Genomic DNA, 461,373 nt, shown 5'->3' with positions numbered 1-461,373 from the left:
AGGTGGAGGGATCGAAGAACCCTTGATTGATGTGCTTGGCCGGTAATTTCTGGGTGCTGGGGAATTTTCCGACAGCACATGTGGGGAATTTTGAAACAGCATTTACAGGGCGCTTCGGACGCGGATGATTGGAGCGGTAGGCCCACGCCAGACCAGATGCTTCCTGAAGATGAAGATACATCGGATGGACCGTCTCCCGACGAACCGATGGGTGCAGAGCAGAAGCAGACGCGCGAGTTTGATGCCGCCCAACGCCCTCAAGCAGGCGCTGGCTCCCTATTGCCTTGGTGGTCCTTACGACCGTCTGCTCGACGCGGACGCTGAGCGCCTGGGCGATGCCGACGTCGTGGTGTTCGAGACCGAAGGTCTGATCGGCTCGGGGGCTGCTTCTCCCGTGCTGTCCTACCTCTTCCATCGCATCGAGGGACGATTGGACGGGCGTCCGACGCTGCTGGTCATCGACGAGGGCTGGCTCGTTCTGGATGACGGCGATTTCGCAGGGCAACTCCGGGAGTGGCTGAAAACCCTGCGCAAGAAGAACGCGTCGGTGGTGTTTGCCACCCAGAGCCTGGCCGACACAGTCGATGAGCTAGACGCGTTCGTGATGACGGCGCTGGAGGAGCTCAGTCTGCTCGAGCCGACTATAGACGGACCACAGGCTGAGACCAAGCTGGCCGCACTCTGGAAAAAAACATTCACTGTTGCTGCGGCCGTCCAAGAGGCATGGCTCGAGCAGGCTGTTATTCGGCGCGGACGCGCGATTGTCGAGGACATCTATCCTGACGCTGACGAGCGCCGTCGTCTTTACCAATATGGCTTCTCGCCTTTTGTCGGGCGGCGGTTTGAGGCAGTCGCGCCGGCAATCGCCGATCAGTTGGCGGCTGCGATCGATTATGGTGCTGAGACCGCGGTCCAGCGTCTGGCACGGTTTGAAGCGCTTGGAGAATTATTGAAGGAAGATCGCGGTTTTGGGTTCCGGGTGCGTGAGACGGTGGGCGACCGCGAAATTCTCGAAGCGTGGACCGATGTTCTGAGCTGGTGGATGCGTGCTCCGAGTGGAGAAGTTCCTGAAGCCAGCAATCTTCGCGCGCGTCAGAGGTTCGTCGCTGATAATCTGGAGTTTCGTCTGGGTGTCGCCATTGGCGCTGTCGTCGCTCAGAAATGGACCGCCGGTGCGGGTGACCCGCTCGCCGTTCCGTCACTTGTCGAATGGAAGGCGACGACGGGTCTACCTTGGTTTGGCTTCTGGGCGCGCGAACTGTTGCGCTGGGGTACGCTTGATCCTTTTGTTGCATTCGCGCTGGCACAAGGGCGGGCCAAGACCCGAGAAGATGCCGAAGCGCTCCGGTCGGTCTTTGATAGATGGCTTGGTGAGAAGCTTGATGCCCCAACGTCTGAAGATCTTATTGACCCCCAGCAGTTCTTGGCATGGGAGCGCAGCCTCCCCGCCCGCAAGCGCGAGCGTGTCGAAGCATTGCCGGAGGAGGCCGAACTGACCGGGACGTCTGGGGCCATGAAGCGCTATAATGTTTTGCCAATAGCTGGTAAGGACGAAGTCATCTGGCTCGACGCTTCCGGCTACGAGCTTGCTCGGTCGTCGGACGAATTGGGGCTGCAAAACCGGTCCCTTACCAATGACTATGTCCTCAATGCCGAGGGACAGGCGACTGTGAGCCGCGTATTTGTACGCTCGCGGCGAGCGTGATTCTTATGAAGCTGCTTCGGTTAGCTACTCGATCTCTGAATGAGTCCGACCATTTTACCTCAACTGGTTCTCTAACAGTTCGCGTAGCAATGTCAGCTTTTGAGCTCCAGTCTTAACCACTTGGGTGTCCGAGTAGATGGCGGCTTCTGCCATAGCGAAACAGGATTGCCGACAGCCCCTAAATGTCTGGTCGAGATCTTTCTATGAAATTTCAATCACTTGCAGGTATGGGAGATTTCACCGGACCTTGAAATCATTGAGTTTTATTCGTTGCAAACTTGGTGGACGGGGTACGTCCTGTTTATAAGGTTTTGAAATTGTTCAAAATGATCTCGACCGGACACTAAGTATCTGCACTGGGAGTGTCGGCCTGATGATTTGGGGCGTGTATTTATTGTTAGATGGCGAGGAGGTTCTCTGATAGATTAGGCGCATGCCCACCTAAAGGAGCGGATTTATGAAGCAGCCTGGATTAGATGGTCGTCATCGTGACACAACTCCCCCCAAGACAGGCCAAATACATGAGAAGCGTGGCGACACGTTAAACAAGAATTTGCCCAAGCCTATCCCCGAGTTCTCACCTAATGCGCGTCTCGATACGATGCGAAAGGAAACAGGCAAGGTGAGTGTCGCAGATGTGACTAGGGCGGCCAAGAAAAGGGGAAAGTAAGAAATAAAAATTTAGGTCGCGTCTATTTAACATCCACATATGCCGCGCAGTGGCCGTAATCCGCTTTGCTAAATCACTTTCGAAGACTGCTCCCCCACAATACGAAGCGTTGTGGCGACCGCATCTTTCTTTGGTTGACCATCCATAGCACGTCGCGCGTTGATGTCCGCTATGCGGGAAGTGATCTGGGCCGTTGCATTTCCGAGATGAAGGCGACTTCTACGTGTCTGCTTTTGCATCGGAGCGGAGAGGCAGATTATGGAGATATGCGGCCGCCTGATTACTAACCAAAACAAAAAAAACGATACGGCAATCTCATAAAAGAGCCAGCTGAAATTCTTGTATAATTCATAATATAGACATAAGTAAAACTTTTTAATAAAGGATAAGATGATGGAAAATGATAACAAAGGAGATAATTTTGACCCCATTCGAGTTTATGCAAAAAAATTAAGAAACTCTGATTTACGTTTTAATTCTGAACACTTGAAACCAGCCTCAGATTACTATGTTGGGTGGATCGATTTGATGGGTTCAGGGCATGTAATGAGCACGTCGGTTCAAAAAAGTGCAAATTTTTTAGCTCGCTTACATATCGCCGTTGAAAGAGCTCGAGCTGGCTGTAATTTCTCCGGACGATTACTTCCCATTAATGACGGAATTTTTATCATATCAGAAAGTAAGTGCCAAATAATATCAATGCTGGGTCGTGTAATGATCCTTCTATCTGCCAACTTTATAGCAATTCCACGACCACATGATCGTTTTCTGTTGCGAGGAGGTATCGCTTATGGTCCAATATATTTTGGAGAAAACTTAGTTCCTGGTTTGCAACCAAAAAAGTTTAAAGCTAGTGCTAAATTTTTAGATAGCGTTATGTTTGGACCTGCTCTAATACAAGCATATCGGTCTGAAACTAACGCCCCCCCTTACGGCATTGCCATTCATGAATCAGCTCGTGCATTTCATCCAGCGGAAGAACAACCATTTCGTATGACACACTGGATGTGGTGGGCACCGAATGAACCGAGTGATTATCCTAAAAATCTACCCCCAATGACAACATTCAAAAATTGTCTTTGGGCTGAACTTAAAGACCATTTTGACTGGCTTATAGCGACAAGTATTTACCATGGCCTTGAAAAATCCAAAATAAATCAATGGGCAATAGCATGTAAAGAGTATTTTCAATTGGGATGAAAGTAATGTACGAATTCAGTAGGATCATTACCGAATAAAAGATTCTTATATCTTCGCAGTGTGTCGGGTTGGGGTAACCTGTGAAGCGACGAGGTTGTAGAGTGATGAGATGGTAATCCCCCATAAAAAGATTGGCTTTGAGTGAGAATTTTCTCAGCGTGAGGATGAGGAGATTCTGATGAAGAGTGATCGCTTTACTGATGCCCAGATTATGGGTCTGATCCGCCAGGCTGAGGGCGGCGTCCCGGTTCCTGACCTGTACCGGGAGCATGGGATCAGCAACGCGACGTTTTACCGATGGCGCGCGAAATATGGCGGCATGGATGCTTCGATGATCAGTCAGATGAAGGCTTTGGAAGAAGAGAACCGTCGGCTGAAGCGGATGTATGCGGATCTGAGCATGCAGACGGATATCCTGAAGGAAGCCCTGGAAAAAAATGAAGCGGCCAGCCCAGCGCCGGGAACTGGCCACACAGGCTGTGGCGCATCACGGGGTCAGCATTGCGCTGGCCTGCCGGATTTTTGGGATATCCGAGACCTGCTTTCGCTATTGTCCGCGACTGGCGGCGGAGAACGACAGGATTGCCGATCTTCTGGTGGGGCTGACTCAGGCTCACAGGAGATGGGGATTTGGCCTGTGTTCCCTGTATCTGCGTAACGTGCAGGGACAGGTCTGGAATCATAAGCAGGTTTATCGGATTTATCGGGAACTGGAACTCAACCTGCGGATTAAACCCCGCAAGCGTCTGATACGTGAAAAGCCTGAAAAGCTATCGGTCCCAGCACTTCCCAACAAAGTCTGGTCCATGGACTTCATGGCGGACAGGCTTTTGGATGGACGTGCTTTTCGGCTCCTGAACATCCTGGATGACTTCAACCGTGAAGGACTGGCGATTGAGGTTGATTTTTCCTTGCCGGCCTGTCGGGTTGTCCGCTGTCTGGAGCAGGTTATGGAGTGGCGTGGCAGGCCAGAGGCTATCCGAATGGACAATGGCCCGGAATATGTCAGTCATACGTTGGTTGCATGGGCCGAAAAGAAGGGGATTACCCTGATCTATACGCAACCAGGTAATCCGCAGCAGAACGCCTATATCGAACGCTACAACAGGACTGTCCGGCAGGAATGGCTGGAGCAGCATCTGTTTGAAAGCATTCAGGACGTACAGGAGGTCGCAACACAATGGCTCTGGACATATAACAATGACAGACCCAACATGGGAAACGGTGGGTTCACGCCCGCCCAGAAACTAAAAGTAGCTGCTTAAATTCTCAGTCAGAACCCCACTAAAAATGGGGGGATTACCGCAAATATGACATTAGAGAGAAAAATGGATTTTCTTGGAGACATTTGTGATATTATGGGTAAAAAACTGACTGCAGCAGGGTATGGTAATTTCATAATTCCAGCGATTTCTTGGCGTACATGCCCTGATCGTACAATATGTATTTTCTGGAATGTCCATTTCAGATCAATTCAAAAAAAACCCCGCCGTGTATTGAAATCTCCCTATACTGTTCCGAATGAATACATTCATGCAGAAAAAGCTATTCTCGAAAAAGTCGAGCGAGGAGACAGTTTAAGGCCACACATGAGTCTAAATATGGAAAACCCATTTTTTAACGATGATATGCTTAGCGACTTCAATATTCACCATTTTCACTTATCGTTGTCGCCACACAACAAAAATGATAAATACCTTGGTAGAACAAAAGATTTATTATTTGCATTTATTTCTAATGACTCATTCTACGTAATAGGAATTTACGACCATAAATCTTGGAGTAAGAAGGATATCTTGGAAAAAATGAATACATATTTTCCCAAGATATTAAAACCGTTTAAATCGACTGTATTTAAAGAGCTGAGCTATGATGTTGACGACGATGGGCGCTCACGTGCTCGCCGTAATCACTGTAATATTGCCACTACACTATCTGATGGCTCAATTGTCGGTCCATTAGGCGGCGGAGTGACGATATCAGGCCACAACTCAGATGTGGTGGACAGAATATTGCATACTCGGCGGGTTGCGCAAAATCTAACAAGAAAATTTCTCGGATCAGGACGCAATATAGAACAAGAAAATGGAATTCTTCAAGTGAAATTATTAAGCGGAAACTTGATATCTATTCAAGGATATAATGTGCCGGATTTATATTAAATTTAAATAAAGATCTATAATTAATACTCTTTCAGATTTGTTCGGTATGGATAAGTAGAGAATACGTGTGCCACGCTTGAGCGTATGTCTGCTTTGCAAAAAATTAATTGCTTACCTGAATGTCTTAAATGAGGCGTATCCCGCCTGTCTGCTTCATATTCCTTGAGCGGTCAGGCAGCACAGCGGAGTATGTCGCCGGTCAGCTTTCGGATCTTGCAAAGATAAGGTTGAATGACCGGGATAAGGTAGGCAACTACCTATCCTCTTCGAGATCTTTGAGCAGACAGGCAGTTTAGACAGAAAGCCAACTATCAACAGTAAGATCAGAAACGAAACCATTCCTACAGGCTTCTGCAACTATAGCTATCCCCAGTGAATACAATTCAGAATGTCAGTTTAATCAATTTGACTTCCCAGCATAGAGACCGACGCGGACGATCTTCAGCGGCATGGCGTCCTACGAAGGCTCTATTATCACCACTCCCAAACGACGGGTTCCCAGACGTAACCAGCATGTTCTTCTCGGATGTGGCCTATACCAGGGAATGGAAAATGAGGAACGTGGACGAGAGGAGCCTCAACACTTGTAATTTTTTCAAGAAGTCTCATACGGGTGACGATCGCTTCCACCGGATCATTGTCAACACCTAGCTCCCAATCCGGCCGAGCAAGTGTAACTACAAAATGATGTAGCGCGTCTGCAGTATATATGAGTCTTTTACGATTTGACGTAATAATAAACGCCATCATGCCTGGGGTATGACCAAATGCACGAATGGCACGAATCCCGGGCATGATTTCCTGTTCACTATCAAAGAACGAGACGCGATCCTCAATAGCCTTCAGATGACGTTGTGCACCGAGGATCGCGGCGCGTGCCATCTCATCACCAAAGGGGCTCGAAATTTTGATATTTGGGTCGGTCCAGAAATCCCACTCTTCTTTGCTGTGAGGTGGACCCGTCCGCTCGGACAGTTTTGTGGGCTTGATAAGCTATACCCGGAGACGGATGAATCACAACAGGCTGGTATTGTTCAAAAACTTTCGGATCAGGCTCTTACACTCAGAGGACAAAGCTCCAGGATATTTTCCGAGGTCGCCAGACACCATTTCCATGTAATGATGTTCCATACCAGAAGACGGCCAGTCTCCGGGTCATATCTGGTATTGCGTGCCAACCATTCCCTCTGATTTGGCCCCGACAGCATTCTCACTGCGTCATCGCGCATGATGATATTCCTCATTAGTTTCTACGTTACGTTTTGAACGGATCGGAGAAACCAGTTGGGGCGGCCCTGTTGGCCATGGCGTGGTGCGGACGCGCGCGATTACCCGCCCCTCTTTCGAGGAGCGGGACACGTGCAACTGTCTGATAAGCCAGCATTTCATGGCGATCAGACGTCGATGATGAGAGATTTATGATGGAAGTGGTTGCGGGGGCATGATAATAACGGCACGTATATTCATAAAACAGGAACAGCCGGAACAGACTGGCAGATCGCGCCTGCATTTGAATATAACTGGAATGCAAATTGGGGGGTAATCGTCGGCTCTGCGTTCTATTTTGCAGGTCACAACAAAAGTATACAGGTTTCCCCGCAGTTTGCAGTCAACGCTATGTTCTGATTTCTGGTTTGTTGAGAGACAATGTAATAAGCGTTTGTTCAGTTTTCACGAATTTCGAAAGTTCAGCACAGTAAGTCCCCGAACCTGAGCAAAAGCCTGATCACTGGTCACTAACGCGAGATGCTCTGTCAGGGCATGTGCGGCGATCATCATGTCCAAAGACCCAAGAATTTGACCATGCCGCTCTTGCTCAGCGCGTAATTTGCCGTAGCGCTCCGCTACGCCATGATCCCAGGGCAGTATGGTCAGCCGATCCATGACAGTGCGTGTCAGACGCAGTAATCGAGTTGCCGATGGGCGTTTGGCTAGTCCATACGCAACTTCTCCGGCGGTTACGGCCGAGACACAACACCGGCCTGGATCAAGCGCCTCCACGTGTGAGAGCACTCTTTCGTCCGCGCGTATGATATCACTTATTGTATTGGTATCGAACATATAAGAAATCACGTTAGGCACACAGCAAATGGATCCCTGTCCTGTTGATCCTGGTTGCGACCTTCAGGGAAAAGCTCAGTCCCTTTGGCCTGCCGGATGGCAGAAAGTGCCTTACCCCACCCCAGGGGACGCGGCGAGAGAATGACATCACCGGTACGTGGATCTCTGCGGATTGTGACCTCTGATGTGTCAAATCGGTAAGCTGCAGGAAGACGCACGGCCTGGCTGCGACCGGTCATAAAAATTTTGGCTGTATCAGACATGTCCACCTCCTTGGAGTAGGTATCATTGATATCTATCATTTAGATCCAAACGACGCAACATCAAACCCACGCGTGGCCGTATGGACTTACTTTATTTCATACCTAACTTCAAACTCTGTCTTTTATCGAAAACAGGCCCCCTTCCCCATACCTACGTGCGATAATTCCACTTATCGCAAGTAGGTTGGAGACCATAAAAAAAGGCCCCGTGTGTCGAAAACCAGAAGATGATGATAAATCTGCCAATCAAGCAGAAGTCCCGACAACCACGCGGACAGATCCAGGCATTCCGCTTACGCCTAGTTCCGGTCATTCGATGACTAATCGTGCGGTTGCCAAAGCAGGCATATACCATTTCTTCGTATCACTTGAGCCGCAGGTGGCATTTAACTTGATGAGTAGCACACCTCTGCCCCGGACAGGATTTTATCCGGGACAGAAAGCAGCGTTCGCCTAATCTTCAGGCAACGCGGATCAGCTTACGGTTGATAAACTCCTCAATGCCGAGGAAGGACAGTTCGCGGCCAAAGCCAGAGTTCTTGATCCCGCCAAACGGCAGTTCAGGGGCCGCAGCCGTGGCCGTGTTGATGAACATCATGCCGGTCTCGACCGCTTCGGCCACCCGTTCCGCCCGGCCAAGGTCACGCGAGAACACGGCCCCGCCGAGGCCATAAGGAGAATCATTGGCCAGTTCGATGGCTTCGTGTTCCGATGCGATCTTATGCACGACGGCAACGGGACCGAAAATCTCCTGATAGAAGACCGGATTGTCCTTTGACACGTTGGTCAGGATAGTCGGCTCCATAAAGAAACCCTTGCGCTCCATCCGCTTGCCCCCGGCCACCAACGTTGCGCCTGCCTTGACCGCTTCGTCAGTCTGCGCCAGTGCGGTGTCGAGTGCCTTCCTGCTGCTCATCGGGCCATGGGTGGTACCCTCAGCCAGCGGATCGCCAATGCGGAACTGCGTGATCGCGGTTTTCAGACCCGCGAGGAAGGCGTCGTAGACCTTCTCATGCACGATCATCCGTTTGGCCGCCGTGCAGACCTGCCCGTTATTGGCAAACCGGCCCCATGTCGCCCACTTCACGGCAAGTTCAAGATCCGCGTCATCCAGCACGATGAACGCGTCGCTACCGCCAAGTTCCATCGTGTCCTTCTTCAGCGCCGCACCCGCTTCGGCCGCGACCGTCTGGCCCGCGCGTTCGCTGCCCGTCAGGGCGACGCCACGGATGCGGAAATCCTTGATCAGTTCGGCGGACTGATCGTTGTCGAGGAAGATGTTGGTATAGACACTAGCAGGCGCGCCCGCCTCGTGGAACAGCTTTTCAAAGGCCAGCGCACATTGCGGCACGTTGGGCGCGTGCTTGGCGATGACCACATTGCCTGCCATCAGGTTCGGCCCCGCCACGCGGGCAAGCTGGTAATAGGGGAAGTTCCAAGGCTCGATGCAGTAGATTACGCCAAGCGGCTGGTTGATGATCTTTGCATGGCCTTCCTTGACCTTCAGGGGCGTGGGAGCGAGAAATTTCTCCGCGCCCTCGGCATAGTAGGAGAGGATGTCGGCCGTGATGTCGATTTCTTCCAGCGCGTCAGGCAGCGCCTTACCCATTTCGGTCGCGATCAGGCGTGCATGTGTCATGCGGTCACGGCGAAGCAGGTTGGCAGCCTTTGACATGATGACCTTGCGGGCTGCGATGTCGCGCTTCTTCCAGTCGGTCTTCCACACATGGTCCGCGCGATCGATAATCGCCTTCATCTGCGCGGCAGTATGCAGTTCAAACGTGCGTTCCACGGTTTCCGTTGTCGGGTTGAGGGTCTGGTAAAAACTCATTGGTCCGTTTCCCTGTTTATTGATTATGGAAAAGGTAGTCGGTGTAGCCATGCGCGCTGCCGCCGTACATCGTCGCCGGGTCCAGCGGATTGAGCGGCCAGTTATGTTCCAGCCGCGCGGGCAGGTCCGGATTGGCGATGAATTTCCGGCCAAAGCCGATCATGTCCGCCCATCCATGGCCCAGCACATGCTGTGCCTTGTGCAGGTCGTAACGGCCCGCGCACAGGATGCGGCCGCCGAAGATGTCGCGCACGCTGGCGCGGAAGGCATCCGGCATTTCCGGCGCATTGTCCCAGTCGGCTTCGGCCAGCGAGACGTAGGCGATGCCCGCCTCCGCCAGTACGCGCACGGCTGCCGTGTAGGTTTCCGCTGGATTGTCCTCCAGCAGGCCGAGATAGACGCGCTCTTCCGTCGTCGTGCCGAACAGCGGGGAAAACCGCACGCCCATCCTGTCGGGCGTGACGACGGCGGAGACGGCCTCGACCACCTCGCGCAGGAAGCGCAGGCGATTGGACAGGCTGCCGCCATAGGCATCGATGCGGAAATTGGCCCGTTCGGAGATAAACTGGTTGATCAGGTAGCCATTGGCTGCGTGGATCTCTACCCCATCGAAGCCTGCGGACAGCGCGTTGCGCGCCGCCTGTGCATACATCTCCACCAGTTCCTGGATTTCGGGAATGGTCAGCGCGCGTGGCACATCAGGGGGTACCAGCTTTCCTGTACCCGGCCCCGTGGGGATGAACACGTTTACGCCTGTTGCCGCGACCGCGGACGGAGCGATCGGTGCCTCATGACCGGGCTGCAATGCCCGGTGGGACACGCGGCCCACATGCCACAATTGTGCAAAGATGGGCCGCCGCTTTGCGTGTACCGCATCGGTGACCAGCTTCCAGCCCGCGACCTGCTCGGGTGAATAGATGCCTGGCGTCCAGGCATAGCCCTGCCCGCGGGGTTCGATCTGCGTACCTTCGGTAATCAGGAAACCCGCCTGCGTGCGCTGCGCGTAATACCCGGCCATGAGCGCGTTGGCGACGTCCCCCGGTTGAGTGCTGCGGCAACGTGTCAATGGCGGCAGGAAGATCCGGTTTTCAAGAGGCAGATCTCCCAGCCGCACAGGCCTGAATAAAGAAGATGAAGACATGACCAACCTTGTTTACAAATACAGGCCATTCGTCCGGCCTGCCTGTAAACATTGACCCGCCCCATCTTATGCGCAAGAACGCACATAAACCGCCACTAGTGTCAGGAATGATACCATGCCTCGCATCCGTCATACCACGCTGGCCTGCAGCCCCGGCTGCACGGTGGAAGCCACGCTGGAACTGTTTGGCGGGAAGTGGAAGGCGTTGATTCTGTATCACCTGTTCGAGGACGGAGTGCTGCGGTTCGGCGAACTGCGCCGCCGTCTTCCCAACGTCACGCAGCGGATGCTGACCAATCAGTTGCGCGAACTCGAGGCAGACGGACTGGTGTCACGCACCGTTTTTCCCGAGGTGCCACCGCATGTGGACTACGCCCTGACCGAGCTGGGAAAGACGCTGAAGCCAGTTATTCAGGCGCTCAAGAAGTGGGGGGATCGGTATGCGCATTCTGTCCAGCGGAACACAGCTGCTGATTGAGATTGACGGCGAAGCGTTATGGACAATTCCTGCAGCAATCTGCCTGTCGGCTTCAAGAATTAAGCAGACTGGCGGCAGTCGCCCTCTTCTCGGCCGTGTTCAGACTTGCTCAAAGTTTCGATAAGCAGACCTTCTATATCGGCGACGCAAGCCAGGCCGCCAGTTGCCGGACCATGGATCTGGCGACACGGCCGGCGCCCAGCAGCGTGGCGGATGCGGGCCCACACCAGGAGCCATAACCCAGCAGCCAGAGACGTGGCTCCCTGACGGCCTGCTGCCCGTTAACACGGATCAAGTCGTCCGGCTCGATCACGTCGAGTGATGCAAATACACCGAGCGCGGGTCGGAAGCCGGTACACCAGATGATCCTATCGATGGCTTCTTCCCGCCCGTCGGGCCAGACGACGCCCGTCGCCGTCACACGTACAAACGGGCGCACCGCGTGGAGCACGCCTCGCTCCCTGGCGGCGCGCACAGGTGGGACCATGACGATATCGCCAAAGCCGCTGGTGGGCATGGCCGACGGGCCGCCGAGAACGCGAGCGGTCGCCCGCTCGAACAGGACCCGTCCGTCCACGTCATCGGGCAGAAAGATGGGATCATGCAGCGTGACCCATGTTGCCTGAGCGACAAGCGACAGCTCCGCCATAATCTGTGCCCCGGAGTTGCCCCCACCCACCACCAGTACACGTCGGCCGGCAAAGGGCGCGGCATTCCGGTAATGGCTGGAATGGAGTTGCGTCCCGCCGAAGAGGTCACGCCCCGCGACATCGGGAACAAAGGGGGCTGACCACGTACCGGTCGCCCCGATAACCGCACGGCCAAGAAAATCACCCGCGCTGGTTCTGACAGTCAGAAGTTTTCCGTTCGCGCGCTCCACACACTCGACCATGACCGGACGGCGGATCGGCGGCGCATAGCGCGCCTCGTAGCGGTGCAGATAGTCCAACACCTCGTCACGGGTCGGATAGCCGCCATCCGGCGTGTCTGGCATCGGCCAGCCGGGCAGCGAACTGTAGGACGCGGGTGAAAACAGATGCAGGGAGTCCCAGCCATGCACCCATGCACCACCCGCCTGCGTCCCGTTATCAAGAATGACGTAACGCAGTCCGGTCCGTCGTAGAAAATACGACGCGGCGAGGGCCGCCTGACCGCCTCCCACGATCACAACATCGAACTGTTCCGCCATAGCCCGGCTCACAGACTTTCCGGGAGACGGAATTCCGCCTTGCGTTCGCTGTAGCGATCAACGAGGTAGTCGGCCCGGTCGCGCAGCAGCCATGTGAACTTCATCAGCTCCTCCATGACATCTACCATCCGGTCATAGAGGGGGGATGGCTTCATCCGGTCATCGTCACCGAACTGGGTATAGGCCATCGGCACGCTGGACTGATTGGGGACGGTGAACATCCGCATCCACCGGCCCAGCACCCGTAGGGCATTGACGGAATTGAAGCTCTGCGATCCGCCCGAAACCTGCATGACCGCCAGCGTGCGGCTCTGCGTCGGGCGGATCGAGCCTTCCGTCAGGGGCAACCAGTCGATCTGGTTCTTGAACACGGCAGTGATGTTGCCGTGCCGTTCGGGGCTGCACCAGACCTGGCCTTCAGACCAGATCGAGAGTTCCCGCAGTTCCCGCACCTTCGAATGACTTGCGGGCACGGAATCCGCTACCGGCAGGCCGGTCGGGTCGAACACCCGTGTCTCGGCCCCCAGCACCTTCAGGATGCGTTCTGCCTCAAGCACCAGCAACCGGCTGAAGGATCGGGGGCGTAAAGAGCCATAGAGCAGAAGGATACGCGGCGGATGGTCCACACGCGGTTGCGGTTCCAGCCGCGCGAGATCGACCTGTTCAAGATATTCGGGGTGAAGGGCCGGCAAGTCAGGTTCAGTCATTGTGATATCGGACCATTCATGCATTACGGCTGGCTGATTAGAGGCAGCCACAGGGCCAGCGCCAGGAGTGTGACCAGCAGGACGGGAGGTGTGATCACCAGACCCACCTTCATATATTGCCCCCACGTGACCCGATGGTTCCTGGACGCCAGCACATGCAGCCAGAGCAGTGTCGCGAGACTGCCGATCGGCGTGAATTTCGGCCCGAGGTCGCAGCCGATGATGTTGGCATAGACCATCAGGTCGCGTGTCAGCGGCGTGATGTCGTGCGCCTGCTGGATCGCCAGTGCCCCGACCAGCACACTCGGCATATTGTTCATGATGGACGACAGAACAGCCGCCAGAAAGCCGGCGCCGATGGTGGCGATGAACGGCCCCTGATGGCCAAGCCAGACCAGTGCGGCCGCAAGGTAGTCGGTCAGCCCGGCATTGCGCAGGCCATACACCACCAGATACATGCCCAGCGAGAAGATCACGATCTGCCATGGTGCGCCCATCAGCACCTTGCGAACAGGGATCACCCGGCCATATCCGGCGACGAGCAACAGGGTTCCGGCGGCCAGACAGGCTACAACACAGACCGGGATATGAAACGGCGCTGTCAGGAAATAGGCCGCCAGAACGAGGACCAGCAGCGGAAATGCCGCCCGAAATACATGGTGGTCACGAATTGCCGCAGCGGGTGCTGGCAGTTCGGCGACGGGATAGGTCGCAGGCACCTGCCGCCGGTACCACAGCCAAAGCACAGCCAGCGTCGCGCCCAGCGCCACCAGATCGACAGGGACCATGATCGCGGCATAGCGATCAAACGCAATGCCAAAGAAATTGGCGCTGACGATGTTCACCAGGTTGGAAATGACAAGCGGCAGGCTGGTGGTATCCGCGACGAACCCAGTGGCGATAATAAAGGCCAGCGCCGCGCCATGGCTCAGGCGCAGTTGCGTCAGGATAGCGATGACAATGGGCGTCAGCAGCAGCGCCGCGCCGTCATTGGCGAAAACCGCTGCAATGGCCGCTCCCAGCACCACGATCAGCGGGAATAGCGTCCGGCCTCGCCCTTTGCCCCAGCGTACGACGTGCAGGGCGGCCCAATGGAAGAACCCTGCCTCATCCAGCAACAGCGAGATGACGATCAGCGCGATAAAGGTGAAGGTCGCGTCCCAGACGATGTGCCAGACGACAGGAATGTCATGCCAGTGGATCACGCCAGCCGCCAAGGCCACGGCGGCACCTGCCATTGCGCTCCAGCCGATGCCCAGCCCCCGAGGCTGCCAGATGACAAAAACCAGCGTGACAACGAAAAGCAGAAGAGCCAGCATCAGGAGATCCGCTTTCCGGATTCATCGACGATCTTCTCGCCGTCCTCTTTGACGAAAGCGCCCCGCTGCGGGTTGGGCAGGATTTCCAGAGCCGCCTCGGACGGACGGCAGAGCGCAACACCGAGGGGGGTGATGACGATCGGCCGGTTCATCAGGATCGGGTGTGCGATCATGGCGTCGATCAGCGTATCGTCCGTCAGGGTCGGATTATCGAGGCCGAGCTCGTGAAAGGGCGTGCCCTTTTCCCGCAGGACCGAGCGCACCGGAAGCCCCATACGGGCGATCAGATCGACCAGTTCGGCCCGGCTCGGCGGCGTTTTCAGATATTCGATGATCCGGGGCTCCTCGCCGCTGTTGCGGATCAGTGCCAGCACGTTGCGCGACGTGCCGCAGGCCGGGTTGTGGTAGATCGTGATGGTCATGGGCAGGACTCCCGGGATGGGCAGCAGGAGGACAGGTTCGCGACCAGGGGCGCGCAGAGTTCGGGGCTGCCCGCACAGCAGTCTCTTACGAGGAAGAGCATCAGGTCGCGCAAGCGCGGAAGGCGCGCACGATAGACGATCAGCCGGCTGTGGCGCTGCGAGGTCAGCAGGCCGGCACGGGTCAGGGTGGCAAGATGGGCCGAGATCGTGTTCTGCAGGACATCGAGATGCCGCGCGACGTCTCCGGCGGGTAGTCCGTCCGGTTCGTGGCGCACCAGCAGGCGGAAGATCTCCATTCGCGTGGACTGCGACAGAGCGCTCAGGGCAGCGAGGGCAGATTCTGTATCCATAAATCGACGATCACGGATATAATGGATGAAGTCAACACTACCCAGGACATGCCTCGTTCAAAACCTGGAATACGGTGTCACACGCCGAACAGGCGGCCGATTCCGCCCGTGACGATCATCGCAACAATACCCCAGAACGTCACACGCAGTGCTGGCCGCAGAGGCGCCGCGCCGCCGGCAAGCGCGCCGACGACGCCCAAAACGGCGAGAACCACGACCGAGGTCAGGGACACGCCCCAGGATACCCACGCGACAGGGGTCAGAACAGCTGCCAGTACGGGCAGTAAGGCTCCGGACGAAAAGGCGGTTGCCGAGGCGAATGCCGCCTGTATGGGTCTTGCCGCTGTGGCCTCGGACAGACCCAGTTCATCCCTGGCATGAGCACCGAGCGCATTATGTTTCATAAGGGCGACGGCGACCTCGTGTGAGAGGTCTCCATCCAGTCCTCTGGTAATTCCCCCATAAAAAGAGTGACTTTTGAATGAGAATTTTCTCAGCGTAAGAATTGAGGAGATTCTGATGAAGAGTGATCGCTTTACTGACGCCCAGATCATGGGTGTGATCCGCCAGGCTGAGGGCGGTGTCCCGGTTCCTGACCTGTGCCGGGAGCATGGGATCAGCAACGCCACGTTTTACCGGTGGCGCGCGAAATATGGCGGCATGGATGCTTCGATGATCAGTCAGATGAAGGCTTTGGAAGAGGAGAACCGTCGGCTGAAGCGCATGTATGCGGATTTGAGCATGCAGACGGATATCCTGAAGGAAACCCTTGGAAAAAAATGAAGCGGCCAGCCCAGCGCCGGGAACTGGCCGCACAAGCTGTGGCGCATCATGGGGTCAGCATTGCGCTGGCCTGTCGGATTTTTGGGATATCCGAGACCTGCTTTCGCTATCGTCCGCGACTGGCAGCGGAGAACGACAGGATTGCCGCTCTTCTGGTGGGACTGACCCAGGCTCACAGGAGATGGGGATTTGGTCTGTGTTTCCTGTATCTGCGCAATGTGCAGGGACAGCTCTGGAATCATAAGCGGGTTTATCGGATCTATCGGGAACAGGAACTCAACCTGCGGATTAAACCCCGCAAGCGTCTGGTTCGCGAAAAGCCAGAAAAACTGTCGGTTCCGGCCCTTCCCAACAGGGTCTGGTCCATGGATTTTATGGCGGACAGGCTGATGGATGGACGTGCTTTTCGGCTCCTGAACATTCTGGATGACTTCAATCGTGAAGGACTGGCGATCGAGGTTGATTTTTCCCTGCCGGCCTGTCGGGTTGTCCGCTGTCTGGAACAGGTTATGGAGTGGCGTGGCAGGCCAGAAGCCATCCGAATGGATAATGGCCCTGAATATGTCAGTCATACGTTGGTTTCATGGGCCGAAAAACAGGGGATTACCCTGATCTATACGCAACCGGGTAATCCGCAGCAGAACGCCTATATTGAACGCTACAACAGAACTGTCCGGCAGGAATGGCTGGAGCAGTATTTGTTTGAAAGCATTCAGGACGTGCAGGAGGTCGCAACACAATGGCTCTGGACATATAACCATGACAGACCCAACATGGGGAACAACGGGCTAACCCCCGCCCAGAAACTAAAAACAGATGCCTGAATTCTCATTCAATGCCCCACTAAAAATGGGGGGATTACCCCTCGGCGGGGCCTGCCTGGGTCAGAACTTTTCGTTCATAGGGGGTTAAAAGGTCCGCCAGAGTGCGGGCGTCCAGCACAGTCATGAACGCCCCCAGCGCCTCCCCCAGCACGCCGCGCAAGTGGCAGGCATTGGCCAGAAGGCATTCGCCTGCCGAACCTGAACGCCCCTCCCCTGCGGCAGAACCGGCACTGGTGGCCCCTCCCGCCGCCATACCCCGCGGCGAGAACGTCCCGCGTGCCGCGCTGCCTGCAAGCGCCGCCAAGGAGGCCCGTTTGCCTCCCCCACCCGCGGCCGCCACGGCAGATCTGGAACCCGGCCCCATGCCGGGAGAAAGAGGCGACATGCAGCCCACAAGGGCCATGTCTTCCTCCGTATGGCGCACCACATCCCCCACATTGATCTGATCGGCAGGGCGGGCCAGCATCAGGCCACCACCCCGACCCCGCAGCGTATCCACAAAGCCGCCCCGGCCGAGGTGATGGATCACCTTCACCAGATGGTTTTCTGAAATGCCATAGGCCTCCGCCACCTCCCGTATGGAGACACGGCGGTCTGCATGCACGCCCAGATAGAGCAGCGTGCGCAGGGCGTAATCTGTGTAAAGGGTCAGACGCATGCGTAAAGATACATCACCTTGACATCTTTTTTCCAGCGCTCAATAAGATGTATGTAATTTAGATCTTTAAAGGCACAGACTCCTATGGCTCCCCAGCTTGACGACACCACCCGCGCCATCATCACCGCCTGCGTGCCCGCCCTTGAGGCCCACGGGCTGGACATCACGCGGGAGATGTATGCCCGCCTGCTGGCAGACCCTGCCATCAGTGCGCTGTTCAATCGGTCACACCAGAAAAATGGAGAACAGCCCACGGCGCTGGCGCTGGCCGTGCTGATGTATGCCCGCAACATCAATGATCTGGGCAAGCTGGGCGGCATGGTGGAACGCATTGCGGAAAAACATGTGGGCCTGAACATTCTGCCCGAACACTACCCGCATGTGGGCACTGCCCTGCTGGGGGCCATCAAGCATGTGCTGGGCGATGCCGCCACGCCGGAGATCATGGATGCGTGGGCCAAGGGCTATCAGTTTCTGGCCGATGTGCTGATCAACCGGGAAGCCCAGCTTTACACCGCCAACGCGGACGCCCCCGGCGGCTGGACCGGCTGGCGCGCCTTTACCATCCGCAACCGCGTGGCGGAGAGCGAAACCGTGATGTCCTTTGATCTGGAACCAACGGATGGCAAACCCGTGCTGCCGCACAAACCGGGCCAGTATCTCAGCTTCAACATCACCGTGCCGGAACAGGGCTCCCAGCGGCGGAACTACAGCATTTCCTCCGCACCCAGCCAGAAAGGCTACCGTATCAGCGTGCGCCGTCAGCCTGAGGGGCTTGTCTCCAACTGGCTGTATGACAGCGCGGTTGTAGGCACGGAGCTTCTGGTATCCGCCCCTGCCGGATCCTTCATTCTGCCCACGCCTGTTGCCGCCCCCATTGTGCTGCTGAGCGCTGGTGTAGGGCTGACGCCTTTCCAGTCCATGGTGGATACACTGACCGCAGACATTGGCGCGCAAACAGGTGCTGCTTCCGGCCTGCACTATATCCACGGCACGCACTCCGCCCAGACCGAAGCCTTCGGCCCCCATATCCGCGCCCTTGCGGCCAAAGGGGCTATCAAAGCCGATGTGTTCTACAGTCACGGCCCGCTCCCGGCTGAGCAGACTGCTGGCACAACCGCGCATCAGGGCCGCGTGACCGTGGAGTGGGTGCGCGCCAATACTGCGCCAAACGCCGTGTATTACATCTGCGGGCCAGAAGGCTTCATGCAGGACATGATCTCCGGCCTGAAAGCGGCGGGCGTTCCGGAAAACCGTCTGCGGCATGAAGTATTCGGCCCGGCCACCACCGTGGAAGATACGCTCTGCGCCGCCTGACCTGACCGCCAGAGGCAGCCCCTGCCCCGCATTTCAGCGCGACATGGGCTTGCCTTGCCGGAACGGGAAGATGCGGGGCCGCATCATTGAGGGAGGGCGTGTGTCAGTCGGGCTGGAGCGGGGCACCGCAGATGCCGGTTCGGCCGAGCCACTCCCTCCGTCTCAAACAGACTGTCACCTGCTCAGCCCGAGCCAGCTTCGCGTGGGCTGCCCTCTCCTTTGTCACATGTCTTATTGTCTTCACGCCGCAGGGGCACACCCCACTGTTCAGGTTTTGCAACAAGGAAGATATGCCATGCCACACGCCCGTTCCTCACACAGCGCTGGCGGGCCGGTGCGCATTCGCCGGGTGTACGAAGACCCCCTGCCCGACGATGGCGCACGCGTTCTGGTGGATCGGCTCTGGCCGCGCGGGGTCAGCAAGGAACGCGCGCACCTGACGCTGTGGCTGAAGGACATTGCCCCCAGCACCACCCTGCGCCAGTGGTTCGGCCATGATCCCGCCCGGTGGGACGACTTTCAGCGCCGTTACAGGGCAGAACTTGCCCAGAACCCGGACTGCGTGCGCCAGATTTTGGACCTTGCCCAAAAGGGACCAGTCACCTTGCTCTACGGTGCCCGCGACACCGAACATAATGAGGCCGTTGTGCTGGCGTCCTATCTATCCTCCCTGCAAGAGAATTAGGAAGCGACCATCCGCCACAGTAAAATGGCAGGCATTTCAAGGCTTCATAAACAGCGTTGAAAGCCTGCCACGAGCCCAAAAGCCTTCGCTCCCTCAGCAAAAACACACATGCGCACTCAATTTTGCGCGGACGTTATTCAACCGCCCCGGAACTCAGTGAGACAAGAAAGACAGGTTGTTGATGTATTTCTGGAGGAAGAAGCCAAAAATAATAGCGATCCCCCACAGGGCATACACAATCATCGCCTGCGCGGTTGGCAAGCCTTCCAGCTTCTCCGTTTTCATGGCCACGCGAACAATTTTATGAATAACCCGGCGGCGTGGTGCCCCTTTGATCCACTGCGCTTCCGTTGTGAGGAAAATCTCACTCAGCCCCCCTGCATAGACATACCCGTCAAAGAACAGGTGGAGGGATCGAAGAACCCTTGATTGATGTGCTTGGCCGGTAATTTCTGGGTCTCCTGTGCAAAATGCTCCTGCACGATCCGCCCGGTGGTGGCATGTGCCCGCGCGTTGGCGATATCCGCGCGCCAGACGTCGAACTGGGCGTTGAGGTCATCGAGATCATGGAAGCTGCGGCCAAGGAAGAAGTCCTGACGGATGTAGCGGAAGGGTCGCTCGACCTTGCCCTTGGTCTTGGCGCGATAGGGCTGGCAGGCTCTGGGGGCGCTGCCATAATGGGCCAGAAGCGCCACCAGCGAGGCATTGTAGGTCACCACGCCCGCATCATCCTCACCGATGACAGCGGTCTTCATGCGATCGTAGAGAATTTCCGTGCAGCAGCCCGCCATCGCCTCGAAGGCGGCGATGTGGCAACGCATCACTGTTTCCAGACCCTGGTTCGGGCAGAAACGTCCCCACAGCCAGCGACTGTGCCCCAGCACCATGCTGAACAACCAGACCTTGCGCACGATGCCTGGCTCGCCGGTGAAGACTGTCTGGAATTCCGCAAAATCGACCTGCGCCTGAACGCCGGCTCCGGTCTCGAAGCGCCGCTCATAAGGCCTGGGCAGCGGGGGGCGGATTTGCCGGAGATATTCCGTCAGCGATGAATAGGCACCGTCATATCCCATGTCGCGAATTTCACGATGCAGCCTGCGCGATGAAAGTCCGGGATAACTTGCCATCCGCTCCAACAGATAGGTTCGATAAGGTTCTGCTGCGCTGGCCACCGGTTTACGCGGTGCATAGGCTGGAGTCTCCAGCCCATTGGCCAGATACTTCTTCACTGTCTTGCGATCGAGCCCTGTCTGGCGCGCGATGGCGCTGATGCTGAGCCCCTGTCTTTTGAGTTCCTGGATCAAAACGACCTCCCTGAGTCCTATCACCTGCTCGCCCTTCCTTTGGCATCAGCAGGGATAAATGTGCCGCGTGATCGTCATGGGGGCATGCCCCCATGACGATCACGCACAGTCCTCAAACTGGGGAATTTTCAACCAGCACATTTGGGGAGATTACAACCAGCACTCACATCGTGATGGCGCGCCGCTGGTAGCGACCAGAATACGCTCATTGTTTCCCTGGCTTCGCCATCTGATCGGTGACGGCGGGTATGCCGGCGAGAAGTTGCGTGGTGCGCTGGCTGAACTCGGCCGATGGACGATCGAGATCGTCAAGCGTAGCGATCGGGCCGAAGGCTTCGTCGTCCTGCCCAAACGCTGGATCGTGGAGCGCAGCTTTGCATGGCTCGGACGCTGCCGTCGCCTCACGAAGGATGTCGAGGCAACAATCTCTTCATCCCACGCGTGGTTGATGATTGCCCATATCCGCAGAGTTCTGCGAAAAATCAATCAAACCGCTTTCTGATTCAGGCTCTAAGGGTCAAGGGAGAATGATATGAAACACCGTACCGATGTTTTATTGAAAACATTTGCCGCGGTTCTTTTTGTTTCCAGTTCCAATGTTGCGCTTTCCGCCACGGTTGCGTCAAAGGTGAAGCCCGATGGAAAAGTCACCTCTGTCAGCCGGCATGGTGTTGCAACATCATCCGCTTCCAGGGCAATGGCCGCGCTGAAACCGGAAACACTGGGTGTTGTCGGACACCGCCAGCGTGCCGTAGGCGTCAAGGAAGTGGTTTCCTCCCAAATGATCAGGGAGGAAGTGCCCGGAACCAATGCACTGAAAGTGTTGGGGAAAATGCCTGGTATCCTGTTCCAGTCAGCAGATGGGCAGGGGCTGGATATCTGGTCGCAGTCGCTTTACATGCATGGCTTCCTGCTCAATCAGGTTGGGGTCACGCTTGATGGCATTCCGCTGGGGGACCAGCAGTACCATGCCCTGAACGGCCTGAATGTCATGAACGCGCTGGCATCCGAGAATATCGGCCACATGGATGTCTCTATGAGTGCGGGCGCTGAATCCGTTGCCTCCACTTCCAATCTCGGCGGTTCGATCGAATATTTCTCAGCCGATCCAAAGCACAAGATGGGGGGGCAGGTGAACCAGACATTCGGTTCCAATTCCACCATGCACAGCTTCTTCCGCTTTGACACGGGCGACATGAACAAAACCGGCACCCGGATGTTCGTATCCTATATGCGTAATAACGCGGAGAAATGGAAAGGTGGTGGCAACCAGTTCATGCAGCAGGTCAATGCCAAGCTGGTACAGCCGATTGGTCAGGAAAGCCAGATTTCCGCACTGTTCGACTGGGGCGATCTGGACCAGTACTCGTATCAGGACCTGTCGTTTGACATGCTGCATAATGGTGGCGCGGGGATCGACAATTTTATCGGCACGCCCAATGCCTATGCCAATGCCTATCATCTCGCGCTGGCGGCGAACAAGCTGCCAGGGGGCTCCCTGCCCGCGGGGTACAGCAAGATGTCGGACCCGTATGATGCGTCCTATTATGATGGCGGCACGGTTGAACGCGACTATCTGGGCGGCCTGAATCTTGATTTCGCGCTGACGCATCGCCTGCACTGGAAAACCGTTCTGTATGCGCAGGGCCAGTACGGCCGTGGCACATGGGCCAGCCCCTATCCATGGTACAGCAGCGGGCTGATGCCCAATGGCTCGCCGATATTCGACCAGATCACCAATGTCCATGCCCAGCGTGGCGGCTTTACCTCTGCCCTGCATTACGAAATCGCGCATAACGATATCAGCGCGGGCGTATGGTATGAACATTACCATGTGGATGAAATGCGCAATGCCTATTACGAGCCGGTGCTGGGCGAAGGCTCACCGATCAATTCCATGGGCAAGCTGCCATCCCCGATGGCCAATCTGTGGGGTGATACCTTCAGTTCAAACAGCTTTACGGCCTTTGTGCAGGACACCTATCATGTCCGGCCCAACCTGAATGTGCATTTCGGTTTCAAGTCACTGCTTCAGACGGTTGATGGACGTGAAACCGCCAATCTCTCCGCCTATACCGGAACCGATGCCATTGCCAGTGGCAGTGTGACCACGGCCAAGGCATTCCTGCCGCATATCAGCGCGGACTGGCATTTCCTGAAGCATCATGAACTGTTCTTTGATGTGGCGGAGAACGTGAAATCCTATCCCATCGCAGGTTACAAGATGGGGGCCTCGCCCTTTGCCATGACCCAGTCCGCCTATGATTCCATGCAGTCGCAGGGGGGGCTGAAGCCGGAAACCAACTGGAACTATGCTGTCGGTTACCGATACATGGCCAGGATGCTCATGGCATCGCTGTATGCCTACCATACCAATCTCCACAACCGGCTGCAGCAGGTGACAAGCGGGCCCATCACCAACCCGTATTCCGCCGTCATGAACGTTGGCGGTGTTACGATGAATGGTGTTGATGCCGGTGTGACCATCATGCCGGTCAAGGGGCTGTCCATTTTCAATTCCATTAGCTGGAACCATGCAACCTATGATCAGGATGTGACATCCGGCGGCGTGCGCTACGGCACGCAGGGGCAGCAGATCGTCAATTATCCCCGCTTCATGTACAAGGCCAGCCTGACCTATTCCTGGCATGGCGCGAGTGCCCATATCGATACGCAGTATATCGGTGAGCGTAACTTCAGCTATATTGGTGATACCCATGTGCCGGGGTACTGGGTCACGTCGCTGGGCGCACGTTACAACTTCTCTGATCTGGCGCGCAGGAGTGACCGCTACCGGTATCTCAAGCACCTGACGCTCAGCTTCAACGTGTATAACCTGACCAATACGCAGTATATCTCCACCATGGGTGAAAACGGCAACCCGATGAGTGGTGATGACCAGTCCTTCCTTATTGGCGCGCCACGGCAGTATTTCGGATCGGTTGCCATCGAATTCTAGAAAATGGAGGAAGGCACGCCATTGCGTAGTGCCTTCCCACCTCTGGAATGGCGGAACCGGGCCGTTATGGCGGTGCCTTGCGGGCTGATCCGTTCCCGGCCTGGGGATGGCTGGACAACAGGGTGCCATTCATCTACTTGAGTATTGATAAATAAAATATTTCTGGGTGCCGCCTTTCTTGGAAGGGCGGCGTTTCTTTCATCTTCCTGAAACAGGTTCTGCCTTTATGATTTATGGACCGGCATGCGCCTGTTGCGGTCAGGCCAGCAGGCGGGGCGTGGTACTGCCGTAACGGATGGTGGCGGAATCGGGGTACCATTCGCCGGTGTTTTCATTGCGTCCCTGTAGTACGAACCGGGGGACCGGCCCTGCCTGTTCGTGCACCGCGCGGCGGGACAGCGCGCCGATCGGGCCGGGCAGGCAGCGGTTGATGATGACGGCCAGCGCCGTATCGGCAAAATCGTGCAGCATCTCCACATCCCCGTCGCTATCGCCAAAGACCATGAGGGGACCGTACCCCTTCCGCCCCGCCAGTGCCTGACGGATGGCTGTCACCTTTCCCTGCCGGTAGGTCAGTGGCCAGTGGGGTACATCCTGCGCACCGGGATAGGGTGCATCATTGTCAGGGCGCATGCGCACACCCAGAACATTTTCCGCTGGCAGGCCGTAGCCATATTGGGGGTCGGTTGCAAAAACACGCACGATATCCACAAAGGAAGCCGAACAGACATAGACATCAATGCCCTGCGCGCGCAGGCAGGCATGCAGCGTTGCGATCTCGGGCGTCAGGCGCAGGCATTGCATGAAAGTATGGTTGATGCAGCCCGCCCGCCCCGGCCGTTGTGGCGGGGTCTGCCATGTAACCGATGTGATGGCCTGTCCCAGATGCCAGGCGTTGGAAGCCTGGACAAGCCTGCGCAGGCTGTCGGGTGTATGGCCGTTCAGCATCCATATGATCCAGCGATAGGCATGCCCCACGCCGGCACTCGCCATCATGGCATCATAGGCAAAATACAGCTTGGCCCGGAAACACGACAGGACAGGGTCAGTGGCCGTACGTGCCATGAAGCCGCCATCCCGCAGGGGCTGAAGCCCATAGGCCCGGACCAGCGTGGTGTAATCGCCCGTCAGGTCTGCCATAAGTGCGTGACGGTCCACCTGCTGGCCCGTAATGGTGCGGCATGTCGCGGCAAGCAGGCCATGCCCCAGACCGCGCCGCAGGAAAGTGGCAAACTGCGCTGGCGTGACCATGAAGCACAGGTTGTCAATCATGAAACGGAGCAGCGTTTCGGCGCAATCGCCAAAAATACAGGTATTGTCCCAGTCAAACACGGCATAGGGCCTGACCGCCCTGTCGGGCCCGGTCCGGCCATGGGCGCGGATCACGGCTTCGACCGCGTTTCGTGTCGTAGTGGCCCATTTCAGCGGGGGCAGCAGCGATACGGGTGCCGCGCTGCCTGCCGCACGCGCCTTATCTGCCCATTGGGGAACGGCCATGGATGACAGTCCCGCCAGGGCGGCGAACTGGCGACGGGTAAAGGATTTCGTCACGCTTCATGCCCCTTCGACATGTGTGAGGGCGGGATGCCGCCCAGACGCGGATCGCTGCGGCTGGGCCGTCCCGTTTCCAGATGACCGGCCAGCCTGATGGCAGGATGCGGGTGGGTGCCGCATGTCAGGCACAGGTCATACCAGTGATCCGACGGGGCGAGGTTCCACTCATGGGTCATGCCGCCCAGCGGGGGCAGGTCCAGGCGCACCGGCGCGTATCCGGCATATCCCATCATGTCCATTCCGACACGCAACCGCGTCCTGTGCCGGTTGCGTAGCGCCAGGCGCAGGGTGCCGGTATCGTAGGATTCCGTTACCTCCAGCGCGAGGGTGCCGCGTGGTATGGTCCATACCCGGACAAAGCCATTGGGACCATGAAGGCGCAGGGTACGGGTGGCGCCGCCCGGGGGAAGCGGGAAATGCAGCATGCTGCGCCGGTCCACGGTAAAGTGCCGTGGCCCCCGGATATCCAGCCCATACAGGCGGAATACCACCCCGACATTGCCCGGATTGTCCAGCACAAGGGTCGGCACGCCGCCCTGGTCACGTAGCTGCGCGGTATGACGGTAGGGCAGGGGGCGGGCGGGGCGCTGGCCGCTTTCCTGTATGGGTAAGGCCTGCTGGCGTGGCACCTGCGGGGGGACAAGGTGACAGCCTGCATCCGTCTGCGCCGGATAAGGCGTGGTATCGGGCAGGTCCGCCTGCCATTGCCGGTCCGTGGCCGCGAAATCGAAAAGCGAGGTCAGGTCGCCACACACACTGCGCCGCCATGGGGTGATGTTGGGTTCCATGACCCCGAAACGCTGTTCCAGGAAACGGATGACCGAGGTATGGTCGAACATCTGCGAATTGACCCATCCCCCCTTTGTCCATGGCGAGATCACGATCATCGGCACGCGGGGACCCAGGCCGACCGGCTCACCCTGATAGACCTCGCCGGTAACGGCTACGTTGCCGCCACCCTGTGCTGCGTCCAGTGCTGGTACGGGGGCGGGGACGTGATCGAAAAAACCGTCATTTTCATCATAGTTGAGAATGAAAACGGTTCTGGACCAGACATCGGGATGCCGGGAGAGGACATCCATCAGGCGGGAGATCAGGTATTCGCCATATCCCGGCGGCGCATCGGGGTGTTCACTCAGATGCTGGGGCGGTACGATCCATGACACCTGCGGCAGGGTGCGATGTTTGATGTCATGCTCCAGCGCCGCGACCAGAAACTGCCCCTGCGATGCATGGGCATTGCCGGCATCGGAACCCGGCACGATCGCGCGGGCCGCGCGGTAGCGGGCCGAATGGGGGGACAGGTTGCGGAACTGCGCGAAGGAGGCGAGGGGATTATCGGTAAAGTTGTCGTATTCCTGATAGATCTTCCAGCTTACGCCGTGTTCCAGCAGCCGGTCGCCATAGGTTTTCCAGTCAAATGCCCTGAAATCCCTGCGGTCCAGCGCCATGTCGGCCGAGCCATTGCCATCATCGACATTGGTTACGACCTGCACACCATCGCGCCCGCAGGCAAGGCCACTCGTGCCCGTGAACAGGAACAGGCGGTTGGGGTTTGTCGGCCCGAAAATGGAGGCATGATAGTTGTCACAGATGGTGAAGGCATCGGCCAGCGCATAATAATAGGGAATGTCCTGACGGTCGAAATACCCCATGGTCATGGGTGTCTTGGCATCAATCCATGCATCCCAGCTGTTCCATAATGCCTGAGATCCCTTCCAGCTATGGTCAAGGCTGGGCAGGCATCCGGCGCTGGTGGTGGCGGTATTGAAGCGGAACGGCAGCACCGTCCGCCCCTTGCGGTCGCGCTGGAACAGGGGGGAGCGGCCATCGGGCAGGAATTCGGGCTGGGGATCGGAATAGCCGCGCACGCCCTTCAGGCAGCCGAAATAATGATCAAAGGCACGGTTTTCCTGCATCAGGATAATGACATGTTCAATATCCCCTATCCCGCCGCCCCGTCGGTCCGGTGGCACGGCCAGGGCACGCCGCACGTTTTCGGGCAGTGCCCCCGCCATGGCGGTCGCGGCCGACATCCGCAGGAAATGACGCCGGCCTGGACGGATGAAACGGGGCATGGGCCTTGTTCTCCTCATCTTCCCGCGCGGGCGGGGCATCAGGGGCAGGAATATCCCGCCAGCGTAACGGGCGCGGGTATTAAGGGCTTGACAGAAGACTACATAGTTTTGGCATCATGACGTTAAGGCTTGTTCTGGTCCGTCAAAGCATGAAAATTGGCGGTCGCTTCAAGATGTAGGACAGGGACGATGCTGCCTGGCGATATACCCGGCCCATCAGACAGCACGATCAGGCCACCCCATGTGCTCGCCGCCGCCGCCACGGGCGTGTACCAGTTCATCCGTGAGCAGGGATGCGACCCCGATCGCGTGGCCCTGTCCGCCGGGCTGCGGCTTGACCAGGGCCTGCCCCAGACGGCGCTGCTCGACCTTGCCGGATACTGCCTGCTGTTTGAGGAGACCACCCGCCAGAGCGGATATGCGGGGGTGGGCCTGTCCTACGGGCGGCATTTCACCCCGGACATGCTGGGGCTGATCGGTTTCATTGCCATGGCCTCGCCCACGCTGGGCAGCGCCATAGAAAATGTGGCGGAACTGTTCCCGTATCACCAGAGCGGCACCATGACCCGCCTTGTCTATCAGGACGATGGCTGCGCGCGGCTGGAATACCGTATCCTGACCGGCGGCATCATAGGGCGTGAGCAGGATGCGGAACTGACCATGGGCATGTTCTGCAACATCTTCCGTCATGTCCTGGGGGAAAGCTGGGCGCCACGGGCCATATGGCTTGAACACCGCCGCATTGCCACCCCGGCCGAATATGACAGTGCGTTTGGCGCGCCGGTGCATTTTGGCATGGATGTCAACGCCGTTGTATTTGACAGGGCGGGAACGGAATGTGGCATGCCGCAGGGCAATGTCCGGCTGCTTGACGTGCTGCGGTGCAGCCTGACGGCGCTGTCGCCCGCGGTCACGGCCCGGCCGGTGGAACCGGCGACCGACCCGCTGCTGTCGCGCATCCGTACCGAAATCCGGTATTCGATGGGGCAGGGCGTGCCCGCGCTGTCACAGGTGGCGGAAACGTTGCGCATACCGCGCTGGACCCTACAGCGCCGTCTGGATGGCATGGGCATCACGTTCTCGGTGCTGGTGGAACGGACCCGGCAGGAACTGGCGCGTGAATATCTTGCCCGCCCCATGATGCCGATAGGCGAGATTGCATTGCTGCTGGGATATTCGGAAATCAGCGCCTTCAGCCGGGCCTTCCGTAAATGGACCGGGGTGTCCCCCCGCCTGTACCGTGCATCACGCCAGTCAGGCGGGAACATCTGACATGTGCCGTGCGGAGGCAGGTCAAGTCTTTGTGCCTGTCGGTCAAGATATTTGAAAACAAAAGCTTATAATTCAGACATCGATAAATTACCTCCCATCGGGAAGGCTGTTGTACTGTGTCATATCATGCTTTTCTGGGGGGAGAGAAATTCCGCTTTTCCTCCCTGAAACAGGTGCTTGCCTATGCCTCGCCCTATCGCACCGGTGATGAACTGGCCGGGGTTGCCGCCCCTGATCCCCTGCAACGGATCGGCGCGCGTGAGGCACTGGCGAACATTCCGCTCAGGACCTTCCTTGATGAAGTCCCGGTCCCGTACGAGACGGATGAAGTCACACGGCTGATTATTGACAGTCACGATACCACGGCCTTTGCGCCTGTTGCCCATATGACGGTGGGCGACCTGCGCGACTGGCTGCTCCATCATGAAACCGACGGGGCAACGCTTGCGGCCCTCGCGCCGGGCCTGACGCCGGAAATGGTGGCCGCGGTCAGCAAGCTCATGCGCAATCAGGACCTGGTCAGTGTCGCGCGCAAGATCACGGTCCGCACGGCCTTTCGCAATACGCAGGGGCTGCCGGGGCGCATGGGGTCGCGCCTGCAGCCCAATCACCCGGTGGACAGCCTGCCGGGCATTGCCGCATCCATGCTGGACGGGCTGCTGCTGGGGGTGGGGGATGCCGTGGTGGGCATCAACCCGGCATCGGACAACATGGCCAATGCCCGTGACATCCTGCATATGCTGGAAGGGGTGCGGGTGCAGTACGACATTCCCATGCAGACCTGCCTGCTGACGCATGTGACCAATACACTCCAGCTTATGGAACGTAACGCCCCGGTGGATCTGGTGTTCCAGTCCATATCCGGCACGCAGGAGGCGAATGCGGGCTTTGGCATTTCTCTGTCGGTCCTGTCCGAAGCCCATATGGCCAGCCAGTCACTGGGGCGGGGCACGGTTGGTACCAACACCATGTATTTTGAAACGGGGCAGGGGTCGGCCCTGTCGGCCAATGCCCATCATGGCATGGACCAGCAGACGGCGGAGGTGCGGGCCTATGCCGTGGCGCGGGCGTTCTCGCCGCTGCTGGTCAATACGGTGGTCGGCTTTATCGGCCCGGAATACCTGTATGATGGCAAGCAGATCATCCGCGCGGGACTGGAAGACCATTTCTGTGGCAAGCTGATGGGCCTGCCGATGGGGTGTGATGTCTGTTACACCAATCATGCCGAGGCCGACCAGGATGACATGGACAGCCTGATGATGCTGCTGTGCACCGCAGGCATCAATTTCCTGATTGCCGTGCCCGGCAGTGATGACATCATGCTGAATTACCAGAGCCTGTCCTATCATGACATCCAGACCCTGCGTTCGCTGTTCGGCGTGCGGGCGGCGCCCGAATTCGAAACATGGCTGGCCGCCCATGACCTGATCGATGCCCGGGGGCGGATGCGCGTCAATTCCCCCGATATCCTTGCCAGAATGATACCTTGCGATGACTGATGATCCTCCCGTCTCATGGCAGAGCCTGCGGGCGCGGACCTCGGCCCGGATCGGGCTGGCCCGTGCGGGCAACACGATTTCCGGCGCGGCCGTGCGTGAGTTCCAGTTTGCCCATGTCCGCGCGCGTCATGCGGTATCGGCCACGCTGGATGCCCGCCGCCTGAACCTGCCGCAGCCCTGTATCGAGGTTGAAAGCCAGGCAGCGGACCGCGCGGAATACGTGCGCAGGCCCGATCTCGGGCGGCAGTTGTCCGCCGCAGGCCGGGAGCGCCTGCCGCATGGGCAGTATGATGTCGTGTTTGTCATTGCCGATGGACTGTCGGCCATGGCGGCGGAGCGGCAGGGGGCGGCGGTGCTGGCGGTGGTGCGCCCCCTGCTTGCGGACTGGCGCATCGCCCCGCTGGTTGTGGCGCACAGGGCCCGGGTGGCCTTGGGTGATGAAATCGCAACCTGCCTGGGCGCGCGCTGCGTGGTGATGATGATCGGGGAGCGTCCGGGCCTGCGATGTGCTGAAAGCATGAGCCTGTACATGACATGGAACCCGCATGTGGGCATGCGTGATTCGGGACGGAACTGCATTTCCAACATCCATGGCCATGGCGGCCTGTCCGCCATGGCCGCCGCGAACAGCCTGGCGTGGTTGCTGAAGACGGCCCGCATGAGAGGCTACAGCGGTGTCAACCTGAAGGACGAAACCTGCATTATCGAACACGGCGCGGGTCAGGATCAGAAGGCGGTCGCCACTGACGGGCGGGAAGAATGAAAGCGCATCCGGGTGCGCGTGGCTGATGCGCAGGGCGGCCGGCTGGTAAACCCGCACTGACTCCGGCCCACGGCATGCCGCATCCGCCTGCCCGAAACGGGTATGGGACAGGGGATTTTAGCCGGATGTGCCCCCTGAATGCGCTATAGGGCGGTCCATTGCCCGCAGCTCTGCCGGGCAGGGCCAGTACAATTGTGTTCTTCCGGCATCACTTCCCGATTATATCCATAAAGATACATATATATGTATGGATATATATGGACAATCCTGCATGCGTCCGGGCAGAAGGAACCACTCTTTAATGTTTGATGCTTACATTCCGGGCCTATCTGAACCATGCATGACCGTTCCCATACCTTTCTGGTGACCACTACGTTTGGTGCTCTCCTGCTGACCACGTCGGCGCTGGCGGCAACGCCCGCATCCGTACGGCAGCAGGGCGCAACAAACGGCCAGACCACCGTGAAAAAGCCCGTCACGGCAAAACCGGCCAGCAGTCCGTCCACCACCGGCGCATCAGGTACCGCAGCCCCCATCGCCGGGATACTCGATGGCTCCAATGGTGAGACAATAACCGTCCACGGCCATCATGCGGCCGATGGCACGGGCGCGAAATACATGAACAAGAACATCTATCTCGGCCCGCTGGGCAACCGGGATACGCTGGATACGCCCTATTCCGTCATGGGGGTCACGCATGATGTCGTGGTCAACCAGCAGTTGCGCAACATCAATGACATGGCGGAATACCTGCCTTCGGTACAGCTGGAAATCCGTGGTGATCCCAACACGTCACGCCCGCAGTCCCGCGGGTTTGAGGCCGACGTGGTTTCCAACTCCCGTCTGGACGGGCTGAACGTGGTCTCCACCACCCCGTATCCGGCGGAATGGGTCGACAACCTGCAGGTCCTCAACGGTCTGGCCGGGGCCATGTACGGGCCGGAAAACCCGGCCGGCGTGTTTGAATATACTCTCAAGCGCCCGACCAACCGCCGCACCGAACGGCTTTCGGTCGGTGTGGATTCCATTGGCACCCCCACGGTCAATGGCGATATTTCCGGCCGGATCGGCCGCAATGGCTGGTTTGGCTACCGCCTGAACATGCTGCATGCCAATGGTTCGGCCTATGCGCCGGGCAGCTGGATCCGGCGTGAGATGGTCAGCGCCGATTTTGATATCCATATTGATTCCAAAACGGTCATCGAGCTTGATGCCAGCCACTATACCTATGACGAGCGCGGCATGGCGCCCGGTTTTGGTATTTCCGCCGGTACCGCCACCAACCCGACCGGTATTGGCGGGAAGCTGCCCGAAGCGCCGGATCTGGGCAAGAGCCTGGCGCCCGACTGGAGCGGGTACAACATGGAAACCAATACCTTCCTGGCCAAGATCAAGCACCAGATCAACAGGGACTGGAGCTTCACGCTCGGCGGGCTGTACCAGGATGCCATGCGCCAGTCCTTCGGCATAAGCGATACGCTGAGCGCGACCCAGGGGTTTGAGGGCATCTATACCTCCAAAGCCACGGCAACGACGACGGCGGATGATTTCCGTGTTGGCAGTAACATGGCCTATTTCAACGGCCGTGTCCGTACCGGTCCGCTCCGGCATGATCTGGTTATCGGCACCAATGGTTACATGATGGGGAACTATAACCCGACAACCGCCCTGACATCGGCGCAGAGCCTTGGCACATACAGCATGTATGGCGCCGCGCCGACCAACGGCACGCAGCCCTATTACAGCGGGCGTTACAAATCCAGTTCCATCATGAGCCAGTCCTTCATCATTGGCGACACGATGCGCATCAACAAGCACTGGTCGGTCATGGGTACGCTGGCATGGAGCTGGATCGACCAGAAGGGGGCGCTCAATGCCACAAGTCCGCTCAAGCGGACCTTCCAGGCCAATGCGACGTTCAGCCCGACAGCCAGCATCATGTACAAGCCAACCCAGAACCAGACCCTCTATTTCACCTATGGGCGCTCGGCTGAAGCGGGTCCGGTTACCCCCAACAGCAAATACTATACCAATACCAACATTGCCCTGCCTGTCGCGCATTCGGAAGAATACGAAGTCGGCTACAAGCTGCGGTTCCAGAAAATGCAGTTCAACGTGGCCGGGTTCCGCATGACCTCGCCCTATGCCATGTATATCCCCGCGGCGAATGGCTCGTGCTCGGGCGGGACGACCTGCCAGACCTATGAATATGGCGGGACGCAGCGCAACTATGGTGTGGAAGCCCAGATTTCGGGTGAGGTGCTGCCCAACCTTTCCGTTCTTGCGGGCATGACCTGGCTGGATGCGGAACTGGTCAACAGCAAGACCGCTGCCTACAACAACAAGGAAATTGTCGGTGCGGCCCCGCTGCAGGCCAATCTTCTGCTGGATTACCGCCTGCCGGCGTCACTGGGTGCCTTTGCGTCGGGCTGGGCCTTCAATGCCAGTGTCCATTACATGGGCAACCGTGCGGCCAACATCACCAACACGCTGCATACCGGGTCGTACACAACACTGGATCTGGGCACGCGGTATGCCTTCCATGTTTCCCGCTTCCCGTGGGTCGCGCGTTTCGGGGTAAGCAATGCCACGAACGAGCGCTACTGGGCCTCGGTCTACACGGGTGCGCCCAGCGGCACGTCGGGTGCGGCCTCCACCCTGTATGCGGGACTGCCGCGTGTGTATCACTTCACCCTGTCACTTGAATTCTAAAAGGCTGTTTCCAGAGCAGTCCTTTTATGAAAAGGTATGAAAGTTTTCGGGTGTCGCCTTTTTCCGGAAAGGCGACGTTCCCGGAAGCGTCCTGAAAAAAGCTTCTCCAGGAACTGCCCTGTGATCACAGGGTATCCTGCCCGCAGCTTCCATGCCCCGCGCCGGTGTCATGCCCGCCGGGGCGCTGCCGCTGCTTCGGCCAGTTCCCTTACGCTCGGTCAGGAACATGGGCGTGCCTGCTACCGGCCTTTGCGGATGCTCCGGTAGAAATTGCCGGATCTCAGCGCGCTTTCAATCCCTTCCAGCGTGGTGCCGGCCGTTTCAGGCACATATCGCCAAACGAAGGCGAAGGCGGCGACGTTTACGAGGCCAAACAGCCAGAACGTGCCCGTCGTGCCCAGTGCCTGCACCAGTGACAGCGTGACGAGCGAGACAAGCGTATCGGACAGCCACACCGTTGCACTGGCCATGCCCATGGCCTTGCTGCGTACGAACAGCGGAAAGACTTCGGCCGCGATCAGCCAGACCGCCACGGACAGGGAACCGAAGTTGAAGAAGATATAGCCCAGAAGGGACAGCACCATAAGGACCAGCCGCATGCCCGACAGCGGTGCCGGACTGAGAAAGACCGCCCCCAGCACGAACAGCGACAGGGCTGCGACCGGCAGCATGTACAGCATCATGCGCCGCCGGCCGATCCGGTCGATCAGGGCAATGCCCATCGCCGTTGTGATGGTTGATGTGACACCGACCGAAACCGATGTCAGCAATGCCGCCGAATGTCCAAGCCCGGCCTGTGACAGGATGATGGGCGCGTAATAGACAATGACATTGGGACCGGACAGCTGGGAGAAGGCTGCAATCCCCAGTGCGGCAACCAGGGCAGGGCGGATCCAGCGCTGCTTCAGGCTGAAGCCGCCGGCGCCGGTGGTCGCGTCCGCATCCACGGTCAGGACATCATCCAGTTCCTGACGGACAAGGTCCTTGTGCCCCCGCAGTCTGTACAGGATCGAGACGGCATGCCGTTCACGTTCATGATGCAGCAGCCAGCGCGGGCTTTCCGGCAGGAAAAGCATGCCAAGGGCCAGCAGGATGGCGGGCACGGCCCCCAGCATGAACATGGACCGCCAGGATTCCGCACTGCCGGACAGTTCATACCCCACAAAGAAAGCCAGAAGCAGCCCCAGTGAAAAGACAAGCTGGAACAGCGAGACCAGCCCCCCACGCCGGGACGCCGGGGCCAGTTCAGCCACATAGACCGGCACGATCTGGGTGGTTGCGCCAATCGCCGCCCCCAGCCACAGGCGCGCGGCGATAAGGGTGCCGACATCCGGCGCAAGCCCGCACCCCAGTGATGCCGCAATGAATATGCCCGCCGCCACCATGATGGCCGGCCTGCGCCCCCAGCGGTCCGATACGGGACCACTGAGCAGGGCACCGAAGATCGCCCCGATGTTCAGCGCCGCCGCCACCCATTCCTGCCCCGCGGTTGATAGGGAAAACGTCTGTGTCACGAAGATCAGGGCGGAGGCGATGATCCCGGTATCATACCCGAACAGCAGCCCCCCCACGGCGGCCACGGCAGCGGCAATGGATACATACCGGCGGGCCGACAGGGTCTGGTCCCCCCGGTGCACCAGGGCCGCAAGGGCGGACAGGGCACGTTCATGCGTATGGTCACGGGTCGTGGCCGGGATGTCCGGGATGGATGGCATGCCGGGATTTCCTTTTCCCTGTGGTGGGGCTGCGGGTCAGTCCGTGTCGGATGCGCCGAATATGTCGCGCAGGGTCTGTTGCATCACGCCTGCATCAAGCGTTTTTCCAAGCCATAATTCCACGCCGATCACACCCTGATTGACCAGCATGCCCAGGCCATCAAGCGGCGTGCAGCCACGCGCGCGGGCTTCACGCAGGAAACGGGTCCGGGGGGGATTGGGGATGACATCCGCCACGATCTGCCCGTGCGCCAGCGTATCCAGATCAACCTCCGGCATGGCCTGCCCGTCACCCAGACCCACCGATGTGGCGTTGATGACGATATCCGTCCCTTCGGGAATGCGGGCCTTGCCCACCCATGGGCAGCCCGTGGCGGCACTTCCGGTATTGTCCCGCACCAGGGCGGCAATGGTCTCGGCTTTTTCCGGGTCACGGTTGGCAACCGTTATGTGCGCGGTACCCGCCAGGCCCAGTTCCACCGCAATGGCCCGCGCGGCGCCACCGGCCCCCAGCAGGAAAACCTTTTTGCCTGCCGGGTCGGTCACATCGCGCAGCGAAGCCAGGAATCCCTTGCCATCCGTATTGTTGCCGATCAGCCTGCCATCCCGGATGGTGACACAGTTCACCGCGCCAATGATCCGCGCGGCCTGCGCCAGTTCGTCCAGATGGTCGATGACCGCGACCTTGTGGGGCAGGGAGCAGTTGAAGCCCACCCATTCCATGGCCACGGCGCCCTTTACGGCGGCGGCCAGATGCGCGGCGCTGACATCGCAGTTGATGTAGCGCGCATCGATCCCGGCATGGTGGTAGGCGGCCTCGATCATGGCGACGGTCGGGTTGTCCGCGCAGGGTGTGGAAAATGAACCGGTAAGGATGCTGCGGAAATTCTGGTTGCTCATACGGCGGTCCTGACAGATGAAAGATTGCATAGCTATGCAAAACAACACGCTTTTCACATCAGGGTGCAAGCCCTAATCGTTCAGGGCGCGCAGCCCGTGCTGCCGCGTTCGATCAACTGGGCGTCAACGACGTATGTGCGCGAAAGCGGCGTGTCCTGTGTTGCCAGGGCTTCGTCCAGCAGTTCCATGGTGCGGGCAACCATATGTTCGGTGTGCTGGCTGAAGGATGTCAGGTCATAGCTGCGCCATGCCGCCTGCGGAATATTGTCATAGCCAAGGATGATCACGTCACGGGGGCAGTGCAGGCCCATGCATTCGCGCAGCGCGTCAATCGCGCCACAGGCCATCATGTCATTGCTGGCAAAGATTCCATCCGGCCGGACGCCGCGTTTTTTCAGGCGGGCAATGGCGTCGTATCCGCTGTCATAGGTATCATCACCCTGCAGCACGCTCAGCGCGGCAGGGGGGCTGCCCGCGTCGTGCAATCCCTGCCGGAAGCCTTCGCCCCGTGCGCGCGAGGCCGCGTTGCGGACGGGGCCGGCCAGCCAGACCGGATATCGTATCCCGTTGTGGGCCAGCAGGCGGGCTGCTGTCAGGCCGGCCCCGTGGTTGTTGGAATTCACGGTTGAAATCCATGGTCCCACCCGTGATGAATTGAAGCAGACGACCGGAATCCCCAGTTGCGACAGTGCCCGGACAACGGTGTCCGATCCGATTGCAAGCGATGTGACAACCGCGTCGATCCGGTAGCTGACCAGCTGGTCCAGCGCGCTATCAAGGGTTACGGCGTCTTCCACATGCATGAGCATGACCTGAAGCCCGTTTTCACGCAGCGCCGTTGCGAGCTGCTCCAGCGCGGTGGCGTAAAACGGATTCTGCAGCCCGCCGATCACCACGCCCACCATGTATGACCGGCCTGAAAGCATGATGGCCGGGATACGGTTGGGGCGGTAGCCAAGACTGGCCGCGGCGGCCAGCACCTTCTGCCGTGTCCGGGCCGAAATGCTGGCCGTGGGGGAAAAGGCCCGCGATACCGCCGACTGGGATACCCCTGCCATCCGTGCGACATCAGTGGAGGTAACGGCGCGAATGATGGTCTGCTCCTGCCTGTCATGGTTCCGGGCAAGTCTACCGTCTTGCGCATCATGGCACCATGGTTTCAGGCAGGGGGCATGGCGCGTGGCATGCGCGGGGCAAACATGAACACGATTTAATTTTATTTTGAGGTCAGGGTCTGTATAAGGAAGACTGGTCCTTGAATGGACTTGTCTTTCTTCGGAAAGCTGTATGCCCGATGGTGAAGCGCTATCAAAGGTTGTGTAGGGGCCTTAATCCCTATTCATTCACTTTGCGGAGTCGCCCATGGCGGATGCAAGCCATACCCCCGATATTACCAGCACCCTCCCCCTGAAAGCGGATATGGTTCCGTTTTTCGATGTGGATGACTTCTGTTTCAGGGAGCGTCCCGCGGCAGGAACCGGCCAGGCCCCCGACAGCACGAATCCTCCCGCCCCGGCTGCGGAAAAGGCGCCGCTGCCCACGCCGCTGGATGATTTCTGGTACAATCCTGATGCCCGCACGGCAGCGGAGGAAGCGGGCGGGGGCAGTTCCACCTTTCAGCCCCTGCCTGTCTGCGCCCCGCTGGAAAGCGATGCCGGATTCCATGAAAACGAACGGCTGCTGCTGCGCTACGCCTTTCTGCTCGATCCCCTGCCGATCCAGCCCGTCACCAACAGCGCGGAGTTCATCTTCGATACACTGAGCGCGGAGTTCCCCAATTTCGTGGAGGCGCTGGACTACATATGCTCGTTCGTCAGCATGGCCCGGCTTGGGCAGGGGCCGGTCTATTTCCCGCCGCTGCTGCTTGATGGCCCCCCCGGTATCGGCAAGACGCGCTTTGCCATGCGGGTTGCCAGCCTGTGCAATGCGGGTTTTGACATGCTCTCCTGTGGGGGAATGAGCGGCGGCATGGCCCTTCAGGGTTCGGAACAGGGCTATTCCGAATCACGACCGGGCTTCTATGCCGAAACATTCAGGAAGACCAAGGTCGTCAACAACGTGATCCTTCTCGACGAAGTGGAGAAGATGATGACCGACCACCGTGGCGGCGACCCGTATGCGGCACTCCTGCCATTGCTGGAACAGCAGACCGCCCGTGTGCACAAGGACAACTGCCTGCAGGAAACCATCAACCTGGGCTATCTGTCCTATATCCTGACCGCCAACAGCGTTGACACCATGCCCGAACCGATGATGACGCGCGTGCGGATGGTGACAATACAGCCACCTGGCGTGAACGATCTGGAGCGGATCGTGCCCCATGTCATCAATGATGTGAAGGCATGCTACAATCTGGGGAATTACGATTTTGTACCTGACATGGACGAGATCAGGCAGGCTTACATGGCAAATCCCAACATCCGTAACCTGAGGGCAATCATCGAATACCAGATCCGTGCCACGCTGTGGAAACCCAGAAGCGGCCGGATCGCCTTTACCCGTCCCGTGCAGAAGGCAACCATAGGCTTTGCCCGTTAGGGCGGCCAGACCCGGCGGCTCGGCGTGCCCGCTGTGGCCGCGTGGGGGCGGGCCGGTGTTCAGTGCCGGCCTGGATGGCCGGTGTTGATGGCCTGAGCCGCCATGTAGCCTGCGGTTACACTGGCCATGCAGAGTGTGACCGACAGGCCGATATTAAGCAGCGCACGCGCGGGCGTGCCGTTCCTGAGCAGGTCGAGTGTCTGCAGGCTGAAGGACGAGAACGTGGTATAGCCGCCACACAGCCCGACCATGAAGACAAGCCGCCCGGTTTCCGATACGGGCAGCCGCCCGCTGGCTGCCGTAAGGGTACCGAAGAAGGCGATTGCGAAGGAGCCGGTGACATTGATCATGATGGTGCCCCACGGCAGGGCCTGGCTCCAGCGCGCGGTGGCCAGTCCCAGCCAGTAACGCAGGAGCGTGCCCCCGGCACCGGCAAGACCGATAAGGAGCGTGGGCAGCACATTCGCGGACATGGAAAGCATCTCTCTTTATCTTGATGGGGGATGGCGGCTTCAGTGATGGGTCAGCAGCGGCAGGGGGGCGTGGGTCAGGATATCCAGCGTCGGCCCCCCGAACAGCCATTCAAGGAAATGCGGCCGCCCATACGCGCCCATGACCAGCAGGTCCCCCTGTGCGGCCAGTGCCCGGATCCGGGCACCCACATCCGTATCGGTACTGATGAATCGCTCCACCGCCACCGTTACGCCCTTGTGGCGCAGGGTGGCCACCAGTGCCGGGTCGGGCTGGGTGTCCAGCCGGGACTCGCCAATGATGACCGTTACCTTGCGGGCCTGTTCCAGCAGGGGCCATGCGCTTGCAACCGCGCGCTCCAGGCCGGGCGATGCATGCCATGCCACGACAGGGTTCAGCCCGATGGTGGCATAGGCCCGCAGGGGCGCCATGACAACGGCGGCCCGCGCATCGTACAGCGCCCCGGCAAGGGACGGGCTGATGGCGGCCGCATCGCCCGCATGCGGACGGCCCATCACGACAAGGTTGCTTCCGCTGGCTTCATGGGCGACAGTCGCGCGGATGTCACCAGCCTGTTCAACCCAGTGCGTGTCGGTCGTGTGGCCGGTTGCGGCGGCCCAGTCCGTGCAGATCCGGTGCAACTGCGTTGCCCGGTCGGCAATGGTGCGGGCAAAGTGCAGGCGCGCTTCATTGCCAGGCATTCCTTCATCGGGACTCTGGTAATCCGGGTCGGTGGCGGGCTGGGGCTGGAGCACGCGGATATCGTGGCATCCCAATCGGCAGGCCAGTCCACCTGCGGTTTCCAGTGCCGGGAGCGCGGTTTCCACGCAATCAAGAATGACGAGAATACGCATGTCACTGCGCCTGCCGGCAGGGCAGGGGGCAATGTGCGCAGGGCGGAACACGGCCTGTCCTGTTATCGGGTGCTGGCGGGATGATGGAAACTGCAGGATATGGGGTCACGGACACACTCCTCCCTCACGCATGATATGGCGGGGTAGGAATCATCAGCCCGGCGGGCGGTTCGATTTCATCACTGAAATCAGGCAGAGTCCATTGCCGCCCGTATTATGGGGATACTGTGCGGGTGAAGTCAATCCCTGCGTCATCCCGGCAGGGAAGCCGTATGCCTAAGAGACTGTTTGAAAACAAGTCATTGATAAAAAATAATAAAAGTTTTTGGATGCTGCCTTTTTTCAAAAAGGCGGCGTTCTTCGAAGCTTTTTGAAAAAAGCTTCACCAAAAACTTCTTTATGATTGCTGAATGTCTTCCGGCCTAACTTTTCAAACAGTCTCTAAAAAACGGCAGAAGTTCCAGGGTATCGTCTTTATTGCATGAAGGTGGTGTTTCCTGAAGCCTTCTGAAAAAACATTCGCCAAAATTTCCTTATTATTTCAGTATTGAAAGATAATATGTGGAATAACGAACATTTTTATTTTTATAAATAAGTATTTACAATAATTGATGAAATGGATTTCACCTGTATTGAGTGCAATCTCCCTGCCATGCTATTCCCTATTCCACAAAACCAAGGAGATGCCTGCCATGCCCAGGACAGTCGTGGTGCAGCCACCTGGTGGCTTCGGGAATGTTGCCCTCTCGCAGCAGGCCGCCCGCCCGCCCGGACAGGGTGAAATCAGGGTAAGGCTGCATGCCTCATCGCTCAATTACCATGACTATGCGGTTGTCAGTGGCATGTGGGGGCCTGCAGTCCCGCGCATTCCCATGGCCGATGGCGCGGGAGAGGTGCTGGAAGCCGGTGCCGGTGTAACGGAATTCGTGCCGGGGGATCGGGTTGTCAGCACGTTTTTCCCCACATGGCTTTCCGGCAGGCCGGAGGTGATCGGGTTTGCCACGGTCCCGGGCGATGGCGTGGACGGCTATGCCCGTGAAGAGGTCACGGCCGCCGCCACATCGTTTACCCATGCGCCGCGTGGCTGGACGGATGTCGAGGCTGCCACGCTGACAACCGCCGCCCTGACCGCCTGGCGCGCGCTGTTTGTCGATGACCGGGTCAGGCCGGGCGATACGGTTCTGGTGCAGGGGACCGGGGGTGTTTCGATCTTTGCGCTACAGTTCGCGAAAATGGCCGGCGCCAGGGTTATCGCAACATCATCCAGCGATGCGAAACTGGAGCGCCTGCGTGAACTGGGGGCGGACCATGTGATCAATTACCGGCAGGACACGCAATGGGGCCAGACGGCATGGGACCTGACGGGCGGGAAGGGGGTTGACCATATCATCGAGGTCGGCGGCGCCGCGACGCTGGAACAGTCGATGGCCGCGATCCGGGTTGCGGGGCATATTTCCGTCATCGGTATCCTCAGCGGTGTTGCGGGCCAGCTTGCCATCGTGCCCATGCTGCTCAAGCAGTTCCGCCTGCAGGGCGTGCTGGTGGGCAGCCGGGCGGACCAGCAGGCCATGGTGCGTGCGTTTGACAGCAGCACCATCCGCCCCGTCATTGATCGTGTTTTCCCGCTAGAGGAGATTGTGGCGGCCTTCCGGTATCAGGAAGGCAACCGGCATTTTGGCAAGACCTGCCTGGCGTTCTGACGTGGCGCGGCCCCGCACCGCCCTGGCGGCGGCGAGACCTGTGGGGCGGTTTTCCCGTGTTCCCGTATCCAAAATTAACCGTTTTTTTTGTTTTCTGTATGAAAACACATGCCATCACATGGAATGGTATGGACATAACAATGACCACAACCACGGGCACCACGGCATCTGGCCTGACCTATACCGAAACCGGAACGACGCTTGGTGTGGGGATAACAACCACATCCTATGACGTCACGATAACGGATGCGAGTGGTGCGACCGTTGCGCACCTGACGGATATCAGTACCGGCCTGGACGTGCTGGGCCTGAAAGTACTGCCGACAGGGGATGTGGTGACGGGGTCGGATTCCGTTACCACGCTGGTCGGCGTTCTGGGTGGTACCTATGTTTCCATGCCGGGCAGCACGGGTGGCATCACTGTTGTGGCAAATGCCATCAGCGCCAATACATACTATATTGGCGGTGATACCGACATCAACATCCTGGTCAACGCGCTTTCTGGCAATACCATCAATATCTATGGCGGCACGGCAACCTTCTCGGGTGATCTGGTGGCCGGGCTGCTGGCCGGTTCGACCATCAACATAGGGTACGGCGGGACCTATGATGGCGGTGATAACCTTATCAGTATTCTCACCGGTTCCACCGTCAATTTCCAGACCGGGGGCGGCACGCTTGTACTCAATGCCGATAATTCGGTCCTCAACCTGATCGCCTCCAACGGGGTGGGCGGGGTGACGTTCAGCGGTTATGATCCGTCACAGGATACCATCCAGCTCCAGAACACCACGGCCCCCATCGCCGGCTACACGATCAGTGGCGACAGCACGAAAACCATCACACTTTACGGCAGCGACGGTACGGAAGTCGCGGCCTACCAGGTTTCACTGGCTACCGGCATAAGCCTGGCCAACGGCACCTACAGCACGACGGGTGATACGACGGCCAATCCGCTCCAGATCACCTATGTGGATGGCAATACGGATATTGGTGTCTGTTTCCTGTCCGGCACCATGATCCAGACCCCGGGCGGGGATGTACCGGTGCAGGATGTCACGATCGGTGATGACGTTGTGGCTTATGTCGGGGGGCAGGCACAGACCCGCAGGGTCATCTGGACGGGTACGGCCCGTACCGTGGTACGCCATGGCCTGCCGGATGACGAGGCCGGCTACCCCGTCCGTATCCTGAAGGATGCCATTGCCGATGGCGTGCCCTGCAGGGACATGCTGGTCACGCCGGAACATTCGCTGTTCCTTGGTGGCGGGTTCGTGCCGGTCCGCATGCTGGTGAATGGCCGCTCGATTTTCTATGATCATGCCATTACCGCCTATGATTACCACCATATCGAGACGGAGCGGCATTCGATCATCATGGCCGATGGCGTGCTGACCGAAAGTTATCTCGATACGGGGAACCGGCACATCTTCCACCACAGGGGGCCTGTCGTCAGCATTGGCAGGGGGCCGGTCCGTTCATGGGCGGTGGATGCGGCGGCTCCGCTCATCGTGGCGCCGGATGTGGTGGAACCCCTGTACCGCCAGCTGGAAGCAAGGGCACGGGAAACCTTTCATGACATCCGTGTCGCATCGCCCGTGCTCCATCACGATGCGGGCCTGCATCTGGTTGCGGATGACGGCGCGGTCATCCGGCAGATGCGCGAGAACAGGGGGTTTGCCATTTTCATGATCCCGCCCGGCGTGCAGGCCGTGCGCATCATGTCGCGTACCAGTCGCCCCTGTGATGCGATCGGGCCTTATCTGGATGATCGCCGCCAGCTTGGGGTGCTGATCGGGCAGATCAGGCTGTTCGAGGGCAGTGTCGCCTATTCCCTTTCGTCCCATCTGGATGATGCGGCGCCCGACGGGTGGTGCAATGGCTGGCACGCACCGCGCGATGGACGCTGCCGCTGGACTAATGGCCGGGCCGAACTGGTGCTGGGGCCGCGCCATCCCACGCTTATGGGGCTGCTCTGTCTCGAAATCGTCGCGGGTGGTCCCTATGTCGATACAGGTCATGCCCCGTCCGAAGACAGGCCACGCCTGACGGCCTGACCATGCTGGCCCCCCGCCCCGCCTGGCGCGGGGGGCAGACCCCACGGGCATGACGGATGCCCCTGCCCTGATAGGCGGGCAGACATGGAACGGCGCACTCTTCACGCATGGTATGGCCATGCCATTTCCGATTACGGCCAGCCGCGGCCCCTGCGCCATCATCAGGGGCCCGGCGGGGGGGAGGAAGGCCGTGATCAGGGGTCAGGCCGCCGGCCCGTAATACGCCCTGTACCACGCCACAAAGGCGTCAACCCCGTCCTGCACCGATGTTGCCGGGCAGAAACCGGTCAGGTCCCGCAGGGCGGTACAGTCGGCCCAGGTGCGGATGACATCGCCGGGCTGCATGGGCATGTAATTGCGGATGCAGGGCCTGCCCAGTGCCTTTTCAATGGCTTCGATGAACGCCATGAGACTGACCGGCTGGCTGTTGCCGATATTGATCACCCTGTAGGGGGCAACGGGGCTGGCACCGGGGTCGGGTTCTCCCGGCCCGCGTGGTGGCTTTTCACATAGCAGGCAGATCGCTTCCACCAGGTCATCAATATAGGTGAAGTCGCGCTCCATCCTGCCGTTGTTGTAAACATCGATCGGTTTGCCCGCCAGGGTATTGGCGGTAAACCTGAACAGCGCCATGTCCGGTCGCCCCCACGGGCCATAGACCGTAAAGAAGCGGAAGGCGGTGACCGGAACCTGCCAGATATGGGAATAGGAATGCGCCAGTTCCTCGGTCGCCTTCTTGGTGGCGGCGTAAAGGCTGAGCGGATGGTCGCAGCGCTGGGATTCCACAAAGGGCACATCCGTGTTCGCGCCGTAGACGGAGGAGGTCGAGGCCAGCATGAAGTGCCGGGGCCTGTGCTGCCTGACCTGTTCCATCACATTGTAGGTGCCCACGATATTGGCGCTGATATAGCCGCCGGGGCTTTCGATACTGTGCCGCACACCCGCCTGCGCGGCCAGATGGATGACCAGTTCCGGCCGGCACTGCGCGAAGGTCCGCTCCATGGCCTGCATGTCTTCGAGCATGAATTCGTGGCAGGTGAACTGCCCGAATGCCCGCAGCATGGCATGGCGCGCCTGTTTCAGCGTTACGTCATAATAGGGGGTCATGCCATCCACACCCGTAACCGCATGGCCCTCCCGCAGCAGTCGCCGGGCGACGTGAAAACCGATGAACCCGGCCGTGCCGGTAACAAGGATGCGCATCCTAAACTCCAGAAAGATGTGGCGGCCGGGAAGGGGCGCGCCAGTTTCGTTCAGCCTTGCGCCATGATATGCAGCGCCCCCGGTGGCCCAGCGGCGGCAGGAAGACGGTTACGGGACAATGATCGGGATATGGCGGGATATCCGGGTGGTGCCAGGGCCGGACAGGCGGCATAACCGGAGAGGAAAGAGGCGTGCCATGCCGGTCGCGTTGTGTTTCCCTGATGAAATGGCATATGCGGGCTATATGGCACAGGCCGGGGGCGGATGGCCAGTCTGGCCACAGTGTTGTCATGTCCGTCCATGGCGGCCCGGGTGGGGTGGTTGCATGGTGGCGGACAGGCATGGGACAGTGTCCGTGCCGCCGCCGGCATGGCTTTGCCGTGGAACGGGTCATTCAGCGATGCTGAACCCGTGATGCATGCCGTCCGCCCGGCGCAGAAGGAGTGGCCCGTGGGAAAGACGCCGAAGCTGATCCAGTCCATAGAGCGCTCCGTCGCCATTCTGGAAATCATCGCGCAGGAAGGCGGCAGCGCGCGCCTGCAGCAGATCGCCGCCATTTCCGGCATTGGCAAGACCACGGTCCACAATATCCTCCAGACGCTGGACCATCTGGGCTACGTGCAGCGCCGGGCGGGGGATGTGCGCTATCATCTGGGGGGGCGTATCCTCAACCTGTCGCGTATCGCGGGTGATGATGACGGGCTGCGGACCCGCATGCGCCCCGCGCTTGAAGCCATTGCCCATGAAAGCGGGGCAACCGTGTATCTGGGCGTGCCCAGCGGGGATGAAGCGGTCTATCTGGATATTGTGGGGCCACAGGACCCGGTGGTACGGGCCTCCCGCCTGCGGCGGCGCGAAACGCTGGAGGGGGCGGCGGTGGGGCTTGTGTTCCTGGCCTTCATGCCCGGCCTGGGCAGAAGGGTGTGCGCCACGCGCGCCCGGGCGCTTGACGCCACGGTGCTTGACGAGATCGAGGCGGTCAGGGTGAAGGGATATGCCCTTGACCTTGAAGCCTACCGCCCCGGCGAGCACGGGGTGGCAGTGCCATGGCGGGAGAACGGTGAAGTCCGTGCGGGCATCGCCCTTACGGGGCCTGCGGCGCACCTGCCCCGCTACCGGCTGGTCCGGCTGGCGTGGATGATGATGCGGCATGTGGAACAGGCAACCATTCAACAATGTTGAATAAATGGGGATTCCGCTCATTGGCGTGTTACGCCCGGTCCCATGCGTGGCTAGTTTGCATTTTTTGACACTGAAGACCCGGAACCACGTCATGAAACTTTCCCAGGCAACCACAATGCTTGACGCCGCCCATGATGAAGCCCGCAGGCGGGGGGTACGCGTCTGTATTTCCATTCTCGATGCGCAGGCATGGCCCATGGCGTTCATCCGCATGGATGGCGCCCCCCTGGGGGTGATCGACGTGGCAAACAGGAAAGCCCGCACCGCCGTGCTGTTCCAGATGGATAGCGCCGATTTTGCCAGAATAGGTCACCCCGCAGGCGAGGCCTATATGCTGGAACACACCAATGGCGGCCTGACCAGCTTTGGTGGTGGCGTTGTGCTGCGGGCGGCCGATGGCGGCATGCTGGGCGGGATTGGCGTATCCGGGGCCAGCACGCAGGATGATATCGATATTGCCCGTATTGCCGCGGCAACGCTCGTGGCCTGAACCATTCTTACCTTCTGCCGGACTTTATCAAGATGACACAGACCATGTCCCCCCCCGGGGGCGCCCTGCCGGTTGCGGCGCCCCATGGCACGAAAGCCGCCTTTTTCATCCTGACGTTCGGCACGTTCGTGGTCGGAACGGGTGAGTTCGGCATCATGGGCATGCTGCCCGAATTCGCGGTATCGCTTGGCCTGTCACCCTCCGATGCCGGGCATGCCATTACCGCCTATGCGCTGGGTGTTGTGGTGGGCGCGCCGCTCATCACCATTCTGGGTGCCAGGCTGTCGCGGCGGGAACTGCTGCTGATCCTGTTCCTGATGTTCGGGCTGTCCAATATCCTCAGCGTGGTCATGCCCACGCCGGGACTGGTGGAAATCGCCCGCTTCATCACCGGCCTGCCGCATGGCGCGCTGATGGGGATATCGGCGCTGGTGGGTGCCTCCATGGTGGAGCGGGCGCGACGGGGCTGGGCCGTGGGGCGTATCCTGTCGGGCATTGCCATTTCCACTCTGCTGGGGGCGCCGTTTTCCACCTTCGCCGCCGACCATTTTGGCTGGCGGGTCGCCTACCTGATCATCGCGGCCCTGGGTTTCGTGACCTTTGCGGGCATATGGCGCTACATTCCCGCCGATACGCCCAACCGGGCCAATTCTCCCCTGCGTGAGGTCCGGGCGCTGGCCAATACCCAGCTTCTGCTGACATTGCTGACAGCGGCCATCGGCTTTGGTGGCATGTTCGCCATCTATACCTATCTGACCAGCGTGCTGCAGAATGTCACGCATGTGCCGGAATGGCGGATCATGATCTACATGGTCGTGTGCGGGGCGGGCATGCTGATCGGGGCGAATGCGGGGGCATGGCTGACTGACCGCAATCTGGACCTGGCCGCCCTGGTCGCGCTGGCGGGCAGCGCGGCCGTCATGCTGGTCTTTCCCATGGTCCTGCATAATGAAGCGGGCCTGATGCTTGATGTATTGCTGGTGCCGGCCTTCGTGAACGCACTTGGCCCGGCATTGCAGACACGGCTCATGGATTTCGCAGGGGATGCCCAGACACTGGCGGCCTCGCTCAACCATTCCGCCTTCAACGTTGCCAATGCCCTTGGGGCGTCGATGGGCAGTTTTCTGCTGGCCAACCGGTTTGGCTATGGTTCGCTGGGGGTGGGCGGGGCCATGCTGTCGGCCGGTGGGCTTGCGGTCTATCTGGTGGCGCTGGGCGTGCTCAGGAGCCGTGGCATGACGGAAGTGCGCGGTCCGATCGACTGATCCGTTTCACGGCATGCCGGCCGGGCGGGACTGCCCGGTCCGGTGCGCTACAGCGGGCCGGTCCCGTCATGAAACCGGCGGAAGATCCATCCATGGCGCGGCACCTTATGGGGCCGCCTGCATGCGTTGACAGAGGGCTGGCTGATTTGTAAAACGATACCGTACCGTTTTATCAATGGCGCGGCATGCCAGATGCACGCCCCATGCCGACAGGACAGGATCGTATGAACAGGGGCAGCATGACCGGTTGGGGGCACCGCGATGGCGCGGGCAGGGCGCGTCGTATGGTCCGGGGGATGACGGTAGCGGCGGCGCATGGCCGCCTGCGCCTTTCGTGCCGCCTTCTGGCGGGGACGGGGTCCGTGCTGCTGGCTGTCACCACACTTTCGCATACGGCCCGCGCACAGGCCGGATGTGGGGCGCAGGATGTCCGTATCGAACTGTCGGCCCGGCAGGTCGGGCTGATGGTGGGGTACATGTGGGGCCGGGGCGTGCTGCATGACGGGGCGCATGTCTATCCTTTCAGCGTGCGCGGCGGGGGCATGCTGTCGCTGGGCGGGGCCAGGGTGTCGGGTCAGGGCTGCGTGCGTAACCTGGCGCGCATCAGGGACTTCAATGGCACGTACTGGACGGTGGGGGGCACGGCCACACTGGGGCACGGCGCGACCGGCATCGACATGGAGAACGCGCGGGGGGTTGATATCCGGTTTTCAGGCCGGAGCCATGGCGCCCAGCTGTCGGGGCAGGTGTCGCGGCTGTATTTCCACCTGGCGGCCAACGCGGTGCAGCCGTGACATCCATGGCCGCCGTATGGCGTATGATGGTGGTTTTCCAGGCAATGGAATGGCTGGATCCGGAAGCGCTGGAGACGTAATGGCCCTATCCGTTCACAAATCCGGCGGCCGCCCTTCCGTGGAGGGGACGGAAGCACTGGATCGCACCGTTCTGGACAGTGCAACCCGGGCCTTTCTTGCCGACGGCTACGCCGCCACGTCCATGGAGCGGATCGCGCGCATGGTGGGCTGCAGCAAGGCGACCATCTACCGTCGCCACCATTCGAAGGAGGACCTGTTCAGGGCGGTCGTGCGCGAACGGTGCAGGCATCTGTTCGATGCCATGCAGGAGGCATCGCTCTCCCCCGCCGATCCGCTTCTGGCGCTGCGGCAGCTCATGTGGCGTTTCCTGGAATTTTCCCTCATTCCCGAAACGGTGGAAACATACCGGGTCATGATTGCCGACGGGCGGCGCATTCCCGCCCTGCTGGACAGTCTGGCGGATGAGATTGGCAGGACTTTCCACGATCATATCACAAACCTTCTGGCCCGGGCGCTGCACGCGGGCGACACCCCTGCGGAGGCCAGATGGCTGGACCAGCTTGCCCATGGCCTGACCGGCCTGATTTCGGGATGGGCGTTCCGCCTGGCGCTGGTGGGCCGGCAGCCGTTTGAAACGGCGGCGGACAAAAAGCAGTTTTTCGATACCACATGGTCTGCCTTTGCGATGATGCTCCAGGCCAGCCGGAAGAACAGGGACGCGGGGCCGTGACACCATCCGATCAGACAGCGCTCATGGCGATTGGTGAAGCCATGGATGTCAGGCCCGGCACCAAGCTGTTCCGGCAGGGTGATGCCGCAACGCATATCTATATGGTGGAAAGCGGGGTCGTGCGGATATCCCATGACCTGCTGGACGGCAAGCGGCAGGTCCTGGCGTTCCGCTGGGGAGGGGACGTGTTCGGCATGGCGGCCGGCGGGCGCTACCTGAACAATGCCGATGCGCTGGACAAGGGGCGTATCCAGCGTTTCCAGGCAGAGAGGCTGCAGGAACTGCTCCTGTCCCGGCCACACATGCAGAACAGGTTCCTGCTGCAGGCGACAGCCGAAATCAGCCTGCAGCAGCACCGCATCATTCTCATGGCGAAATATGACGTGGTGACGAAGGTGGTGGCCTTTTTGCTGGAATGCTGCGGCAATGGCCAGTGCTTCGACCCCGCCACGCAGATCCTGAAACTGCCCATGAGCCGCCCCGACATAGCGGATTACATGGGTGTTGCGACCGAAAGCGTCAGTCGTGCCCTGGGTGTGCTGGAACGCAGGAAGATCATCCATCGCCACGACATGCATCATCTGGCCATCGACCTGCCCCGGCTGCGCGACTGCGCGCGGCTGTGACGGTCGCCATGCGGGCCTCCCGGCCCTGAATGGCGGGGATGGGGCCGCGCCCTATGCCTGCGTGATGTGTGTCTGGCGCCGTGCGGCATCCCGTCGGCGCAGCACCCACATGGCCCCACCGGACAGCGAGAAGAAAATAACGCCCGTCCCGCACAGCAGCACGGCGGTTTTCCATATGATGGCCACGGGATGCGGGGCCACCAGCCTGGCTTCATGCATCATGTGCAGCCACTGGAAGCTGCGCTCGCCCCCGCGCTGCTGGCCGGGGTCGCGGGTCAGGTCCAGGCTGTCGGCCTGGGCATCATAATGCAGGGAAGCGGGGCGGTTGGCGCCATAGGCGGGCAGCACGACTTCAAGCGATTGCTGGGCCGGCCCCTGTCCCAGCTGCACCGAAAGCAGCCGGGCCTCCGGCATGCGGGTTTTCAGGGCCTCAAGGGCCGCGTCCACGCCGGCCTCCCCCGGTATGCCGGGGGTTGCATGCACATGGGGCGTGGCGGGGCGGCCGGCACCGAACAGCGGGCGCATGAAGGGAAATGCCAGGATGGAACCGCTGACCGCCATGAACAGCAGCATGCCCGACAGCCAGAAACCGAGGCTGACATGCATTTCACGCCACAGCCGGCGACCGCGGGCGCGGGGGGATACCATGATGGTCCGGCGCCACTTGCCCGACTGCCACAGGGCGGCGGGCGGCCACCACAGCACCAGCCCCGTCAGCGCCATGGCCGTGACCAGCACCCCCATGATGCCGGTTGCGTTCTGGCCATAGGGCAGCAGGAGCAGGTCGGCATGCAGGTTATGCAGGAAGCGGATGCCGGCGGGAATGATGTAGGTGCCCATGACGGCCGGATGCACCGGATTGACAAAGACCTCGAACGTGGGATGCCGTTCGCCCGGTGGCCCATAGGTCACGATGGCGCTCCGCCCCGTGGCGGGCGGGTCGAAACGTAGCGGGATCATGCCCTGTGGCGCGCTGGCGCGGGACGCGGCGATCATGGCCTCGGCCCCGGCATGGGGGCCGGCCTCGCCCGTGGCAGGTGGGCCGGGCAGCAGCAGCGGGATAAGGATGAGCAATGCCCCGGTCAGGCCCTGCAGCATGAGGGGGAGCATGAGGACAAGCCCTATCCAGCGATGGACTTTACGGAGCATGCGGCATCTTTCCTGCAGACCGGCGACGGATGCGCATGATATCAGGCCCAGCGCGGCGTACCAACGGGCCGGGCCGTGCCGTGCAGGTAAGAAAACGTATCAGCTCGCCCCGGGGGCCGTATTCATGCGGTTTCGAACAGGTGCCGTGCCATCTCCCCCATGACCAGGCGGCCCGCGAACGAGGACGGGCGCGTGCGGTTGGTCACCAGCGCCAGTGTCAGCGGTGACAGGCGCCTGTCGGCAATGGGGGTAAAGCACAGCGTGCCCACCCGGACCTCCTCCATCACATCCAGGCTGCTCAGGATGCCAACCCCCACCCCTTCGGTGACAAGGGACTTGATCATCTGGACGTTATCCGCCGATGCCGCGACCTTGACCGGCATGTCCCCGGCCGCCAGAAGCCCGTCCAGTTCATGGCGCAGGGCCAGCGGGGGTTCGGGCATGACCAGCGCGTATTCCGCGCACTGGCTGATCCGTGCGGTGCGCAATGCGGCAATGGGGTGAGCGGGCAGGGTGACAAACCCCAGGGAAACACTGGAACTGCTCACCACCATCAGGTCCCGCATAAGGGGCGGGTCAAGCATCAGGCCATGATCGACCTCGCCCTGGGTTACGGCGGCCGCGACATCCTGGTTATCAAGAATATTGGCGCGGAGGGTAATGCCCGGGTGGTTCTGGCGCAGCGTGTGGACCAGACGGGGCACCGGCCCGCTGGCAAGGGCCGCGATCAGGCCGATTGTCACATGCCCCCGCCGCAGACCCCGCAGGTCGGCAATCTGCTGCTGCACGCGCTGCATGCCGCGCTGCCAGTCCTGCCCTTCCGCCAGCAGGCACTCCCCCGCGGGCGTCAGGCGCAGGCCGGTGGGCAGGCGTTCGAACAGGGGAACACCCAGCGCCGCCTCGCCCTGCAATATCTGCCGGTCTATGGCGGACGCGGCGATACGCAGTTCCTCCGATGCCCGGCGGATGGAGCCGAAGCGGGCCACCACCATGAAATAACGCATGAAACGGGAAAAAACCGGCACGGCACAACCGCTCTCTTTTTGCGAACAATCAAGACGATATTATGATATATACGCGCATACGGACATCGGAAAAGATCAGTCATCCGCTGCTTTTCCAGGATGGCCCCCATGTCTCCCTCCATGCACGCTCCCGACACGCTTCCCCGCAACTGCACGTTCGAACCCGATGACTGGGCCATTCTGGCGCGTTTCTGGTACCCCGTGGCGCTGGAGCGTGATGTTGGCGACAGGCCCGTTGCGGCCATGCTGCTTGATGAACCCCTGGTGGTGTATCGCGCCGGGGAAGACATTGTCATAGCCCACGACCTGTGCCCGCATCGTGGCGTGCCGCTCAGCCTGGGCTCGGGCGATGGCGGCAGCATCGCCTGCGCCTATCATGGTTTCCGTTTCGGGGCGGCGGGACGCTGCGTGCGTATTCCCGCCCATCCCGATCATGCCATTCCGTCCAAGATGCACCTGCGGACCTATCCCGCCATCAGGCGCTACGGCCTGATCTGGACCTGCCTGCGCCCCGATGGCCAGTGGCCGGACGATGCCACTGCGATCATGGCCAATGCCGATATTCCGCTCATGCCGCACTGGCAGGATGCGGGTTTCCAGCAGATTGTCTGCCCCTCCATCGACATCCATGGTTTTGCGGGGCGGCAGATGGAGGGGTTTCTCGATGTTGCCCATTTTGCCTTCGTGCATACCGCAACCTTCGCCGACCCTGACAATCCCGTCGTACCCGGCTACAGGCCCGTTCGGACGGACAGGGGGTTTGAGGTCGAATACCGCAGCACCGTCGGTAACTACCCGATTGGCCGGGTGGACCATGGGCGCCCCGGTTTTGAATGGCTGCGCCATTTCCGCACCCATCTGCCCTTTACCGCGACCCTGACCGTCCATTTCCCTGATGACGGGCGACTGGTGATCATGAATGCGGCATCCCCCGTTTCCGCGCGGGAGACGCGGCTGTTTGCGCCCATCTGCCGCAATTTCGATACCGATCTGCCCGTACAGGACGTGTATGACTTCAACCGGCGGGTGTTTGAGGAAGACAAGGCCATTGTTGAAGCCCAGAAGCCCGAATGCCTGCCCCTTGACCCCCGGCTGGAAGCCCATGTGCCGGCTGACCGCAGTTCCATCGCCTACCGCCGGGGGCTGCGTGAGCTGGGGCTGAGCCGCTTCTTCATTTCCTGACCCCCCATTCCCGGCGGCGCAGGCATGATGCGGATGTGGACACGCTGCGCCATGGCACGCTGCTGCAGGTTGGCAAGGAGTCCGCTCCGGTGCCGCTGCGCGGGCCTGTCGCAACGCTGTCCGTCATCGACGACCGGCAGGGGCGTGCGAACGGCCAGACCGCTCTGGTAAGACATGGCCCCGGATCAGCCAGCGCCGTGCCAGCCGCCCCCTGCCACCGTTGCTGTGCGTGGCCATGCCGGTCGTGTTGCCCCGGACCGAACAGGATGCCCCTGATGGTGCTGACACGCAGGGCGCAGGCGCGGTTCATCAGCACGCAGCAATGCGACCCGCCCGATGCCGACATGCAGCAATACCTGACACATGGTGTTTACGGATTAGTCCCGACCGGAGCAGCCTGTATTGCGCATGTGTACGCAGAAGACAGGTCATGAAATAAAAAATTCATATCAGCAGACTGCCGTTCATGGACGGAGCATACGCGATTGCGCAGCGGGCATGTGCACCCTGACTCGGGTTCCCAACGCGATGCGCCGGGCAGGACACACCGGGTGGAATTCATAAGCGACAAAAAATATCCTGTTTCAATAATATGTAACATATTGATATGTAATAACTTACACTGTGTTCCTTATGGCACCAGATGCACACCTCACGATTACGTTACATGTTTCGCGCTTGCCGTACCAGTCCGGTCTATATATCGATGAATACAGATGGTTCCCCGATATCGCACCGGGGCGTGTCCCGACACTGTTCGGTCTGGAGGGAAGGAATGTCTGCCGGATCTGCACGGTCATGACCTGCAATTCCGTAACGGACAGTCGTTTTCACCATGCCATACTGTATTGTGGATTACATCCATGCCTTCGTTTTGTTTTTAACTTCAGGATTCATGAAAAAATCCGGAATGAACAATAATGTTCTCTCTGTATTTTATGGTTTCTGAGGAATTGTACTGAAGGAATATTCTCATGTCAGTAGACAGTCTGACGGCTGCACCGCCGTTCAAGTCCCGCTATGGCAACTATATCGGTGGCAAATGGGTGGCCCCGGTCGAGGGACATTACCTGACCAACACATCCCCCGTGGATGGCCGTGTGCTGTGTGAAGTGCCTGCTTCCACCGCGGCTGACGTGGAACTGGCACTCGATGCCGCGCACAAGGCCAAGGCCGCATGGGGCCACATGGCACCGGCCGACCGCGCGCTGATCCTGCTCAAGGCCGCCGACATCATGGAGAAGAACCTTGATCTTCTCGCCCGTGCCGAGACATGGGACAACGGCAAGCCCATCCGCGAGACCCTGACCGCCGACATCCCGCTTGCCATCGACCATTTCCGTTATTTCGCCGGCTGCATCCGTGCGCAGGAAGGCACGCTGAGCGAGATCGACGCCACCACCATCGCCTACCACTTCCATGAACCGCTGGGTGTCGTGGCCCAGATCATTCCGTGGAACTTCCCGCTGCTGATGGGTTCGTGGAAGCTGGCGCCCGCCCTGGTTGCCGGTAACTGCGTGGTCATGAAGCCCGCCGAAAGCACGCCCGCTTCCATGCTGGTGCTGATGGAACTGATCGGTGACCTGTTCCCGCCCGGCACGCTGAACATCGTCAACGGCCTGGGCCGCGACGTGGGCGCCGCCCTGTCCAACAGCGACCGCATTGCCAAGATCGCCTTCACCGGTTCCACCCCCACCGGCAAGATGATCGCGCATGCAGCCGCCGAGCACCTGATCCCGGCAACGCTGGAACTGGGCGGCAAGTCGCCGAACATCTTCTTTGCCGATATCATGGACAAGGACGACGATTACCTGGACAAGGCGATCGAAGGCTTCACCATGTTCGCGCTCAACCAGGGCCAGATCTGCTCCTGCCCCAGCCGTGCGCTGGTCCATGAGTCGATCTATGAGAAGTTCATGGAACGCGCGCTGCCCCGCATCAAGGCGATCCGCCAGGGCAACCCGCTGGACCCGAACACCATGATGGGTGCCCAGAACTCCCACGGCCATCAGGAAAAGATCCTGTCCTACATCGATATCGGCAAGGGCGAAGGCGCCCAGCTGCTGACCGGTGGCGGCCGTCCCGACCTTGGTGGCGACCTGAACAACGGGTGCTACGTGCAGCCGACCGTGTTCAAGGGCAACAACAAGATGCGCATCTTTCAGGAAGAGATCTTTGGCCCGGTCCTGGCCGTGACCACCTTCAAGACGGAAGAAGAAGCGCTGGCCATCGCCAACGACACGCCCTTCGGCCTTGGCTCGGGTGTGTGGAGCCGCGATGCCAACACCTGCTACCGCATGGGGCGCGGGCTCGAGGCGGGCCGCGTGTGGATCAACTGCTACCATGTTTATCCGGCGCATGCGGCATTTGGTGGCTACAAGAAGTCCGGCATCGGGCGCGAGACCCACAAGATGGTGCTCGAATGCTACCAGCAGACCAAGAACATGCTGGTCAGCTACAGCGAGAAGAAGCGCGGCTTCTTCTGATGCCAGGGCGGTGAGAGCCGCCACACCCTGAGCGACAGGCAGGACGGCCGGGCCGGGTTTACCGGTTCGGCCGTCCGGCGTCGTACCCATGCCGACAGGGTAGGAGTAGACGGATTTTTTTGATTTATCATGCATGCAGCAGGTTTTCCCCCGGGGCCGGGGTGCTGTGCGGCAGGGTTGGAGGAATGTAGGATGGCACAAAAGTTTCGGGTCGTGATCGTGGGCGGAGGCGTGGCCGGACTGGCGCTGGCTACCCGGCTGGGTGATTCCATCGGCAAGTCGGGCCGTGCGCAGGTGACACTGGTCGACAAGAGTTTCGCCCATGTGTGGAAACCCATGCTGCACTGCTTTGCCGCAGGCACGGCCGCCAACGAAAATGACCGCATAAGCTTCCTGTCACAGGCCAGCCGCCATCATTTCGAGTTCTGGCCCGGTGAGATCGCGGGCATGGACCGCACCGCCAAGACCATCACGCTTGCCCCGGTTGTCGAGCCGACGGGAGAGGTCATACTGGACGAACGCAAGCTGGAATATGATGCGCTGATCCTGTCCATCGGCAGCCGCGCGAATGATTTCGGCACCCCCGGCGTGGCCGAGCACTGCCTGTTCATTGACAACCTTGTCGAGGCCAACGGCTTTAACGAGCGTTTCCGCATGGAACTGCTCAAGGCATTTGGCAATAATGAGGAACTGGACATCGCCATCGTGGGCGGCGGCGCCACCGGCACCCAGCTTGCGGCCGAACTGCACAAGGCGCTTGACCTGGCCTCCCTCTACAGCTTTGGCAAGAAGCCGCCCAAGCTGAAGATCACCCTGCTTGAAGCCGGTCCCCGCATCCTGCCTGCCTTCCCTGAAGCGGTTTCCGCCGCCGCGCAGAAGGAGCTTGAGGCGATTGGCGTGACCGTCCAGACATCGGCCATGGTCAGCGGCGCGGATGAAAAGGGCTTCATGCTCAAGGACGGGACCCGTATTCCCGCCACGCTGCGCGTCTGGGCGGCAGGGGTCAAGGCACCCGATGTCACGCGCAAATTCGGTGACCTGAAACTCTCCCGTTCCGGCCAGCTTGAAGTGCGTCCCACGCTGCAGCTGGTGGAAGACGACAACATCTTTGCCGTCGGTGACTGCGCCTTCATCGCCGAAAAGCCGGTCGCCCCCACGGCGCAGGCCGCCCGCCAGCAGGCCCATCATCTGGCCCGCCATATTCCCGCATGGATCAATGGCCGGGCGCTGCCGCCGTTTGCCTTCCATAACAAGGGCGCGGTGGTGGCACTGGGTGACTATAACGGCTGGGGTACCTTCCCCGGCGGGCGTGTGTTCGGTGGCGGCTGGCTGCGTGGCATCAGCGCACGCATGGTTCACCTCATGCTCTACCGCCAGCACCAGTTCGAGCTTTACGGCACGTTCCGTGGCCTGATGTCGTGTCTGGTGGACTGGCTGGATGTTTTCGTGCGGCCCTCCGTCCGGCTGGACTGAGTCCTCGTGCCACCTCTGGTCCGGCATCTTCCGTTCCGGGCGGCCAGGGGCTGGCATTGCACGACAGGTTTCATGCCGCCGCGTGCCCTGCAGGGCACGCGGCGTTTTCCCTTTGTGTCCATGATGAAGGATGGAAAACGCGGATGCGTCCGGCGCGGGGCACCGGCTTGCCTGTGCCGGGAGCGCAGGGTTATAACACCCTTCACGATGACAGTAGCGAGGATGCAATGAAGGTCAGCGCACGTAACCAGCTTTCGGGCCGGATCACCAAAATCGTAAAGGGTGCGACAACATCCCATGTCAGCATCGATATCGGCGGCAAGGTCATTACGGCCTCCATCACCAATGAGGCGGTCGATGACCTTGGCCTCAGGGTTGGTGAAGCCGCTACCGCCATCATCAAGGCTTCCGACGTGATGGTGGGCGTCTGAGCCTGCGCGGCCCGGTCGCGGCCTGTCCGCATCCCGTGGGGGACAGGCGTTCCGGCCCGTCCGCCGCCTGTTCCCCATGCCGGTCTTTCTGCTGGTGACAGGGCTTTTGCCCCATGCGGGATGCCTGCTGTCGCTGGCATCCGTCCCTATCGTATTCCGCCATATCGCATCTTGCGGTACAGGGTCGCGCGGCTGATTCCCAGGTTGCGGGCCGTGGCCGTGGCATTGCCGTGGCAGCGGGCCAGACCCGCGCGGATCACGTTGGCTTCCGCCTGCCGGAAGCTGAGGTCCGGCTCCTCCACCACGACGCCATCATGCGGGGACGGGGGGCCGCCCGTGTCTTCCGTCCAGCCGATCAGCATGCGTGCGGCACGGGTGGCACCCGCCATGTCCCCCCTTGCATCCAGTGCGATCAGGGGGGTCGAGCACCCCTGTGCCACGCCCAGGCTCAGAATCCTGTGGTCGGGGTAACAGGCCCGGAAAAGCAGTTCCTCGATCCGTCGCCCCGCCTGCAGCAGCACGTCCAGCAGCAGCGCGGCAACAGGGCGCGTGGCAGTGCCCGCAAGGGCCGCAAGGTTGAGGGCGCCGGCCATGCGTCCCCGCGCATCAAAGAGCGGCACGGCAAAGCTGGTCAGCCGCGCAAGGCAGAACCGCCAGTGTTCACCCGGCCCCAGAACAATGGGGCGGCCGGCTTCCACTGACGTGCCGATGCCATTCGTGCCCGCCACCCGCTCGTTCCAGATCGCCCCCCTGCGCAGATATAGGCGCCGGCTTGCGGAGAGCTGGGTTTCATCAACGCAGCGCGCCAGGATCATGGCATCGGCATCCGCCAGCAGCACCATGAGGTCCAGCCCCCGCAGCAGGGTGAACAGGTGGCGCATCTCGGGCAGGGCGATCCGGACCAGCGCGGCGGAACGTCCGCTGACATGCCGGAATTCGGCGCCGGACAGGACGGTGGCCGTCCATGCCTGCGCGGGATCAAGATGATAGAACCCCGCACAGCGCTGCCAGGACCGCTCGATCTCGCCGGGAGGTGTCTTTTCCGCCACCGGCGCGGGACGGATCGCGGCAGGCTGGGTACAGTTCCTTTTCATTCCCATCACTCACCATAGGCGCATTGGCTTGCGACATGACTGTTGCGCCGCGCCAGCGGGCGGCAGGCTGCTCATACAGCATATGGTCCCTGCTACTGTATGGTCTTTATTCTAATGGATTTGTAATCAGCCACGGGGCCACCGTATCCCCGCCAATCCATCCATCAGCCTGCAAAAAAGGGGTGCCGGCCGGAACCGGACACCCCTGGCGTGCCTGCGCGGCGGTTACTGTGCGCTGGCGGCGCCTTTTTCACCATCAAGCGTATAGGCGATGATGTAGTCACCACTGCGGGTGCCAAGGCCCCCATGGCCGCCTGCCGCGATCAGGACATACTGCTTGCCCCCGATCTCGTAGGACATGGGCGTTGCCTGGCCGCCCGCGGGCAGGCGGTCGGTCCAGATGACCTTGCCGGTGGCAAGATCGAACGCCCGCAGGTAGTCGTCCGCCGTGGCGCCCATGAACACAAGCCCGCCCCTGGTTACAATGCTGCCGCCAATATTGTACATGCCCGTGGGCAGCGGCAGGTTGTTATGCGTGCGGAACGGGCCCGTGTCGCGGGTCGTGCCCACGGGGTGCTGCCACACGATTTTCTTTGTAACCAGGTCGATGGCCGTGATCGTGCCCCATACGGGTCCCTTGCACGGGATCTGCAGCGGGTTCAGCCACGGATTGGTCAGCGCGATATAGGGCGTGCCATAGTCAGGCGAGACGGATAGCGCATCTCCCTTGGCGGCCGGTTCCTCGCCCTGGCCATTCCACCTGGGCAGCACGCCCTTGCCTTCCAGGCCCTGACGCTTTTCCAGCTTGATGCGGAAGGGCAGGTAGCTTGCATTGGCCAGCATGATCTTGCGCTGCGGGTCAATGGTAATGCCCTGCCAGTCCACCACGCCATAGAATGCGGGGTAGACGATTGTGGTCCTGCCGACATGTGGCGGGGTGAACTGCCCTTCGTAAGCCGACTGACGGTACTGGATGCGGCAGATCATCTGGTCCAGCAGTGTCGCGCCCCACATGTCGCTTTCCTTCAGGTTGGGCGGCGTCAGGCTGGGCATGGCGGCGGGGTAGGGCTGCGTGGGCGATACGCGGTCATCCGGCGCGGCACCTGCGGTGGGCACGGGCCGTTCCTCAACCGGATAGCCGGGTACCGGCGCGCCGGTCCGGCGGTCCAGTACGAAGAATTCGCCACGCTTCGTGCTCTGCACCAGCGCGGGAATGCTTTCGCCGTTCGGGCCGGGCAGTTCGACCATGGACGGACCCGAGGGAATATCCATGTCCCACAGGTCATGATGCACGGTCTGGTATGTCCAGCGCCGCTCACCCGTCACGATATCCAGCGCGATGGTGGCCGATGATGTCGCATCATCGAACGGACGGCGCGAACCACCCCAGTTGTCGGGCGGTGCGTTGCCGGTGGGAATGTAGACCATGCCCAGCGCCGGGTCCGCCGTATAGACGCCCCATGCATTGGGTGTGTCGCGGGTCAGGACATCGGTGGGGCCGGGTTTCCACGTTTCGGGGGAATGACCGGCATCCCATGCCCAGGCGATCTCGCCGGTCGTGGCGTCAAACGCGCGGATGGCGCCAGAGGGTTCGAAATTGGCCTGGTTGTCAAAAATCCACCCGCCCGTGATCAGGCGGTTCTTGGCCACCAGCGGGGGCGAGGTGATGAAGTGGAAGCCATGCGGTACATGCCCCAGATATGCGCGCATGGAGATGAAGCCGTGGTCGCCGAAGTCATCACAGGGCTTGCCGGTTTCCGCATCCAGCGCCACGATCCGCACATCGGCCACGGGGGAATAGATGCGGGTGCGGCAGCTTGTCTGGATCTCGTCGGGAATACGGTAATAGCTGACGCCACGGCATGCCAGATAGACGTTCTTGGCCAGATCCGCCGTATCGGGATGCGGGTCGAACTTCCACTTGACCTTGCCGGTCGTGGCATCAAGCGCCATGACCCAGCTATGGGGGGTGCACATGTACAGCGTGTCACCCACCTTGAGCGGCGTGACTTCCAGGTTGAACTCATGCCCCTGGTCGGGGCCTGCAACCGTGCCTTCGCCGTCCTGCTCCACATCACCCGTGCGCGTGACCCACGCCCGCTTGAGATGACTGACATTGCCCCGCGTGATCTGGGCCAGCGGGGAATAACGGTCGCCCCCCATCGTGCGCCCGTAGGCCTGCCAGTCGGCATCGGCCACGCCATCGGCTGCCGGGTCGGCCTGCCCCTGTGCCGCCATGCGGTCATCAGGCACCGTGCCGTCGATGGAATAGGACGTAAAGCAGCTTATGACCAGCACCACGACAGCCAGGCCGATCGCGCCCAGCATATCGCGCTTGTCCGCCAGCCAGTTCCCGCCGGAGCGCCAGACCCATGGCAATAGCATCCATGCGCCAAAACCGATGGGGGCGAGCAGGCGTACCTCCAGCCCCCAGATGTTGAACCCGGTCTCGGTCAGTGCCCATATCGTGGCCACCACCAGAAAGGCCGCATAGACCCGCATGGCCAGCTGCGGGGCCTTGACCCCCGTCACCGCCACGGCAAGCAGAAGGCAGCCCGCCAGCACATAGAACCATGACCCGCCCAGGACCATAAGCTGGGCACCGCCAAAGAAAAGGAAAAGTCCCACCAACGCCAGCAGGGCTGAGGTTATGATGGAAAACAGCTTTTGTTTACCCTCTCGCATTCCTGCGTTCTTTCTGAAGTTTTCAATAGGCCGCGGGAACATGATCGACTCAATGCCCGTATGCGGCCAGCGTGTCTGCACTGCATGGTGCAGGCAGGCGGCGCCAGATGGATTGCGGGGAATTTCACGGGCATGTGATTCAAACGGCAGGTCCTGTCTCATGGATGAGACAGTTCTCCCGGTCCCTGCGGTCACGATGATGGCCCGGTTGACCCGGCACGGCAGTCATGCCCACAGAAGCGGATCTGAACCTGAAGGAGGACAAGGATACATGGCTGCCCCCACCCGGCGCCTCGCGCCCGATGACCTGCTGCCGACCATTGCGTCCATGCTGGCCACGGAAACCGACCTGATTGCCAATATGGCGAATGTCGCGGCCCTGATCTACGAGGCCCTGCCGGATCTGAACTGGGCCGGCTTCTACCTGTGGAAGGACGGCCAGCTGGTGCTTGGCCCCTTTCAGGGGCGGGTGGCCTGCACGCGCATCGCATCCGGCAGGGGGGTGTGCGGCACCGCCGCGCGCGACCGGGTGACGCAGGTCGTGCCCGACGTGCATGATTTTCCCGGCCATATCGCCTGTGACGCGGCATCCGCTTCGGAAATCGTCGTGCCCGTCCTGGCAGGGGACCGGCTGCTGGGCGTGCTGGATGTCGACAGCCCGCGCAGGGACCGCTTCACCCATGCCGATCAGGCCATGCTGGAAGCGGTCGTGGCACTGCTGGTACGCAGCCTGCCCCACAAATGACTATACCCGTGCATATATTGTAAAATAGGGTTGGCGCGAAGAGAGAAGGGAACATCATGAGCGCATGTACGAAAAGGGGCGCGCTGGCAGCCCTGCTGGTTCTGGCCATGGGGGGGATCGCCACCCCTGTAATGGCGGCGGAACCGGGGCCGCATGATGCCCCGGCCACATGCGCGGGGACGGTACTGCCCGATGATCTGTCCGGCTGGGCCACGCCTGAAGCCGTGGCGGCGGCACGGGACGGGGCGGGGCTGGGCAGCGTGATCCTTTTGCCCGGCCGTGCGGTGCTGGCCCGCCTGCACCCGGCAGGCGAGATGAAATACGCGCGCGCCCCCGCGCAGCCGGGCGATCAGGGCAGTACCGGCGGCATGATGGTTTTTCAGGCCCCCGAGGCTGGGACATACCGGATCATGCTGGGCGCGAAGGCATGGCTGGAAGTGGTGCGGGGTGGAGAGACGACCGAATCCGTTCACCACCAGCATGGACCGGCATGCAGCGGGATTGGCAAGATGGTGGATTTCCAGCTGCCCGCCGGCCGCTCCGTCATTGAACTGAGTGCCGCTGGCAGCCCCGAAATCGAGATCATGGTGGTGGCGGTGCCATAAGCACGGGCCAGTTCCCTTGGGCCGGGCAGGCCATCGGGCAGCCGGTGGCGGCCGCCTGATGGTCCGGTTCCGCGGGCCGTGGCCTGACGGGACAGGGGCATGGCCCCGTGTCAGGCCACGGCCCGGACAGGGTCAGGCCAGCCCTTCTTCCCTGAGTGCCTTCTGCGCGGCAGGCCGCGCAAAGACCCGTTCATGCAGGGCGCGGGCCTTCGGATAGGCAGAGAGATCCACGTTCACATGTGGCGCCCAGCTCAGGATGACCGCAATCAGCGCATCCGCCTGCGTGAATCCCGTGGGCAGCATGTATCCGTCCGTGCCCGCCGCCAGCTCGGCTTCAAGCTGGCCCATCCGGCGCGCGACCACGGCCAGTATGCGTGTGCGCGTCACATCCGGCAGGTCGGGTGCGAAAAGTGGCCCGAAGGCCGCGTGTACGTCCTCGCAGAAGCCCAGCGCTTCCAGCAGGCGTGCCTGTTCCAGTGAACCGGCCGCCGGGTGCAGGGCGGCAATATCGGACTGCGCGCCGATATAGGGCAGTACCGCCACGTTCTGGGTCAGTACCACGCCGGGGGCGATTTCCAGCGCCGGGACCGCGCCGCGCGGGTTTATCCTGAGATAATCCTGACCATCCGCCGTTTTCTTGGTTTTCAGGTCCACCCGTTCCAGGCTGTAGGGCAGGCCGGTTTCGTTCAGGATGATGTGGGACGCGAGAGAACAGGCACCCGGCGTATAATAGAGCTTCATGGTGTATTCCTTCCATTGGCATGGCTGTCCGCCCTGCCGCCCCGGGCTTGTCCCCCGGGCGGGCAGGGATGAAAGGTGGCACAGGGATCGGGTGGTGAGAAGCCGCCCGGTCCGGGCGGCAGCCTTTCCCCCATCGGGGTGGCGGGAGTGTCAGAACGGGACTGTCAGAACCAGCCACGGATGCCAAAGCTGAACCGCACGGAACCCGTCTCCCCCTGCTGGTCATGCACGATACGCCGCGCCTGGGTCAGGTAGCCGGAATAGGTTACGGCCACGTAGGGGGCGAATTTGCGCCATATCTCGTAGCGCAGCCGCAGCCCCGTATCGACATCGGACAGGCCCGCGCCAACCTGCCGCGCGGGGTCGGACTTTGTATAGAGATTGAATTCCGCCTGCGGCTGCAGGATCAGGCGGTTGGTCAGCAGGAAATCGTATGACCCCTCGACCCGGGCGGCAAACCGCCCCCGGTCACTGGCATAGGCGGTGGCCTGAAATTCGAACTGGTAGAGGGCAAGCCCCTGCACCCCCAGCGCGCCCCATGTGCGGGTCGGGCCATCGTCAATATCCGCGCGCACGCCGCCCTGCAGGTTGAAATAGGGTGAGATTGCACGGCTGTACAGCAGTTCATGATCGCCATCGCCCAGCCGCCCCCGCTCCAGCGTGCCTTCCGACTTGAGCCAGACCCGGTTGTAGTCGGTCCCGTACCACGCTTCCCCATCCCAGCGGAAATCGGAACCACCGGGCGCGTAGCGTCCTTCCAGTTCATCCATGATGCCATGGAAATAACGGGCATGGTCCATGACCGGCTTCATGTTGCCCAGATAGACCACCGGCGTTGCTGTGGGGGCATCGGCGGCATGGTAGACGGGTGCGGCAGGATGGGGACCCGGATGGGGCGTGCCCTTGCGGGCAGTCATATCCATGGCAGGTTTTCTGGCGTTGGCGTTGGCGTTGGCGTTGGCGTTGGCCGGGCTGGTGGACTGCGCCAGTGCGGCCGTGCCCATGCCGGATACCAGCATGGCGACCACGTAGATCAGGCCCCTCATTCCACGATTACCGTGCGGAACATGCCCAGTTCCATATGCAGCATGAGATGGCAGTGATACGCCCACATGCCCGGCGCATCGGCGGTGACCAGATAGCTCAGCCGTGATCCGGGCTGCGAGATGATGGTATGCTTGTAGGGGCGGTAATCCCCCTGTCCGTTTTCCAGTTCGCTCCATAATCCGTGCAGGTGGATCGGGTGCTCCATCATCGTGTCATTGATCAGGGTAAAGCGCACCCGTTCGTTATGCTTCAGGCGGATCGGCCCGGATTCCGAAAACTTCCGGCCGTTGAAGCCCCATATGTAGCGCTCCATGTTGCCCGTCAGGTGCAGGATGATTTCCCGCGAGGGCGGGCGGGGGTCCGTGCCGGGACGGGTGGCGCGCAACTGCCGGTAGTTCAGCACGCGGCGGCCAGTGTCTTCCAGCCCGTCACCGGGGCTGCCCAGGCGGTCGACGGGCATGCGGGCGATATTCTGGTTTTCCACATTCAGGGGCGGCGGCCCCGGATCATCGATTTCCAGCGGCGGCGTGTCCGCTGGCATGGCATGGTCTTTGTCCATGTCCGGCATGCTGTCGTCCATTTGCATGTCGGACATATCCATGTCCGCCATGGCATGGCCCGGTTCCGTGCGCGGCATGTCCATATGCCGCATGACGTGACCCGGTTTCGTGTCCGGCATGTCCATGCCCTGCATGGTGTGGCCGGGTTTCGTGTCCGGCATGTCCATATGCTGCATGGTGCGGTCGGGTTTCATGTCCGGCATGGGCATGTCCTTCATGCTTTCGCCCGGTTTCATGTCGCCCATGCCCATATCGACCATGGTGCGCACCGGGCGCGGGTCCATGGGCGGGATCGGGGCGCTCATGCCCGGCCGGGGGGCCAGCGTACCACGGGCGTAGCCGGTCCGGTCCTCGCTTTGCGCGAAGATGGTGTAGGCCGCGTTGCCGCGTGGCTGGACAATCACATCATAGGTTTCCGCCACCCCGATGCGGAATTCATCCACCGGCACGGGTTCGACGTCATTGCCATCCGCCTGCACCACCAGCATTTCCAGCCCCGGTATGCGGATGTCGAAAAAGGTCATGGACGATGCATTGATGAAGCGCAGCCGCACCCGCTCACCGGGGTGGAACAGCCCGCTCCAGTTCATGTCGGGCGCATGGCCATTCAGCAGGTAGGTGTAGATGATGCCGGTCACGTCCGAAATATCGGTCGCCGCCATGCGCATGCGCGACCAGGCCAGCCGGTCCTTCAGGGCGGGCAGCAGGCCGCCCGCCGCCCGGGCCTCCCGTGGCAGGGAGGCGGCCGTGCGCTGGCGGAAGACGTAATAGTCATCCTGCATCTTGAGGTTGCTGATCATGTCCATGGGCGACACATCCGTCCATTCGGACAGAAGGATCACGTAGTCACGCGCACAGGCATACGGGTCGGGGCGCAGGGGGTCGATCACGACCGCGCCGTACAGCCCCTGTGCCTCCTGCATGCCGGAATGGCTGTGGTACCAGTAGGTACCGCTCTGGCTTAAGGGAAAGCGGTAGGTGAAGCTCCGGCCCGGCGGGATTCCGGTAAAGCTCAGGCCGGGCACGCCATCCATGGTGTAGGGCAGGCGGATGCCATGCCAGTGGATGGAGGTATCCTCGTCACGCAGCGTGTTGGTAACGGTCAGGACCACCGTATCGCCCTCCCGCCAGCGCAGGATCGGGCCGGGCACGGCGCCGTCCACGCATGGTGCGTGGAGCACCTTGTGGTCGATTTCGATGCGGGTGCGGCCCACATTCAGGTTCCATGCGGCACGGGGGGTATCGGGAACCGTGCCTGTGGGGCTGGCATGGGCGGATGGGAGACGGGGCAGGGCGGCCGCAAGGCCACCCGCGCCCAGTCCCGTCACGAAGCGGCGCCGTGTCAGGCGCGCGCGCGTGCGCTGGCGGTCGTGCATGGGAAAATCCGGAAAACAGGGCTGTCAGAACCCGCAATGGCTATGGGCCAGCGGGGGCATGGAGCACGCCTTGTGGCGTCTATGCGATCCGGGTTTTGGGTGGGCGCAGCGGGGGCAGCCAGTCGCGGCCCGCGTGATGGGCCTGTGCCGGGGTCATGAAGGCCCCCGTAACCCTGACAGGGTGGCTGATCAGGCAGGCCGTGGGGGGGGAGGGTATATCGGTGCCCGCATGGACATGGCAACACTGCCCGCCCGCAGGCGTTCCATGGTGGGCATGGGCCATGTGGGCGGCATGGGCTGCGGGTGTCATGCACTGGGGCTGGTCTGTGTGTGTGCAGGCGATCAGGGCGGGATGCGCCTGTGCGGGCAGGGGCACGGAACCGACCAGCAGCCCGGCCTGCACCAGCAGCCAGGTCAGCAGACCAATCCAGATCCGGCCATGTGTCCTGACCATTCAGGGCTCCCGTGCACAGAGGGGCTACGTGCAGACACGGCTTTATAATACCCTTGGGGGGCATGGGGGAAGCATTTTTTCCACCGTGATCAGCGGATCAGCTTGCGCACGATGCCCAGCAGTTCATCCATCACCTCGTCACCGCCATCTTCCAGCACGGCCTTGCGCACGCAGCCCCTGGCATGGCTGGACAGGATCTGGATGGCCACCCCGTCCAGCGCGGCCTTTATGGCCGAGACCTGGGTCAGGATATCAACGCAGTAACGGTCATCCTCGATCATGTTCAGCACGCCGCCCATCTGGCCTTCAATGCGGCGCATGCGGTTGATCAGGGCCCGCTTGTGGGGCTGTTCGACCTTTTTCGTGTCCGGCTGCGGGGCGCACCGCGCGCAGTCCGCGGCTTTTCCTGCCGTCTGTCCGTTTTTTGCCATGCACCCTTTTCCTGGCTCGTGTCGCGGCACGATAGCAGCGTATCCCGCCCGATACCACGCATGCCCCTGCGTGCAGCGGGGTTTCAGGTACCGGGGCGGGGGGTGGGCTTCCAGCGGTTGAGCAGCAGCGAGTTGCTGACGACCGAGACCGAACTCATGGCCATGGCCCCGCCCGCCACGATCGGGTTGAGCAGGCCGAAAGCCGCCAGCGGCAGGCCCAGTATGTTGTAGATGAAGGCGAAGAACAGGTTCTGGCGGATCTTGGCGATGGTGGCGCGTGAAAGCGAGATGGCATCCAGCACGCTCACCAGTTCACTGCGCATCAGGATGATATCGGCCGTGTCCAGCGCAATGGCGGCGCCCGCGCCAATGGCAAACCCCACATCCGCCGCCGCCAGGGCGGGGGCATCGTTTATGCCATCGCCCACCATGCCCACGACCGCGTTTTCGGCCCGGTATTTCTGCACCACTTCCGCCTTGTCGGCGGGCAGCACGCCCGCGCGGTAGTCATCCACGCCCACCTGGCGGGCCACCACTTCCGCCGTGTGCTGGTTGTCGCCCGTCAGCATGATGACCCTGATCCCGGCGGCCTTCAGCGCGCGGACGGTTGTCACCGCATCCGGGCGCAACTGGTCGGACAGGGCGATATAGCCCATAAGCCGCCCGCCCGCGGCCACCCCGATCGTGGTCTTGCCTTCCCGCTCCAGCCGCCCGGTCACGGTGGTATCCGGCGTGATGTGGCTGTCCGCGAGGAAACGGGGGGCGCCAAGGCACGCCGCCACCCCGTCCACGCGCGCGGTAACCCCCCTGCCGGGTATGGCCGCAAAATCCGTGACCGCCTGCGCCCGGGTACCGTTCGCCACCGCATGTGCCACGATGGCGCGGGCCAGCGGGTGTTCGGAATTCTGTTCCAGCGCAAGGGCCATGGCCAGCAGGGCATGTTCCGTCACGCCGGGTGCGGGTATGACATCACTGACACCGGGCCTGCCCTGTGTCAGCGTGCCGGTCTTGTCCACGATCAGCGTGGTCAGCTTCCGGGCCTGTTCCAGTGCATCGGCATTGCGGAACAGGATGCCCGCGCGCGCGCCCAGCCCGGTGCCCACCATGATGGCCGTGGGCGTTGCCAGCCCCAGCGAGCACGGGCAGGCGATGACCAGTACCGACACGGCCGATACAAGGCTCCACCCCGCGCTGCCCGTAACCAGCCAGCCCGCCACGAAGGTCACCAGGGCAATGGCCAGCACTGCCGGCACGAAGATGCCGGCAATCCTGTCAACCAGCCGCTGCACCGGGGCCTTGGACCCCTGGGCCTGTTCCACCATCCGTACGATATGGGCCAGTGCGGTGTCATGCCCCACGCCGGTGGCGGTGGCGCACAGGGTGCCGGTTGTGTTGGTCGTGCCGCCATAGACCATGCTGCCGGGCTGCTTGACCACGGGCAGGCTCTCGCCCGTCAGCATGGCTTCGCTGACTTCCGATGTCCCCTGCGTGACGCGGCCGTCAACCGGAATGCTCTCGCCGGGGCGCACGCTGAACACGTCACCCACCCGCACATCTGCTACGGGCCGGTCCACCACGCTGTCCCCCGCCTGTACATGGGCAATCTGGGGCTGGAGCCGCAGCAGGCTCTCCAGCCCGGCGCCGGTCTGGTTGCGCGCCCGGTTTTCCATAAGCCTGCCCAGGGAGATCAGGGTGATGATCGCCACACTGGCCTCGAAATAGACCGGCTGGCGCAGGCCCAGCGCCACCACGACGGCGCTGAAGCCATAGGCGATGCTGGTGCCGAGCACGACCAGCACATCCATGTCCGCCCCCCCGCCACGCACCGCCTTCCAGGCACGCTGGTACATATGGCGCGCGCAGTAGAACTGCACCGGCGTTGCCAGCACCCATTGCAGCCAGCCGGGCATCATGTGCATCGAGCCTGACAGCATCAGCACCATCTGCACCCAGAAGGGCAGCGACAGGATCAGGGTCAGGCCAAACGCCCGGCATGCCGCGCGCCATTCGCGCGCGCGTTCCGCACGCGGATCGGCCTGTGGCGTATCCCCGACAGGTTTCGCGCCATAGCCTGCCTTTTCGATGCGGGCGATCAGGGTGGCGGTATCGGTCACGCCGGGCACGAACACGACATGCGCCCGCCCGGTGGCCAGGTTCACGCTGGCCTGTGTCAGGGGCAGGCGGTTGAGGACCTTTTCAATACGGGCCGCGCAGGCGGCGCACGACATGCCGGTTATGGACAGGTCGATACTGTCTTCACCCACGCTGAACCCGGCCTTGCGGATGGCGTCAACCACCCCCTGCGGTGTGGCGGCAGGCGTGTCCAGTGTGACCTGCACGCGGCCGGTGGCGAAATTGACGCTGGCATGCACCCCATCCTGACGGTTGAGGACTTTTTCAATACGCGCGGCGCAGGCGGCGCATGACATGCTGCCAACTGGGAAAGCAAGGGTCTGGGGCATGGGTCCGCTCCGTATGCGTGCCCTGATGAGGTTATACCCCCCTATGGTATTATCAAGGGTGGCGACGCTTTATTTTACCACCTTCGCCTTTTACCACCTTTGCCGGTGCCGTCGGCCATCAGGCATGCAGCCCCGGTGCTTCCTGCCCGGTGCGCGCCACATAGTCCGTATAGCCGCCATCGTACTGGTGGATGCCGCCGGGCGTCAGTTCCAGCACCCGGTTGGACAGGGCGGAAAGGAAATGCCGGTCATGCGAGACGAACAGCATGGTGCCCTCGTACTGCGCAAGGGCGGTGATCAGCATTTCCTTGGTGGCAATGTCCAGATGGTTGGTCGGCTCATCCAGTACCAGAAAATTGGGCGGGTCAAACAGCATGAGCGCCATGACCAGCCGTGCCTTCTCACCGCCTGAAAGCACGCGGCAGCTTTTTTCCACCTCATCGCCCGAAAAGCCGAAACTCCCCGCCAGCGCGCGCAGCGAACCCTGGCTGGCCAGCGGGAAGGCATCATCCAGCGTCTCGAACACCGTGCGGTTGCCATCCAGCAGGTCCATGGCGTGCTGAGCGAAATAGCCCATCTTCACGCTGCCCCCCAGCGTGACCGTGCCCGCATCCGGTTCGGTCGTGCCGGTGACCAGCTTGAGCAGGGTGGATTTGCCCGCGCCGTTCACCCCCAGGATGCAGCACCGCTCACGCCGGCGCACCAGCAGGTCCAGCCCCTGATAGATCACGCGGCTGCCATAGCGCTTGTCCACCCCACGCAGCCTGACCACGTCCTCGCCCGAGCGCGGCGCGGGCGGGAACTCGAAGCTGACCGCCTGCCGCCGCTTGGGTGGCTCCACACGGTCGATCTTTTCCAGCTTCTTGACCCGGCTCTGCACCTGTGCCGCGTGCGAGGCGCGGGCCTTGAAGCGTTCGATGAAGTTGATTTCCTTGGCCAGTGCCGCCTGCTGGCGTTCGAACTGGGCCTGCTGCTGCTTTTCGTTCTGGGCGCGCTGCTGTTCGTAAAACTCGTAATCGCCCGAGAAACTGGTCAGGCTGCCGCCATCGATCTCGATCACCTTGTTGATGACCCGGTTCATGAACGCCCGGTCATGCGATGTCATGAGCAGGGCGCCATCATAACCCGCCAGGAACTGCTCGAGCCAGATCAGGCTTTCCAGGTCCAGATGGTTGCTGGGTTCGTCCAGCAGCATCACATCGGGACGCATGAGCAGGATGCGGCCCAGCGCCACGCGCATCTTCCACCCGCCCGACAGGCGGCTGACATCGCCATCCATCATTTCCTGGCTGAAGCCAAGGCCGTGCAGGACCTCGCGCGCCTTGCTATCAAGCGCGTAGCCCCCCAGTTCCTCGAAGCGGGCCTGCACCTCGCCAAAGCGTTCAAGGATTTCTTCCAGCCGGTCGGCCTGATCGGGGTCGGCCAGCGCGTTTTCCAGCGTGGCCAGTTCGGCCGCCACTTCCGAGACCGCGCCCGCGCCTTCCATTACCTCGGCCACGGCACTGCGGCCCGCCATTTCGCCCACGTCCTGACTGAAGAACCCGATGCTGGTGCCGCGATCGATCAGGATCTGGCCCTCATCGGGTTCCTCCTTCCCCGTGATCATACGGAACAGGGTAGTCTTGCCCGCGCCATTGGGGCCGACCAGCCCGATCTTCTCCCCCTTCTGCAGGGCGGCCGAGGCTTCGATAAAGACCAGGCGCTGGCCGTTATGCTTGCTGATGGTGTCGAGACGAATCATGGAACCTCGGGGGCTGGGGCTGTCGGCGCACTTAATACAAACCACAGTGCCGCGTAAACCATGCCCGCCCGCCGTGGGGGCGCCGTTCAGCGCGTGGCGGCGGGGACATTCCCCGCCGTGGCATAGGCATAGGACCCGCCCCGGACCAGGGCACGCTGGCAGGCGGGACGGGCATGGATACGGCGCAGGAAGGGACCGATATGGGGGCGACCGGCCAGTGCCCCCGCGCGGGCGGCGGCCACTTCCAGCGGGAAACTCATCTGGATGTCGGCGGCCGTGAATTCGGGTCCTGCAAACCATTCGCTGGCGGCAAGGCTCTGTTCCCAGTAATCCATGTGCAGCCTGACCTGCGGATTGATGGCCTTTGTCAGCGCGCCCCCTGCAATCAGGGCGGCAAAGGGCCGCAGGGGCCACGGCACGCGGCCGGGCAGCAGGCCAAGGACCAGCTTGAGCAGGAGTGGCGGCATGGCCGAGCCTTCGGCATAATGCAGCCAGTAGATGAAGCGCGTATGCGCGGGCGTGCCGTGTGCGGGTTCCAGTCGGCCATGGCCGTATCTGGCCAGCACGTATTCAATGATCGCCCCGCTTTCGGCCAGCGTCACGTCACCATCGGTATCGGTCAGGACGGGGGCCTTGCCCAGCGGGTGGATGCGGCGCAGGGACTGTGGCGCCTGCATGGTTTTCGGGTCGCGGCTGTAGAAATGGATGTCGTAGGGCAGTTCCAGTTCTTCCAGCAGCCACAGGACCCGTTGTGAACGGGAATTGTCCAGATGATGTACGGTCAGCATTGCGGTGGCCCTTCCCTGCGGGTGTGACCCGGGTCCTGCCGGAAAGCCGGGAGGGCCTTCCATGATGCGACCCGGATAACAGGAAGAAGGCGCGGCCCGCCGCAGGGTTGCAGCCTGCTGGTGGCGCATGCGGGGCGCTCACGCCCGCCACCGGATTGAGACGTGGGCCGCTCCCGCGGATCATGGAGCAGGGCCCGGCAAGGCGGTTTGCGGAAAGCATCCGCAGGCGCCACCCGTCCCGAAGGCAGGGGCACCTGGATACTTCCGTTTCCAGACGGCCTTTCAGCCCATCAGCGCCGTATCATCCGCCGGGCCAAAGAACGCGTAGCGGATATGGCCGTCCGGCACGCTCGCCGCGCGCAGGGCTGTCACCATGTCGCGCATGAAGCCGTCGGGACCGCAAACATAATAGGTCGCGGCTGGGTCCACCTGCCCGCTCAGCCATTCCGGCGTGATGCGCCCGGCATGGGTGGTCACGTTCGGGACCGGGGGCACGCCCTGCGGGGCCTGGCGGGTATAGAATATATCCGCATCCAGCCTGCCCTTTGCCGCAAGGTCACGGACGGGGATGCCAAAGGCTTCCGTTTCCGTGCTGCGGGTGGCGTGAATGTAGCGGATGGGTGTCTTTCCCGTCGCCACCACCCCCAGCATGGACATGAAGGGCGTCAGCCCCACCCCGGCGCTGAGGAAGACAACAGGCGCGGTATCCGGATGGCCCAGCGTGAAGTCTCCCGCCGGGGCGGAGACCTGCAGGACCGTTCCCTCGCGCACGCTGTCATGCAGCCAGTTGGATACCACGCCACCGTCAATGCGGCGCACGCTGATCCGGTAGGCATCGGCACCCGGCGCGGAGGAGATGCTGTAGTTGCGCCGCGCCGGACCATGCCCCGGCACATCAAGGCGGAAACCAAGGGACTGCCCCGCCGCGTGGCGCATGACGGGCCGGCCATCGGTCGGCACCAGTTCAAAGGAGGTCACGGTCCCGCTCTCCACCGTGCGGCGGCGCACGCTGAAGGGCCGCCAGCCCGTCCAGCCACCCGGTGCGGCGGCATGGGCCACGTAGATCTGTTCTTCTCGCCCGATCAGGATATCCGCCAGGAACCAGTAGGCCCTGCCCCAGGCATCCATGATGTCGGGCGTGGCGGCATCGCCCAGCACCTGGGCAATGGCCCCCAGCAGGGCATCGGCCACATAAGGATAATGTTCGGGCAGGATGTTCAGCCCGACATGCTTTTCCGCAATGCGTTCGACCGCGCCAGCCATGACGCCAGGGTTATCGATGTTGCGGGCATAGGCCAGGACCGCCAGGGCCAGTGCCCGGGGCTGTTCGCCGTTCTGCTGGTGGGACAGGTTGAACAGGTCACGGATGGCGGGATTGGCCAGCAGGCGACGGTACATTTCCGTCGTGATTGCCAGGCCATGGGCTTCCAACGCGGGCACGCAGGCGCGGATGATGCCGCGGGTCCGGTCATCAAGGGGTAAGGCCACGATATGCTCCATAAAGATAGATAATCAAGATACCTTTATGGCGTCTCAAAAAGATGTCAACGGCGAATATCTTTAAGGATGGGCAGAACCCCGCATAATTCCCATGTAAGGATTGCATTAATGTAAAGGGTGCCCCGGCGTCGCTTCCGCATATATTTGACAGTAATAATCAGTCGCATAATATGCGCCGCACGATAGGAGTGTCCCGTATGCGTTACGTGAGTGTTGTGTCTTCCCTCTGGCTTGCCGCATGCGCGTTCGTGCCGCATGCCCAGGCCCAGGACCCGGTGCATCTGGAAGTGCGGGACCATCATTTCACGCCGGACCATTTCAGCGTGCCCGCCGGGCAGCGCTTCCTGATCGTGCTGGACAACCATGATGACACGACGGACGAATTCGAGAGCTATGACCTGAAGTTCGAGAAGATCGTGGTGTCCGGCGGCACCATCACGGTGCATGCCGGTCCGCTGCATCCCGGCACCTACAAGTTTTTTGATGATTACCATCCCGATCAGGCAACGGGCACCGTAACCGTAACACAGGAGCCCTGATCATGCTTGGCAGTCTGTTGATCGTTTTCCGTGAGGTCATGGAAGCAGGGCTTATTGTCGGGATCGTGCTGGCCGCGACGCAGGGTATTGCGGGGCGGGGCCGCTGGGTGGCGGGCGGCATTGCCGCCGGCGTGGTGGGGGCGGCCGTTGTCGCGGTCTTTGCCGGAAGCCTGTCGGCCGCCCTTTCGGGTAACGGGCAGGATGTGTTTTCCGCCACCATCCTGTGCATCGCGGTGGTCATGCTGGGGTGGCACACGATCTGGATGACCCGTCACGGCCGTGAGATGGCGGGCGACATGAAGGCGCTGGGGGCCGAGGTTGTCTCTGGCGAGCGTTCGCTGACCGCCATGGCGGTGGTCGTGGCCGTGGCCGTGCTGCGGGAAGGGGTGGAGGTGGTGCTGTTCCTGTATGGCATTGCCGTCTCCACCCATTCCGGCCCGCTGGCCATGCTGGGTGGCGGCGCGCTGGGCATTGCGGCGGGTGCCGCCCTGTCGTGGCTGCTGTATCGCGGGCTGATCGTGATTCCGCTGCACCGGCTGTTCGCGGTGACCGGGCTGCTGATCGCCTTCCTGGCCGCGGGCATGGCCAGCCAGGCGGCGGCCCTGCTGGCGGGTGACGACCTGCTGCCCGCCTTCGGTTACGAAATATGGGATACGTCGTGGCTGCTGTCCGATGGCAGCATGCTGGGCCGTGCGGCCAAGGCGCTGTTTGGCTATTCCGACCGGCCCATGGGCATCCAGCTCATGGCATGGGGGGGGACACTGGTGGTCATGACCGTTGCCACCCGGCTTGCCCGCCGGCAGCCCGCCCGCCCGTAATGGCGACGGCCACGGCATGATATGGACGGGCATGCCGGGGCTGTTGTCTCCATCACGGGTTCGGTATGCATGACCACGCCGTGGCTGGCTTCATACGTGATGGAGCCGGACAGGCGTTTCCATCCGTCCGGTTGGAACAGGGCATGGCTGTTCACGCCCTGCTGACCGGACGGGCCGGGCAGCAGGGTGGTTACGGAATGATCATGTCCGGAGGTGCCGGATGGACTGGTTTACGGTTCCGGGTTCATGAATTATTTATGTAAATAACTGTATTCAGCAAAAATGATATATCTGGCCGGTCTGGTTGATCCGGGGCGCTGGAGAAATAATTCATTACCGCAATTTCATTAATTTATTTTAATTTTTTATGATTCCATGATCCTGATTCCCTAAATTTATGGTATTTACATAGTATATTATTGATATATACGAATATATACTTTCTATTAAATCAAAAAAATTCCTGATATATTATGTTAATAAGGATTTTATATATGGAATATACTACATAATCCCGATTATGTCTAATAAATGTAAGGCTGTCATACATTGATATAGGGATATAAAAGGTTGCAGGACCGCATTCGCTAACGGTATCGATGGATGCACTATTGCATCCCGCACGGCCATGCCTGTATCCCGGCATTCCTGCTGGACCAACGCGCATGAGAGGCGACGCCAGATGGCTGCAGACCGGCCCTGTTTTCCTACCAGTATCCATCTTTCCACCCCCAATGCAGCCCGGATGAACCGCGCACTGCGCATGTCGCGCCGTGACATGCTGCTTGGCGCCATGGGGGCCGCGGCCCTGACCATGGGGGCGGGCAGGGGAACCGCCGCCACCACCCCGGCAGACGATGATGCGGGGGTCGCGCAGTTCATGGCCCTTTCGCAGCGCCTGACCGATCGTGATGCGCTTGACCCCCGCATCGGCCACGCGCTTTACGCGGGCATCGTGCGGGCCACGCCCCAGCGGCACGACCAGATCCAGAAACTGCATGACCTGATGGGCGGCAGTACGTTTGGCAGCGCGCGTGAACTGGCCAGGGCCGCCGAAAAGGCCGACCCGGCGTTCAAGGACCTCATCCACGAGATCATGACCGGCTGGTACCGTGGCGTTGCCGACCAGAAGGTGGTGGTCTACCGCTCCGCGCTGATGTTCGACATCACCAAGGATGCCATCTACCCCAAGACATACGCGGCAGGTGGTCCGTTCTACTGGACCCGGACGCCCCCGGAAGTGGCGCTGCCCAAGGGTGAGCCAGCCCTTTCGCCTTCGAAATTTGTCGTAGAACCCACCTGATATTCCGGAGCATTTCCATGCCTTCCGACCAAGACCTTTCAGCCGACGTCGTGATCGTCGGCTCCGGCGTTGCGGGCAGTTCCATTGCCAATGAACTGGCGCGCGCGGGTATTTCCGTCATTGTGCTGGAAGCTGGCCCCCGCGTCGACCGCCAGCATTTTGTCGAGAATTTCCGCAACCTCGAGAACAAGCCCTCCTATCAGGGGCCGTTCCCGGCAGTGCCCTGGGCGCGTCATCCGCCCGATCAGGTCACCCCCAACGATTACCTGCACACCACCGGCCCCGATGCGGAGGCCTACCAGCAGGTCTATCTGCGCATGATGGGGGGCACGACATGGCACTGGGCGGGCTGCGCGTGGCGGTACCTGCCATCCGATTTCGAGCTGAAGACCCGCTATGGCCAGGGGCGTGACTGGGCGCTGAAATATGATGACCTGGAGCCGTTCTATTACCAGGCCGAGGTGATGATGGGCGTCTGCGGCCCGGACCCCGCCAGGGAGGATCTCGGCTCCCCGCGCAGGCAGCCCTATCCGATGGAGGCCCTGCCCATTTCCTATGCCGCGCAGCAGTTCCGCAAGCTGATCAGCGAAAAGACGCCATACCGCGTCGTGCATGAACCGCAGGCCCGCAATACCCGCCCCTATGACAATCGCCCGACATGCGAGGGGCATAACAACTGCATGCCGATCTGCCCGATCGGGGCGATGTATAACGGCAGCTACTCCGTCTATCATGCCGAGGCGGCGGGGGCGAAGTTCGTACCCAACGCCGTGGTGTACAGGATCGAGCGTGACAGCGCCAACAAGCGCGTGACGGCGGTGCATTACTATGATCCCGACAAGGGGTCGCACCGCGTGACCGGCAAGTATTTCGTCATTGCCGCCCATTGCATCGAGACCGCCAAGCTGATGCTTGTTTCCGCTGACGAGCAGAGCCCCGCGGGCATTGCCAACAGTTCGGGCCATGTGGGCCGGAACATGATGGACCATACCGGCGTGCAGGTAAGCTTCATCAGTGGCGACAAGGCGCTGTGGCCCGGACGTGGCCCGCTTGAGACCAACGTGATCGACAATTTCCGCGATGGTGACTGGCGTAACGAGCGTGGCGCGTACCTCGTGCACATGGTCGATGACAACCAGGTTGACCTGGCCACGCAGCTTGCCATTTCCAAGGGATATGTCGGGCGCGAGCTTGAAGAGCAGATCCGCTATCTCGCCTCCCATACCGTGCGGCTGTTCAGCCATAACGAAGGTCTGGCGGACCCGGAGAACCGGCTGACACTCAGCGCCACGCACAAGGACATGCTGGGTATTCCGCACCCCGAGGTCTATTACAAGCTGCCGGAATACACGGTTAAGAGCTGCGAGCACACGCGCGGGCTGTTCCGTGACCTCATCGGGCTCATGCACGGAACCGACGAACAGTGGACGCCGGGCTACTTCCCGCAGGATCATCCCGCCGGCAGCACCATCATGGGCACCGACCCCAAGGATTCCGTGGTGGATGGTTTCTGCCGTACGCATGACCATGAAAACCTGTTCATTGCGAGTTCTTCCGTCTTTTCATCGGTTGGAACCGGCAACATCACACTGACGGTCGCGGCCCTTGCCCTGCGCGTGGCCGACACGCTTAAAAAAGAACTCGCTCATGCCTGATGTGACACGCAAGATCCTGTGGTCGGTCCTGGCCGCAGGCACGGCACTTACCTGCCTGTCCCCGCTATCCGCACGGGCGGATGAGCAGCCTTCGGCCGACCTGCTGGCCCGGGGTGAATACATTGCCACGGCAGGGGACTGCGTGGCCTGCCATACCGCGCCGGGCGGCAGGCCGTTTGCCGGTGGCCTGCGCATCAGCACGCCCATGGGTGATGTCATTACCACCAACATCACGCCCGACCCCGAGCATGGTATTGGCAGATACACGGAAGAGGATTTCGAGAAGAGCCTGCGCCACGGCATCCGCCGTGATGGCAGCCGTCTCTATCCCGCCATGCCCTATGTATCCTATTCCGGCATGACGGACGGGGATGTGCAGGCGCTGTATGCCTGGTTCATGCATGACGTGAAGCCGGTGGCGGAATCGCCCCCGGTGACCGAACTGAACTTTCCCGCCAGCCTGCGCATAACCATGGCGGCGTGGAACCTTGTGGCCGGGGCCGTACCGCCCGAGACGGGCGATTCCGCCACGTTCGACAAGCTGCGCCGGGGCAAGTACCTCGCCAACGCACTGGCGCATTGCAGCACCTGCCACACGCCGCGCAACATGATGCTGAGCGAGAAGGAAGACAGCTACCTTGCCGGTGCGCCGCTGCTGGGCTGGTATGCGCCCAACATCACGTCCAGCAAGACGGCAGGCATCGGGAACTGGAGCGAGGACAATCTTGTCCAGTATCTCCAGACCGGTCATGTCGATGGGCTGAGCCAGGCGGCAGGCCCGATGGGGGAGGCGGTGGAGCACAGCACCAGCCACCTGACCGATGCGGACCTGCATGCGCTGGCCGCCTATATCCTTCAGGTTCCGGCCAAGGATGACGCGGTCGAGCACAGCCCGCGCGAACAGGTGGGCAAGGCGGTGGATACTCCCGATATCCGCACCGGCGTGCTCACCCGCATCGACAGCCTGGACGAGATGGATGGCGCGCATATCTATGATGGCAACTGCGCCGCCTGTCATGGCAGCGACGGGGCAGGTACCAGTGACCATTATGCGCCGTCGCTGTTCCACAACTCGGTCGTGGGGTCGGCCCGTCCCGACAACCTGATCATGGCCATCCTCAGCGGTGTGGACCGCACCACGGGCACGCTGCATGTTCACATGCCCGGGTTTGACGGGAACTCTGACGTGCAGCGCCTGAGCGATGCGGAAATTGCCAGTCTGGTCAATTACGTGACGGCCACCTTCGGCAGCGGCGACCACGGGGTAACCGCCGAGCAGGTGGGCAAGATGCGCGCCCAGTTGCCCAAGACACCCTGAAGCCACCCTGCCGGTGCCCGTAACGGGCACCGGCGGAGCCGGGCCGGACGTGCTGCGTAAACCGTGCCAGCGTGCCGGATGAAGGATATGCATGGGGGCGGAGCGTTGTCCTGTCCCGCTTCGGCATGGATGATCCGGGCCTGGCGGGCTGGACAGGCAGGGTGGTCCTTTCATCATGATGCGTTTCATCACCGATTTTGCAGATCAGGGTGTTATCCTGCCGGTGATGGCGACGGGTTTCCTTGTCATGGCCCTGCGCGGCTGGTGGCGGGGGGCGGTGGTATGGACGGGCATGGCCTGCCTTGTGCTGGCTGGCATGCTGCTTCTCAAGATTGCGGGCCTGTACTATGCGTGGCTTGCCCATGTGCCCATCATCAGCCCCAGCGGCCATGTTGCATCGGCATGCGTGGTGTATGGCGGCCTGCTGCTTGTGCTGGGGCAAAAATGGTTTGCCCGTTTTCCCGCGCTCATGCCGGTGCCCGTGCTGGGGCTGGCGCTGGTCATTGGCCTGACACGCCTGTCCCTGCACGCCCATACGCTGTTTGAAGTCGTGACGGGAGGGATCGTGGGCTGTACGGGCGGAATCCTGACCGGACGTCAATGTGGGGCGGTGCCACGCCTGTTATGGGTGTATCTGCTGCCCTGCGTGGGATGTATCGCCTGGCTGTTCCACGGACACCATCTGGCGATCGAGGGTACGATACGGAGCCTTTTTGGCCCCGAAGCCCTTTTGCATGACTGATTTACCCGGAGACTGTCTGAAAACAGTACATTGACAGGTAGTAAAAGCTTTTTGGTGTCGTCTTTTTTAAACCGCCTGACCAAAGCCTCTCCTGTAATGGCAGGATGTTTCCTGGGCGGTTTTTTCAAACAGTCTCCAAGGGAACGGGGCGTGTGTCCCGGTGCGGCAGGCGCATGCCGGCCTGTGCCGTGCTGATATGATGCACCAATGCATCCAGCAAGGCCCGGCAGGACATAAGGGGCTGGTCGTGTCGGGCTGGCGGCCTGATTTCCGGCCATCTGGTCCGGCAATCAGAAAAGGGCCATCAACCGGAACACGTCCGGCCAATGGCCCGTCTTTGTTTACCTGACGTGGTCAGGTGATCCGGTCAGTTAGAACGGCGCGTCGATATCAACCACGTCGATCAGCTTGTGATTGACGAATTCCTTGATGCCCAGACCGATCAGTTCACGGCCATAGCCCGAACGGGCCACGCCGCCAAACGGCAGGTCGGCCTTAACCATGGTCGGGTGGTTGACATACACCATGCCGGTGTAGATCTGCTCCGCAACCTTGACGCCGCGCTTCGTATCCCTGGTGAACACCGCGCCACCCAGGCCATAGGGGGAATCATTGGCGATGCGGATGGCATCGGCATCATCCTTGGCGCGGTAAAGCTGGGTTACGGGACCAAAGAATTCCCACAGGCGGGCAGCATTGTCCTTGTGCAGGTTGGTCATGAGCATGGGGCGGAAGAAGGCGCCCTTTTCCGGCACGGGGCCACCGATGACTTCAACATGGGCGCCATGCTTCTTCGCTTCCTCGACCTGGGCCAGCAGGTCGTCCGCCGCCTTCTGAGAGGAAAGGGGTGCAAGCTGGGTTGCCGGGTCCATCGGGTCGCCTGCCTTCAGCGCGGCAACGCCCTTCTTGTACATCTCGACGAATTTGTCGTAGATGGCGTCCGCCACGATGATGCGCTTGGCCGAGACGCACACCTGGCCCGCGTTCCAGTGGCGACCGAACACGGCCCATTTCACGGTCTTTTCCAGATCCGCGTCATCCAGCACGATGAAGGCGTCCGAACCACCAAGCTCCATCGTGGATTTCTTGAGCGCCTTGGCCGCGATGCCCGCGATGATGGTGCCCGCCCCTTCGGAGCCGGTCAGGGCAACACCGCACACGCGCGGGTCGCTCAGGATCACTTCGGTATGATGGCGCGCGGCATACAGGTTGCGGAAAGCACCCTTGGGCAGGCCCGCTTCCTGCATCAGCGTATCGAACGCCGCCGCGCACTGCGGCACGTTGGAAGCATGCTTGAGCAGCACCGTATTCCCGGCGGAAAGCTGCGGCGCGATGATGCGGGCAACCTGATAGTAGGGGAAGTTCCACGGTTCAACCGCGAAGACGATACCCTGCGGCTGGTGGATCAGGGTGGCGTCCCCTTCCGCCGCATTGGCCACCGGCAGCTTTTCAGGGGCCAGCAGTTCCTCGGCCTTGGCGGCATAGTATTCAAAGATTTCAGCCGAAAGGATGGTCTCCGCCTTGGCTTCGGCGTAGATCTTGCCCATTTCCAGCGTGATCAGCCTGGCATATTTGTCGATATCGCGGCGCAGGATCTGGGCTGCGGCCGTCATCACCTTCGCACGCTCGGCAAAGGAAGTCTGGCGCCATGCCTTGAAGGCATCATAGGCCTCGGTCAGGGCAGTCTGGATTTCCTGGTCCGTGGCATCGGGAAAAGTCTTCAGCTTTTCACCAGTGTAGGGGTTGGTCGTCGCGTAAGCCATAAGCGGTATATTCCTCAGAGTTTCGTCAACTATATATTCCACGGGCGCGCGTGCAAGAATCGTTTCAGCTCCCGCCTGCCTGCCCCTGTGCCGCACAGGCGGCCAGTCCAGGGAAGGCCAGGCGCATGGTCCCTTGCCAGAGCTGCATCTTTTGCCATCGCAGTGCTGCCCGCCATGGTGGAACCATGAAAGGGAATTTAGCCTGCGGGCCTATCTGGGCACGGATTTTTTTCTGACACAATGGTCAGGAATTCGTGGTTGCGTTCACATCCTGGTGGGGGCCTGCAGGCGCTGGCGTTCCCTGTCGGTTATGACATCGGCCAGGGTATAGCGGTCCAGCACCGCGATAAACGACCCCAACGCTTCCCCCAGTACGCCGCGCAGGCGGCAGGCATCGGCCAGGATGCAGGGTTTCATGTCGGGTCTTTCGGGGTCTGCCGGCTGCATGCAGTTGACCAGCGCCATGTCCTCTTCCGTGTAGCGCACCACATCCCCGATCAGGATGGAGGCGGCGGGTCGACCCAGCCGCAGGCCGCCATTGCGGCCGCGGATGGTCTCGATAAAGCCACCCTGGCCCAGCCGGTGGATGATCTTGACCAGATGGTTTTCCGAAATGCCATACGCCTGCGCAACCTCGCGGATGGAGGTGAGGCGGTCGGTATGGATGCCCAGATAGAGCAGCGTTCGCAGGGCATAATCGGTATGAAGGGTCAGGCGCATGAAAAAAAGATATATGACGCCCGCATCTTGTTTCCAGTGGGCGTGAACAATATTCCCGCCCGGCATCGGGGCGAAGGGTACGGACGGCCGGATCTGAAAAATTATTATCGCACATAAGTGTTATGGGAGCGGGGGCTTGTAAAGGGAGGACCGGATCGGTGGCGTGATGGGCGGGAAAGGCAAACAGGAATGAGTATTAATTGTATTGCGATTTGTTCTCATTCGTGATTATGCTGGGCATACATCATGGATGGGATGGATGGATGTTTGTCTGCTCCTGCAATATGTTGACGGATACGGATGTGGAAGCAGCCGTTAAAAACGGCGCTGTAAGACCCAGGGAAGTCTATGAATCCAAGGGGTGCCGTGCCCAGTGCGGCAACTGCGTGCCCGGTGTCGTGTGCCTGCTGCGGCAGATGCTCCGGCAGGGCCGCATGGCCGTGCCGGAAGCCATGCATGCAGGGACCGGGATGAATGCGGTGGTCTGACGCGCGACCCTGTCCTGCCGGCTTCATGCGGGGGGAGCCTGAAACGGCAACAGGCCCCGGCGGGGCCTGGACAATACGGCGTTCGTGCGTGCGAAACATGTTCGGGGCAGCAGTCTGGCGTGGCCGGAAGCTGCCCTGCTTTCATGTCGCCCGTGATACCTGATGGCAGGAGGAAGCCGGCGCCATGCGCTGGCATGGAATGGGAAGACACGCGTCCGGCGAAGCGTTTTCCCGCAGGTCCGGGGCGTTATCCCGAAAATGCCCGCCTTTGTCAGCGGACTGGTTTTAAACTCGCCATGCGGCGGTAACGCCCGGACGGGACCCGCCCGCACGCAGCCGGGGCCGCATGCGGGTCGGGCCGTCCGTCCTTGCTATCGCCGCACGCCAGAGCCGACCCGCAGGGTAGACGGCGATGCGCCAAGTACCAGCCGGATGACCGATCCCAGCGCCAGGGTCACTACGATATTGACCGCCAGCCCCAGCAGCCCGGTGGAAACCGAGGCCGAAAACCCCGCGAAGGCAATGGGATGCACGGGTTTGAGTCCATCCATCCAGCACAGTCCCAGCCCGGTGAAGGAGCCGATGACCCAGCCCGCGATCAGTGCGGGCGCGGGCAGGCGCAGCGGGAGCAGGCCCATGATCAGCGCGGGAAAGGTCTGCAGGATGATGACGCCACCCAGCAACTGCAGGTCGATTGCGAATTTGGCATTCAGGAACACCACGCAGACCAGCGCGCCAATCTTGACCCCGAATCCGGCAAGCCTTGAGCCGGTCACCGATTCGCCATGACGGGGCAGGATGTTGTGCATGATCAGGTTGGCCGCGCCGATGGCCATGACCGATGCGGGCACCAGCGCGCCGACCGCGATGGCCGCAAAGCAGAACCCGGCAAACCACGAGGGGAAAATGGCCAGGAAAAGCTGTGGTACCACCTGCGATGACGACGTGGTGACAATACCGGCCGCATGCGCCATCAGCCCCAGCAGGGCGATCAGCCCCAGCACGATGGTGTAGACCGGCAGGAATACAGCATTCTGCCGGATCGTATCGGCGGATTTGGCGGCAAGGATGCCTGTCAGGGTATGCGGGTACAGGAATGCGGCAAAGGCGGATGACAGGGCCAGCGTGGCATAGGGTACCGTCTGCCCCTGTGGCACGATCCGCCCGTCCGGCACGGGGGGCAGGTGCTGGGCCGCCGCATGGAACATGGCACCGTACCCACCCAGATGGATCGGCACGATGATCACCGCCGCCAGCACGGCGATATAGATCATCACATCCTTTATGAAGGCCGTCAGCGCCGGGGCATGCAGCCCGCCCAGCCAGGTGTAGGCGGCAAGGGAGACGAAGGCGATCAGCAGCGGCAGCATGCCGGTGAAGCCCAGGGCCTCGATCACGGTGCGGATGCCGATCAGCTGCAGCGCGATATAGGGCAGCACGGCAATCAGTCCGCTCAGCGCCACGGCCAGCTCCAGCGTCCGGCTGCCAAAGCGCGCACGCACGATGTCGGCCGCCGTGGCATGGCCGCCATCACGCGCGATGGTCCACAGCCGGGGCATGACCGCGAAAATGAACGGATAGACGATAATGGTATAGGGCAGGGCAAAGAAGCCGAAGCCCCCCGTTGAATAGACAAGGGCGGGTACGGCAATGACGGTATAGGCGGTATAGAAATCGCCCCCCACCAGGAACCATGTGACCCAGGCGCCGAATTCGCGGCCACCCAGCCCCCATTCCTCGTCCGCGGTGTGCCGGGTAGCGGTCTTGCGCCGGTTCAGGAACGGACGCCACAGCCGGACGGTGCTGCCCAGCACGATGGTGGCGACAAAGCACAGTACGAATACGCCAATGGCGGCGTTATCGGGAAGGGTAGATGCGTTCATGACTGACGGTCCGACTTCCAGGCCATCCATATGAGGACTGAGGTGACGGGCACCCAGGCCAACTGGTACCAGTAGAAAAATGGAAAGCCGAGCAGGGTGGGGTCATGCCGGTTATACAGTGGCACCCACAGAAGCCCTGCAAAGGGCAGCAGGAGGAACAGCGCTTTTTTCATGATGACCGTGACTTCTTGTTTTTTTGTGGCCGGAAAGGATTTTTTATTAAAGAATGACGGGGTGTCAACATAATTAAATGACAAAGGAAGTATTTTTTGGGAATGTTTTTGTAATTACAATTTCATTATTGTGCGGCGCGCAACAAATTTGCTGCGATGCACAAGAAAACATTAGATAAATGCGAGTTCTACCGGATGGATATTTAATTCATATTTTAAATAACTAAAATATAAAAATAGAATATAATATGGTTTCCCATGCCGCCAGAAGTGAGAGTATGGCTGCATATTAAACAATAACACATTGTTATATAATATTTTTTAAATGATATTTTTCGTTACGGAGCACTATCTGTCCGGATGGCGTGGCGCAGGGTGGCCCCTCCTTCGCCATCAAAATAGTGATTGCCCGCAGGGGGTCCGGGCGGTTATTTTTCTGTCCCGGACCTGCCAACAACAAACAATACTAATAGCGCGGTCGCCTGTTTTCTGCCCTGTTCCCGGACCAGGCGCGATTTCTGACAGACGCACGCGCGTAGGAACGAACAGACATGACCAAATGGGTTTACAGCTTCGGAGATGGCCTGAATGAAGGGCGCGCGGATATGCGCAACCTTCTTGGGGGCAAGGGCGCCAATCTGGCGGAAATGGCGGCGAACGGCCTGCCGGTGCCGCCGGGCTTTACCATTACGACGGAAGTCTGTTCGGCTTTCTATGAAAACGGCCGGAAATATCCCGATGAACTGAAGGCGCAGGTCGATGCCGCCCTTCAGCGTGTCGAGCAGTCCATGGGCCTGCGCTTTGGTGACCCCGAAGCCCCGCTGCTGGTCTCGGTGCGTTCGGGTGCGCGGGTGTCCATGCCGGGCATGATGGATACCGTGCTCAACCTGGGCCTGAATGACCAGACGGTGGAAGGGCTTGCCCGTTCCTCGGGCGATGCGCGCTTCGCGTGGGACAGCTACCGCCGGTTCATCCAGATGTACGGCTCGGTCGTGATGGGCGTGCCCCATCACCATTTCGAGGACGTGCTGGAGCAGTTCAAGCGCGCCAACAATGTGGAGGACGACACCGCCATCACCGCCGGGCAGTGGCGCGCGATCGTGGTGGACTACACCCACATCATCACAACCCATACCGGCACCGATTTCCCCACCAATCCGCAGGACCAGCTGTGGGGCGCCATCGGCGCCGTGTTCGGTTCGTGGATGAACCCGCGCGCCAACACCTATCGCAAGCTGCACGAGATCCCGGCTTCGTGGGGGACGGCGGTCAACGTGCAGTCCATGGTGTTCGGCAACATGGGCGATGACTGCGCGACCGGCGTGTGCTTCACCCGCGATCCCTCGACGGGCGAGAACATCTTCTACGGTGAATACCTGATCAACGCGCAGGGCGAGGACGTGGTGGCGGGCATCCGCACGCCGCAGCCCATGGCCTGCGCCCGCGCCGAGGCCGGCCAGCACCCGATGGAAACCACCCTGCCGCAGGCTTACGCCGAACTGCTGCGCGTGCGCTCCATACTGGAAACCCATTACAAGGACATGCAGGACATCGAATTCACGGTCCAGCGCAACGTCCTGTACATTCTCCAGACCCGCAACGGCAAGCGCACGGCCGCCGCCGCGCTGAAGATCGCCATCGACATGGCGCGTGAAGGGCTGATCACGCAGGAAGAGGCCATCCAGCGCGTGCCTGCGGCCTCCCTTGACCAGCTTCTGCACCCCACACTGGACCCCAGGGCCGAGCGTGTGCAGCTGACCCGTGGTCTTCCGGCCTCGCCCGGTGCGGCCGCCGGTGCCGTCGTGTTCACGGCGGAGGAATGCGAGGCCCGCGCGGCGAAAGGGGAGGATGTGATCCTTGTGCGGATCGAGACCTCGCCCGAGGACGTGCATGGCATGCACGCCGCCCGGGGCGTGCTGACCACCCGTGGCGGCATGACGTCGCACGCCGCCGTGGTGGCGCGTGGCATGGGCCGCGTATGCGTGGCCGGTGCCGGCGGCATCCATGTCGATTACGCGGCAGGCAGCCTGAGTGTCGGCTCCCATACCGTGAAGGAAGGCGAGTGGATCACGCTCGATGGCGGGACGGGCGCGGTCTATCTGGGGCGCGTGCCGACCATCGAACCCGTGCTGTCGGATGATTTCAACACGCTCATGGGATGGGCGGACGGCGTGCGCCGCCTGGGCGTGCGGGCCAATGCCGAAACGCCGGATGACGCGCGCACCGCGCGCCGCTTCGGCGCGGAGGGGATTGGCCTGGCGCGGACCGAGCACATGTTCTTCGGCCCTGACCGCATCGGCTTTGTCCGCCAGATGATCATTGCCGATGAGGAGAGCGTGCGCCAGAAGGCCATCGCCGCCCTGCTGCCGTTCCAGCGCGAGGATTTTGCCAGCCTGTTCCGCATCATGGCCGGGCTGCCGGTCACGGTGCGCCTGCTGGACCCGCCGCTGCACGAGTTCCTGCCGCATGAGGCGGCCGAGATGGCCGAGGTGGCACAGGCGCTGGGCAGGAGCGTGGAGGACGTGCGCGCGCGTTGCGCCGCTCTGGCGGAAACCAACCCGATGCTGGGCCACCGTGGCTGCCGCCTTGGCCTGACCAGTCCGGAAATCTATGCCATGCAGGTCCGTGCGCTGATCCAGGCGGCGGTACTGGTGGAAAAGGAACTGGGCAGGCCCATCCACCCCGAGATCATGATCCCGCTGGTGGCGACAAAGGCCGAACTGGCCACCACCCGCCGTGCGGCCGAGGACGAGATCGCGCGTGTGCTGAAGGAGGAGGGAACGAATCTCAGCTACTCCATCGGCACCATGATCGAACTGCCCCGTGCCGCCATCCAGGCGGACCAGATCGCGGAATATGCCGATTTCTTCTCGTTCGGCACCAACGACCTGACCCAGACCACCTTCGGCCTGTCGCGTGATGATGCGGGGTCCTTCCTGCCCTATTACGTTGACCAGGGGCTGCTGCCGCGTGATCCGTTCGTGTCGATCGACCGCGATGGCGTGGGGGCGCTTGTCCGCCTTGGGGTGGAACGGGGCCGGCAGACCAGCGCGGACCTGAAGCTGGGCATCTGTGGCGAACATGGTGGCGACCCGGATTCCATCGCATTCTTTGATGAAGTCGGGCTGGACTATGTCTCGTGCTCGCCCTTCCGCGTGCCGGTGGCACGTCTTGCCGCGGCACAGGCCGCGCTGGCCACGCGCCAGAAGGCCGCCAGCCCGGCCTGACCGCATGGCCCCGGCCATAACATAACGCCGTAGGAATGGTGCCCCGCCCACGGGTGGGGCACCATGTCAGGCAGTATCATGAACAATCAGCCCATTATCCTGCACCTTGTCTCCGAAGCGACGGGGCAGGCGCTGGAAGCTGTCATGCGCGCGTGCAGCGCGCAGTTTCAGGGTGCCGAATTCTCGCCCCGCAACTGGAACCTTGTCCGCACCCGCGTGCAGGTGGGGCGGGTACTGGCCGGGATAAGGGATGAACCGGGGCCGGTCCTGTCATCCCTGACCTCGCCCGATCTCCAGACCATGCTGCGCGTGGGGTGCGCGCGTCTTGGTGTGCAGGTCAAGAACATCCTGGATGGCACCATCCATTTTCTTGAACAGCAGACCGGCACCGTGGCCGAGCGCCACCCCGGCGGCCAGTATGTGATGGATGACAGCTACCGCCGCCGTATCGACGCGATGCAGTACGTCATTGCGCATGATGACGGGCAGAAGGCCACCGATCTTTCCCGGGCCGATGTCATCCTGGTTGGCGTGTCGCGCACGTCCAAGACCCCCACCTGCTTCTATCTTGCCAACCGCGGCATCAAGGCCGCCAATATTCCGCTCGTGCCCCACGCGCCCCTGCCGCCGGGACTGGTGGAGTTTCCCGGCCTGGTGGTGGGGCTTACGATCGACCCCTATACCCTGCTTGAAATACGGCGCTCACGGGTGGGCATGATGCTGCCGGGGCGTTCCATGGCCACGCCCGGCATGTCGGAAACATCGGTCAAACCCTATATCGATCCCCAGAACGTGCAGGAGGAACTGCAATGGGCCCGCCGGCTATGCGTGCGCTACAAATGGCCCGTCATCAACGTCACCCATCGCTCGGTGGAGGAGACGGCCGCCGCCATCATCGACATGCTGGAGCATGACGGTGTGGGGGGACGACCCGCTGGCTGCTGATCGGGCAGGGATCAAGTCATGCAGCGGGTTGAATGCAGATATGTTTGATATGTACCATAAACGTCTAAAAATTTCCAGTAACTCAAATTTATTCAAATAATAAAAAAGTAAAAAAAGTAATAATAAAATAAATAATCATAAAATTTTTCGATATATGCAATATGCATATTCTATACGTTCATGCGGGAATGGGTGATGATTATTTCGCGTGGTGGACATGCGGGACGAAAATCGTACGATATGGCGCAGAGTTACTTGTTCAGGATATTTCCTGCATCTGAGTCCATAGAGCCGAAGCATGTCCAAGACAAATCCCAGACTTCTGATCATCCAGCCCTCCCATTACCGCTCCAGGACCGACCGGACCCTGTTCAAGACCAGGCGACGACAGATGGTGCCGCTGGCCCTGCCCTATCTGGCCGCCCTGACCCCGCCGGAATGGACCGTGACCCTGCTGGATGAACAGCTGGAGGATATCGACTTCAATGTGCCGGTCGATGTGGTGGCGCTGACCGCATGGACACTGCATTCCACGCGCGCTTACGATATTGCCGCAGCCTTCCGCCGCAGGGGTGTAAAGGTGATCATGGGCGGACCCCATGTCTTCTTCTACGCTGATGAGGCCGCGGAACATTGCGATGCCGTAGGCGTGGGGGAGGCCGAGCCCATATGGCGGACCATGCTGGAAGACGCGGCGGCGGACCGGCTGGAAAAAATCTATCGCGCGGCCCCGCTCAAGGAACTCGACGACCTGCCGCCACCCCGTTATGACCTGCTGGACCTGAAGAAATTCGGGCCTTTCCGCACGTTTGCGGTGCAGTCCTCGCGTGGGTGCCCGTTCGTGTGTGATTTCTGTTCGGAGCGTTTCTATCTTGGCGGCCGGTATCGCTGGCGCCCGGTGGACCAGATGGTGGGCGAACTGGAAAGGATAAAGAACCGGGGCAGTCATTTCTTCTTTGGGGAAAGTAATTTCGGCGGCAAGAAAAGCCGTGCGATGGAACTGATGGAAGGGCTGGTGCCGCTGAAGATCCGCTGGTCCACCCTGTGGTCGTCCAACCTGTGCCTTGATACCGGTTTCCTTGATCTTGCCCGGCAAAGCGGGGTGATGCACGTCAATATCGGTATTGAAAGTATCGATGAGGAAATGCTGCAGGGCATGAAGAAAGGGTGGAACAAGGCCAGCCGTTACGGCGAGATGTTCGATAACCTGCGCAGGCGTGACATCAGCTATTCGCTCAATTTCATCTTCGGGTATGATGAGGAACATCCCGATGTGTATGAGGCGACCCTTTCTTTTCTGGAAGCGCACAAGGTTCCCGCTGCCTATTTCAATATCCTGACCCCCACCAGGGGCACCGCCCTGTTCGAGCGGATGAAGAAGGCGAACCGGATCATCGACCCCGATGAGATCGACCGCTGGCCGGGACAGGTCTGCCATATCTGGCCCAAAAACTGCACGCCCCAGCAGATGGAGCAGCGCATTCAGGGCATGTACCGCAAATTCTACAGCATGCGCTCCATGCTGCACCGGCTGCCCTTTCCCCGCACCCGTTCGGACATGTCATCATGGATACTGAACATGACGGAACGGCGCATGGCCTTTTCATCCACGGGAAACAATGATTTTGATATCTACTGACAGCTGCCCGTCCAATCCCGGCCGGGCAGCAGCAGGCAGGGGAATGGCATATGCGCGGATCAATCGGGAGTATGGTGCTGGAGCGGCTCCGGCACAGCGGTGTCTCGCGCATTTATGGCGTGCCGGGTGACTATAACCTGGAATTCCTTGAACTGATCGAACGCACGCCCGGCATTGAATTCATCGGGACCTGCAATGAACTCAATGCCGCCTATGCGGCCGATGGCGATGCCCGGCTGACCGGCATCGGGGCGGTACTGGTGACGTATGGGGTGGGGGACCTGTCGGCGCTTTCGGCCGTGGCGGGTGCGTGTGCCGAAGGGGTGCCGCTGGTCGTGATTTCCGGCATGCCGCCCTGGCATGCCATCCAGTCGCGTGCCCTGGTGCATCATACGCTGGCTGACGGAAATTATGATAACGTCATGGCCTGCTACCGGCAGTTTGCCGCGGCCACGGCACGGCTGCATCCGGCCAGCGCCGTGACCGAGACCGATCGCGTGCTGCACGCCGCACGGACCTTCAGCCGCCCGGTCTATATCCAGTTTCCTTCCGACATCTGTTACGTTGACGTGGAGGTGGGCACGCCCCCGGCCATGGAACCCCAGTTCGACCCCGTACTGGTGGAGCGTGCGGCGGATCTGGTCGTGCGGCGGATCCGGCAGGCGCGCCAGCCCGTGGTGCTGGTTGATGCGCTGGTGCGGCAATACGGGCTGGTGGAGCGGGTGCAGCAGCTTTGTGCCCAGTACGGCCTTCCTTATGCGGCACTCTCCACCGCGCGCACCATCATGGCGGAAACGGGGCCTGGATGGCTGGGGGCCTATGGTGGCCGTGCTTCTGACCCGCATGTGGCCGATTATGTGCATGGGGCTGATTGTGTGATCGGGCTGGGCGTGCGGTTCGTGGATTCCACATCCGGCTATTTCTCGCAGGAAATCGGCGCGGGCGCGCTGGTGGATATCCAGGCGTTCAGCCTGACATGTGACGGGCTGGATTTTCAGGGCATAACCGCAGCCGCCCTGCTGGATGCGGTGTGGCGCAAACTGGCTTCGCTGCCACATACGCGCGCCGAACCGCCGCCGGCAGTGCAGGCGGCCGTCCCATCCGCCGCGCAGGCATGGGAACAGGCGGCATTCTGGTCCAGGGCGGAAGCGTTCCTGCGGCCGGGTGACGTGGTGGTGGCGGATAATGGTTCGTCCATGGTGGCCATGCTGCATGCGCGCCTGCCCGCCGGGTGCAGCCTGCTGGTGCAGCCGGTCTGGGCCGCCATTGGCTATTCCCTGCCCGCAAGCCTTGGCGCGTGCCTTGCCACCCCCCACCGCCGGCATGTGCTCTTTATTGGTGACGGATCATTCCAGATGACCGCGCAGGAACTTTCCACCCTGCTGCGCCACAGATGCAACATCACGATTTTCCTGATCAATAACGGTGGCTATACCATCGAGCGGATGATCCTGGGTCCGCAGGCGTCGTATAACGACATTGCCAACTGGGATTATGCCAGCCTGCCTGCGGCGTTCGGTTCCGGTGCGGCCCCCCTGTCGCTGCGGGCGGGCAGTATTGCGGAACTGGATGCGGCACTGGTACAGGCGGCCGCGCATCAGGGCGTGGCGTTTGTCGAGGTGGGTTTCACCCCCATGGATGCGCCCCCCGCGATGGCGGCAATGGGGCAGGCGGTGCGCCGCTACGATTATGGAATCGAAACCCCCGACCTGACCTGAAAGACGGCGCATAAAATGGCGGCAGGTCTTTTTTCATCCCCGATGGCGAAAGACCTGTTTTTAAGCTGGACGAATGCCGTCATGCAGGTTATTGAAAATACGACTGTTTTTTATGGTGTCGCAAAATATGCGGCGAACGGGTCCCGAAAGCGGGACAGAACCAGAGCATAAAAGCAGCAAGCGACATCACAAAAACGTGATCGTGTGTGGTTAAAATTTGTGCATTTGCATAAATTCCAGCCACCTTATTTTGCTCCCTTTCCTGACCTGAACCGGTTCTGCCGCTTTTGATGGCATTCCTTCCTGTCCTTTATGGAGCAGGAGCCTGATGGTCAGGTGTTCATGAGTATTTGTTGGTCACAAATATCATAATAAATATGTAATGACCCGGGTATGGTCAGGAAATACCATACGATTTTCATTGCCTGTATTTCGGTTCTGGTGTTCTTTCCCGTTCATCAACTCGACACCAGAGGAAAAAACAAATGTTCATCGCAAACATCAGCACCATGATTGCCCACTCCGTCAACGCCATGTCTTCCCTGACCATGGTTGCTTTCCTGCCCATGATCGCCGCCCTGATGGTTGCCACCATCGTGTCCGATCGCGCTGCCTGATTGCCGGGGTTTCTGTCCTGACACCCCTGCAGCCGGAATTCCCGCAATAAAGCGGGAATGGCCGGCGGGCAGACAGTTCTGGATACGGATGATGACAGGCGCTTCGGCGTCTTTTTTTATGCCTGCGGCCTGGCTTGCGCGGATATCCGGCGTACTGGCCGCCGCTTGCGGGGAATGGTCTGTCACCCCGTGATGGGTGATGACGGGTATAGCCATAGGCTGAAGATATGGACTTCATGTTCCATGCGGGCTTGTAGCCTGTCTGGCATGGGTGTATCGGCCATGAAACGGCGTGCGTAACTGCGCTTTTCCTCCCTTGTCCCGAGCCTGTGCATGACAGATACACCAACCAGTCCCGGCGTGGGGGCGGATGCTTCCGTTCGTGACGCCGTCAGTCCCGGCCTGATCTTCTTCATTCTGGCGCTGGGTGGTTTCGCCATCGGCACGGCCGAATTCGCGGCCATGAGCCTTGTGCCCATGATTTCGGCGGACATGCATGTCACCGTGCCGCAGGCCGGTCATGCGATCGAGGCCTATGCGGCAGGCGTATGTGTGGGCGCGCCCCTTATCGCCATGCTTGGCGCGAAGATGAGCCGCAAGCACCTGCTGATCGGCATGATGGTCCTGTATGTGCTGGGCAACGGGCTAACCGCGCTGGCGCCGGGTTATGGGTGGCTGCTGCTGTGCCGCTTCGTAAGCGGCCTGCCGCACGGGGCCTATTTCGGTACGGCGGGTATTGTCGCGTCCTCGCTTGTGCCGATCAACCGGCGCACGCAGGCGGTGGCGCGCGTGGTGCTGGGGCTGACCATCGCCACGATCGGTGGCGTGCCCATGGCCAACGGACTGGGCATGCTGATGGGCTGGCGCTGGGCCTTCGTGCTGATCGCGGGTCTGGCCCTGTGCACGATGCTGCTGATCATGCGCTTCGTGCCCCTGGACCCGCCGCGTCCACATGCCAGCGCCATGACGGAAGTGCGCGCCCTGCGCAACCGGCAGGTCTGGCTGACGCTGGGCATCGGTGTTGTGGGTTTTGGCGGCATTTTCTGTGTCTATACCTATCTGGCATCCATCCTGCAGGTGGTGACGCACGCACCGGCCTACATGACCCCTGTCATGCTGGCGGTGTTTGGCGTGGGCATGACGGTTGGCACCATGGCCTGCGCCTGGGCGGCGGACAGGAAGATGATGCCGACCATCGGCGGCACGCTTCTGGTCAATGCGGCGGCACTGGCGGGTTTTCCCGGTTCGGTGCATTCCGTGTGGGGCATGATGCCCATCGTGTTCATGATCGGGTGCGGGGGCGGGCTGGGCACCGTGATCCAGTCCCGCCTGCTCAGCGTGGCGGTGGATGCGCAGGCCCTTGCCGCCGCGATGAACCAGAGCGCGTTCAACATGGCCAATGCAATCGGCCCGGCGCTGGGCGGGCTTGCAATCAGTGCCGGGCTGGGCTGGCCCTCGGTGGGCTGGGTGGGGGCCTGCCTGGCCATGGGCGGGTTCGTGATCTGGCTGGTCACGCTGAGCGATATCCGCGCTGCCGCCCGCAGGCAGGCGGGCGGCTAGACCCAGGGGCAGGGTGGTTGCCGGCCTGTTCCGTCTTTCCTATCGTGCGGCATGACCACATTGCCCACTGGCGGGTACTGCCTGCCCCCCCTGCTGCATGACCTGCTGCCCTCCCGTCCCGTAAGCGGGCCGGTGGGGGCGGTGCTGCTGCGTGTGCAGCATGTGCTCGATACCTGTATCGCGCCCACGGCGGTGCAGCGCGACCGCACTGGCGGCTACCCCCATCAGGCCATTGCCGCCCTGAAGCCCACCGGCATCCTTGCGCTGGCCGTGCCGGTGGAATGGGGCGGAATGGGCATGGGGCAGGACCTTTCGCTTGAACTCATGCTGCGCCTTGCCGTGGCAGACCCGGCGGTGGCCCAGATCTACAAGGTGCATGATGACCTGCTGCGGGAAATCTTTGCCTATGCGCCGGCGGGCCTGAAGGCGGAACTTGGCGCCCGCATCGTCAGTGACCATATCATACTGGGCATGGCGGTGGCGGAAAACGGGCGCACGGCCGACAGTTTCCTGCAGACACTGGCGCAGCCCGGCCCCGAGGGCACGCATTTCATATCGGGCCGCAAGATCTATGCCACGGGTGCATCGGGTGCGGATCTGGTGGCTGTCTCCTCATTCGATCCGGTAGCGGCACAGAAGGCGGGTTCGGTCCGCGCGGGCGTGCGCATGGACCTTGTGCCGCGTAATACGCCGGGCCTTGCCTTTCACCATGACTGGAACCGCATGGGCCAGCGTGCCACGGATTCCGGCACCGTGACACTGGACCGCGTGCGGGTGGCGGACAGGTGGAACGCGCTGTTGCCCGATGCCGACCTGCCCCGGCATGTGGCCCTGCGTTTTCAGGCCGGTTTCAGTGCAATCCTGACCGGTATCGGTATTGGCGCGGTGCGGGCCGTATGCGCATTCGTGCCCCGGCAGGCCCGGCCGTGGGGGGCGGCAGGGGTGGAAAGCGCGGATCAGGACCCCTATGTGCGCCGCCTGCTGGGTGAGATCGGGGCCGACCTGTTTGGCGCCTATTGCGCCGTGATGGCGGCGGGCCGGATGCTGGACCAGTATGAACAGGGGCAGGTGTCGCGTAATGCGGTGGCGATGGCGGCCAGTGCTGCGCGTTCGGTCGCCACGCGCGCGGGCCTGCGCGCGGCCAGCGATGCACCGGCGGCGGCGGGTGCGCGGGGCACGGATGCCGCCAACGCATTCGACCGCTACTGGCGCGATGCCCGCACCATATCCCTGCATGACCCCGTGGACTGGAAGAATGCCGAAATCGGCCGCCACCTGCTGACCGGCTGGGTGCCCGAACCGGGGCTTTACCAGTAAGCGTCCGTAACGCCCGCCACCGGGCGCCTTGCCGTTTGACACGGAACGGTGCGCGCGGGATTGATGGCCCGCACCGATCCGATCATGGGGAATCCCGGAATGCAGCGACCTGTCATAGCCATCATTTCCACTGGCGGCACCATCGCCCGGCAGGCGGCCGACCCGCGTGATACGGTGGATTATGCGGAAATTGGCACGAGCCTTGGTGGCGGCGACCTGCTGGCGGCCCTGCCGGCGGCGGTGCGGGCGCGCTTTGACGTGCGTGGCATTCCATTTTCAAGCTGCGACAGCGTGGAGATGACCCTGCCGCGCTGGTTTGAACTGGCCGGTGTTATCAGCCATGCCCTTGCCACGCAGCCCGACCTGAACGGAATTGTGGTCACGCACGGGACCTCGTCGCTGGAGGAGGCGGCCTGCTTCCTTGACCTGGTGCTGGACGTGGCCTGCCCCGTCGTGGTGGTGGGGGCCCAGCGTCCGGCCAGCGCCATCAGTGCGGATGGCCCGGCCAACCTGTTCGCGGCCCTGCTGGTGGCATCCGCCCCGCAGGCGGCAGGGCGGGGCGTGCTGGTGGTGGCGAATAACGAGATCCATGCGGCGCAGGAAGTCACCAAGGCTTCGACCTACCAGCTGGAGACCTTCCGTTCCCCCGATTTCGGGCCGGTTGGCATGGTCGAGGCCAATCGGGTCCTTTTTGGCCGCATGTCCGCCTACCGCCGGCACATTGGCTGGCCCGCCGGTTACGGCGCGGGCGGCGCAATCCCGCGCGTGGATATCTGCTACAGCCACGCCGGTGCCGATGGCGTGGGCATGCGTGCCTTTGTGGCGGCGGGGGCGCGTGGCCTGATTTCCGCGGGGATGCTGCCGGGCATGTGCACACCTGCCGAGAATGCGGCGCTGGATGAAGCCGTGGCCCGTGGCGTGGTGGTGGTGCAGGCCACCAGCGGCTATTGCGGCGGCGTGGTGCGGCGGCAGGACTTATGCCAGCGCGGCATTCTGGCAGCCGGGCATATGCGGCCAAGGCAGGCCCGCATCCTGCTTACACTGGCGCTCATGACCGGCATGGACCCGGCTGGCATGCAGGCGCTGTTTGACATGCCGTAAATCATGAAGAGGTTTTTGGTGAAGCTTTTTTCAAAAAGCTTCGAAGAACGCTGTCTTTTTGAAAAAAGGCAGCATCCAAGAACGTTTATCCTTGAATGGTCCTGCAGCGGGCACGGTTTTTAGAAAACACTGTTGAACGCCACCTGTGGTGAGATGACCTGCCCGGTATTGTGCCCGGCAAAGATGGCCGTCACCCCCGCAATCACGCCAAAACGGGGTGACCAGTTATATTCAACGGCCGGGGCAACCAGCCAGTCACCCGAAGCCTGGCCCGTCAGGGTCTGGTAGCGGCCCTGTGCGTCATGCCCGCGTACCACCACGCCATTGGCCCAGTCGCGTGCCAGATCCATGGCGATGACCCATTTCTGGTTCATGCCATATTCCAGTGAAAAACCGCTTTCCCCATACATGCCCGGATGGGCCAGCCCCCGGAACCCGGCGGTGGTGCCGTAGCTGGAGGTATCGGCAATATGGGCCTGCGTCAGCGCACGGCGGAATGTGCCCCACATGCGCAGCCGCAGTTCATGGTGGCCGGGCAGGGTATAGGTGGACTGTTCCGTCAGGGCCAGGCGGAAGGTATAGGTGCCCGTGCCCACGCCATCCTCATCGCGCCCGAGCCTTGTATAGTCGCCCGAGGGGAAGGCCACCCCCACGAACAGGCTCAGGGCCGGAATAAAGCGCCGTGGGTCCGCATCAAGGTAGCGCCACATCACATCCACCGGCAGGTCACCCATTTTCAGGCCGCTGGTCGTGCCACCATGCCCCCGGCGCCAGCCGTAGCTTATGTCCGGTGTCATCTGCAGGCTGACGGAATTGGTGAGGGAATATTTATAGAGCGTGAAGCTGGAAACCGCATGCGCCCGGTCATGGACCGGCATGCTGCCCCCCGTACTGCCCAGATACCCCACCGGCTGGCTGTAGGCGACATACGGCTCCCATGCAAAGACGCCCGCTTTCGTTAGCGCACCGGAAGGTGAGACGAGTGAGCCGGTATACCACTGGCTGTAGGTCTCCCGCTGTCCCTGCGAACCGGCGGCGGTGCCGTTGCCCGTGTTTTCCGCCCGTGCCGGGGCGACAGAGAGCACAAGGACCGATAGCGCAACGAATAATATTGATTCCGTTACCGGAATGTATGATGCTGCATGGTAGGGGTAGCCCGTCCCTGCCTGCAATGTGGCTGCATTGCACCGGGGGCGGCGGCCGGCGCATCGCACTGCGCGGGCACGTATCGTGGGAGACATGGTTGCGGCCATTTCCTGCTTTGGGCATCCCTTCACGCATGGCAGTGCGTGCCGGGTCCTGTTTATGGCTGATGGTACGGGAGGCTGGGTGTCGTGGGGCCATGCGCTGTGGCAGCAGGCACGGTGTCAGGGCATTTCCTGTTGTACTCCTTGCTTTGGCGGGACCGGCTGGACCGGCGGGGGAATGGCAGTTCCCCCGCCGTGTTTCATGCGCCCGGCGGGGGTATGTCCTGCGCCTGCGTGGCGTACGCCTCGCGGGCGGGGGCCAGGTATTTCCAGCCCGCCACCAGCAGCAGCCCGACCACCGGAATGCTGGCCAGCGTGCAGGTACCGTTTGGATAATCGCACGCCATCAGCACCACCACGCAGCCCAGAAAGGCCAGGGTGAGCCATGACGTGAAGGGCGCGCCCGGCATTTCAAAACCGGCGGGCGCGATCCGTCCGCTGCGTACCGCCTGCCGCAGCCTGATCTGGCTGAGCAGGATGAAGGCCCATGTGCTGATGATGCCAAGTGCTGCCATGTTCAGCACGATCTCGAACACCTGGGACGGTACGACATAGTTCAGCACCACCCCCACCAGATAGACCGCAACCGTAAGCAGGATGCCGTTGGCAGGCACGGAATGCGCGTTCATGCGCGCGAGCATGCCGGGTGCGGCCCCCCCAAGCGCCATGGCGCGCAGTACGCGCCCGGTGGAATACAGCCCGGAATTGAGGCTGGACAGGGCCGCGGTCAGCACCACGATGTTCATGATGGTATCGACACCGGGTATGCCCAGTGCCTCAAAAAAGGTCACGAACGGGCTGGTGCCCGCGTGATAGGCCGTCCAGGGCAGCAGATTGACCAGCAGCACGACCGAGAACACATAGAACAGCCCGATGCGCCAGATGACGCTGTTGATGCTGCGTGGCAGCACCGTGCGCACATCGGCGCATTCCCCCGCCGCCGTGCCGATCAGTTCAATGCCGGAATAGGCGAACACCACGCCCTGTACCAGCAGCAGGCACGGGATCAGCCCGTGGGGAAAGAGGCCGCCATTATCGGCAATCAGGTGCAGCCCCGTCTGGTGGCCGCCCACCGGCATGCGCACGCCCAGGATCACGCTGCCAATGACCAGGAACAGGCACAGTGCGACGATCTTGATTAGGGAGAACCAGAACTCGATTTCCCCGAACCACTTCACGCCCACCATGTTCAGCGTCGTGACAATGCCCAGCGCCATAAGGGCGAAGGCCCATTGCGGCACGGCGGCGAACGTGCCCCAGAAATGCATGTACAGCGCCACCGCCGTAATATCGACAATGCCCGTCATGGCCCAGTTCAGGAATGACAGCCATCCCGCGACAAAGGCCGCCTTTTCCCCCAGGAATTCCCGCGCATAGGAAACAAAGCTGCCACAGGTCGGGCGGTACATCACCAGTTCACCCAGGGCGCGCATGATCAGGAACGAGAACAGCCCGCAGACCAGATACACCAGCGCCAGCGACGGACCCGCCGCCTGCAGCCGCGACCCGGCCCCCAGGAACAGCCCGGTCCCGATCGCGCCGCCAACGGCGATCATCTGGATCTGGCGTGCGCCAAGGCCCTTGTGATAGCCGTCATTTTCCTCTGGCAGGATGGGCGTGCCGTCTTCCTGCGCGGGGTCGGGTCTGGTCATGCTGGGGTCTCCGCCATGATCGGCACGGGGGGGAGGGGCGGAATGCATCGGATAACGGGCGGTCGGGGATGTGGCATCCGTTCAGCCTGCAACAGTGGGGGTGGTGACGGCCGCATGCTGGCGTAATAAGGGTAACCCCATGGCCCGGCCGGCATGGGCGGTCAGGGCGAGGGCGACGGTCGTGTATAAAAAAGATGCAGTTTCGGTTTCCGTTCCGCCCTGGCCTGTCCCGCGCCGCCAGTCCGCCGTATCAGACGGGTCCTGGCCGGGAACATGCAAAAGGGTGGAAAGAAATATCATGTGGCATCAGACAGTTGTTCTGCGGCGAACATTGTCAGACGGAATAACCGCTGACAAGCATGGATGCCTTGATAAATGCGTTATGACTAAAAAACAGACATTTTTTTCAAAACATCAGCAATTAATGCATGATTATTAAGCGATTGGGTCGATGGAACATGCTTGAAATGGAATCTGCGGGGCGGTGGCGGTCAGGCCGGTCGGGCATGATGCTGGCGGGCGTGCTGGCTGCCCTGCTGTTCATTACGCCGGCCCGCGCCGATAACGAGCGCTTCGATGGCAGCGAACTGGCGCATGACGCGCCCCAGTATTTCGTGCTGCGCCCGGAGGGGTTGGCCGGTGCGGGTGATACGGGGGAACTGCGCCTGTCGGAAAATGCGATAGACCTGACCAATGGCGAACAGCTGGAAGTGACACTGGTGCCCGCCCGCGCCGGCCATCTGGTCTATCAGGTGGAATATGGCCAGAACCCGCGCCTGCCCGCGGGGGGGCAGCTGTGCCCCCTGCCGCTCAATCCGCTGTACCTGGATTTTGAAAGCCAGCCGGACAGACCGGAACTGTATGACATGAGCCTGTACTGCGGTTCCCGCCCGGTGCCGTTCGGCGCCATCTCCCCTGATCGGCGGGCCGGCCTGTTCCATTACCGCCGCGCGGCCGATGCCCTGTGGGCCCATAGCAAGGCTGAAAGTGGCTACCTGCATGGCGCCATGGTGCAGTACTGCGCCACCCATCACGACGCGGCGGGAAGTGACGCCTGCACCCGCAGGGAGGAAGCGGCCTATGCCACCATCATGGCCCGCAGGCTGCCCGCCCCGGTACTGCGGCAGTGCGCGTCCTATGTGACGGGCCTGGGCGCGCATGCGGGGTATGTCAGTTTTACCGGCCTGCTCAACTGCACGCGGGTGCGGGACAGCCGTGCCCTGTTTGATTACTGCAGCGCGCGCATAACCGGCCAGAAACGGGTGGACGACACGCATTTCCTTGATGACAGCCCGGCCCAGGCACAGGGGGCGGCACTCTGCTTCAATGCCCTCGCGGCGCGACAGGCGCGCGAATAGGGCCGCCAGTGGTGCAGGGGGCCGGATCGGGTGTGTCAGGCGACGTCGGGTACTTCAATGCCTGATACGAATTTGAATATGTCTTCATGGTGCAGCAGGAAGATGCGGTGCTTCTTGCCCAGCAGCAGCGCCTCCTGCGTATAGGGCGCGTTGGAGACGATGGCGCCGATATTGGCCTTGCTGTCCGTCTTTTCCTTAATACCCTGCAGGATCACGTCATCATGCACCGGCCGGCGGTCCATCCAGCAGTGGACCAGCATTTTCAGGTTGTTCCTGTGCCCCTGTATGACCGTGCCAAGGCCGGTGGCCACGGGGGGGTGGGTCTCCCATCCGGCCTTTTCGATCCATTGTGAACAGAAGGCGGCATATTCTTCCTGGTTCATGTCCTGATGATAGAAACCGGGGGTGATGGAACCGTCCTGGGGGCGGCCGGGGGTACCGGCCGCCATGGTGGTGATGTGCGCCAGTACCGCCCTGCGTATGCCCGGCCATGACGCGCCGCGGCCGGAACGGGCAAGGGCGGGGATGAGGGTGGCATGCGTGAAGCGTTCCACATGCGTCTCCCACGGGGTATGGGACGGGCCGTTCCCCGCCTGTGCCTGCCGGTACCAGCGGGCCAGCATGGGGCGGTGGCGCTCGGCCAGTTCCATGCACTGGCGGATGGCCCCGCGCCGGCGCGTCATGCGCCAGCCCGCGCGCAGGATAAGGATCATTACCCATGCCGCCCCGCCCGCCAGCATCAGCGTCAGGATCAGGGAACCCAGCTTCTGGAAGCCACGGGTCATGAAGAAGATGTCCGTGGGCAGCGGCGTTTCCGCATGCTGCACGATAACCGGGGCGACCGGGTGCGCCAGCGGTGCGTCCGGTGCCGTGGGTTCGGGCGTGGGATGCGGGGGTGTGAGGGGTGCGGGCGCGTGCCGTTCGGCCGGTGTCGCGGCCGGTCCGGCCAGCGGGGGGGCAAGGGGGGTGATATCCCCTGTCATGAAATAGAGCGGCGGCAGCCCCGGCATGGGGGGCACGCGGCGCATGAGCGGCAGCCCGTTGCGGTTGGCGATCTTTTCCCACCGGACATCGGGCGTGACCAGATGGCAGTCCCCCTGGCGGAACAGGGTCCTGCGCCAGGCGGGTGACTGCTGGGCGGTAATGGTGTGGTCGGACAGGCTGCGCAGGATCACGTCATCGCCACAGGCCAGCGTGGGATGGGTCACGCCGAAAAGGCCCGCGGCACTGGCGCCGGCAGGCAGGCACAGGAGCAGGCAGGCACTGGCCCATATCCGCATGATGCTCTTTATCCTTCCGGTCTGGAGAACAGGCTGGTGCAGACCCGGGGTATTCGGCAAATAAGGATGTACAAAGATACTGATGCCGATATGCAGAACAAGAGTCCTTTTGTAAACAGGCTTTATTTGGTCCGGTACGTTCGGTTTTTGTCCTGTGGCGGCAGGAAGGTCAGAAAGTGGCATGTTCCTATCGGGTAGCTGCCCCCTTGTCCGTCTTATGGCGGCGGGCATGAACATCGCGGATGCTGGCCGGGACATGTTGGAAGGCAGGAGCGGATGACTGACCGTTTTGCAATTGTGCTGGCCCGCCATCCCGCGGTTATGGGGGTGGAAGGCCTGTGTTACGGCCAGCGTGACGTGGCCCTGGCCGATGGGTGGGAGCGTATGGCCGATGGCCTGCGTACCGTCATGCAGGGGGTGGGATGCCGGATTCTGTTTTCCTCTCCCGCCCGGCGCTGCCGGATGGTGGCGGAACGGGTGGCGCAATTCATGAATCTGGAACTGCGGGTGGATTCACGTCTGCGTGAAATCAGCTTCGGGGAGTGGGAAGGCCGCCCCTGGAATCGCATTTCCCGCACGGCACTGGATGCGTGGGCCGCCGATGTAAGTGGATTCACCCCCCCCGGCGGGGAAAGCGGGGGCGCGCTGCGGGCCCGCGTGCGCCATTTCTGGAAGGACATGCAGGAAGGCGCCCAGCCCTGCGGGGTGATTACCCATGGGGGGCCGCTGCGTCTCATGCAGGGCATGGTTCACGGCGGGCCGGGTAGCCTGCTCGCGCCATCCCCGCCGCTGGGGTCGGTGCGGGTTGTCGAACAGGGGAATCCCCTGTTCACGACAGGGCGGTCAGAACCGCGCATTCCGTCACGACTGCCGTTGCACCAAGAACGTCGCCGGTCTGTCCGCCAAGCTGCCACCGTGCAAGGCGGCACATGACGCCGGTGGCCGCGACGGCCACGACCATCGCCACGACCGCCCGCGCGCCGGGCAGCAGCAGGGCCGTAAGGGCACCGGTCAGGCACAGGCACGCCGCCAGCGCCGGGCGGGGCAGGGTGCGCAGGGTGCTGGCCAGCCCGTCGCCGCGGGCGGGGGGCAGGCGCCACAGCAGCACGACCATGCCGGCACGGGCCAGCGCGCCCGCCACGGGCAGGGCCACAAGCGCCATCATGCCCGGCATGGCGGCCAGCGCCCCGACACGGACCAGCATGGCCACCGCCAGCGCCATCACGCCATAGCTGCCCACACGGCTGTCACGCATGATTTCCAGCTTGCGCGCGCGCCCACGCCCGCCGCCACAGCCATCGGCCATGTCCGCCAGCCCGTCCTCATGCAGGCCGCCACACAGCAGGAGCTGCATGCCAATGCTCCATGCCGCGGCGGGCAGGGTGGCAAGGCCGCACTGCAGCAGGCCGGCATAGGCAAGGCCCGTAGCCCCCCCCAGCAGCGCGCCCACCAGCGGCCAGCACCATATGCTGCGCGCCATGGAACAGGGCAGTCCGTCGCCTGCCAGCCACCCGGTGGGCAGGCGGCTGAGCAGGCCGATGCCGCACACCAGGTCGGCACGCAGGCGGGCGGGCATGCTCATTCCCGTCCGCTGACCTGTGCCTGTGCAAAGGTGGCCATGCCGCACAGGCAGGCGGTGGCGGCGCGCACCAGCGGGATGGCCAGTCCCGCGCCCGAGCCTTCGCCCAGCCGCAGCCCAAGGTCCAGCAGCGGCGACAGGCCAAGGGCGGTGGCAAGACGGGCATGCCCGCTTTCGGCCGAGCAGTGGGCCAGCCGGGTATGCTCAAGGCCGCCGGGCTGAAGCACCCCCAGCGGGGCCACGGCGGCCGTGCAGATGAAGCCATCAAGCAGCACGGGAATATTGTGGTGGCGCGCGGCAATGGCGGCGCCCAGCATGGCGGCCAGTTCGTGGCCACCCAGATGGCGCATCACCTCCAGCGGGTCATGCAGGTGCGGCGCGTGGGCGGCCAGCGCGCGATCGACTACCTGCGCCTTGTGGCGCACGCCCGCATCATCCAGCCCGGTGCCGCGCCCGGCCCATGTCGCGCCCCCGCCGCCAAACAGGCCGGCGCATACGGCGGCGGCGGCGGTTGTGTTGCCAATTCCCATTTCCCCAAGGCACAGCAGGTCCGTGCCGGGCCGCACCGCCGCCATGCCGGTGGCAATGGCGTGCAGGAAGGCAGGCATTTCCATGGCAGGGGCCTGTGTGAAATCCGCCGTCGGGCGCAGTTCCGCCACCGCAACCACGCGCAGCCGGGCGCTGGCCACGCGCGCGATCTGGTTGATGGCCGCCCCCCCGTTGCGGAAGTTCTCGACCATCTGGCGCGTGACATCGGCGGGCCATGGGGTGACGCCCTGCGCGGTCACGCCATGGTTGCCCGCAAAGACAAGGATCTCGACCCGCTCGGCACGCGGCCACGCGGTGCGCTGCCACCGGCCGGTCCAGCGTGCCAGTTCCTCCAGCCGGCCAAGGCTGCCCGGCGGCTTGGTCAGGCTGGAATCATGCCGGGCGATGGCGTGGTCCGCCGCCATGTCGGCATCGGGAAGGGTCATGCACAGCGCGCGCAGCGCGGCCATGTCCTGTGGGGGGGAAAGACGGGATGGCATGCACAGCGTTGTGTGGTCTTATGGGCCGTGATGCAAGATGGCGGAGAATAAAATGAAGGCGCACCCCCATCAGGGCGGCTTTGGTGGCAGGCAGGGCTGCATTTTTGTGCTGGGTGGCGCCCGTTCGGGCAAAAGCCGCGTGGCGGAGGGACTGTTTGCCCGATGGCCCGCGCCATGGACCTATCTTGCCACCTGCCAGCCGCATGACGGGGAAATGGAAACCCGCATCGCCACCCACCGCGCGCGCAGGGGGGAAGGATGGCGCACGGTGGAGGCGCCGCTGGACCTGCCGCGCGCGCTGGACGGGGCGGCTGCCAGCCCCGTGTTGGTGGACTGCCTGACCCTGTGGCTGACCAATCTCATGCTGGCGGAGCGTGATGTGGCGCAGGCAACGCAGGAACTGCTGGCCGCCCTGGGGCGCCGGACGGGGCCGACGGTGCTGGTCTCGAACGAGGTGGGGCAGGGGATCGTGCCCGACAATGCGCTGGCCCGGCGCTTCCGTGATGAGGCGGGTCTGCTGCATCAGGCTATTGCGCGGGAGGCCGCGCGTGTTGTCTTTGTGGTGGCAGGCCTGTCAATGGAGATGAAATGACCCTTACCCCCGAAGAAATCCGCCACCGTGAAAAGATGGCCAGGCGCAAGGAAGTGCAGGACAGGGAAGTCAGCAGCAAATCCATCGAGAAGGGATTGCTGGCCGTGCATACCGGCGCGGGCAAGGGCAAGTCCACCGCCGCCTTCGGCATGGCCCTGCGCACGCTGGCGCATGGGGGGCGGATCGTGGTGATCCAGTTCATCAAGGGGGCATGGAATACAGGCGAGCGCAAGGCGCTGGAACGCTTTGGCGACCAGGTGGAATGGCATGCGCTGGGCGAAGGCTTTACCTGGAACACCCAGGACCGCGCGCGCGACATCGCCAACTGCCGGGCGGCATGGGAGCAGGCGCGCGCGGCATTGCGGCGCGCGGATGTCAGCATGGTGATCCTTGATGAACTCAACATCGCGCTGCGTTATGACTACCTGCCTATCGAGGAGGTGCTGGCCGATATTGCCGCCCGCCCCGCCATGCAGCATGTGGTCGTGACCGGGCGCAACGCCCGCCCCGCCATGATCGAGGCCGCCGATCTGGTGACCGAGATGACGCAGGTGGCCCATCACTTCAGGAAGGGGGTCAAGGCGCAGGCCGGGATCGAGTTCTGATGCCGCCGCGTGCGCTGATGCTGCAGGGCACCGGATCGTCGGTTGGCAAGTCGGTGCTGGTGGCCGGGCTGGCCCGCGCGCTGGTCCGGCGCGGGTTGCGGGTGCGGCCGTTCAAGCCGCAGAACATGTCCAACAACGCGGCCGTGACGCAGGATGGCGGAGAGATCGGGCGTGCGCAGGCGCTTCAGGCCCGTGCCTGCGGCGTGCCGCCGGTGGTGGACATGAACCCGGTCCTGCTCAAGCCGCAGGGCATGACCGGCTCACAGCTTGTGGTGCGTGGCAGGGTACGCGGGCAGGTGCGCGCGCGCGATTTCCAGTCCTTCAAGCGCGGCCTGATGCCCGAGGTGCTGGAGAGTTTTCATAGCCTCGCGGCACAGGCGGACATCGTGCTGGTGGAGGGGGCGGGTTCCGCGTCCGAGATCAACCTGCGCGAAGATGACATCGCCAACATGGGCTTCGCACAGGCGGCCGGCATCGATGTGGTGCTGGTGGGCGATATCGATCGCGGCGGGGTCATTGCCAGCCTTGTGGGCACGCAGGCCGTGGTGGCACCGCAGGATGCGCGGCGCATAAAGGGTTTTATCGTCAATCGCATGCGCGGCGACCCGTCACTGTTCGCTGCGGGCATGGGGGCGGTTGCGGCCCGCACGGGCTGGCGGCCCATCGGTCTTGTACCGTTCCTTGATCGCGTGCGCGACCTGCCGGCGGAAGATGCCGCCGACCTTGCGCCCGGTGGCCCGGTGGCGGGCGGTGGCATACGCATTGCCGTGCCCTGCCTGCCCATGATCGCCAATTTCGATGATCTCGACCCCCTTGCGGCGGAGGATGGCGTCTCGCTTCGCATGGTGGCACGCGGGCAGGTGCTGCCGCCCTGCGACCTGATCATCCTGCCCGGTGCCAAGGCCACGATTGCCGACCTTGCAGTGCTGCGGGCCGAAGGGTGGGATGTCGACATCCTGGCCCATGTGCGCCGGGGGGGGCATGTGCTGGGCATATGCGGTGGCTACCAGATGCTGGGGCAGGGCATTGCCGATCCCGACGGGATCGAGGGGCCACCCGCCACGGTGCCGGGGCTGGGCCTGCTGGATGTGACCACAGTGCTGGAAGGCGGCAAGCGGCTGGAGGACGTCACGGGCCTTCTCCTGCCCGAACGGGTCCGCCTGCGGGGGTACGAGATGCACATGGGGCGAACCGATGGTCCCGATCATGCCAGCCGTCCCCTGATTGACCTGGACGGTCGGCCCGATGGCGCGGTCAGCCCGTCGGGGCGGGTCTGGGGCACCTATGTGCATGGCCTGCTGGCCGATGGTACCGCGCGGGCGGCGCTGCTGGCGCGTCTGGGCGGTGTATCGCATGGCCATGACCATGACGTGCGGATTGATATGGCCCTTGATGCGCTGGCCGACCATCTGGAAGCGCATCTTGATATCGACGCCCTGCTGGCGCTGGCCCGGCCCGTAAACCCCGCTTCAGCGTCCGCGCAGGCGCCGTGCGAGCAGGCCGAGGGCTGAAAGGCCCGTCAGGGTCTGGATCAGGCAGGCACGGCGGTACAGGGCCAGCGCGCGTGACAGGTCATCCGGGCGCAGGGTGGGCGTGCCGTCGCCCACCCACGGTTCGGCAACCTGCACGCCGTTATAGGCGCGCGGGCCGGACAGGCGTATGCCCAGCGCGCCGGCCATCGCGGCCTCCGGCCAGCCCGCGTTGGGGGAGCGGTGGGCGCGGGCATCGCGCCATACGATGCGCAGTGCGGCCCGGGTCCGCATGCCCGGCAGGGTCAGGCTTGCCAGGATGATCCACAGGGCCGACAGGCGGGAAGCAGGCAGGTTGACCAGATCATCCAGCCGGGCCGCGGCATAGCCAAAGGCTTCATGCCGTGGCGTACGGTGGCCGATCATGCTGTCCGCCGTGTTGACGGATTTGTAGAAGACCGCGCCCGGCAGGCCGCCCGCCGCCATCCAGAGCAGGGGGGCCACGATTCCGTCGGAAAAGTTTTCGGCCAGTGTCTCGGTCGCGGCACGCAGTACGCCCGCTTCGTCAAGCTGTTCGGGGTCCCGTCCCACAATGTGGGATACGGCCCTGCGGGCAGCAGGCAGGCTTTCCCGTGCCGCCTGTTCCACCGCGCGCACATGGTCATGCAGGGAACGCTGGGCCACAAGCGTACTGGCCAGTACGGCGGTCACCGGCAGTGCCAGCCAATGCGGCAGGAACCGTCGGATCAGGCGGGTGGCCACCATGGCGATGGCGGTGGGGATGGCCGCGATCAGCCCCGTCGCCATAAATCCGGCCAGTCTGCGCTGGCGCTGCGTGCGGCATGAAGTGTTGAATCGCCGGTCAAGACGGCCGATCAGCCCGCCAATCCATATGACCGGATGCCCGATCCGGCGCACCAGCGCCTGCGGATAGCCCAGCGCCGCATCAGTGACGGAAGCCAGACAACTGGTGCCAAGGGTCTGCAACAGGAAAAGGGATGCGCGCATGAAGGGTGGATATTGCCCGTCCCGAAACGGGTCAAGCCAGTGTCGGGTAGCCGGAGGATATGTAGGAAGGGGCGGCAGGGTCTCGCGCCCGCATGGCCTTGACAGGAAACAGGGGGGCTGCCCGAATATGGAAATGGCGCTGGATTGCCGTTTCCCGCCTGTTCCGCGCGCCTGTGGGGGTGCCGGCAGGCTGCATTATTTTATTTCATATCCGTATTTGAGGTCAGGCGACATGGATGACAATGTAAAACCCGTGCCCCGCACCCCCCGTTCCGGCAGGACGGCAGGGCGCGCGAAGTCAGCCACGGGCGCGGGCACCACCGGGCCGTCGGGCCGGAGCCGGGCCGGACAGGGCAGCGGCAAGCCGGGGCAGGCCCGCACCGATGGCCGGACGGCACGCGCCAGGGCAGCGCCCCGCCGTTCGGCGGTGGCGGCATGGCGGGCGGCGCGGGCCGCGCGCAGGCAGGCCCGGCTGGACCGTCTGGCCGCCCGGACAGCGGAACACGACCAGTAAAAGGCCATATGGCGGCGGGACATCATCATGAAATGACATCGCAGTAAAAAGGAATGGGGATGCCCGGCTGGCGTCTTTTCCCGACAGGGCGGCATCCGGCGATGGGTTACGACAGACGCCCCATTAGACTGTCTTACCCGGCGATGGACATTCCCGGGCGGGCGGCAGGCCCGTTTTCAGGACTGGCTTTTCAGGCTTTAATTTGTGAGGGAATGCGGCAGCGCCGTTTTTTGCCGATCATATTTTCTTGCATTAATGAAAATGACGGGAAAAGGCTCTAGGCATTCCGGTGGGCCTCACGGATATTGTGAGGTGCCACGGACCATGCGGATATTGTGTAGCGGGAAGAGATTTTTTGGGTACTGGCGGTTTACGGTTCATGTCGTCGCGGCGGCGGTTCATGCAGGGACTGGCCGGAGCCGCGGCCTGCGGCACGGTCCTGGCTTCATCCGGGCGGGCCGGGCCGGTTGCGGCGTCCCCCTACAGGCCGCAGTTTTTCGATGCGGCCGAATGGGCATTCCTTGTTGCGGCCTGTGATCGGCTGATCCCCGCCGATGCCAGTGGCCCCGGTGCCGTGGCGCTGGATGTGCCCCGCTTCATCGACCGCCAGATGGATACCCCCTATGCCCATGGCGCGCAGTGGTACATGAACGGCCCCTTCATGGCCGGACCGGATAATCTGGGCTACCAGCTGCCCTATGCCCCGCGTGAACTGTACCGCCATGGCATCGCGGGCATGAATGCCCATGCCGCCACCCGGCACGGCAGGCCCTTTGCCGCCCTGTCCGCCGCATTGCAGGATGACCTGCTGCGCGCGGCGGAAAGGGGCAGTCTGGTATTCGGGGATGTTCCATCCGCCACCTTTTTCGAGCAGTTGCTGGCCAACGTGATGGAAGGCGCCTTCAGCGACCCCATCCACGGCGGCAATACCGGGATGGGCGGATGGGCCATGCTGGGTTTTCCCGGCGCGCGGGCCGATTTCATGGACTGGGTGGACCAGTACGGCGTGCATTACCCGCTGGGCAGCGTCTCCATTTCGGGGGAGCGGGCATGAGCACGGACGCACGCAGGCTGGACCCGGTCGATGTGGTGATTGTGGGTGGCGGCTGGGCGGGCTGCATCATGGCCAAGGAAATGACCGAGGCCGGGCGTTCGGTCGTGGTGCTGGAGCGGGGGTCGGACCGCAGCACGGCATCCGATGGCGCCTATCCCGCCTCGATTGACGAGCTGGAGGGCAATTTCCGCTACAAGCTGTTCCAGGATCTCTCGAAACATACCGTCACCATCCGCAACAACAGCCGGCAGGTGGCGCTGCCCTACCGCCGCATGGCCGCCTTCCTGCCCGGTGAGGGGGTGGGGGGCGCGGGGCTGCACTGGTCGGGCGTGCATTTCCGCATTCCGCCGGATGACCTGCGGCTGCGCACGCGCGTGATCGAGAAATATGGCGCCAAATTCATTCCTGAAGGTATGAACCTGCAGGATTACGGCGTGACGTATGAGGAACTGGAACCCTTCTTTGACAGGGCGGAGAAGGTATTCGGCACGTCTGGCGAGGCGTACAAGGTCAATGGCCAGGTAGTGGGGAAGGGGAATGTGTTCTCCCCCTCGCGCTCCGATCATTTCCCGCTGCCCGCGCTGAAGGATGTCTATACCGCCCACCTGTTCCGCAAGGCGGCGACGGAGGCAGGCTTCCACCCCTATTCCCTGCCTGCCGCCAATGCATCGCGCCAGTATGTCAATCCGTATGGCGCGCAGATGGGGCCGTGCAATTTCTGCGGTTATTGCAGCGGTTATGCCTGTTACATGTATTCTAAGGCATCGCCCAATGTGAACATCCTGCCGGTACTGCGCCGCCATCCGCTGTTTGAACTGCGGGCGGGCTGCAATGTGCTGAAGGTGGAACTGGATTCCGATGGCAGGCGTGCCACCGGCGTGACCTATGCCGATGCCGAAGGCAACACCGTGACCCAGCCTGCCGAACTGGTCATCCTGAGCGCCTTCCAGTTCCATAACGTGCGGCTCATGCTGCTCTCGGGCATTGGCAAGCCCTATGACCCGGCCAGGAATGAAGGCGTGGTGGGGCGTAATTTCGTCTACCAGAACGTAACCACCAGCACCGTCTGGCTCGACCCGAAGGTCGAGACCAACCAGTATGTCGGCACCGGCGGTGGTGGTGTGGCGTTTGATGATTTCAACAGCGAGAATTTCGACCACGGGCCGCTGGGTTTTGTGGGCGGTTCGCCCGTGTGGGTCAACCAGGCGGGGGTCAAGGCCATTGCGGCGGCGTATTCCGGCGGGCCGCCGGGCACGCCGCGCTGGGGCAGCGCGTGGAAGGCGGGCATGATCGATACCTACCGCCATTCCCTGCGCATTGACGCGCACGGGACCAACATGGCCTACCGTGACGTGTATCTGGACCTGGACCCGACATGGAAGGACGCGCACGGCCAGCCCCTGCTGCGCATGACCTTTGACTGGAAAGACAATGATATCCGCATGAACCGCTACGTGGTCGATAAAATCGGTAACGTTGCGAAGGCCATGGGCGCGCGCCGGGTGCATCTGACCAGCCGGGAGTTCGGCAAGCCCTTTGATACGCGGCAGTACCAGACCACCCATCTGGGTGGCGGCGCGGTAATGGGCACGGACCCCGGCACCAGCGCGCTCAACCGCTACCTGCAGTCATGGGATGTGCATAATGTCTTTGTAATCGGGGCGAATGCCTTCCCGCAGGGGACGGGCTACAACCCGACCGGCATGGTCGCGGCCCTGGCATACTGGGCGGCGCACCATATCCGCACCACCTATCTTGCCCGGCCCGGACCGCTGGCGGGGTGAGGGGCATGAAGCGGAACATCGCGCGCTGCCTGCTGGCGGTGGCGGGGCTTGTGGCCCCGATCCTGCCCGCCAGTGGCGCGCGGGCGCAGGATGATGTGGTGGCGCGGGGCGAATATGTGGCCATCGCATCCGATTGCGGTGCCTGCCATACCGTGCCCGGCGGCGCGCCCTTCGCGGGCGGGCTTGCGTTCCACCTGCCCACGGGCACGCTGTACGCGCCCAACATCACGCCCGACCCGAAGGCGGGCATCGGGCAGTATTCCGAGGCCGAATTCGCCCGTGCCCTGCAAAAGGGCATCCGCCGTGACGGGAGCAGCCTGTACCCGGCCATGCCCTATCCCTCCTATGCGCGCATGACGGATGAGGACATGCATGCGCTGTATGTCTACTTCATGCGCGGCGTCAAACCCGTGGCCACCCCGATCGTGCAGGATGGCATGACCTGGCCGCTGTCCATGCGCTGGCCGCTGACCATCTGGCGCTGGCTGTTCGCGCCCGACCCGCAGGCGGTGCGGCAGGCCATGGCCGCGCGCCAGTTCCCTGATCCGCTGGTGGCCCGTGGCAGCTATCTGGTCGAGGGGCCGGGCCATTGCGGGGCCTGCCATACGCCACGCGCCATCACCATGCAGGAAAAGGCCCTGACGGCACAGGACGGCCCGCTTTACCTGTCCGGTGGCGATGCGGTTGATGGCTGGCGTCCCGTCAGCCTGCGTGGCGAGGACCGCACGGGGCTGGGCCGGTGGAGCGAGCAGGACATCACGCGCTTCCTTGCCACCGGGCGCATGCCGCTGGGGGCGGCGTTTGGCGGCATGACCGATGCCATTGGCCATGGCACCCAGCACATGAGTGATGAGGACCGTCTGGCCATTGCCCGCTATCTCAAGACCCTTTCCCCCACCGCCCATACCGTGGCGGGCGGCTGGACCTATGACCCCGCCGCCAGTCAGGCGCTGCACGCAGGCGATGTCTCGGCCCGGGGCGCGCGGCTGTATGTGGACAGCTGTGCCGCCTGCCACCGCACCGACGGGCACGGCTATCCCACCACCTTCCCGCCGCTGGCGGGCAACCCGGTGGTGATGGACCCGGTCCCCGACTCCCTTATCCGCATCGTGCTGGAGGGCAATACCCTGCGCGCCACCCGGCAGGCACCGTCCGCCTTTGTCATGCCCGGATTCGCCGCCCGCATGGATGACGGGGCGGTGGCCGATACGGTGACCTTCATCCGGGCGGCATGGGGCAATGGCGCGCCCGGGGTTACCGCCGCCGATGTGGGCCGGGTCCGCCGCACCCTCTCGCCCGCGCATCCACCGGCTTCCCTTCCCATGAACTGATTGTGAACAGCCCTGTGGCCCGCCTCCGGTTGTCCCGCACGCCGGGGCCTGCATGAATGGGGCGGCAGCATGGGGGAAATGATGAAGAAGTCCAGGCACAGACGGACCCGCCTGTGTGTCATCATGCCCCTGCTGGTGGGCATGGGGGGCATGGCGCATGCGGCTCCGCCCGCATCGGAGGCGACCAATCGCGATCACGGCATCGCCTCATCCGGCCCGTTCGAGGTCGTGGCCCGGTTCGAGGGGCCGGGGCCATCGGGCATCGCCGTCACCCATGGGCGGGTGTTCGTGGGGTTTCCGCGCCATGCGGTCAACCACAGGGGGGCAACGCTGGCGGAACTGAAGGATGGCAGGCTGTATCCCTATCCCGATGCGGCGCACAGCATGCCCTCCGACCGTCCGGCCGCGGAGCGGCTCATGTCCATCCACGGCATGACAACCGATACGCAGGGCCGCCTGTGGGCCATTGATGACGGCAAGCTGGCGGGCCAGCCACTGGCGCCGGGGGCGGCCAAGGTCATCGGTATCGACCCGGCGACCAACCGCATCTTCGCCAGCATCATCCTGCATGCGCCCGCCCTGCTGCCCGACAGCCACATGAACGACCTGCGCGTGGACCTGACCCATGGGGCGCAGGGTACGGTCTATGTCACGGATTCCTCGTTCGGCATGTCGCCCGCCCTTGTGGTGGTGGATATCGCGACCGGCCGCCAGCGCCGCGTGCTGGCCGACCATCCCTCCATCAAGGCCGAGCGCGGCTTCATGGCGGTGGTGGAGGGGCGGCCGCTGGTATTCGATCCGCCACGGCACCCGCCCGCCTTTGTCTGGGGCGGGGTGGATGGCATCACGCTTTCACCCGACGGGGAGACGCTGTACTACAGCCAGCTGACCGGCAGGCGGCTGTACGGCATTCCCACCCGCCTGCTGTCCGATTTTTCGAAGGATGATGCCCGGCTTGCCGCCGGTATCCGTGACCTGGGGGAAAAGGGGGTGGCCGACGGGCTGGCCAGTGATGCGCAGGGGCGCATCTACACCACCAATTTCGAGCATGACGCCATCTTCCGCCGCAATGCCGATGGCTCGTTCGAGACCATGGTGCATGACCCGCGCGTGCTTTCACCCGATGGCATATTTGTCGATGGCAACATGGTGTACTGCACGCTCGGGCAATGGAACCGCCTGGGCGGCCTGAACGGGGGGCATGACCTGCGGGTGCCGCCCTATTACCTGATCCGCTTCCCCACCGATCCGGCCCCCGCCGTGGATGCCACCAGACCGGCCCCCGGCTAGTTGCCCCTTTCCCCCGGTGCGGAATTGCGGCAACATTTTTCCCATGAATATTATGTCACGCCTGATTCTGCCGCTGATGCGGCGCTTGGACCCCGAGACCGCGCACCGCATCGGCCTTGATGCGCTCATGCTTGGTCTGGGCGGGGTGTCGGACCCCGGCAATGATGATCCGGCCCTGTCGGTGCGGGCCATGGGGCTGCGTTTTCCCAACCCCATCGGCATCGCGGCGGGGTTTGACAAGAATGCGCAGGCTGTCCGTCCGCTGGCGCGCTCGGGCTTCGGCTTTGTGGAAGCCGGGACCGTCACCCCCCGTCCACAGCCCGGCAACCCGCGGCCCCGCCTGTTCCGCCTGACGGAAGACCGCGCCATCATCAACCGCATGGGCTTCAACAACCAGGGCATCGACCGCTTTGCCGTACGCATGGCGCGGCTGCACCGTGTGTCCTCCCCACGGCGTGCGTCCATGGGGGGGCGGGTGCCGGTAGGGGCCAATCTGGGCATCAACAAGACCGGCGCCGACCCCGAGCGCGATTACCCGATGCTGGTCGGGCGCGTGAAGCATTATGCCGATTACATCGTCATCAATCTCTCATCGCCCAATACGCCGGGCCTGCGCGACCTGCTGGAGGCCACGCGGCTGAAGGGTATCCTGGATGCGATCAATGCCGCCCACCCCGAGCGGCCGCCGCTTCTGGTCAAGCTCTCGCCCGATATCGCGCATGATGACGTGCCCGCCGTGGTCGAGGCCGCCATTGCCGGGGGCGTGCAGGGGCTGATCGTGTCCAACACCACCCTCTCGCGCCCTGCCGGCCTGCTCAGCCCCCATGCGGACGAGACGGGGGGCCTGTCCGGCCGACCGCTGCGCGCGCTGGCGCAGGACATGCTGGCGCGTGTGGCGAAGGTGGCGGATGGCCGCGTGGCGCTGGTGGCCTGTGGCGGGATCGAGACCGGGGCCGATATCGTGGACCGCGTGCGGGCGGGTGCGGATCTGGTGCAGGTCTATACCGCCTATGTGTATGAAGGTCCGGCCATCCTCAGGCGCCTCAAGGCCGAGACCCGTCGTGCCCTGCGCGCGCATGGGTTCGAGACACTGGCCGACGCCAGGGGTACGGCACGCGCATGAAGTGGCATGATGGGCTGGCCGGGCTGAGCGGCGATTACGACGGCTATATCCTTGACCTGTGGGGGGTCGTGCATAATGGCGTGGCCCCCTATCCGGGCGTACTGGAATGCCTGCAACGCCTGCGCGAAGCCGGCAAGCGCGTGGTGCTGCTGTCCAACGCGCCGCGGCGTACGGCAACGGTGGAACCGGGCCTGCGCCGCATGGGTGTCAGCGCGGAACTGTATGACGGCATCATGACCAGCGGCGAATGCACGCATCGCATGCTGGCGGCCCGAACCGACCCGTGGTTTGCACGGCTGGGTCGCCGGATGGTCCATCTTGGCCCGGACAAGGATGTGGATGTCTATGCCGGGCTGGACCTGGATGTCGTATCCGATCCCGCACAGGCGGATTTCGTGCTCAATACCGGCCCGGATGCCGAACTGGGCGAGGAGGAGATCGGCCCCTACCTGCCCATGCTGGAGCAGTGTGCGTCCCGCCGCCTGCCCATGATCTGCGCCAATCCTGACCAGCAGGTCATCCGTGGCACCCAGCGGCTGATCTGTGCCGGGGCCATGGCAAGCTGGTATGAATCCCGGGACTGCACGGTGCGCTGGATTGGCAAGCCCTATCCGGAGGTTTACGGACTGGCCCTGTCCCTGCTGGATGTGCCGCCGGCACGGGTGCTGGCGCTGGGTGACGCGCTGGCCACCGACATGCGTGGCGCGGCAACCGCCGGTATTGCCGGGTGCTGGGTCCTGGGGGGTATCCATCAGGAAATGCTGGGTGGAAGCTGGGCTGAGGGACGTAACCCTGATTATGCCCTTGCATGCGCGGAAGTCACGGCCGCCGGACTGGACCCGGTTGCCTGCGTACCCTCGCTGCGCTGGTAGGGCTCTGATAAAGTACAGGAGTTTCCGGGTATTGCCTTTTTTCCAGTAAAGGCTTCATTCCCTGAAGCGTCTTGAAAACCGCTTTGCCCGAAACGTCCCTGTCACGTGCCAGCCCCTTATACGGGCGTTTCAGACTGCCCGCATGGGCGTATCCCGTTAGGCATGACCGGCTTCTCCGCTGAACCATGCGGGGTCAATGCGTACGCTGGCCAGGGCCTGCCGCCATTTGGTGTTGTGGTCGGGGCCGAATACGATGGATTCGGTGGCCGGGGCCGTAATCCATGCATTGTGGTGCAGCATTTCCTCCTCAAGCTGGCCAGCCTCCCAGCTTGCGTGGCCCATGGCCAGCAGGGCATTGGCGGGGCCGTTGCCATCGGCAATGTCGCGTAGCACGTCCAGGCTTGCGGTCAGCGTGGTGGCGCGGTCCACCGGCAGGCTGCCATCGCCGCTCCAGTCCGATGTATGCAGCACGAAGCCGCGCCCGTTATCCATCGGGCCGCCCGCGCACAGGTTTATGCGCCGGCGGGGCGGCACGGGGGCAATGCCAAGCTGTTCAAGCACGTCGTCCAGCACGGGCTGCGACAGACGGCGATTGATGACCAGACCCATCGCCCCGTCCTCGGGGGTATGGGCGCACAGATAGATGACACTGCGCGCAAAGGCGGGGTCGGTCAGGGCGGGTGTGGCCACCAGCAGGTGACCGGTCAGGCTGCAGCCTGGAGTTGTCGTGAATGAAGCCATGCCCCACCATAGAACCGGAACCGGCCCCATTTGCAACCATTTCAGGCACGATACCCGGAAAGCCCGTGCCCCATGACGGATGCACGCCAATATGCAAGGCTGTCCCGATACGCAAAGCAGGAGAAGCATGATGAAGCAGATCGTACTGGTAACCGGTGCCACCGCCGGGTTTGGCAAGGCGATTGCCGAACGCCTGGTCCATGATGGCTACCGGGTGATCGCAACCGGACGCAGGCAGGAACGGCTTGACGATCTGGCGGCCCGGCTTGGCCCCGACCTGCTGCCCTTCCGGCTGGACATGGATGATGCCGCTGGCATTGCAGCCCTGCCCGCAAGCCTGCCCGAAGGCTGGCGTGATGTGGATGTCCTGATCAACAACGCGGGTCTGGCGCTGGGCATGGAAAAGGCACAGGCGGCCGACATTGCCAACTGGCAGACCATGATCTCCACCAATGTGACCGGCATGGTGGAACTGACCCGCGTGCTGCTGCCGGGCATGGTGGCGCGTGACCGGGGCCATGTCATTACGCTGGGCAGTACGGCGGCGATCTACCCCTATACGGGTGGCAATGTGTACGGGGCGACCAAGGCCTTTGTCCGCCAGTTCACCCGCAACCTGCGCTGTGACCTGCTGGGGTGCAACGTGCGTGTCACCAACCTTGAACCCGGCCTGTGCGGGGGGAGTGAGTTCAGCAATGTGCGCCTGCGTGACGATGCAAAGGCCGCCGCCGTATATGAAGGCACAAAGCCCCTGCTGCCCGCCGATATTGCCGAGACGGTGGCCTGGGTGCTTTCGCTGCCCCGTCATGTCAACATCAACGAGATCGAACTCATGCCCACCTGCCAGGCCGCCGGTGGCCTGGCAGTCGCACGCGGCATGAAGGACTGAGCATGTCCGGAAAAAACGGTTCGAATAAGCTGGCCCGCCGTTTCAGCGTTCATAACGGCCATGATTTCTCCCTTGCGGCCTGCCCGACCCGGGCGGCCGAAGCCTGCGGGCTGGACAAGAAAACCGGCAAGCGGCTGCTCAAGGAGCGTATCCGCGACCTGTCGCGCCTGCAGGCGCTGCTTTATGCTAATGGCACATGGTCGGTGCTGGTCGTGTTGCAGGCGCTTGACGCGGGCGGCAAGGATGGCGTGATCAAGCATGTCATGTCCGGCATCAACCCGCAGGGGGTCAGTGTTACGTCATTCAAGCAGCCCGGCCCGGTGGAACTGTCGCACGGCTATCTGTGGCGCGAGCATCTGGCGGCGCCGGCAGCCGGGCGGATCGGCATCTTCAACCGCAGTCATTACGAGGAAGTGCTGGTCACCCGCGTGCATCCCGAACTGCTGGAGCATGAATGCCTGCCGCCCACCCTGCGCCACAAGCCGACCTTCTGGGAAGACCGTTACCACGACATCAACCATTTCGAACGCTATCTGGCCCGGCAGGGCACGGTGGTGCTCAAGTTCTTCCTGCACCTGTCCAGGGAAGAACAGCGCAAACGGTTCCTGCGCCGGATCGAGCATCGCACCAAGAACTGGAAGTTCTCCCCCGCCGATATCCATGAACGCCAGTACTGGGATGATTACCAGCACGCCTATGAAGAGGCGATCCGCCGCACCGCGCATCCTGACGCACCATGGTTTATCGTGCCGGCCGACCAGAAATGGTTCGAACGGCTGGTGGTGATCGAGGCGATCATTGACGCGCTGGAAAAGCTGCACCTGAAAATGCCGGCATCCGATCCCGCCATGGAGCAGGAAATGGAAAAGGCCCGCAGGCAGCTTGAAGCCGAGGCCCCGAAGGCAGGCAGCCGCGCCGTTCATTGACGGACCTGTCCACACGCCGCAAAAGATTGTGATCTTGTGTTAAGGGAAAACAATGATGGCAGCGACACGGTGGCCGCTACGCGGCGTGATGGGACTTGCGGCAATTCTGGCGGTGCAGGGCGCGTTCGCCCCCGCCGCCCAGGCCCGCCACCACCGGCACAGGCATGAAACGCGGGAGGAAAGCACTCAGAACAGCGGGGAAGGGCAGGAAAAGGCCCGGCCCATAGCCAGTCCCGTGCCCGAATCCTGCGACAATACCAAATTCCTGGCCGACCTGCGGGCAGAGGAAAGCGCGCAGGCCCCGCACCCCGACCGGGTGGAACATGTCTGTGGCCGGGTGATCACGGTTTCAGCCGCCAAGCGCACCCGCAGCGGACTGCATGGTTACTTCTATGTTGACGTGGGGGAAGGGGTGTCCATCCGCATCGTGTCCGATCTGGACCGCATGACCGCGCCATCCTGGCCATGGGTGGCCAAGGGCGACCAGACCGATGTGCTGGGCCGCTATTACTACGACAACCCGCAGAGCCAGGGCATTGACTGGACCCACCATGGCACCGGTAAAAGCTGGCCGGTCGAAGGTTATGTGGTGGTTAACGGCACCCGTTATCAGTAAAAAGCAGGGTAAAAGTTTCTGGGTGCCACCTTTTTTCAAAAAGGTGGCGTTCTCTGAAGCCTTTTTGAAAACAGCTTCACCAAAAACTCTCCCTGATTTACAGGCTTTCAGCCACGCGGGGCCAGCAGGATGATGGCCGCCCCCGCAAGGCAGATGGCGGCCCCGCCCAGATCCCACCGGTCGGGCGGCAGCCCTTCCACCAGCCATGACCAGATCAGGCTGGCCGCGATATAGACCCCGCCATAAATGGCATAGGCCCGGCCCGCGTTATCGGCCGGGCTGAAGGTCAGCAGCCACGCGAACAGCACCAGCGAAAGGCACCCCGGCAGCAGCACAAGCGCCGGTCGGCCAAGGCGCATCCATGCCCAGAAGCAGAAACAGCCAGCGATTTCGGCAAAGGCGGCGGGAATATAGATCAGTGCGGTCAGCATGGGGTCTTTCGGACGGTAGACATAAAAACAGGGACCATTTCTGATCCCTGTCCCTATTACGGTAAAGAATGAAAAAGGAGCGGGTTAGTCCGCGGCTTCCTCTTCACGGGTGCTGTCGCCCTCATCCCCTTCGGCGGAGGCGTTTTCCGCCTGGGAAATGTATTCAAAGTCCAGCTTGCCATCCTTGAGCGAGATCTTGGCCACCCCTCCCTTGGTCAGCTTGCCGAACAGCAGTTCTTCGGCCAGCGGCTTCTTGATGTTTTCCTGAATGACACGGCCCAGCGGGCGCGCGCCATACAGGCGGTCATATCCCCGTTCCGCCAGCCATTCACGCGCGGCGGACGAGATCTCGATCATCACGTTGCGATCCGCCAACTGGGCTTCAAGCTGGAAGATGAACTTCTCCACCACCCGGTCCACCACATGCGGCGACAGGTTGGCAAAGGGAATGATCGCGTCCAGCCGGTTGCGGAATTCCGGCGTGAACAGGCGCTTGATCGCATCCTCGTCCTCGCCTTCGCGGGACGTGCGGCCAAAGCCGATCGCCTCCTTGCTCAGATCGGCGGCACCCGCGTTGGTGGTCATGATCAGGACCACGTTGCGGAAATCGACCGTCTTGCCGTTATGGTCGGTCAGCCTTCCGTGGTCCATCACCTGCAGCAGCACGTTGTACAGGTCCTGATGCGCCTTCTCGATTTCATCCAGCAGCAGGACCGCATGCGGGTGCTGGTCGATGGCATCGGTCAGCAGGCCGCCCTGGTCAAAGCCGACATAGCCCGGCGGCGCGCCGATCAGCCGCGAGATCGAATGCCGCTCCATGTATTCCGACATGTCGAAGCGGATCAGCTCGATCCCCAGCGTGCTGGCAAGCTGCTTGGCCACTTCCGTCTTGCCCACACCCGTCGGGCCGGAGAACAGGTAGTTGCCAATCGGCTTTTCCGGGTCACGAAGCCCTGCGCGTGACAGCTTGATCGCGGCCGTAAGGGCCTCGATCGCCTTGTCCTGTCCATAGACCATGCCCTTGAGGTCACGCTCGAGCGAACGCAGCGTTTCCTTGTCATCGGACGACACGCTCTTGGGCGGAATGCGCGCGATCTTGGCGACGATATCCTCCACATCCTTCAGCGTGACCGTCTTGCGGCGGCGGTTTTCGGGCACCAGCATGCGCGAGGCCCCTACCTCGTCAATCACGTCGATGGCCTTGTCGGGCAGCTTGCGGTCATGGATGTACTTGGCGGACAGTTCCACCGCGCCACGGATCGCGTCATCGGTGTAGCGCACCTTGTGGTGCTTTTCGTAATTGACCTTCAGCCCGCGCAGGATCTTGACCGCGTCATCGACCGACGGCTCCGCCACGTCGATTTTCTGGAACCGGCGCACAAGTGCCCGGTCCTTCTCGAAGTGCTGGCGGTATTCCTTGTACGTGGTCGAACCCATGCAGCGCAGCGTGCCGGCGGCCAGGGCGGGCTTGAGCAGGTTGGAGGCATCCATCGCCCCGCCAGATGTCGCACCCGCGCCGATTACCGTATGGATTTCATCAATGAACAGGATGGAGCCGGGGTTGTTGTCCAGTTCGGTCACAACCGCCTTCAGCCGTTCCTCGAAATCACCACGGTAGCGGGTGCCCGCCAGCAGCGCGCCCATGTCCAGCGAATAGATCGTGGAATTGAGCAGGACTTCCGGCACGTCCCCCTCGACAATGCGCTTGGCCAGACCCTCGGCAATCGCGGTCTTGCCAACGCCTGGGTCGCCCACATAAAGCGGGTTGTTCTTGGTGCGGCGGCACAGGATCTGGATCGTGCGCTCGATTTCGGAGTCGCGGCCGATCAGCGGGTCAACCTTTCCGGCCTGCGCCTTTTCATTAAGGTTGGTGCAGTAGGTGGACAGCGCGTCCTGGTTCTTCTGCCCGGCCTTGCCGCGTTCCTCGCTCTCGCCCCCTTCGGGCGGGCTGCCCGCCACCGGGCGGCGTGTCGAGCGGTCCGGCGCCTTGGCAATGCCGTGGGAGATGAAGTTCACCGCGTCCAGCCGCGTCATGTCCTGCAGCTGCAGGAAATACACCGCATGGCTCTCGCGCTCGGCAAACAGGGCCACGAGCACGTTGGCCCCCGTCACCTCGTCCCGCCCGGTGGACTGGACATGGATGGCGGCGCGCTGGATCACGCGCTGGAAGGCGGCCGTGGGCTTGGGGTCAACCGTGCGGTCGGCAGCCAGACCGGCAAGGTCCTTGTCCAGGAAGTCGGTCAGGTCGGTGCGCAGCTTGTTCAGGTCGACCCCGCAGGCGCGGAATACCGTCACGGCATCCGGGTCATCGATCAGGGCGAGCAGGAGGTGTTCAAGCGTTGCGTATTCGTGCCGGCGGTCCCCCGCCAGTGTCAGCGCACGGTGAAGCGTCTGTTCAAGATTACGTGACAACATGCCGAGACGCTCCTTTTCCAGATGGGACCAGCATGGCCCCGGAGATCATAACCGGTAAGTCAGGACAATCCTTGCCCCGTTGCGGGTGAAATGCCAGCACAAAATGCCATGGCATGCGATCGGATCGCGGCGGGGGCTGTGTGATGTGCTTGCCCGTTGGGTCAGTCCTTCTCGATGGTGCATTGCAGCGGGTGCTGGTTCTGGCGGGCCAGATCCATCACCTGTGTTACCTTGGTTTCCGCGACCTCATACGTAAAGACTCCGCACACCCCCACCCCGCGCTTGTGGACGTGGAGCATGATGTCCGTCGCTTCCTCGCGGTTTTTCTGGAAAAACCGTTCCAGCACATGCACCACGAATTCCATGGGCGTGTAGTCGTCATTAAGCATCAGCACCTTGTACATCGCCGGCTTGCGGGTCTGCGGGCGGGTGTGGATGACCACGTCGATCATGCCATCATCATTGCCGGGCGGGCTGTCCTGTCCCCCCCCGTTGCGGCGTGGCGGCGTGTTGCCGCCATGGCCGAGCGGGCGCGCGGCGGCCCCTGCGGGCCGTGACGCGGGAAGGGACGGGAAGGGACGGGCATGAGCAGACATGACAGGTACCATATTGGAACTCCACCATCTGTTGAAAGGGGTACGGGGGCATGGACACAAGGATTTTTTTGCGTCCGGTACCGTGCTGTCCATCCTTCCGCCATGACCGGGGGTGGAAATACGCTCTGGACGAACAGAAAACCTTTCTTTTAGAATGGTTGCAGACCCGCAACCCGTAAATGGATGGAGGGGCGTGCGCGAACACCGCATGTCCGCAAGCCATATGACTGTCATTGCATCCGCAGGTTTCCCGATCATATGAGCCGCCTTCCCCTCCGCACCTTCTCCCGCCTCAGGGTCACGGCCACCGTGGGCCTGTGCATCGGCCTTGGCGGCATGCATGCCGCGCGCGCCCAGTATGCGGGACAGGTCAGTTCCATCGTGGTGGATGCCCGCACGGGTGCCGTACTGTCCCAGCAGGACCCGGACCTGCGGCGCTATCCCGCCAGCCTTACCAAACTCATGACGCTCTACCTGACTTTCAAGGCCGTGCGCACGGGGCAGGTCACGCTGGAACAGCAGATGCCGGTATCCGTGCATGCCGCCTCGATGGAGCCATCGAAGCTGGGCCTGCGGCCCGGCAGTTCCCTTACGGTCGAACAGGCAGTCCTGGCCCTTGTCACCAAGTCCGCCAATGATGCGGCCTGCGCGCTGGGTGAATTCCTGGGTGGCGGGGACGAGACCCGCTTTGCCGCGATGATGACGCGCGAGGCCGGCAGGCTGGGCATGTACGACACCGTGTTCCGCAACGCATCCGGCCTGCCGAATCCGGAGCAGATGACATCGGCGCGCGACCTGGCCGTCCTGGCACGGCACCTGATCGTCGATTACGGCGAATATTACCATTATTTCGCGGTGCCCGGATTCTATTTCCACGGCCATGCCGTGCCCAATCACGACCCCATGCTGGGGGCCTATCCCGGTGCCGATGGCCTCAAGACCGGTTATACGGATGAGGCGGGACATAATCTTGTCACCTCCGCCGTGCGCGACAACGTGCGCCTGATCGGGGTGGTGATGGGGGCGAAATCCAACAGCCGCCGCAACACCACCATGGCCGAACTGCTGGATGCCAGTTTCCAGACCGAAGGCGTGGCCCCCGCCGGCCTGCACCCGCTGGTGCTGGCGCGCGCCCAGGCGGCGCATGCGGCATGGGGCCGGCGGGGCGGTACGGGGGGCGTGGCCCTGGCTGCTGCCCGGCGCCCGGTGGAAGTGGCCGAGGCCCCGGCCATTCCGGCATCCTACATCCGTATCCGGCGCGGGCATGGCACGGTCGTGCACATCCACCCGGCCCCGGTCCGGGCGCATGTGCATCTGGTCAGCATGGGACATGTCGCGCACACCACCCATGTGCATGCCAAAGCCCGAAGCTGACAGCGCGCGACTGGCGCGGTATAGGAACAGCATCATCCATCCGGCGCGCCCGGCCTGAAGGCGGGCGTGCTCCTGTTGTCCTTTCATGACTGCGGGCGGGTGGTCATGTGTCGAGCACAGGAAAGGATCACGCCATGGAAGGCGATATGCGGGGCGGTGGAATCCAGCTCCATTCCCCCGAGGATTTTGCCGGCATGCGCGCGGCAGGCCAGCTTGCCGCCCGTACGCTGGACATGATCACCCCGCATGTGCGTGAAGGGGTGAGCACGGGCGAACTGGACCGGCTGATCCATGATTTCATGATCGCCAACGGCTCGGTCCCGGCCACGCTGGGCTACCGGGGCTACCCGGCATCAAGCTGCATCTCGATCAACCATGTCGTCTGCCATGGCATCCCCGGTGAGCGCACGCTGAAGGATGGCGACATCCTCAACATCGACGTGACCGTCATCCTTGACGGCTGGTACGGTGATACCAGCCGCATGTACACGGTCGGCAGGATTCCCATAAAGGCCCAGAAGCTGATCGAGGCGACCTACGAGTCGCTCATGCTGTCCATCGACGCGGTGCGTCCCGGCGCCACGCTGGGTGATATCGGCCATATCATCCAGACCTATGCCGAAGCACGCCGCTTTTCGGTGGTGGAGGATTTCTGCGGCCATGGAATCGGCCGTACCTTCCACGCGCCGCCCAACGTGCTGCACTATGGCCGTCCGGGTGAGGGGCTGGTCCTGCGGCCCGGCATGTTCTTCACCATCGAGCCGATGCTCAATGCGGGGCGCCCGGATGTGAAGATCCTTGATGACGGCTGGACCGCCGTGACCCGTGACCGCTCCCTGTCCGCCCAGTTCGAGCACATGCTGGGCGTGACCGAGGACGGGTGCGAGGTCTTCACCCTTTCGCCCGCGGGCTATACCTGCCCGCCCTATCCGGCGGCATGAGCCCGCGCGCGTCTGTTGCAATGCTAAAGACAATCAGGAGCGGGGCCTTCATGCCTTTTCCCGGCAGCCTGCGGTATGGCGCGGTCCTTCTTGCCTGTATCGCCACCGGTGCGCCGCTGGCCGCCAGTGCCGCGGTGTCCGATCCGCTGGCGTTCGAGACAACGCATACGGGGCAGGCCGTGGGCCTGGCCCCCATGCCGGGCCGCAATGGCATGGTGGTGGCGGCACAGGATATCGCGTCGCATGTGGGGGCGGATATCCTTGCGCGCGGCGGCAACGCGGTGGATGCGGCCGTGGCCGTGGGCTATGCGCTGGCCGTGGTGTACCCTGCCGCCGGCAATATTGGTGGCGGCGGCTTCATGACCCTGCGCACGCCCGACGGGCATGTCACGTTCCTTGATTTCCGTGAACACGCCCCGGCCGCCGCAACGCCTGACATGTACCGCGACGGGTCGGGCCACGTCATTGCCGGGGCGTCCACCACCGGATGGCGGGCCGTGGCCGTTCCCGGCACCGTGGCGGGGATGGAGGCGGTGCATGACCGCTGGGGCAAACTGTCCCGCGCGGATGTCATGGCGCCCGCGATTGCGCTGGCCCGCGATGGTTTTGTCCTCAAGCCCAGCGATGTTGACCTGCTGCATACCGCCACCGCCGCCTTTGCCAAAGACCCGTATGCCAGCAAGATTTTCCTGCATGCCGACGGCACGCCCCTTGCGGCGGGCGAGAGGCTGGTGCAGCCCGACCTGGCGCGCACGCTGGAGCGGATTGCCCGTGATGGGGCGCGCGCCTTCTACGAAGGCCCGGTTGCCAGGGAAATCGTGAAAAGCAGCAGGAAGGGGGGCGGCATCCTGTCACGCCAGGATTTTGCCAGCTACCACACGCGCATGATGGCGCCGCTGTCATGTGAGTACCGGGGCTACCATATCGATACCGCGCCGCCCCCCAGCGGCGGCGGTGTGGCGTTGTGCGAGATGCTGAACATCCTGTCGGGCTACGACATGCATGCCCTTGGCCTGCATACGGCCGCCAGCATCCAGCGTGAGGTCGAGGCCATGCGCCACGCCTATGCCGACCGGCAGGACCTGGGTGACCCGGCCTTCGTCACCAATCCCGTGGCCCACCTGACCGACCCGGCCTATGCGCTGCAGATCCGCCAGTCCCTGCCGCTCAACCATGCCGTCTCCTCCGCCAGCCTTCATCCCGGCGCGCCGGAAAGCGAGAAGGAGGAGACCACCCATTACTCCATAGCCGACCGTGACGGGATGGCCGTGGCCGTGACCTACACGCTCAATGGCTGGTTTGGCGCGGGGGTTGTGGCAGGGCGCACCGGCATTGTCATGAATGACGAGATGGATGACTTCTCCAGCCAGCCGGGTGTGCCCAACATGTTCGGCATCATCGGCAGTCAGGCCAATGCCATCGCGCCGGGCAAGACGCCACTTTCCTCCATGGCGCCGACCATTGTCTCGCGCGCGGGCCAGCCGGTCATGGTGCTGGGCAGCCCCGGTGGCTCGCGCATTCCCACCATCGTGCTGTCGGTACTGACGGGCATGGTGGATTACGGGCTGGACGTGCAGCAGGCGGTTGACCTGCCACGCATCCATGAACAGTGGCAGCCCGATGTGGTGCAGGTGGAAAGGGGCGCGCTGTCCCCCGCCGTTGTCAAGACCCTGACCCGTGAGGGCTACAAAATCGAGGAACACGCCCCCTGGGGTGTGGCCGAAAGCATCCTTGCCGGTGGGCCGCGCATCGGCCGGGTCGGGCAGGCACGCTATTATGGCGGGGCCGACATGCGCCACCAGTCCGGCGCCGCCGTGGGGGAATAAGGGCGGGGCTGCTATTTTTTTTCAACGCCCCTTGTGCATGGGGCGGGTGTATGTGTTAGAACGCGGCCGGGAGATCGGTTGTAGACGGATACCTTGCTAACCTGGTCAGGTCCGGAAGGAAGCAGCCGTAGTGAGTTTCGTCCGGGTTATGGCCGGTCTTCCACCCGAAAGTTCCTGTGCCGCCATTGCGCTGTATGCCCGATGGCCACTTCTCCAGCCCGGATGCATCAATGACCGTTCCATCGGATCAGGATCGTTCCGAGGAGGCCGGGCTGCCTGCGCCGCCCGCAGATGGCCCCGGCCTGTTTGGTGACGCACCGCAGCCATCCGCTGTACCGGCCGTCCCGGATGCGGCTGCCGCCGCTCCCTACCGCGTGCTGGCCCGCAAATACCGCCCCACCACATTCGATGACCTGATCGGACAGGAAACCACCGTCCGTATCCTGCGCAACGCCTTTGCACAGGGGCGCGTGGCGCATGCCTTCATGCTGACGGGCGTGCGCGGCGTGGGCAAGACCACCACGGCCCGCATCATCGCCCGCGCGCTCAACTGCACCGGGCCGGATGGCAGGGGCGGCCCCACGGCCGACCCGTGTGGCGTGTGCCCCAACTGTGTGGCGATCCTGGCGGACCGGCACCCCGACGTGCTGGAAATCGACGCCGCGTCCCGCACGGGCGTGGACGACGTGCGTGAAATCATCGAGGCGACCCGCTTCCGGCCCCTGCAGGGGCGTATGAAGGTCTTCATCATCGATGAGGTCCACATGCTTTCGCGCAACGCGTTCAACGCGCTGCTCAAGACGCTGGAGGAACCGCCGCCACAGGTCACCTTCATCTTTGCCACCACCGAACTGCGCAAGGTGCTGGTGACCGTGCTGTCACGCTGCCAGACCTTTGCCCTGCGCCGCGTGCCGCAGGTCGAGCTTGCCGCGCATTTCGACCGCGTGGCACAGGCCGAGCATGTGCGGTTCAGCGCCGATGCGCTGGCCCTGATCGCGCGCGCGGCCGATGGCTCGGTGCGCGATGGCCTGTCGCTGCTGGATCAGGCCATTGCCCAGGGTACGCTGGATGGGGAAGGCGGGGCCGATGCCGCGCCCATCGGGGTGGATCTGGTGGCGGGCATGCTGGGGCTGGCGGACCGGGGGCTGGTGTTCGACCTGCTGGACGCCGTGCTGGAAGGCCGGGCCGACCGGGCGCTGGAAATAACGGGTGATGTGTACATGCGTGGCGGCGACCTTGGCGTCATGCTGGGCGATGTGCTGGAACTTGTGCATACCGTCTCGCGCATCAAGGCCATTCCGGCCCTGCGCGACAATCCCGAAATGCCGGAAGCCGAGCGCCAGCGGGGTGCCGCGCTGGCCGAGCGGGTGCCGGTGCCGGTTCTGGGGCGCACATGGCAGATGCTGCTCAAGGGCGTGGAAGAAGTCGAGCACGCGCCCGACCGCAGGCAGGCGGTGGACATGGTGCTGATCCGCCTGTGCTACGTGGCCGACCTGCCCCCGCCGGGGGACGTGGTGCGCAGGATGCTGGGGCAGGATGGGCCGGCCACGCCGATACAGGCAGGTCCCGCTCCGGCCATGGCGGGTGGTCAGGGCACATCGTCCGCCCCTGCGGGCCAGCAGGCCGTTGCCGCCCCGGCGCCCGCGCAGGGGCCGCAGGGCGGGGGTGAAATCCGCATGGTGGCCAATGGCGGCATGCGGGTGGAGGGCACGCCCCGCCCCACGCCGCAGCCGGGCCGGGTGGAAGAGACGGCACCCGTCCCGCCACCGGTAACCCCGCCGCGCACATGGCGTGAGGCCGTGGCCTTCGTATCGGGCCGTGACGCCATGCTGCATGGCCATCTGCGGCATGCGACCCATCTTGTCTCCTTCGCGCCGCCGCTGATCGAGATCCGGGTGGAGCGCAACAGCCTGCCCGGGCTGGCCCGGCGGCTGGAAACCCTGCTGCGCGAGGGAACGGGGGACGGGACATGGCAGGTCCGCCTGTCCGATGCACCGGGTGAGGCCACGCTGGCCGAACAGGGGGCGGAAATCATCCAGCTGCACCGTGCGGCAGCCGAGGCCCATCCGCTGGTACAGGCAGCGATGCAGGTCTTTCCCACGGCCAGGCTGGGGGAAGTGACCGATCACGCGCTTGATGATTACGGCCTGCCGCCCGAGGACATGGCAGACCTGAATTTGGTCCCGGATCTCGAATTCGCGCCCCTTGATGCCGATGTGGCAGGAGAGGACGATCTGGACACAGACGATTTTGTTTGAGGAGATACACGGAACATGAAAAATCTTGCCGGTCTTATGAAGCAGGCCACCCAGATGCAGGCGCGCATGGAAGAAATGCAGGCCAAGCTGGAAACCATGACCATCGAAGGCAGTGCTGGTGCCGGCATGGTGACCCTGACCATGAATGGCAAGGGGGACATGAAGTCGATCACCATCGACCCCAAGCTGGCTGACCCGGCTGAAATGGAAATGCTGCAGGACCTTATCCTGGCCGCCTGCGCCGATGCCCGCAAGAAGCTCGATGCCAGTGCCAGCGAGGAAATGAAGAAGGTGACCGGCGGCCTGAGCCTGCCCGGCGGCATGAAGTTCCCGTTCTGAGCACCTGCCGGAAGGAACCGCGATGAGCGGCCGGGGCGAGATTGACCGGCTGGTGACCCTGCTGGGCCGCCTGCCGGGGCTGGGGCCGCGTTCGGCCCGGCGCGCGGCCCTGGCGCTGCTGCGCCAGCCCCATGCCCGCATGCTGCCCCTGGCGCAGGCCATGGAACAGGCGGCACGCGCCGTGCGCACCTGTTCGCGCTGCGGCAATCTGGATACAACCGACCCGTGTGGCATCTGCACCGACCCGGCGCGCGATGACGGGCTGGTCTGCGTGGTGGAAAATGTGGGCGACCTGTGGGCGCTGGAACGCGCGGGCGTGCATCGTGGCGTGTATCAGGTGCTGGGCGGCACGCTGTCCGCCCTGTCGGGCGTGGGACCGGATGACCTGAATGTCCAGCCGCTTCTGGACCGTATCGCCGCAGGTGGCGTGCGCGAGGTGATCCTTGCGCTGGGAACGACGGTGGAAGGGGCCACCACCATGCACTGGCTGCATGAACGTCTGGCCCGCTTTGACGTGCAGGTCAGCCGGGTGGGGCAGGGCGTGCCCGTGGGCGGCGCGCTGGACGTGCTGGATGATGGCACGCTTGCCGCCGCCATCATGGCGCGACGGCCCGCATGAACACCCCCATGGCGTGGCCGGTGCCGCAGGATGTGCCGCGTGTGGCGCTGGTAACCGGCGGTGCCGCGCGCCTTGGCCGCGCCATTGCGCTGGAACTGGCGCGCGCGGGGTTTGACGTGGCCCTGCACTGCAACCGCTCCGTACAGGCGGCAGGGGAGACCATGGCCGAAATCCGCGCGCTGGGTCGCGGGAGCTGCGTGCTCCAGGCCGATCTGGCCTGCGAGGCCTCCATCCGCCCCCTGCTGGCCGATGCAACCCGCGCGCTGGGGCCGGTGGGTGTGCTGGTAAACAATGCCAGCCTGTTCCGGCGCGATGAATGGGACAGCGCCACGCGCGAGGGGTGGGATGCCCATATGGAACCCAATACCCGCGCGCCATTCGTGCTGATGCAGGAATTCGCCCGCCTGCTGCCCGCCCATGCCGCGGGCATGGTGCTGAACATGCTTGACGAGCGGGTCTGGTCGCTCACCCCGCATTTTGTCAGCTATACCGTCTCGAAGGCAGCGTTGTGGACGCTGACCCAGACCATGGCGCTGGCGCTGGCGCCACGTAACATCCGGGTCAACGCCATTGGCCCCGGCCCGGTCCTGCCCACGCCGGCCCAGAGTGCGGAGCAGTTTGCCCGCCAGTGCGCGTCCGTGCCGCTGGGCCGCGCCGCCACCCCTGATGAAATTGCCCGTGCGGCGCTGTCGCTGCTGTGCCTGCCCTCCGTTACGGGGCAGATGCTGGCCCTTGACGGGGGCCAGCACATGCAGTGGTCACCCGCGCCCGCACGGGGTTGAACGCCACATCCGACCGGAACCGCCATGTCCCTGCTGCCACCATGGAACGACCCTGAACCGCTGCGCTGCCTGTTCGTGCGCAACATGGTGCTTGATGCCCATATCGGCGTATTCGCGCATGAGCAGGGGGTGACCCAGCGCATACGGGTCAATGTGGCCTTTGGCGTGGTGGATGGCACGACGCTGGACGTGGGGCCGGACGACCTGGGGCGTACGGTATCCTATGAACGGGTGGTGCTGCTGGTGCGCGAACTGGTGGCGCGGGGGCATGTCGCCCTGGTGGAGACGCTGGCCGAACGAATCGCGGCCGGCGTGCTGGCTGACAGGCGCGTGCGCGTGACACGGGTCAGCGTGGAAAAGCTTGACATCTTCGATGATGCCGAATCGGTCGGGGTCGAGATCGAACGCCGCAACCCCGCCGCATGAGGCATGCAGGCCCGGTGCCTGTGCGCCGGGCCTGCGGGTGATCAGTTGTCGTGGTCGTCCTTGTCGGTCTTTACGTCGATGTCGGCACTGCTGATGTCATCATCGTCATCATCATCCAGCCCCGCGTCATCGGGCAGGCCCGCATCGGCATCTTCATCCGCATCCGTGTCCAGGTCGACGTCCACGTCGTTGTCCAGCGCGTCATCACCGGTCTTGGGCTTGGATTCGGGGGGCACGTCCACCGGGCGGCGCACGCGGGGCAGTTCCACGGGCTGTTCAGCACCGCATTTTGGGCAGATCGCCGGATTCTTGTTCAGATCGTAGAAACGGGCGCTGCAGGAGACACAGACACGTTTGGTGCCGAGGTTGGACTGAGCCATCTTGAACCTGTCGATCCTGTTTTTGAATGATGAATGGAGCCACGGTATCCGGAAGTGGCAAAAGGCGCAGCCCCATGCCAGTTTGTGCGCCGCCTGTCAAACACGGCTGCATGCACCGGCAGGGGGATCATGCCGATCTGTGATTGACTTTGCCACCCGGAATACGGAATTGGATGCGTTATGAAAACCGATCATGCCCCTTCTTCCGTCCGCGCGCTGACGGTTACGGCCCCGCGTGCGCCCCTGTCCGGTTCGGTCCATGTGCCGGGTGACAAGTCGATCAGCCACCGTTCGCTGATGTTTTCCGCCCTTGCGCGCGGCACGACGCACATCACCGGCCTGCTGGAAGGCGAGGACGTGCTGCGTACCGCCGATGCCATGCGCGCGCTGGGCGCCAGCATAACCCGCAACGGGCCGGGCACATGGACGGTGCAGGGCTGCGGACTGGATGGTCTGGGTGAACCCGCCGATGTGCTGGACATGGGCAATTCGGGCACGGCGGCGCGCCTGCTGTCGGGCATTCTGGCCAGCCACGGCTTTACATCGGTCATGACGGGGGATGCCAGCCTGCGCGGCCGCCCGATGAAGCGCGTCATGGACCCGCTGGCCGCCACGGGGGCCACCTTCCTTGCGCGCAGGGGCGGTCGCCTGCCGCTGGCCATTGCGGGCAACGCCAATCCGCCGCCGCTGTCCTACCGGCTGCCGGTGGCCTCGGCGCAGGTCAAGTCCGCCGTACTGCTGGCCGGGCTGAACGCGGTGGGCGAGACCCGGGTGGAAGAACCCGTGGCCACCCGCGACCATACCGAAAACATGCTCCGTCACTTTGGCGCGAGCGTGCGGGTGGAGCCGATGGGGGCCGGCGGGCGCGTGATCACGCTGCAGGGGCGGCCGGATCTGGTGGCGTGTGACATCGTGGTGCCGGGGGACCCGTCCTCGGCGGCGTTCGTGCTGGTGGCGGCCCTGCTGGTGCCCGGCTCCAGGGTCAGCGTGCCGGGCGTGGGGCTGAACCCGCTGCGCACCGGCCTGTTCACATCCCTGCGTGAGATGGGGGCGGACCTCGTGATCAGCAACGAGCGCGTGGAGGGGGGTGAGCCGGTGGGCGACATCACCGCCACGGCCGGCAGCCTGCATGGCGTGGACGTGCCCGCCACCCGCGCGCCGTCCATGATTGATGAATATCCTATCCTTGCGGTTGCGGCGGCACATGCTAACGGCCAGTCGCGCTTTCGCGGGCTGGAGGAACTGCGCGTGAAGGAAAGCGACCGCCTGGCCGCCACCGTCGCCCTGCTGGAAGCCAACGGCATCCGTGTCGAGGTGGTGGGTGATGACATGATCGTGCATGGCACCGGCGGCGTTATTCCCGGTGGCGGGCTGGTCCATACCCATATGGACCACCGGCTGGCCATGAGCGCCATCATCATGGGGCTTGCGGCGGCCCGGCCGGTCTCGGTGGACGATACGGCCTTCATCGACACCAGCTTCCCCGGCTTTGTCACCCTGATGAACAGCATCGGCGCGGGACTTGGGGCATGACGCGGCGGCTGGTCATCGCGGTTGACGGGCCTGCCGCCGCGGGCAAGGGCACGCTGGCGCGCAGGCTGGCACAGGCGCTGGACCTGCCCTATCTGGATACCGGGCTGCTGTACCGCGCCACGGGCCGGCGCATGATCGATGCGGGGCTGGACCCCGCCACGGCAGCGGCGGAGGAATTTGCCGCCTCGGTCGGGCTGGAAGATTTGAGCCGCACCGACCTGCGCGTGCCGGAAGTGGACCGGGCGGCAAGCCTGGTGGCCAGCCAGGCGGCCGTACGCCGCACGCTGGTGGATGTGCAGCGCCGCTTTGCGGGTGCGCATGGCGCCGTGCTGGATGGGCGCGACATTGGCACGGTCATCTTTCCCGACGCCACGGTCAAGCTGTTCATTACCGCATCCCCCTACACCCGCGCCGTGCGGCGGTGGGAGCAGATGGCGCCCAACCCCGACGTGCCGGACCGCGCGGAGCAGATCGCCCGCGTGGAGCGCGAAATCGCCGCCAGGGACGCGGCGGATTCCAGCCGCGCCGTCGCCCCCCTGCGGGCGGCCGAGGACGCCGTGCATATCGGCACCGACCATCTGAGTGCGGATGAAGTCCTGGCCGAAGCGCTGCGCATCGTTGCACGCATGACGCGCTGAAGCGCTTTTGTGCGGGAACCATGCGCCGTGACCATGGTTTTTATTGACATACGCCATCCATAGGGTGTCTGTGCTCAACGGTACATGCCCCATGCGCACGCGCGCGGGGCGTGGCGTCACATTATTGGCCGTCAGGCGTGCCGCGACCGTGTCGGGGCGTTTTCGCCGGGCAAGCCGTTCCCATGGCCGCGTGCATGCGGGCAGGCGGGGGCGCAGGATTGTCCACATTCGCCCGCGTGGTGACATGTGGTTACAGGATTTACGAGTAGCTCATGGCTTCAGCCACAACACAGCCCGTCGCCGACCATAAGGGTGGCGAGGACTTTGCCGCCCTTCTTGAGGAAACCCTCGGTCGGGATTCCGCCTTTGACGGTTCCGTTGTCACGGGTCGCGTCGTCCGCCTGACGGATGAATTCGCGATCGTCGATGTCGGCCTGAAAAGCGAAGGGCGCGTCGCCCTTAAGGAATTCGGCCCGCCGGGTGTTACCCCCGATGTCAAGCCGGGTGATGTTATCGAACTGTTCGTCGAGCGGTACGAAGATCGTGACGGGTCCATCGTCCTGTCGCGTGAGAAGGCCCGCCGCGAGGAAGCCTGGTCGAACCTGGAAAAGGCGTTCGAAAGCAACCAGCGCGTCAACGGCACTATCTATGGCCGCGTCAAGGGTGGCTTCACGGTCGACCTCGGCGGTGCGATGGCCTTCCTGCCCGGCTCACAGGTCGATATCCGCCCCGTGCGCGATGTCACCCCGCTGATGGGCGTGCCCCAGCCCTTCCAGATCCTGAAGATGGACCGCGCGCGCGGCAACATCGTCGTCTCGCGTCGCGCCGTGCTGGAAGAAACCCGTGCGGAACAGCGCAGCGAGCTGATCCAGGGCCTGAAGGAAGGCATGATCCTTGACGGCGTGGTCAAGAACATCACCGATTACGGTGCGTTCGTGGACCTGGGCGGCGTCGATGGCCTGCTGCATGTGACCGATATCGCATGGAAGCGCATCAACCATCCGTCCGAAGCGCTGCAGATCGGCCAGCCGGTCCGCGTGCAGGTCATCCGCTTCAACCCCGACACGCAGCGCATCTCGCTGGGCATGAAGCAGCTTGAGGCCGACCCGTGGGAGAACGTGGCGATCAAGTACCCGCCGGGTGCCCGCTACACCGGTCGCGTCACGAATATCACCGATTACGGTGCATTCGTGGAGCTGGAGCCGGGCGTCGAGGGTCTGGTGCACGTGTCCGAAATGTCCTGGACGAAGAAGAACGTCCATCCGGGCAAGATCGTCGCCACTTCGCAGGAAGTCGATGTGATGGTCCTGGATGTGGACAGCGCGAAGCGCCGCATCTCGCTGGGCCTGAAGCAGGTGCAGCGCAACCCGTGGGAGCAGTTCGCCGAGGAACACAAGGTTGGTTCCGTGGTGGAAGGCGAGATCCGCAACATCACCGAGTTCGGCCTGTTCATCGGTCTGTCCGCCGACATCGATGGCATGGTTCACATGTCCGACCTGTCGTGGGACGAGCCGGGCGAAGTCGCCATGAGCCATTACGAAAAGGGCCAGGTCGTGAAGGCCAAGGTTCTGGACGTGGATGTGGAGAAGGAGCGCATCTCGCTCGGTATCAAGCAGCTGCATGAAGATCCGGCCGCCGATACCCTGAGCAAGGTGCAGAAGGGCGCTGTCGTGACCTGCATCGTGACCGCCGTTCAGTCGAACGGCATCGAGGTGAAGGTTGACGATGTGCTGACCGGCTTCATCCGCCGTGCGGAACTGGCACGCGACAAGGCCGACCAGCGTCCGGAGCGTTTCGCCGTTGGTGAGCGCGTCGATGCGAAGGTTGTCTCGGTTGACCGTGCGGCCCGCAAGCTGGCCCTGACCATCCGTGGCCGTGAGGTCGAGGAAGACAAGCAGGCGATCTCCGACTACGGTTCGTCCGACAGCGGTGCGTCGCTGGGTGATATCCTGGGTGCCGCGATCCGTCGCCGTAACGCCGAGGGCTGATCCCGCGTCATGGCCCGGTCCGCCTGTGCGGACCGGACCCTGCGTGAAAGGGGGCGGAGCAGGAATGCACCGCCCTTTTTTATTGGATTGCGCAAGGTCTGGCACCGCCCCATGGACCATGCCGTGCCGGAACAACAGATCCTGTATGTCGGATGGACGTGATGGGCTGCTCTTTTGCACGGGGCAGGGAAGCAGCGTGCGGTGCTTGTGAACCGTCCAGCAGATCAAGAAAATTTTTTGGTGAAGCTGTTTTCAAAAAGCTGCAAGGAATACCGCCTTTCTGAAAAAAGGCGGCACCCAAAAACTTTTATTATTTAAAAGATATCCTGCTACGGCGCAGTGGCGGGCCCCTTGATGATGGTGGCCAGATCGGCCGGGCGGACCCATTTGCGGAAGGCATCGCGGATGGCGATGGCATCCATCGTATAATAGGCCTGTGCCGCGATATCGTTCTGGTTGAGGGGCAGGCCAAGATTGCTGAAATGCAGGTAACTCTCGGCAATCGTGTCAAGGCTGGCCGATTGCAGGCTCAGGCTGCGCAGCAGGCCGGCGCGTGCCATTGTCAGTTCATCCTCGCTGACAGGTTCGGTCTGCATGGTGATCAGGTCATGCACGGCGGCGTTTCGCGCGGCGGCGACCTTGTCCGGGTCCGCCCCGAAGGAAATGCTGTAGGCGCTGCGATGGCGCTTCCATGTCAGGTGGCTGCGCACGGTATAGACATAGCCGGTGCGCACCCGCAGGTCGCGGTACAGGCGCGAGGAGAAGCCCGACCCGAGGATTTCATTGCCCAGGTTGAGGGCGAAATGCTCCGGGTCATCAACCGTTATGCCCAGGCTTTCAGGCAGCGACACGGTCGCCTGCATGCTGGAGGGATCTGGCACATGTGTAACGCGTGCGCGGCTGTCCGGCCGGGGCGGCAGGTCGACCAGCGGCGTGGGGCCAATGGCCTGCCACGGGCCAAAGGCGCGGGCAATCGCCCGGTAGGCGGCATCGGGGGTTATGTCGCCCGTGATGACGATGGTGGTCAGGTCCGGGCGGTAGGCGGCCCCCCAGAAGGCACGGCAGTCCGCCAGTGTCAGCTTCATGACCTGTGCCGGGCTGGCCTGCCGCAGCGAGGGATCGCCCGGCGGGGACACGGCCGCCTGCAGCGCGCGGCCAAACAGGTAGTCGGGCGAATGCAGCAGGCCGGACAGGGAGGCGGCGGTATTGGCGCGCACCACCCTGAACGCCGCTTCGGGCAGGGAAGGGTGCAGTTCGTTTTCCGCCAGCAGGGCCAGGCCCCGTTCAAAATCCGGGGTCAGGACGTTCAGGCTGAATTCGGCCCCGGCGCTTTCGGTGGCGGCAATGTCGTCCAGTGCCTTCTGCAATCCGATCCGGTCATGGGTGGTGCTGCCGTAATGGAACAGCTCGTCGGTAATGTCGGCAATGCCTTCCTTGCCGGGTGGTTCCTCCATGTCCTCGTTCTGGCGGATGATGCCATACAGGTTGATGGTATGGCTGACGGCGGCGGGGCGCACGATCAGCTTCAGGCCGTTGGGCAGGGTGAAGGTCGTGGGCCGTACGGCGGGCACCGGGGGGCGGATGCTACGCAGGCTGGCATTGGCCCAGTCGGGCAGGCTGACAGGATGGTCGGGTATGCTGGCAAAGGATTCGGAACCGCCGAATCCCTTGCCGGCCGCCGTATGGCCGCCATCGCGCGGGGTCAGGATGGCGGTAACGGACTGCTGCGGGTCCAGCACCTGCCGGGCCAGGCGGTTGACATCTTCCGGTGTGACGGAAGCGAAGGCGGCCGCCTCGTCATCGGGTGATTGCAGGCCCATGATGGCCAGGGCTTCGGACCAGCTTTCCGCAAGGCCCGCAATGCTGTTGGCGGCAAAGCCAAGCTGGGCCAGTTCCTTGCGCTTGGCGGCATCGACCAGATCGGCGGGTACGCCGTTTTCACGCAGGCCACGCAGGATGTCCTGCATCCGTGCCTGAAGGGGGCCGGGCGCGCTGCCTTTGGGGAAGGCGGCAATGGCAATGCCGATGCCGGCATCCGCCTTGGTAATGAAGTCAAAGCTGGCCAGCAGCGCATGGCCCTGTGGCACCAGTTCATACAGGGCACCACGCTGGCTGGACAGCACATCGGACAGGATGCGTGCCGTGGCGAAGTCATGGCTGTTCTGTCCCGGCATGCGGCTGGCTATGGCCATCAGCCCCATCGGGTAGTCGGTCGGGAAATGCAGGGTCTGCGCATGGAGCGGGCCGGGGCGGATTTCGGGGCGCGGGGGCAGCCTGCGGGCGGGAATGGCGGCAAAGGCCGACCTGACAAGGGCCAGCGTGCGGGCGGGGTCCACATCGCCGGTAATGACCAGTATGGCGTTGTTGGGGGCATACCAGTCCCGGTAGAACCGGCGCAGCAGGGTGGTATCCGTCCTGTCAAACGACGGGCGCGTGCCCAGCGCATCATGTTCGTAGGGCGTTCCGGCAAACAGGATGGACTGCAGCCGCGACAGGTAGACATAGCCGGGGCTGGACATATCGCGTGAGACTTCCTGCTCGATCGCTCCGCGTTCATGCGCCCAGTCATCCGCCGCCAGTGTCAGGCCGTCCATCCGCAGGGCTTCGATGTGCAGCAGCACATCCAGGTTTTCGGCCGGGGCGGTGTAGAAGAACTGCGTCACGTTTTCCGTCGTGTCGGCATTGTAGCTGCCGCCCAGTCGCGCGCCGATGGCGGCAAGCTGGTCACGGTCCAGCCCGCTGCTGCCCCGGAACATCATGTGTTCCAGCGCGTGTGCCGTGCCGGGAAAGCCCGCCGGCGCCGCGGCCGAACCGGCAAGGTAGTTGATTTCGGTGCTGACCACCGGCGCCAGCCGGTCCGGCACGATCACCACCCGCAGCCCGTTGGGTAACGTGGCGCGCAGCGGCATGTCGGGCTGGATCTGTACCGTCGCGGGCGTTGCGGCCCGGGCGGGGACTGCCTGGCCGGATTGCAGGCAGCCTGCACATAACAGGAAGGAGAGGGGGAATGTCTTGCGGAACAGGCGTGCTATCATGGCGGCAAGATTACGCTGCTTTATGTGTGTCGGCCAGTTCGGCCGCCCGTAATGGTGCCAGAAAGGATGGAAACATGTCTGTTGCCCAACCGGATACCGCGCGCATGACGGAGCGTGTCCGCCATGTCATGGAGACCGCCGTGCAGACAGGCCGGCTGGTCGGGGCAGTGGTGCTGGTGGCGGTGGACGGCCAGCCCGTGGTGACCGAGGCCGTGGGGCTGGCGGACCGGGAACGGGGCCTGCCCATGCGGGCTGATACCGTCTTCCGCCTGGCTTCGCTGACCAAGCCGGTGGTGACCGCCGCAGCCCTTGCCCTGGCCGAGCAGGGGCTGCTGGACCTGCATGCCCCGGTTACCCGTTACCTGCCGGATTTCAGCCCGGCCCTGCCCGATGGTGGCGCGGCGGTCATCACGCCGCATCAGCTGCTGACCCATACCAGCGGGCTGACCTATGGCTTTTCCTTCCCCCGGGATGACAATCCCTATACCCGCGCCGGTGTATCGGACGGCATTGCGGAGCCCGGCGTTTCACTGGCCGACAATCTGGCCCGCCTGGCCACGACCCGGCTGGTGTTCGCACCGGGCCGGGGATGGAGCTATTCGCTGGGGCTGGATGTGATGGGGGGTGTGATTGAAAAAATAACCGGCCAGCCCCTGCCGGATGTGGTCCGGCAGCATGTGGGTGCCCCGCTGGGCTGGCGGCAGACCGGATTCGCGCCGCCCGCGCGTGACAATCTGGCCGCGTGTTATGCCGATGCCCGGCCCATGCCGCTGCTCATGGGGGAGACCTACGTGCTGCCCCGCCAGCTGCCCGGTGGCGGGGTCGGGGAAATCCGCTTCGCACCCGACCGGGTCTTCAATCCGGCCTCCTATCCCTCTGGTGGTGCGGGCATGGTGGGCACGGCAGGGGAATTCCTCGCCTTTCTTGAAGCGCTCCGGCAGGGGGGTGAGGGGCTGCTGGCTCCTGCCTCCGCTGCCCTGTTCGGTCGCAATGCGATTGGCGATGTGGACATGGGGCCGCTTGCACGCGGGCGGCGCTTTGGCTACGGGGGGGCGGTCATAACCGATCCCGTTGCCGCGCGCACGCCACTCAGCCCCGGCAGTTTTACATGGGGGGGTGTGTACGGGCACCAGTGGGTGGTGGACCGGGCACGCGGGATAAGCATTGTCATGCTCAGCAATACCGCGCTGGCCGGGATGGCAGGCAGCTACCCCGATGCGGTTGTCGCCGCCGTGTATGGTGGATAACACTACGGACCACGAGGGGTGTGAGGAGACCGGGAACAGTCATGTCATTTGGTGAACGCGTCAACCAGTTCGATTCCTGGCTGCTGGACCGGATTTTCCAGCCTTTTGCCGATGCCCTGCCCGATCGCCTGACGGCGATGGAAATGGGCATGAGTTTTCAGGTCGGCTCGATCGTGCTCTCGGCGGCGTCCATATCCGCCCTGCTGGTGCTGGAAGGGATGACACTGGACAATGTGATCACCAACCTGCTGGGCTGGTTTTTCGAGGTCATATTCTATATCGGCATCCACCGCCTGCGCAGGCTGGTCAGGCCGGGGTACCAGAATCCGCTGCGCCTCATGCTGGCGGGCATGCGGCCCATTTCCATCCCGTTTGCAGGATATGCGGTCTATCAGGCCGTCACGGCGGAGCGGGCCTATGAACTGGCGCTGTGGTTCAATTCCCTCTCGCAGCTTGTATTCGTGGCCGGGATCTATCTCATCTCGTGCAACATTCCGCCGCCGGGGCACCGGGCGCGCCAGACCAGCTTTGGCCGTGGGCCGCTTCCCAACGAGATTGGCTGAAGCGGCCTGAAAAGCCTGCCCGGATAACATCCAGCCATCACAAGAAAGTCCTTGGTGAAGCTTTTTTCAAAAAGCTTCGAAAAACACCGCCTTTTTGAAAAAAGGCGGCACCCGAGGACTTTTATCATCTTTCATCGGCGTTTTTGTGAAAATGCCGGATCAGAAATCCACGCACCGTCCCTTGACCGTCCAGTCCCCGTAGCGCGTCGGTTCCGGCCCCTTGGGGCCGCCACGCTCATCAGGTTCGGCGGGCTGTTTCAGCAATGCGGCTTCCTTGGCCGCTTCATCCTGCGCTGTATCAGCCGCAGGGGCGGGGGCGGGGGTCTTGTCCTTGCTCATGAAGCCAGTTTCCGCCCAAGGACAGGAAACTGGCAAGCCCCAAAACCCGTGCGGGCGCATGGGTAGCGCGTTGTTGATGGGCCGTTACTGGTGCTCGGACTGGGCAATGCGCTGCTGCACCGTCATGCGCCACGGGGCATCTGGCGGGGCTGCGTCCAGCGCACGGCGGTACAGATCGGCGGTTTCAGGCGAGATATGGCCGCCATCGGCCATCATCTGCGCTTCCGCCGCGCGGGCGGCCACTTCCGGCTCGAACTTTTGGGCAATTGCCTCACGCCATGCCTGGGCTGCGGCAGCGTAATGGTCGCGCCCCGCTTCCGCCTGGCCCAGCAGCACATACCCCTGGAACAGGCTGGGATCACCCGGTGGAATCAGTTTGAGCTGGTCACGCAGCCGGTCGATGATCGCGTCATTGCGGTGGTCTTCCTGCTTGAGGGCCGCAAGGCGCGGGGCCAGCGGCTGGGCTGGAAGCTGCGGGTGCCCCACGGTCAGGTACAGCGCCACGGCCGCGACCGGCAGGCCAAACAGCGCCGCCATTATGGCCATGGTGGAGGAGGAGCGGCCCGCCCTTTCGGCGGGCAGCAGGTCAACACCCAGCAGGCGGCGCTGGATTTCCAGCCGTGCGCTGTCATGCTCGGATGGCGCGATCATGCCCTCGGTCAGGTCACGCTCCAGTTCGGCAAGCTGGGCCTGATGCAGGACAAGGGCGGTTTCGCGTTCATCGCGCAGCAGCGTGGTGCGGCGGAACGACAGCAGCGCGGGCAGCAGCGCAATCACGCCAAGTAGGCAGATACCAATCCAGATCATGTCACTCTCGGCGTGTTTCGGTCAGGTCTGACAGGCGGCGGCGCTCTTCATCACTCAGCGGTGCCGGGGTGGGGGCGCGTGGCCTGCGGAAGGTCCACCACGCAACGCCAATGCCAATGCACAGGGCCAGCAGCGGCATGATCCACAGCAGCAGCGTGCCTATGGTCAGCGGTGGTCTGAGGCGGATGAAATTGCCGTAGCGGCTGACCATCCACGCCATGATCTGCTGGTTGCTTTCCCCCTTGGCCACATGTTCGCGCACCACATGGCGCAGGTCACGGGCCAGGTCGGCGCTGCTGTCCTCGATCGATTCGTTCTGGCAGACAAGGCAGCGCAACTGGGCGCCAATGGCCTCGGCACGCTGTTCCTGTGCCGGATCGGGCAGCATTTCGGACGGGTCATCCACCGCCATGGCCATAAACGGGGCGAACAGCAGGCAGGCCAGCAGGGCCAGCACGCCGCCACGGCGCGGGAACGGGTTCTTCATCATGACTTCAGGCTGTCCGCCAGCGGCATGATCGTGCGGGTGATCATGGTTTCGGTAATGGGGGAGGCGGTATGCCAGCGGATCACGCCGCCGGGGCCGATCAGGAAGGTTTCCGGCACGCCGGACACGCCCCAGTCAATGGCCGCCAGCCCGTCCCGGTCGGCGGCGATGCGGGCATAGGGGTTGCCTGCGCGCTGCACGAAACCTAGCGCGTGTTCAGGCCTGTCCTTGTACGCAATGCCCCATATGGGCAGTTTTTCCTTCAGCGCGTTGAGCACCGGCATTTCGGCCACGCAGGGTATGCACCAGGATGCAAAATAGTTCACCAGCACCGGCGCCTTGAGCGCGCGCAGGTCCTGCGCGGAAAAACCGCTGCCCGGTGCCTGGTCGGGCAGGGCGAAGTCGGGCACGGGGCGGTTCAGCGCCGGGGCATGGATGTCATGCGGGTCGAACGAGCCTTTTGTCATGCCCGACAGCATGCGCCAGAAGCCCACGCCCACACCGCCCGCCACAACCAGCGGGGCGGCCATGAGCAGGCGGCGGCGGGTGGGAGAGGGAGGCTGCCCGCTCATTGTACCACCACCACATCAACCGTTTTCGCCCGGCGCGGCGCGCCCACGCGCACCCGCCGGTCGGACAGTGAAAGCGCGCCGCCAAACGCCATGATCAGCCCGCCCAGCCACATCCACGGCGCCAGCGGGTTGTAATGCAGGCGCAGCACATAGGTCGGGTTGGCGTCATCGCCATGCCTGTCACCCAGCACGCCGTAAATATCCGCCAGCAGGTTGGTATGGATCGCCACTTCCGTCGTGGTCTGGTGCTGGCTGGCAAAGGTGCGCTTGGAGGGGTGCAGCGTGGTGATCAGGCGGCCATTGTGGCGGACCTCGATGGTGGCGACCAGCGCACTGTAGTTGGGGCCTTCCGCCGGATGCACGTCCGTGAGCGTCCAGCTGTCACCGGCCAGCATCTCGCTCTGGCCCACATGCACCTCCACAATCCGGTGCGCGGCCTGTGACATGCCGGCAATGCCCAGCACCACAATGCCCACGCCCGCATGCGCAAGGGCCGCGCCAAACACCGCGCGCGGCAGGCTGCGCGCGCGCTGCCAGCTATAGGCCAGCGGCTGGCGGAACAGGCGCAGGCGTTCGGCAATATCGGCCAGGCTGGAGCAGATCACCCATACCGCCGTGGCCGTGGCCAGCACCGGCAGGATGTCCCGCATCCGGACCGTGGCGAGTACAAGTGCCACCAGCGCCACACAGGCCGCCCACCACAGACGCCGCAGCACCGGCCACATCTGCGCGCGCTTCCACGGCACCATGGGGCCGAACCCCATGAATACCATAAGCGGTATGGCCAGCGGGATGGTGGTTGCATCAAAGAAAGGCTTGCCGACCGAAATCGTCTTGCCGAACAGAAGCGACATGAAGGGGGGGTACATCGTGCCCGTCAGCACCACCGCGCAGATGGAGCACAGCAGGATGTTGTTGAGCACCAGCAGCCCTTCACGCGAGACGGGGGCAAACAGCCCGCCCGTGGTCAGTTGCGGCGCGCGGATGGCGAACAGCAGCAGCGAGCCACCAATGACAAGTGCCAGCAGCCCGAGGATGAACACGCCACGCGCCGGGTCATTGGCAAAGGCATGCACGGAATTGAGAATGCCCGAACGCACAAGGAACGTGCCCGAAAGCGAGAACGAGAACGTACCGATGGCCAGCAGCACGGTCCAGATCTTCAGCGCCTCGCGCTTTTCCACCACGATTGCCGAATGCACCAGCGCCGTGCCCGTCAGCCACGGGATCAGGGATGCGTTCTCCACCGGGTCCCAGAACCAGTAGCCACCCCAGCCCAGTACATAATACGACCACCACGACCCCATGGCGATGCCACAGGTCAGGAAGCACCATGCCGCCACCGCCCACGGGCGCACCCAGCGGCCCCATGCGGCATCGACCCTTCCTTCGATCAGGGCGGCGATGGCAAAGGCGAAGGGAACGGCAAAACCGACATAGCCGGTGTAGAGAATGGGCGGATGGAAGGCGAGGCCGGGGTCCTGCAGCAGCGGGTTCATGCCCTGGCCATCCAGCGGGGCAGGCCACACGCGGGCAAACGGGTTGGAGGTGGTGAGGCAGAACAGTTCGAACCCCGCCGCAACCCCGCCCAGTACCGCAATCACGCGCGCCTGCAGCGCGGAAGGCAGGTTACGCCCGAACAGGGCCACCGCGCCACCACATATGGACAGGATCATCGCCCAGAGCAGCACCGAGCCCTCATGGTTGCCCCATACGCCGGTGATCTTGTACAGCAGCGGCTTGCTGACAGCACTGTTGGCCGCCACGTTCTGCACCGAAAAATCGTTGGTGATGGCGGCATGGATCAGGCAGGCGAATGACGTGATCAGGGCCAGCATCTGCCCCACCGCCAGCGCGGGCGCCAGTGCCATCAGGCGCGCATCACGCCGGTTCGCGCCAATCAGGGGCAGGATCGCCTGTCCGGCGGCCATGCAGCATGCCAGCGCCAGGGCAAAATTTCCAAGTTCCGGGTTCATCGCGGATGTCAGTTTCCGTCAGGTGTCTGGGTGGCCGGTTTCTTCGGGGTGTCGGCCGCCGTCATGGTGTTCCAGCTTGCCGCATCCGGCGCCTTGCCAAAGCGCGGGTCCCACTTGCCGCTGCGGCGCAGTTCCTCGGCCACTTCCTTGGGCATGTAGGTCTCGTCATGCTTGGCCAGCACCTCACTGGCGCGGAAGGTACCATCGGGGTTGACGGTACCGACCGCCACCACGCTCTGCCCCTCGCGGAACAGGTCGGGCAGGATGCCTTCGTAGCGCACGGTCACGGCGGCCTGGCCGTCGGTCACGTCAAACAGGTTGACCGGCGTGTCCTTCACCTTTTCACGGTGCACGCTGCCCGCCACCACCATGCCGCCCAGGCGGATGGTGCGGTCGGCCGGTGGCGGCTTGGCGTGGACCTGCGAGGGCGCCATGAAGAACACGATATTGGAGGAAAAGGCATTAAGGGTGAGGGCGGCGGCGGAACCAAGTCCGATCATGCACGCCACGACCAGCCACAGGCGTCGGCTCTTGCGTGTCATGACGGCTGGCGGGTCCGGGGCTGTTCAATCGCGGCCAGGCGCTTGCGTGCCTGGCGCAGGCGGAAGGTTGCGTTGATGGACAGGATGGCGGCCACGCCAAGTGTCAGGCCATAGGCCGCGGCAATATAAGGCAGGTGGGTCATGCGGGGGCACTATCGGTGGTGGGGGTGGGCTGGGCGGCGGACTGGCGGCCACGGCTGGCGGCCAGAATGGTGCGGATACGGCTTTCCATGACCGAGGCACGCAGGCGCGCCAGCACGATGGCGCCAAACCCGAGCGTGAAGCCCAGCGTGGTCAGCCCCAGCGGCCACAGCATGGAGGTGGACATGGTCGGCGCCCCCGTAACCGTGATGCTGTCAGGCTGGTGCAGCGTGTTCCACCACTGTACGCTGAACTTGATGATGGGCAGGTCGATCGCACCGGCCAGCCCCAGTATGGCGGCGGCGCGGTAGCCGCGCTGCGGCTCGTCAAACGCACGGATCAGCGCGATATGGCCCAGATACAGGAAGAACAGCACCAGCACCGATGTCAGCCGCGCATCCCATACCCACCATGTGCCCCACATGGGTTTGCCCCACAGCGATCCGGTGGCCAGGCATACGGCGGTGATGGCAGCGCCCACCGGCCCGATTTCCACCGCCGCCAGATCGGCCAGCGGGTGGCGCCACACCAGTGACAGCAGCGAGCAGACAGCCAGACCCATATAGCCCGACGATGCCAGCCATGCGGTGGGCACATGCACGTACATGATGCGCACGCTGTCGCCCTGCTGCCAGTCGGCGGGGGAGAAGAACAGCCCCCACACGATTCCGGCCACCGACAGGACAAGCGCGGGCCATGTCAGCCATGGCTGCAGCTTCGCCCCCATGCGCAGGAAACGGCCCGGGTTGGCATAACGATGAAAAAGGTTACCGGTGCGTGCGGTAAGGCTCTGCGTTGCGTTCAAGGTTGATCCATCCGTGCCGGGGGCACCTGTCCCTGCAATGAAAGGGGTCAATGAAAATTTCCGCCATCACCCATGCGTGGCTGGGGGCTGACGATTTCCTGCTCTACACTATCGCGTTAAAAAAGACACGGCCAGTCCTGTCCCGTCATGGTACGGTCCCGCCACAAGAGGAGAAAACATGCTGTTTGCGATCATTTGTACCGACAAGCCCGCCAGCCTTGAAACCCGCAAGGCAACGCGTGAGCGGCACCTGGCCTATCTGGAGCGGTGGAAGCAGCACGTGGTGCATGGCGGCCCGCTGCTGGACGCGGAAAACCGCCCCTGCGGCAGCCTGCTGGTGGTGGACGTGGCCGACCGCGCCGCGGCGGAAGGCTTTGCCGTGGAGGACCCGTACGCCAAGGTTGATCTGTTCGAGAGCGTGGTGATCCGTCCGTTCCGTTCAGTTTTTCGTGATAGCCTGCGGGTGGAGTAGGAAACCGGTCATGGCGTACTGGCTGATCAAGTCCGAGCCGGATGCCTTTTCATGGGCCGAGCAGGTGGAAAACGGCGTGGAGCCATGGACCGGCGTGCGCAACCATCAGGCAAAGAAGAATCTGGCGGCCATGCGGGTGGGAGACCGGGCCTTCTTCTACCACTCCAACGTGGGGCGTGAGATCGTGGGGGTGGTCGAGGTGGTGCGCGCAGCCTATCCCGACCCTACGGCGCAGGCCGGGCAGTGGGTCTGTGTGGACGTGCGCGCCATAGGCCCCATGCCGCAGCCGGTTACGCTGGCTGCGATCAAGGCCGATCCGGCGCTGGCGGATCTGGCGCTGGTGCGGCAGTCCCGCCTGTCGGTGGTGCCGGTGTCGGATGCGCACTGGGCGCATCTGTGCCGCATGGGCGGCTGGAACAGCTAGGGCAGGCCAGCGTTTCATGCCTGCCGCCATGGTGATGCGCATTGCCAGAAGGCGGCCATGGTGCTGAAACGGTTGGCACTGCCGCATGGGCGTAGCGGCCGGCCCCTGACTGCGCGCGTTGCGGGCACGTGGCGGGACCGGCCCGTATTCTTACGGAAGATCAGGCGAAAGGCATTGTAATGAGTGCAGGGTCCGCGAACGAACTGGCACCGCTGACGCTGGACAGCGCGTGTATTGATGAACTCCAGCAGGCGCTGGAACGCGTCGAGGCCGGGCGCGGCGTGCTGGTACGCCTGGCGGACCTGATGGGTGGCGCCGTGGGGCAGGCGGCCATGCTGGGCATGCGCACGCTGGGGCTGGCCCCCGCGCTGCAGGCCCGCCTGCAATCCGCGACCGAAACCGCCATCAGGCGCGCATTCGACATCGCGGTGCTGGGCATGGACCGCCCGCGGGATATTTCGGTCACGGCGGGGACCCCCACATGGCGGGAGCCCGCACTCAGGGCGGCCGTGACCGTATCGGGGGCCGTAGGCGGGTTTACCGGACTGCCTGGCCTGATTGCGGATGTCGGCTTCACCACGCTTGCCATCATGCGCGAGATCGCGCGCATCGCGCGTGAGCAGGGGGAGGACCTGTCACAGGAGGAAGCGCGCGCCGCATGCCTGGAGGTTTTCGCCCTGCGTGCCTTCCCCTTTGGCGGCCCTAAGGGGCAGGGACAGGGGGAAGATAACGAACTGGGCTATTTTTCCGCCCGTGCCATGCTGCGTGGCCGCCCGGTCGTGATGCTGGTGAGTGAGGTCGCGACCCATTACGGGCTGGGCCTGTCGCGCAAATTCGCCCTGCAGATGATGCCGGTGGCGGGCGCGCTGTGTGGGGCGTCGCTCAACGCGGCATTCCTGTCGCATTATCGCGCGGTGGCGCAGGCGCATTTCACCATCCGCAGGCTGGAGCGGGAATACGGGCCGGAAGTACGCCGTACCGCCGCCGACCTGAAGGCCCATGCCGCCAGTCAGGCCAGCGAGAGTTAAGGGACTGTCTGGAAGCAGATGGTTGATAAGAAAAAGTAAAAGTTTTTGGTTGCCGCCTTTTTGAAAAAGGCTTCACCAAAAACTTTTGCTGATCCATTTCCCGTTCCGGTGGCAGGGGTCAGCCCTGCCGCTGCCCGGACGCGGCATCGGCCTTCAGCGTGAGGCGGACCTCGATCAGCCCCGCCACCAGCGCGAAGACGCAGTAGAACGCCAGCAATGTCTCCCATATTCCATGGAAACGGGGTGCTACCGTTTCCAGCAGGAGGGCGATCAGCGCAAAAATCACGAATATGCCCGGTAGTCCCATGGTTTTCTCCCTGTTGTCCGGATTCAGGCCCTGACGGGGGTGGGCGGGTGCCTGCCGCCAAGCACGGCTTCCACATTATCCACGGCCAGCATGCCCATGTCGGTCCGGGTCTCGGTCGTGGCGCTGCCTACATGCGGGGTCAGGAAGACATTGGGCAGTTCCAGGAATCGCGGGTCCGGGTTCGGTTCGTTGCGGTACACGTCCAGACCCGCCGCGGCAAGCTGGCCGCTGCGCAGCGCGTCGATCAGCGCATCCTCATCCACCAGCGCGCCACGGGCGGCATTGATGAAGATGGCGCCGCGCGGCAGGCGGGCCAGCAGGCCGGCGTTGATCATGCCGTCCGTCTCGGGTGATGCGGGCAGGTGCAGGCTCAGGATATCGCAATGCGGCAGCATGTCGGCCAGCGTGCCGAAATAGGTCGCACCCGCTTCCTGCGCGGCTGGCAGGCGGCGGCGGTTGGAATACAGTATTTCCATATCGAAGCCACGCGCGCGACGGGCCACCGCGCGACCGATGCGGCCCATGCCGACAATACCCAGCCGCTTGCCGCTCATGCGCGTGCCCAGCAGTTCGTCCATGGCCAGTGACCGCCCCCAGCCCCCGCGCATGAGCGTGGTATATTCCCCCGCCCGCCGGGCGGCCGCCAGCATGAGCAGGATGGCCATGTCCGCATTGCAGTCCGTCAGCACATCGGGGGTGTTGGTGACAATAATGCCGCGTGCGTGCAGGGCGGGAATATCCAGGTGGTCGGTGCCCACGCTTACGGTCGCCACCACCTTCACGCAGTCGGGTAGCTGTTTTACATCATCACCCTGTAGCGGCAGGCCGGTTGATGTCATGATGGCATCAGGCTGGAAGGCGCGCGCGGCATCCAGCAGTTCGCGCGTTGTCAGCCTGTGTTCGGGCGTGCCGGATATGGTAAAGCTGTGCGTGATGCGCTGCATGACCGCCGGGGTCTGGCGCTGGGTCAGCAGCAGGCGGGGACGGATATCGGACATATGGGGTATTTTCTCCTGATGAACGCGGGCATGCCGTGGTCCGTTATGGCCACAGGAGCATGCGAGAGGGTTATCCCAAGAACATGACGGGTCAAGACACGGTTCCCATCACGCCGGAGCTTATGCTGCGCGCTTACCGCATCGGCCTGTTCCCCATGGCGCCCGATGCCCGTTCGGACACGCTGGAATGGTTCTGCCCCGAAATGCGCGGCATCCTGCCGCTTGACGGTTTTCATGTCCCGCGCAGGCTCATGCGTACCGTGCTGTCGTCGCGTTTTGTCGTGGCGACCGATCAGGATTTCCCCGCCATCATGGATGGCTGCGCCGAACCCGCGCCGGGGCGTGAGAGCACATGGATCAATCCGCGCATCCGCAGCCTGTTCTGCCAGCTGCATGCCATGGGCCATGCCCATAGCGTGGAGGTGCGCCACGAAGGCCGGCTGGTGGGCGGGCTGTATGGCGTGGCCATCGGGCGCGCCTTTTTTGGGGAGAGCATGTTCAGCCGCCAGCGCGATGCGTCCAAGGTGGCGCTGGTCCATCTGGTGGCCCGGCTGCGGCTGGGTGGGTTCACCCTGCTTGATACCCAGTTCGGCACCGGTCATCTGGCCGGGTTCGGCGGGATCGAAATCCCGGCACGCGCCTATCTGCACGCGCTGGAACAGGCGGTGGAGCAGGCGGCCACATGGGTGGGCAACGGGCAGGACACGGTGGTGGAGGCCGCGATCCGCGCCCTGCGCGGAACATGACGCACCCATGCGGTTGACAGGGCGGTCCATGCGGGCTTCCGTCTGGGCAGATGAAGGGAAAGACGTGATGAAGCATGCAACGCCCCGCCCGCGATACAGGCGGGCATGGACGGGCGCAGGATTACTGGGGGTGGCGACGTTTGCGGCGGCCGTGACGGCAGGGGGCGGCCCGCGGCCCGCCCGCGCGCAGGATGCCCCGGGCGTTCATCCCCCGCTTACCCCCACACGGGATGTGCAGGTGGATTACAACGTCCAGCCCGATGGCGTGCCCGAACCCAAGGCCGTGCGTACATGGTTCGCCTATAATGGCGGGCTGATGCGAATCGACAGCCCGCAGGGCATGGGCGAGACGATCCTCAACCGCATGAGCCGCCAGGTCACCATCATCATCAACCCGCAGAAGGTCTACAGCCAGCTTGATGCGCGTTACGGCATCCGCAACCCCTTCCTGCTGGACCTGTCCATGTCCTTTGTCCGCAAGGGGGCATCGAGTGTGGCGGGTGTTGCCTGCACGCAGTGGGATGTCACGACAGACCAGGGCAACGCCACCGCCTGCGTGACGGAGGATGGCGTGGTGCTGCAGGAAATAGGCGTGGATGGTGACGGGCTGAAGGGTAAGCTGGAAGCGACGAAAGTCGTGTACGGCCCCATACCGGACAGCATGTTCCAGCCGCCGGAAGGCTACCGCAAGGTTGAGCCGCCCCCGCCGCCCGGCACCCCCGCCGGCAGGGACGCGAAGGGCGGATGAGGCCCCGCCGCCCGTTTTTCCAAGGCCCGTTTGAAGGATTGCATGAAGTGACACGACTGGCCCATGGCCTCCGCCGGACCGTAATGATGGGTGCCCTGCTGCTGGCGGGGCCGGGCTATGCCCATGCCGCCGATGGCGCGGCCCCCGATACCCAGACCCCGTATGTCACGCCGCAGAATGATGTGGATGTCAGCTACGCCATCTATCCCCCGCATGACACGAGTGCGGTCATGACGCAGCGCATGCGCTGGTCAGCCGGTACCATGATGCAGCGTGTCGATCCGGGCAATGCGGCAACCTACATGATCACCGACTACCATGCGGGCACGCTGACGGTGGTGAACGCCGACCAGAAGGTCAAGACCGTCATCCCCGCGCCCGGCGCGGCCAATGTGGCGATGGGCCAGCGCGCGCAGGGCAACTGGCTGCGCACCGGCGTGTCAAACGTCGTGGGCACGCCGTGCACCCTGTGGCAGACGCAGGATACCGACCAGCGCCCCAGCGAGATCTGTTACACCGATGACGGCGTGATGATGGAGGTCAGGCGCGATGGCAAGGTCATGGTAGAAGCGACATCCATCACCCGCGATCCCCAGCCCGCCAGCGTGTTTGCCGTGCCAGCGGGGCTGAAGGAACTGCACGCCGCCCATCCGTAACGGCCCGGTCCGCTTTGTGGCACGAAAAGGGCGCAACCTGCCCGTAAATCGCCACTGCGTTCCTGTTTAAGGGAGTCCGGCGGGGCGGCTTCTCCCGCCTGAGCGATACAGGAGCGCAGACAGGGTTATGAAAAACATACGAAGCATCGCAGCGGGTCTTGTGGTTCTCGCCGGGGTGGCCGGGGCCGTGCCACAGGCCCATGCCCATGGGCGCGGTGGCCCGGGTGATGCGTTTGTGGGTGGTCTGGTGGGCGGCATCGTGGGCGGGGTTGTCGGCGGTGCCATGATGGATGCCTACGGGCCGCCACCCCCGCCGCCGCCGGTCTATTACCGTCCCGCGCCGCCGGTGGTCTATTACGGGCCGCCTCCGCCCCCGCCGCCGGTCATGGCCTACGGCCCCTATGGGGGCGGCCCGGTGCGTCCGTATTACTGATTACGCCTGATGACCCGTTCCCGCCTGTAGCAGCAGGGTCGCAATGGCCTTGCGCACGGCGGTGACGTGGTTCGTCACCTTGACCTTGCGCCAGGCCTGGAGCAGGTGCCCGGTGGCATCGACCAGGAAGGTCGCGCGCTCGATCCCCATGTATTTGCGGCCGTACATCGATTTTTCCACCCATACGCCATAGGCTTCGGTCACATGGCCATCGCCGTCGGAGGCGAGGGGGAAGGTCAGGCCATGATCGGCCGCGAATTTTTCCAGCGCGGGCATCCCGTCACGCGATACCCCGATTACGCTGATGCCCTCCTTCTGCAGGTCGGCCAGTGCGGCCTCGAATTCGCACGCTTCCTTCGTGCAGCCCGATGTACTGGCCTTGGGATAGAAATACAGCACGAAGGGCTGCCCGCGCAGGCTGCCCAGGCTGACCCTGCGGCCACCGCTCGCGGCCATGTCGAAATCGGGAACCGCGCTGCCGGGTTCGGGAAAGGGGGGAGAAACCTTGCTCATGACCTGCCTTGCTGATCTGGCTGCCTGCGTCGCGCGTTGCCACAACGCGCGCAGGGGGCCGGGGTTTGTTGTGGCGCGTGATCATGCAACGCTTCCGTGCATGAGGGAACCGGGCCTGTCGCGCTATGGTTCGGGCGTATCGGCAATGGGCGGGACCAGGCGGTCGAATATGGCCGTGACAGCGGCAGCCATCCGGTCCATGCGCCGCAGCAGGGCGGCGGCGTCGGGCACATTGAACTCCCCGGTCAGGATTTCAAGGCTGGCGGCGGGTATGGTCTCTGGTATGTCCCGGCCGCAGATGATGCGGATCAGCCCCTGCAACGTCCGCCAGAACAGGTCGGCGCGGCGCAGCATGCCGGCATCATGCGCATCCATCTCGCCCGCGCGCGCCATGCGCAGCAGCGCCAGGCGCGTGGACGGACTGCGCGTGGCGGGCACGGCCGCCAGCAGCTGCAGCCCCTGTGCCACGAATTCCACATCCATCAGCCCGCCCCGGCGGCGCTTGATGTCCCACGGGCCGGAGGCGGGGCGTTCGCGCGCCAGGCGTTCGCGCATGTGGCGCACATCATGCAGGACCCGGGCGCGCGCCGGCGCGGTGGCATGGGGCCCCTCATCCAGCGCATGGGCGATTGCCGCGCGCAGTGCCCCCGCAAGCCGGGGCGGGCCTGCCACCACGCGGGCGCGGGTCAGGGCCATGCGTTCCCATGTCCAGGCCGATTCCGCATGGTAGCGGCGGAAGGCGGAAAGCGAGACCGCGACCGGTCCCTTGGAACCCGAGGGCCGCAGCCGCATGTCCACCTCGTACAGCGGTCCTTCCCGCCCCGGCGCGGTCAGTGCCGCGACAAAGGCATGGGCCAGGCGCACGTAATAGGTTCCGGCGGAAAGCGGGCGCGGCGGGATGCCATCGGCCGGGACCGATGCCGGGACCACGCTTTCCCCCGCATCGTCGGGGTGGTCGAACACCAGCATGAGGTCAAGGTCCGAGCACGGCATCATTTCATGCGATCCCGCCTTGCCCAGCGCCACGACCGCCATGGCCCCGCCGGGCACGCTGCCATGGCGGCGCCTGTGTTCGCGCGTGACCACCGCCAGCAGCCCGCGCATGACCGTGTCCGCCATGGCGGTGCGCGCACGGGCGGCGCGGTCCTCGCCCATGCGGTGTTCAAGACGGGCGACGGACAGGCGGAACTCTTCCCCGCAGACCAGCCCGCGCAGCACCGGCAGCACCTGCTCGGCCGTGCCGGCACCGGCCACATGCCGCCGCACCAGCGCGGTTGCGGTGCCCAGCGCGCCGGGGCCGTCCTCCATGTCCAGCAGCCCGTCCAGCGCGGAAGGGGTCTGCGCCAGATGGTCGGCCAGGAAGGGCGCGCAGTCGAGTACGGTCATGATGCGGTGGATCAGGACTGGGTTGCGTTCCAGCAGCGACAGGAACTGCACCCCCGCCCACTGCCGTTCCAGCAGGGCGTCAAAGCGGCGCAGTACCGCCAGCGGCTGCTGGCGGCTGCCGATCTCGGCCATGAGGGTGGGCAGGAGCCGGCGCAGCAGCTTGCGCGCGCGGTCCGAGCGCAGGGCGCGCAGGCGGTTGCCCTCCCAGCGGTTGAGGATGACGAGCGCATCATTGATGTCGCCTGCGGCGAAGCCGTGTCCGCGCAGGCGGTCGGCGGCATCGGCGTCCTCGGGGGCGATGGTCTGGTCCTCGGTGCCGCCTTCGGCGAACTGCTGGTCGAATATCCGCCGCGAGCGCTGCATGACCGCCAGCATGCCGCTGGCCAGTTCCCCCGGCACCGCTGCCAGCATGAAGGTGGCGAAGCGGGCGAATCCGTCCACAGTGTCGGGCAGGCTGTGGGTCTGGTGGTCCATGCGCATCTGCAGGCGGTGTTCGGCCTGCCGCAGCATGCGGTAATTGCGGGCCAGTATTGCGGACTGGGCACGTTCCAGCAGTCCCGCCCGCCGCAGCCGCCGCAATGCGCCCAGCGTGGTGGGGTCGCGCAGTTCGGGCCGCCTGCCGCCCCAGACAAGCTGCAGCGCCTGGGCCACGAACTCCACTTCGCGTATGCCGCCCTGGCCCAGCTTGACGTTCTGGCCCAGAAGCCATGCCGTGGCCGCGGCCGGATCACGGATGCGTTCGGGCGGCAGGCTGTCCAGATCGGCATGACCTGCGTTACGATGGCGGTCGATGCGGGCCTTCATGTCATGCAGGTCGTCGATTACCGCGAAATCCAGATGGCGGCGCCAGACGAACGGATGAATGCTTTTGAGGAAACGGCGCCCCGCCGTAATGTCACCCGCCACGGGGCGGGCCTTGGTCATGGCGGCGCGTTCCCATGTCCGGCCCATGCTTTCGTAGTACTGGATGGCGGCGGGAAAGGATACGGCGGCCGGTGTGGCGGATGGGTCCGGCCGCAGCCGCAGGTCCATGCGGAAAACGTAACCATTTGCATCTCGCGCTTCCATAAGGGTGACAAGATCGCTAGTCATGCGCACAAAGGTATGTCGCAGCCCCTCGTTACCGGGGTGGCGGTCCGGGTCGTACAGCACGATCAGGTCTATGTCCGAGGAGTAGTTCAGTTCCCGCGCGCCCAGCTTCCCCATCGCCAGAACCACGAAGCCGCTGCCCCGGCACGGGTTTTCGGGGTTGCGCAGCCGCAGCCGTCCCGTCTCGTGCGCATGCAGCAGCAGATGCCTGACCGCGGCCCCCAGCGCGTTTTCCGCCAGCTCGCTCAGGGCAAGCGTTACCTGTTCCAGCGTCCACGCGCCGCCTATGTCGGCCAGTGCGATGGCCAGGGCCGCCTGCCGCTTGGCTATGCGCAGATCTGCCATGATCCGGGCGCGGGGCATGGCGGGCGGCAGGGCTTCCAGCCCGTCCAGGATGCGGCGCGTGCAGGACTCCGCCCCCTCCGTCAGCAGGGCAAGGAACGCTGTGATGTCACGCTGCGCCAGGTCTGCCAGATAGGGGGCGTTGCCCCCCAGCGCATCGATCAGCGGGGCCGCGCCGGGCAGGGTGGTGACATCGGGCAGCCCCGCGCGGGCACAGGCCGCCGCCAGATGTTCATGCAGTATGGCCGCCCCCCGTCCATCTGCCGGAAGGGGCCAGGTGCATCCCTGCCACGACGGGTGCAGCACGGGGGAAGGCGGTATGGGCTGATCCATGGAAAGGGGTCCGGTAAAAGACTGGAAAGCCACGCAGACCTGCGCGATGGCGTAGCGTGGACGGCATGACGGAAGCCGGTCAACCCTCTACCCCGCCCCACCCCGCCCCCAGCCGCGTGCGCCGCGCGGTACTGGCGGGGGGCAGGGTGGTGATCTGGCTGGTGCTGCTGTGCATCACGCTGCCCGCCGTGCTGCTGCTGGTGCTGACGGTACGGCTTTCCGCAGGCCCGCTGGACATCACGCCCGCCGTCAGGCTGCTCATGCCCATTCCCGTGGCGCACGGGCTGAAACATGAGGATATTATCGGCGGCCTGTCGGCGGGGCATGTACGCATGGGCTGGAACGCGCTGCATGAAGGGCTGCGCGCACCGCTGGTGATATGGGTGGAGGACGTTGCCATCCGCCGCCGCAATGGCGAGATGGCGGACACGCTGCGACGCGGGCGCATCACCATTGACAGTCCGGCGCTGGCGCACGGGCGGGTGCGCATCCTGGAACTGTCGGCCTCGCACGGGCGGCTGCGTTTCGCGCGCAACCGGGAGGGCAAGTTCGGCCTCGATCTGGGGCCGGATACGCCCTACCCCTCGCTCAGGCCGCAGGAACCGCCGCCGGTGGATCTGGACGGGCTGCGCCAGGCGATCGTGTCCGACACGCATGTCACCTTTACCGACCGCAGGAGCGGGCGCACCTGGCGGCTGGGCGAGGCCGATGCCCGGCTGAAGATCGTAACCGATTCCGGCCAGAAGGGCATTACGGGTGATGTCCGGCTGGGGCTGGAGGGCAATGGCGAACGGCTGGTGCTGCATGGCACGGGCGAACATAGCGGCCCGCGACAGGTGGACTGGACCGTGGGGCTGGACCCGATCAGCCCCGCGGCCTTTGCGCCGGGACAGAAGGAAGTCGCCCCCCTGGACCTGCCGGTGGGGGGCAGCCTGCATGTATCTTTCCGTGATGGCGGGCGGGACATGCCCTTTCTCATGCCGCGTGATTTCAGCGTGCATCTGGAAGCAGGCAATGGCCAGGTCACCACGCGCAAGGCGGGGCAGTACCTGGTGGGGCAGGGCAGTGCCGACCTGGTGGGTGCGCTGGGCGCGGGACCGGCCACGGCGCCGCTGGATGGCCCGCTGCATGTAACGCTGAACAATTTCATGCTGCACCTGCGCGTGCCCGGCCACGCGGCGGATGACGATACGGGGCCGACGCTGGAGGCGAAGGCGGAACTCAAATCCACATCCGTATTCAACCCCAAGGCGGCGCAGGTGAACGTGGCGGCGCGTGCGCAGGCGCTGGATTTCGCATCGCTGGGGGATTTCTGGCCGCCGCGCGCCATGAAGGGCGCGCGGCGCTGGGTCACGCAGAACATCCCGCAGGGCCGCGTGCGCCAGTTCCAGATCAACATGGGGCTGGACAGCCATACGGGCTGGGGCGGGCTTGACCTGGTCTCGCTGGGCGGCACCATCGATGCCGATGACATGGAACTGCACTGGCTGCGCCCCATTGCACCCCTGCATGACATGGATGCCCATCTTACTTTCGATGGTCCGGACCAGATCATGATCCGCTTCGGCCATGCCTACCAGCTTGTAGATCTGGCGGACCGGCATGTGGATGCCACCGGTACCGGGCGGATCGAGGTCGGTCCCGGCTCCATGCTCATTACCGGCCTGAATCAAAAGGTGCAGGTGGGCGACATCAACACCACCCTGCTGGGCAATGCGCGCGATGTGCTGGCCCTTCTGGCCGAGCCACGGCTCAATGTGCTTTCGCGCCATCCCATGTCGTTTACCCACCCTGCCGGGCGGGCCAATGTGTCGCTGCACATTGCCCTGCCGCTTGATGCGCATGTGCGGCTGGACCAGATCGACCTGCGCAGCCATACCGACCTGGGTGGGGTGCATCTGGGCAATGTGGTGGTGGGCAGGCCGCTTGATAACGGCAATCTTGGCATCGACGCCACGACCAATGGCCTGCTGCTGCAGGGCACGGGCGTGCTGGCGGGCATTCCCTCCAGCGTGATCTACACCATGGATTTCCGCAGCGGGCCAATGGTCCATGCGGTGGAAAGCGCCAGCCTGCAGGGTCATGTAACCCCCGAAGGGGTGCGGCGCGCGGGCTTCGAGATGGGGGAACATTTCTCCGGCAATGCCCTGCTGAATGTGGATTACGACCGGTATGTGGGGGGCAGGGCGCAGGTTGATATCGACCTGGACCTGGACCGCGCGGCGCTGGCCATTCCCATCTGGTCCAAGAAGGTGGGGCAGGAGGCCAATGCCTCTGTCGAACTGCAACTGGACCACGGGCAGATCGCGGCGATCGAGAACATCCGTGCCGTGGGCCCGGACCTGCTGATCGATGGCCATGCCGAAACCGCGTCGGGCATGGCGCGCAGGCTGATCCTGCGCGGGTTCCGCGTCGGGCGGTCGGTGGGCAACGCCTCCGTCATGCTGCCCCAGCACGAAAGGGACCCCATCGGGGTCAATGTCGCGGCACAGGTGCTGGACCTCTCGCCGCTGGTCTCGTTCCAGACCGCGCCCGATCCCGCGGCCGCGGCCCGAGCGGCCGGCCATCAGGGCGGCAGCGGCTATCACATACCCGAAATGGCCACCGGCCGCGTCAGCAGCCCGCCCGGACGGCGGTGGGACCTGAATGTTGATGCCCAGACCCTGTATTACGGCCCGACCGACACGCTGACCAACGTGCACAGCCATCTGGAAACCAACGGCACGCGGCTGACGCGCGGCGTGCTGACGGTTGAAGGCCCGGTTGCCGCGACCGCCCACCTGACGCCGCAGGCCAGCAGCCGCGTGCTGGACGTGCATGTGGCAAGCCTGGGCGACCTGCTGCGGGATATGAAGGTGACCGACGAGATGCAGGGCGGCGTGACCGACATCAACGGCAGTTTTGATGACAGCACGCCGTCGGCCCCCTTTACGGGCAAGGTCACCATGGGGCCGTTCAAGCTGCGTAACGTGCCCGCCGTGGTCAGGCTGGCCAACAATGCCTCGATCTATGGCTGGCTGCGCGCGCCGCATGCGCCGGGCATGCAGATCGAGCAGCTTGCCGCCCCCGTCACGATGGATGAGGGCACGATCCACATTGCCGACGGGCTGGTCAGCAATGCCTCGCTGGGGGCAACCGTTTCAGGCGACGTGAACCTGGAGAAGAAGACGCTCAACCTGGATGGCACCATCATCCCCGCCTTTGCGGTCAATGCGGCACCGGGGCATCTGCCGGGCCTGCTGGGCTGGCTGTTCAGTCCCGAAAAGAATGGCGGCGTGGTATCGGCCACCTATCAGGTGACCGGGCCGATGGGCAACCCGGCGGTGCATGTGAACCCCTATGCCATGCTGCTGCCCGGCTTCCTGCGCAATGTCATGCACATCCATTAAAAGGCGTTTTTGCTGAAGCCGTGTGTGGAAAGCTTCGTGGCATGCCGCCTTTTTGAAAAAAGCGATATCCTGAAACTTTTTTATCAATGATCTGTCTGAATGGACAGATTACTTCGTAGCCGGTGCCGGGGGGCGGCCTTCCGTCGTGATACGGTCATGGCCGGGCAGGACGAACAGCACGGTCAGCAGCGAACAGGCGATGCACCCGGTCACGTACCAGTAGAACAGCCCCTCATGCCCGATCTGCTTGAACCACAGGGCCACATATTCCGCCGTGCCACCAAAGACCGATACGGTCAGCGCATAGGGCAGCGCCACCCCCAGCGCGCGCACGCGGGTGGGGAACAGTTCGGCCTTCACCACCGCATTGATGGATGTATAGCCCGAAATGCCCAGCAGTGCCGCCGTGACCAGCCCGAAGGCCGCGAGCGGGGAGTGTACGGTCGATAGTGCCTGCATGAGCGGCACCGTGCACAGGCACCCGATCACGCCAAAGGACAGCAGCAGCCGCCTGCGGCCCACCCGGTCGGACAGCGCGCCAAAGGCGGGCTGCACCAGTGCGAACACGGCCAGTGAGGCGGTGGAGACCAGTGTGGACTGCTCCTTACTCAGTCCCGCCGTGTTGACCAGGTATTTCTGCATGTAGATCGTGAACGTGTAGAACGCGACGGTGCCGCCCAGCGTCAGCCCGCACACCCCCAGTACCTCACGCGGGTGGTGCAGCAGCACGCGCAGGCCGCCATGGGCGTTTTTGTCGCGCGTGGCGGCACTGAACTGCTCGCTTTCCGCCATGCCACGGCGGAACCACAGGATGGACAGCGCCAGCAGCGCGCCAATGCCGAACGGCACCCGCCACCCCCATGCCCCGAGCTGGGCGGGGGAAAGCAGCACGAACTGCAGCACCAGCAGCACCACAAGGGCCAGCAGCTGCCCCATGACCAGTGTCACATACTGGAAGCTGGCATAGAACCCGCGCCGGGCCGGAGGGGCGATTTCGGACAGGTAGGTGGCACTCGCCCCGTATTCTCCCCCCAGGCTCAGCCCCTGCAGAAGGCGGGCGAACAGCAGCACGCTGGGGGCGGCAAGGCCGATGCGCCCATAGGTCGGGCAGACCGCGATGGCCAGCGAACCCGTGCACATGGCGATGATGGACAGGCTCAGCGCCGCCCGCCGCCCGTAACGGTCCGCCATGAGCCCCATGAGCCAGCCGCCCACCGGCCGCATGAGGAAGCCGATGGCAAACACCGCCGCACTGCGCAGCAGTTCCGTCGTTGCATTGCCGGGCGGGAAGAACGAACGGGCAAAATACATGGAAAATGCCGCGTAGACATACCAGTCGTAATATTCGATCAGATTTCCAGATGAGCCGGCAATAATGCTTCGTATTCTCTGCGCGGTCGTAAGGGCCCCGGTCCGGGGCTGGAAAACTGGCATGATGGCGGAAACCTATGGACGCGGATGGAGGACAGGGCGGAAAAAAAGGGCCGATCCTAATGGATCGTGGGGGGTGTGGCGGGCGTGCCGTCGTCGGGAATGACGGGGGTAAGGGCCTGCTCGTCATCCAGCCGGCCCGAAAGGGCCGCGGCAAGGCGGTCGGTATCCAGCGCGCCTTCCCACCGGGCCAGCACGATGGTGGCCACCGCGTTGCCGATGATGTTGGTCAGCGACCGGCATTCGGACATGAAGCGGTCAATGCCCAGGATCAGCCCCATCCCCGCCACCGGCACGTCGGGCACCACGGCCAGGGTCGCGGCAAGGGTGACGAACCCGGCCCCGGTCACGCCCGCAGCTCCCTTGGAACTGATCATGGCGACCAGGAGCAGGCTGACCTGCTGGCCCAGTCCCAGATGCACATCGGTCGCCTGCGCAATGAACAGGGCGGACAGCGCCATGTAGATGTTGGTGCCATCCAGGTTGAAGGAATAGCCCATGGGCACCACCAGCCCCACCACCGACGGCGCGCAGCCTGCGTTCTCCAGCCGGGTCATGAGGCTGGGCAGCGCTGATTCGGACGAACTGGTACCCAGCACGATCAGCAGTTCCTCACGCAGATAGGCCAGCAGCGGCAGGATGCGGAAACCGTTCCACCGCGCGACCGCGCCCAGTATGACCAGCACGAACACGGCGGCGGTGGCGTAGAATGTAAGCACCAGGAAGGCAAGGTTGAGCACCGCGCCCACGCCAAAGCGCCCGATGGTGAACGCCATGGCCCCCAGCGCCCCGATGGGGGCGGCATACATGACCAGCCTGACCACGCCGAACACCAGCTGGGTCAGCTGTCTGAGCAGCGCAAGGATGGCATGCCCCTTCGCCCCCATGTGCGACAGGCTGATGCTGAACAGGATGGCAACCAGCAACACCTGCAGGATGTCACCCGATACAAAGGCGCTGACCACCGTGTCGGGTATGATGTTGAGCAGGAAGTCACTGAAGGAATGCGCCTGCGCCCGTGCCGTGTAGGCGGCCACCGCATGGGCATCCAGCGTGGCGGGGCTGGCGTGGATATGCGCGCCGGGGCGCACGATGTTGGCCACCACCATGCCCACTACCAGCGCCAGTGACGAAAAGGTCAGGAAATACACCATGGCCCGGCCCGCAAGCCGGCCCGCCTGCCCCAGATTGCCAAGCCCTGCGACACCCGTCACCACGGTCAGGAAGATGACCGGCGGGATCACCATCTTGACCAGGCGGATGAACGCATCCCCCAGTGGTTTGAGGGAGACCGCCACATGGGGGCAGAAATGCCCCAGCGCCATCCCCGCCACCACCGCGATGACGACCTGCCCGTACAGGCTGCGGAAGATGGATCTGCCGGGCGCGGGCCGGGCCTGCGGTTGCTCGGGCATGATGGCGGACGTCCTCAACAACGGTTCATGTTCATGCGCCACGAACGGGCGCGGTAGGGGCATGCCGGGGCAGGCTGGCGGGCGGGTTGCCACGGGCGGATGAAAATCAGGCACGATGCCGGACGTTTCGGTTGGGCCATAACACGGTTGCCAGATATTCCAAAAAAACATGATGGGTTTACATCGGCGTCATTACAGGGCACGGACATGTTTTGTTCTTGCTTTGGGGAAAGAGTCCGCCATGTCCGATATGCCCGTGTCCCCCGCCATATGGATCGGCATGCTGTGTGCCGCCGTGTCCTGCCTGCTGGGGCTTGTGGTGCTGCGCCGCCTCTCCCTTATGGCGGGACAGGGGACGGATGCGGACCTGCTGGGCCGCCTGTGCGTGATGGTGGAGCGCGAGACCGCCGCCCGCGTGGCGGAAAACGAGGTCCAGCGCGCCCGCATGGCGGAAATCGAGCGCGCGCTGGCCACCCGTCTGGACCAGCGGCATCAGGAAATGACGGAAACCTTCAACCGCATCGCGCGCATGATGGGCCGCGACCTGTCCGAAATGCGCGTTGCCCAGTCCGAATCCCTGCGCGAGATGGCGGAAGAGGGCCGGCGGCAGAGCGATGCGCTGCGCGCCGCCGTGAATGAGCGCCTGCACCAGGCGGTGGAAAAGCAGATGCAGACCTCCTTCCAGCGCGTGCTGGAGCAGATCGGCGCCATGCAGAAGGCGATGGGAGAGGTCTCGGCCATGACCGCGCAGGTGGGCGATCTCAAGCGCCTGTTCGCCAACGTCAAGACCCGGGGCGGCTGGGGGGAGGCACAGCTGCGCAGCATACTGGACGACGTGCTGCCCGAAGGGGCGTACGAAACCAACCGCCGCCTGCGCGATGACAGCCGCGAGGTGGTGGAATTTGCCGTGCGCATGCCCGTGCGCGCCACGGTCCCGCCGGTGCTGGCCATTGATTCCAAATTCCCGACCGAGGCGTATGAGCGCCTGCTCCAGGCAGTGGAGGACTGCAACCCCGATGCCGAACGCGCCGCCCGCCGCGCGCTGGAAACCACCCTGCGTATCGAGGCGCGCAAGATCGCGACCAAATATATCGTCCCGCCCGTTACGGTGGAGTTCGCGGTGCTGTACCTGCCCACCGACGGGCTGTATGCCGAGGTGGCGCGGATTCCCGGCCTGCTGGATGAAATCGGGCGCACCTATCGCGTTATCGTGATGGGGCCGGGACTGATGCCCGCCATGCTGCGCACCATTCACCTGGGCTATGTTACCCTGGCGCTGGAGAAGCGTACCGATGACATCGCCCGCCTGCTTGGCGCAACCCGGCAGGAAATGCTGCGTATGGATGGCGTGCTGGAAAAACTGGCGCGCAATGCCTCTGCCATTTCCTCCTCCATTGACGAGGCGCGCAGGCGCACGGGCCTGGTGACCCGCAGGCTGCGTGAGCTTGATGTGGACAGCGAACCCGCATCCCCCCCGTCCGGGGGGGCGGCACAGGGGGAGATGGCGCCCGCATGGATGGAGGGCGGCTCCGACGGCACGCATGGCTGAACACTAATTTAATTGGCCGCATTCCGGCCCGCGCTGCATAAACGGAAGGATCATGACCGTCCCGCCCGAACCCAACCGCACCGAACCGGCATTCCCGTCCCCCGCGCGGGAGGACGCGCCGCGCATCCTTCTGGTGGAGGATGACAGCAAGATCGCGCAGGAAGTGATCGAGGAACTGGAAAGCCGCCACTATCATGTCCAGCATGAGGTATCGGGCGCGGCCGGGCTGGCCATGGGCCTGAACGCGCATTTCGATGTGATGATCGTGGATCGCATGCTGCCCGAACTGGATGGGCTGAGCCTGATCGAGACCCTGCGTGAGCGCCGGGTCCATGTGCCGGTGCTGGTGCTGTCGGCCCTGTCGGCGGTGGATGACCGGGTCAGCGGGCTGAAGGCGGGGGGCGATGACTACCTGACCAAGCCGTTCGCCATGGAGGAACTGGCCGCGCGCCTGGAAGCGCTTCTGCGCCGCCCCGACAATTCGCGGCATACCATGCTGCGCGCCGGCCCGCTGGAGATGGACCTGATCGAGCGCACCGTGATGCGCGAGGGGGTGCCGATCGAGCTGCTCCCGCGTGAGTTCCGGCTGCTGGAATACCTCATGCGCCGCCCCAACCAGGTGCTGACCCGCAACATGCTGCTCGAAGATGTGTGGAACTACCGCTTCATCCCCCAGACCAACCTGGTCGATGTGCATATCGGCAAGCTGCGCCGCAAGATTGATGAAAGCGGCAGGCCGCCCCTGATCCAGAGCATCCGGGGGGCCGGGTTCATGCTGCGTGTTTCGTAACGAGCTGTTTCGCACCGCCACGTTCCGCCTGACACTGGCGGTGGTGGCGGCCATGATCGGTTCGGCGGCGCTGCAGTTCTTTTTCGGTTACAGCCAGGCCAGCGTGTTCGAGGCCAAGCGCTCGGACATGCTGCTCCTGCGCGAGGCCAGCATCCTCCAGCGCGAATCCCCCGCAGTACTGGAACAGCAGGTGCGTGACCGCGCGACCGATGACCTGCGCGTGATCATGAACGTCACCACCCTGTTCGATGCCGGGCAGCACTATATTGTGGGCGACCTGCATACATGGCCCACGGGCCTGGTAGCGGATGGCCGCGTGCATGTGATCGGCCCGGAGGCCACGGGCGGCGGGTCATCGACCGTGCTGCGCATGGTGGCGCTGCGGGTATCGGGGGATCGTTATCTGGTACTGGGGCGCAGCCGGCACATGCGGACCGAACTGCGGCTCATGATGCGGCATTCCATGCTGGTCTCCATCGTGCCGACCGTGCTGTTCGCGCTGATTACCGGCATCATCCTCAGCCATCGCGCCCTGTCCCGCGTCAAGGAAATGCATGAGGCGATCGACCGCATCATGGAAGGCGACCTGCATGAGCGCCTGCCCGCGGGGCGGCAGAATGACGACCTCCAGCGGCTTGCCGCCAGCGTCAACCGCATGCTTGACCGCCTTGAGCAGCTGCTGGACGAGATACGCGACGTGGGCAACGACATCGCCCATGACCTGCGCACCCCGCTCACCCGCGTGCGGGCCCGCCTGGACCGCGCGCTCAGCGCCGGGCATTCGGCCGGGGCGCTGCGCAATGTCATTTCCCGCACGATCGATGACCTGGACCAGTCCTTCGCCATCATTACCGCACTCCTGCGCATAGGCGAGATCGAGAACGGGCGCAGGCGCGCAGGCTTCGGCATGGTGGACCTGGGCGCGCTCATGGCCGATATCGTGGATCTGTACGAACCCATAGCCGAGACCAAGGGCATTACGCTTTCCTGCGTGGCGGCGGACGCGGCAATACAGGTGCAGGGTGACCGTGACCTGCTGATCGAGGTGCTGGCCAACCTGGTGGACAATGCCATCAAGTTCACCCCCGCGGGCGGCCGCGTGGCCATTCGCGCGCGCATGGACGAACATTGCGCGGTCATGCAGATCAGTGACACGGGAATCGGTATTCCGGAGGCGGAACGCAAGGCCGTGACCGGGCGTTTCTACCGTTCGGACAAGAGCCGCCACATTCCCGGCAGCGGGCTGGGGCTGAGCCTTGTCTCCGCCATCGTGGCGCTGCATCACGCGCGGCTCGACATCACGCCCACCCGGTTGCATGACAGCCTGCCGGGGGTCACGATGAGCATCGTCTTCCCCCCGCCGGGCGTGGTGCAGCCCGTAAACTAAATAGAAATTTCATTTGCCACCCGCCGTCCCCCGATTAACACCTGAAGGACAGACGGGGAGACGAGATATGCAAGAAGACAACCTGTCCCGGCCCGGACCCGCGCGTGGCGCGGGGCATGGTACGGGCGGCCAGCCGGCAGGGCGGGGGGGAACCGCCCGCGCATGAATGGTATCGTCGTTACCGCGCTCAAGCGGCCCTACACCTTCGTTGTCCTGTCCATCCTTATTGTCGTGTTCGGTGTCCGGGGGCTGCTGCGCACGCCAACTGACGTCTTTCCCAGCATCAACATCCCCGTCGTCGCGATCTGCTGGACCTATACCGGCCTTATGCCCGAGGACATGTCCGGCCGCGTGGTCTACTATTACGAACGCGCGCTGACCGCCACGGTCAACAATATCGAACATATCGAAAGCCAGTCCTATTACGGGCGTGGCATCGTCAAGGTGTTCTTCCAGCCCGGCACCGATACCGCCGTGGCGCAGACGCAGATCACCGCCGTCTCCCAGACCGTCATCAAGCAGATGCCCGCGGGCATGACCCCGCCGCTGGTGCTGACCTACAATGCCTCCTCCGTGCCGGTGCTGACATTGCAGGTCTCCTCCGATTCCATGACGGCGTCGCAGATCTATGACATGTCCTCCAACCTGATCCGCCCCGGTCTGGTGTCGGTCGCGGGGGCTGCCATCCCCAATCCTTATGGCGGACAACCGGGCAACATTATGGTCGATCTGGACCAGAGCAAGCTGCTTGCCCATGGTCTGTCGGCCACCGATATCGGGAATGCGCTGGGCAAGCAGAACATCGTGCTGCCCGCGGGGGACCAGCAGATCGGCGCGTTCGACTGGATGGTCCAGACCAATGCCTCCCCCGAGGAGATAGATAGCTTCAACAACATGCCCATCAAGCAGGAAGGCAATTCCGTCGTCTATCTGCGTGACGTGGCATGGGTGCATGCCGGTGGGCCGCCACAGACCAACATGGTGCTGGTCAAGGGCCACCAGGCCGTGCTGATCGTGATCATGAAAAGCGGCGATGCCTCTACCCTTGCGGTGGTCAGCGGGATCAAGGCGCTGCTGCCCTCGATTGTCCGTACCCTGCCGCCGGGGGTGGACATTACCGTGCTGGGGGATGCCTCCACCTTCGTCAAGGAAGCGGTGCGCGACGTGGTGCAGGAAATGGGCACCGCAGCCCTGCTGACCAGTCTGGTGGTGCTGCTGTTCCTGGGGTCCTGGCGCTCGACCGTCATCATCGCCACCTCCATCCCGCTGGCCATGCTCTGCTCGGTCATCGGGCTGGGGGCGGCGGGCCAGACCATCAACATCATGACACTGGGCGGGCTGGCGCTTGCCGTGGGCATCCTGGTGGATGACGCCACCGTCATGATCGAGAACATCGATGCCCATCTGGAAATGGAAAAGGATCTGGAGACGGCCATCATCGACGCCGCCAACCAGATCGTCATTCCCACCTTCGTCTCCACCCTGTGCATCTGTATCGTGTGGATGCCGCTGTTCCAGCTGACCGGGGTTGCGGGCTGGCTGTTCATGCCGATGGCGGAAGCCATCATCTTCGCCATGATCGCCTCCTTCATCCTGTCGCGCACGCTGGTGCCGACCATGGCCAAATACATGCTGGCGGCACAGGTGGAAGCCCACGCCCGGGCCAGGGCGGAGGGCGGCCATCACGAACCGGGCAACATCTTCAGCCGCTTCCAGCTGGGATTCGAACGCAGGTTCCAGTCCTTCCGCACCCGCTATCAGGGGCTGCTGGCCCATCTGATCAGCATCCGCGCGCGCTTCGTGCCGATATTCGGGCTGGGGGCGTTCGCGTCGCTTTCGCTGCTGCTCTTTGCCGGGCAGGACTTCTTCCCCGAGATCAATTCCAATGCGCTCGCCATCCACATGCGCGCGCCCATGGGCACCAAGATCGCGGAAGCGGGCAAGATCGCCATGCTGGTCAATGCCGAGATCGAACGCCTGCTGCCGGGGCAGGTGGAAGGGATCGTCAACAATTGCGGCCTGCCGTTCAGCCCGCTCAACCAGGCCTTCATTCCCACGCCCACCGTGGGCGCGCAGGACTGTGACCTGACCGTGACGCTGAAGGACGAGGAGGCGCCGGTTGCCAAATTCCGCACCATCCTGCGCAAGGGGCTGGCGGAGAAATTCCCCGGCACGGACATCACCTTCATGCCGGCCGACCTGACGGCCAAGATCCTGAACTTCGGCCTGCCCGCGCCGCTTGACGTGCAGGTGTCGGGGCGCAACCTGTACGCCAATTTCGATTTTGCCGAGAAACTGGCCGAAAGGCTGCGCCATGTGACCGGCCTTGCCGATGTCACGGTGCAGGAACCGCTCAATACCCCCACGCTGCGCGTCAACGCCCGGCGTACCTATGCGCTGGGCACCGGCCTGACCGAGTCGGACGTGGCCAACAACGCGCTGGCCGTGCTGTCGGGCAGCGGGCAGGTGGCGCCCACCTACTGGCTGGACCCCAAGACCGGGGTTTCCCATCTGGTCGATATCCAGACGCCGCTGCAGTTCCTGCAGACCATGAACGACCTTGAGACCATTCCCATCGACAAGGGGGATGGCAACCCGTCCGACAAGGCGCCGCAGATTCTGGGTGGCCTGTCCCAGATCGTGCAGACCGGCACGCCGGGTGAGGTCTCGCACTACAACATCATGCCGGTGTTCAACATCTATGCCTCGAACGAGGGGCTGGACCTGGGCGCGGTCTCGCGCGAGGTGACGCGCGTGGTGGATGAAGCGCGCAAGGAACTGCCGGCGGGTTCCAGCCTGTCGGTCATGGGGCAGGCCTCGACCATGAATGGTGCCTATGTGCAGCTGATTGGCGGGCTCGCGATGTCCATCCTGCTGGTGTACCTGATCATCGTGGTCAACTTCCAGTCATGGATGGACCCGTTCATCATCATCACCGCCCTGCCCGGGGCGCTGGCCGGCATCGCGTGGAGCCTGTTCCTGACGCACACGGCGCTTTCGGTTCCGGCGCTGACGGGGGCGATCATGTGCATGGGCACGGCCACGGCCAATTCCATCCTGGTCGTCTCCTTCGCGCGGGAAAGGATGGATGTGCATGGCGATGCGCTCCGTGCCGCGATCGAGGCGGGTTACGAGCGTATCCGCCCCGTGCTGATGACGGCTTCGGCCATGATCATCGGCATGCTGCCCATGTCGCTGAGCAATTCACAGAACGCGCCGCTGGGCCGGGCCGTGATGGGGGGACTGCTGGTGGCCACCTGCGCCACGCTGCTGTTCGTACCCTGCGTCTTTGCCCTGATCCATTCCAGAAAATCCAAGAAGGCCGCCGCCACCGGCGCAGGAGAGCACGCATGACCGCCACAGGGGAAAACCAGACGCCACGCATGTCCGGGCGTGGGCGGCTGTACGTCACCGTGGGGGGGATCGTGCTGGCCGTGATCGTGGCCGGGGGCATTATCGAGCGCCGCGTGCATGTTGCCCACCTGCGCGCCGTGGCACAGGATGCGGCCATACCGCGCGTGCAGGTCATCCTGCCCCAGCAGGGACCGAAAACCCGCACGCTCGACCTGCCGGGCAATATCTCGGCCTGGTACCAGGCCCCCATCTATGCGCAGGTCTCGGGCTATGTGCAGATGTGGTACAAGGATATTGGCGCCAAGGTGAAGGCGGGCGAGATCCTGGCCACCATCGACACGCCGGGGCTGGATGCGCAGTACGCGGCCTCCAAGGCCAATTTTGACGTGGCGATGGCCCGTTACCGCCTGGCGGAGATCACGGCCAAGCGCTGGCGGGCGCTACAGGGCACGCAGGCGGTCTCGCAGCAGGAAGTGGACGTGCAGGTTGCCAATGCCGAAGCCCAGCAGGCCGAGGTGGAGGCCGCCCGGCACGAGGCTTCCCGTTACGCGGCGCTGATCGGCTTCAAGCAGCTTGTCGCCCCGTTTGATGGCGTGGTCACCTCGCGCCTGGCCGATGTGGGGGATTACGTGAATGCGGGGGGCGGGGATGTGTCCTCCCGCGGGACGGCGACGGAACTGTTCTCGGTGGCGGATGTGCACCGCATGCGCGTGTTCGTGTCCGTGCCGCAGGATTATGCCGATATCATAAGCCCCAAGCTGGAAGGCGACGTGTCCGTGCCCCAGTATCCGGGCCGGGTGTTCAAGGCCAAGTTCCTAGCGACCGCCAGGGCGTTCAATGCGGGTACCCGTACTGTCACGACGGAACTGGTGGTGGATAACGACAAGCGGGAACTGTGGCCCGATTCCTATGCCAATGTACACTTTGTCGCACCCGGTGACCCCGATATCCTGATAGTGCATGAAGGCGCGCTGGTATTCCGCGCGCAGGGCATGCAGGTGGCGGTTGTGGATGCGGATGACCGCATCCGGCTGCGCAACGTAACGGTAGGGACCAATCTGGGGACGAATGTGCAGATTCTGGCGGGTATCGGACCAAAGGACCGGATCGTGAACAACCCTTCGGCGGGGTTGCTGGAAGGCCAGAAGGTCTATCTGGTCGGTGCGACACAGGGGTATAACGACGCGGCGGCCACGGCATCACGTGGGGCGGTTGACAGGGGTGACGACGTGCGCGCCATGCCGGCGGGCGACGGCAGTGCGGGCGATGCGGGGGTGCGTCAATGAATGCAGTGCCGCGCGGGTGTACGCGCCCGGCCCTGTCACGCCGCATGCTCTCGCTGGCCGGTTGCGCGGCCATTGCCGGGATGCTGGGCGGGTGCGTGGATCTGGCGCCCAGATACAGGCATGCCCATTATCTCCTGCCCGATAACTGGAAGGGCGATGGCGTGGTGCAGTACGGCACCCCGCAGGATGGCGCATCGCGCGGGGACTGGTGGAAGGTGTTCAGGGACCCCACCCTTGATGAACTGGAGGAACGCGCCAGCCACCTGAACCCCAACCTGCAGGCGGATGCGGAAGCCTTTACCCAGGCGCGTGACATCGTGGCCGAGGCACAGGCCAACCTCTACCCCCAGATCACGGGTGGGGCCGGCGCATCGGAAAATCAGGCATCGACCCACAGGCTGTGGCGTGGCGCGGGGTCGCAGGGGCCGATCTACATGTCATCCGAGCAGTACAGCGCCACCGCGCGCTGGGAGCCGGATTTCTGGTCGGCCATCCGTAACCGCAGGCGCATGCAGCAGCGCCTGGCACAGGCGGCGGCGGCCGATTTTGCCGTGGCAAGGCTGAGCATCCAGTCCGAACTGGCCAATGACTACATGCAGCTGCGCGGCATGGACGCGCAGCACGCGGTCTATCGCGACTCGATCCGTTACTACCAGACCGCCGTGCAGATCACCCACATGCGCCAGGCGGGCGCCATTGCCGCGGGCATCGATGTATCCCGCGCGCAGACGCAGCTGTCCTCCACCCAGGCGGCGGATACCGACCTGCAGGCCCATCGCTCGGTGATGGAGCATGCCATTGCCATCCTGGTCAACGTGTCGCCATCGCTCTTCCATATCGCGCCCCGTGCGCAGATCAGCTTCCCCAAGGTGCCCATGCCCGTGGGCATCCCCGCCACCCTGCTGGAACGCAGGCCCGACATTGCCAGTGCCGAGCGGCACATGGCGGCGGCCAACCGGGCGATCGGCGTCTCGCGCGCGGCGTTCTACCCGCATGTAACCTTCAGCGCCACGGCCGGTTTCATGGATAACGGCTTCACGCTCGATAAATTCGCCAACGGCATGTACAATTACGCCGCCCAGGCCGTGCTGCCGCTGTTCCAGGGCGGGCTGCGCCGGGCGGAAGTCCAGCGCAACTGGTCCCAGTACCGGCAGGCGGAGGACCAGTACCGCGCCACCGTGCTCGATGCCTTCAAGGACGTGGAGGACGGGCTGAGCCTGACGCATGACCTGGATGTGGAGGCAGGCCAGCAGGCCGAGGCGGTGCAGGCCTCCATGCGCACCCAGAACATGACTATGCAGCTTTATACGGGTGGCCTGACCAACTATCTTGATGTTGTGGTGGCGCAGGTGGCCGCACTGCAGGCGCGTATTGCCGAAGTGCAGGTCGAAACCCGCTACATGCAGGCGCAGGTGGAGCTTATCCGCGCGCTGGGTGGCGGATGGACCACGGCGGAACTGCCCGACAACAAGGCGCTCAGGCCCTTTGGCATCGCGCAGTACACCCACATGCGCATGCCGAAATCGGTCAATGGCGTGAACGTGGATAACGGACCCGAATCCTTTGACCTGTCCGGCAGGGGATTTCATGACAGGGACTTGACAGCACCCGCCAAATAGCGGTAGGTGCGCGCCTCTTATCGGAACGCGGGAGGTCGCCCCCGGCCCCAGCCGGGCACAGGGGGTGGCCACCAGAACCGCGGTCCGGGTGAAACAGTCAGGAGCCCCGGATATGGCCAAAAAAATCGTTGGCTACATCAAGCTGCAAATCCCCGCCGGCAAGGCGAATCCGTCCCCGCCGGTTGGTCCGGCACTGGGTCAGCGCGGCCTGAACATCATGCAGTTCTGCAAGGAGTTCAACGCAAAGACGCAGGGTCTCGAACCCGGTATGCCGATTCCCGTCGTCATTACCGCCTATGCCGACCGTACGTTCAGCTTCATTACCAAGACCCCGCCCAACACCTACTTCCTGATGAAGGCGGCCAAGATCTCCAAGGGCAGCTCCACCGTGGGCAAGTCCGCGACCGTGGGCAAGGTCACGATGTCGCAGCTGCGCGAGATCGCGGAGACGAAGCAGAAAGACATGAACGCCAACGATATCGAAGGTGCCGTGCGCATGCTGGCGGGTTCCGCCCGCTCCATGGGCCTTGATGTGGTGGAGGGCTGATTACGATGGCAAAGAACAAGCGTCTGACCGCAGCCCGCGCCGCAGTCGATTCCGCGAAGCAGTACGGCCTTGACGAGGCGATCGCCCTGGTCAAGGGCAACGCCAAGGCGAAGTTCGACGAGACCGTCGAGATTTCCATGAACCTTGGCATCGACCCGCGTCACGCCGACCAGATGGTCCGTGGCCTGCTGTCCCTGCCCAACGGCACGGGCAAGACCCTGCGCGTTGGCGTGTTTGCCCGTGGCCCCAAGGCCGAGGAAGCAAAGGCCGCCGGTGCCGATGTGGTTGGTGCCGAAGACCTGGCCGAGAAGGTGCAGGCGGGCGAGATCGAGTTTGACCGCTGCATCGCGACCCCGGACATGATGGCCCTGGTCGGCCGTCTGGGCAAGATCCTCGGCCCGCGCGGGCTGATGCCCAACCCCAAGCTGGGCACCGTGACCATGGACGTGAAGGGCGCGGTCTCCGCCGCCAAGTCCGGCCAGGTCGAATACCGTGCCGAGAAGGCCGGTATCGTGCATGCCGGCGTGGGCAAGGCCTCGTTCGACGAAGGCAAGCTGGCCGAGAACATCCGCGCGTTCGTGGATGCGGTGCAGAAGGCCCGCCCCACGGGTGCGAAGGGCACGTATGTCAAGAAGATCGCCCTGTCCTCCACCATGGGGCCGGGTATTACGGTTGATGTCTCCGCCTTCACCGCGGCCTGACGTTAACTGGAGAATGACCTCTTCCCGATAGGGAAGGGGGACAGGAGATGGCGGCATGCCGCCATTTTCCGAACCTGTCCATGACCGGATGTGGCGCAAGCCTTGAATGCCCGCAGGGCAGCAGCCGGAAGACGGGGATTGCCGGATCGGGGCGAAAGCCCACACTGGTTGTTCCGTTTGAAAGGACAGGCGAACCGGGACAGGGCCGGCTTGCCGGAATGTCCCTAGGGTAAACCCTACCTGCCGGTTTTTTGCTGGCAGGTGATGATGGAGACGGGATTTGGACCGTACGGAGAAGCGGGAGTTTGTTGCCTCCCTCGCAGCCGTGTTCGCGAAGACGTCCATGGTCATTGTCACCCGTAATGACGGGCTGAGCGTGGCTGATGTGACGGACCTTCGGCGTCGCGTGCGTGCGGCTGGAGCGACACACAAGGTCGCGAAGAACCGGCTGGCCTCTCTCGCCCTGGCAGGGACCCAGTTCGAAGGCATCAAGCCGCTGCTGAAGGGGCCGACCGCGTTGTCGTGGGCGGATGAACCCGTGGCCGTGGCGAAGGTGCTGGTCGAGTTCGCCAAAACCAATGAAAAGCTTGTTCTGCTCGGTGGATCGCTTGGTGCCCAGACGCTTGACGTCAACAGCATCAAGGCTCTGGCCGAGCTGCCGTCCCTGGACGTTCTGCGTGCGCAGCTGGTGGGGCTTATCTCCACGCCGGCAACGCGCATCGCGGGCGTTCTCCAGGCGCCGGCCGGACAGCTTGCACGGGTTTTTGGTGCCTATGCCAAGACGGGCGAAGCCGCCTGAGACCCATGCCCGGCCCGCCGGGCTATCAACAAAACGGCATTTTCCTGAAAAAACGGGATTGTGCTGTGCCAACCAGTGTATAGATTAGGAAGACCGAATTATGGCCGATCTGAACAAGATTGTTGAAGACCTGTCCGCCCTGACCGTTCTGGAAGCCGCCGAGCTGTCCAAGCTGCTGGAAGAGAAGTGGGGCGTTTCCGCCGCCGCTCCGGTTGCCGTTGCTGCCGCTGCTCCGGGTGCCGCTGCGGCTCCGGCTGAAGAAAAGACCGAGTTCGACGTCGTGCTGGCAAAGGCCGGCGACAAGAAGATCAACGTGATCAAGGAAATCCGTGCGATCACCGGTCTGGGCCTGAAGGAAGCCAAGGATCTGGTCGAGGGTGCGCCCAAGACCATCAAGGAAGGCGCCAGCAAGGATGAAGCCGAGAAGATCAAGAAGACCCTTGAAGACAACGGTGCTTCTGTCGAAATCAAATAAGTTGGCCTTTCGGGATGTGCCAGTGATGGTATGCCCGGGCTGAGTTATTCAGGTGAGGGTGGAAACCATCTGGTTTCCGCCCCCTTGGCCGTTACAGGCGCCCTGGCCGCAAGGCTTCGGGCGCCTTTGGTGGTAGATAGGGTTGGCCCGGACGGCAGTCGGGGCCGGCCCGCCAAGGATTTTCAAGGGCCGCGCAGTCCGTGTGACATTCGTGTCGCAACCGTGCGGGCCTGTGTGGATGGGGGCTGGATAGGCGATGAACGCGATTACGAAATCGTTCACGGGACGCAAACGCATCCGCAAGAGCTTCGGGCATATACCCGAGGTCGCTCCGATGCCCAATCTGATCGACGTGCAGCGGGCTAGCTACGAGACGTTCCTTCAGATGAATGTGGCGCCCGACAGCCGGACGCCGACGGGCCTGCAGGAAGTTTTCCGTTCCGTCTTTCCGATCAATGACTTCGCCGGGCGCGGGCGTCTGGAATTCGTCAGCTACGAGCTGGAAGAGCCGAAATACGACGTCGAGGAATGCATCCAGCGCGGGCTGACCTTCGCCGCCCCGCTGAAGGTGATCCTGCGCCTGATCGTATGGGATGTGGATGAGGATACCGGGTCACGCTCGATCCGCGATATCAAGGAGCAGCCGGTCTATATGGGCGACATGCCGCTCATGACCGATAACGGCACCTTCATCATCAACGGGACCGAGCGTGTCATCGTCAGCCAGATGCACCGCAGCCCCGGCGTGTTCTTCGACCATGACAAGGGCAAGACCCATTCCTCGGGCAAGTTCCTGTTCGCCGCGCGTGTCATTCCCTATCGCGGGTCCTGGCTCGACTTCGAATTCGACAGCAAGGACCTGATCTACGTCCGCATCGACCGCAAGCGCAAGCTGCCGGTTACCACGCTGCTGTACGCGCTGGAAGGTGCCGCGTCCGAAGCTGCCCGCGCCGCCAAGGCCGCCGAGGGCGGGGATGTGGAATCCATGGAGATCCGGGGCATGGACCCCGATGAGATCCTTGGCTACTTCTATGGCAAGGTCGAGTTCACCAAGACCGAGAAGGGCTGGGCCCGTCGTTTCGACGCGGAAGCCTTCCGTGGCCAGAAGCTGCTCGAGCCGCTGATCGATGCCCAGACGGGTGAGGAAGTCGCCCCCGCCGACGCGAAGCTGACCGCCCGCATGGTGCGCAAGATCGCCGAGACCACCAAGGAAGTGCTGGTTGGCCCCGCCGGTCTGATCGGCCGCTTCATTGCCCAGGACATGGTCAACGAGCATACGGGCGAGATCTATGCCGAAGCCGGTGAGGAACTGACCGAGCAGAAGCTTGAGGAACTGGAAGGCGAGGGCCTGACCACGCTGACCACCCTTGCCATCGATGCGGCAAACGGCCCGTGGATCCGCAACACGCTGGCGGTGGACAAGAACGCCGCGCGTGAGGAAGCGCTGACCGACATCTACCGTGTCATGCGCCCCGGTGAGCCGCCGACGCCCGAGACGGCGGAAGCGATGTTCTCCGGCCTGTTCTTCGATCCCGACCGTTATGACCTGTCCGCCGTGGGCCGCGTGAAGATGAACATGCGCCTGGGCGTGGACGTGCCGGATACCGTGCGCGTGCTGCGCAAGGAAGACATCCTGCGCACCGTCAAGATCATGTGCGAACTGAAGGACGGTCGCGGCGCGATTGACGATATCGACAACCTTGGCAACCGTCGTGTCCGCTCCGTTGGCGAACTGATGGAAAACCAGTATCGCGTTGGCCTGCTGCGCATGGAGCGCGCCATTCGCGAGCGCATGGGTTCGGTCGATATCGACACGGTCATGCCGCATGACCTGATCAACGCCAAGCCGGCGGCGGCTGCCGTGCGGGAGTTCTTCGGTTCCTCCCAGCTCAGCCAGTTCATGGACCAGACCAACCCGCTGTCCGAAGTCACGCACAAGCGCCGTCTTTCGGCACTTGGCCCGGGGGGGCTGACGCGTGAGCGCGCGGGCTTCGAGGTCCGTGACGTGCATCCGACCCATTACGGCCGCATCTGCCCGATCGAGACGCCGGAAGGCCCGAACATCGGTCTGATCAACTCGCTGGCCACCTATGCCAAGGTCAACAAATACGGCTTTATCGAAACGCCGTACCGTATGGTGCACGATGGCGTGCTGCAGGATGGCTGGAAATATCTTTCCGCCATGGAAGAGGAAAAGCTGGTCGTCGCCCAGGCGGACGCGAAACAGGATGCCCAGGGTCACCTGACGGACGATCTGGTTTCGGTGCGTCGTGGCGGTGACTTCCGCCAGGTGCCCCCGACCGATGTCACGGCCTGTGACGTCTCGCCCAAGCAGCTTGTTTCCGTTGCGGCAGCGCTCATCCCGTTCCTGGAAAACGATGACGCCAACCGCGCGCTGATGGGGTCGAACATGCAGCGCCAGGCCGTGCCGCTGGTGCGTTCCGACGCGCCGCTGGTCGGCACCGGCATGGAAGCGGCCGTGGCGCATGACTCGGGTGCCGCCATCGTTGCCCGCCGTGATGGCGTGGTGGACCAGATCGACGGTGCGCGCATCGTGGTTCGTGCAACGGATGCCGGTGGTGCGACGCAGGGTGTCGATATCTACCGCCTGCGCAAGTACATGCGCTCCAACCAGTCCACCTGCATCAACCAGCGCCCGCTTGTGCGCGTGGGGGATGAAGTGCGCGCGGGTGAGATCATTGCCGATGGCCCGTCCACCGAACTGGGTGAACTGGCGCTGGGCCGGAACGTGCTGGTCGCGTTCATGCCGTGGAATGGCTACAACTTCGAAGACTCGATCCTGATTTCCGAGCGCATCGCGCGTGATGACGTGTTCACCTCGATCCATATCGAGGAGTTCGAGGTCATGGCCCGTGACACCAAGCTGGGCCAGGAAGAAATCACCCGTGACATCCCCAATGTCGGTGAGGAAGCGCTGCGCAACCTTGACGAAGCGGGTATCGTCTATGTGGGCGCCGAGGTGAATCCTGGCGACATCCTGATCGGCAAGGTCACGCCAAAGGGCGAAAGCCCGATGACGCCGGAAGAAAAGCTGCTGCGCGCCATCTTTGGCGAAAAGGCATCCGATGTCCGTGACACCTCGCTCAAGCTGCCGCCGGGCACGACGGGCACCATCGTGGACGTGCGCGTGTTCTCCCGCCGTGGCGTGGACAAGGACGAGCGCGCGATGGCCATCGAGCGCGCCGAGATCGAACGCCTGGCAAAGGACCGTGATGACGAACGCGCCATTCAGGAGCGTTCCTTCTACAACCGTCTGCGCGAACACCTGATCGGGCAGACGGCGGGTGCGGGCTTCAAGGGCATCCGTTCGGGCACCGAGATCACGGACGAGGTCCTGTCCGAGCACCCGCGTGGCGCATGGCGCAACATCACCGTGGCCTCTGACGAGGTCATGGCGGAACTGGAAACGCTGCGTCGTGAATTCGATGCCGCCGTCTCCAAGATCCAGGCACGTTTCGACAACAAGGTCGAGAAACTGCAGCGTGGTGATGAACTGCCGCCTGGCGTGATGAAGATGGTCAAGGTCTTCGTCGCGGTGAAGCGCAAGCTGCAGCCGGGTGACAAGATGGCCGGCCGCCATGGCAACAAGGGTGTCGTCTCCCGCGTGGTGCCTGTCGAGGACATGCCCTTCCTTGAGGATGGCACGTCGGTTGACATCGTGCTGAACCCGCTGGGCGTGCCGTCGCGCATGAACGTGGGGCAGATCCTTGAGACGCATCTGGGCTGGGCCTGCGCCAATATCGGCCGTCAGGTCGCGCAGCTGGCCGATGAGTACCAGCGCCATGGCGAGAAGCGGCAGGAACTGCTGGATGAACTGAAGTCGGTCTATGGCGACAAGGTTTATGAGGAGCAGATCGGTGATATGACCGACGCGCAGCTGCTGGAGCTGTGTGGCAACCTGCGCAAGGGCGTGCCGATCGCGACCCCGGTGTTCGATGGCGCGTCCATCCCCGATATCGAGGCGATGCTGACCAAGGCGGGTGTGGACAAGTCCGGCCAGTCGCAGCTGATCGACGGGCGCACGGGCGAGCCGTTCGAGCGCAAGACCACGGTGGGCTACATCTACATGCTCAAGCTGCACCATCTTGTTGATGACAAGATCCATGCACGCTCCATCGGCCCCTATTCGCTCGTGACCCAGCAGCCGCTGGGCGGCAAGGCGCAGTTCGGTGGCCAGCGCTTTGGTGAGATGGAAGTGTGGGCGCTGGAAGCCTATGGCGCGGCCTACACGCTGCAGGAAATGCTGACGGTCAAGTCGGACGACGTATCGGGCCGTACCAAGGTATACGAGGCCATCGTGCGTGAGCAGGATGACTTCGAAGCCGGCATTCCGGAAAGCTTCAACGTGCTGATCAAGGAACTGAAGTCCCTTGGCCTGAATGTTGACCTGGAACAGAGCGGTTCCTGATCCGGGCCTTATGGTACACGGCGGTCCACATATTTTTCTTTCAGGAGTGGAGGCAGGTGCGGCGCCTGCTTCCGCTTCATTCCCTCAGGGGGTTTGCGGCGCATGAATGAACTCATGAAGATCCTTGGCCAGGGCGGCCAGGCCATGACCTTCGACCAGATCAAGATCCAGCTGGCTTCGGCCGAGCAGATCCGCTCATGGTCGTATGGCGAGATCAAGAAGCCCGAGACCATCAACTACCGGACCTTCAAGCCGGAGCGTGATGGCCTGTTCTGTGCACGGATATTCGGTCCGATCAAGGATTACGAATGCCTGTGCGGCAAGTACAAGCGGATGAAATTCCGTGGCATCATCTGCGAAAAATGCGGTGTGGAAGTCACGCTGGCGAAGGTCCGCCGCGAGCGCATGGGCCATATCGAGCTTGCCAGTCCCGTAGCCCATATCTGGTTCCTCAAGTCGCTGCCCAGCCGTATCGGCCTGATGGTCGACATGACGCTGAAGGATCTGGAAAAGATCCTGTATTTCGAGAGCTATGTGGTTCTGGAGCCCGGCACGTCGCCGCTCAAGCAGTACAGCCTGCTGACCGAAGACCAGTATCTTGATGTCATGGACGAGCATGGCGACGAGGGGATCGAGGTCGGGATCGGTGCCGAAGCGATCAAGAAGATCCTTGAACGCATCGACTGCCGTCAGGAAAAGGAAGAACTGCGTCAGGAGCTGAAGGAAACCACATCCGAAGCCAAGCGCAAGAAGCTGGTCAAGCGGCTGAAGCTGGTCGAGGCCTTTGCCGACAGTGATTCCCGTCCGGAATGGATGATCCTGGAACTGGTGCCGGTCATCCCGCCCGAGCTGCGCCCGCTGGTGCCGCTTGATGGCGGCCGCTTCGCCACGTCCGACCTGAACGACCTGTACCGCCGTGTCATCAACCGTAACAACCGCCTCAAGCGGCTGATCGAACTGCGCGCGCCGGACATCATTGTCCGTAACGAAAAGCGCATGCTGCAGGAATCGGTTGATGCGCTGTTCGATAATGGCCGCCGTGGCCGCGCCATCACGGGGGCGAACAAGCGCCCGCTGAAGTCGCTGTCGGACATGCTGAAGGGCAAGCAGGGCCGCTTCCGCCAGAACCTGCTGGGCAAGCGCGTCGACTATTCCGGCCGTTCGGTCATCGTGGTCGGCCCGGAACTGAAGCTGCACCAGTGCGGCCTGCCCAAGAAGATGGCGCTGGAACTGTTCAAGCCGTTCATCTATTCCAAGCTGGAAAAATACGGTCACGCCACCACCATCAAGGCGGCCAAGCGCATGGTGGAAAAGGAACGTCCCGAAGTGTGGGATATCCTTGAAGAGGTGATCCGTGAGCATCCCGTCATGCTCAACCGTGCGCCGACGCTGCACCGTCTGGGCATCCAGGCGTTCGAGCCGGTACTGATCGAAGGCAAGGCCATCCAGCTGCACCCGCTGGTCTGCACCGCGTTCAACGCGGACTTCGATGGGGACCAGATGGCCGTGCATGTGCCGCTGAGCCTTGAGGCCCAGCTGGAAGCGCGCGTGCTGATGATGTCGACCAACAACATCCTCAGCCCCGCCAACGGCAAGCCCATCATCGTGCCGTCACAGGATATCGTGCTGGGGCTGTACTATCTCAGCCTCGAGACGCCGGAATTCCGCGCGACACCGGACCAGAACAGCTACGATGACAAGGGTCATCTGACGGTTGCGGGCGCGCCGTCCTTCTCCAGCGTGGGGGAAGTGGAATACGCGCTCAGCACCGGCGCGGTGAAGCTGCATGACAAGATCCGCGCCCGGATCGAGACGCTTGACGCTGACGGCAAGCCGGCGCGTACGACGGTGGTCACGACGCCGGGCCGCATGCTGGTTGCCCAGATCCTGCCCCGTCATGCGGCGCTGCCGTTCTCGCTGATCAACCGGCAACTGACCAAGAAGATCGTCTCCGACGTGATCGACGCGGTCTACCGTCACTGCGGCCAGAAGGAATGCGTGATCTTCTGTGACCGCCTGATGGGCCTTGGTTTCCGCCATGCGGCGAAGTCGGGCATTTCCTTCGGCAAGGACGACATGATCGTCCCGGCCGAGAAGAAGGAACTGGTTGACCGCACCGCCGCGGAAGTGAAGGAGTTCGAGCAGCAGTACCAGGACGGCCTGATCACGGCTGGCGAGCGCTACAACAAGGTGGTCGATGCCTGGTCGCGCTGCACGGACGAAGTGCAGGCGGCGATGATGAAGGAGATTTCCAAGCAGGAAATCGGCAAGCCCACCAACTCGGTGTGGATGATGAGCCACTCCGGTGCCCGTGGGTCGCCAGCGCAGATGAAGCAGCTGGCCGGCATGCGTGGCCTGATGGCCAAGCCGTCGGGTGAGATCATCGAACAGCCGATCATCGCCAACTTCAAGGAAGGCCTGTCGGTTCTCGATTACTTCACCTCCAGCCATGGTGCGCGTAAGGGTCTGGCCGACACCGCGCTCAAGACCGCGAACTCGGGTTATCTTACCCGGCGTCTGGTCGACGTGGCGCAGGACAGCATCATTGTCGAGGAAGACTGCGGTACCGAACGCGGCCTGACCGTGCGCGCGGTCATGGACGGGGGCGAGGTTATCGCATCGCTGTCCGAGCGTATGCTCGGGCGCACGCTGGCGGCTGATGTGCTTGATCCCGCCACGGGCAAGGTGCTCTTCCCGCGCAATACGCTGATCGAGGAAGCCCAGGCCGAGCAGATCGAGAAGGCGGGGGTCGAAAGCCTGCTGATCCGCTCCGTCCTGACCTGCGACAGCCGCGTTGGCGTATGCGGTCACTGCTATGGCCGTGACCTGGCCCGTGGCACGCCCGTCAATATCGGTGAGGCCGTGGGCGTGATCGCCGCCCAGTCCATTGGTGAGCCGGGCACGCAGCTGACCATGCGTACCTTCCATATCGGCGGTGCGGCGCAGCGTGGCGCCGAGCAGTCGATGGTCGAGGCATCGCGTGACGGCAAGGTGACGATCCGCAACAAGAACGTGGTGCATAACAGCCAGAACGTGCCCATCGTCATGTCGCGTAACTGCGAGATCCTGCTGACGGATGACCGTGGAACCGAGCGCGCCCGCTACCGTGTGCCCTATGGTGCCCGCCTGCTGGTGGAGGATGGTGCTGCGGTCACCCGTGGGCAGAAGATGGCCGAGTGGGATCCGTACACCCTGCCGATCATCACCGAGCAGCCCGGCAAGGTGGAATATCTTGACCTGATCGACTCCATCACCCTGGTGGAGCGGATGGATGAGGTGACCGGCCTGACCTCCAAGGTGGTGGTTGACTACAAGCAGGCTTCCAAGGGGATCGACCTGCGGCCGCGCCTGCAGCTCAAGGACGCCAATGGCGATGTGGTGAAGCTGGCCAACGGCAACGATGCCCGCTACTTCCTCTCGCCTGACTCGCTGCTGTCGGTTGAGAACGGTGCGCAGGTGAATGCGGGTGACGTGCTGGCCCGTATCCCGCGTGAAGGCTCCAAGACGCGTGACATTACCGGTGGTCTGCCGCGCGTGGCCGAACTGTTCGAGGCCCGTCGCCCGAAGGATCACGCCATCATCTCGGAAACCGAGGGGCGTGTGGAATTCGGCAAGGATTACAAGTCCAAGCGGCGTGTCATCGTCAAGAACGACGAGACCGGCGAGGAGACGGATTACCTGATCCCCAAGGGCAAGCATGTGTCCGTGCAGGAAGGCGACTTCGTGCAGGTGGGCGATCCGCTGGTCGATGGTCCGCGCGTGCCGCATGACATCCTGAAGGTTCTGGGTGTCGAGGCGCTGTCGGATTATCTGGTCAACGAAATCCAGGACGTCTACCGCCTGCAGGGCGTGAAGATCAATGACAAGCACATCGAAGTCATTGTGCGCCAGATGCTGCAGAAGGTGGAAATCCTTGAGCCGGGCGATACGACCTACCTGATCGGTGAGACGGTGGACCGTATCGAATACGAGGAAGAAAACACCAAGCGCCTGAACATGGGCGAGCGTCCGGCTGCTGCCATGCCTGTGCTGCAGGGCATCACCAAGGCCTCGCTGCAGACGCAGTCCTTCATCTCCGCCGCATCCTTCCAGGAGACGACACGTGTCCTGACCGAGGCTGCCACGGCAGGGAAGAAGGATACGCTCAACGGCCTGAAGGAGAACGTGATTGTCGGCCGCCTGATCCCGGCGGGGACGGGCAGCGTCATGAACAAGCTCCGTGCCGTTGCGGCAGGTGAGGACAAGCAGCGCCTGGCCCAGGCCCGCGCTGCGGTGGCCACAACCAAGGCCGCTGAATAAAATACGGAAGAAATGCCGGGTATCGCATGTGCGGTATCCGGCATGATTCGGTGCTGCACTATTGTCACCATCCGATTCAGGCGGTATCAGCGGCCTGACGGAGCGGTGCTCCGATTCCGATGGCGGTTCTGCCCCGTCGGTTGGCGAGCGAATCCTGCGCAAGGCTTGACTTCTGGTCATTCTGGACGTAGGTTCCGCGCCTCTCGGCTAGCCCTGTCTGAAAGACGTTGTTGGCCGTCGAATGCAGCATGCAGGCATGCGGTACCGCAGTCCGGGAATCGGGCTGCCCAGGCCGGATGTAAATATGATGCCCGAACGGATGGTTGTCATCCGTTGGGGTTTTGTTGTGAACGACAGTCGGCAGTCCGATATGAGGCTGGCCGGCCGAATTTTGTAAGGATCGGGAAAGGCGTATGCCGACCATCAACCAGTTGATCGCGAAAGGTCGCGAGCCCGCAGCCAAACGCAACAAGGTCCCTGCACTGCAGGGTTGTCCGCAGAAGCGTGGCGTTTGTACCCGTGTTTATACAACCACACCGAAGAAGCCGAACTCGGCTCTGCGTAAGGTGGCAAAAGTTCGCCTGACCAACGGGTATGAGGTTGTGAGCTATATTCCGGGTGAGGGGCATAACCTCCAGGAACATAGCGTTGTCCTGATCCGTGGTGGTCGCGTTAAGGATCTTCCTGGCGTGCGTTATCACATCCTGCGCGGCGTTCTGGACACCCAGGGTATCGCCAAGCGTCGTCAGCGTCGCTCGCTCTATGGCGCGAAGCGTCCTAAGTAAAAGGAATAACGAGGCATGAGTCGCCGTCATCGCGCAGTAAAGCGCGAGATTCTTCCCGATCCGAAATTTGGTGATGTCGTCATTACGCGTTTCATGAACGCCCTGATGTACGACGGCAAGAAGTCCACAGCCGAAGGGATCGTCTATGGCGCCCTTGAGGTGCTGCGTCGCCGTGGTGGTGCAGCTGCGGACCCCGTGGTCATGTTCCACAGTGCGCTGGATAACGTGAAGCCGGCTGTCGAGGTGCGTTCCCGCCGTGTTGGTGGTGCGACCTACCAGGTTCCGGTCGAAGTCCGGGCCGAGCGCCGTCAGGCGCTGGCCATCCGCTGGCTGATCGACGCGTCGCGCAAGCGGGGCGAGAACACCATGCAGGACCGCCTGTCGAACGAACTTCTTGATGCCGTCAACAATCGTGGCGCCGCGGTCAAGAAGCGCGAGGACACGCACCGCATGGCAGAAGCCAACAAGGCATTCAGTCATTACCGCTGGTAAAGGCGGTCAGGCCGGTTTATCTACCGGCCCGGCTTCCGAAACGGAACTTTCCAACCCGACTCTTGGCACGAGGCCGAGTTAACGGAGAAAACGATGGCAAAGGCTAAATTTGAGCGGAATAAGCCGCACTGCAACATCGGCACGATTGGTCACGTCGATCACGGCAAGACCTCGCTGACCGCTGCTATCACCAAGACGCTGGCGAAGTCCGGCGGTGCCGAATTCAAGGCATACGACATGATCGACGCCGCGCCGGAAGAGCGCGCCCGTGGCATCACCATCTCGACCGCCCATGTCGAGTATGAGACCGCCAAGCGTCACTACGCACACGTCGACTGCCCCGGCCACGCCGACTACGTGAAGAACATGATCACCGGTGCCGCGCAGATGGACGGCGCGATCCTGGTGGTGTCCGCTGCTGACGGCCCGATGCCCCAGACCCGCGAGCACATCCTGCTTGCCCGTCAGGTTGGCGTGCCGGCACTGGTCGTGTTCCTGAACAAGGTTGATCAGGTTGACGATCCGGAACTGCTGGAACTCGTCGAGATGGAAGTGCGCGAGCTGCTCTCCGCTTACCAGTTCCCCGGCGACGATATCCCCATCATCAAGGGTTCCGCCCTGGTGACGCTGGAAGATGGTGACCCGGAAGTCGGTGAAAACCGCGTCCTGGACCTGATGAACGCCGTTGACGAATACATCCCGCAGCCGGAGCGTCCGATCGACCGTCCGTTCCTGATGCCGATCGAAGACGTGTTCTCCATCTCGGGCCGTGGCACCGTGGTGACGGGCCGTGTCGAGCGTGGCGCCGTGAACGTTGGCGACGAAATCGAGATCGTTGGCCTGCGTCCGACGCAGAAGACGACCGTGACCGGCGTGGAAATGTTCCGCAAGCTGCTTGATCGCGGTGAAGCGGGCGACAACATCGGCGCGCTGCTGCGTGGCACGAAGCGTGAAGACGTCGAGCGTGGCCAGGTGCTGGCAAAGCCGGGTTCCATCACCCCGCACACCAAGTTCAAGGCGGAAGCCTACATCCTGACGAAGGAAGAGGGTGGCCGTCACACGCCGTTCTTCACCAACTATCGTCCGCAGTTCTATTTCCGCACGACCGACGTCACCGGCGTCGTTCACCTGCCCGAAGGCACGGAAATGGTCATGCCTGGCGATAACGTCGCCATGGATGTGGAGCTGATTGCTCCGATCGCCATGGACGAAGGCCTGCGCTTCGCTATCCGCGAAGGTGGCCGCACCGTTGGTGCAGGTGTTGTTGCTTCCATCACCGCGTGATTGGACAGTAACTGAACTGTGGCATCCCGGTCGGAGCAATCCGGCCGGGTTTCCATTGCGGATCGGGTTCCCCCGAATCAGGTAAAGTTGGACTGAAACAGAAAGATGGACAACCAGAACATCCGCATTCGCCTGAAGGCGTACGATCATCGGGTGCTAGACAACAGCACGAAGGAGATCGTCAATACGGCGAAGCGTACGGGTGCGCGGGTTCGGGGTCCTATCCCGCTGCCGACGCATATTGAACGGTTTACCGTAAACCGCTCCCCCCACGTGGATAAGAAAAGCCGCGAGCAGTTCGAAATTCGGACCCATCGCCGGCTGCTCGACATTGTCGAGCCGACCCCGCAGACCGTGGACGCTCTCATGAAACTCGACCTCGCCGCTGGCGTGGATGTCGAGATTAAACTCTAAGGTCCAGACGATGCGCACCGGATTGATCGCAAAGAAGCTGGGTATGACCCGGCTGTTCAAGGAAGACGGCACACATGTGCCGGTGACTGTCCTGCAGGTGGATGATCTGCAGGTGGTTGATGTCCGTACAACCGAACGGGATGGCTATACGGCCGTTCAGCTCGGCGCGGGCAAGGCCAAGGTCAAAAATGTGTCGAAGCCGAACCGCGGCCATTTCGCCAAGGCCAAGGTCGAGCCCAAGAAGAAGCTGGCTGAATTCCGCGTTGCGGATGATGCCGTCCTGGAAGTCGGGGCTTCTCTGTCCGCCGCCCATTTCGTGGCGGGGCAGAAGGTGGACGTTACCGGCACCAGCAAGGGTAAGGGTTTTGCCGGCGCGATGAAGCGCTGGAACTTTGCCGGTCTCGAAGCCACCCACGGTGTCTCGATCAGTCACCGTTCGCACGGTTCCACGGGTAACCGCCAGGATCCGGGCAAGGTTTTCAAGAACAAGAAGATGGCTGGCCATCTCGGTTCCGAGCGTGTGACCACGCTGAACCTGGAGATTGCGGCTGTCGACGCCGAAAAGAACCTCATCATGATCCGCGGCTCCGTGCCGGGCGGAAAGAATGAGACGGTTCTGGTTCGTGATGCGATCAAGAAGGCCCGTCATGCCGAGGCGCCGTATCCGGCGGCCCTGGTTGAGGCTGCTGGCTGAGGATAGAGGGCAATGGATTACGAGATCAAAACCCTCGATAACGGAAGCGCAGGTACCGCCAGCCTTCCCGACGAGATTTTCGCCGCAACGCCGCGTCCGGACATTCTGGCGCGTGTGGTGCACTGGCAGCTTGCAAAGCGCCGCGCTGGTACGCACAAGGTCAAGGGCATGGGAGAAATCTCCGGCACGACCAAGAAGCCGTACCGCCAGAAAGGCACCGGCAGCGCCCGTCAGGGTTCGCTGCGTTCGCCGCAGTACCGCACGGGTGGTGTGGTCCATGGTCCGGTCGTGCGCGACCATGGCTATGACCTGCCCAAGAAGGTGCGTCGCCTGGGCCTGATTTTCGCGCTGTCGCAGAAGGCGGCCGAGGGCAAGCTGGTGGTGCTGGATGCGGCGACCGCCTCGGGCAAGTCCGCGGAACTGGCCAAGAAGCTGAAGGTCCTGGGCTGGACATCCGCACTGATCGTGGATGCCGCCGTGGAGGAAAACTTCGGCCGTGCCGCGCGCAACCTGCCGAAAATCGACATTCTCCCGACCATCGGTGCGAATGTCTATGACATCCTGAACCACGATGTGCTGGCCATCACCCGCGCAGGCGTTGAGGGTCTGAAGGAGCGTCTGGCATGACCAATATCCTGGCAATCCGCAAGAAGGCGGAACGCATGTCCCGGGAAGCGATGTATGACATCATCCGCTCCCCCCTGATCACGGAAAAGGCGACGGCCCTGTCCGAGAAGAATCAGGTCGGTTTCAAGGTCGCGATCAGCGCCACGAAGCCGGAGATCAAGGTAGCGGTCGAGACGCTGTTTGGTGTGAAGGTTCTGGGTGTGAACACGCTCATCCAGAAGGGTAAGGCCAAGCGCTTCAAGGGACGTCCCGGCCAGCGTTCGGATGTGAAGAAGGCGTTTGTCCAGCTTGCTGAAGGTCAGTCCATCGACCTGACCGCGAAGCTGGTCTGACGCGGGGTGACAAGAAATGGCATTGAAGCACTTTAATCCAGTTACCCCCAGCCTGCGCGGAACGGTTCTGATCGACCGCAAGGAGCTGTGGAAAGGCAAGCCCGTCAAGGGCCTGACCGAGGGGAAGAACAAGAGCGGCGGCCGTAACAACCACGGTCGCACCACCTCGCGTTTTATCGGTGGCGGACACAAGCAGTCCTACCGTTATGTCGATTTCAAGCGTCGCAAGTTCGATGTGGTCGGCACGGTGGAACGCCTGGAATATGACCCGAACCGCACGGCATTCATCGCCCTTGTCAAGTACGAGGATGGCGAACTGGCCTACATCATCGCGCCGCAGCGTCTGAAGGCGGGTGACCAGGTTGTTGCTGGCGCGCGCGCCGACATCAAGCCGGGCAACGCGATGCCGCTGGCCGCGATTCCGGTGGGCACGATCATCCACAACATCGAGCTGAAGGCCGGTGGCGGTGGCAAGATCGCCCGTTCGGCCGGCACCTATGCCCAGCTGGTCGGCAAGGATGTGGGCTATGCCCAGATCAAGCTGCAGTCCGGTGAACTGCGTGTTGTCCGCGCGGAATGCATGGCGACCATCGGCGCCGTGTCCAACCCGGACAACATGAACCAGCACCTGGGCAAGGCCGGCCGCAACCGCTGGCTGGGCCGCCGCCCGCACAACCGTGGTGTTGTCATGAACCCGGTTGACCATCCGCATGGTGGTGGTGAAGGACGCACTTCGGGTGGGCGTCATCCGGTTACGCCATGGGGCAAGCCGACTAAGGGTTACAAGACCAGGGTCAACAAGCGTACGGACAGTCTGATCATCCGTCGCCGGAAGACCGGCAAGTAAGGGGCATTTAAGATGGCACGTTCCGTCTGGAAGGGCCCGTTCGTGGACGGGTATCTGCTGAACAAAGCCGATGCATCGCGCGCGTCGGGCCGTAACGAAGTGATCAAGATCTGGTCGCGTCGATCCACCATCCTGCCGCAGTTCGTCGGACTGACGTTCGGCGTCTATAACGGGCACAAGTTCCTGCCCGTGCAGGTTTCCGAGAACATGGTGGGGCACAAGTTCGGTGAGTTTTCACCGACCCGTACCTTCACGGGTCATTCTTCGGACAAGAAAGCGAAGCGGGGCTGAACATGAGCAAGCCTAAGCATCCGCGCACGCTCGCGGAAACCGAGGCGCAGGCGCTGACGCGGAACATCCGCATCAGCCCGCGCAAGCTGAACCTTGTTGCGGGCCTGATCCGCAACAAGCCGGCCGCACAGGCGATCGCCACCCTCACATTCTCCAAGCGTCGCATCGCCCAGCAGGTCAAGAAGACCCTGGAGAGTGCGATCGCCAATGCCGAGAACAACCATCAGCTGGACGTTGACCAGCTGGTCGTTGCCCGTGCAGAGGTGGGCAAGTCGATCGTGATGCGTCGTTTCCACGCGCGTGGTCGTGGCCGTTCGGCCCGCATCGAGAAGTTCTTCAGCCACCTGACCATCGTCGTGGCCGAAAAGAAGCCCGAAGCTGAAACCGAAAAGAAGGCGGCCTGATCCATGGGACATAAAGTTAATCCGATCGGGCTGCGGCTCGGTATTAACCGGACATGGGACAGCCGCTGGTACGCCGATGCCGATTATGCGCGCCTGCTGCATGATGACCTGAAGCTGCGCGCCTACCTGCGCCGCAAGCTGTCTGGTGCGGGTGTATCCCGCGTGGTGATCGAACGCCCGGCCAAGAAGCCGCGCGTGACCATCTACGCGGCCCGTCCGGGTGTCGTGATCGGCAAGAAGGGTCAGGACATCGATGTGCTGCGCAAGGACTTGGCCCGTATGGCCAAGACCGATGTGGCGCTGAACATCGTCGAGATCCGCAAGCCGGAAATCGATGCGACCCTGGTGGCCGAAAACATTGCCCAGCAGCTTGAGCGTCGCGTGGCCTTCCGTCGTGCCATGAAGCGTGCCGTGCAGTCGGCCATGCGCCTGGGTGCGCAGGGTATCCGGATCAACTGCTCGGGTCGTCTGGGCGGTGCGGAAATCGCGCGTATCGAATGGTACCGTGAAGGCCGCGTGCCGCTGCATACGCTGCGTGCGGACATCGACTATGGTGTGGCGACCGCCAAGACGACCTATGGCACCTGTGGTGTGAAGGTCTGGATCTTCAAGGGCGAGATTCTTGCCCATGATCCGCTGGCGCAGGACCGTCGCGCCGCCGAACAGGCCCCGCAGCGCTAAGCTGCGCGGTCAAATGGACCCAGATGCGCCAGGCGGCGCGTGAGGATTTAGAAAATGCTTTCTCCCAAGCGGACAAAGTACCGCAAGGCCCACAAGGGCCGCATTCATGGGCTGGCCAAGGGTGGCACAACCCTGAATTTCGGGGCTTTCGGCCTGAAGGCTCTCCAGCCTGAACGGATCACGGCCCGCCAGATCGAAGCCGCCCGTCGTGCCATTACCCGTGCCATGAAACGTGCCGGTCGCGTGTGGATTCGGATTTTCCCTGATCTTCCGGTCTCGACAAAGCCCGCAGAAGTGCGTATGGGGTCCGGCAAGGGGTCGCCCGAATATTGGGTGGCTCGTGTGAAGCCGGGTCGTATCCTGTTCGAGATCGAAGGCGTGCCGCCTGAAGTCGCGCGTGAAGCGCTGGCTCTGGGTGCGGCCAAGCTGCCGATCAAGACCAAGTTCGTGACCCGTATCGGAGAGGCGTGAGATGGCAAAGGCAACAAAGCCGGCCGATCTGCGTGCCAAGACTGTTGAGGAACTGGATGCGCTTCTCGTTGATCTGAAGCGCGAGCAGTTCAATCTTCGGTTCCAGCATGCGACCGGCCAGACCGAGGGTCAGTCCCGCATGCGTGAGGTCCGTCGTGACATCGCGCGTGTGAAGACGATTGCAACCCAGGTTGTGAAGAAGAGTTCAGCTGGCCACGCGCCGGCAGTAAAGTCCTGAAGGGAGACGGGCGATGCCAAGGCGCGTCCTGACCGGGCGGGTAACAAGCGACAAGATGGACAAGACCGTAACGGTTCTTGTCGATCGTCGCATTATCCATCCGCTGTATAAGAAGTTCATTCGTCGCTCCAAGAAGTATGCGGCGCATGACGGCTTGAATGAATGCAAGGTGGGCGACACGGTGCGCATTGAGGAATGCAAGCCGATTTCCCGTCGCAAGACCTGGACCGTCGTGGTCCGGAATGGCCAGCCGCTCGCGGCCGCCGCCGGTGCCACGTCCGGTACGCAGGCGTAAAGAAGGGCATAGACCATGATCCATCCCGAGACCAACCTTGACGTCGCCGACAATTCCGGCGCCCGTCAGGTGCAGTGCATCAAGGTACTGGGCGGTTCCAAGCGGAAGACTGCCTCGGTCGGCGACGTGATTGTCGTGTCCGTCAAGGAAGCCATTCCCCGCGGTAAGGTCAAGAAGGGCGATGTTCACCAGGCGGTGATCGTCCGTACGTCCTACCCGGTGCGTCGCGCCGACGGCAGCGCCATCCGGTTTGACCGCAATGCGGCCGTGCTGATCAACAAGCAGCAGGAACCGATCGGCACCCGTATCTTTGGCCCGGTCGTGCGTGAGCTGCGTGCGCGCAAGTTCATGAAGATCATCTCGCTGGCACCGGAGGTGCTGTAATGGCTGCTCGTATCAAGAAGGGTGACCAGGTCCTGGTCATCACCGGTGGTTCCAAGGGAACCCGTGGCGAGGTCGTGACAGTCCTGCCGGCGGCAAACAAGGCTGTGGTGCGTGGCGTGGCGATTGCCAAGCGCCATACCCGTCCCTCCCGCATGGGTGAGCAGGGTGGCATCATCCAGAAGGAAATGCCCGTTCACCTGTCCAACCTGAAGCTGATCGATCCCAAGAGCGGTGACCCGACGAAGGTCGGCTTCCGCGTTCTGGAAGATGGTCGCAAGGTTCGTGTCGCCAAGGCGACCGGCGAAGTTATCGAAGGCTGAGGAGGCGGGTATGTCTGAAGTGAAAGAAGCCCGTCCGATGCCGCGCATGCAGCAGCGTTACCAGACGGAGCTGCGTGCGAAGATGCGCGAGCAGTTTGGCTACAAGAACGAGATGCAGGTTCCGCGTCTCGAGAAGATCGTGCTGAACATGGGCGTGGGCGAAGCGGCTGGCGACCAGAAGAAGCTGGATGCGGCGCTTAAGGAAATGACCCTTATCGCAGGTCAGAAGCCCGTCAAGACGGTTGCCAAGAAGGCGATCGCGGGCTTCAAGATCCGTGAGGGTCTGCCCATTGGCTGCAAGGTGACGCTGCGTCGCGCGCAGATGTTCGAGTTCCTTGACCGCCTGGTGACGATCGCCCTGCCGCGCGTGCGCGATTTCCGTGGGCTGCCGGCGAACAAGGGTTTCGATGGTCGTGGCAACTTCGCGATGGGCCTGAAGGAACAGATCGTCTTCCCGGAAATCGAGTACGACAAGGTCGACGAGATCCGCGGCATGGACATCATCTTCGTGACCACCGCGAAGACGGATGCGGAAGCAAAGGCTCTGCTCAAGGCGTTCGATCTGCCCTTCTCTGCATAAAATGTAGAGAAAGGGCTTCCGTCTGAAGTCCAGAAGACCTAATACACACGTTGTTTGGAAAACCGTTGGGACTGGCCCAACAGGTTCCGGAGGGTAAAACAAGGCATGGCCAAAATTTCCGCCGTTAACCGGAATGTCAAGCGCGAGCGCATGGCAACCCGGGACCGGGCTAAGCGGACTGCATTGAAGAACATCATCATGGACCGGTCTCTGCCGGTTGAGGATCGCTTCGATGCATCGCTCAAGCTTGCTGAACTTCCTCGCAATGGTTCGCGCGTGCGCGTGCGTCTGCGCTGCAAGCTGACGGGGCGTCCCCGCGCCAATTACAGAAAGTTCGAACTCTGCCGTATCGCCCTGCGCGACCTGGCCTCCAATGGCCAGATCCCGGGTATGGTCAAATCGAGCTGGTAAGGGCAGGGAACGATGTCACTTTCTGATCCTTTGGGTGATCTGCTCACCCGGATCCGCAACGCGCAGCGTGCACGGCATGCTGCCTGCGTGGCGCCGGCTTCCAAGCTGCGCGCCAGTGTTCTCGAGGCCCTGCGCCGCGAGGGATATATCCGTGGTTTCTCCCGTGAGGAACTGCGCAAAGGTGTGGCCCAGCTGCGCATCGAGCTGAAATATCTCGATGGTGAGCCGGTCATCAAGGAAATCCACCGTGTGTCCAAGCCGGGCCGCCGCGTCTATTCCAAGATCAAGGAACTGCCGCGTGTCTATGCCGGGCTGGGTGTGTCGATCCTGTCGACCCCTCGCGGTGTTCTGTCCGATGCGGAGGCCCGCGCTGCCAATGTTGGCGGTGAAGTCCTCTGCCGTGTGTTCTGAGGAGGGATAAATGTCGCGAGTGGGCAAATATCCCGTCGAGGTTCCGTCGGGCGTTCAGGTTTCCATTGCTGATGGCGTGCTGACGGCAAAGGGCAAGCTGGGTGAACTCAAGCTGCCACTGTCCAGCCATGTCGCGGTCGATGTTGCGGACGGCAAGGTCGCGGTCAAGCCGGTCGATACGACGCAGGCCCAGGCCCGCATGATGTGGGGAACCACGCGTTCCCTGATCGCGGGTATGGTCAAGGGCGTGTCCGAAGGGTTTTCCAAGACGCTGGAAATCTCCGGAACGGGTTACCGCGCTGCGGTGCAGGGCAAGAACCTGGTCATGAACCTCGGTTATTCGCATGACATCGTCTATGCGATCCCCGAGGGAATCAAGATCACGACCCCGCGGCCGACAGCCGTGACCGTCGAAGGTATCGACAAGCAGCGGGTTGGTCAGGTGGCTCTGGATATCCGCAGCTTCCGCAAGCCCGAGCCCTATAAGGGCAAGGGTGTCCGTTATGAAACGGAAACCATCCGTCGCAAGGAAGGCAAGAAGAAATAATGAGCACGCAGAAGGATCTGCGGGAACGGCGGCGTCAGCGTCTCCGTTTCCAGCTTCGCCGCAAGAGCGGTGGCCGTCCGCGTCTGTCGGTGTTCCGTTCAGGCAAGAACATCTACGCGCAGGTTATCGACGATGCGGCCGGCCGTACGCTGGCCGCTGCGTCCTCCCTGGAAAAGGACCTGCGTTCCGCCCTCAAGGGTGGCACGGACGTCACGGCGGCGGGTGCGGTTGGCAAGCTTCTGGCGGAACGCGCGGTGGCTGCAGGTGTGTCGAAGGTCGTTTTCGACCGCGGCGCGTATCTCTATCATGGGCGTATCAAGGCCCTGGCGGAGGCTGCCCGTGAGGGCGGTCTCTCGTTCTGACGAAAGGGTCACGCATAATGGCACGTGAACCGAGAGAAGGCGGCCGGGGTGGTCGCGATCGCGACCGCGAAGGCGATGATCTGGTCGACAAGCTGGTCACGATCAATCGTGTTGCCAAGGTTGTAAAGGGCGGTCGCCGCTTTGCATTCGCGGCACTGGTTGTGGTTGGTGACCAGAAGGGGCGCGTAGGGTTCGGCGCGGGCAAGGCCCGTGAAGTTCCCGAGGCGATCCGCAAGGCGACCGACCGCGCCAAGCGCACCATGATCCGCGTTCCGATGAAGGAAGGCCGTACGCTGCATCACGATGTGGCCGGTCACTTCGGGGCGGGCAAGGTGGTCCTGCGCTCTGCTGATGCAGGCACGGGCATCATTGCCGGTGGTCCGATGCGCGCCGTGTTCGAAAGCCTGGGCATCAATGACGTGGTGGCCAAGTCGCTTGGAACCCGGAACCCGCACAACATGGTCAAGGCGACGTTCGCCGCGCTGGAGCGTTGCGCCAGCCCGCGTTCGGTGGCCAACCGTCGTGGCAAGAAGGTTTCGGATATCCTGGGGCGCCGCGAGGCTGCGGTAGCGACGGAGGCTGCGGCCGATGTCTGATACCAAGGCAACCATTCGCGTTACCCAGCTACATTCCGGTAACGGGCAGAAGCCGGGCCAGCAGGCGACGCTGGTCGGTCTTGGCCTGAACAAGATCGGTCGGACCCGCGAACTGGAGGATACCCCTTCCGTTCGTGGCATGATCCGCAAGGTGTCCCACCTGATCAAGGTGGAGGATTGAGATGAACCTGAACGAACTTCGTGACAACGAGGGCGCGCGTTATCGCAAGAAACGCCTTGGTCGCGGTATCGGCTCCGGCAAGGGCAAGACATCCGGCAAAGGTGTCAAGGGCCAGAAGGCACGTTCCGGCGTGTCGTTGAACGGGTTTGAGGGTGGCCAGCTGCCCATCTACCGTCGTCTGCCCAAGCGCGGCTTCAAGAACATCTTCCGCAAGGACTATGCGGTGGTGAACCTGGGCACGCTGGACAAGGCCATCGCGGCAGGCAAGGTTGATGCCAAGGCTGTCGTGACGGAAGAAGTGCTGACCAAGGCTGGCCTGATCGGTTCTGGCCGTTTTGCCGGTATCCGCCTGCTGGGTGACGGTGAACTGAACCACGCGGTGACCATTGAGGTGGCGGGGGCTTCGGCCTGCGCCATTGCGGCGGTCGAGAAGGCCGGTGGCAAGGTGCAGGTCAAGGCGCAGAAGCAGCAGGCTCCTGCCGCGGAATGACCGGTTCGGGTTACAGGCACGTTCTGTACCCGAAGCATGATAAAAGCGATGCTGCTTGCACTCGGCGGGCGCATCGCTTTATTACTTTCTGCGGTTTTTTTTATCATGACAGCGTCCCGCCTCCAGCGGTGGCGCTGTTCTTGTGAAAGGATGGGCGCATGGCCTCCGCGGCCGAACAGTTGGCTGCCAATTTGAATTTCAGTTCCTTTGCCAACGCGACGGAACTGAAGAAGCGTATCTGGTTCACCCTGGGTGCGCTGATCGTTTACCGGATTGGCACCTATATCCCCGTTCCAGGCGTCGACGCGACGGTGATGGGGCAGCTTCTGGCCCGGCATCAGGGCGGTATCCTGGGTATGTTCGACATGTTCACGGGCGGGGCGCTGGGGCGCATGACCGTGTTCGCACTCAATATCATGCCCTATATCAGCGCCTCGATCATTGTACAGCTGATGTCAGCAGCGATTCCCTCCCTTGAGGCCCTGAAGAAGGAAGGCGAGGGCGGACGGCGCAAGCTGAACGAATATACCCGCTATCTTACGGTCGTGATCGCCCTGTTTCAGGCCTACGGCATCGCCATCGGGCTGGAGAACATGCATACCGAGGCGGGCTCGGCGGTGGTATCGCCGGGGATGTTCTTCATCGTGTCCTGCGTCCTGACCCTTGTGGGGGGGACCATGTTCCTGATGTGGCTGGGGGAACAGATCACGTCACGGGGGGTTGGCAACGGGATCTCGCTGATCATCTTTGCCGGTATCGTGGCGAACCTGCCCAATGCCCTGGCAAGCCTGTTCCAGCTTGGCTACACCGGCGCGCTGTCCCCGTTCTTCGTGCTGGTTTTCCTGGTGCTGGCGGCGATCACCATCGCGTTCATCGTATTTATGGAACTGGCGCAGCGCAGGGTCGTCATCCAGTACCCCAAGCGGCAGGTTGGCCAGCGCATGTTCGGTGGGGACTCCACCCATATGCCGCTGAAGGTGAATACCGCAGGGTCCATCCCGCCGATCTTTGCCTCGTCCGTGCTGCTGATTCCGGTCACGATCGCGGGATTCGTCAATAACAGTTCCATGCCGGGATGGCTCTCCTTCCTGGGGCAGGAACTGGGGCAGGGGCAGCCGCTGTACATGCTGTTCTATGCGGCGATGATCGTGTTCTTCTCGTATTTCTATGCGGCGGTGACGTTCAACCCGCAGGAAACGGCCGAGAACCTGCGCAAGCAGGGCGGGTTCGTGCCGGGTATCCGCCCCGGGGCGAATACGGCTGCGTTCTTTGACCGTATCCTGACCCGCATCACAACGATCGGTGCGCTCTATCTTGTTGCCGTCTGCCTGTTGCCGCAGATCCTGATCAGCCATTACAACGTGCCTTTCTATTTCGGTGGCACGAGTCTGATCATTATCGTGACGGTGACGATCGATACGGTGACACAGGTGCAGTCGCATCTGGTGGCGCACCAGTATCAGGGACTCATGCGCCGGGGACGGGGCAGAAAGGGCAGGGTGCGTTGAACATCATTTTTCTTGGACCGCCAGGTGCCGGCAAAGGCACGCAGTCGAAACGGCTGGAAGAGCGGTATGGAATTGCGCAGATCTCGACCGGGGACATGCTGCGCGCCGAAGTCGCGGCGGACAGCCCGCTTGGGCAGCAGGTCAAGACCATCATGGCCGAAGGCAGGCTCGTGCCCGATGATCTGATCATCGCCATGATCGAAAAGCGTATCCGCCAGCCGGACTGCGCCAAGGGCTTTATCCTTGATGGTTTTCCACGCACCCGCGCGCAGGCCGAGGCGCTGGATACGATGCTGGCACGCAGTGGGCAGCACATTGATGCCGTGCTGCTGCTGGACGTGGATGAGGATGCCCTGGCCGACCGGATTGCGGGTCGTTATACCTGTGCCAGGTGCGGGGCAGGCTATAATGATGTGTTCAAGCGGCCGAAGGTCGCGGGCACATGCGACGTATGTGGTGGACATGAGTTCATCCGCCGCGAGGACGACCGGCGCGAAACCGTGGCGGCCCGACTGAAAACCTACCGGGAACTGACGGCCCCGATCCTGCCTTATTATGAGGAGGAGAAGCGGCTGTACCGGATTGACGGCATGGCTGATATCGATGCGGTGACGCAGGAAGTCTTTGCTGTCATCGACCGCATCACGAAAAAGTGATGCAAAATAATTGACTCATGGGGGGCAGCAGTATATTGCGCGCCCTCAAGGTATGAATGTCGCTTGAGTCGGCCCGATGGTCCGGCGCAGGCGGCCTGAATGAATGATGCTGGGGTTGGCCGGTCGGACCGGTATGTTCACGGCGCTCCTGCCAGTCGGGCAGGTGGTGTGAAGCAGCCCTGCCTAAATGTAGTGCCCCGAACAGGGCGGACGAGGAGTAAGTGGCGTGGCACGTATTGCCGGCGTGAACATCCCAACTAACAAGCGGGTCACAATTGCCCTGCGTTATATCTATGGTATCGGGGCGACGAAGGCCCAGGCGATCTGCGACCAGCTGGAAATCCCGGCTGAGCGGCGCGTGAACGAGCTGTCGGACGACGAGATCGGCAAGATCCGTGAACTGATCGACAGCAACTACCGCGTGGAAGGTGATCTTCGCCGTGAAGTGGCGATGAACATCAAGCGTCTGATGGACCTTGGCTGCTACCGTGGCCTGCGCCACCGGCGTGGGCTGCCTGTCCATGGTCAGCGGACTCATACCAACGCCCGTACCCGCAAGGGTAAGGCCGTGGCTATTGCGGGCAAGAAGAAGGCGACCCGCTAATCAGCGGATTGCCCGGTATGAATGCACGGGGCGTGCCTTATGCGCTCCGTGCCCGTTTGAACTGACAGGATCGAGAAAACTATGGCGAAAGCTGCGGCTCCGCGTATTCGCAAGAAAGAGCGGAAAAACATCATTTCCGGTGTGGCGCATGTGCTGTCCACCTTCAACAACACCATGATCACCATTTCCGACGCCCAGGGCAACGCGATTGCCTGGTCTTCCGCTGGTGCCCAGGGTTTCAAGGGGTCGCGCAAATCCACCCCGTACGCAGCCCAGGTTGCCGCCGAGGATGCGGGCCGCAAGGCGCGCGAGCACGGCATGGAGACGCTGGAAATCGAGGTTTCCGGTCCCGGGTCGGGGCGTGAGAGCGCACTGCGTGCCCTGCAGGCTGTCGGTTTCTCGATCACGGCCATCCGCGACATGACGCCGGTGCCGCATAACGGCTGCCGCCCGCGCAAGCGCCGTCGCGTCTGATCGGCGCCCTGCGTTAGTCGTATTCCCCCGCATGCGGGGGAAGATTGTCATTCCGGTACCTCCCTGTGGGGTACCATCTGCCGCACCAACAGGCGGCAGATCAGTCTTGAAAGGCCATTACCTTGGTCCTCCAGAAAAACTGGCAATCCCTGATCAAGCCGGAAAAGCTGGAAGTCGAACCGGGGGCGGAACCTTCGCGCATTGCAACCGTCGTAGCCGAGCCGCTGGAACGCGGCTTCGGCATGACGCTGGGCAATGCGATCCGTCGGGTTCTGCTGTCGTCCCTGCAGGGGGCTGCGGTTACGGCAATCCAGATTGACGGCGTGCTGCATGAATTCTCGTCGGTGGCGGGTGTTCGTGAAGACGTGACCGACATCGTGCTCAACATCAAGCAGCTCGCACTGCGGATGCATGGCGAAGGCCCCAAGCGCATGGTGCTGACGGCCACGGGGCCTGGCGAAGTGCGTGCCGGACAGATCCAGACCGGGCATGACATTGAAGTCATGAACCCCGACCTGGTCATCTGCACACTTGATGAAGGGGTGAAGTTCGGCATGGAGTTCACCGTGAACATGGGCAAGGGGTATGTTCCCGCGGCGGCCAACCGCCCGGAAGACGCACCCATTGGCCTGATCCCGGTTGATGCCATCTACTCCCCCGTCCGTCGGGTGTCCTACAAGGTGGAGCAGACCCGCGTGGGTCAGGTCACCGACTATGACCGCCTGCTGCTGACGGTCGAGACGAACGGCGCCGTGACGCCTGAAGATGCCGTGGCGCTGGCCGCGCGTATCCTGCAGGACCAGCTCCAGCTGTTCATCAACTTTGATGAGCCGCGCACGGTGCGCACGGAAGAGCCGCAGGATGACCTGCCGTTCAACCGCAACCTGCTGCGCAAGGTTGACGAACTGGAACTGTCGGTGCGTAGCGCCAACTGCCTGAAGAACGACAACATCGTCTATATCGGTGATCTGGTGCAGAAGACCGAGCAGGAGATGCTGCGCACGCCGAATTTCGGCCGCAAGTCGCTCAACGAGATCAAGGAAGTCCTGACCGCCATGGGGCTTTCACTGGGTATGAACGTACCGGCCTGGCCGCCGGAAAATATCGAAGATCTGGCAAAGAGGCTCGACGAGCCGTTCTGATCCTCCGAACCGGATAAAACAGGAAATTACATCATGCGTCACGGTGTTGCCGGCCGTAAGCTCGGCGTTACCTCGTCCCATCGACTGGCCATGTTTCGCAACATGGCAGTCGCCCTGATCAAGCACGAACAGATCACCACCACACTGCCCAAGGCGAAGGAACTGCGCCCGGTGGTGGAAAAGCTGATCACCCTTGGCAAGCGGGGTGACCTGCACGCCCGCCGTCAGGCTTTCGCCCAGCTGCGTGACGACAAGATCGTGTCCAAGCTGTTCGCCACGGTGGCTGACCGCTACAAGACGCGCCAGGGTGGCTACACCCGCGTGCTGCGTGCGGGCATGCGCCATGGCGATGCGGCCGATATGGCCGTGATCGAACTGGTTGACCGCGATGTGTCGGCCAAGGGTCAGGACAGCGGTCCGCGCCCGGAAGCCAATCATGAAGAAAACCTGGCTGCCTGAGGCAGGCCGGTTGCTTCCGAAAAACCCGGCTCAGGCCGGGTTTTTTTGTGGTTTTTTGCAATCCAACATTATTTTATCGTTATATAGCCATCCAGACGGGCTTACATATATTTTCGATAGTGTATTAATCGGTTCATTCCTTCCGCGTAGCAGACAGGGCTTTAGCCATGACAGTATCCCTTTTCCGGCGTGTGATACGCCGTAGCGTTCATGTCCTGACGGCCGTGCTTGGCCTGTGCGCGGGTGCCCAGGCGGCTACGGTTCGTGTTGGCTACATTCCGGTTATCGGTTCCGCTCCGCTTTTTGTCATGCAAGGCAAGAACTGGACACGGGATGCCGGGATCGACATGCAGCTTGTCCGCTTCCAGTCCGGGCCACAGGCCATACAGGCCCTGATGTCGGGCAAGATCGATGCCTATGTGGCGGGTGTCCTGCCGCTGCTGCAGGCGCGTGCCCATGGCGTGGATGTAAAGGTGGTGGCCAGTGCGGCGACGGAGGAACTGGAGATCGTATCGCGCGGGGCACTGGCGGTGGACCTGCCCGAGCAGCCGGTCCCGCTGGCCCCCGATGCGCTCCGCCAGCGCTTTGCCGATTTTGCCGCCAGGGCGGGGCACAGGCCCAAGATCGCGGCCCAGCCCATGGGTTCGGTGCCCGATACGCTGCTGCGCTACTGGCTGAAGGCGCGCAACGGGCTGGAGCCGGATCAGGTGGCGGATATTGTCGGCATTGATATCGATGCCGCCCAGCAGGCGTTCCTGGCAGGTGCGGTGGATGCCGCCATCCTGCGTGAGCCCGCGCTGACCATCATCCGCCACCGCATGCCCGGCATGCGGGTCCTGGCATCCGGCCATGACCTCATGCCCGGCCAGCCCGGCTCGGTCCTTGCCATCCTTAATGAGGATGCGCCTGACCGCGCCGCATGGAAAAACGCGTTCGTAAGCGGCTTCGTCAGGGCAACGCACCTGCTGGCAACGGACCCGGAACAGGCCGAACCCTACGTGCAGCAGGCGCTGGGCGGTGGCATGCTGCCCAAGGATATCATTGTCGAGGCGCTGAAGGCTTCCGCTTCGGGGTTCGTGTCCGACCCCGCGCGGATTGTGGATGCGGTGGGCCAGCTACAGGATTTCGAACTCCAGACCGGCCTGCTGCGCAAGGCGGAGCCGGTGGGCGCGCTGTTTGATCTGGAAACCTACAGGCAGATTGCTCCATGATCAGGCCGCGTCCCGTCCTGCTGCGTCCAATTCTGGGGGCGGCTGGCCTTGTGGTCCTGTTTGGCGTGTGGGAAGCCTCCATCCGGCTGGGATGGGTGCCGTCCGGCCTGCTGCCTGCCCCCACCAGCCTTGGTCCGGCCTGGTTGGAGGAAGTACGCAGCGGCGCCTGGACCCAGGCCATACGCGACAGCCTGACCCATTACCTGACCGGGCTGCTGGCGGGTTCCGTGCTGGGTACGCTACTGGGACTGCTCTGTGGGGCGGTACCGCTGCTGGACGGCCTGCTGTCCGGCGTGGTGCGGGTGCTGCGACCCATTCCGGGGCTGGCATGGGTGCCCTTTGCCATCCTGTGGTTCGGGCTCAATACGGCGGGGGCCACGTTTGTCATCGCCATTTCCGTCTTCTGGATCAATTTTTACGCGGCGTACGGGGCGGTGCAGTCGATCGATCCCGATCTGTATGAAGTCGCGGCCTCGTTTGGCCATGGCGGATTCTGGGCGCGGCTGCGTACGGTGGTGATACCGGCCTCGGCCCCCGGCGTGCTGGCCGGGCTGCGGACGGGGCTGGGGCAGGCCTGGATGTCGGTCGTGGCGGCGGAACTGTTTGGCGTGCCGGGCATCGGTGCGCGGATGATGCAGGCTTCCAGCCTGCTGGCAACGGATCTGGTGGTGGTCTACATGCTGACCATGGCCCTGCTCTATGCGCTGACCGACACGCTGTTCATGCTGGTGCGCAAGAGGCTGCTGGGCTGGCAGGGGTAAAAGACAGGTGGGAATGAATAGCGTGGTGACACCCGCCAGCACGGCGGATGTGGTGGTCAGGCTGGAGGATATCGGCCTGTCCCACGACCATGGGCGCAGCTTTATCCTGCGGCATGTCGATCTGGAAATCCGGCGGGGGGAGTTCGTGGCCCTGCTTGGCCCCTCGGGGGTGGGCAAGTCCACGCTGCTGCGGGTCATCATGGGGCTCATGCCCCCCGGTGAGGGGCGGGTGGAGCTGAAATCCACGCCCGCCAGCGTGCACCGGCCCGCAGCCATGGTGTTTCAGGATGCCAAGCTCATGCCATGGCGCAACGTGCTGCGTAACGTGGAACTGGGGCTGGAAGGGCTGGGTCTGGACAGGAACCGGCGGCGTGAGCGCGCCATGGCGGCGCTGGAGCTTGTCGGACTTGCGGACAAGGCGGACCGCTGGCCCCGCCAGCTTTCGGGCGGGCAGCGCCAGCGCGTGGGGGTGGCTCGCGCGCTGACGGTCGAGCCGGACCTGCTGCTGATGGACGAACCCTTTGGCGCGCTGGATGCGATCACCCGCACCGCCCTGCAGGAGGAACTGCTGCGCATCCATGCCCGCACACATGGCACGGTCCTGTTCGTGACCCATGACCTGGATGAGGCGCTGGTGCTGGCGGACCGGATCATCATACTGGCCGGTCATCCGGCCGGCCTGCGCGGTGACTTTACGGTCGGCCCCCGCCCGCGAGACAGGACGGCCCCCGGCCTGCGCGCCATGGCGGAACGCATGAAGCGGCTGATCGCGGGTGAAGAGGACCCCGGCGCGGATGCGGCCTATTGGCAGGCATCGGAGATATGATAAGCCTGTGCCATCGGGCCTGCCGCCCGCGGGCATGACGGCAGGGCAAACGGGGCACAGGGCACGGCGTCCGGGCCTGCCCCACCGGCACGCAAGGGAATATGGAACATGACGGACATCCCCAATCTCGAAACCCATCTGGAAGAGGGCATCGGCCGCCTGCAGGATGGTCTGGACGGTTTTGCCGGTGAACCCGGTGCCCCGTTCTCCGCCCGGATGCAGGGGGCCGGCGGCATGGCGCAGCAGGGCATGGGCGAGATTCTGGATACCCTGCGTGACGTGACGGCGGATCGCCCGCTGCTGGCCCTGATCGGGGCATCGCTGCTGGGTTTTGTCGCAACGCTGTTCATGCGGCGGCGTGCGTAAGGCAACATATGGAATGCTGGCGCGTTAGTCAGGCATGACTGATTTACAGGAACAGATACCATGCTGAAACTGGCACTGTTTTTTCTGATTGTCTCACTGATTGCCGGTGTGTTCGGGTTCAGTGGTATTTCCGCGGCTTCTGCCGGGATGGCAAAGATACTGTTCTTCATCGCCATCACGATATTCGTCGTCGTATTGCTGATCGCGCTGTTTACGGCCCGGTCGCTATCGGGCTGATGGCCCCTCCCGCACACGGCAACCCCCTGTCGCCATCCGGCGCAGGGGGTTTTTTCATGCCTATCTGTTGGTGTCCTTCTGGATGAAGGAAGGCAGCAGCGGGTTATCCTTCTGCAGCGATTTCTTGGTTGGCAGGCGGGATGCATCCCATCCGCCCCCCAGTGCCTGCACCAGGCTTACGCTGTCCACCATGCGCTGCTGCTGGATGCCCAGCAGGGTCTCGGCCGATGACAGGGCCGAGTTCTCGTTGGTGATGACGGTTGTATAGATCTCGGTCCCGGCCTGGTACTGGTTGAGCGAGACCTCGACCGTGCGGTTGGCAAAATCCAGCGCCTTCTGCTGCTGTAGCGACTGCTGGGACAAAATGCGCAGGTTGGAAAGCTGGTCTTCCGTATTCTGCAGCGCGGTCAGCACGGTCTGGCGATAGGTGGCCACCGCGTTGTCATACTGGGCATTGGCCTCATGCACCGCAGCCGTGCGCGACCCGCCCGAGAACAGCGTTTCGGTGGCGGACGCACCAAGTGACCAGACCCGGTTGGCCACACTCATCAGCGATGTGACCGGGTCGCCACCGCTCTGCGCATAGCTGGCGCTGATGGTGACATCGGGATAGAACGCCGCTATGTCCGCGCCGATCTGGGCGTTGTACTGCTCCATCGTGCGTTCCGCTGCCGCAATATCGGGCCTGCGCTGCAGCAGGTCGGACGGTACCGTAACCGGAATGGGCGGCACGGTGCGTGACAGGGGGGCAGGTGCGATCGTGACATCGGCCGGTGGCCTGCCGATCAGCACGGCAATCGCATGTTCGTACTGTGCGCGGTTGATCCCGGCCTGGACAAGGGATGCCCGGTTCTGCTCCAGCGTGGTGCGGGCCTGCAGCACGGCGGTCGGGTCGGCCGTGCCGGCATCGAACTGGTTCTGGGTGATCTGCAGCGCCTGCTCATTGAAGCGCACGTAGCGTTGCAGCAGGTCCGTCAGGCTGTCCTGGTAGCGCAGGTTGAAATAGGCGGTGGCCAGCTGCGCCTGATAGGACAGCGTGGCATTGGCCAGGTCGGCCGCACTGGCCTGGGCCGCAGTCACCTGTTCCTGCACCTGCCGGCGGATCTTGCCCCACAGGTCCAGATCCCAGCTCGCGCTTGGACCCAGGTCATAGGTGTTGTAGGTCGACCCCTCCTTGGCATAGTTGCTGCCCGAGGAGGAGAGCGACCCCGCCCCATGGCCCGCGCGGTTGAAGCCAAGGCTGCCGCTGATGGTGGGGAAAAGCTGGGCACGCACGCTGTCGATCAGGGCACGGGCGTTGCGGTAGCTGGCCTCGTATTCCTTGATGTTCTGGTTGGAAATGGCGACCTGCGCCTCAAGCCCGTTCAGGATCGGGTCATTATAGATCGTCCACCAGTCATGCTTGGGCAGTTCGGCCATGTGCGGGTTTGCGTTTTCCCAGCCGGGTTCGGGGCGCAGTTCCTTGAAGCGCGCCGATACGATGGCGTCCGGGCGGTGATATTTCGGCCCTACCATGCATCCTGCCAGCGCCACGAGCGGCAGGGCCAGGCATGCAAGGCGCAGCGCATGCATGCTACGGGTCGGGCGGGTGCCGGCATGGCTGGGGGATGGCGGAAGGAATGGCATCCGGTTCAGGAATCCTGCTGGTGGGAAAGACGATGGCGTCGGGACAGCCGCCCATACAGCCGGTTGAAATATGTGCGGCAGGCTACCCCCATATGGTCAAGATAAAGGTAGACGACCGGCGTGGTATAAAGTGTCAGCGCCTGGCTGACGAGCAGCCCGCCCACAATGGCAATACCCAGCGGGCGGCGCAGTTCGGAGCCATAGCCATGGCCGAAGATCAGCGGTAGCGCGCCCAGGGCCGCGGCGAATGTGGTCATCATGATCGGGCGGAAGCGCAGAAGGCAGGCCATGCGGATGGCGTCAAGCGCGGTATGGCCTTCATCACGTTCGGCGGTGATGGCAAAGTCCACCAGCATGATGGCGTTCTTCTTGACAATACCGATCAGCAGGATCACCCCGATCATGGCGATCAGCGAAAAGGCTTCCCCGAAGAACTGGAGCGCCAGCAGCGCCCCCACCCCGGCCGAGGGCAGGGTGGAGAGGATGGTCAGCGGATGGACATAGCTTTCGTACAGGATGCCCAGTGTCATGTACACCGCCGCCAGCGCCGCCAGGATAAGCAGCGGTTCGTTATTGACCGATTTCTGGAACTGCGCGGCATTGCCCGCGAAATTGCCCTGGATGTTGGCGGGCATGTGCAGCTTGACCGTTTCCTCGTTGATGATCTGCACCGCCTGGCTGAGCGGCACGCCATTGGTCAGGTTGAACGAGATGGTGGAGGAGACGGACTGCCCATCATGGTTGATGCTCAGGGCCGTCTTGGTCGGTTTGAGGACCGAGACCAGGGTCAGTGGCACCATGCTTTCCGAACTGGTGGACACGGCGGACCCGGTGGAGGCGCTGTTGCCCCCCGCCAGCGTGTTGGCCACCTGGTTGCGGAATGACTGCGCGCTGAGTTGGGATTCGGTGGTGCCGGTATCGGCGCTGACGCGGATGGTGTTGGACTGGGTGCCGCCCCCCGCCGTGCCGCCCGCCACACTGACCCAGACCTGCTTGAGCGTGGTCGGGTCCTGCCAGAAGCGGGGCTGCACCTCCATCACCACATGGTACTGATTCAGCGGATTGTAGATGACCGAGGCCGAGCGCTGGCCATAGGCATCGTACAGCGTATTGGAAATGAGCTGCGGGGTGATGTTCAGGCGGCTGGCAGTATCACGATCCACCTGCACATCCAGCGCCGAGCCGCCCTGCAGCACATCCGATGAAACATCGGACAGTTCGGGATGCTTCTGCAGTGCCGAGACGAGCAGCGGCGTCCACTGGTACAGGTCCTTTGAGGAATCGGACTGCAGCGAATACTGGTAGGCCGCATTGCTCTGCCGCCCGCCAATGCGCAGCTGCCCCGGGGCGGAGGCATAGAACGTCGCCCCCACCATGCTGCGCAGCCGCCGCCCGATGCGGGCGATGGTCTGCGCGGGCGTGTCGTCACGCAGGGACTTGTCCCTGAGTGTTACAAACAGGTTTGCCTGGTTGGCGCTGCCGCGCCCGCCCATAAAGCCCATGACATGGGCCACGTCCCTGTCGGCGGTGATGGCCTTCTGCACGGTCATGATCTTGCCCTGCATGGCCTGGAACGAGATGGACTGGTCCCCCATCAGCCGGCCCATCAGCATGCCGGTATCGGATTCGGGGAACAGGCTCTTGGGCATCTTGATGAACAGCCCGACCATGATGGCAATGGTCAGCGGCAGTGACAGAATGGTCAGGCGGCGGTGGGTGATCGCCCATTCCAGCGAGCGGGCATAGCCCTGCTGCGCCGCGTTCAGACCGTGTTCCAGCCCGTGGCCGATACGCCCGAACACCCCGCGTGAGGGCAATGCCTCATGCACGCGCAGCAGGCGGGCGGTCATCATGGGAGTAAGCGAGAGCGACAGTACCATGGAAATGACGATCGTGATCGACATCGTCATGGCGAATTCGTGGAACAGCCGCCCCGCCACCCCGCTCAGCAGCAGGATGGGCAGGAACACCGCAATCAGCGACACGGTGATGGACATGACCGTGAACGCCACCTCCCGCGTGCCCAGCAGGGTGGCCTGCACGCGGTCCATCCCGGCTTCCATGTGGCGGCTGATGTTCTCCACCACCACGATCGCGTCATCCACCACGAAGCCGGTGGAAATGGTCAGCGCCATGAGGGAAAGGTTGTCGATGGAATACCCCATGACCTTCATCGCCCCGAAGGTGGTGATGATGGAGGCGGGCACCACAATGGCGGGGATGATGGTGATGCGCGGCGAGCGCAGGAACAGGAGCACGACCAGCACCACCAGGCCAACCGACAGCACAAGTGTGAACTGCGTATCCGCCAGCGCCGCGCGGATGGTTGTGGAGCGGTCCATGAAGGCGCCCAGGTCCACATCCGTCGGCAGGGCCGCGCGCAGGAGCGGCAGCTTGGCGCGGATCTGGTCGTTGGTGTTGATGATGTTGGCCCCCGCCTGGGCAAAGATGATGGCCAGCACCGCGGGCCTGCCATCCACGTAGCCCGCGTTGCGCAGGTCCTCCACGCTGTCACGCACGGAGGCCACGTCCTCCAGCCTGACCGGGCGGCTGTCATGATAGGCCACGATCAGGTCACGATAGGCCTGCGCGTTATGCACCTGGTCATTGGTGTCCAGCGTGAAGCGGTGGTCACCCTGATCAATGAAGCCCTTGGGCGTATGGGCGTTGGCCGAGGCGAGGGCCGCGCGGATATCCTCGAAGCCGATGCCGAATTTGTATAGCGCCAGCGGGTTCATCTCCACCCGCACGGCTGGCAGCGAACTGCCGCCGATCTCGACTTCCCCCACACCCTGTATCTGCGAGAGATGCTGCTGCAGCACGTTGGAAGCCAGGTCATACAGTTGCGAGGCGGTACGGGTGCGCGATGTCAGCGCCAGGATCATGACCGGCGCGCCGTTGGGATTGGCCTTGAAATAGCTTGGATTCTGCCGAAGGGAGGAAGGCAGGTCGGCATGGGCCGCCTGCAGGGCCGCCTCCACATCGCGCGCGGCGCCATTGATGTCGCGGTCCAGCGAGAACTGCAGCGTGATGCGCGCCTGGTTGGCCGATGACTGTGATGTCATTTCCGTCAGCCCGGCGATCGCCCCCAGGTGCCGTTCCAGCGGGGCGGCCACCGAGCTTGCGATTTCCTCGGGCGAGCCGCCCGACTGGCGGGCCTGCACCTGTATGACCGGAAAGTCCACATTGGGCATGTCCGCCACCGGCAGCGTCATGTAGCCCAGCACGCCGCCCAGTACCAGTGCCACGGTCAGCAATATGGTGGCGACCGGCCTGCGGACGAAGATGGACAGCGGGTTCATGCAGAAGCCTGCGGCCCGGGCAGCCCGTCCTTGCCCCCGTTATCCGTGCTGCCAAAACGGCGGGTCAGTTTCTGGCTGATGCCATCCATCAGCAGGTAGATGACGGGGGTGGTGAACAGCGTCAGCAGCTGGCTGACCGCAAGCCCGCCCACAATGGCGATGCCCAGCGGGCGGCGCAGTTCCGACCCGGTGCCGGTGCCCAGCATCATCGGCACGGCCCCCAGCATGGCCGCCAGCGTGGTCATGAGAATGGGGCGGAAGCGCAGCAGGGCTGCATGGCGGATGGAATGCAGCGGGGTCATGCCCTCCACCCGTTCGGCTTCAAGGGCGAAGTCGATCATCATGATGGCGTTTTTCTTCACGATGCCGATCAGCAGCACCAGTCCGATGATGCCCATCACATCCAGCCCCGAACCCGTCACCCACAGCGCCAGCAGCGCCCCGATCCCGGCCGAGGGCAGGGTGGAGAGGATGGTGACGGGATGGATGAAGCTCTCGTACAGGATGCCCAGCACGATATAGACGGCAATCAGCGCGGCCAGCACCAGCCAGGCCTCGTTGGCCAGTGAACTGCGGAACGCCGCCGCCGTGCCCTGGAAGGAGGTCTGGAAGCTCGACGGCAGGTGGATGTCCCTTGCCGCGCGCTCGATCGCGTCCGTCGCATCACCCAGCGCATAGCCGGGCCGGACATTGAACGAGACCGTGGTGGCCGGGAACTGGCCCACATGGGTGATCAGCAGCGGCGCGGTATCCTGTGTCACGGTGGTGACGGAGGCCAGCGGCACCAGCCCCGACGTGGGCGAGCGCGTCGGGCCGGAGGTACTCTCGCCCGCGTTGCCGCTGATGCCGGGCAGGTAGATCTGGTTGAGCGAGGCCATGTCCTGCTGGAAGCCGGGGGTGGCCTCCAGGATCACGCGGTACTGGTTGGACTGGGTGAAGATGGTCGAGATCTGGCGCTGGCCAAAACTGTCATACAGCACGTTGTCGATGGTCTGCGGCGTGATCGAGAAGCGGGCGCCGGTGGTGCGGTCCAGGTCCACATGCGCCACAAGCCCCGCCGCCTGCAGGTCCGATGTCACATCGGTCAGGGCCTTTTCCTGCTGCAGGCGTGCAATGAATCTGGGCACCCAGGTCGTGAACTGGTTGTAGTCGGGGTTTTCCAGCAGGAACTGGTACTGGGTGGCCGCGACCGATGTATCAAGCGAGAGATCCTGCACCGGCTGCAGGTACAGGTCGGCACCGGCAATGTCCGCCGTTTCCGCGCGCAGGCGGGTGGCCACTTCCTGTGCCGTGGACGAGCGCCTGTCCGCCGGTTTGAGGTTGATCAGGAACCGCCCCTGGTTGAGCGTGACATTCTGCCCGTCCACACCCACGAAGGAGGACAGGCTGGCCACGTCCGTATCGTGCAGGATGCGGTCGGCCAGTTCCTGCTGGTGGCGCTTCATGGCGGAAAACGACGTGGACTGCGCCATGACCGAAATGCCCTGGATCACGCCCGTATCCTGCACGGGGAAGAATCCCTTGGGAATGATCACCGCCAGCACGCCTGTCAGCGCCAGGGTGGCGCCAAACACGCCCAGCGTCAGCCTGCGGTGACGCAGCACCACGTCCAGCGCGCGGCCGTAGCCCTCGATGGTTGCAACCGTCCAGCGCTCGACCGTGGCCGACCAGGCGGGTTCGGCATGCTTCGTGTCGCGTTCATGCAGCAGGCGCGCGCACATCATGGGCACCAGCGTCAGCGAGACCACGGCGGACAGGATGATGGTCACCGCCAGCGTCATGGCGAATTCATGGAACAGGCGGCCCACCACATCACCCATGAACAGCAGCGGGATCAGCACCGCGATCAGCGATACGGTCAGCGAGATGATGGTGAACCCGATCTCGCCCGCACCTTTCAGCGCCGCTTCCATGCGGGTGTCGCCCATCTCGATGTAGCGGGCGATGTTCTCGATCATCACGATCGCATCGTCCACCACGAAGCCTGTGGCGATGGTCAGCGACATGAGCGAGAGATTGTCGAGCGAGAAGCCGAACAGGTACATCACCGCCAGCGTGCCCACCAGCGACAACGGCACCGACAGGCTGGGGATAAGCGTTGCGGGCACATTGCGCAGGAACACGAAGATCACGCCCACCACCAGCACCAGCGCCAGGCCCAGTTCGAACTCCACATCCTCGACCGAGGCGCGGATGGTCGTGGTCCGGTCGGTCAGCGGTGTTATGGTAATGCCCGGCGGCAGCGACTGCTGCAGGCGCGGCAGGGCGTATTTGATGTTGTCCACCACCGCGATCACGTTCGCACCCGGCTGGCGCTGCACGTTCATGACCAGGGCGGGGGTGCGGTTGGCCCAGGCGGCCAGTTCGGTATTCTCGGGGCCGATCACCACGCTGGCCACGTCCCGGATGCGCACGGGGCCGTTGTTCTGGTAGGCAATGACCTGGTTGAGCAGCTGGTCCACGCCCGAAATCTGGCCATCGATGCGCAGCGTGGTTGCACGCTGCGGCCCGTCGAACGTACCGGTGGGGGAATTGACGTTCACGTTGCCAATGGTCGTGCGCAGCGTATCAAGGTCGATGCCGAACGAGGTCAGCTTGGGAATGTTGACCCGCACCCGCAGCGCCTTGCGGTTCCCGCCCGAAAGCGTGACCAGCCCCACGCCCGAGATCTGGCTGATCTTCTCGGCCAGCCGGGTATCGACGTAATCTTCCACTTCCGTCAGCGGCATGGTCTTCGACGAGATGCCCAGCGTCATGACCGGCGTGTCGGCGGGGTTGACCTTGGCATAGACCGGGGGTGCTGGCAGGTCGGTGGGCAGCAGGGAATTGGCCTGGTTGATCGCGGCCTGCACTTCCTGCTCGGCAATGTCCATGGTCATGGTCAGGCCGAAGCGCAGCGTGATGACCGACGCCCCGCCCGACGAGCGGGATGTCATCTGCTCCAGCCCCGACATCTCGCCCAGCTGTGTCTCCAGCGGGGCGGTGACGGAGGTGGCCATCACGTCGGGGCTGGCACCGGGGTAGAAGGTCTGCACCGTGATGGTGGGATATTCCACTTCCGGCAGGGCGGATACGGGCAGGAAATGGTAGCCCAGCAGCCCCGCCAGCAGGATGGCAAGCATCAGCAGCGTGGTTGCGACCGGACGGTGTATGAACAGGCGGGACGGGTTCACGCGGCAATCTCCGGCGGCGTCGTGGGCTTGTATTCAGGCAGGGGGGCAGAAGGCGTGCACGCGCCTAGCCCGCCTGCCCGGTCTTGCCATGGTCTGTGGCGGCATGGCCGGGGGCCTCGGCTGCCGGTATGCTCACCTTCACGCCATCGCGCAGGTGGTCCACGCCATCGGTCACCACGCGCTCGCCTTCCTTCACGCCATCGGTCAGCACCGTCATGGTGTTGTTGGCGTGGCCGGTCTTCACGTTGCGTACCTCCACCGTGTCATCGGCCTTGACCACGTACACGAACTGGCCGTTCGGCCCGGTCTGCAGCGCGTTGGTGGGCACCAGCAGCGCATCATGGTCGGTGCTGACCAGCATGCGGGCGTTGACGAACTGGTTGGGGAACAGCTCCTCCTGTGAATTGGCGAAGATGGCGCGCATGCGCACCGTGCCGGTGGAGGTGTCGATCTGGCTGTCCAGCACGCTGGCCTGCCCGGTTGCGATCCTGTTCAGGTTGGCGCTGTCCCAGGCTTCCACCGCCAGTGGCGTGCCCTGGCGCAGGCGGTCGGCCACGGGGCCGATGTCATTTTCCGGCAGGGTGAAGATGACCGAGATGGGCTGCATCTGCGTCAGGATCACCAGCCCGTTGGTCTGGCCCGCGGTGATGTAGTTGCCCATGTCCACCGCGCGGATGCCCACGCGCCCGTCCACCGGGGCCAGGATGTGGCAGTAGGTGATCTGCAGTTTCTCGTTGTCCACCAGCGCCTGGTCGGCCTTGACCGTGCCTTCAAGCTGCTCGACCTTGTACTGCTGGTCCTTGGCCGTCATGGCGGCGACACTGTTCTGCTGGATCAGGCGCTGGTAGCGCGCGTTGTCCACCTGTGCGGCCCTGAGCTGGGCCACGTCCTGCTCCAGCTGCCCTTCGTACTGGGCCAGCAGCACGTCATAGGGGCGGGTGTCGATCAGGGCCAGCAGGTCGCCCTTGTGCACATGCTGCCCCTCGGTGAACAGCACCTGCGTCAGGTAGCCATCAATGCGGGACTGCACGGTCACATTGGTGATGGGCACGACCGTGCCCAGCTCCGTCAGGATGACGGGCATGTCGCCCCGCCCGATGGTGGCCACCGCCACGGGCTGGTTACCGTTCGCGCCATGCTTGTGTGATGTCATGCCGCCGTGGTGGGGCCGCAGGAACGCCACCGCCAGGATAAGCGCCAGCCCCCCGCCAACCAGGTAGGGCACGCGCCGCCCGCGGGGGGCGCGGGCCGGGCCGGTCGTTGTATGGTCCTGTGATCGGGGCGGGGAGGGGGGAGTATCCATGCGGTCGTTTTTCTGCCTGCTGTTGGGTAAGGGCCCCGTTGCGCCAAGGGGCGGACCGGTATGAAAAATCAGGGTGGATGGCCTGCCTTCCCACCCTATTGATACGGACGGGGAACAGACCAGTCAGGGAATGTAACACTGTCTTGGCATGGGGGAAGGGGAAAACCGAACAAATGTTTCGTTACGGTCTGTTTCCGTTTCCCGTGCCGTCATGTCCGCTTACGCTTGCCCCCGCATCGGGCGCCAGGCGCAGCAGGAGCGGCAGCGCCCCCGCCGCCACCAGCGCGCATGCGACAAAGGCCACGCCGTAGTCCTGCCCCCGCCATGACGGGGGCAGCAGCCCCTGCGCCATGGCCAGTACGCCCGCCGCCAGGCAGATGCCCAGCGTCAGCATGGTCTGCTGGCAGGTGGCGTACAGGCTGGTCGCCGCACTCATGCGCGCGGGTGGCATGTCGGCATAGGCGATGGTGTTGTAGCCGGTGAACAGCAGCGTCTGCCCCAGGCCATTGAACGCGAGCACAGGCAGCAGCCAGCCCGGCGCCATGCCGGGGCGCAGCAGGGCCAGCACGACGCACATGCCCGGCAGCACCAGGCTGCCCGCGCACATCACGCGCCGGAAGCCCAGCCCCCGGTAGACATGCGAGACCACAAGGCGCATGGCCAGCGCCCCGATGGGGGCGACGAAGGTGACCAGCCCGCTCTGCGCGGGGCTGGCGCCAAAGCGGACCTGCAGTAGCGAGGGTAGCAGGAAGATGGTGCCCGCCGTGGCGATGCGCGTAAGCCCGCCCGCGAAAACCGATACGCGGAAGGTGGCGATGCGCAGCAGCGCCAGATCCAGTACCGGGTGCGCCACCGCGCGTGCGTGGCGGGCATAGGCCATGGCCGCCAGGGGGGCCAGCAGCAGCAGCCCCATGGCCAGCCAGCGGGCCGGGCCGCCATGCCCCAGCAGTTCCATGCCGAATATCAGCCCCCCCAGTGCCGTGGCGGACAGGATGTTGCCCTTCAGGTCGAAGGGCGGGGGGCGGGTGGTCCTGATCTGTGGGATGAACCGGCCGGTCAGCACGATGGCCACCAGCCCGAGCGGGATGTTGACGTAGAAGATCCACCGCCATGACAGCCACGAGGTCAGCACGCCCCCCAGTACCGGCCCCGCCATGGGGCCGATGGTGGCGGGCAGCATGACCCATGCCATGACGGACAGCAGTTCCGCCTTGGCCACGCTGCGCAGGACCACCAGCCGCCCCACCGGCACCATCATCGCACCGCCCGCCCCCTGCACCAGGCGGGCCAGCGCCAGCACCGGCAGGCTGTGCGCACGGGCACAGATGAGCGAGCCGGCCAGGAACAGTCCGATCGCCCAGCGCAGCGTAAGCCGGCTGCCAAAGCGTTCGGCCATGTGGCCCGATGCCGGAATCAGCGCCGCAAGCCCCAGCATGTACACCGTAAGCGTGATGGATGTGGCGGGAATGCCCACATGGAAATCCTGCGCGATGGTGGGCAGGGCCGTGGTCAGCGCCGTGCCATCAAGCTGTTCCATCAGCATGAGACTGGCCACGATCAGGGCCATCAGCCTCTTGCGCCGGGTTGAAAGGGGCGCCATGCCCGCAGGGGGACCGGGCAACGCGGATGGGGCGGTCGTCAAGGTGGGCATGATCAGGCATGGTATAGCGGGTACGGAACCCTGCATGCCATCATGGCGTTAGGGAACCACGCTACACAACAGCGATACCAGCATGAACGGAGCAGCAATCATGGCGGACGACAAGGAAAAGGTTCTGGCTGAAAAGGCGGAAGGCGTTGTGGATCAGGGTATTGGCCGGATCAAGGACGCGGCTGGTGGCCTGACGGGGAATATGGGCATGCAGGCCGAAGGCAAGGTGGACCAGCTGGCGGGCATGGCGCGCCAGGAATTTGCCGACCTGTACGAGGAAGGCGAGGGCAAGGTCGAGCGCGCGGTGACCTTCGTGCGGGAGCGCCCGCTGTTTTCCCTGGCCATCGCGGGCGTGCTGGGCACGATCCTGGGGCTTGTTTTCATCCCCCGTCGCAAGGGCTGAGACGGTCTCGAGTCGTTTTTTTTCATTTTAAGGGACTCGATGAGTCTACAGCATCTTGCGCAACCCTGCATAAAAATGGTTTCCATCCTTCCAGAACGGAAATCTGATGCGAATCGGGCCATGACGGTCCGATTCGCATCCGGTCAGGAAGGAATGGATGCCCGATTACACGCTTGAGCATGCGCATGGGGGACGGGTCGCCGGTGTTGATGAAGTCGGTCGCGGCCCGCTGGCCGGCCCGGTCGTCGCGGCGGCGGTCATGTTCCCCGGCAGTGTGCCCGGCGTGCTGGCCGACAGGCTTGATGATTCAAAAAAACTGAAGCCCGCCCTCAGGGCACGGCTTTACGACGTGCTGCTGGCCAGCCCCGATGTCCTGATCGGGGTAGGGGCGGCTTCCGTGGCCGAAATCGAGCGGTACAACATCCTGCGGGCCTCATGGCTTGCCATGCAGCGTGCGGTGGGGCGCCTGCCCCGTTCCCCTGAATTCATCCTGGTTGATGGCAACGCCGCGCCCGATTTCGGGTGTCCGGCGCAGTGTGTCGTGGGCGGGGACGGCATCAGCCTGTCCATCGCGGCGGCATCGGTCGTGGCCAAGGTCATCCGTGACCGGCTCATGGCCCGCCTTGCCCGGCGCTGGCCCGCTTACGGGTGGGAGCGCAATGCCGGCTATGGCACCGCCATCCACCGTGCGGGCCTGCTTGCACAGGGTGCCAGCCCGCATCACCGCGCGGCTTTCGGCACCGTACGCCGCATCCTGCAGGCATCCGTTTCCCCTTCTTCACCCCCAAGCGCGGAGCAGCCATCATGCTGAAGAATTCATGAGCGGTGCGGTTATGATGGAATTGCCCCTGGACCAGGTGCTGCGGGGGGACTGTGTCGAGATGATGAAGACCCTGCCGGCCGCGTCGATCGACTGCGTGTTCGCCGACCCGCCCTACAACCTGCAGTTGAAGGGGGAGCTGCGCCGCCCTGATGACAGTATTGTCGATGGCGTGGATGACGACTGGGACAAATTCACCGACCTGCAGGCCTATGACGCCTTTACCCGCGCCTGGCTGACCGAGGCCCGGCGCGTGCTGCGCAAGGATGGCACCATATGGGTGATCGGTTCGTACCATAACATCTTCCGTATCGGGGCCATCCTGCAGGACCTGGGGTTCTGGATCCTGAATGACGTGATCTGGCGCAAGTCCAATCCCATGCCCAATTTCCGTGGCCGCCGCTTTACCAATGCGCATGAAACGCTGATCTGGGCCGCGCGCGGGGCGGACAGCCGCTACCGCTTCAATTATCAGGCCATGAAGGCGCTCAATGATGATGTGCAGATGCGCTCCGACTGGTACCTGCCGCTGTGCACGGGCGGCGAACGGCTGCGTAACGAGCATGGCCTGAAGCTGCACCCCACACAGAAGCCCGAAAGCCTGCTGCACCGCGTGCTGGTGGCCTCGACCAATGTGGATGACGTGGTGCTGGACCCCTTTACCGGCACCGGCACCACCACTGCCATGGCGCGCAGGCTGCGCCGCCGCTTCATCGGCATCGAGCGCCATCCTGATTATGCGGAGGCCGCGATCGGGCGCGCACGGCGGGAAAAACCCCTGCCGCTGGACAGCGTGCAGACCACGCCCGCCCGCCGTGAAAGCCCGCGCGTGCCCTTTGGCCTGCTGGTGGAACGCGGCATGGTGCCGGCTGGCACCGTGCTCATGGACCGGCAGAAGCGCGTGCGCGCCACCGTCTCGCCCGATGGCACGCTGGTCAGCGGCCGGCATCGCGGTTCCATTCACAAGATGGGCGCGCAGCTGACCAACGCCCCGTCGTGCAATGGCTGGACATTCTGGTATTTCGAGCGTGAGGGTGAACTGGTACAGCTTGACGTGCTGCGGGGTGATATCCGCGCGGAACAGGCGGCCGTCGCTTCCTGAACCGGGCAATGGGGGGCAGGGCAGTCGGGACAATGGGGGCATGAACCGCCGCCCGGACCATGGCGGGCCGCATGGCGTGAGCGCGACGGAGGCCATGGAATGGCATGCCGGCCGCCATTCCGCCGTACTGACGGATGATTACCTGTTCAGCCAGCTCATTCCCTATATCGGCAACAAGCGCAAGCTGCTGGGCCTGATTGCCCAGGCCATTGCCGCCACGGGGGAAGACCCCGCCACCACGGATTTCGTGGACCTGTTCGCGGGGACCGGCGTCGTCTCGCGTCTGGCCAAGTCGCTGGGCTTTCGCGTGCTGAGCAATGACTGGGAACCGTATAGCGAGGTGCTCAACCACTGCCATGTGGTCATGCAGGCGGCTCCCTGGTTCCATGGCGGCCGCAGTTACGCGCAGGTCATAGCCGAACTCAATGCCCTGCCACCGCTGGAAGGGTGGGTTACCCGTCACCTCTGCCCCGATGATGACGTGCATTATGACATCACGCGCGACCGGATGTTCTACATGCGCCGCAACGGCATGCGTATTGACGCCATCCGCGAACGGATCGCGCAGTGGGAGCATGATGGCCTGTTATCGGCAGGGCAGAAGGCCTGCCTGCTTGCGCCGCTGTTATACAGCGCCAGTTACAACAGCAATACCAGCGGGCTGTTCAAGGGGTTCCACCGGGGCTGGGGCGGGCGGACGGGCACCGCCCTTTACCGCATCGCGGCCACGTTATGCCTGCGTCCGGCCTGTTTCATCGACAACGGGCGGGACAACCATGTCCTGCGCATGGATGCACAGGATCTGGCGGCGGCCCTTGCCGGGCAGGTGGGGGGGAATGCCATCGCCTATGTCGATCCGCCCTATAACCAGCATCCCTATGGCGCGAATTACCATGTGCTCAACACCATAGCCCTGTGGGACCAGCCCCGGCTTGCCCCCAAGATCACCGGACGGGACAAGGCGGCCATAAGGCAGGACTGGCGCAGCGCGCGGCGCAGTGCCTACAATCATCGTGGCCAGGCGCTGGCGGCCTACCGGCGGCTGCTCTCCGTGCTCGATACGCGCTGGGTCGCCACCAGCTACAGCACGGACGGCTTCATTCCCCTGCCTGACATGGTGCGCGCCAATTGCGAACGCGGGCAGGTGCAGGTCTTCACGCGCGGTTACAAGCGCTATCGCGTCAGCCGCCAGCGCTACTCCGCCCGGCCCATGACGGTGGAGTTCATCCTGCTGACCCATACCCGTATGCCGGGCACGCGCAGCCCCGATGAAATCGTGGATGAAATCAGGACCATCGAGGCCAGCCTGAACGCCGGGACCGGGACGTGACGGATCTGGCCTAGCTGCCGCCGAAGCCCAGGAAGCCGATGGAAGGCTCGGCATGGCCACCGGATGCATCATAACGCCTGTCGGTGCCGGGCCTGGTGGTGGCGTGGCGCGGCATGACCAGCGGCGGGGTATCATCCTCGTTTTCCGCCAGGCTGGTGGAGGAGAAATGCGGGTCGGAATCCGAGAAGGTGCGCATCGACAGCAGCAGGAAGGTGATGTCATTGCGGTTCAGGTCGATGGCCATGTCCAGCGGCGTCTGGCCCAGCACGTTATGGCCGGTCATGTCGGCACCCCGGTTCAGGGCTTCCTTCGCCGCCCCCAGGCTGCCACGGTTTATGGCATCGAACAGCGCATCGGTCGGGTTCATGTCCGCGCTGGCGTGGCCGTGCTCCTCCTCGCGCGATTCAGCGCCCGGCAGGGCGGCGGGGGGGGCGGCGGCCTTGGCGGCGCGGCGGGCCTCGGCCTTTTTCGCGGCATCGGCGGCCTCGGCCTCGGCTTCCGCGTCATCGGCATCCTGCGCATGCGCCACCTGAAGGGGCATGCACAGCACGGGAATGCCTGCGAACAGGCTGGCGACAAGAAGATATATACCGGATCTGGAAATCATGTCCTGTCCCGAGAGTGAACGTTCAACCTGTGGCGCCAAGGGCCGCATGGTACCAGCCAGAGTTGGTGATTAGCGCAAAATTGCGGCGGATGCGATGGTTAATCATCTTTCCGTCAGGAACGGCTTTCCCGCCACCATGCCAGCAGCAGCATCAGCCCCACGAACAGGCCCATGGCCCAGGCTGGCAGGATGGCGTGGGTCTGCTGGCCCGCCACGGCATGGGCATTGCGCGGGGGAAAGGCAAACCGGCCGGCGGCGGACGCATTGCGCCCCGGCGCCAGCACCATTTCGGGCAGGGAAGGGGCATCCGGGTCGGAACCCAGCCAGTGCACGCCGCCGCCCGTTGCCGCCACCATGGGGGAAAGTACCGAGGCCGTGGCCCGCAGGTCCGAAAACTCAAGCGGGTCCTGCGCGCGGGGGGCGGCAAAGGCCTCGTGTCCCGCATCGTCGCGTACGGTCCATATGCCATCAAGCCGGGCGGGAATGCGCGCACGCGCCAGGCCGGTATTGCCTGCCGCCTCCAGTGTCACCTGCTGCTCCGTGCCATCGGGCGCGGTCACATGCACCACCGGGGCCGGGCCGGGCGTGACGGAGCGGCGGGTAATGGTCATCTGTCCCGCCGTGATCCCGGCTTCCAGCTGGTTTTCCTCCAGTTCCGGCTCCTTCATCAGCCAGTGCGAGATACGCCGCAGCAGTTCCGACTGCGGGCCGCCGCCACCTTCGCCATGGGACCACAGCCAGGCCTGGTCCGACAGCAGGAAGGCCACGCGCCCCTTGCCCGCATGGTCCAGCACCAGCAGGGGCTGCCGGTCCGGCCCGGTCATCAGCACCTCGCCCCCCGCGCTGTCGGTGCGCAGGCTGCGGTACCATGGGCCCCAGTCGGGCCGGGCACCCGCATGCTCGGGCGCGCCCGGCAGGCCGGAGGTCACGGGATGGCGCATGCCCGTCTCGGTCAGGTCCGGGCGGAAGCGGCGGATGGCCATGCCATGATCGGTCGTGACATGCGCCGGCAGGATTTCCGACAGCGGCGTGTCCTGCAGGGAGCCGGGCGTCAGGAATTCCGGCCCGCCAATCAGCAGCAGCCCGCCGCCTGCGCGGATGTGGTTGACGATATTGCGCAGATAGGCCTCGGGCAGGATGCCACGGTTTTCAAACCCGTCCAGAATGATCAGGTCGAACTGGTCGATCTTCTGCTGGAACAGTTCGTTGACCGGGAAGGCGATCAGGGCCAGGTCGGATAGCGGCGTGCCATCATCACGGTCGGGCGGGCGCAGGATGGTGAAATGCACCAGATCGACCGACGGGTCGGCCTTGAGCAGCCGGCGCCATACCCGCTCGCCCTGGTTGGGCGTGCCGGACACCAGCAGTACGCGCAGCCGGTCGCGCACGCCATTGATGCGGATGACATCGTGGTTGTTGCGGGTCGAGACCTCACCGGGCAGTTCCGGGGCGGACAGGCCCACCAGCATCTCCCCCGGACGGGTCACGGGCAGGGTGATGTCCTGCGGCTGGCCGATCCGGACGGGGCGCGAGAAGGTCGTGCCGTCACCCTGTGTCAGGGTCAGTTCGGTGGTGGCGCCGGGTGCCGTGGTCGCCCCCTGGTCATCAATCTCCACCTGAATGGTCACGTCCTTGCCCACAATGGCGAAGGGCGGGGCCTGCAGCACGCGCAGGTGGCGGTCGGTTTCCTCCCCCTTTCCGGTCAGCAGCACATGCAGCGGCAGCAGCGTGCGCTGGCCGTGGCCGTTATCGGGGTTGAGCACGTCCGGCACCGCGGCGGGTACGTCATGGTCCTCGCCATCGGTAATCAGCACGGCACCGGCCAGGCGGGAGGGCGGGATGTCGGCCGCCGCCTGCTGGAGCGCGCCGAACAGCCTCGTGCCCCCGTGCCGGGCCTCACGCAGCGTGACGATGCGCGGCACCAGTCCGGGTACCCGGTCCATGGCCGCCTGCACGCGCTCGGCGGCACTGCGCGCCATCTCACCCCGGTTGCGTTCGGACATCGAGGCCGACTGGTCCACCACGATCAGCGCGGTCTCGGGCAGGGGGTGCCATGTCTCGGTCACGCGCTGGGGGCTGTACAGCCACGCGACAATGCCAAGCCCGGCCAGCAGCCGCCACAGGCTGCCACGCACCCGGCGCGCAAGTCCCGCCACCGCCAGCAGGGTAATTGCGCCCACCAGCACGTACAGGCACCACAGGGGCACAAGGGGGCTGAATGCCATCATGTGGCGTGACAGGTCGGGCATGCCCTTATTCCCCCAGCCGTTTGAGCAGGGCGGGCACATGCACCTGATCCGCCTTGTAATTGCCCGTCAGCGCATAGATCACGGCATTGACGCCAAAGCGGTAGGCCAGCACACGCTGTGCCGCCCCGTCGGGCACCGGCGCGTAGGGGGTGTTGCCGGTATCATCCACCGCCCAGGCATGTGCCCAGTCATTGCTGCCGATGATGACGGGACTGACCCCGTCATTCGTGCTGTCGCCTTCCTGCGCGACCCAGACCGGCATGCCGTCGTACCGGCCGGGAAAGTCATGCAGCAGATAGAAGGTGTGGGCCAGCACATGGCGGTTGTCGAGGCGTGCCAGCGGCGGAATGTCCAGTCCCGCCGTCATCCGCCGCAGCGCCGCCGCCGTACCGGGTGCGGAGCCGGTATAGCCGCTGGCGTTTTCCGGCGCGGTGGCGGGGTCCTGCCCCTGTGCATCGATCAGCAGGATGCCGCCATGGCGCATATAGGTGTTCAGCGCCGCCGTGCGCGCGGGTGTGGTGGTGGCATCCGCCGTGACCGGCCAGTAGATGAGCGGGTAGTAGGACAGGTCATCACGCTCGGGCACCACGCCATCCGGATGGCCCAGCACGGCGGAGGTGCGGGCATTGACGTAATCGGACAGGCCCTGAAGCCCCTCGCGTGATACGTTGTCGGTTTCCTCATGGCCGGTCACGATATAGGCCAGCCGGGTTTCCAGCGCGGCCCGGGGCACATCGGCGGGAATATCATCGGCATGGGCGGGGGTGGCCAGCGCGCAGGCCAGCACCAGCCCCACGGCAAGCCCGCGTCCCCCCTTGCGCCCGCGCTGCGCCACGCTGATGGCACCATCGGCCAGCAGGGCCAGGGCGGCCAGCAGCAGCAGCAGCGGCCCGATGGCGATATCCGCCACCTGCCCCCGCAGGTCGGACACCGTGCCGACCGGGGCCTGGGCCGCAAGGGCCGGGGCGCCATCGCCCGGACTGAGCGCACGGCGGCTGTTGCGCGGGCCGTACAGCCCCGGCGGATGCGTGGCCGAAGGCGCGGTCCGCCCAAACGCGTCGGCCCGCAGCGCCTGCGCGCCGGCAGGGGGAGCGACCAGCGCGCCATCGCCATCCAGCACCATGTAGGGCGCAAGCGGCATCGCGCCGGCCGGGGTCTCGATGCCCGACGCCTGGTCGATCAGGTGCTCCAGCATGCTCACGAACAGGCCGGACAGCGGCAGGTTCGACCATTCCGCCGTGCTGGTGACGTGGAACAGCACGACCTGTCCCGCGCCAAGGGCGGCGTGGGTGACCAGCGGCGTGCCATCGGTCAGCCGCGCCCAGCTATGGCTGTCCAGATCGGTGGAAGGCTGCGCCAGCACCTGCCGTGAAACCGTGACATCGGCGGGAATGTCAAGGTCATGGAACGGCGAGGATGCGGGGAAGGGGGCAAGGTGTTCCGGCCTGCTCCAGGACATGGTGCCACCCAGCACCCGCTCGCCCCCCATCAGGGGCACGGGCAGCAGCGTGTCCGCATGGGCCTGATCCTGTCCCGGCGCATCCGGCCCCTGAATGAGCAGCGGGCCGGCAAAGCGGATCAGCGTGCCACCGGCGCGCACCCAGGCATCCACCTTGCGGCGGCTGTCCGGGCTGCCCAGCGTGCCATCGGGTGCGATGATGACCGAAAGCGGGCGGGCCAGCAGCGCGTCCAGATCCCCCTCACGCAGTTCGGCCACGGGCTGCAGCGCACGGCGCAGGTAGAACAGGCTGCCCATGAGCGGGGTGTCGGACGCAGCATTGGCAATCAGTCCCACCGGGCGCTGGCGCTCACGCTCGTCCAGCAGGCGGATGCCCGCGGGACCCGTCATGCCGTCCAGTGACAGGTGATCGACCCTGTTGCGCAGTTCGGCGGGAAGCTGCGGCGTGACATCCGCCTGCTCCTGTCCCGCCGCCAGTGTGACGGGCAGCAGGCCCAGCGTGCCGCCGGTCGCGGTTTCAAGGCGGATCTGCCATGTGCGCGGGTGGCTGCGCGGCACCGCGTGCAGGCGGGTGGCAAGGCCATTGCTGCCGTCGGCCAGGGGGGCAAGCAGGGTAATGTCCGAATCCGGCACCTGCATTTCATGCACCGGGCCGATTGCGGCCAGGGCCGTGGCAAAACCGCCATCCGCGGGCGTTGCCAGCCCGTCCGATACATATATGACCGGGCCGTGCCAGCCCTGCCGGGCAAGCTGGCCAAGCGCCTGCGTGGCCGCCATGCGGTCCACCGGCCAGGCGCGTGGCAGCAGCGGGTCCAGCATGCCACGCAGTACCTGTGCCTGCCGCACGGGCTGGACGCTTACGGGGGTCAGTGCATCGTCGGGCGCGGTCAGCAGCAGGCGCGCGCCATGCCCGGTGCGCGCCAGATGGTCCAGCAGCCCGTCCAGCGCATGCAGGCGCGCGGACCATGTGGCCGCCGCCGCCCAGCCATTATCCACCACGATCAGGCAGTCGGTATCCGCCAGCCCCGTCTGCCCGCGTGGAAAGACCGGCTGTGCCAGCCCCAGTACCAGCAGCCCCATCGCAAGGCAGCGCAGGATCAGCCGCCACAATGGGGCCGCGTTCGTATCCGGCGGGGTGGCATCAAGGGCGCGCAGCAGGCTGGCGGGCGGGAAGGACTGCGGGCGCGGCGCGGGCGGCAGCGCGTGCAGCAGCCACCATATCACCGGCAGTGCCGCCAGCCCCACCAGCAGCCACGGCGCAAGCAGCATCATGGCCGGTTCCCCATGCCGGGCAGGGCGTGCAGGGCCAGCAGTGCCTGCTCGGGCGGCTGGTCGGTCAGATGGGCGACCAGCGGGCTGCCGCCTGCCTGGCACAGGGCGCGCAGGTCCGTCTGGTGGCGTGCCCAGAGCGTGGCATAGGCCCGGCGCAGGTCGGCGCTGGCATTGAGCTGCACGGCGGTCTCGTCCTCCAGCGCGGTGAAGCGGATATGTCCTTCGTAGGGGAGGTGTTGCTCCGCCGGATCGATCACCTCCACCAGCGTGCAGATGGCCTGCCGCGCGCGTGCCGTGCGCAGGAAGGCGGACAGCGCCCTTGCCGGGTAAAGCCCGTCGCCGAACAGCAGCACGCGGCTGCGGGCGGGCAGGGCGGCGGCGGGTGGCAGGTCGGGTGCGTCCGCCGCCCCGCCCAGCGCGGCCAGCAGCGCATGCGCCATGCGTTCCAGCGCCTGCGGGCCCTGCAGGCGCAGGGGCGGGGCGGTGGCGGTCAGCAGGCGCAGCTGTTCCCCCTGCCGCAGCAGCATGGCGGCACTGGCAAGGGCCAGGAGGATGGCGCGTTCCACCTTGAGCGGCAGGCTGTCATCGGAACGCCAGCGCATGGAGGCACTATTATCGCACCATATGCATATGGTGTGCGGGGTCTGGGCTTCATGTTCCCGCACGAAGGCCCGGTCCCCGCGCGCGGACTGCCGCCAGTCGATATTCGTGGCGGACTCACCCGCCACGGCCGGACGGTACTGCCAGAACTCATCCCCCTGGCCCGCCCTGCGCCGGGAATGGGTGCCCTGTCCCACATTCCGCGCAATCTGGCGTGCCGCCACGATCAGGGCGGGCACGCGGCTGGCCAGCGCATCGGCCGCCGCCATGGCGGAAACCGCGTTGCGCGGCAGCGGCCGGCTGGCCCCGGCACCGGGTGGGGCGGCAGGCTGCCCGCCCGGCGCGGGGCGCAGCCAGCCTGCCAGACGCGAGAAAAAGGACAGGGGGGCTGCCAATGTCAGCCGATCCGTCCGACCAGTGTGTCGATCAGCGCGGGCAGGCGCATGTTTTCCGCCCGCGCGGTAAAGGACAGCGCCATACGGTGCGCCAGGATGGGGTGGGCCAGCGCGCGTACGTCCTCGATATCGGGGGAAAGGCGGCCCCCCAGCAGCGCGCGGGCGCGGGTTGCCAGCATGAAGGCCTGTGCCGCGCGCGGGCCGGGGCCCCAGGCCACGGCCTCGCGGATGGTCGGGTCATCGGTGGTTTCGGGCCGGGCGGCCCGGACCAGGCGCACGATGGCATCCACCACCTGTTCGCCCACCGGCAGCGCGCGCACGAGAGCCTGCGCCTGCATCACGTCGGCTGCGGTCATGACCGGGCTGGCCGTGGCGGTGGTGGTGCCGGTGGTGGCCAGCAGCATGGCGCGCTCGGCATCGGCGGTGGGAAAGTCGAGCACCACCTGCATCATGAAGCGGTCAAGCTGGGCTTCGGGCAGGGGGTAGGTGCCTTCCTGCTCGATCGGGTTCTGGGTAGCCAGCACATGGAAGGGGCGGGGCAGCAGGTGGGTGCTGCCCGCAATCGCCACTTCCCGCTCCTGCATGGCCTGCAGCAGGGCGGACTGGGTGCGGGGGCTGGCGCGGTTGATTTCGTCGGCCATCAGCATCTGGCAGAATACCGGCCCCGCCACGAAGCGGAAGCTGCGCCGGCCGCTGTCATCTTCATCCAGGATCTCGCTGCCCAGTATGTCCGATGGCATGAGGTCGGGCGTGAACTGCACACGGCGTGCATCCATGCCCAGTACGTGACCCAGCGTTGTGACCAGCAGCGTCTTGCCCAGTCCCGGCGCGCCCACCAGCAGCGCGTGGCCGCCCGCCAGGATGGTGGTCAGCGCCAGATCCACCACCCGGTCCTGCCCCAGTATGACACGGCCGATTTCCGTGCGCACGTCACGCAGGCGGCCGCCCATGGCCTCGGCCCGGGCCGCGATCTGTTCGCCGGTCGGTCCGGTGGGGGATGTCATGCCCGCCTGCGGCGCCGCATGGAGGGGAGAGGTATCATCCATGGTCATCATTCCAACAGTCTGACAGGTCCGGGGGTTTCATCAAGCCGGTGTTGATCCCTATATCAGGTCAAGCAGCTTCCATAGTGTCGGGTTAACGCAATTGATGGACGATTTCGAGACAGGAAAGGCCGCGCCGTCCCCATCCGTGGGGCGGGCGGGCACATGTGGCGCCCTGCCGTTCCTGATCAGGCGGGACGGGACATGGCTGTACCGTGGCTCCCCCATCCGCCGCAAGCCGATGGTCTGCCTGTTCGCCTCCACCCTGCGGCGTGACGCGCAGGGCGGCTACCGGCTGCAGACCCCGGTGGAGCAGGGCACGATCGAGGTGGAGGACGCGCCCTTCGTGGTCACCGGGCTGGAATGGCATGGCTGCGGGCGAGGGCAGGTCCTGTCCTTCCGCACCAATGTGGACCAGGTGATCTGTGCGGGGCATGACCACCCGATTCGCTGCGCGTGGGATGTCCCGTGCGGGGGCTGCGGCACCGGGCCGGTGCCCTACGTGCATGTGCGCGACGGCGATGGCGCCCTGCCGATCGAGGCCCGCATCACCCGCCCGGTCTATTACGAACTGGCCGCCCTTGCGGTGGCCGGGCACTGCCATGGCGTGCCCTGTCTTGGGGTGTGGAGCGAGCATGTTTTCTTCCCGCTCTCCCACATGCCTGATGATTCATGCCCCTGAACACGCCCCTTGAGTGTCTGAAGCGGGACATGCCCGGCGTGATGGCGCCGCTTGCGCGCCTGTGGGTCATCCTGCCCGATGCCCGGCTGGTGGGGGGGGCCGTGCGTGACCTGCTGTGCGGGCGGGGGGTGGCCGATATCGACCTTGCCACGCCCCACGCCCCGGATGTGGTGACGGCGCGGCTGAAGGATGCGGGGATAAAGGTGGTACCGACCGGGCTGGCCCATGGCACGGTTACGGCGGTACTGGATGGCCGCCCCTTCGAGATCACCACCCTGCGGCGGGACGAGGAGACCGACGGCCGCCACGCCACCGTCGCCTGGACCCATGACTGGCGTGAGGACGCGGCCCGGCGTGACTTCACCATCAACGCCATGTCATGCGACAGCGCGGGCGTGGTGCACGACTATTTTGGCGGCCGGGCCGATCTGGCGGCGGGGCGCGTGCGTTTTGTGGGGGAAGCCCGCACCCGCATTGTCGAGGACGCGCTGCGGATCCTGCGTTTTTTCCGTTTTCAGGCTCGCTATGGCCAGAGCACGCCCGATGCGGAAGCCATGGCGGCCATAACGGCGCTGGCCGGGCTGATCGACCGCCTTTCGGTCGAGCGGATATGGTCCGAACTCCGGCGCATCCTGGCCGGCCCGCATGTCATCGTGACGCTGGAGCAGATGGCGGGCTGCGGCGTGCTGGCCCATGTGCTGCCGCCACCGTGGAATATCGGCCTGCTGGCGCGGCTGATTGCCTGTGGTGCGCCAGAAGACGCGGTACTGCGGCTGGCCGCCATGCTGGAGGGGGATGTGCAGGCGGTGGCGCGGCACCTGCGGCTTTCCCGCGCCGATGGGGCGGCACTGGCGCAGGCGCGTGCCACCCCGGTGCCACGTCCCGGCATGGATAAGGCTGATATCGCGCGCCTGCTGGCGGATCACGGCCTGCGTGACCTGCTGTGGCGGGCATGGCTGGGGCAGGCGGCGGCCGTGGGCGCGCCCGATCCCGCATGGGATGCGCTGCGCGGCGTGCTCGTGGCGACTGCGAAACCCGTCTTCCCGCTAACCGGGCGTGACCTGCTGGCGGCAGGGTGCGTGCCGGGGGCCGCCATGGGGCAGGTACTGGCGCAGGTACGGCGGTGGTGGCTGGAAAATGGCTGCACCCCCACCCATGCCGCCTGCCAGGCGCATATGCGCGCCGTGCTGGGTGGCCCGGGCCCTGACGGGCCGCGACCGGACGGGACATAATTTGTAACCCGCGTGTCGTGGTACTTTGTTTTGCCGGGGCATGCGGTTATAGGCCGATTGATGAACGCGATTCCTACGTCCAGGCAGGGCAGACCCACGGCCACGGTACCGTCGCGCACGCTCATGCGCCGGCTGTGGCGCGATGAACTGGCCGGTCACAAGCTGCGTATCCTGATCGTTATGGTGCTGACGGCGCTCATGGCCATATTCAGCGCGCTGTACCCGCTGGTCATCCAGCGCGCGCTGGACATGTTCGCCGACCATGATCCGCGCATCCTGTATCAGGTACCGATCCTGGTGGTGGTGATCACGGTTGCCAAGGCCATCTCGCAGTACGGGCAGTCCATTGCGGTACAGTCGCTTGTGCTGCTGGTGATCCGGGGGCTGCAGGGGCGGATGTTCCATCATCTGGTCCATGCCGACATCTCACGCATCGAGACCGAGGCCCCGGCCCAGATCGCGGCGCGTTTCACCACCGATGCCGTCTCGATTCGTGAAGCCATGATCCGTGCCACCAATGCCCTGGGCGATGCGGTGACCGTGGTGGGGCTGATCGCCTCCATGCTGTACATGGACTGGGAACTGAGCCTGATCGCAGCCATCCTTTACCCCATTGCCGCCATGCCGGTGCGCAGGCTGGGCAAGCGGCTGCGCCGGGAATCCGGCGGCGTGCACGAACAGATAGGCGAGACCAGCGCCATGCTGGCGGAAAGCTTCAGCCAGTCGCGCACCATCCGTGTTTACCGGCTGGAACGGGCGGAGGAAAAGCGCGCAGCCCACGTGCTGGACGGCCTGCATGCCGGCCTGCTGCGCATTGCGCGCGGGCGGGCGCGGGTGGACCCGATGCTGGAGGTGCTGGGTGGCATGGCGGTGGCCGCCGTGCTGGGCTTTGCGGGCTGGCGGGCCACGCAGGGCGGGGCCACGCTGGGTGATTTTTCGGGTTTTGTGGCCGCCCTGCTGCTCGCCTCGCGCCCGCTGCGCGCGCTGGGCACGCTCAATATCGCCCTGCAGGAAGGGCTGGGCGGGCTGCAGCGCGTGTTCGATGTGATTGACGAACCCGTGGCCGTGGCACAGGCGCCCGATGCGCTTGGCCTGCCAGCGGGCGGGGGGGACCTGCGCTTCGAGCAGGTCTCCTTCCGCTACCCCGATGGGCGCGTGGGGCTGGACGGGCTGGACATGGTGGCAAGCCCCGGCCTGACCGTGGCGCTTGTCGGGCCGTCGGGGGCGGGCAAGTCCACGGCGCTCTCCCTCATCCCGCGCCTGCATGATGTCTCGGGCGGGCGGATCACGCTGGATGGCGTGGACCTGCGTCGCCTTGTGCTGGCCGAACTGCGTGATGCCATTGCCTATGTCAGCCAGGATACGCTGCTGTTCGACCTGTCGGTCATGGACAATATCCGCATGGGCAACCCGCAGGCGAGCGATGCGCAGGTGTTCGGGGCGGCACGCGCCGCCGCCGCCGATGACTTTATCACCGCCCTGCCGCAGGGATACGGCACGCTGGTCGGTCCCGGAGGGCAGCGCCTTTCGGGCGGGCAGCGGCAGCGCGTGGCGCTGGCGCGCGCGCTGCTGCGCAATCCGCGCGTGCTGCTGCTGGATGAGGCCACCAGCGCGCTGGATAGCGAGAGCGAGGCCATTGTCCAGCATGCCCTGGCGCATCTGCGCCACGGGCGCACGACCATTGTGGTGGCCCACCGGCTGTCCACCGTCCGTTCGGCGGATCTGGTGGTGGTTCTGGCGCAGGGGCGGGCGGTGGAATGCGGCACGCATGACGCGCTGATGGCCGATGACGGACTATACGCCCGCATGGTGCGCAACCAGGCCTTTACCCTGTAGCCAGACCGTGAATATGCGTCGGAACCGGCGATGGCGGTTGAAGTATGGCAAGGTTCGTGCCATGCATTGACCGACCCGTTCGGTCAATGCATGGCGCGACAGGATCAGGGGCGTAATCAGAGTGATGATGAGGGAAGCAGATGGCCGCGGATGAAGGCAAGGCAGCTGAAGACGGACACGCCGCACCCGGCCCCGGGGCGGACGCGAAGAAGGAGGCCTCGCCGCGTCGCAAGCTGATCCTGATCGGCATTGTCGTGGCCGTGATCGTGCTGGGCGGGATCTACTGGTTCCTGCACCGCAATGAGGTCGAAACCGATGATGCCTTTACCGCCGGGCGCGCGGTGGCCGTGGCGCCGCATGTGGGGGGGTACGTGACCGAACTGCTGGTGAACGACAACCAGTTCGTGCATCAGGGTGACATCCTGGCCCGCATCGATGACCGCAACTGGCGCGCCCAGCGTGACCAGGCGGCGGCGGCGGTCGATATCGCCCGCGCGCAGGTCAACAATTACGCCCTGCTTGCCGAAGTGGCGAAAAAGAACTTTCCCGGTCACCTCATGGTGGCGCAGGGCCAGCTGCAGGCCGCACAGGCCCAGCAGTTCCGGGCGGAAACCGATTACCGCCGCCAGCACGGTGTAACGCGTGAGGCGACATCGCAGCAGAACATCGACTACGCCACCGCGGCCCTGGATGCCGCCAAGGCGCAGGTGCTTGAAGCACAGGGCAACCTTGAAACAGCACTGCCCGTCATCCCCAACATCGCCAGCACCGAAGCACGCGTGACCGAGCAGCAGGCCACCCTGACCCAGGCCGAGGCCAGGCTGCGCGAGGCGGAGCTGAACGTGGAATGGACCCTGATCCGCGCCCCGCATGATGGCTGGATCTCACAGCGTAATATCGAGCGTGGCACCCTTGTCACCGCGGGCCAGACCGTCTTTTCCATTGTCGAGCCCGAAATCTGGGTGGTGGCCAATTACAAGGAAACGCAGCTGACCCACATGCGGCCCGGCCAGAAGGTGGATATTGCAATCGATGCCTATCCGTTCCTGAAGCTGAAGGGGCATGTGGATTCGCTCCAGCTGGGCACGGGGGCGACCTTCAGCGCCTTCCCGCCCGAGAACGCGACCGGCAACTACGTGAAGATCGTCCAGCGCGTGCCGGTCAAGATCCTGATCGACGAAGGGCTGCGTCAGGACCTGCCGCTGGCGCTTGGCCTGTCGGTTGAGCCGACGGTCCATACGGAATGAGCACCGCCGCAGCTTCTTCCGGCGGGGCGGATGGTACGGAGTGGAAACCCAAGCACAACCCGTGGCTGATTGCCGTGGTTGTGACGGTGGCGGCGTTCATGGAAATCCTGGACACCACCATCGTCAACGTGGCGCTGCCGCATATCGCGGGCAACCTGTCCTCCACCTACGATGATGCCACATGGACCCTGACGTCCTACCTTGTGGCCAACGGCATCGTGCTGACGATTTCGGGCTGGCTGGGCAAGCTGTTCGGGCGCAGGCATTACTTCCTGATCTGCATTTCCATGTTCTCGCTGTCGTCCTTCCTGTGCGGCATTTCCACCAGCCTGCCCGAACTGATCATGTTCCGGCTGATGCAGGGCTTCTTTGGCGGCGGACTACAGCCCAACCAGCAATCCATCATCCTGGACACCTTTCCCCCCAACAAGCGGGCGGCGGCGTTCGGCCTGACCGCCATCGCCACCGTGGTGGCGCCGGTGCTCGGCCCGTCGCTGGGCGGGTGGATTACCGATAACTATTCATGGCGGTGGGTGTTCTTCATCAACGTGCCGGTGGGCATCCTGGCCACCATCGCGGTGTCGATCATGGTGGATGACCCGCCATGGGCGCGCAAGCAGAAGGCCCCGCTGGACTTCGTGGGCATCGGGCTGATCACCATCGGCTTCGGCTGCCTTGAAGTGGCCGTTGACCGGGGTGAGGACGAGGACTGGTTCGGCTCGCGCATCATCGTGGTCATGGCCATCCTGGCGGTGCTGGGCATAGGTGGCGCGGTCATCTGGCTGCTGCGTGCGAAGAACCCGGCGGTGGACCTGCGGGTGTTCAAGGACCGCAACTTCGCCGTGGGCACCGGCCTTATGGGCGCGGTGGGGGCGCTGCTGTATTCCTCGGCCATTATCGTGCCGCAGTTCTCCCAGCAGATCATGGGTTATACCGCCACCCTGTCCGGGCTGATCCTCTCGCCCGGCGGCATGGTGGTGATCGTGCTGATCCCGCTGGTCGGCATTGCGATGAAGCATGTGCAGCTGCGCTACATCATCGCTCTGGGCTTCTTCCTTATGGGTGTGTCCATGTTCTGGTCAGCACAGCTTGTGCCGCTGCTGGACTTCAGGCACCTGGTGCTGTTCCGCATGAGCCAGACGGGTACGATGGCCTTCCTGTTCGTGCCAATCTCGACCATTACCTATGCCACCCTGCCGCGCAGGCTGAACGCCGATGGCTCGGCCCTGTTCAGCATGGCGCGTAACGTCCTGGGTTCGCTCAGTATTTCCGGGGCGACGGCGCTGGTGACGGAACTGCGCCAGGCGCACCAGAGCAACATGGTGCAGTGGATGACCCCTTACCACCAGCCATATAACGAATACCTTGCCCATGGCCGCGTGGTTGCCGCGGCGCGCGGTTATGCGCAGGGCGCGCTTGACCGGGTGGCCATGGGACGGCTGTATTCCGAGTTCCAGAAGCAGGTCGCCATCCTGGCCTATAACGAGGTGTTCATGATCCTTGGCATAGGGTGCATGCTTGTCGTACCCTTCTGCTTCCTTATGTCACCGCTCAAAGGCGGGAATAAGTAAGAAGGCGCGTCAAGACAGTCAGTGGATACAGGACAAAAGTTTTCGGCTGCCGCCTTTTTGAAAAAAGGCGGCCGTCCCTGAAGCTTTCAGGGAAAAGCTTCGCCAGAAACTTTTTTGTCATTTACGACCTGCTTTTTCACGGCAGGGTGGAAAGGGAACAGGCATGGCAGGGCTGATCAGGGTTGTCTGTGCGGCGATTATTGCGGACGAACGACTGCTGCTTGTCCGCAAGCGCGGCACGACACCCTTCATGCTTCCCGGCGGCAAGCCGGAACCGGGTGAGGCCCCGCTGGATGCCCTGCGCCGTGAAATTCGTGAGGAACTGGGCTGTGACCTGATACCGGGGCCTGAACTGCCCGGAACGTTCAGGGATGTGGCGGCCAATGAGCCGGACCATATCGTGCAGGCCCGCATATGGGCCGCACGGCTGGAGGGCGCGCCCATTCCTGCTGCTGAAATTGCCGAACTGCGCTGGGCCGGGGCGGCCGATATCACGGGGCTGCCGCTGGCCCCGCTGATGCATGGCAGCGTGCTGGCCGCCCTTGTACGGGCGGGGCTCCTGCCTCAGGCAGCGGTGGCGTAAGGGGCGAAATACGCCGCCAGCCGGGCATAGATTTCCTTCTTGATGCCCACATTGAGCAGGGGAAGCTGCGCCAGCGGCACCCATTTCCACAGATCGAATTCAGCCGGAACCTGCATATCCAGCCGGATATCATGGCCATCGCCGGTATAGCGCAGGGCAAACCAGCGCTGCCTCTGGCCGCGATAGCGGCCGCCCAGCGCCTTGCCGATCAGGTGCGCGGGCAGGTCGTAGCTCAGCCATTCGGGATAGGTGGCGATGATGCTGGCCGCTGTGGTGCCGGTTTCCTCATGCAGTTCGCGCAGCACGGCCACTTCCGGCGTCTCGCCTTCGTCAATGCCGCCCTGCGGGCACTGCCATACGCCCTGTTCCGGTGGGCCGCCCGCGCCCGGCATGTCGGTGCGGCGCGCGACAAACACCTCGCCCTGACGGTTGAAGACAAGCGCACCCACATTGGGGCGATAGGGCAGGGTGGCGGGATCGGTCATCACGCGGGTTTCCGGCATGCTCATGGATGGGTGGGCGCTGCGGGTGCCGCAGGCTTGGCCGGAGGGGTCGGGACGGGCGCCGCGGGCGGTGCCTCCTTTTCCGCCGGAGCCGGCGTGGCAGGTGTCCCGGGCGTGGCCGGTGTGGCAGGGGTGGCGGGTGTCGCGGCCTTGGGTGGCGTGGCCGCGCTGGACACGGGGGTTGCCTGTGTCCTGTCATCACGGATCGGGGGTTCGGCCGCCACGGGCAGGCCCGCCATGGCGCGTACGACCCTCAGCCCTTCCTGTAGCTGGAAATCGGTCGTGGGCTTGGCGGGATCGTAAGCGGGCCAGCTGGCGGGCGGCTGGGCGGGGATGGATTTGGCGATGGCGGGCAGGTCCGTGCGCGACGGGGGCTGGGCGGTGTTGCCACCACGGTTCTTGATGATATGGGCCAGATCGGCTTCATGGATGCTGTAGCCCGCATCGTCATGCGCTTCGCGCACGGGAATGTCGGGCATGATGCCCAGCCCCTGTATGGACCGGCCGGACGGCGTGTAGTAGCGCGCCGTGGTCAGGCGGATTGCCCCTTCGCCCGGAATGGGCAGGATGGTCTGCACCGACCCCTTGCCGAATGTCTTTTCACCCAGCAAAACGGCGCGCTGATGGTCCTGCAATGCCCCGGCCACGATTTCGGAGGCGGAGGCGGAGCCGCCATTGATCAGGACGACAATGGGCAGGCCGCCGGTGATGTCGGTATTATGGGCATCCCAGCGCTGGCTGTCCTGCGGGTGGCGGGCGCGGGTGGACACGATCTCGCCGCTGCGGATGAAGTCGGAACTGACGTCGATGGCCTGTGTCAGCAGCCCGCCGGGGTCGGAGCGCAGGTCGATGATCAGCCCCGCCATCTTGTTGTGTGTCTGGGCCTGCAGCTTCTTGTAGGCCGCCAGCAGGCCGGACTGGGTTTCCTCGTTGAACTGCGCGATTCGGATGTAGCCCACATTGTCATACAGCGCGGATTTGATGACCAGCAGCGGAATGATCGCGCGCGTCAGGGTAACGATGATGGGCTTGGGCGCCTTTTCACGGATCAGCGTCAGCGTGATGCGGGTATCGGGCTTGCCGCGCATCTGGGTCACGACCTGATCCAGCGCCTGACCATCGATGTTCTTGCCATCAATGGCCACGATGAAGTCACCGGGCTTGATGCCCGCGCGGGCGGCGGGCGTGTCATCAATGGGGGAGACCACGCGTACATGCCCGTCCTCGCCCTGCACTTCCAGCCCCAGCCCGCCAAAGGACCCCTTGGTCTGGACCTGCAGGTCGGAGAACTGCTTTTCCGTCATGTACGAACTGTGCGGGTCCAGCCCGCTGAGCATGCCGTTGAGCGCGTTGGTGATCAGGTCGCGTGTCGAGACCGGCTCGACATAATTGGCCTTCACCTTTTCCAGTACGTAACCGAACAGGAACATCAGCTGTTCGATCTCGTGCGGGGAGTTGTCATCCTTGGTGGGGGCAGGGTCCGCCGCATGGGCCATGGGGGCCAGGTTGGCCCATCGGCTGACTGAATAATAGGTGATCTGCGGGGCCGCCACGATCCCTGCAAGAAAGGCGCAACCGATCAGCAAGCCATTACGGAACTTCATGCGTCGTTGTCTCCTGGATACCCGCCACCATGGTCTGGCTGGCCTGCATGTACTCTTCGCGTTGCGTTGTAACGTGATCCTGCCCATCCGTCACGGGTGGGCAGCATATACCGAACCTGCATGCGGATAAAACCGTATCACGCCCGTTCCTCACAGGTACGGGGCCGGGTTGACGGTGGCGCCCCCATGGCGCAGCTGCACGAACAGGGTGGGCCTGCTGTCGCCTCCCCCCCATGGTGGCATCTGGCCGACCGCCGCGCCATGGCTGACCTGCTGGCCCGCCGCCACCGCAATCTCGCCCAGCCCCGCCAGCACGAAACGGTAATGCTTGCCACAGTCAATGATCATCATCTGCCCGTATGTGCGGAAGGCACCGGCAAAATCAACCCGTCCCGTGCAGGGTGCGCGCACGGTGGCGCGCGAGGGAGGGGCATAGGTCACGCCGGTGGCGGGGCCGCTTTCGGTGGTCTTGCCCCATGCCGTCAGCACGCTGCCCGCAACCGGTGCGCCCGCGCTGGCGGTGGTCATGCCGGGACCGGCACCTGTCTCCATTTCCTGTACCTTCCGGCGCGCGGCGGTGGCGGCCTGCATGTCATGGGCGCGTTCGGCGGCGCGGGCGGCCTGTTCAAGGTTCTTTTCCGCCTGTTCCTCGGTGGCTTCTATGCGGGCGATGGCGTCCTGCACGCTGGAGGCACGGCGGGCGGCATCCGCCACCGCCTGCGTGGCACTCTGGGCTGCCGCGTTCGAGCGCTGCTGGGCTTCCAGCGCGGCATGGGCGGCACGGTTGACGCTTTCGCGCTGGCTCTCGCGCTCGCTCACCACCTGATGCATCTGCTGCTGCTGCCGGGCCAGTTCGGTATCAAGCTGGGCCAGGCGGGCGCGGCGGTCATGGATGGCGCGGGCCTGGCGGGCGATGTCGGCCATCATGCCATGTACCACCAGCAGGCCGGTCACCGCGCGGTCGGCGGGCAGGGGCACGGCCAGCAGGGTATCGGCAGGGTAGAGGGAAAGCCGTTCGGCAAGGGGCAGCAGTGGGGAAAGGCGCGCCGTCTCGCGCGCAAGCTGCTGCTGGAGGGCCGCCTGCTCGGTATGCAGGTCGGCAATGCGGCTGTCCAGGTCGGCGGCCTGCTGTTCGGTGTGCTGCAGGCGCGCCGTGGCGTCGACCGTGGCGGCGGACAGGCTGGCTGCCTTCCGGGCATCGGCATCGGCCTGTTCGCGCGCGGCCTGCTGCGCCTTGCGGCGGTCCTCCAGGTCACGCGCCTGCTGCTGCTGGCGCGCCAGCAGGTCCGCGCGCGCGGTGCGGGCGGCTTCGATCTGCTGGCGGATCTGCTGCTCGCTGGCGGTGGGGGCATGCGTGCCGGCATGGGCCGCGTGCGGGGCAGCCGCGTGCGCGGTCGTGGCGTGGGGGGCATGGCCGGCCGCCGCCCACGCCGGGGCCGCCAGCATGGAGCATGCAAGGGCAGCCCCGCGGGCCAGATGACCCCGCCAGCGGGGGAACGGGTTCAGGCGTGGTGTCAGGATGGCGCAGGCCCGTCCAGCAGGGAATGGCCCGTCATGGCGGTGGGCTGGGGCAGGCCCATGATCTGCAGCAGCGTGGGGGCCAGGTCGGCCAGCCTGCCATCATGCAGCCGGGCACCGGGCACACCGGTCAGCACCACGGGCACCACGTTCAGCGTATGGGCGGTATGGGGGCCATTGGTCTCGGGGTCGAACATGGTTTCCGCATTACCGTGGTCGGCCGTGACCAGCAATGCCCCGCCCATGTGGTGAATGGCGTTTACAATCCGGCCCAGCCCGGTATCCACCGCCTCGACCGCCCGGATCGCGGCCGACAGCACGCCGGTATGGCCCACCATGTCCGCATTGGCGAAGTTCAGCACGATCAGGTCGTATTGGCCGCTCTCGATGGCTTCCACCGCGCGGTCGGTCAGTTCCGGGGCCGACATCTCGGGCTGCAGGTCATAGGTCGCGACCTTGGGGGAGGGGACCATGACACGGTCCTCCCCCGGTAGCTGGCGCTCGCGCCCGCCATTGAGGAAATAGGTGACGTGGGGGTATTTCTCGGTCTCCGCCATGCGGACCTGCTTCAGCCCGGCTTCCGATACCACATCCCCCAGCAGGTCATGCAGTTCCTGTGGCGGGAACAGCACGGCAATCAGTTCCGCCAGCCGGTCGCTGTAGCGCGTCATGCCCACGACGGCGGCGGTATTGACCACCTTCGTGCGTCTGAACCCCTCGAAATCCGGTTCCAGCAGGGCATCGAGCAGCTGGCGGATGCGGTCGGCGCGGAAGTTGAAGCTCAGCACGCCATCCCCGTCGCGCATGCCGCCATATTCCCCGATCACGGTGGGGACGACAAACTCGTCCGTGATGCCCGCCGCATAGGCGCGGTCCAGCACTTCCAGCGCATCGCCCGCCTTTTCCCCCTGTCCGGATACGATGGCGTTGTAGGCCTTTTCCACCCGGTCCCACCGGCGGTCACGGTCCATGGCGTAGTAGCGGCCCGATACGGTGCCGATCTTCACACCCGCCGGCAGGCTGGCCAGCAGGGTGCTGACATAGTCGTGCCCCGAACGGGGCGCGGTGTCGCGCCCATCGGTAAAGATATGGAAGGTCACGGGCACGTCCGCTTCGCGCAGGATGCGGGCAAGGGCCGCCGCATGGTCCTGATGGGCATGCACGCCACCGGGGGAGACAAGGCCCATCAGGTGGCAGGTGCCGCCGCTTTTTTTCAGTGCGGCGATGAAATCCCGCATGACCGCGCCCTTTGCCACCGAACCATCGGCAAGCCCCGTGGAAATGCGGGGCAGTTCCTGCATCACCACCCGGCCCGCGCCGATATTGAGGTGACCGACCTCGGAATTGCCCATCTGCCCTTGCGGCAGGCCCACATCCTCCCCACAGGTCTTGAGGAAGGCACGCGGCCCTGCCTGCCACAGCGCGTCGAATGCCGGGGTGCGGGCGGCCCTGACGGCATTGTCCGCCGGGTCCTCGCGCCAGCCAAAACCGTCAAGCACCACCAGCATGACGGGGCGGGGGGGCTTGTTCGCTGCAACCTGGTCGTTCATTGGGTATTGTCTCCCTGTTTTATTTTGTATGCCATGATGCCCTAAAAGGGCCGCGCGTGAAATGCCCGTGTGACAAAGGAAAGAAACAGCCATGTCCGATAAAGCAGACAAGGGTGGGAACCAGTGCGGCTGCCTGACCCCCGAGCAGCTGCGCATCCTGCGTGAACACGGGACCGAGCGCCCCGGTTCCAGCCCGCTGAACAGTGAAAAGCGTGCCGGTGAATATCGTTGCGCGGGCTGCGGCACGCCGCTGTTTTACTCCGGCACGAAATATGAGAGCGGCAGCGGCTGGCCCTCGTTTTACGATGCCATTCCCGGCGCGCTGGGCACCACGACCGATACCAGCCACGGCATGACCCGCACGGAAGTGCACTGCGCGCACTGCAACGGCCACCTTGGCCACGTCTTTCCCGACGGGCCACCGCCGACCGGGCTGCGTTACTGCATGAACGGACTGGCATTGACTTTCGTCCCGCGTGATGGCGCAAGCTGATAACGCAACCCAACGATCCTGAAGGAATGAATATGACCGAACCTGCCGCCCCGCATGATGAAGACGTGATTGTCGTCAACCACCCGCTGGTCCAGCACAAGCTGACCCTCATGCGTGAGCGCGATACGTCAACCGGCGCGTTCCGCCACCTGGCGCGCGAACTCAGCCTGCTGATCGGCTACGAGGCCATGCGTGACCTGCCGCTGGAACCGGTGGAGATCGAAACCCCGCTTGAGCCCATGCAGGCCAGGCGCCTGGCGGGCAAGAAGCTGTGCCTGATTTCCATCCTGCGCGCGGGCAATGGCATCCTGGACGGGCTGCTTGACCTTGTACCCTCCGCCCGTATCGGCCATGTCGGCCTGTACCGTGACCCCGAGACGCTGGAACCGGTCGAATACTACCTGAAGCTGCCCGATGATGTGGGCAACCGCATCTGCCTGGTGGTGGACCCGATGCTGGCCACCGGCCACAGTGCCGTTGCCGCCATTGACCGGCTGAAGCAGGCGGGTTGCACGCGCATGGTGTTCGTCTGCCTTCTGGCCTCCCCCGAAGGGGTGGCCTGCCTGCGCAAGGCCCACCCCGATGTGCGCATTGTCACCTGCGCGATTGACCGTGGGCTGGACGAGCATGGCTATATCCGCCCCGGCCTGGGTGATGCGGGTGACCGTCTGTTCGGCACCAAATAAAAAACTGCGGGGGTAGCTGCATGCCGCCCCCGCAGTCTTTTTCAGGACAAGAAGTTCCTGGTGAAGCTTTTTTCAAAAAGCTTCAGGGAATGCCGCCTTTTTAAAAAAGGCGGCACCCAAAAACTTTTATTTCCTTATCTTTATTTTATCAGGCGCGGCGGACGATATAGGTCTTGGCCAGTTCCGCTTCCAGCGCGCGGGCATGGTCGGGGTCGCGGGCCTCGATCATCACCTCAAGCTCGGCGGCCTGCACGCTGGGCGTGGTGAACAGGCGCTGGTGCGAGACCTCGATGATGTTGCCGCCTGCCGCGCTGATTTTCTGTGCGATGTCGGCCAGCACGCCGGGGCGGTCGGGTATTTCCATCTTCAGGCACAAAAGCCGCCCGTCGCGCAGCAGCGAGCGCAGCAGCGTGTTGGCCAGGATGCGGCTGTCGATATTGCCGCCCGTCACCGGCAGCGCCACCCGCTTGCCCCGGAACAGTTCGGGATAGGTCAGCACGGCGGCCAGCGCCGTGGCCCCCGCGCCCTCGCTGACCTGCTTGGCGCCTTCCGCCAGCATGGTGATCGCGGTCTCGATCGCGCTTTCAGGCACGACCAGCACGCTGGAAACCAGTTCGCGGATGACTTCCAGCGGCTGGCGCCCGATCTGGAGCACCGCGATGCCCTCGGCAATGGTGGCCCCACCGGGTGGCATCACCTCGTCCCCGGGGAAACCGGACAGGGAGGAGAAATTTTCCACCTGCACACCAATGATGTCCATGCCCGGCTGGAGCGCGCGGCCCGCCACCGCGCAGCCCGCAAGCAGGCCGCCCCCCCCGATGGGGCAGACAAGGGTATCAAGCGGGCCGGCATCCTCGAACAGTTCCAGCGCGAAGGTGCCCTGTCCCGCCATGACTTCCGGGTCGTCATAGGGGTGGACGAATACCCGCCCCTCGCGCTGGCAAAGCATGTTGGCGTGCGCCGTGGCCTCGGCAAAGTTATCGCCCTCCAGCACCACGCGGGCCCCCCAGGCCGCGGTGCGCGTGACCTTGGCGGCGGGTGTGAAGCGCGGCATGACGATCACCGCGTCAATGCCCAGCAGGGACGCATGGCGGGCAACACCCTGCGCGTGGTTGCCAGCCGAGACGGTAATGACCCCGCGTTCGCGTTCGCGCGGGGTAAGCAGGGCCAGCTTGTTGGCCGCCCCACGCTCCTTGAAGGAACCCACGGCCTGAAGGTTATCGAGCTTGAGCACGATATCCGCCCCGGTCGCGCGGGAGAGGGTCTGGCAGGGCACGGTTGGCGTATGCAGCACGCGCCCCTTTATCCGCTGTGCGGCGGCGGTGATGTCTTCAAGCGTGATCACGGTCGGATGCGCCTAGCCGTAGGTGACTTCCAGGATTTCGTAAGTCCGGTCGCCGCCGGGGGCGGGGACGGACACGGTGTCACCAATGCTCTTGCCGATCAGTGACTTGGCCAGCGGCGAGGAAATGGATAGGAGCCCCTGCTTGATGTCGGCTTCGTACACGCCAACGATCTGGTAGGAGGCTTCCCTGTCGGTTTCCTCATCCACCAGCTTGACGCGGGCGCCGAATTTCACCTGGTCGCCGGAAAGGGAGGCGGGGTCGATCACTTCGGCGGAGGAGACGATCTCCTCCAGTTCCTGGATACGGCCTTCGGTAAAGGACTGGCGTTCACGCGCCGCGTGGTATTCCGCGTTTTCGGAAAGATCGCCATGGCTTCGCGCTTCGGCGATCGCGCGAATGATCGCGGGGCGTTCTTCACTCTTGAGCTTGCGCAGTTCGTCTTCAAGCCGTTGCAGGCCGGGGCCTGTCATCGGAAATTTCTGCAAGGTTTGTCCCCGAGGTGAAGGTCAGTTTCCGCAACTGACTGTTGGTTGCTGTGCCCGGGCCTATCGCCTGTAATACGACGCGGGCGGCCTGCCAGCCTTGGGACCAGCAGGACCACCCGCGTTGTGCGATACGCTCAGAATGATCCCTTAAAATAGGATTGAAGCGGCGCGACTTCAAGAACCCCCTCGCGCATGGCCGAAATGGCATGGGTTGCCGCCCGCGCACCGGCGATTGTGGTGTAGTGCGGAATGCCATGCGTCAGCGCCGAACGGCGGATGTCAAAGCTGTCGCTGACCGCCTGCGCACCCTGGGCCGTGTTGATGACCATCTGGATCTCACCCGAGCGGATGGCATCGACACAGTTCGGGCGGCCTTCCAGCACCTTGTTGACCACATTCACGTTCACGCCCGCTTCCCGCAGGCATTTTGCCGTGCCGCGGGTGGCCATGATGGTAAAGCCCATTTCCGCCAGCAGGCGGCCGATCGACTTGACGGCAGCCTTGTCACTGTCACGCACGGACAGGAACACCGTGCCCGAGCGCGGCAGCTTCACACCCGCCGCAAGCTGCGATTTGGCGAATGCGCGCTCGAACGAGGCATCAAGCCCCATCACCTCACCCGTGGAGCGCATTTCCGGGCCAAGGATCGTGTCCACATCGGGGAAGCGGTTGAAGGGGAACACCGCTTCCTTCACCGCCACATGCGGGGCGACGGCGCGGTCATCAAGCCGGAATTCACCCAGCTTCGCCCCTGCCATGACCCGTGCGCCAATCTTGGCGACCGGAACCCCCGTGGCCTTGGCCACGAACGGCACGGTGCGCGAGGCACGCGGGTTGACCTCCAGCACGAAAATGTCGTGGCCCTTGATCGCGTACTGCACGTTCATCAATCCCACGATGCCAAGCTCGCGCGCCATGGCCTCCGTCTGGGCCTTGAGTTCGGTCACGATGGCGGGCGAGAGCGTGTAGGGCGGCAGCGAACACGCGCTGTCCCCCGAATGGATGCCCGCCTCCTCGATATGTTCCATCACGCCGGCCACATACACCTCGTTGCCATCGGCGATGCAGTCTACATCCGCCTCGATCGCATCGTTCAGGTAATGGTCGATCAGCACCGGGCCGTTTGCCACTTCCGCGCCGGCAAGCTGCAACGCCACGCGCATGTAGCGCTGCAGGCTGGCGCGGTCATGCACGATTTCCATCGCGCGCCCCCCCAGCACGTAGGAGGGGCGGACCACCACGGGGTAGCCGATCTTCTCGGCCACCGCCTCGGCCTCGGCCGGGTTGCGGGCGATGCCGTTGGCGGGCTGGCGCAGGCCGAGCCTGTGCAGCATGGCCTGGAAGCGCTCGCGGTCCTCGGCGCGGTCGATTGCATCGGCCGGCGTGCCCAGCAGCGGGATGCCCGCCGCTTCCAGCGCGCGTGACAGCTTGAGCGGGGTCTGCCCGCCATACTGCACGATGCAGCCCAGAACGGTGCCCTTTGCCTGCTCGCGCCGGATCAGGGCAATCACGTCTTCCGCCGTCAGCGGCTCGAAATACAGGCGGTCGGACGTGTCATAGTCGGTCGAGACGGTCTCGGGGTTGCAGTTGACCATGATCGTCTCGAAACCGGCCTCACGCAATGCATAGGCGGCATGGACGCAGCAGTAGTCGAACTCGATCCCCTGGCCAATGCGGTTCGGGCCACCGCCCAGGATGACGATCTTCCTGCGGTCGGTCGGGCGGCTTTCACATTCCGGCACGCCATATCCGCCTTCATAGGACGAATACATGTAGGGCGTGGGGGAGGCGAACTCACCGGCACAGGTGTCGATGCGCTTGTAAACCGGCAGTACGCCCCGGCTTTCGCGCAGCTTCGCCACTTCGCCTTCCTGCGTGCCGGACAGGCGGGCCAGCTGGATGTCGGAAAAGCCCATGGCCTTCAGCGCGCGCAGGCTGTCGGCGTCCTCCGGCAGGCCGTCGCGCACCACCGCGTGCTCGGCGGCCACGATTTTCGCAAGCTCACGCAGGAACCACGGCTCGAAGCGGCAGGCGTCGTGGATGTCCTCCACACTCAGCCCGGCGCGCAGGGCCTGTGCTGCCATCAGGATGCGTTCGGGACGCGGCTGGGACAGGGCGGCGCGGAAGGCATCCGGCCCGCCATCGCCCGGCGCTTCCACCGGGTCCAGCCCCGCCAGCCCGATTTCCATCGAGCGCAGGCCCTTCTGCAGCGCCTCGGGGAAGGAGCGGCCAATGGCCATCGCCTCGCCCACCGATTTCATGCTGGTGGACAGCAGGGCCGGCGTGCCGGGGAACTTCTCGAACGTGAAGCGCGGGATCTTGACCACCACGTAGTCGATCGTGGGTTCGAACGACGCAGGCGTGCTGCCGGTAATGTCGTTGGTCAGTTCATCCAGCGTATAGCCCACGGCCAGCTTGGCCGCGACCTTGGCAATCGGGAAGCCCGTGGCCTTGGACGCAAGGGCGGAGGAACGCGACACGCGCGGGTTCATCTCGATCACCACAACGCGGCCATCGACGGGGTTGATGCCGAACTGCACGTTCGACCCGCCCGTTTCCACTCCGATCCTGCGCAGGCAGGCCAGCGACATGTCACGCAGGCGCTGGTATTCCTTGTCCGTCAGTGTCAGCGCGGGGGCCACGGTAATCGAGTCGCCGGTATGGACGCCCATCGGGTCGATGTTCTCGATGGAGCAGATGATGATGCAGTTATCCGCCGTGTCGCGCACGACCTCCATCTCGTACTCTTTCCAGCCCAGCACGGATTCCTCGATCAGGACTTCCGTGGTGGGGGAGGCATCAAGCCCGGAGGAGACGATGCGGTCGAATTCTTCCCTGTTGTAGGCAATGCCGCCGCCCGAGCCACCCATGGTGAATGACGGGCGGATCACGGCGGGCAGGCCCACGGTTTCCAGCGCGCGCCGTGCTTCCTCCAGCGTGTGGGCGATCAGGCTGCGCGGGCTTTCGATGCCGATTTCATCCATCGCCTCGCGGAATTTCTGCCGGTCTTCCGCCCGGTCGATCACTTCGGCATTCGCGCCGATCAGTTCGACGTTGTGCTTTTTCAGGAAGCCCGACCTGTCCAGCGCCATGGCCGTGTTCAGCGCGGTCTGGCCGCCCATGGTGGGCAGGATGGCATCGGGCTTTTCACGCGCGATGATGCGCTCGACGAATTCCGGGGTGATGGGTTCGATATAGGTCGCATCCGCCAGCCCCGGATCGGTCATGATCGTGGCGGGGTTGGAATTGACCAGAATGACGCGATAGCCCTCTTCCTTCAGGGCCTTGCACGCCTGTGCGCCGGAATAGTCGAATTCGCACGCCTGACCGATCACGATCGGGCCGGCGCCGATAATCAGGATGGAGCGTATGTCTGTCCGTTTTGGCATGTCGGGTCGGCTTTCACGCGGTCTTGGTTGTGGTGTCGATCAGGTCGACAAAACGGCGGAACAGGTAATGGCTGTCCGATGGGCCGGGGCTGGCCTCGGGGTGGTACTGCACCGAGAATGCCGGGTAGCGGCTGGTGGCAATGCCTTCGTTCGATCCGTCAAACAGGCTGGTATGGGTGGCGTGCACGTCTTCGGGCAGGGATTTGTCATCGACGGCAAAGCCGTGGTTCTGGCTGGTGATTTCCACCTTGCCCGTCGCCAGGTCCTTGACCGGCTGGTTGGCCCCGCGGTGGCCGCGCGCCAGCTTGTAGGTTTTCGCCCCCAGCGCCAGTGCAAGAAGCTGGTGGCCCAGGCAGATGCCGAACAGCGGCTTGCCCGCTTCCAGCACGCCCCTGATGGCCGGCACGGCATACCGTGCCGTTGCCGCCGGGTCGCCCGGCCCGTTGGACAGGAACACGCCGGCGGGGTCGAGGGCCAGGATTTCTTCCGCCGTGGCGGTGGCGGGCACCACGGTCACGTCACATCCGGCCGACGCCAGGCAGCGCAGGATGTTGCGCTTGGCCCCGTAATCGACCGCAACCACCTTCCGGCGCTTTTCAGGCAGGGGGGCCGTGCCGTGTGGCCACTGCCATACGCCTTCGGCCCATGTATATGGCCTGGCGCAGGTGACTTCACCTGCAAGGTCCATGCCCTCCAGCCCCGGCCAGGCGCGGGCGCGGGCCTGCAGGGCGGCAATGTCGAACTGGCCATCGGCGGGATAGGCGATGACGGCCGTCTGCGGCCCGCCTTCGCGGATGCGCCGGGTGATGGCGCGGGTGTCGATGCCGCATATGCCGGGCACGCCCTGTGCCTTCAGCCAGGCATCCAGCGACCGGGTCGAACGCCAGTTGGCGGGTGCGGTCAGGTCTTCCTTGACCACCAGCCCCCGCGCACTGACCCGGGTGGCCTCGTCATCCTCTGGCGTGGTGCCGGTATTGCCGATATGGGGGAAAGTGAAGGTAATGATCTGCCCCGCGAAGGACGGGTCGGTCAGTGTTTCCTGGTACCCGGTCATGCCGGTGGAAAAGCAGATCTCGCCCAGCGCGTGCTCCGTGCCGTGCGCGCCGAATCCGCGTCCCCACAGGATGGTGCCATCAGCCAGGATCAGGGCGGCGGTGGCGGCTTGGGGCCTGCTGGCCGGTGCGCTCGGGTTTGGCGTGCTCATCTTGGGCTCCGGTCGGTCGGATTCTGTATCGGGTTGCAGGTCGGACAGTGACAGGCCGGTGGCCCGCAGCACGGTTGTCCAGTGCTTGGGCGGTATGGCGCGGGCCTGCCGCCATTTGCGAATGGCCTCGGTGCTGACGCCCGTCAGGCGGGCGGCCTGCTCGGCGCCCCCAAGGCGTTCGATAATACTTTCTATCGTCATCGGCATTGGATGATGTCCCTTCCGGGAGTATTGCCTAACAGTGTCTCTGGTAATTGGGAAGAAAATTCCCACATACCCCCGCATCGAGACAGTGGGAAAATTATTCCCGGCACCATGCAGGGCATCCCGCCCTCCCGCCGGGCAGAGGAGTTGACAGTCATGTCCTTGCGCGCACGTTTCATGGATGACCTGAAAACAGCCATGAAGGCAGGCCAGAGCGAGAAGGTTGGCACCATCCGCATGATCACCGCAAAGCTGAAGGATGTCGATATTGCCGGTCGCGCCAAGGGGGAGGACCAGGTCAGCGATGAAGCCGTGATTTCCATGCTGCGTGGCATGATCAAGTCGCGCACGGAATCGGCCGCCATGTACACCCAGGGTGGCCGCCCGGAACTGGCACAGAAGGAAGAGGCCGAGATCGCCATCATCCGTGACTACCTGCCGCCCGATCTGGATGATGCCACCATCGAGGCCGCGGTGCGCGAAGCCATTGAACGTACGGATGCCACTTCCATGAAGGACATGGGCAAGGTCATGGCGGCGCTGAAGGAACAGTTTGGCGCGGCCCTTGACCCCGCACGCGCTTCCGCCGTGGTGCGCGCGCGCCTGTCTGCCTGAACGGGGCATTCACACCGATGGCGCTCGACCCTGCCTTCCTTGATGAACTCCGTGCCCGCACGCCCATCGCCCCCGTGATCGGGCGGCGGACGAAGCTGGTCCGTTCGGGAAAGAACTGGAAGGGCTGCTGCCCCTTCCATGGGGAAAAGACGCCATCGTTCTATGTCTATGACGATCATTACCACTGCTTCGGCTGCCAGGCGCATGGCGATGTCATCACCTTCGTCATGGAAAGCGAGGGCCGCACCTTCATCGAGGCGGTGGAGGAACTGGCCACCGCCGCCGGCATGGAGGTGCCAAAGCCCGACCGCGCCCAGCGTGCCCGCGCCGAGGAAGCCCGCACGCTGGGCGAGGTGCTGGAGGCGGTGCAGGCATCATGGCAGCGCAGGCTGTACCAGCCCGAGGGGCGTGAGGGGCTGGCCTACCTGCGTGGCCGTGGCCTGACGGACGAGACCATCGCCGCCTTCGGCCTGGGCTGGTCGGGGGAGGGACGGGGCGGGCTTGTGGCCGAAATGGCGGAGCACGACATCACCCCCGCCATGCTGCTTGAGGCAGGCGTGATGCGCGCGGATGAGGACGGCACGCCCCGGCGTGAACTGTTCTACAACCGCGTGACCTTCCCCATCCGCGACCGGCGCGGGCGGCTGGTCTCCTTTGGCGGGCGCATCCTGGGCGATGGGCAGCCCAAATACCTCAACGGGCCGGAAACCCCCATCTTCTCCAAGCGCCGGGTGCTGTTCGGCCTCGATCGCGCGCGTGAGGGCGTGCGGGGCACGGGCGCCGGGGCGGAACTGCTGGTGGTGGAGGGCTACATGGACGTGATCGCCCTGCATCAGGCGGGCTTCCATGGCGCGGTCGCCCCCCTTGGCACGGCGCTGACCGCCGAACAGCTTGAAGCCCTGTGGCAAGTCGGCCCCGCCCCCGTCCTGTGCTTCGATGGGGATGCGGCCGGCCAGCGCGCGGCGGTCAAGGCGGCGCAGACCGCGCTGCCGCTGCTTAATGTGGAGCGCACGCTGCGCTTCTGTGTCCTGCCCGAAGGCGAGGACCCCGACAGCCTTGTCCGCCGTGATGGCTCCGCCGCCATGGCGGCGCTGGTTGAAGGTGCCCGTCCGATGGGGCAGGTCCTGTTCGGGCTGCTGAGCGAGGGCGTGCGCAACCCCGGACCCGAACAGCGTGCCGCCCTGCGCCGCAGGCTGGTGGAAGTGGCCGCCCTGATCCCGGACAAGGCACTGGCGGCGGAATACCGTTCCACCCTGCTGGACAGTTTTTTCGAGACCTTCCGCCGTGGGGGCGGGAAGGGGGCGGCGCGTCCCGCCATTGCCACCGCCCCCGTGGCGATGGTCGATGCGGACCTGCAGCGCCAGTGCATCCTGACCGCCATCATCCTGGAACAGCCGGTTGTCATGGGTGAAGTGCAGGATGCCTACTGCCGTCTTGAACTGCCCGCCGATATCGCGGCCCTGCGTGAGGAACTGCTTGACCTGTATGACGCGCAGGGCGCGCTGCCCCCGGCGGAGGACCTGGCGGCCAGCCTGTCGGCCACGGGGCTGGATGACGTGTGCCAGCGTGTGCGCGCCGTGCGCGGGCGGCGCGGGCGGGGACGGGACGAGGATGATCTTTTCGGTACCGATCCGCGCCGGGAGTGGTGGCATTTCTACGCGCTGCTCAATGTAGGGCGCTTTGCCGCCGAGATCCGCGGCGATACCGAACGCATGTGCGCGGGCGAACTGGATGAGGCGGCATGGCTCAGCCTGCGCACCCGCCTGCTGGCCCTCGACGCCCTGCGGCGGGGCGGCGAGGATGTGGACGAATAAGGGGAAAATTTGGCCGCGCGCATCAAATCATCGCATGGCCGCCCTTGACTTCGGGCATGTTATCGACCACCTGCACCAGACAAATGCATATGAAAGCGGTATGATTGGCCGTATCCTGTCCCGCCGCCTGCGGGGGCGGATGTAAGGGGACGGGCCACTGTGCGCGGGCAGGCTTGTGTTCACGCGCGTAAACGATTTGCTGGGTAGGGATTGATCGGGCATGGCGACAAAGACAGCCACGGGTACGGACACGGCTTCGGGGGATCAGGATAACGATACAACCCTGCTGGACACCCGGTCCGGCGCCGTCAAGAAACTGATCGCCCGCGGCAAGGAACGCGGTTACATCACGTTCGATGAACTCAATGCCGTCCTTCCGCAGGACCAGATGTCCTCGGAACAGATCGAGGACGTGATGGCCGCCCTGTCGGAAATGGGCATGCAGGTTGTCGAGAACGAGGATAACGACGACACCGAGGCCGCGGCCACCGCCGACACCAAGGGTGACGACACCGCCGAGGAAGAGAGCGAGAGCGAGGAACCGGCGGCGGGCAACGTCGATACCGAAAGCCTTGGCCGCACCGATGACCCGGTGCGCATGTACCTGCGTGAGATGGGTTCGGTCGAACTCCTGTCGCGTGAGGGCGAGATCGCGATCGCCAAGCGGATCGAGGCTGGCCGTGACGAGATGATCGGCGGCCTGTGTGAAAGCCCGCTGACCTTCCGCGCCATCATTTCGTGGCATGAACGGCTCAAGGCCGGTGAGATGCTGCTGCGCGACATCGTGGACCTGGAGGCCATGCAGTCCGGCGGCAATGACCCCGCCGAGGCGGTGGAAGGCGAGGATGCCTTTGCCGAAAATGACGGCAACGAGGCCGAGGAAGCCGAGGAAACCGAAGGCGAGGGCGAGGGGGAAGGCGAGGGGGCCGGCCTGTCGCTTTCAGCACTTGAGGAAAAGCTGAAGCCCGAGATCCTGGAGCAGTTCAAGGAAGTCGAGGCGCTGTACGAGGCGCTGCACCGCGTGCAGGCCGAGCGGCTGGAAAAATTCACCGCCGGCAGCGACATCTCGGCCGAGGAGGAAAGCCGCTACGAGCAGCTGCGCCTGGAACTGGTGGGCAAGGTCCAGCAGGTCCATCTGCACAATGCGCGTATCGAGGTGCTGGTCGAGCACCTGAAGGAAATCTTCCAGCGCCTGAACGGGCTGGAAGGCCGCATGCTGCGCCTGGCCGAGAGCACGCGCGTCTCGCGCGATGACTTCCTGCTCAAATACCGTGGGCGCGAACTGGACCCCGGCTGGATGGACATGGCGGCGGCCCTGCCGGGCAAGTCATGGAAGAACTTCATCGCCAAGCATGGCGAGACCGTGATCCGCCTGCGCAACCAGGTGGCCGACCTTACACAGGAAACCGGCCTGCCGGTGGGTGAGTTCCGGCGCGTTTACGCCACCGTCTCCCGCGGGGAGCGGGATTCGGCGCGCGCCAAGAAGGAGATGATCGAGGCCAACCTGCGCCTCGTGATCTCGATTGCCAAGAAATACACCAATCGCGGCCTGCAGTTCCTTGACCTGATCCAGGAAGGCAATATCGGCCTGATGAAGGCGGTGGACAAATTCGAATACCGCCGTGGCTACAAGTTCTCCACCTACGCCACATGGTGGATACGCCAGGCCATCACGCGTTCGATCGCGGATCAGGCGCGGACCATCCGTATCCCGGTCCACATGATCGAGACGATCAACAAGCTGGTCCGTACCTCGCGCCAGATGCTGCATGAGATCGGGCGTGAGCCGGCCCCCGAGGAACTGGCCGAAAAGCTGGGCATGCCGCTGGAAAAGGTGCGCAAGGTGCTCAAGATCGCCAAGGAGCCGATCTCGCTCGAAACCCCGATCGGGGACGAGGAAGACAGCCATCTTGGCGACTTCATCGAGGACAAGGCCGCCGTCATCCCGCTTGATGCCGCGATCCAGACCAACCTGCGCGAGGCCACGACGCGGGTGCTCTCCTCGCTCACCCCGCGTGAGGAACGTGTGCTGCGCATGCGCTTTGGCATCGGCATGAATACCGATCACACGCTGGAGGAAGTGGGCCAGCAGTTCAACGTGACCCGTGAGCGTATCCGCCAGATCGAGGCCAAGGCCCTGCGCAAGCTCAAGCATCCCAGCCGGAGCCGCAAGCTGCGCTCGTTCCTTGATGATAACTGAAATACCCTGTGCCGCCATGACGGAGGAATCCGGTGGCGGCACGCGCATCGGGGTGGATGTGACGTTCCTGTGCATGGACCGTCCGCCCCCCGGTGCCCCGCTTGCCCTGCCGGAGGGATACAGTATCCGGCGTGTCTGCCGCCCCGGCGTGGCCTGGTACCGGGGCCTGTATGATGCCGTGGGCCATGACTACTGCTGGTGGCTGCGCCGCGTCATGCCCGACCACCAGCTTGCCACCCTGCTGTCCAGCCCCGGCATTGGCGTGCATGTGCTCTATGATGGCGATGCACCCGCTGGGTTTTGTGAACTCGACAGCCGCTACGGCCCGGATGTGAACATCGCCTATTTCGGGCTGCTGCCCGCATGGGTCGGGCGCGGGGTGGGGCGGGCCTTCCTTGACCACATGGTGGCCACCACATGGCGGCTGCGGCCGGCGGTGGTGCGGGTGAATACCTGCACGGCCGACCACCCGCGCGCGCTGCCCAATTACCTGCGCGCGGGCTTCCGCAAGGTCCGTACCATCCACGAAATATGGACCATTCCCGACACGCTTGCCCTGCCTTTGCCCGAACGGCTGCGGGTGGACTGAAAGGCGCGCGAAACCCTACACAAAAATGTCATCTTCGATATTGTTATAACAATAAGCCCGCCCCATTTCCCTTTGTATATGCCGAAGGGAGAGAAGGGCATGGATTTCGATATATCTTACTACAAGTTTCATGGTGTCGTGCGCGCTGACCTGCTCGCGGACCTTGGCCTGCGTGATACGGGTGTGGCGGACCCGACGGGTGCGGCACCGTACGCCATTGCGGACCTGCCCAATGGCTGGTTCGTCATCCGCACCCAGAATGATACGGGGCTGGTCAAGCGTTATGACCGCAGGTCACTGAGCCGGCAGGGCAGGCTGGTGACCTGTGATGTGGCCGCGGTGGACCCGGTAAACCGGGTCGGGAGTTACGAACAGGGCGAGGAACGCTGGGTCGTGACGCATGATGGCCGCAATAACGACCGGCTGGACCTGAACGTGTGTGGCGATGTGCCCGACGAACTGCTTCCGCTGCGCAGGAAGGCTTTTGACGCCGCCATACATGAACTGAAGGACCCGCGCAGTCCGGACAGCATGTTTGATGTGCCGCTGGAACTGATCAAGGCGGTGACGGGGTTCCGCCATGACCGGCCGCAGGATATCCAGCCCGTGCCCGTCTTTACATGGCTGGAGCCGGTCGAGACCGCCTGATCGCCACTTTTTCCTTGTCTGTGGGGCGCGTTTGTGTTTCAACGCGCACCTTCCCTGCCGGGTGCGTGGCATCGTCCCCGGCTATACCCGTGCCTTGAGGGGCAACATGGTGGACCGTGTCCGCCATGACGGGGTTGAAGTGATCCGAAGGGAGTACCCATGCCGTTGTATGAAACCGTGCTGATTGCACGTAATGACGTGTCGCAGCAGCAGGTTGAAGCCATTGCTGATGGCATCGCCACCTATCTGGAAGCCGAATCCGGTTCCGTCAAGAAGCGCGAATACTGGGGCCTGCGCACGCTGGCCTACCGCATCAAGAAGAACCGCAAGGGGCACTACATGCTCCTGGGCCTGGATGCGTCTTCCGCCGCGATCAAGGAAATCGAGCGTCAGCTGAGCTTGAACGAAGATGTCCTGCGCGTGCTGACCCTGCGCGTGGACGAGATTGACGAGGCACCGTCCGTCATCCTGTCGCGCAAGGGTGATGAGCGCGAGCGTGGCTTCCGTGGACCCAAGCCCGCGGGCCGGTTCGAAAGCGGCCGTGGCACGCGTCGCAACTTTGATGACCGCGAAGAGTTCCGCGCCCGTAACGAGCGTGAAGAACAGCAGCGCGCCAACGCCACAGCCGGCGCCGAAGCGGAGTAAGAGCTGATGTCCGAATCTACCGAGATCAATCCCGCCGCCCGCCGCGTTGCGGTTGGCGCGCGCCGTCCGTTCTACCGTCGTCGCAAGTCCTGCCCGTTCTCCGGCCCCAACGCGCCGAAGATCGACTACAAGGACGTGCGCCTGCTGAGCCGCTTCCTGTCCGAGCGTGGCAAGATCGTCCCCAGCCGTATCACGGCAGTATCCGCCAAGAAGCAGCGCGAACTGGCCCAGGCCATCAAGCGTGCCCGTTTCCTGGCCCTGCTGCCCTACATTGTAAGCTGAGGGAGGCAGAACCATGTCCGCAGTAGAACTCATCCTGCTCCAGCGCGTCGAGAAGCTGGGCCAGATGGGCGAGATCGTGAGCGTGAAGCCGGGCTATGCCCGTAACTTCCTGCTGCCGCAGGGCAAGGCGATCCGCGCCAATGCGCATAACCGTGAGCGTTTCGAGCGCGAGCGCGTGCAGCTTGAGGCCCAGAACCTCAAGAACCGCGAGGAGGCCGAGCGCCTGTCCGAGCGTATGCACGGCCTGTCCGTCATCCTGATCCGTCAGGCTGGCGACAGCGGCAGCCTGTATGGCTCCGTCACCACCCGTGACATCGCGGAAGCGGCAACCCAGGCTGGCCTGGGCATCACCCGCAACCAGGTGATCCTGCCCGAGCCGATCAAGCAGCTTGGCCTGTATGAAGTCAGCGTTGCCCTGCACCCGGAAGTGTCCATGCAGGTGACCGTGAACGTTGCCCGTTCCGAAGAAGAAGCGGAACGTCAGGCACGCGGTGAGGAAATCGGCGTCGAACAGGACGAAGAGCCCACACTGGCCGAACTGGCTGACGAAGGTACCCCCGAAGGCGAGGTTTCGGAAGAAACCGCCGTCGAGGAAACCCCGGCTGTCTGATTGACCCCTGCCCGCCGCCCTGTTGGGTGGCGGGCAGGGTTGCAAGGGCCCGGAAGAGGAAACTCTTCCGGGCCTTTGCCGTTTGTGGCCACGGTATGTTCCGCCTGTTCCATAAAACAGGGTGGGGAGGGAACCGATGGCACCTGTACTGCTGGACCGGGCATTCGCGCGCTTCATTACCGCAGGGCGGCTGGAAATCCATTATCCCGATGGGGACAGGCGTGTCCATGTGGGGCGGGACGGGCCACAGGCCGCCATGCGGATTGCAGATGGTGCAACGGTACGGGCCCTGCTGCTCAACCCCGCCCTGAAGGTGGGGGAGGCATATATGGCCGGCACGCTGCAGCCGGTGGGCTGCACGCTGTATGACCTGCTGCATGTGCTCATGCTCAATGTCATGGCCAGCGCGCCCGCGGGTGAGCGGGTGCTTGCCCCTCTGCGCCACATGGGCCGCAGGTGGCTCCATTATAATACCCGGCGCCGCGCGCGGCGTAACGTGGCCCATCATTACGATCTGGACAGCAGGTTGTACCGGCATTTCCTGGATGAGGACATGCAGTATTCCTGTGGATATTTTCCCACTGGAACGGAAACCCTGGCCCAGGCGCAGGCGGCCAAGAAGCATCACCTTGCCGCCAAGCTGCATCTGGTGCGTCCGGGCCTGGGCGTGCTGGACGTGGGCTGTGGCTGGGGGGGCATGGCGCTTACGCTGGCGCGTGACTACGGCGCGGTCGTGACCGGCATTACCCTGTCACACGAACAGCTTCTGGTTGCGCGCAGGCGGGCGCGTGAGGCCGGGCTGGAGCATCGCGTGCGCTTTGAACTGATGGATTACCGTGCGGTGGCGCCCCGGCAGTATGACCGGATCATTTCCATCGGCATGTTCGAGCATGTGGGTGTCGCGCATTATCCCACCTTCTTTGCCGCCATGCGCGAAGCGCTCCGGCCGGACGGGGTGATGGTGCTGCATTCCATAGGGCGTGTGGAGGGGCCGGGCGTGACCAATCCATGGATCGCGCGTCACATTTTTCCCGGTGGCTATTCCCCCGCCGTGAGCGAGGCGGTGGCCGCCGTGGAAAAGGCAGGGCTGTGGCTGACGGATTGCGAGATATGGCGCCTGCATTACGCCCGCACCATCGCCCACTGGCGCAGCCGCTTCGCCAGCCAGCGCGTGCCGGTCGCACGGCTGTATGGGGAGCGGTTCTGCCGCATGTTCGAATTCTATCTTGTCGTCTCCGAACTGGCCTTCCGGGTGCAGGGGCACCTGAACTTCCAGCTCCAGCTTACGCGCGATATCGGGGCGGTACCGCTGGCGCGGGACTACATGCTGGGCCGGCATGCGCCCGCGGCGCCGTCCGCCATGGCCGGGCCATGGGAAAGCCCGCGTTATGCCGCCGCCCTGCGCATATGAAGGCGCGCCAGGCGGTCGAATTCGGCTATGTCAAGTGTCTCGGCCCGCCTGCTGCCGTCAATGCCGGCCTCGGCCAGCAGGCTCTCGCCCCCCAAAGGCTTGAGCGCGCCGCGCAGCATCTTGCGCCGCTGGCCAAAGGCCGCCGCCGTAACCTGTTCCATTGCGCGGAACAGGGCGGCGTCAGGCTGGTGCGCGTGCGGGATCAGGCCCACGACGGCGGAATGGACCTTGGGTGGCGGAGAGAACGCGCCGGGCGGGATATGCATGAGGACGCCGCACCGGCACGTCCATTGCGCCAGCACGCCCAGCCTGCCGTAATGGGCCGAGCCGGGAGCGGCACAGATGCGTTCGGCCACTTCCTGCTGGAACATCAGCGTAAGCCGGGTCCACGCCGCCGCCTGCCGCAGCCAGCCCACCAGCAGCGGGGTGCCGACATTGTAGGGCAGGTTGGCGATCACCTGCCGGGGGGCGGGGCACAGCGTTGTCAGGTCAAGGCGCATGGCGTCGGCCTCGATCACCTCCAGCCGCCCGCCCGCGCGGGAAGCCAGTTCCGTGATGATGGCCACGGCGCGGGTATCCACCTCCACCGCGACCACGCGCCCTGCTTCACTGTCCAGCAGCGCGCGGGTCAGGCCGCCGGGGCCGGGGCCGACCTCCACCACGTTCTGCCCGGCCAGGTCACCGGCCAGCCCGGCTATGCGCGCGGTAATGCCGGGATCAAGCAGGAAGTGCTGGCCCAGCGCCTTGCGCGCGTCCAGCCCGTGGCGGGCAATGGTCTCGCGTAGCGGTTCAGGGCCCGGTGGCGGGGTGGGAATGGTCATGCCCCGCTCAGGTCTTGGAACGCATGTCGATGATCGCCCGCCGCTGCAGGTCACGGTTGAGCTGGCGTGATGTCTGCTCCACCCGTTCGTTCAGCAGGTGGTCGGCAATCTGGCTGGGGGTCTGGACGGCAATGTTGCGTTCTTCGCGTGAGCAAACCATCAGCACAAGGATACCGTCGATCGAGACCAGCGGCTTGCTGGCCTTGTTCACCGGCAGGGGTTCCAGAATTTCGCGCATCTGGGGGTTGAGGTGGTTGAGCATGAGCTCACCGGGGTCGGTGGGGTGTTTCTCACCCAGTTTCTTGTTCTGTGCCTCTACCTGGTCACAGCTCCTGGCCTCGCCGGAAAAGGTATTGGCCGCATCCAGCGTCGCCTTCTGCTGGTCTGTCGCGTTTTCCGGGTCAAGCGGCGCGTCAAAGGGGAAGAAGGCCTGCCGGATGGACAGGATGGTCGCCATCTGGTGGCCCACCGTGCGCCGTTCGGCAATGGTGGCAATGACATAGCCGCCCGCCACGCGGATGGGGTTGGAAATGGCGCCATCGGGCATCTTGCGCGCCACGTCCACCACCTGCGGGTCCAGCCCGTCTTCCTGCATCCAGCCCATCATGCCGCCATCCAGCGCGCTCTGCCCCTGCGAGAACTGGGCCGCCACAACCGGGAACGGCGCGCCCTGGCGCAGTTCCTGAATGATGGTTTCGGTAAATTTCAGTTCGTTTTCGGTGTGGCGCGGGTCTTCAACGGGTACGAATATCTCGCTGATCATGTATTCCGGCTTGCCGTCCTCGCGCTTCAGCGCCTCGGTGCGCTGTTCGATATCGGCGGCGGTAATGCGGCCGCGTTCCCCCGTTTCCTGTCGCAGCACCTGCGTCCAGCCAAGCTGTACGCGGATCTGGTCGATCAGGGTGGTCAGTGACACGCCATCCTCCGCCAGCTTGTTGCGCAGGGCGTTCTGCGGCATGCCGTTGCGCTGCTCGATGCCGGCAATGGCGTCTGCAATCTGCTGGATGGGCACGTTGATGTGGCGGTCCAGCATTTCCTGCATGCGCAGTTTCTCGTCAATCAGCTGGCGCACGATCTGCGGGCGCAGGCGCTGCATCACGTCATCACTGACATCAAGGCCGGAGGACAGCGCAAAAAGCCGTCCGCGCGTATCCACGTCGCGCTTGGTCAGGACGGCGCCGTTGACGGTGGCGATGATGGCATCCTGATCTTCGGCGGCCTGGGCCTGCTGTGCAATGGCGTGGGCGCTGCGGGCGCAGGCCCCGTGCACGGGGCCAAGCATGGCCGCACAGGCCAGCAGCCCCGCCGCCAGCGTGCGGCCGGCGTGCGGGGCGGGAAGGGAAGCAGCGCCACGCATGGCGGGGAAGATGGACATCCGGCTCAGTCTTTCGCGCATCAGGTCAGCCATTTATACCAAATGTACCGATGGTTTTGAACGTAAGGGAGAACATTACGGTCGAATTGCTCTGTTGGCCACCAATCGTGGTGTACTGCTTGAGATACATCACATCCAGCCCGAAACAGTCATTCTGGTACCCGGCATCGCCCCCCACGGCCACGCTTTCCTTGCGCGACAGGCTGCGGCGCAGATAGGCGGCGATATGCCAGTTGTCCCAGTTGGAGGCCGCGCCCACCGTCAGTTCGCTTACCGGCCGGTAATAGATGTCGGGTGCGATGGAGGTATAGGAGCGCTGGGCATAATAGTAATAGGGCGTTACCGGCTCGAACAGGTAGCCACCCGTTACCCGGAAATGGCTGAATCCCGCGCTGCCCAGCGCATCGGCAAAGTCCACCTTGCCGCCGTAGGGGTCGAGCCGCATCTTGCCGTCGAAGTCAAAGAACTGGTTGGGCACCATGTGCGTGCCCATCACCACGTCCGACAGATGGTGGTTCAGCCCCGAATAGGGGATGCGGTTGTGGTCGATATGCTCCTGGAAGCTCTCGCCAATCAGGACATCGATCTGGTGGCCGTTCCATGTCCAGTTGTTGTGCAGCCCCACATTGGCGCGCAGGCCGCCATCAAGCCGGTCGGTGCCCGCGTAGCGGTTGAGCGCGAACAGCGTGGAATCCGTGAACTCGTAGGTCAGGCTGTCTTCATTGGGAATGTTGCGCGATGTGCTGTTGCCGGTATTGGGGGCGGCAAGGAACTGCACGATCGGTTCCAGCACCTGGGTGCCGGTATTGTGGTTGAAGCTGCGCAGGAACGGCCAGTTCATCTTCAGCCCGACCGTGGGCAGGACCTGCCCTTCCACCTGGGCGGTGGTGGCGCGGGCATAGTTGGGCTGCTGGTTCAGCTCGGTCGCGCGGTGGACGGCGGATTCCACATGCAGGGTCAGGTTCCAGATCTGTCCCAGCGAATTGTGGAACGGCCGGTCCCAGTTGAGGGAGAGCTGGCCGCGCTGGTCGGAGGTGCCGTTTTCACGATAGACATAGAAATCCGTCGTATCGAGGCTGAACCGCCCCCCCCATGCATCGGGCTGGCCAAAATAGCTGTAGGTGTAGCGCGGCAGCACCCAGGGCAGGTCCTGGTTGTGGATGATGCCCTGGTTCATGCCCTCGTAGCCTTCGGCATCAAGGCGGGAATAGGATCCCGTGCCAAAGCCTTCCAGATAGACGTTGGAATTGAGCGTATCCTGCCCGTAGCCGCTGACGCGGTAGTCACGCATGTAGTTGGGCGAACTGGCCCAGCGTATGTTCGCCCCCGCCCGCCATGTCTTGTTGATGGAGATCTGGCCGTTGGCGAAGATGTAGCCCTGCAGGCCATGCGTGTCGGATGTATTGACGTCCTGGCCAAAGGTATTGACGTAATCGGGGTCGCGATGGGTATCGTACGCAATGCCACCCACAAGGTTCAGCCGGGCGTTGGAGAAGTAGCGCCGGTAGTTGGCGGTCAGTTCCGGCCCGGTGCGGGTGGAGAACAGGCCCTGCAGCGTGACATCGGACTGGCGGTCGATCACCCAGTAATAGGGAATGGTGACATACGTGCCCAGATACCGGTCATGCGGCGTGAAGCCCGGTGTCAGGAAGCCGCTCTGCCGCCGCACCGAAGGGTCGGTCATGGAGAAGGCCGGCAGGTAGAAGACCGGCACGCCAAAGAAATCCACGAACGCATCACGGAATTCCAGCCGCTTGTGCTGCATGTCATGCGTGGCGTCGAAGGCGCGGATCTGCCAGAACGGCGCGCGCTCGGGGTGCTTGGCGCAGATCTCGCACGCCGTATAGACCACGCGGGTCAGGTCACTGATCTTGCTGCCCGTGCGCCGCATGCCATTGGCGGCCATGCGGGCGTTGTCGGCCATCTGGGCATACAGGCGGGTCATGATGCCATCGCGCATGCCGTTGCTCAGTTCGGCATAGTCGGTAAACAGCACCGTGCCGTCCGGCTCCACCATCGCCACGTTGCCGCGCGCGGAGGCGATGCCGGTATTGCGGTCATAAACGATCTTGTCGGCCCGCATGATCTGGTCGTTCTGCCAGACCTGCACGTTGCCGGTCCATGTGGCGATGCCGTTGCGGCTGTCATAGGCCACATGGTCGGCCTGGAAGGTCATGGGGTCGGTATTGGAGACGGTACCCGAAAAACTGGCCGGGGCCTGTGGCTGGCTTTTGGGGGCCTGGATGGGCATGCGGCGCCGGGGCGCGCCTTCCGCATCGGCATGGGCCGTTGATGTCCAGCCGCCCAGCCCGCCAATCATGCCCGCCAGCATGGTCGCGCCAAGCAGCATCCCGCGCGGAAGCCGCCGCAGGACGGCAGTGGGCCGCGAAGGATGCGGCGCGCGCGGGAAGGGGACGGAGCGGTACATTAACCGTCCTCTAGATGAAGAAGCAGCGTGACTGCAAGACAAAGCCCGGCCCCGGTGGGTGCCCATGCGGCAAGAACGGGGGGCAGGGTGCCCGTTTCGCCAAACTGCGCCGCGATCTTGGACAGGGCAAACAGCGCGAAACCGGCCGCAACACCGGAACTGATCATGCGGATCACGCCCCCCCGGCGTGCGGGCCGCATGGAAAACCCCGCCGCCACCAGCGCCATGGTACCCGACAGGACGGGCAGTGTCAGCAGGCTCTGGAAATGCAGGCGGTGGCGGATGGTGGAAAAGCCCGAACGATTGAGCTGGCGGATGAACCCCGGCAGCGCCCAGACCGACAGCGTATCGGGGGAGGCGAAGCTTTCCTCCACCCCCGCCAGCGTCAGGTCGGCATGCAGGGTGAAGCGCCCCATGTCCGATGGCATCTCGTCGGGGCGCAGCATGCGCGCGCCCTCCAGTATCCACCGGCCCCCGCCCAGATAGCCGCTCTGCGCCTCAATGCGGGTCAGCAGCCCGTCATCGGGGCCAAGGCGGAAGATGGTGATGCCGCCAATATGCAGCACGCCCCCGTTCAGCCTGACCTGGCGGGCGTGAATGATGTCCACCCCATGGTCAACCAGCCCGTTGTCCCCCTGGCGCAGCCACAGGGTGCCCCCGCTCAGGTTGAGGGACTTGCCGTTGTTGTCCCGCAGGTACTGGCGGTCCAGGGCCTCCGCCCGGCGGTACATGACGGAGGATAGCGGCGAGACGCAGGTCGTGGCCATGGCCCCGATCAGCACGGCGCAGATGACCGGCCCCGCCAGGAACTGCCATGCCGAGATGCCGGCCGCCCGCGCCACCACCAGTTCCGATGACCGCGCCAGCCGCCAGAAACACAGGATACCGCCCAGCAGCACGCCAAAGGGCAGGATTTCAAGGCAGGCGAAGGGAATGTGCAGGAATGCGATCTGGCTGACCAGCGATGTCGGCACGTTGGGCCGGGTCGAGACCCGGCGCAGCAGGTCGATGAAGTCGAACATGGTGATCAGCCCGGTCAGGAAGGCGATCACGGCCAGTGTGGCCCCGGTGAACTGCCGGGCGATGTAGAGCGACAGGGTCAGGGCAAAATTCATGACCGGATGCCGCCCGCCAGCCTGCGGCCTTCGCGATCGGCACGCAGTTCGGGCCAGAACAGCATGATGGCGCACACGATGCCCGGCCCGACCGTGCACAGCCACATGAGCGGCATGAGCTGGAGATTGCGCGAGGCCAGGTTCTGCACCAGCAGCGTCAGCGCCTGCACCGCCACCACCGCCAGTATGGCCAGGACCGGGCGCACGATGCCGGCCTGGCGCGAATGGCTGCCCCCCATGGCCCCCACCAGCCCGATCATGGCGAACGAGAAGGCGCAGAACGGCGTGCTGAGCCGCCGCCATGCCTCGATGAACATCTTGCTTTCATCACGGCGGGAATACTGGTGCAGGTCCGGGTGGAGCAGCTGTGCGATCGAGAGTTCATTGGCATCCGGCAGGCGGGTATGGGCGGTGTGCGGGCTGGACAGGTCGATGGTGTTGCGGGTGAAGGTCAGCACGTTGAGCCGCCCGGTATGGCTGTCGATTTCCTGGCGGGAGCCATTGAACAGCACGACACGCGGCTGGTCATTGATAATGACCAGATTGCCTTCTTCGGCCAGGATGGTGGCCTCGGCGCCGGGGGTGCGGTCATCTTCCACCATGATGCCATGGAGCGTGCCGTCCTTGTCGCGGGCACGGATATAGACCGTCATGTTGTCCGAAACCTGCGTGAAGACCCCGTCCTGTATCAGGAAGGCGGCCATGCGGTTGCGGATCTGGAATTCGTACTGCCGGAAGGCGTGGTAGGAAACCGGCACGATCCATACATTGAGCACAAGGCACACAAGGGTTGCGATGGCGGCGCACATGAGCCCGGGCCGCGCCATCAGGGCGGGTGACAGGCCCGCCGCCTGCATCACCGTCAGTTCCCGGTCGCCGCCAAGGCGCTGGTAGATGAACTGCACCACCACGAACGTGGTGATGGGCAGGATGACCGCGACAAAGGACGGGATCAGCAGGCCGGTCAGTTCCAGGAACACGCGCAGCGAAAGCCCGCGCCCCACCACCAGCGATACGAAATGCAGCGACTGCGTCAGCCAGATGAGTGTGACCAGCGCGCCCGTGGTCGCCACCAGCGCCAGCAGCAGCTGGCGCAGCATGTAGCCATCCAGAATCGACAGGCGTGGCGCAAGGCGGTCGGGAGCGGGGCGGACGACAGGCATGACCCTGTCTAGCCCTGTTCCCGCCGGGGCAAAAGGGGTGAACCCCCTGGGCACGGCGCGGGGGAACAGTCTGTTACGTGCGGCCCGGCCGGGTGGGGTGTCATGCGCCCTGCGTGGCGGGGGGCAGCACCTTGCCGGGGTTCATGATGTTGTGCGGGTCCAGCGCGGCCTTGATGTGGCGCATGGCCGCCAGTTCCGCGCCACCGCGCCACTGTGGCATCATGTAGGGCTTGAGCTGGCCCACCCCGTGTTCGGCGGAGAAGGAACCGTCCAGTTCCTTCACGATGGCGGCCACCGTGTCCATGATGTCATGGCTGCGTGCCAGGAAGGCCTCGGGGGCCATCCCTTCGGGCTGGACCAGGTTGAAGTGGATGTTGCCATCGCCCATGTGGCCGAAGGGGGCGGCGCGGATGCCCGGTACCAGCGCGGCGCAGGCCGCCGTTGCACGGTCGATCAGTGCGGGCACATGGGTTACGGGCACCGAGACGTCGTTCTTGACACTCGCACCCGCCTGGCGCTGGGCCTCGGCATGTTCCTCGCGCAGTTTCCACAGGGCCGCGCGCTGGCCCTCGCTCTCGGCAATCACGGCGTCGGTTATGATGCCGTCCTCCAGTGCCTCGCCCAGAATTTCCTCGGCATATTCACGCAGGTCCGCATCCGGGCGCGGGGTGGCCAGTTCCACCAGCACATAGGCCGGCGCACGTTCGCCCAGCGGCAGCGTGGCGCCGGGGATGAGGCTGGTCACAAGGTCCATGCCCGTGCCGGACATGTACTCGAATGCCTGCACCAGTGCCGGGTCACGCCCGCGCAGCAGGCCCAGCAGCCGGAGTGCGGCACCGGCGTCATCCACGGCGCACAGAACGGCCTCGATGGCGCGGGGCCGGGGGTGGAGCTGCAGGATGGCGGTGGTGATGAAGCCCAGCGTCCCTTCGGACCCGATCAGCAGCTGGCGCAGGGCGTAGCCCGTATTGTCCTTGCGCAGGCGGCGCAGGCCGTGGAACACCGCGCCATCGGGCATCACCGCTTCCAGCCCCAGAACCAGTTCGCGCGCGTTGCCGTAGCGCAGGGTGTTGTTGCCCCCTGCGTTGGTGGCCAGCACGCCACCAATCTGGGCCGAGCCTTCGGACGAGATGGAAAGCGGCAGCATGAACCCCGCCTCCCGTGCCGCGTCCTGTGCCGCCTTCAGCGTTACCCCGGCCTCGACTTCCATGGTCAGGTCATGGGGGTCGATATTGCGCACGCGGTTCATGCGCGACAGGCAGACCACAACCTCATGCCCGCTGTCATCGGGCGTGGCGCCGCCCACCATGCTGGTATTGCCACCCTGCGGCACCATGGGTACGCCATGGGCTGCGCACAGGCGCACGATCCCGGCCAGTTCGCGCGTGCTGGCCGGGCGCAGTACGGCCAGTGCCCGGCCATGGTACAGGTCACGCCAGTCGGTGCAGTAGGCGGCGGTGTCGCTCTCCCCCGTCAGTACCCCCACCGGGCCGAGCATGTCCGTGAAACGGCTGATCAGATCAGCCGGTGTCAGTGTGGTGGTGGCCTGGCTCATGACGGCATGCTTCCTGAATGAAGGGGGGCGGCAGGTGGCAGCAGCCACGCCTGCCCGGTACGGTGGATGACCGGGGGATAGGCCGCGCTGGCCTGCGCCGGGGCGGACGGGGCCAGCAGGTGCCATGCCCCGCTGAGCACGACCCCCGTAATCAGGCCCACGGCGGCGGCCACCAGCAGGCCCGCGCGGCGCGGCGCGGGGCGCGACTGCACGACCGATAGGGCGGCCTGTGTCTCGGCGCGGGCCTGACGGGTCTGGTTCAGTTCCAGACGCAGGGCATCGTTGTCGCTGCGGATATCGCGCAGTTCAAGGTCAAGCTTGCGGATGCTGGCCGCCAGCTGGGCGATGCGGGCGTGCGATTCCTGAATTTCCTTTGCCGCCGCGGCACTGGCCTTGGTGGTGCGTGGCGCGCGGGGTTTTGGCGGCGGTTTCTGTGGCGGGTTGGGGGCAATGGCGGCGAACAGGTTTTTCAGCGCGCCCCCCGTCACGCCATTCTTTTTTGCCCGCGAGCGGATGGTGGCCAGCGCGCTTTCGGACTGGCCGGCATGCTCCTCCAGCACGAGTGCAAGGATATCCGAAAGGATCTTCAGTTCCTTGGGGTCGATTGTATCGCTCATTTCAGGGCTACCGGGGTCGGGTCATGTCGTTGATACCATTACGGACGCGGGCTTGCCGCGCGGACCAGCCGGTCACGGATCGCACGGCCCAGCCCATGCGCGGGCACGGGCTGTACCGCAATCCTGACCAGTCCCCGGCGGTGTCCCTCCATATCAAGAAACCGCAGCCCCGCGAAGAGGCGTGCCGCCGCTTCGCGCAGATCGCCCCGCGCGCTCAGGTTCCATACCAGCGGGCTGCCGGGTAGCGGCGGGCCAAAGGCCAGCAGCGCCTCGTCCGCGCCCACCGTGTCCGCATCCAGCCGCACCGCAAGTCCCGGCGCGTAATGGGATGAAAGCTGCCCGGGGGCCAGGGGCCGGCTGTCATTGCTGCTGGCGCGTGGCATGGCCACGGGCATGCCGCAGGCGGCTTCCAGCGCCTCCAGCGTCACGCCGCCGGGGCGCAGCAGGACGGGGGCGGGGCCGCTCAGGTCCACAATGGTGCTTTCCACCCCCACATGGCACGGACCACAGTCCAGCACCGCGTCGATCCGGCCATCCAGACCCGCCAGCACATGAAGGGCATCGGACGGGCTGACCCGTCCCGACGGGTTGGCCGAGGGGGCCACGACCGGAAAGCCGCAGGCGGCCAGCAGGGCGCGCGTGTTCCCGCCCGCGGGCACGCGCACGGCGGCGGTGGACAGTCCCGCCGTGGCGATGGGGGAAATGGCGCAGCCCGGCGCACGCGGCAGCACAAGGGTCAGCGGGCCGGGCCAGAAACGGCTGGCCAGTCCGCGCGCAAGCGGCGTGGGCGTGACCTGCGCAAAGGCGGCATCGGCCGTGGTGAAATGGCTGATCAGCGGGTTGATGCCGGGGCGGCCCTTGGCGGCGTAGATGGCCGCCACCGCGTGGTCGTTGCGCGCATCGGCCCCCAGGCCGTACACCGTCTCGGTGCCAAAGGCCACAAGCCCGCCCGCGCGCAGGATGGCGGCGGCTTCCTCCCGGCCATGGGGGGTGTCGGGTAGCAGTCGTGTCTGCATCGGCCTGCGTTATACCGCGCCGCGACACACGAAATGCGGATTGCGCCACTCCGGCTTGCCATAGCCCAGCGGCTGGCCATCCGGGGTCGTGACCGTGCCGCCAGCCGCTTCCACAATCGCCTGCGGGGCGGCGGTGTCCCATTCCATGGTGGTGCCAAGGCGGGGATAGAGGTCGGCCACCCCTTCCGCCACCCGGATGAATTTGGCGGCCGAGCCGATATTGCCCAGATGCGCGATACGCTGGCCGCCCAGGAATTCCTGCAGGCGGGGATCATTGGCGTAATGGCGTGAAGCCAGCACGGTCAGCCCTTGTGCAGGCGTCGGGCGCACATGGATCGCTTGCGTGCCATGGGCGTCGGTGCGGAAGGCCCCGCGCCCGGCACCCGCGCCGTAAAGCTGGTGATAGGCGGGCAGGGCCACGGCGCCCAGAACCGGGCGGCCGTTGCGGACCAGGCCGATATTGACGGTAAAGTCATCACGCCCCGCCGCGAACTCCCGCGTGCCATCCAGCGGGTCCACCAGCCAGAATTCGCTGCCGGTATCAAAGCGGATGCCCGCGGCCATTTCCTCCTCCGCCACCACGGGGATGGCGGGGGCGTGCTGGCGCAGCCCCTCAAGGATATGGGCCTCGGCCGCGTGGTCGGCCTCGGTCACGGGGGAACTGTCGGTCTTGACCTGCGTGGCAAAGCCGCGCACGCGGATGGCACGGATCAGTTCCGCGGCCTCGCTGGCAAGGCGGAGGGCCAGATCCAGAAGGAATCCGTCCTCATATGCCGGGATGGATGGCGTATTCATGCTGTTGGCATTAGCTTACTCATCGCGCGCCGTCATGCCTTTATCGAGGATGATGGCGCAGGACAGGCCCTTTCCTGCCCTGGCGGGGCGGGAATTCGTCCTGCCGGTCCACCATTTTCCGTAGCGGAGCACCGTGACCCCCATGCTCGATATTGTCTTTTCCGACGCCGCCGTACCGACTGATGGCACGCTGGTCCTTGCCCATTTTGCAATCGAGACGAAGACCAGCCCCCTCGAAGGGGTGGATGAAACGGTCGGCAGGACGCTGGCGCGGGCAGCGAAGGCCGCCGGCTTTGATTTTGAGCGGGGCAAGACCTGTACCGTGCTGACCCCGGGGGCGGAATACGACCGGGTCATCCTGCTGGGGCTGGGCGTGTCCTGCTTTGAAGCGGGCGAGATGGAATCCGTCGGCGTTGCCGCCGTCCGGGCACTGGCCGCCGAGAAGATTGACGGGGAGAAGGTGTCTCTCGCCGCACCCGGCCTTGGCGCAACGGGGCTGGTGGAAATTGCGCTGGGCATGGTGCTGGGCGGCTACCGCTTCGATTCGTATCGGACCAGGGCCACTTCTGGCCAGAAGCGCCCCGGCCCGTCGGCGCGGCCCGGGCCGTCCAGCGTGATCATGCACACGTCTGAAGCCACGGAGGCCCGGCAGCACTGGGAACCGCTGCTGGCGGTGGCGCGTGGGGTCTGCCTGTGCCGTGACCTGGTGTCCGAACCCGCGAACATGCTGCGCCCGCCGGAATTCGAGCAGCGCATCCTGGGCCTGCGTGATCTGGGCATCCGGGTGGAGGTGCTGGACCGTGATGCCATGCACAGGCTGGGCTTTGGTGCCCTGCTGGGCGTGGCCCAGGGCAGCGACGCCCCGCCGCGTACCGTCATCATGCACTGGGATGGCGGCGCGGAGGGGGAGGCCCCGGTCGCCTTCGTGGGCAAGGGGGTCACCTTTGATTCGGGCGGCATCTCGATCAAGCCCGCAGGGGGCATGGAGGAAATGAAGACCGACATGGCCGGTGCCGCCGCCGTGGTCGGCACCATGGCGGCCCTGGCGGGACGCAGGGCCAGGGTCAATGCCATTGGCGTTGTGGGGCTGGTGGAAAACATGCTCTCGGGCAATGCCCAGCGCCCGGGCGACGTGGTGCGCACCGCCTCGGGCCAGACGGTGGAAGTGCTCAATACCGATGCCGAGGGGCGCCTGGTACTGGCCGACGTGCTGTGGTACACGCAGGACCGCTTCAGCCCGCGCCTCATGGTCAATCTCGCGACCCTGACCGGCGCGATCGTGGTCAGCCTTGGCACCGAACGCGCGGGCCTGTTCTCCAACAATGACAGGCTGGCGGAGCAGTTGTCCCATGCCGGTGACAGGACGGGGGAAAAGCTGTGGCGCATGCCGCTGGATGACAGCTATCTTGACCTGCTGCGTTCGGACATCGCGGACTTCAAGAACATTGGCGGCCGTCCCGGCGGGTCGATCACGGCGGCCAAATTCCTTGAATGCTTCGTGGCGGGCGTGCCGTGGGCGCATCTGGACATTGCGGGCACCGCATTCATGTCCAAGCCTTCGGCATATGCGCCCAAGGGGGCAACCGGCTTTGGTGTGCGGCTGCTCAACCATCTGGTGGCAGGGTATGAGGGGTGATACCTGCCCTGCGTGGCAGGGCGGGACAGCACGGGAAACTCCATGGCGCAGATCGACTTCTATCACCTGACGCGTTCAACGGCGCTGGCCGTGCTGCCTGAACTGCTCGGGCGGGTGCTGGCGTCGGACAGGCGCGCGGTCATTCGCTGCGCAACGGCCGCGCGGGCGCAGGAAATCGATGAGGGGCTGTGGCGGGCAACCAGCCCGCTGTGGCTCCCCCATGGCACGCAGGCCATGGGCCATGGCCCGTGGCAGCCGATCTGGCTGACGGCAGGCGATGATGTCCCCAACGGGGCGACCTTCCTGTTCGTGCTGGATGGGGTGGAGGTGAGCGACCTTTCCCCTTTCGAGCGGGTGTTCGAAGTGTTCGATGGCCATGACGAGGCCGCCGTTGCCGCCGCCCGCCGCCGCTGGGTGGCCGGGCGCGCGGGGGGACATGACCTGCGCTACTGGCAGCAGCAGCCCAAGGGATGGGCGCGTCGCAGATAGACCCGCCGTGGCGTTGCTGTGCCGCGGCATCGATGAAAGGCAGGGCAGCGATGAAGACGGTTACTTTCCACAACGGCACCACGGTTCCGGCGCTGGGCATGGGCACATGGAACATGGGGGACAGCGCCAGTCGCCGTCATGATGAGATCAGCAGCATCCGCGCAGGGCTGGATGCGGGCATCCGCGTGGTGGATACGGCGGAAATGTATGGGTCCGGCCGGTCGGAAACGCTGGTGGGCGAGGCGATACGCGGCGTGCGCGATGACGTGTACCTTGTCAGCAAGGTGCTGCCTTCCAACGCATCGCGCCAGGGGGTGCGCAAGGCGTGCGAGGCCTCACTCAAACGTCTTGGCACCGATTACCTTGATCTTTACCTGCTGCACTGGCAGGGCGGCGTGCCGCTGGAAGAGACCATTGCCGGATTTGACGACCTGGTGGCGGCCGGGCTGATCCGCAGTTGGGGCGTTTCCAATTTCGATACCGATGGCATGCGCGAGATCGCGGGCATCAGTGCCAGCACGCCCTGCGCGGCGAACCAGGTGCTCTACAGCCTTGACTACCGTGGAGTGGAGTTCGACCTGCTGGCGTGTGACCGCATGGCAGGCATCGTGACCATGGCCTATTCCCCGCTGGGGCAGGGCGGTGACCTGCTGCGGGCCCCGATGCTCAGGCAGATCGCCCGGCGCCATACCACTTCCCTTGGTCCCGCAACGACCGCGCAGATCGCGCTGGCCTGGGTGCTGCGGCAGGAAAACGTGCTGGCCATTCCCAAGGCGGGCAGCCCGCGCCATCAGGGTGAAAATATCGCGGCGCAGGAGATCACCTTGACGCGCGATGATCTGGCGCGGATTGATGAAGCCATAGCGCCGCCGCGCCGCAAGGAGCCGCTGGCCATGATCTGACCCGCCCGGCCTTTACCCGCCGGGCGCAAGCGGGAGGGCCGTCATCATTCCTGTCATCCTGATCGCACTGGTGGTGCTGCTGGTCGGGGGGAGCGCCGTGCTGGTGGTCCTGCCACGGCCCTTCGGGCTGCTGGTGGCGGCCCTGCGGGGCGGGTGGCTTGTGGCCTGCGTGATGGTGGTGCTGGCCTGCCTTGGCGTCGGGTTGCCGGGCGGGGTGGTGGCGGGAGACGGTTTTTTCGCGCCCCCACGCGATATTGCCCTGCTGGTGCCGCTGGGCCTTGTGGGGATGGCCGCCACGACAGGGCGTGATCTTGCCGCCTGTGCCGCGGGGGGCTGCGCGGTGATCGGTGGCCCCGTCCTGTCCTGCATGGGGGCGGGGTGGGGGCTGCTGGCGCTGTGTTCGGGGCGGCGGGTGGGCGTGCGTCCGGCGGCTGATCTTGTGGCCCTGATGGTCATGGCGGCGGTGATGGTTGATCCCGGCCCGGTGGTGTGGCTGCTGCCCGGGCTGTGCTGGCTGGGCACGCGGGGGCTGCTGGGCCTTTCCCTTTCCCCCCATGTCGGGTCGCGCGTGGCGCGGCCGTTCCACATGGCGGATATCGCGGGCATGATCGCGGCCCTGGCCCTGTGGCGCAGGCTGCCGCAGGCGGGCATGGTGGCGGACATGCGCTGGGGCTGGGTGCTGATCGTGGCCGGGTGCGTGTTCTACATGGCCGCCTCATGGCGTGCGCTGTGCGCGGGGGGCGCGCGGGGCAGCATGGCCGGGCTTATGGGGGGATCGGGCGCGCTGGTCATCGTGCTGGCGGGGCTGGGGCTGCTGGCGGGCGCGGATGACCTGCCCGCCATGGCCAGTGCCGCCAGCCGTACCGCCCTGCTGGTGGCGGCAACATTCCTGACATGGGTATTCGTGGCGCGCGCGCTTGACGTGATGGAGCGGGAGGCGGGGCCGCTTGTCCTGCTGCGGCTGGGGGGCTTGGGCGTACTCATGCCGCGCCTGTCGGCCCTGTTCGCCCTTGGCCTGCTGGCGGAAAGCGGGTTGCCGCCCCTGCTGGGCTTTTCGGTCATCTGGATGCTGCTGCGTCTTCTGGCCGGCATGGCGCAGGGTGGCGGGGTGGTGGGGGACATGCCGCTGCTGGCGGCGCTTGTCGTCCTTGGGGTCGGATGGGCGGTGCGGATGCTGGCGCTGGTGCGCGTGGTCGCGGTCGTGCTGTGCGGGCGGCCCCGCACGCCGCGCGGGGCGGGGGCGGCCGACCCGCGTGGCCGCGCCATGATCCCCGTCATGCTGGCGGCGGTGCCGGTGCTGCTGGTCTCCGTCTGGCCGGGACTGTGGCTGGGACTGATGGAAGGTGCGGGCCATGTGCCGTCCGGGGCCGTGCGTCCGGTACTGCGTGACGTGGCCCTTGCCTCCCCCGATGGCACGGCCGTGCTCCATCCGGGGCGGCTGTGCCTGCTGGTGGCGGTGGTGGGGTGTGCGGTCATGCTGCTGCGCAGGCTGGCCTGCCCCACGCCTGCCCGGCAGGTGGCGGGATGGCAGCAGGGCGCGCCCGCCGTTCCGCCATGGATGGTGTTTGGTGACCCGCTGACACAGGTCGGTCCCGGCAACCCGGCCCGCATGGTGACGGACATGCTGGTGCCCATGCCGGTGCTGCGGCGTTTTGTGCGGGTGTCCATACGCTGGCGTGCCCGGGCGGCCGGCATGGCGGCAGGCGTGCTGCGCCGTGTGGACTGGCTGTGGCAGGGGCGTGCGGTGCCGACCCCGGTCGTTCTGCTTCTGGCCTGCGTGGGCGCGCTCATGTTCATTGCATGGCATGGATAGGGCGTGGCATGGAGGGGTGATGATGGAGCCAATCCTGCTGGCCGCGCGGATGCAGGCCGCATTGCTGGCGGCCTGCCATATGGCGCTGGTCCTGCTGACGACCCCGCTGTGGATCGGCCTGCTGCGCTGGATGGCCACCGTAATGGAGGGCGAGCGCCGCCCCCCGGACCCTGCCGCGCACTGGCGGGCGCTGCGGCGGGCATGGCGGCAGCCGGGCGTGCGCTCGGCGGCGGGCGCGCATGTGACGGCACTTGCCCCCTGGCTTGCGCTGGCGGCTGCCATGGGGGCGGCGATCCTTGTGCCATCCTTCTCGCTCGGGCTGCCCGGTAGCGACCTGTCCGACCTGCTGGTGGTGGGTGGCCTGCTGGAAATGGCGTTCCTTGCCCTGCTGGTCGTGGCCTTTGCCGCGGGCCTGCCCCGGCCGGGTCATGCCGGGCTGCGGGTTGCCACCGGGGGGTTCATGCTCCAGCCGGTGCTGCTGCTGGCCTGTGCGATACTGGGCATGTGCCTGCCCGATGGCACGCTGGCGGGACTGGTGCGGCAGGCGCATGTGGCGGACATGAACCTGATCCGCATGCCGCTGGCGCTGGTGGCGGGGGCGCTGGTACTGGCGGGGGTGGAGGAAGGAAACGGGCCGGGGGCACGCCTGTTTTCCATCATGCTGGACGATCTGGCAGGACCCGACCGGGCCGTGGCGCAGTACGCGCGTGACCTGCTGGCGGTGGTCTGGATGATGCTGGCGCGCGACCTGATCTGGCCCGAGAGCATTGTGGAACCCGACCTGCTGGCGCATGCGCGCATCGTCGGGCCGCTGGCCTGGGCGGTCGTGCTGTGGGGGGCGCACATGCTGCTGGCGTGCGGTTGTGTGGCGGGGATGCGGGTTTTCGTGCTGTCGGGGCCGCGGCATGCCACATGGCGCGCCGGGCTGGGGTTGCTCTGCGCGATCATGGCCGGGGTCCTGCTGTTTGCCGGGCGGGGGATGGGCTGACTATGCTGGTGCTGCTGCTTGGCATGCTGGTCATCTGTTCGCTTTCCGGCTCGGGCGGGCGCGGGGGCGGGCTTGTGTGGCATGGGGGGCTTACGGCGGCATGCATCGGCCTGTGGAGCTGGGTGCAGGGGCAGGCCGGACTGGCCTGCCTGCTGGCCGTGGTCATGGCGGGGGGTGTGGGCCTGCTGGGGGTACAGATGCTCCATGTACCCGCCAGCGGGCGTGAACGCAGTGGCCTCCGTCTGGCTGGCGGGCTGGCCTGCGTGACGGTGCTGGCACAGATCCTGACACACGGTGTGGGGGACATGGCGCAGCATTTCATGGTCATGGCCGCGCTCTGCGCCGTGCTGTGTGGAGTCTGGGGGGCATGTATCGCACGTGGGCCGGTGGCGCTGTGCGCGGGGCTGGCCTGCGGGCTGGATGGTATCATGCTGCTGGGCGCGCGTGCGGGCAGCACGTCGGTCATGATGGTGGCCATTGTGGCGACGGCGGTCCTGAATGCCGCACTGGCCGGCATGCCGCGCATGGAGACGGACCCGTCATGATGGGACTTCCGCTGTATGGCAGCCTGCTGGCGGGGTGGATGGCCGTCTCGGTCATGGCCCTGCTGGCCACCGGGGCGCCGGTGGCGCTGCGTGTCCTGCTGGCGGCCCTGCTTCTGGTCCTGTGTGGCGGGGCGGGGTGGGCTGGTCCCGGCATCGCGCAGGCCTTCATGGGAACTGGCCCCGCGCTGGCGCTCTGTGTGCATGTGGCCATGGGCGCGCGGAGCGGGGAAGGACGCGGGGGGACGGTGCCGGGGTTTCTCCTTGCGGGCAATGCGGCGCTGGCGGTGGCATTCGGGCGGTGTGACCTGCTTTTCATGTTCATGGGCGCGGGGATGGCCGTGCGGCTGGTGCTGGCGCAGGGTCCGCGCGGGCTGGACCGGGCGGGCTGGCAGGTGCTCAGGGCAGGGCTGGGCGGGCTGATGATGGCGCAGGGCGGGCTGTCGGTGCTGCAGGCGCAGTGGGGCGGCATGGCCGATCAGGCCGGGGCGGTGCTGCTGGTCGGTGGCGTGCTGCTGGCCTGCGGCATGCTGGCTGATGCGGCGGCAGACCATGTTCCGCCATGCGGGCGCATGGACATGCTGGCGGCCCTGCCGGTTGTGGCGCGGGCGGCCGATACATGGCCGGTGATCCGGCCGGTCCTGACCTTCATGGGGCTGGTGTGCCTGCTGTGGTCCGTCCTGCCGCGCGGAGGGCGCAGGCCCTCGGGTACGGCATGGGGGGCATGGGCGGTGCTGGCGGCAGGGCTACCGGGGGCGGACACCACGCTGGCCCTTCCCGCATGTCTGCTGGCGGTAGCCATCACGGAGCCGGACCGGACAGGCAGGGTGGATGAGACCGGCCCGTCATGGCCGCCGTTCCTGCCCGGCATGGCGCTGGTGCTGGTACTGGTGGGGCAGGTTGCACAGCAGGTCTGGGCCGCCCTGCTGGCGGCCGTGACCCTGTGGCCGGTCATGGCCCGATACAGGATGGGGCAGGCCCCCGGCATGCGGGGTGTCCTGTCGCTGGTGCTTGGCTGCATGGTTCTGGCCGCGGTTATCCGTCACGGGGGGGGCGGGCCATGACGCTGCGCGGGCTGGTTGGCGCGGGGCGGCCCGCCGCCTGTGCCGGGCGCTTCGAACTGGGGGCGGATGGCTGGCGGATGATGGTGGAGGCACTGCCCCGTTCCACAGCGCGCCTGTGCGGGCTGTGGTCGGATGGAATGCAGGTGCATGCCCTGTTCCACGATGGTCCGGGGCCGTTCATGGCCAGTGTTGCGGTGCCGGAGGGACGCTATCTTGCCCTTTCTCCCGCGCGTCCGGGGGCGGAGGCGCATGAACGCATGCTCCATGACCTGTGGGGCATCGAGGCCATGGGGGCCGTGGGCACGGCGCCCTGGCTGGATCAGGGCCAGTGGGGCGTGACGTGGCCCCTGCGCGAACGCGCGCCGCCCGCGCCCCCCCCGCCTGAAGGGGTCGAGTTCATTGATGGCGCGGCCATGGAACGCGCGGGGGGCACCATGCTGGGCCATGGCCCGGCGGAGGGTGGATTCCATGCGCCCCTGCATCTGCGGCTGGGCCTGCCGGGGGAAGGGATCACGCAGGTGCGGCCACGCATGGGTTATGCCCATCGTGGCCTGTGCGCGCGCATGCGGGGCAATACGCTGGCCGGGGGTGCCCGTCTGGCCGCCCGGATCGATGCCGGGGCGACGGTTGCCCATCAGCTGGCCTTCGCACGTGCCGTGGCAGCCGCCAGCGGGGTGGATACGTCATGCCCGCTGGCCATTTTTCCCGCCGAACTGGAGCGGGTGGCCACCCATCTGGATAGTGTGGCGCAGATGGCGGAACTGCAGGCGGACGGGCGGCTGGCCAATCTGGCGGCGACCCTGCTGGAACATGTGCGTCAGCTCGGCCATGCGGTGTATGGCCACCGGCTTCTGTTCGATGTAGTGCCACGCCGCGATGCCGCAGCGCCCGCGCCGGAGATGATGGCCGCTCTTCATGAAGGCTGCGCCACGCTCAGGCGCCTGTTCTGGCGGCCGCGCGGACTGGCGACACAGTTGCTGGGGCGGGGTGTCCTGAGTGCTGGTGCCGCACGGCAATGGGGGATCGGGGGCTGTGTGGGACGGGCCTCGGGCATCGAGGCGGACCTGAGGGCGCAGGACCCCGCCTATGCCCCCGGCTGGCTGACCCCGCCCCCACGTAGTGAGGGGGACATGACCGCCCGCCTGTCCACCCGCCTGCATGAACTGGGGGAGAGCGTGCGGATACTTGGCAATGCTGGTGTCATGCCCGATCCGCCGGTTCCGGCGCAATGCGTGGATGGCGAGGGACTGGGCATGGCCGAAGGCCCGGCAGGGCCGGTCTGGCACTGGCTGCGGGTGGAAGATGGCCGGATTGCCGCATGGTGGTGTGGTGATCCGTCGCTGGCGCAGATACAGGCGCTGCCTGCCATCCTGCACGGCGCGGTGTATGAGGATGTCGAGCCCATCCTGACCTCGCTGGGCCTGTCGGCGGCCGGGGCGGATCTATAAGAGACGGCCTGGAATAAGATGTTGGTAAAAAACAATAAGAGTTTCTGGATGCCGCCATTTTCAAAACAGGCGGCGTTCTCTGAAGCTTTCTGAAAAAGGCTTTACCCAAAACTTTTTACAATTTGCGGGATGTTTCAAAGGCGGATTTTTGAAACGCCCTTCAGGGGAACCGTCATGGCCTATCTGCACCTGTTCTGGCCCGAAGGGGGGGCACTGCCGCGTATGCAGGCGCTGGATATCTTTCACATGGATACCGGCGGCTGCACCGGCTGCGGGCTGGAACTGCGTGCGGTATCGCGTGCGCTGGATGCCGGCAATGCCGCCATCCGCTTCGTGTCCACACCACGCCAGGCGGGGCTGCTGCTGCTGACCGGCAGCCTGAGCGTGGAAATGGCCCCGGTGGTGGAACTGGCCTGGCAGGCCATGCCCGGCTCCCGGCTGCTGGCCGTCGTGGGGGACTGCGCGGTGGATGGGGGCGTGTTTACCCCCAGTTACGCCGTGCTGGGCGGCGTGGGCGGGCGGGCGCAGGCCAGCCTGTCGCTGCCGGGCTGCCCGCCCGCACCGGCCATGATACTGGAGGCACTGATACGCTGGCGCACCGGGCAGGACAAACAGCCGCCTGCCGCATGAAGCCTTGCATCAGGCGTGAGGGGCCGGACTGTCGTCACTTTCCTGCAGGGCCTCGGCCGCGCGGCGCAGGCGGTGGAAGCTGCGGCGGCTTATGGGCAGCAGCAGGATATACAGGATGCCCGCCGCAGCCAGCGCGCCCCATGGTTCCGCCACCAGCACCGCCGCATAGGCCCCGGTGCCCAGCATGGTGGGCAGGATCAGGGGCGAAGGCACCTTGAAGTTCTTAAACGACCAGACCGGCAGCGTGGACACCAGCAGGAACGCCGTGCCGCTTAGCGTCAGGGCCGGCAGCAGCGGGTCGCGCGTCAGGTCGTACAGCCAGTCAATATGTAGGCGCTGCGCCTCCAGCCCCAGGAAGAGCGGGAACAGCGCCAGCCCGGCACCCGCCGGGGCGGGCACGCCGGTAAAGAAGTTGCTGGCATATTTGGGCTGGTTGGCGTCGTCATCCAGGCTGGCGTTGAAGCGCGCCAGCCGCAGCGCCATACAGACCGTGAACATGATGCACGGAATGTAGCCAAACCGCCCCCCTTCATGCAGCGCCCACAGGTACAGCACGAAAGCGGGCGCCACGCCAAAGCACAGGAAATCCGACAGGCTGTCGAATTCGGCCCCGAAGCGGCTGGTGCCACGCAGCAGCCGGGCAATGCGCCCGTCCAGCCCGTCAATGCACGCGGCAATGAGCAGTGCCGTGGCCGCGCTGCCAAAACGCCCTTCCAGCCCGAAGCGCATGCCGGTCAGCCCCGCGCACAGGCCCAGCATGGTCATGAGATTGGGGATCAGGCGGTTGAAGGACAGGCCGCGCACGCGGGGGCGCTGGCGTTTTTTCAGCCGCCGGATCCGGCGCGCCGGTCGGCCAGGGGGGGGAAGCGCCATGCGGTTTAAAGCCGCGCCATCACGGTTTCGCCGCCAATCATGGTCTGGCCCACTTCAACCAGCGGGGTGACATCGGCGGGCAGGTACAGGTCGGTGCGTGAGCCGAAGCGGATCAGGCCGAAGCGTTCGCCCGTTTCGTACTGCATGCCCTCTTCCGCGTCACACAGGATGCGGCGGGCGATCAGGCCCGCGATCTGGACCACCGCCACCTGGCGGCCATCACGCAGGGTGACGCGCAGCGCGTTGCGTTCATTCAGTTCCGATGCCTTGTCCAGGCTGGCATTCAGGAACTGCCCGGCATGGTAGGCAATGCGGGTGACGGTGCCCGCCACCGGCATGCGGTTTACATGCACATCCAGCACCGACAGGAAGGTGGCGACACGCCATACCGGCGTATCCCCCATGTCCAGTTCCGGCGGCGGGGGCACTTTCTCGATCGAGACGATATGCCCGTCAGCCGGTGCCACGGCCAGGTTGGGTTCCGCCGGTGTGACGCGCTCGGGGTCACGGAAGAAATACAGGCAGAAGCCGAAGAACAGGCCGCTGGCGGTTCCCAGCAGTTTTGTAAGCCGGAAAGGCAGCAGCCGGCCGATGACGGCCACCGCCCCCGATCCGAGAAGGAAGGGGCGCGCGGCCGGATGCGGTGGCGCGATGACGAGCTTGAGGGACTGAATCAGGGACATGGGACACTCTTCATGGAGATTTCGGTAAAATTGGTCAAGTATTCTGCGCATCCGTAGGCGGCGGGCGTCGGGTCAGGCTGCGCGAGAAGACACGCGCCGCCCCCAGCCGCAATCCGCCGGGCACTACTACGGCAGGGCGGCTGGGCACGCCGGCATAGATGTCCTTGACCGCCTCGATCAGGCAGACGCCCCCCAGCCGGGGGAACAGGTTGCGTCCCGTCCATTCCACCATGCCCACGGGGGCCGTGGGGCAGGGACCTGCGGGGGGGATATAGAGCGCATCCTCATGCCGCTCGGCGCGGAAGCAGGCATCGGCCAGCCAGCGGCTGATCTGGCGGCGTGAGAACGGCGTGCCCTGGCCGAAGGGGGAATTGTCGGCATGCGCCCACAGTCCCGCCCGGTTGGGCACGACCAGCAGCAGGCGTCCGTCATCGCGCAGGATCTTCCACACCTGGCGGAGCAGGCTGTTCTTGTCCTCGCTGACCTCCAGCGCGTGAATCAGCAGGATCCGGTCGAATTTCAGGTCATCGAACGGCAGTTGCAGGCCGCTTGCCATGCAGTCGCGCCCCTGCCACGGGGGCGCGGCGCGCGTGACATGCGTGTCCAGCCGGGCGGAGAAGCACGGCGCGTCCTCGCGCTCCCATAGCGGCAGGAAAGGCAGGGCATAGCCCAGTCCCAGCGTACGGCCCTGCGTGCCTTCGGGCCAGAAGGCCGTCATGCGCTGGCCCAGCAGGCGCGCGGCCACCCGCCCCCGGTGGGTTGCGTAAAAATGCGCGGCGGTGTGCATGTCGGATTGCATTGGGGCACACTAGCACACCCCGTGGTCGCGGCCATCACGTATGGGGTGGTCCGCACGGAGAACAACCGGAAGGGAGAACAGTCATGGCAGACCCGCTTTCCATCAGGGCGATTCCCATCCTGAACGACAATTATGCCTGGTTCGTGCATGATGGCCCGACCGGGGCTGCGGCAATGGTCGACCCGGCGGAGGACGCCCCGCTTGTCGCGGCCATCGATGCGGCAGGGGGGCGGCTGGACCTGATCCTGCTGACCCATCACCATGCCGATCATGTCGCGGCGGCGGCGGCGCTGCGGACCCGCTATGGCGCGAGGATCGTGGGGGCCGCCGCCGATGCCTGGCGCCTGCCCGCGCTGGATATCGCGGTGCATGATGGTGACACCGTGCCTCTGGGCCGCGCCGAGGCCCGGGTCATGGCCACGCCGGGCCATACGACGGGCGAGGTGTCCTATTACTTTCCCGCAGGGCCCGCGCTGTTCTGTGGCGATACGCTGTTCAGCATGGGGTGCGGGCGGCTGTTCGAGGGGACGGCGGCGGACATGTATGCCTCCCTGCGACGCATCGCGGCCCTGCCGGATGAGACACTTGTGTGCTGCGGGCATGAATACACGCAGTCCAACGCGCGTTTTGCCCTGCATGTGGACCCGGACAACATGGCCCTGCGCGCACGCGCACGGCAGGTGGCCATCCTGCGCGGCGAGGGGCGGCCCACCGTTCCGGTCACGCTGGCGGAGGAACGGGCGACCAATCCCTTCCTGCGTGCGGGGGATGTGGCCACGCTGGCCCGGCTGCGCCGGGAGAAGGACGGTTTCTGACATAATACGTCATGATTCTTCTCCCCTCCGTCCGCTGCCCGCGGGTGGGGCGCCATGGGGTGGCATGCCCATGGTCCGTGGCGGAAAAGGGCGGAAAACCCGCATCCCGCCATCCCGGCCGGCCATGCTGGCGGGGGTGGGGCCTGTATTGCGCGCAGCATGAAAAAACAGGATTGATTGACCGGGCACATGGTCGGGGCGTGTAATTTGCCCTAATGATGGTACAGCGTGTTTCCATGGAATATTCATGGAAACGGCGGCGCCATGGCATAGCGGGGCCGCAGGCCCCTCACATGAGGAGTTTCACGTCAATGGCCACTTTCACTGCGAGATCATTTTTTCTTCTCCGTGTTTTGGATCCATGGTCTGAGCCTGTTTAACGACTACCGGCGCGATGCCGCACCTGTAGAACCTCACATCCGGTCGCCGCTCGCGCGCGGCAGCACCACTATCCCGCATTCGGGGCAAAGGCTCAGGAGAACGGGACCATTCTGAAAGGTCGGCATTGCAAGCCATGGGGCCGATCGGTCCGTTCACCTGGATCCACAGGACTGATCAGGTCCTGGGGATGGGGTTTATGTCTGTGGTGTTTCCATCAGCGGGACGCCGGATGCGCGCCATCGATAACGACACCACTCGTGACATATTTCCAGAGCGCAACAAGAAGCTTGCGGGCCAGGGCAACGATCGCCGTTTTGCGGCTCCGGTTACTTCTTGCGCCCACGTGTTCATGGAACCACTGCGCCAGCGCGGTGTCAGGCTGGTAGCGGAGCCACAGCCAGGCAAGCTGGATCATGGCCGTGCGCAGGCGCGGATTACCGGATTTCGAGACGCCTTGTTCACGGTCGATCGATCCGCTTTTCCACGGCGAAGGCGCCAGACCGGCATAAGCCGCGACCTGCCGCCTGTTGTCGAAATGCCGGAACAGTCCTTCCTGCGTCAGAACGGTGGCAAACTCGGCGCCAATCCCTCTGAGACCCTGCAACAGGACAACTGGCGAACATTGATTGTTGTCATTCACTTTTGCCAATTCGTCCCGTTCGCTCTCAACCATTTTAATCTGTTCCATGAGAAGTTCGATGCGGTCCAGTTCTCGTCCGATCTGCGCCTTGAGATGCTTCGGCAAGGGATGACCATCGCCCGTTCGCAACTCGTCGAGACAGGCACGCCGATCCCGTCGCAGCGGCCGGTAACCTCGAATGCCCTGGCTCAGCAGCAGGCCCTGGACGCGGTTGATATGCCGCGTGCGCTCGCCCACCAGAACCTTACGCTCCCGACTGAGACGTCGGCGGTCTTCCTCTTCCCGTGATGGAGGGCGGACCATTGAGCAGACCCGTGCCTCTCCGCGTTTGAACGCCAGCAGCGTACGGACCAGCATCTCCCCGTCGATACGATCCGTCTTTGCACGCCGGTGCTTGCGGGGAACTGCGATCGACGCCGCATCGACGACATGGCTCTCGATCCAGTCCTCCTGCTTCAAGGCTCTATCGATCCAGAATCCATCCAATCCGGCTTCCTGAATCACCACAAGCGGAAAAAGTCTTCCTTCCCGAGCGCGGGCCTTGTCACGAAGACTAGTGAAACAGCCGAACAGGCCCGCAATATCGCCACCTTGAACCGAGTGGCGCGACATCTTCTCGCTTCCGGGTGAGAGCGATGTGACCAGCCAACTCGATTTTCCAAGTTCCAGTGAAACGAAGATCGCGCCAAGATCAACGCGGATAGCGAACGGGGTCGTGGGATGATCAGATGCCTCGAGCATGGTTCTGCCCTCCAGAGAGTTTCAGCAAGCACACTCTGACACGGCGCGGCTCGCTATCCACTCCTCATGGAATCTGATCCATGCGAAAGGAAGGCATTTGTCGGTCTCTTCTGCCCCTGTCATCATCAAGAAATATGCTAATCGGCGGCTGTACGATACCGAGGTTTCGGCATACATCACGCTTGAGAACCTGATGGACATGGTCAAGCAGGACCGCGCCTTTGTCATTCTGGATGCCCGTACGGGCGATGACATCACCCGCGGCGTGCTGGCCCAGGTCATGCTGGAGGAGGAAACGCGCGGCCGCGCCATGCTGCCGGTTGCCTTCCTGCGCCAGCTTATCCGCTGTTATGGCGACCGGCGGCAGGGCGAGGTTTCCGACTACCTGGAACGCATGATGGCGGCCTTCATGCAAGGTCCCGTTTCCCCCGCCATATCCGACGGGCTGGAAAGCCTGGGGCAGGAAAATGCCGCCGTGGTGCGGCAGGCGATGTCCCTGTTCACATCGCTGCATGCGGTGGAACAGGTGGGCGGGCGCACGGTTGAAAGCCTGCTGCATGAAATCATGGACCTGCGCCAGCAGGTCGAGACGCTGCAGGCCCGGTTGGGGGAAAAGGGATCATCCCGCGCCGACTAGGGCGGGCTATCTCCCTTTTGGCAACCGTTCGTGAAACATCCTGCAAAGTAAGCAGAAGTTTTTGGTGAAGCTTTTTTCAAAAAGCTTCGAAAACCGCCGCTTCCTTGCACAAGGTAGCACCCAGAAAATCTTTCCTTTTCATCAATTGCTGGACTGGATCGTGGTGGAAGGCGCATCGGCCGCGGGCATGGGCAGTCCGTTATCGGCGCATAAGCTCCGCCATGCCCCCCCGATGGCGGGCAGCAGCCGGGCGCGGCGCAGGCCGGGGGGCAGGGGCCGGCCTATGGCGATGTGAATGGTACCCGGCCGCTTGACCAGCGCATTGCGCCCCCAGTGCAGCCCCGCATCGGTCGCGACCGGAATGACCGGCAGGCCGGTATGGGCGGACAGGGCGGCAATGCCCGGCTGCAGGCTGATCGGGGCGCCGGGCGGGGTGCGCGTGCCTTCGGGGAAGATGATGATCTGGCGCCCCTTGCGCGCCGCGTCATCCGTGGCAGCCAGCAGGGTGCGCAGGGCCCTGGCCTTGCCATCGCGGTCTACCGGTATCATGCCGCTCAGCCGCAGCATCGGGCCGACCAGTGGAATGCGTTCCAGTTCACGTTTCATGACATAGGTGGGCAGCGGCACAAGGTTCATCCACACCAGCGTATCGAACATGGACTGGTGCTGGCACGCCAGCAGGCAGGGACCGTGGGGCAGGTGCTCGCGCCCGCTGACCTCTACCGCAATGCCGCAGATATGCCGCAGCCCGCGCAGGGTCAGTCCCGTCCACAGCTTGGCATAGCCCAGCGCAAGGCGCGGGGCGAACAGCCGGATGGGAAAGGCCACGATGCCCATCACAATGGTCAGCAACAGGAAATACAGGTTGAATGCAAGCGCGCGCAGTACGGTCATGGGACGGGTCCATAAATGGGCATGGGGTTTCCTAACACCAGAAAAGCCACGGTGCTACAGGCCACGACCGATGCCTCAGCCCATGCCGCCGGTGGCGTCGGGCCGGGTATCGGTGTGGCTGACCAGCCCGTGCAGCGGGCGGGTCAGCCGCACCACATCCAGACAGGCCAGAAGCCATTTGTCATATTCCACCACCATCAGCCGCATCGTGGCGGGATGGAACGGGTGGGCCAGCGCGGGCGAACGGATGGGATCACCATACAGCCGCACGCCGGGCACCGTGCGCGAAATCTCCAGCATGGCGCGACGGATGTGGTAGCCCGCCGTGACCACGATCAGGCTGTGCAGGCCATATTCACGCACCCATGCCGCCGTTTCGTCCGCGTTGCCCAGCGTGGAGGTGGCGCGGGAACCCAGCGTGGTATGGGTCCATGCCGCCAGTGGCACCGGTGGGGGCAGGTGGCGCAGGAAATCGCCGCGCGTGGCATGCGGGTCCACCCCGGAAATAAGCAGGCGCCCGGCGCGGCCTTGCACCAGAAGGCGCACGGATTCCTCAATCCGTCCCTGTCCCCCCGTCAGCGCCACGATGCCATCGGCGCGCGGCGGCAGCACGGGCGGGCGCATCGCGTCGTGAACGAACCAGGCAAGTCCCGCCGTCCAGGCCAGTGCCGCCCCCGCCACGCAGGTGGCCAGCATGGCGCGGCGTCGCGGTGCACCGTCGTGCGGCGGGGCGTGTGTCATGGCAGGCGGCGCAGCCATGCCCGCACGGTCAGCTGCGTGGTGGTCCAGCCTGCAAGTCCCGCCACCGGGGGCAGGGCCACCAGCATCCATAACAGCGCGTGCGGCAGCATGGCCGCCCAGGCCTGCGGGTCGCGCCAGTCCATGGCGGGTGCATCACCCGTGGTGCCGAAGGGGGCGGCCAGCCAGGACAGCACGCCCAGCATGGGCAGTGCCAGCACGCTGCCCGCCAGCCCCCCGCCCAGCGCCAGCAGCCCCACGCGGGTGGCAAAACGGCCGGAGATGTAGCTGTCGGTCGCACCCAGTGAATGGATCAGGGCGATGGCCTGCCGCCGGGTCAGCAGTCCCGCGCGGGTGGCGGCCATCACCACGCACACCGCCACCGTTGTCACGACCAGCACCGCCAGCAGCGCGCAGGCCTGCAGGCTGCCCGCCAGGGCCGCCAGCCGGTCGCTCCATACGCTGTCATGCTCCATCATCACACCCGGCGCGCGGGCCTGCAGGCTGGCCATGAGGGTGGCGGGCAGGGCCTGCCCCGCCACGGTGCGCAGCTCGATCACGGCGGGCAGGGGCAGGGCGGGGTCGCCGGTCTGTTCGATCCAGGGGGCCAGCAGGGCACGCAGCTCGTCCTCGCCCAGCCGGTGGGACGCCGCAACGGCCGGCGTCGCGGACAGCACGGCCTGCACCGCGGCGATGCGGCTGGAGGCGGGGGTGGCCGTACCGTCAGCGCTGGCCGCATCATCGGGCCGTGGCACCTGTACGGTCGTGACGGCACCCGCGCCGTGGGTCCAGCGCTGCGACAGGCCATGGGCGGCCAGCCCGCCCGCCAGCGCCAGTGCGGCCAGGAACGCCATGGCCGCGACAAGGAAGGGCAGGAACTGCCCCGGCAGGGCCTGACGCAGGGCCAGCCCGTCATGATAGCGCTGTCGTGCCATTAGCCGTTATAGTCCCGCACCATGTGGCCATGCGCCAGTTCAATGGCCTGTGCCGGATATCTGCGCACGATGGCATCATTATGGGTTGCCACCACGATGGTGGTGCCCATTTCCGCCAGGCGGTGGAACATGGTGATCAGGCGCGCGGCCTGGCGTTCATCCAGCGCGTTGGTCGGCTCGTCGGCCACCAGCAGGTCGGGGCGGTAGATCACCGCGCGTGCAATGGCCACGCGCTGCTGCTCACCGCCCGAAAGCTGGGGTGGCAGCGCATCCAGCCGGTTTTCCAGCCCCACCCATTTCATGATGGCATGGACCTCGTGCCGGATTTCCGCTTCCGCCCGGTGCTGCAGCCGCAGCGGCAGGGCCACGTTGTCGAACACGTTCATGTCCGGCAGCAGCCGGAAATCCTGCCGCACCGCCCCGATGCGCCGGCGCAGGCGCGCAAGGGCCGCGCGCCGGGCATGCATGACCGGCATGCCCAGTATCTCGACCATGCCCGACGTGGCCTGGACCTCCAGCGACAGGATGGACAGCAGCGAGGACTTGCCCGCCCCCGATGGACCGAGCAGCCAGCGGAATTCGCCCTGCGCCACCTCTGCGCTGACATGCGAAAGGGCCGCCCCGCCCGTGCGGCTGTCGGCATAGGTGTAACTGACGTCATGCAGGCGGAACATGCGGGTTGCTCCCCGGCCTTTCTGCGGGCGGCCTACATGGTACGCGCGGCAATGGTGGACAGCGTGGCGCACAGGGCCGCCGCCGCCATGAGCAGCAGCCCGTCGAACACAAGCGAGGAGGGGGTGAGCAGATGCGACCCCATTTCCACATGGTCGGGAATGGAATGCGCCACATGGGCGATCATGTCGCGTGTCTGCGGGTCATTGCCGGCCACGCCGTTGGCGATGCCGATGATGTGGGGCAGCGCGCTCCAGCCAATGCCCAGGATCAGCACAAGTGGCGCCACCAGTTCGGATACCTGCTGCACCAGATAGAACAGGAAGTAGAACACCGCCCATACCCCCACGCGCAGGATGCGGGGCATGTTCAGGCCACCCCTGCCGGCGGGTGACGATGCGCGATCGGGCGCGTGGTTGGAAAAGGGACTGTCCATCAAAACAAGACTCCGGCCATGGGGCAGCTTCCCCGGATTGTAGGAAATGCATTCCAGACCGAGGTAGCGATGGCTTGTATTAAATGCAAACTTCTGCCTTGTGGATATGACAAACAGCAGGTTGCGCCATGCCGATGGATCACGCCACGCCACAGCCGGACAGGGGATGCAGGCCAGCCCGCGGGGGCATGCCGCCGCTTGTCGTCTTCCGTGTGGGCACCCGGCGCTATGGCCTGCCCGCGGGGCTGGCGGTGCGCGAATGCATGCCGGTGCCCGAACTGTTGCCGCTGGCGGTGGAAATGCCCCATATATCGGGCTGTTTCCGGCTGGGTGCGGCCATGGTGGGGGTGCTTGACATGGGGGTGCTGCTGGGCGTGCGCGCGCAGGCGGTGCGGGCGCCGGCCGACCTGCTGCACCGCGCGCTGCTGCTGTGCAACCTGCCCGGGGGCGGTGGCGTGGGACTGGTGGTGGACGCGGCGGAGGATGTGATCCGGCCCGACGGCGGCATGCGGGCGGTGGTTGACGGCAGGCTGGAGGCGGCAGAGGGTGCTGGGCGGGAACTGGAACTGGCGGATGGGAACATTGCCTTCATGCTGCGCATGACCGACATCGTGAATGACGGGGAACGGGTCCGGCTGGACAGTCTTGTGGCCCGGACCCGCCGGCGCGAGGCCCTGTGGGCCGGTGATGAAGACGCGGCCCCGGACGCCCGGTGATGAGTACGCCCCCCGCCTTCCCCCCCGCAGGGCTGCGCAAGCTGCTGGGCACGATAACCCGGCGCACCGGCCTGCACTACTATACCGACAAGACGGACCTGCTGGAGGACATGGTGGGGGCCCGCATGCGCCTGCATGGCTGCCGGACCTGCCATGACTACCTTGCCATGCTGGCCGATGGCGCGCGGGGGGACGCGGAATGGCGGGAACTGGAATCCATCCTGACCATAGGGGAGACCTTCTTCTTCCGCTATGCCGAGCAGTTCGCGGCACTGGAACATACCATCCTGCCCGCCCTGGTCCGCCGCGCGCGGGTGACGCGCCACCTGCGGATATGGAGCATCGGCTGCTCCAACGGGGCGGAACCCTATTCCATCGCCATCCTGCTTGCGCGCCTGCTGGCGGACGCCGGGCTGGAGACACAGGCATGGCATGTCGAGATCCTGGGCACCGACATCAGCACCCGCGCGCTTGAGCAGGCCCGCCAGGCCGAATTCAGCGCCTGGACCCTGCGCGATATCGATGCCGCCCGGCGCGCGGCATGGTTCGTGCCCGTCACCCCGCGCCTGTGGCGGCTGCACGAGCGCTACCGGCGCATGGTCACCTTCCGCTACAGCAACGTGCTGGACATGCTGCGCCCCGATGGCGGCCCCGCAGGCCCGTTTGACCTGATCCTGTGCCGTAACGTCCTGATCTATTTCGCCCAGGCACAGGCTACCGCCCTGGTCCACGCCATGGCGGCCCGCCTTGCCCCGCAGGGCTGGCTGCTGCTGGGGCATTCGGAGCCGGTAACCGATTTCACGCCCTGGCTTGATACCGTGCGCCTGCCCGGCACGCTGGCGTTCCGCGCGCCCGTGCCGGATGCGGGCAGGGCTGCCGTCCCCTCCCGCCTCTCCGCTGTCCGCCGCCCGCCCGCGCGCATGGACACGCCCCCGTGCCTTGTCGTGGATGACAGTGTGGCGGTTGATTCTGTCCCGGTTGCCAACGCCATCCGCCGTACGGCCGATGACGGCCATGTGACGCGGGCCATGCAGATGTGCCGGGACCATCTTGCCCGCCATCCGGTTGATGCGCGCATCCACTTCCTGTTCGCGGTGCTGGCATGGGGCGAGGGCTGTCTCGCGCAGGCGGAGGAATCGTTCCGCCGGGTCATATATCTGTGCCGGGACCATGTCATGGCGCGCTGCTACCTGGCACGCCTGCTGGAGGATGCGGGCGCGCGGGCGGAAGCGCGGCGCATCCGCCAGCAGATGGTGGCGCTGGTCCGGCGCTGCGCGCCAGAGGCGGTACTGCCCGAGGGCGACGGGCTGACGGCGGGCGGCCTGCTGCGCCTGATAAGCCATATGGATGACGCCCGGCCGCCCAGCCGGGCCAGGGTCCCCTCATGACAGGGGAGCGTGCGGCGGCGGATGCGCGGGACGCCTTTGCCCGGCGCGTGCTGCATGAGCGCGCGCGCGCTCTGGCCAGCCGGGCGCCCGCGGGCCGGCAGGCGGTACCACGCCGCCCGCTGATCATGGTGGATGTGGCCGACCAGCCCTGTGGGGTGGACCTGCATGCCGTGCTGCGCGTGACCGACCCGGTCTGGAACGACATGCCGCGCCGGCCCGACTGCCCGCCCGGCGTGCAGGGGGTGCATGGCTATCAGGGCGACCTGTACACCGTGTTCGACCTGTCGGTGCTGCTGGGAGGGGGGCGGCTGGAAAAACCGGGGGTCATGCTGCTGCTGCGCTCGGTTTCCAGCATTCCGCTGGGGCGCATAGCCCTGCTGGCCACGTCGGCCGCGGGTACGGTGGAAATTACCGGCACGCCCATAGCGCTTACCCCATCGGGCCTGCCGCAGGCCAGCCTGCCCGATGGCCGCCGCCTGACCGTAATCGATCCTGCCCGCCTGTTCTCTTCCCGTTATGTCGGAGTGTGAAGTCCCGTGACAATCGCCAATCGCCTGCTGTTCGGTTTCATGGTCGGGGTGCTGCTGCTGGTGTCGCTGGGCATCTATGCGCTGGGGCAGATCCGCGAAGTACGGGACGAGATGACCATCATCGTCACCCGTGACCTGTCGGTCTATCGTGAACTGACGCATATCCGCGCGAACGAGAATGACCTCGTGGCCCGCCGCCTGGCCATCCTTGCGCATTATTACGCGCATGATTTCGAAGGCGCGCCCGCCATGCTGGAAGATGCCATTGCCAGCTGGAACGAAAAGGCGCGTGAGGCCGATGGCCTGCTGGCTGGCGTGCTGTCGCGCGCGGAGGAAGCCGGCCGCCTTGCCCGCAGCGATGACCAGCGCGAGATGTTCAACACGGTGGCCAGCCAGCTGCGCGACATTTCCGGCCAGTTCCAGATGGACACCCACGGCGCGGGCCTGCTGTTCCAGGCCATCCGCGCGGGCAGTGACCCCAGCGTGCGCGAACAGGCCTCGCGCATAGACAGCCGTGAACAGTCGATCGACCTGCTGGTGGGGCGCGCGGCCTCGCTGCTGGACCATGGCGTGCAGGTGGCCGAAACGCAGGGGGCGGCGTCGTATGACTACAGCCGCCGTTCGCTGGCCATCGGCATGGGGCTGGCGGTGGTGGTGGCGCTGATCGTAACCTTCTGGACCCGGCGGTCGATCATGGAGCCGATCTCGTCCATCATGCATGTGATGGAGCGCGTGGGGCAGGGCGACCTTGCCACCCGCGCCAAGGTGGGTGGCATGGGCGAGGAACGTGACGAGGTGGCCCGCCTTGCCGCAGGGCTTAACCGCATGATCGACGGCCTGCGCGAGATCGCGCGCCAGAGCGGGGAGGTGACGCAGAACCTGGACGCCGCCGTGGCCGAAATCCGTGCCTCCACCCAGCAGCAGGCCGCAAGTGTGGAGGAACAGTTCGCCGCGGTCCAGGAAACGGCGGCCACGGTGGATGAGATCACCCATTCCGGCGCCCAGATCAGCAAGCGCGCGCGTGAGGTCATCTCCTCCGCCGAGGTGATCGTCCACAGCTCGGCCAGCGGGCTGGAAGCGGTGGAGGAAACCGCGCGCGCCATGGCCTATACCCATGACGGCGCGGAAGCCGTGGCGTCGAACATCGTCGCCCTGTCCGAACGGACCGAGGCGATCAGCGAGATCATCGCCGCGGTCAATGACCTGTCGGAGCGTTCGCACCTGCTTGCACTCAATGCCGCGATCGAGGCGGCGGCGGCGGGCGAGCATGGCCGGTCCTTCGCCGTGGTCGCGGCCGAGATGAAGATCCTGGCCGACCAGTCGCGCGATGCGACCCAGAACGTGCGCGCCATACTGGGTGACATCCAGCGCGGCATCAACACTTCGGTCATGCTGACGGAAGAGGCGGTCAAGCGCGTTTCCGCGGGCAAGGAACGGACCGACATCGCCTACCGCACCATCGAGCGCATGACCGGCGGCATAGAGGAAGGGGTGAATGCCTTCCAGCAGATCGTGGCCTCGACCAACCAGCAGCAGATCGGCATCGAACAGGTCATGACCGCGCTGCAGAGCATCCGTCAGGCCAGCCAGCAGACATCGGCGGGAACCCGCAACCTGGAAGTCTCGGCCAGCAACCTTGGCAAGCTGTCCAAGCAGCTGCTGACCATCTCCGCGCGCTACCGGACCTGACGGCGGCGTTGTGGAGAACCTGCGCGAAGAACTTCTGGCGGTATTCGATGCGGAATACCGTGACCACCTGCGTGCCATCCGCGCCATCGTGGCGCAGGGCGGCCCGGACGGGCAGGGGCTGGCGGAAATCTTCCGCCGTATCCATTCGCTCAAGGGGGCGGCGCGCGCGGTGGAACTGCCGGTGGTGGAAGGGGTGGCCCATGCGCTGGAAAACCGCCTGTCCACCCTGCTGGCCACGCACGCCACGGCGGGGGAGGCTGACTGCCGCGCCATAACCGACACGCTGGACGAGATCGACCTGCTCATGGCCTCTGCGGCCACGGACGGGCATGCGCCGGAAACCCCTGCCGCCCCGGCCGAAAACCCGGCCTATGTGCAGGTGCCCGTGGCCCGGCTGGATGCGCTGGCCACGGCGGTGCATGATCTTCTGTCGGTGGCTGACCGGCAGGAACGGCTGTGGGCGCAGGTCATGGACCTGCTGGCGGATTCGCGCGCGGTGATGCACGCCCCCGAACGCATGCGCGCCGACCCGGTGGCCGAATTCGCGCGCATGACCCGCAGGCTCATGGCGGTGGGGCGCGAGCGTGAACTCATGGCGGGCCAGATTGATCGTGCCCTGCTGCGGCTGGGGGAGGAAGTGCATGCCGTAACCCTGGTCCCTGCGGGCAGCGTGTTCGGCTCCCTTGCCGCCATGGCGCGCAGCATCGCGCGTGAGCATGGCGGGCCGGAAGGGGGGGTGGACGTGCATATGCACGGCATGGATGTCCAGACCGAGCGGCGCGTGATGCAGGCGCTGCGCGACCCGGTGCTGCACCTTGTGCGCAACGCCATCGTGCATGGGCACGAGACCCGTGCCCGGCGGCTGAAGGCTGGCAAGTCCGAACGGCTCAACATCACCATTGCCGTCACCCTGACCGGCGTGCGGCTGCAGGTTGCGGTCAGTGATGACGGGCGCGGGCCGGACCTGCGCGCCATCGCGGCCCGGGCGGCGGGGCAGGGGCTGGTGCATGCCGATGCGCCGCTTGATGCCCGCCAGCTTCTGGCGCGCGTGTTCGAGCCGGGTTTTTCCACGCGCGGGCAGGCCGATACCCTGGCCGGGCGCGGGGTTGGCCTGTCGGTGGTGGCCGAAGCCGCGCGCGCGCTGCACGGCACCGTGCGCATGGAGCAGCGCCAGCCCGCGGGCACCACCGTGACCCTGACCGTGCCCGTCTCCCAGCGCCAGCGCACCGTGCTGCTGGTGGAAAACGCGGGCCAGACCATTGGCCTGCCCGGCCGTGTGATCCGCCACTTGCTGCGTGTGCGGCGTGACGAGATCCGCCAGCTCAACAACATGCCCTTTGCCGTGGTGCCCCACCCGCCCGATGGCGCGCGCGCCGCCCCGCGCCCGGCGGAACGCGGGGAAGAAGAACTGGTGCCCCTTGTGCCCCTGCGGGCCTTCGTGGGGGAGGAGGATGCGCCACTGCCCGTACGCGATGGCGCGGTAAGCGTGGCGGTAATGGAAGTGGGTGGCGTGCGCTGCGGCTTCGCGGTGGAGCGCATGCTGGACGTGCGCACGCTGCTGGTGTCCGACGCCACGGCGGTGGGGCTGGACAGCGAACTGGTGCCCGGCATCGCCTGGCCACGGGAAGACCAGCCGGTGTTCATCATCAGCCCCGACCGGCTGTTCGCGCGCTGGCGCCTGCGCGGCGCGGGGGGCGGTGTGCGCTTCAGTGACGGGGAAGGCCCGACACCGGTGGCCGCCCAGCGCCATGCCCCGCTGGTGATGGTGGTCGATGACTCGATCACGACCCGGACATTGCAGAAAACGATCCTCCAGTCCCATGGTTATGATGTGTGCCTGGCGGTGGACGGGGAGGAGGCGCTGGGGCTGCTCCAGCAGTCCTCGCGGCATGTGGATGTGGTGGTGACCGATGTTGAAATGCCGCGCATGGACGGGCTGGCGCTGCTGGCCGCGATGCGGGCGGACCCGCATCTGGCCGCCATTCCCGTTGTGCTCATGACATCACGCGATGATGGGGAGGACGTGCGCCGGGGCATGGAAGGCGGGGCGCGCGCCTACCTGACCAAGCAGAAATTCGACCAGGGGGAACTGATCGACACCATAAGGGGCCTGCTGTGAACGCGCCCCCCGCCCCGCGCCGTGTGCTGATCGTCGAGGATTCCGCCGTGCTGCGTCATCTGCTCATGCGCGTGGTGGCGGGCGATCCGCGGCTTGAACTGCTGGAGGCGGTGGAAACGGCGGAGGAGGCGCTGCGCCTTGTGCCCCGCCTGCGGCCCGATGTGATCTCGATGGATATCTGCCTGCCCGGCATGGACGGGCTGGAGGCCACGCGGCAGATCATGGCGCATTTTCCCACCCCCATCGTGATCGTCAGCGATACGCTGGGCGGGCAGTCCACCCATGTCTCCATGAACGCGCTGCGCTCGGGTGCGCTTTCGGTCATGGAAAAGCCGCAGGGCCTGTCGGGGGCGGCGGGTGCCGCCATGGCACAGGGCATTGCCACCCAGCTTTACATCATGAGCCAGGTGCCGGTGATCCGCCGCCGCCTGATGGAGGCCGAGCCCTTCCGCCACAAGGGCATGTGGGCGCGCCCGTTGGCCATCCATCCGCGCATTCTCGCCATGGCGGCATCCACCGGCGGTCCCACCGCCTTTGCCCGCGTGCTGGGGGACCTGCCGGCGGATTTCGGGCTGCCGGTGGTGCTGGTGCAGCATATGGGGGCGGCCTTCATGGAAGGCTTTGCCCAGTGGCTGGACCAGCAGGTGACGCTGCCGGTGGTGCTGGCGCGGCATGGCATGATGCTGGAGCGTGGCCGCGTGCTGGTGGCGCCGGGCAACCAGCACATGACGGTCGGCACGCGCGGCGAGGTCGTGCTGCATGACGGCCCCCCCGTGCAGGGGCAGCGGCCATCGGCGGATGTGCTGTTTTCCTCCATCGCACGGGTCTTTGGCGGTGACGGGCTGGGCGTGCTGCTGACCGGCATGGGCGAGGACGGGGTCGAGGGGCTGGGCCGCATCCGCGCGTGCGGCGGCTACACGATCGTGGAGGACCGCAGCACCGCCGTCATTCACGGCATGCCCGGCGCCGCCGAACGCGCGGGTGCGGCCTGCATAAGCCTGCCGGTGCATGAAATCGCCCCGCATATTCTCCGGATCATGGCCGGCAGCCCGATCCCGACCGAAGGACCATCCCAGCCATGAGCCAGCCCCATGCCACCTGCTGAGCACGAGGACCATCCCGACACCCTGCTGCTGGTCGAGGATTCCGATACACAGGCCCTGCGCATCCGCCGCATGCTCGAAGGCCACGGCTTTCACGTCCATCGCGTGGCCAGTGGCGAGGAAGCGCTGGATACGCTGGATGCCCGCCTGCCGGGGCTGGTGATTGCCGACTACCACCTGCCGGGCATGAACGGGGGCCAGCTTGCCCGCCAGCTGCGCATGAACGCGGTCACGCGCACGATCCCGGTGCTGATCCTGACGGAGGGGATCGAGCCCGGGCTGGAGCGCGAGGGTCTGGAAAGCGGGGCGGACGCCTATATTCCCAAATCGTCCGACCCGGCGCTGATTGTCCTGCGCATCCGCGCATTGCTGCGTGAACACGCGGCGCATGCGCCCCCGCTCCTGCCCGAGCGCATGTTCCGCCGCGCGCGCATCATGGTCATCGCCCCGGCCTCGCCCCGCCAGCAGGCGGTGCCCGAACTGATCGGGCAGCTGCGGCGTGACGGGCACATCGTCACCCTGTGCCCCGATCCGGCCCAGCTGGACCCCACGCTGCTGCATGATCCCGAGCATGTGCCCGACTGCGTGGTGATTGACCTGGCGTGCCGGGAATTCGACGGGCTGGAGGTCTGCCGCGTGCTGGATGAATGGCGGCAGGCGGATCTGCTGTCGGGCAACGTGCCGCTGCGCCTGCTGGGGGTGGATGGCGCGCCACGGGCCGATGCCCGCGAATTCGCCGCGCGCATGTTCGAGGCGGGGATCGATGATCTCGTCTCCCGCGATGTGGGGCCTGCGGCGCTGGCGCTGCGCATCCGCGTGCTGGTGCGGCGCAAGCTGCTTCAGGATGACGTACGCCGCATCGAGGTCGAGCGCCAGGCGCGTGAGATCGCGGTCAAGAGCGCGCGCGCCGAAGCCGCGGCCATCGCCTCGAAGGCCTCCCTGGCCGAAGCGCTGGAACAGGCCAACCGCGAACTGGCCGATGCCAACCGCAAGCTGATCGAAACCCAGGGCAAGCTGGTGCAGACCGCCAAGATGGCCTCGCTGGGTGAACTGGTGGCGGGCATCGCGCATGAGATCAACAACCCGCTGGCCTTCATCCTGGCGCACAAGGATACGGTGGCGCGCGGCCTTGCGCAGGTGATGGACATGGAGGCCGCCTGCACCGACCCCGACCATGCGGCGCGCGAGGCGGTGCTGACCAAGTGCCGTGACCGCGTGGGGTCGATGAACATGGGGCTGCGGCGCATCCAGAACCTTGTGCTCAACCTGCGCAAGTTCTCGCGGCTGGATGAAGGGCTGTTCCAGCTGATCGATGTGCCCGAGGCGCTGGAGACGGTCATGGCGCTGCTGACGCAGAAGCTGGGCAGCGGCATCGTGGTCCGGCGGCAGTACGAGGCCCCCGACCGGCTGTACTGCCAGGCGGCGCTGCTCAATCAGGTCATCATGAATATTATCATCAATGCGGCTGATGCAATTCTTGCCGCCCAGCCTGATGATATGTCTGGTCGGGGCGGGATCGCGGAAGGGGAGATCAGTATCCACACATTCCTTGCGCATAATGCGGGCGGGCAGGACACCTACGTCTTTGTCATAACCGATACCGGTCCCGGCATCGCCCCCGCTGTGCAGGAGCGCATATTCGAACCGTTCTTCACCACCAAGCCCGTGGGGGCCGGCACCGGGCTGGGGCTGGCCATTGCCTATAGCGTGGTGCAGGCGCATCACGGCAGCCTGCAGGTGGGCAACGCCCCTGGCGGGGGCGCCCGCTTTACCATTTCCGTACCCTGGAATGCCGGGGCGGGGGCCGAAGGCCAGCCCGCGCCGCCGCCATCGGGGTCCATGCGCTGAGCATGCCACAGACCGCCGCGCAGGGAGTTTGCCGCGTGATGACTACAGACCCCGCAACACAGTCGCGCCCCGTCGTGCTGCTGGTGGATGACGAGGCCGAAATCCTTGTCGCCCTGACCGACCTGCTGGAAGATACCTTTACCGTCCTGTCCACCACATCCCCCACCGAGGCGCTGGACATCCTGGCCGCGCGCAACGATGTGGACGTGATCGTATCCGACCAGCGCATGCCCGAGATGGGGGGCGACGTGATGCTGGCCCGCGCGCGCGCGCACAGCGACGCGCAGGCCATCCTGCTGACCGGCTATGCCGATATCGGCGCGGTGGCGGCGGCGCTCAACCAGGGGCGGATCTCGTTCTATTCCCATAAGCCATGGGACCCTGACGCCCTGCGCGCCATGATCGTGCAGGCGGCGGATTACCACCGGCTGGAGCGCGAACTGCGCACCGAGCGCATGCTGCTCCATGGCCTGCTGGACAACCTGCGCTCGGGCCTTGGCTTCAAGGACGCGCAGGGCCGCTTCATCCGCATCAACCAGCAGGCGGCGGATTTCTATGGCCGTGACATCGCATCCTGCCTGGGCCGGACGGAGGAGGAACTGTGCGATGCCGACCTGCTGCCCGTGATCCGGGCGGCCCAGGGGCGCCTGCAGGCCGAAGGGCGCGATGAGGAAACCGTGGAAATGCCCGCCCACACCCGCGGCAGCGCACAGGGGCGGTGGCGCGAGATCACCCGCGTGGTACTGGGCGCGCTGGGTGATGGTTCGGCCTGTTCGGTCGTGATCAACCGCGACATCACCCGCCAGCAGGAAATGGCCGCCCGCCTGCGCCAGGCGGAAAAGATGCAGGCGCTGGGCACGCTGGCGGGCGGGATCGCGCATGATTTCAACAACCTGCTGACCGCCGTGCTTGGCTCGCTTGAACTGGTGCGCGACATGGGGGACGAAAGTGGCCCTGTGACGCGCCTGCTGGACAATGCTTCCGCCGCCGCCCAGCGCGGGGCCTCGCTTACGCGCAGGCTGCTCAATTTCAGCCGGCCGCGGGATCTCAGCCTGGAGCCGGTGGATGTGAACGCCCTGCTGCACGGCATGAAGGATCTGCTGGCGCAGACCGTTGTCTCGCGCCAGGGCAAGGGCGGGACGCCGTGTACGATCGTGGTGGATACCGCGACATCGGACGGTACGCTGCCGCCGGTCTGTACCGATGCGGGGCAACTGGAGCTTGCGGTGCTCAACCTGTGCATCAATGCGGTGGATGCCATGCCTGATGGCGGGGTGATCCGGGTTTCCACGGCGCTCAAGCGGGTAAAGGAAATCATTGCCGGCACCAATCTCGTGCCCGGTGAATATGTGATGGTATCGGTCACCGACCAGGGGGTCGGCATGTCGGCCGAGACACTGGCGCGCGTGTTCGAGCCGTTTTTCACCACCAAGGATGTGGGCCACGGCACCGGCCTGGGCCTGTCCATGATCTATGGCTTCATCCGCCATGTGGGGGGGGAGGTACAGGTACGCAGCCAGCCGGGCGAGGGTACGCGCGTTGACCTGTGCCTGCCGGTGCAGGCTGCGGCACCGGATGCCGCCCCCCCGGCCACGGCCCCCGTGGCCGCAAGAAAGGGGGCGGGCGGACGCACGCTGCATGTGATGGTGGTGGATGACGCACCGGGCGTGCGGGCGGTGACGGTGGGCTTCCTGCGCGCGCGCGGTCATGATGTGGTGGAATACGCCAGTGGTGCGGACGCGGTGCGGGCGATGGAGCAGGGGCTGGGGCCGATCGATCTTGTGATCATGGATGTGATGATGCCGGGCATGGGCGGGCTGGAGACGGTGCATCACCTGCAGGCCCTGCGGCCCGGGCTGCGTGTGCTCTACCTGACCGGCTATGCCAATGCGGGCGCGCTGCCGGCCGGCAGCGCCAATGTCATGCACAAGCCGTTCACGCGCGCGGATCTTGCAGCCCATATCGACCGGATCATGAACCGCGCGTAACCGGGCGCGCAATGGTGGGGGCATCGTATGGGGCGTGCCCCCTTGTTCTGGCGGCAGAAGGTTTTATCTCTATCATCATGCAAGATTATCATTCATCTCCCCATGACCCGGTCGGGTGGCATGGTACGACCATCCTGTGCGTGCGGCGCGGCGGCCAGGTGGCCATGGCTGGCGATGGGCAGGTGACGCTGGGCGCCACCGTGATCAAGGGCAATGCCCGCAAGGTGCGCCGGATCGGGCCGACCGGGCAGATCCTGGCCGGTTTTGCCGGGGCCACGGCCGATGCCTTCACCCTGCTGGAGCGGCTGGAAAACAAGCTGGAACGCTACCCCAACCAGCTTGAGCGCGCCTGTGTCGAACTGGCCAAGGACTGGCGCACCGACCGCTACCTGCGTCGGCTGGAAGCCATGATGGCCGTGGCCGATGCCGAGCGCTCCTTTACCCTGACCGGCAATGGCGACGTGCTGGAACCCGAGGACGGCATCATCGCCATCGGCTCGGGCGGCAATTACGCGCTGTCCGCCGCACGCGCCCTGCTGGGAATCGATGGCCTGTCTGCTGTCGATATCGCACGCCGGTCCATGAAGATCGCGGGCGATATCTGTGTGTACACCAACCATTCCGTGATTGTGGAAACACTGGGCACGGACGGGACAGGGGACGCTGCCTGATGGACATACCCAATCATTCCCCGCGCGAGATCGTGTCCGAACTCGACCGCTACATCATCGGCCAGACCGATGCCAAGCGCGCGGTTGCCATTGCGCTGCGCAACCGCTGGCGCCGTGCCCAGCTTACGGATGCCATGCGTGAGGAGGTCGTGCCCAAGAACATCCTCATGATCGGGCCGACGGGCTGCGGCAAGACCGAGATCGCCCGCCGTCTGGCCAGGCTGGCGCAGGCCCCGTTCCTGAAGGTCGAGGCCACCAAGTTTACCGAGGTGGGCTATGTCGGCCGCGATGTGGAAAGCATCGTGCGCGATCTGGTCGAGGTCTCGATCAACATGCTGCGCGAACTGCGGCGCAGGGATGTGGAGGTCAAGGCGGAAGGGGCCGCCGAGAACATCCTGCTGGACGCGCTGGTGGGGGAGGGTGCTTCGGCCGAGACACGCAACAAGTTCCGCCGCATGCTGCGCGCGGGCGAGCTTGAGGGCAAGGAAGTCGAGATCTCGATTGCCGAGGGGAGCGGCCCGGCCCAGCCCGACATGTCCAGCATGACGCCGGGGGCCGTGATCAATTTCTCGGACATGATGAAGGGCTTCATGAACCGCATGCCGCAGCAGAAGCGCATGACGGTAGCCGAGGCCCGTGCCGCGCTGACCCGTCAGGAAGCGGACAAGATGCTCGATACCGAAGCCCTGACGCGTGAGGCCGTGGCCCATGCGCAGGACCATGGCATCGTGTTCCTGGACGAGATCGACAAGGTCTGTGCCCGTGCTTCCGAAGGGGGATCGCGCGGTGGCGACGTCTCGCGCGAAGGGGTACAGCGTGACCTGCTGCCGCTGATCGAGGGGACGACCGTCTCCACCAAATACGGCCCGGTGCGCACGGATCATATCCTGTTCATCGCATCGGGTGCGTTCCACATCGCCAAGCCGTCCGACCTGCTGCCCGAACTGCAGGGGCGGCTGCCCATCCGTGTGGAACTGGCGTCACTGACGCGCGATGACCTGCGCCGTATCCTGACCGAGCCGGAACATTCCCTGCTCCAGCAGTATATCGCCCTGCTGGGCACGGAAAAGGTCACCCTGTCCTTTACCGATGCCGCGATCGACGCGCTGGCGGAACTGGCGGCCGATATCAATGAACGGGTGGAAAATATCGGCGCCCGCCGTCTGGCCACCGTGCTGGAGCGGCTGCTGGAATCGGTTTCCTTCACCGCGCCTGACCGCAGTGGCCAGAGTGTAGTGATCGATGCCGCCGATGTGCAGGAGAAGGTGGCGCCACTGGCCAGCAAGGGTGATCTGAGCCGCTTTATCCTGTAGGGAATGGCAGGTGCCCGCAGGGCCGCGCCGGATCGGGCGCGGCCTTTTGCGTTGGAAGGCCCGATCCGGCGGCGGCAGGCAGGCCCCGCGCGCGTTACAGGAAAGATGATGACCGACCCGTTTGTACAGCCCGAGGACGATACCGCCGCCGACGCCATTGCCGAAATCGGCGAGGAACTGGCCCTGTTTGATGACTGGATGCAGCGTTACCAGTACATCATCGAACTGGGGCGCAAGCTGCCGCCATTCCCGTCACAGTGGCAGGATGACGCCCACCGCGTGCCCGGCTGCCAGAGCCAGGTCTGGATGGAAGTCCAGCCGCGCGAGGGCAGGCTTTATCTGGCCGGGGCATCGGATGCGGCCATCGTGTCCGGTCTGGTGGCGCTGCTGCTGCGGGTCTATTCCGGCCGCAGCCGGGAGGAAATCCTGAATACGGACCCCGGCTTCCTGCGTGACCTGGGGCTGGTGCAGGCACTGTCCACCAACCGGGGCAACGGGGTGGAAGCCATGGCGCAGGCCATACGCAAGGCTGCTGCCGCCCTGCCTGCGCCATAAGGGGGGCGATCACCTGCCCCTCTGTGGCTGTCCCTCTGTGGCTGTCCCTCTGTGGCCTGTAAGGTGCAGGGGCGCTTCCGGGTATCGCTTTTCTGGAAACGGCGCCCCCCGGAAGCATCTGTTTTTTCAGCAATATGCCGCTTTCAGGCCGCCGGTCAGTAACCGGCGTCGAAGCCCGCATCATCCACGGCGGCAAACAGGTCATCGACATTGGTGGAACGGCCGTCATAGGTCACCGTGGCGGTGCCCTTCTCCAGGGAGACCTGCACCATCGCAACCCCGTCCACGCCTTCCAGTGCATGGACAACCTTGGATGCGCATCCATCGCACGTCATGCCGCCTACGTTTATCGTTAATGTTTCCATGCTCTGAATGCCTTATTGCCTGCCGCAGCCTGATGGCTGCCTATGGTTGAAACATGTCCCAGCCTACACCAGAAAAGGGTGGGGAGGCCATCATTGCCGCCATCATGCGGGGAATGGGGCATGGGTGTTCCTGTTGGGTGTTATCGCTCCTGATGTGATAATTCAGCCGTGTTTTGCCATGAAGGCTGCCATATATGCCCCCGGCGCCGTGTCCTGTCGGGGCACGCACCACATGGGCTGTGGCCCGGGGTCCTGCTGCGCAATCCATGCCGGACGCCATTTTGTTCAAACTGCCTGCCGGCACATGGTTCCGGACCGGACCCAAAAGAAAAGGCCGGTTGCACAGGCAACCGGCCTTTCCCTGACGGGCAGGATTTTTCTGGATCAGTCGACCGTGCTCATGCGGGTCTCATCCACGAACTTTTCGGTATCGTCATCCAGCTTGCGCGACTTGCGGCCGGCCGGGCCGTGAACATACAGCGTCTTGCGGTCAACCTTCTGCTCGCTGCCCTGCGGCTTGAGCGGCATTTCATATTCCGGCTTCTGCGCGTGATCGGCCATCTGCAGGTCGGGGTTGAAGACCGAGTTGAACTTCCAGATCATGGTCAGGAAGTTGGTCTGCCCGCGCAGCGCCAGACGCAGGGCAATGCCCAGCGTATCCTTGATCGCGCTCCAGCCCAGATGCTTGTTGTTCAGGATCTGCTGGGTTTTCACCAGTTCCTCATAGAACTCGCGCAGCGGCAGGGTGGTGGGCATGACGGCATGCTGGATGTCGAACAGGCGGTAGTCGCGCGTGGTCAGCTTGCGGGACTCGCTTTCCCAGATTTCCGTGCCGGGATAGGGGGTGGTGACGGAAATGTTCACGATATCGGGGATTTCAAGGCACCACTGGCGGATGACCTCGAAACGCTCCCGGTCCCATGACGGATCGGCGATCAGGTTGATGGCCACGATCAGGTCCAGCGAGCGGGCGTATTCCAGTGCTTCGAAATTGCGGTCCATCGACACGCGCTTGCGGAATCGCTTCAGCCCTTCGGCATCCACCGCTTCCAGCCCGATGAAGATGTAGCTCAGCCCGATCTCTTTCCACACCGCGAACACTTCCTTGTTGCGCAGCAGTACGTCGGCGCGGGTTTCAAGGTAGTATTCCTTCTTGATGTTCCGGCGCTTGACTTCCTCGGCGATGGCAAGGCCGTGTTCGGCATGCACGAAGGCCACGTCATCGACAATGAAGATGCCCGGTTCCTTGATTTCCTGCAGTTCCTCGCCAATCACCTTGGCGCTGGCGGTGCGGTAGGAGCGGCCATAGAACGTCCATGCGCTGCAGAACGTACAGTCCCACGGGCAGCCACGCGCGAATTCGATGGAGGCCGCGGGGTCCAGCGTGCCGATGAAGTATTTGCGGCGGTGGCGCAGCAGGTCGCGCGCGGGGCGGACTTCATCAAGGGATTCGACAAAGATCGGTGGCGGCCCTTCGCCATCCATGGTCACCACGCCGGGCACGGTGGTCAGGTCGCGCCCCTGTTCCCACGCTTCCAGCAGGGGGCCTACGGTTGCATCCCCTTCACCCTTCAGCACGCAGTTGACCGCCCCTTCTGACAGGGCCAGCACGTCACGCGCGATGAACGAGATGGAATGCCCCCCCATGAACAGGAACACGTTGGGCAGGCGCCTGCGGGTTTCCTTGCACAGGTCGATGATCTCGGGAACATTGGCCAGGTAATTGCCCGAAAAGCAGATGGCATGCGGGCGGAAGCGTTCGATGCGTTCCCAGTAATCGGGGTGTTTCTCGACCTGCAGGTCGATGATTTCAACCTCATGTCCCTTGTTGCGCGCGGCACCGGCAACCAGTTCAAGCCCCAGCGGTTCAAGACGCAGGAAGACCTTCGTGTACATGAGCGAGCTTGGATGGACGGCCAGTAATCTCATTCTTTTACCTCAGGCATCGATGGGGACGGTAACAACGCGCGACATGCATTAGGCAATCTGGCGGCAAATTGACAGCCATGCGGGCAATGCATTCGTGTTTTTTATATATCACACATGATTTAGAAAAATTTAGAATAATGACAGAGGGTGGCAATATAAGGGGCATCTGTCACGTAAATCACGGTAATATCACCTATGCATTCAGATAATACCTGACGGCGGCATGACTATAATTTCCTGCCGTGCATGTATTCTCTTCATGGCCATGGGCGGGGCCTGTGCTCTTTGCGTAAGCCACCCATGCATTCAGGACGCGGCAGGGCGCCTGCGGCTTCTTGTGCCCTATCACAACGGGCACTTTCGTGGCAGTGTCGCTGCGCTGAAGCTACGGGGTCGAAATGAAGCTCAAGATCGTGGAAAAACTGCCTGCCCGGCTCGGGCTGCTGGCATGCGGGCTGGTGGTGCTGGGTGGCTGCACGGCCGAAATCGGGCGCAAGCCGTTCGAAAGCGATGTGAAGTGCCTGCGTGAGCAGCTGGGCACCACGATGCAGCTCAGTTTCCCCCTTGCCGCCAACACCTGCCAGCGGATGAGCGACCACAACTTCATCTTCGGCTCGAAAAAGAAGAAGGCCGAGCCGCTGCCGCTCAACCTGCGCGGCGCGCCCGACCTGCAGAAGATGGCCGATGAATACGGCTATAGCTACACAAGATAGCGTGTCCGCCGCTGCCCGCGTCCCGCGCGGGCGCGGGGTTCAGTTTTCCAGCTCGGTATCCCAATACAGATAGTCGCGCCAGCTTTCGTGCAGGTAATTGGGGGGGAAGGCACGCCCGTTTTCCTGCAGCCTGCGGCTGGTGGGGCGCATGGGCGTGCGGTCGGGATACATGCGGATCTCATGTGGCATGTACGATCCCTTGATCAGGTTGCACGGGCTGCATGCGGTCACGACATTTTCCCAGCTTGTCCGCCCGCCCTTGCTGCGCGGGATGACGTGGTCGAACGTCAGTTCCTGCGTGGGGAAGCGGGTGTTGCAGTACTGGCAGGAAAAATTGTCGCGCAGGAAAACGTTGAAGCGGGTAAAGGCGGGCTTGCGCGCGGCCGGAATATAGTCTTTCAGCGCAATGACGCTGGGCAGGCGCAGGCTGTGGCTGGGGGAGTGGACGATGGTGTCGTATTCGCTCAGCACCGATACGCGTTCAAGCCATACGGCGCGCACCGCGTCCTGCCATGACCATAGCGAGAGCGGGAAATAGGAGAGTGGCCTGAAATCGGCATTCAGGACCAGGGCAGGCAGGTATTGACTGTCACAAGGCACAGACGCATTCCTTTCCGAATGCCGCCGCACAGTGCTCAGGCGTACTCTGTTCCGAAGCGAGCGCCTGTGATGTGCGTCGTCGTCAGGTAACTGTTGAATCTATTGCAGACCCCGTATGGCGTGGCAACCCATGGCGGCCGGCCATCGTGTAACGTCCCCCGTGGCCATGAAAACCGGGAACGGAAACAGTTTTTTCCTACAGTGTTGTTTTAATAAGAAAATGCCAGAAATCACCCGTTTCGCACCCAGCCCCACGGGGCACCTGCACCTGGGCCATGTCGCGTCCGCATTGCGGGGCTGGCGCATGGCTGTGGAGTCGGGGGGGAGGTTCGTGCTGCGCATCGAGGATATCGACACCGTGCGCTGCCGGCCCCGTTTCATCACCGACCTGTATGCCGACCTGGAATGGCTTGGCCTGTCATGGCCGCGACCCGTGCGCTGCCAGTCGCGGCACATGGATGGGTACCGCCGCGTGCTGGATGGTCTTGGCGCGCGCGGGCTGCTCTATCCCTGCTTCTGCACGCGCCGCGACGTGATGGAGGCGGCGCGCGCGCCGCATCACGCGCCCGATGGCACCATGGTCTATCCGGGTACCTGCCGCCACATGGACCCCGGCCGCCGCGCGGCGCTGCTGGCATCGGGCGCGCCGCATGCCCTGCGACTGGACATGGCGCGCGCGCTGGCACTGCCCGGCACGGATGCGCTGACATGGGATGAACTGGGCCAGGGGCCGCAGCCCTGCCGGCCCGGCTTGTTTGGTGATGTGGTTCTGGCGCGCAAGGACGTGCCCGCCTCCTATCACCTGTGCGTCACCCATGATGACGCCCTGCAGGGCATAACACTGGTCACGCGCGGCGCGGACCTGCGACCCGCCACCGCGCTGCACCGGCTGCTGCAGCACATCATGGGCTGGCCCGCGCCGCGCTACAGCCATCACGGCCTGCTGTGCGACGGCACGGGCAGGCGGCTGGCCAAGCGTGATGGCGCGGTATCCATCCGCGCCATGCGGGCGGCAGGGATGACACCGGCGCAGGTGTGCCGCGCCGCAATGGCGGCCGATCACATATCCGCTGTTCCCTCCGCCACGGGTTCGCTCTAGGCTGTGCGCCCATTCCCCGGCAGGGTGCCGGGTGTTTTCCACTGTTGATGGATCTTGATATCATGGATCTTACCGCCGCCCGCCTGGACCGCATCAGCCCCAGCCAGACGATTGCAATCTCCACCAAGGCACGCGCGCTCAAGGCGGCGGGAAAGGACATCATCAGCCTTTCCGCCGGTGAACCGGATTTCGATACGCCCGACACGATCAAGCAGGCGGCGATCCGCGCCATCGAGGCAGGCGAGACCAAATACACCGATGTTGCGGGCACGCCCGCCCTGCGCCGCGCCATTGCCGCGCGTTTCCGCGCCGATAGCGGGTTGGATTACACCTGGGATGAAGTGATCGTCTCGAACGGCGGCAAGCAGATCATCTATAATGCCATGGTCGCCACCATCAATCCGGGCGATGAGGCGATCATCCCTGCCCCGTGCTGGGTGTCGTATCCCGATATCGTGGCGCTGGCCGAAGGCACGCCGGTCATCGTGCCGTGCAGCGTGGAAAACGGCTTCAAGCTCCAGCCCGCCGAACTGGAAGCCGCGATTACGCCGCGTACCAAGTGGCTTCTGCTCAATTCCCCCAACAACCCCACCGGCGCCGCCTATTCCGAAGCCGAAATGCGCGGCCTGTGCGATGTGCTGCTCCGCCACCCCGATGTCTGGATCCTGACGGACGATATTTACAACAAGCTGGTCTATGACGGCTTCCGTGCCCCTACGGTGGTGGAGGTCGAACCCCGCCTGCGTGACCGTACCGTGACCATGAACGGCGTGTCCAAGGCCTATGCCATGACCGGCTGGCGCATCGGTTATTCCGCGGCCCCCGTGCAGATGACGCGGGCGATGAACAAGCTGCAGGGCCAGTCCACCTCCGGTCCCGGATCGATCAGCCAGGCGGCGGCGCTTGAGGCACTGACCGGCCCGCAGGATTTCATCGCCACCATGGTCGCCACTTATCAGGCGCGGCGTGATCTTGTGGCGGACATGCTGAACGCGGCGGCGGGCCTGCACTGCCCGGTGCCGGAAGGGGCGTTCTATGTCTTCCCCTCCATGGTCGGCTGCCTGGGCAAGACCAGTGCCGGGGGCGCGCTGATCGACACGGACGAGGCATTCGTGACCGCCCTGCTGGATGAGGAAGGGGTGGCCGCCGTGCATGGCAGCGCGTTCATGTTTGCCGGTCATTTCCGTATTTCCTATGCGACGGACACGGACAGCCTGAAGGAAGCCTGCCTGCGCATCCAGCGCTTCTGTGCCGGGCTGCGTTGAGGGGGCGGGCATGACAACCGATACTGGCGCTGCCCCCGCGGGGTTCCTGGCACAGCGGATGGAGCGCCTTACGGTGCCTGCTACCATCGCCATGGCGCAGCGCGCGCGCACCCTGCGCGCGAAGGGGGAGAAGGTCCTCTCCCTTGCGCTGGGGGAGCCGGATTTCGCCACGCCCCCCGCCGTGATCGAGGCCGCCCACCGCGCCGCACTGGAGGGGCAGACAAAATACCCCCCCGTTGACGGCACGCCCGCGCTCAAGGCGGCGATTGCGCGCAAATTCGCGCGTGAGAACGCGCTGGACTATACGCCTGCCGAGATCATGGTGTCCAATGGCGGCAAGCAGGTCATCTTCAACGCCTTCATGGCAACGGTGCAGCCGGGGGATGAGGTGGTCATTCCCCGGCCGTACTGGGTCAGCTATCCGCTGATCGTGCAGATGTTCGGTGGCACCCCCGTCTATGCCGACTGCCACGAGGCCGATGACTTCCGGCTGACGGCAGCGGCGCTGGAGGCGGCCATCACGCCACGCACCAAGTGGCTTGTGCTCAATTTTCCCAACAACCCCACTGGCGGTACCATGGGGCAGGCTGATCTGGAGGCCGTGGCCGGGGTGCTGCGCCGCCACCCGCATGTGCATGTGCTGTCCGACGAGATATACGAGCACCTGCTGTATGACGGGCTGCGCCATGTCTCGCTGGCGGCGGTCGCACCTGACCTGCGGCACCGCATCCTGACCCTGAACGGTGTATCGAAAGCCTATGCCATGACCGGCTGGCGCGTGGGTTACGTGGGGGGGCCCGTCGCGCTGATCCGCGCCATGACCGCCATACAGGGCAGCGCCACGTCAGGCATCTGTTCCATCGCGCAGGCGGCGGCGGCGGCGGCGCTGGACGGCCCGGCGGATATCATTGCCGCCATGTGTGCGGCCTATGCGCGCCGGCGCGAAATGGTGGTTTCCACCCTGCGGACCATACCGGGACTGACCTGCGCCATGCCCCATGGGGCGTTCTATGCCTATCCCGGCATTGCCGGATGCATGGGCAGGGTCAGCGCGGGGGGGCACCGGCTGCGGACGGACGAGGACTTCGCCATTGCCCTGCTGATGGAACAGAAGGTGGCGGTGGTCCATGGCTCGGCCTTCGGGCAGGGACCGTACCTGCGCCTGTCCTATGCCACTGGCGATGATGTGCTGAAGGAAGCCTGTACCCGCCTGGCCCGTTTTGTGGAGGGGCTGCACTGAGGGCACAGGGTTCAGGCGGTATCGATAGGGACGTATCCGGCCCGCCCATTCCCGATCAGGGCGCCGCGAGGCATCCGCCAGGGGGCGTGGCGGTTCAGTCCGGGTCGGGCAGGGGGGGACAGAACAGGAATACCCCTTCCGTCACGAAGGCGGGCAGCAGGGGCACGGCCAGCGGCAGGCCCGACAGGCCGATCGCCCCGGCCGATGCCGCGCAGGCCGCGATGTAGCCGGTGCGCCCCCCCAGACGTTCGGCTATGACAAACAGGAAAACGGCCACCAGTTCCAGTATGGCCGCGCCCCCCAGCCGCAGCGGGTGCAGGTGGGTCTGCAACCCCATGTCGCTCAGCAGGCGCAGCAGGGCGGGGGACTGCCCCTCCGCGCCTTCCAGGCCGAACATGAACGAGAAGGGCAGGATCAGCACGCCCAGTATGTCCCGCAGCAGGTTGACCAGGCCACTGACAAGCGGCAGCAGCACCAGTATGGCCAGGCTTGCGCTGGTGCAGGTCGCGACAATGACAAGCCCGACCTGACGCTGGCGTGAGGCCGGATTGCGCGGCGAGTCATCGGGTTGCATGGATGGGGCGGCCGGCGGCTAGCGCAGCCACCATTTGACGGGTTCCGGCTCGGCGGCCTCCTGCGGTGTATTGGCGGCGGGTCCTGCCGCGGCGGCGGGGCGGCTTTCCGTTACGCGCTGCCGCGCCTTCTGCCGGTTCAGTTCCTCACGCAGATGGCTGCTTTCCTCCCGCGCGGCATACAGTTCGGCGCGCAGGGCCTGCATTTCCGCCTCTTTCGCAGCAAGCTTTTCCTTGTGTTCCGCCACAATCACGTCGGCATGGCCAATGCGGGTGGTCAGGGTGCGGATATGCGCCTGCGCTTCCGACAGGCGCAGTTCGGACTGTTCACGCAGCTTCTGCTCGAACTGTACCTTGTGGCGCAGCTGGTCGGTCTCGCCACGGTCCTCCTGCTGGGCATGCATGGCGCGCGGGGTCGCGCGGCCGGTGCTCAGGGACTGGTGTTCGACGCGCACGTCACCGTCCTGCACGAATTTGCGGCGGCGCTGCACGGGTTCAACCTGCCGGGCGGGGCGCTGCTGCCGGGGCTTGCCCCCTCCCGCGCCGCGCGGGGGCGTGGGCTGGCCCTTGCCCATGCGTTCAAGCGCCTCGCGGAAGGCGGATTCATTGACTTCTTCGCGCTGCGTATTGCGCTCTTCTTCTTTGGGAAAGGAAAGAAAATCGTTATAAGATGACACAGCTGGACTCTCGATAACTCAATGCACCATGCGGAACGTAGCTAAAATCAGATTTTAGGAATGTATTCCTACAAGCAACATACCAACGGTGCTGTTTTTTAATGCTTGTGCTTCCATATAAAGCTGTCTGCTACCATGATGCAAGTGCCATAAATAAGAATATGATCATTATTGTATTATTTTCATTGAATGAAATATATTTTAAATGAAAAACATATTATGGACTTAACCAAACGAAGTTCTGAAATATAATTTATTTCGATCTCATTTTTCTGCCTTTAAATCCGCTATAAAACGGAATCCCGTTTCTGTATATTTTACGTTACCGTGTGGGTACATCTCTTGCCTTCATGCCGGTATTGGGGCCAGATAGGGCGAAGGCATGAGTCTTGTAATAATATCCGGCAGGATACGGAATGAGTGATATTGGCCAGAAGGCGGTTACGGTTTCCCTCTCGCGCAGACTCCGTCAGGCAGGGCGGCCATGCGTGCTGATCGTGATGGGGGTATCGGGGTGCGGGAAGAGCACGGTGGCCCAGCTTATGGCCGGACATCTTGGCTGGCCCGTCATTGAAGGGGATGACCTGCACACCGCCAGCAACATTGCCCGCATGAGCAGCGGCATCCCGCTTACGGATGCGGACCGCGCGCCCTGGCTGGACCGGATTGCGGCCCAGGTCGCGGCATGGGGGCGGGCGGGTCAGTGCGGCATCGTGACGTGCTCGTCCCTCAAGCGTAAATACCGCGAGCATATTGCCGGTGGCAGCGCGGCGGTCTGCTTTGTCTACCTGAAGGGCAGCAGGGAGGACATCGCCCCGCGCCTGCGCCAGCGTACCGGCCATTTCATGCCCGTTGCCATGCTGGACAGCCAGTTCGCGACACTGGAGGAACCTGATATGGAAGAAGAGGTGGTCATGGCGCTGGATGTCAACGCGGCGCAGGACCATCTTGCCCGTCAGGCCTGCGCGCATCTGGCCGCCCTGCCGGGCTGAGGGGGGCGGCCTTCACGCCGGTGGCGGCGCGGCCGGTGCCCATGTCAGGTCTTCCGCCCCGTTGGCGTTAAGGTGGCGGCCCAGCACGAACAGATAATCCGACAGGCGGTTCAGGCAGGCGGGCATATCCGTGCCGATGTCTTCCGCCCGGGCCAGTGTGACCAGCCGCCGTTCCGCCCGGCGCACGACCGTGCGCGCCAGATGGGCGTGGGCTGCGGCGGGCGTGCCACCGGGCAGGACAAAACTGCGCAGTGGCGGAATGTCGGCGCGCAGGCGTTCGACCTCCCCCTCCATCGCATCCAGGGCGGCTGCCGCATGCGGCAGCGCGCGCGGCGGGCTTGCCGGCATGCACAGCGCGCCGCCAATATCAAACAGCAGCCCCTGCACCCATGCAATGAAGGTGGCGTTGCGCCCGGCGGGCAGGGTGGCGCGCAGCAGGCCGATGGTGGCATTGGCCTCATCCAGCGCGCCAAGGGCTTCAATCCGCGCGCAGTCCTTGGGCACGCGCGTACCGTTGCCCAGTGCGGTCTCCCCCCTGTCGCCGCCGCGCGTTACGATCCGGTCAATGCGAATGGTCATGGCTGTTCCTGTATTGGGGTATCGTGACCGGCGGGACCCGCGGGCATTCAGCGCGAGGGCTTGCTTGCGCCCAGCTGCAGGCTTTCCTTCAGGTTCGCCTGCAACGTATCCGCCGTGGCGGCGGCATAGGCCTTCAGTTCCGGGTCGGACGCAGATTCCGCCTCGTTCTGGAACATGGCCAGCGCATCGCTTGCCGCCTGTGCCTGCAGGTCAAGGTAATCGCGATCGAATTTGGCGCCGTTTTCCGTCTTGAGCTGGCCTGCGATCTGCTCTTCATCAGGGCTCATTTCCTGATGCAGGGCCAGCCCGTGCTTGAGCGCCATGGTGGTCAGGGTTTTCTGGTTGGTCGTGTGCATCCTGGCCGAACTGCGTGCGAATTCCTGCACCTTGCGGCGCTTGGCCTGTTCGGCCGCCAGGGTGGAAATATTGATTTCAAAAGTATTCAGCGCGGAGACGTTCTCGGCAAAGGTGGAATCTGATTCCGTAAGCGGCGGCAGGGTGGGCGCAGGCGCTGCTGCGGGCGTGGGTGTGGCCGGTGCCGGACGGGCCAGGGAAGGGAGAGGAAGAAGGCTGACAGACGCACAAAGGAGGCAGACTGCGTAATGTCTCATGTTGATCGTCTTCCTAAAGTGTAAGATCTGGATTTATTACTGACCCTTTTCGCGGTTTATCAGTTTTGGCGCGCCACATAAAGCCGACATGCGGGAACGTGCGGCTGTCCGGCCGTTCCATGCCCGCATGGTGCCCTGGCCAAGGCCACGCCCCTGCCGGGAACAGGGTGGAGCCCGTGACGGTGGCGGCCCCGATGCGCGGCCCATGCGCGGCGGGAATGAAGCGTCATACGCCCGTTGCGCGGCACGGCAGCATCGCGTGCGTGGCCTATACGATCGGCCCATGCCCGGAGTAGGGTGTGCCCGCCCGCGCCACGGCGGGCTGTGACCCAAGCCCTGCGGATATGTCCTTATGCCTACTGTTGTCAGGTTTCTCTTGTGTTTTGCGGCGCTGGCCGCGTTTTTTGCCGTTATGGGGGGCGCGCTGACCGCCCATCTGCCCGACCGCTTCTTTGCCGAAGGGGGGCGCGACATGGCCCGACAGGCCATACAGATGCAGATGTGGCACGCGCTGGCCATCATGGGTGTATCGGTGCTCATGATCCAGCAGGGGTGCAGGGTACTGGTCTCGGTCGCGGGCTGCCTGATGGCGGTGGGCACCGTCCTGTTTACGACCGGCGTGGCGCTGACGGCCTTCTGGGGCATCCATCCCGGCCCGGTGGCCCCCACGGGGGGGAGCCTGCTCATGGTGGCGTGGCTGCTCCTGGCCGTGGGGGTCATGCGGTCATGAGTGCTGGGACGGGCGGCCAGCCCGATGCCACCCGGCCACCCTGGCCGGTACGCAGCGCCTATCTTGCCGCCCCCGGTTTCGAGCCGGTCCTGGCGCAGGAACTGGCGCGCAGGGGGGCGGGGGCGCTATGCTGGCACGGACGGCTGGCGCTCTCCGCCCAGCCGCCGGTGGCCAGCCTGTGGGCGCTTGATATATGGGATGCGCCACAGGCGCATGACGTGCCCTCCATCAAGGGGGCGGCCCGTATCATGCGCGCCATCCAGCGCAACTGGGCGGGCTATGCGCCCATGCTGCACCGCCGCTGCGCGCTGGTCAGCGATGCGCTGCCGCCGCTGCGGCCAAAGCCCTTTGCCTTTCCCGCCACCGCGCCCGATGCCCATCTGGGGGCATGGACATTGCTGGCACCGGACAGGCTGCTGCTCTCGCCCACCAAATCCTCGCCTTTCGTGAATGGCGAGGTCGTATTCGAGGAAAACCGCACCGACCCGCCCTCCCGCGCCTATCTCAAGCTGTGGGAGGCCCTGCTGCGCCTTGGCCGCTGGCCCGTGGCGGGCGAGACATGCCTGGACCTGGGGGCCTGCCCCGGCGGGTGGACGTGGGTCGCGGCCAGTTGCGGGGCGCATGTTACCGCCATTGACCGTTCTGCGCTGGCGGAAAATGTGGCCGGGCTGCCCAATGTCACCTGCCGGTACGAAAGCGCCTTCGGGCTGGACCCGCAGGACTGTGCGCCGGTGGACTGGCTGTTTTCCGATATCATCGCCTATCCCGCACGCCTGCTGGCGCTGGCGCGGCGGTGGATCGCGTCGGGCAGGGCGGCGCGTATTGTCATGACCATCAAGTTCCAGGGCGAGACCGATCATGAAACGGCGGATGCCTTTGCCGCCATTCCCGGTGGCCATGTCGTGCATCTGTGGCACAACAAGCATGAACTCACCTTTTTCTGGCAGCGCGAGGCGTCATGAACGGGGCGGGCGGTAGCGCCTGAGCAGCCGGTCCGTCCCTTCCACCACGCCTACGGCCAGCAGGCAGCACGCAAGGGCCACGGCCATGACAATCAGCCGTTCCTGTTCGGTGGCGTCGCTGGCACCGGCCAGGCGGTAGACGGACAGCCACAGCCCCGTGCCCGCAACCCGGTCCACCAGACCGGCCACGGTGGCGCTGAAGCGCAGGCCAAGCATGAACAGCCCCGTCAGGACAAGGACCGCCACGGTCTTGCAGAGCGTGCGGGTGATGGAGGGCGTGGGTGTGGACATGGTTTTCCCCCTTCGGCGCGCGCAAGGGCCGGGGCGTGGCATGCCCCCCGCGGGCCATACCGGGCAAGGGTGCGGGCAGGCCATGCAGCCCGGCCCGGGCATTGGCCGGTCAGGCGTTCAGGATATCACGCGCGGTACGGACCACGTCGGCCAGCGTGCCGGGCTGGAAGGGTGAGTGCAGGCCAGCAGAACGGATCAGCCGGGTAAAAGGTTGCGCGCCCCCCTGCGCGCACAGGTCAACATAGGCCTGCATGGCGCCCGCCGCATCGGTGCGGCTACGGATCCAGAACTGCATGGCGCAGCACAGCGCCAGCGCGTAATCGATGTAATAGAAGGGCGAGCGGTAGATATGCCCCTGCGCCTGCCACCGGCCACCGGATTCGGGGTGGGGCAGGCCGCCATAGTTGCGCCAGGGCATGTAGCGCTGCTCCAGCCTGCGCCACATGGCGTTCCGTTCGGCCGGCGTCATGTCCGGGCTGGCATAGATCTCGTGCTGGAAGTGATCCACGCATACGCCATAGGGCAGGAAGGACAGCGAGGAGATCAGGTGCATCTGCCTGAAGCGCGCGCCCTGTCCGGCCTCGACCATCAGGTCGATATGTGGCCAGGTCAGGAATTCCAGCGCCATGGAATTGATTTCGGCGGCATCCATGGTCGGCCACAACAGGTCAACCGCCGGCAGGCCCCGGCTTTTCCAGTTCTGGTAGGCGTGGCCCATCTCATGGGTAAAGACGTTTATGTCATGCTGCGTGCCGTTGAAATTGGCGAAGATGAACGGCATGCCAATGGTGGGGAACGACGTGCAGAACCCGCCTCCCGCCTTGCCCGCGCGGTTGACCAGGTCCAGATAGCCACCATCGCGCATCTGCCGGTAAAAACGGCCCAGATCGCCGCCCATGCGGTCGAACATGGTCTGGGCGCGTTCCATCAGCAGCGCGTCGCCTCCCGCCGGGCGGGGGTTGCCCATCGGGTCGATCAGCGGTTCATCCCATGAATACAGCACTTCCCATCCCATGGTCTCGCAGCGTTGGCGCAGGATGTCATGCACCAGGGGTACGACATGCTCCAGCACGTCGGCACGGAAGCGCGCGACATCGGCCGGGCCGTAATCCACCCGGCGCATGCGGCGGTAGGCCAGCGGGATGTAGGAGTCGTAGCCCAGCGTGCGCGCCATGCCATGGCGCAGCTTCACCATCTGGTCGAACAGGGAATCAAGGCGGGGGGCGTTGTGCGCGAAGAAGGCCCAGCGCACCTGTTCCGCTTCGTGGCGCACGGCGCGGTCCGTGCTTTCGGCATAGGGGGCCAGGCCCGACAGGTTGACTTCCTGCCCGCCAATCCGGACCCGCGCGCCTGCCAGCAGGGCAGTGTATTCGCCACTCAGCCGGGCTTCCTCCTCCAGCGCATCGGTAATGCGGGGATCGAAGGTGGTGATGTCGGTGCGCCACAGTTCCAGCGTGTGGGGGGTGACCACCTGCGCCACCGCCATCGGGTCCGGATATTCCAGCAGCCGGCGTTTCAGCGTGACTTCATGCGCCGTGACATAGGGGGTCAGCGCATCGGCGTAATCCCGTTCGGCACGGGCGTGGGGGCTGGTGGTATCCTGTGCGAAGCGCAGGTCCACCAGTGCCGCCCAGCTTTCGTAATCACGGCGGATGGTATCGAACAGGCGCGCGGCATCGGGTACGTTGGCCTGGTCCAGCAGGGTGGAAACCTGGCCAAAGCGCAGGGCCAGGGCTTCGCGCGTGGGGCGGGGGAAATCCAGGGTGTCGAAAGGGCTGCACATGGCGGGCAGGGTGGCATGGAAACCTTGCTCCCGTCCATGCCCCAGTACGTCCCGGCGCGGCCCTTTCCGGTGCGTGGCCTATCGGGTGGGGGGGCGGATCTGCGTGCGGCAGAACCACAGGCAGGCCAGGGCGAACATCACCAGCCCCGCCATGTCGGGAACCACGGCGGGAACCCCGCGCGGCAGGAGCGAAAGCGGGCTGTCCTGTCCGCTCAGCGCGGACAGGCAGGCCAGCGCAACCCCGGTCAGGCTTTCCCCCACGATCAGGCCGGAGGCGATCATGGTGCCCCGGTGGGTGCCCGCCCGCGGGTTCAGCCGCCTGATCAGGCTGGACAGCAGCGCGCCGGCCGCCAGCGTCATGGAAACCTGCATTGGCAGGTACACGCCAATGCCCACGGCCAGCGGGGGCAGGCCGCCCCGGCCGGTGCGGCGCAGGGCCGTATCAAGACCGATCAGCACGCAGCCGGCCACGGCGCCCAGCGCAAGCAGGGACCAGTCCAGCTGGTGGAGGAAAATGCCCGATGTGATCATGAGCAGCAGCGCGGGCTGGGGCGCGGCCAGCGCCTGCGTGGGGTCCATGCCCGCATGGGGCATGGACCCCACGAATCCATAGGTCTGGTACAGCACGTTCAGGACCGGCGGAATGACCACCGCGCCGCTGATGCAGCCGATCAGCAGGGCGATTTCCTGCTTCCACGGTGTGGCACCGATCATCTGGCCGGTTTTCAGGTCCTGCAGGTTGTCATTGGCGATGGCGGCGGACGCGGTAATGGCGGTCAGCGCATACAGGCAGAACCCTATGGTGAAGTGCTGCCCGTCCCCCCCCGCGAACAGCCCGGCCGCGCGCAGCACCAGAAACACGCAGGCAAGGCACATGGCCGCCAGAATGGTCACCCCCGAAATGGGGGAGGATGACGACCCCACCAGCCCCGCCATGTAACCGCACGCCGCCGCCACGAACAGCCCCAGCCCCGCGCAGCAGGCCAGTCCCGCCAGCGCCGCCGCCAGCGCGGGCAGGGGAGCGATACTGCCCCGGGCAAATACGAAAAACATGCCCCCGATCACAACCATGACCATGCCCGCAATGGCGCGTATGGCACGGGGCGGCAGGTCGGTGTCGGTGCGCGCGGGCGCGGCATCCGCGGGCGGGCGCACCAGCAGCAGGCGCACGCTGTCCAGCAGGGGGCGGCCCATGCGCAGCACGGTCCATATCGCCGCCACCCCGATCAGGCCAACACCCACGAAGCGGGCCTTTTGCTGCCACAGTACCTGCGCGAACGCCCCCGGCGCCAGCCCGGCGGGGCGGGGTGTAAGCTGCGCCAGGACGGGAATCAGCACTTCCCACGTCAGCAGCGCGCCCAGCAGCATGGCCAGCCCGCCTTCCAGTCCGACCAGATAGCCCGCGCCCAGCAGGGCCGGTGAAAACCCCATCGAAAGCCGGAAGGCCGTCCCGCCAATGACGGCGGTCGCGGTCAGGCCGTTGCCCAGCAGCCGCAGCCCGGTGGAGACAAAGGTGAGGACGGCCGCCAGCACGCTGCCCTGCAGCAGGGCGCGGATGCTGCCCGTATCCTCCCGCGCGGCGCCCGCGCGCAGGATCTCGGCGGCGGCAACCCCTTCGGGAAAGGGCAGGGTGGCATCCCGCAGCATGACCCGGCGCAGGGGGATGGTGAACAGGACCCCCGTCATGCCGCCCGCCGCCGTGAGCACGGCGGCCTGCATGAAGGGAAAGCGCTGCCAGAACCCGCCCATGAGCAGCGCGGGCAGGCTTGCGAACACGCAGGCCAGCGTGCCGGCGGCCGAGGCCTGGGTCTGGACCAGGTTGTTTTCCGCTATCGTGCCGCCCCCCAGTGCCCGCAGTACCGCCATGGAAATGACGGCGGCGGGAATGGACGTGGCGATGGTCAGGCCGATCCGCAGCCCGAGATAGATGTTGGACGCGGTAAAGACGACGGTGATCAGCGCGCCGATCACGATGCCGCGCCATGTCAGTTCACGCGGGGCGGGGGACGGGGCCACGGGCTGCCTTACATCTTGTGGAAGGTGGGCATCACAAGATGCGCGCGGTTGAAGTCAAGCTGCGCCTTGGTGAGCTGGAAGCCGATCTCGAGATGGTACTGGTCGCTGTGGATATGCCTTGATACGGGCAGGGTGATGGGAATGTTGCTGGTATGGGTCAGGTCCTGCATGCGCCCGTCCTCGAACGAGACATGGGCCACGAATTCCTTCTTGCTCTTGATCTCGCCATTGAACACCACGGCCACGAAATACGGGATGTTGACGAAATCCACCTTCGAGGCCGGTCCGCGCTCGACATGCAGCCCGATCTTCATGTTGGTCATGACGGTGCGGTGCTCCCCTGCCTCGCACGAGCCCACGACACGCGTCAGGCTGGCGCGCGCCACCAGGTGGGTGATGTCATGGTCGGTGCCGGAATACTGGTAATAATCCGCTGCCTCGCCGGGAATTTCCACCACGGGGCAGGCTGGGGCGAAATCGATCGAATCGGATTCGCCACTGCAGGCGGCCAGCAGGGGCAGGCTGGCCAGCGCGCAGAATTTCAGGGCGGTACGCCGCAGGCGCGGCAGCGGAAGGGCAGGAAGCATGCAGGTATTCCGGGTAGGTCAGGTGTGGAGGAAATCCCGCCGGAAGCGGCGCGGGCAATGGCGGACAGGGTGACGGGGGAGGACAGGCATGGCACAATACGTTAGGCTGAACGGGAAAATGGCTTGCGCCATTGCCGTGGTTTGCGTAGGGCCGGGACCATCGCACGGGATCCCGGCGCCCGGACTCTAGCAGATCGCGGCCCGTATCCTATACCGCCCGCCGGATGTTTGGGGAACACCATGCCCGACCAGATGATCAGTACGCCCGATACCACCACCCCCGCCGATGCACCGCCGCGTGTGCTCAAGGTACTGCTTGCAGGCCCGCGCGGGTTCTGCGCAGGGGTCGATCGTGCCATCCGTGTTGTGGAGGAAGCGATCCGCCGCTACGGCGCGCCGGTCTATGTCCGCCATGAAATCGTCCATAACCGCACCGTGGTCGAGGCGCTTGAGGCGCAGGGCGCGATCTTTGTCGAGGAACTTGATGAAGTGCCCGCCGATGGCCAGGTCGTCTTTTCCGCCCATGGCGTGCCCAAGACCGTCCCGGCCGAAGCCGAGCGCCGCAACCTGCTGTACCTGGACGCGACCTGCCCGCTGGTGTCCAAGGTGCACCGTGAGGCCGAGCGCCACTTTGCCGATGGTGGCCCCGAGAGCCGCCATATCCTGATGATCGGCCATGCGGGCCACCCGGAGGTGGTGGGCACGATGGGCCAGCTGCCCAACGGGGCCGTGACCCTGATCAACGATGCGGAGGAAGCCCGCACCGTCCAGCCCGCCGACCCGACACGGCTGGCCTTCATCACCCAGACCACCCTTTCGGTCGATGACACGGCGGAAATCGTGGAGATCCTGCGTGAGCGCTTCCCCCTGATCGAGGGACCGCGGCGCGAGGATATCTGCTACGCCACCACCAACCGGCAGGAAGCGGTCAAGGCGATCGCACCGGGCTGTGACCTGGTGATCGTGATCGGTTCGCCCAACTCCTCCAACTCGCAGCGCCTGCGGGAAGTGGCCGAGCGTTCGGGTGCCCCGCGCGCCCTGCTGGTGCCGCGCCTGAACGCGCTGGACTGGTCGGCGCTGGACGGAGTCGCCACCCTGGGCATCACGGCGGGCGCATCCGCCCCCGAATCGCTGGTGCAGGAAATGGTGGCCGCCCTGGCCAAGCGCTTCACGCTCGAGATCGAGGAAATCACCGTGAAGGAAGAAAACGTGGCCTTCCGCCTGCCGGCGCCGCTGGGCTGATCCGTACCGTTCCATGGCAGTCTATACCGAAGTGCCGGACGATGCGCTGGCGGCGTTTCTCGAAGGCTACGACATCGGCAGGCCCGTTTCCTGCCGCGGCATTGCGGAAGGTGTGGAGAACAGCAATTTCTTGCTCAGGACCACACGGGCCACCTTCATCCTGACGCTGTACGAGCGGCGGGTGAACCCGGATGAACTGCCATGGTTCCTGGGGCTCATGCAGTATCTGGCGGCGCGTGGCCTGTCGTGCCCGCTGCCGGTGGCCGACCGGCAGGGGCGCACCCTGCGCACCCTGTCGGGCCGGCCCGCCGCCATCACCACCTTCCTGCCCGGCGGGTGGTCCCCGCAGATAGATGTGGATCGCTGCGCCCAGGTGGGCGCCGCCATGGCGCGCCTGCACCTGCTGGGTGAGGGATACGTGGCCGAGCGCCCCAATTCCATGGGGCCGCGGGCCTGGCCCGACCTGCTTGATGCCTGCCGCGCGGGGGGGGAGGCGGTGCGTCCCGGCCTTGTGCGGGAAATCGGGACGGTGCTGGCCCGCGTGCTGCCCGCATGGCCGGGGGTGGGTGGGAACCCCACCCTGCCGCGCGGGCAGATCCATGCCGACCTGTTTCCCGATAACGTCTTTTTCCGCGATGGCAGGCTGTCGGGCATGATCGATTTCTACTTCGCCTGCACCGACTGGTATGCCTACGATCTGGCGATCACCCTCAATGCATGGTGCTTTGACGCCAGCCAGCGTTTCCTGCCCGTGCATGCCACGGCCATGGTGGATGCCTACCGCCGCGTGCGCCCGCTGGAAGCGGCGGAGGACGCGGCCCTTGCCACGCTGGCCACGGGGGCGGCCCTCCGGTTCACGCTCACGCGGCTGTATGACTGGATCCATACCCCGCCCGATGCGCTGGTCACGCGCAAGGACCCGCTGGATTATGCGGCGCGCATGGCGTTCTGCGCCAGCCGCATGGGCGGGCCGTTTCTGCCATGAGCAACGAAGGGGTTACGGTCGTGGAGGATACGGCGCAGGCGGCAGGCAGTGCCACGGCCAGCGCGCCAGACGGTGTGCCCGACGGCACGGCCGTGGTCGAGATCTGGACCGATGGCGGCTGCAAGCCCAATCCCGGCCCCGGTGGCTGGGCCGCCCTGCTGTGCTACCGGGGGCAGGAGCGTGAACTTTCGGGTGGCGAGGCGGAAACAACCAACAACCGCATGGAACTGACGGCGGCGGCCGAGGCGCTGGAGGCGCTCAAACGCCCCTGCCGCGTGGTGCTGCATACCGACAGTGAATACGTGCGCAACGGCATCACGCGCTGGAGCACGGGCTGGGTGCGGCGCAAGTGGCGCAATGCATCGGGTGACCCGGTGGCCAACATGGATTTGTGGCGCAGGCTGCTTGAAATCAGCGCGCGGCACGAAATTGAATGGAAATGGGTGCGCGGCCATTCCGGTAACGTGAATAACGAGCGCGTGGACCAGATGGCCACCGCCGCGCGTGATGCGCTGGGTATCGCCTACCCCAGACGCACGAGGAAATGAGTCCCCGGCCACCCGCCATCCGGCCTGAAGGCGTGGGGCCGGATTTTGGGGATGCCCCCCTGTTTCGGGGGCTGGATCTGGACATTGTGGCCGGGTGCCTCACTGTCCTGCCGGGTGCCAGCGGGGCGGGCCGGACAGTGCTGCCGCGCAGGATCGGGGGCTGGCCCGGCCGGATCACGGGCGCATCAGGGCGGGCGACGGCCTGTGCCAGACGGAGCGGGGCCAGATGGGCCTTGCCCGCATCATGAATGCCGCGCGCTGGCAGGTCCTGACTTCATGGGTTGCCTGCCCCAGCCCTCCCTTGCCTCACGCCTGCGTATGGCCCCCGTCATCGCTCCCATCGGCACGGTGGTGGGGGAATGGGTGGGTGGCCTCCTCCGCTCTGGGCTTCCGCATGCAGACGGGCAATATCCGCTTCCAGACCGAACTCATGTTCGCCGTGCCGCCCGTGCTGGCGGCCGTGGCCCTGCGGTGGGGGCGGCTGCTGGCGCGCGCTTTACCGGCAGCCCCCGCATGCGGATATTGACTGAACTGTTGTAACACGCCACCACCACTGACGCGCGCAACCCAAGCCAAGGACAGGAAACCCATGACCCGCCCCATCATTCTGGATCTGACCGCCGATGCGCAGGGCATGGTGGCGCTGCTGGTGGCCCTTCAGGTACCTGATCATGTCCGGCCGGTGCTGGTGCTGTTCAGTGGGCGGGCCACGCAGGTGGACGTGGCCATGGCGCATGCGCGCGACCTGCTGCGGGCTTGCGGGCTGGGGGATGTGCCGGTGCGGGCCGGCTGTCCCGGCGCGCTGGTGCAGACGGATGGCGTGGCGCATGACCTGCCGCCGGGCAATGACGGGCTGGGGGCGGCCCATCTGGTCCAGGCCATACGGGCCTGCCCGCAGCATGGTGCCACGGTGTGCTGTTCCGGCCCGCTGACCACGCTGGCGCTGGCACTGGTGCAGGCGCCCGATGTGGGCGCGCACCTGCATGGGGTGATTTTCAGCGGCGGGGCTTTCCATACGCGTGGCAATGCCACGACGGTGGCCGAGCGCAATGTCGCGGCCGACCCGGAGGCGGCCGCCACCGTCCTTGCCGCCGGCGTGCCGGTGACCATCGTGCCGCTTGGCTGCACGGATCGGCTGAAGGCGGATGCGGTGTGGATGGAACAGATCGCCCCCATGGGTGCCAATCCCGCCACCCTGGCGGCGCGGGTGCATGCGGAACTGGCGGCGGCGCGCAACGGCGGCGCGCGTGGCGGCGGGGTTGATATCAGCCTTGCCGCGGTCGCCCCGCTGCTGGCGCTGCTTGGCCCCGGTATTTTCCAGGGGCATCTGGCGCATGTGGATGTCGAGTGCATGGGCACCCATACGCGCGGCATGACGGTGGTGGCGCACGGGGCGGGGCAGCCCAACGCGCTGGTGCTGGAAAGCCTGTCGGTGGAGGCGGCGCGTGGCATCCTGCGCGACCTGCTGCTGCTGGCCGCGAAATAGGGCTGGCCGGGCGCCACGGGGGCGGAAAAACGGGGGGACAGGGTGCAAAGTTGCGCCACGGGTGATCATGATGGTTGCAGAAGCGGCGTGACCTCCAGTATTGGTCCCGGCATTCCGGTGCGCCTGCGGGTGCTGATTTTGAGAACTGTGATGCGTGTGGCGGCGCGGAGGTCTTGTGTATGGATCGGTCTGCAACATCCCCTTCAACCCTGACAGGGGGGGCAAGGGGGAATGGCGATGCCATATTCACCACCATTGTCCGCAGTGCCGCCATCCTGATCCTGCTGGGGCTGGGCGGCATGGTCGTGGTCATGGCGTGGGGGGCGCGCGGGGCGTTCGCAACCTTCGGGCCGGGCTTCGTGCTGGGCACCGCGTGGAATCCGGTCACGCAGCATTTTGGCGCCGCCGCCCCCGTGTTCGGCACGCTGGTCACCGCGCTGCTGGCCATCATGCTGGCCGTGCCGCTGGCCTTCGGCATTGCGGTGTGGCTGACCGAAATCGCGCCCGCGCGCATTGCGGGCACGATCGGCACGCTGATCCAGCTTCTGGCCGCCGTGCCCTCCATCATCTTCGGCATGTGGGGGTTTGCGGTGCTGGTGCCGTTCATGGCGCATTACGTGGAACCGCTGGCCAGTCACACGCTGGGGCGCGTGCCCGGCATTGGCGTGATGTTCCGTGGCGCGCCATACGGCACGGGCTTCCTGACCGGCGGCATGATCCTGGCGGTCATGGTTACGCCGTTCATTTCCGCCGTGATGCGTGATGTCTTCCTGTCCATGCCCGCCGTGCTGAAGGAAAGTGCTTACGGGCTGGGCATGACGCGGTGGGAGGTTGTCCGCCGCATCATCCTGCCGTGGTCACGTTCATCCGTTGTGGGGGGCGTGATGCTGGGTCTGGGCCGCGCGCTGGGGGAGACGATGGCCATTACCTTCGTCATTGGCAACGCCAACCATATCGGCTGGTCGCTGTTCTCGCCGGGCAACACCATTGCCTCGCTCATTGCGCTGGAATTCCCGGAAAGTGCCGTGGGCAGCCTGAAATTCTCATCACTCATGGCCGCGGGTTTCCTGCTCATGCTCATTTCCCTTGGCACGCTGGTGTGCTCGCGCCTCCTGCTGCGTACCGGCAGGGTGGGCTGAACCATGGCAGTCCGGGATCGTGACGTGACGGACGCGGCCGCCGCCGCCGCGCGCTGGCAGGGCAACAGCCTGTCGGACATGCGCAGGCGCATGGTGGACCGGGTTGCGACGGGGCTGTGCTGGCTGGCCACCGTGCTGGTACTGCTCATGCTGTTTTCCATCCTGTTCGTGCTGGTGCGCAATGGCATCGGCGGCCTGCGCTGGGCTACGCTGGTGCATGTCACGGCCCCGCCGGGGCAGGGCGGCGGGCTGGCCAATGCCATTGCCGGCAGCCTGATCCAGACGGGCCTTGCGGTGCTGATCGGCGCGCCCGTCGGGCTGCTGGTGGGCATCTATCTTGCCGAGTTCACGGCAACGGACGGGCGGCTGATCAATCTGGTGCGCTTTGTATCCGACCTGCTGCTTTCGGCCCCGTCCATCCTGGTCGGGCTGTTCATCTACATGATCGTGGTGGTGCCAACGGGGCATTTCTCGGGCATGGCGGGGGCGCTGGCGCTGTCGATGCTGGTGGTGCCGGTGGTGGTGCGCACGACCGAGGACATGCTGCGCCTTGTGCCGCTGTCCATGCGCGAGGCGGCGATCGCGCTGGGCGCGCCCCGCTGGCGGGTCATCGTAATGGTCTGCCTGCGTGCGGCGCGGGACGGGGTGGCGACGGGCATCCTGCTGGCGCTGGCCCGTGTCTCGGGCGAGACGGCGCCGCTGCTGTTCACCTCGCTTGGCAACATGAACTGGTCGGTCTCGCCCGCCGTGCCCATGGCCAGCCTGCCGGTCACCATCTATCAGTACGCGGGGGCGGCGTATGATGACTGGACGGCGCTGGCCTGGACGGGCGCGCTGCTGATTACGGCAGGTATCCTCATGATAAACATAACCGTAAGGCTGGGGCTGGGACGGAACAGGAAATGAACATGACAGCGGTGGAAAAAAGCCCCGTTCCCACGGCCATATCGGTCCGTGACCTGAATTTCTACTACGGCGCGAACCATGCGCTCAGGAACATCTCGATCGACTTCCCGCAGGGGCAGGTCACGGGCATGATCGGGCCTTCGGGCTGTGGCAAGTCCACGCTGCTGCGTGTGCTCAACCGGATGTATGACCTCTATCCCGGCCAGCGCGCGACGGGAGAGGTGATTTTCGATGGCTGCAACATCCTTGGTCCCAGGGTGAACCTGAACGTGCTGCGCGCGCGCGTGGGCATGGTGTTCCAGAAGCCCACGCCGTTCCCCATGTCGATCTATGACAACATCGCTTTTGGCGTGCGCCTCCACGAACGCCTGGACCGCGCGGCAATGGATGCGCGGGTGGAGGACGTGCTGCGTCGTGTGGCCCTGTGGCCGGAGGTACGTGACCGGCTGCGCGATTCGGCGGGCGCGCTGTCGGGTGGCCAGCAGCAGCGGCTGTGCATTGCCCGCACCATCGCCACCCGCCCCGAAGTGGTGCTGCTTGATGAGCCGACCAGTGCGCTGGACCCTGTCTCCACCGCCCGGATCGAGGAACTGCTGGATGAACTGAAGGCCGATTTCACCATCGCCATCGTGACCCACAACCTCCAGCAGGCGGCGCGCTGTGCCGATCAGGTCGCGTTTTTCTATATGGGGGAGGTGGTGGAGGTGGACAGCGCCGACCGCATGTTCACCGCCCCGCGTGAAAAACGCACGCAGGACTACATCACCGGCCGCTTTGGCTGAGGGGCGGTGCTCCTTACATTTTGTAGCAAGTTTGGCCACATTGGAACGCCGGGTCTGTTGTAGCGTTGCGTTTGCAGGCCTTGCATGACCATCCTGAGGCATGCAGGGTAGAGAACGAGTTATAACAGGAGTAGACTTGGTTCCCATGATGAAGAAAATGATCCTGGCCGCCGCTGTCGCCGGTAGTCTCGCAAGCCTCTCCGGGCAGGCGCTTGCCGCCCATCACGCGCCCCCGCCGCCGCCGGGCTGCAATGGTGGCATGGGTGGACCCGGCGGGTTCGGTGGCATGCCCTTCCTGGGGAACGTGCAGCTGACCGCGGCCCAGCACAAGAAGCTGAAGGCCATCCTGCAGGACAGCCACCCCGATTTCCGTGCCGACATGGACAAGGAGCACCAGCTTCACAAGCAGATCCAGGACCTGCTGGCCACGCCGGGCAAGGTTGATGAGTCCCAGATCGTTGGCCTGCAGCAGCAGATCACCGCGATGCATCAGCAGCATGAGGCCGCCCGCCTGCAGACCGCGATCCGCATCCACGACATCCTGACCACCGATCAGCTGAACCAGATCCGTGACACCCAGGACAAGATCGACAGCCTGCACCAGCAGCTGCGCGCGCTGACCGCGCCGCCGCCGCCGCCGGAAGACGGCAAGAAATAAGACCTGCCCCCGCTGCGTGCGGGACCAGGGTGTGAAAGGCGGCTGCGGGACCCTCTCCCGCAGCCGTTTTTTCATGCCCGTGCGCGCAAGGCTTGACAGGGCGGGACAGGGCGCGATACATCCGCCCGACAATCAGGCACGTCACTTCGCGAGGGTTCGCGCAGTGGCGCGTCCTCTTTTGGGGAAATACGTTGTTCGAGACGCTCTCAGGCAAGCTTTCCGGTGTGTTCGATGGCCTTGCCAAGCGCGGGGCCCTGTCGGAAGCGGATGTTACGGAAGCCATGCGCGAAGTGCGTCTGGCCATGCTGGACGCCGACGTGGCGCTGCCTGTCGTCAAGGATTTCGTCAGCAAGGTCCGTGAACGTGCCGTGGGGCATGAGGTGCTGGACAGCATCTCCCCCGGTCAGGCCGTGGCCAAGATCGTCAACGATGCACTGATTGACGCACTGGGCGGCGCGGGGGCCGTGCCCCTCAACCTGAATGCCGCCCCGCCGGTGCCGATCCTGATGGTGGGCCTGCAGGGTTCGGGCAAGACCACCACGTCGGGCAAGATCGCGCGCCGCCTGGCGCAGCGTGAGCGCAAGAAGGTGCTGCTGGCCAGCCTGGATACCCAGCGCCCCGCCGCCCAGCTGCAGCTGGCCCAGCTGGCCGAGCGCGCGGGTGTGGCGTCGCTGCCCATCATCGCGGGGCAGACCCCGGTCCAGATCGCCCAGCGCGCGATGGATACCGGGCGGCGGGAAGGGTATGACATCGTCATACTGGATACCGCCGGCCGCCTGTCGATCGATGAAGCCCTGATGGATGAGGTCCGCGCCATCCGCGCCGAGACCGATCCGGCTGAAACCCTGCTGGTCGTCGATGCCATGACCGGGCAGGACGCGGTCAACACCGCCAAGGCTTTCAACGAGGCGGTGGGCGTGACCGGCGTGGTCATGACCCGTATGGATGGCGATGCCCGTGGTGGTGCCGCCCTGTCCATGCGTGCCATTACGGGTGCTCCGATCAAGCTGACCGGCTCGGGCGAGAAGCTGGACGCTCTGGAGGAATTCCACCCCGAGCGTGTGGCCGGCCGCATCCTTGGCCTGGGCGACATTGCCGGGCTGGTGGAGAAGGCCGCCGATACCCTGGATCATGAGGAAAGCGAGAAGCTTGCCCTCAAGATGATGCAGGGCAAGTTCGATCTTGATGATTACGCGGCCCAGATCCGCCAGATCAACAAGATGGGGTCCATTTCCGGCATCCTTGGCATGCTGCCCGGCATGGGCAAGCTGAAGGATGCGCTGGGGGACAAGGAGCTTGATACCTCCGTCCTCAAGCGCCATCAGGCCATCATTTCATCCATGACCCGCAAGGAGCGGCGCACGCCCTCCATCATCAAGGCATCGCGCAAGAAGCGCATCGCCGCCGGGTCCGGTACCACCGTGCAGGAGATCAACCGTCTGCTCAAGCAGTATGACGCGATGGCTTCCATGATGAAGCGGTTCAGCAAGCTGGGCGTAAAGGGACTGATGCGTCAGGGCCTGTCCGCGCTCATGCCCAATGGGGGGCGTCCCCCCGGCGGTGGCGGACGTCCGCCCTTTGGCTGAACCCGACGTCCTTCCTGTTTCCTTTTGTCCTTTTACTGTCTGGAGAATGCTTAAATGAGCCTCAAGATCCGTCTCGCCCGCGCTGGCGCGAAGAAGCGCCCCTACTACCACATCGTTGTTGCCGACAGCCGCTCCCCGCGTGACGGCCGCTTCATCGAGCGCGTCGGTTCCTACAACCCCATGCTACCCTCTGACCACGCCGACCGCGTGCGCCTGGTGGCCGAGCGCATCACCCACTGGCTGTCCAACGGCGCGCTGCCGACCGACCGCGTGGCCCGCTTCCTGGGCAACGCCGGCCTGGCGCCGAAGCCGACCTGGAACGAGCAGCCCAAGAAGTCCGCGCCCAAGAAGCGCGCGCAGGAACGTGCTGCTGCCGCCGCCGCGGCTGCCGCGGCGTAAGCCTGCTGGCGCGATAGACAGGCAGGAAAGGCAGGCAGTCATCCCATGAACCGCGATCATGTCCTGATGGGTGTGGTGGGTCGTCCGCATGGCGTGCGGGGGCTTGTGCATGTGCACAGCTACACCGCCGTGCCGGAGGACCTGGCCACCTATGACGGGCTGGTCGATGACCAGGGACGGCCGTGGCGGCTGTCATGGCACGGCACTGGCATCGCCCGCCTGCATGACGCGGCGGGCCAGGCCATCGATAGCCGTGAAGCCGCCCGGCAGTTGGTCAACCGCAAGCTGTACGTGCCGCGCGCCAGCCTGCCCGCACCCGATGAGGACGAATTCTACTTCGCCGATCTGGTCGGGCTGGAAGCGCGTGAACAGGGCACGGACCGCGTGCTGGGCCGTGTGGGCGCCGTGCATGACTATGGGGCGGGGACCAGCCTTGAGATCAATGGGGCGGGGGGCAGTCTCCTGCTGCCGTTCACCCGGGCCTGCGTGCCGGTGGTGAACGTACGGGGCGGATGGATTGACATCTGCCTGCCCGATGAGATCGAGGTGCCCGTGACGTGCTTTCCCGGCACGGCAGGGCAGGAGTCCGCGCCATGACCTGGCAGGCAACGGCGCTGACGCTGTTTCCCGACATGTTCCCCGGCGTTCTGGGGCATTCGCTGGCCGGGCGCGCGCTGGAGCGCGGCATCTGGTCACTGGATGCGCGTGACATGCGGGCCTACGGGCTGGGGCGGCACCGGGTTGTGGATGATACGCCGTTTGGCGGCGGGGCCGGCATGGTCATGCGCCCCGATGTCGTGGCGAGCGCCATTGCCGATATTGACCTGGCGGGGCGACCGCTGGTCTATCCCACGCCACGCGGGCGGCGGCTGATGCAGGCGGATGTCCGCCGGTATGCGGCGGGTCCGGGTGTTGTGGTGCTGTGCGGGCGGTACGAAGGGGTGGATGAGCGCGTGCTCGAAGCCTCGGGTGCTGAACAGGTCTCGATAGGGGATTATGTCCTGTCGGGCGGGGAAGTGGCGGCGACGGTGCTGCTTGATGCCTGCGTGCGGCTGCTGCCGGGCGTGATGGGATCGGGTGAAAGTGCGGTCGAGGAAAGCTTTTCCGACGGTCTGCTTGAATATCCGCTTTATACCAGGCCGGCACAATGGGACGGGCGCGATGTGCCCGAGGTCCTGCTGTCCGGTCATCATGCCGCGATCGCCACATGGCGCCGCGCGGCATCCGAGACGGTGACGCAGGCGCGTCGGCCGGACCTGTGGGCCGCCTACCGGGCGGGTGCGGGTCAAGACATTTCCCGGGCCGCAGGCACCCGTGCCGACGCGGACCGGCTGAACTGAACATGAAATCCTATCGAACGAGGACCGGATCATGAACATCATCCAGAAATACGAGGCGGAAGAGATCGCCCGCCTGACCGCCAAGCGCGCGGTGCCGGAATTCGCACCGGGTGACACCGTGCGCGTTGGCGTGGAAGTGGTCGAAGGCACCCGCAAGCGCGTGCAGAACTACGAAGGCGTTGTGATCGCCCGCTCCAACAAGGGCCTGAACAGCAACTTCACCGTGCGCAAGATTTCCAACGGTGAGGGCGTGGAGCGTGTGTTCCCGCTGTATTCCCCCACCATTGCCGAAATCGCGGTTGTGCGCCGTGGTGTTGTCCGCCGCGCGAAGCTGTATTACCTGCGTGGCCGTCGCGGCAAGTCCGCCCGTATTGCCGAGCGCAAGCGTGAAGTGGCGGCACCCGCCGCGACCGCCGCAGCCGAGTAAGACGCCGACCCTTCGCCCGTTTCCCCCCATCATGGCGGAAACGGGCGAACCGTTTTTTACCTGAGAATTCGTGGCTGCCCGTTGCGTGCGTATCCGGCGCGTGATGGCGGCCTGTTTCCGTCCGGGAAAGGATATACGATGGCCCCGCGCACACTGTTCGACAAGATATGGGATAGCCATGTGGTCGAAACCCTTCCGGACAGCACGGCCATCCTTTATATCGACCGGCACCTCGTGCATGAGGTGACCAGCCCGCAGGCCTTCGAGGGCCTGCGCCTGAGCGGCCGCCGCCTGCGCCATCCGGATGCGACGATCGCGGTGGTGGACCACAACGTGCCCACGTCCGACCGTACCCTGCCGATTACGGAAGCCGACAGCCGCAACCAGATCGAGACGCTGGAACGCAACGTGAAGGAATTCGGCGTGCCGTATTTCCCGCTGCTTTCCGCGCGGCAGGGTATCGTGCATGTGGTGGGGCCGGAGCAGGGTATCTCGCTGCCGGGCATGACCATCGTCTGTGGCGACAGCCATACCTCCACCCACGGCGCGCTGGGTGCGCTGGCCTTCGGCATCGGCACGTCCGAGGTCGAGCATGTGATGGCCACCCAGACCATCCTGCAGAAACCGGCGAAGAACATGAAGGTGGTGGTCGAGGGCCAGGTCGGTCCCGGCGTGACCGCCAAGGACATCATGCTGGCCATCATCGGCCATATCGGCACTGCGGGCGGTACGGGCCATGTGATCGAATTCGCCGGTTCCGCCATCCGTGACCTGGACATGGCGGGCCGCATGACGGTGTGCAACATGTCAATCGAGGCCGGTGCTCGCGCGGGACTGGTGGCGCCGGACGAGACGACGTTCGAATACGTACGCGGCCGTCCCTTTGCCCCCAGGGGCGTCGCGTTTGACGAGGCCGTTGCCTACTGGAAGACGCTGGCATCGGACGAGGGCGCCCATTACGACCGCGTGGTGGAACTGCGGGCCGAAGACATCACCCCCGTGCTGACATGGGGCACCAGCCCCGAGACCGTCATCCCCGTCACCGGCACGGTGCCCGATCCCGCCACGGAATCCGATCCGTCGCGCCGCGCGCAGATGCAGCGCATGCTGGACTACATGGGGCTGGAAGCCGGCCAGAAGATCGCGGGCACGCCGGTTGATGTCGTGTTCATCGGCTCCTGCACCAACAGCCGGATCGAGGACCTGCGGGCCGCTGCCGCCATCGCGGCAGGACGCAGGGTCGCCCCCGGCGTGCGCGCGATGATCGTGCCCGGCTCGGGCATTGTGAAAGCGCAGGCGGAAGAGGAAGGGCTGGACAAGGTTTTCCTTGATGCGGGTTTTGAATGGCGCGAGGCCGGATGTTCCATGTGCCTGGGCATGAACCCCGACCGGCTGACGCCGGGCCAGCGCTGTGCCTCCACCTCCAACCGTAATTTTGAAGGCAGGCAGGGCCCCGGCGGGCGCACGCACCTGCTGTCCCCCGCCATGGCGGCGGCGGCGGCCGTGACCGGAACCCTGACCGATGTGCGGGAGCTGATCTGACAATGGATAAATTCACTGTCCTTACGGCCGTCGCGGCCCCCCTGCCGGAAGAAAACATCGATACCGACAAGATCATTCCGGCGCGCTTCCTCAAGACCACAAAGCGCTCCGGGCTGGGCGTGCATGCGTTCGACAACATGCGCTACCGGCCCGATGGTTCGGAAAACCCGGATTTCGTGCTCAATCAGGAACCCTACCGCAAGGCCGGGATTCTGATCACATATGACAATCTTGGCTGCGGTTCTTCACGCGAGCACGCGCCCTGGGCGCTGCTGGATTTTGGCATCCGCTGCGTGATCGCGCCGTCCTTCGCCGATATTTTTAACAATAACTGCTTCAAGAACGGCATCCTGCCCATCGCCCTGCCGCGCGCGGTCTGCACGCAGCTGATGGAAGATGCCCGCATGGGCGGGAACGCGCGGCTGACGATCGACCTGCCCCGGCAGGTTGTCGTGCGCCCCGATGGCAGCGAAGTGCCCTTCGAGGTTGACCCCCTGCGCAAGAAGCTGCTGCTGGAGGGGCTGGATGATATTGGCCAGACCCTGCAGCACGAAAAGTCGATCACCGCGTTCGAGGACCGCCGCGCCAGGGCGCAGCCGTGGATTCCCCGCATTGTCCTTGACTGAACGGGCCGGGTGGCTTCGTGCTGCCCGCCCTGCGGGAAAAATCATTTAACAAACCGATTATCCGGATGGGAAACGTCATGTCCGCACCCAAGAAACTCCTGATCCTGCCTGGCGATGGCATTGGCCCCGAGATCATGCAGCAGGTCCGGCGCATCATGGACTGGATGGCGCAGGCGCGCGGCGTCCGTTTTGACGTAAGCGAGGACCTGGTGGGGGGCGCGTCGCTGGCGGTGCATGGCCAGCCGATTACCCAGCAGGTGATTGATGCGGCGCGGGCCGCGGATGCGGTGCTGTTCGGCTCGGTGGGGGATCCGAAATGGGCATCGGCGGGGTTTGACCGCCGGCCCGAGATTGCAATTCTCAAGCTGCGGCAGGAACTGGGGCTGTTCGCCAACCTGCGCCCGGCCAAGGTGTTCGATTCGCTGGTCGATTCCAGTACGCTCAAGCCCGATGTCATTCGCGGGCTGGACATCATGATCGTGCGCGAGACGGTGGGCGGCATCTATTTCGGCACGCCGCGCGGCATCGAGACCCTGCCGGACGGTTCGCGCCGGGGCATCAACACCGAAGTCTACACCACGGCGGAAATCGAGCGCGTGGCCCGTGTGGCCTTCGAACTGGCCCGCAAGCGTGACAACCGCGTGTGCTCGGTCGAGAAGTGCAACGTGATGGAAAGCGGCCTGCTGTGGAAGGAAGTCGTGACCGACCTGCATGCGCGTGAATACGGGGATGTGGAACTGAGCCACATGCTGGCCGACAACTGCGCGATGCAGATGGTACGCAATCCGCGCCAGTTTGATGTGATCGTGACCGGCAACCTGTTCGGTGACCTGCTGTCCGACCTGGCATCCATGCTGACGGGCAGCCTGGGCATGCTGCCTTCGGCAACGCTGGGGGCAAGGGGGGGCGATGGCCGCCTGCCCGCGCTGTACGAGCCGATCCATGGCAGCGCGCCGGACATTGCGGGGCAGGGCAAGGCGAATCCGCTGGCGCAGATCCTCTCCTTCGCCATGCTGCTGCGCTATTCCTTCGACATGCAGGCGGATGCCGCACTGATCGAGGCCGCGGTTTCCAACGTGCTGGACAAGGGACTGCGCACGCCCGACATCATGAGTGCGGGCAGGACGGAAGTGAACACCGATGGCATGGGCACCGCCGTGGTGGCCGAACTGGAACGCCTGAACAAGGCGGCCTGAAAGCTACGGGCTTTCCGTTCTGTGTCAGAAGGGCCGGCATGGCGCACATGCCGGCCTTTTTTGTCTTGATAGATAATAATAAAAGTTTTCGGGCGTCGCCTTTTTTCCAAAAGGCGGCGTTTTTCGAAGCTTTTTGAAAAAAGCTTCACCAAGAACGTCTTGATGATGTGCCGGATGCCTCAAAGACCGGGCTTGAGCACGTAGCCCTTGCCGCGCACGGTCTGCAGGTAGCGCGGCTCCTTCGGGTCCGGCTCGATGCGGCGGCGCAGGCGGGTGACCTGCACATCCACCGCGCGCTCCCCGATTTCCTCCATGTCCAGTGTCGCCGCGATATCGGTGCGCGACAGGATCTCGTTCGGGTGGCGGGCCAGGACCGAAAGCAGCGCCGACTCGCCGCCCGTCAGGTGTACGATTTCCCCCGCATTGGACAGCAGGCCGCGTACCGGGTCGAATTCCAGCGCCCCCAGCCGCACGATCCGCAGGTTGCTGCTGGGCGCGGGGGGGACGAACCGTCGCAGATGCGCCTTGAGCCGCAGCAGCAGCTCACGCGGTTCGAACGGTTTGGCCAGATAGTCATCGGCCCCGGCTTCCAGCCCGATGATCCGGTCTTCCGGTTCACCACGCGCGGTCAGCAGCAGGATGGGGAAATCATGGTTCTCCCGGCGCAGTTCCCGTGTCAGTTCCAGCCCGTTTTCCCCCGGCATGGTAATGTCCAGTACCAGCGCGTCAGGCTGCATGAAGCCCAGCACCTGACGCGCTTCCTGCGCGGAGGAGGCTGCGCTGACGCGAAAGCCCTGTTCGCTCAGATAGCGTTGCAGCAGGCGGCGCAGGCGGGGATCATCATCCACCACCACCACATGGGCATCCACGATCATGCTGTCACGGGGGGAGGAGGCGTCGCAGGCCGTCTGGATCATGGAGTACTCCGGTCGGGAGGGGGAAGAGCACCGGCAGACAGGCCGGGGCCATCGGATTCATCTATCAACCCGCGCATGACACGGCGAAAACCGTCAACCGCCTTGCCGCCCGCATTGCGGTACACCCGCAGGAGTACGTCACGTTGCAGGGAAAAAAGCCGGTTTTCAATCTCCATCCCGCGCGTGGTCAGGTAAAGCTGCCGCCGCCTGCGGTCCTGTGGCGCGGTCTGCTGGCGGAGCAGCCCCAGCGCCAGCAGTTCACCCAGCGCGCGGTTCAGGCTCTGCTTGGTGATGCCCAGCAGGCCCAGCAGGCCACCGACCGCCAGCCCGGGCTGAAGGGCGATGGCCTGCATGATACGGTAATGCGCGTGCCCCAGGCCAAGGGCCTGCAGTTCCTCGTCTATCAGCGCGTTGAAGGCGCGGCAGGCCAGCATGAGCAGGTCCTGCGCCTGACGCATGTCCTCGTCGCGCAGGAAGAGCAGTTCCACCCCGGCCCCCGTGGGCGCGGTGCGGATGGGGGGCGGACGGGGCGGGGCCATGGGGTATGCCTGCTGTGTTCAGGCAATGCGGCCGGTCAGCCGGTTGCGCAGCCGGGTGATGCGCCCGACATCGGCCAGGCGGCGGTCAAGGAATGCCTCCACCGATGCGGGATTGCCCCCGCGTGCAAGCCAGAACAGCAGGGTGGAAACATAGACGCCACTGAGCGTGACGCGCTTGGTCAGGAAGGTGATGCCGGTGGAGGTATCGGCCGCCGCCTGCCAGATGGCGTTCACGCTCCGGCCCAGCGCACGGGCAAGGATGCGGGCATGGGTGGGCACCATAAGCACCACCAGCGCCTGGCGTATGGCCATGCGGTAAGGGGCCGCGCGCTCCAGCCGGAACAGGATGGCGGCGCGCACCCGGCGGCTGATCTTGCGACTGCGGAAACCGCCTGAGGCAGCCAGCATCTCCCGGTCCATCAGATCGAAGCAGGCTTCGGCCACCTGCGCCACGCCTTCGGGGAACACAAGATCCGCCTCCGCCCCCAGGCATGCCCGCAGCAGTGCCGGAGTCCATGGCGTGCTGCCGGCGCGGGGATCGGTCAGGAACCGGCGCAGCAGGTCATCACCTTGTGGTGAATGCTGGAGTGCGGGCGGCACCAGCGCGGAGGTGGCGGCCGCGACAAGCAGGGAAGGGTTCATGTGCGCTCTCCGTAACGTGCCATTTCGCTGTCAAAGCCCATGCGGCCCAGGTCGGGCATGCGCATGGGATAGAGAATTCCGTCAAGATGGTCGTATTCGTGCTGCAATACATTGGCCAGGAAGCCCGATGCAACGCCATGCACCGGCTGCCCCTGCCCATTGATCCCCCGATAGGCGATGCGCCGGTAGCGGGGCACCCAGCCACGCATGCCGGGAATGGACAGGCAGCCCTCCAGCCGGTCCACCATTTCCGTGTCCACGGGGTCCAGCACCGGGTTGATCAGGGCGGCGGGCGGGCATGGCGGGTCGTCCTCACCCGCGCTGCGGCCAGGGGGCACCTGATAGACGAACAGGCGCAGGCCATGATGGACCTGCGGGGCGGCAAGCCCGGCACCCTGCGCATCCAGCATGGTCTCGATCATGTCCGCCACCAGCGTGCGCAGGGCGGGAGCCTGCGGATCGGTTACCGCGCGGGCGGGCTGGAGCAGCACGGGATGGCCCATGCGCGCAATCTTGAGCAGCGTCATGAAAGGAAACACCCTTCCTGTTTTGGGGAACATGTATATGACAGCGTTGGCGTGCAAAGCAGAGCACGAAATTCATTTGCCCCCTGCGGGAATGATTTGTGTTGCCGGGCATGAGTGTGATATAGGTGCGGCCCGTTTGGGAATCGCACGAAGGGAATGGCCTCGGGCGGACGTTCCCCAAGTTTCAGTTTCATGGCTCATCCATACCGGATGGCAGATCAGGAGTTGACGACCCAGTGCAGGTTCTCGTTCGTGACAACAATGTTGATCAGGCCCTCAAGGCCCTCAAGAAAAAAATGCAGCGTGAAGGCATCTTCCGCGAAATGAAGCTGCGTCGCCACTACGAAAAGCCGTCCGAGCGCAAGGCGCGCGAGGCTGCCGAAGCCGTGCGTCGCGCCCGCAAGATGGAGCGCAAGCGCCTGGAGCGCGAAGGCTTCTAAGCCCGCGCGTTATCGGGATAGGATACGGGTCTGACCCGCAAGAAACCGGCTTTCCGCAAGGGAGCCGGTTTTTTCGTGCCCGAAAAAAGGAAGCAGCGGAGAAGGTCAAGGCATGGAGTCTCCCCCCGTCATGGACAGCGCGCAGCCCCGCTGGCGCCGGGTGCGTGAACGGCTGGTCCGCCGCATCCTGCCGCGCTCGCTGCTGGGGCGCATGCTGCTGATCGGGTTCATCCCGCTTCTGGCCACGCAGGCCATTTCGCTCGAACTGTTCTATGGGCATTATCTGCAGGTCGTCTCGCGCCGCCTGTCGGGGGACATGGCCACCACCATTTCCATGACGCTGGACATGCTCGAACGCTATCCGGCCCCCGCTGACAGGCAGTGGATACTGGAGGATGCCGGCCGCCGGGCGGGTCTGGTCATGACCCTGCACGCGGGCGAAAGCCTGCACAGAAGCGGTTCCAACCACGTTCTTGGCCCGATTGACGAGGATCTGGCCCATGACCTGCAGGCCGCCGTGCGCTGGCCCACCTTCGTGGACTGGAAGCAGGCGCACCACCGGGTCGTGATCGCGGTGCAGACACCGATTGGCGTGCTGCAGGTCGTGGCACTGCGCAAGCGGCTGGTCGTCGCGCCCGTGTGGCTGTTCGTGGCATGGGCCTCAGGCAGCGCGCTGCTGCTGTTCCTGATCGCGGCGCTGTTCATGCGCAACCAGGTGCGCGCCATAAGGCGGCTGGCGCGGGCGGCGGAACTGTTCGGGCTGGGACGCGATACCGTGCCCATCGTGCCCGAGGGCGCGCAGGAGATCCGCAAGGCGGCGGTTGCCTTCAACCGCATGCGTGACCGCATCAACCGCTTTGTGGAACAGCGCACGACCGTGCTGGCCGGTGTCTCGCACGACCTGCGCACGCCCCTGACCCGCCTGCGCCTGTCACTGGCCATGCTGCCGCGCGCGGGCCGGGTGGAGGCCGCCGACCTGCAGCCCGACATTGCCGACATGATTGGCGATATCGGGGAAATGGAGCACATGATCGAGGGCTACCTGTCCTTTGCGCGGGGGGAAGGTGCTGAAATGCCAGCCGTGATCCGGGTGGAGGACATGTTCGAGGAAATCGTGGCCACCCTGCGCCGCATGGGCGCGCAGGCGGCAGTCCGGTCCATCACGCCCGCGGGGCTGAGCATCACCGGACGGCCCAATGCCCTGCGGCGCGTGCTTAGCAACGTGGCGGAGAACGCACGCCGGCATGCGGACCGGATTGTCTTTTCAGCCGAGAGCGGGCGCAGGCAGGTGGTGCTGTATGTGGATGATGATGGCTGCGGGGTGGAGGAGGCACGGCGTGAGCACGTCTTCCGTCCCTTCGAAAGTGGCGCCGCGGGGGGAACCGGCCTGGGACTGGCCATAGCACGGGACATCATTCACGCCCATGGGGGGCATATCGGACTGGAGTCCAGTCCGATGGGGGGCGCGCGGGTCCGTATCGTGCTGCCCGTCTGAACGGGCGGCGGGGTCAGGCAATCAGGGCAGGCTGTTGCCCGACCCGCCATGGCCGGGGCCGCCGTTCATGCTGTTCATCGGACCCATGCTGCCGCCATAGGTACTGGTCATCTGGCTGAGCGGGTTGTAGCGGCCCACATTGCCCAGGATCTGCTGCATGATGTTGATCTTGGTGCCGGGGGTGGGGGTGCGTCCCGCCGCCATGGTCACGTAGCGGGCATCGTTCTTGTGCAGGCTGCGCAGGTTGCGCAGGATACCGTTCTGGTCGAAGGTCAGGACCACGACGTCCTGCTTGCGGACCTGCGGAAAGCTGATGGGGACAAGCACATGGGTCATCGAGACGTAGATCCATGTATTGTCGTCAAACGTGGCGCGCCCGGTGGGGGAACCCAGCGCATCCATCACGTCCGAGCGTGACGTCTCGCCCACCTTGAGCTTGTTGTAATCGTCCGCCTCGACCAGCGAGCCGCGCTGGACCACGCTGGGCTTGAAGACCGAACACCCCGACAGCGCCACGCCTGCCCCGATGACAGCGCACCAAAACAGGCGTAATGAACGGGGGCGGGGCATGGTGTCCTTGGGTGACCGCATGGTCCGGATAATATCCTGAAATAAGGGCATGGCGCGTAATGATGTTCGTCTTTCCGGTGCCCCATCGGGGAAATGAAGTCAATCACCGATCGCCCCGCCGATGGAAAAACACGGCGATCCGATGCTCTTTCCACCCGCTTGCACGCCGGTGGGGGGGTATCCACGCACGCGCAGGAGTAGAAAACATGGATGCAGAATTTTCCCGCCCCCTTGCCGTGGGGCGCATCCCGGCCCGTGGCATGGAGACGGTGGTCGAGGCATCGGATGCGGAATGCCGCAGGCTGGCCACCCGGCTGGGCATTCCCGGCCTGCGCAACCTGTCGTGCCGTTACCGGCTGGCGCCGGGGCGGGATGGGGAGGTGCTGGCCGAAGGCTGGCTGACCGCCCATGTGACACAGGAATGCGTGGTCAGCCTGGAACCGTTCGAGGACGTGCTGGCGGAATCGTTCACCGTGCGCTGCATTCCCGCCGAACGCTTCCGCGAGGATGACGAGATCGACCCCTTCAGCGTCGATGAAGTCCCCTACGCGCGCGACAGCATCGACCTGGGGGAACTGGCGACGGAAGAACTTTCGCTGGCGCTGGACCCGTATCCGCACAAGCCGGGCAGCCGGATTCCGGCCGAATTTGCCGGCACGGAAGAGGCCGAACCCGAAGAATCCACGCGCAGGCAGCCTTTTTCCGCTCTGGCCGAGTTGAAAAAAAAGCGGAACTGACGCAAGGAAGAGCACGACAGAGGGGGGCGCTGGCCGTAAACCTTGCACGGGGTCTCTTGCGCAAGTGTGAATGGTCTGCTAGAGCGCCCCCCTCAATTATTGATAACTGACCGGTGTAACGCCACGAGGGTGTGCCTGCCGGTTGTGATCCAGATCGGAGGGGCCCAGGCCCATGGCTGTACCCAAGAGAAAAACCTCCCCGTCCCGTCGTGGCATGCGTCGCAGCCACGCGGCGCTCAGTGTTCCGGCGCATGCGGAATGCTCCAACTGTGGCGAACTCAAGCGCCCGCACCATGTCTGCAGCCATTGCGGGCATTATGACGGCCGCGAAGTCGCATCCGCCGGCAAGGCGCTGAAGACGGCGGTCCGCGCCTGATAACAGGGCGCCACTGGCGTCGTTACCCGGTCACGGCGCGGTCCACGGGGGCCGCGCCGGTGGGCGCCCCCGGGCCGTCCTGTCCGGGGGGGCGCGGGAGCGGGGTCATGCCAAAGTGTATGGCCCGCATCTTGCGCGTTCCTTTCCTACCCGGCACAAGACGAGCATGAGCGAGACAGGTTCCTCCCTTCCCGAGACTGGGCCCTACACCCTTGCCATTGACGGCATGGGCGGGGATGGTGGTCCGGAAGTTGTAGTGGCCGGACTGGCGATTGCAGCAGACCGCCATCCTTCGGCCAGAATCCTTCTGGTGGGGGATGAGGCGAAGTTGTCCAGCCTTCTGGCCCGCCATCCGCGCGCGGCCGCCATCTGCACAATCCGGCCGGCGGCATCATCCATTCCCATGGACATGAAGCCCACCGCGGCCCTGCGCGTACGCGATTCGTCCATGCGGCTGGCCATGGACGTGGTTGCCCGGGGGGAGGCGCAGGGCGTCGTTTCCGCGGGGAACAGCGGTGCCATGCTGGCACTGGCCAAGATTGTCGTCAAAACCCTGCCCGGCATAACCCGCCCGGCCATGGCCGCCATAAGCCCCACCACGCGGGGGGATGTGGTCATGCTGGACCTTGGGGCGAACGTATCGTGCGACTGGCGTAACCTGGTGGAGTTCGCCGTGATGGGCGAGGCCTTTGCCAAGGCGGTGCTGGGGCTTCCCGCCCCCACGATCGGGCTGCTCAATGTGGGGTCCGAGGAACTGAAGGGCGACGAGCGCCTGCGCCAGGCGGCCGAGGTGCTGCGGGGCAGCCCGCTGGCCCGCCAGTTCCATGGCTTTGTGGAAGGCCACGACATTACCGCCGGTACGACCGATGTGGTGGTGACGGACGGCTTTACCGGCAACGTGGCCCTGAAAACCGGCGAAGGCGCGCTGAAAATGGCGTTCACCCTGCTGCGGCAGGTCTTTACCGCCAACCTGCTGGGCCGGATTGGTTACCTGCTGGTGCGCCCCGGGCTGGAACGGATGAAGGAATGGCTTGACCCGCGCCGGTACAATGGCGCCGTGTTCGTCGGGCTGAACGGTGTTGTGGTCAAGTCCCATGGCGGCACGGATGCCGAAGGCTTCGCCGCCGCCGTGGATGTGGCGATGGACATGGTCACCCACCGCTTTACCGACGGGATACGTGAACGCCTTGCCCATATGGAAAGCCTGACATCCGTCAAGGCAAGCCCCGACCAGTCGCAGGCGGTTCCTGCGTCCTGACCCTGTGGCATCCGGTATGGTGGCAGGCGGCCCTGCCTGCGCCCACCTGCGCATGTGAGATGATATTGGTGGAAAGACAGGCATGACGGCGAAACGCGCGCTTCTGTCCGGGTTTGGTGGTTACCTGCCGGAGCGGATCGTTACAAATGATGAACTGGCGACCGGACTCGATACATCCGATGAATGGATTCGGGCCCGCACCGGCATCAGGCAGCGCCACAGGGCGGGCGAAGGGGACACCGCCGTCAGCATGGCGGCCCATGCCGCCCGGCAGGCGCTGGATTATGCAGGCGCCAGCCCGGACGATGTGGATGCGGTAATCGTTGCCACCAGTACGCCGGACGAAGCCTTTCCCGCCACCGCCGTGCGCGTGCAGGCCGCACTGGGCATGACCCGTGGATTCGGTTTTGACCTGGCGGCCGCGTGTTCGGGGTTCATCTTTGCGCTTTCCATGGCCGATTCGCTGATTCGCAGCGGGCAGGCCCGCTCCGCGCTGGTCATTGGCAGCGAAGTCTATTCCCGTATCCTGGACTGGTCGGACCGGGGCACCTGCGTGCTGTTTGGCGACGGGGCGGGGGCGGTGTTCCTGACCGGCGCCGGGCCGGAGGATGGTGAGGCGGGAATCCTGTCCACCCACCTGCATTCAGACGGGCAGTACGGCGACCTGCTGTATGTGGATGGCGCCACGGGGCAGCATGACAGGCCCGCCCACCTGCGCATGCAGGGGCGTGATGTGTTCCGCCACGCGGTGGCCAAGCTGTCCTCTTCGGTTGACGAGGCACTGGCGGCCAATGGTCTGGGCCATGCGGACGTGAACTGGCTGGTGCCGCACCAGGCCAACCTGCGCATTATTGATGGCGTGGCCCGCAAGCTGGACCTGCCGCCCGAACGGGTGGTGGTGACGGTGGACCGGCATGCCAATACCTCGGCCGCCTCCATTCCGCTGGCGCTGAACGAGGCCGTGCGCGACGGGCGGATCAGGAAGGGCGACCTTGTGCTGATGGAAGCACTGGGGGGTGGCCTGACATGGGGGTCTGCGCTGGCGCGGCTCTAATGTCGTTTCGGTACCACATTGAAAAGGGCGGGCAATAATCTGCCTGCCGTTTTGCCACATTCAATTGACGTTGCGGGCGGGCATGCATAACGTTTGTGCATGAGCACCGTGACGCGCGCCACTCTGGCAGAACAGATATATGATCAGGTCGGCCTGTCCCGCCATGAATCCGCCGATATTCTGGAAGATATCCTGGAGCGGATGGTACGGACACTTGAAACCGGCGATACCCTGAAAATTAGCGGATTCGGCACCTTTTCTGTCCGGCAGAAGGGACAGCGGACGGGGCGGAATCCCAAGACGGGCGTGGAGGTGCCGATTCTTCCGCGTTCCGTTCTGGTTTTCCGGCCCAGTCAGCTGCTTCGTGCCCATGTCAATGGACAGGCCGGCGGGGAAAACCTGCCGGAAGGAGATGACGAATGAGCATGCAGGATCATCCGGAAGGGACCATGCCCGCCGGGGTGGCGTATCCGGAACCCGATACGCTGCCGATCTATGAAGTCGCGCGCGAACTGGGGCTGGCGCAGCATGTCATGCGTATGTGGGAAGCGCGTTTTCCACAGTTGCGCCCGCTGCGTGGGCCGGGGGGGCGGCGTTCCTACCGCGCGCACGATATCGCGGTGCTGCGTCAGATAGCCAACCTGCTTTACGTAAAGAAGCTCTCCCTTGCGCAGGCCCAGGCGGAGCTTGCCCGCAGCCAGCTTGCCAACAGCACACTCTCGTCGGCCCCGACGCTTGAGGCCGTAATCCCGGCAGGGGAATCCGGGGCGTGTGATGCCATCCCGCCTGCTGGCATGCTGCCGCCTGTCCCGCCGCATGAGGCCCCGGCTGCGCCACTACAGGTGGAGATCCCGGCCGTGGCGGCCCCCATGCTGGTCGTGGAACAGGTTACAGCCGTGACGGAAGTTGTGCCCGCTCCTGTCGCGGCGGAAGACGTGGCTTCTGTCCCTGCCGCAGCACGGCCCGCTGCTGGCGACGGAGCGGCGGCGGGGACGGAGCCGGCCAGTCGTCCCGCAGCCATCATGCCCGTGCAGGCGGACATGACGGACAACGAAGACGCGGAACCCCCGCTTGAGCAGCTTGTCATGATCGAGCTTGAACGCCTGCAGGCGGAAAATGCGGTGCTGCGTGACAGCCTGCGCGGCGTGCTGGTGGAACTACAGGCCCTGCGTGAAATGGTGCCGGTCTGAAAATGGTGCTGCTCTGACCAGATGGTTTTTTTTCATTTTTGGTCAGAACATCCCTTGCGGTCCCCCCCGGTGGCTGCTACACCCTGCCCATCGCAGACAGGCGGGCAGTAGCGCAGCCTGGTAGCGCATCAGTCTGGGGGACTGGGGGTCGTGGGTTCGAATCCCGCCTGCCCGATATCCCTGTCTGCGATAGAATTTTCCGTAAGGAAACAGTCAAGGCATCCTGAAAGGGATGCTTTTTTTGTTTATGTGCCTGGGTGGGCGGCCGGTTGCGGTTCCGGCCTCATGGGCACGCGTCAGTAGCGTGCCCGGCTCCAGTTCAGCCACAGCATGTGCAGCACGGCCATGATGGCAGGGCCGACAAACAGCCCCAGCAGGCTCCAGCTTTCCGCCCCGCCCAGAATGCCCATCAGCACCCACAGGAAGGGCAGCTGCGTCGTGCCGCCGATCAGGGCGGGACGCACCAGGTGGTCCGCCAGGAAAATCACCGCCAGCCCGAACAGGACAATGGCCACCGCCGTCAGTACCGCGCCGGTATTGACCAGCAGCAGCAGGGCCACGGCGCCAATGGCAATCAGCGCGCAGAAGGGAATCATGGCGGCAATGGCCGTGATCACCCCGAACAGGAAGGGATGCGGGGCGCCCGCCACCAGATAGGCAAGGCCCATCAGCATGCCTTCGCCAATGCCCACCAGCACCAGCCCCGAGACCGAGCCGTGGACGGAGGCGATCATCTGCAGCGCAATCCGTTCCCCGCGCTTGCCAAAGGCCCGGCGTGAGACATTGAGCGACTGGCGGATGACCGCATCCCCGTCCTTGAGTAGGAAGAACAGGGTCAGGATGGCAAAGATGAACAGCAGGCCCCGATGCAGCACCTGTGAGCCGAGCTGCTGGGTAACCTTCATGCCCTGGCCGATATTCATCGAGCCGAGCAGGGCCGAAATGTCTGCCGGGTCCTTCAGGTGGTCGTTCCACCATGTTTCGATTGTCTGCTGGCCATAGGGCAGGCGGCTGATCCAGGGGGGAACCGGAATGCCGGAATGCCGGGCATCATTGAGCAGCCGGAGCACGCCTTCGGCCTCCCGCCCGGCTTCCAGGCCGAACAGCGCCAGCGGGCCAAGGAAGATCAGGGCAATGGCCAGGGTGAAGGCGACCGGCAGCATGGCCTGGTGCGCGCGTGAGGGCCACCGCTGGCGTGCACGCGCATAAAGCGGCCAGGAGGCGATGGCGAAGATGCACCCCCATATCAGCGATGGCAGGAAGCCACGCACGGTATAGAGTGCCAGCAGCACAAAAAACAGCGCCAGCAGGGCGCGCGCCACGCGCTGGGTGCGCTGTGTCTCGCTGAACGAGCGGAAGATCCGCATTGTGGAAACCGTTTCCGCTTCCACCTCCACCCCGGGCGCGGGCATGCGATCCTGATCCGCGTTGTGGGGGTCTTTCATGATCGTTCCTCTGGAAAGCTGGCTCTGTTCTGTCGGCGGGCCGGTCTTCACGCAATCGTGCCCACTGGGATAGTCTTCCTATTTTGGCGGTGCCGTTTCAACGGCCCACAGGGCAAAAGCGTGGATCAGTGCCGCTTCTTTCAGTGAATCGAAGCGCCCCGTTGCGCCCCGGTGGCCCGCTTCCATGTTGGTGCGCAGCATGATGGGCCGGTCTGAACGGTTGTGGTCACGCAGGCGGGCCACCCATTTTGCCGGTTCCCAGTAGGTGACGCGCGGGTCGGTCAGTCCACCCATGGCCAGTATGGCGGGATAGGCGCGGGGGCCGACCTGCTCATAGGCGGCGTAGCTGGCAATCAGGTCATAGGCCTGCACGTCTTCCAGCGGGTTGCCCCATTCGGGCCATTCCGGCGGGGTAAGGGGCAGGGACGCGTCGGACATGGTGTTGAGTTCATCGACAAACGGCACCACCGCCACGATTCCGGCAAACAGGTCAGGCCGCATGTTGGCGATTGCCCCCATGACCATGCCCCCCGCCGAGCGCCCATCGGCCACGATACGGCCGGACGCGCCGAAGCCTGCATCGGCCAGCGTCGTGGCGCAGGCGATGAAATCGGTGAACGTGTTGGGCTTGTTGCGCCCACGCCCGCCCAGGAACCAGTTCCATCCCTTTTCCGACCCGCCACGCACATGGGCAATGGCATGGAACCAGCCCCGGTCCACCAGGCTGAGCGCGCGGGTGGAAAAGACGGGATCAATGGCATGGCCATAGGCGCCATAACCGTACAGCAGCAGCGGGGCGGACCCGTCAACCGGCGTATCATGGCGGCCCAGCACGGTTACCGGCACCTGTTCCCCATCGGGCGCGGTGGCCATGAGCCGCCAGCAGCGGTACTGCGCGGGGTCATGGCCCGAAGGCACTTCCTGCTGCTTGAGCAGTTGGTCCGCCCCCGTCACCATGTCGCGCGCATGCCACTGTCGCGGCGTGGTGGGGGACTGGTAGACATAGCGCAGTTCGGTCGTGTCGTATTCATACCCGCCGCCCAGGGTCAGGTCATAGGCGGCCTCGGTGGGTTCCAGCGCCCGGATGCCGCCTGCATGGTCGCGGATGATGATGCGGGTATTGGCGTCGCGCCGTTCGCGCCATGCGATATGGCCGGACCATACCATGCAGTCGGTTATGTAGCGTCCGGGTTCATGGGGCACGAGGTCACGCCAGTTCGCCCGTTCGGGCGCGGTGTCGGGGGCCTCCATGAGCCTGAAATCATCCGCGCCATCCGCATTGGTCAGGATGATGAAGCGGCTGCCCTGATGGTGCAGGCCGTATATCAGCCCGCTCTGGCGCGGTGTCGCGCAGACGGGGGGGGCCTGCGGGTCATGGCCGGGCACCAGCCAGGCTTCCGAAGTATCATGGTTGCCGGTGGAAATGATGATCCATCCGCCCGAGCGCGTGGCCTCCACGCCCACGAAAAAGCCGGGATCGGGTTCTTCATAGACCAGCGTGTCGGCCTCTTCCCCGATCCGGCGGCGGTAGACGCGCGCGGGACGGCCATGTTCGTCGCGCCAGACCCAGAACAGGAACCGGCTGTCGGGGGAGAAGACGAACGCGCCGCTGCAGTTGTCCACGGTCGGGATGATGGTGGACTGGCCATCCAGATGCCGGATGCGGATGCGGTAGATCTCGGACCCCTGGGTGTCCTCCGCATGGGCGAACAGGGTGTGGTCGGGGCTGTGGGTGGCAGCGGCAACGGCGTAATAGTCGTGCCCCCGTGCGGCGTCGTTCACGTCCAGCAGCACCTGCACGGCCTGCGCATTGCCGGCGGGGTAGCGTCTGTAGAGCGGGTACTGCGCCCCCGCGCTGTAGCTGGTCTGGTAGAAAAACGGGCCGTGCGGCAGGGCGGGATAGGTGTCGTCCAGCTGCATGCGGCCCTTCATTTCGGCCACGAGCTGGTCCTGCAATGCCTCGGTGCCGGACAGGACGGCGTGGGTATAGGCGTTCTCGGCACGCAGGTGTTCGGCAATCTCGGGGCGGAGCAGGGCCGGGTCGCGCAGGACGTTCTGCCAGTTGTCATCCTTCATCCACGCATAGTCGTCGTGGCGGGTGCGGCCAAGCTGCGTGATGGTGTGGGGGATCTTGCGGGGCTTGGGGGGGCAGGTCATCACGGGGTCCTTGCGCGGGGCGGCTTTGCTGGTTTCAGGAAGTGACCGGGGCGTGCCAGCCGGTCAGGCCCTGGCGCAGGCGCTGGCCTGCGGGGCTGTGTTCATCAATCATGCCCGTGCGCAGGAACAGATCAATCAGCACAAGGTTGACATTGAACTTGAACGCATCGGTATCGCGCACCAGCACATAGGCTTCATGCAGGGGGATGAGGCGGAATTCCTCCACTTCCCCATCCGCCGGGACGGGCACGAAATCAGGTGGCAGGTCCAGTTCGAAACAGTGCAGCACGTCGCGGCGCAGCCCTTCCGGCCGGTCCAGCGCGTAGCGGATGTCGGCCGTGGGGCGGGCGGTGCGCACCAGTTCGGGGGGCAGGCTGGCTTCCTCCGCCGCTTCCTTGACCAGTGCCTGGGCCGCCGTATGCCCGGCCGGGATGCCGCCCGCCACCAGATGGTCCAGCTTGCCCGGGTCCAGCCGCTTGGTCATGGACCGCCGGGCAATCCACAGGTGCAGCCCGTCCGCCCCGCGCACGAGGCCGTTCAGGTGCACTCCCGCCGCCATAAGCCCGAACAGCGGCAGCGCGCCCCGGTCGATGCGGGCCACGGGCGGGCGGGCCATGTCGGTCCAGACATCGAACAGTTCGTGGTGGGAGCGGTACACGCCCTCCCGCGCCATGGCTTCTCCTATCTGTTCCAGCCGCGCGGGGTCGGGCAGGGTCACGCTGTTGCCCGCCTGGGTCATGCCGTGCTTCAGCAGGACCGGCAGCAGGGCGGGCTGAACCCAGCCGGCACTCTGGTCACCCAGCCGGAACTCCAGCCGCCCGCCGGGCAGCACCGCCGTGTTGCACGCGGCGATATGACGAAAAAAACCTTCGAGGCGCTCTGACATGTTCCATCCCTGTGCTTCGGGCCAAGGCTGGCATACCGGCTGGTCCCGGGGCTGACAATCCTAGACCGCCCGATGGACGGCGGGGAATATGGGTTGCAAGACCCGCGTCATATGCCCCATGCCGTGCATATGGCTGTTCCAGACAAGAACCGGCACGACAGGCCGGAACGTTCCGCCGCCGCCACCCTGCGCGGCCTGCTGCCCTATCTGTGGCCCCGGCATGACAGCCGTACCCGCCTGCGCGTGGTGGGGGTATGCCTGCTGCTGGTGGCGGCCAAGGTCGCCACCATTGGCGTGCCCTATGCCTACAGTCGCGTAATCGACGCGCTGCAGCCGGCGGCGGGCCGGGCGGTCATGATGCCGCTTGTGCTGATCGTGGCCTATGGCCTGCTGCGCATGGCGGCGGCGGGGCTGGGGGAACTGCGTGACGCCCTGTTCGCCCCGCTGCGCTACCGTATCAGCCGGATTGCGGCCATGCGCAGCTTTACCCACATGCACCAGCTTTCCCTGCGATTCCACCTGAACCGGCAGTCCGGCAGTGTTACGCGGGCGATCGCGCGCGGGACGGAGGCCATCGAGACCCTGCTGCGCGTGGGGGTGTTCAACGTGGCCCCCACCCTGATCGAGGCACTGATGGTCATTGTCGTCATCTGGCGGCTGTTTGACTGGCGCTATGCCGTGGTGATGCTGCTGGCGGTGGCGGTGTACGTGCTGTTCACCATCCAGTTCACGTCATGGCGGATCGGGCTGCGGCGCCAGATGAACGAGATCAACAGCGAGGCGAGCTGGAAGGCGCTGGACAGCCTGCTCAATTACGAGACGGTCAAGTATTTCGGCAATGAAGACCATGAGCGCAGGCGTTACGAGGACGCCCAGCACCGCTACGAACATGCCGCCATCCGTACCCAGATCTCGCTCAACGGGCTGAATTTCGGGCAGGCCGCGATCATCGCCGTGGCCCTGATCGCCGTCATGCTCATGGCCGGGCGGGATGTGGAGGCAGGACGGATGACCGTGGGGCATTTCGTGCTGGTCAATACGTATCTGATGCAGCTGTACATGCCGCTCAATTTCCTGGGCAGCGTCTATACCTCGCTTCGCAACTCGCTGGTGGATCTCGAGCACATGTTCGCGCTCATGGACGAACAGGCCGATATTACCGACGCGCCAGGTGCCGTCAGCATCCCCGCGCGGCTGGACCAGGCGCCCGCCGCCGACATCCGTTTCGAGAACGTGCATTTCAGCTACCGTCCTGACCGTGAGATCCTGCGCGGGGTCAGCTTCCATGTCCCCGCGGGCCACCGGGTGGCCATTGTCGGCCCCACGGGGGCGGGCAAGTCCACCATCAGCCGCCTGCTGTTCCGCTTCTATGACGTGACATCGGGGCGCATCATGCTGGACGGGCACGACATCCGCACCCTGTCGCAGGCGGCGCTGCGCGGGGCCGTGGGCGTGGTGCCGCAGGACACCATCCTGTTCAACGACACGATTGGCTACAACATCGCCTACGGTCGGCTGGGGGCCAGTCAGGCGGAGATCGAACAGGCGGCACGGCTGGCCTGCATCCATGATTTCATCATGAGCCTGCCCGAAGGCTACGCCACCCGTGTGGGTGAGCGCGGGCTCAAGCTGTCGGGCGGGGAAAAGCAGCGCGTGGCGATTGCGCGCACCATCCTCAAGAACCCGCGCGTGCTGGTGCTGGACGAGGCCACGAGCGCGCTCGACACCCGCACCGAGCAGGAAATCCAGTCCGCCCTGCATACGGTGGCGGCCAACCGCACCACGCTGATCATCGCCCACCGCCTGTCCACCATCGTGGACGTGGATGAAATCCTTGTGATGGGGCAGGGGCGCATTGTCGAGCGCGGCACCCACCGCGCCCTGCTGGCCCGTGGCGGCGTGTATGCCGAGATGTGGGCCGTGCAGGCGGAGGAGGAAGCCGCCGCCACCTGACCCGCCTGCGCGCTTGTGACAGGTTTCATGTGCCCGCCGCACTGGTCAGCGGCGCCATGGCGGTACATATCAGGGGGAACGCGAAAAGGAGCCGTGACATGACGGATACCAACACCCCGCCCCCCGGCGGCGAGGCCATCCCCCCCGAACTGAGCCACTGTGGCGCGGTGGTGGACAAGGCCATCGAATACATGCTGGGCGAGAACCTGCCGCCCATGGCCATAGCCTCCGCCCTGCTGGGTGGCTCGCTTGGGCTGCTGTCGCGCACCATGGGGCGCGAGGCCATGCAGGGCATGCTGGAAAACGCGCTGCACAGCGTGCAGGCGGGTGAACTCCATCCCGACCATGACCACGCGGCCGGCTGAACCAACGGGGCGGCAGGGGAGGGGAAATCAGGGTCATTTCCCGCCCCTGCGCCACAAAATATGCCGAATCATGCTTATGCATCTTGACTGTTGGCGGTGGTTTGGCGATAAGCCGCGCCTAATCCAGATGATCCTTGCCGGGCATTTATGCCTCGGCCACAGTTATACCCGAGGATGATAGAATGTCTCGCCGCTGCCAGATCACAGGCAAGGGCGTGCTGACCGGCAACAACGTCAGCCACGCCAACAACAAGTCCCGCCGCCGTTTCCTGCCCAACCTGCAGGAAACCTCGCTGCTGTCCGATATCCTGGGCGCCGCGGTTCCCATGCGCATGACCACCAACGGCATCCGCACGGTCGAGCATAATGGCGGGCTGGATTCGTTCCTGCTGTCCACCCCGAACCGCAAGCTGACGCCCGAAGCCCTGACGGTGAAGCGCCGTATCCTGCGCGTTCAGGAAAAGAAGGCCGCTGTCGCCTGACACGCCGCGTGGTCCCCGCCACCCGCAAGGGCGGCGGGCGGCCCGGTGCTGTCAAAGCCCGACTGAAGTCTGGCGCATTGTTCCGCTGTGCCGGTCTGCGTCGTCCAGGTTGAAAGAGACTGAGGGCGGGAGCAGCTTACGGTTCCGGCAGGCGCGAAAGGGAGCGGTTCCCCTTCGCGCCCGTGTTGTCTTGTGGAGGTTCTCCCGTGTCCACCAAGTCTGATCTTTCCCTGATTCGCAATATCGGTATCACCGCGCACATCGATGCCGGCAAGACCACCACCACCGAGCGTATCCTGTATTACACCGGCGTGTCCCACAAGATCGGTGAGGTGCACGAGGGCAACACCACCACCGACTACATGGCGCAGGAACGTGAGCGTGGCATCACCATCACGTCCGCCGCCGTGACGTGTGAGTGGGAAGGCCACCGCATCAACATCATCGACACCCCGGGCCACATCGACTTCAACATCGAAGTCAACCGCTCGCTGCGCGTGCTTGATGGCGCGATCTTCATCATCGAAGGCGTTGCCGGCGTGCAGCCCCAGTCCGAGACCAACTGGCGCCTGGCTGACCGCTACAACGTGCCGCGCATCATCTTCATCAACAAGCTGGACCGTACCGGCGCCAACTTCTACTACGCGTTCGACACGCTGAAGGAGAAGCTGGACATCGTGGCGATCCCGCTGCAGCTGCCCATCGGTGCGGAAGAAAACTTCGTTGGTGTGGTCGACCTGGTCGAGATGCGCGCGATCATCTGGGAAGGTGGCGAGCTGGGTGCCAAGTTCCACTACGAGGAAATTCCCGCCGACCTGAAGGAAAAGGCCGCCGAAGCGCGCCAGAACCTGCTGGACACCGCCCTGTCCGTTGATGACGCGGCGATGGAAGAATACTTCGAGAAGGGCGACGTGGACGTTGCAACGCTCAAGCGCTGCATCAAGAAGGGCACCATTGCCGGTGACTTCCGCCCGGTCCTGTGCGGCACCGCGTTCAAGAACAAGGGCGTGCAGCCCCTGCTTGACGCCGTGATCGACTTCCTGCCCGCGCCGGACGACGTGGAAGGCATCCGCATCGCCCCGCCGGAAGACGAGGAAGTGGACGAGAACAAGCTGCCGATCATCCCGGTTGACCCGGATGGCAAGTTTGCGGGCCTCGCCTTCAAGATCATCAACGACAAATACGGCACGCTGACCTTCGTGCGCGTGTATCGTGGCGTGCTGCGCACCGGTGACACCGTGCTGAACACCACGAAGGGCCACAAGGAGCGTATCGGCCGCATCTTCCAGATGCACGCTGACAAGCGTGAGGAACTCAAGGAAGTCCACGCCGGTGACATCGCGGCCTTCGTTGGCCTGAAGGACACCCAGACGGGTGACACGCTGGCCGACCCGGCTGACCCGGTGGTGCTGGAGCGCATGACCTTCCCGATCCCCGTCATCGACATCTCGGTCGAGCCGAAGACGAAGGACGGCGTGGAAAAGATGACGCTGGCGCTGCAGAAGCTGTCCGGTGAAGATCCGTCCCTGCGCCTGAAGACCGATCAGGAAACCGGCCAGACCATCCTGTCCGGCATGGGCGAGCTGCATCTCGACATCATCATCGACCGCCTGCGCCGCGAATATGGCGTGGATGCGAATATCGGTGCGCCGCAGGTGGCCTATCGTGAGACGATCACCCAGGCACATACCGAGACCTACACCCACAAGAAGCAGTCCGGTGGGTCGGGCCAGTTCGCGGAAGTGAAGATCGAGTTCGCGCCGGTCGAGCGGAACGAAGGCATCACCTTCGAGAACAAGGTCGTGGGCGGCACCGTGCCGAAGGAATACATCCCGGCCGTGGACAAGGGCATCCAGGCCCAGGCTTCCACCGGCGTGCTGGCTGGCTTCCCCACGGTGGACTTCAAGTTCACGCTGCTGGACGGCAAGTACCATGATGTCGACTCCTCGGCGCTGGCGTTCGAAATCGCGGCCAAGGCCTGCTTCCGTGAAGGCATGAAGAAGGCCGGTCCGGTCATCCTCGAGCCGATCATGGACGTGGAAGTGACCACGCCCAACGATCACGTGGGTGACGTGGTGGGTGACCTCAACCGCCGTCGTGGCATGATCCAGAGCCAGGAAACGGCCGGGTCCACCGTCATGGTCCGTGCGATGGTGCCGCTGAAGGAAATGTTCGGCTACATCTCGCACCTGCGTTCCATGACCAAGGGCCGTGCATCCTTCACGATGCAGTTCCACCACTACGACCCGGTGCCCCGCAATGTTGCGGAAGAGATCATGGCGCAGTCCGCCTGATCTTCTCCCGACGGGAACACCTGAAAAAAAGACCGGCCCCTGCAAGGGGGCCGGTTTTTTTATGCTGCCGGCAGGACGGTCCGCGCAGCGTTTTGATGAAAAGGGAATAAAAGTTTTTGGTGAGGCTTTTTCCAGAAAGCTTCGAGAAACGCTGCTTTTCTGAAAAGTGGCGGCACCCAAAACCTTTTTTGGCGGTTCAGGGAATGGTTTTCATCCACAGGTCTCCCTGCCGTGTGACCTTTGCGTCCTCCACCAGTTTTTCCAGATGGGCCTGCAGGTTGAGCAGGGCCGCCCGGCGCAGGCCGGGGCGCAGGTTGTGGTACATGCCGTCCACGATTTCATCGAGCGTGCGCGGACTGGCGGGCATCAGGGCAAGGATGCTTTCCTCACGCGCCTGACGGTGGGCCACAAGACCGTCGATGCATTCTTCCACCCGCGTTATGGCTGGCCCGTGGGCGGGCAGCAGCAGGCGGGCATGGCGCTCGCGCAGCAGGGCCATGCTGTGCAGGAACTGCCGGACCGAGCCGTACGGGGCCGGCGGGATCATGGTGGTGGACCAGCCCATCACATGGTCGCCGGTCAGGATGATGCCATCGGGCGTTTCAAGGCAGATATGGTCACTGGCATGGCCGGGCGTGTACAGCACGCGCAGGCCGGCAATCCTGTCGCCATCACGCAGGCCGATATCCGGCGTGAATTCCGGCTCGGCGCTGGCATGAAAACCACAGACCGGAACACCCAGCCGCGCCCCCAGCGGGCGGGCGCCATCAAGATGGTCATGATGGGTGTGGGTCAGGATGATGTGTGTAACGGGCTGGCTGCCGGCGGCGGCTGCCAGCGCATCCAGATGGGCGGGGTCATTGCTGCCGGGATCGATCACCACGCAGCCACCGGGGTGTTCGACCAGCCAGCTGTTGGTGCCATTGCCGGTCATGGGGCCAGGATTGTTCGCCACCACCCGCCTTATGGTGTCGGACTGGGGCAGGGGCACGTCATGGGGCGGCGGCGGTTCGCTGACCTTCCACCCGTTGCGGGCCGCCTTTGCCGCTGGTTCAGCCAAAGGCACCGACATGGTGCATGACCCCCGTGCTGATCTCGCGCACCATCTGGAACAGGCGCTGCATGGGTTCGAATATCTCGGTATATTCGCGGCGATAGGTGCCTTCCTGTCTTGGTCCGTGCGGTTCGTGGAAATCAAGGTCGAAGCCGCTATCCGCGCGGTAGGGGAAGATCTGTTCCAGCTCGCCCAGCACGCCTGGCACTTCCAGGCACAGCACCTTCAGTGTCAGCACATCGCGTGAGAAGGCATGGCGGGGGGAGAAATAGGGCACCTTGGTGGAATGCAGCCAGATCTGTTCGATCAGCGCGATGCGGATGGCATGCAGCAGCAGTTCATCGGACTGCATGCGTGGCGCGTCGGGCCAGGCACGGCGCAGGGCCAGGTGGTCGGACTGGATGCGGCGGAACATGGCCTGCGTGCTGGCCCAGAAATCCAGGTTTTCCAGCCCGTGCATAAGGGTCAGGCACGCTTCCTGCCGTGCAGGGTCGCTTTGCGTGGTGGCGCGTTCCAGCCACAGGTCGGGGTCCAGCAGGCGGATCACGCCGCGCAGCACCCCATGGTCGGAATGGGCCAGGGCATGCGCCGCAAAATCCATGGCACGGCGGAAACGCGGGCTTTCGGCCAGGTATTTCTCGAATGTTTCGGGGTGGCGGGCCGCCGCCGTGCCCAGCCCCTGCAACGTGTTGGCGCACCATGCCAGCTGCTGCAGGATGGCATTGTTGGGAATGGCGCGCAGCTGGCTGGGGTGCTTTATGCGCGTAACGGTGGAGGAGGCATCGCTCTGCCGGGCGGAAGGACGCGAGCCGGTCTTGTCGATCAGCGAGGGACCGAACGCACCCAGTAGCGCAGCATAGCCCGGGTCTTCCACCAGGCCGGTCATGCCATTGGCGATGGTGGAGAAGAAATCGGCCGAGAAATCCGGTTCGTCATATACCGGGTCACGGTCCAGCGGTGTGGCGGCGAAGGCATGTTCGGCAATGATGCTGACCGTGGCGTCCGCAAGGGGCTGGGTACCGAACAGGAGATAGCCGTCCCCGCCCTGGAACGCGGTTTCCTCACGCATCTGGATCCCGGCGCGGGCGTAGCGGGCGCGGGCATGGGGCGGGGAGAGGTAGTCAAAGCGGTCCGCCAGCCGCCACGGATGGGCGCCACGGCCAATGCTCTCGCCATGCGTGTCGAACAGGATCACCTCGACAAAGGCAAGATCCCACTTGCGCAGCAGGTCGCATACCTTGATGCGCAGCCGTTCGATCAGGTAGGTCGCGGCCAGCTGCCCGACGTAGCGCCCGGAGTCGGAAAAGCCGAACTGCAGGCTGAGCTTGCGCGTGCGCTGCAGGTAGGCGCGCCAGTGGGGGGAGCGCAGGGCTTCCTCGATGATCTGCTCGCCATTTTCCAGTGCCTCCTGTGTCTCGAACAGGGGTGAGATCTCGATCATCTCCTCCACCCCGTACAGCCGCGCCAGCCACAGCGCGGTCAGCAGGGTGTAGCCGGTCTCGGTCTCGGCAATCAGGAAGCGGATGGGGCTGGTGCGGTCGATATGGCGCAGGATCTGGCGCACGGTCATCATAAGCCGCCCGGCGCTGGCCTGTTCCATCAGCAGCGAGCCGAAGTCGATCTCGACCGGGGTGACGTTTTCCAGTGCCTCGTTCATCCGGCTGATCAGCGCGCGGCGCTGGGCGGGGATGTCCGGGCTGTCGGTAATGCCCAGCCGCTGGCGGGCGATGTTGTGCAGCTGCGTGGCATTCAGGCGGGTATGCGTGTGGGCGGCCGACAGCCCGTGCGCCATGAAACCCGCGCGCGCCACGGCGAGGGTCATTTTATCCTCGGGGGAGGCGGCGTCGATCGCCTCGCTGAAGGTGGCGGCCAGGTCGTTGCTGCTGGTCAGGGCTTCCGTGCTGCGGTTGATCAGCACATCGGCAAAGCGGGAGATGGCTTCCGGTTCCGGCCCGGTGGGGCAGGCGGTGATCTGGGCGCCAACCGCGTCCAGCGCGGCGCTGACGCGCGTCAGCAGGTCGTTGGCGACAGGGGTATCCTTAATCTGGTCGTGCATGCGGCCAAGCTGGAGCTGCTTCATGCGCAGGCGCAGGCGCAGCGTGTCCCACCAGCCGATATCGGTGCGGCCATCGGTATCGTACCCGACCCAGCTGGTCATGATGATGGGGCGCGGCACCAGCGTGGACCAGAGCTGGGGCCAGTGGGTCCGGGCCTCGGACAAAAGAATGGCGTTCAGCCGGTCCAGCGCCGTGCGCCCGCGCATGATGGCCTGGGTGGCCAGGGTGAACTCCTCATCCAGCGTGGGCGGCCCCACGCGGCGATGGGTGAGGAAGGAGGGAACATGGGCGGGCGGCGCGGCGGGATTGGTGGAGGCGAGTTCGGCCAGCGCCTCGTACACCGGGTTGGCCAGCGCGAAGGTGGGATGGGCGGTGAACACGGCGGCGAAGCGGCTGCGTTCGATGGCGGCGCGGAAGCGCGCGATGGGCACGGGGCTGTCATCGGGGTCGGGCTGGACGATGCGCCGGGCCACGGCGTGCATGCGCGCGGTCACCGCCTGCTCGTCAGGGCCGTCAAGATAGGTGGCGATGTGGTGCGCGCGGCCGGCAAAGGCCCGGTCGCGCAGCAGGCGCACGATTTCCTCCACCTGGTCCATGGGCAGGGTGCCCGCCGCCATCTGCCGCCCGATATGGCGGGCCAGCGCCATGACGGGACTGCCGGACGCGGTCTCGTCATGGCTGGCCACCAGCCGGCTGGCCTGTTGCAGAAGGGCGGACACATTCCGGGCAGCGGCTTCGGTCATCGTGTTGTCCTGTCATGGAAGGTCGTCATGTTTTTTCAAATCCCATGTTCGGGGGCCGCCCGCAATGTGTTCCCACATATTTCACACCTATTTGGCATGACGCACCGAGTGTTGCTTGGGCTGGCGCGGAGACAATGGTATCAGGGACTTCATGAACGGTATTCCACAGACGGACCAGGACGCGCGGCGCGTACTGCTGCGCTACAAGCGGTCCGCAACGGGGCTGCTCGCGGCCATGGCGGGCCTTACGGTTGCAGGCTACGCCCTGCCCCAGATGGGGTGGCTGGCGGACCGGCCGTGGCTTGAGATCCTGCGTTCGGGCACCAAGGCGGGGGTTGTGGGGGGACTGGCCGACTGGTTTGCCGTGACCGCGCTGTTCCGCAGGCCGATGGGCCTGCCGATTCCGCACACCGCCATCCTGCCCGCGCAGAAAGAGCGCCTGGCGCAGGCCCTGGGGCGCTTTGTCTCCAACAACGTATTTACCGAAAAGGAGGTCGAGGCCGCCTTCAGCCGCATCGACCTGCCTTCGCTTATCGGGAACATCCTGCAGGAACCGGAAACGGCGGATATGGTCAACCGCGCCGTGCTGGGCTCCGTGCCGCATGTGCTGGACCGGCTGGAGGACGGGCGGGCCAGTTCCGCCATTGCCGGCATGCTGCCCACCCTGCTGGGCGGGGAGGAGATCGCCCCCATCGTGACCCGCAGCCTGCGCGCGATGGTGGAGGGCGACTGCCATCAGGAAGTGCTGTCCTTCCTGCTTTCCCGCCTGAAGGAAGGCATCAAGGCCAAGGAGCCGGCCCTGCGCGCCATGATCGAGGACCGGGTGCGCGAACAGGGCGGGCGCGTGCTGGGCTGGGCCATTGGCGGTTCGATCGCCACCAAGGTGCTGCTGGCCGCGGGGCAGGAACTGGACCGCATCGACCCGCAGAATTCAGAACTGCGTGAGGGCTTCACCACCTGGGTCCGTTCCGAGATCGACCGGATCGAGCAGGACCCCGTGCGCCGGGGCGAGATTACCGATGCCGTGAAGGGCGTGCTGACCCATGACAGCGTGCGCGGCTGGAGCAGCGATGTCTGGCATCGCCTGCGCCGCCTGATCGAGGAGGATACCCGCAGGGGCGAGGCCAGCTGGGTTGCCACCCTGGTGCGCGACGCGCTGCAGCGCCTGTCGGAGCAGATGTATCACGACCCCACCATGCGCAGGCGGGTGGAAGATGGCGCGCGCGGCATGGTGATGGGCAGCCTGCCCTTCCTGCGCGACCGGATGTCGCGGTTTATTTACTCGGTGGTCAACGGATGGGACGCGGCCAGCCTGAGCGACCGGCTGGAGCTGCGCGTGGGCAAGGATCTGCAGTATATCCGGCTGAATGGCACGCTGGTGGGCTTTCTGGCCGGATGTGGGCTTTCCATGTTATTGCAGCTGATATTCGGAACCGGGATCGGGTAGGACTATTTTGTGTGGCACGATTGGACTTGACGGCGCGCTGCTGGTAGCCCATCTGAAACTTCAGGAAACAGTACTGTTTCGGTCCAATTAGAAATGCCGGGCCGGATGTACGGGAGAGCGTAATGCTGAAACTGTCGAAACTGACCGATTATGCCGTCGTGGCGCTGGTCCGGCTGGGGCAGAAGGAAGAGGTCACGACCTCGCCTGTCCTGTCGCGTTCGACGGGAATTCCCGAGCCGACCGTGGCAAAGGTGCTCAAGATACTGGCCACCCAGGGAATCGTGACCTCCCAGCGCGGCGCGCGCGGCGGCTACCGGCTGGCCCACCCGCTGGAGGAAATATCGATCGCCGCCGTGATCGAGGCGATTGACGGCCCGATTTCGCTCACCACCTGCGTGGACGGGGGCGACTGTGATGCCCGTTCCACCTGCGGGCTGGGTGGGGAGTGGGATCTGGTCAACACCGCCATCCGCAATGCCCTGTCGGTCATCATGCTGTCCGACATGAAGAATCATACCGTCGGTGACCGGCTGGGGGGGCTGCGTGTCCCGTCCGCGCCCGGTGGCCCCGTGGCCACGGCCTGAATTCAGGGGAGGAGAGACACATGCCGGCAGTAGCCGAGACCCGCAAGACGGTCGAAACCCTGGGCCAGAACACCTATAAATGGGGGTTCGAGACCGATATCGAGATGGATATCGCCCCCAAGGGCCTGAATGAAGAGACGATTCGCCTGATTTCGGCGCGCAAGAACGAGCCGGAATGGATGCTGGAATGGCGGCTCAAGGCCTATCGTTCATGGCTGGAAATGCGCGAGCCGACATGGGCGAAGGTCAGTTACCCGCCCATCGACTATCAGGATGTGCATTACTACGCGGCACCGCGTAAGAAGCCCGGCCCCAAATCGCTGGATGAAGTCGACCCCGAACTGCTGCGCACCTACGAAAAGCTGGGTATCCCGCTGCACGAACAGGCCATGCTGGCCGGTGTGGAAGTGCCCGAGGGCCAGGAAGCCCGGCCGCCGGTCGCGGTGGATGCGGTGTTCGACAGTGTTTCCGTCGCCACCACCTTCCGCAAGACATTGCAGGAAGCCGGCGTGATCTTCTGCCCCATTTCCGAAGCGGTGCAGGAACATCCCGAACTGGTGTGCAAATACCTGGGCAGCGTGGTGCCGGTTACCGACAATTTCTACGCCGCGCTGAATGCCGCCGTGTTTACCGACGGTTCCTTCGTGTTTGTGCCCAAAGGCGTGCGCTGCCCGATGGAACTGTCCACCTATTTCCGCATCAATGCGCGCAATACCGGGCAGTTCGAACGCACGCTGATCGTGGTGGAGGACGGGGCGTCCGTTTCCTACCTTGAAGGCTGCACGGCACCGATGCGCGACGAGAACCAGCTGCATGCCGCCGTGGTGGAACTGGTGGCGATGGAAGATGCGTCGATCAAGTATTCCACCGTGCAGAACTGGTACCCCGGTGACGAGAACGGCCGCGGCGGCATCTATAATTTCGTGACCAAGCGCGGGGCGTGCCGGGGCGCACGATCCAAGATTTCATGGACGCAGGTGGAAACCGGCTCCGCCATTACGTGGAAATACCCGTCCTGCATCCTGCAGGGCGAGGGGTCGGTGGGGGAGTTCTACTCCGTTGCCGTGACCAACAACCACCAGCAGGCCGATACCGGTACCAAGATGATCCATATCGGGCGCAACACGCGCTCGACCATCATCGCCAAGACCATCAGCGCGGGCCAGTCCGACAGCACGTATCGTGGCCTGGTGCGGATGATGCCCAGGGCATCGGGCGCGCGCAACTTCACCCAGTGTGACAGCCTGCTGATCGGGGATCGCTGCGGGGCGCATACCGTGCCCTATATCGAAAGCCGCAACATGTCCGCGCGTGTGGAGCATGAGGCGACGACCTCCAAGATATCGGAAGACCAGCTGTTCTACTGCCGCCAGCGCGGCCTGTCCGAAGAAGACGCGGTGGGGCTGATCGTGAATGGATTCTGCAAGGACGTTCTCAAGGAACTGCCGATGGAATTCGCGGTGGAAGCCCAGAAGCTTCTGCAGATCAGCCTAGAAGGCAGCGTGGGCTAACAGGGATTGAAAAACGTGAGCAAGCAATTCGTAAGCATCAACGGCCTGTGCGCCCGCATCTCGGACGAGGGGACGCCCAAGGAAATCCTGCGTGGCGTTGACCTGGAAATTCCGGCAGGCGAGGTCCATGCCATCATGGGGCCGAACGGCTCGGGCAAGTCCACCCTGTCCTACGTGCTGGCCGGGCGGGAGGATTATGAGGTGACCGGCGGGTCCGCCACCTTCAGGGGGCAGGACCTGCTGGCGCTGGAACCCGAAGAGCGCGCGGCCCTTGGCCTGTTCCTTGCGTTCCAGACCCCGGTTGAACTGCCGGGCGTGAACAACGCCAATTTCCTGCGCACCGCCGTCAATGCCGTGCGCCGCGCGCGCGGGATGGATGAACTGGACGCCGTGGCCTTCCTGAAAGCCGTGCGCAAGGAGACCAAGCACCTGTCCATGTCGGACGAGATGCTCAAGCGCAATGTGAATGTCGGCTTCTCGGGTGGGGAGAAGAAGCGCAACGAAGTGCTGCAGATGCGCATGCTCCAGCCGTCCTTCGCCATTCTGGACGAGACGGATAGCGGGCTGGACATCGATGCCCTGCGCATCGTGGCCGAAGGGGTCAATTCCCTGCGCTCACCTGATTTCTCGGCCCTGGTCATCACCCATCACCAGCGCCTGCTGGACTATATCGTGCCCGACCGCATCCATGTCATGGCGAAGGGCCGCATCATCCACAGCGGTGGCCCGGAACTGGCCAGGCAGCTTGAAGCGCAGGGCTATGCCCAGTTCCTGTCGGAGGCGGCGTGAACGCCATTGCACCGGTCGGGGTCAATGCGTCCGCCTTTCTCGACCGGGGTGATGTAAAGGGCAGTGCGGCACGGCGCCGCGCCGCTGATTTCCTGCGGCAGGCGGGCCTGCCTCGGGCGGGTGTGGAGGCATGGAAATATACCAGCCTGCGCGCGCTGGCCGGTGTGGCGTTTGCCGCGGCAACACAGGATGTCGACCCGTCCGTGGTCGATGCCCTGCTGGCGGAAATCGAGACCGTATCCGGCCTGGGTGCGGCGGCGCCGCGCGTGGTGTTCGTCAACGGCCATTTCGATGCCGCGCGTTCGCGCCTGCCCACGGGGGTAAGGGTTTCCACCTTTGCCGCCGAAGGCCGCATTGGCGATGATATCGACCCCGCGGGCGATGTCACGACCGCGCTCAACACCGTACTGGCCCATGACGGGCTGGTGCTGGTCGTGCCCGAAGGGGTGGATGCGGGCTGCCTGCTGCTGGCCAGCATCGGGGTGGCCGCAGGCGGGGTCCCCATATCCTTCCACCCCCGCCACAGCATTGTGGTGGAGAAGGGCGGCAGGCTTGCCCTGCTTGACGCGGCGGCGGGGCAGGGCTTCTACCTTCATAATCCGCTGTACGACATTACGGTGGCCGGGGGCGGCCACCTGTCGCATGCGCGCGTTCAGGTGGAAGGGCAGGAAGCCGTCCATCTTGCGGTCAGCCACGCCCGCATCGCGGCGGCGGGGCTGTATGACAGCTTTACCCTTACGCTGGGGGCCAGCCTGTCGCGGCATGAAGTGCATGCGGTGCTGACGGCCACCCGGGCCTGCGTGCATGTGAATGGCGCGCAGTTGCTGACCGGCCGGCAGCATGGCGACCTGACCAGTGTCATCACCCATGCCGCCCCGGACTGCATCTCCCGCCAGACGGTGAAGAATGTCCTGTCCGGGCAGGCGCACGGGGTGTTCCAGGGCAAGATCCACGTTGACCGGATTGCCCAGAAGACCGACGGCTACCAGATGAACCAGGCGCTGCTGCTGTCCGATCAGGCCGAGATCGACGCCAAGCCGGAGCTGGAAATCTACGCCGATGACGTGAAATGCAGCCATGGCGCCACGGTAGGCGCCCTGGATGAGGACCAGCTGTTCTACCTGCGCAGCCGGGGCATTTCGGGCGACGTGGCCCGTTCCATCCTGATCCGCGCCTTCCTGCATGACGTGGTGGACCTGATTGATGACCAGCGGCTCAAGGACAGCCTCAACCTGACGGTCGAGTCCTGGTGGAAGCGGGAGGTCGTGTGATGGACCAGATACTGACCCGCCCCGGCAGGGCGGCGGACAGCCTGCGCCATGTGCGTGATGACTTTCCCATCCTGTCGGAAAAGGTGCATGGCAAGGATCTCGTCTTTCTTGACAGTGCCGCCTCCGCCCAGAAGCCCCGGCAGGTGATCGACTGCATGGCCGAGACCATGCGCACCCAGTACGCCAACATCCACCGTGGCCTGTACTGGATGAGCGAACGCACGACCGAAGCCTATGAAGGCGTGCGGGACCAGGTGGCAAAATTCCTCGGGGCCAATGCGCGTGAGGAAATCGTTTTCACCCGCAACAGTACCGAGGCCATCAATCTGGTCGCCCATTCCTACGGCTCCATGCTCCGGCCGGGACAGGCAGTGGTGGTTTCGGAAATGGAGCACCATGCCAACCTGGTGCCGTGGCAGATGCTGCGTGACCGTGCCGGAATCGAACTGCGCGTAACACCCGTTACCGATGACGGCGCGCTGGACATGGACGCTCTGGCCCGCACCCTGTCCGATGGCAGGGTGGGACTGGTGGCCATCACCCATATGTCCAACGTGCTGGGCACGATCACCGATGCCCGCGCCATTGCCGACATGGCGCATGCGGCGGGGGCGAAGGTCCTGTTTGATGGCAGCCAGCTTGCCGTGCACCGTCGGGTGGACGTGAGCGCGCTGGATGCCGATTTCTATGTCGTGACCGGTCACAAGCTGTATGGACCGACCGGGATTGGCGTGCTGTGGGCGCGGCGCGAACTGCTGGAGGCCATGCCGCCGTTCCTGGGCGGGGGGGACATGATTTCCACCGTGTCGTTCGAGCGGTCCACCTGGGCGCATGTGCCGCATAAATTCGAGGCGGGCACCCCCGCCATCATCGAGACCATCGGGCTGGGTGCCGCCCTTGCCTATATCGAATCCATCGGCTTCGATGCGATCGGCGCGCATGAGGACGCCCTGACCGCCTATGCGCTGGAAATGCTGGGCCAGGTGCAGGGACTGAAGGTGATCGGTACCGCGCCGCAGCGCGGCGGGGTGATTTCATTCACCATGGCCGATGTCCACCCGCATGATATCGCAACCCTGCTGGACCGTAACGGCATTGCGGTGCGCGCGGGCCATCACTGTGCGGAACCGCTCATGCGCCGGATGGGGGTGAGTGCTACCGCGCGTGCCAGCTTTGGTATCTATACCACGCCCGAGGAAATCGCCACGCTGGCCGCCACGCTGGAACAGATACGCGGCTTTTTTGTCTGATGATGTGATGGCACAGGATGATCTGTACCGCTCCGTGGTACTGGAGCGGGCAAAAAGCCCCCGCCATGCGGGCGACCTGCCTGATGCGCCGCTGCATGGTCAGGGCAGCAACCCGCTTTGTGGTGACCGGGTAAAACTGCACGCCATGGTTGATACGCAGGGGCGGATTGCTACATTAAGACATGAAACGAGAGGATGTGCGATCTGCGCCGCATCAGCCGACCTGATGGCCGAACGGGTGACGGGGCAGGGGCGTGCACAGGTCAGCCGGTTGCAGGCGGAACTTGTCGCAGCGGTTGAAACGGGCATTGCCCCGGAGGGGCTGGGTGAACTGGCGGTTTTCGCGCCCCTCCACCAGCATCGCTCGCGCATCCGCTGCGCCATGCTGCCCTGGTCGGCGCTGACCGAGATGCTCAATGATGAAAAAGACAGGTGAAGGTCTCATGGACGAGAAAAATCAGGTAGCGCCTGCCAGTGGCATGGCGGAGGGAGCCGGGCATTTCTCCCTTGAGGCCGAAGGGGACGTGGCTGGCAAAACGCCGCCCGTATCCGCCTGGACCCCCGATGGTGAAAAACCGGCCGAAGGCGCAGGCTCATCCACTGCCCCGGATGAGGACACGATCATCGCCGCCATCGCCACCGTGTATGACCCGGAAATTCCGGTCAACATCTATGAACTTGGCCTGATTTACGCCATCGACCTGCATGATGATGGTACCGTCAAGGTCGAGATGACCCTTACGGCCCCCAATTGCCCCAGCGCGCAGGAACTGCCCGCGCAGGTCAAGGAAGCCGTGGAAAAGCTTGATACGGTCACGTCCGCCACGGTCGAGATCGTGTGGGAGCCGCCATGGGATATGTCGCGCATGAGCGAGGATGCGCGCCTTTCCCTGAATATGTTCTGAACCCAGCAGGGGCATGTGCCATGACGACCGAACCGAACACGCCAGTTGCCACCAGATCCGCGCCGCGTCGTGCGCTGCCCCCGCTTCTGACCATGACGGACCGGGCGGCCCAGCGGCTGGAAAAGCTGTACCAGACCAATCATGCGGGCCACCTGCTGCGCATTGCCATTTCCACCAAGGGCTGTTCCGGCCATGCCTATGACATGAGCTTTGTGGAGCAGCCCGGCCCGGGGGATGAAGTGGTGGTGGACAAGGGTGTGACCCTGCTGGTGGACCGCAAGGCCACGCTGTTCCTGATCGGCTCGGTCATGGATTATGAAGTCAGGCAGCTTGAATCCGGCTTTACCTTCAGCAATCCCAACGAAAAGGGGCGCTGCGGCTGCGGGGAAAGCTTCCACGTTTAATGGAAAAATGGATGGAAGTTTTTGGTGAAGCTTTTTTCAAAAAGCTTTAGAGAATACCGCCTTTTTAAAAAAAGCGGCACCCGGAAACTTCTATCAATAAGTTATGGTGGTTCGGCCCTTAACGCCGGGGCCGGGCAGCGGGAAGCGTGAGCACACATACGGCTTCAACCTCGGCTGACCACAGGAACTGGTCAATCACCGTCAGGCTGTCCAGCCGGTAGCCCGCCTGCCGCAGGGGTGTCAGGTCACGCTGGAGTGCGGCCGGGTTGCAGCTTACATAAATCACACAGCGCGGCCTGCCCGTCACAATCTGGGCCACCTGCGCACCCGCCCCCGCATGGGGCGGGTCCAGCACCACGGCGGCACTCTTGGCCAGTTCGGTGGCCATGACCGGCTGGCGGTTCAGGTCGCGCAGGGCGGGCAGCACGCGGGTACCGCCGCTGGCCTGTTTCAGGCAGGCAAAGGCCGGGCGGTCGCCTTCATAGGCATGGACCTTTGCCTGCGTCGCCAGCGCGAAGGACAGCGTGCCACAGCCCGCATACAGTTCGATAATCCCGGCCTTCAGCCCCTTGCGCGGTAGGCCGGCCAGAACGGCCTGTCTGATGGCCTCTTCTCCCTCCCGCGCGGGCTGGAGGAAGGCTCCGGGTGGCGGGACCACGCGCGTTCCATCAAAATGATGGAAGACCGGTCCCGTCAGGGCCAGCGTCTCGGGCGGTCGGGCACGCAGGGAAATGCGGGCGATCCCGTGCGCCCGGCTGAATTCAGCCAGGATGCGCCGGTCATTGGTATCGGGCGTGCCATCCATTGCAATCAGCAGGTCAGGGCCGCTGTCAAGCAGGTTGATCTGTACGTCACCCCCCGCATGCACGGCGGGCAGGGAATGCAGCATGGTGCGCAGCGGCGGCAGCAGGGCCAGCAGTGTCGGGTCCAGCAGGGTGCAGGCTGTCATGTCCACCACATCGCCCCGGCGGCGATGCAGGCCCAGCACGATTTCACGCCCCGCGCGGCGGAAGGCCAGATCGACCCGCCGCCTGCCATGGGGGCTGACCTGCCGGGTCTGTGGCGCAGGAACGGAGTCAAACCCCGCATGGCGCAGTGCTTCGACCACCCGCCCGGCTTTCCAGTCCATGATGGCGGGCAGCGCCATGTGCTGCAGGCGGCAACCCCCACAACTGCCAAACAGGGGGCAGGGCGGTGCTACACGCGTGGGGCCGGGGGAGACGACACGCCCCAGCGTGCCGTGGGTTGCTGTCTGGCTGGCCAGCAGGATTTCATCTCCTGGCACGGTGCCGGGCACGAACATCATGCCCGCCGGGGTCCGGGCCAGACCATCCCCATCATTGCCAAGCGCCACCACGGGGATGGCGCCAGCTGCTACGTTTTCCATAACCGTGATCGCTTGCGGGATACGGCTTATTCGTCTGCCGCGATAACGGGCTTTTCCCGCCGGGGCAGGCGCATGAAGGCAGGCATGTCCTCCCCGAATCCGGTAATCGGCTGGTCGGGTGCCGCGGGCAGCAGCCCGGCCTCACGTTCACGCCGCGGGGGCGTGCTGGTGGCGGGAGCGGCTGTGGCTGCTGCCTGCCTGCGGCCCCTGCGGGGCGGCTCGTCCGCCACAGCGGCTGGTGTGGTGGGAGCGGGAGTCACCGGTGCGGCTGCTGCCGTGTCCGCGTTGCTCTTGCGCGATTTGCGGCGGCCATTCGTGCTGCGCGGCTCGTCAGACCATTGCAGATTGTCCACGCCCTTGACCTCGATTCTCGGGATGGGTTTGCCCGTCAGTTTCTCGATCGCCTGGGCCAGTGCTTCCTCATCGGGGGTGGCAAGGCTGTAGGCGTGGCCGGTGCGGCCCGCACGGCCGGTGCGGCCGATTCGGTGAACGTAGTCCTCGGCATGGAACGGCAGGTCGAAATTGAACACATGCGACAGGCCGCCGATATCAATCCCGCGTGCCGCGATATCGGAACAGACCAGGATTTTCAGCTCCCCGCTCTTGAACGCCTCAAGGGTGGAGAACCGCACGGACTGCGCCAGGTCACCATGCAGCGCACCAGCGGAAAACCCGTGCTTGATCAGGGATTTGCACAGAACGTCCACATCGCGCTTGCGGTTGCAGAACACGATGGCGTTCTGCATGTCCGCCTCGCGCAGGAGCTTGCGCAGCGCGCGGCGCTTGTCCTTGGCATCGACAATGGCAAGCCCGGTCTCGATGGTGGAGGCGACGGAGGAGGGACGGCTGACCGTGATCTCCTTGGGGTTGCGCAGGAATGCATCGGCCAGGCGGCGGATTTCGGGTGCCATGGTGGCGGAGAAGAACAGCGTCTGGCGCAGCGGTGAGAGCATGCTCACGATCTTCTCGATGTCGGGGATGAAGCCCATGTCAAGCATGCGGTCGGCTTCGTCGATCACCAGCAGCTTCGTCTGGGTCAGCAGCAGGCCCCCGCGTTCGAACAGGTCGATCAGGCGGCCGGGCGTGGCGATCAGCACGTCCACGCCACGGTTGAGCACTTCCTTCTGCTCGGCCATGCTCTCGCCACCGATCAGCAGCGCATGGGTCAGCTTGAGGTGCTTGCCGTAATTGACGAAATTCTCCGCCACCTGCAACGCCAGTTCGCGCGTGGGTTCCAGTATGAGCGAACGCGGCATGCGCGCCCGCGCGCGTGAACCCTGCAGGATTTCAAGCATCGGCAGGGTGAAGGACGCGGTCTTGCCCGTGCCGGTCTGGGCAACCCCCAGCACGTCGCGGCCCATCAGCACATAGGGAATGGCCTGTGCCTGGATGGGGGTGGGATGACGGTATCCCATCTCATCAATCGCGCGCTGGATGGGTTCGGACAGGCCAAGTTCGGAAAACAGGGGCTGGGCCTGTTCGGGTTCCGCGTCTGCGGCAGGCGCGTCAGGCGTTACGGCCCCGTCCGTGCTGGTGGCAGGGGATGCGGTCACCGCCTTTTTCGCGGGACGGGCCGGGGCGGAGGAAGTTTTTTTGGCGCTCAAATTACTCTCGAACGTATCAGCAGATGAATATGGCCCCGTCCGATTGCCACCGTGTCGCGCTGTATCAGGCTGCCGTCCCTGATGTACCTGCAGCAATGCAGGGAAGGGGAGTGTGACACGCGGGGACAGGCCCCTCAGGCGCCACATTCCCTGTGCCTATCCATCTTTGCAACGGAAATCAAGGGGGCGTGAGGATACGCCCCCGCAATTTCAGAACGGATGCGCCAGGCAGGCGGTGATGATGGTCAGCACGCCCAGTCCGGCATTGAGCATGACCAGCGAGCGGATCGAGTCGAACACGCCCGGCCTGGGACGCAGCGCGCGGCGGGCCGTCTGGTAGGGTCCGAAATAGATGCGCGCGAACACGCCAGCCATGATCAGGCCGAAAAGCTGCATGAGGTTGATCGGCCATGGCACGACCGCGAAGCCGCCATCATGATAGATCAGCAGCCATCCCGTCACCAGGACCATGGGCATGGTATGCCAGACGATGCGGAAAAAGCGGTTCAGCGTCTGCAGGTGGACCGAGGCGCGCTGCGTCGGGTCCAGCAGCCCCAGGCTGGGCCTGAGCACGAAGGCCGCGTAGATCATGCCGCCAACCCATGTCGCCATGGCGGTAATATGAAGGGCGAGCACAAGGCTCCAGACTATGGACAGGGACATGAAGCCTCCTTGCGGGGGTAGGGTTAAGGAAAACGGTCATAGTGCCACAGGCAAGATGCAGGGTGCTTGTTTCCCCATTCCTGCATCATGTGCAAGGGCACTGACATGGCCGGAGTTGCCATAAAGGGGGCGGACATGCCTGACAATCAACCTTCCGGTGCCATCGCGCGCCACCTGCTGCTGCCCGCGCCGGCTGAAATGGCGCGGATTGACGCTGCGGCCAGCGTGCATGTGCCGGTGGCCACATTGATGGAAAGCGCGGGCCGCGCCGTTGCGCGCGCCATACGCCAGCATACCCGTCCGTGCCGGGTGCTGGTGCTGTGCGGGCCGGGCAATAATGGTGGCGATGGCTACGTTGCGGCACGCAGGCTGGCGGAGCACGGCTGGCCGGTCTCGGTCGCCATGCTGGCAGCCCCCCGTCCGGGCGGGGACGCGGCGGCAGCGGCGGCAGCGTGGCGCGGCCCCGTCGTGCCGTTTACGGCGGAGAGTGCCGCGCGTTTCGACCTGGTGGTCGATGCGGTGTTCGGCGCGGGGCTGAGCCGGGACGTGGGGGCGGACATCGCGGCAGTGCTGGGTGCGGCCCCCCGGCTTGTCGCCATCGACATGCCAACCGGCGTTGACGGGGCGACGGGGGCCGTGCGCGGCCACGCGGTGGCGGCCGAACTGACGGTCACGTTCTGCCGCCGCAAGCCCGGCCACCTGCTGCTGCCGGGGCGTACGCTGTGCGGGCGGGTGATCGTGGCGGATATCGGCATACCGGAAGCCGCGGTGGCCACCGTGCCGATTCGGACCTGGCACAACGAACCCGGCCTGTGGCGCCCGCCCGCCTGTGGGGTGGACAGCTATAAATACAGCCGGGGTGTCGTCAGCATCTGCGGAGGGGCGGAAATGCCCGGCGCCGCCCGCCTGTCCGCCGCAGGCGCCCGGGCCGCGGGTGCCGGGCTTGTCCGGCTGGCGGTGGGGGAGAGTGCCGGGATCTACCGCATGACCGCGCCTGCCGGGCTGATCGTGGATTCCGGCCCGCTGGCACAGTTGCTGGAGGATTCGCGCCGCCGCACATGGGTGTGTGGTCCCGGCCTGTCGGTGGCGGAAGTGGCGGCCACCTTTCCGGCACTGGTCCGGGCGGGGCGGGATGTCATTGCCGATGCGGGGGCCTTCAGCATGGCCGCCGGGGCGCCGCAGCGGCTGGAGGGGGCGGCCATCATCACGCCGCATATAGGCGAGTTCTCGCGCGTGTTCGGCCGGCCGGGGCCGGACCGGCTCACCGCCGCCCGCAATGCCGCCGCCCGCACCGGGGCGGTGACCGTGCTGAAGGGGCCGGACACCATCATCGCCAGTCCCGATGGCCGTATCGCCATAAACGACCATGCCACCCCCATGCTGGGCACGGCGGGGTCAGGTGATACGCTGACGGGAATCATCGCCGCGCTGCTGGCCGCCGGCATGCCCCGGTGGGAGGCGGCATGTGCCGGGGTCTGGCTGCATGGTGACGCGGCGCTGCATGCGGGGGCATGGCCGGTAGCCGAGGACTTTGACCGCCATGTGGGGGCCGCACGGGTGCGGGCTGAGGCCCTGGCGCAAAAAGTTTTGGGCTGAAAACACCTTTTCCTGCGTGTCGGGACCTTGCCCCATGGCGAATGGTGCGCTAAAGCCGCGCGCTTACAGCCTGGGCACTGTGCGGGCGTGGTGGAATTGGCAGACACGCCAGATTTAGGTTCTGGTGACGCAAGTCGTGGGGGTTCAAGTCCCTCCGCCCGTACCAAGATCCCGGCAAGTCGCGTTATGCGAACAGACGTGGTGGCCCAAGCGGCCTCTTGCGTTCTTTGATACGTTCTGACCGAGAGGATGGCCTGGCAGATGCAGGTTACTGAAACGCTTTCCGATGGCCTGAAGCGCGGGTTTACCGTTACGGTGCCTGCCGCGGAAATCGAGAGCAAGCGCACCGCGCGCCTGAAAGAAGTTGGACAGTCCATGAAGCTGCCGGGCTTCCGCCCCGGAAAGGTGCCGATGAGCATCCTGCAGCAGCGTTTTGGCGAATCTGTTCAGGGCGAGGTTCTGGAGCAGGTTGTCAGCGAGGCGACCCGCACCCTGCTGGACGAGCGTGGCCTGCGTCCTGCCATGCAGCCCCAGGTGGATCTGGTATCGGGCAGCGAGCCGGGCAGCAAGGCCGACCTGGTCTTTACCGTTGCGTTCGAGCTTCTGCCCGAAATCACCATTCCCGACCTGTCCACGCTGTCGCTCGTGCGCCTCAAGGCCGAGGTGAATGCCGAGACGGTGGACAAGGCGCTGGAGGAAATCGCAGGCCGCCAGCGTGAGTTCGAGAAGGTCGAGGAAGACCGTCCCGCCGCCGATGGCGACGTGGTGACGGTGGACTTCGTCGGCAAGATTGACGGCACGGCCTTTGAAGGCGGCTCCGCCGACGACGTGAATGTCGAACTGGGTGGCGCTGGCTTCATCCCCGGTTTTGCCGAGCAGATCGTGGGCATGAAGGCCGGTGACGAAAAGGTGATCACCGTGACCTTCCCCGCCGATTACGGCGCGGAGCACCTGGCGGGCAAGGAAGCGAACTTCGACATCAAGGTCAAGGAGCTGAAGCGTTCGGTTGAAGCCAAGATCGATGACGAACTGGCCAAGAAGCTCGGCTTCGAGGGGCTGGAGCAGGTGCGTGAACTGATCACCAAGCAGGTCGGTCAGGAATACGAGCAGCTTTCCCGCCTGCGCCTGAAGCGCGAACTGCTGGACAGGCTGGCGGAAAAGACCGACTTCGAGGCCCCTCCGGGCATGGTCGAGGCCGAGTTCAGCCAGATCTGGAACCGGATCGAGGAAGACCGCAAGGCCGGCCGCCTGGATGAGGAAGACAAGGACAAGGACGAGGACACGCTGCGCGCCGACTATCGCAAGATTGCCGAGCGCCGCGTGAAGCTGGGCCTGCTGCTGGCCGAGATTGGCCGGGTGAACAACATCACCGTGACGCAGGACGAAATCGTGCACGCCGTGCGCGCCGAGGCTTCGCGCTATCCGGGCCAGGAACAGGCCGTGTTCGAATATTTCTCCAAGAACCCGCAGGCGGTTGACGGGCTGCGCGGCCCCATCTTCGAAAACAAGGTCATCGACTACATCGTCGAGCTGGCCAAGGTCGAGGACAAGGACGTGACGCCGGAAGAACTGGCCGAAATGCCGGAAGCTGACGTCTGATCCGCTTCTTGCACATAGGTAGCGCATGCGGCGCGCGGAAGGCTCCCCTTCCGTGCGCCGTATGTGTTTGCGGGCAGGCGCACAGGCATGGTTTGTCACCCCGTTCGTGGCAAAATGACGGGGGTGGGGTGGTATCTGGCGTGTTTGTCTCTATTTTGTCATAAGTAACCGGGAAGGGCCCGGCTGCGTTGTGGCTGTCCGTGCGTCTCCCGCCGGGTAGCCCGCGTGGCCTCCGCCCTTGCCTTTCAGGATCGGGAATATGGCTATGAGGGATCGGGATCCCGTGGAGATCTTCAATAACGCTCTGGTACCCATGGTGGTTGAACAGACCTCCCGCGGGGAACGGGCATTCGACATCTATTCCCGCCTTCTGCAGGAACGGATCATTTTTCTGACCGGGCCGGTCTATGATCAGGTCGCGGCCGTGGTGTCGGCGCAGCTGCTCTATCTGGAAAGCGTGAACCCGACGAAGGAAATCTCGTTCTACATCAACAGCCCCGGTGGCGTGGTGTCAGCGGGGCTTGCGATCTATGATACCATGCAGTACATCCGCTCCCCCGTCAGCACGGTGTGCATCGGGCAGGCGGCGTCCATGGGTTCGCTCCTGCTCGCGGGTGGCGAGAAGGGGCGGCGCTTCGCCCTGCCCAATTCCCGCGTGATGGTGCACCAGCCTTCGGGCGGGGCACAGGGACAGGCCAGCGACATCGAGATCCAGGCCCAGGAAATCCTGACCATCCGCAAGCGCCTGAACGAAATCTACAACGAACATACCGGCCGCACGCTTGAGGAAATCGAGCGCAAGCTGGAGCGTGACAGCTACATGTCGGCGGAGGAAGCGCAGGCATTCGGCATTGTGGATGAAGTGGTCCGTCGTAACGTTGCGTCAAAGCCTGCTGAATAATCTGCACAGGGGGGCGCGCGCGCAGGTGCGCTCCCAGCCCCCGGGGGGAGTGGTCATCTGCGGCGTGCCGGGGTCTGCCTGTCCGGTCGCAAGGTATGGAGAAGTTCCCCCGCGCGGGAATAGGAGCGGTTATGAATAACAAATCCGGCGATTCCAAAAATACGCTTTACTGCTCGTTCTGCGGCAAGTCGCAGCATGAGGTCCGCAAACTGATCGCCGGTCCCACCGTGTTCATTTGCGACGAATGCGTCGAATTGTGCATGGACATCATCCGCGAGGAGCACAAGACGCATCTGGTCAAATCGCGTGACGGCGTGCCGACCCCGCGTGAAATCTGCAAGATCCTGGATGATTACGTGATCGGCCAGGCACATGCGAAAAAGGTGCTGTCGGTGGCCGTGCATAACCACTACAAGCGCCTGGCGCACGCGCAGAAGAACAATGATGTCGAGATCGCGAAGTCCAACATCATGCTGCTCGGCCCCACGGGTTCGGGCAAGACGCTGCTGGCCCAGACCCTTGCCCGCATTCTGGACGTGCCCTTCACCATGGCCGATGCCACCACCCTGACCGAAGCCGGCTACGTGGGTGAGGACGTGGAGAACATCATCCTCAAGCTGCTGCAGGCGGCGGACTACAACGTGGAGAAGGCCCAGCGCGGGATCGTCTATATTGACGAGATCGACAAGATTTCCCGCAAGTCGGACAATCCCTCCATCACCCGTGACGTGAGCGGTGAGGGCGTGCAGCAGGCGCTGCTCAAGATCATGGAAGGCACCGTGGCCTCCGTGCCGCCGCAGGGCGGGCGCAAGCACCCGCAGCAGGAATTCCTGCAGGTCGACACCACCAACATGCTGTTCATCTGTGGTGGGGCGTTTGCGGGGCTGGACAAGATCATCAGCGCGCGTGGCAAGGGTTCGGGCATTGGCTTCGGCGCCGATGTGCAGTCGCCCGAGGAGCGCCGCATGGGCGCGGTGCTGCGTGACGTGGAGCCCGAGGACCTGCTGAAATTCGGCCTGATTCCGGAGTTCATCGGCCGCCTGCCGGTTGTCGCGACCCTGGAGGACCTGGATGAGGCGGCCCTGATCGAGATCCTGACCAAGCCCAAGAACGCGCTGGTCAAGCAGTACGCGCGCCTGTTCCAGATGGAGGAAGTGCAGCTTACCTTTACCGAGGACGCGCTGCGCCAGATTGCCCAGCGCGCCATTGCGCGGCGTACCGGCGCGCGTGGCCTGCGCGCCATACTGGAGAGCATCCTGCTGTCGACCATGTTCGACCTGCCCGGCCTGAAGAATGTCGAGGAGGTCGTGGTCAACAAGGAAGTGGCGGAGGGCAAGGCCCAGCCCGTCTATGTGTATGGCAAGAACGAACCGGCCGAGCAGTCCGCCTGAGGACCGGGCCGGGTTCACGCCGAATTATCACCACCGGACTTGCGGTGGTGGGGCGTCGTGACAACATGAAGTGAAGTTGTCGCACATGCGGCGCAACGGATGGGCAGGCCACCAGATCGGGTGTCCATCCGGGATCGTCCATCAGGAGGTCAAAAACAAGATGTCAAAAACTGACAGGCTGACATCGGTACCCGAGGGCACCGAAACCATGGATAAGAAGACGGTCGCCCCCGTCGCGGCCCCGCATGGGGCGGAGGAGACGGGCGGCGCGCAGGACACCATTGCCGTCCTGCCGCTGCGCGATATCGTGGTTTTCCCGCATATGATCGTGCCGCTGTTTGTCGGGCGCGAGAAATCCGTCCGCGCGCTTGAGGCCGTGACCCGCAGCGACAAGCAGATCCTGCTGGTGGCGCAGAAGAACGCGGCGCAGGATGACCCGGCGCCGGGTGATATCTACCGCTATGGCACGGTTTCCACCATCCTGCAGCTGCTCAAGCTGCCCGACGGCACGGTCAAGGTGCTGGTGGAGGGGGGGCGGCGTGCCCATATCACCGCCCTGCAGGAGATTGACGGTCACTTCGAGGCCCAGATCGAGGATGTGCCCGAGCAGGAAACCGACGGCAAGGAAGCCGAGGCCATTGGCCGTACACTGATCGGGCAGTTCGAGCAGTACATCAAGCTGAACAAGAAGATCGCGCCAGAGGTGCTGGTCTCGCTCAACCAGATTGATGACCTGTCGAAGCTGGCGGACACCATTGCAAGCCACCTGAACCTGAAGATTCCCGAAAAGCAGGAAATCCTTGAAATCCAGGACGTGAATGCACGTCTGGAACGGGTTTTCGCGCATATGGAAGCTGAAATCGGCGTGCTGCAGGTGGAAAAGCGCATCCGTAACCGCGTGAAGCGGCAGATGGAAAAGACGCAGCGCGAGTACTATCTGAACGAGCAGCTCAAGGCGATCCAGAAGGAACTGGGCGAAGGCGAGGACGGCAAGGACGAAACCGCCGAGCTTGAGGAAAAGATTGCCAAGACCAGGCTGAGCAAGGAAGCGCGCGACAAGGCGGTGGCCGAGCTGAAGAAGCTGCGGACCATGAGCCCGATGTCGGCCGAATCGACGGTGGTGCGCAATTACCTTGACTGGATTCTGGGCATCCCGTGGAAAAAGCGCTCCAAGGTCCGCCATGACCTGTCCGAAGCCCAGAAGGTGCTCGATACCGACCATTACGGGCTGGAGAAGGTCAAGGAACGCATCATCGAGTATCTGGCCGTGCAGAGTCGCGCGCAGAAGCTCAAGGGGCCGATCCTGTGCCTTGTGGGGCCGCCGGGTGTGGGCAAGACCTCGCTTGCAAAGTCCATCGCCAAGGCGACGGGGCGGCAGTATGTCCGCATGTCGCTGGGTGGCATGCGTGACGAGGCCGAGATCCGGGGCCATCGGCGCACCTATATCGGGTCCATGCCGGGCAAGATCATCCAGGGGATGAAGAAGGCCAAGACGTCCAACCCGCTGTTCCTGCTGGATGAGATCGACAAGCTGGGGGCCGACTGGCGCGGTGATCCGTCATCCGCGCTGCTGGAGGTGCTGGACCCCGAGCAGAATTCCACCTTTGGCGATCATTATCTGGAGGTCGATTATGACCTGTCGGATGTGATGTTCATCACCACCGCCAACAGCCTGAACATGCCCCAGCCGCTGCTGGACCGTATGGAGATCATCCGCCTGTCGGGCTACACCGAGGACGAGAAGGTCGAGATTGCCAGGCGCCACCTGCTGACCAAGCAGACGGAGGCCAACAACCTCAAGCCGGGCGAGTGGTCGGTGTCGGATGACGCGCTGCGCGAACTGATCCGCAGCTACACGCGTGAGGCCGGGGTGCGTAACCTGGAACGTGAAATCGCGACTCTGGCCCGCAAGGCCGTGACCGAGATCGTGACGGGCAAGGCCAGGAACGTGGCGATCACGGCCGAAAACCTGGAGAAATATGCAGGCGTGAAGCGTTTCCGCCATGGCGAGACCGAGTCGGAAGACATGGTCGGAGTCGTGACCGGACTGGCCTGGACCGAGGTGGGGGGCGAGATCCTGACCATCGAAAGCGTGATGGTGCCCGGCAAGGGCAACATCAAGCTGACCGGCAAGCTGGGCGACGTGATGAAGGAAAGCGTGGCTGCCGCCCTGTCCTATGTCCGTAGCCGCGCCGTGACCTTTGGCATCAGTCCCGACCTGTTTGAAAAGCGTGACCTGCATGTGCATGTGCCCGAAGGGGCCACGCCCAAGGACGGGCCATCGGCCGGTATTGCCATGGCAACGTCCATCGTCAGCGTCATGACGGGCATTCCGGTGCGCCGGGATGTGGGCATGACGGGCGAAATCACGCTGCGTGGCCGCGTACTGCCGATCGGCGGGCTGAAGGAAAAGCTTCTGGCTGCCCACCGTGCGGGGCTGACGACCATCTTCATCCCCAAGGACAATGAAAAGGATCTGGTGGATATTCCCGATGTCGTGACATCGGCGCTGACCATCCTGCCCGTGGCGCATGTGGATGAGGTGATCGGGCAGGCACTGGTGCATAAACCGGAGCCGATCGAGTGGACGGAGCCGGTGGCGCCGGCCACATCGGAAGGCAAGGGCACGCCCGCACTGACCCATTGAGCACGTTGTGGTGATGGTGCTGGGTCGCAAAATTGTCATGATGAAGGGGAATGACGGATTTTCTCGGTCATTCCCCGAATTCTGTCGGTTGACGTGAGAAAAAACAGCGGCATAGTGCGTGCAGAAATGCGGCGCGACTTTTGAACGATTGCGTAGGCGCACAGTATAAAGAAAGGCGTAAAATGGAGAAGCCACTTAACAAGCAGGAACTCGTCGCTGCTGTAGCCGAGGAAGCCGATCTGGCCAAGGCAAAGGCTGGCGAAGTGGTTGATGCGGTTTTCGGTGCGATCGAAAAGGCCCTGGCCAGCAAGCAGGAAGTCCGTCTGGTCGGGTTCGGTACGTTCGTGACCGCAACCCGCAAGGCAGCCAAGGGGCGCAACCCCCGCACGGGTGAACCGCTGGATATCCCGGCTTCCACATCCGTGCGCTTCAAGCCGGGCAAGAACCTGAAGGAAGCGGTCAGCAAGTAAGGCCATTTCCGTTCGGGAAAAAAAGAAGGGGCAATCCATTTTTTGGGTTGCCCCTTTTTTTGCAATCCCTTACTAGGGGCGCGGGCGATTAGCTTAGCGGTAGAGCATCTCGTTTACACCGAGAGGGTCGGCGGTTCGATCCCGTCATCGCCCACCATGTTTTCCTGTTCCCGCACTGCAGCAGGGAAAATGCACCACGCGGGTGTAGCTCAGTTGGTTAGAGCGCCGGCCTGTCACGCCGGAGGTCGCGGGTTCGAGCCCCGTCACTCGCGCCATTACGGCACATAATCCGGATACCATGACCGTAACGCCAGACGCGCCCGCGCTGGCGTTTTTTTTATGCCTGATCCACACGAAAAAATGAAAACAAAAAACCGTGCCATGAAAGTAATGGTCACATAATATTGACAGATCCGGTCCTGTATTTTTCCCTCACAGTAATGTTCCTGAAAGAACACGGTTAAGTAACTGTTCCCTGAACCATGTTGGGGCTAGCATCCCTGAAGCCAGACATAAGTCGATAAAGACAGCAGATGGCTGATTAACAGGTTGGGAACACGGAAGATGCATTCCGTTATCGCTGATTATTTACCCGTTCTCATATTCGGGTGCATCGCGGTTGTGATCGCGGGGGCGATGCTGGGCAGTTCGCTGCTGTTCGGCCACCAGAAGCCCTATGCCGAGAAAACGTCCGCCTATGAATGTGGTTTCGAAGCGTTTGACGATGCGCGTCACCGCTTTGACGTGCGCTTCTATCTGGTGGCGATCCTTTTCATCATTTTCGACCTGGAGGTCGCGTTCCTCTTTCCCTGGGCGCTGAGCCTGTCACGGATCGGGTGGTTCGGCTTCGCGTCCATGATGGGTTTCCTTGGCGTTCTGGTCGTCGGCTTCATTTACGAATGGAGCAAGGGCGCGCTGGACTGGGATTGAGCATGACAGGAGAGGGCGTACCAATGGCCAATGACACACCCGGCACGGAGCGTCCGGCGGACAGCATAGCCTGGAACCGGGAAATGCTGCCCCCGGGGCCGGAGCAGGACGCCGTGATCAAGGGCATTACCGGCGAGATGACCGAAAAGGGCTTCGTGGTCGCGAACCTGGACAGGCTGGTCAACTGGGGGCGCACGGGCAGCCTGTGGCCCATGTCCTTCGGCCTGGCGTGCTGCGCGGTGGAAATGATCCACGCCTACATGCCGCGCTACGATCTGGACCGCATGGGCATCATCCCGCGCGGCTCGCCCCGCCAGTCGGACGTGATGATCGTGGCGGGCACGCTGACCAACAAGATGGCCCCCGCCCTGCGCCGGGTTTACGACCAGATGGCCGAGCCGCGCTGGGTCATCTCCATGGGGTCATGCGCCAATGGCGGCGGGTATTACCACTATTCCTATTCCGTGGTGCGCGGATGCGACCGAATCGTGCCGGTGGATGTGTACGTGCCCGGCTGCCCGCCCACGGCGGAAGCGCTGATTTACGGCATTCTGCAGCTCCAGAAGAAAATCCGCAGGACAGGGACCATACGCCGTGGCTGACCCAGCAAATCCCCCCCCCGCCACGGGTGGCCCGACGCGCGTGGTCCCCGGCACGCTGGGCGCCATTGCCTTCCGCCTGTCCACCGCCGTGCCCGGCATCCTTTCCGCCAGTATCGAAAAAGGGGAACTGGTGGTGCGGACCACGCGCACGCGACTGCTGGCGCTCATGTCCCTGCTGCGTGACGACCCGCGTTATGCCTGCCAGCAGGTGATGGACATATGCGGTGTGGACTTTCCCGAACGCGCGGAGCGTTTCGATGTGGTCTACAACCTGCTGTCCGTCACCCATAACCACCGCATCCGCGTGATCGTGACCACGGATGAGACCTCTGCCGTGCCATCGGTGCACCAGCTCTGGCCCGCGGCCACATGGTGGGAGCGCGAGGCCTATGACCTGTTCGGCATCCTGTTTACCGACCAGCCGGACCTGCGCCGCATCCTGACCGATTATGGATTTGAGGGCCATCCGCTGCGCAAGGACTTCCCGCTGACCGGCTATGTCGAGCTGCGCTACGACGAGGAACGGCGGCAGGTCGTGTACGAGCCGGTGAACCTGGTGCAGGACTTCCGCAATTTCGATTTTGAATCGCCATGGGAAGGCATCCTGACACTGCCGGGCGATGAAAAGGCGCATGCTGCCCGCCAGGACATGAAACGACAGGGATAGGCGACAGATGAGCGACGTAACCCTTCGTAGCGATACGGACATCCCCGACAGCCTGCTGCCGGAAGAGGCGGATGGCGATGTGAAGCGCCATGTGGTGGAAATCGACTCCCACGCGCTGAACTTCGGCCCCCAGCATCCTTCCGCCCACGGCGTGCTGCGACTGGTGCTGGAAATGGAGGGCGAGGTCGTTGCCCGCGCCATCCCGCATGTCGGCCTGCTGCATCGCGGCACGGAAAAGCTGATCGAATACAAGACGTATCCCAAGGCGCTGCCGTATTTTGACCGCCTCGATTACGTCTCCCCCATGTGCGAGGAACAGGCCTTTGCCCTGGCGGTGGAAAAACTGCTGGGCATCGAGGCCCCGGAGCGCGCGAAGTGGATCCGGGTCATGTTTGCCGAGATCACGCGCATCCTGAACCACATCCTTAACCTGACATCATTCGGGCTGGACTGCGGGGCGCTGACGCCCGCGCTGTGGGGGTATGAGGAACGCGAGAAGCTGATCGAGTTCTATGAAGCCGCATCCGGCGCGCGCTTCCATGCCAATTACGTCCGCCCCGGCGGGGTGGCGCAGGACCTGCCCGCCGGGCTGGAGGACCGTATTGCCGACTGGGCACGGACCTTCCCGCAGTGGATCGATGACCTTGAGGCGCTCCTGACCGGCAACCGCATCTGGAAGCAGCGTACGGTGGGCATTGGCGTGTTCACCACCGAACAGGCACTGGCCTGGGGCTTCAGCGGCCCGTGCCTGCGCGCTTCGGGCGTACCATGGGACCTGCGGCGCAGCCAGCCCTATGACAATTACGACAAGGTCGAATTCAACGTACCCGTGGGCCGGCAGGGTGACTGTTACGACCGTTACCTGATCCGCGTGGCCGAAATGCGCGAGAGCGTGAAGATTATCAACCAGTGCCTGGAACAGATCCGGCCCGGCCCGGTCAAGGTGCAGGACCACAAGATCACGCCCCCGCCGCGCCGGGAGATGAAGCGTTCGATGGAAGCGCTGATCCACCACTTCAAGCTGTTTACCGAAGGCTATCATGTGCCGCCCGGTGCCACCTACACCGTGACCGAAACGCCCAAGGGCGAGTTTGGCGTGTATCTGGTGGCCGATGGCAGCAACCGGCCGTATCGCTGCAAGATCCGGCCCACGGGTTTTTCCCATCTCCAGGCAATCGACGAGATGTCGCGCCGGCACATGCTGGCGGATGCCGTGGCCATTATCGGGTCGCTTGATCTGGTATTTGGCGAGATTGACAGGTGACCGACATGTCCGCCCAGCCCAGCGCGCCCGAGGGCGCCGAACCCACCCATTTTGAATTTGACCAGGACAGCGAACGGCAGATCGCGGCCGTCCTTGCCAAATACCCGCCCGAGCGCAAGGCAAGCGGCGTGCTGCCGCTGCTGTATGTGGTGCAGAAGCAGATGGGCCGCCAGACCGGCAGCGCGTGGATTCCGCGCGTGGCCATGGACGTGGTGGCCGAACGGCTGGAGATGGCCCCGATCCGGGTGTACGAGGTCGCGACCTTCTACCTCATGTTCAACACGAAGCCGATCGGCCGGTACCACCTGCAGGTCTGCACCACCACATCATGCTGGCTGCGTGGCTCCGATGACGTGACAGCGGCATGCAAGGCGGCCACGGGCATCAAGGCGTTTGGCGAGACCAGTGCCGACGGCCTGTTCACCCTGACCGAGGTCGAATGCCTTGGCGCCTGCGCCAATGCCCCGATCCTGCAGGTGGATGACGATTATTACGAGGATCTGGACGGTCCGCGCACCGAGGAACTGATCGCGGCACTCAAACGCGGCGAACGTCCCACGCCCGGCCCCACAATCGACCGCCTGAACTCTGCCCCCGCGGGCGGCCGCAAGGTCCTGGTGGGTGACATGGCGCAGAAACCGCAGGGGCAGGAGTAAGGCCATGCTGCAGGACAAGGACCGCATCTTCACCAACCTGTATGGCCAGGGTGACTGGACTCTGGCCGGCGCCCGCGCCCGGGGTGACTGGGATGGCACGGCGGAGATACTGGCGCGCGGGCGTGACGCCATCATCAACGAGATGAAGGCCTCCGGCCTGCGTGGGCGCGGGGGGGCGGGTTTCCCCACCGGCGTCAAATGGTCGTTCATGCCCAAGAAGAATGACGGGCGGCCGCATTACCTCGTCATCAATGGCGATGAGTCGGAACCCGGCACCTGCAAGGACCGCGAGATCCTGCGCCATGACCCGCACAAGCTGGTGGAAAGCGCGCTGATCGCCTCCTTCGCCATGGGGGCGCATGCGGCCTACATCTACATCCGGGGCGAGTTTTATAACGAGGCCATGCACCTCCAGCATGCCATTGACGAGGCGTATGCCGCCGGCCTGATCGGCCCGAACGCCTGTGGGTCGGGCTGGGATTTCGACTTCTACATCCATCGTGGCGCGGGCGCCTACATTTGCGGTGAGGAAACCGCGCTGCTGGAAAGCCTGGAGGGCAAGAAGGGCCAGCCGCGCATGAAGCCGCCTTTCCCCGCCGCCATGGGCCTGTACGGCTGCCCCACCACGGTCAACAATGTGGAAAGCATCGCGGTGTCCGCCACCATCCTGCGCCGGGGGGCGGCATGGTTCTCGGGTCTGGGGCGGCCCAACAACGCGGGCACCAAGCTCATGGCCATATCGGGCCACGTCAACACGCCCTGCGTGTTTGAGGAAGAACTGGGTGTTCCGATGCGCGAACTGATCGAAAAGCATGGCGGTGGCGTGCGTGGCGGGTGGGACAACCTGCTGGCGGTCATTCCCGGCGGCTGCTCGGTACCCATGCTGCCGCGCGATGTGTGTGACACCGTGCTGATGGATTACGACAGCCTGCGCGCCGAAGGTTCCGGCCTGGGTACGGGCTGCATGATCGTGATGGACAAATCCACCGACATCATCGCGGCCATCGCCCGGTTTTCGAAATTCTTCAAGCACGAAAGCTGTGGCCAGTGCACGCCCTGCCGCGAGGGCACGGGATGGATGATGCGCATCATGGACCGCATGGTGCAGGGGCGTGCCGAAATCGAGGAAATCGACATGCTCGAACAGGTCACCCGCCAGGTGGAAGGACACACCATCTGCGCGCTGGGCGATGCGGCGGCATGGCCGATACAGGGGCTGATCCGCCGGTTCCGCCCGGTCATGGAAGAACGCATCCGCGCCTACAAGGCAGCGCATGGGGGTGGCCGTATCGTGCAGGTACCGGCGGGCCTGGTTGAAGCGGCGGAGTAGGAACAGTGGTAAAAGTAACCGTTGACGGTATTCCGGTGGAAGTCGCGGCAGGCTCCTCCGCACTTCAGGCCTGTGAAGCGGCGGGCAAGGAAATCCCGCGTTTCTGTTATCATGAACGCCTGTCGGTGGCGGGTAACTGCCGGATGTGCCTGGTCGAGGTCTCGGGCGGGCGCAAGCCGGTGGCTTCATGCGGCTTCCCCATTGGCGAGGGGATGCAGATCTTCACCGATACCGAGGTGGTGCGCCGTGCGCGGCGCGCGGTGATGGAGTTCCTGCTCATCAACCACCCGCTGGACTGCCCGATCTGCGATCAGGGTGGCGAGTGTGACCTGCAGGACCAGGCCTTCGGCTATGGCGCGGACCATTCCCGCTACCGCGAGAACAAGCGCGCGGTAACCGACAAGTATCTTGGCCCGCTGGTCAAGACCGTGATGACGCGCTGCATCCAGTGCACGCGCTGCATCCGTTTTTCCACCGAAGTGGCGGGCGTGCCCGAACTGGGTGGCGTCTCACGCGGTGAAAATCTGGAAATCACCAATTACGTCGAAAAGGCGCTGACATCCGAACTGTCGGGCAACCTGATCGATATCTGCCCCGTGGGCGCACTGACATCGCAGCCCTATGCCTTCAGCGCCCGGTCGTGGGAGCTCAAGCGCACGGACTCGATCGATGTGTGCGACGCGGTGGGCACCAACATCGTCATGCAGGCCCGTGGCGCCTCCGTGCTGCGGATCGTACCGCGTATCAATGACGAGGTGAACGAGGAATGGCTGGCCGACAAGGGGCGCTTCGTGGTCGATGGCTTCCGCCGCCGCCGCCTTGACCGGCCCTGGATACGGGTGGACGGCAAACTGCAGCCCGCAGGCTGGCAGGATGCCTTTGCCACCATCGCCACCCGGCTCAAGGGCATGCCGGGCGAACGGATCGGCGCGATCGCGGGCGACATGTGCGATGCCGAGAGCATGATGGCGCTAAAAGACCTGATGACGGCGCTTGGTTCCCCCAATATCGACTGCCGGCAGGACGGCGCGCAGTACGATCTTTCGCGGCGGGATTTCTACACCTTCAATACCGGCATCACCGGCATAGAGGAAGCGGACGCGCTGCTGATCGTAGGCTCCATCCCCCGGCAGGAAGCGCCGGTGCTCAATGCCCGCATCCGCAAGCGCTTCGTCGACGCCGGGCGCGGTGGCTTCCCCATCGCCATGATCGGCGCACCCAACGCCGACCCGACCTATGCGGCCGAAGTGCTGGGCGAGGGGCCGGATGTGCTGGCGCGACTTGCGGCGGGCGCGCTGCCCTTTGCCGAAGTGCTGAAGAACGCGAAGAAGCCCATGGTCATGGTCGGCCACGGCGCCCTGACCCGGCCGGATGGACAGGCCATAGCCCGTGCCTGCTGGGAACTGGCGGTGCAGGTCGGTGCGATCGGCACGGACTGGCATGGCTTCAACGTGCTGCATACGGCGGCCAGCCGGGTGGCCGGGCTGGACCTTGGCCTGGTGCCGGGGCCAGGGGGGCGCGACGTTGCGGGCATGCTGGCGGGCGGGGTGGACGTGCTGTGGCTGCTGGGGGCGGATGAGCTCCCCATCGGGCGCATCGGACCGGAAACCTTTGTCATCTATCAGGGCCATCATGGTGACGCGGGGGCCGCGCGGGCCGATGTGATCCTGCCCGGCACGCTCTATGCCGAAAAGCCGGGCACCTACACCAATACCGAAGGGCGCGTGCAGCAGGCCTTCCGCGCCGTCATGCCGCCGGGGGATGCGCGGGAGGACTGGCGCATCCTGCGCGCCTTCTCCGAAGTGGTGGACCATAAGCTGCCCTATGACACGATCGACGCGCTGCGCGCGCGCATGGTGCGGGCCAACCCCGTGTTCGGTCAGGCGCAATGGGCGCGTTCAGGCACATCCGACACCACGGGTCCGCAGGCGGGCAACACCCCGGTGGCGGCGGATGCGTTCCGGCCGGTCATTGCCGATTATTACCTGACCCATGCCGTGTGCCGCGCAAGCCCCACCATGGAAACCTGTTCGGGGATTTACGTGCACCCGGCAAACCAGGCGGCGGAGTAGGACCATGGCGGATTTCTTCTTTCACACCACGCTGGGCCAGATCCTGCTGATCGTGCTGGAATCACTGGCGGTCCTGGTGCCGCTGCTGCTGGGGGTGGCGTATCTGACACTGGCCGAGCGCAAGGTGATGGCCGCGATGCAGCTGCGCAAGGGGCCGAACGTGAACGGTCCGTTCGGCGTGCTGCAGGCCTTTGCCGATGCCATCAAGATGCTGACCAAGGAGACGGTCATCCCCGCGGGTGCGAACCGGATGCTGTTCCTGTTCGCACCGTTCCTGACCTTTTCGCTGGCCATGATCGCGTGGGCGGTCATTCCCACGGGCAACGGGCTGGCCATCGCCAACATCAATGTGGGCATCCTGTACCTGCTGGCCATCTCCTCGCTTGGTGTCTACGGCATGCTGATTGCGGGGTGGGCGTCCAATTCCAAATACGCCTTCCTTGGCGGCCTGCGCTCGGCGGCGCAGATGGTGTCCTACGAGGTCTCGATCGGGCTGGTGATCGTATGCGTACTGCTGGCGGTGGGCAGCCTCAACCTGAATGACATCGTGCTGGCGCAGCGCCATGTATGGTTCTGCCTGCCCATGTTCCCGATGTTCATCGTGTTCTTCATCTCGGCGCTGGCCGAGACCAACCGCGCGCCCTTTGACCTGCCAGAAGGCGAGAGCGAGCTGGTGGCGGGTTTCTTTGTCGAATATTCGGCCCTGGCATTCGGCCTGTTCTTCCTGGGTGAATACGCGAACATGTTCCTCATGTCCGGCATGGTCAGCATCCTGTTCCTGGGTGGGTGGCTGCCGCCGCTGGGGATTGCGCCCTTTACCTGGATACCGGGGCCGCTGTGGCTGATCGCCAAGATCCTGTTCTGCCTGTTCGTGTTCATCTGGGTGCGCGCGACATTCCCCCGCTACCGCTACGACCAGCTCATGCGGCTGGGCTGGAAGGTGTTCCTGCCGTTCTCGCTGGCGTGGATGGTACTGACGGCGGGGTTCCTGATGGTAACGGGCCTTCTGCCCGGAGGAGTAGGCTGATGGGTACCCTGAGCAAAGCCGCCCGCTCCATGCTGCTGTCCGAACTGGTGGCGGGCATGGGCGTGACACTGAAGGCGTTCTTCAAGCCGAAGGCCACGATCAACTACCCGTATGAAAAGGGCGTGCTCTCGCCGCGTTTCAGGGGGGAGCACGCATTGCGGCGCTACCCCAATGGGGAGGAACGCTGCATTGCCTGCAAGCTGTGCGAGGCGACATGCCCCGCCGAGGCGATCACGATCGAGGCCGAACCGCGCGATGACGGCTCACGCCGCACCACGCGCTACGATATCGACATGACCAAGTGCATCTATTGCGGCCTGTGCGAGGAAGCCTGCCCGGTGGATGCCATTGTCGAAGGGCCGAATTACGAGTTCGCGACCGAAACCCGCGAAGAACTGATGTACAACAAGGACAAGCTTCTGGCCAATGGCGACCGCTGGGAAAGCGTGCTTGCCCGCAGGCTCGAGCTTGATGCCCCGTACCGCTGACAGTGCACGGCGGGTGCGGCCCAGCGCACGCCCGCCATGCCAGCAGGAGGAAAGATCCATGCGGCAGGAAGCTCACCCATGATGACCCAGATTGTCTTCTACGTTTTCGCGGCGGTCCTTGTCCTGTCCGCCACCATGGTGGTGTGTGCGCGCAATCCCGTGCATTCGGTGCTGTTCCTTATCCTTGCGTTCTTCAACGCGGCGGGGCTGTTCCTGATCGCGGGGGCCGAGTTCCTGGCCATGACGCTGGTCATTGTCTATGTCGGCGCGGTCGCCGTCCTGTTCCTGTTCGTGGTCATGATGCTGGACGTCAACTTCACCCGCATGCGTGAAGGCGTGCAGCGCTACGCGCCCATTGGCGGGCTGGTGGGCGGTGTGCTGCTGGTGGAACTGGTCATGGCGTTTGCGCGCTGGCGCAGTGCCTCCAACATCGACCAGATCGCGCATCTGGTGCCCTCGTCCCCCACGCGCACCAACACGGCGGCGCTGGGGGATGTGATCTATACCCACTACATCTTCCTGTTCCAGTCCTGCGCGCTGGTGTTGCTGGTGGCCATGATCGGCGCGATCGTGCTGACCCTGCGCGACCGGCCCAGCGGGCGCCGCCAGAATATCGACCGCCAGCATGACCGCGTGCCGCATGATTCGCTGGAAATGCTGCAGGTGCCCCTTGGCGCGGGTGTAGCGGCCCAGGGCGGCTTCCTGCGCCCGCATGAAAGTTACGACGTGGCCGCCGTGCCCGGCACCTATGGCACCGAAGCCTGGCGTGTGCGTGAGGCGGCGGAAGAAACGCAGGCCGTACTGGTGGTCACGAAACCGGCCGAAAGCACGAAAGGAAAGGGCGATGCATAGCCCGATCGAGGCGATAGGTCTTGCACCCTATCTGAGCGTTGGCGCGATCCTGCTGGTACTGGGGGTGTTCGGCATTTTCCTCAACCGCAAGAACGTCATCATCATCCTGATGTCGATCGAGCTGATCCTGCTTTCGGCCAACATCAACTTCGTGGCGTTCTCGGCTGCGACGGGTGACCTGTCGGGCCAGGTGATGACGCTGTTCGTGCTGACCATCGCGGCCGCCGAATCCGCCATCGGGCTGGCGATTGTCACGGTCTATTTCCGCAATCGCGGGTCGATCGAGGTCGACGATATCACGATGATGAAGGGGTAGGGACAATGCAGGCAGCATCCTTCCTGTTTGAAGTAGCGGTGTTCGCACCCCTTGTCGGTTTTCTGGTCGCCGGTGGTTTCGGCCACCTTATGGGTGATGCGGCGGCGCGGGTGGTCACCATAGCCCTCATGACCTGCGCCGCCCTGTCCGCCATTGGCGTGCTGGGGTTCGAGACGGGTGACGTGGGCACGTTTGCCGTGCCGGTGGCCGACTGGATCCATGCGGGCCGTTTTCATGCCGACTGGCAGCTGCGCATGGACATGCTTTCGGTCAGCGTGGTGGCCATGGTCACCGTGGTCTCGCTGCTGGTGCATGTGTACAGCGTGGGCTACATGGCGCATGAGGCACAGCCGGTCTACCGCTTCTTCTCCTACCTGTCGCTGTTCACCTTTGCCATGCTCATGCTGGTCACGTCGGACAACCTGCTCCAGCTTTTCTTTGGCTGGGAAGGGGTGGGACTGGCCAGTTACCTGCTGATCGGCTACTGGTACGACCGGTCTTCCGCCTGTGCCGCGGCCATCAAGGCGTTCGTGGTCAACCGCGTGGCCGACCTGTTCTTCCTGCTGGGCATCTCGCTCATCTTCATCCGCCTTGGCAGCGTGTCGTATGACGATATTTTCGCCGCCATCCCCTATCATGTGAATGACACGTTCCAGCTGTTCGGCACGCATCCGCTGCTGGAAGTCATCGCAACACTGCTTTTCATCGGTGCGATGGGCAAGTCGGCCCAGCTGTTCCTGCACACCTGGCTGCCGGACGCGATGGAGGGGCCGACCCCGGTTTCCGCCCTGATCCACGCGGCCACCATGGTCACGGCGGGCATCTTCCTTATGGTGCGCATGTCGCCGCTGGTGGAACTGGCCCCGGTCACGCGCGACCTGATCGTGCTGGTGGGGGGCACGACCAGCTTCTTTGCCGCGACCGTGGGGCTGGTGCAGCCCGACATCAAGCGCACCATCGCCTATTCCACCTGTTCGCAGCTGGGCTACATGTTCGTGGCGGTGGGTGTGGGGGCGTATCAGGCCTCGATGTTCCACCTGACAACCCATGCCTTCTTCAAGGCGCTGCTGTTCCTTGGCGCGGGCTGCGTGATCCATGCCGTGCGTGATGAGCAGGACATGTTCCGCATGGGTGGGCTGTGGCGGAAAATCCCCCTGACCTATGCCGCCATGTGGATCGGCAGCCTGGCGCTGGCCGGTATCTTCCCCTTTGCCGGTTACTGGTCGAAGGATGCGATACTGGAGGCGGCATGGATGTCGGGTTCCACCATGGGTCATTACGGCTGGGTCATGGGCTGCATCACCGCGTTCCTGACCGCGCTGTACAGCTGGCGGCTGATCTTCCTGGTCTTCCATGGCACGCCGCGTGACGCACACCTGAACGCGGGCGCGCATGAAAGCCCGCCGTCGATGCTCATGCCGCTGGCCGTGCTGTCCGTTGGCGCGGTTGTGGCGGGGGTCGCGCTGGCACCCTTCTATATCGGCGCCCGTCAGGTGGCGTTCTGGAACGGGGCGATTGCCGCCATTTCCGGCCATGACATCATGGCCCAGCTGGAGGAGACGCCGGGCATCATCGCGCTGGTGCCGACCTTTGCCGCGGTGGCGGGCATTGTGGTGGCCTATGTGTGCTACATCGCAAGCCCCGGCATTCCGGTGGCCATGGCGCGCGGCCTGCGCCCGCTTTATCTGTTCCTGCTCAACAAATGGTATTTCGACGAGTTGTACGACTTCATTTTCGTCCGCCCCTACCGCGCGCTCGCGCGCTTCCTGTGGAAAGACGTGGATGAGGACGTGGTCGAGGGCATACCCGAGGGCCTTGCCCGCCTGACCGCGGGCAGCGCCGGACAGGCCGTGCGCGTGCAGACCGGCTCGATTGCCGTCTATGCCTTTTCCATGCTGATCGGGCTGGTGGTGCTGCTGTCCACCATGCTGTTCACCCGCTAACCCCAAGGATGTCAGGGCCACACCAATGAACTGGACACTTGCTCTGCCCGAAATCGTGCTGGCCCTGTCGGGGCTGGCCATCCTGCTGGCCGGGGTGATGCAGAAGCGCGGGCAGGCCTTCTTCTCCTGCACGATGATGACGCTGCTGGCGCTGGTGGTCACCGGCATCCTTGTGGTGCTGGCACCCGATGGCACCGGCTACGGGCATGTTTTTGTCAATGACGGGTTTGCCCGCTTCATGAAAGTGCTCAGCCTGACCGGGGCAGCACTCTCGCTGGTGCTGAGCGTGGGTTATGCGCGGGAGATGGAAATCGACAGGTTCGAATTCCCGGTCCTGATCGCGTTTTCCACGCTGGGCACCATGATCATGGCGTCCTCGGGCAATCTCATGACGCTGTTCGTGGGGCTGGAGCTTTCGTCACTGGCCATCTACATCCTGTGCGCCTTTGCGCGCGACCGGGTTACGGCGGCGGAGGCGGGGCTGAAGTATTTCGTGCTCGGCTCACTGGCGTCGGGGCTGCTGCTTTATGGCATCTCGCTGGCCTATGGCTTTGGTGGCACGCTGGAATATGCGGGCCTGCAACAGGCGGTGCGCGGCAGCGCGGTGCTGCCCGCCGGGCTTATGGTGGGGATCGTGTTCGTGCTGGTGGGGCTGTGCTTCAAGCTGTCCATGGTGCCGTTCCATATGTGGACGCCGGATGTGTACCAGGGTGCGCCCAGTCCGGTTACCGCCTATATGGCGGGGGCGCCCAAGGTCGCGGCATTCGCGGTGCTGCTGCGGGTCATGGCCGGTCCCTTCGGCAGCATGATGCCGCAATGGCAGCTGCTGATCGAGGTGGTGTCCGCCGCCTCCATGCTGTTCGGCGCGCTTGCGGCCATTCCGCAGGTCAACATCAAGCGGCTCATGGCCTATTCCTCCATCGGGCACATGGGCTACGCCATGATCGGCCTTGCGGCGGGCACGGCGGAGGGCACGCGCGGCACGCTGGTCTATCTTGTGACCTACCTGTTCATGAATGTGGGCGCGTTTGCCGGGATCGTGGCCATGCGACGCAAGGGCCATGCGGTCAGCCGCATCAGTGACCTGGCGGGGCTTGGGCGCAGCGACCCGGGCCTTGCGCTGGCCATGGCGGTGTTCATGTTCTCCATGGCCGGGGCGCCGCCGCTGGCCGGGTTCTTTGGCAAGCTCATGGTGTTTTACGCCGCCATCAACGCACAGCTTTACGCGCTGGCCGCAATCGGTATCATCGGCAGCGTGATCGGGGCCTATTATTATGTGCGTGTGGTCAAGGTCATGTTTTTCGATGCGCCGGCCCCGGCGCTGGACCGCATGCCGGTTTCCGTCTCGTTCGTATCGGTCGGGATGGGGATTGTGACCGTTTTCTTCATCGTTGGGCTTGGCCCGGTCGCCACGGCGGCACAGGCGGCCGCAGGCGCATTGTTCAGGTAGCCCATGATCCCCAGCCCGGACCGCACTTCCAGCCAGAACATTCCCCGCGCCAGGGGCGGGGCGTGGCGGATGGAAGTGCATGACAGGCTGGGGTCCACGTCCGATACCTGCAAGGCCCGGCTGGATGCCGGGCAGGGGGAAAACGGGCTTGCCATCCTTGCCCTGAGCCAGACGGCCGGGCGGGGCAGCCGGGGGCGGGAATGGGTCGACCCGGGTGGCAACCTGGCGCTTTCCGTCATGCTGGTGGGGCCGGGTGCGGCCGTGCCGGTGGGGCTGTGGCCCTTCATTGCGGGGCTGGCGCTGCATGACGCGATGGGGGACTTCCTGCCCGACACCCGCGCGCTGGCGCTGAAATGGCCCAATGACCTGCTGCTGGCAGGCCGCAAGATGGCGGGCATCCTGATCGAGACCGGAACCCGTGTTACGGGGGAACAGTGGCAGGTGATCGGCATGGGGGCCAATTTGCGCCATGCCCCGGCCATTGCGGGGCGTGAACTGGCCTGTCTGGCGGATATGATCCCGGATGTGCCTGCGGCCCCCGTGGTGGCGCGGGCGGTGCTGCGGCATCTGGACCGCTGGCTTGGATGTCATGCCACCCACGGGTTTGGCGCGGTGCGCGCGGCATGGCTGGAACGCGGGCACCCTGTTGGCACGGGTGTGAACGTAAAGGCGGGAAACCAGCAGTTTACCGGCACGTTTGCAGGGCTGGCGGATGATGGTACCCTGCTGCTGCAGACCGCGCACGGCCTGCGCCGCGTGGTGACGGGAGAGGTGATCGTGGCGCGTACGGGGTGAGAATAATCCGGCACGATCAAGGAAAGAGATTTAAGTCAAGCGGATTACATGATAACCCGTAAGGGGATTTGATAGCGCGTGGCGTCTGGCCCGTGCCGGTGTCGAGCGGCGTTTCCTGCGGTCCATCCCCAGAAATGGGGTGGGGGAAACGGCATGGCTCCACCGCGCAGGCAGGGCGCACGCACCAGCTTCAGGCTGGACGGACACGGAATTTTGGCCCCGACCGGGCTGACATCCAGGCAGACGAACCGGCACGGAACAGGCGTTCCGGGCCCTTTTTTCAAACGCATCCAGACCTTGGTAACTGAAAACAGGCTTTATTTATGAATGATGTAACAGGCGTTTCATTTCTTCCGCTAGGCGGAACCGGCGAAATTGGCATGAACCTCAACCTGTACCGGCAGGGCGAGACATGGCTGGCGGTGGACTGTGGCATCGGCTTCAGCGGCAATGACACGCCCGAGGCCGAGATCATCCTGCCCGATCCGGTCTTCATCGCCGAACGCAGGAAGGCGCTGGCGGGGCTGGTGGTCACCCACGCGCATGAGGACCATCTGGGCGCCATCGCCCATCTGTGGCCGCAGCTTGGCTGTCCGGTCTATGTCACCCCGTTTGCCGCCGCCGTGCTGCGCCGCAAGCTGGGTGAGGCGGGGCTGGTCCAGCAGGTGCCGATCCACGTCATCGCCCCCGGCGGCGCCTTTACGGTCGGGCCGTTTGACCTGCGCTTCGTCTCGGTCACCCATTCGGTGCCGGAATCGCAGTCGCTGGTGCTGCGTACGCCGCAGGGCATCATCATCCATACCGGTGACTGGAAGATCGACCCCGACCCGCAGGTCGGCCCCCCCACCGACCTTGAAACCTTTGCCGAACTGGGGCGCGAGGGCGTGCTGGCCATGGTGTGCGACAGCACCAATGTCCGCACCGAAGGGCCTTCCGCATCCGAAGCCGATGTAAGGCGCGAGATGACCCGCCTCATCGCCTCGCTTGAGGGGCGGATCGCGGTGACCTGCTTTGCCAGTAACGTCGCCCGCGTGGAAACGCTGGCCAAGGCCGCGCAGGCCGCTGGCCGCCGCGTGGCCGTGGTGGGCCGCAGCCTGCGCAACCTGGAGGTCGCGGCGCGGGAATGTGGCTACCTGTCCGACGTGCCGCAGTTCCTGTCCGAGCAGGATGCCAATTCCGTGCCCGATGGCCAGATCCTGCTGATCGTGACCGGCAGCCAGGGGGAGCCGCGCTCCGCCCTGTCGCGCATCGCGTCCGACACCCACCCCAACATCTCGCTGGGGGAAGGCGATACGGTCATCTACAGCAGCCGCATGATCCCCGGTAACGAGCAGGCCGTGATCCAGGTGCAGGACAACCTGACCCGTCGCGGCGTGCATGTGATTACGGACAAGGACCACCTTGTGCATGTGTCCGGCCATGCAACGGGTGGTGACGTGCGCAGGCTGTATGACCTTGTGCGCCCGCGCTTCCTGATCCCGGTGCATGGCGAATGGCGCCACCTGACCGCCAATGCCGCCATTGCGCAGGAACTGGATATCGAGCCGGTGCTGCTGGAAGATGGCGACATCCTGGATATCCGCGCCGATGGCGTGGAAATTGGCGATACCGCGCCCACCGGGCGGCTGGTTCTGGATGGCGGGCGTATCCTGCCCATGAATGGCGGCGTGCTGGCCGCGCGGCGGCGCATGCTGTTCAACGGCATGGTGCTGGGCAGCTTTGCGGTGGATGACGAGGGCTACCTGATTGGTGACCCGAAGGTCAGCGCCCCGGGCCTGCTGGACATGGAAGACCCCGAGACCCAGCGGGTTACGGAAGAATTCGGCAATGCGCTGGACGAGATCCCCGATGAGCTGCGGGCGAATGACGCAACCTTCCGCGAGGCGGCGAAAACCGCCCTGCGCCGCGCCCTTGGCCGCAAGCTGCAGAAGCGCCCGCTGGTGGATGTGCACCTGCTGCGCGTCTGAACTGGATAACGGATAAAAGTTTTTGGGTGCTGCCTTTTTTCAAAAAGGCGGCGTTCCCTGAAGCCTTTATCTTAAACTGGCCCACAAACCTGTCAGGATAGGGCCCTACATGATTATGGCAGGGAACGGTTGATCCGTTTCCTGCCATTTTTTTGGTACGTTTTCCCTAAACCCGGCGTCGTTCAGTGCGACCAGATCGGCCCGCGCACCATACGCCCGGCAGGGGGGCAGGGCCATGCCCCCTCACGCGGATGTTTACGGTCTGGCGGGGTGTGGGCATCACGCTTCGGTGTTGCGCACGGGGGAAGGGTGAACATGCCCCATTCCACGGGCGTCGGGATTGGTTTAGGGTCCGCAGCATTATCGGTTCCCCATACTCAAGGTTCATACGGCCATGCGTCTGTCCCGCAGTTTTCTCCCGACTCTCAAGGAAAATCCGACCGAGGCCCAGATCACCTCGCACCGGCTCATGCTGCGTGCGGGCATGATCCGGCAGACGGCGGCGGGAATTTACGCCTGGCTGCCCACGGGGCTGCGGGTGCTGCGCAACATCGCCAACATCGTCCGTGCGGAGCAGGATGCCATCGGCGCGCAGGAACTGCTCATGCCCACCATGCAGTCGGCCGAGTTGTGGAAGCGTTCGGGCCGGTACGACGCCTATGGCCCCGAAATGCTGCGCATACAGGACCGCCACGAGCGTGACATGCTGTTCGGCCCCACCAATGAGGAAATGGTGACAGACCTGTTCGGCCAGGCTATCAAATCCTACAAGGAACTGCCGCAGGTGCTCTACCAGATCCAGTGGAAGTTCCGTGACGAGGTCCGCCCCCGCTTTGGCGTGATGCGCGGGCGTGAGTTCTATATGAAGGACGCCTACAGCTTCGATCTTGACCACGCGGCGGCGGTCGATACCTACCGGCGCATGATGCTGTCCTACCTGCGTACCTTCCAGCGCCTGGGCGTGCGTGCGATTCCCATGCGGGCCGATACCGGGCCGATCGGTGGCGAACTGAGCCATGAATTCCTGATCCTGGCCCCCACGGGGGAAAGTGGCGTGTTCTTTGACAGCGCGCTGGAGGAACAGGACTGGGTGGGTGAAACCATCGATGTGAACGATCGCGACGCGCTGGGGGCGTTCTTCACCAGCCTGACCTCCTTCTACGCCGCGACCGACGAGATGCATGACGAGGCGGCATGGGCAAAGGTACCGGCCGAACGCAGGCGTGAAGGCCGGGGTATCGAGGTCGGGCACATCTTCAACTTCGGGCGTAAATATACCCAGTCGATGGATATTGCGGTCAGCGGCCCCGATGGCGCGCCGCTGCATCCGGAGATGGGGTCGTATGGCATTGGCGTCTCCCGCCTTGTTGCGGCCATCATCGAGGCCAGCCATGATGAGAACGGCATCATCTGGCCGGAATCGGTCGCGCCCTTCCGCGCCGTCATCATCAACCTGAAAAATGGTGATGCGCAGTGCGATGCGATCTGTGAAAAGCTGTACGCGGCGGCACCGGACGACCTGCTGTATGATGACCGTGCCGAGCGCGCGGGCGCCAAATTTGCCGATGCCGACCTGCTGGGCCACCCGTGGCAGCTTATTGTCGGCCCGCGTGGCGCGAAGGAAGGCAAGGTCGAGGTCAAGAACCGCCGCACTGGCGAGCGCACCGAGGAGACGGTGGATGCTGCGCTGGCCCTGATTATGAAAACGGGCCGCTGATGTTTGGTCCCTTCGAGCGGATGGTCGCCGGGCGTTACCTGCATGCCCGGCGTGGGGAGCGGTTCGTTTCCGTCATCGCGATCTTCTCGCTTGTAGGGATCGCACTGGGTGTTGCCACCCTGATTATCGTGATGTCGGTCATGAACGGGTTCAAGGCCGACCTGCTGGGGCGCATCCTTGGCCTGAATGGTGACCTGAGCGTGTACGGCCTGACCCGCACCATCACGGATTACGATGATGTGGCGGGAAGGGTGCGCAGGGTGCCCGGCGTGGTTTCGGCGGCGCCGCTGGTGGAATCGCAGGTACTGCTCAATTCCGGCACCTATAACGCGGGCGGGCTGGTGCGCGGCATGACGCGTGCTGACCTGCTGGGCCTGCATGAGGTAAGCGATAACCTTGTGGCGGGCTCGGTGGATGACTTTGGCGCGGATGACACCATAGTTGTCGGCACCACGCTGGCCGAGCGCGCGGGGCTGACCGTGGGGGGCAGGCTGACCCTTGTTTCACCCCAGGGGGCGGCCACCGCCTTTGGCACCATGCCGCGCGTGCGGGCCTACCGCGTGGTGGCGATTTTCGATGCGGGCGTGAATGACTACAATGCCAGCTACGTCTTCCTGCCGCTGCATGCGGCCCAGGTCTATTTCCAGCTGCCGGGGCAGGTGACGCAGGTGCAGGTCATGACCCGCGACGCCGAAAACGTGGCCCCTATCCGTGCCGCGATTGAAAAGGCGATGAATGGCGAGGTCCGGGTAATGGACTGGACACAGAGCAACAACGCCTTCTTCGGCGCGGTGCAGGTGGAACAGAACGTGATGTTCCTTATCCTGACGCTCATCATCCTTGTTGCCGCCTTCAACGTCATTTCGTCGCTGATCATGATGGTCAAGGACAAGAGCGCCGATATTGCCGTGCTGCGCACACTGGGGGCCACGCGCGGGGCGATCATGCGCATCTTCCTTATGTGCGGGGCATCGGTGGGCATTACCGGCACGTTTGTCGGCACGGGGCTGGGCATCGTGTTCTGCCTGAACATCGAGCATATCCGCCAGCTGCTCCAGCGCATGACCGGTACCAACCTGTTCAATCCCGAGGTGTATTACCTGGAGCACCTGCCCGCCAGGCTCATCTGGTCACAGGTGATCGAGGTGATCGTGATGGCGCTGGTGCTGTCGCTGCTGGCAACGCTCTACCCCTCATGGCGGGCGGCAAAGACCGACCCGGTGGAGGCCCTGCGCCATGAATGAGACCCTGAACGCCCCGCCGCTGCGCATGGATGGCGTGGCGCGCCGCTACATAAGCGGCGAGGAAACGCTTGATGTGCTGCGTGGCGCGGACCTGACGCTGAACCCCGGTGAGATCGTGGCCCTTGTCGCCCCGTCGGGCACGGGCAAGTCCACGCTGCTGCATCTGGCGGGCCTGCTGGAAAAGCCGGATGCGGGCTGTGTCATGCTGGCGGGGCAGGATGCAGGCGCGCTGGCCGATGCGCAGCGCACGCAGCTGCGGCGTGACCGGATCGGGTTTGTCTACCAGTTCCATCACCTGCTGGCCGAATTTTCGGCGCGTGAGAACGTCATGCTGCCGCAGATGATTGCAGGCGTTGCGCGCAAGGCGGCCCGCACGCGGGCGGATGAACTGCTGTCCGCCTTTGGGCTTGCACACCGGCTGGACCACCTGCCGGGCAAGCTTTCAGGCGGTGAGAAGCAGCGCGTGGCCATTGCCCGCGCGCTGGCCAACCGCCCGCATGTGCTGCTGGCCGACGAGCCGACGGGCAACCTGGATGTGCATACATCCGACGCGGTATTCGATGCCCTGCTGGAAACCGTGCGCGCCCATGGCGTGGCGGCCCTGATTGCCACCCACAACATGGACCTGGCCCGGCGCATGGACCGTATCGTCACATTGCAGGACGGGCTGGTCGTGCCACTGACCAGTACTACCTGAAAGCATAAGAAGTTTTTGGTGAAGCTTTTTTCAAAAAGCTTCGGATAACGCTGCCTTCTTGAAAAAAGGCGACACCCAAAAGCTTTTATTGTTTTTCAGGTATGGCGGGCCATGCCCTACGCAGGGGCGTGCGAATCAGATGCGGTATGGGGTAGGATGCCCCCATGTCCCATGCCGATTTTGTCCACCTCCGGGTCCATTCCGCCTATTCCCTCAGCCAGGGGGCCATTCGCGTGCCCGAACTGGTGGCGCTGGCGCATGACATGCGCATGCCCGCCGTTGCCATTACCGATACGGGCAACATGTTCGGCGCGCTGGAGTTCTCGCAATATTGCGGCAAGAAGGGCGTGCAGCCGATCATTGGCTGCCAGCTTGGCCTGCCCTCGCGCAGCGACAAGCCCGGCATGCCCGCCGAGCATGTGGTGCTGCTGGCACGCAATGCGGAGGGGCTGGCCAACCTGCAGTTCCTCTCCTCCGCCGGTTTCCTGCAGACCGTGACCGATGAGCCGACCGTAACACTGGACCTGCTGTGTGAGCGTGCGGGCGGCCTGTTCCTGCTGACCGGCGGCAGCCGTGGCCCGCTGTTCCACATGCTGGCCGAAGGGCAGGAGCGTGAGGCCACGCGCTTCATGGAGCGCCTGCATGCAGCCTATGGCCGCTACATGGCAGTCGAACTGCACCGCCACGGCCAGGCGGCCGAACGCGCGGTGGAGCCGGGCATGATTGCCATGGCCGACCGCATGGGCCTGCCGCTGGTGGCCACCAATGAGTGCTTCTTCCCCAAACCGGACATGTACGAGGCGCATGACGCGCTGCTGTGCATAGCCCAGGGCCGCACCATGGCCGAGCGTGACCGCTGGCGTGTCACACCCGAGCACTGGTTCAAGCCCGCCGAGGCCATGCGCGAACTGTTTGCCGACCTGCCCGAAGCCTGTGACAACACGCTGGAGATTGCGCGGCTGTGCGCAATCAAGGTCGAGACCTGCAAGCCGCTGCTGCCCATGTGCCCCAAGGTCCAGCCGGGCAAGACCGAGGACGAGACCCTGCGCAACATGGCGCGGACCGGCCTGGCCCGCCGCCTGTCCCGCATGGACGTGGATGAGGAGACGCGCCGGAAATACGAGGAACGTCTGGCCTTCGAGCTCGACATCATCGCCAACATGGGCTTCCCCGGTTACTTCATGATCGTGGCCGACTTCATCCAGTGGGCCAAGGAGCATGACATTCCCGTGGGGCCGGGCCGTGGTTCGGGTGCCGGTTCGCTGGCCGCGTGGGCGCTGACCATTACCGACATCGATCCCATTCCCTTCAACCTGCTGTTCGAACGCTTCCTGAACCCCGAACGCGTGTCGATGCCCGATTTCGACATCGATTTCTGCCAGGACCGGCGTGACGAGGTGATCCGCTACGTCCGTAACGAATACGGTGCCGACCGGGTGGCCCAGATCATCACATTTGGTAAGCTGCAGGCGCGCGCGGCGGTGCGTGACGTGGGGCGCGTGCTGGGCCTGCCTTTCGGCATGGTCAACCGCGTGGCCGAACTGATCCCCAACAATCCCGCCCAGCCAGTCACGCTGAAGCAGGCGATCGAGGGGGAGCCGCGCCTGCAGGAAATGCGTGACGAGGACGAGGCGATCCGCCGCCTGCTGGAAATCGGCCAGCAGCTTGAAGGCCTGTTCCGCCATGCCAGCACGCATGCCGCCGGTGTGGTGATCGGTGACCGCGAACTGGTGGAACTGGTGCCGCTGTACCGCGACCCCAAGAGCGACATGCTGGTCACGCAGTACAACATGAAGTTCGTGGAGCAGGCGGGGCTGGTCAAGTTCGACTTCCTTGGCCTGACCACGCTCACCATCCTGCAGCGCGCGGTGCAGTTCCTGCATGGCATGGGGGTGGCGGTGGACCTGTCGGCCCTGCCGCTGGACGATCCCCTGACTTACGAGATGCTGGCCCGGGGCGATACCGGTGGCGTGTTCCAGTTCGAAGGCGCTGGCATGCGTGACGTGCTCAAGCAGATGCGCCCGACCCGGCTGGAGGACCTGATTGCCGCCGTGGCGCTGTACCGCCCCGGCCCGATGGCCAACATACCCGATTACTGCCGCCGCAAGCATGGCGAGGCATGGGAGCCCCCGCACGAGGAAATCCGCGATATCCTGGAAGAGACCTATGGCATCATGGTCTATCAGGAACAGGTCATGCAGATTGCCCAGAAAATGGCGGGTTACAGCCTGGGTGGGGCTGACCTGCTGCGCCGTGCGATGGGCAAGAAGATCCGCGAGGAGATGGACCGCCAGCGCGAAATCTTTACCGAAGGGGCGATGAAGCGCGGGATCGAGCGGGAAAAGGCGGCCGAGGTGTTCGACCTCATGGCCAAATTCGCCGATTACGGGTTCAACAAATCCCACGCCGCCGCCTACGCGCTGGTGTCCTACCAGACGGCATGGATGAAGGCGAACCACCCCGTGGCCTTCATTGCCGCATGCATGTCGCTTGCGCGTGAAAAGACCGACAAGCTGGCGGGGCTGCGGCAGGAAGCCGACCGCTTGGGCATTCCCCTGCTGCCGCCCGACATCAATGCCTCGGGGGCCGATTTCACGGTGGAAAAACTGCCCGATGGCGGGGGGTACGCCATCCGTTACGCGCTGGCGGCGGTCAAGAAGGTGGGGCTGGGGGCCATGCAGTCGCTGGTAGCGGTGCGTGGCGACAGGCCCTTTGTGGATCTGGAGGATCTGGCCGCCCGCCTTGACCCCCGGCAGGTCAACAAGATGCAGCTGGAAAACCTGGCGCGCGCGGGGGCGTTCGATACCATCCTGCCCAACCGCGCACGGGCCTGTGGCGCGGCCGAGACCGTGATGCGCCGCGCGCAGGCCAATGCGCAGCAGGCGGCCAGCGGCCAGATCGGCCTGTTTGGCGGCGGGGGGGATGGCCCTGCCGCGCGTGAGCCGCTGCGCATGCCCCGCGTGGCCGACTGGCCGGAATTCGAGCGCCTGAACATGGAGGCCGACGCCATCGGCTTCCACCTGACCGGCCACCCGCTGGATTCCTACGGTCCGCTCATGCGCAGGCTGGGCGCGGTGCGCGCTACGGGGCTGGAGGCGGCGGCACAGGCGGGGATCGTGCGCGTCAAGATCGCGGGCTGCGTGGTGGATCGCAAGGAACGCCCCACGCGCACCGGCAACAAGATGGCGTGGGTGCGGCTGTCCGATGCCTCGGGCGGGTGTGAGATCACGTTCTTTTCCGAAGTGCTCTCGCGCGCGCGTGAAATCCTGGTGGCGGGCAACGCCGTGGTGGTGACGGCGGACCTGAAGCTGGAAGGCGAGGCGCTGCGCATTACCGCATCCGACGTGATGGAACTGGAACAGGCGGCGGCGGAGGCCGCGGCCGAGATGCGCATATGGTTCGACCGGGCGGATGCGCTGGAGCCGATCCGCGATGTGCTGCAGGGCCACGGCATGGGGCGTGGCCGGGTCATCTTGCTGCCGTCGGTTGCGGAAACGCGGGATGTGGAACTGACCCTGGGCGAGCGTTACCGCGTCACCCCCCGCGTGGCCCAGATGATCAAGGCGATCGAGGGCGTGGACAGGGTGGAGCAGTTCTAGCACCCGCCCGGCAGGCCGTGGCGCAGCCACGGGCCACGCCGGTGGCATGAACCTTGCATGTGCCGGGCGGCGGTGCCATACGCAATGCCGGCAGGCGAACTGCCGCCTTCTTCACCGTTCCTGTTTACGCATGCCGGATACAGAATGGACCAGACCACGCCCGATACCAGCCTGTCGCACCAGAGTGTCACCTTTCCGGACGGACTGCGCCTGGACTGCGGCTTCCATCTTGCGCCGGTGGAAGTCGCCTACCGCACCTATGGCACGCTCTCGCCCGCGCGGGATAACGCCATCGTGGTCTGCCATGCGCTGACGGGGGACCAGTATGTGGCCGATACCCATCCGCTGACCGGCAAGCCCGGCTGGTGGACCCGCATGGTCGGCCCCGGGCTGCCGATTGATACGGAGCGGTTTTTCGTCATCTGCATCAACGTGCTGGGTGGCTGCATGGGCACGACCGGCCCCCGCAGTCCGCGCATGCGCGATGATGGAACCACCGAGCCATGGGGCACCGATTTTCCCCCCATCACCATCCGGGACATGGTCCGTGCCCAGAAGCTGCTGGTGGAGCATCTGGGCATTGACCGCCTGCTGGCGGTGGTGGGGGGGTCCATGGGCGGCATGCAGGTGCTGGAATGGTGCGCGACCTATCCCGAATGCGTGTTCGCGGCCATGCCGATTGCAACCTCACCCTTCCATTCGGCGCAGAACATCGCCTTCAACGAAGTCAGCCGGCAGGCCATTTTCGCCGATCCGCAATGGCATGGCGGCCGCTACTGGGAATGTAACGAGATCCCGGCCCGGGGCCTGGCGGTGGCGCGCATGATGGCGCATATCACCTATCTTTCCGAAGCGGCGCTGACGCGCAAGTTCGGCCGCCGCGTGCGCCACGCGCCGGGGCGCGCGGGGGCAGGGGAGCCGGGCTCCCTGTTCGGCGAGATGTTCGAGGTGGAGAGCTACCTGCGCCATCAGGGTTCGACCTTCGTGCGGCGCTTTGATGCCAATTCCTATCTGACCATCACCCGCGCCATGGATTATTTTGACCTCGGCGCCGAGCATGAGGGTGACATGTCACGTCCGTTCGCGGGCACGCGCACGCGGTTCTGCATTGTCTCGTTCTCGTCCGACTGGCTGTTCCCCACCTCGCAGGCCCGCCTGCTGGCGCGGGCGCTCAACCGGGTGGCGGCCAATGTCTCCTTTGTCGAGATCGACAGTGACAAGGGGCATGACGCCTTTTTGCTGGACGAGCCGGATTTCGACCGTACCATCCGGGGCTTCCTGTGCGGGGCCGCCGAACATGCCGGGATTGCCTGACCATGCGCCTTGACCAGCGCCTGATTGCCGGAATGATCCGGCCCCGCACCCGTGTGCTCGATGTGGGCAGCGGGGATGGCGCATTGCTGGACTACCTGTTCCGCAACAGCGGCTGTGACGCCCGTGGCATCGAGATCGACATGCGTGAGGTCACGCGTTCCGTCGCCCATGGCCTGCCGGTCATGCATGGCGATGCGGACCACGACCTGGCGCATTATCCGGACAACGCCTTTGACTACGTGGTGCTCCAGCGCACGCTCCAGGCGGTCGAACGCCCGCGGGAGGTGCTGCGCCAGATGCTGCGCATCGGGCGGTACGCCATCGTGTCCTTCCCCAATTTCGGCCACTGGCGGCTGCGCGTGCAGATGCTGGTGCGCGGGCGCATGCCCATGACCAGCGTGTGGAACACGCCGTGGTATGACACGCCCAACATCCATCCGTGCACCATCCTCGACTTCCTGACCCTGTGCCGCGACGAAGGCTATGTGGTGGAAGAGTGGATGGCCGTGGACGAGGACGGGGAACGCGCGCCATGGCGGCGTTCGATCCGGCTGGCCAACCTGTTTGGCGAACAGGCGCTGTTCCTGCTGCGGCGCAAGGACGGGTAGTCCCCCGCTGGGCATGCCGCCGCATGAAAAGACTTGCAGCCCCCCCGATAACGCGATAGAGCATCACGCTCGGGAACGGACCGCGCCTGTTACCTTGTGCTGGTTTGATTGCACGTGTCCTTGACGCGGGGGACACGACTGAAAGCAGACTGGACCGGCCTCTATCCCTAACATCATATCCTTGCGACGACAGAACGCGTGCCCCTGTGCATATAAGGGCCGGTATCGGGTATGTCTGTCGGTTCGCTCTTCGGGCATGCGGCACGCCGCAGGCCCCGCGGCCCTGTTTTTTCGCGCCAGGAGGCGCCCTTCATGACAACGTTTGCCGATCTTCATCTTGCAGAGCCGCTGCTGCGCGCACTGGACGAGGAAGGCTACACCCAGCCCACCCCCATTCAGGCTGGCGCCATTCCCTACCTGCTGGAAGGGCGTGACCTGCTGGGTCTGGCACAGACCGGCACGGGCAAGACCGCGGCCTTCGCGCTGCCCATCCTTGACCGTCTTTTCCGTGAAAAGGGCCGGGCCCACCCCAAGGGTGCGCGCGCCCTGGTGCTCGCCCCCACCCGTGAACTGGCATCCCAGATCGGGGAAAGCTTCGCATCCTATGCCCGCCACATGCGCTTCAGCCATGCCGTCGTGTTTGGCGGCGTGGGGCAGGGGCGCCAGATCGAGGCCCTGCGCCGTGGCGTGGACGTGCTGGTCGCGGCCCCCGGCCGCCTGCTGGACCTGATGGGCCAGGGGCATGTTGACCTGTCCGGCCTTGAAGTGCTGGTGCTGGACGAAGCCGACCGTATGCTCGACATGGGTTTCGTGCGCGACATCCGCAAGATTGTCGCGGCCCTGCCCACCGACCGGCAGACGCTGCTGTTCTCGGCCACCATGCCCAAGAGCATTTCTGACCTGGCGCACGGCCTGCTGCGTGACCCGGCAACCGTGCAGGTCACGCCGCCGTCCAGCACGGTGGACCGCATTCGTCAGGCAGTGATGTTTGTCGATACCGCCAACAAGCGCGAGGCGCTGAAGCTTTTGGTGGACTCGCCCAAGGTCGAGCGCGCCGTGGTGTTCACGCTGATGAAGCATGAAGCCAACAAGGTCGCCGCCTTCCTGGGCGAGCACGGCATCACGGCCGAAGCCATTCACGGCAACAAGTCACAGGGCGCGCGTGAGCGTGCCATGTCCGGCTTCCGCTCGGGCAATGTGAAGGTGCTGGTGGCCACCGACATCGCGGCCCGCGGCATTGATGTCGATGACGTGACCCACGTGTTCAACTACGACCTGCCCAACGTACCCGAAAGCTACGTGCACCGCATCGGCCGCACCGCGCGCGCGGGGCGCGAGGGCTGGGCCGTGTCGCTGTGCGATGCGGAACAGCGTGCCTGGCTGCGTGATATCGAGAAGAATATCGGCAAGGCCATTCCCGTGGTGTCCGAACATCCGTACCATTCCGAAGCGGCCGAACACTCCACCATGCGGCCGCCCGTGCTGGGCGGCGGTGGCCGGGGCCGTGGCGGCGGTGGCCGGCCTGGCGGTGGCAGGCCCCCCGGTGGTGGCCGTCCGGCTGGTGGGGGCAGGCCCCCCGGCGGCGGCCGTGGTGGCCGCCCCGGTGGCGGGGGCAACCGCCAGGGCAGCGCGGGTCGCCGCGCGGTCTGAACCACGCATTCCATGCCCGTGCCCCTGTGGGCGGGGCCGATTGCACGAAGGCATCCGGACCGTACGGTCCGGGTGCCTTTTCTGTCTGGGGGCCGTATTTTATGGCATGGAAGGATGCAACCACAGGTTTTATTGCGGAGGGACCAGATCCAGTCCGCCCACGGGCTGGTTAAACTGCATGTGAATGACCACTTCCGCTTCCTGACTGAAAATAAATCAGCCTGTCCGATAATGCCTTGCGGTTGGCCCGCTGGCTCCTCTAGTGTCGGCATCCATCGGGAAAGATGTCGGGGAGAAAAGGCTTTCGGTCATACCGCGCATGATAGGAAACGAAAATCCATCCATGCCGCAATGCCCCATGGCGCAGCGCCGCCGGGATGGCTGCCGGTATGGTTTTACTTCATTTGACGGGTTTTTATTCAGGTCGGTCTGGTTATAGAACATGCTCAGGGAATTGTGGCTGAAGTGGGGCGGAGAGGCGCTGTTGACCACGCCGCGGCGGCAGGCCTGGCTTATCGCGCTGCTGATGGTGGTGGGTGCGGTACTCTGCGTGTCCGTTGGTGACATCACCCTTGCGCCAGCCGAGCAGGCCTATATCTCGATCGGCACGATCACGCTTTTCTTCATCCTCAACCGCAGGCCGGGGCGGCACATCACCTGCATTCTGATGATGCTGTCGCTCTTTGTTTCCTTCCGCTACCTGATCTGGCGGCTGGGCAGCACGGTGGAGTTTCATGGACCGTTGCAGGTTGCCATGTCGCTTGCCCTGCTGGGGGCGGAAGGCTACGCGCTGTCCACCCTGTGCCTGAGCTATTTCCAGATGTCGTGGCCACTGGGCCGCAAGCCGCACCGCCTGCCCGATGACCCGGCGGACTGGCCGATGGTGGATGTCTATGTTCCATCCTACAACGAGGACCTGGAACTTGTCCGCTCCACCGTGCTGGGTGCGATGGACCTGCACTGGCCGGCGGACAAGCTGAACGTCTACATCCTTGATGATGGCCGGCGGAAGGCCTTCCGGGACTTCGCGGTGGAATCGGGCGCGGGTTACATCATCCGCGCCGAGAACAACCACGCGAAGGCCGGCAACCTCAACCACGCCATGCAGATCACGAAGGGGGAGTTCGTGGTCATCTTTGACTGCGACCATGTGCCTACGCGTTCCTTCCTGCTCAAGACCATTGGCTGGCTATGGGCGGACCCCAAGCTGGCCCTGCTGCAGACACCCCACCATTTCTATTCCCCCGATCCGTTCCAGCGCAATCTGGCCGCGGGCTATGACGTGCCGCCCGAAGGCAACATGTTCTATGGCCTGATACAGGACGGCAATGATTTCTGGGACGCGACATTCTTCTGCGGTTCGTGTGCCGCCATCCGCCGTTCCGCCCTGCTCAGCGTGGGTGGTTTCGCAACCGAGACGGTGACGGAGGATGCGCATACCGCGCTCAAGATGCAGCGCAAGGGCTGGGGCACCGCCTATCTGTGCCAGCCGCTGGCGGCGGGCCTTGCGACCGAGCGGCTGATCCTGCATATCGGCCAGCGCGTGCGCTGGGCGCGTGGCATGCTGCAGATCATGCGGCGGGACAATCCCATGCTGGGGGGCGGCCTGCGGTGGGAGCAGCGGCTGTGCTACCTGTCGGCCATGTCGCACTTCCTGTTTGCCATTCCGCGTGTGACCTTCCTTGTCTCGCCGCTGGGGTTCCTGTTCTTCGGGCAGAACATCATCGCGGCCTCGCCCTTTGCCATCATGGTCTATGCGCTGCCGCACATCTTCCATTCCATCATGACGCTTTCACGCATCGAGGGGCGGTGGCGCTATTCCTTCTGGAGCGAGATTTACGAGACATCGCTCGCGCTGTTCCTGATCCGCATCACCATCGTTACCCTGCTCCAGCCGCACAAGGGCAAATTCAACGTAACGGACAAGGGCGGGCTGCTGGCGCGGGGCTATTTCGATTTCAGCGCGGTCTATCCCAATGCGATCATGGCCATCATCCTGTTCGGGGGCATGGTGCGGGGCATCTGGGGCATGATCTTCCAGTATCACCAGAAACTGGCATTCCAGTCCTTTGCGCTCAACACGCTGTGGATCACCGTCAGCCTGATCGTGGTGCTGGCGTCCATCGCGGTCGGGCGTGAGACGCGGCAGATCCGCCACAAGCCCCGGGTCCGGGTCAAGCTGCCGGTCGAGGTCTGCTTTGCGGATGGCAGGGTATTCCAGGCGCACACTACCGACATCTCGCTTGGTGGCGCGGGTGTGACCATGCACCTGCCCGAACAGATCGAGACCCCGGTGGACATCACGCTGCGTTACAGCAAGCCCGATGACGGAATCGATATTGCGGTACCCGCGCGCATTCTGGGCCAGCAGCGTGGCTCCTGGCTGCACCTGCAATGGAAGCTTGATACCCTGGAAGAGGAGCGCGAGGTCGTAAGCCTTGTATTCGGGCGCAGCGATGCCTGGCATAACTGGGCCGATTTCAAGGATGACCGACCGTTGAACAGCATCTATCAGGTCATAAAAAGTATAGGTGGGCTGCTTGCGCCGCCCTATCTGTGGAGCCTCCCGTCAAAGGGGCAGGAAGAAAGTAGCGAAAGCGTGCACAAGGAAGAAACGCTGGAAAAGAAAAGCCTTGTGATTCCACCCGTGCCCCACAGGCTCGGCACTGGCATCATCATGCTGCTGGTGGGCGCCATGCTGGCCGCCATTCCGGCCCGGGCACAGATGCCGCCCGGCTACAGCCATACCGGCGTCTCGCACCTGACCCCGCTGGGGGATACCAATAGCGGTGACATCCCGCCCGCCACCGATACCCTGGACCAGAAACTGGCCGACCGGGTGGCCGATGCCGAAATTACGCGCACCATCGCGTTCCGTGACCTCAGCCGTTTTCCCGGCCCGCTGACGCTGCGCGGGTTTTCCCCCCTGCAGGGGGTGGATGTGGTGGTGCCCGCCAACCGCGTCGTAACCCATGCCACGCTGCACCTTTCGGGGGCGATTTCGCCCTCGCTGCTGCCAGAAGCCACGGCCATTACCGTGACCCTGAACGAGCAGTATGTCGGCACGATCCGCATCGATCCGGCCCATCCCACCTTCGGGCCGATCGAATTCAGCATAGATCCGCTTTATTTTACCGGGGACAGCAAGCTCAATTTCCGCTTTGCCGGGGAATACAGGCGGGACTGCAACGACCTGTACAATGATGTCCTGTGGGCGCAGATATCCGATCAGTCCACCATCACGCTGACCACCGCGCGCATCGAGCCGGTACGCAGCCTGAGCCGGCTACCCACGCCCTTTTTTGATTCCAACCTGAAGGTTGCCATGCGGGTGCCCATGGTGCTGCCGGGCAGTGCCATGGCGCCTGAAGTCCTGCGGGCTGGGGGGCTTGTGGCGTCCTGGTTCGGCAGGCTGGCCGATACGCGGCAGCTCACCTTTCCTGTTGCGCGCACCCTGCCCGATACGGGCAATGCCATCGAGATCGGCCCCCGGATTGCGATTGATGACCGGGGAACCCCGCCATCAGGCCCGACCCTGTTCGAGATTGCCAACCCGAACGACAAATGGGGCACCATCCTGGTGGTGACCGGCCGCACGCCGGCTGAAGTGGAGGTGGCGGCCAGGACGCTGGTTTTCTCCCCCGATACACTGGGTGACCTGCCGGGCGCGGTGGTGGAGGATGTGACCCTGCGTCCGCGCGTGGCCTATGATGCTCCGTCTTTCATTCCGACAGACCGTCCGGTCCGTTTTGGCGAGCTGGTGACGGCGGGCGACCTGCAGGCGGGCGGGTTTGCGCCCGATACCCTGCATGTGCCCTTCCATCTGCCGCCCGACCTGTACACCTGGCACCGGCTGCCGTTCCTGATGGATCTGTGGGTGCGTGCGCCGGGCAATCCGGTGGTGGACATAGCGGCTTCGCGCCTCGATGTCAGTGTGAACAATACGTATATCCAGAGCTATTCGTTGCTGAACAACAACCTGTGGCGTATCTGGTCGGAACGGATGGTGACCGAGCATGCCGGGGCCGTGGGGCATGTCACGGCCATTCCGCCATGGCTGCTGTTCGGCCAGAATGACCTGCAGTTCCAGTTTGATACCCGGCCGGTAGAGCGGGGTGCATGCCGCCGCACCCCGGATTCCCCGCATCTGGAAATCGATTCCGATTCCGTGCTGGATTTCCGGCGTGGGGTCCACTTCACCGAACTGCCCAACCTGTCCTATTTCGCTGAAATCGGCTTCCCGTTCTCCCGCATGGCGGATCTGGGGGAGACGACGGTCGTGCTGCCACCCGCGCCCGATACCGATACGATCGGCGCCTATTTCGACCTGATGGGTTTTTTCGGATCGGTGACATGGTATCCGGTATCGGGCATCCACCTGGCCACGACGGAAGATATCGCGCACACGCCGCCCGAGGGTGATGTCATCCTGCTGGCTCCGGTGGGGCAGATGGGAGCGGCGGCGACACTGCTTTCGCGCTCGGCCTACCGGATTGATGGCGACCATATCCGTGTCGGGCAGCAGACGGGGCTGCAGGGTATCTGGTACATCTTTCAGGACCGTGACGGCAGTGGCCTGCGCAATGGCGTGACGGCCAATCTGGACATGCCGGTACGTAACGCCGCGTTGATGATCGGCAGCGAGTCCCCCTATGCCAGCCACCGTTCGGTGCTGGCCCTGGTGGGGGATAATGGCATCCGCATTCACGAACTGGTTGCCAGCCTGCATGACCCGAAGGTGCTGCCCACCATACAGGGTGATCTGGTGATCAAGAACGGCGAGCATTTCACCACGTATCGCACATCGCCCACCTATACCGTGGGGCATCTGCCATGGTGGATGTGGGTGGACTGGTTCCTGTCGCGCCATCCGATGCTGATGTATCTGTGTGGTGTGACGGGCGCGGTCATGCTGGGGACGGGGGCATGGCTGTGGCTGCGCGCCCGCGCGCGCCGGCGTGTGAAGGCACAGGAAAAGCTGGATGAGGAGACCGCGCGGGGAGAACACCATTGATCCCCGCCGGGGCAGGCCACGGGCATCTGTCCCGGTCCTGCGCCGGGGCATGCCGGGCTGCCGCGCCATATCGGGCTGCGGACAGATACATGTCACGACCGCCCCATGCGATGAGGGGGGGGGGGCATGCCGTTCAGTCTGATTTTATGGGACATATGGCGGAGAGGGTGGGATTCGAACCCACGGTACGCTCACACGCACGGCGGTTTTCAAGACCGCTGCCTTCAACCGCTCGGCCACCTCTCCATAGGGTCTGTTTAGCCAGCTATTCCGCCGCCGTCTAGGGGTTCGGTTACACAAAAACCGCTGTATTCAGGCACCTGCGCCACCGCATCGGTGGCCGCCCGTTCCTGTCGTCATGAACGGTGAGCGCCGGTCTTCCGCTCCTGCGGGCATGGGGATCAGTGATCGGTATGGGGGCCACGGCTCCAGTGCTGGTGCGTGTTGCGATCCCGGCTGTCATTTTCATGCCAGTAGACCGGATGGTCATGACCCGGGTCGTGGCACCCGGCTACGAGCATGGCCATAATAAGGGATACGTACAGTCTGGTCAGGCGTGTCATCGCCACCTCCCGCGAGTGTGGCCACAACGCGGACAGGGGACGGGTGTTGCGGGCGCGTGATCAGTTCTTTTGTCCCTGCCGCCATGCCCCATGCTGCACCATGCACTGGGCATAGAAATTGCGTCGTGACGCCAGACTGACGCCAACGGTCGCGGATTGTGAGGAGACGTTCCCCAGCCCCTGGGCCGCGCATTGTGCATCGATGTCGCGGTAGGCACTGCCATTGCTGTCCATGGCTGGCGCGTAGCCACGTATATGGCCCATTTCCGTATTGACCTGGGTATGGGAATGGGGGCGGATATTCATGTTGATACGATGGGTACGGCTTTGTGCCCCGGTCGGGTTGATGGCGGTGCCCAGCATGCATAAGGCAAGCAGCAGGCGGATCCTGAACATGGTTTTCCCCGTGAATATGGACAAAGGCCCGGCGGTCTGTGACGCCATGCGGTTTTATGCCGCCGGTCAGGCCGGTTGCGGGCTATTTCTGTTCAAAAAGCGCCGATCCCGCCTGTACGTGATGGGCCGTACTGATGGTGGGATAGCTCACGGCCACGGCTGCCAGCAGGGCGAGACCCAGGAAAACAATCTTCTTCATCATGCCGCCATTACTTTTAATGAGAGGCAATACTGAAACCCGCCGCGTATCAAAAAGATGTCCGGCAGCTAACAATTTGTGTCAGCCGGATGAGAAATTATTTATATACCGCAGGCAACCGGCTACCAGCCCATCGTACCGGGGCCGCTCCATCCGCCGCCCAGACTGCCCCAGTCCCCCTGTGGTCCGCCATTTGTGTGGTCAGCGGCGGCGCGTGAATTGCGGTCCATGCGGGGATCACGGTCAACGCAGGCGGCCAGCCCGGCAGCAAGGCCAAGAACAACAAGCAGGGCTGGAAACGGGCGCATGGAAGCCTTTTACGGTTTGCACAACTACGGAAAACCCGCGCGCGGCAAGCCTACAGGCCCGGCACGGGGAAGGAAAGCCCGCCCTATGCGGACTTTCCCCCGCACTGTCAGTTCATGAAAGGAAAATGAGCGCGGTAGCCACGGCAAAGGCCGCGGCAATCATGGCGGGCCCCATGATATCCCAGCTTTCCGGTTTTCCTGTGCGATATGTGCCCGCATGGGCCGTGCGGCGCATGGTGGTGTGCATGAGCATCTGATCCTCCCCCAAAGGAGTGAATGACCGGCTTTTACCAGAAGGCGAGTGAGAGCCACAGCACCAGTGTCAGAAGAACCATGCCGATTCCGACAAGATCCATTGCCCTGATGGCTGAAGACCGGTCTGGCCCGGTCGATGCGCGGTAACGTGTTCCCATAACCATGGCAACCTCCTGCCGGGCATGAACAATCATCCCGGTCTGCCAGATATGGGATGGGGCCGTCCGTGCAAAAGGCAGTCAGGACGGAAAAGGGCATGTGCGGCATTTTTTCCGTTCACGATACCGGCATCACGCGATCAGGACCGGTATGCCGCCATTTTCAGCCATGCTTTCACGTATGGGCCGCAACCGTGAAGCAGGCCATGGCATGGGCATGCAGCGTCTGGCAGGTATCGGATGCCTCCGATGCACCAAAGCCGACCAGGCGGGCACGATACAGTACGCCTGACGCCGCCGGCACCGGCATGACGACCGCCGCCAGCGCGGCCGGCCGGGCACCGATCAGCAGGCGGGTGCGCGCCAGTGCCTGCCGGGCCTCGGCATCGGTGGAAAAGGCGCCGACCTGCACGCCCCATGTCCCGTTCCCGCCCGCACCCGCGTTGTAGTGCACGGCCTGAATCACGGCGGGGCGGTAGGCCGTGTCGGGCACGGGGGCCGGCACGACCCGGTCGGGCAGGACGGTATCCTGCGCCATGGCCCTGTCCGTGTCATTCACGGTCCGGGACGGCTTCATGTCATCTCCCGCATCGCCATGGGGGGTATCCTGATCCATCAGGCAGGGGGCCGTGGGGTCATAGGCGGCATCGGCATTGCGCAGGCAGCCATCCGCCGTGCGCGACAGGGACGGCGTTGCAGCCGCGGGCGGGGCATGGGCCGCGTTCATGTCCGCGCCATCGGCCCGGGCCAGCATCGTGGGGCCGCTGGCGGGGCTGCCGGTCAGGCCCGGCGGCAGGTCGGGGCCAAGGCCGGGCGTGATGGCCGCCACATATTCCATGGTCTCGGCGGGAAGGGGATCACCGTTCTGGCGCCATGCGGCGACACGCTCGGGGCCGGCATTGTAGGCGGCCAGGAAGTCCGGCGTGCCGAAGCGGTCATACATCTGGCGGATATATGCCGTGCCCGCCATGATGTTGTCATGCGGTTCATACGCGTCATCCCCCAGTGCGTACTGGGCCTGCATGTCGGCATAGGTTTCGGGCATGAGCTGCATGAGCCCCATCGCCCCGGCGCCCGATGTTGTCAGCTGTCCGTCCAGATACTGCCTGCCGCCCGATTCCTGCTGCATCACCGCGCGGATCCATGCGGTCGGGACCGAAAAGCGGGTTGCGGCTTCCTGTATGTAAGGCTCCCACGGGTCATCCGGCGTGCCGGGGGCCACGTAAATGCGTGACTGTCCCGTTACGGTCGGACCACGGACAATGCCCGAAGGCGCTGCCGTACAGCCGGCCAGCGCCAGTGCGGCCAGCGCCACCAGTCCCGCTTTGTAGTCGCGCATTGCCGTAAGTCTCATCATTCTGCTGTGGGGCCGTGATCCGTTTATATAACAGGCTGTTTCAAAATCCTGCCCTGCAAATGTCCGGCAAATCATAAAGAAGTTTTTGGTGAAGCTTTTTTCAAAAAGCTTCGAAGCATGCTGCCTTTGTGAAATAAAGGCAGCACTAAAAACTTTTATCTTTTTATATCAAGGCATTATTTTGACGCGCCACAATACGATTTGAATGCAGCCGACAGGACTTGCCAGATGGCCCGCATGGCTGGCAGGAGGGGGCCAGCCCGGCGCCTTGCCGGGCAGGCACACAGGGCGCCAGAAAAGCCGGAGCGTGTGCACGGGGAGGGGACGGATGCGGCAGGTCGAGTGGTGGATACTGCGGGTTGCGACCGGCCTTGTGCTGCCCATGCCTCTCCTGTTGCTTTACGCGCTGGCCCCGGCGGAAATCGTGATGACGGCGGTGGCCATCCTGTTCGTGATCCATTGCGTGCTGTGCCGTCACTGGAACTGGCTGCGGCAGGGCTGGGTGCTGGTGGCGGCCCTGCTGTGGGGGGATATCGTGCTGTGCGCGGGTCTTGCGGATGGCGCGCGCGGGATGCTGCACGCCGCGGGTTTCAGCCGGTATTTCGTGTTTGTCGCGGCCCTTCAGGCATGGGTGCTGCCGTGTGCGGCAGTACGGCGGGTCCTGGCGCGCGCCTATGGGCTGGTGGCGCTGTGGCTGGTTGCGGGGTGCTGGCAGCAATATCTGTGCGGGCGGAATTTCATGGGATATGGCCGCTGGGCGGATGGTGCGCTGCTGGGGCCGCTATGGGCGCCACGCGCGGGGCATGCGCTGGTCATGACCGCCCTGCCGGGGCTGTTTCCCTACCTGATCACGCTGTCGGAGCGTGCGGGCGGGTATGGACGGCTCAAGGCGGCGGCCCTGCTGCTGGGGCTGGTGCTGACCATGGTGTTGGTGGCCCAGCGCATGCCGCTTTTGCACATGCTGGCCGCCATGGGGGTGGTGGGCCTGCTGGTGCCACGGCTGCGGGCGGGTGTTCTGGCGGTGGTGGTGCTGGGAGCAGGGGGCGTTGCCCTGTCGCCCCTGCTGGCGCCCCAGGCCTATGACAAGCTGGTCGTGAACCTTGTCACGCATATGCATGCCTTTGCCGACAGCCCGTATGGCATGCTGTTCATCCGCGCCGGGGTGATGATTGCGCGGCATCCATGGTCGGGGCTGGGATTCGACGGCTTCCGCCATGCCTGCCCGGACCCGGCCTATTTCCATGGCCTGCCCTGGCTGGGGGTGGCGGAAGGCCCGCATGGCGGTGCCGTGGGGTGCAACCTGCACCCGCACAATTTCTATCTGCTCATGGGCACGATGGGGGGGCTGCCCGCGATGGGGCTGTTTGCCGCGCTGGCCGTGTGCCTGCTGGTTCCCATGTGGCGCGGGCTGGTGGGGGCGCATGACCCGTGCCGGCTGATGCTGGCCATTACGGCGGCGCTGGTGCTGTGGCCGGTCCAGTCCACCAGTTCACTGCTGACACAGCCCACGGCGGGGTGGATGTTCATGGCCATCGGGTGGGGGCTGGCGGCCGCGCCAGTTGCCTCTCAATTGCAGTTCATGCGCGGCAGGGACTAGCACCGGCCGCCGGGGCGCACTAAGGTGCCGCATGACATGGGGCGTATGGAACCGGAACAGTGCGGGCGCAAGCCGCGTGGGCCGGGTCAGGTACGTCTGCAGCAAGGGAGCCTGCGCTATCGTTTTGGCCTGTTGTTCTAAGGAAACGTGTCCGGGGCCGGCCCGTGCGCGGGTTTTGTGCGCGTGACCGTTCATGTCCACTGACGAACGCGATGCGCTCAAGCGTATCTTTGGCAATACCGGCTTCCTGATTGCCGGGCGCGCGACCAATGCCATCTGCAGCTTCGTGTATGTGGCGTGGGCGGTGCGCGCGCTGGGACTGCGGCAGTTTGGCGTGCTCATGCTGGTCACCACGTTTGCCGCGGCGGTGTCGGCCGCCACGCATCTGCTGTCCTGGCAGCCGCTGCTGCATTACGGGACCGATCCCTTCACCAATGGCAGGCGGGCCGAGTTCTCGCGCGTGCTGGCGTTCTGCATCCGGGCCGATTACCTGAGCGGGGGCGTGGGCTGGCTGGTGGGCACGGTGGGGGTGGCGCTGTTCGGCACCTATATGGGCTGGCCGGTGGGGGACCAGGGGGCGGCCATGCTGTACATGCTGACCATCGCGTTCATGAACACAAGCTGGTCGGCCGGGGTGTTCCGGCTGTGCAATTCCTTCTGGCTGACCATGCTGACCGACCTGTCGGGCGCGCTGGTGCGCACGGTGGGGTCGGGTATCGGTTTTTTCTGCCATTTCGGGCTGGATTATTACCTGCTGGTCTGGAGCCTGACACAGCTTGTCATGTTCATCAGCAGCACCGCGCTGGGCTGGATGCAGGTCCGGCGTTCGGGGGGGACGTCGGGTTTCAGCCTGTTTTCACGGCTGCGCGCGGGCGATGCGCCGGGGATCTGGCGCTTCACGCTTTCCACCAGCTGCAACCACCTGCTGGGCTCGGTCTTCAACCAGTTCGGCACGCTGCTGGTCGGTGGCGTGCTGGGGCCTGCGGATGCCGCTGTCTACCGCGTCTCCCGCCAGATTGGCGAGGGGATTGCCAAGCCCGCCCAGCTTATGATGCCCGCCCTTTATCCCGAACTGATCCGCCTGCGCGAAAAGCAGGACTGGTATGGAATCAAGCGCGTGGTGCGCAAGCTGTTCCTTATGATCGGGGGGTTCTCCATCCTGCTCATGGGGGTGGCGATGGTGCTGGGCAACACGCTGCTGACATGGATGCTGCATGTGCACTGGCATGGCGGGCGCTCGCTGATCATGCTGATGCTGGGCAGTGCGATACTGGGGCTGGGCGTCGTGCCACTGGAACCGCTGCTGACGGTGATCGGCCAGGTCTCGCAGGTGCTGAAGGGGCGCATCATCGTGACCCTGACCTACCTGCCGCTGGTCTACGGCATGACCATGGCGTGGCATCTGGAGGGGGCGGCGGCGGCGGCGGACGTGGCGGCGCTGATCATGCTGTGTATCTGCCTGCGCCCGGTCATTGCCTGGTTCCGCCGCGTGGCCCCGGGCCGCAGGCCGCCCCATGATGATGCCGCGCCTGTGGTGGTGCCTGGCTCCACGCGGGAGGGGACGGGTCTGTAACCGTCCCCCCGTTGCGAGAACAATAAAAGTTTTTGGGTGCCGCCTTTTTTCAAAAAGGCGGCGTTTTCCGAAGCTTTTTGAAAAAAGCTTCACCAAGAACGTCTTTGGTTGCCTGCGGCCGCGTTTCGCGGGCCGCTTTTTTATATTCTCCTAGAAACTGGCCGTAAGGCTTACATTGAACGACCGCCCCATGCCCGGCAGGGCGCGCAGGGTGCCGGTGGCCGCGTCATCTGCCAGCGACCAGCCGCCCAGCGGCAGTTCGTATTTCTGGTTCAGCACGTTGTCGATGCTGGCATCCAGCGTCATGTACCGCCAGTGATACTGCCCGCCCAGGCCCAGCAGGGCATAGCCGGGGGTGCGGGGTTCATTACGCACCCAGTCCACGCTGTCCTTGGCCTTGACGAAGGTCATTTCCACCCGGCCGGTCCAGTTCCGCCACGTCTCATGCACGGCCACGCTGCCGTTGGTGGGCATCTGGTGGTACAGGGCCGCGCCATTGGTCAGGTCCTGACCGCGCACCCAGTTGATGTTGGCCACGATTTCCCCGCGTCCGAAACGGGTGTTCTGCCACAGCCGGTAATTGCCCGAGCCGTTGATGCCGTAGCTCTGCGCGTTGTGGTTGACGAAGCCCAGCGTGTAGAAGCCGTTGCTGGCGGCAGCCAGGCGCTGCGCGTTCACGTAATTATGGGTGTAGGTGTAATAGGGCTGGATTTTCAGGTCCCACCTGTCGCCATCGGGGTCGTGCCAGTCCGCGGTGACGGAGGCGGTATTGGCCACCTCGGGCTTCAGGTCCGGGTTGCCCACATAGCCATTCCCGTCGCCAAACCAGTTGATCATGCTGCTGACCATGGCCGAGCGGCCCCATGCATAGCGTTCATACAGGTTGGGGGAGCGGGTCTTGCGTGCGTAACCGCCCTCGATCGACAGGTCGCGCCGGGGCTTCCAGCGCACCAGGGCCGTGACATCGAAGTTCACGTCCGTGCGCCCCCGGTCGGTGGCGTTGAAGGCGTTGGCGGCGGCAATGTTGGCGTTGCTCATCATGGACGGGGTGGAGGAATAGCCTGATACCGGCCCCGTATTCATCATGACCAGGTCATTGCGGAAACCCAGCAGCGTGGAGACGCGCGGGGTCCAGGCCGCTTCCCATTCCACAAAATGGCCCAGCCGGTCACGGTGGCCGTTATTGATGCTGTGATAGGTGTCCGGCCCCATCATCATGCTGCCCGCAACCGGCGGCCACCAGTCATTCAGGCCGGAATGGTCAAACGAACTGCCCAGCCGCAGGGTATGTCTCTCCGCCAGCGGGATCGTGGCCTTCAGGCTGTAGCCGGCCATGCGGGCATTGGTGTTCATGGGCATGTGGGTGGTCTTCTGCCGGTCGGGCAGGAAGTCCATGGCATGGTCCTCGCGCTGCCAGTAGCCGCGCGCTTCCAGTGTGCCCCAGTCGAAGGTGCCGACATACTTGCCGTTCACGAAGGTGGAGCGGTTGTTGGTCATGTCCATATACTGGTTGGCGAAGCCTTCATGCGGTGTGTCCTGCTGGCCGAAGGTCAGGGCCAGCAGGTGGTTGTCCTTGTGCATGCCAAAGGTCACGGCATGGTTGTAGGTCAGGTAACTGGTCGAGCGGACCGTGCCCGCATCGCCCCCGCCGCTATAGTCGCCCGCCTGCGCGTAGGAGGCATTGTAGCGCAGGCTGAACATGTCGTTCGCCACCGTAAGGCTGCCTGACGCGCCATAGCCGCCGCCATTGCTGCGATAGGTGCCGGTCACATGGCCGGTGACCAGTATCCTGCCGTGTTTTGCAAATTGCGGGTCGCGGCGTTCCACATCCACGGTGCCGCCGGTGCTGTCACCGCCCATGCTGACCGGCGTGATGCCGGCGATGGCGGTGGCGGTATCGACGCTGTCCGGGTCGATGAAGGACAGGGCGGGGTTCATATGGTTGGGGCAGCCCGAGGCAATGCGCACGCCATCGACCACGGTGGCCACCCGGTCATCCGCCATGCCGTTGAGCACCGGCAGCGCGGCCAGGCCGCCTGCGGCATAGGTGCTGACACCGGGCTGGTTGCGGAACAGGCTGGCCGCATCCGGGCTGCTCAGGCGGGCGCTCGTGCGGTCGATGGTGGAAGGGCTGCTGGCCGAAAGCGGGCGTTCGCCCATCGGGGTGTCCTCGGCCGTGTCCTCGATCGACAGGCCGGGCAGGGTTACGGTGGTCTCGGCATGGGCGGCAAGCGGATGCAGGCTGCCGGCCAGCAGCCAGCAGCCAGCCACCCGCCACCACGGCCAGGGGCGTGGGCGTTTTTTTGATGAAAGTCACTTTTCATGTCCTGAACGGAAAACGGAACGCGCATGCCCATGCGGGCATGCGACAGCGCATGACGGGGTTCAGGAAACGGAAGGTGGCCCGCGTGACGGGGGCAGCCCCAGCGGGGCGGTGGGGGGCGCACGGGGCTGGCGTGGCTCATGGCGTGCATGGGCCCAGGCCACGGGGGGCAGGGGCAGGAAAGGCGCCATGGCCAGCGCAAGGGTGGGCAGGTGCAGAAGCGGGCAGAGCGGGCAGCCTTCGGCATGGTCATGCCCGGTATGGGGCATGGGCGCATGCGGGTGGGCGGCCATCGCGCCCGTCATGGCATGATGGGCGGGACCCATGTCCATGGCGGGCATGGCGGTTGTGTGCCTGACGGGGGCGATATCGATTCCCGTCAGCCGCATGATGGTGCCGCGGGGCAGTTCCCCCGGCAGGCTGCGGCTTTCGATCAGCAGTTGCCCCCACAGCCCCATGCACGCGCACAGCACCATGATCCAGCGGATCACAGGCATGTCCTGCATGAAGGGGTGGCGGGCGTGGCCCATGATTGAACTGGTACTTTCCGGTTGTAAGATAAGACGGTAACAGGTGTGTGTTGTCAGGGGTGCGCCCCGTTTTGTCAAATGACAAGACTGCCCGCCCCGCCGCCCGTAGTGGATGAAACCGTGACGCAACAGCAAGACAGGATGGCAGGCAGGCTGCTTGTGGACCATGCCACAGGCACACGTCGGGGCACGGCCCGGCTGGCCGTGGGGTGGGCGGTACTGCTGGCCGTGCTGGGTCATGGTGTGGTCGCCGCATGGCTGCTGCCCGGCCATGCGCCACTGCCCGCGCCACCGGGCGAAAAAACCGGCATCCAGGTCTTTTTTGACCGGCCGGTGGTTGCACCCCCGCCCGAAACGCCTACGCCTACGCCTACGCCTACGCCTACGCCTACGCCTACGCCTACGCCTACGCCTACGCCTACGCCTACGCCTGCGCCTGCGCCTACGCCTGCGCCTGCGCCTGCGCCTGCGCCTGCGCCTGCGCCTGCGCCTGCGCCTGCGCCTGCGCCTACGCCTGCGCCACAGCCTCCGGCTTCCCCGTCGCCTGCCGTGCGGGTCCCTGCCGCACGCATGGAGGTAAAAGACCAGAAGCCTCCGGTTCCCGCACCCATGCAAAGGCATGTCCTGCCCCCATCGGTCCGCTCATCCGCCGTCGCGGCACAGGCTGTTCCTGGTGCTGGCGCCCCGGCCGTGGCCGGTCCCTCCGGCGCGGTGGCGCAGGGGGCATCTGCCGCGGTAGCCCCGGCCGCCCCGTCAAAGCCACGCTGCACGCCCCCCGCATGGCGGTACCCGGCAATGGCCCGGCACCTGCATGAGGAAGGCAGTGCCCTGGTTGACGTGACCCTGGGGGCGCAGGGTCAGGTACGGCAGGCCAGCCTGCACAGCAGCACCGGCTACGATGATCTTGACAGCACGGCGCTTGCCGCTGCCCGCAACATCAGTTGCACGGGAAGCGCCAGCACGCTGGCAGGCATGCATGTTCTGCTGCCCGTCACGTTTCACCTGCACTGAAGCCGCCATCATGTTGCGCGGGCATGGCAAAAAATAGTGGTGGTGGCAGGATCACGCCGCCATGCCGGCCGGGTCGGCGCAACGCCCATGTTCTGGCCATCCGCCTGCAACGGATGGTAGCCTGTCAGCCGCCATAAGCCTGGATGTCCTGAACAATGGACTGCCTGTTACCGGGTAGTTTGACAGGTGTCACCACGTTCCGATCCGTCGTGTAATATTCCAGCCCCAGTGCCGACAGATGGTCGAAATCCGAGTGACATATCGTATCGAAAAGGGAGCAGCCCAGAAATATCGTCCTGAAATTCCGGATGCCGACAAGATCCATGATCGTTGGCGCGATATCAAGGCTGTTCTTCCCGTTGGCATCAATCTGGAGGTCGCCCGTCGAGTTCTTTTTGTAAATGATGAGCGGCACCTGATCTACAAAATACCTGTCTTTCAGATTGAATGTATTAAGGAAATTCGGGTCCGGGTAGGTCGCGTGGTCTGCGGTGAAGATCAGGATCGTATCATCGGAAACGGGACTGTTATTGAAATGTTGCAGGAATTCACCAAATTGACGGTCCATGTTGTAGAATTTGTTCAGATAGGGGTTCTTCCCGTGTGAGTGCTGGTTGTAATCTCCCCAAATGTGCTGGTTGAAAATTCCCCAGTTTGAGGACTGTGCGTGATCGTCATGGGGGCATGCCCCCATGACGATCACGCGGCACATTTATCCCTGCTGATGCCAAAGGAAGGGCGAGCAGGTGATAGGACTCAGGGAGGTCGTTTTGATCCAGGAACTCAAAAGACAGGGGCTCAGCATCAGCGCCATCGCGCGCCAGACAGGGCTCGATCGCAAGACAGTGAAGAAGTATCTGGCCAATGGGCTGGAGACTCCAGCCTATGCACCGCGTAAACCGGTGGCCAGCGCAGCAGAACCTTATCGAACCTATCTGTTGGAGCGGATGGCAAGTTATCCCGGACTTTCATCGCGCAGGCTGCATCGTGAAATTCGCGACATGGGATATGACGGTGCCTATTCATCGCTGACGGAATATCTCCGGCAAATCCGCCCCCCGCTGCCCAGGCCTTATGAGCGGCGCTTCGAGACCGGAGCCGGCGTTCAGGCGCAGGTCGATTTTGCGGAATTCCAGACAGTCTTCACCGGCGAGCCAGGCATCGTGCGCAAGGTCTGGTTGTTCAGCATGGTGCTGGGGCACAGTCGCTGGCTGTGGGGACGTTTCTGCCCGAACCAGGGTCTGGAAACAGTGATGCGTTGCCACATCGCCGCCTTCGAGGCGATGGCGGGCTGCTGCACGGAAATTCTCTACGATCGCATGAAGACCGCTGTCATCGGTGAGGATGATGCGGGCGTGGTGACCTACAATGCCTCGCTGGTGGCGCTTCTGGCCCATTATGGCAGCGCCCCCAGAGCCTGCCAGCCCTATCGCGCCAAGACCAAGGGCAAGGTCGAGCGACCCTTCCGCTACATCCGTCAGGACTTCTTCCTTGGCCGCAGCTTCCATGATCTCGATGACCTCAACGCCCAGTTCGACGTCTGGCGCGCGGATATCGCCAACGCGCGGGCACATGCCACCACCGGGCGGATCGTGCAGGAGCATTTTGCACAGGAGCAGCCCCATCTGCATCCATTGCCTGCCCTGCGCTACGATGCTGTTCTGAGCGTCGAGCGGCGGATCAGCCGCGAGGGGATGGTGGCGGTGGCCGGCAATTATTACAGTGTGCCTGACACTGCCCGCCGTCGCGTGGTCGAGATCCAGCACCATACACATGAAGTCGTCGTCCACATCGAAGGTGCCAGCTATCGCCTGCGCCAGCATGCCGATCTGATCCCCGAGCATACACGGGCCCACGCCAATCTGATGCCACCGGCAGCGCCAAAGCGCCGCGGTAGGCCCCCAAAGCATGGAGCTATCGATCACCTCAATGGCTGATCACCATATCCGTGCTGGGGAATTTTCCGACAGCACATGTGGGGAATTTTGAAACAGCATTTACATCCCGTCCTTGTATCTGAATTCGGGACTGTCCAGGCCAACATGCGTGCCGACCGTATAGATGCCATAGTAGAAAGGTCTGGCCTGTTCATGAAGTATCTGGATGTTTTTCCATAACAGCCTGTATGAATCGCCATCGGTCAGATCATTATTTGTCAGCCATTTAACCGCCATTCCCGGTGGTACGGGCCATTTTGTACGGGCAGTGGCGTTGATGTCTTCCATGGTAAATAAATGATTGAAGTCCATCGTGGACATCATCTGGGACAGATTGTCATTAATGGAGCAGGGTAGCTGGAAAAATGTATTATATCCATTTTCCTGGAATATTTCTGGCAATGTTGTAATTGATTTTCCAGATTTCATTTTATCCAATATTTCTTTATGGGAAATCTGTCCCAGCCCCATGCTGCTTTCGGTATAGCCACCCGTCATCTGGTAGAACGATGCGTTCTGCCCACGTAACCCACGGAATGTCGCTGCGGTGTGATTGAAATATCCGGTATAATGTAAAGAATTATGCATCAATCCCCATATGTTGGGGGTAAGCTCTGGAGAGATGACGGCAAGGGATGTACCTTCCGTGAATATTACGATTACGTTGTAATGTTTTCGTTCTATAGGGTTACTGTTTTTTTCTGGATAATATATAAAATCGTGCTGTAATTTTTTTACTTCCATTTTTTGATTTTTGAGCATATTCCATACAAACAGTCTTTCTTCCGTGACTGAAACGATTGGCTTGAAAAATTCATAAGAAGAAGAATGTTTTATTCCAAGCAGGATTGGTATGGATATTAAGGCACTGTAAAAACTAAAATTTATACCAGATAGAAATACAATAAGAACGGAACCGATTTCTATAATGCTGGCCCAGAGCATATTGAGGCTGCCGATAACGGCTGGATGTCCCAAATTTTCAAGTGCAAGGGGGGAAAGTACATTGCCTGATATTGAAATGGAGGATAACTGGACAGCCAGTATGAATCCATAAAATAAACGCATAAAAATTTCTATCATCCTGTAGGATGATCCAAATAGAGCGCAAATTGACAGGATAACTATAAACTCAAAAGAATATAAAAAAAGTTCAATATATTTTTTATTTTCGATACAAATTGAAAAAATAATTAATAACATTAATACTGTAAATCTTATTTTTTTATTGTAAAAAAAATCTGAAAAAATCATTTTGGAATGATCCAGCATATACAGTGATTGGATTTTATTTTTTCGTTATTTTTTTAACAGCTGGAATGTTTATATGTTTTATTATTTTATTAATAGTATGATAATGTTAAATTTATGCATTTTTGTTTTCTTATTGTAACGTTTTGTATGTAATACGAAGTGAAGTGTATTTTTTTACTAGGTACAATTTGATGCTATGCCTTCATGCATGGGCAACATTCACTACCGGCATGAGGCGCGTGTTGTTATGACTGGACAATAAAGAGGGGTGACGGATTGCGGCTGACCACCATTTCCGTGTTGTCCATCAATTGCGGCGAAAGGGCAGCGCGGCGGCTTTTGCGCGTTTTTTTTCAGGCGGCCTCCCGGGGGAGGTGTCTGCGCAGGATCACAGGCCGCGCCGGGGGCCTGCCACGCATGGGGGGATCGTATAGCCTGACTGAAACGAAGGGGCATAGCGTCCGGAATCGCCTTACATCGGCGACCACGGGACTGATTATTGCCAACGGAGCATTGTCACGCATCCGCCGCCACTGATGTGACAGTCACGGGCATGCGGTTATGGACAGTCAATCATGGGCGCAGCATCAGGAACCGGAAACCGGCATGGTAGTCCCGGTCACTGCGACACGCTGGGGTCGGTGCATACCGCAATGAGCCATAGTGCACTGCAAACCACCTGCAAACCGTGCAAACTTTTAAGCGGCCAACCCCTTGGAAACTGGCGCGCCCTGCTGGATTCGAACCAGCGACCCACAGCTTAGAAGGCTGTTGCTCTATCCAACTGAGCTAAGGGCGCAGGGCTTTTCTTGTGCCAGATCGGGTCTAATGCGTCCAGTTCTGGATACGGTCATAACGGAAATTATCGGCATAGGCCTTCGGGCGGCGGATGCGCGGGGCCGGGATCTCGATATCGAAGGCAATGCCGTTATGCGTGGCATAGGCCACGGCGCTGTCCTGATCGGGAAACTGCAGGCGAAGCTGGGATGGGGTATCCGCGCTGCCGGTCCAGCCCATCAGGGCATCGACATGGCGGGGGCGATTCTGCCCGTAATCCAGCACCCATGTATGGGTCATGGCCTGGCCGGACTGGCCAGCGGGTTTTGACTGCCTGTAAATCCGGGCTCGCATACTCATCCGTCTCCCTGGATATGGTCGGGGCGCCCGGACTCGAACCGGGGGCCTCGTGTACCCAAAACACGCGCGCTACCAGGCTGCGCCACGCCCCGCGACCACGAGCGGGAACCTATGGGGCAACTGCTGTTCTGGCAAGCACAATCTTGCAAAAAAATACCGTGCCCGTGGTGCCCGCGGCAAGCCGCGCGGGCGGATACGCTGAACAACACGTCGTGTGGGGCGGGACGGGGTCAGGCCTTGACCGCGGGCTTGCTGGCCAGGGGGGGGATGAACAGCGGCGCCGTATCCCACGGGAACAGCACCCATGTATCCTGCGGCACTTTCACCACGAAGATGTCGGTTACCGGCCGGCCGGAGGGCTTGGCATACAGGCACGCGAACACGGCCTTGGGCATGAGCTTGCGCACAAGCTGGGCGGTCACGCCCGAATCCACCAGGTCGTCAATGATCAGGAATCCTTCGCCATCCCCCGCGGCATCGGCGTTCTTGATCACGTTGGGCTCGCCCATCTTTTCCTCGTCATAGGTGACGACGGAAATGGTGTCGATCAGGCGGCAGTCCAGCTCACGGGCGATGATCGCGGCGGGGATCATGCCGCCGCGCGTGATGGCCACGATTCCCCTGAAGGGGCCACGCGTCATGAGCGTGCTGGCCAGCTGGCGGGCATCGCGGTGAAGCTGGTCCCATGTTACGGTTGCGTAGCTTGTAGCCATCAGAAAAGTCTTCCTCCATCGGGAACGCGGCCATCGGGGCGGATAAGGACGGCCTCGCCATTACTGTCGGGCATGCCCAGTGTCAGCACTTCGCTCCGGAAGGAGCCAACCTGGCGCGGGGGCACGTTGATGACCGCGCAGATCTGGCGACCGACCAGGCGTGCGGGCACATAACGGTGATTGACCCGCACCACCGAGGAGCGGACCCCGATATGGGGGCCGAAATCGATGGTCAGCCGGAAGGTATGCGGCGGTGTTTCGCGCACGGGGTGCGCATCCACGACCGTACCGGCCCGGATATCAAGCCAGTCCCGCTTATTCCCTTCCGTGCCGGGCACGGCGGCATGCTCTACAGGGTCTCTCATTCCACTGCTTTTGCCCGTGTCGGGGGGGATTTGCAAACAGGGGAACACACTTTTTTAAACATGCGGGCGTAGGCGATCTTCCCTGGCTGCTGTAAGGATGGCGGGTCATGCCCGCATCCCCCCCGTCCCCTCCTGCGCAAGGCGTTGATCCGTCATCTCCTTCGCGGCCACTCCACCGTCATCCGGGGCTGCTGGCGTTTCTTTGCGCGCGGACCGCGTCCTCCTTTTCCGCCTGCGTGCAGGCGGTGGCGGTGGGGTGGCAGATCTATGCACTGACCCACAGCACCACGGCACTGGCGCTTGTGGGGCTGGCGCAGTTCCTGCCCATGGCGGGGCTGCTGCTGCCCGCGGGCCATGCGGCGGATCACTTCAACCGCCGGCTGATCGTGGTGACGTGCCAGTGTATCGAGGCCCTTTCGGCGCTGCTCATGGCGGTGGGCGCCTTTGGCGGGTGGACCGCGCCGTGGATGATCTACGCCATGGTCATGGTGTTCGGCGCCGCCCGCGCGTTCGAGATGCCCTGCCAGCAGACCTTCCTGCCCTCGCTGGTGCCCGCGTCCGTGTTCCCGCGTGCTGCGGCCGTGTCCTCATCGCTGTTCCAGGCGGCGGCGGTGACCGGGCCGTCACTGGGCGGGCTGCTGTACGGGGCCGGGGCGGGGGTGTGCTACCTGGTCTGTGCCGTGGGGTTTGCCTGCGCGTGCGTGGGTACGCTGCGCATCCGCCTTGTCTTCACGCCCCGGCCACGGGTGCCGCTATCGGTTGCGACCTTTGTGGAGGTCATGCACTTCCTGCGCGCGCGCCCCGAGATGCTGGGGGCCATCTCGCTTGACCTGTTTGCCGTGCTGCTGGGGGGTGCGACCGCCATGCTGCCGGTCTATGCCAGTGACATCCTGCATGCCGGCCCCCTGGGGCTGGGGCTTTTGCGGGCGGCGCCCGCCATCGGGGCGGTGCTGTGCTCGGTCATTCTGGTGTGGAAGCCGCTCAACCGCCAGGCGGGGGCGCGCATGTTCCTGTCGGTTGCCCTGTTCGGGGTGGCGACACTGGTTTTCGCCCTGTCGCGCTCCATGGCGGTTTCCATCATCGCGCTGGCGGTGCTGGGGGCGGCGGATGTGGTCAGCGTGGTGGTGCGGGGCGCGCTGGTGCAACTGCGCACGCCCGACAGCATGCGCGGGCGGGTCTCGGCGGTGAACATGCTGTTCATCGGTTCCTCCAACCAGCTGGGTGAGTTCGAGAGCGGCATGCTGGCCAGCGTGATCGGCCCCACCGGTTCGGTGGCGCTGGGGGGAATTGGCACGCTGCTGATCACGGCTGTCTGGATACGCCTGTTCCCGACGTTATGGCACCTTGATCGCCTGGATGGCATTACCCCCGATTAGGGCGCGCGTGACGTCCCGCCCGGCCGGGGCGCAAACAGGCGGAAGAGCGGGCCGGTCAGCGCCGTGGAGATCACGGCCAGCACCATGAGGGAGGCGAACGCGAAGTCCGACAGCATGCCCTGCGCATGCAGGATGGTTGCCGCCACGATTTCCATAAGCCCCTTGCATTGTAGCAGCGAGCCGATGCCCAGCGCCTGCCGGGGCGTCAGCCCCGGCGCGGGCGGAAAGACATAGACCGACCCCATCTTGGCCAGGACGGAAATGACCACCAGCATGAGCGAGGCCACCACCGAAGGCCAGGTCAGCGCATCGCCATTGATATGCAGCCCGCTATGGCCAAAGAACATGGGCGCCAGCCAGATCAGGGAGAAGCGGCCCACCTGTTCCACCGGCAGGCGCGCCACCCAGCGCGGCGGCATGAGCGCCCCGGCAAAATACGCCCCGATCAGTTCATGCAGCCCCAGCTGCATGCTGGCCCAGGAACCCGCGGCCAGATAGACCGGCACCGCCAGCCAGATGACGGCCAGCGGCGGCCGGGGCATGTTGCGCGTGGCCCAGTTGCCGACAATGGCAAGGGCAGCCAGCAGCAGCACGGCCACCCCTTCCAGCCCGGTCCAGCCGTGCAGGGCGGCAGGCCCGCGGGCCGCGAACTGCAGCATGACCAGTCCCACCCACAGTGCCGCGTCATCCACCACCGCAAGCTTGAGCGCGATCTGGCCAATGGAACGCTGGCAGGGGTGCAGTTCGCGCACGATGCCGATCAGGACCGGCAGCGCGCTGACCGCGATGCACAGTCCAATGGCCATCGCCCCGATCAGCGGGCCGACATGCGGCGGCTGCCAGCCATGCAGCGGCAGGAAGAAAGAATAGACCAGCACCGACCCGATCACGAATGGCCCGCCCAGAGCCACCAGCGCGCCACCCAGAAGGCGCCCCAGCGATGGGGCGGGGATGGTATGGGCCGTGTCCCTGACCTCGGGCGGCTGCCACATTTCCAGCCCGGCGGTAAAGGCCAGCACCAGCACGGCCAGCCAGCCGATATTGTTGCCATAAACGGAAGGAATGCCGAACTGCCGCACCGGCACATGCAGGACGGCCAGCACGATGCCAAGCAGGATCGGCAGGACGACAATCGGCATCGCCCGGCGGAGCAGCCGCCACAGCCCCCATGGAAAAATAACAAAGAGGGCGGCATCAAGAACAAGTGCTGTAATGTTCGACAATATTCATCCTTTCCAATCAGTGGCGCCAAAAACGTATCTATAAAAAAATGAAATGTGAACTTTTATTTTTTATAAAATGGACAAAATATCGCTTTTCATAAGGTTTTCCTGAATTTTTTCCACTCTGCATGACGGGACGGTAATAAAGGGAACAGATGTTCTTGTGCGTCGGGACGCATGAAGCGGGCATGCTGCCAGGGCGGCCCGGATGCTGGCCTGTGCACAACGCCCGCATGCGCCGCCGGGTTTTCCGCCATCGGACAGGGGTGGGGCGTGGGCAGCCCGCAGGGGAGGGCACCGTTGTGTGTACGGTGGTTTTTAGGGTTGCGGGGTCGGTCTCCCGCCCCGCATCATGACACGCATGGCAGTGCGGGAGCGGGCGTGATGGTACACTGGGGCAGGGCGGTCCGTACCGCCGGGATGGTTGGCATGCTGGGTGCGGCCCCGGCGGCCCACGCGCAGGGGCATGTTGTCGTCACGCCCAAGCTGGACTGGATCACGGCCGCCCATCTGGCGGAGGAAGCGGTGCGGGCCTGTGCCACGCAGGGCTATTCCGTGACCGCCAGCGTGGTGGACCCGACGGGGCACCAGCAGGCCGTGATCAAGGGCGACAGCGTGCCGCTGCAGTCTCTCTCCGTCTCCTATCGCAAGGCGTACACGGCCTATGCCTACGGGCTGGCGTTCAACATGAACACGACCAGTGAACTGATTGCCGCCAGGGTGAGCGGCCCACCCAACGGGGCGCTCAATACCATTCCAGAGGTCCTGTTCGTGCCCGGTGGCGTGACCCTGCGCCGGGTGGGGGACAATGCCGTGCTGGGCGGCATTGGCGTATCCGGTGCCCCCGGTGGTGAAAAGGACGAAGCCTGCGCGCAGGCGGCGGTTGCGAAATTCCGGTCGGATTTCCATTAGCGGTCATGTGGGGCCGCGCACTGACACCAACAGGGAACGTTCCGGAATGCCGCCTTCGCCCGCATGGGGGGCTGGCGTCCGGGCTTTCTGAAACGGGGGTGCGAGAAAGCCTGCCCGGCCTGCCGGCTGTTCCCTGGACCGGCTTTTCATGCAGCCTGCTGGCGCATTGACGCGGAATCAATTCGTTACACGTCGTGTATCCTCTGCTTATATGACCAGAATGGATATGTACGCCCTTATGCGGAGCCGGATGGAATGAAGAAAACGGGCTGGACCGGTGTGATTGGCCCTGGTCTTGTATTTGCCGCGACAGTGGCCCTGCAGGCCCCCGCCCATGCGGCGGGGCAGCCGGTTATCGCCCCCCTGGCCCATGTCGATATGGGGGAAAGCCCGCAGGCAAAGGCCGCCGCGCAGGGGCTTGAGGCAACACTGACGGCCATGCCATCGCATCAGTGCGGCGTGGCCATGGCCTTCCAGCCCGCCGATGAACATGCCCCGGCATCGTGTTCCGTGGTCCGTCTTGCCATCCGTGACCCCGCCCGCCCACAGGCCGCGCCCCAGACCTTTCTGATTGCCCCCCATGGGCCGGATAGCGGGTACGAGCGCATGGAAATGGCGCTCTACCGCCTGGATGCCACGTCCACCCTGCCGCAGGTGATCGTATCCGCCTATACCGGCGGGGCGCATTGCTGCGAGGTCTCTTCCCTTTTCGGGCAGATGCCCGACGGGACATGGAAGGAAACCGACCTTGGCCAGAGCGATGGCGACGGCACGCCCACCATCGTGGATGCCGCCCATGACGGCAGGGCTGAAATTCAGGAAGTGGACCCGGCCTTTCTGTATACATTCGCATCCTACGCCGGGTCCTATCCCCCGCTCATCCTGAAGCGCTACCATGCGGGCCAGATGGAAACCGTAACCCGTGACCCGGCCTTCCGTCCCTATCTTGCCCGCCAGCTTGCCGGGGCACAGAAGGAATGGCTGGCCGATGACCGGCCGGAGCCGAACGGCTTTCTGGCCTATTACGTGGCCACGAAGGCCGAGCTTGGGGAATTCGGGCAGGGCTGGCAGTACATGCTGAAGCATGCCGAATACAGGACGGATGACATGTTCGGCATTTCCGCCTGTGACATGAAGCCCGCCGGCACGGAACAGTGCACGCCAGAGGAGCGCAAGTCCGTGCCGTTCCCGCAGGCACTGGCGTATTTCCTGCAGAAGAACGGCTACATCACGCCAGAACAGGCCAGTGCCGCCCCCATGACACCATCTGCCGACGGGGCACAGGACAGCGTGGCCGGGTCCGGTTATAGGCCGGATTTCTCCTGCGATCCGCCACCGGACCACAATGGTGTTGCCGTCATGCTCTGTCATGACAGTGGGGCTGCCCGGCATGAACTGCTGTTTGACCAGGTCTATTACGCCCTGCGCCAGCAGGTGGGCCGGGATGGATGGAAGGCCCTGCGGCAGGAGGTCATTGCCGATGAAAATGCGGCAGATCAGGGCTGCGGCCTGCCGGTGCCCGGCGCGGCCGATCAGGACGTGCCCGATGGCGCCGCCGCCTGTTACGCGGCGGCGATGGATCGCCTGACGGAGCGCTACCGCCAGCGGCTGGGCGGTACCGCGCTGGAAGAAGCCCGCCGCCCGCTTGACACGCACATTGCCCTGCAGCGCAGGCTGGTTGAACTGGGCTACCTGCCCGCAGGTACCGTGGCCGACGGGGTATATGGCGAAGCAACACGGGAAGCCATTGCCACATGGCAGCGCACCACGCACCGGCCCGAGACCGACGGCTTCGTGTCGGATGCGGACGCGCAGGTCCTGCTGCCCCCGGCGGTGATGGCCAGCGCCGGGCCTGCGGGCGACACGCAGCCCGTAGCGTCCGCGGCACCAGCACCCGTGGCGACCACACCCGCCACCACGGCGCCTGCGCACCGGGCGGACCTGCGTCTGTTCGGGTTCGGAATCGGGGTGATCCTTGTAATGGCGGTGTTCGGTACCTGCCTGTATTTCCTGCCGTTCGGGATTGCCTGCCTCCGGGATTCAACGGGAAAGGGGAGTGTCTTTGCCGTCAATTTCTTCTTTGGCTGGACGCTGCTGGGCTGGGTGGCGGCGCTGGTGATGGCGCTGTCGTTTGAAACCCGGGCTGACTACGAACTCCGGCGTCAGGCGATGATCAAAATTGTCGCGGGCGGCAGCGCGCCGGACAGTCATGCATAGTAAGAGACTGTTTGATAAGCCAGTTCATGACGGCGCTTTAAAATTAAAGGACGTTTTTGGTGAAGCCTTTTGCAGAAGCTTCGAAGGAGCGCCGCCTTTCTGAAAAAAGGCGGCACCCAAAAACTTTTATTGTTTTTTATCAATGAGCTGTTTTTAAACAGTTTCTAACGTGTGCGAGGGCGGCGACAGGTCTGTCTGGCTGGCAGGGACGGGCGTGTTGCCTGCTTCCCTTCCTGCCATTCGGAGGTTTCGGGATCGGCCCGCACCATTGTATGAATACTTCTGTTTCATATCAAAGGTTATGGTTTTTTCTTGCTTCATCCCCCAAACCGACGTGATGCGTTATGGCCATGCAGGACGGCTGCGGCCTGTTCATCCTGCCCCATACGAAGGATGTGTATTTTTCATCCGTCATGGCCCGGATGATCGTGAAGCAGGTCCAAAGGGCAGGCAGCATACTGAACCGCGCCGAACAGGCCGGTACGGTCCCAAACGGACAGCGCCCGTCGTGGTTCAATCACGGGCCAGGGTTCATTAAATCTGATCCCCGATCACTCGGCACTAATTTTTAAGGAAATATGGCTCCCGAAGTAGGACTCGAACCTACGACCCAGCGATTAACAGTCGCTTGCTCTACCAACTGAGCTATTCGGGATCAGCGTTGAGCAGCTTATAGCCACAGCGATGGGGGGGCGTAAACCCCCCTTTTGCACTTTTTTTAAAAAAGGGGAAAAAAGCGAACCGCGACCGGGTAAAGATAGGGTAATCCCCTCGCATCGCAGGAGAAATGATAGACAGATGGTAGATGAAAACACGCATGCGCGCCCACCACGCCTGCCGCGCCGCATGGTCCTGCCACTTCTGGCCGCGGCGGGCTGTGCGGTTGTGGGGGGGGAATGGATAACCAGCCGCCAGCAGGCGCGTATTGTCCGTCGGGATGATGCCCTGCTGGATGGCGAACCGCATGACATCACACTGTCATGGGCGTTCGCCCAGGCTTCCATACTGTATAATATCGCGCTGCGGCAGGATTTTTTCCAGCAGTACCATCTTGATGTGCAGTTGCGTCCGGGCGTGCTGTCAGGGCGGGATGCCATTGCCGACCTGCAGGCCGGGCGCAGCATGGCGGCGGTCGCCCCCGTCCTGTCATGGCTGCAGGCCTGTCAGGCCAGTCCCGACCTGCCAGTCCGGCTGGTCATGGGGCTGCAGGCGGGCACATTCCGGCTTCTGGTGCGCAAACGGCTGCGCATTGCCAAGATCGAGGATCTGGCAGGTCGCCGGATTGCCGTGCTGAATGCGGATATGGCCGACCGGCTGTTCTTTTCCGTCATCCTGCGCCGCAAGGGCCTGAACCCCGATACCGCGCCCGACTGGGTCATCCTGCCGCCGGACCAGATTGATGACGCGGTCATGGCCGGGACGGTGGATGCCGTGGCCCTGCACGACCCGCTGGCCTGGCAGCTTATGGGCAATCCGGCGCTGGAGCTGGTGGAACTGGTCAACAGCATAAACGGGCTGTACGCGCAGCGTACCAATCTTGCGCTTGGTGTCTCGACCGATCTGCTGGAACAGGCGCCCGGTGCCGCCGTGGCGCTGGTGCTGGCGTTGTACAATGCCGCGCGCTGGCTTCCCCCCCATGTGACGGAAGCGGCAACCCTGCTTGATGGCCGGATCGCGGGCATGCCGCAGGCGGCCATATTGCAGATGATGCATCACGAAGTGCTGGGCATAAGCCCGGTTGGGAATGAACTGAAGGTACAGATCGCCCGGTATGTGGATGAACTCAAGCTGCTGGGCCAGTTCCCTGACAGTCTGGATTCAGCCAGCTATGCCCGTCGTATTTCAGCCGATATCCTGCATCATGGCATGACCGCCGCGCCATAAGGTGGCGTATGTGTCAGTAAAAAGCTTTGGGGGCCGCCTTTTTTCAGAAAGGCGGCGTTATTCGAGGCTTCTGGAAAAAAGCTTCACCAGGAATCTCTTCGTGACAGCCGTTTAGCGCACATCCCGGTAATAAGGCTGGCCCAGCGCAGCCGGGGCCGCCATGATCCGGCGCATGCGGTGCCACACCACAACCGGCACGATGATGAAGGCCATCGTGCCCAGATAGGGCAGCATGTTCAGGAAGGCCGGGTCAATGGGCCAGTTATGCGCCTGCCCCACAAAGGACAGCGCCGTCACCAGCCCGAACAGCAGTGCCGAAAGCGTTACGATAACCGGGCGGTAACCCGCGAATATGACCAGTGCGAGCGCAATCCACCCGCGCCCCGCCACCATGCCTTCCGACCAGACCGGCACGTAGGTCAGCGTCAGGTAACCGCCCGCCATGCCCGCCATCGCCCCGCCAAGAACGACATAGCCCAGCCGCATGGCCATGACCGGAATGCCCGCCGCGTCCGCCGCTGCCGGGTTCTCGCCCACGGCCCGCATGTTCAGTCCATGGCGGGTGCGGAACATGATGAAATGCACCGCCAGCGGCAGGAGCACATAGATCGGGATGATCAGGATATTCTGCCCGAAAAAGGCCGGCCCGATCACGGGAATGGAGGAAAGTAGCGGGACCGATACATGGCCGAATGTGGTGCCTACCGGCTGGCCTGCGTAATTATGTCCCAGCGCGGTGGACAGCCCCAGCCCCATGAAGGTCGTGGCCAGCCCGCACAGCACCTGGTTTGCCCGCATTACCACGGCGCCAAACGCAAAGACCAGACCGCCCAGCGCCCCCACCATTATGGCGGCCAGCAGCCCGACCCATGGCGAAGGTACGGCGGATACGGTCATGACCGCCGTGACCGCCCCCAGCGCCATAAGTCCCTCCACCCCCAGATTGGTTACGCCAACCCGTTCGGCCAGCACTTCCCCCAGTGCGGCCAGCGCCAGCACGCCACCGGCCAGCACGGCGGTGGCCAGCATGCCTGTCAGCAGCGCGATCATCGGGTTTTCTCCCCTGTGGTGGTGCGGGCAAGCGGCCGGTAATGGGCCAGTTCATCGCCAATGGCGATCATGAACAGGATCAGCCCGGTAATGGCCAGCACGACCGAGGATGAAAGCTGCTGCGTCTGCATCACGATACCGGAATCCAGGATCAGTGCCATAAGCAGGGCCGCGGGGATTACGTTCAGGCACGACCCGCGTGCCAGCACCGCCACCACAATGCCCAGGTAGCCAAAATTATTGGCCATGCCGCCCTGCAGCCGGTGCACCGTGCCCGCGACCTCGAACATGCCCGCCAGCCCCGCCAGCCCGCCCGAGAGCAGCATGACCGATATGATGCGCACCCGCACCGGAATCCCGGCATAACGTGCCGCTTCGGGGTTGGCGCCACCCAGGCGGATTTCATAGCCCCACCGCGTGCGCGACAGCACCAGCGCCAGCCCGATCACGATCACGATCGCCACCGGAAAGCCCCAGTGCACGATGCCCCACATTTCGGGAATGGCGACCGGAATCCGCTGGGTGGAAACCTGCGCCCCGCTTATGCGGTCCCGCCACGGGCCGGTGGTCAGGTAATAGGTCAGCAGGGAGGCAATGAAGTTGAGCAGCAGCGTGGTAATGATCTCGTTCACCCCGGCATAGGCACGCGCCAGCGTGGGCACCGTAATCCACGCCATGCCGCCCGCAATGCCGGCAATGGTCATGAGCGGCAGCAGGACCACGGCCGGGCCATGCAGCCCCAGCGCGACACCGGTCGCGGCAATCGCCCCGGCATAGAACTGCCCTTCGGCCCCGATATTCCACAGCCCGATCGTGCCGCATACGCATACGGCGGCCCCCGTCAGCAGCAGCGGGCACATGAACAGGGCCAGATCCTCCAGCCCGAAGCGCGAGCCGATGGTGGAGCGCAGGATCAGTTCCGCCAGCATGAGCGGGCTGTGGCCTGAAAGGGCAAGCACACCCGCAATGATGAACAGCGACAGCACGATGGCCGCAAGCCTGAGTGCCAGGATGCGCCCGGCCGGTGCCGTGGGCAGGCGCTGGAAAGCACGTGTCGCCATTACTGCCGTACTCCCGCGCCGGGCAGGTCCGCAGGTTCGCGCCCGCCCATCAGCAGGCCGATGGTGGCCATGTCGGCCGCTTCGGCATCGATTACGGACATGAGACGCCCATGGAACATCACCCCGATCCGGTCGGACACGTTCAGCAGGTCCTCCAGATCTTCCGATATGAACACAACCGCCACCCCCTGGTCCCGCAGGTCGGTCAGGTAGCCCAGCATGGTGGCGATGGCGCCGATATCCAGCCCGCGCGCGGGGTAGGCGGCCACCAGGACGCGGGTGGCAATGCGGATTTCACGCCGGGCCACCAGACGCTGCTGGTTGCCGCCCGACAGGTTGCGCACCGGCATGGCAAAGTCGGGAATGCTGACCTGCGCCAGTTCCGCGATACCGTGCGCCAGTTCCCCTGCCGCCTTTGCATCATACAGGCCATGACGGTCGATGGGGGGGCGGGTGTATTCCCGCAGTGCCATGTTGGTGGTGATGGACAGCGATGGGGCCAGCGCGCTGCGCAGCCGGTCCTCGGGTATGTGGCCCACGCCGGCATGGGCGAACAGGGCAGGGTCGGCCCGTTCCACAAGGTTCCCATCAAGCATGATCTCGCCCGCCGTGCGGGCCATGAGGCCGGTCAGCACATGCGTAAGCTCGCGCTGCCCGTTGCCGGCAACCCCCGCAATGCCCAGGATTTCACCGCCATGCAGGTCAAGGCTGACATCACGCAGCGTCTCCACGCCCCGCCCGTCGCGCACGCTGACATGGCGCAGCTGCATGACCGGGTCGGCTGCGATGGGGGCGGCGCCTTCGGGGCGGGCGCGCATGTTGCGGCGCACGATGTCCCGCCCCACCATGGTGGCGGCCAGCATGGAGGGGGTGCAGTCCGCAGTCAGGAATGTCCCGACCTTGCGCCCGCCACGCAGGATGCTGACACGGTCGGAAATCTCCATCACCTCATCCAGCTTGTGGCTGATGATGATGACCGCGTTGCCCTGCGCGCGGAAGGCGCGCAGGGCGCGGAACAGTTCGCCCGTCTCCTCGGGGGTGAGCACGGCGGTGGGTTCGTCCATGATCAGCAGCCGCGCCCGGCGCGCCAGCACGCGCAGGATTTCCACCCGCTGCTGCTCGCCTGCCGAAAGGTCGCCCACGCGGGCATCGGGCCGGACGGGAAAGCCGAATCGTTCCGAAATCTCGCGCGTGCGGGCTTCCAGCACGGCGGGGGAGGCCATGCGCGGGGCCTCGTCCCAGCCCAGGTGGATGTTCTCGGCTACCGTGAAGGCTTCCACCAGCTTGAAATGCTGGTGCACCATCCCGATGCCCGCCCGGATCGCATCCTGCGGGGAGGCAAAGGCCTGGCCGTAGCCATCAAGGATAATCTCGCCTTCCTCCGGCTGGTAGATGCCGGTTACCACATTCATCAGCGTGGACTTGCCGGCCCCGTTTTCCCCCAGCAGGGCATGGATCTCACCGGGCCAGACATCCAGGTCCACGTCCTTGTTGGCGATTACACCGGGGAAGAACTTGCCAATGCCGCGCAACTGCAGCACCGGCGGCGTGCCTGGTGGCATGCCGGGGGGGGCGGACTGCTTATTCAAGGCCGGATACTCCCGCTACAGCCCAGTCGCTGTGATAGATTTCAAGATCGCTCAGCTCGACCCCGGCAGGTACGCGCAGGCGGCCATGATTGTCATGGATCGGCCCGCGGAACGGGTTGTAGCCCGCCAGCAGCCGCGTGCGCATGGCGTCCGCCTGCCGCGCCGCCTCAACCGGCACGGTCGGCCCCCAGCCATCGCGGTCCACGCCGTGGCCCAGTGTCAGGAACCGCCCCTGTGGCTGCCATGTGCCCGCCAGCAGGTCGCGCACCTGCGAGACATAGAAATCATTGAAGTCCAGCGCCACGGAACTGATATAGGCTTCCGGCCCGAAATCCAGCATGCCGGTATTCCACATCACCGCCTTCAGCCCGCGCTGCAGGGCAACACGCAGGTAGGCCGGTTCATCCATGATGCCGCACAGGATGTCGCACCCGTTATCCGCCAGGGCGGTGGCCGCCTGTGTCGCGGCCTGCGGGTCGAACCAGGCGTTGATGGTGATGCTCTGCAACGTGACCGCCGGGTTGACCGACTGCGCGCCCAGCAGCGTTGCATTGGCCGAGGCATAGACCGACGGGATGGGAAACGCGCCCAGGAACCCGATCTTGCCCGTGCGCGTCATCAGTCCGGCGGCAATGCCGATGACATAGCTGGCATACCAGTGTGCCACGTAATACCAGCCCAGGTTGCCGGTCACGTTCGTGCCGTCGCATTCCATGAAGGCCACATCCGGCGCGCGGTCGGACACATCCTTTATGAAGTCGCCATATTCCGAGGTGGAAAAGACCATCTGCGCCCCTTCGGCCACGAACTGGCGGAAGATGCGCGTGGCATCGGCGGAATAGGGCACGCTTTCCACATAGATCGTGCGCAGTTTTGGAAAGGCCCGGCGTACGGCCTGCACGCCCCGGTCATGCACCATGGTCCAGCCGCCATCGGTAACCGGGCCGGTATGGCCGAACGCGATGACCGCATCCGCTTCCGCCAGTGGCCTGCGCCATGCCGGTGTGCCGGCCGCCCGTGCGCCATTCGGCAGCAGCAGCCCCGAACCGGCCGCGCCCGCCATGCCCAGCAGGTTGCGGCGTGTTGTCAGCAGCCGCCCCCGCGGCCCTGAAACTGTCATGCGATGTTATCCCCCTGATAATCCGTGCCGCACCCCGTTGCGGCGGTATGACGTGCTGGTGTGTGGCTGCTCCCGCAAATGAATACGGACCGATGGTGTCCTTGGCTTGCAGTAAACGTTACGCGACAGGGACATGCAAGGCCACAGCTATGTTATGCATCAGCATGTTGCCTTTTGTTCCCCTCACACGCGGCAGGGGGCGGGCAGGCCCGGACAGGACCCGTCGCCCCGCGCATGGCGCAGGCTTTGGCAGGGACGGTTCTGCATGCCGCCCTTTTCAGGAAGGCGGCGTGCCGCGACGCTTTCCGGGACAGGCTTTGCCAGCACATTTCTTATGTTTCACAGTTCCTTATGCCGGAGCGGGCGGCATGCCCGCAAGGACACGCCAGCCTGCCTCATCCATCGTCCTGATCCCCAGTTCGGCCGCCTTGCGCGCCTTGGACCCCGCCTTTTCGCCCAGTACCACCAGGTCGGTTTTCGTGGAGACGCTGTCCGAAACCCTTGCCCCCAGCCGTTCGGCCACCGCCCGGGCCTCGGGCCGGGTCATGGTGGTGAGTGTTCCGGTAAACACGATGGTCCTGCCCGACAGCGTGCCCTCGGCCACGGCCTGCTCATCGGTTACATGGTCCAGCACATGGGTCAGGTCATCCAGCGTGGCGCGGTTGTGGGCCTCGGCAAAGAAGGCCACCAGTTCATCGGCGATGGCGGTGCCAATGCCGGTGATCGACCCCAGTTCCAGCCGTGCGTCCGACCCGATGACGGCGGCCTTTTCCATCTGCGCGCGCCAGTTGGCGAGCGAACCGTAATGCCGTGCCAGCAGGCGGGCGTTGTTGATGCCGATGCGCCGGATGCCCAGCGCATAGATCAGCCGCGACAGTTCGATCGTGCGGCGTGCCGCAATGGCGGTGACAAGGTTGTGGGCCGAGACCCTGCCCCACCCGTCACGGCTGGCGATCTCGGCCTCATGCGCGTCCAGGCGGAAGATGTCGGCCGGGGTGCGCAGCCAGCCCAGTTCGTGGAATTCCACAATGGTGCGGTCGCCCAGTCCCTCGATGTCGAACGCATCGCGTGAGACGAAGTGGATCAGCCGTTCCACCACCTGTGCCGGGCAGGTAAGCCCCCCCGAACAGCGCCACACCACCTCGCCTTCGGGCCGTTCGGCATGCGCGCCGCATGCGGGGCAGACGTGGGGGAAGCGGTAGGGCGGGCGGTCATGGTCGCGTGGCAGGACAACGCCCGTGACCTGCGGGATCACGTCACCCGCGCGCTGCACATGCACAAGGTCGCCCTCACGGATGTCCTTGCGGGTAATCTCGTCCTCGTTATGCAGGCTGGCGCGGGTCACCATCACCCCGCCCACATTCACCGGCTCCAGAAAGGCCACGGGCGTCAGGGCGCCGGTGCGGCCCACCTGTATGTCGATCTTTTCCAGCCGGGTCACCGCCTGTTCGGCGGGGAATTTCCAGGCCACCGCCCAGCGTGGCGCACGCCCCGCAAAGCCGAGGCGTTCTTGCAATGCGCGGTCGTCCAGCTTGTAGACAATGCCGTCAATATCATAATCCAGCGCCGAGCGTTCCAGCGTCAGCCGTTCCATGAAGGCTTCCGCCGCCCCGGCATCCTTCACCTGCGTGCTGAGCGGATTGACCCGGAAGCCCCATGCGGCAAGCTGCGCCAGGTAGCCATGATGCGTGGCCGCCAGCGGCGCGCTGCAATACCCCGCCGCATAGGCGAACAGCGAAAGCGGGCGTCTGGCGGTAATCCCCGCATCAAGCTGGCGCAGGGAACCTGCCGCCGCATTGCGCGGGTTGGCAAAGGGCCTGTCCCCCGCGCGTTCCTGTGCCGCGTTGAGTTCAAGGAAGGCCTGCTTGGACAGGAACACTTCCCCCCGGATCTCGATCACATCGGGGCAGGGGGCGGGTAGCTGGTCGGGAATGTCACGGAGCGTGCGCAGGTTGGCGGTCACGTCCTCGCCTTCCGTGCCGTCGCCCCGTGTGGTGCCGCGCACGAAGCGGCCGTGTTCATAGGTCAGGCTGATCGACAGGCCATCAATCTTGGGTTCCGCCACAAAGGAAAGCTGGCGGGCCTGTTCCTCGTCCAGGCCAAGGAAGCGGGCGATCCGGCTGATGAACCCCTCGAATTCCTCGCGTGAGAACACGTTGTCCAGCGACAGCATGGGCACCATGTGGCGGTGGCGGCGGAAGGGGCCGGTTGCAGGGGCCCCCACCTGTTGCGCCGGGCTGTCGGTGCGGCGCAGGTCGGGGAAGCGTGCTTCCAGCCGGGTATTGAGCTGGCGCAGGCTGTCATACGTCGCATCATCAACCAGCGGCGCGTCATGCTGGTGGTAGGCGGCATCAAGGGCTGGCAGCAACGTGGCCAGCTGCGTCAGGGCCTTTTCCGCATTGGGGGCGTCCTGCTCCATCGTGGCGTAATCGGCCAGCAGGCGGCGCGCCTGTTCGGCGGGCCGGGGGGCTTCGGGCGTGGGGGGCATGTCAGTCCCCTTTCAACAGGCTGTCAGCGGCAGCGCGGGCCGCGGGTGTAATGGTATCACCCGACAGCATGCGGGCGATTTCCTCGCGCCGGGCCTGATCGTCCAGCGGGGCGGCGTGGGTTTCGGTGCGTCCCCTGTTCACGCTCTTGCTTATGCGCAGATGGGCGTCACCGCGGGCCGCCACCTGCGGGCTGTGGGTCACCACCAGCACCTGCACGCTGCGGCCCACGGCATAGAGCCGTTCGCCAATGGCCGAGGCCGTGGCCCCGCCCACGCCGGAATCCACTTCGTCAAACACCAGCGTGGGAATGGCCGAACGCCCGGCCAGCACCACCTTCAGCGCCAGCATCAGGCGTGAAAGCTCACCACCCGAGGCCACTTTCGCCAGTGGCCCCGGCGGCTGGCCGGGGTTGGCGGCGATCAGGAAGGAAGCCTGTTCCTTGCCGCGTGCATTCCACGCTTCCGCCTCCAGCGGCACGAGCGAGACGATAAAGCGCGCGCGTTCCAGCTTCAGCGGCCTGAGTTCGGCCATCACCGCCTGTTCCAGCCGGCGCGCCGCCTTTTCGCGCGCCGCCGTAAGCTCAAGGGCAATGTCCTCAAACCGGGCGCGGGTTTCGGCCACGGCCTGTTCCAGCCCCTCAATGCGGGCATTGCCCGAATCCAGTGCCGCCAGCCGTTCGGTAAAGGCGGCCAGCAGGCCGGGCAGTTCCGGCACCGATACGCCATGCTTGCGGGCTTCGGCACGCAGCGCGAACAGGCGCTCTTCCGTCTGTTCCAGCAGGCGGGGGTCGGCCTGCGCGTCGGATGCCAGGCGGGAGAGCATGCTTTCGGCTTCGGCCAGTGCCTCTTCCGCGCGTTCCAGCGCATTGAGCGCTTCCTGTGCGGCTTCCTGTTCGGCAGCCCCCACGGCTTCGGGGTTGACGTCGGTGGGGCTGGGCAGCAGGCGCTGCAGCGCGCGGCTGGCGTTGCGCAGGGCGGAGGCCGGGCCGGGCGCGCGCCGGTCACGCGGGGCCAGGTCGGCCAATGCCGCGGCAATGGCCTCGGCCCGGCGTTCCCCCTGCTGCAGCGCCTGGCGCATGCCGGCAAGCTGGGCTTCCTCATCCTCCTGCGGGGCAAGGCCGCCCAGGTCTTCCACCGCCTGGCGCAGCCAGTCCTCCTCACGCGCGGCACTTTCCATCTCGGCGCGCGCGGTGGCCAGTTCCGCCGTGGCCTCGATCCATTTGCGATAGGCCGCATGCGTGCGCGTGCGCAGGGCGGGGGCCACGCCAAAGGCATCCAGCAGGTCCAGATGGGTGGCCTGGTCGGCCAGTCCCATCTGCTCGTGCTGGCCCTGTATCTCCACCAGCAGGGTCGCGGCCCGGCGCAGCAGGCTTACGGCGACCGGCTGGTCGTTGATATAGGCGCGCGACCGCCCGTCGGTCGTGACGACACGGCGCAGCAGCACGGGCTCATGCGTATCATCAAGCATGATGCCCTGTTCGGTCAGCAGTTCGTGCAGCGGATGGGTGGGGGCGATCTCGAAACTTGCGCTGACACTGGCCTGCTCGCACCCCGCACGGACCAGCGAGGCACTGGCGCGTTCCCCCAGCGCCAGCCCCAGGCTGTCAAGCAGGATGGACTTGCCAGCCCCGGTCTCCCCCGTCAGCACGGTCAGGCCGGGGGGAAATGCCAGATCCAGTTTTTCGATCAGGACCACATCCCGTATCGACAGCTGTGTCAGCATGAAGGGTTCCTGTTCAGCACACGAAAGCGTTGGCGCAAATCAGAAAACCGAATGCCATGCCCGCGAGAATACGTTGCGTCCCTGCTTGTGGTCCCTGCTGTCCACGCCCTTGATCAGGTGGTGCGCGCGCAGGTGGTCATACGCATCCGTGTACCATTTGCTGCTGGGATAGTTATAGGCCAGCACGGCGCCGGTCTTGCGGGCCTGTTCCAGCAGTCCCATGTCCAGGTACACTTCCACCAGCCGTTCAAGCGCTTCGGGCACGTGGTTGGTGGTCTGGAAATCCTGCACCACGCGCTGGTAGCGCCCGGCGGCGGCGGGGTAGTCGTTCTGCTGCTGGTACCACCGGCCCACCAGCATTTCCTTGCCTGCCAGATGGTCACGGCACAGGTCGATCTTCAGCTGAGCATCACGGGCATAGGGGCTCTGGGGGAAGCGGGTGATGACTTCTTCCAGCGCGTCCATCGCCTCGATCGTGCCCTGCTGGTCACGCTGCACGTCGGCCACCTGCTCGTAATAGCACAGGGCACGCAGGTAGAAGGCATAGGCGGCATCGGCGCTGGTGGGGTGCAGTTCCAGAAAGCGGTCAAGCTGCTGCACCGCTTCGGGGTATTTGTTGAGCAGGTAGTTGGCATACCCTTCCATCAGCTGCGCATTGGCCGTGTACTGGGAATAGGGATAGTTGCGCTGCAGGGTATCGAACTGGTTGACCGAAAGCAGGTAACGGTCGGAACGCAGGGCATCGACGCCGTTATTGTACAATGTTTCGGCGGACCCCACGCGCGGGGCGCGTTCATTGATGCTGCTGGCGCTCTGGCCACAGGCGGCCAGCAGCCCGGCCAGGGGCACAAGAACCAGCCAGCGCGCTGGCACACGCGCGCCGCGGCCGGGCAGGGGAGAATAGTGTGATCTGCGTGCGAACATGCCAGCTCTTCCAGTTATGGAAGCTTTATATCATGTGCCGGGTGCGGGTGAAGTCTCCGCGTGCGGATTTCATGCGCCGGTATCATGCCGCGCGCGTCTGGGGGCGCGGGGCCGTGGCCCCCAGGGGGGCGCGATGCCAGTTTTCGGTGCTGGCAAACAGCTTGCGCAGCAGGCGGTTGTTGAGTGTATGGCCTGATTTGTGACCACGGAACTGGCCGCTGATCATGCCACCGGCCATATACAGGTCCCCCATCGCATCCAGCATCTTGTGGCGTACGAATTCATGCGGGTGGCGCAGGCCGGCGGGGTTGAGCACGCTGGCGCCGTTGACAACGATGGCGTTGTCCAGAGAGCCGCCGCGCGCAAGCCCAACGGAATGCAGGTACTCGATCTCGGGCTGCAGGACAAAGGTGCGTGCCATGCTCAGCGTCTGGCGGAACAGCTCGCCCTCCATCCGGGCGGCGTAACGCTGCTGGCCTATGGCGGCGGCAGGAAAATCGATGGAGATGTCGATCGCCAGCCCCGGCTGCGGGCCGGGGGAAAGTTCGACAAAGGCATCGCCTTCTTCCACCCGTATGGTACGGTCCACATGTATATGCTGGCGGGGGGCGGCCTGCGGGGCAATGCCCGCGCATTCCAGCAGAAAGACGAATTCGGCCGATGATCCGTCAAAGACCGGCATTTCCGGCCCGTCCACCTCAACAACGGCGTTATCGATGCCGCATCCGGCCAGCGCCGCCATGAGGTGTTCCACCGTGGCGATGCGTCCGCCCCGGTCCGGCTGGCCCAGCACCGTGCTCAGGCGCGTGTCCACCACATTGTCGTAACGGGCGGCAAGGGCGGGCAGGTCGGTATCGGTGCGGCGGAAGGTAATGCCGGTATTTTCCGGCGCGGGGGACAGGCGCAGGTTGATGCGTGAACCGGTATGCAGTCCCACCCCCACGCTGCTGATCGGCTGGCGGAGCGTATGCTGCATCTGCCCGTCCTGCTGTCGGGATGGCGGCAGGAAGGAAACATGTGTCTGTGGCGACATGCTGTTCATTGCCGGAATCCTTGGCGGGCGGGTTTGCGTAAGCACGGTGGCAGGCATGTTCCGCATGCTACTGCCTGGCCACGGCCCGCGATAGTCAAGGATTATTGCCTATTGTTACCTGTATCTGGCCCGGATGGCGCGGCCTGGTTCCGCCAGGCCGCGCGGCGTGCGCTCAGGACGAGCGGCGACGCAGGAAGGCGGGAATGTCCAGCCCGCCGTCATCCTGCGGGGGCGTGCCCCCGGTGGGCTGCTGCGGCGCGGGCTGGGCCTGCTGCGGCTGCACGGTGGGTTCGGCCCGCTGCTGGGGCGGGGCCTCGGGCTGCGGCTGGGTGGTGGAGTGGCGACGCAGCGCCCCGGTCACGATGCCGAACAGGCTGCGCGGGGCGGCGGGCGGCGGCTCGGGCGTGGGCTGCTTGGCGCTTTCCGTGAACAGGGGCGAGCGGGGGGAACCACTGCGCTGCGCCACATGCGGCGGCACGGCGTTGGGGGAAGGGGCCTGCGGCGCGGCCGGCCGTGGCGGTGCGGCCGCCGCGGCGGGCATGCCACCGGGCTGCGGCGCGCCGGGCAGCGGGGCCGCCTGCTGGACGGGGGCGCCAGCCGGGGCGGCGGGTGCCGCCGCCTGCGCCGTTGCGGCGGGCTGCGGGGCGGGCGCGGCTTCGGGTGCGGCCGCAGCGCGCGCGGGCGGATTGTCGATGCCCGTCGCCACCACGGAGACGCGGATGCGGCCGTTGAGCGAGGTATCGATGGCGGAACCGAAGATGATGTTGGCGTCTTCCGCCACTTCCTCACGGATGCGGTTGGCCGCCTGATCCACCTCGAACAGGGTCAGGTCCTCGCCGCCGGTAATGTTGATCAGCAGGCCCTGCGCGCCCGCCATGGACGTATCTTCCAGCAGCGGGTTGGAAATCGCGTCCTCGGCGGCGGCCACGGCGCGGTTTTCGCCCTCGGCCTCGCCCGTGCCCATCATCGCCTTGCCCATTTCCGCCATGATGGTGCGGATGTCGGCAAAGTCCAGGTTGACCAGCCCCGGCGCCATCATCAGGTCGGTCACGCCGCGCACGCCCATGTACAGCACGTTGTCCGCCATCTTGAAGGCGTCTTTCCAGCTCGTGCGCTCATTGGCCAGCCGGAACAGGTTCTGGTTGGGAATGACGATCAGCGTATCGACAAACTGCTGGAGTTCGGCAATGCCCGCTTCCGCCGACTTGGAGCGGCGCTGCCCCTCGAACGTGAAGGGCTTGGTCACCACGCCCACCGTCAGGATGCCCCGCTCGCGCGCCATGCGGGCGATGACGGGGGCCGCCCCGGTGCCGGTGCCCCCGCCCATGCCGGCGGTGATGAACACCATGTGCGCGCCGTCCAGATGGCGTGACAGTTCATCGCACGCTTCCTCGGCGGCGGCGCGGCCGATCTCGGGCTTGGCGCCGGCGCCAAGCCCCTGCGTCAGGTGGGGGCCAAGCTGGATGCGGCGGTCGGCGCTGCTGTGGGAAAGCTGCTGCGCATCGGTGTTGGCAACAACGAATTCCACCCCCTGCAACTGCGAATGGATCATGTTGTCCACCGCATTGGTACCACCGCCGCCAACCCCGATCACAGTGATGCGGGGCGTGAAATCGGAATGATTCTGTTGCGGGATGGTCAGGTTGAGGGTCATGCTTGGCTCCCGATGGATTGGGGTAGGCGTGCGGGCATTCTAGTAGTCAAAGTACAATAAATGGTTTCCGTACAAGTTTATACCCTGTCACGGATGAAATCTACAAAACGTCTCACAAGGCTGTCAGGCCGCGCGTCGCGCGTGTCAGGTTCGCCCATTTCATCGGCGGCACCGGCCGCCCAGGCCAGCAGCCCCGCCGAGGTGGAGAACATCGGCCACGTTGCCGGGTTTTCCGGCAGGCCCACAATCCGGCGCGGGCGGCCAAGCCGGACCTGACGGTTGAGGATGCGCGCCGCCATCGGCCCGATTCCCTCCAGCAGTGAGCCCCCCCCCGTCAGGATGACCCGCCCGTCGGATGCGGGGCCGACTGCGGCCATTTCCAGCCTGTCACGTACCATTTCCAGGGTTTCCTCGACACGGGGGTGAATGATCGAGACAATCTTTGCCCTTGGAATTTTGACGTAATGATGGTCGTTGTCCCCGATCAGCTGCACAAGGATCGGGTCATGGTCGTCGCCCGCCAGCAGTTCGGCCGAGCCGTGGATGGTCTTGAGCCGCTCGGCATTGTCGATCGAGGTGGACAGCCCGTGGGCGATGTCGCGCGTGATGTGCAGCCCGCCCACCGGAATCGTCGCGGTATGGAGCAGCCGCCCCTCGCCAAACACGCCGATCGAGGTGGTGCCGCCGCCCATGTCCACCACCGTGGCGCCCAGGTTGCGTTCGTCCTCGTTCATCACCGCAAGGCCGGAGGCAAGCGGGGAGGAGACCATGCCCTCGATCTTGAGTTCAACGCGCGAGAGCACCGCCTCCAGGTTGCGCAGCGCCGTGGTGTTGGCGTCGATCACATGCAGGCGGGCCGAAAGCAGGTCACACAGGTGGCCACGCGGGTCGAGCACTTCCTGCGTGTCGTCCACCGCGTAGTCCAGCGGCAGGGTATGGATCGCCGAACGCCCTTCGGACAGGGCGCGGGCGCGGGCTTCGGCAATAATGCGGCTGACATCGGTTTTCGTGATCTCGCGCCCGCCTATGGGCCAGCGCGCGTTGATGTGCCGGCTTTCGGGATGGCCACAGGACAGGTTCACGAAAATGGAGTCCCGGCGTTCCGTCGCCATGTCCTCCGCCTGCGCCACGGCGGCGCGGATGGCGCTTTCCGCCTCGCGCAGGTCCACGATCCCGCCCGAGCGCACCCCGTGCGAACGCCGCCACCCGTGGCCCAGGATGCGGATGGTATTGTCAGGCTCCCCCCGCCCGATCAGGCAGACGATCTTGGTCGAGCCGATATCAAGCACGCTGAACGGCCCCGTCCGCAGCCTGCGCGTGGGCGCGCGTTCGGTCGCGGGCACAAGGGCTGTGGCCGCACGGGCACGGGGTGCGCGCGCGGGCAGGCCGCCCGGCCCCTTTATGGCTGGTAGGGGGGGTGTGGCTGCCGTGCGTGTTGCGGGAAGGCCCGCCTTGAGCGGTCCCGGCGCTGGATAGGTCATGCCCGCCTCCGTCTTGGGCCGGTATCAGGTGAAGAAAGCCATGGCGCATCAGGCGCCTGCAGGCCCGTCGGGTCCGCCTGTGGCTGCGAGTCGCCCTTGTCGCGCTCATTGTCGTTCGGGGCAAGGGGGGATTCGCGTATGATCAGGCGGTCGGGCAGGCGCATGTCGATGGCGATGACCGGCCGATCCAGTATTTTGATATTTTCCTGCAATTGTGCAAGCCGCTTCAGGGCCGCGACTTCCTGCCCCTCGGGCAGCAGCACGGTGGTGCCGTTGCGCAGGGTCAGGTTCCACCGGCGCTGGCCCACGCGTGATGCCGCCACCACATGGGCGCGGACTTCGGGCTGGGCGGAGAGTTCATCAATCAGGGCGGCGGCGGCCGTGTTGGCATCCGGCCCCACCACCAGCGGCAGCTGCATGAAGGCTTCCGCATCCTTGCCGGTCATGCCCTGGTCGCGCACCTGTCGGCCCTCACGGTCGATCAGCATGAAGTGACCGTGGTTCTGCCATACGGCAAAGGGGCTGCGTTCGAACAGGTGGATGATGATGGTGCCCGGCAGGTGCCGCTCCACCACGGAATGGTCGACAAAGGGCAGCGCATCAATGCGTTCGCGCGCGGCGGTGATGGAAAAGCCCAGGATGAAATCCCCCGTCCGCACCCCCAGCGCCTGCTGGAGTGCCGCCTGACTGGTCAGCACGCAGCCGGTCACGTCAATTTCGGTAATGCGCAGCGGCAGCATGTTGATGATGCGCGCGCGCAGGGCGGCGAACCGCTCATCGGACCCGACATGCCGCAATGCCGTCATCCCTCCGGTCCCCAGCGCCACCACCGCCACCAGCACCAGCAGCGGCCGCAGCAGGCGCTTCTGGCGGCGCAGGAAGATGGAAAGCCGCGATGGGCGGTCATTGCTGTCGGTCGGTCGCCTCATGTACGGCAGGTCGCGTGGTCGATCATCCACTGGCACAGGGTGGCGTAATCCATGCCGCAGTATGCTGCCTGTTCCGGCAGGAGGGACGTGGGCGTCATGCCCGGCTGCGTATTGGTTTCCAGGATGACCAGCCGCCCCGGCGCCTCCGCGCCCGCCGTGTCATCATAGCGGAAATCGGTGCGGCTGGCCCCCCGGCAGCCCAGGGCGCGGTGGGCGGCCAGTGCCAGGTCGCAGGCCCGGGCGAAGGCTGCGGGATGGATTCGCGCGGGCAGTTCGTGGCGGGAGCCACCGGCGGCGTATTTGGCCTCGTAGTCATAGAAGCTGGGGCCACTGGCGGCGGGCGTGATGTCGGTTACCGTCAGGGCGCGGTCATCCAGCACGCCCACGGTCAGTTCCCGGCCGGGGATGTATTCTTCCACCAGCACATGCGGGCCATGGGACCAGCCCCGTGCAATCGCGCCGCGGCGGTTGCTGCCCGCATGCACGATTTCCACCCCCACCGACGAGCCTTCATTGACCGGCTTGACCACATAGGGCGCGGGTAGCGGGTCGGCAGGTTCCAGTTCCGCCGGGGTCAGCAGCATGCCGGTGGCCACGGGCAGGCCGGCGGCGGCAAACACGGTGCGGGCGGCATCCTTGTTCATGGCCGTGGCCGAGGCGCGCACGCCGGAATGGGTGTAGGCAATGCCCATCCAGTCCAGCACGCCCTGGATCGCGCCGTCCTCGCCCAGGCGGCCATGCAGCGCGTTGAACACGGCATCCGGCCCGTAATCGCGCAGGTCGCGCACGATGGCCAGCAGGTCGGCGCCCGCGTCGATGCAGCGGACATCGTGGCCCAGCCCGCGCAGGGCCTCGGCCACGTTGCGCCCGCTGTTCAGGCTGACGTCGCGTTCGGCCGACAGGCCGCCCATCAGCACGGCAATCCGGCGGCACGTCATGCGGGTATTCCCTGCGTGGCGGGGGCCGGGCGGCCGATGCGCCGGATTTCCCAGCGCAGTGTCACGCCGGTATGGGCGTGCACGCGCTGGCGCACCGCGTCCCCCAGCCCTTCCAGGTCGGCGGCGGTGGCGTTGTCTGTGTTGAGCATGAAGTTGCAGTGTTTTTCACTCATCTGCGCGCCCCCCAGCCGCAGGCCGCGACAGCCCGCGGCATCAATCAGTTCCCATGCCTTCCGTCCCGATTCGTCGGGGTCGGGATTGCGGAAGGTGGACCCGCCGGTGCGCGCGCGTACCGGCTGGGCGGCCTCACGCGCGGTGCGGATTTCGGCAATGCGCTGGCGGATCACGGCGGGGGACGCGGGCAGTCCCGCCAGCCGTACCCGCACCACCACCGATTGTGGCGGCAGGGTTGCGTGCCGGTAGCTGAAATCCAGCGAGGCCGCGGGCAGGCGCAGGAGCCGCCCGTCGCGCGTGACCACTTCCACCCAGTCCAGCACCGCCGCCATATCCGATCCGTAGGCCCCGGCATTCATGGCTACCGCCCCGCCAATGGAGCCGGGAATGCCCGCCAGGAATTCCAGCCCCGCCAGCCCCGCTTCCGCCGCGTGTTCGGCCACCGTCATGTCCAGGCAGGCGGCCCCTGCAACCAGCCCGTCACCCTCACGCGTGAGGGTGGCAAAACCGCGCGCCAGCCGTACCACCAGCCCGTCAATCCCGCCATCGCGCACGATCACGTTGGAACACGCACCCAGCGGCAGGACCGGCACCTCCAGCGGCAGGCACTGCATGACCTGCGCCAGGTCCTCGGCGCTGGCGGGCTGGAACAGGAGTTCCGCAGCCCCGCCCACGCGGAACCATGTGCGCGCGCCAAGGGCGGCCTGCGGCGTAAGGCGACCGCGCGGGCGGCAGGCATCCGTGTCCAGGGCCCGGGCCCATTGCGGCAGGGGGGCGGTGTCGGTCATGAATGGGCATCCGCCTTCTGGGCCGGGGCATGGGCAATGCCCTGCAGTTCCGCCAGCTGGGCCGGCAGTGCCTGCGCCCAGTTGGTGATGCTGCCCGCCCCCAGGCAGACCACGAAGTCACCGGGCCGGGCAATGGCGTTGATCATCTCCGCCAGGTGTTCCGGGCCGGGCAGCGGCACGACGGAGCGGTGGCCCCGCTCGCGCAGGCCCTCGACCAGTGCGTCGCGGTCAATCCCCTCGATCGGCGATTCGCCCGCCGCGTACACATCGGCAATGATCACGGTGCCCGCGTCGTTCATGCAGGTGCAGAATTCATTGAACAGGCTTTTCAGGCGGGAATAGCGGTGCGGCTGCATCACCGCGATCACATTGCCCGCACCCGCCTGGCGCGCGGCCTTCAGCACGGCCGCGATCTCGACGGGATGGTGGCCGTAATCATCGATGATGGTGATGCCCCCGGTCTCGCCCGTGCGGGTGAAGCGGCGCTTGACCCCGCGGAAGGCGGCAAAGGCCGAGCGGATGGTCGCGTCGTCTATTTCCATCTCGGTGCCCACCGCAATCGCGGCCAGCGCGTTCTGCACGTTGTGGTGGCCCAGCATGGGCAGCCGGAACGGCCCCGCCCGGCGCGAGCGGTTGCGGTTGCGGTTGGTGATCACGACCTCGAACGTCGCCCCCAGCTTGTCGGTAATCACCTTTTCCGCCCGCACGTCGGCCTGGGGGGAGAAACCGTAGGTGATGATGCGGTGGTCCGACAGGCGCGGGATCATCTGCTGGACGGCCGGGTGGTCGATGCACAGCACCGCGAAACCGTAGAACGGGATGTTGGAGACAAACTGGTCATACGCCGCCTGCATGGCCTCTTCCGTGCCCCAGTGGTCCAGGTGCTCGGGGTCCATGTTGGTCACGACGGTAATGACGGAGGGCAGGCGCAAAAACGAGCCATCGCTCTCATCGGCTTCCACCACCATCCAGTCGCCCGAACCCATGCGGGTATTGGTGCCGTAGGCTTCGATAATGCCGCCATTGATGACGGTGGGGTCCAGCTTCGCCGCTTCCAGCACGGCGGCGACAAGGCTGGTGGTGGTGGTCTTGCCATGCGTGCCGCCAACCGCCACCGACCAGCGCAGGCGCATGAGTTCGGCCAGCATCTCCGCCCGCCGCACCACCGGGATCAGGCGCGCGCGCGCGGCCACCACCTCGGGGTTGTCGCGCTGCACGGCGGTCGATGTCACCACCACCTGCGCATTGCCCAGGTTGGCCGCGTCATGGCCGATGGTGACCGGAATGCCCGAGGCACGCAGGCGGGCGACATTGGCGCCCTCGGCAATGTCGGAACCCTGCACGGCATAGCCAAGCATGTGCAGCACTTCGGCAATGCCGGACATGCCGATGCCGCCGATGCCGACAAAGTGAATGGTGCCAATGGAAAGGGGCAGGGCTCTCATGGGGTCAGGTCTCCGTATTCGGGCAGAGGCGGGATCAGGCGGCGTGGGGCAGATCAGGCAGGCGGGATTCGATCATGTCGGCCAGACGGGCGGCGGCATCGGGGCGGCCAAGGCGGGCGGCGGCCTGCGCCGTGCGGGCCAGCAGGTCGCGGTCGGCCAGCAGGCTGACCAGCCGTTCTGTCAGGGTGTCGGCGGTGAACCGGGGCTGGCGGATCATCCATGCCGCCCCCGCATCGACCAGCGCCTGTGCGTTCGCACCCTGCTCGTCACGCGCGGCAATGGGCAGCGGCACCAGCAGCGACGGGCGGCCCGCCACCGTCAGTTCCGCCACCGATGACCCGCCGGCGCGGCCAATCACCAGATGCGCCGCATGCAGCCGCTCGGGCACATCGCTCAGGAACGGGGCGACGATGGCGGGAATGCCGGCTTCCCGGTAGGCGGTGCCGACACGCTCCACATCCTCGGCGCGGGCCTGCTGGGTCACCTGCACGCGCGCGCGCAGGGCGGGCGGCAGGGCGGCCAGGGCAGGGGGCACCACGTCGCTGAACACGCGCGCGCCCAGCGACCCGCCCCAGACCAGCAGGTTGATGACTCCGTTGGAGGGGACATAGCCCTCCCCACCCAGTGCCGCGATGTCGCGCCGCACGGGCATGCCCGTCTCGGTGGCGGGCACGCGCGCGGGTACGCCGGCCACCACGGGGAAGGACGTGGCGATCCCGTCCATCCTGCCCGCCAGGAAGGCATTGGCCTTGCCCAGTACCGCATTGCCTTCATGCAGGAACAGGAGGGGCCGCCGGCCTTTGGGCAGCAGGCTGCCCGCCAGCAGCGGCGGCACGGACGGATACCCCCCGAAGCCGATGATGGCGGCGGGCCGCAGGCGCGCCAGTATGCCCCGTGCCTGCATCGTGCCGCGTGCCAGCGCCAGGGCGGCGCGCGTGGCGCGCACCACCCCGCGCCCGGCAATGCCCGCGCCGGGCAGGACAAACTGCTGGCGCCCGGCAAAGACGCCCGTCCTGCGCGTACCGGCCCGCCGGTCGGTCATGAGGATGATGTCATGCCCCCGGCGCACCAGTTCACAGGCCAGGGCTTCGGCGGGAAAGAAGTGGCCGCCGGTACCACCGGCCGCGACGGCAATGCAGTGACGGGTCATGACGGGACTTTCTGCGATGGTGGTGGAGAGGAGGCGGAGCCGAACAGCAGGTCATCCCCCACCCGGTTGCGGGTCAGGGCCAGCACCATGCCGATTGTAAGCGCAACCGACATGGCAGAGGAACCACCATAGGAAATGAAAGGCAGCGTCATGCCCTTGGTCGGGATAAGGTGCAGTGTCGAACCCATGTTGACGAAGGCCTGCAGCCCGAACCCCGTGACCAGCCCCGCCGTGGCCACCGCGATGAAGGGGTCCTTTTCATGCAGCAGCTTGAGCAGCGTGCGGATGACGATGGTGGCGAACACACCGATGATGAACAGGCACACCAGCATGCCGAATTCCTCCCCCGCCACGGCAAACACGAAGTCGGCATGGGCGTCGGGCAGCAGGTCCTTCACCCGCCCCTCGCCGGGGCCACGGCCCAGCAGGCCGCCATTGCCAAAGGCGCGCAGCGCGGTATCGATCTGGTAATGGTCCCCCACGGCGGGGTGCAGGAAGCGTTCCACGCGCGAACGCACGTGCGGAAAGACCATATACGCCCCCACGAACGCCGCCGCCATGCCGGCCACCCCGGCCCCCACCAGGAACAGGCTCATCCCGTCCAGGAAGAGCTGGGTCAGGAACACCGTGGTGATCACGCTCAGCATGCCGATATCGGGCTGGGACTTGAGCAGGAACAGCACAAGCCCGAACAGCCCGAGGGAGATGGCCATGCCGGGAAAATAGGCCTTCACCCCGCGCCGGGTCAGGAGCCAGGCCGTGATCACGGCAAAGAACGGCTTGAGGAATTCCGACGGCTGGACCGACATCATGGGCAGCGCGATCCATCGCCGCGCGCCCTTGATCTCGATGCCATGCACAAGGGTCAGGAACGTCGCCCCCAGCGCCAGCACGAATCCGATCCACGCCGTAAGCCGCACCCCGCGCAGGGACAGCAGGGACGTGGCCATGACGATAAACAGCGCAAGGACCAGGAAGCAGACCTGCTTGAAGATGAACATGTCGCGCGAGGCACCGATGCGCACCGCCACCGCCGGGCTGGCCGCCAGCATCAGGATATAGCCGAACCCGATCAGGATGCCCACGCAGATCAGCGTGACCCGGTCGATGCTCCGCCACCACTTCGCCACCCATGAGGTGTTTATGCGCGACAGGCCGCTCATGCGCCCGTGGGTCCGCCCGCCGTGCCGTCCAGATCCCGCACCAGTGCCGCGAAATGCGCGCCGCGTGCCTCAAACCCGCTGAACTGGTCAAAACTGGCGCAGGCGGGAGAGAGCATGACCACATCAACCCCCAGTGCCCGCGCAGCCTCCCGCGCTTCGGGCACCGCGCGTTCCAGCGTGTGGACGATGCGATGGGGCACGCCATGGCGGGTCAGGGTTGCCGCCAGAACCGGGGCGTCGCGCCCGATCAGCAGCGCCAGCGCCACATGGCCGAACAGGGGGGCCAGTTCCTCTATCCCGCCCGCCTTGGCCGTGCCGCCCGCAATCCAGACCAGCCGGTCGTGGCAGGCCAGGGCGCGCGCGGTCGCATCGGCATTGGTGGCCTTGCTGTCATTGATGAAGCGCACGGTGCCAATCCGGCCCACCAGCTTCTGCCGGTGGTCCAGCGCGCTGAATGTGGCAAGCGCGCCCTCCACCGCCGCGCGCGGCATGCCCAGATGCAGCGCCATGGCCGTTGCGGCGGCCGCGTTCTCGCGGTTATGGGTGCCGGGCAGGTCGGTGGCACCGTCCAGGCCGGCGATCACGCCGCTATGGTCGCACAGCGCATGGTCCGTGCAGTAATAGTCGCACTGTTCCACATCCGCCCCGCTTACGCAGGCAATGCGCACGCGGGTTGCGGCCAGCCCGCGGTGGATGCGTGCGTAATCGGGCAGGGTCGCGCCCAGCACCGCCAGGTCGCCCGCGTGCTGGTGGTCGAATACATGCAGCTTGGCTGCGGTATAGCCCGCCATGTCGCCATGGCGGTCAAGGTGGTCGGGTGTCAGGTTGAGCAGGCAGGCGGCACTGAAATGCAGCTGTTCCAGGCGTTCGAGCATGTAGCTCGACATTTCCAGCACGTACACCCCGTCATCGGGCAGGAGCGGCAGGGCAAGGGCGGCGGGGCCAAGGTTGCCACCCGCCGCCACCGGTATGCCGCAGCAGGCCAGCATATGGGCCAGCAGGACCGTGGTGGTCGATTTGCCATTGGTGCCGGTAATGCCCGCGAACCGTGCCCGGCTGCCCGCCGCCCGCACGGCGCGGAACAGCAGTTCCGCATCCGACACGATCGGCACCCCGGCCTCCACCGCCATGCGCGCCAGCGGGTGCGGGCTGGGCAGGATGTGGGGAATGCCCGGCGAAAGGACCAGACCGGCAAGCCCGACCATGCCGGTGAAGGGGGCAAGCGTCAGCCGCTCATGGGCGGGCAGGGCATCACGGCTGGCGGCATTGTCATCCCATGCCTGCACGCTGGCCCCCATGGCCAGCAGGGCGCCCACGGCCGCGTTGCCGTTGCGGCCCAGCCCGGCCACCCCGTAATGGTGGCCGGCGAACAGGGTGGGGGGGAAGGACGTGCTCACCGCAGTTTCAGCGTGGCCAGACCACACAGCCCCAGCACGATGGACACGATCCAGAACCGGATCACGATCTTGGATTCCGCCCAGCCCTTTTTCTCGAAATGGTGGTGCAGCGGCGCCATCAGGAAGACCCGCCGCCCGGTGCGCTTGTACCAGAACACCTGGATGATGACCGACAGTGTCTCCACCACGAACAGCCCGCCCACGATGCACAGCACCAGTTCATGCTTGACCGCAACCGCTACCGCCCCCAGCGCGCCGCCCAGCGCCAGCGATCCCGTATCGCCCATGAACACGGCGGCGGGCGGCGCGTTGAACCACAGGAAGCCAAGCCCCGCGCCCACAAGCGCCGAGCAGAACACCCCGAGTTCCCCCGTGCCGGGCACGGCATGCAGCTGCAGGTAATCGGCAAAGACGTGGTTGCCCACCAGGTAGGAAATCAGCGCGAACACAAGGGCCGCCACAATGACCGGCACGATGGCCAGCCCGTCCAGCCCGTCGGTAAAGTTCACGGCATTGCCGAATCCCGTAATCGTGATCATCGCGAATAGCGGGAAGGCGTAGCCCAGCGGCAGCAGCAGGTCCTTGACGAACGGGAAGGCAAGGTGGTTGGCAAGCTCCGGCGGCATCATGTGTTCCAGCCAGATCCCGCCAAGCAGCGAGGCCCCGAACTCGCACCCCAGCCGCATCCGCTTGGATACGCCATCGGTATTGCGGCGCGAGAGCTTGAGATAGTCATCGGCAAAGCCCACCGCGCCAAAGGCCAGCGTGACCAGCATCACCGCCCACACGAACCCGTTGGTCAGGTCAGCCCACAGAAGGGTGGAGCCGAACAGCGACAGCAGGATCAGCACGCCGCCCATGGTGGGGGTGCCCACCTTTTCGATCAGGTGGCGCTCCGGCCCCAGCGCGCGGATGGGCTGGCCGCCACGCTGGATGCGGCGCAGCTGCGCGATCAGCGGGTTGCCCAGGCACAGGCTGATCACCAGCGCGGTCAGGCACGCGGCCCCGGCGCGGAAGGTGATGTAGCGGAACAGGTTGAACACGGATGTATGGGCCGTGGCATGATGCTGGAACAGGTCATACAGCATCAGGCCGGTCCCACCCGGGCATCATCGGCCTGCAGGCTGGCAACGACGTGGCGCATGCGGCTGCCAAGGCTGCCCTTGACCATGACCGTGTCACCCGCGCGCAGGGCCGCGCGCACCAGGGGGGCAAGCTGTCCGGAATCAGGGGTCCATGCCCCCCGCAGGGAAGGAGGCAGGGTATCGAAGAGTGTTTTCATATTCGGGCCGCAACAGAAGACGATATCCGCGTTCGCGCGGACGGCAGGGAGAAGGGAGACATGCTCATGCCCCGCAAACGCGCCCAGTTCAAGCATGTCACCCAGAACGGCGACACGCCGCCCCGGCGCCACCAGGCCCAGAAGGTCCAGCGCCGCCTGAACGGATGCGGGGGAGGCATTGTAGCTTTCATCCAGCAGGGCAACCTTGTCCTGCATCACCTTTGTCATGGCGCCACGCCCGGCACCGGGGCGGAAGGTGGCCAGCCCCGCCACCGCGCGCGCCATGTCCGCCCCGGCCGCACACGCCGCCCCCAGTGCCAGCATGGCGTTGGCGGCCATGTGCCGGCCCGGCGCGCTGACATGCGCCTCCCCCACCCAGCCGGGCAGGCGCAGGCTGAAATCGCTGCCTGTTGCGGTGGCCCGTACGGGACCGGGCACGATGGCGCAGCCTTCACCCGTGCCCGCCCGCCATACCGTGGCGCCGGCCTGTGCCGCATTGCGCTCGAAAAATGCCTGCCCGCTCACGCCATCGGGGATGATGCCGATGCCGCCCCTGTGCAGGGCCAGCAGGATCTCGGCCTTCTCGCGCGCTATGGCCTCCACGCTGCCCATAAGCCCGAGATGGGAGGAGGCAACCGTGGTCACCACCGCCACGTCGGGCCGCACCATGGCGGCCAGCGGCGCGATCTCGCCTGCGTGGTTCATCCCGATCTCACACACGCAGTAGGCCGCACCCGCGGGCAGGCGCGCCAGCGTAAGCGGCACGCCCCAGTGGTTGTTGTAGGATGCCACGGCGCAATGCGTGGGGCCGCAGGCGGCCAGTGCCGCGTGCAGCATGTCCTTGACCGATGTCTTGCCCACGCTGCCGGTCACGGCCAGCATGCGGCCCCCAAAGCGCGCGCGGGCGTAACGCGCCATGGCCTGCATGGCGGCCAGCGTGTCGTCCACCCGCAGGATGCGCGGGTCCGTGCCACAGTCCTCATGTGCCACCACGCAGGCGGCACCGGCTTCCAGTGCGCGGGCCACATGGTCATGCCCGTTGCTGTTTTCGCCCCGCAGCGCGATGAAGATGTCGCCCGGATGTAGCGTGCGCGTATCGATCGAGACGCCGGTGCCGGCAATATCGGTGCCGGAGGCGGCTGCGAAATGCCCCGATGTGGCGGCCAGCAGGTCCGCGCGGTTCCATAACAGTGTCATTCGGTCCCCAACAGGTCACGGATTACCGTGGCATCATCAAATGGCAGCACGTCGTGGCCGATCGTCTGGCCCTGTTCGTGGCCCTTGCCCGCCACCACCATCACGTCGCCCGGGCCCAGCAGTCCCAGCCCCGCCGCGATGGCCTGCCGCCGGTCACCAATCTCGATCGCACCGGGGGCGGCAGCCATGATGGCGGCGCGGATGGCGGCGGGCTGCTCCGTGCGCGGGTTGTCATCGGTCACGATCACCCGGTCGGCCAGACGGGTCGCGATCTCGCCCATGACCGGGCGCTTGCCCCGGTCGCGGTCCCCGCCCGCGCCCATCACGATCACAAGCCGGCCCGGCGTGTGGGGGCGCAGGGAGCACAGCAGGCGTTCGATGGCATCGGGCGTGTGGGCGTAATCGACATAGGCGGCGGCCCCGCTGTCCAGCACCGCCGCCCGTTCCATCCGCCCGCGCACGCCATGCAGGCGGGGCAGCAGGCTGACGGCGTGGTCGGCCGCCCCTTCATCGCGGCCCGCCATGGCGCAGGCCAGCAGCATGTTGTCCACCTGGAAACGGCCGACCAGCGGCACTTCCATTTCCCGCGCGCCCGCCGGGGTCATGACATGCAGGACCTGGCCTGCGGGCGTGGGCCGCGCATCCAGCAGCCGCAGGGTCCCGCCCCGCAGGCCGGTGGTGCGCAACACCAGACCGCGCCGGGCGGCAATCGCGCGCAGGGCGGCGCAGGTGGCGTCGTCCATGTCGGCATTGAAGGCGGCAATCCCCCCTTCGGGCAGCACCGTGTCGAACAGGCGCAGCTTGGCCGCGCGGTAGTGTTCCGTCGTGCCGTGATAGTCCAGGTGGTCGCGCGTCAGGTTGCTGAAACCCGCCGCGTACGGGGCCAGACCGTCCAGCCTGCGCTGTTCCAGCCCGTGTGAGGAGGCCTCGATCGCCACATGTTCCACCCCCGCCTGCGCCATGGCGCCCAGCAGGGCCATAAGCCCCACGCTGTCCGGCGTGGTCAGCACGGGGCCGCAATCGGGCAGGGGGCAGGGAGCCACGGCCCCCAGCGTGCCGATGGTGCCCGCGGGCAGCGCCTGCACTGTCCAGATCTGGCGCAGGAATTCCGCCGTGCTGGTCTTGCCGTTGGTGCCGGTGATGGCGGCGATATGCGCGGGCACGCGGGGCGTCAGCGCGCGCGCGATGCGGGCAAGGGCCGCGCGCGCATCCGCCGCCACAAGGTACGTCGCATCCGGTGGCGGGGTAAAGCCGGGGTCGGCCTCCAGCAGCACGGCCGCCGCCCCCTGCGCGTGGGCCTGCGGGATATAGGCGCGCCCGTCCCGGTGCGTGCCGCGCAGGGCGGCGAAGATCATGCCCGGCCCCGCCTGGCGGCTGTCGGCCGTAATGCCGTGGATGTCACACGCGCGCGCGGTTGCGGGCAGCGCGATGTCCAGGCCCGCGCGACGGAGGAGTTCAGGCAGCAGCATCCGTTTCAACCCCTGTCATGCACGCGGTGGCCGGGCGGGCCGGGCAGGTCGTTGGCGGCATGTTCCGTATGGCCCGCAAGCTGGGCCGCCTGTGCCGCGTCATGGCTGCGGGCGGCGTGGCCGCGCGGGTGGGCTGTGGCCTCGGTTTCGCGCTCATGTTCATGCAGGCGGGCGGTGCCGGGGTCATTGCCCGGCCCCAGCGCGCGGTAGCCGCGTGGCACGGCGGGCTTCATGGGAATGGCCAGCGCGGCCTCGATGGCGGTCTCATGCTGCGTATCGGGGAACAGCCCCAGCATGGGCGCGATGCGCGTGATCATGTGCGATGCCGTGGGGGCCGCGTTCCATCCCGCCGTGGTCCAGCCGTGGGTCTGGGCGGTGGGCTTGGGGCTGTCCAGCATGACATAGATGGCGTAGCGCGGCGCGTTCATGGGGAAGATACCGGTAAAGGCCGAGACGTTGACATGCTTGAGATAGCCGCCATGCGGGCCGATCTTTTCCGCCGTGCCGGTCTTGCCCCCTACATAATAGCCCGGTGATTCCGCCTTCTGTCCCGTGCCCTTGGCCACGTCCAGCCGCAGGATCTTGCGCAGGATGTCGGAATTGGCGGCCGAAATCAGCCGCTCCGCATCGGGGGGGATGGTCTGGCCGGCATCGGGCGCGCCATCGGTGGCATCGGCGCTGGCGGCCTGGCCTGCCACCAGCGTGGGCCGGAGCAGGAAGCCGCCATTGGCCGTGGCCGCCGTGCCGCGCACGATGGAAAGCGGCGGCTCGGCCACGCCATGGCCGAACGCCACGGTCATGGTGGTGGACACGCCCCAGTTGGCGACAGAGGGGATGATGGGCCGCCCGGCTTCGGGCAGTTCGATCGGCACGCGCGAGAAGAAGCCCATCCGTCGCAGCCAGTCCTGCTGGCGCGCGGCACCCGCGTCCAGGGCGATGTGGGCGGCGGCGGGGTTGGAGGAATAGGCCATCACCTCGGGCAGGGTCAGCCACGGGTCGAAATGGTCACTTTTCATGTCCGAGATGGTGAAGCGCCCGATCTTGATCGGCGTGCTGGAAAAGCGGTCCCAGATATGGGCCACCCCTTCCTGCAGCGCCATGGCGGTGGTCTGGAGCTTGAAGGTCGAGCCGGGTTCGTACATGCCCGTCACGGCGCGGTTGAAGCGGGCATCGGGTGCGGCGCGGCCAAAATCGTTGGCGTCGTAATCGGGCAGGCTGACCATGGTTATGATCTCGCCCGTATGCACGTCCATCACGATGGCGCAGGCGCCGATGGCCTGGAACATGTCCATGGCGGCCTGAAGCTCGTCATGCACAACGTTCTGCACGCGCACATCCACCGACAGGCGCAGCGGCGTGCGGTCCGCGTCCAGCCGCCTGTCAAAGAAGCGCTCGACCCCCGCCACGCCGTGGTCGTCAATGTCCACCCCGCCCAGGATCTGCGCGGCAACCCGGCCCATGGGGTAGCGGCGGCGCTCGCCGGGTTCGAAATAGATGCCGGGAATGCCCAGGTTGTTGACCGCCAGTTCCTGTGCGGGGGAAATGTCACGCGCCAGGTACACGAACTGCTTGTTGAGCGACAGCCGCCGCCGGGTCTCGGCTTCGTCCAGCGTGGGCAGCGCGCCCTTCAGCTTATGCGCCGCATCCGCCGCGTCGATCATTTCCTGCGGGTTGGCATAGACCTGCGCCACGGGCAGCGACATGGCCAGCACCTGCCCCGTGCGGTCGATGATCGAGGCCCGGTGCACCTGCGGCAGCGCCACATCCCCCGCGATCATCCCCTTGGGGTCGCTTTTGGGAATGGGGGGGACCTGCGGGGCGATCTGCTGCTGCTGGGGCGGCATGGGCCGGATGATGGTGGCGACCGTAAGCTTGATGCCAATGGCCAGGAACAGGATACAGAACACCCCCGCCACAACCAGCAGCCGCGCATGCATGCGCTGCTGCGCCAGGCGGGCACGCATGCCTCCCGTTACGGGCCGGGAAGCCTGCGCGCCCTGGGCGGTTGGGTCATGGGGGAAGAGGTTCATTTATGTTCCGGGCCGACAAGCCGGTCGAGGGGTGGGTATCAGTTGCTGACGGGCACCGGGGGCGGCAGGGCGGTCACATGCGGCGTGCCCAGCGAACTGCCACCCATCAGGCGCGGGGCCGCCGGGTGCCACGCCGCATCCGCTATGTTCGCGGCACGCGGATGGTAGCTGGCGGTGGTCACATGCGGGGTGGGGACAAGACTGTCACGCAGGCCGGGGGCGTGGGGCGTGTCCACCGCCGCCACGCGCTCGGGCGGGCGGGGGTGTTCCACCACGCGCGGGGCGGGGCGGATGTCGTTCTGCGCCAGCGCGCGGGCCAGCGCGTCATGCGCCACGGGCTGCGGTTCGGCATGGCGGGGGGCAGGAGCGGGGACCGGCGCGCGGGCCACCTGGACGGGCGCCGGGGCCGGGGGCACGGCGGGGGGCGCATGTACGGGCAGCGCCACGGCGGTCTCGTGCGGCGTTTCCTGTACATGGTCAGCCGCCAGCGTCGCCACCATGGTGGCGCGCGGCGCGGGGACGGGCCGGACGGACGGGCTGCCCACGGCGGGCAGGTGATCGGTCAGGGCGGACATCTGCACGAACTGGGCGGGCGTGACCGGCTGCAGTCCCCTGTCGTAACGGCTGGCAAGCGTGCCCAGGCGGTCGGGCTGGTTCAGCATCGCCCATTCGGCGCGCAGCATGGCCGTCTGGGAACGGGTATGTTCCGTCTGTTCCACGATCTGGGCAATCTGGTGGTCAAGCGCGGTGGTCTGCTGCTTCTTGTCATACAGAAACAGGCCAGACACCGCTGCCACCATGGCAAAGAAGAGGGTGACTAACCGACTCATCCGGCAGGGTCCGATTCTGGCAGGGGGAGGGGGGCAATGCATTCCAGCGCGCGCAGTCTTGCGCTGCGTGCACGCGGATTACGGCGGGTTTCTTCTTCTCCGGGCCGGATGGGGCGTCCGGTCAGGAGCCTGAAGCCTGTTGGCCCCGCGCGCTGTGTCATGGCGCGGGGGTCATGGCGGGAGGGGGCGGGGGTGCGGCCCGCGGCAAGCGCCATGGCCTGCTTGACCAGCCTGTCCTCCAGCGAATGGAATGACACGACGACCAGCCGCCCGCCCGGGGCCAGCAGGCGCGGGGCCTCTTCCAGCACGCGCCGGATCTGGCCCAGTTCGTCATTGACGTGAATGCGCAGGCCCTGGAACGTGCGTGTGGCCGGGTCGATGCCCGAACGGTCGGGCCGGACGACCGAGCGCACGACATCGGCCAGCTGCGTGGTGCGCAGCAGCGGGGCTTCGGCGCGGGCGGCCACGATGGCACGCGCGACCCGGCGCGAGAGCCGTTCCTCCCCATAATGGTAGATGATGTCCGCCAGTTCGTCCTCGGGCAGGGTGTTGACCACATCGGCCGCCGTGGGGCCGGTATCCCCCATGCGCATGTCCAGCGGCCCGTCCATGCGGAAGGAGAAGCCGCGCTCCGCCTGATCGATCTGGTAGGACGATACCCCCAGGTCCAGTACGATCCCGTCCACCCGCGCCACGCCCGCTTCCGCCAGCAGGGCCGCCATGCCGGCAAAGCCGCCATGGAGCAGGTGCAGCCGGGGCGTGCCATCGGGGGCCGTACAGGTGTGGGCGAGCGCCTGCCCGCGGGCGATGGCGGCGGGGTCGCGGTCGATCCCCCAGAGCTGGCAGGCGCATGACGCCAGGATGGCGCGCGCATAGCCGCCGCCGCCAAACGTGCCATCGACGTACCGGCCACCGTCGCGCGGGGCAAGGTAGTCCATTACCTCGGCCAGCATCACGGGCACATGTCCGGGGTCATGGGGGGGGAAGGCCGCATTCATGATGGCGTATCCGTCCGTACGGCGCCGCGGCCCGCCGTCAGGGTGCGGGCGCGGGCGCGGGCGGCGGTGCGGCGTTCCTCCGCCGCCTGCGGGTTCCAGATCTGGAACGTACGGCCCAGCCCCATGAACGTGACCTGATCGGTCAGGCCGGCATGGCCGCGCAGGGATTCGGGCAGCAGGATGCGGCCTTCCCTGTCCGCCTCGAACGGGTAGGCATCGGCGTAGAGCGCGGTGGCGAGGTCGTCATGGTCTTCGGAAAAAATGTCCATTTCATCCAGCGGGCGGGTCAGTGCGGCAAAGGCATCGGCGGGCCATGCCTCAAGGCAGGGATGCAGATGGGACGGACGCAGGATGGCC

At 64.3% G+C, this 461,373-nt stretch carries 413 protein-coding genes, 8 tRNA genes, 1 other RNA gene, 5 pseudogenes and 1 riboswitch (2 of these 428 cut by a window edge); of the genes and pseudogenes, 259 read left to right on the top strand and 168 right to left on the bottom strand.

Translation table 11 applies throughout. From position 1 onward, the window contains the following. Positions 1–181 carry the 5' portion of a hypothetical protein gene (locus GWK63_RS12020; RefSeq protein WP_166498146.1) on the bottom strand. The gene continues 110 nt to the left of window position 1, outside the view, so only the first 181 of its 291 coding nucleotides appear in the window; the start codon lies at positions 179–181; the stop codon falls past the left edge of the window. 54 nt (positions 182–235) lie between these two features. Between GWK63_RS12020 and GWK63_RS17070 the strand changes: the two are divergent. The 4 genes and pseudogenes from GWK63_RS17070 to GWK63_RS12000 form a co-directional block, all read left to right on the top strand. Next, positions 236–577 (top strand): annotated as a pseudogene (locus GWK63_RS17070) (TraG/VirB4 family ATPase); the annotation flags it as partial. 2,188 nt (positions 578–2,765) lie between these two features. After that, positions 2,766–3,575: a hypothetical protein gene (locus tag GWK63_RS12010; protein WP_146750222.1), complete on the top strand. Its 810-nt coding sequence runs from the start codon at positions 2,766–2,768 to the stop codon at positions 3,573–3,575. 178 nt (positions 3,576–3,753) lie between these two features. Continuing rightward, positions 3,754–4,840, top strand: a protein-coding gene (locus tag GWK63_RS12005; protein ID WP_085949001.1) for an IS3 family transposase whose coding sequence is annotated in 2 segments (ribosomal slippage) — positions 3,754–4,007 and positions 4,006–4,840 — 1,089 coding nt in all. Because the reading frame shifts where the segments join, the coding sequence is not laid out codon by codon here. 45 nt (positions 4,841–4,885) lie between these two features. Further along, positions 4,886–5,737 (top strand): hypothetical protein, encoded by an 852-nt coding sequence (locus GWK63_RS12000; protein ID WP_139064312.1) that lies wholly within the window; start codon positions 4,886–4,888, stop codon positions 5,735–5,737. Positions 5,738–6,211: 474 nt separating this feature from the next. Here the strand turns inward: GWK63_RS12000 and GWK63_RS17065 are convergent, their stop codons facing one another. Beyond that, a complete protein-coding gene (locus tag GWK63_RS17065; protein WP_172459727.1) occupies positions 6,212–6,619 on the bottom strand; it encodes an MBL fold metallo-hydrolase in 408 nt (135 codons plus the stop codon). A gap of 549 nt (positions 6,620–7,168) precedes the next feature. Here GWK63_RS17065 and GWK63_RS17275 point away from each other — a divergent pair. Then, positions 7,169–7,363, top strand: a pseudogene (locus GWK63_RS17275) (hypothetical protein); the annotation flags it as partial. 45 nt (positions 7,364–7,408) lie between these two features. Here GWK63_RS17275 and GWK63_RS11985 read toward each other — a convergent pair. From GWK63_RS11985 to GWK63_RS11970, 4 genes are all read right to left on the bottom strand, one after another. Beyond that, positions 7,409–7,798, bottom strand: coding sequence for a type II toxin-antitoxin system VapC family toxin (locus tag GWK63_RS11985; RefSeq protein WP_053324230.1), 390 nt, complete (start codon positions 7,796–7,798; stop codon positions 7,409–7,411). Positions 7,799–7,806: 8 nt separating this feature from the next. Further along, complete coding sequence (locus tag GWK63_RS11980; RefSeq protein ID WP_061498341.1) at positions 7,807–8,061, bottom strand: antitoxin; 255 nt, start codon at positions 8,059–8,061, stop codon at positions 7,807–7,809. Between the two features lie 460 nt (positions 8,062–8,521). Beyond that, positions 8,522–9,892, bottom strand: a complete 1,371-nt coding sequence (locus GWK63_RS11975; protein WP_019092270.1) for an NAD-dependent succinate-semialdehyde dehydrogenase — start codon at positions 9,890–9,892, stop codon at positions 8,522–8,524. 16 nt (positions 9,893–9,908) lie between these two features. After that, the gene (locus tag GWK63_RS11970) at positions 9,909–11,033 is read right to left on the bottom strand and encodes an alkene reductase (RefSeq protein WP_026019858.1); all 1,125 of its coding nucleotides are present in this window, start codon (positions 11,031–11,033) and stop codon (positions 9,909–9,911) included. Positions 11,034–11,148: 115 nt separating this feature from the next. Between GWK63_RS11970 and GWK63_RS11965 the strand changes: the two genes are divergently transcribed. After that, positions 11,149–11,511 carry a winged helix-turn-helix transcriptional regulator gene (locus GWK63_RS11965; protein ID WP_010510588.1) on the top strand — a complete coding sequence of 121 codons (363 nt, stop codon included), beginning with the start codon at positions 11,149–11,151 and terminating at the stop codon, positions 11,509–11,511. A gap of 133 nt (positions 11,512–11,644) precedes the next feature. Here GWK63_RS11965 and GWK63_RS11960 read toward each other — a convergent pair whose 3' ends face one another. The 6 genes and pseudogenes from GWK63_RS11960 to GWK63_RS11935 all read right to left on the bottom strand — a co-directional run. Then, positions 11,645–12,700, bottom strand: coding sequence for an ArsO family NAD(P)H-dependent flavin-containing monooxygenase (locus GWK63_RS11960; RefSeq protein ID WP_019092272.1), 1,056 nt, complete (start codon positions 12,698–12,700; stop codon positions 11,645–11,647). An 8-nt stretch (positions 12,701–12,708) separates the two neighbouring features. Further along, entirely contained in the window at positions 12,709–13,407 is a 699-nt protein-coding gene (gene arsH, locus GWK63_RS11955; protein ID WP_166498145.1) for an arsenical resistance protein ArsH, read from the bottom strand. 23 nt (positions 13,408–13,430) lie between these two features. Next, entirely contained in the window at positions 13,431–14,726 is a 1,296-nt protein-coding gene (locus GWK63_RS11950) for an arsenic transporter (RefSeq protein ID WP_003631075.1), read from the bottom strand. After that, a complete protein-coding gene (gene arsC / locus GWK63_RS11945; protein WP_007396343.1) occupies positions 14,726–15,148 on the bottom strand; it encodes an arsenate reductase (glutaredoxin) in 423 nt (140 codons plus the stop codon). The genes GWK63_RS11950 and arsC overlap by 1 nt, the downstream gene beginning before the upstream one ends. Continuing rightward, a complete protein-coding gene (locus GWK63_RS11940; protein ID WP_007396344.1) occupies positions 15,145–15,498 on the bottom strand; it encodes an ArsR/SmtB family transcription factor in 354 nt (117 codons plus the stop codon). Before GWK63_RS11940 ends, arsC begins: the two co-directional genes overlap by 4 nt. A 77-nt stretch (positions 15,499–15,575) precedes the next feature. After that, positions 15,576–15,947: pseudogene (locus tag GWK63_RS11935) on the bottom strand (VIT1/CCC1 transporter family protein); the annotation flags it as partial. Positions 15,948–16,017: 70 nt separating this feature from the next. On the opposite strand from GWK63_RS11935, the gene GWK63_RS11930 reads away from it, so the two are divergent. Next, a protein-coding gene (locus GWK63_RS11930) for an IS3 family transposase (protein WP_085948964.1) occupies positions 16,018–17,105 on the top strand; the annotation gives its coding sequence in 2 pieces (ribosomal slippage) (positions 16,018–16,279 and positions 16,279–17,105; 1,089 coding nt in all). 34 nt (positions 17,106–17,139) lie between these two features. Here GWK63_RS11930 and GWK63_RS11925 read toward each other — a convergent pair. Then, on the bottom strand, positions 17,140–17,763 hold the full coding sequence (locus GWK63_RS11925) for an RrF2 family transcriptional regulator (protein ID WP_007396348.1): 624 nt from the start codon (positions 17,761–17,763) through the stop codon (positions 17,140–17,142). Positions 17,764–17,847: 84 nt separating this feature from the next. Between GWK63_RS11925 and hmpA (GWK63_RS11920) the strand changes: the two genes are divergently transcribed. Then, the gene (hmpA, locus tag GWK63_RS11920) at positions 17,848–19,080 is read left to right on the top strand and encodes an NO-inducible flavohemoprotein (RefSeq protein WP_007396350.1); all 1,233 of its coding nucleotides are present in this window, start codon (positions 17,848–17,850) and stop codon (positions 19,078–19,080) included. Positions 19,081–19,375: 295 nt separating this feature from the next. Continuing rightward, positions 19,376–19,765 (top strand): DUF488 domain-containing protein, encoded by a 390-nt coding sequence (locus GWK63_RS11915; protein ID WP_050800490.1) that lies wholly within the window; start codon positions 19,376–19,378, stop codon positions 19,763–19,765. 153 nt (positions 19,766–19,918) lie between these two features. On the opposite strand, the gene GWK63_RS17425 is transcribed toward GWK63_RS11915, so the two are convergent. Both GWK63_RS17425 and istA (GWK63_RS11910) read right to left on the bottom strand, forming a co-directional pair. Beyond that, positions 19,919–20,050, bottom strand: a complete 132-nt coding sequence (locus GWK63_RS17425) for a hypothetical protein (RefSeq protein ID WP_263406555.1) — start codon at positions 20,048–20,050, stop codon at positions 19,919–19,921. A gap of 155 nt (positions 20,051–20,205) precedes the next feature. Continuing rightward, a pseudogene (gene istA / locus GWK63_RS11910) lies at positions 20,206–21,093 on the bottom strand (IS21 family transposase); the annotation flags it as partial. Between the two features lie 145 nt (positions 21,094–21,238). Between istA (GWK63_RS11910) and GWK63_RS11905 the strand changes: the two are divergent. After that, positions 21,239–21,571 (top strand): annotated as a pseudogene (locus GWK63_RS11905) (transposase); the annotation flags it as partial. A gap of 30 nt (positions 21,572–21,601) precedes the next feature. Further along, positions 21,602–24,028: a TonB-dependent receptor gene (locus tag GWK63_RS11900; protein WP_112210094.1), complete on the top strand. Its 2,427-nt coding sequence runs from the start codon at positions 21,602–21,604 to the stop codon at positions 24,026–24,028. Between the two features lie 258 nt (positions 24,029–24,286). Here GWK63_RS11900 and GWK63_RS11895 read toward each other — a convergent pair whose 3' ends face one another. Then, the gene (locus GWK63_RS11895; protein ID WP_034933835.1) at positions 24,287–25,579 is read right to left on the bottom strand and encodes a haloacid dehalogenase-like hydrolase; all 1,293 of its coding nucleotides are present in this window, start codon (positions 25,577–25,579) and stop codon (positions 24,287–24,289) included. Beyond that, positions 25,576–27,660 (bottom strand): phosphocholine-specific phospholipase C, encoded by a 2,085-nt coding sequence (locus GWK63_RS11890; protein WP_034933832.1) that lies wholly within the window; start codon positions 27,658–27,660, stop codon positions 25,576–25,578. The genes GWK63_RS11895 and GWK63_RS11890 overlap by 4 nt, the downstream gene beginning before the upstream one ends. 189 nt (positions 27,661–27,849) lie before the next feature. Here GWK63_RS11890 and qhpR point away from each other — a divergent pair, with 189 nt between their 5' ends. The 4 genes from qhpR (at position 27,850) to GWK63_RS11870 (ending at position 33,906) form a co-directional block, all read left to right on the top strand. Continuing rightward, positions 27,850–28,932 carry an AraC-like transcriptional regulator QhpR gene (qhpR, locus tag GWK63_RS11885; RefSeq protein WP_034933831.1) on the top strand — a complete coding sequence of 361 codons (1,083 nt, stop codon included), beginning with the start codon at positions 27,850–27,852 and terminating at the stop codon, positions 28,930–28,932. Between the two features lie 116 nt (positions 28,933–29,048). After that, entirely contained in the window at positions 29,049–30,431 is a 1,383-nt protein-coding gene (locus tag GWK63_RS11880) for an ethanolamine ammonia-lyase subunit EutB (RefSeq protein ID WP_007399454.1), read from the top strand. Then, positions 30,424–31,194, top strand: a complete 771-nt coding sequence (gene eutC, locus GWK63_RS11875; protein ID WP_110580986.1) for an ethanolamine ammonia-lyase subunit EutC — start codon at positions 30,424–30,426, stop codon at positions 31,192–31,194. The genes GWK63_RS11880 and eutC overlap by 8 nt, the downstream gene beginning before the upstream one ends. 336 nt (positions 31,195–31,530) lie before the next feature. Then, positions 31,531–33,906: a TonB-dependent siderophore receptor gene (locus GWK63_RS11870; RefSeq protein ID WP_007399456.1), complete on the top strand. Its 2,376-nt coding sequence runs from the start codon at positions 31,531–31,533 to the stop codon at positions 33,904–33,906. A gap of 239 nt (positions 33,907–34,145) precedes the next feature. Here the strand turns inward: GWK63_RS11870 and GWK63_RS11865 are convergent, their stop codons facing one another. The 3 genes from GWK63_RS11865 to GWK63_RS11855 all read right to left on the bottom strand — a co-directional run bounded on the left by GWK63_RS11865 (position 34,146) and on the right by GWK63_RS11855 (position 37,579). Beyond that, entirely contained in the window at positions 34,146–35,621 is a 1,476-nt protein-coding gene (locus tag GWK63_RS11865) for a sugar porter family MFS transporter (RefSeq protein ID WP_007399458.1), read from the bottom strand. A 36-nt stretch (positions 35,622–35,657) separates the two neighbouring features. Next, positions 35,658–36,521, bottom strand: a complete 864-nt coding sequence (locus GWK63_RS11860; protein WP_007399459.1) for a shikimate dehydrogenase family protein — start codon at positions 36,519–36,521, stop codon at positions 35,658–35,660. 80 nt (positions 36,522–36,601) lie between these two features. Then, positions 36,602–37,579 carry a LacI family DNA-binding transcriptional regulator gene (locus GWK63_RS11855; RefSeq protein WP_050800750.1) on the bottom strand — a complete coding sequence of 326 codons (978 nt, stop codon included), beginning with the start codon at positions 37,577–37,579 and terminating at the stop codon, positions 36,602–36,604. 304 nt (positions 37,580–37,883) lie between these two features. On the opposite strand from GWK63_RS11855, the gene GWK63_RS11850 reads away from it, so the two are divergent. Further along, a complete protein-coding gene (locus tag GWK63_RS11850; protein WP_007399461.1) occupies positions 37,884–39,059 on the top strand; it encodes an AAA family ATPase in 1,176 nt (391 codons plus the stop codon). 59 nt (positions 39,060–39,118) lie between these two features. On the opposite strand, the gene GWK63_RS11845 is transcribed toward GWK63_RS11850, so the two are convergent. Both GWK63_RS11845 and GWK63_RS11840 read right to left on the bottom strand, forming a co-directional pair. Continuing rightward, positions 39,119–39,532, bottom strand: coding sequence for a CrcB family protein (locus tag GWK63_RS11845; protein WP_007399462.1), 414 nt, complete (start codon positions 39,530–39,532; stop codon positions 39,119–39,121). 39 nt (positions 39,533–39,571) lie between these two features. Next, the gene (locus tag GWK63_RS11840; RefSeq protein WP_007399463.1) at positions 39,572–40,384 is read right to left on the bottom strand and encodes a universal stress protein; all 813 of its coding nucleotides are present in this window, start codon (positions 40,382–40,384) and stop codon (positions 39,572–39,574) included. A gap of 137 nt (positions 40,385–40,521) precedes the next feature. After that, positions 40,522–40,600: riboswitch (Fluoride riboswitch) on the bottom strand. A gap of 476 nt (positions 40,601–41,076) precedes the next feature. On the opposite strand from GWK63_RS11840, the gene GWK63_RS11835 reads away from it, so the two are divergent. Together GWK63_RS11835 and GWK63_RS11830 are read left to right on the top strand one after the other, a co-directional pair. Then, positions 41,077–42,084 carry a zinc-dependent alcohol dehydrogenase family protein gene (locus tag GWK63_RS11835; protein WP_039999551.1) on the top strand — a complete coding sequence of 336 codons (1,008 nt, stop codon included), beginning with the start codon at positions 41,077–41,079 and terminating at the stop codon, positions 42,082–42,084. A 140-nt stretch (positions 42,085–42,224) separates the two neighbouring features. After that, the gene (locus tag GWK63_RS11830; RefSeq protein WP_223846525.1) at positions 42,225–44,141 is read left to right on the top strand and encodes a Hint domain-containing protein; all 1,917 of its coding nucleotides are present in this window, start codon (positions 42,225–42,227) and stop codon (positions 44,139–44,141) included. Positions 44,142–44,342: 201 nt separating this feature from the next. Here GWK63_RS11830 and GWK63_RS11825 read toward each other — a convergent pair whose 3' ends face one another. After that, positions 44,343–45,344: an NAD-dependent epimerase/dehydratase family protein gene (locus tag GWK63_RS11825; protein ID WP_034927633.1), complete on the bottom strand. Its 1,002-nt coding sequence runs from the start codon at positions 45,342–45,344 to the stop codon at positions 44,343–44,345. Between the two features lie 450 nt (positions 45,345–45,794). Between GWK63_RS11825 and GWK63_RS11820 the strand changes: the two genes are divergently transcribed. The 6 genes from GWK63_RS11820 (at position 45,795) to GWK63_RS11795 (ending at position 50,452) form a co-directional block, all read left to right on the top strand. After that, on the top strand, positions 45,795–46,526 hold the full coding sequence (locus GWK63_RS11820) for an IclR family transcriptional regulator (RefSeq protein ID WP_034927647.1): 732 nt from the start codon (positions 45,795–45,797) through the stop codon (positions 46,524–46,526). A 91-nt stretch (positions 46,527–46,617) separates the two neighbouring features. Continuing rightward, positions 46,618–47,016 carry a GlcG/HbpS family heme-binding protein gene (locus tag GWK63_RS11815; RefSeq protein ID WP_034927630.1) on the top strand — a complete coding sequence of 133 codons (399 nt, stop codon included), beginning with the start codon at positions 46,618–46,620 and terminating at the stop codon, positions 47,014–47,016. A gap of 32 nt (positions 47,017–47,048) precedes the next feature. Then, positions 47,049–48,281, top strand: a complete 1,233-nt coding sequence (locus GWK63_RS11810; RefSeq protein WP_051671990.1) for an MFS transporter — start codon at positions 47,049–47,051, stop codon at positions 48,279–48,281. A 239-nt stretch (positions 48,282–48,520) separates the two neighbouring features. Continuing rightward, complete coding sequence (locus GWK63_RS11805) at positions 48,521–49,075, top strand: hypothetical protein (protein ID WP_050800763.1); 555 nt, start codon at positions 48,521–48,523, stop codon at positions 49,073–49,075. Between the two features lie 79 nt (positions 49,076–49,154). After that, positions 49,155–49,826 (top strand): TetR/AcrR family transcriptional regulator, encoded by a 672-nt coding sequence (locus GWK63_RS11800; RefSeq protein WP_034927624.1) that lies wholly within the window; start codon positions 49,155–49,157, stop codon positions 49,824–49,826. After that, the gene (locus GWK63_RS11795; RefSeq protein ID WP_223846524.1) at positions 49,823–50,452 is read left to right on the top strand and encodes a Crp/Fnr family transcriptional regulator; all 630 of its coding nucleotides are present in this window, start codon (positions 49,823–49,825) and stop codon (positions 50,450–50,452) included. The genes GWK63_RS11800 and GWK63_RS11795 overlap by 4 nt, the downstream gene beginning before the upstream one ends. A 51-nt stretch (positions 50,453–50,503) precedes the next feature. Here GWK63_RS11795 and GWK63_RS11790 read toward each other — a convergent pair whose 3' ends face one another. Together GWK63_RS11790 and GWK63_RS11785 are read right to left on the bottom strand one after the other, a co-directional pair. Continuing rightward, a complete protein-coding gene (locus GWK63_RS11790) occupies positions 50,504–51,601 on the bottom strand; it encodes a PepSY-associated TM helix domain-containing protein (protein WP_034927622.1) in 1,098 nt (365 codons plus the stop codon). Positions 51,602–51,723: 122 nt separating this feature from the next. After that, the gene (locus GWK63_RS11785; protein ID WP_034927620.1) at positions 51,724–52,626 is read right to left on the bottom strand and encodes a LysR family transcriptional regulator; all 903 of its coding nucleotides are present in this window, start codon (positions 52,624–52,626) and stop codon (positions 51,724–51,726) included. 99 nt (positions 52,627–52,725) lie between these two features. On the opposite strand from GWK63_RS11785, the gene GWK63_RS11780 reads away from it, so the two are divergent. Beyond that, complete coding sequence (locus GWK63_RS11780; protein ID WP_051671988.1) at positions 52,726–53,808, top strand: aromatic ring-hydroxylating oxygenase subunit alpha; 1,083 nt, start codon at positions 52,726–52,728, stop codon at positions 53,806–53,808. On the opposite strand, the gene GWK63_RS17270 is transcribed toward GWK63_RS11780, so the two are convergent. Beyond that, entirely contained in the window at positions 53,798–54,154 is a 357-nt protein-coding gene (locus GWK63_RS17270) for a hypothetical protein (protein ID WP_237701106.1), read from the bottom strand. The genes GWK63_RS11780 and GWK63_RS17270 overlap by 11 nt on opposite strands. 628 nt (positions 54,155–54,782) lie before the next feature. Between GWK63_RS17270 and GWK63_RS11770 the strand changes: the two genes are divergently transcribed. The 3 genes from GWK63_RS11770 (at position 54,783) to GWK63_RS11760 (ending at position 58,198) form a co-directional block, all read left to right on the top strand. Further along, entirely contained in the window at positions 54,783–56,294 is a 1,512-nt protein-coding gene (locus tag GWK63_RS11770) for an aldehyde dehydrogenase family protein (protein ID WP_007399482.1), read from the top strand. A gap of 192 nt (positions 56,295–56,486) precedes the next feature. Continuing rightward, positions 56,487–57,767 (top strand): NAD(P)/FAD-dependent oxidoreductase, encoded by a 1,281-nt coding sequence (locus GWK63_RS11765; RefSeq protein WP_007399483.1) that lies wholly within the window; start codon positions 56,487–56,489, stop codon positions 57,765–57,767. A 227-nt stretch (positions 57,768–57,994) separates the two neighbouring features. Continuing rightward, on the top strand, positions 57,995–58,198 hold the full coding sequence (locus GWK63_RS11760) for a TOBE domain-containing protein (protein WP_034927643.1): 204 nt from the start codon (positions 57,995–57,997) through the stop codon (positions 58,196–58,198). Positions 58,199–58,344: 146 nt separating this feature from the next. On the opposite strand, the gene GWK63_RS11755 is transcribed toward GWK63_RS11760, so the two are convergent. Further along, positions 58,345–59,292 carry a helix-turn-helix domain-containing protein gene (locus GWK63_RS11755; RefSeq protein WP_007399486.1) on the bottom strand — a complete coding sequence of 316 codons (948 nt, stop codon included), beginning with the start codon at positions 59,290–59,292 and terminating at the stop codon, positions 58,345–58,347. A gap of 225 nt (positions 59,293–59,517) precedes the next feature. After that, positions 59,518–61,977 (bottom strand): membrane-bound PQQ-dependent dehydrogenase, glucose/quinate/shikimate family, encoded by a 2,460-nt coding sequence (locus GWK63_RS11750; protein WP_039999556.1) that lies wholly within the window; start codon positions 61,975–61,977, stop codon positions 59,518–59,520. A gap of 271 nt (positions 61,978–62,248) precedes the next feature. Here GWK63_RS11750 and GWK63_RS11745 point away from each other — a divergent pair, with 271 nt between their 5' ends. After that, positions 62,249–62,722 (top strand): GAF domain-containing protein, encoded by a 474-nt coding sequence (locus GWK63_RS11745; protein ID WP_007399488.1) that lies wholly within the window; start codon positions 62,249–62,251, stop codon positions 62,720–62,722. Between the two features lie 56 nt (positions 62,723–62,778). Beyond that, on the top strand, positions 62,779–63,327 hold the full coding sequence (locus tag GWK63_RS11740) for a hypothetical protein (RefSeq protein WP_007399489.1): 549 nt from the start codon (positions 62,779–62,781) through the stop codon (positions 63,325–63,327). A 132-nt stretch (positions 63,328–63,459) separates the two neighbouring features. Here the strand turns inward: GWK63_RS11740 and GWK63_RS11735 are convergent, their stop codons facing one another. The 9 genes from GWK63_RS11735 to hmpA (GWK63_RS11695) form a co-directional block, all read right to left on the bottom strand. Beyond that, complete coding sequence (locus GWK63_RS11735) at positions 63,460–64,068, bottom strand: glutathione binding-like protein (RefSeq protein WP_007399490.1); 609 nt, start codon at positions 64,066–64,068, stop codon at positions 63,460–63,462. Between the two features lie 164 nt (positions 64,069–64,232). Continuing rightward, on the bottom strand, positions 64,233–65,114 hold the full coding sequence (locus GWK63_RS11730; RefSeq protein WP_172459726.1) for a copper resistance protein B: 882 nt from the start codon (positions 65,112–65,114) through the stop codon (positions 64,233–64,235). Continuing rightward, positions 65,111–67,051 carry a copper resistance system multicopper oxidase gene (locus GWK63_RS11725; protein ID WP_007399492.1) on the bottom strand — a complete coding sequence of 647 codons (1,941 nt, stop codon included), beginning with the start codon at positions 67,049–67,051 and terminating at the stop codon, positions 65,111–65,113. The genes GWK63_RS11730 and GWK63_RS11725 overlap by 4 nt, the downstream gene beginning before the upstream one ends. A gap of 79 nt (positions 67,052–67,130) precedes the next feature. Further along, complete coding sequence (locus GWK63_RS11720; protein ID WP_007399493.1) at positions 67,131–67,505, bottom strand: hypothetical protein; 375 nt, start codon at positions 67,503–67,505, stop codon at positions 67,131–67,133. An 89-nt stretch (positions 67,506–67,594) separates the two neighbouring features. Further along, positions 67,595–67,936: a metal-sensitive transcriptional regulator gene (locus tag GWK63_RS11715; protein WP_007399494.1), complete on the bottom strand. Its 342-nt coding sequence runs from the start codon at positions 67,934–67,936 to the stop codon at positions 67,595–67,597. 83 nt (positions 67,937–68,019) lie between these two features. Next, the gene (locus tag GWK63_RS11710) at positions 68,020–70,398 is read right to left on the bottom strand and encodes a heavy metal translocating P-type ATPase (RefSeq protein ID WP_007399495.1); all 2,379 of its coding nucleotides are present in this window, start codon (positions 70,396–70,398) and stop codon (positions 68,020–68,022) included. Between the two features lie 118 nt (positions 70,399–70,516). Next, positions 70,517–72,139 (bottom strand): ABC-F family ATP-binding cassette domain-containing protein, encoded by a 1,623-nt coding sequence (locus GWK63_RS11705; RefSeq protein ID WP_007399496.1) that lies wholly within the window; start codon positions 72,137–72,139, stop codon positions 70,517–70,519. A gap of 86 nt (positions 72,140–72,225) precedes the next feature. Continuing rightward, a complete protein-coding gene (locus GWK63_RS11700) occupies positions 72,226–72,927 on the bottom strand; it encodes a glutathione S-transferase (protein ID WP_007399497.1) in 702 nt (233 codons plus the stop codon). Between the two features lie 282 nt (positions 72,928–73,209). Further along, positions 73,210–74,415 carry an NO-inducible flavohemoprotein gene (hmpA, locus tag GWK63_RS11695; protein ID WP_039999558.1) on the bottom strand — a complete coding sequence of 402 codons (1,206 nt, stop codon included), beginning with the start codon at positions 74,413–74,415 and terminating at the stop codon, positions 73,210–73,212. Between the two features lie 209 nt (positions 74,416–74,624). Here hmpA (GWK63_RS11695) and GWK63_RS11690 point away from each other — a divergent pair, with 209 nt between their 5' ends. The 6 genes from GWK63_RS11690 to GWK63_RS11665 all read left to right on the top strand — a co-directional run bounded on the left by GWK63_RS11690 (position 74,625) and on the right by GWK63_RS11665 (position 80,802). Further along, positions 74,625–74,966, top strand: coding sequence for a cupredoxin domain-containing protein (locus GWK63_RS11690; RefSeq protein ID WP_172459725.1), 342 nt, complete (start codon positions 74,625–74,627; stop codon positions 74,964–74,966). A 2-nt stretch (positions 74,967–74,968) separates the two neighbouring features. Next, positions 74,969–75,784: an FTR1 family iron permease gene (locus GWK63_RS11685; protein WP_007399500.1), complete on the top strand. Its 816-nt coding sequence runs from the start codon at positions 74,969–74,971 to the stop codon at positions 75,782–75,784. A gap of 682 nt (positions 75,785–76,466) precedes the next feature. After that, the gene (locus tag GWK63_RS11680; protein ID WP_223846523.1) at positions 76,467–77,087 is read left to right on the top strand and encodes a sorbitol dehydrogenase family protein; all 621 of its coding nucleotides are present in this window, start codon (positions 76,467–76,469) and stop codon (positions 77,085–77,087) included. Between the two features lie 17 nt (positions 77,088–77,104). After that, complete coding sequence (locus GWK63_RS11675; RefSeq protein ID WP_034933356.1) at positions 77,105–78,742, top strand: GMC family oxidoreductase; 1,638 nt, start codon at positions 77,105–77,107, stop codon at positions 78,740–78,742. Continuing rightward, positions 78,735–80,060: a cytochrome c gene (locus GWK63_RS11670; protein WP_007399505.1), complete on the top strand. Its 1,326-nt coding sequence runs from the start codon at positions 78,735–78,737 to the stop codon at positions 80,058–80,060. Before GWK63_RS11675 ends, GWK63_RS11670 begins: the two co-directional genes overlap by 8 nt. Positions 80,061–80,235: 175 nt before the next feature. Next, entirely contained in the window at positions 80,236–80,802 is a 567-nt protein-coding gene (locus GWK63_RS11665; protein WP_007399506.1) for a phosphatase PAP2 family protein, read from the top strand. 371 nt (positions 80,803–81,173) lie between these two features. Here the strand turns inward: GWK63_RS11665 and GWK63_RS11660 are convergent, their stop codons facing one another. After that, positions 81,174–82,565, bottom strand: a complete 1,392-nt coding sequence (locus GWK63_RS11660) for an NAD-dependent succinate-semialdehyde dehydrogenase (RefSeq protein ID WP_034933350.1) — start codon at positions 82,563–82,565, stop codon at positions 81,174–81,176. Positions 82,566–82,829: 264 nt separating this feature from the next. Beyond that, positions 82,830–83,285, bottom strand: coding sequence for an Rrf2 family transcriptional regulator (locus GWK63_RS11655; RefSeq protein ID WP_007399508.1), 456 nt, complete (start codon positions 83,283–83,285; stop codon positions 82,830–82,832). 263 nt (positions 83,286–83,548) lie between these two features. Between GWK63_RS11655 and GWK63_RS11650 the strand changes: the two genes are divergently transcribed. Beyond that, positions 83,549–83,773, top strand: a complete 225-nt coding sequence (locus GWK63_RS11650; protein WP_172459724.1) for a (2Fe-2S)-binding protein — start codon at positions 83,549–83,551, stop codon at positions 83,771–83,773. Positions 83,774–84,144: 371 nt separating this feature from the next. Here GWK63_RS11650 and GWK63_RS11645 read toward each other — a convergent pair whose 3' ends face one another. Beyond that, complete coding sequence (locus GWK63_RS11645) at positions 84,145–85,656, bottom strand: sodium:solute symporter family protein (protein WP_039999516.1); 1,512 nt, start codon at positions 85,654–85,656, stop codon at positions 84,145–84,147. Then, entirely contained in the window at positions 85,653–85,829 is a 177-nt protein-coding gene (locus GWK63_RS11640) for a DUF3311 domain-containing protein (RefSeq protein WP_034933345.1), read from the bottom strand. Before GWK63_RS11640 ends, GWK63_RS11645 begins: the two co-directional genes overlap by 4 nt. A 551-nt stretch (positions 85,830–86,380) precedes the next feature. Between GWK63_RS11640 and ppdK the strand changes: the two genes are divergently transcribed. The 8 genes from ppdK (at position 86,381) to GWK63_RS11605 (ending at position 97,953) form a co-directional block, all read left to right on the top strand. Next, entirely contained in the window at positions 86,381–89,056 is a 2,676-nt protein-coding gene (ppdK, locus tag GWK63_RS11635; RefSeq protein ID WP_007399515.1) for a pyruvate, phosphate dikinase, read from the top strand. 78 nt (positions 89,057–89,134) lie between these two features. Continuing rightward, positions 89,135–90,001, top strand: coding sequence for a pyruvate, water dikinase regulatory protein (locus GWK63_RS11630; RefSeq protein ID WP_034933340.1), 867 nt, complete (start codon positions 89,135–89,137; stop codon positions 89,999–90,001). 298 nt (positions 90,002–90,299) lie between these two features. Next, positions 90,300–91,640 carry a B12-binding domain-containing radical SAM protein gene (locus tag GWK63_RS11625; protein ID WP_007399521.1) on the top strand — a complete coding sequence of 447 codons (1,341 nt, stop codon included), beginning with the start codon at positions 90,300–90,302 and terminating at the stop codon, positions 91,638–91,640. A gap of 50 nt (positions 91,641–91,690) precedes the next feature. Further along, positions 91,691–93,358, top strand: coding sequence for an alpha-keto acid decarboxylase family protein (locus tag GWK63_RS11620; RefSeq protein WP_039999520.1), 1,668 nt, complete (start codon positions 91,691–91,693; stop codon positions 93,356–93,358). Between the two features lie 485 nt (positions 93,359–93,843). Beyond that, a complete protein-coding gene (locus tag GWK63_RS17420) occupies positions 93,844–93,975 on the top strand; it encodes a hypothetical protein (protein WP_007399525.1) in 132 nt (43 codons plus the stop codon). Positions 93,976–94,308: 333 nt separating this feature from the next. After that, positions 94,309–95,535, top strand: a complete 1,227-nt coding sequence (locus GWK63_RS11615; protein ID WP_007399527.1) for an MFS transporter — start codon at positions 94,309–94,311, stop codon at positions 95,533–95,535. Positions 95,536–95,586: 51 nt separating this feature from the next. Then, positions 95,587–96,852 (top strand): acyl-CoA dehydrogenase family protein, encoded by a 1,266-nt coding sequence (locus tag GWK63_RS11610; RefSeq protein ID WP_034933333.1) that lies wholly within the window; start codon positions 95,587–95,589, stop codon positions 96,850–96,852. 99 nt (positions 96,853–96,951) lie between these two features. Beyond that, the gene (locus tag GWK63_RS11605; RefSeq protein WP_007399530.1) at positions 96,952–97,953 is read left to right on the top strand and encodes an asparaginase; all 1,002 of its coding nucleotides are present in this window, start codon (positions 96,952–96,954) and stop codon (positions 97,951–97,953) included. Between the two features lie 119 nt (positions 97,954–98,072). Here the strand turns inward: GWK63_RS11605 and GWK63_RS11600 are convergent, their stop codons facing one another. Together GWK63_RS11600 and GWK63_RS11595 are read right to left on the bottom strand one after the other, a co-directional pair. Continuing rightward, positions 98,073–99,206 (bottom strand): hypothetical protein, encoded by a 1,134-nt coding sequence (locus tag GWK63_RS11600; RefSeq protein ID WP_039999522.1) that lies wholly within the window; start codon positions 99,204–99,206, stop codon positions 98,073–98,075. A gap of 194 nt (positions 99,207–99,400) precedes the next feature. Then, entirely contained in the window at positions 99,401–100,852 is a 1,452-nt protein-coding gene (locus tag GWK63_RS11595; RefSeq protein ID WP_039999523.1) for an amino acid permease, read from the bottom strand. A gap of 458 nt (positions 100,853–101,310) precedes the next feature. On the opposite strand from GWK63_RS11595, the gene GWK63_RS11590 reads away from it, so the two are divergent. Beyond that, positions 101,311–102,210, top strand: a complete 900-nt coding sequence (locus GWK63_RS11590) for a hypothetical protein (RefSeq protein WP_099963177.1) — start codon at positions 101,311–101,313, stop codon at positions 102,208–102,210. A 35-nt stretch (positions 102,211–102,245) separates the two neighbouring features. On the opposite strand, the gene GWK63_RS11585 is transcribed toward GWK63_RS11590, so the two are convergent. Continuing rightward, complete coding sequence (locus GWK63_RS11585; protein ID WP_039999525.1) at positions 102,246–103,490, bottom strand: hypothetical protein; 1,245 nt, start codon at positions 103,488–103,490, stop codon at positions 102,246–102,248. A gap of 276 nt (positions 103,491–103,766) precedes the next feature. Between GWK63_RS11585 and GWK63_RS11580 the strand changes: the two genes are divergently transcribed. After that, positions 103,767–104,423 (top strand): histidine phosphatase family protein, encoded by a 657-nt coding sequence (locus GWK63_RS11580; RefSeq protein ID WP_039999526.1) that lies wholly within the window; start codon positions 103,767–103,769, stop codon positions 104,421–104,423. Here GWK63_RS11580 and cobS read toward each other — a convergent pair. After that, a complete protein-coding gene (cobS, locus tag GWK63_RS11575; protein WP_223846521.1) occupies positions 104,320–105,066 on the bottom strand; it encodes an adenosylcobinamide-GDP ribazoletransferase in 747 nt (248 codons plus the stop codon). The two genes, GWK63_RS11580 and cobS, sit on opposite strands and share 104 nt — an antisense overlap. A 2-nt stretch (positions 105,067–105,068) precedes the next feature. Beyond that, positions 105,069–106,097, bottom strand: a complete 1,029-nt coding sequence (gene cobT / locus GWK63_RS11570; RefSeq protein WP_007399537.1) for a nicotinate-nucleotide--dimethylbenzimidazole phosphoribosyltransferase — start codon at positions 106,095–106,097, stop codon at positions 105,069–105,071. A 52-nt stretch (positions 106,098–106,149) separates the two neighbouring features. Between cobT and cobU the strand changes: the two genes are divergently transcribed. Genes cobU through GWK63_RS11555 form a run of 3 tightly spaced genes read left to right on the top strand, consistent with a single transcriptional unit; the run spans position 106,150 to position 108,805 of the window. After that, positions 106,150–106,689: a bifunctional adenosylcobinamide kinase/adenosylcobinamide-phosphate guanylyltransferase gene (gene cobU / locus GWK63_RS11565; RefSeq protein ID WP_223846520.1), complete on the top strand. Its 540-nt coding sequence runs from the start codon at positions 106,150–106,152 to the stop codon at positions 106,687–106,689. After that, entirely contained in the window at positions 106,686–107,294 is a 609-nt protein-coding gene (gene cobO / locus GWK63_RS11560) for a cob(I)yrinic acid a,c-diamide adenosyltransferase (protein WP_007399539.1), read from the top strand. The genes cobU and cobO overlap by 4 nt, the downstream gene beginning before the upstream one ends. Beyond that, positions 107,294–108,805, top strand: a complete 1,512-nt coding sequence (locus GWK63_RS11555) for a cobyric acid synthase (RefSeq protein WP_007399540.1) — start codon at positions 107,294–107,296, stop codon at positions 108,803–108,805. Before cobO ends, GWK63_RS11555 begins: the two co-directional genes overlap by 1 nt. Here GWK63_RS11555 and cbiB read toward each other — a convergent pair. Further along, complete coding sequence (gene cbiB, locus GWK63_RS11550) at positions 108,764–109,771, bottom strand: adenosylcobinamide-phosphate synthase CbiB (protein ID WP_007399541.1); 1,008 nt, start codon at positions 109,769–109,771, stop codon at positions 108,764–108,766. The two genes, GWK63_RS11555 and cbiB, sit on opposite strands and share 42 nt — an antisense overlap. 232 nt (positions 109,772–110,003) lie before the next feature. Here cbiB and GWK63_RS11545 point away from each other — a divergent pair, with 232 nt between their 5' ends. The 7 genes from GWK63_RS11545 (at position 110,004) to GWK63_RS11515 (ending at position 117,739) form a co-directional block, all read left to right on the top strand. Continuing rightward, positions 110,004–110,285, top strand: a complete 282-nt coding sequence (locus GWK63_RS11545) for a hypothetical protein (RefSeq protein WP_034933297.1) — start codon at positions 110,004–110,006, stop codon at positions 110,283–110,285. Between the two features lie 379 nt (positions 110,286–110,664). Continuing rightward, a complete protein-coding gene (locus tag GWK63_RS11540) occupies positions 110,665–111,339 on the top strand; it encodes a gluconate 2-dehydrogenase subunit 3 family protein (RefSeq protein WP_007399544.1) in 675 nt (224 codons plus the stop codon). After that, positions 111,336–113,123 (top strand): GMC family oxidoreductase, encoded by a 1,788-nt coding sequence (locus GWK63_RS11535; protein ID WP_007399545.1) that lies wholly within the window; start codon positions 111,336–111,338, stop codon positions 113,121–113,123. The genes GWK63_RS11540 and GWK63_RS11535 overlap by 4 nt, the downstream gene beginning before the upstream one ends. A 5-nt stretch (positions 113,124–113,128) precedes the next feature. Continuing rightward, positions 113,129–114,454 carry a cytochrome c gene (locus GWK63_RS11530; RefSeq protein ID WP_007399546.1) on the top strand — a complete coding sequence of 442 codons (1,326 nt, stop codon included), beginning with the start codon at positions 113,129–113,131 and terminating at the stop codon, positions 114,452–114,454. An 81-nt stretch (positions 114,455–114,535) separates the two neighbouring features. After that, positions 114,536–115,744: an SMP-30/gluconolactonase/LRE family protein gene (locus tag GWK63_RS11525; protein ID WP_039999630.1), complete on the top strand. Its 1,209-nt coding sequence runs from the start codon at positions 114,536–114,538 to the stop codon at positions 115,742–115,744. A 43-nt stretch (positions 115,745–115,787) separates the two neighbouring features. Beyond that, positions 115,788–116,867 carry a quinone-dependent dihydroorotate dehydrogenase gene (locus GWK63_RS11520; RefSeq protein ID WP_034933283.1) on the top strand — a complete coding sequence of 360 codons (1,080 nt, stop codon included), beginning with the start codon at positions 115,788–115,790 and terminating at the stop codon, positions 116,865–116,867. Next, complete coding sequence (locus GWK63_RS11515) at positions 116,864–117,739, top strand: TIGR01459 family HAD-type hydrolase (protein ID WP_007399549.1); 876 nt, start codon at positions 116,864–116,866, stop codon at positions 117,737–117,739. The genes GWK63_RS11520 and GWK63_RS11515 overlap by 4 nt, the downstream gene beginning before the upstream one ends. A 156-nt stretch (positions 117,740–117,895) precedes the next feature. On the opposite strand, the gene GWK63_RS11510 is transcribed toward GWK63_RS11515, so the two are convergent. Then, positions 117,896–118,480, bottom strand: coding sequence for a YqgE/AlgH family protein (locus GWK63_RS11510; RefSeq protein ID WP_034933428.1), 585 nt, complete (start codon positions 118,478–118,480; stop codon positions 117,896–117,898). A 130-nt stretch (positions 118,481–118,610) separates the two neighbouring features. On the opposite strand from GWK63_RS11510, the gene GWK63_RS11505 reads away from it, so the two are divergent. The 3 genes from GWK63_RS11505 to GWK63_RS11495 are packed head-to-tail and all read left to right on the top strand — an operon-like array spanning position 118,611 to position 120,911. After that, positions 118,611–119,369, top strand: a complete 759-nt coding sequence (locus GWK63_RS11505) for an SDR family NAD(P)-dependent oxidoreductase (protein ID WP_039999632.1) — start codon at positions 118,611–118,613, stop codon at positions 119,367–119,369. 2 nt (positions 119,370–119,371) lie between these two features. Then, positions 119,372–120,295 carry a polyphosphate kinase 2 family protein gene (locus GWK63_RS11500; RefSeq protein WP_007399552.1) on the top strand — a complete coding sequence of 308 codons (924 nt, stop codon included), beginning with the start codon at positions 119,372–119,374 and terminating at the stop codon, positions 120,293–120,295. Positions 120,296–120,350: 55 nt separating this feature from the next. Continuing rightward, positions 120,351–120,911, top strand: a complete 561-nt coding sequence (locus GWK63_RS11495) for a DUF3465 domain-containing protein (RefSeq protein ID WP_172459752.1) — start codon at positions 120,351–120,353, stop codon at positions 120,909–120,911. 107 nt (positions 120,912–121,018) lie between these two features. Here GWK63_RS11495 and GWK63_RS11490 read toward each other — a convergent pair whose 3' ends face one another. From GWK63_RS11490 to clpS, 3 genes are all read right to left on the bottom strand, one after another. Further along, the gene (locus GWK63_RS11490; protein WP_007399554.1) at positions 121,019–121,342 is read right to left on the bottom strand and encodes a YnfA family protein; all 324 of its coding nucleotides are present in this window, start codon (positions 121,340–121,342) and stop codon (positions 121,019–121,021) included. Between the two features lie 84 nt (positions 121,343–121,426). Continuing rightward, entirely contained in the window at positions 121,427–123,757 is a 2,331-nt protein-coding gene (clpA, locus tag GWK63_RS11485; RefSeq protein ID WP_034933267.1) for an ATP-dependent Clp protease ATP-binding subunit ClpA, read from the bottom strand. Between the two features lie 161 nt (positions 123,758–123,918). Then, entirely contained in the window at positions 123,919–124,353 is a 435-nt protein-coding gene (clpS, locus tag GWK63_RS11480) for an ATP-dependent Clp protease adapter ClpS (RefSeq protein WP_223846519.1), read from the bottom strand. A gap of 258 nt (positions 124,354–124,611) precedes the next feature. Here clpS and GWK63_RS11475 point away from each other — a divergent pair, with 258 nt between their 5' ends. From GWK63_RS11475 to folB, 9 genes are all read left to right on the top strand, one after another. After that, positions 124,612–125,727: a D-alanyl-D-alanine carboxypeptidase family protein gene (locus GWK63_RS11475; protein WP_007399559.1), complete on the top strand. Its 1,116-nt coding sequence runs from the start codon at positions 124,612–124,614 to the stop codon at positions 125,725–125,727. A 134-nt stretch (positions 125,728–125,861) separates the two neighbouring features. After that, a complete protein-coding gene (gene map, locus GWK63_RS11470; RefSeq protein ID WP_007399560.1) occupies positions 125,862–126,668 on the top strand; it encodes a type I methionyl aminopeptidase in 807 nt (268 codons plus the stop codon). A gap of 50 nt (positions 126,669–126,718) precedes the next feature. After that, on the top strand, positions 126,719–128,494 hold the full coding sequence (gene ggt, locus GWK63_RS11465) for a gamma-glutamyltransferase (RefSeq protein WP_007399561.1): 1,776 nt from the start codon (positions 126,719–126,721) through the stop codon (positions 128,492–128,494). Positions 128,495–128,563: 69 nt separating this feature from the next. Beyond that, positions 128,564–128,658, top strand: an RNA gene (ffs, locus tag GWK63_RS11460) — signal recognition particle sRNA small type. A gap of 66 nt (positions 128,659–128,724) precedes the next feature. Continuing rightward, positions 128,725–130,752 carry a DNA polymerase III subunit gamma/tau gene (locus tag GWK63_RS11455; RefSeq protein WP_039999580.1) on the top strand — a complete coding sequence of 676 codons (2,028 nt, stop codon included), beginning with the start codon at positions 128,725–128,727 and terminating at the stop codon, positions 130,750–130,752. Between the two features lie 15 nt (positions 130,753–130,767). Next, positions 130,768–131,091, top strand: coding sequence for a YbaB/EbfC family nucleoid-associated protein (locus tag GWK63_RS11450; protein ID WP_007399563.1), 324 nt, complete (start codon positions 130,768–130,770; stop codon positions 131,089–131,091). Positions 131,092–131,113: 22 nt separating this feature from the next. Further along, positions 131,114–131,710 (top strand): recombination mediator RecR, encoded by a 597-nt coding sequence (gene recR / locus GWK63_RS11445; RefSeq protein ID WP_007399564.1) that lies wholly within the window; start codon positions 131,114–131,116, stop codon positions 131,708–131,710. After that, a complete protein-coding gene (locus GWK63_RS11440; protein WP_007399565.1) occupies positions 131,707–132,492 on the top strand; it encodes an SDR family oxidoreductase in 786 nt (261 codons plus the stop codon). The genes recR and GWK63_RS11440 overlap by 4 nt, the downstream gene beginning before the upstream one ends. A 24-nt stretch (positions 132,493–132,516) precedes the next feature. After that, positions 132,517–132,918, top strand: coding sequence for a dihydroneopterin aldolase (gene folB / locus GWK63_RS11435; protein ID WP_007399566.1), 402 nt, complete (start codon positions 132,517–132,519; stop codon positions 132,916–132,918). Positions 132,919–132,959: 41 nt separating this feature from the next. Here the strand turns inward: folB and GWK63_RS11430 are convergent, their stop codons facing one another. Continuing rightward, positions 132,960–133,298, bottom strand: coding sequence for a TIGR02300 family protein (locus GWK63_RS11430; RefSeq protein WP_007399567.1), 339 nt, complete (start codon positions 133,296–133,298; stop codon positions 132,960–132,962). Positions 133,299–133,478: 180 nt separating this feature from the next. Between GWK63_RS11430 and aroA the strand changes: the two genes are divergently transcribed. The 3 genes from aroA to rpsA all read left to right on the top strand — a co-directional run bounded on the left by aroA (position 133,479) and on the right by rpsA (position 137,457). Next, a complete protein-coding gene (aroA, locus tag GWK63_RS11425; protein WP_039999583.1) occupies positions 133,479–134,831 on the top strand; it encodes a 3-phosphoshikimate 1-carboxyvinyltransferase in 1,353 nt (450 codons plus the stop codon). After that, complete coding sequence (gene cmk / locus GWK63_RS11420; RefSeq protein WP_007399570.1) at positions 134,828–135,469, top strand: (d)CMP kinase; 642 nt, start codon at positions 134,828–134,830, stop codon at positions 135,467–135,469. The genes aroA and cmk overlap by 4 nt, the downstream gene beginning before the upstream one ends. 272 nt (positions 135,470–135,741) lie before the next feature. Further along, on the top strand, positions 135,742–137,457 hold the full coding sequence (rpsA, locus tag GWK63_RS11415) for a 30S ribosomal protein S1 (protein WP_007399571.1): 1,716 nt from the start codon (positions 135,742–135,744) through the stop codon (positions 137,455–137,457). 329 nt (positions 137,458–137,786) lie between these two features. On the opposite strand, the gene GWK63_RS11410 is transcribed toward rpsA, so the two are convergent. Then, a complete protein-coding gene (locus tag GWK63_RS11410) occupies positions 137,787–140,492 on the bottom strand; it encodes a M16 family metallopeptidase (protein WP_007399574.1) in 2,706 nt (901 codons plus the stop codon). A gap of 74 nt (positions 140,493–140,566) precedes the next feature. Between GWK63_RS11410 and GWK63_RS11405 the strand changes: the two genes are divergently transcribed. Next, a complete protein-coding gene (locus tag GWK63_RS11405; RefSeq protein ID WP_007399575.1) occupies positions 140,567–141,739 on the top strand; it encodes a serine hydrolase domain-containing protein in 1,173 nt (390 codons plus the stop codon). 41 nt (positions 141,740–141,780) lie between these two features. Then, entirely contained in the window at positions 141,781–142,302 is a 522-nt protein-coding gene (locus GWK63_RS11400) for a hypothetical protein (RefSeq protein ID WP_007399576.1), read from the top strand. A 159-nt stretch (positions 142,303–142,461) separates the two neighbouring features. Here GWK63_RS11400 and GWK63_RS11395 read toward each other — a convergent pair whose 3' ends face one another. From GWK63_RS11395 to GWK63_RS11360, 8 genes are all read right to left on the bottom strand, one after another. Beyond that, positions 142,462–142,641 carry a DUF1674 domain-containing protein gene (locus GWK63_RS11395; RefSeq protein WP_034933256.1) on the bottom strand — a complete coding sequence of 60 codons (180 nt, stop codon included), beginning with the start codon at positions 142,639–142,641 and terminating at the stop codon, positions 142,462–142,464. An 84-nt stretch (positions 142,642–142,725) separates the two neighbouring features. After that, positions 142,726–143,448 carry a c-type cytochrome biogenesis protein CcmI gene (gene ccmI / locus GWK63_RS11390; protein WP_007399578.1) on the bottom strand — a complete coding sequence of 241 codons (723 nt, stop codon included), beginning with the start codon at positions 143,446–143,448 and terminating at the stop codon, positions 142,726–142,728. A 1-nt stretch (position 143,449) separates the two neighbouring features. Next, a complete protein-coding gene (locus GWK63_RS11385) occupies positions 143,450–143,938 on the bottom strand; it encodes a cytochrome c-type biogenesis protein (RefSeq protein ID WP_007399579.1) in 489 nt (162 codons plus the stop codon). Beyond that, positions 143,935–144,507: a DsbE family thiol:disulfide interchange protein gene (locus GWK63_RS11380; protein WP_034933248.1), complete on the bottom strand. Its 573-nt coding sequence runs from the start codon at positions 144,505–144,507 to the stop codon at positions 143,935–143,937. Before GWK63_RS11380 ends, GWK63_RS11385 begins: the two co-directional genes overlap by 4 nt. Continuing rightward, positions 144,504–146,483 (bottom strand): heme lyase CcmF/NrfE family subunit, encoded by a 1,980-nt coding sequence (locus GWK63_RS11375; protein WP_007399581.1) that lies wholly within the window; start codon positions 146,481–146,483, stop codon positions 144,504–144,506. The genes GWK63_RS11380 and GWK63_RS11375 overlap by 4 nt, the downstream gene beginning before the upstream one ends. Positions 146,484–146,491: 8 nt before the next feature. Next, a complete protein-coding gene (ccmE, locus tag GWK63_RS11370; protein ID WP_007399582.1) occupies positions 146,492–147,025 on the bottom strand; it encodes a cytochrome c maturation protein CcmE in 534 nt (177 codons plus the stop codon). Continuing rightward, complete coding sequence (locus GWK63_RS11365; protein ID WP_007399583.1) at positions 147,022–147,168, bottom strand: heme exporter protein CcmD; 147 nt, start codon at positions 147,166–147,168, stop codon at positions 147,022–147,024. Before GWK63_RS11365 ends, ccmE begins: the two co-directional genes overlap by 4 nt. Continuing rightward, positions 147,165–147,971, bottom strand: a complete 807-nt coding sequence (locus GWK63_RS11360) for a heme ABC transporter permease (RefSeq protein WP_007399584.1) — start codon at positions 147,969–147,971, stop codon at positions 147,165–147,167. Before GWK63_RS11360 ends, GWK63_RS11365 begins: the two co-directional genes overlap by 4 nt. A gap of 178 nt (positions 147,972–148,149) precedes the next feature. Here GWK63_RS11360 and GWK63_RS11355 point away from each other — a divergent pair, with 178 nt between their 5' ends. The 3 genes from GWK63_RS11355 (at position 148,150) to GWK63_RS11345 (ending at position 149,895) form a co-directional block, all read left to right on the top strand. Continuing rightward, on the top strand, positions 148,150–148,443 hold the full coding sequence (locus GWK63_RS11355; RefSeq protein WP_007399585.1) for a YciI family protein: 294 nt from the start codon (positions 148,150–148,152) through the stop codon (positions 148,441–148,443). A 10-nt stretch (positions 148,444–148,453) separates the two neighbouring features. Next, a complete protein-coding gene (locus GWK63_RS11350) occupies positions 148,454–148,867 on the top strand; it encodes an EVE domain-containing protein (RefSeq protein ID WP_039999589.1) in 414 nt (137 codons plus the stop codon). 179 nt (positions 148,868–149,046) lie between these two features. Beyond that, positions 149,047–149,895: an EcsC family protein gene (locus GWK63_RS11345; RefSeq protein WP_007399588.1), complete on the top strand. Its 849-nt coding sequence runs from the start codon at positions 149,047–149,049 to the stop codon at positions 149,893–149,895. Positions 149,896–150,013: 118 nt separating this feature from the next. On the opposite strand, the gene GWK63_RS11340 is transcribed toward GWK63_RS11345, so the two are convergent. Continuing rightward, positions 150,014–150,202, bottom strand: coding sequence for a hypothetical protein (locus tag GWK63_RS11340; protein ID WP_007399589.1), 189 nt, complete (start codon positions 150,200–150,202; stop codon positions 150,014–150,016). 23 nt (positions 150,203–150,225) lie between these two features. Continuing rightward, positions 150,226–151,200, bottom strand: coding sequence for a 2-hydroxyacid dehydrogenase (locus GWK63_RS11335; RefSeq protein WP_007399590.1), 975 nt, complete (start codon positions 151,198–151,200; stop codon positions 150,226–150,228). 83 nt (positions 151,201–151,283) lie between these two features. On the opposite strand from GWK63_RS11335, the gene aat reads away from it, so the two are divergent. The 4 genes from aat to GWK63_RS11315 all read left to right on the top strand — a co-directional run bounded on the left by aat (position 151,284) and on the right by GWK63_RS11315 (position 153,783). Then, positions 151,284–151,946, top strand: coding sequence for a leucyl/phenylalanyl-tRNA--protein transferase (gene aat, locus GWK63_RS11330; protein ID WP_050800776.1), 663 nt, complete (start codon positions 151,284–151,286; stop codon positions 151,944–151,946). Positions 151,947–152,013: 67 nt separating this feature from the next. Beyond that, positions 152,014–152,694 (top strand): hypothetical protein, encoded by a 681-nt coding sequence (locus GWK63_RS11325; protein WP_034933416.1) that lies wholly within the window; start codon positions 152,014–152,016, stop codon positions 152,692–152,694. Positions 152,695–152,741: 47 nt separating this feature from the next. Continuing rightward, the gene (locus tag GWK63_RS11320) at positions 152,742–153,350 is read left to right on the top strand and encodes a hypothetical protein (RefSeq protein WP_039999591.1); all 609 of its coding nucleotides are present in this window, start codon (positions 152,742–152,744) and stop codon (positions 153,348–153,350) included. Positions 153,351–153,477: 127 nt separating this feature from the next. Next, complete coding sequence (locus GWK63_RS11315) at positions 153,478–153,783, top strand: hypothetical protein (protein ID WP_007399594.1); 306 nt, start codon at positions 153,478–153,480, stop codon at positions 153,781–153,783. Here the strand turns inward: GWK63_RS11315 and GWK63_RS11310 are convergent, their stop codons facing one another. Both GWK63_RS11310 and GWK63_RS11305 read right to left on the bottom strand, forming a co-directional pair. After that, a complete protein-coding gene (locus GWK63_RS11310) occupies positions 153,784–154,296 on the bottom strand; it encodes a peroxiredoxin (protein ID WP_007399595.1) in 513 nt (170 codons plus the stop codon). It abuts the gene before it with no gap. Positions 154,297–154,419: 123 nt separating this feature from the next. Continuing rightward, complete coding sequence (locus GWK63_RS11305) at positions 154,420–157,446, bottom strand: bifunctional [glutamine synthetase] adenylyltransferase/[glutamine synthetase]-adenylyl-L-tyrosine phosphorylase (RefSeq protein WP_172459723.1); 3,027 nt, start codon at positions 157,444–157,446, stop codon at positions 154,420–154,422. 65 nt (positions 157,447–157,511) lie between these two features. On the opposite strand from GWK63_RS11305, the gene GWK63_RS11300 reads away from it, so the two are divergent. Continuing rightward, complete coding sequence (locus GWK63_RS11300; RefSeq protein ID WP_039999594.1) at positions 157,512–160,835, top strand: AsmA-like C-terminal region-containing protein; 3,324 nt, start codon at positions 157,512–157,514, stop codon at positions 160,833–160,835. 108 nt (positions 160,836–160,943) lie between these two features. Here GWK63_RS11300 and GWK63_RS11295 read toward each other — a convergent pair whose 3' ends face one another. Both GWK63_RS11295 and GWK63_RS11290 read right to left on the bottom strand, forming a co-directional pair. Next, positions 160,944–162,269 carry an MFS transporter gene (locus GWK63_RS11295; protein WP_007399598.1) on the bottom strand — a complete coding sequence of 442 codons (1,326 nt, stop codon included), beginning with the start codon at positions 162,267–162,269 and terminating at the stop codon, positions 160,944–160,946. A gap of 56 nt (positions 162,270–162,325) precedes the next feature. Further along, a complete protein-coding gene (locus tag GWK63_RS11290) occupies positions 162,326–163,681 on the bottom strand; it encodes a dicarboxylate/amino acid:cation symporter (RefSeq protein WP_039999596.1) in 1,356 nt (451 codons plus the stop codon). Positions 163,682–163,922: 241 nt separating this feature from the next. Here GWK63_RS11290 and GWK63_RS11285 point away from each other — a divergent pair, with 241 nt between their 5' ends. From GWK63_RS11285 to GWK63_RS11055, 47 genes are all read left to right on the top strand, one after another. Next, the gene (locus tag GWK63_RS11285; protein ID WP_112210086.1) at positions 163,923–165,230 is read left to right on the top strand and encodes a DNA recombination protein RmuC; all 1,308 of its coding nucleotides are present in this window, start codon (positions 163,923–163,925) and stop codon (positions 165,228–165,230) included. A gap of 52 nt (positions 165,231–165,282) precedes the next feature. Next, positions 165,283–166,020 carry a response regulator transcription factor gene (locus GWK63_RS11280; RefSeq protein ID WP_007399602.1) on the top strand — a complete coding sequence of 246 codons (738 nt, stop codon included), beginning with the start codon at positions 165,283–165,285 and terminating at the stop codon, positions 166,018–166,020. Beyond that, the gene (locus tag GWK63_RS11275; protein WP_007399603.1) at positions 166,010–167,407 is read left to right on the top strand and encodes a sensor histidine kinase; all 1,398 of its coding nucleotides are present in this window, start codon (positions 166,010–166,012) and stop codon (positions 167,405–167,407) included. Before GWK63_RS11280 ends, GWK63_RS11275 begins: the two co-directional genes overlap by 11 nt. A 162-nt stretch (positions 167,408–167,569) precedes the next feature. Next, the gene (locus GWK63_RS11270) at positions 167,570–170,761 is read left to right on the top strand and encodes an efflux RND transporter permease subunit (RefSeq protein WP_007399604.1); all 3,192 of its coding nucleotides are present in this window, start codon (positions 167,570–167,572) and stop codon (positions 170,759–170,761) included. Further along, on the top strand, positions 170,758–172,047 hold the full coding sequence (locus GWK63_RS11265; RefSeq protein WP_112210084.1) for an efflux RND transporter periplasmic adaptor subunit: 1,290 nt from the start codon (positions 170,758–170,760) through the stop codon (positions 172,045–172,047). Before GWK63_RS11270 ends, GWK63_RS11265 begins: the two co-directional genes overlap by 4 nt. After that, entirely contained in the window at positions 172,044–173,666 is a 1,623-nt protein-coding gene (locus GWK63_RS11260) for an efflux transporter outer membrane subunit (RefSeq protein ID WP_039999597.1), read from the top strand. The genes GWK63_RS11265 and GWK63_RS11260 overlap by 4 nt, the downstream gene beginning before the upstream one ends. 112 nt (positions 173,667–173,778) lie before the next feature. Next, on the top strand, positions 173,779–174,213 hold the full coding sequence (gene rplK, locus GWK63_RS11255) for a 50S ribosomal protein L11 (RefSeq protein ID WP_007399607.1): 435 nt from the start codon (positions 173,779–173,781) through the stop codon (positions 174,211–174,213). Between the two features lie 5 nt (positions 174,214–174,218). Continuing rightward, positions 174,219–174,914: a 50S ribosomal protein L1 gene (gene rplA / locus GWK63_RS11250; RefSeq protein ID WP_007399608.1), complete on the top strand. Its 696-nt coding sequence runs from the start codon at positions 174,219–174,221 to the stop codon at positions 174,912–174,914. A gap of 280 nt (positions 174,915–175,194) precedes the next feature. After that, positions 175,195–175,713 carry a 50S ribosomal protein L10 gene (gene rplJ, locus GWK63_RS11245; protein WP_007399610.1) on the top strand — a complete coding sequence of 173 codons (519 nt, stop codon included), beginning with the start codon at positions 175,195–175,197 and terminating at the stop codon, positions 175,711–175,713. Positions 175,714–175,813: 100 nt separating this feature from the next. Next, positions 175,814–176,188 (top strand): 50S ribosomal protein L7/L12, encoded by a 375-nt coding sequence (gene rplL / locus GWK63_RS11240; protein ID WP_007399611.1) that lies wholly within the window; start codon positions 175,814–175,816, stop codon positions 176,186–176,188. Positions 176,189–176,444: 256 nt separating this feature from the next. Then, positions 176,445–180,617 (top strand): DNA-directed RNA polymerase subunit beta, encoded by a 4,173-nt coding sequence (gene rpoB / locus GWK63_RS11235; RefSeq protein WP_007399612.1) that lies wholly within the window; start codon positions 176,445–176,447, stop codon positions 180,615–180,617. A 102-nt stretch (positions 180,618–180,719) separates the two neighbouring features. After that, positions 180,720–184,916 carry a DNA-directed RNA polymerase subunit beta' gene (gene rpoC, locus GWK63_RS11230; RefSeq protein ID WP_034933195.1) on the top strand — a complete coding sequence of 1,399 codons (4,197 nt, stop codon included), beginning with the start codon at positions 180,720–180,722 and terminating at the stop codon, positions 184,914–184,916. 413 nt (positions 184,917–185,329) lie between these two features. Beyond that, a complete protein-coding gene (rpsL, locus tag GWK63_RS11225) occupies positions 185,330–185,701 on the top strand; it encodes a 30S ribosomal protein S12 (RefSeq protein ID WP_003621118.1) in 372 nt (123 codons plus the stop codon). Between the two features lie 15 nt (positions 185,702–185,716). Next, positions 185,717–186,193 (top strand): 30S ribosomal protein S7, encoded by a 477-nt coding sequence (gene rpsG / locus GWK63_RS11220; RefSeq protein ID WP_007399617.1) that lies wholly within the window; start codon positions 185,717–185,719, stop codon positions 186,191–186,193. Between the two features lie 93 nt (positions 186,194–186,286). Beyond that, entirely contained in the window at positions 186,287–187,477 is a 1,191-nt protein-coding gene (tuf, locus tag GWK63_RS11215; RefSeq protein WP_007399618.1) for an elongation factor Tu, read from the top strand. A gap of 105 nt (positions 187,478–187,582) precedes the next feature. Then, entirely contained in the window at positions 187,583–187,891 is a 309-nt protein-coding gene (gene rpsJ, locus GWK63_RS11210; protein WP_007282720.1) for a 30S ribosomal protein S10, read from the top strand. Between the two features lie 10 nt (positions 187,892–187,901). Further along, the gene (gene rplC, locus GWK63_RS11205; RefSeq protein ID WP_034933191.1) at positions 187,902–188,585 is read left to right on the top strand and encodes a 50S ribosomal protein L3; all 684 of its coding nucleotides are present in this window, start codon (positions 187,902–187,904) and stop codon (positions 188,583–188,585) included. Positions 188,586–188,597: 12 nt separating this feature from the next. Continuing rightward, positions 188,598–189,212, top strand: a complete 615-nt coding sequence (gene rplD, locus GWK63_RS11200; RefSeq protein ID WP_007399620.1) for a 50S ribosomal protein L4 — start codon at positions 188,598–188,600, stop codon at positions 189,210–189,212. A 35-nt stretch (positions 189,213–189,247) separates the two neighbouring features. After that, positions 189,248–189,544, top strand: a complete 297-nt coding sequence (locus GWK63_RS11195) for a 50S ribosomal protein L23 (RefSeq protein WP_172157796.1) — start codon at positions 189,248–189,250, stop codon at positions 189,542–189,544. Positions 189,545–189,560: 16 nt separating this feature from the next. Continuing rightward, positions 189,561–190,391 carry a 50S ribosomal protein L2 gene (rplB, locus tag GWK63_RS11190; protein ID WP_034933189.1) on the top strand — a complete coding sequence of 277 codons (831 nt, stop codon included), beginning with the start codon at positions 189,561–189,563 and terminating at the stop codon, positions 190,389–190,391. A gap of 12 nt (positions 190,392–190,403) precedes the next feature. Then, on the top strand, positions 190,404–190,682 hold the full coding sequence (gene rpsS, locus GWK63_RS11185) for a 30S ribosomal protein S19 (protein ID WP_007399623.1): 279 nt from the start codon (positions 190,404–190,406) through the stop codon (positions 190,680–190,682). Between the two features lie 2 nt (positions 190,683–190,684). Beyond that, positions 190,685–191,086 (top strand): 50S ribosomal protein L22, encoded by a 402-nt coding sequence (gene rplV / locus GWK63_RS11180; protein WP_007399624.1) that lies wholly within the window; start codon positions 190,685–190,687, stop codon positions 191,084–191,086. Between the two features lie 3 nt (positions 191,087–191,089). After that, entirely contained in the window at positions 191,090–191,767 is a 678-nt protein-coding gene (gene rpsC, locus GWK63_RS11175; protein WP_007399625.1) for a 30S ribosomal protein S3, read from the top strand. Positions 191,768–191,821: 54 nt separating this feature from the next. Further along, entirely contained in the window at positions 191,822–192,238 is a 417-nt protein-coding gene (gene rplP, locus GWK63_RS11170; protein WP_007399626.1) for a 50S ribosomal protein L16, read from the top strand. Between the two features lies 1 nt (position 192,239). Next, a complete protein-coding gene (gene rpmC / locus GWK63_RS11165) occupies positions 192,240–192,476 on the top strand; it encodes a 50S ribosomal protein L29 (protein WP_007399627.1) in 237 nt (78 codons plus the stop codon). Positions 192,477–192,489: 13 nt separating this feature from the next. Continuing rightward, positions 192,490–192,771 (top strand): 30S ribosomal protein S17, encoded by a 282-nt coding sequence (rpsQ, locus tag GWK63_RS11160; RefSeq protein WP_034933186.1) that lies wholly within the window; start codon positions 192,490–192,492, stop codon positions 192,769–192,771. A gap of 15 nt (positions 192,772–192,786) precedes the next feature. Beyond that, on the top strand, positions 192,787–193,155 hold the full coding sequence (rplN, locus tag GWK63_RS11155) for a 50S ribosomal protein L14 (protein WP_007399629.1): 369 nt from the start codon (positions 192,787–192,789) through the stop codon (positions 193,153–193,155). Further along, complete coding sequence (rplX, locus tag GWK63_RS11150; RefSeq protein WP_007399630.1) at positions 193,155–193,475, top strand: 50S ribosomal protein L24; 321 nt, start codon at positions 193,155–193,157, stop codon at positions 193,473–193,475. Before rplN ends, rplX begins: the two co-directional genes overlap by 1 nt. Positions 193,476–193,485: 10 nt before the next feature. Continuing rightward, complete coding sequence (gene rplE, locus GWK63_RS11145; RefSeq protein ID WP_034933180.1) at positions 193,486–194,055, top strand: 50S ribosomal protein L5; 570 nt, start codon at positions 193,486–193,488, stop codon at positions 194,053–194,055. Between the two features lie 105 nt (positions 194,056–194,160). Next, positions 194,161–194,466, top strand: coding sequence for a 30S ribosomal protein S14 (gene rpsN / locus GWK63_RS11140; RefSeq protein WP_007399632.1), 306 nt, complete (start codon positions 194,161–194,163; stop codon positions 194,464–194,466). A 12-nt stretch (positions 194,467–194,478) separates the two neighbouring features. Beyond that, a complete protein-coding gene (gene rpsH, locus GWK63_RS11135; protein WP_010506719.1) occupies positions 194,479–194,877 on the top strand; it encodes a 30S ribosomal protein S8 in 399 nt (132 codons plus the stop codon). A gap of 10 nt (positions 194,878–194,887) precedes the next feature. Continuing rightward, positions 194,888–195,424: a 50S ribosomal protein L6 gene (gene rplF / locus GWK63_RS11130; protein ID WP_034933177.1), complete on the top strand. Its 537-nt coding sequence runs from the start codon at positions 194,888–194,890 to the stop codon at positions 195,422–195,424. Further along, positions 195,424–195,786 carry a 50S ribosomal protein L18 gene (gene rplR, locus GWK63_RS11125; protein ID WP_014105020.1) on the top strand — a complete coding sequence of 121 codons (363 nt, stop codon included), beginning with the start codon at positions 195,424–195,426 and terminating at the stop codon, positions 195,784–195,786. Before rplF ends, rplR begins: the two co-directional genes overlap by 1 nt. Before the next feature lie 17 nt (positions 195,787–195,803). Next, a complete protein-coding gene (gene rpsE / locus GWK63_RS11120) occupies positions 195,804–196,382 on the top strand; it encodes a 30S ribosomal protein S5 (RefSeq protein WP_014105019.1) in 579 nt (192 codons plus the stop codon). After that, entirely contained in the window at positions 196,375–196,563 is a 189-nt protein-coding gene (gene rpmD / locus GWK63_RS11115) for a 50S ribosomal protein L30 (RefSeq protein ID WP_007399639.1), read from the top strand. The genes rpsE and rpmD overlap by 8 nt, the downstream gene beginning before the upstream one ends. 1 nt (position 196,564) lies before the next feature. Next, entirely contained in the window at positions 196,565–197,053 is a 489-nt protein-coding gene (gene rplO / locus GWK63_RS11110; RefSeq protein ID WP_034933171.1) for a 50S ribosomal protein L15, read from the top strand. A 158-nt stretch (positions 197,054–197,211) separates the two neighbouring features. Beyond that, on the top strand, positions 197,212–198,561 hold the full coding sequence (gene secY, locus GWK63_RS11105; RefSeq protein ID WP_007399641.1) for a preprotein translocase subunit SecY: 1,350 nt from the start codon (positions 197,212–197,214) through the stop codon (positions 198,559–198,561). Further along, entirely contained in the window at positions 198,558–199,217 is a 660-nt protein-coding gene (locus GWK63_RS11100) for an adenylate kinase (RefSeq protein ID WP_034933169.1), read from the top strand. Before secY ends, GWK63_RS11100 begins: the two co-directional genes overlap by 4 nt. 226 nt (positions 199,218–199,443) lie before the next feature. Next, the gene (gene rpsM / locus GWK63_RS11095) at positions 199,444–199,821 is read left to right on the top strand and encodes a 30S ribosomal protein S13 (RefSeq protein ID WP_007399643.1); all 378 of its coding nucleotides are present in this window, start codon (positions 199,444–199,446) and stop codon (positions 199,819–199,821) included. 81 nt (positions 199,822–199,902) lie between these two features. Continuing rightward, positions 199,903–200,295, top strand: coding sequence for a 30S ribosomal protein S11 (gene rpsK, locus GWK63_RS11090; protein WP_003621069.1), 393 nt, complete (start codon positions 199,903–199,905; stop codon positions 200,293–200,295). A 122-nt stretch (positions 200,296–200,417) separates the two neighbouring features. Next, entirely contained in the window at positions 200,418–201,437 is a 1,020-nt protein-coding gene (locus tag GWK63_RS11085; RefSeq protein WP_007399646.1) for a DNA-directed RNA polymerase subunit alpha, read from the top strand. Positions 201,438–201,470: 33 nt separating this feature from the next. Then, positions 201,471–201,896 carry a 50S ribosomal protein L17 gene (gene rplQ, locus GWK63_RS11080; RefSeq protein ID WP_034933165.1) on the top strand — a complete coding sequence of 142 codons (426 nt, stop codon included), beginning with the start codon at positions 201,471–201,473 and terminating at the stop codon, positions 201,894–201,896. 167 nt (positions 201,897–202,063) lie between these two features. After that, positions 202,064–203,107 carry an ABC transporter substrate-binding protein gene (locus GWK63_RS11075; protein WP_112210082.1) on the top strand — a complete coding sequence of 348 codons (1,044 nt, stop codon included), beginning with the start codon at positions 202,064–202,066 and terminating at the stop codon, positions 203,105–203,107. Next, a complete protein-coding gene (locus GWK63_RS11070; RefSeq protein WP_112210080.1) occupies positions 203,104–203,868 on the top strand; it encodes an ABC transporter permease in 765 nt (254 codons plus the stop codon). The genes GWK63_RS11075 and GWK63_RS11070 overlap by 4 nt, the downstream gene beginning before the upstream one ends. Positions 203,869–203,881: 13 nt before the next feature. Further along, complete coding sequence (locus tag GWK63_RS11065; protein ID WP_039999620.1) at positions 203,882–204,694, top strand: ABC transporter ATP-binding protein; 813 nt, start codon at positions 203,882–203,884, stop codon at positions 204,692–204,694. 108 nt (positions 204,695–204,802) lie between these two features. Then, the gene (locus GWK63_RS11060) at positions 204,803–205,060 is read left to right on the top strand and encodes a hypothetical protein (RefSeq protein ID WP_007399652.1); all 258 of its coding nucleotides are present in this window, start codon (positions 204,803–204,805) and stop codon (positions 205,058–205,060) included. Between the two features lie 60 nt (positions 205,061–205,120). Continuing rightward, positions 205,121–205,297, top strand: coding sequence for a DUF1328 domain-containing protein (locus GWK63_RS11055; RefSeq protein ID WP_007399653.1), 177 nt, complete (start codon positions 205,121–205,123; stop codon positions 205,295–205,297). A 60-nt stretch (positions 205,298–205,357) separates the two neighbouring features. Here the strand turns inward: GWK63_RS11055 and GWK63_RS11050 are convergent, their stop codons facing one another. The 5 genes from GWK63_RS11050 to GWK63_RS11030 form a co-directional block, all read right to left on the bottom strand. Further along, the gene (locus GWK63_RS11050; RefSeq protein ID WP_007399654.1) at positions 205,358–206,923 is read right to left on the bottom strand and encodes an efflux transporter outer membrane subunit; all 1,566 of its coding nucleotides are present in this window, start codon (positions 206,921–206,923) and stop codon (positions 205,358–205,360) included. 5 nt (positions 206,924–206,928) lie between these two features. Beyond that, on the bottom strand, positions 206,929–210,225 hold the full coding sequence (locus tag GWK63_RS11045; RefSeq protein WP_007399655.1) for an efflux RND transporter permease subunit: 3,297 nt from the start codon (positions 210,223–210,225) through the stop codon (positions 206,929–206,931). Beyond that, positions 210,222–213,398 carry an efflux RND transporter permease subunit gene (locus GWK63_RS11040; RefSeq protein WP_007399656.1) on the bottom strand — a complete coding sequence of 1,059 codons (3,177 nt, stop codon included), beginning with the start codon at positions 213,396–213,398 and terminating at the stop codon, positions 210,222–210,224. Before GWK63_RS11040 ends, GWK63_RS11045 begins: the two co-directional genes overlap by 4 nt. Before the next feature lie 64 nt (positions 213,399–213,462). Continuing rightward, the gene (locus GWK63_RS11035; RefSeq protein ID WP_039999622.1) at positions 213,463–214,701 is read right to left on the bottom strand and encodes an efflux RND transporter periplasmic adaptor subunit; all 1,239 of its coding nucleotides are present in this window, start codon (positions 214,699–214,701) and stop codon (positions 213,463–213,465) included. A gap of 181 nt (positions 214,702–214,882) precedes the next feature. Further along, the gene (locus GWK63_RS11030; RefSeq protein WP_034933148.1) at positions 214,883–216,268 is read right to left on the bottom strand and encodes an MFS transporter; all 1,386 of its coding nucleotides are present in this window, start codon (positions 216,266–216,268) and stop codon (positions 214,883–214,885) included. Between the two features lie 184 nt (positions 216,269–216,452). Between GWK63_RS11030 and GWK63_RS11025 the strand changes: the two genes are divergently transcribed. The 4 genes from GWK63_RS11025 to GWK63_RS11010 all read left to right on the top strand — a co-directional run bounded on the left by GWK63_RS11025 (position 216,453) and on the right by GWK63_RS11010 (position 220,007). Next, positions 216,453–216,755 carry a CsbD family protein gene (locus tag GWK63_RS11025; RefSeq protein WP_034933147.1) on the top strand — a complete coding sequence of 101 codons (303 nt, stop codon included), beginning with the start codon at positions 216,453–216,455 and terminating at the stop codon, positions 216,753–216,755. 157 nt (positions 216,756–216,912) lie between these two features. Further along, positions 216,913–217,566, top strand: coding sequence for a ribonuclease HII (locus tag GWK63_RS11020; protein WP_007399660.1), 654 nt, complete (start codon positions 216,913–216,915; stop codon positions 217,564–217,566). A 7-nt stretch (positions 217,567–217,573) separates the two neighbouring features. After that, on the top strand, positions 217,574–218,677 hold the full coding sequence (locus tag GWK63_RS11015; protein ID WP_034933143.1) for a site-specific DNA-methyltransferase: 1,104 nt from the start codon (positions 217,574–217,576) through the stop codon (positions 218,675–218,677). Positions 218,678–218,717: 40 nt separating this feature from the next. Continuing rightward, entirely contained in the window at positions 218,718–220,007 is a 1,290-nt protein-coding gene (locus tag GWK63_RS11010) for a DNA adenine methylase (protein WP_007399662.1), read from the top strand. A gap of 10 nt (positions 220,008–220,017) precedes the next feature. Here GWK63_RS11010 and GWK63_RS11005 read toward each other — a convergent pair whose 3' ends face one another. From GWK63_RS11005 to GWK63_RS10985, 5 genes are all read right to left on the bottom strand, one after another. After that, complete coding sequence (locus GWK63_RS11005; RefSeq protein ID WP_034933138.1) at positions 220,018–220,614, bottom strand: ankyrin repeat domain-containing protein; 597 nt, start codon at positions 220,612–220,614, stop codon at positions 220,018–220,020. A 113-nt stretch (positions 220,615–220,727) separates the two neighbouring features. Next, positions 220,728–222,863, bottom strand: coding sequence for a VWA domain-containing protein (locus GWK63_RS11000; protein WP_007399664.1), 2,136 nt, complete (start codon positions 222,861–222,863; stop codon positions 220,728–220,730). 4 nt (positions 222,864–222,867) lie between these two features. After that, complete coding sequence (locus GWK63_RS10995) at positions 222,868–225,594, bottom strand: DUF4159 domain-containing protein (RefSeq protein WP_007399665.1); 2,727 nt, start codon at positions 225,592–225,594, stop codon at positions 222,868–222,870. After that, complete coding sequence (locus tag GWK63_RS10990; RefSeq protein WP_223846518.1) at positions 225,591–226,589, bottom strand: DUF58 domain-containing protein; 999 nt, start codon at positions 226,587–226,589, stop codon at positions 225,591–225,593. Before GWK63_RS10990 ends, GWK63_RS10995 begins: the two co-directional genes overlap by 4 nt. Before the next feature lie 2 nt (positions 226,590–226,591). Further along, positions 226,592–227,644 carry an AAA family ATPase gene (locus tag GWK63_RS10985; RefSeq protein WP_034933129.1) on the bottom strand — a complete coding sequence of 351 codons (1,053 nt, stop codon included), beginning with the start codon at positions 227,642–227,644 and terminating at the stop codon, positions 226,592–226,594. A gap of 94 nt (positions 227,645–227,738) precedes the next feature. Here GWK63_RS10985 and GWK63_RS10980 point away from each other — a divergent pair, with 94 nt between their 5' ends. From GWK63_RS10980 to GWK63_RS10955, 6 genes are all read left to right on the top strand, one after another. Further along, on the top strand, positions 227,739–228,314 hold the full coding sequence (locus GWK63_RS10980) for a DUF1285 domain-containing protein (protein ID WP_034933127.1): 576 nt from the start codon (positions 227,739–227,741) through the stop codon (positions 228,312–228,314). Next, on the top strand, positions 228,305–229,546 hold the full coding sequence (locus tag GWK63_RS10975; protein WP_039999649.1) for a CCA tRNA nucleotidyltransferase: 1,242 nt from the start codon (positions 228,305–228,307) through the stop codon (positions 229,544–229,546). The genes GWK63_RS10980 and GWK63_RS10975 overlap by 10 nt, the downstream gene beginning before the upstream one ends. A 60-nt stretch (positions 229,547–229,606) precedes the next feature. Then, the gene (locus GWK63_RS10970) at positions 229,607–231,382 is read left to right on the top strand and encodes an ABC transporter ATP-binding protein (RefSeq protein WP_034933122.1); all 1,776 of its coding nucleotides are present in this window, start codon (positions 229,607–229,609) and stop codon (positions 231,380–231,382) included. 140 nt (positions 231,383–231,522) lie between these two features. Beyond that, complete coding sequence (locus tag GWK63_RS10965) at positions 231,523–232,629, top strand: HlyD family secretion protein (RefSeq protein ID WP_007399671.1); 1,107 nt, start codon at positions 231,523–231,525, stop codon at positions 232,627–232,629. Then, the gene (locus GWK63_RS10960; RefSeq protein WP_007399672.1) at positions 232,626–234,200 is read left to right on the top strand and encodes a DHA2 family efflux MFS transporter permease subunit; all 1,575 of its coding nucleotides are present in this window, start codon (positions 232,626–232,628) and stop codon (positions 234,198–234,200) included. The genes GWK63_RS10965 and GWK63_RS10960 overlap by 4 nt, the downstream gene beginning before the upstream one ends. A 163-nt stretch (positions 234,201–234,363) precedes the next feature. Next, positions 234,364–234,783, top strand: coding sequence for an NUDIX hydrolase (locus tag GWK63_RS10955; RefSeq protein ID WP_007399674.1), 420 nt, complete (start codon positions 234,364–234,366; stop codon positions 234,781–234,783). On the opposite strand, the gene GWK63_RS10950 is transcribed toward GWK63_RS10955, so the two are convergent. The 4 genes from GWK63_RS10950 to gpmI all read right to left on the bottom strand — a co-directional run bounded on the left by GWK63_RS10950 (position 234,765) and on the right by gpmI (position 239,958). Further along, positions 234,765–235,268, bottom strand: coding sequence for an RNA pyrophosphohydrolase (locus GWK63_RS10950; protein ID WP_039999653.1), 504 nt, complete (start codon positions 235,266–235,268; stop codon positions 234,765–234,767). The two genes, GWK63_RS10955 and GWK63_RS10950, sit on opposite strands and share 19 nt — an antisense overlap. 20 nt (positions 235,269–235,288) lie before the next feature. Continuing rightward, a complete protein-coding gene (locus tag GWK63_RS10945) occupies positions 235,289–236,890 on the bottom strand; it encodes a S41 family peptidase (protein WP_034933114.1) in 1,602 nt (533 codons plus the stop codon). A gap of 150 nt (positions 236,891–237,040) precedes the next feature. Continuing rightward, entirely contained in the window at positions 237,041–238,336 is a 1,296-nt protein-coding gene (locus GWK63_RS10940; protein ID WP_223846517.1) for a murein hydrolase activator EnvC family protein, read from the bottom strand. Between the two features lie 68 nt (positions 238,337–238,404). Next, a complete protein-coding gene (gene gpmI, locus GWK63_RS10935; RefSeq protein WP_007399678.1) occupies positions 238,405–239,958 on the bottom strand; it encodes a 2,3-bisphosphoglycerate-independent phosphoglycerate mutase in 1,554 nt (517 codons plus the stop codon). Positions 239,959–240,049: 91 nt separating this feature from the next. On the opposite strand from gpmI, the gene msrB reads away from it, so the two are divergent. Both msrB and upp read left to right on the top strand, forming a co-directional pair. After that, positions 240,050–240,451 (top strand): peptide-methionine (R)-S-oxide reductase MsrB, encoded by a 402-nt coding sequence (msrB, locus tag GWK63_RS10930; RefSeq protein ID WP_007399679.1) that lies wholly within the window; start codon positions 240,050–240,052, stop codon positions 240,449–240,451. Between the two features lie 26 nt (positions 240,452–240,477). Beyond that, positions 240,478–241,137: a uracil phosphoribosyltransferase gene (upp, locus tag GWK63_RS10925; RefSeq protein ID WP_007399680.1), complete on the top strand. Its 660-nt coding sequence runs from the start codon at positions 240,478–240,480 to the stop codon at positions 241,135–241,137. Between the two features lie 148 nt (positions 241,138–241,285). Here the strand turns inward: upp and GWK63_RS10920 are convergent, their stop codons facing one another. The 4 genes from GWK63_RS10920 to carA all read right to left on the bottom strand — a co-directional run bounded on the left by GWK63_RS10920 (position 241,286) and on the right by carA (position 247,768). Beyond that, positions 241,286–242,482: a threonine ammonia-lyase gene (locus tag GWK63_RS10920; protein ID WP_007399681.1), complete on the bottom strand. Its 1,197-nt coding sequence runs from the start codon at positions 242,480–242,482 to the stop codon at positions 241,286–241,288. Positions 242,483–242,494: 12 nt separating this feature from the next. Further along, positions 242,495–242,968 carry a transcription elongation factor GreA gene (gene greA, locus GWK63_RS10915; RefSeq protein WP_007399682.1) on the bottom strand — a complete coding sequence of 158 codons (474 nt, stop codon included), beginning with the start codon at positions 242,966–242,968 and terminating at the stop codon, positions 242,495–242,497. A 134-nt stretch (positions 242,969–243,102) separates the two neighbouring features. Next, complete coding sequence (gene carB / locus GWK63_RS10910; RefSeq protein ID WP_007399683.1) at positions 243,103–246,357, bottom strand: carbamoyl-phosphate synthase large subunit; 3,255 nt, start codon at positions 246,355–246,357, stop codon at positions 243,103–243,105. 13 nt (positions 246,358–246,370) lie between these two features. Then, positions 246,371–247,768 carry a glutamine-hydrolyzing carbamoyl-phosphate synthase small subunit gene (gene carA / locus GWK63_RS10905; protein ID WP_007399684.1) on the bottom strand — a complete coding sequence of 466 codons (1,398 nt, stop codon included), beginning with the start codon at positions 247,766–247,768 and terminating at the stop codon, positions 246,371–246,373. A gap of 153 nt (positions 247,769–247,921) precedes the next feature. On the opposite strand from carA, the gene GWK63_RS10900 reads away from it, so the two are divergent. The 9 genes from GWK63_RS10900 to GWK63_RS10860 all read left to right on the top strand — a co-directional run bounded on the left by GWK63_RS10900 (position 247,922) and on the right by GWK63_RS10860 (position 256,579). Beyond that, entirely contained in the window at positions 247,922–248,380 is a 459-nt protein-coding gene (locus tag GWK63_RS10900; protein WP_039999719.1) for a GatB/YqeY domain-containing protein, read from the top strand. A 17-nt stretch (positions 248,381–248,397) separates the two neighbouring features. Continuing rightward, a complete protein-coding gene (dnaG, locus tag GWK63_RS10895) occupies positions 248,398–250,194 on the top strand; it encodes a DNA primase (RefSeq protein ID WP_007399686.1) in 1,797 nt (598 codons plus the stop codon). Between the two features lie 220 nt (positions 250,195–250,414). Further along, positions 250,415–252,394 carry an RNA polymerase sigma factor RpoD gene (gene rpoD, locus GWK63_RS10890; protein WP_007399688.1) on the top strand — a complete coding sequence of 660 codons (1,980 nt, stop codon included), beginning with the start codon at positions 250,415–250,417 and terminating at the stop codon, positions 252,392–252,394. 16 nt (positions 252,395–252,410) lie between these two features. Continuing rightward, on the top strand, positions 252,411–252,983 hold the full coding sequence (locus GWK63_RS10885) for a GNAT family N-acetyltransferase (RefSeq protein WP_007399689.1): 573 nt from the start codon (positions 252,411–252,413) through the stop codon (positions 252,981–252,983). Between the two features lie 99 nt (positions 252,984–253,082). After that, positions 253,083–253,631, top strand: a complete 549-nt coding sequence (locus GWK63_RS10880; protein WP_034933097.1) for a hypothetical protein — start codon at positions 253,083–253,085, stop codon at positions 253,629–253,631. Between the two features lie 159 nt (positions 253,632–253,790). Further along, positions 253,791–254,276 carry a 30S ribosomal protein S6 gene (gene rpsF, locus GWK63_RS10875; RefSeq protein ID WP_007399692.1) on the top strand — a complete coding sequence of 162 codons (486 nt, stop codon included), beginning with the start codon at positions 253,791–253,793 and terminating at the stop codon, positions 254,274–254,276. Between the two features lie 6 nt (positions 254,277–254,282). Next, on the top strand, positions 254,283–254,558 hold the full coding sequence (rpsR, locus tag GWK63_RS10870) for a 30S ribosomal protein S18 (RefSeq protein WP_007399693.1): 276 nt from the start codon (positions 254,283–254,285) through the stop codon (positions 254,556–254,558). A gap of 13 nt (positions 254,559–254,571) precedes the next feature. After that, a complete protein-coding gene (rplI, locus tag GWK63_RS10865) occupies positions 254,572–255,168 on the top strand; it encodes a 50S ribosomal protein L9 (protein ID WP_007399694.1) in 597 nt (198 codons plus the stop codon). A 136-nt stretch (positions 255,169–255,304) separates the two neighbouring features. Further along, entirely contained in the window at positions 255,305–256,579 is a 1,275-nt protein-coding gene (locus tag GWK63_RS10860; RefSeq protein ID WP_007399695.1) for an SAM-dependent methyltransferase, read from the top strand. On the opposite strand, the gene rsmA is transcribed toward GWK63_RS10860, so the two are convergent. The 9 genes from rsmA to cysQ all read right to left on the bottom strand — a co-directional run bounded on the left by rsmA (position 256,555) and on the right by cysQ (position 267,464). Continuing rightward, positions 256,555–257,400 carry a 16S rRNA (adenine(1518)-N(6)/adenine(1519)-N(6))-dimethyltransferase RsmA gene (rsmA, locus tag GWK63_RS10855; protein ID WP_034933095.1) on the bottom strand — a complete coding sequence of 282 codons (846 nt, stop codon included), beginning with the start codon at positions 257,398–257,400 and terminating at the stop codon, positions 256,555–256,557. The genes GWK63_RS10860 and rsmA overlap by 25 nt on opposite strands. Positions 257,401–257,407: 7 nt before the next feature. Beyond that, positions 257,408–258,808: a peptidylprolyl isomerase gene (locus tag GWK63_RS10850; RefSeq protein ID WP_039999667.1), complete on the bottom strand. Its 1,401-nt coding sequence runs from the start codon at positions 258,806–258,808 to the stop codon at positions 257,408–257,410. Continuing rightward, the gene (locus GWK63_RS10845) at positions 258,801–261,203 is read right to left on the bottom strand and encodes an LPS-assembly protein LptD (RefSeq protein ID WP_007399698.1); all 2,403 of its coding nucleotides are present in this window, start codon (positions 261,201–261,203) and stop codon (positions 258,801–258,803) included. Before GWK63_RS10845 ends, GWK63_RS10850 begins: the two co-directional genes overlap by 8 nt. Further along, positions 261,203–262,318: an LPS export ABC transporter permease LptG gene (lptG, locus tag GWK63_RS10840; protein WP_007399699.1), complete on the bottom strand. Its 1,116-nt coding sequence runs from the start codon at positions 262,316–262,318 to the stop codon at positions 261,203–261,205. The genes GWK63_RS10845 and lptG overlap by 1 nt, the downstream gene beginning before the upstream one ends. After that, positions 262,315–263,481: an LPS export ABC transporter permease LptF gene (gene lptF, locus GWK63_RS10835; RefSeq protein WP_007399700.1), complete on the bottom strand. Its 1,167-nt coding sequence runs from the start codon at positions 263,479–263,481 to the stop codon at positions 262,315–262,317. The genes lptG and lptF overlap by 4 nt, the downstream gene beginning before the upstream one ends. Before the next feature lie 100 nt (positions 263,482–263,581). Continuing rightward, positions 263,582–265,036, bottom strand: coding sequence for an FAD-binding oxidoreductase (locus GWK63_RS10830; protein ID WP_007399701.1), 1,455 nt, complete (start codon positions 265,034–265,036; stop codon positions 263,582–263,584). Next, positions 265,033–265,653, bottom strand: coding sequence for a hypothetical protein (locus tag GWK63_RS10825; RefSeq protein WP_007399702.1), 621 nt, complete (start codon positions 265,651–265,653; stop codon positions 265,033–265,035). The genes GWK63_RS10830 and GWK63_RS10825 overlap by 4 nt, the downstream gene beginning before the upstream one ends. 38 nt (positions 265,654–265,691) lie before the next feature. Beyond that, positions 265,692–266,669 carry an L-threonylcarbamoyladenylate synthase gene (locus GWK63_RS10820; RefSeq protein WP_007399703.1) on the bottom strand — a complete coding sequence of 326 codons (978 nt, stop codon included), beginning with the start codon at positions 266,667–266,669 and terminating at the stop codon, positions 265,692–265,694. Between the two features lie 9 nt (positions 266,670–266,678). Further along, the gene (cysQ, locus tag GWK63_RS10815; protein ID WP_007399704.1) at positions 266,679–267,464 is read right to left on the bottom strand and encodes a 3'(2'),5'-bisphosphate nucleotidase CysQ; all 786 of its coding nucleotides are present in this window, start codon (positions 267,462–267,464) and stop codon (positions 266,679–266,681) included. 142 nt (positions 267,465–267,606) lie between these two features. On the opposite strand from cysQ, the gene GWK63_RS10810 reads away from it, so the two are divergent. The 9 genes from GWK63_RS10810 to GWK63_RS10770 all read left to right on the top strand — a co-directional run bounded on the left by GWK63_RS10810 (position 267,607) and on the right by GWK63_RS10770 (position 276,976). Continuing rightward, entirely contained in the window at positions 267,607–269,100 is a 1,494-nt protein-coding gene (locus tag GWK63_RS10810; RefSeq protein ID WP_039999669.1) for a leucyl aminopeptidase, read from the top strand. 42 nt (positions 269,101–269,142) lie between these two features. Beyond that, positions 269,143–269,589 carry a DNA polymerase III subunit chi gene (locus GWK63_RS10805; protein WP_007399707.1) on the top strand — a complete coding sequence of 149 codons (447 nt, stop codon included), beginning with the start codon at positions 269,143–269,145 and terminating at the stop codon, positions 269,587–269,589. 50 nt (positions 269,590–269,639) lie between these two features. Next, complete coding sequence (locus GWK63_RS10800) at positions 269,640–270,491, top strand: aldo/keto reductase (RefSeq protein ID WP_007399708.1); 852 nt, start codon at positions 269,640–269,642, stop codon at positions 270,489–270,491. 70 nt (positions 270,492–270,561) lie between these two features. Continuing rightward, positions 270,562–272,304, top strand: a complete 1,743-nt coding sequence (locus GWK63_RS17415; RefSeq protein WP_007399709.1) for a hypothetical protein — start codon at positions 270,562–270,564, stop codon at positions 272,302–272,304. Between the two features lie 19 nt (positions 272,305–272,323). Then, entirely contained in the window at positions 272,324–273,292 is a 969-nt protein-coding gene (locus GWK63_RS10790) for a hypothetical protein (RefSeq protein WP_039999671.1), read from the top strand. A 2-nt stretch (positions 273,293–273,294) separates the two neighbouring features. Beyond that, positions 273,295–273,837, top strand: coding sequence for a hypothetical protein (locus GWK63_RS10785; protein WP_007399711.1), 543 nt, complete (start codon positions 273,295–273,297; stop codon positions 273,835–273,837). After that, positions 273,834–274,898, top strand: coding sequence for a hypothetical protein (locus GWK63_RS10780; protein ID WP_007399712.1), 1,065 nt, complete (start codon positions 273,834–273,836; stop codon positions 274,896–274,898). Before GWK63_RS10785 ends, GWK63_RS10780 begins: the two co-directional genes overlap by 4 nt. After that, the gene (locus GWK63_RS10775) at positions 274,895–276,346 is read left to right on the top strand and encodes an NADH-quinone oxidoreductase subunit D-related protein (RefSeq protein WP_007399713.1); all 1,452 of its coding nucleotides are present in this window, start codon (positions 274,895–274,897) and stop codon (positions 276,344–276,346) included. Before GWK63_RS10780 ends, GWK63_RS10775 begins: the two co-directional genes overlap by 4 nt. Positions 276,347–276,520: 174 nt before the next feature. Then, positions 276,521–276,976: an NADH-quinone oxidoreductase subunit B family protein gene (locus GWK63_RS10770; protein WP_034933070.1), complete on the top strand. Its 456-nt coding sequence runs from the start codon at positions 276,521–276,523 to the stop codon at positions 276,974–276,976. A gap of 9 nt (positions 276,977–276,985) precedes the next feature. Here GWK63_RS10770 and GWK63_RS10765 read toward each other — a convergent pair whose 3' ends face one another. From GWK63_RS10765 to GWK63_RS10755, 3 genes are read right to left on the bottom strand one after another with little or no spacing between them, the layout of a single operon-like run. Next, a complete protein-coding gene (locus GWK63_RS10765; protein ID WP_172459721.1) occupies positions 276,986–277,849 on the bottom strand; it encodes a CDP-alcohol phosphatidyltransferase family protein in 864 nt (287 codons plus the stop codon). Between the two features lie 5 nt (positions 277,850–277,854). Further along, on the bottom strand, positions 277,855–278,532 hold the full coding sequence (locus GWK63_RS10760) for a phosphatidylserine decarboxylase (RefSeq protein WP_007399716.1): 678 nt from the start codon (positions 278,530–278,532) through the stop codon (positions 277,855–277,857). A 34-nt stretch (positions 278,533–278,566) separates the two neighbouring features. Next, positions 278,567–279,319 (bottom strand): methyltransferase domain-containing protein, encoded by a 753-nt coding sequence (locus GWK63_RS10755; protein WP_007399717.1) that lies wholly within the window; start codon positions 279,317–279,319, stop codon positions 278,567–278,569. 95 nt (positions 279,320–279,414) lie between these two features. Here GWK63_RS10755 and gloB point away from each other — a divergent pair, with 95 nt between their 5' ends. Continuing rightward, positions 279,415–280,146, top strand: coding sequence for a hydroxyacylglutathione hydrolase (gene gloB, locus GWK63_RS10750; protein WP_007399718.1), 732 nt, complete (start codon positions 279,415–279,417; stop codon positions 280,144–280,146). Positions 280,147–280,741: 595 nt separating this feature from the next. Here the strand turns inward: gloB and GWK63_RS10745 are convergent. After that, a complete protein-coding gene (locus GWK63_RS10745; RefSeq protein ID WP_050800526.1) occupies positions 280,742–281,908 on the bottom strand; it encodes an IS110 family RNA-guided transposase in 1,167 nt (388 codons plus the stop codon). A 97-nt stretch (positions 281,909–282,005) separates the two neighbouring features. Here GWK63_RS10745 and phaR point away from each other — a divergent pair, with 97 nt between their 5' ends. Next, positions 282,006–282,545, top strand: coding sequence for a polyhydroxyalkanoate synthesis repressor PhaR (gene phaR, locus GWK63_RS10740; RefSeq protein WP_007399720.1), 540 nt, complete (start codon positions 282,006–282,008; stop codon positions 282,543–282,545). Between the two features lie 141 nt (positions 282,546–282,686). Here the strand turns inward: phaR and GWK63_RS10735 are convergent, their stop codons facing one another. From GWK63_RS10735 to GWK63_RS10715, 5 genes are all read right to left on the bottom strand, one after another. Continuing rightward, positions 282,687–283,439 carry a lysophospholipid acyltransferase family protein gene (locus tag GWK63_RS10735; protein WP_007399721.1) on the bottom strand — a complete coding sequence of 251 codons (753 nt, stop codon included), beginning with the start codon at positions 283,437–283,439 and terminating at the stop codon, positions 282,687–282,689. A 75-nt stretch (positions 283,440–283,514) separates the two neighbouring features. Next, positions 283,515–284,198: a YdcF family protein gene (locus GWK63_RS10730; RefSeq protein ID WP_039999676.1), complete on the bottom strand. Its 684-nt coding sequence runs from the start codon at positions 284,196–284,198 to the stop codon at positions 283,515–283,517. Next, positions 284,177–285,112 (bottom strand): FtsX-like permease family protein, encoded by a 936-nt coding sequence (locus GWK63_RS10725; protein ID WP_007399723.1) that lies wholly within the window; start codon positions 285,110–285,112, stop codon positions 284,177–284,179. The genes GWK63_RS10730 and GWK63_RS10725 overlap by 22 nt, the downstream gene beginning before the upstream one ends. Then, positions 285,112–285,786, bottom strand: a complete 675-nt coding sequence (locus GWK63_RS10720) for a cell division ATP-binding protein FtsE (protein WP_007399724.1) — start codon at positions 285,784–285,786, stop codon at positions 285,112–285,114. Before GWK63_RS10720 ends, GWK63_RS10725 begins: the two co-directional genes overlap by 1 nt. A 32-nt stretch (positions 285,787–285,818) precedes the next feature. Continuing rightward, positions 285,819–286,220 (bottom strand): hypothetical protein, encoded by a 402-nt coding sequence (locus GWK63_RS10715; protein ID WP_034933056.1) that lies wholly within the window; start codon positions 286,218–286,220, stop codon positions 285,819–285,821. Between the two features lie 128 nt (positions 286,221–286,348). Between GWK63_RS10715 and GWK63_RS10710 the strand changes: the two genes are divergently transcribed. The 11 genes from GWK63_RS10710 (at position 286,349) to GWK63_RS10660 (ending at position 300,140) form a co-directional block, all read left to right on the top strand. After that, a complete protein-coding gene (locus GWK63_RS10710; protein ID WP_223846516.1) occupies positions 286,349–286,936 on the top strand; it encodes a chemotaxis protein CheW in 588 nt (195 codons plus the stop codon). Beyond that, positions 286,936–288,324, top strand: coding sequence for a CheR family methyltransferase (locus GWK63_RS10705; protein WP_007399727.1), 1,389 nt, complete (start codon positions 286,936–286,938; stop codon positions 288,322–288,324). Before GWK63_RS10710 ends, GWK63_RS10705 begins: the two co-directional genes overlap by 1 nt. Further along, positions 288,321–288,854 (top strand): chemotaxis protein CheW, encoded by a 534-nt coding sequence (locus tag GWK63_RS10700; RefSeq protein WP_007399728.1) that lies wholly within the window; start codon positions 288,321–288,323, stop codon positions 288,852–288,854. Before GWK63_RS10705 ends, GWK63_RS10700 begins: the two co-directional genes overlap by 4 nt. A gap of 6 nt (positions 288,855–288,860) precedes the next feature. Further along, entirely contained in the window at positions 288,861–290,543 is a 1,683-nt protein-coding gene (locus GWK63_RS10695) for a methyl-accepting chemotaxis protein (RefSeq protein WP_034933052.1), read from the top strand. Positions 290,544–290,553: 10 nt separating this feature from the next. Then, positions 290,554–292,662 carry a hybrid sensor histidine kinase/response regulator gene (locus GWK63_RS10690; RefSeq protein WP_007399730.1) on the top strand — a complete coding sequence of 703 codons (2,109 nt, stop codon included), beginning with the start codon at positions 290,554–290,556 and terminating at the stop codon, positions 292,660–292,662. 65 nt (positions 292,663–292,727) lie between these two features. Beyond that, on the top strand, positions 292,728–293,744 hold the full coding sequence (locus GWK63_RS10685; protein ID WP_237701110.1) for a chemotaxis protein CheB: 1,017 nt from the start codon (positions 292,728–292,730) through the stop codon (positions 293,742–293,744). 9 nt (positions 293,745–293,753) lie between these two features. Beyond that, complete coding sequence (locus GWK63_RS10680) at positions 293,754–295,613, top strand: response regulator (protein ID WP_112210070.1); 1,860 nt, start codon at positions 293,754–293,756, stop codon at positions 295,611–295,613. A 38-nt stretch (positions 295,614–295,651) separates the two neighbouring features. Further along, the gene (locus tag GWK63_RS10675; protein WP_112210068.1) at positions 295,652–297,601 is read left to right on the top strand and encodes a response regulator; all 1,950 of its coding nucleotides are present in this window, start codon (positions 295,652–295,654) and stop codon (positions 297,599–297,601) included. 77 nt (positions 297,602–297,678) lie between these two features. Then, a complete protein-coding gene (gene hslV, locus GWK63_RS10670; protein ID WP_034933396.1) occupies positions 297,679–298,272 on the top strand; it encodes an ATP-dependent protease subunit HslV in 594 nt (197 codons plus the stop codon). Then, positions 298,272–299,585, top strand: coding sequence for an ATP-dependent protease ATPase subunit HslU (gene hslU, locus GWK63_RS10665; protein ID WP_007399735.1), 1,314 nt, complete (start codon positions 298,272–298,274; stop codon positions 299,583–299,585). Before hslV ends, hslU begins: the two co-directional genes overlap by 1 nt. Before the next feature lie 105 nt (positions 299,586–299,690). Continuing rightward, positions 299,691–300,140: a SufE family protein gene (locus tag GWK63_RS10660; RefSeq protein WP_007399736.1), complete on the top strand. Its 450-nt coding sequence runs from the start codon at positions 299,691–299,693 to the stop codon at positions 300,138–300,140. Between the two features lie 155 nt (positions 300,141–300,295). Here the strand turns inward: GWK63_RS10660 and GWK63_RS10655 are convergent, their stop codons facing one another. Then, positions 300,296–300,505, bottom strand: coding sequence for a heavy-metal-associated domain-containing protein (locus GWK63_RS10655; protein ID WP_007399737.1), 210 nt, complete (start codon positions 300,503–300,505; stop codon positions 300,296–300,298). Between the two features lie 384 nt (positions 300,506–300,889). Continuing rightward, positions 300,890–302,434 (bottom strand): hopanoid C-3 methylase HpnR, encoded by a 1,545-nt coding sequence (hpnR, locus tag GWK63_RS10650; RefSeq protein WP_034933041.1) that lies wholly within the window; start codon positions 302,432–302,434, stop codon positions 300,890–300,892. A gap of 398 nt (positions 302,435–302,832) precedes the next feature. On the opposite strand from hpnR, the gene GWK63_RS10645 reads away from it, so the two are divergent. Further along, positions 302,833–303,147, top strand: coding sequence for a hypothetical protein (locus tag GWK63_RS10645; RefSeq protein ID WP_007399742.1), 315 nt, complete (start codon positions 302,833–302,835; stop codon positions 303,145–303,147). A 39-nt stretch (positions 303,148–303,186) separates the two neighbouring features. On the opposite strand, the gene GWK63_RS10640 is transcribed toward GWK63_RS10645, so the two are convergent. Beyond that, positions 303,187–303,747: an HNH endonuclease gene (locus GWK63_RS10640; protein WP_007399743.1), complete on the bottom strand. Its 561-nt coding sequence runs from the start codon at positions 303,745–303,747 to the stop codon at positions 303,187–303,189. Between the two features lie 220 nt (positions 303,748–303,967). Between GWK63_RS10640 and gluQRS the strand changes: the two genes are divergently transcribed. The 3 genes from gluQRS to GWK63_RS10625 all read left to right on the top strand — a co-directional run bounded on the left by gluQRS (position 303,968) and on the right by GWK63_RS10625 (position 307,351). Then, positions 303,968–304,846 (top strand): tRNA glutamyl-Q(34) synthetase GluQRS, encoded by an 879-nt coding sequence (gene gluQRS, locus GWK63_RS10635; protein WP_034933038.1) that lies wholly within the window; start codon positions 303,968–303,970, stop codon positions 304,844–304,846. Positions 304,847–304,908: 62 nt separating this feature from the next. Continuing rightward, entirely contained in the window at positions 304,909–306,111 is a 1,203-nt protein-coding gene (locus tag GWK63_RS10630; RefSeq protein ID WP_039999723.1) for a pyridoxal phosphate-dependent aminotransferase, read from the top strand. 10 nt (positions 306,112–306,121) lie between these two features. Then, positions 306,122–307,351 carry a pyridoxal phosphate-dependent aminotransferase gene (locus GWK63_RS10625; protein ID WP_039999725.1) on the top strand — a complete coding sequence of 410 codons (1,230 nt, stop codon included), beginning with the start codon at positions 306,122–306,124 and terminating at the stop codon, positions 307,349–307,351. Positions 307,352–307,445: 94 nt separating this feature from the next. On the opposite strand, the gene GWK63_RS10620 is transcribed toward GWK63_RS10625, so the two are convergent. Continuing rightward, positions 307,446–307,925, bottom strand: coding sequence for a hypothetical protein (locus tag GWK63_RS10620; protein ID WP_007399747.1), 480 nt, complete (start codon positions 307,923–307,925; stop codon positions 307,446–307,448). 18 nt (positions 307,926–307,943) lie between these two features. Next, positions 307,944–308,600: a hypothetical protein gene (locus GWK63_RS10615; protein ID WP_007399748.1), complete on the bottom strand. Its 657-nt coding sequence runs from the start codon at positions 308,598–308,600 to the stop codon at positions 307,944–307,946. 416 nt (positions 308,601–309,016) lie between these two features. Between GWK63_RS10615 and GWK63_RS10610 the strand changes: the two genes are divergently transcribed. Further along, on the top strand, positions 309,017–309,592 hold the full coding sequence (locus GWK63_RS10610; RefSeq protein ID WP_007399749.1) for a gluconokinase: 576 nt from the start codon (positions 309,017–309,019) through the stop codon (positions 309,590–309,592). 12 nt (positions 309,593–309,604) lie between these two features. On the opposite strand, the gene GWK63_RS10605 is transcribed toward GWK63_RS10610, so the two are convergent. Together GWK63_RS10605 and GWK63_RS10600 are read right to left on the bottom strand one after the other, a co-directional pair. Next, complete coding sequence (locus tag GWK63_RS10605; protein ID WP_007399750.1) at positions 309,605–310,171, bottom strand: cob(I)yrinic acid a,c-diamide adenosyltransferase; 567 nt, start codon at positions 310,169–310,171, stop codon at positions 309,605–309,607. A gap of 47 nt (positions 310,172–310,218) precedes the next feature. Then, positions 310,219–310,782 (bottom strand): DUF4142 domain-containing protein, encoded by a 564-nt coding sequence (locus GWK63_RS10600; protein ID WP_007399751.1) that lies wholly within the window; start codon positions 310,780–310,782, stop codon positions 310,219–310,221. A gap of 352 nt (positions 310,783–311,134) precedes the next feature. Between GWK63_RS10600 and GWK63_RS10595 the strand changes: the two genes are divergently transcribed. Further along, on the top strand, positions 311,135–311,512 hold the full coding sequence (locus GWK63_RS10595) for a DUF423 domain-containing protein (protein WP_034933027.1): 378 nt from the start codon (positions 311,135–311,137) through the stop codon (positions 311,510–311,512). Further along, positions 311,509–312,474 (top strand): SAM-dependent methyltransferase, encoded by a 966-nt coding sequence (locus tag GWK63_RS10590; protein WP_007399754.1) that lies wholly within the window; start codon positions 311,509–311,511, stop codon positions 312,472–312,474. The genes GWK63_RS10595 and GWK63_RS10590 overlap by 4 nt, the downstream gene beginning before the upstream one ends. On the opposite strand, the gene GWK63_RS10585 is transcribed toward GWK63_RS10590, so the two are convergent. The 4 genes from GWK63_RS10585 to GWK63_RS10570 form a co-directional block, all read right to left on the bottom strand. Continuing rightward, positions 312,469–312,765 carry a hypothetical protein gene (locus GWK63_RS10585; RefSeq protein ID WP_007399755.1) on the bottom strand — a complete coding sequence of 99 codons (297 nt, stop codon included), beginning with the start codon at positions 312,763–312,765 and terminating at the stop codon, positions 312,469–312,471. The two genes, GWK63_RS10590 and GWK63_RS10585, sit on opposite strands and share 6 nt — an antisense overlap. A gap of 109 nt (positions 312,766–312,874) precedes the next feature. Next, positions 312,875–314,548 (bottom strand): M3 family oligoendopeptidase, encoded by a 1,674-nt coding sequence (locus tag GWK63_RS10580; RefSeq protein WP_007399756.1) that lies wholly within the window; start codon positions 314,546–314,548, stop codon positions 312,875–312,877. 78 nt (positions 314,549–314,626) lie between these two features. Further along, positions 314,627–316,564 (bottom strand): OPT family oligopeptide transporter, encoded by a 1,938-nt coding sequence (locus GWK63_RS10575; RefSeq protein WP_007399757.1) that lies wholly within the window; start codon positions 316,562–316,564, stop codon positions 314,627–314,629. A gap of 8 nt (positions 316,565–316,572) precedes the next feature. Next, positions 316,573–317,151, bottom strand: coding sequence for a hypothetical protein (locus GWK63_RS10570; RefSeq protein ID WP_007399758.1), 579 nt, complete (start codon positions 317,149–317,151; stop codon positions 316,573–316,575). A gap of 252 nt (positions 317,152–317,403) precedes the next feature. Between GWK63_RS10570 and ispH the strand changes: the two genes are divergently transcribed. From ispH to leuB, 17 genes are all read left to right on the top strand, one after another. After that, entirely contained in the window at positions 317,404–318,393 is a 990-nt protein-coding gene (gene ispH, locus GWK63_RS10565) for a 4-hydroxy-3-methylbut-2-enyl diphosphate reductase (protein WP_007399759.1), read from the top strand. A gap of 13 nt (positions 318,394–318,406) precedes the next feature. Next, positions 318,407–319,378 (top strand): homoserine kinase, encoded by a 972-nt coding sequence (locus GWK63_RS10560; protein ID WP_099963182.1) that lies wholly within the window; start codon positions 318,407–318,409, stop codon positions 319,376–319,378. Continuing rightward, positions 319,375–319,926: a ribonuclease HI gene (gene rnhA, locus GWK63_RS10555; protein ID WP_083824491.1), complete on the top strand. Its 552-nt coding sequence runs from the start codon at positions 319,375–319,377 to the stop codon at positions 319,924–319,926. The genes GWK63_RS10560 and rnhA overlap by 4 nt, the downstream gene beginning before the upstream one ends. 94 nt (positions 319,927–320,020) lie before the next feature. Continuing rightward, positions 320,021–320,452 carry a hypothetical protein gene (locus GWK63_RS10550; protein WP_139064309.1) on the top strand — a complete coding sequence of 144 codons (432 nt, stop codon included), beginning with the start codon at positions 320,021–320,023 and terminating at the stop codon, positions 320,450–320,452. 63 nt (positions 320,453–320,515) lie between these two features. Next, positions 320,516–321,412, top strand: coding sequence for a nucleoside hydrolase (locus tag GWK63_RS10545; protein WP_007399764.1), 897 nt, complete (start codon positions 320,516–320,518; stop codon positions 321,410–321,412). Between the two features lie 179 nt (positions 321,413–321,591). Further along, positions 321,592–322,551, top strand: coding sequence for a phosphate ABC transporter permease subunit PstC (gene pstC / locus GWK63_RS10540; protein ID WP_034933016.1), 960 nt, complete (start codon positions 321,592–321,594; stop codon positions 322,549–322,551). Between the two features lie 3 nt (positions 322,552–322,554). Further along, positions 322,555–323,457: a phosphate ABC transporter permease PstA gene (gene pstA, locus GWK63_RS10535; RefSeq protein WP_039999686.1), complete on the top strand. Its 903-nt coding sequence runs from the start codon at positions 322,555–322,557 to the stop codon at positions 323,455–323,457. Then, on the top strand, positions 323,454–324,239 hold the full coding sequence (gene pstB, locus GWK63_RS10530) for a phosphate ABC transporter ATP-binding protein PstB (RefSeq protein ID WP_034933010.1): 786 nt from the start codon (positions 323,454–323,456) through the stop codon (positions 324,237–324,239). The genes pstA and pstB overlap by 4 nt, the downstream gene beginning before the upstream one ends. A 145-nt stretch (positions 324,240–324,384) precedes the next feature. Continuing rightward, complete coding sequence (locus tag GWK63_RS10525; protein ID WP_039999688.1) at positions 324,385–324,897, top strand: Spy/CpxP family protein refolding chaperone; 513 nt, start codon at positions 324,385–324,387, stop codon at positions 324,895–324,897. Between the two features lie 191 nt (positions 324,898–325,088). Next, positions 325,089–326,483: a signal recognition particle protein gene (gene ffh, locus GWK63_RS10520; RefSeq protein WP_034933005.1), complete on the top strand. Its 1,395-nt coding sequence runs from the start codon at positions 325,089–325,091 to the stop codon at positions 326,481–326,483. Between the two features lie 54 nt (positions 326,484–326,537). Then, a complete protein-coding gene (gene rpsP / locus GWK63_RS10515) occupies positions 326,538–326,882 on the top strand; it encodes a 30S ribosomal protein S16 (protein WP_007399770.1) in 345 nt (114 codons plus the stop codon). 45 nt (positions 326,883–326,927) lie between these two features. Then, a complete protein-coding gene (gene rimM / locus GWK63_RS10510) occupies positions 326,928–327,479 on the top strand; it encodes a ribosome maturation factor RimM (RefSeq protein ID WP_007399771.1) in 552 nt (183 codons plus the stop codon). Further along, the gene (trmD, locus tag GWK63_RS10505) at positions 327,476–328,222 is read left to right on the top strand and encodes a tRNA (guanosine(37)-N1)-methyltransferase TrmD (RefSeq protein ID WP_007399772.1); all 747 of its coding nucleotides are present in this window, start codon (positions 327,476–327,478) and stop codon (positions 328,220–328,222) included. The genes rimM and trmD overlap by 4 nt, the downstream gene beginning before the upstream one ends. Before the next feature lie 31 nt (positions 328,223–328,253). Then, on the top strand, positions 328,254–328,649 hold the full coding sequence (gene rplS, locus GWK63_RS10500) for a 50S ribosomal protein L19 (protein WP_007399773.1): 396 nt from the start codon (positions 328,254–328,256) through the stop codon (positions 328,647–328,649). 138 nt (positions 328,650–328,787) lie between these two features. Further along, positions 328,788–330,191, top strand: coding sequence for a 3-isopropylmalate dehydratase large subunit (gene leuC, locus GWK63_RS10495; protein ID WP_007399774.1), 1,404 nt, complete (start codon positions 328,788–328,790; stop codon positions 330,189–330,191). Between the two features lie 2 nt (positions 330,192–330,193). After that, positions 330,194–330,817, top strand: coding sequence for a 3-isopropylmalate dehydratase small subunit (leuD, locus tag GWK63_RS10490; RefSeq protein WP_007399775.1), 624 nt, complete (start codon positions 330,194–330,196; stop codon positions 330,815–330,817). Between the two features lie 77 nt (positions 330,818–330,894). Then, on the top strand, positions 330,895–332,013 hold the full coding sequence (gene leuB / locus GWK63_RS10485) for a 3-isopropylmalate dehydrogenase (RefSeq protein ID WP_039999727.1): 1,119 nt from the start codon (positions 330,895–330,897) through the stop codon (positions 332,011–332,013). Between the two features lie 179 nt (positions 332,014–332,192). On the opposite strand, the gene GWK63_RS10480 is transcribed toward leuB, so the two are convergent. The 4 genes from GWK63_RS10480 to def are packed head-to-tail and all read right to left on the bottom strand — an operon-like array spanning position 332,193 to position 334,638. Beyond that, positions 332,193–332,930, bottom strand: coding sequence for a response regulator (locus tag GWK63_RS10480; RefSeq protein ID WP_007399777.1), 738 nt, complete (start codon positions 332,928–332,930; stop codon positions 332,193–332,195). Next, positions 332,927–333,469, bottom strand: a complete 543-nt coding sequence (locus GWK63_RS10475; protein WP_007399778.1) for a MarR family winged helix-turn-helix transcriptional regulator — start codon at positions 333,467–333,469, stop codon at positions 332,927–332,929. Before GWK63_RS10475 ends, GWK63_RS10480 begins: the two co-directional genes overlap by 4 nt. Before the next feature lie 18 nt (positions 333,470–333,487). Beyond that, positions 333,488–334,111: a COQ9 family protein gene (locus GWK63_RS10470; RefSeq protein WP_007399779.1), complete on the bottom strand. Its 624-nt coding sequence runs from the start codon at positions 334,109–334,111 to the stop codon at positions 333,488–333,490. Next, positions 334,108–334,638 (bottom strand): peptide deformylase, encoded by a 531-nt coding sequence (def, locus tag GWK63_RS10465; RefSeq protein WP_039999691.1) that lies wholly within the window; start codon positions 334,636–334,638, stop codon positions 334,108–334,110. Before def ends, GWK63_RS10470 begins: the two co-directional genes overlap by 4 nt. Positions 334,639–334,874: 236 nt before the next feature. On the opposite strand from def, the gene rpsU reads away from it, so the two are divergent. Both rpsU and GWK63_RS10455 read left to right on the top strand, forming a co-directional pair. After that, a complete protein-coding gene (gene rpsU, locus GWK63_RS10460; RefSeq protein ID WP_010506446.1) occupies positions 334,875–335,078 on the top strand; it encodes a 30S ribosomal protein S21 in 204 nt (67 codons plus the stop codon). A 112-nt stretch (positions 335,079–335,190) separates the two neighbouring features. Then, entirely contained in the window at positions 335,191–336,573 is a 1,383-nt protein-coding gene (locus tag GWK63_RS10455; protein ID WP_112210064.1) for a sensor histidine kinase, read from the top strand. Positions 336,574–336,594: 21 nt separating this feature from the next. On the opposite strand, the gene GWK63_RS10450 is transcribed toward GWK63_RS10455, so the two are convergent. Then, complete coding sequence (locus GWK63_RS10450; RefSeq protein WP_034932987.1) at positions 336,595–337,164, bottom strand: outer membrane protein assembly factor BamE; 570 nt, start codon at positions 337,162–337,164, stop codon at positions 336,595–336,597. Between the two features lie 185 nt (positions 337,165–337,349). On the opposite strand from GWK63_RS10450, the gene GWK63_RS10445 reads away from it, so the two are divergent. The 7 genes from GWK63_RS10445 (at position 337,350) to GWK63_RS10415 (ending at position 341,933) form a co-directional block, all read left to right on the top strand. Beyond that, the gene (locus GWK63_RS10445; protein WP_034932984.1) at positions 337,350–337,880 is read left to right on the top strand and encodes a YceD family protein; all 531 of its coding nucleotides are present in this window, start codon (positions 337,350–337,352) and stop codon (positions 337,878–337,880) included. A 172-nt stretch (positions 337,881–338,052) separates the two neighbouring features. Beyond that, positions 338,053–338,256, top strand: a complete 204-nt coding sequence (rpmF, locus tag GWK63_RS10440; protein WP_010506434.1) for a 50S ribosomal protein L32 — start codon at positions 338,053–338,055, stop codon at positions 338,254–338,256. A 166-nt stretch (positions 338,257–338,422) separates the two neighbouring features. Then, a complete protein-coding gene (plsX, locus tag GWK63_RS10435) occupies positions 338,423–339,514 on the top strand; it encodes a phosphate acyltransferase PlsX (protein ID WP_039999701.1) in 1,092 nt (363 codons plus the stop codon). A gap of 82 nt (positions 339,515–339,596) precedes the next feature. Next, the gene (locus tag GWK63_RS10430) at positions 339,597–340,568 is read left to right on the top strand and encodes a beta-ketoacyl-ACP synthase III (protein ID WP_007399789.1); all 972 of its coding nucleotides are present in this window, start codon (positions 339,597–339,599) and stop codon (positions 340,566–340,568) included. Positions 340,569–340,667: 99 nt separating this feature from the next. Further along, on the top strand, positions 340,668–340,991 hold the full coding sequence (locus GWK63_RS10425) for an integration host factor subunit alpha (RefSeq protein ID WP_034932977.1): 324 nt from the start codon (positions 340,668–340,670) through the stop codon (positions 340,989–340,991). Continuing rightward, the gene (locus GWK63_RS10420; RefSeq protein ID WP_007399791.1) at positions 340,988–341,758 is read left to right on the top strand and encodes a MerR family transcriptional regulator; all 771 of its coding nucleotides are present in this window, start codon (positions 340,988–340,990) and stop codon (positions 341,756–341,758) included. Before GWK63_RS10425 ends, GWK63_RS10420 begins: the two co-directional genes overlap by 4 nt. Positions 341,759–341,859: 101 nt before the next feature. Next, positions 341,860–341,933, top strand: a tRNA-Pro gene (locus GWK63_RS10415). Positions 341,934–342,054: 121 nt separating this feature from the next. Here GWK63_RS10415 and GWK63_RS10410 read toward each other — a convergent pair. The 3 genes from GWK63_RS10410 to GWK63_RS10400 form a co-directional block, all read right to left on the bottom strand. After that, positions 342,055–343,203: an AI-2E family transporter gene (locus tag GWK63_RS10410; protein WP_034932971.1), complete on the bottom strand. Its 1,149-nt coding sequence runs from the start codon at positions 343,201–343,203 to the stop codon at positions 342,055–342,057. A gap of 78 nt (positions 343,204–343,281) precedes the next feature. Then, entirely contained in the window at positions 343,282–345,360 is a 2,079-nt protein-coding gene (locus GWK63_RS10405; RefSeq protein ID WP_039999704.1) for a S9 family peptidase, read from the bottom strand. Positions 345,361–345,394: 34 nt separating this feature from the next. Then, on the bottom strand, positions 345,395–346,246 hold the full coding sequence (locus tag GWK63_RS10400) for an NUDIX hydrolase (RefSeq protein ID WP_099963183.1): 852 nt from the start codon (positions 346,244–346,246) through the stop codon (positions 345,395–345,397). Between the two features lie 111 nt (positions 346,247–346,357). Between GWK63_RS10400 and GWK63_RS10395 the strand changes: the two genes are divergently transcribed. The 4 genes from GWK63_RS10395 to fusA all read left to right on the top strand — a co-directional run bounded on the left by GWK63_RS10395 (position 346,358) and on the right by fusA (position 351,340). Continuing rightward, positions 346,358–348,199: an ABCB family ABC transporter ATP-binding protein/permease gene (locus GWK63_RS10395; protein ID WP_034932961.1), complete on the top strand. Its 1,842-nt coding sequence runs from the start codon at positions 346,358–346,360 to the stop codon at positions 348,197–348,199. A 98-nt stretch (positions 348,200–348,297) separates the two neighbouring features. After that, complete coding sequence (locus GWK63_RS10390; RefSeq protein ID WP_034932959.1) at positions 348,298–348,564, top strand: hypothetical protein; 267 nt, start codon at positions 348,298–348,300, stop codon at positions 348,562–348,564. Positions 348,565–348,746: 182 nt separating this feature from the next. Further along, positions 348,747–349,046: a 50S ribosomal protein L28 gene (gene rpmB / locus GWK63_RS10385; protein ID WP_007399798.1), complete on the top strand. Its 300-nt coding sequence runs from the start codon at positions 348,747–348,749 to the stop codon at positions 349,044–349,046. A gap of 206 nt (positions 349,047–349,252) precedes the next feature. Then, positions 349,253–351,340 (top strand): elongation factor G, encoded by a 2,088-nt coding sequence (gene fusA, locus GWK63_RS10380; RefSeq protein ID WP_007399799.1) that lies wholly within the window; start codon positions 349,253–349,255, stop codon positions 351,338–351,340. A 196-nt stretch (positions 351,341–351,536) separates the two neighbouring features. On the opposite strand, the gene GWK63_RS10375 is transcribed toward fusA, so the two are convergent. After that, positions 351,537–352,412 (bottom strand): MBL fold metallo-hydrolase, encoded by an 876-nt coding sequence (locus tag GWK63_RS10375; RefSeq protein ID WP_034932956.1) that lies wholly within the window; start codon positions 352,410–352,412, stop codon positions 351,537–351,539. Continuing rightward, positions 352,393–355,194, bottom strand: a complete 2,802-nt coding sequence (locus tag GWK63_RS10370; protein ID WP_007399802.1) for a phosphoenolpyruvate carboxylase — start codon at positions 355,192–355,194, stop codon at positions 352,393–352,395. Before GWK63_RS10370 ends, GWK63_RS10375 begins: the two co-directional genes overlap by 20 nt. Before the next feature lie 151 nt (positions 355,195–355,345). Between GWK63_RS10370 and GWK63_RS10365 the strand changes: the two genes are divergently transcribed. The 9 genes from GWK63_RS10365 (at position 355,346) to GWK63_RS10325 (ending at position 363,355) form a co-directional block, all read left to right on the top strand. Beyond that, positions 355,346–356,641, top strand: coding sequence for a DUF445 domain-containing protein (locus GWK63_RS10365; protein ID WP_034933385.1), 1,296 nt, complete (start codon positions 355,346–355,348; stop codon positions 356,639–356,641). A 122-nt stretch (positions 356,642–356,763) separates the two neighbouring features. Continuing rightward, positions 356,764–357,225 carry an SUF system Fe-S cluster assembly regulator gene (locus GWK63_RS10360; RefSeq protein ID WP_007399805.1) on the top strand — a complete coding sequence of 154 codons (462 nt, stop codon included), beginning with the start codon at positions 356,764–356,766 and terminating at the stop codon, positions 357,223–357,225. Between the two features lie 20 nt (positions 357,226–357,245). Next, positions 357,246–358,736 (top strand): Fe-S cluster assembly protein SufB, encoded by a 1,491-nt coding sequence (gene sufB / locus GWK63_RS10355; RefSeq protein ID WP_007399806.1) that lies wholly within the window; start codon positions 357,246–357,248, stop codon positions 358,734–358,736. 15 nt (positions 358,737–358,751) lie between these two features. Continuing rightward, a complete protein-coding gene (gene sufC, locus GWK63_RS10350; RefSeq protein WP_007399807.1) occupies positions 358,752–359,525 on the top strand; it encodes a Fe-S cluster assembly ATPase SufC in 774 nt (257 codons plus the stop codon). Next, positions 359,522–360,796, top strand: coding sequence for a Fe-S cluster assembly protein SufD (gene sufD, locus GWK63_RS10345; RefSeq protein WP_007399808.1), 1,275 nt, complete (start codon positions 359,522–359,524; stop codon positions 360,794–360,796). Before sufC ends, sufD begins: the two co-directional genes overlap by 4 nt. Continuing rightward, positions 360,796–362,046, top strand: coding sequence for an aminotransferase class V-fold PLP-dependent enzyme (locus GWK63_RS10340; protein WP_050800780.1), 1,251 nt, complete (start codon positions 360,796–360,798; stop codon positions 362,044–362,046). The genes sufD and GWK63_RS10340 overlap by 1 nt, the downstream gene beginning before the upstream one ends. Before the next feature lie 7 nt (positions 362,047–362,053). After that, the gene (gene sufU / locus GWK63_RS10335) at positions 362,054–362,482 is read left to right on the top strand and encodes a Fe-S cluster assembly sulfur transfer protein SufU (protein ID WP_039999710.1); all 429 of its coding nucleotides are present in this window, start codon (positions 362,054–362,056) and stop codon (positions 362,480–362,482) included. 7 nt (positions 362,483–362,489) lie between these two features. Next, entirely contained in the window at positions 362,490–362,951 is a 462-nt protein-coding gene (locus GWK63_RS10330) for an SUF system Fe-S cluster assembly protein (protein ID WP_007399811.1), read from the top strand. 20 nt (positions 362,952–362,971) lie between these two features. Further along, entirely contained in the window at positions 362,972–363,355 is a 384-nt protein-coding gene (locus GWK63_RS10325) for a HesB/IscA family protein (protein WP_007399812.1), read from the top strand. A 118-nt stretch (positions 363,356–363,473) separates the two neighbouring features. Here the strand turns inward: GWK63_RS10325 and GWK63_RS10320 are convergent, their stop codons facing one another. The 3 genes from GWK63_RS10320 to GWK63_RS10310 all read right to left on the bottom strand — a co-directional run bounded on the left by GWK63_RS10320 (position 363,474) and on the right by GWK63_RS10310 (position 367,009). Beyond that, the gene (locus GWK63_RS10320) at positions 363,474–364,742 is read right to left on the bottom strand and encodes a class I SAM-dependent RNA methyltransferase (RefSeq protein WP_039999712.1); all 1,269 of its coding nucleotides are present in this window, start codon (positions 364,740–364,742) and stop codon (positions 363,474–363,476) included. Between the two features lie 26 nt (positions 364,743–364,768). Then, complete coding sequence (locus GWK63_RS10315; RefSeq protein WP_039999714.1) at positions 364,769–366,346, bottom strand: DEAD/DEAH box helicase; 1,578 nt, start codon at positions 366,344–366,346, stop codon at positions 364,769–364,771. 210 nt (positions 366,347–366,556) lie between these two features. Further along, positions 366,557–367,009: a CopD family protein gene (locus GWK63_RS10310; protein WP_007399816.1), complete on the bottom strand. Its 453-nt coding sequence runs from the start codon at positions 367,007–367,009 to the stop codon at positions 366,557–366,559. 135 nt (positions 367,010–367,144) lie between these two features. Here GWK63_RS10310 and GWK63_RS10305 point away from each other — a divergent pair, with 135 nt between their 5' ends. From GWK63_RS10305 to bcsA, 32 genes are all read left to right on the top strand, one after another. After that, the gene (locus GWK63_RS10305) at positions 367,145–368,605 is read left to right on the top strand and encodes an NAD(P)H-hydrate dehydratase (RefSeq protein ID WP_007399818.1); all 1,461 of its coding nucleotides are present in this window, start codon (positions 367,145–367,147) and stop codon (positions 368,603–368,605) included. 81 nt (positions 368,606–368,686) lie between these two features. Further along, positions 368,687–368,771: transfer RNA gene (locus tag GWK63_RS10300), tRNA-Leu, on the top strand. A gap of 95 nt (positions 368,772–368,866) precedes the next feature. Further along, positions 368,867–370,204, top strand: coding sequence for a trigger factor (gene tig / locus GWK63_RS10295; protein WP_007399819.1), 1,338 nt, complete (start codon positions 368,867–368,869; stop codon positions 370,202–370,204). A gap of 265 nt (positions 370,205–370,469) precedes the next feature. Then, the gene (clpP, locus tag GWK63_RS10290; RefSeq protein ID WP_034932932.1) at positions 370,470–371,105 is read left to right on the top strand and encodes an ATP-dependent Clp endopeptidase proteolytic subunit ClpP; all 636 of its coding nucleotides are present in this window, start codon (positions 370,470–370,472) and stop codon (positions 371,103–371,105) included. A 131-nt stretch (positions 371,106–371,236) separates the two neighbouring features. After that, positions 371,237–372,496: an ATP-dependent Clp protease ATP-binding subunit ClpX gene (gene clpX, locus GWK63_RS10285; RefSeq protein WP_007399821.1), complete on the top strand. Its 1,260-nt coding sequence runs from the start codon at positions 371,237–371,239 to the stop codon at positions 372,494–372,496. Positions 372,497–372,656: 160 nt separating this feature from the next. Then, positions 372,657–375,143 (top strand): endopeptidase La, encoded by a 2,487-nt coding sequence (gene lon, locus GWK63_RS10280; RefSeq protein ID WP_039999733.1) that lies wholly within the window; start codon positions 372,657–372,659, stop codon positions 375,141–375,143. A 182-nt stretch (positions 375,144–375,325) separates the two neighbouring features. Further along, complete coding sequence (locus GWK63_RS10275; RefSeq protein ID WP_007399823.1) at positions 375,326–375,613, top strand: HU family DNA-binding protein; 288 nt, start codon at positions 375,326–375,328, stop codon at positions 375,611–375,613. Between the two features lie 82 nt (positions 375,614–375,695). After that, a tRNA-Val gene (locus tag GWK63_RS10270) sits at positions 375,696–375,770 on the top strand. Between the two features lie 41 nt (positions 375,771–375,811). Then, positions 375,812–375,888: transfer RNA gene (locus GWK63_RS10265), tRNA-Asp, on the top strand. 289 nt (positions 375,889–376,177) lie between these two features. Continuing rightward, complete coding sequence (locus tag GWK63_RS10260; protein WP_007399825.1) at positions 376,178–376,543, top strand: NADH-quinone oxidoreductase subunit A; 366 nt, start codon at positions 376,178–376,180, stop codon at positions 376,541–376,543. A gap of 23 nt (positions 376,544–376,566) precedes the next feature. Beyond that, entirely contained in the window at positions 376,567–377,145 is a 579-nt protein-coding gene (locus GWK63_RS10255; RefSeq protein WP_007399826.1) for a NuoB/complex I 20 kDa subunit family protein, read from the top strand. Further along, complete coding sequence (locus GWK63_RS10250) at positions 377,138–377,812, top strand: NADH-quinone oxidoreductase subunit C (RefSeq protein WP_007399827.1); 675 nt, start codon at positions 377,138–377,140, stop codon at positions 377,810–377,812. Before GWK63_RS10255 ends, GWK63_RS10250 begins: the two co-directional genes overlap by 8 nt. Positions 377,813–377,819: 7 nt before the next feature. After that, a complete protein-coding gene (locus GWK63_RS10245; RefSeq protein ID WP_007399828.1) occupies positions 377,820–379,076 on the top strand; it encodes an NADH-quinone oxidoreductase subunit D in 1,257 nt (418 codons plus the stop codon). A 5-nt stretch (positions 379,077–379,081) separates the two neighbouring features. Next, positions 379,082–379,732 (top strand): complex I 24 kDa subunit family protein, encoded by a 651-nt coding sequence (locus GWK63_RS10240; RefSeq protein WP_007399829.1) that lies wholly within the window; start codon positions 379,082–379,084, stop codon positions 379,730–379,732. 4 nt (positions 379,733–379,736) lie between these two features. Further along, a complete protein-coding gene (gene nuoF / locus GWK63_RS10235; RefSeq protein ID WP_034932928.1) occupies positions 379,737–381,062 on the top strand; it encodes an NADH-quinone oxidoreductase subunit NuoF in 1,326 nt (441 codons plus the stop codon). Between the two features lie 5 nt (positions 381,063–381,067). Then, positions 381,068–383,134 (top strand): NADH-quinone oxidoreductase subunit NuoG, encoded by a 2,067-nt coding sequence (gene nuoG / locus GWK63_RS10230; protein WP_007399831.1) that lies wholly within the window; start codon positions 381,068–381,070, stop codon positions 383,132–383,134. Positions 383,135–383,138: 4 nt separating this feature from the next. Next, positions 383,139–384,161: an NADH-quinone oxidoreductase subunit NuoH gene (gene nuoH / locus GWK63_RS10225; protein ID WP_007399832.1), complete on the top strand. Its 1,023-nt coding sequence runs from the start codon at positions 383,139–383,141 to the stop codon at positions 384,159–384,161. Beyond that, complete coding sequence (gene nuoI / locus GWK63_RS10220; protein WP_007399833.1) at positions 384,161–384,649, top strand: NADH-quinone oxidoreductase subunit NuoI; 489 nt, start codon at positions 384,161–384,163, stop codon at positions 384,647–384,649. Before nuoH ends, nuoI begins: the two co-directional genes overlap by 1 nt. 78 nt (positions 384,650–384,727) lie before the next feature. Continuing rightward, positions 384,728–385,501 (top strand): NADH-quinone oxidoreductase subunit J, encoded by a 774-nt coding sequence (locus tag GWK63_RS10215; RefSeq protein ID WP_007399834.1) that lies wholly within the window; start codon positions 384,728–384,730, stop codon positions 385,499–385,501. Beyond that, a complete protein-coding gene (nuoK, locus tag GWK63_RS10210) occupies positions 385,494–385,817 on the top strand; it encodes an NADH-quinone oxidoreductase subunit NuoK (protein ID WP_007399835.1) in 324 nt (107 codons plus the stop codon). Before GWK63_RS10215 ends, nuoK begins: the two co-directional genes overlap by 8 nt. A gap of 5 nt (positions 385,818–385,822) precedes the next feature. Next, complete coding sequence (nuoL, locus tag GWK63_RS10205; RefSeq protein ID WP_007399836.1) at positions 385,823–387,760, top strand: NADH-quinone oxidoreductase subunit L; 1,938 nt, start codon at positions 385,823–385,825, stop codon at positions 387,758–387,760. Between the two features lie 25 nt (positions 387,761–387,785). Next, positions 387,786–389,210 carry an NADH-quinone oxidoreductase subunit NuoN gene (nuoN, locus tag GWK63_RS10200; RefSeq protein WP_007399837.1) on the top strand — a complete coding sequence of 475 codons (1,425 nt, stop codon included), beginning with the start codon at positions 387,786–387,788 and terminating at the stop codon, positions 389,208–389,210. A gap of 3 nt (positions 389,211–389,213) precedes the next feature. After that, positions 389,214–390,005: a biotin--[acetyl-CoA-carboxylase] ligase gene (locus tag GWK63_RS10195; protein ID WP_007399838.1), complete on the top strand. Its 792-nt coding sequence runs from the start codon at positions 389,214–389,216 to the stop codon at positions 390,003–390,005. 323 nt (positions 390,006–390,328) lie between these two features. Beyond that, complete coding sequence (locus tag GWK63_RS10190; protein ID WP_007399840.1) at positions 390,329–391,972, top strand: ribonuclease J; 1,644 nt, start codon at positions 390,329–390,331, stop codon at positions 391,970–391,972. A gap of 394 nt (positions 391,973–392,366) precedes the next feature. After that, positions 392,367–393,689 (top strand): proline--tRNA ligase, encoded by a 1,323-nt coding sequence (gene proS / locus GWK63_RS10185; protein WP_007399842.1) that lies wholly within the window; start codon positions 392,367–392,369, stop codon positions 393,687–393,689. Then, the gene (locus tag GWK63_RS10180; protein ID WP_007399843.1) at positions 393,689–394,933 is read left to right on the top strand and encodes a lipoprotein-releasing ABC transporter permease subunit; all 1,245 of its coding nucleotides are present in this window, start codon (positions 393,689–393,691) and stop codon (positions 394,931–394,933) included. Before proS ends, GWK63_RS10180 begins: the two co-directional genes overlap by 1 nt. Next, positions 394,926–395,630, top strand: coding sequence for an ABC transporter ATP-binding protein (locus tag GWK63_RS10175; RefSeq protein WP_007399844.1), 705 nt, complete (start codon positions 394,926–394,928; stop codon positions 395,628–395,630). The genes GWK63_RS10180 and GWK63_RS10175 overlap by 8 nt, the downstream gene beginning before the upstream one ends. 164 nt (positions 395,631–395,794) lie before the next feature. Further along, entirely contained in the window at positions 395,795–399,229 is a 3,435-nt protein-coding gene (dnaE, locus tag GWK63_RS10170; RefSeq protein WP_007399845.1) for a DNA polymerase III subunit alpha, read from the top strand. A gap of 144 nt (positions 399,230–399,373) precedes the next feature. Next, positions 399,374–400,543 carry a homoserine O-acetyltransferase MetX gene (metX, locus tag GWK63_RS10165; RefSeq protein ID WP_034933371.1) on the top strand — a complete coding sequence of 390 codons (1,170 nt, stop codon included), beginning with the start codon at positions 399,374–399,376 and terminating at the stop codon, positions 400,541–400,543. 2 nt (positions 400,544–400,545) lie between these two features. Beyond that, complete coding sequence (metW, locus tag GWK63_RS10160) at positions 400,546–401,151, top strand: methionine biosynthesis protein MetW (RefSeq protein WP_007399847.1); 606 nt, start codon at positions 400,546–400,548, stop codon at positions 401,149–401,151. 312 nt (positions 401,152–401,463) lie between these two features. Beyond that, positions 401,464–402,801, top strand: coding sequence for a DEAD/DEAH box helicase (locus GWK63_RS10155; RefSeq protein ID WP_034933368.1), 1,338 nt, complete (start codon positions 401,464–401,466; stop codon positions 402,799–402,801). A 442-nt stretch (positions 402,802–403,243) separates the two neighbouring features. Then, the gene (gene bcsA / locus GWK63_RS10150; protein WP_039999744.1) at positions 403,244–407,815 is read left to right on the top strand and encodes a UDP-forming cellulose synthase catalytic subunit; all 4,572 of its coding nucleotides are present in this window, start codon (positions 403,244–403,246) and stop codon (positions 407,813–407,815) included. Between the two features lie 156 nt (positions 407,816–407,971). On the opposite strand, the gene GWK63_RS10145 is transcribed toward bcsA, so the two are convergent. The 3 genes from GWK63_RS10145 to GWK63_RS10135 form a co-directional block, all read right to left on the bottom strand. Further along, positions 407,972–408,061 (bottom strand) — tRNA-Ser (locus GWK63_RS10145). A gap of 155 nt (positions 408,062–408,216) precedes the next feature. Beyond that, positions 408,217–408,378 (bottom strand): hypothetical protein, encoded by a 162-nt coding sequence (locus GWK63_RS10140; RefSeq protein WP_156953916.1) that lies wholly within the window; start codon positions 408,376–408,378, stop codon positions 408,217–408,219. A gap of 60 nt (positions 408,379–408,438) precedes the next feature. Next, entirely contained in the window at positions 408,439–408,774 is a 336-nt protein-coding gene (locus tag GWK63_RS10135) for a hypothetical protein (RefSeq protein ID WP_034933366.1), read from the bottom strand. Here GWK63_RS10135 and GWK63_RS10130 point away from each other — a divergent pair. Then, entirely contained in the window at positions 408,773–409,009 is a 237-nt protein-coding gene (locus GWK63_RS10130; RefSeq protein ID WP_157771996.1) for a hypothetical protein, read from the top strand. The two genes, GWK63_RS10135 and GWK63_RS10130, sit on opposite strands and share 2 nt — an antisense overlap. Before the next feature lie 86 nt (positions 409,010–409,095). On the opposite strand, the gene GWK63_RS10125 is transcribed toward GWK63_RS10130, so the two are convergent. The 3 genes from GWK63_RS10125 to GWK63_RS10120 form a co-directional block, all read right to left on the bottom strand. Beyond that, on the bottom strand, positions 409,096–409,281 hold the full coding sequence (locus tag GWK63_RS10125; RefSeq protein ID WP_007399855.1) for a hypothetical protein: 186 nt from the start codon (positions 409,279–409,281) through the stop codon (positions 409,096–409,098). Between the two features lie 112 nt (positions 409,282–409,393). Next, on the bottom strand, positions 409,394–409,528 hold the full coding sequence (locus tag GWK63_RS17410; RefSeq protein ID WP_258365839.1) for a hypothetical protein: 135 nt from the start codon (positions 409,526–409,528) through the stop codon (positions 409,394–409,396). Between the two features lie 341 nt (positions 409,529–409,869). Beyond that, the gene (locus tag GWK63_RS10120; RefSeq protein ID WP_007399859.1) at positions 409,870–411,033 is read right to left on the bottom strand and encodes a lytic transglycosylase domain-containing protein; all 1,164 of its coding nucleotides are present in this window, start codon (positions 411,031–411,033) and stop codon (positions 409,870–409,872) included. Positions 411,034–411,379: 346 nt separating this feature from the next. Between GWK63_RS10120 and GWK63_RS10115 the strand changes: the two genes are divergently transcribed. Together GWK63_RS10115 and GWK63_RS10110 are read left to right on the top strand one after the other, a co-directional pair. Continuing rightward, positions 411,380–412,648, top strand: a complete 1,269-nt coding sequence (locus GWK63_RS10115) for an O-antigen ligase family protein (protein WP_007399861.1) — start codon at positions 411,380–411,382, stop codon at positions 412,646–412,648. A 193-nt stretch (positions 412,649–412,841) separates the two neighbouring features. Continuing rightward, positions 412,842–414,221, top strand: a complete 1,380-nt coding sequence (locus GWK63_RS10110) for a lipopolysaccharide biosynthesis protein (protein WP_007399862.1) — start codon at positions 412,842–412,844, stop codon at positions 414,219–414,221. 150 nt (positions 414,222–414,371) lie between these two features. Here GWK63_RS10110 and GWK63_RS10105 read toward each other — a convergent pair whose 3' ends face one another. Together GWK63_RS10105 and GWK63_RS10100 are read right to left on the bottom strand one after the other, a co-directional pair. After that, positions 414,372–416,492, bottom strand: coding sequence for a TonB-dependent receptor (locus tag GWK63_RS10105; RefSeq protein WP_396415478.1), 2,121 nt, complete (start codon positions 416,490–416,492; stop codon positions 414,372–414,374). 114 nt (positions 416,493–416,606) lie between these two features. Next, positions 416,607–417,074 carry a DUF2946 domain-containing protein gene (locus GWK63_RS10100; protein ID WP_223846515.1) on the bottom strand — a complete coding sequence of 156 codons (468 nt, stop codon included), beginning with the start codon at positions 417,072–417,074 and terminating at the stop codon, positions 416,607–416,609. A 609-nt stretch (positions 417,075–417,683) separates the two neighbouring features. Here GWK63_RS10100 and GWK63_RS17260 point away from each other — a divergent pair. Further along, positions 417,684–418,085, top strand: a complete 402-nt coding sequence (locus GWK63_RS17260; RefSeq protein WP_223846514.1) for a TonB family protein — start codon at positions 417,684–417,686, stop codon at positions 418,083–418,085. 124 nt (positions 418,086–418,209) lie between these two features. Here GWK63_RS17260 and GWK63_RS10090 read toward each other — a convergent pair whose 3' ends face one another. Beyond that, complete coding sequence (locus GWK63_RS10090; protein ID WP_112210196.1) at positions 418,210–418,797, bottom strand: sulfatase-like hydrolase/transferase; 588 nt, start codon at positions 418,795–418,797, stop codon at positions 418,210–418,212. A 58-nt stretch (positions 418,798–418,855) separates the two neighbouring features. Between GWK63_RS10090 and istA (GWK63_RS10085) the strand changes: the two genes are divergently transcribed. After that, positions 418,856–420,022, top strand: a complete 1,167-nt coding sequence (gene istA / locus GWK63_RS10085) for an IS21 family transposase (RefSeq protein WP_408885767.1) — start codon at positions 418,856–418,858, stop codon at positions 420,020–420,022. Between the two features lie 60 nt (positions 420,023–420,082). Here istA (GWK63_RS10085) and GWK63_RS10080 read toward each other — a convergent pair whose 3' ends face one another. The 6 genes from GWK63_RS10080 to GWK63_RS10055 form a co-directional block, all read right to left on the bottom strand. Beyond that, entirely contained in the window at positions 420,083–421,276 is a 1,194-nt protein-coding gene (locus tag GWK63_RS10080; RefSeq protein ID WP_157772001.1) for a sulfatase-like hydrolase/transferase, read from the bottom strand. Positions 421,277–421,998: 722 nt separating this feature from the next. After that, positions 421,999–422,075 (bottom strand) — tRNA-Arg (locus GWK63_RS10075). A 26-nt stretch (positions 422,076–422,101) separates the two neighbouring features. Next, the gene (locus GWK63_RS10070) at positions 422,102–422,407 is read right to left on the bottom strand and encodes an ETC complex I subunit (RefSeq protein ID WP_034930737.1); all 306 of its coding nucleotides are present in this window, start codon (positions 422,405–422,407) and stop codon (positions 422,102–422,104) included. 21 nt (positions 422,408–422,428) lie between these two features. Further along, positions 422,429–422,505: transfer RNA gene (locus GWK63_RS10065), tRNA-Pro, on the bottom strand. Positions 422,506–422,643: 138 nt separating this feature from the next. Continuing rightward, a complete protein-coding gene (gpt, locus tag GWK63_RS10060) occupies positions 422,644–423,126 on the bottom strand; it encodes a xanthine phosphoribosyltransferase (protein ID WP_166498143.1) in 483 nt (160 codons plus the stop codon). Further along, positions 423,126–423,491, bottom strand: coding sequence for a tRNA-binding protein (locus GWK63_RS10055; protein WP_007400149.1), 366 nt, complete (start codon positions 423,489–423,491; stop codon positions 423,126–423,128). Before GWK63_RS10055 ends, gpt begins: the two co-directional genes overlap by 1 nt. 107 nt (positions 423,492–423,598) lie before the next feature. Between GWK63_RS10055 and GWK63_RS10050 the strand changes: the two genes are divergently transcribed. Then, positions 423,599–424,867, top strand: a complete 1,269-nt coding sequence (locus tag GWK63_RS10050) for an MFS transporter (protein WP_007400150.1) — start codon at positions 423,599–423,601, stop codon at positions 424,865–424,867. Here GWK63_RS10050 and GWK63_RS10045 read toward each other — a convergent pair. After that, positions 424,864–426,090 carry a cation:proton antiporter gene (locus GWK63_RS10045; protein WP_007400151.1) on the bottom strand — a complete coding sequence of 409 codons (1,227 nt, stop codon included), beginning with the start codon at positions 426,088–426,090 and terminating at the stop codon, positions 424,864–424,866. The genes GWK63_RS10050 and GWK63_RS10045 overlap by 4 nt on opposite strands. 384 nt (positions 426,091–426,474) lie before the next feature. Here GWK63_RS10045 and GWK63_RS10040 point away from each other — a divergent pair, with 384 nt between their 5' ends. Both GWK63_RS10040 and GWK63_RS10035 read left to right on the top strand, forming a co-directional pair. Next, positions 426,475–427,002: a GlcG/HbpS family heme-binding protein gene (locus GWK63_RS10040; RefSeq protein ID WP_039999939.1), complete on the top strand. Its 528-nt coding sequence runs from the start codon at positions 426,475–426,477 to the stop codon at positions 427,000–427,002. A 255-nt stretch (positions 427,003–427,257) separates the two neighbouring features. Continuing rightward, positions 427,258–429,219 carry a superinfection immunity protein gene (locus GWK63_RS10035; RefSeq protein WP_223846513.1) on the top strand — a complete coding sequence of 654 codons (1,962 nt, stop codon included), beginning with the start codon at positions 427,258–427,260 and terminating at the stop codon, positions 429,217–429,219. Between the two features lie 579 nt (positions 429,220–429,798). On the opposite strand, the gene GWK63_RS10030 is transcribed toward GWK63_RS10035, so the two are convergent. Beyond that, a tRNA-Asn gene (locus tag GWK63_RS10030) sits at positions 429,799–429,874 on the bottom strand. Between the two features lie 143 nt (positions 429,875–430,017). On the opposite strand from GWK63_RS10030, the gene GWK63_RS10025 reads away from it, so the two are divergent. Continuing rightward, positions 430,018–431,103, top strand: a complete 1,086-nt coding sequence (locus GWK63_RS10025) for an ABC transporter substrate-binding protein (protein WP_007400160.1) — start codon at positions 430,018–430,020, stop codon at positions 431,101–431,103. Positions 431,104–431,214: 111 nt separating this feature from the next. On the opposite strand, the gene GWK63_RS10020 is transcribed toward GWK63_RS10025, so the two are convergent. The 24 genes from GWK63_RS10020 to mraZ all read right to left on the bottom strand — a co-directional run. Beyond that, positions 431,215–432,153, bottom strand: coding sequence for an ABC transporter permease (locus tag GWK63_RS10020; protein ID WP_007400162.1), 939 nt, complete (start codon positions 432,151–432,153; stop codon positions 431,215–431,217). Beyond that, on the bottom strand, positions 432,150–433,214 hold the full coding sequence (locus tag GWK63_RS10015; RefSeq protein ID WP_007400163.1) for an ABC transporter permease: 1,065 nt from the start codon (positions 433,212–433,214) through the stop codon (positions 432,150–432,152). The genes GWK63_RS10020 and GWK63_RS10015 overlap by 4 nt, the downstream gene beginning before the upstream one ends. After that, positions 433,214–434,776, bottom strand: a complete 1,563-nt coding sequence (locus GWK63_RS10010) for an ABC transporter ATP-binding protein (RefSeq protein WP_039999943.1) — start codon at positions 434,774–434,776, stop codon at positions 433,214–433,216. The genes GWK63_RS10015 and GWK63_RS10010 overlap by 1 nt, the downstream gene beginning before the upstream one ends. 19 nt (positions 434,777–434,795) lie before the next feature. Then, the gene (locus tag GWK63_RS10005; protein ID WP_007400165.1) at positions 434,796–435,923 is read right to left on the bottom strand and encodes a BMP family ABC transporter substrate-binding protein; all 1,128 of its coding nucleotides are present in this window, start codon (positions 435,921–435,923) and stop codon (positions 434,796–434,798) included. Between the two features lie 349 nt (positions 435,924–436,272). Further along, on the bottom strand, positions 436,273–438,411 hold the full coding sequence (ligA, locus tag GWK63_RS10000) for an NAD-dependent DNA ligase LigA (protein WP_007400168.1): 2,139 nt from the start codon (positions 438,409–438,411) through the stop codon (positions 436,273–436,275). 1 nt (position 438,412) lies between these two features. Then, positions 438,413–440,134 carry a DNA repair protein RecN gene (gene recN / locus GWK63_RS09995; RefSeq protein WP_007400169.1) on the bottom strand — a complete coding sequence of 574 codons (1,722 nt, stop codon included), beginning with the start codon at positions 440,132–440,134 and terminating at the stop codon, positions 438,413–438,415. A 39-nt stretch (positions 440,135–440,173) separates the two neighbouring features. Beyond that, complete coding sequence (locus GWK63_RS09990; protein ID WP_007400170.1) at positions 440,174–441,058, bottom strand: outer membrane protein assembly factor BamD; 885 nt, start codon at positions 441,056–441,058, stop codon at positions 440,174–440,176. Positions 441,059–441,140: 82 nt separating this feature from the next. After that, on the bottom strand, positions 441,141–442,100 hold the full coding sequence (gene lpxC / locus GWK63_RS09985; protein ID WP_039999945.1) for a UDP-3-O-acyl-N-acetylglucosamine deacetylase: 960 nt from the start codon (positions 442,098–442,100) through the stop codon (positions 441,141–441,143). 163 nt (positions 442,101–442,263) lie between these two features. Further along, entirely contained in the window at positions 442,264–443,745 is a 1,482-nt protein-coding gene (gene ftsZ, locus GWK63_RS09980) for a cell division protein FtsZ (protein WP_099963194.1), read from the bottom strand. 77 nt (positions 443,746–443,822) lie between these two features. Continuing rightward, entirely contained in the window at positions 443,823–445,226 is a 1,404-nt protein-coding gene (gene ftsA, locus GWK63_RS09975; protein WP_039999949.1) for a cell division protein FtsA, read from the bottom strand. After that, positions 445,223–446,155 (bottom strand): cell division protein FtsQ/DivIB, encoded by a 933-nt coding sequence (locus GWK63_RS09970; protein ID WP_007400174.1) that lies wholly within the window; start codon positions 446,153–446,155, stop codon positions 445,223–445,225. Before GWK63_RS09970 ends, ftsA begins: the two co-directional genes overlap by 4 nt. Beyond that, on the bottom strand, positions 446,152–447,093 hold the full coding sequence (locus GWK63_RS09965; RefSeq protein ID WP_007400175.1) for a D-alanine--D-alanine ligase: 942 nt from the start codon (positions 447,091–447,093) through the stop codon (positions 446,152–446,154). The genes GWK63_RS09970 and GWK63_RS09965 overlap by 4 nt, the downstream gene beginning before the upstream one ends. Then, positions 447,090–448,055 carry a UDP-N-acetylmuramate dehydrogenase gene (gene murB, locus GWK63_RS09960; protein ID WP_007400176.1) on the bottom strand — a complete coding sequence of 322 codons (966 nt, stop codon included), beginning with the start codon at positions 448,053–448,055 and terminating at the stop codon, positions 447,090–447,092. The genes GWK63_RS09965 and murB overlap by 4 nt, the downstream gene beginning before the upstream one ends. Then, positions 448,052–449,500: a UDP-N-acetylmuramate--L-alanine ligase gene (gene murC / locus GWK63_RS09955; RefSeq protein WP_007400177.1), complete on the bottom strand. Its 1,449-nt coding sequence runs from the start codon at positions 449,498–449,500 to the stop codon at positions 448,052–448,054. Before murC ends, murB begins: the two co-directional genes overlap by 4 nt. A gap of 34 nt (positions 449,501–449,534) precedes the next feature. Next, the gene (locus GWK63_RS09950) at positions 449,535–450,650 is read right to left on the bottom strand and encodes a UDP-N-acetylglucosamine--N-acetylmuramyl-(pentapeptide) pyrophosphoryl-undecaprenol N-acetylglucosamine transferase (RefSeq protein WP_007400178.1); all 1,116 of its coding nucleotides are present in this window, start codon (positions 450,648–450,650) and stop codon (positions 449,535–449,537) included. Continuing rightward, positions 450,647–451,813, bottom strand: coding sequence for an FtsW/RodA/SpoVE family cell cycle protein (locus GWK63_RS09945; protein ID WP_007400179.1), 1,167 nt, complete (start codon positions 451,811–451,813; stop codon positions 450,647–450,649). The genes GWK63_RS09950 and GWK63_RS09945 overlap by 4 nt, the downstream gene beginning before the upstream one ends. Next, the gene (gene murD / locus GWK63_RS09940; protein WP_099963195.1) at positions 451,810–453,210 is read right to left on the bottom strand and encodes a UDP-N-acetylmuramoyl-L-alanine--D-glutamate ligase; all 1,401 of its coding nucleotides are present in this window, start codon (positions 453,208–453,210) and stop codon (positions 451,810–451,812) included. Before murD ends, GWK63_RS09945 begins: the two co-directional genes overlap by 4 nt. Next, entirely contained in the window at positions 453,207–454,298 is a 1,092-nt protein-coding gene (mraY, locus tag GWK63_RS09935) for a phospho-N-acetylmuramoyl-pentapeptide-transferase (protein WP_007400181.1), read from the bottom strand. The genes murD and mraY overlap by 4 nt, the downstream gene beginning before the upstream one ends. Continuing rightward, positions 454,298–455,689, bottom strand: coding sequence for a UDP-N-acetylmuramoyl-tripeptide--D-alanyl-D-alanine ligase (locus GWK63_RS09930; protein ID WP_007400182.1), 1,392 nt, complete (start codon positions 455,687–455,689; stop codon positions 454,298–454,300). Before GWK63_RS09930 ends, mraY begins: the two co-directional genes overlap by 1 nt. Then, positions 455,686–457,158, bottom strand: a complete 1,473-nt coding sequence (locus GWK63_RS09925) for a UDP-N-acetylmuramoyl-L-alanyl-D-glutamate--2,6-diaminopimelate ligase (protein WP_007400183.1) — start codon at positions 457,156–457,158, stop codon at positions 455,686–455,688. The genes GWK63_RS09930 and GWK63_RS09925 overlap by 4 nt, the downstream gene beginning before the upstream one ends. A gap of 5 nt (positions 457,159–457,163) precedes the next feature. Continuing rightward, on the bottom strand, positions 457,164–459,188 hold the full coding sequence (locus tag GWK63_RS09920) for a peptidoglycan D,D-transpeptidase FtsI family protein (protein ID WP_007400184.1): 2,025 nt from the start codon (positions 459,186–459,188) through the stop codon (positions 457,164–457,166). A 38-nt stretch (positions 459,189–459,226) separates the two neighbouring features. Further along, positions 459,227–460,018: a cell division protein FtsL gene (gene ftsL / locus GWK63_RS09915; RefSeq protein WP_039999955.1), complete on the bottom strand. Its 792-nt coding sequence runs from the start codon at positions 460,016–460,018 to the stop codon at positions 459,227–459,229. Continuing rightward, positions 460,015–461,016: a 16S rRNA (cytosine(1402)-N(4))-methyltransferase RsmH gene (gene rsmH, locus GWK63_RS09910; protein WP_039999956.1), complete on the bottom strand. Its 1,002-nt coding sequence runs from the start codon at positions 461,014–461,016 to the stop codon at positions 460,015–460,017. The genes ftsL and rsmH overlap by 4 nt, the downstream gene beginning before the upstream one ends. Then, positions 461,013–461,373, bottom strand: partial view of a division/cell wall cluster transcriptional repressor MraZ gene (mraZ, locus tag GWK63_RS09905; RefSeq protein ID WP_007400187.1) — the 3' portion only. Its footprint extends 113 nt past the window's final position; 361 of the gene's 474 nt are visible here — the last part of the coding sequence; its start codon lies beyond the right edge, outside the window; the stop codon is at positions 461,013–461,015. Before mraZ ends, rsmH begins: the two co-directional genes overlap by 4 nt.

The organism is Komagataeibacter rhaeticus, assembly GCF_011611525.1.
GTDB lineage: Bacteria > Pseudomonadota > Alphaproteobacteria > Acetobacterales > Acetobacteraceae > Komagataeibacter > Komagataeibacter rhaeticus.
The sequence above is the reverse complement of the archived record's forward strand: the minus strand, read 5'-3'. Positions and strand labels throughout refer to the sequence as shown.

Bases quoted from the DNA above. Each gene is read 5' to 3' on its own strand.
- GWK63_RS12010 (WP_146750222.1), top strand. From the start codon at position 2,766: ATGATGGAAAATGATAACAAAGGAGATAATTTTGACCCCATTCGAGTT.
- GWK63_RS12000 (WP_139064312.1), top strand. From the start codon at position 4,886: ATGACATTAGAGAGAAAAATGGATTTTCTTGGAGACATTTGTGATATT.
- GWK63_RS17065 (WP_172459727.1), bottom strand. From the start codon at position 6,619: ATGGCACGCGCCGCGATCCTCGGTGCACAACGTCATCTGAAGGCTATT.
- GWK63_RS11985 (WP_053324230.1), bottom strand. From the start codon at position 7,798: ATGTTCGATACCAATACAATAAGTGATATCATACGCGCGGACGAAAGA.
- GWK63_RS11980 (WP_061498341.1), bottom strand. From the start codon at position 8,061: ATGTCTGATACAGCCAAAATTTTTATGACCGGTCGCAGCCAGGCCGTG.
- GWK63_RS11975 (WP_019092270.1), bottom strand. From the start codon at position 9,892: ATGAGTTTTTACCAGACCCTCAACCCGACAACGGAAACCGTGGAACGC.
- GWK63_RS11970 (WP_026019858.1), bottom strand. From the start codon at position 11,033: ATGTCTTCATCTTCTTTATTCAGGCCTGTGCGGCTGGGAGATCTGCCT.
- GWK63_RS11965 (WP_010510588.1), top strand. From the start codon at position 11,149: ATGCCTCGCATCCGTCATACCACGCTGGCCTGCAGCCCCGGCTGCACG.
- GWK63_RS11960 (WP_019092272.1), bottom strand. From the start codon at position 12,700: ATGGCGGAACAGTTCGATGTTGTGATCGTGGGAGGCGGTCAGGCGGCC.
- arsH (WP_166498145.1), bottom strand. From the start codon at position 13,407: ATGACTGAACCTGACTTGCCGGCCCTTCACCCCGAATATCTTGAACAG.
- GWK63_RS11950 (WP_003631075.1), bottom strand. From the start codon at position 14,726: ATGCTGGCTCTTCTGCTTTTCGTTGTCACGCTGGTTTTTGTCATCTGG.
- arsC (WP_007396343.1), bottom strand. From the start codon at position 15,148: ATGACCATCACGATCTACCACAACCCGGCCTGCGGCACGTCGCGCAAC.
- GWK63_RS11940 (WP_007396344.1), bottom strand. From the start codon at position 15,498: ATGGATACAGAATCTGCCCTCGCTGCCCTGAGCGCTCTGTCGCAGTCC.
- GWK63_RS11925 (WP_007396348.1), bottom strand. From the start codon at position 17,763: ATGCGTCTGACCCTTTACACAGATTACGCCCTGCGCACGCTGCTCTAT.
- hmpA (WP_007396350.1), top strand. From the start codon at position 17,848: ATGGCTCCCCAGCTTGACGACACCACCCGCGCCATCATCACCGCCTGC.
- GWK63_RS11915 (WP_050800490.1), top strand. From the start codon at position 19,376: ATGCCACACGCCCGTTCCTCACACAGCGCTGGCGGGCCGGTGCGCATT.
- GWK63_RS17425 (WP_263406555.1), bottom strand. From the start codon at position 20,050: ATGAAAACGGAGAAGCTGGAAGGCTTGCCAACCGCGCAGGCGATGATT.
- GWK63_RS11900 (WP_112210094.1), top strand. From the start codon at position 21,602: ATGAAACACCGTACCGATGTTTTATTGAAAACATTTGCCGCGGTTCTT.
- GWK63_RS11890 (WP_034933832.1), bottom strand. From the start codon at position 27,660: ATGCCCCGTTTCATCCGTCCAGGCCGGCGTCATTTCCTGCGGATGTCG.
- qhpR (WP_034933831.1), top strand. From the start codon at position 27,850: ATGCTGCCTGGCGATATACCCGGCCCATCAGACAGCACGATCAGGCCA.
- eutC (WP_110580986.1), top strand. From the start codon at position 30,424: ATGACTGATGATCCTCCCGTCTCATGGCAGAGCCTGCGGGCGCGGACC.
- GWK63_RS11870 (WP_007399456.1), top strand. From the start codon at position 31,531: ATGCATGACCGTTCCCATACCTTTCTGGTGACCACTACGTTTGGTGCT.
- GWK63_RS11865 (WP_007399458.1), bottom strand. From the start codon at position 35,621: ATGCCATCCATCCCGGACATCCCGGCCACGACCCGTGACCATACGCAT.
- GWK63_RS11860 (WP_007399459.1), bottom strand. From the start codon at position 36,521: ATGAGCAACCAGAATTTCCGCAGCATCCTTACCGGTTCATTTTCCACA.
- GWK63_RS11855 (WP_050800750.1), bottom strand. From the start codon at position 37,579: ATGGCAGGGGTATCCCAGTCGGCGGTATCGCGGGCCTTTTCCCCCACG.
- GWK63_RS11850 (WP_007399461.1), top strand. From the start codon at position 37,884: ATGGCGGATGCAAGCCATACCCCCGATATTACCAGCACCCTCCCCCTG.
- GWK63_RS11845 (WP_007399462.1), bottom strand. From the start codon at position 39,532: ATGTCCGCGAATGTGCTGCCCACGCTCCTTATCGGTCTTGCCGGTGCC.
- GWK63_RS11840 (WP_007399463.1), bottom strand. From the start codon at position 40,384: ATGCGTATTCTCGTCATTCTTGATTGCGTGGAAACCGCGCTCCCGGCA.
- GWK63_RS11835 (WP_039999551.1), top strand. From the start codon at position 41,077: ATGCCCAGGACAGTCGTGGTGCAGCCACCTGGTGGCTTCGGGAATGTT.
- GWK63_RS11830 (WP_223846525.1), top strand. From the start codon at position 42,225: ATGACCACAACCACGGGCACCACGGCATCTGGCCTGACCTATACCGAA.
- GWK63_RS11825 (WP_034927633.1), bottom strand. From the start codon at position 45,344: ATGCGCATCCTTGTTACCGGCACGGCCGGGTTCATCGGTTTTCACGTC.
- GWK63_RS11815 (WP_034927630.1), top strand. From the start codon at position 46,618: ATGAAACTTTCCCAGGCAACCACAATGCTTGACGCCGCCCATGATGAA.
- GWK63_RS11810 (WP_051671990.1), top strand. From the start codon at position 47,049: ATGACACAGACCATGTCCCCCCCCGGGGGCGCCCTGCCGGTTGCGGCG.
- GWK63_RS11805 (WP_050800763.1), top strand. From the start codon at position 48,521: ATGACCGGTTGGGGGCACCGCGATGGCGCGGGCAGGGCGCGTCGTATG.
- GWK63_RS11800 (WP_034927624.1), top strand. From the start codon at position 49,155: ATGGCCCTATCCGTTCACAAATCCGGCGGCCGCCCTTCCGTGGAGGGG.
- GWK63_RS11790 (WP_034927622.1), bottom strand. From the start codon at position 51,601: ATGCTCCGTAAAGTCCATCGCTGGATAGGGCTTGTCCTCATGCTCCCC.
- GWK63_RS11780 (WP_051671988.1), top strand. From the start codon at position 52,726: ATGGCCCCCATGTCTCCCTCCATGCACGCTCCCGACACGCTTCCCCGC.
- GWK63_RS17270 (WP_237701106.1), bottom strand. From the start codon at position 54,154: ATGTCGGCATCGGGCGGGTCGCATTGCTGCGTGCTGATGAACCGCGCC.
- GWK63_RS11770 (WP_007399482.1), top strand. From the start codon at position 54,783: ATGTCAGTAGACAGTCTGACGGCTGCACCGCCGTTCAAGTCCCGCTAT.
- GWK63_RS11765 (WP_007399483.1), top strand. From the start codon at position 56,487: ATGGCACAAAAGTTTCGGGTCGTGATCGTGGGCGGAGGCGTGGCCGGA.
- GWK63_RS11760 (WP_034927643.1), top strand. From the start codon at position 57,995: ATGAAGGTCAGCGCACGTAACCAGCTTTCGGGCCGGATCACCAAAATC.
- GWK63_RS11755 (WP_007399486.1), bottom strand. From the start codon at position 59,292: ATGAAAAGGAACTGTACCCAGCCTGCCGCGATCCGTCCCGCGCCGGTG.
- GWK63_RS11750 (WP_039999556.1), bottom strand. From the start codon at position 61,977: ATGCGAGAGGGTAAACAAAAGCTGTTTTCCATCATAACCTCAGCCCTG.
- GWK63_RS11745 (WP_007399488.1), top strand. From the start codon at position 62,249: ATGGCTGCCCCCACCCGGCGCCTCGCGCCCGATGACCTGCTGCCGACC.
- GWK63_RS11740 (WP_007399489.1), top strand. From the start codon at position 62,779: ATGAGCGCATGTACGAAAAGGGGCGCGCTGGCAGCCCTGCTGGTTCTG.
- GWK63_RS11735 (WP_007399490.1), bottom strand. From the start codon at position 64,068: ATGAAGCTCTATTATACGCCGGGTGCCTGTTCTCTCGCGTCCCACATC.
- GWK63_RS11730 (WP_172459726.1), bottom strand. From the start codon at position 65,114: ATGAGGGGCCTGATCTACGTGGTCGCCATGCTGGTATCCGGCATGGGC.
- GWK63_RS11725 (WP_007399492.1), bottom strand. From the start codon at position 67,051: ATGCACGACCGCCAGCGCACGCGCGCGCGCCTGACACGGCGCCGCTTC.
- GWK63_RS11720 (WP_007399493.1), bottom strand. From the start codon at position 67,505: ATGGTCAGGACACATGGCCGGATCTGGATTGGTCTGCTGACCTGGCTG.
- GWK63_RS11715 (WP_007399494.1), bottom strand. From the start codon at position 67,936: ATGGCAAAAAACGGACAGACGGCAGGAAAAGCCGCGGACTGCGCGCGG.
- GWK63_RS11710 (WP_007399495.1), bottom strand. From the start codon at position 70,398: ATGCCCCAGACCCTTGCTTTCCCAGTTGGCAGCATGTCATGCGCCGCC.
- GWK63_RS11705 (WP_007399496.1), bottom strand. From the start codon at position 72,139: ATGATTCGTCTCGACACCATCAGCAAGCATAACGGCCAGCGCCTGGTC.
- GWK63_RS11700 (WP_007399497.1), bottom strand. From the start codon at position 72,927: ATGCTGACCGTACATCATCTGGACAATTCCCGTTCACAACGGGTCCTG.
- GWK63_RS11690 (WP_172459725.1), top strand. From the start codon at position 74,625: ATGCGTTACGTGAGTGTTGTGTCTTCCCTCTGGCTTGCCGCATGCGCG.
- GWK63_RS11685 (WP_007399500.1), top strand. From the start codon at position 74,969: ATGCTTGGCAGTCTGTTGATCGTTTTCCGTGAGGTCATGGAAGCAGGG.
- GWK63_RS11680 (WP_223846523.1), top strand. From the start codon at position 76,467: ATGGCTGCAGACCGGCCCTGTTTTCCTACCAGTATCCATCTTTCCACC.
- GWK63_RS11675 (WP_034933356.1), top strand. From the start codon at position 77,105: ATGCCTTCCGACCAAGACCTTTCAGCCGACGTCGTGATCGTCGGCTCC.
- GWK63_RS11670 (WP_007399505.1), top strand. From the start codon at position 78,735: ATGCCTGATGTGACACGCAAGATCCTGTGGTCGGTCCTGGCCGCAGGC.
- GWK63_RS11665 (WP_007399506.1), top strand. From the start codon at position 80,236: ATGATGCGTTTCATCACCGATTTTGCAGATCAGGGTGTTATCCTGCCG.
- GWK63_RS11660 (WP_034933350.1), bottom strand. From the start codon at position 82,565: ATGGCTTACGCGACGACCAACCCCTACACTGGTGAAAAGCTGAAGACT.
- GWK63_RS11655 (WP_007399508.1), bottom strand. From the start codon at position 83,285: ATGCGCCTGACCCTTCATACCGATTATGCCCTGCGAACGCTGCTCTAT.
- GWK63_RS11650 (WP_172459724.1), top strand. From the start codon at position 83,549: ATGTTTGTCTGCTCCTGCAATATGTTGACGGATACGGATGTGGAAGCA.
- GWK63_RS11645 (WP_039999516.1), bottom strand. From the start codon at position 85,656: ATGAACGCATCTACCCTTCCCGATAACGCCGCCATTGGCGTATTCGTA.
- GWK63_RS11640 (WP_034933345.1), bottom strand. From the start codon at position 85,829: ATGAAAAAAGCGCTGTTCCTCCTGCTGCCCTTTGCAGGGCTTCTGTGG.
- ppdK (WP_007399515.1), top strand. From the start codon at position 86,381: ATGACCAAATGGGTTTACAGCTTCGGAGATGGCCTGAATGAAGGGCGC.
- GWK63_RS11630 (WP_034933340.1), top strand. From the start codon at position 89,135: ATGAACAATCAGCCCATTATCCTGCACCTTGTCTCCGAAGCGACGGGG.
- GWK63_RS11625 (WP_007399521.1), top strand. From the start codon at position 90,300: ATGTCCAAGACAAATCCCAGACTTCTGATCATCCAGCCCTCCCATTAC.
- GWK63_RS11620 (WP_039999520.1), top strand. From the start codon at position 91,691: ATGCGCGGATCAATCGGGAGTATGGTGCTGGAGCGGCTCCGGCACAGC.
- GWK63_RS17420 (WP_007399525.1), top strand. From the start codon at position 93,844: ATGTTCATCGCAAACATCAGCACCATGATTGCCCACTCCGTCAACGCC.
- GWK63_RS11615 (WP_007399527.1), top strand. From the start codon at position 94,309: ATGACAGATACACCAACCAGTCCCGGCGTGGGGGCGGATGCTTCCGTT.
- GWK63_RS11610 (WP_034933333.1), top strand. From the start codon at position 95,587: ATGACCACATTGCCCACTGGCGGGTACTGCCTGCCCCCCCTGCTGCAT.
- GWK63_RS11605 (WP_007399530.1), top strand. From the start codon at position 96,952: ATGCAGCGACCTGTCATAGCCATCATTTCCACTGGCGGCACCATCGCC.
- GWK63_RS11600 (WP_039999522.1), bottom strand. From the start codon at position 99,206: ATGGCCGCAACCATGTCTCCCACGATACGTGCCCGCGCAGTGCGATGC.
- GWK63_RS11595 (WP_039999523.1), bottom strand. From the start codon at position 100,852: ATGACCAGACCCGACCCCGCGCAGGAAGACGGCACGCCCATCCTGCCA.
- GWK63_RS11590 (WP_099963177.1), top strand. From the start codon at position 101,311: ATGCTTGAAATGGAATCTGCGGGGCGGTGGCGGTCAGGCCGGTCGGGC.
- GWK63_RS11585 (WP_039999525.1), bottom strand. From the start codon at position 103,490: ATGCGGATATGGGCCAGTGCCTGCCTGCTCCTGTGCCTGCCTGCCGGC.
- GWK63_RS11580 (WP_039999526.1), top strand. From the start codon at position 103,767: ATGACTGACCGTTTTGCAATTGTGCTGGCCCGCCATCCCGCGGTTATG.
- cobS (WP_223846521.1), bottom strand. From the start codon at position 105,066: ATGCCCGCCCGCCTGCGTGCCGACCTGGTGTGCGGCATCGGCCTGCTC.
- cobT (WP_007399537.1), bottom strand. From the start codon at position 106,097: ATGCCATCCCGTCTTTCCCCCCCACAGGACATGGCCGCGCTGCGCGCG.
- cobU (WP_223846520.1), top strand. From the start codon at position 106,150: ATGAAGGCGCACCCCCATCAGGGCGGCTTTGGTGGCAGGCAGGGCTGC.
- cobO (WP_007399539.1), top strand. From the start codon at position 106,686: ATGACCCTTACCCCCGAAGAAATCCGCCACCGTGAAAAGATGGCCAGG.
- GWK63_RS11555 (WP_007399540.1), top strand. From the start codon at position 107,294: ATGCCGCCGCGTGCGCTGATGCTGCAGGGCACCGGATCGTCGGTTGGC.
- cbiB (WP_007399541.1), bottom strand. From the start codon at position 109,771: ATGCGCGCATCCCTTTTCCTGTTGCAGACCCTTGGCACCAGTTGTCTG.
- GWK63_RS11545 (WP_034933297.1), top strand. From the start codon at position 110,004: ATGGATGACAATGTAAAACCCGTGCCCCGCACCCCCCGTTCCGGCAGG.
- GWK63_RS11540 (WP_007399544.1), top strand. From the start codon at position 110,665: ATGTCGTCGCGGCGGCGGTTCATGCAGGGACTGGCCGGAGCCGCGGCC.
- GWK63_RS11535 (WP_007399545.1), top strand. From the start codon at position 111,336: ATGAGCACGGACGCACGCAGGCTGGACCCGGTCGATGTGGTGATTGTG.
- GWK63_RS11530 (WP_007399546.1), top strand. From the start codon at position 113,129: ATGAAGCGGAACATCGCGCGCTGCCTGCTGGCGGTGGCGGGGCTTGTG.
- GWK63_RS11525 (WP_039999630.1), top strand. From the start codon at position 114,536: ATGAAGAAGTCCAGGCACAGACGGACCCGCCTGTGTGTCATCATGCCC.
- GWK63_RS11520 (WP_034933283.1), top strand. From the start codon at position 115,788: ATGAATATTATGTCACGCCTGATTCTGCCGCTGATGCGGCGCTTGGAC.
- GWK63_RS11515 (WP_007399549.1), top strand. From the start codon at position 116,864: ATGAAGTGGCATGATGGGCTGGCCGGGCTGAGCGGCGATTACGACGGC.
- GWK63_RS11510 (WP_034933428.1), bottom strand. From the start codon at position 118,480: ATGGCTTCATTCACGACAACTCCAGGCTGCAGCCTGACCGGTCACCTG.
- GWK63_RS11505 (WP_039999632.1), top strand. From the start codon at position 118,611: ATGAAGCAGATCGTACTGGTAACCGGTGCCACCGCCGGGTTTGGCAAG.
- GWK63_RS11500 (WP_007399552.1), top strand. From the start codon at position 119,372: ATGTCCGGAAAAAACGGTTCGAATAAGCTGGCCCGCCGTTTCAGCGTT.
- GWK63_RS11495 (WP_172459752.1), top strand. From the start codon at position 120,351: ATGGCAGCGACACGGTGGCCGCTACGCGGCGTGATGGGACTTGCGGCA.
- GWK63_RS11490 (WP_007399554.1), bottom strand. From the start codon at position 121,342: ATGCTGACCGCACTGATCTATATTCCCGCCGCCTTTGCCGAAATCGCT.
- clpA (WP_034933267.1), bottom strand. From the start codon at position 123,757: ATGTTGTCACGTAATCTTGAACAGACGCTTCACCGTGCGCTGACACTG.
- clpS (WP_223846519.1), bottom strand. From the start codon at position 124,353: ATGTCTGCTCATGCCCGTCCCTTCCCGTCCCTTCCCGCGTCACGGCCC.
- GWK63_RS11475 (WP_007399559.1), top strand. From the start codon at position 124,612: ATGAGCCGCCTTCCCCTCCGCACCTTCTCCCGCCTCAGGGTCACGGCC.
- map (WP_007399560.1), top strand. From the start codon at position 125,862: ATGGAAGGCGATATGCGGGGCGGTGGAATCCAGCTCCATTCCCCCGAG.
- ggt (WP_007399561.1), top strand. From the start codon at position 126,719: ATGCCTTTTCCCGGCAGCCTGCGGTATGGCGCGGTCCTTCTTGCCTGT.
- GWK63_RS11455 (WP_039999580.1), top strand. From the start codon at position 128,725: ATGACCGTTCCATCGGATCAGGATCGTTCCGAGGAGGCCGGGCTGCCT.
- GWK63_RS11450 (WP_007399563.1), top strand. From the start codon at position 130,768: ATGAAAAATCTTGCCGGTCTTATGAAGCAGGCCACCCAGATGCAGGCG.
- recR (WP_007399564.1), top strand. From the start codon at position 131,114: ATGAGCGGCCGGGGCGAGATTGACCGGCTGGTGACCCTGCTGGGCCGC.
- GWK63_RS11440 (WP_007399565.1), top strand. From the start codon at position 131,707: ATGAACACCCCCATGGCGTGGCCGGTGCCGCAGGATGTGCCGCGTGTG.
- folB (WP_007399566.1), top strand. From the start codon at position 132,517: ATGTCCCTGCTGCCACCATGGAACGACCCTGAACCGCTGCGCTGCCTG.
- GWK63_RS11430 (WP_007399567.1), bottom strand. From the start codon at position 133,298: ATGGCTCAGTCCAACCTCGGCACCAAACGTGTCTGTGTCTCCTGCAGC.
- aroA (WP_039999583.1), top strand. From the start codon at position 133,479: ATGAAAACCGATCATGCCCCTTCTTCCGTCCGCGCGCTGACGGTTACG.
- cmk (WP_007399570.1), top strand. From the start codon at position 134,828: ATGACGCGGCGGCTGGTCATCGCGGTTGACGGGCCTGCCGCCGCGGGC.
- rpsA (WP_007399571.1), top strand. From the start codon at position 135,742: ATGGCTTCAGCCACAACACAGCCCGTCGCCGACCATAAGGGTGGCGAG.
- GWK63_RS11410 (WP_007399574.1), bottom strand. From the start codon at position 140,492: ATGATAGCACGCCTGTTCCGCAAGACATTCCCCCTCTCCTTCCTGTTA.
- GWK63_RS11405 (WP_007399575.1), top strand. From the start codon at position 140,567: ATGTCTGTTGCCCAACCGGATACCGCGCGCATGACGGAGCGTGTCCGC.
- GWK63_RS11400 (WP_007399576.1), top strand. From the start codon at position 141,781: ATGTCATTTGGTGAACGCGTCAACCAGTTCGATTCCTGGCTGCTGGAC.
- GWK63_RS11395 (WP_034933256.1), bottom strand. From the start codon at position 142,641: ATGAGCAAGGACAAGACCCCCGCCCCCGCCCCTGCGGCTGATACAGCG.
- ccmI (WP_007399578.1), bottom strand. From the start codon at position 143,448: ATGATCTGGATTGGTATCTGCCTACTTGGCGTGATTGCGCTGCTGCCC.
- GWK63_RS11385 (WP_007399579.1), bottom strand. From the start codon at position 143,938: ATGATGAAGAACCCGTTCCCGCGCCGTGGCGGCGTGCTGGCCCTGCTG.
- GWK63_RS11380 (WP_034933248.1), bottom strand. From the start codon at position 144,507: ATGAGCGGGCAGCCTCCCTCTCCCACCCGCCGCCGCCTGCTCATGGCC.
- GWK63_RS11375 (WP_007399581.1), bottom strand. From the start codon at position 146,483: ATGAACCCGGAACTTGGAAATTTTGCCCTGGCGCTGGCATGCTGCATG.
- ccmE (WP_007399582.1), bottom strand. From the start codon at position 147,025: ATGACACGCAAGAGCCGACGCCTGTGGCTGGTCGTGGCGTGCATGATC.
- GWK63_RS11365 (WP_007399583.1), bottom strand. From the start codon at position 147,168: ATGACCCACCTGCCTTATATTGCCGCGGCCTATGGCCTGACACTTGGC.
- GWK63_RS11355 (WP_007399585.1), top strand. From the start codon at position 148,150: ATGCTGTTTGCGATCATTTGTACCGACAAGCCCGCCAGCCTTGAAACC.
- GWK63_RS11350 (WP_039999589.1), top strand. From the start codon at position 148,454: ATGGCGTACTGGCTGATCAAGTCCGAGCCGGATGCCTTTTCATGGGCC.
- GWK63_RS11345 (WP_007399588.1), top strand. From the start codon at position 149,047: ATGAGTGCAGGGTCCGCGAACGAACTGGCACCGCTGACGCTGGACAGC.
- GWK63_RS11340 (WP_007399589.1), bottom strand. From the start codon at position 150,202: ATGGGACTACCGGGCATATTCGTGATTTTTGCGCTGATCGCCCTCCTG.
- GWK63_RS11335 (WP_007399590.1), bottom strand. From the start codon at position 151,200: ATGTCCGATATCCGTCCCCGCCTGCTGCTGACCCAGCGCCAGACCCCG.
- aat (WP_050800776.1), top strand. From the start codon at position 151,284: ATGACGGGTCAAGACACGGTTCCCATCACGCCGGAGCTTATGCTGCGC.
- GWK63_RS11325 (WP_034933416.1), top strand. From the start codon at position 152,014: ATGAAGCATGCAACGCCCCGCCCGCGATACAGGCGGGCATGGACGGGC.
- GWK63_RS11315 (WP_007399594.1), top strand. From the start codon at position 153,478: ATGAAAAACATACGAAGCATCGCAGCGGGTCTTGTGGTTCTCGCCGGG.
- GWK63_RS11310 (WP_007399595.1), bottom strand. From the start codon at position 154,296: ATGAGCAAGGTTTCTCCCCCCTTTCCCGAACCCGGCAGCGCGGTTCCC.
- GWK63_RS11305 (WP_172459723.1), bottom strand. From the start codon at position 157,446: ATGGATCAGCCCATACCGCCTTCCCCCGTGCTGCACCCGTCGTGGCAG.
- GWK63_RS11300 (WP_039999594.1), top strand. From the start codon at position 157,512: ATGACGGAAGCCGGTCAACCCTCTACCCCGCCCCACCCCGCCCCCAGC.
- GWK63_RS11295 (WP_007399598.1), bottom strand. From the start codon at position 162,269: ATGCCAGTTTTCCAGCCCCGGACCGGGGCCCTTACGACCGCGCAGAGA.
- GWK63_RS11290 (WP_039999596.1), bottom strand. From the start codon at position 163,681: ATGCCCGAGCAACCGCAGGCCCGGCCCGCGCCCGGCAGATCCATCTTC.
- GWK63_RS11285 (WP_112210086.1), top strand. From the start codon at position 163,923: ATGTCCGATATGCCCGTGTCCCCCGCCATATGGATCGGCATGCTGTGT.
- GWK63_RS11280 (WP_007399602.1), top strand. From the start codon at position 165,283: ATGACCGTCCCGCCCGAACCCAACCGCACCGAACCGGCATTCCCGTCC.
- GWK63_RS11270 (WP_007399604.1), top strand. From the start codon at position 167,570: ATGAATGGTATCGTCGTTACCGCGCTCAAGCGGCCCTACACCTTCGTT.
- GWK63_RS11265 (WP_112210084.1), top strand. From the start codon at position 170,758: ATGACCGCCACAGGGGAAAACCAGACGCCACGCATGTCCGGGCGTGGG.
- GWK63_RS11260 (WP_039999597.1), top strand. From the start codon at position 172,044: ATGAATGCAGTGCCGCGCGGGTGTACGCGCCCGGCCCTGTCACGCCGC.
- rplK (WP_007399607.1), top strand. From the start codon at position 173,779: ATGGCCAAAAAAATCGTTGGCTACATCAAGCTGCAAATCCCCGCCGGC.
- rplA (WP_007399608.1), top strand. From the start codon at position 174,219: ATGGCAAAGAACAAGCGTCTGACCGCAGCCCGCGCCGCAGTCGATTCC.
- rplL (WP_007399611.1), top strand. From the start codon at position 175,814: ATGGCCGATCTGAACAAGATTGTTGAAGACCTGTCCGCCCTGACCGTT.
- rpoB (WP_007399612.1), top strand. From the start codon at position 176,445: ATGAACGCGATTACGAAATCGTTCACGGGACGCAAACGCATCCGCAAG.
- rpoC (WP_034933195.1), top strand. From the start codon at position 180,720: ATGAATGAACTCATGAAGATCCTTGGCCAGGGCGGCCAGGCCATGACC.
- rpsL (WP_003621118.1), top strand. From the start codon at position 185,330: ATGCCGACCATCAACCAGTTGATCGCGAAAGGTCGCGAGCCCGCAGCC.
- rpsG (WP_007399617.1), top strand. From the start codon at position 185,717: ATGAGTCGCCGTCATCGCGCAGTAAAGCGCGAGATTCTTCCCGATCCG.
- tuf (WP_007399618.1), top strand. From the start codon at position 186,287: ATGGCAAAGGCTAAATTTGAGCGGAATAAGCCGCACTGCAACATCGGC.
- rpsJ (WP_007282720.1), top strand. From the start codon at position 187,583: ATGGACAACCAGAACATCCGCATTCGCCTGAAGGCGTACGATCATCGG.
- rplC (WP_034933191.1), top strand. From the start codon at position 187,902: ATGCGCACCGGATTGATCGCAAAGAAGCTGGGTATGACCCGGCTGTTC.
- rplD (WP_007399620.1), top strand. From the start codon at position 188,598: ATGGATTACGAGATCAAAACCCTCGATAACGGAAGCGCAGGTACCGCC.
- GWK63_RS11195 (WP_172157796.1), top strand. From the start codon at position 189,248: ATGTCCCGGGAAGCGATGTATGACATCATCCGCTCCCCCCTGATCACG.
- rplB (WP_034933189.1), top strand. From the start codon at position 189,561: ATGGCATTGAAGCACTTTAATCCAGTTACCCCCAGCCTGCGCGGAACG.
- rpsS (WP_007399623.1), top strand. From the start codon at position 190,404: ATGGCACGTTCCGTCTGGAAGGGCCCGTTCGTGGACGGGTATCTGCTG.
- rplV (WP_007399624.1), top strand. From the start codon at position 190,685: ATGAGCAAGCCTAAGCATCCGCGCACGCTCGCGGAAACCGAGGCGCAG.
- rpsC (WP_007399625.1), top strand. From the start codon at position 191,090: ATGGGACATAAAGTTAATCCGATCGGGCTGCGGCTCGGTATTAACCGG.
- rplP (WP_007399626.1), top strand. From the start codon at position 191,822: ATGCTTTCTCCCAAGCGGACAAAGTACCGCAAGGCCCACAAGGGCCGC.
- rpmC (WP_007399627.1), top strand. From the start codon at position 192,240: ATGGCAAAGGCAACAAAGCCGGCCGATCTGCGTGCCAAGACTGTTGAG.
- rpsQ (WP_034933186.1), top strand. From the start codon at position 192,490: ATGCCAAGGCGCGTCCTGACCGGGCGGGTAACAAGCGACAAGATGGAC.
- rplN (WP_007399629.1), top strand. From the start codon at position 192,787: ATGATCCATCCCGAGACCAACCTTGACGTCGCCGACAATTCCGGCGCC.
- rplX (WP_007399630.1), top strand. From the start codon at position 193,155: ATGGCTGCTCGTATCAAGAAGGGTGACCAGGTCCTGGTCATCACCGGT.
- rplE (WP_034933180.1), top strand. From the start codon at position 193,486: ATGTCTGAAGTGAAAGAAGCCCGTCCGATGCCGCGCATGCAGCAGCGT.
- rpsN (WP_007399632.1), top strand. From the start codon at position 194,161: ATGGCCAAAATTTCCGCCGTTAACCGGAATGTCAAGCGCGAGCGCATG.
- rpsH (WP_010506719.1), top strand. From the start codon at position 194,479: ATGTCACTTTCTGATCCTTTGGGTGATCTGCTCACCCGGATCCGCAAC.
- rplF (WP_034933177.1), top strand. From the start codon at position 194,888: ATGTCGCGAGTGGGCAAATATCCCGTCGAGGTTCCGTCGGGCGTTCAG.
- rplR (WP_014105020.1), top strand. From the start codon at position 195,424: ATGAGCACGCAGAAGGATCTGCGGGAACGGCGGCGTCAGCGTCTCCGT.
- rpsE (WP_014105019.1), top strand. From the start codon at position 195,804: ATGGCACGTGAACCGAGAGAAGGCGGCCGGGGTGGTCGCGATCGCGAC.
- rpmD (WP_007399639.1), top strand. From the start codon at position 196,375: ATGTCTGATACCAAGGCAACCATTCGCGTTACCCAGCTACATTCCGGT.
- rplO (WP_034933171.1), top strand. From the start codon at position 196,565: ATGAACCTGAACGAACTTCGTGACAACGAGGGCGCGCGTTATCGCAAG.
- secY (WP_007399641.1), top strand. From the start codon at position 197,212: ATGGCCTCCGCGGCCGAACAGTTGGCTGCCAATTTGAATTTCAGTTCC.
- rpsK (WP_003621069.1), top strand. From the start codon at position 199,903: ATGGCGAAAGCTGCGGCTCCGCGTATTCGCAAGAAAGAGCGGAAAAAC.
- rplQ (WP_034933165.1), top strand. From the start codon at position 201,471: ATGCGTCACGGTGTTGCCGGCCGTAAGCTCGGCGTTACCTCGTCCCAT.
- GWK63_RS11075 (WP_112210082.1), top strand. From the start codon at position 202,064: ATGACAGTATCCCTTTTCCGGCGTGTGATACGCCGTAGCGTTCATGTC.
- GWK63_RS11070 (WP_112210080.1), top strand. From the start codon at position 203,104: ATGATCAGGCCGCGTCCCGTCCTGCTGCGTCCAATTCTGGGGGCGGCT.
- GWK63_RS11065 (WP_039999620.1), top strand. From the start codon at position 203,882: ATGAATAGCGTGGTGACACCCGCCAGCACGGCGGATGTGGTGGTCAGG.
- GWK63_RS11060 (WP_007399652.1), top strand. From the start codon at position 204,803: ATGACGGACATCCCCAATCTCGAAACCCATCTGGAAGAGGGCATCGGC.
- GWK63_RS11055 (WP_007399653.1), top strand. From the start codon at position 205,121: ATGCTGAAACTGGCACTGTTTTTTCTGATTGTCTCACTGATTGCCGGT.
- GWK63_RS11050 (WP_007399654.1), bottom strand. From the start codon at position 206,923: ATGCCATTCCTTCCGCCATCCCCCAGCCATGCCGGCACCCGCCCGACC.
- GWK63_RS11045 (WP_007399655.1), bottom strand. From the start codon at position 210,225: ATGAACCCGCTGTCCATCTTCGTCCGCAGGCCGGTCGCCACCATATTG.
- GWK63_RS11035 (WP_039999622.1), bottom strand. From the start codon at position 214,701: ATGGATACTCCCCCCTCCCCGCCCCGATCACAGGACCATACAACGACC.
- GWK63_RS11030 (WP_034933148.1), bottom strand. From the start codon at position 216,268: ATGGCCCTGATCGTGGCCAGTCTCATGCTGATGGAACAGCTTGATGGC.
- GWK63_RS11025 (WP_034933147.1), top strand. From the start codon at position 216,453: ATGGCGGACGACAAGGAAAAGGTTCTGGCTGAAAAGGCGGAAGGCGTT.
- GWK63_RS11020 (WP_007399660.1), top strand. From the start codon at position 216,913: ATGCCCGATTACACGCTTGAGCATGCGCATGGGGGACGGGTCGCCGGT.
- GWK63_RS11015 (WP_034933143.1), top strand. From the start codon at position 217,574: ATGAGCGGTGCGGTTATGATGGAATTGCCCCTGGACCAGGTGCTGCGG.
- GWK63_RS11010 (WP_007399662.1), top strand. From the start codon at position 218,718: ATGAACCGCCGCCCGGACCATGGCGGGCCGCATGGCGTGAGCGCGACG.
- GWK63_RS11005 (WP_034933138.1), bottom strand. From the start codon at position 220,614: ATGATTTCCAGATCCGGTATATATCTTCTTGTCGCCAGCCTGTTCGCA.
- GWK63_RS11000 (WP_007399664.1), bottom strand. From the start codon at position 222,863: ATGCCCGACCTGTCACGCCACATGATGGCATTCAGCCCCCTTGTGCCC.
- GWK63_RS10995 (WP_007399665.1), bottom strand. From the start codon at position 225,594: ATGATGCTGCTTGCGCCGTGGCTGCTGGTGGGGCTGGCGGCACTGCCG.
- GWK63_RS10985 (WP_034933129.1), bottom strand. From the start codon at position 227,644: ATGATGACCATGGATGATACCTCTCCCCTCCATGCGGCGCCGCAGGCG.
- GWK63_RS10980 (WP_034933127.1), top strand. From the start codon at position 227,739: ATGGACGATTTCGAGACAGGAAAGGCCGCGCCGTCCCCATCCGTGGGG.
- GWK63_RS10975 (WP_039999649.1), top strand. From the start codon at position 228,305: ATGCCCCTGAACACGCCCCTTGAGTGTCTGAAGCGGGACATGCCCGGC.
- GWK63_RS10970 (WP_034933122.1), top strand. From the start codon at position 229,607: ATGAACGCGATTCCTACGTCCAGGCAGGGCAGACCCACGGCCACGGTA.
- GWK63_RS10965 (WP_007399671.1), top strand. From the start codon at position 231,523: ATGGCCGCGGATGAAGGCAAGGCAGCTGAAGACGGACACGCCGCACCC.
- GWK63_RS10960 (WP_007399672.1), top strand. From the start codon at position 232,626: ATGAGCACCGCCGCAGCTTCTTCCGGCGGGGCGGATGGTACGGAGTGG.
- GWK63_RS10955 (WP_007399674.1), top strand. From the start codon at position 234,364: ATGGCAGGGCTGATCAGGGTTGTCTGTGCGGCGATTATTGCGGACGAA.
- GWK63_RS10950 (WP_039999653.1), bottom strand. From the start codon at position 235,268: ATGACCGATCCCGCCACCCTGCCCTATCGCCCCAATGTGGGTGCGCTT.
- GWK63_RS10945 (WP_034933114.1), bottom strand. From the start codon at position 236,890: ATGAAGTTCCGTAATGGCTTGCTGATCGGTTGCGCCTTTCTTGCAGGG.
- GWK63_RS10940 (WP_223846517.1), bottom strand. From the start codon at position 238,336: ATGCTGGCGGCCCCGGCGTGGGCGGCGGCCGGCCATGCCCCCCACGCC.
- gpmI (WP_007399678.1), bottom strand. From the start codon at position 239,958: ATGAACGACCAGGTTGCAGCGAACAAGCCCCCCCGCCCCGTCATGCTG.
- msrB (WP_007399679.1), top strand. From the start codon at position 240,050: ATGTCCGATAAAGCAGACAAGGGTGGGAACCAGTGCGGCTGCCTGACC.
- upp (WP_007399680.1), top strand. From the start codon at position 240,478: ATGAATATGACCGAACCTGCCGCCCCGCATGATGAAGACGTGATTGTC.
- carB (WP_007399683.1), bottom strand. From the start codon at position 246,357: ATGCCAAAACGGACAGACATACGCTCCATCCTGATTATCGGCGCCGGC.
- carA (WP_007399684.1), bottom strand. From the start codon at position 247,768: ATGCCGATGACGATAGAAAGTATTATCGAACGCCTTGGGGGCGCCGAG.
- GWK63_RS10900 (WP_039999719.1), top strand. From the start codon at position 247,922: ATGTCCTTGCGCGCACGTTTCATGGATGACCTGAAAACAGCCATGAAG.
- dnaG (WP_007399686.1), top strand. From the start codon at position 248,398: ATGGCGCTCGACCCTGCCTTCCTTGATGAACTCCGTGCCCGCACGCCC.
- rpoD (WP_007399688.1), top strand. From the start codon at position 250,415: ATGGCGACAAAGACAGCCACGGGTACGGACACGGCTTCGGGGGATCAG.
- GWK63_RS10885 (WP_007399689.1), top strand. From the start codon at position 252,411: ATGACGGAGGAATCCGGTGGCGGCACGCGCATCGGGGTGGATGTGACG.
- GWK63_RS10880 (WP_034933097.1), top strand. From the start codon at position 253,083: ATGGATTTCGATATATCTTACTACAAGTTTCATGGTGTCGTGCGCGCT.
- rpsF (WP_007399692.1), top strand. From the start codon at position 253,791: ATGCCGTTGTATGAAACCGTGCTGATTGCACGTAATGACGTGTCGCAG.
- rpsR (WP_007399693.1), top strand. From the start codon at position 254,283: ATGTCCGAATCTACCGAGATCAATCCCGCCGCCCGCCGCGTTGCGGTT.
- rplI (WP_007399694.1), top strand. From the start codon at position 254,572: ATGTCCGCAGTAGAACTCATCCTGCTCCAGCGCGTCGAGAAGCTGGGC.
- GWK63_RS10860 (WP_007399695.1), top strand. From the start codon at position 255,305: ATGGCACCTGTACTGCTGGACCGGGCATTCGCGCGCTTCATTACCGCA.
- rsmA (WP_034933095.1), bottom strand. From the start codon at position 257,400: ATGACCATTCCCACCCCGCCACCGGGCCCTGAACCGCTACGCGAGACC.
- GWK63_RS10850 (WP_039999667.1), bottom strand. From the start codon at position 258,808: ATGGCTGACCTGATGCGCGAAAGACTGAGCCGGATGTCCATCTTCCCC.
- GWK63_RS10845 (WP_007399698.1), bottom strand. From the start codon at position 261,203: ATGTACCGCTCCGTCCCCTTCCCGCGCGCGCCGCATCCTTCGCGGCCC.
- lptG (WP_007399699.1), bottom strand. From the start codon at position 262,318: ATGAATTTTGCCCTGACCCTGTCGCTCTACATCGCCCGGCAGTTCACC.
- lptF (WP_007399700.1), bottom strand. From the start codon at position 263,481: ATGCCTGTCGTCCGCCCCGCTCCCGACCGCCTTGCGCCACGCCTGTCG.
- GWK63_RS10830 (WP_007399701.1), bottom strand. From the start codon at position 265,036: ATGAGCCAGGCCACCACCACACTGACACCGGCTGATCTGATCAGCCGT.
- GWK63_RS10825 (WP_007399702.1), bottom strand. From the start codon at position 265,653: ATGAGCGATACAATCGACCCCAAGGAACTGAAGATCCTTTCGGATATC.
- GWK63_RS10820 (WP_007399703.1), bottom strand. From the start codon at position 266,669: ATGCAGACACGACTGCTACCCGACACCCCCCATGGCCGGGAGGAAGCC.
- cysQ (WP_007399704.1), bottom strand. From the start codon at position 267,464: ATGAATACGCCATCCATCCCGGCATATGAGGACGGATTCCTTCTGGAT.
- GWK63_RS10810 (WP_039999669.1), top strand. From the start codon at position 267,607: ATGCTCGATATTGTCTTTTCCGACGCCGCCGTACCGACTGATGGCACG.
- GWK63_RS10805 (WP_007399707.1), top strand. From the start codon at position 269,143: ATGGCGCAGATCGACTTCTATCACCTGACGCGTTCAACGGCGCTGGCC.
- GWK63_RS10800 (WP_007399708.1), top strand. From the start codon at position 269,640: ATGAAGACGGTTACTTTCCACAACGGCACCACGGTTCCGGCGCTGGGC.
- GWK63_RS10790 (WP_039999671.1), top strand. From the start codon at position 272,324: ATGATGGAGCCAATCCTGCTGGCCGCGCGGATGCAGGCCGCATTGCTG.
- GWK63_RS10785 (WP_007399711.1), top strand. From the start codon at position 273,295: ATGCTGGTGCTGCTGCTTGGCATGCTGGTCATCTGTTCGCTTTCCGGC.
- GWK63_RS10780 (WP_007399712.1), top strand. From the start codon at position 273,834: ATGATGGGACTTCCGCTGTATGGCAGCCTGCTGGCGGGGTGGATGGCC.
- GWK63_RS10775 (WP_007399713.1), top strand. From the start codon at position 274,895: ATGACGCTGCGCGGGCTGGTTGGCGCGGGGCGGCCCGCCGCCTGTGCC.
- GWK63_RS10770 (WP_034933070.1), top strand. From the start codon at position 276,521: ATGGCCTATCTGCACCTGTTCTGGCCCGAAGGGGGGGCACTGCCGCGT.
- GWK63_RS10765 (WP_172459721.1), bottom strand. From the start codon at position 277,849: ATGGCGCTTCCCCCCCCTGGCCGACCGGCGCGCCGGATCCGGCGGCTG.
- GWK63_RS10760 (WP_007399716.1), bottom strand. From the start codon at position 278,532: ATGTCCCTGATTCAGTCCCTCAAGCTCGTCATCGCGCCACCGCATCCG.
- GWK63_RS10755 (WP_007399717.1), bottom strand. From the start codon at position 279,319: ATGCACACCGCCGCGCATTTTTACGCAACCCACCGGGGGCGGGTGGCC.
- gloB (WP_007399718.1), top strand. From the start codon at position 279,415: ATGGCAGACCCGCTTTCCATCAGGGCGATTCCCATCCTGAACGACAAT.
- GWK63_RS10745 (WP_050800526.1), bottom strand. From the start codon at position 281,908: ATGCTCGAGGCATCTGATCATCCCACGACCCCGTTCGCTATCCGCGTT.
- GWK63_RS10735 (WP_007399721.1), bottom strand. From the start codon at position 283,439: ATGACCGTACTGCGCGCGCTTGCATTCAACCTGTATTTCCTGTTGCTG.
- GWK63_RS10730 (WP_039999676.1), bottom strand. From the start codon at position 284,198: ATGGCTGCGCCGCCTGCCATGACACACGCCCCGCCGCACGACGGTGCA.
- GWK63_RS10725 (WP_007399723.1), bottom strand. From the start codon at position 285,112: ATGGCACGACAGCGCTATCATGACGGGCTGGCCCTGCGTCAGGCCCTG.
- GWK63_RS10720 (WP_007399724.1), bottom strand. From the start codon at position 285,786: ATGTTCCGCCTGCATGACGTCAGTTACACCTATGCCGACAGCCGCACG.
- GWK63_RS10715 (WP_034933056.1), bottom strand. From the start codon at position 286,220: ATGGACAGTCCCTTTTCCAACCACGCGCCCGATCGCGCATCGTCACCC.
- GWK63_RS10710 (WP_223846516.1), top strand. From the start codon at position 286,349: ATGCCGATGGATCACGCCACGCCACAGCCGGACAGGGGATGCAGGCCA.
- GWK63_RS10705 (WP_007399727.1), top strand. From the start codon at position 286,936: ATGAGTACGCCCCCCGCCTTCCCCCCCGCAGGGCTGCGCAAGCTGCTG.
- GWK63_RS10700 (WP_007399728.1), top strand. From the start codon at position 288,321: ATGACAGGGGAGCGTGCGGCGGCGGATGCGCGGGACGCCTTTGCCCGG.
- GWK63_RS10685 (WP_237701110.1), top strand. From the start codon at position 292,728: ATGCGCGTGGTGGCGGGCGATCCGCGGCTTGAACTGCTGGAGGCGGTG.
- GWK63_RS10680 (WP_112210070.1), top strand. From the start codon at position 293,754: ATGCCACCTGCTGAGCACGAGGACCATCCCGACACCCTGCTGCTGGTC.
- GWK63_RS10675 (WP_112210068.1), top strand. From the start codon at position 295,652: ATGACTACAGACCCCGCAACACAGTCGCGCCCCGTCGTGCTGCTGGTG.
- hslV (WP_034933396.1), top strand. From the start codon at position 297,679: ATGCAAGATTATCATTCATCTCCCCATGACCCGGTCGGGTGGCATGGT.
- hslU (WP_007399735.1), top strand. From the start codon at position 298,272: ATGGACATACCCAATCATTCCCCGCGCGAGATCGTGTCCGAACTCGAC.
- GWK63_RS10660 (WP_007399736.1), top strand. From the start codon at position 299,691: ATGATGACCGACCCGTTTGTACAGCCCGAGGACGATACCGCCGCCGAC.
- GWK63_RS10655 (WP_007399737.1), bottom strand. From the start codon at position 300,505: ATGGAAACATTAACGATAAACGTAGGCGGCATGACGTGCGATGGATGC.
- hpnR (WP_034933041.1), bottom strand. From the start codon at position 302,434: ATGAGATTACTGGCCGTCCATCCAAGCTCGCTCATGTACACGAAGGTC.
- GWK63_RS10645 (WP_007399742.1), top strand. From the start codon at position 302,833: ATGAAGCTCAAGATCGTGGAAAAACTGCCTGCCCGGCTCGGGCTGCTG.
- gluQRS (WP_034933038.1), top strand. From the start codon at position 303,968: ATGCCAGAAATCACCCGTTTCGCACCCAGCCCCACGGGGCACCTGCAC.
- GWK63_RS10630 (WP_039999723.1), top strand. From the start codon at position 304,909: ATGGATCTTACCGCCGCCCGCCTGGACCGCATCAGCCCCAGCCAGACG.
- GWK63_RS10625 (WP_039999725.1), top strand. From the start codon at position 306,122: ATGACAACCGATACTGGCGCTGCCCCCGCGGGGTTCCTGGCACAGCGG.
- GWK63_RS10620 (WP_007399747.1), bottom strand. From the start codon at position 307,925: ATGCAACCCGATGACTCGCCGCGCAATCCGGCCTCACGCCAGCGTCAG.
- GWK63_RS10610 (WP_007399749.1), top strand. From the start codon at position 309,017: ATGAGTGATATTGGCCAGAAGGCGGTTACGGTTTCCCTCTCGCGCAGA.
- GWK63_RS10605 (WP_007399750.1), bottom strand. From the start codon at position 310,171: ATGACCATTCGCATTGACCGGATCGTAACGCGCGGCGGCGACAGGGGG.
- GWK63_RS10600 (WP_007399751.1), bottom strand. From the start codon at position 310,782: ATGAGACATTACGCAGTCTGCCTCCTTTGTGCGTCTGTCAGCCTTCTT.
- GWK63_RS10595 (WP_034933027.1), top strand. From the start codon at position 311,135: ATGCCTACTGTTGTCAGGTTTCTCTTGTGTTTTGCGGCGCTGGCCGCG.
- GWK63_RS10590 (WP_007399754.1), top strand. From the start codon at position 311,509: ATGAGTGCTGGGACGGGCGGCCAGCCCGATGCCACCCGGCCACCCTGG.
- GWK63_RS10585 (WP_007399755.1), bottom strand. From the start codon at position 312,765: ATGTCCACACCCACGCCCTCCATCACCCGCACGCTCTGCAAGACCGTG.
- GWK63_RS10580 (WP_007399756.1), bottom strand. From the start codon at position 314,548: ATGTGCAGCCCTTTCGACACCCTGGATTTCCCCCGCCCCACGCGCGAA.
- GWK63_RS10570 (WP_007399758.1), bottom strand. From the start codon at position 317,151: ATGCTTCCTGCCCTTCCGCTGCCGCGCCTGCGGCGTACCGCCCTGAAA.
- ispH (WP_007399759.1), top strand. From the start codon at position 317,404: ATGATCAGTACGCCCGATACCACCACCCCCGCCGATGCACCGCCGCGT.
- GWK63_RS10560 (WP_099963182.1), top strand. From the start codon at position 318,407: ATGGCAGTCTATACCGAAGTGCCGGACGATGCGCTGGCGGCGTTTCTC.
- rnhA (WP_083824491.1), top strand. From the start codon at position 319,375: ATGAGCAACGAAGGGGTTACGGTCGTGGAGGATACGGCGCAGGCGGCA.
- GWK63_RS10545 (WP_007399764.1), top strand. From the start codon at position 320,516: ATGACCCGCCCCATCATTCTGGATCTGACCGCCGATGCGCAGGGCATG.
- pstC (WP_034933016.1), top strand. From the start codon at position 321,592: ATGGATCGGTCTGCAACATCCCCTTCAACCCTGACAGGGGGGGCAAGG.
- pstA (WP_039999686.1), top strand. From the start codon at position 322,555: ATGGCAGTCCGGGATCGTGACGTGACGGACGCGGCCGCCGCCGCCGCG.
- pstB (WP_034933010.1), top strand. From the start codon at position 323,454: ATGAACATGACAGCGGTGGAAAAAAGCCCCGTTCCCACGGCCATATCG.
- GWK63_RS10525 (WP_039999688.1), top strand. From the start codon at position 324,385: ATGATGAAGAAAATGATCCTGGCCGCCGCTGTCGCCGGTAGTCTCGCA.
- rpsP (WP_007399770.1), top strand. From the start codon at position 326,538: ATGAGCCTCAAGATCCGTCTCGCCCGCGCTGGCGCGAAGAAGCGCCCC.
- rimM (WP_007399771.1), top strand. From the start codon at position 326,928: ATGAACCGCGATCATGTCCTGATGGGTGTGGTGGGTCGTCCGCATGGC.
- trmD (WP_007399772.1), top strand. From the start codon at position 327,476: ATGACCTGGCAGGCAACGGCGCTGACGCTGTTTCCCGACATGTTCCCC.
- rplS (WP_007399773.1), top strand. From the start codon at position 328,254: ATGAACATCATCCAGAAATACGAGGCGGAAGAGATCGCCCGCCTGACC.
- leuC (WP_007399774.1), top strand. From the start codon at position 328,788: ATGGCCCCGCGCACACTGTTCGACAAGATATGGGATAGCCATGTGGTC.
- leuD (WP_007399775.1), top strand. From the start codon at position 330,194: ATGGATAAATTCACTGTCCTTACGGCCGTCGCGGCCCCCCTGCCGGAA.
- leuB (WP_039999727.1), top strand. From the start codon at position 330,895: ATGTCCGCACCCAAGAAACTCCTGATCCTGCCTGGCGATGGCATTGGC.
- GWK63_RS10480 (WP_007399777.1), bottom strand. From the start codon at position 332,930: ATGATCCAGACGGCCTGCGACGCCTCCTCCCCCCGTGACAGCATGATC.
- GWK63_RS10475 (WP_007399778.1), bottom strand. From the start codon at position 333,469: ATGGCCCCGCCCCGTCCGCCCCCCATCCGCACCGCGCCCACGGGGGCC.
- GWK63_RS10470 (WP_007399779.1), bottom strand. From the start codon at position 334,111: ATGAACCCTTCCCTGCTTGTCGCGGCCGCCACCTCCGCGCTGGTGCCG.
- def (WP_039999691.1), bottom strand. From the start codon at position 334,638: ATGACGCTGCTCAAGATTGCGCGCATGGGCCATCCCGTGCTGCTCCAG.
- GWK63_RS10455 (WP_112210064.1), top strand. From the start codon at position 335,191: ATGGAGTCTCCCCCCGTCATGGACAGCGCGCAGCCCCGCTGGCGCCGG.
- GWK63_RS10450 (WP_034932987.1), bottom strand. From the start codon at position 337,164: ATGCGGTCACCCAAGGACACCATGCCCCGCCCCCGTTCATTACGCCTG.
- GWK63_RS10445 (WP_034932984.1), top strand. From the start codon at position 337,350: ATGGATGCAGAATTTTCCCGCCCCCTTGCCGTGGGGCGCATCCCGGCC.
- rpmF (WP_010506434.1), top strand. From the start codon at position 338,053: ATGGCTGTACCCAAGAGAAAAACCTCCCCGTCCCGTCGTGGCATGCGT.
- plsX (WP_039999701.1), top strand. From the start codon at position 338,423: ATGAGCGAGACAGGTTCCTCCCTTCCCGAGACTGGGCCCTACACCCTT.
- GWK63_RS10430 (WP_007399789.1), top strand. From the start codon at position 339,597: ATGACGGCGAAACGCGCGCTTCTGTCCGGGTTTGGTGGTTACCTGCCG.
- GWK63_RS10425 (WP_034932977.1), top strand. From the start codon at position 340,668: ATGAGCACCGTGACGCGCGCCACTCTGGCAGAACAGATATATGATCAG.
- GWK63_RS10420 (WP_007399791.1), top strand. From the start codon at position 340,988: ATGAGCATGCAGGATCATCCGGAAGGGACCATGCCCGCCGGGGTGGCG.
- GWK63_RS10410 (WP_034932971.1), bottom strand. From the start codon at position 343,203: ATGAAAGACCCCCACAACGCGGATCAGGATCGCATGCCCGCGCCCGGG.
- GWK63_RS10405 (WP_039999704.1), bottom strand. From the start codon at position 345,360: ATGACCTGCCCCCCCAAGCCCCGCAAGATCCCCCACACCATCACGCAG.
- GWK63_RS10400 (WP_099963183.1), bottom strand. From the start codon at position 346,246: ATGTCAGAGCGCCTCGAAGGTTTTTTTCGTCATATCGCCGCGTGCAAC.
- GWK63_RS10395 (WP_034932961.1), top strand. From the start codon at position 346,358: ATGCCCCATGCCGTGCATATGGCTGTTCCAGACAAGAACCGGCACGAC.
- GWK63_RS10390 (WP_034932959.1), top strand. From the start codon at position 348,298: ATGACGGATACCAACACCCCGCCCCCCGGCGGCGAGGCCATCCCCCCC.
- rpmB (WP_007399798.1), top strand. From the start codon at position 348,747: ATGTCTCGCCGCTGCCAGATCACAGGCAAGGGCGTGCTGACCGGCAAC.
- GWK63_RS10375 (WP_034932956.1), bottom strand. From the start codon at position 352,412: ATGTCGGTGCCTTTGGCTGAACCAGCGGCAAAGGCGGCCCGCAACGGG.
- GWK63_RS10370 (WP_007399802.1), bottom strand. From the start codon at position 355,194: ATGACCGAAGCCGCTGCCCGGAATGTGTCCGCCCTTCTGCAACAGGCC.
- GWK63_RS10365 (WP_034933385.1), top strand. From the start codon at position 355,346: ATGAACGGTATTCCACAGACGGACCAGGACGCGCGGCGCGTACTGCTG.
- GWK63_RS10360 (WP_007399805.1), top strand. From the start codon at position 356,764: ATGCTGAAACTGTCGAAACTGACCGATTATGCCGTCGTGGCGCTGGTC.
- sufB (WP_007399806.1), top strand. From the start codon at position 357,246: ATGCCGGCAGTAGCCGAGACCCGCAAGACGGTCGAAACCCTGGGCCAG.
- GWK63_RS10340 (WP_050800780.1), top strand. From the start codon at position 360,796: ATGGACCAGATACTGACCCGCCCCGGCAGGGCGGCGGACAGCCTGCGC.
- sufU (WP_039999710.1), top strand. From the start codon at position 362,054: ATGGCACAGGATGATCTGTACCGCTCCGTGGTACTGGAGCGGGCAAAA.
- GWK63_RS10330 (WP_007399811.1), top strand. From the start codon at position 362,490: ATGGACGAGAAAAATCAGGTAGCGCCTGCCAGTGGCATGGCGGAGGGA.
- GWK63_RS10325 (WP_007399812.1), top strand. From the start codon at position 362,972: ATGACGACCGAACCGAACACGCCAGTTGCCACCAGATCCGCGCCGCGT.
- GWK63_RS10320 (WP_039999712.1), bottom strand. From the start codon at position 364,742: ATGGAAAACGTAGCAGCTGGCGCCATCCCCGTGGTGGCGCTTGGCAAT.
- GWK63_RS10310 (WP_007399816.1), bottom strand. From the start codon at position 367,009: ATGTCCCTGTCCATAGTCTGGAGCCTTGTGCTCGCCCTTCATATTACC.
- GWK63_RS10305 (WP_007399818.1), top strand. From the start codon at position 367,145: ATGCCTGACAATCAACCTTCCGGTGCCATCGCGCGCCACCTGCTGCTG.
- tig (WP_007399819.1), top strand. From the start codon at position 368,867: ATGCAGGTTACTGAAACGCTTTCCGATGGCCTGAAGCGCGGGTTTACC.
- clpP (WP_034932932.1), top strand. From the start codon at position 370,470: ATGAGGGATCGGGATCCCGTGGAGATCTTCAATAACGCTCTGGTACCC.
- clpX (WP_007399821.1), top strand. From the start codon at position 371,237: ATGAATAACAAATCCGGCGATTCCAAAAATACGCTTTACTGCTCGTTC.
- lon (WP_039999733.1), top strand. From the start codon at position 372,657: ATGTCAAAAACTGACAGGCTGACATCGGTACCCGAGGGCACCGAAACC.
- GWK63_RS10275 (WP_007399823.1), top strand. From the start codon at position 375,326: ATGGAGAAGCCACTTAACAAGCAGGAACTCGTCGCTGCTGTAGCCGAG.
- GWK63_RS10260 (WP_007399825.1), top strand. From the start codon at position 376,178: ATGCATTCCGTTATCGCTGATTATTTACCCGTTCTCATATTCGGGTGC.
- GWK63_RS10255 (WP_007399826.1), top strand. From the start codon at position 376,567: ATGGCCAATGACACACCCGGCACGGAGCGTCCGGCGGACAGCATAGCC.
- GWK63_RS10245 (WP_007399828.1), top strand. From the start codon at position 377,820: ATGAGCGACGTAACCCTTCGTAGCGATACGGACATCCCCGACAGCCTG.
- GWK63_RS10240 (WP_007399829.1), top strand. From the start codon at position 379,082: ATGTCCGCCCAGCCCAGCGCGCCCGAGGGCGCCGAACCCACCCATTTT.
- nuoF (WP_034932928.1), top strand. From the start codon at position 379,737: ATGCTGCAGGACAAGGACCGCATCTTCACCAACCTGTATGGCCAGGGT.
- nuoH (WP_007399832.1), top strand. From the start codon at position 383,139: ATGGCGGATTTCTTCTTTCACACCACGCTGGGCCAGATCCTGCTGATC.
- nuoI (WP_007399833.1), top strand. From the start codon at position 384,161: ATGGGTACCCTGAGCAAAGCCGCCCGCTCCATGCTGCTGTCCGAACTG.
- GWK63_RS10215 (WP_007399834.1), top strand. From the start codon at position 384,728: ATGATGACCCAGATTGTCTTCTACGTTTTCGCGGCGGTCCTTGTCCTG.
- nuoK (WP_007399835.1), top strand. From the start codon at position 385,494: ATGCATAGCCCGATCGAGGCGATAGGTCTTGCACCCTATCTGAGCGTT.
- nuoL (WP_007399836.1), top strand. From the start codon at position 385,823: ATGCAGGCAGCATCCTTCCTGTTTGAAGTAGCGGTGTTCGCACCCCTT.
- nuoN (WP_007399837.1), top strand. From the start codon at position 387,786: ATGAACTGGACACTTGCTCTGCCCGAAATCGTGCTGGCCCTGTCGGGG.
- GWK63_RS10195 (WP_007399838.1), top strand. From the start codon at position 389,214: ATGATCCCCAGCCCGGACCGCACTTCCAGCCAGAACATTCCCCGCGCC.
- GWK63_RS10190 (WP_007399840.1), top strand. From the start codon at position 390,329: ATGAATGATGTAACAGGCGTTTCATTTCTTCCGCTAGGCGGAACCGGC.
- proS (WP_007399842.1), top strand. From the start codon at position 392,367: ATGCGTCTGTCCCGCAGTTTTCTCCCGACTCTCAAGGAAAATCCGACC.
- GWK63_RS10180 (WP_007399843.1), top strand. From the start codon at position 393,689: ATGTTTGGTCCCTTCGAGCGGATGGTCGCCGGGCGTTACCTGCATGCC.
- GWK63_RS10175 (WP_007399844.1), top strand. From the start codon at position 394,926: ATGAATGAGACCCTGAACGCCCCGCCGCTGCGCATGGATGGCGTGGCG.
- dnaE (WP_007399845.1), top strand. From the start codon at position 395,795: ATGTCCCATGCCGATTTTGTCCACCTCCGGGTCCATTCCGCCTATTCC.
- metX (WP_034933371.1), top strand. From the start codon at position 399,374: ATGGACCAGACCACGCCCGATACCAGCCTGTCGCACCAGAGTGTCACC.
- metW (WP_007399847.1), top strand. From the start codon at position 400,546: ATGCGCCTTGACCAGCGCCTGATTGCCGGAATGATCCGGCCCCGCACC.
- GWK63_RS10155 (WP_034933368.1), top strand. From the start codon at position 401,464: ATGACAACGTTTGCCGATCTTCATCTTGCAGAGCCGCTGCTGCGCGCA.
- bcsA (WP_039999744.1), top strand. From the start codon at position 403,244: ATGCTCAGGGAATTGTGGCTGAAGTGGGGCGGAGAGGCGCTGTTGACC.
- GWK63_RS10140 (WP_156953916.1), bottom strand. From the start codon at position 408,378: ATGACACGCCTGACCAGACTGTACGTATCCCTTATTATGGCCATGCTC.
- GWK63_RS10130 (WP_157771996.1), top strand. From the start codon at position 408,773: ATGGTTTTCCCCGTGAATATGGACAAAGGCCCGGCGGTCTGTGACGCC.
- GWK63_RS10135 (WP_034933366.1), bottom strand. From the start codon at position 408,774: ATGTTCAGGATCCGCCTGCTGCTTGCCTTATGCATGCTGGGCACCGCC.
- GWK63_RS10125 (WP_007399855.1), bottom strand. From the start codon at position 409,281: ATGCGCCCGTTTCCAGCCCTGCTTGTTGTTCTTGGCCTTGCTGCCGGG.
- GWK63_RS17410 (WP_258365839.1), bottom strand. From the start codon at position 409,528: ATGCACACCACCATGCGCCGCACGGCCCATGCGGGCACATATCGCACA.
- GWK63_RS10120 (WP_007399859.1), bottom strand. From the start codon at position 411,033: ATGCGCGACTACAAAGCGGGACTGGTGGCGCTGGCCGCACTGGCGCTG.
- GWK63_RS10115 (WP_007399861.1), top strand. From the start codon at position 411,380: ATGCGGCAGGTCGAGTGGTGGATACTGCGGGTTGCGACCGGCCTTGTG.
- GWK63_RS10110 (WP_007399862.1), top strand. From the start codon at position 412,842: ATGTCCACTGACGAACGCGATGCGCTCAAGCGTATCTTTGGCAATACC.
- GWK63_RS10100 (WP_223846515.1), bottom strand. From the start codon at position 417,074: ATGGGCCACGCCCGCCACCCCTTCATGCAGGACATGCCTGTGATCCGC.
- GWK63_RS17260 (WP_223846514.1), top strand. From the start codon at position 417,684: ATGCAAAGGCATGTCCTGCCCCCATCGGTCCGCTCATCCGCCGTCGCG.
- GWK63_RS10090 (WP_112210196.1), bottom strand. From the start codon at position 418,797: ATGTGCCGCGTGATCGTCATGGGGGCATGCCCCCATGACGATCACGCA.
- GWK63_RS10080 (WP_157772001.1), bottom strand. From the start codon at position 421,276: ATGATTTTTTCAGATTTTTTTTACAATAAAAAAATAAGATTTACAGTA.
- GWK63_RS10070 (WP_034930737.1), bottom strand. From the start codon at position 422,407: ATGCGAGCCCGGATTTACAGGCAGTCAAAACCCGCTGGCCAGTCCGGC.
- gpt (WP_166498143.1), bottom strand. From the start codon at position 423,126: ATGGCTACAAGCTACGCAACCGTAACATGGGACCAGCTTCACCGCGAT.
- GWK63_RS10055 (WP_007400149.1), bottom strand. From the start codon at position 423,491: ATGAGAGACCCTGTAGAGCATGCCGCCGTGCCCGGCACGGAAGGGAAT.
- GWK63_RS10050 (WP_007400150.1), top strand. From the start codon at position 423,599: ATGCCCGCATCCCCCCCGTCCCCTCCTGCGCAAGGCGTTGATCCGTCA.
- GWK63_RS10040 (WP_039999939.1), top strand. From the start codon at position 426,475: ATGGTACACTGGGGCAGGGCGGTCCGTACCGCCGGGATGGTTGGCATG.
- GWK63_RS10035 (WP_223846513.1), top strand. From the start codon at position 427,258: ATGAAGAAAACGGGCTGGACCGGTGTGATTGGCCCTGGTCTTGTATTT.
- GWK63_RS10025 (WP_007400160.1), top strand. From the start codon at position 430,018: ATGGTAGATGAAAACACGCATGCGCGCCCACCACGCCTGCCGCGCCGC.
- GWK63_RS10020 (WP_007400162.1), bottom strand. From the start codon at position 432,153: ATGATCGCGCTGCTGACAGGCATGCTGGCCACCGCCGTGCTGGCCGGT.
- GWK63_RS10015 (WP_007400163.1), bottom strand. From the start codon at position 433,214: ATGGCGACACGTGCTTTCCAGCGCCTGCCCACGGCACCGGCCGGGCGC.
- GWK63_RS10010 (WP_039999943.1), bottom strand. From the start codon at position 434,776: ATGCCACCAGGCACGCCGCCGGTGCTGCAGTTGCGCGGCATTGGCAAG.
- GWK63_RS10005 (WP_007400165.1), bottom strand. From the start codon at position 435,923: ATGACAGTTTCAGGGCCGCGGGGGCGGCTGCTGACAACACGCCGCAAC.
- ligA (WP_007400168.1), bottom strand. From the start codon at position 438,411: ATGCCCCCCACGCCCGAAGCCCCCCGGCCCGCCGAACAGGCGCGCCGC.
- recN (WP_007400169.1), bottom strand. From the start codon at position 440,134: ATGCTGACACAGCTGTCGATACGGGATGTGGTCCTGATCGAAAAACTG.
- GWK63_RS09990 (WP_007400170.1), bottom strand. From the start codon at position 441,058: ATGTTCGCACGCAGATCACACTATTCTCCCCTGCCCGGCCGCGGCGCG.
- lpxC (WP_039999945.1), bottom strand. From the start codon at position 442,100: ATGAACAGCATGTCGCCACAGACACATGTTTCCTTCCTGCCGCCATCC.
- ftsZ (WP_099963194.1), bottom strand. From the start codon at position 443,745: ATGACCCTCAACCTGACCATCCCGCAACAGAATCATTCCGATTTCACG.
- ftsA (WP_039999949.1), bottom strand. From the start codon at position 445,226: ATGACCTATCCAGCGCCGGGACCGCTCAAGGCGGGCCTTCCCGCAACA.
- GWK63_RS09970 (WP_007400174.1), bottom strand. From the start codon at position 446,155: ATGAGGCGACCGACCGACAGCAATGACCGCCCATCGCGGCTTTCCATC.
- GWK63_RS09965 (WP_007400175.1), bottom strand. From the start codon at position 447,093: ATGACGTGCCGCCGGATTGCCGTGCTGATGGGCGGCCTGTCGGCCGAA.
- murB (WP_007400176.1), bottom strand. From the start codon at position 448,055: ATGACCGACACCGCCCCCCTGCCGCAATGGGCCCGGGCCCTGGACACG.
- murC (WP_007400177.1), bottom strand. From the start codon at position 449,500: ATGAGAGCCCTGCCCCTTTCCATTGGCACCATTCACTTTGTCGGCATC.
- GWK63_RS09950 (WP_007400178.1), bottom strand. From the start codon at position 450,650: ATGACCCGTCACTGCATTGCCGTCGCGGCCGGTGGTACCGGCGGCCAC.
- GWK63_RS09945 (WP_007400179.1), bottom strand. From the start codon at position 451,813: ATGAGCGGCCTGTCGCGCATAAACACCTCATGGGTGGCGAAGTGGTGG.
- mraY (WP_007400181.1), bottom strand. From the start codon at position 454,298: ATGCTGTATGACCTGTTCCAGCATCATGCCACGGCCCATACATCCGTG.
- GWK63_RS09930 (WP_007400182.1), bottom strand. From the start codon at position 455,689: ATGACACTGTTATGGAACCGCGCGGACCTGCTGGCCGCCACATCGGGG.
- GWK63_RS09925 (WP_007400183.1), bottom strand. From the start codon at position 457,158: ATGCTGCTGCCTGAACTCCTCCGTCGCGCGGGCCTGGACATCGCGCTG.
- GWK63_RS09920 (WP_007400184.1), bottom strand. From the start codon at position 459,188: ATGAACCTCTTCCCCCATGACCCAACCGCCCAGGGCGCGCAGGCTTCC.
- ftsL (WP_039999955.1), bottom strand. From the start codon at position 460,018: ATGAGTCGGTTAGTCACCCTCTTCTTTGCCATGGTGGCAGCGGTGTCT.
- rsmH (WP_039999956.1), bottom strand. From the start codon at position 461,016: ATGAATGCGGCCTTCCCCCCCCATGACCCCGGACATGTGCCCGTGATG.